Source organism: Methylosinus sp. LW3, assembly GCF_000527115.1.
Taxonomy (GTDB): Bacteria; Pseudomonadota; Alphaproteobacteria; order Rhizobiales; family Beijerinckiaceae; genus Methylosinus.
Map to the genome: position 1 here is coordinate 503,654 of NZ_AZUO01000001.1, position 373,847 is coordinate 877,500.

340 protein-coding genes, 2 tRNA genes and 5 pseudogenes (2 of these 347 running past the window's edge) are annotated in these 373,847 nt (G+C 65.1%); 143 read left to right on the forward strand and 204 right to left on the reverse strand.

Translation table 11 applies throughout. The annotated features are described in order from the left end of the window. The 7 genes from METLW3_RS0102470 to METLW3_RS0102500 all read left to right on the forward strand — a co-directional run. Window positions 1-211, forward strand: partial view of a DUF2200 domain-containing protein gene (locus METLW3_RS0102470; RefSeq protein ID WP_024878425.1) — the 3' portion only. The gene continues 143 nt to the left of window position 1, outside the view; the window shows 211 of its 354 coding nt (coding positions 144-354); the start codon falls outside the window, past its left edge; the stop codon is at window positions 209-211. A 156-nt stretch (window positions 212-367) separates the two neighbouring features. After that, the gene (locus METLW3_RS0102475; RefSeq protein WP_024878426.1) at window positions 368-712 is read left to right on the forward strand and encodes a metalloregulator ArsR/SmtB family transcription factor; all 345 of its coding nucleotides are present in this window, start codon (window positions 368-370) and stop codon (window positions 710-712) included. Beyond that, a complete protein-coding gene (locus tag METLW3_RS0102480; protein WP_024878427.1) occupies window positions 696-1,598 on the forward strand; it encodes an SRPBCC domain-containing protein in 903 nt (300 codons plus the stop codon). The genes METLW3_RS0102475 and METLW3_RS0102480 overlap by 17 nt, the downstream gene beginning before the upstream one ends. Window positions 1,599-1,607: 9 nt before the next feature. Next, window positions 1,608-2,573: an SRPBCC family protein gene (locus tag METLW3_RS27305; protein ID WP_024878428.1), complete on the forward strand. Its 966-nt coding sequence runs from the start codon at window positions 1,608-1,610 to the stop codon at window positions 2,571-2,573. Window positions 2,574-2,611: 38 nt separating this feature from the next. Continuing rightward, window positions 2,612-3,025, forward strand: a complete 414-nt coding sequence (locus METLW3_RS0102490) for a VOC family protein (RefSeq protein WP_024878429.1) — start codon at window positions 2,612-2,614, stop codon at window positions 3,023-3,025. A 110-nt stretch (window positions 3,026-3,135) separates the two neighbouring features. Further along, window positions 3,136-3,549 (forward strand): VOC family protein, encoded by a 414-nt coding sequence (locus METLW3_RS0102495; protein ID WP_024878430.1) that lies wholly within the window; start codon window positions 3,136-3,138, stop codon window positions 3,547-3,549. Between the two features lie 57 nt (window positions 3,550-3,606). Continuing rightward, window positions 3,607-4,152, forward strand: a complete 546-nt coding sequence (locus tag METLW3_RS0102500) for an SRPBCC family protein (RefSeq protein WP_024878431.1) — start codon at window positions 3,607-3,609, stop codon at window positions 4,150-4,152. A 45-nt stretch (window positions 4,153-4,197) separates the two neighbouring features. Here METLW3_RS0102500 and smc read toward each other — a convergent pair whose 3' ends face one another. The 3 genes from smc to METLW3_RS0102515 all read right to left on the reverse strand — a co-directional run bounded on the left by smc (window position 4,198) and on the right by METLW3_RS0102515 (window position 10,862). After that, window positions 4,198-7,656 carry a chromosome segregation protein SMC gene (gene smc / locus METLW3_RS0102505; RefSeq protein ID WP_024878432.1) on the reverse strand — a complete coding sequence of 1,153 codons (3,459 nt, stop codon included), beginning with the start codon at window positions 7,654-7,656 and terminating at the stop codon, window positions 4,198-4,200. Window positions 7,657-7,756: 100 nt separating this feature from the next. Next, window positions 7,757-8,956 carry a GGDEF domain-containing protein gene (locus METLW3_RS0102510; protein ID WP_036309194.1) on the reverse strand — a complete coding sequence of 400 codons (1,200 nt, stop codon included), beginning with the start codon at window positions 8,954-8,956 and terminating at the stop codon, window positions 7,757-7,759. Between the two features lie 148 nt (window positions 8,957-9,104). After that, complete coding sequence (locus METLW3_RS0102515; protein WP_024878434.1) at window positions 9,105-10,862, reverse strand: glucan ABC transporter ATP-binding protein/ permease; 1,758 nt, start codon at window positions 10,860-10,862, stop codon at window positions 9,105-9,107. Between the two features lie 279 nt (window positions 10,863-11,141). Here METLW3_RS0102515 and METLW3_RS0102520 point away from each other — a divergent pair, with 279 nt between their 5' ends. The 4 genes from METLW3_RS0102520 (at window position 11,142) to lipB (ending at window position 12,922) form a co-directional block, all read left to right on the forward strand. Next, on the forward strand, window positions 11,142-11,351 hold the full coding sequence (locus METLW3_RS0102520) for a cold-shock protein (RefSeq protein WP_024878435.1): 210 nt from the start codon (window positions 11,142-11,144) through the stop codon (window positions 11,349-11,351). Window positions 11,352-11,481: 130 nt separating this feature from the next. Further along, a complete protein-coding gene (locus METLW3_RS0102525; protein ID WP_024878436.1) occupies window positions 11,482-11,721 on the forward strand; it encodes a hypothetical protein in 240 nt (79 codons plus the stop codon). Between the two features lie 114 nt (window positions 11,722-11,835). Further along, window positions 11,836-12,111, forward strand: a complete 276-nt coding sequence (locus tag METLW3_RS0102535) for a hypothetical protein (protein ID WP_024878437.1) — start codon at window positions 11,836-11,838, stop codon at window positions 12,109-12,111. A 67-nt stretch (window positions 12,112-12,178) separates the two neighbouring features. Then, the gene (lipB, locus tag METLW3_RS0102540; protein WP_036308579.1) at window positions 12,179-12,922 is read left to right on the forward strand and encodes a lipoyl(octanoyl) transferase LipB; all 744 of its coding nucleotides are present in this window, start codon (window positions 12,179-12,181) and stop codon (window positions 12,920-12,922) included. Here lipB and METLW3_RS0102545 read toward each other — a convergent pair. The 4 genes from METLW3_RS0102545 to cutA form a co-directional block, all read right to left on the reverse strand. Continuing rightward, window positions 12,904-13,401, reverse strand: coding sequence for an RNA pyrophosphohydrolase (locus tag METLW3_RS0102545; protein ID WP_024878439.1), 498 nt, complete (start codon window positions 13,399-13,401; stop codon window positions 12,904-12,906). The genes lipB and METLW3_RS0102545 overlap by 19 nt on opposite strands. Beyond that, the gene (locus METLW3_RS0102550; protein WP_024878440.1) at window positions 13,398-14,603 is read right to left on the reverse strand and encodes a divergent polysaccharide deacetylase family protein; all 1,206 of its coding nucleotides are present in this window, start codon (window positions 14,601-14,603) and stop codon (window positions 13,398-13,400) included. The genes METLW3_RS0102545 and METLW3_RS0102550 overlap by 4 nt, the downstream gene beginning before the upstream one ends. Window positions 14,604-14,667: 64 nt before the next feature. Beyond that, window positions 14,668-20,280, reverse strand: a complete 5,613-nt coding sequence (locus METLW3_RS0102555) for a hypothetical protein (protein WP_024878441.1) — start codon at window positions 20,278-20,280, stop codon at window positions 14,668-14,670. 120 nt (window positions 20,281-20,400) lie between these two features. Beyond that, a complete protein-coding gene (cutA, locus tag METLW3_RS0102560; protein ID WP_024878442.1) occupies window positions 20,401-20,745 on the reverse strand; it encodes a divalent cation tolerance protein CutA in 345 nt (114 codons plus the stop codon). A gap of 124 nt (window positions 20,746-20,869) precedes the next feature. Here cutA and METLW3_RS0102565 point away from each other — a divergent pair, with 124 nt between their 5' ends. Continuing rightward, window positions 20,870-21,202, forward strand: a complete 333-nt coding sequence (locus tag METLW3_RS0102565; RefSeq protein WP_024878443.1) for a Rieske 2Fe-2S domain-containing protein — start codon at window positions 20,870-20,872, stop codon at window positions 21,200-21,202. Between the two features lie 234 nt (window positions 21,203-21,436). Then, entirely contained in the window at window positions 21,437-22,108 is a 672-nt protein-coding gene (locus tag METLW3_RS0102575; protein ID WP_024878444.1) for a hypothetical protein, read from the forward strand. Window positions 22,109-22,160: 52 nt separating this feature from the next. On the opposite strand, the gene METLW3_RS0102580 is transcribed toward METLW3_RS0102575, so the two are convergent. Next, the gene (locus tag METLW3_RS0102580; RefSeq protein ID WP_024878445.1) at window positions 22,161-23,549 is read right to left on the reverse strand and encodes a hypothetical protein; all 1,389 of its coding nucleotides are present in this window, start codon (window positions 23,547-23,549) and stop codon (window positions 22,161-22,163) included. Window positions 23,550-23,654: 105 nt separating this feature from the next. On the opposite strand from METLW3_RS0102580, the gene lepA reads away from it, so the two are divergent. From lepA to METLW3_RS0102630, 10 genes are all read left to right on the forward strand, one after another. After that, window positions 23,655-25,460, forward strand: a complete 1,806-nt coding sequence (gene lepA, locus METLW3_RS0102585) for a translation elongation factor 4 (RefSeq protein ID WP_024878446.1) — start codon at window positions 23,655-23,657, stop codon at window positions 25,458-25,460. A 39-nt stretch (window positions 25,461-25,499) separates the two neighbouring features. After that, entirely contained in the window at window positions 25,500-25,949 is a 450-nt protein-coding gene (locus METLW3_RS0102590; protein ID WP_024878447.1) for a hypothetical protein, read from the forward strand. Between the two features lie 136 nt (window positions 25,950-26,085). Next, on the forward strand, window positions 26,086-27,342 hold the full coding sequence (gene ccrA / locus METLW3_RS0102595; RefSeq protein ID WP_024878448.1) for a crotonyl-CoA carboxylase/reductase: 1,257 nt from the start codon (window positions 26,086-26,088) through the stop codon (window positions 27,340-27,342). Window positions 27,343-27,425: 83 nt separating this feature from the next. Beyond that, on the forward strand, window positions 27,426-28,925 hold the full coding sequence (locus METLW3_RS0102600; RefSeq protein WP_036308585.1) for a DUF234 domain-containing protein: 1,500 nt from the start codon (window positions 27,426-27,428) through the stop codon (window positions 28,923-28,925). A gap of 233 nt (window positions 28,926-29,158) precedes the next feature. Further along, entirely contained in the window at window positions 29,159-29,881 is a 723-nt protein-coding gene (locus METLW3_RS0102605; protein WP_018266982.1) for an ABC transporter ATP-binding protein, read from the forward strand. Beyond that, on the forward strand, window positions 29,878-31,359 hold the full coding sequence (locus METLW3_RS0102610) for a DUF3526 domain-containing protein (RefSeq protein WP_024878450.1): 1,482 nt from the start codon (window positions 29,878-29,880) through the stop codon (window positions 31,357-31,359). Before METLW3_RS0102605 ends, METLW3_RS0102610 begins: the two co-directional genes overlap by 4 nt. An 8-nt stretch (window positions 31,360-31,367) precedes the next feature. Then, window positions 31,368-32,819 carry a DUF3526 domain-containing protein gene (locus METLW3_RS0102615; RefSeq protein ID WP_024878451.1) on the forward strand — a complete coding sequence of 484 codons (1,452 nt, stop codon included), beginning with the start codon at window positions 31,368-31,370 and terminating at the stop codon, window positions 32,817-32,819. A gap of 301 nt (window positions 32,820-33,120) precedes the next feature. Next, entirely contained in the window at window positions 33,121-34,107 is a 987-nt protein-coding gene (locus METLW3_RS0102620; protein ID WP_024878452.1) for an ABC transporter substrate-binding protein, read from the forward strand. Next, entirely contained in the window at window positions 34,104-34,859 is a 756-nt protein-coding gene (locus tag METLW3_RS0102625; RefSeq protein WP_024878453.1) for an ABC transporter permease subunit, read from the forward strand. Before METLW3_RS0102620 ends, METLW3_RS0102625 begins: the two co-directional genes overlap by 4 nt. Next, window positions 34,810-35,547 (forward strand): ATP-binding cassette domain-containing protein, encoded by a 738-nt coding sequence (locus tag METLW3_RS0102630; protein ID WP_024878454.1) that lies wholly within the window; start codon window positions 34,810-34,812, stop codon window positions 35,545-35,547. The genes METLW3_RS0102625 and METLW3_RS0102630 overlap by 50 nt, the downstream gene beginning before the upstream one ends. A gap of 12 nt (window positions 35,548-35,559) precedes the next feature. Here the strand turns inward: METLW3_RS0102630 and METLW3_RS0102635 are convergent, their stop codons facing one another. The 5 genes from METLW3_RS0102635 to dapD form a co-directional block, all read right to left on the reverse strand. After that, window positions 35,560-36,108 carry an alpha/beta fold hydrolase gene (locus tag METLW3_RS0102635; protein WP_024878455.1) on the reverse strand — a complete coding sequence of 183 codons (549 nt, stop codon included), beginning with the start codon at window positions 36,106-36,108 and terminating at the stop codon, window positions 35,560-35,562. 134 nt (window positions 36,109-36,242) lie between these two features. Further along, a complete protein-coding gene (locus METLW3_RS0102640; protein WP_024878456.1) occupies window positions 36,243-37,925 on the reverse strand; it encodes a lysine--tRNA ligase in 1,683 nt (560 codons plus the stop codon). Window positions 37,926-38,018: 93 nt separating this feature from the next. After that, window positions 38,019-38,390 carry a GIY-YIG nuclease family protein gene (locus METLW3_RS0102645; protein ID WP_036308590.1) on the reverse strand — a complete coding sequence of 124 codons (372 nt, stop codon included), beginning with the start codon at window positions 38,388-38,390 and terminating at the stop codon, window positions 38,019-38,021. Between the two features lie 81 nt (window positions 38,391-38,471). Next, complete coding sequence (locus METLW3_RS0102650; protein WP_024878458.1) at window positions 38,472-38,951, reverse strand: hypothetical protein; 480 nt, start codon at window positions 38,949-38,951, stop codon at window positions 38,472-38,474. Beyond that, the gene (gene dapD / locus METLW3_RS0102655; protein ID WP_024878459.1) at window positions 38,951-39,808 is read right to left on the reverse strand and encodes a 2,3,4,5-tetrahydropyridine-2,6-dicarboxylate N-succinyltransferase; all 858 of its coding nucleotides are present in this window, start codon (window positions 39,806-39,808) and stop codon (window positions 38,951-38,953) included. Before dapD ends, METLW3_RS0102650 begins: the two co-directional genes overlap by 1 nt. 259 nt (window positions 39,809-40,067) lie before the next feature. On the opposite strand from dapD, the gene METLW3_RS0102660 reads away from it, so the two are divergent. Beyond that, a complete protein-coding gene (locus METLW3_RS0102660; protein ID WP_036309198.1) occupies window positions 40,068-40,754 on the forward strand; it encodes a pentapeptide repeat-containing protein in 687 nt (228 codons plus the stop codon). Here the strand turns inward: METLW3_RS0102660 and METLW3_RS0102665 are convergent. From METLW3_RS0102665 to METLW3_RS0102680, 4 genes are all read right to left on the reverse strand, one after another. Next, a complete protein-coding gene (locus tag METLW3_RS0102665; RefSeq protein ID WP_024878461.1) occupies window positions 40,732-41,085 on the reverse strand; it encodes a hypothetical protein in 354 nt (117 codons plus the stop codon). The two genes, METLW3_RS0102660 and METLW3_RS0102665, sit on opposite strands and share 23 nt — an antisense overlap. A 212-nt stretch (window positions 41,086-41,297) precedes the next feature. Continuing rightward, window positions 41,298-42,845, reverse strand: a complete 1,548-nt coding sequence (locus METLW3_RS0102670; protein ID WP_024878462.1) for a PepSY domain-containing protein — start codon at window positions 42,843-42,845, stop codon at window positions 41,298-41,300. A gap of 10 nt (window positions 42,846-42,855) precedes the next feature. Then, a complete protein-coding gene (locus METLW3_RS0102675) occupies window positions 42,856-45,135 on the reverse strand; it encodes a TonB-dependent siderophore receptor (protein ID WP_245267213.1) in 2,280 nt (759 codons plus the stop codon). Between the two features lie 85 nt (window positions 45,136-45,220). Beyond that, complete coding sequence (locus tag METLW3_RS0102680) at window positions 45,221-45,595, reverse strand: hypothetical protein (RefSeq protein ID WP_024878464.1); 375 nt, start codon at window positions 45,593-45,595, stop codon at window positions 45,221-45,223. 202 nt (window positions 45,596-45,797) lie between these two features. On the opposite strand from METLW3_RS0102680, the gene METLW3_RS0102685 reads away from it, so the two are divergent. Further along, entirely contained in the window at window positions 45,798-46,031 is a 234-nt protein-coding gene (locus METLW3_RS0102685) for an AbrB/MazE/SpoVT family DNA-binding domain-containing protein (protein ID WP_024878465.1), read from the forward strand. Window positions 46,032-46,048: 17 nt separating this feature from the next. Here the strand turns inward: METLW3_RS0102685 and METLW3_RS0102690 are convergent, their stop codons facing one another. From METLW3_RS0102690 to rpmH, 6 genes are all read right to left on the reverse strand, one after another. After that, window positions 46,049-46,783 (reverse strand): pyrimidine 5'-nucleotidase, encoded by a 735-nt coding sequence (locus METLW3_RS0102690; RefSeq protein WP_024878466.1) that lies wholly within the window; start codon window positions 46,781-46,783, stop codon window positions 46,049-46,051. A gap of 93 nt (window positions 46,784-46,876) precedes the next feature. Beyond that, entirely contained in the window at window positions 46,877-47,761 is an 885-nt protein-coding gene (gene argB, locus METLW3_RS0102700; RefSeq protein WP_024878467.1) for an acetylglutamate kinase, read from the reverse strand. Window positions 47,762-47,995: 234 nt separating this feature from the next. Then, window positions 47,996-48,658 carry a ribosome biogenesis GTP-binding protein YihA/YsxC gene (yihA, locus tag METLW3_RS0102705; protein WP_024878468.1) on the reverse strand — a complete coding sequence of 221 codons (663 nt, stop codon included), beginning with the start codon at window positions 48,656-48,658 and terminating at the stop codon, window positions 47,996-47,998. A gap of 7 nt (window positions 48,659-48,665) precedes the next feature. Next, on the reverse strand, window positions 48,666-50,507 hold the full coding sequence (gene yidC / locus METLW3_RS0102710; protein ID WP_024878469.1) for a membrane protein insertase YidC: 1,842 nt from the start codon (window positions 50,505-50,507) through the stop codon (window positions 48,666-48,668). An 18-nt stretch (window positions 50,508-50,525) separates the two neighbouring features. Continuing rightward, the gene (gene rnpA / locus METLW3_RS25015; protein ID WP_084484765.1) at window positions 50,526-50,924 is read right to left on the reverse strand and encodes a ribonuclease P protein component; all 399 of its coding nucleotides are present in this window, start codon (window positions 50,922-50,924) and stop codon (window positions 50,526-50,528) included. A gap of 36 nt (window positions 50,925-50,960) precedes the next feature. Further along, a complete protein-coding gene (gene rpmH, locus METLW3_RS0102720; protein ID WP_024878470.1) occupies window positions 50,961-51,095 on the reverse strand; it encodes a 50S ribosomal protein L34 in 135 nt (44 codons plus the stop codon). Between the two features lie 597 nt (window positions 51,096-51,692). Between rpmH and METLW3_RS0102725 the strand changes: the two genes are divergently transcribed. After that, window positions 51,693-52,394 (forward strand): response regulator transcription factor CtrA, encoded by a 702-nt coding sequence (locus METLW3_RS0102725; protein ID WP_018266958.1) that lies wholly within the window; start codon window positions 51,693-51,695, stop codon window positions 52,392-52,394. Window positions 52,395-52,480: 86 nt separating this feature from the next. On the opposite strand, the gene METLW3_RS0102730 is transcribed toward METLW3_RS0102725, so the two are convergent. The 10 genes from METLW3_RS0102730 to METLW3_RS0102780 all read right to left on the reverse strand — a co-directional run bounded on the left by METLW3_RS0102730 (window position 52,481) and on the right by METLW3_RS0102780 (window position 64,985). After that, entirely contained in the window at window positions 52,481-53,320 is an 840-nt protein-coding gene (locus METLW3_RS0102730; protein ID WP_024878471.1) for a protein-glutamate O-methyltransferase CheR, read from the reverse strand. A gap of 116 nt (window positions 53,321-53,436) precedes the next feature. Next, complete coding sequence (locus METLW3_RS0102735) at window positions 53,437-53,802, reverse strand: response regulator (RefSeq protein ID WP_024878472.1); 366 nt, start codon at window positions 53,800-53,802, stop codon at window positions 53,437-53,439. Then, window positions 53,802-54,344 carry a chemotaxis protein CheW gene (locus tag METLW3_RS0102740; RefSeq protein WP_024878473.1) on the reverse strand — a complete coding sequence of 181 codons (543 nt, stop codon included), beginning with the start codon at window positions 54,342-54,344 and terminating at the stop codon, window positions 53,802-53,804. The genes METLW3_RS0102735 and METLW3_RS0102740 overlap by 1 nt, the downstream gene beginning before the upstream one ends. Then, entirely contained in the window at window positions 54,341-56,893 is a 2,553-nt protein-coding gene (locus METLW3_RS0102745) for a hybrid sensor histidine kinase/response regulator (RefSeq protein ID WP_024878474.1), read from the reverse strand. The genes METLW3_RS0102740 and METLW3_RS0102745 overlap by 4 nt, the downstream gene beginning before the upstream one ends. A gap of 109 nt (window positions 56,894-57,002) precedes the next feature. Beyond that, the gene (locus tag METLW3_RS0102750; RefSeq protein WP_024878475.1) at window positions 57,003-57,692 is read right to left on the reverse strand and encodes a histidine phosphotransferase family protein; all 690 of its coding nucleotides are present in this window, start codon (window positions 57,690-57,692) and stop codon (window positions 57,003-57,005) included. A 261-nt stretch (window positions 57,693-57,953) separates the two neighbouring features. Beyond that, a complete protein-coding gene (locus tag METLW3_RS0102760) occupies window positions 57,954-60,080 on the reverse strand; it encodes a TonB-dependent receptor (protein ID WP_024878477.1) in 2,127 nt (708 codons plus the stop codon). Between the two features lie 174 nt (window positions 60,081-60,254). Next, window positions 60,255-61,574, reverse strand: a complete 1,320-nt coding sequence (locus METLW3_RS0102765; RefSeq protein ID WP_024878478.1) for a di-heme oxidoredictase family protein — start codon at window positions 61,572-61,574, stop codon at window positions 60,255-60,257. Next, window positions 61,571-62,953, reverse strand: coding sequence for an extracellular solute-binding protein (locus tag METLW3_RS0102770; RefSeq protein WP_245267214.1), 1,383 nt, complete (start codon window positions 62,951-62,953; stop codon window positions 61,571-61,573). Before METLW3_RS0102770 ends, METLW3_RS0102765 begins: the two co-directional genes overlap by 4 nt. Before the next feature lie 242 nt (window positions 62,954-63,195). Further along, a complete protein-coding gene (locus tag METLW3_RS0102775) occupies window positions 63,196-63,987 on the reverse strand; it encodes a TOBE domain-containing protein (protein ID WP_024878480.1) in 792 nt (263 codons plus the stop codon). Window positions 63,988-64,043: 56 nt separating this feature from the next. Beyond that, a complete protein-coding gene (locus METLW3_RS0102780; protein WP_024878481.1) occupies window positions 64,044-64,985 on the reverse strand; it encodes an N-acetylmuramic acid 6-phosphate etherase in 942 nt (313 codons plus the stop codon). A gap of 152 nt (window positions 64,986-65,137) precedes the next feature. On the opposite strand from METLW3_RS0102780, the gene METLW3_RS0102785 reads away from it, so the two are divergent. Both METLW3_RS0102785 and nagA read left to right on the forward strand, forming a co-directional pair. Further along, window positions 65,138-66,169 carry an SIS domain-containing protein gene (locus tag METLW3_RS0102785; RefSeq protein WP_024878482.1) on the forward strand — a complete coding sequence of 344 codons (1,032 nt, stop codon included), beginning with the start codon at window positions 65,138-65,140 and terminating at the stop codon, window positions 66,167-66,169. Further along, window positions 66,166-67,326, forward strand: a complete 1,161-nt coding sequence (gene nagA, locus METLW3_RS0102790) for an N-acetylglucosamine-6-phosphate deacetylase (RefSeq protein ID WP_024878483.1) — start codon at window positions 66,166-66,168, stop codon at window positions 67,324-67,326. Before METLW3_RS0102785 ends, nagA begins: the two co-directional genes overlap by 4 nt. A gap of 10 nt (window positions 67,327-67,336) precedes the next feature. Here nagA and METLW3_RS0102795 read toward each other — a convergent pair whose 3' ends face one another. Then, window positions 67,337-68,335, reverse strand: coding sequence for a glycoside hydrolase family 3 N-terminal domain-containing protein (locus METLW3_RS0102795; RefSeq protein WP_024878484.1), 999 nt, complete (start codon window positions 68,333-68,335; stop codon window positions 67,337-67,339). Between the two features lie 131 nt (window positions 68,336-68,466). Here METLW3_RS0102795 and METLW3_RS0102800 point away from each other — a divergent pair, with 131 nt between their 5' ends. The 3 genes from METLW3_RS0102800 to METLW3_RS0102810 all read left to right on the forward strand — a co-directional run bounded on the left by METLW3_RS0102800 (window position 68,467) and on the right by METLW3_RS0102810 (window position 70,093). Continuing rightward, window positions 68,467-69,396 carry a DMT family transporter gene (locus tag METLW3_RS0102800; RefSeq protein ID WP_024878485.1) on the forward strand — a complete coding sequence of 310 codons (930 nt, stop codon included), beginning with the start codon at window positions 68,467-68,469 and terminating at the stop codon, window positions 69,394-69,396. Between the two features lie 81 nt (window positions 69,397-69,477). Next, window positions 69,478-69,666 (forward strand): DUF3008 family protein, encoded by a 189-nt coding sequence (locus METLW3_RS0102805; RefSeq protein WP_024878486.1) that lies wholly within the window; start codon window positions 69,478-69,480, stop codon window positions 69,664-69,666. Between the two features lie 25 nt (window positions 69,667-69,691). Continuing rightward, on the forward strand, window positions 69,692-70,093 hold the full coding sequence (locus tag METLW3_RS0102810; RefSeq protein ID WP_024878487.1) for a four-helix bundle copper-binding protein: 402 nt from the start codon (window positions 69,692-69,694) through the stop codon (window positions 70,091-70,093). A gap of 98 nt (window positions 70,094-70,191) precedes the next feature. Here METLW3_RS0102810 and METLW3_RS0102815 read toward each other — a convergent pair whose 3' ends face one another. Beyond that, complete coding sequence (locus tag METLW3_RS0102815) at window positions 70,192-70,827, reverse strand: TetR/AcrR family transcriptional regulator (protein WP_024878488.1); 636 nt, start codon at window positions 70,825-70,827, stop codon at window positions 70,192-70,194. A 178-nt stretch (window positions 70,828-71,005) separates the two neighbouring features. On the opposite strand from METLW3_RS0102815, the gene METLW3_RS0102820 reads away from it, so the two are divergent. The 3 genes from METLW3_RS0102820 to METLW3_RS0102830 are packed head-to-tail and all read left to right on the forward strand — an operon-like array spanning window position 71,006 to window position 76,949. Continuing rightward, entirely contained in the window at window positions 71,006-72,664 is a 1,659-nt protein-coding gene (locus METLW3_RS0102820) for an efflux transporter outer membrane subunit (RefSeq protein WP_024878489.1), read from the forward strand. Continuing rightward, window positions 72,654-73,814 (forward strand): efflux RND transporter periplasmic adaptor subunit, encoded by a 1,161-nt coding sequence (locus tag METLW3_RS0102825; RefSeq protein WP_036291345.1) that lies wholly within the window; start codon window positions 72,654-72,656, stop codon window positions 73,812-73,814. The genes METLW3_RS0102820 and METLW3_RS0102825 overlap by 11 nt, the downstream gene beginning before the upstream one ends. 15 nt (window positions 73,815-73,829) lie before the next feature. Further along, window positions 73,830-76,949: an efflux RND transporter permease subunit gene (locus METLW3_RS0102830; protein WP_024878491.1), complete on the forward strand. Its 3,120-nt coding sequence runs from the start codon at window positions 73,830-73,832 to the stop codon at window positions 76,947-76,949. Window positions 76,950-77,010: 61 nt separating this feature from the next. On the opposite strand, the gene METLW3_RS0102835 is transcribed toward METLW3_RS0102830, so the two are convergent. The 24 genes from METLW3_RS0102835 to METLW3_RS0102955 form a co-directional block, all read right to left on the reverse strand. Then, window positions 77,011-78,402 (reverse strand): ATP-binding protein, encoded by a 1,392-nt coding sequence (locus METLW3_RS0102835; RefSeq protein WP_024878492.1) that lies wholly within the window; start codon window positions 78,400-78,402, stop codon window positions 77,011-77,013. Beyond that, window positions 78,389-79,885 (reverse strand): sigma-54 dependent transcriptional regulator, encoded by a 1,497-nt coding sequence (locus METLW3_RS0102840; protein WP_198022732.1) that lies wholly within the window; start codon window positions 79,883-79,885, stop codon window positions 78,389-78,391. The genes METLW3_RS0102835 and METLW3_RS0102840 overlap by 14 nt, the downstream gene beginning before the upstream one ends. 30 nt (window positions 79,886-79,915) lie before the next feature. Beyond that, complete coding sequence (hypE, locus tag METLW3_RS0102845; RefSeq protein WP_024878494.1) at window positions 79,916-80,965, reverse strand: hydrogenase expression/formation protein HypE; 1,050 nt, start codon at window positions 80,963-80,965, stop codon at window positions 79,916-79,918. After that, complete coding sequence (gene hypD, locus METLW3_RS0102850) at window positions 80,962-82,095, reverse strand: hydrogenase formation protein HypD (RefSeq protein WP_024878495.1); 1,134 nt, start codon at window positions 82,093-82,095, stop codon at window positions 80,962-80,964. The genes hypE and hypD overlap by 4 nt, the downstream gene beginning before the upstream one ends. Further along, window positions 82,092-82,322 (reverse strand): HypC/HybG/HupF family hydrogenase formation chaperone, encoded by a 231-nt coding sequence (locus METLW3_RS0102855; RefSeq protein ID WP_024878496.1) that lies wholly within the window; start codon window positions 82,320-82,322, stop codon window positions 82,092-82,094. Before METLW3_RS0102855 ends, hypD begins: the two co-directional genes overlap by 4 nt. 4 nt (window positions 82,323-82,326) lie before the next feature. Beyond that, a complete protein-coding gene (gene hypF / locus METLW3_RS0102860) occupies window positions 82,327-84,603 on the reverse strand; it encodes a carbamoyltransferase HypF (RefSeq protein ID WP_024878497.1) in 2,277 nt (758 codons plus the stop codon). A gap of 13 nt (window positions 84,604-84,616) precedes the next feature. Then, window positions 84,617-85,612 carry a hydrogenase nickel incorporation protein HypB gene (gene hypB / locus METLW3_RS0102865; protein ID WP_024878498.1) on the reverse strand — a complete coding sequence of 332 codons (996 nt, stop codon included), beginning with the start codon at window positions 85,610-85,612 and terminating at the stop codon, window positions 84,617-84,619. Further along, window positions 85,612-85,953, reverse strand: a complete 342-nt coding sequence (gene hypA / locus METLW3_RS0102870; RefSeq protein ID WP_024878499.1) for a hydrogenase maturation nickel metallochaperone HypA — start codon at window positions 85,951-85,953, stop codon at window positions 85,612-85,614. The genes hypB and hypA overlap by 1 nt, the downstream gene beginning before the upstream one ends. Beyond that, on the reverse strand, window positions 85,946-86,998 hold the full coding sequence (locus tag METLW3_RS0102875) for a nickel-dependent hydrogenase large subunit (RefSeq protein ID WP_024878500.1): 1,053 nt from the start codon (window positions 86,996-86,998) through the stop codon (window positions 85,946-85,948). The genes hypA and METLW3_RS0102875 overlap by 8 nt, the downstream gene beginning before the upstream one ends. Further along, on the reverse strand, window positions 86,995-87,504 hold the full coding sequence (hybE, locus tag METLW3_RS0102880; protein WP_245267215.1) for a [NiFe]-hydrogenase assembly chaperone HybE: 510 nt from the start codon (window positions 87,502-87,504) through the stop codon (window positions 86,995-86,997). Before hybE ends, METLW3_RS0102875 begins: the two co-directional genes overlap by 4 nt. Further along, the gene (locus METLW3_RS0102885; RefSeq protein WP_018266926.1) at window positions 87,492-87,689 is read right to left on the reverse strand and encodes a rubredoxin; all 198 of its coding nucleotides are present in this window, start codon (window positions 87,687-87,689) and stop codon (window positions 87,492-87,494) included. Before METLW3_RS0102885 ends, hybE begins: the two co-directional genes overlap by 13 nt. Further along, window positions 87,686-88,540: a hydrogenase expression/formation protein gene (locus tag METLW3_RS0102890; protein ID WP_024878502.1), complete on the reverse strand. Its 855-nt coding sequence runs from the start codon at window positions 88,538-88,540 to the stop codon at window positions 87,686-87,688. Before METLW3_RS0102890 ends, METLW3_RS0102885 begins: the two co-directional genes overlap by 4 nt. After that, window positions 88,537-88,977, reverse strand: coding sequence for a hydrogenase accessory protein (locus METLW3_RS0102895; RefSeq protein ID WP_024878503.1), 441 nt, complete (start codon window positions 88,975-88,977; stop codon window positions 88,537-88,539). The genes METLW3_RS0102890 and METLW3_RS0102895 overlap by 4 nt, the downstream gene beginning before the upstream one ends. A gap of 176 nt (window positions 88,978-89,153) precedes the next feature. Continuing rightward, window positions 89,154-89,447, reverse strand: coding sequence for a HypC/HybG/HupF family hydrogenase formation chaperone (gene hypC / locus METLW3_RS0102900; RefSeq protein WP_024878504.1), 294 nt, complete (start codon window positions 89,445-89,447; stop codon window positions 89,154-89,156). Window positions 89,448-89,460: 13 nt separating this feature from the next. Continuing rightward, entirely contained in the window at window positions 89,461-89,682 is a 222-nt protein-coding gene (locus METLW3_RS0102905; protein ID WP_024878505.1) for a hypothetical protein, read from the reverse strand. Then, entirely contained in the window at window positions 89,679-90,260 is a 582-nt protein-coding gene (locus METLW3_RS0102910) for a HyaD/HybD family hydrogenase maturation endopeptidase (RefSeq protein WP_024878506.1), read from the reverse strand. Before METLW3_RS0102910 ends, METLW3_RS0102905 begins: the two co-directional genes overlap by 4 nt. Window positions 90,261-90,335: 75 nt before the next feature. Then, the gene (cybH, locus tag METLW3_RS0102915) at window positions 90,336-91,061 is read right to left on the reverse strand and encodes a Ni/Fe-hydrogenase, b-type cytochrome subunit (RefSeq protein WP_024878507.1); all 726 of its coding nucleotides are present in this window, start codon (window positions 91,059-91,061) and stop codon (window positions 90,336-90,338) included. Window positions 91,062-91,073: 12 nt separating this feature from the next. Beyond that, complete coding sequence (locus METLW3_RS0102920) at window positions 91,074-92,864, reverse strand: nickel-dependent hydrogenase large subunit (protein ID WP_024878508.1); 1,791 nt, start codon at window positions 92,862-92,864, stop codon at window positions 91,074-91,076. Between the two features lie 205 nt (window positions 92,865-93,069). After that, complete coding sequence (locus METLW3_RS0102925) at window positions 93,070-94,143, reverse strand: hydrogenase small subunit (RefSeq protein ID WP_024878509.1); 1,074 nt, start codon at window positions 94,141-94,143, stop codon at window positions 93,070-93,072. A gap of 191 nt (window positions 94,144-94,334) precedes the next feature. Further along, entirely contained in the window at window positions 94,335-95,777 is a 1,443-nt protein-coding gene (locus tag METLW3_RS0102930; RefSeq protein WP_024878510.1) for a nickel-dependent hydrogenase large subunit, read from the reverse strand. Next, window positions 95,774-96,781: a HupU protein gene (locus METLW3_RS25020; RefSeq protein ID WP_036309206.1), complete on the reverse strand. Its 1,008-nt coding sequence runs from the start codon at window positions 96,779-96,781 to the stop codon at window positions 95,774-95,776. Before METLW3_RS25020 ends, METLW3_RS0102930 begins: the two co-directional genes overlap by 4 nt. Window positions 96,782-96,911: 130 nt before the next feature. Continuing rightward, complete coding sequence (locus METLW3_RS0102940) at window positions 96,912-97,358, reverse strand: ferritin family protein (protein WP_024878512.1); 447 nt, start codon at window positions 97,356-97,358, stop codon at window positions 96,912-96,914. A 496-nt stretch (window positions 97,359-97,854) separates the two neighbouring features. Next, a complete protein-coding gene (locus METLW3_RS0102950) occupies window positions 97,855-100,101 on the reverse strand; it encodes a carbohydrate porin (RefSeq protein ID WP_024878513.1) in 2,247 nt (748 codons plus the stop codon). Between the two features lie 228 nt (window positions 100,102-100,329). Further along, window positions 100,330-100,650, reverse strand: coding sequence for a hypothetical protein (locus METLW3_RS0102955; RefSeq protein WP_024878514.1), 321 nt, complete (start codon window positions 100,648-100,650; stop codon window positions 100,330-100,332). Between the two features lie 411 nt (window positions 100,651-101,061). Here METLW3_RS0102955 and METLW3_RS0102960 point away from each other — a divergent pair, with 411 nt between their 5' ends. From METLW3_RS0102960 to METLW3_RS0102975, 4 genes are all read left to right on the forward strand, one after another. After that, window positions 101,062-102,507 (forward strand): circularly permuted type 2 ATP-grasp protein, encoded by a 1,446-nt coding sequence (locus METLW3_RS0102960; protein WP_024878515.1) that lies wholly within the window; start codon window positions 101,062-101,064, stop codon window positions 102,505-102,507. Between the two features lie 42 nt (window positions 102,508-102,549). Then, the gene (locus tag METLW3_RS0102965) at window positions 102,550-103,491 is read left to right on the forward strand and encodes an alpha-E domain-containing protein (RefSeq protein ID WP_024878516.1); all 942 of its coding nucleotides are present in this window, start codon (window positions 102,550-102,552) and stop codon (window positions 103,489-103,491) included. A gap of 48 nt (window positions 103,492-103,539) precedes the next feature. Next, window positions 103,540-104,361: a transglutaminase family protein gene (locus tag METLW3_RS0102970; protein ID WP_024878517.1), complete on the forward strand. Its 822-nt coding sequence runs from the start codon at window positions 103,540-103,542 to the stop codon at window positions 104,359-104,361. Window positions 104,362-104,501: 140 nt separating this feature from the next. Then, window positions 104,502-104,586: transfer RNA gene (locus METLW3_RS0102975), tRNA-Tyr, on the forward strand. A gap of 43 nt (window positions 104,587-104,629) precedes the next feature. Here the strand turns inward: METLW3_RS0102975 and METLW3_RS0102980 are convergent. After that, window positions 104,630-107,113, reverse strand: a complete 2,484-nt coding sequence (locus tag METLW3_RS0102980; RefSeq protein WP_024878518.1) for an EAL domain-containing protein — start codon at window positions 107,111-107,113, stop codon at window positions 104,630-104,632. A 270-nt stretch (window positions 107,114-107,383) separates the two neighbouring features. Between METLW3_RS0102980 and cobT (METLW3_RS0102985) the strand changes: the two genes are divergently transcribed. After that, window positions 107,384-109,312 (forward strand): cobaltochelatase subunit CobT, encoded by a 1,929-nt coding sequence (gene cobT / locus METLW3_RS0102985; RefSeq protein ID WP_024878519.1) that lies wholly within the window; start codon window positions 107,384-107,386, stop codon window positions 109,310-109,312. Between the two features lie 681 nt (window positions 109,313-109,993). Here the strand turns inward: cobT (METLW3_RS0102985) and rpmB are convergent. Together rpmB and METLW3_RS0103000 are read right to left on the reverse strand one after the other, a co-directional pair. Then, window positions 109,994-110,287 carry a 50S ribosomal protein L28 gene (rpmB, locus tag METLW3_RS0102995; RefSeq protein WP_024878520.1) on the reverse strand — a complete coding sequence of 98 codons (294 nt, stop codon included), beginning with the start codon at window positions 110,285-110,287 and terminating at the stop codon, window positions 109,994-109,996. A gap of 201 nt (window positions 110,288-110,488) precedes the next feature. After that, window positions 110,489-110,980, reverse strand: a complete 492-nt coding sequence (locus METLW3_RS0103000; protein ID WP_245267216.1) for a nuclear transport factor 2 family protein — start codon at window positions 110,978-110,980, stop codon at window positions 110,489-110,491. A 72-nt stretch (window positions 110,981-111,052) separates the two neighbouring features. On the opposite strand from METLW3_RS0103000, the gene METLW3_RS0103005 reads away from it, so the two are divergent. The 4 genes from METLW3_RS0103005 to METLW3_RS0103020 all read left to right on the forward strand — a co-directional run bounded on the left by METLW3_RS0103005 (window position 111,053) and on the right by METLW3_RS0103020 (window position 114,194). Next, window positions 111,053-111,292 carry a hypothetical protein gene (locus tag METLW3_RS0103005; protein WP_024878522.1) on the forward strand — a complete coding sequence of 80 codons (240 nt, stop codon included), beginning with the start codon at window positions 111,053-111,055 and terminating at the stop codon, window positions 111,290-111,292. Between the two features lie 215 nt (window positions 111,293-111,507). Next, window positions 111,508-112,398, forward strand: coding sequence for an NAD(P)-dependent methylenetetrahydromethanopterin dehydrogenase (locus METLW3_RS0103010; protein WP_024878523.1), 891 nt, complete (start codon window positions 111,508-111,510; stop codon window positions 112,396-112,398). Between the two features lie 167 nt (window positions 112,399-112,565). Further along, on the forward strand, window positions 112,566-113,075 hold the full coding sequence (fae, locus tag METLW3_RS0103015; protein WP_024878524.1) for a formaldehyde-activating enzyme: 510 nt from the start codon (window positions 112,566-112,568) through the stop codon (window positions 113,073-113,075). Between the two features lie 99 nt (window positions 113,076-113,174). Next, complete coding sequence (locus METLW3_RS0103020) at window positions 113,175-114,194, forward strand: hydantoinase/oxoprolinase family protein (RefSeq protein ID WP_024878525.1); 1,020 nt, start codon at window positions 113,175-113,177, stop codon at window positions 114,192-114,194. Window positions 114,195-114,201: 7 nt separating this feature from the next. On the opposite strand, the gene METLW3_RS0103025 is transcribed toward METLW3_RS0103020, so the two are convergent. The 7 genes from METLW3_RS0103025 to METLW3_RS0103055 all read right to left on the reverse strand — a co-directional run bounded on the left by METLW3_RS0103025 (window position 114,202) and on the right by METLW3_RS0103055 (window position 121,034). Then, window positions 114,202-115,791, reverse strand: a complete 1,590-nt coding sequence (locus METLW3_RS0103025) for an ATP-binding protein (protein ID WP_024878526.1) — start codon at window positions 115,789-115,791, stop codon at window positions 114,202-114,204. A 215-nt stretch (window positions 115,792-116,006) separates the two neighbouring features. Next, window positions 116,007-116,573, reverse strand: coding sequence for a DUF4337 family protein (locus METLW3_RS0103030; protein WP_024878527.1), 567 nt, complete (start codon window positions 116,571-116,573; stop codon window positions 116,007-116,009). A gap of 88 nt (window positions 116,574-116,661) precedes the next feature. After that, a complete protein-coding gene (locus tag METLW3_RS0103035; RefSeq protein WP_024878528.1) occupies window positions 116,662-117,231 on the reverse strand; it encodes a DUF447 domain-containing protein in 570 nt (189 codons plus the stop codon). A gap of 37 nt (window positions 117,232-117,268) precedes the next feature. Next, window positions 117,269-118,663, reverse strand: coding sequence for a DUF6513 domain-containing protein (locus METLW3_RS0103040; protein ID WP_024878529.1), 1,395 nt, complete (start codon window positions 118,661-118,663; stop codon window positions 117,269-117,271). Beyond that, on the reverse strand, window positions 118,656-119,225 hold the full coding sequence (locus tag METLW3_RS0103045) for a flavoprotein (RefSeq protein WP_024878530.1): 570 nt from the start codon (window positions 119,223-119,225) through the stop codon (window positions 118,656-118,658). The genes METLW3_RS0103040 and METLW3_RS0103045 overlap by 8 nt, the downstream gene beginning before the upstream one ends. After that, entirely contained in the window at window positions 119,222-119,875 is a 654-nt protein-coding gene (locus METLW3_RS0103050; RefSeq protein WP_024878531.1) for an aspartate kinase, read from the reverse strand. The genes METLW3_RS0103045 and METLW3_RS0103050 overlap by 4 nt, the downstream gene beginning before the upstream one ends. Further along, entirely contained in the window at window positions 119,853-121,034 is a 1,182-nt protein-coding gene (locus METLW3_RS0103055) for a (5-formylfuran-3-yl)methyl phosphate synthase (protein WP_024878532.1), read from the reverse strand. Before METLW3_RS0103055 ends, METLW3_RS0103050 begins: the two co-directional genes overlap by 23 nt. Window positions 121,035-121,236: 202 nt before the next feature. Here METLW3_RS0103055 and METLW3_RS0103060 point away from each other — a divergent pair, with 202 nt between their 5' ends. Further along, entirely contained in the window at window positions 121,237-121,920 is a 684-nt protein-coding gene (locus METLW3_RS0103060) for a type 1 glutamine amidotransferase domain-containing protein (RefSeq protein WP_024878533.1), read from the forward strand. 82 nt (window positions 121,921-122,002) lie between these two features. Here the strand turns inward: METLW3_RS0103060 and METLW3_RS0103065 are convergent, their stop codons facing one another. The 3 genes from METLW3_RS0103065 to trpA form a co-directional block, all read right to left on the reverse strand. Next, on the reverse strand, window positions 122,003-123,310 hold the full coding sequence (locus tag METLW3_RS0103065) for a folylpolyglutamate synthase/dihydrofolate synthase family protein (protein ID WP_024878534.1): 1,308 nt from the start codon (window positions 123,308-123,310) through the stop codon (window positions 122,003-122,005). Between the two features lie 120 nt (window positions 123,311-123,430). Further along, complete coding sequence (gene accD / locus METLW3_RS0103075) at window positions 123,431-124,291, reverse strand: acetyl-CoA carboxylase, carboxyltransferase subunit beta (RefSeq protein WP_024878535.1); 861 nt, start codon at window positions 124,289-124,291, stop codon at window positions 123,431-123,433. Continuing rightward, window positions 124,288-125,199 carry a tryptophan synthase subunit alpha gene (trpA, locus tag METLW3_RS0103080; RefSeq protein WP_024878536.1) on the reverse strand — a complete coding sequence of 304 codons (912 nt, stop codon included), beginning with the start codon at window positions 125,197-125,199 and terminating at the stop codon, window positions 124,288-124,290. Before trpA ends, accD begins: the two co-directional genes overlap by 4 nt. A gap of 91 nt (window positions 125,200-125,290) precedes the next feature. Between trpA and METLW3_RS0103085 the strand changes: the two genes are divergently transcribed. After that, entirely contained in the window at window positions 125,291-125,569 is a 279-nt protein-coding gene (locus tag METLW3_RS0103085; protein WP_024878537.1) for a type II toxin-antitoxin system RelE/ParE family toxin, read from the forward strand. 7 nt (window positions 125,570-125,576) lie between these two features. After that, entirely contained in the window at window positions 125,577-125,903 is a 327-nt protein-coding gene (locus tag METLW3_RS0103090) for a HigA family addiction module antitoxin (RefSeq protein WP_024878538.1), read from the forward strand. A gap of 52 nt (window positions 125,904-125,955) precedes the next feature. Here the strand turns inward: METLW3_RS0103090 and METLW3_RS28045 are convergent, their stop codons facing one another. The 3 genes from METLW3_RS28045 to METLW3_RS0103105 form a co-directional block, all read right to left on the reverse strand. Then, entirely contained in the window at window positions 125,956-126,126 is a 171-nt protein-coding gene (locus METLW3_RS28045; RefSeq protein WP_157516507.1) for a hypothetical protein, read from the reverse strand. A 33-nt stretch (window positions 126,127-126,159) separates the two neighbouring features. Further along, entirely contained in the window at window positions 126,160-127,407 is a 1,248-nt protein-coding gene (gene trpB / locus METLW3_RS0103100) for a tryptophan synthase subunit beta (protein ID WP_024878539.1), read from the reverse strand. Window positions 127,408-127,480: 73 nt separating this feature from the next. Further along, entirely contained in the window at window positions 127,481-128,128 is a 648-nt protein-coding gene (locus METLW3_RS0103105; RefSeq protein ID WP_024878540.1) for a phosphoribosylanthranilate isomerase, read from the reverse strand. A 236-nt stretch (window positions 128,129-128,364) separates the two neighbouring features. Between METLW3_RS0103105 and hpnH the strand changes: the two genes are divergently transcribed. Next, window positions 128,365-129,516: an adenosyl-hopene transferase HpnH gene (hpnH, locus tag METLW3_RS0103110; protein ID WP_024878541.1), complete on the forward strand. Its 1,152-nt coding sequence runs from the start codon at window positions 128,365-128,367 to the stop codon at window positions 129,514-129,516. Here the strand turns inward: hpnH and METLW3_RS0103115 are convergent. From METLW3_RS0103115 to METLW3_RS0103125, 3 genes are all read right to left on the reverse strand, one after another. Next, window positions 129,457-130,167 carry a phosphorylase gene (locus tag METLW3_RS0103115; protein WP_024878542.1) on the reverse strand — a complete coding sequence of 237 codons (711 nt, stop codon included), beginning with the start codon at window positions 130,165-130,167 and terminating at the stop codon, window positions 129,457-129,459. The genes hpnH and METLW3_RS0103115 overlap by 60 nt on opposite strands. Window positions 130,168-130,174: 7 nt before the next feature. Then, window positions 130,175-132,136, reverse strand: coding sequence for a squalene--hopene cyclase (gene shc, locus METLW3_RS0103120; protein ID WP_198022733.1), 1,962 nt, complete (start codon window positions 132,134-132,136; stop codon window positions 130,175-130,177). A 73-nt stretch (window positions 132,137-132,209) separates the two neighbouring features. Then, on the reverse strand, window positions 132,210-132,509 hold the full coding sequence (locus METLW3_RS0103125) for a helix-turn-helix transcriptional regulator (protein ID WP_024878544.1): 300 nt from the start codon (window positions 132,507-132,509) through the stop codon (window positions 132,210-132,212). A gap of 294 nt (window positions 132,510-132,803) precedes the next feature. Here METLW3_RS0103125 and METLW3_RS0103130 point away from each other — a divergent pair, with 294 nt between their 5' ends. The 3 genes from METLW3_RS0103130 to METLW3_RS0103140 all read left to right on the forward strand — a co-directional run bounded on the left by METLW3_RS0103130 (window position 132,804) and on the right by METLW3_RS0103140 (window position 135,003). Further along, entirely contained in the window at window positions 132,804-133,175 is a 372-nt protein-coding gene (locus METLW3_RS0103130; RefSeq protein WP_024878545.1) for a Rieske 2Fe-2S domain-containing protein, read from the forward strand. Between the two features lie 91 nt (window positions 133,176-133,266). Continuing rightward, window positions 133,267-134,019, forward strand: coding sequence for a hypothetical protein (locus METLW3_RS0103135; RefSeq protein ID WP_024878546.1), 753 nt, complete (start codon window positions 133,267-133,269; stop codon window positions 134,017-134,019). A gap of 99 nt (window positions 134,020-134,118) precedes the next feature. After that, entirely contained in the window at window positions 134,119-135,003 is an 885-nt protein-coding gene (locus tag METLW3_RS0103140; protein ID WP_024878547.1) for a hypothetical protein, read from the forward strand. A gap of 46 nt (window positions 135,004-135,049) precedes the next feature. On the opposite strand, the gene rpsD is transcribed toward METLW3_RS0103140, so the two are convergent. From rpsD to METLW3_RS0103155, 3 genes are all read right to left on the reverse strand, one after another. Continuing rightward, window positions 135,050-135,667, reverse strand: a complete 618-nt coding sequence (gene rpsD / locus METLW3_RS0103145; protein WP_024878548.1) for a 30S ribosomal protein S4 — start codon at window positions 135,665-135,667, stop codon at window positions 135,050-135,052. A 313-nt stretch (window positions 135,668-135,980) separates the two neighbouring features. Next, the gene (locus METLW3_RS0103150; protein ID WP_024878549.1) at window positions 135,981-136,352 is read right to left on the reverse strand and encodes a hypothetical protein; all 372 of its coding nucleotides are present in this window, start codon (window positions 136,350-136,352) and stop codon (window positions 135,981-135,983) included. A gap of 136 nt (window positions 136,353-136,488) precedes the next feature. After that, a complete protein-coding gene (locus tag METLW3_RS0103155; protein ID WP_024878550.1) occupies window positions 136,489-137,331 on the reverse strand; it encodes a hypothetical protein in 843 nt (280 codons plus the stop codon). A gap of 283 nt (window positions 137,332-137,614) precedes the next feature. Between METLW3_RS0103155 and METLW3_RS0103160 the strand changes: the two genes are divergently transcribed. Then, window positions 137,615-137,920 (forward strand): hypothetical protein, encoded by a 306-nt coding sequence (locus METLW3_RS0103160; protein WP_024878551.1) that lies wholly within the window; start codon window positions 137,615-137,617, stop codon window positions 137,918-137,920. Between the two features lie 10 nt (window positions 137,921-137,930). On the opposite strand, the gene METLW3_RS0103165 is transcribed toward METLW3_RS0103160, so the two are convergent. Then, window positions 137,931-138,176, reverse strand: a complete 246-nt coding sequence (locus METLW3_RS0103165) for a hypothetical protein (protein WP_024878552.1) — start codon at window positions 138,174-138,176, stop codon at window positions 137,931-137,933. A gap of 239 nt (window positions 138,177-138,415) precedes the next feature. Between METLW3_RS0103165 and METLW3_RS0103170 the strand changes: the two genes are divergently transcribed. The 3 genes from METLW3_RS0103170 to METLW3_RS0103180 all read left to right on the forward strand — a co-directional run bounded on the left by METLW3_RS0103170 (window position 138,416) and on the right by METLW3_RS0103180 (window position 143,432). Then, on the forward strand, window positions 138,416-138,892 hold the full coding sequence (locus tag METLW3_RS0103170) for a MarR family winged helix-turn-helix transcriptional regulator (protein ID WP_024878553.1): 477 nt from the start codon (window positions 138,416-138,418) through the stop codon (window positions 138,890-138,892). A gap of 77 nt (window positions 138,893-138,969) precedes the next feature. Then, a complete protein-coding gene (locus METLW3_RS0103175) occupies window positions 138,970-142,158 on the forward strand; it encodes an efflux RND transporter permease subunit (RefSeq protein WP_024878554.1) in 3,189 nt (1,062 codons plus the stop codon). Then, window positions 142,155-143,432 (forward strand): efflux RND transporter periplasmic adaptor subunit, encoded by a 1,278-nt coding sequence (locus tag METLW3_RS0103180; protein WP_024878555.1) that lies wholly within the window; start codon window positions 142,155-142,157, stop codon window positions 143,430-143,432. Before METLW3_RS0103175 ends, METLW3_RS0103180 begins: the two co-directional genes overlap by 4 nt. Window positions 143,433-143,583: 151 nt before the next feature. Here METLW3_RS0103180 and METLW3_RS0103185 read toward each other — a convergent pair whose 3' ends face one another. From METLW3_RS0103185 to METLW3_RS0103210, 6 genes are all read right to left on the reverse strand, one after another. Then, window positions 143,584-143,832, reverse strand: coding sequence for an exodeoxyribonuclease VII small subunit (locus METLW3_RS0103185; RefSeq protein ID WP_018266871.1), 249 nt, complete (start codon window positions 143,830-143,832; stop codon window positions 143,584-143,586). A gap of 82 nt (window positions 143,833-143,914) precedes the next feature. Further along, window positions 143,915-145,267, reverse strand: coding sequence for a cytochrome P450 (locus METLW3_RS0103190; RefSeq protein WP_024878556.1), 1,353 nt, complete (start codon window positions 145,265-145,267; stop codon window positions 143,915-143,917). 22 nt (window positions 145,268-145,289) lie between these two features. Beyond that, on the reverse strand, window positions 145,290-146,894 hold the full coding sequence (locus METLW3_RS0103195) for a hypothetical protein (RefSeq protein ID WP_024878557.1): 1,605 nt from the start codon (window positions 146,892-146,894) through the stop codon (window positions 145,290-145,292). Between the two features lie 9 nt (window positions 146,895-146,903). Continuing rightward, window positions 146,904-147,887 (reverse strand): hypothetical protein, encoded by a 984-nt coding sequence (locus METLW3_RS0103200; RefSeq protein ID WP_024878558.1) that lies wholly within the window; start codon window positions 147,885-147,887, stop codon window positions 146,904-146,906. A 45-nt stretch (window positions 147,888-147,932) separates the two neighbouring features. Continuing rightward, window positions 147,933-148,598 (reverse strand): hypothetical protein, encoded by a 666-nt coding sequence (locus tag METLW3_RS0103205; RefSeq protein ID WP_024878559.1) that lies wholly within the window; start codon window positions 148,596-148,598, stop codon window positions 147,933-147,935. 103 nt (window positions 148,599-148,701) lie between these two features. Beyond that, window positions 148,702-150,105: a cation diffusion facilitator family transporter gene (locus METLW3_RS0103210; RefSeq protein ID WP_024878560.1), complete on the reverse strand. Its 1,404-nt coding sequence runs from the start codon at window positions 150,103-150,105 to the stop codon at window positions 148,702-148,704. Between the two features lie 171 nt (window positions 150,106-150,276). Between METLW3_RS0103210 and METLW3_RS0103215 the strand changes: the two genes are divergently transcribed. Next, window positions 150,277-150,798 (forward strand): thiol-disulfide isomerase, encoded by a 522-nt coding sequence (locus METLW3_RS0103215; protein WP_245267217.1) that lies wholly within the window; start codon window positions 150,277-150,279, stop codon window positions 150,796-150,798. A gap of 80 nt (window positions 150,799-150,878) precedes the next feature. On the opposite strand, the pseudogene METLW3_RS25025 reads toward METLW3_RS0103215, so the two are convergent. The 5 genes and pseudogenes from METLW3_RS25025 to METLW3_RS28050 all read right to left on the reverse strand — a co-directional run bounded on the left by METLW3_RS25025 (window position 150,879) and on the right by METLW3_RS28050 (window position 153,398). Beyond that, window positions 150,879-151,445 (reverse strand): annotated as a pseudogene (locus METLW3_RS25025) (GrpB family protein). Then, the gene (locus METLW3_RS0103225; RefSeq protein ID WP_024878562.1) at window positions 151,351-151,929 is read right to left on the reverse strand and encodes a cob(I)yrinic acid a,c-diamide adenosyltransferase; all 579 of its coding nucleotides are present in this window, start codon (window positions 151,927-151,929) and stop codon (window positions 151,351-151,353) included. Before METLW3_RS0103225 ends, METLW3_RS25025 begins: the two are co-directional and overlap by 95 nt. A gap of 17 nt (window positions 151,930-151,946) precedes the next feature. Beyond that, complete coding sequence (locus METLW3_RS0103230; RefSeq protein WP_018266862.1) at window positions 151,947-152,138, reverse strand: twin transmembrane helix small protein; 192 nt, start codon at window positions 152,136-152,138, stop codon at window positions 151,947-151,949. Between the two features lie 146 nt (window positions 152,139-152,284). Then, window positions 152,285-152,764, reverse strand: coding sequence for a cupin domain-containing protein (locus METLW3_RS25030; RefSeq protein WP_024878564.1), 480 nt, complete (start codon window positions 152,762-152,764; stop codon window positions 152,285-152,287). A gap of 136 nt (window positions 152,765-152,900) precedes the next feature. Continuing rightward, window positions 152,901-153,398: a hypothetical protein gene (locus tag METLW3_RS28050; RefSeq protein ID WP_134187957.1), complete on the reverse strand. Its 498-nt coding sequence runs from the start codon at window positions 153,396-153,398 to the stop codon at window positions 152,901-152,903. A gap of 185 nt (window positions 153,399-153,583) precedes the next feature. On the opposite strand from METLW3_RS28050, the gene METLW3_RS0103250 reads away from it, so the two are divergent. Continuing rightward, window positions 153,584-154,174: a TetR/AcrR family transcriptional regulator gene (locus tag METLW3_RS0103250; protein ID WP_024878567.1), complete on the forward strand. Its 591-nt coding sequence runs from the start codon at window positions 153,584-153,586 to the stop codon at window positions 154,172-154,174. 86 nt (window positions 154,175-154,260) lie between these two features. Here the strand turns inward: METLW3_RS0103250 and METLW3_RS0103255 are convergent, their stop codons facing one another. From METLW3_RS0103255 to METLW3_RS0103305, 12 genes are all read right to left on the reverse strand, one after another. Continuing rightward, window positions 154,261-156,732, reverse strand: coding sequence for a TIGR02302 family protein (locus tag METLW3_RS0103255; RefSeq protein ID WP_024878568.1), 2,472 nt, complete (start codon window positions 156,730-156,732; stop codon window positions 154,261-154,263). A 114-nt stretch (window positions 156,733-156,846) separates the two neighbouring features. Then, the gene (locus METLW3_RS0103260; protein WP_024878569.1) at window positions 156,847-157,989 is read right to left on the reverse strand and encodes a hypothetical protein; all 1,143 of its coding nucleotides are present in this window, start codon (window positions 157,987-157,989) and stop codon (window positions 156,847-156,849) included. After that, window positions 157,986-158,144 carry a cbb3-type cytochrome oxidase assembly protein CcoS gene (ccoS, locus tag METLW3_RS0103265; protein WP_024878570.1) on the reverse strand — a complete coding sequence of 53 codons (159 nt, stop codon included), beginning with the start codon at window positions 158,142-158,144 and terminating at the stop codon, window positions 157,986-157,988. Before ccoS ends, METLW3_RS0103260 begins: the two co-directional genes overlap by 4 nt. After that, a complete protein-coding gene (locus tag METLW3_RS0103270) occupies window positions 158,141-160,384 on the reverse strand; it encodes a heavy metal translocating P-type ATPase (protein WP_024878571.1) in 2,244 nt (747 codons plus the stop codon). The genes ccoS and METLW3_RS0103270 overlap by 4 nt, the downstream gene beginning before the upstream one ends. 7 nt (window positions 160,385-160,391) lie before the next feature. After that, the gene (locus METLW3_RS0103275) at window positions 160,392-160,898 is read right to left on the reverse strand and encodes a FixH family protein (protein WP_024878572.1); all 507 of its coding nucleotides are present in this window, start codon (window positions 160,896-160,898) and stop codon (window positions 160,392-160,394) included. A gap of 10 nt (window positions 160,899-160,908) precedes the next feature. Then, window positions 160,909-162,357, reverse strand: coding sequence for a cytochrome c oxidase accessory protein CcoG (ccoG, locus tag METLW3_RS0103280; RefSeq protein WP_024878573.1), 1,449 nt, complete (start codon window positions 162,355-162,357; stop codon window positions 160,909-160,911). Between the two features lie 11 nt (window positions 162,358-162,368). Next, window positions 162,369-163,256: a cytochrome-c oxidase, cbb3-type subunit III gene (gene ccoP / locus METLW3_RS0103285; RefSeq protein ID WP_024878574.1), complete on the reverse strand. Its 888-nt coding sequence runs from the start codon at window positions 163,254-163,256 to the stop codon at window positions 162,369-162,371. 4 nt (window positions 163,257-163,260) lie between these two features. Next, window positions 163,261-163,413: a cbb3-type cytochrome c oxidase subunit 3 gene (locus METLW3_RS27310; RefSeq protein ID WP_064033792.1), complete on the reverse strand. Its 153-nt coding sequence runs from the start codon at window positions 163,411-163,413 to the stop codon at window positions 163,261-163,263. 3 nt (window positions 163,414-163,416) lie between these two features. Then, window positions 163,417-164,175, reverse strand: coding sequence for a cytochrome-c oxidase, cbb3-type subunit II (ccoO, locus tag METLW3_RS0103290; protein WP_024878575.1), 759 nt, complete (start codon window positions 164,173-164,175; stop codon window positions 163,417-163,419). Between the two features lie 12 nt (window positions 164,176-164,187). Beyond that, window positions 164,188-165,792 (reverse strand): cytochrome-c oxidase, cbb3-type subunit I, encoded by a 1,605-nt coding sequence (gene ccoN / locus METLW3_RS0103295; RefSeq protein WP_134188005.1) that lies wholly within the window; start codon window positions 165,790-165,792, stop codon window positions 164,188-164,190. A gap of 394 nt (window positions 165,793-166,186) precedes the next feature. Beyond that, window positions 166,187-166,657, reverse strand: a complete 471-nt coding sequence (locus tag METLW3_RS0103300) for an SH3 domain-containing protein (RefSeq protein WP_024878577.1) — start codon at window positions 166,655-166,657, stop codon at window positions 166,187-166,189. Between the two features lie 168 nt (window positions 166,658-166,825). Continuing rightward, the gene (locus METLW3_RS0103305; RefSeq protein WP_024878578.1) at window positions 166,826-167,221 is read right to left on the reverse strand and encodes a hypothetical protein; all 396 of its coding nucleotides are present in this window, start codon (window positions 167,219-167,221) and stop codon (window positions 166,826-166,828) included. 313 nt (window positions 167,222-167,534) lie between these two features. On the opposite strand from METLW3_RS0103305, the gene METLW3_RS0103310 reads away from it, so the two are divergent. The 4 genes from METLW3_RS0103310 to METLW3_RS0103325 all read left to right on the forward strand — a co-directional run bounded on the left by METLW3_RS0103310 (window position 167,535) and on the right by METLW3_RS0103325 (window position 182,218). After that, window positions 167,535-172,709: a hypothetical protein gene (locus METLW3_RS0103310; RefSeq protein WP_051465369.1), complete on the forward strand. Its 5,175-nt coding sequence runs from the start codon at window positions 167,535-167,537 to the stop codon at window positions 172,707-172,709. A 47-nt stretch (window positions 172,710-172,756) separates the two neighbouring features. Then, the gene (locus METLW3_RS0103315) at window positions 172,757-178,741 is read left to right on the forward strand and encodes an MG2 domain-containing protein (protein ID WP_084484767.1); all 5,985 of its coding nucleotides are present in this window, start codon (window positions 172,757-172,759) and stop codon (window positions 178,739-178,741) included. Window positions 178,742-178,899: 158 nt separating this feature from the next. Then, window positions 178,900-180,993 (forward strand): transglycosylase domain-containing protein, encoded by a 2,094-nt coding sequence (locus METLW3_RS0103320; protein WP_024878581.1) that lies wholly within the window; start codon window positions 178,900-178,902, stop codon window positions 180,991-180,993. A gap of 103 nt (window positions 180,994-181,096) precedes the next feature. After that, window positions 181,097-182,218, forward strand: a complete 1,122-nt coding sequence (locus METLW3_RS0103325; RefSeq protein ID WP_024878582.1) for an aromatic ring-hydroxylating dioxygenase subunit alpha — start codon at window positions 181,097-181,099, stop codon at window positions 182,216-182,218. A 4-nt stretch (window positions 182,219-182,222) separates the two neighbouring features. On the opposite strand, the gene METLW3_RS0103330 is transcribed toward METLW3_RS0103325, so the two are convergent. From METLW3_RS0103330 to METLW3_RS0103360, 6 genes are all read right to left on the reverse strand, one after another. Continuing rightward, window positions 182,223-183,218: a hypothetical protein gene (locus METLW3_RS0103330; protein WP_024878583.1), complete on the reverse strand. Its 996-nt coding sequence runs from the start codon at window positions 183,216-183,218 to the stop codon at window positions 182,223-182,225. Window positions 183,219-183,351: 133 nt separating this feature from the next. Beyond that, complete coding sequence (locus tag METLW3_RS0103335; RefSeq protein WP_024878584.1) at window positions 183,352-184,410, reverse strand: lipocalin-like domain-containing protein; 1,059 nt, start codon at window positions 184,408-184,410, stop codon at window positions 183,352-183,354. Beyond that, window positions 184,400-186,877 carry an ABC transporter permease gene (locus METLW3_RS0103340; protein WP_024878585.1) on the reverse strand — a complete coding sequence of 826 codons (2,478 nt, stop codon included), beginning with the start codon at window positions 186,875-186,877 and terminating at the stop codon, window positions 184,400-184,402. Before METLW3_RS0103340 ends, METLW3_RS0103335 begins: the two co-directional genes overlap by 11 nt. Further along, window positions 186,874-187,569 carry an ABC transporter ATP-binding protein gene (locus METLW3_RS0103345; protein ID WP_198022786.1) on the reverse strand — a complete coding sequence of 232 codons (696 nt, stop codon included), beginning with the start codon at window positions 187,567-187,569 and terminating at the stop codon, window positions 186,874-186,876. The genes METLW3_RS0103340 and METLW3_RS0103345 overlap by 4 nt, the downstream gene beginning before the upstream one ends. Before the next feature lie 16 nt (window positions 187,570-187,585). Next, window positions 187,586-188,581, reverse strand: a complete 996-nt coding sequence (locus METLW3_RS0103350; protein ID WP_024878587.1) for a TonB family protein — start codon at window positions 188,579-188,581, stop codon at window positions 187,586-187,588. Between the two features lie 302 nt (window positions 188,582-188,883). Next, on the reverse strand, window positions 188,884-189,381 hold the full coding sequence (locus METLW3_RS0103360; protein ID WP_024878589.1) for a helix-turn-helix domain-containing protein: 498 nt from the start codon (window positions 189,379-189,381) through the stop codon (window positions 188,884-188,886). A 76-nt stretch (window positions 189,382-189,457) separates the two neighbouring features. Between METLW3_RS0103360 and METLW3_RS0103365 the strand changes: the two genes are divergently transcribed. Next, entirely contained in the window at window positions 189,458-189,955 is a 498-nt protein-coding gene (locus METLW3_RS0103365; RefSeq protein WP_024878590.1) for a PaaI family thioesterase, read from the forward strand. Window positions 189,956-190,004: 49 nt separating this feature from the next. On the opposite strand, the gene METLW3_RS0103370 is transcribed toward METLW3_RS0103365, so the two are convergent. The 5 genes from METLW3_RS0103370 to METLW3_RS0103390 all read right to left on the reverse strand — a co-directional run bounded on the left by METLW3_RS0103370 (window position 190,005) and on the right by METLW3_RS0103390 (window position 195,270). Beyond that, a complete protein-coding gene (locus METLW3_RS0103370; RefSeq protein WP_024878591.1) occupies window positions 190,005-192,299 on the reverse strand; it encodes a TonB-dependent receptor in 2,295 nt (764 codons plus the stop codon). 75 nt (window positions 192,300-192,374) lie between these two features. Continuing rightward, on the reverse strand, window positions 192,375-192,782 hold the full coding sequence (locus tag METLW3_RS0103375) for a hypothetical protein (RefSeq protein WP_024878592.1): 408 nt from the start codon (window positions 192,780-192,782) through the stop codon (window positions 192,375-192,377). Window positions 192,783-192,840: 58 nt separating this feature from the next. Next, complete coding sequence (locus METLW3_RS0103380) at window positions 192,841-193,650, reverse strand: class I SAM-dependent methyltransferase (RefSeq protein ID WP_024878593.1); 810 nt, start codon at window positions 193,648-193,650, stop codon at window positions 192,841-192,843. A gap of 28 nt (window positions 193,651-193,678) precedes the next feature. Then, entirely contained in the window at window positions 193,679-194,953 is a 1,275-nt protein-coding gene (gene purD / locus METLW3_RS0103385; RefSeq protein ID WP_024878594.1) for a phosphoribosylamine--glycine ligase, read from the reverse strand. A 95-nt stretch (window positions 194,954-195,048) separates the two neighbouring features. After that, entirely contained in the window at window positions 195,049-195,270 is a 222-nt protein-coding gene (locus METLW3_RS0103390) for a hypothetical protein (protein ID WP_024878595.1), read from the reverse strand. A gap of 199 nt (window positions 195,271-195,469) precedes the next feature. Here METLW3_RS0103390 and METLW3_RS0103395 point away from each other — a divergent pair, with 199 nt between their 5' ends. The 3 genes from METLW3_RS0103395 (at window position 195,470) to METLW3_RS0103405 (ending at window position 199,116) form a co-directional block, all read left to right on the forward strand. Beyond that, the gene (locus METLW3_RS0103395; RefSeq protein ID WP_024878596.1) at window positions 195,470-198,172 is read left to right on the forward strand and encodes a sensor histidine kinase KdpD; all 2,703 of its coding nucleotides are present in this window, start codon (window positions 195,470-195,472) and stop codon (window positions 198,170-198,172) included. A gap of 162 nt (window positions 198,173-198,334) precedes the next feature. Continuing rightward, complete coding sequence (locus tag METLW3_RS0103400; protein ID WP_024878597.1) at window positions 198,335-198,661, forward strand: hypothetical protein; 327 nt, start codon at window positions 198,335-198,337, stop codon at window positions 198,659-198,661. A gap of 152 nt (window positions 198,662-198,813) precedes the next feature. Next, the gene (locus tag METLW3_RS0103405; RefSeq protein ID WP_024878598.1) at window positions 198,814-199,116 is read left to right on the forward strand and encodes a hypothetical protein; all 303 of its coding nucleotides are present in this window, start codon (window positions 198,814-198,816) and stop codon (window positions 199,114-199,116) included. Window positions 199,117-199,131: 15 nt separating this feature from the next. Here the strand turns inward: METLW3_RS0103405 and METLW3_RS0103410 are convergent, their stop codons facing one another. The 4 genes from METLW3_RS0103410 to nth form a co-directional block, all read right to left on the reverse strand. Then, on the reverse strand, window positions 199,132-200,364 hold the full coding sequence (locus METLW3_RS0103410; protein WP_024878599.1) for a hypothetical protein: 1,233 nt from the start codon (window positions 200,362-200,364) through the stop codon (window positions 199,132-199,134). Between the two features lie 118 nt (window positions 200,365-200,482). Next, on the reverse strand, window positions 200,483-201,712 hold the full coding sequence (queG, locus tag METLW3_RS0103415) for a tRNA epoxyqueuosine(34) reductase QueG (RefSeq protein WP_245267431.1): 1,230 nt from the start codon (window positions 201,710-201,712) through the stop codon (window positions 200,483-200,485). Then, complete coding sequence (locus tag METLW3_RS0103425; RefSeq protein WP_024878601.1) at window positions 201,610-202,302, reverse strand: glutathione S-transferase family protein; 693 nt, start codon at window positions 202,300-202,302, stop codon at window positions 201,610-201,612. The genes queG and METLW3_RS0103425 overlap by 103 nt, the downstream gene beginning before the upstream one ends. Before the next feature lie 428 nt (window positions 202,303-202,730). Beyond that, window positions 202,731-203,420, reverse strand: a complete 690-nt coding sequence (gene nth, locus METLW3_RS0103430) for an endonuclease III (RefSeq protein WP_024878602.1) — start codon at window positions 203,418-203,420, stop codon at window positions 202,731-202,733. Window positions 203,421-203,464: 44 nt separating this feature from the next. Between nth and METLW3_RS0103435 the strand changes: the two genes are divergently transcribed. From METLW3_RS0103435 to METLW3_RS0103445, 3 genes are all read left to right on the forward strand, one after another. Beyond that, window positions 203,465-203,962, forward strand: coding sequence for a DUF2244 domain-containing protein (locus METLW3_RS0103435; RefSeq protein WP_024878603.1), 498 nt, complete (start codon window positions 203,465-203,467; stop codon window positions 203,960-203,962). Between the two features lie 48 nt (window positions 203,963-204,010). After that, window positions 204,011-204,907 carry a bifunctional helix-turn-helix domain-containing protein/methylated-DNA--[protein]-cysteine S-methyltransferase gene (locus tag METLW3_RS0103440; protein ID WP_024878604.1) on the forward strand — a complete coding sequence of 299 codons (897 nt, stop codon included), beginning with the start codon at window positions 204,011-204,013 and terminating at the stop codon, window positions 204,905-204,907. A 76-nt stretch (window positions 204,908-204,983) separates the two neighbouring features. Next, entirely contained in the window at window positions 204,984-205,286 is a 303-nt protein-coding gene (locus METLW3_RS0103445) for a DUF1640 domain-containing protein (RefSeq protein ID WP_024878605.1), read from the forward strand. A gap of 10 nt (window positions 205,287-205,296) precedes the next feature. On the opposite strand, the gene METLW3_RS0103450 is transcribed toward METLW3_RS0103445, so the two are convergent. Together METLW3_RS0103450 and METLW3_RS26680 are read right to left on the reverse strand one after the other, a co-directional pair. Further along, window positions 205,297-205,950: a DedA family protein gene (locus tag METLW3_RS0103450; RefSeq protein WP_024878606.1), complete on the reverse strand. Its 654-nt coding sequence runs from the start codon at window positions 205,948-205,950 to the stop codon at window positions 205,297-205,299. Between the two features lie 118 nt (window positions 205,951-206,068). After that, on the reverse strand, window positions 206,069-206,497 hold the full coding sequence (locus METLW3_RS26680; RefSeq protein ID WP_245267218.1) for a hypothetical protein: 429 nt from the start codon (window positions 206,495-206,497) through the stop codon (window positions 206,069-206,071). A 410-nt stretch (window positions 206,498-206,907) separates the two neighbouring features. On the opposite strand from METLW3_RS26680, the gene METLW3_RS0103460 reads away from it, so the two are divergent. Then, the gene (locus tag METLW3_RS0103460) at window positions 206,908-207,177 is read left to right on the forward strand and encodes a hypothetical protein (RefSeq protein ID WP_245267219.1); all 270 of its coding nucleotides are present in this window, start codon (window positions 206,908-206,910) and stop codon (window positions 207,175-207,177) included. An 80-nt stretch (window positions 207,178-207,257) separates the two neighbouring features. On the opposite strand, the gene METLW3_RS0103465 is transcribed toward METLW3_RS0103460, so the two are convergent. The 3 genes from METLW3_RS0103465 to METLW3_RS0103475 all read right to left on the reverse strand — a co-directional run bounded on the left by METLW3_RS0103465 (window position 207,258) and on the right by METLW3_RS0103475 (window position 208,970). Then, entirely contained in the window at window positions 207,258-207,698 is a 441-nt protein-coding gene (locus METLW3_RS0103465) for a VOC family protein (RefSeq protein ID WP_024878609.1), read from the reverse strand. Window positions 207,699-207,763: 65 nt separating this feature from the next. After that, on the reverse strand, window positions 207,764-207,958 hold the full coding sequence (locus METLW3_RS0103470; RefSeq protein ID WP_024878610.1) for a hypothetical protein: 195 nt from the start codon (window positions 207,956-207,958) through the stop codon (window positions 207,764-207,766). Window positions 207,959-208,073: 115 nt separating this feature from the next. Then, on the reverse strand, window positions 208,074-208,970 hold the full coding sequence (locus METLW3_RS0103475) for a radical SAM protein (RefSeq protein ID WP_024878611.1): 897 nt from the start codon (window positions 208,968-208,970) through the stop codon (window positions 208,074-208,076). 111 nt (window positions 208,971-209,081) lie between these two features. On the opposite strand from METLW3_RS0103475, the gene METLW3_RS28055 reads away from it, so the two are divergent. Beyond that, the gene (locus METLW3_RS28055) at window positions 209,082-210,113 is read left to right on the forward strand and encodes a phospholipase D family protein (RefSeq protein WP_157516508.1); all 1,032 of its coding nucleotides are present in this window, start codon (window positions 209,082-209,084) and stop codon (window positions 210,111-210,113) included. Window positions 210,114-210,195: 82 nt separating this feature from the next. Here METLW3_RS28055 and METLW3_RS0103490 read toward each other — a convergent pair whose 3' ends face one another. The 3 genes from METLW3_RS0103490 to METLW3_RS0103505 form a co-directional block, all read right to left on the reverse strand. Next, window positions 210,196-210,585 (reverse strand): VOC family protein, encoded by a 390-nt coding sequence (locus METLW3_RS0103490; RefSeq protein ID WP_245267220.1) that lies wholly within the window; start codon window positions 210,583-210,585, stop codon window positions 210,196-210,198. Between the two features lie 73 nt (window positions 210,586-210,658). After that, complete coding sequence (locus METLW3_RS26685; RefSeq protein ID WP_024878615.1) at window positions 210,659-212,752, reverse strand: sensor domain-containing diguanylate cyclase; 2,094 nt, start codon at window positions 212,750-212,752, stop codon at window positions 210,659-210,661. A gap of 163 nt (window positions 212,753-212,915) precedes the next feature. Next, on the reverse strand, window positions 212,916-214,772 hold the full coding sequence (locus METLW3_RS0103505) for an EAL domain-containing protein (RefSeq protein WP_245267221.1): 1,857 nt from the start codon (window positions 214,770-214,772) through the stop codon (window positions 212,916-212,918). Window positions 214,773-215,264: 492 nt separating this feature from the next. Here METLW3_RS0103505 and METLW3_RS0103515 point away from each other — a divergent pair, with 492 nt between their 5' ends. Further along, the gene (locus tag METLW3_RS0103515) at window positions 215,265-215,774 is read left to right on the forward strand and encodes a hypothetical protein (RefSeq protein WP_024878617.1); all 510 of its coding nucleotides are present in this window, start codon (window positions 215,265-215,267) and stop codon (window positions 215,772-215,774) included. 60 nt (window positions 215,775-215,834) lie between these two features. Here METLW3_RS0103515 and METLW3_RS0103520 read toward each other — a convergent pair whose 3' ends face one another. Together METLW3_RS0103520 and METLW3_RS0103525 are read right to left on the reverse strand one after the other, a co-directional pair. Further along, window positions 215,835-216,218, reverse strand: coding sequence for a cell division protein ZapA (locus METLW3_RS0103520; protein WP_024878618.1), 384 nt, complete (start codon window positions 216,216-216,218; stop codon window positions 215,835-215,837). Between the two features lie 18 nt (window positions 216,219-216,236). Beyond that, window positions 216,237-216,530: a DUF4164 family protein gene (locus METLW3_RS0103525; RefSeq protein WP_024878619.1), complete on the reverse strand. Its 294-nt coding sequence runs from the start codon at window positions 216,528-216,530 to the stop codon at window positions 216,237-216,239. 266 nt (window positions 216,531-216,796) lie between these two features. On the opposite strand from METLW3_RS0103525, the gene gap reads away from it, so the two are divergent. Both gap and METLW3_RS0103535 read left to right on the forward strand, forming a co-directional pair. Further along, window positions 216,797-217,804 (forward strand): type I glyceraldehyde-3-phosphate dehydrogenase, encoded by a 1,008-nt coding sequence (gene gap, locus METLW3_RS0103530; protein ID WP_024878620.1) that lies wholly within the window; start codon window positions 216,797-216,799, stop codon window positions 217,802-217,804. Window positions 217,805-217,837: 33 nt separating this feature from the next. Beyond that, entirely contained in the window at window positions 217,838-219,031 is a 1,194-nt protein-coding gene (locus METLW3_RS0103535; RefSeq protein ID WP_024878621.1) for a phosphoglycerate kinase, read from the forward strand. Window positions 219,032-219,128: 97 nt separating this feature from the next. Here METLW3_RS0103535 and METLW3_RS0103540 read toward each other — a convergent pair whose 3' ends face one another. The 9 genes from METLW3_RS0103540 to METLW3_RS0103580 all read right to left on the reverse strand — a co-directional run bounded on the left by METLW3_RS0103540 (window position 219,129) and on the right by METLW3_RS0103580 (window position 231,505). Beyond that, complete coding sequence (locus METLW3_RS0103540) at window positions 219,129-221,813, reverse strand: nitrate reductase (protein WP_024878622.1); 2,685 nt, start codon at window positions 221,811-221,813, stop codon at window positions 219,129-219,131. Then, window positions 221,813-223,405: a sulfite reductase subunit alpha gene (locus tag METLW3_RS0103545; protein ID WP_024878623.1), complete on the reverse strand. Its 1,593-nt coding sequence runs from the start codon at window positions 223,403-223,405 to the stop codon at window positions 221,813-221,815. The genes METLW3_RS0103540 and METLW3_RS0103545 overlap by 1 nt, the downstream gene beginning before the upstream one ends. After that, the gene (locus tag METLW3_RS0103550) at window positions 223,402-225,153 is read right to left on the reverse strand and encodes a NirA family protein (protein ID WP_024878624.1); all 1,752 of its coding nucleotides are present in this window, start codon (window positions 225,151-225,153) and stop codon (window positions 223,402-223,404) included. The genes METLW3_RS0103545 and METLW3_RS0103550 overlap by 4 nt, the downstream gene beginning before the upstream one ends. 2 nt (window positions 225,154-225,155) lie before the next feature. Next, window positions 225,156-226,370: an FAD-dependent oxidoreductase gene (locus METLW3_RS0103555; RefSeq protein ID WP_024878625.1), complete on the reverse strand. Its 1,215-nt coding sequence runs from the start codon at window positions 226,368-226,370 to the stop codon at window positions 225,156-225,158. 12 nt (window positions 226,371-226,382) lie between these two features. Continuing rightward, the gene (locus METLW3_RS0103560; RefSeq protein ID WP_024878626.1) at window positions 226,383-227,174 is read right to left on the reverse strand and encodes an ABC transporter ATP-binding protein; all 792 of its coding nucleotides are present in this window, start codon (window positions 227,172-227,174) and stop codon (window positions 226,383-226,385) included. 13 nt (window positions 227,175-227,187) lie between these two features. Further along, entirely contained in the window at window positions 227,188-228,084 is an 897-nt protein-coding gene (gene ntrB, locus METLW3_RS0103565) for a nitrate ABC transporter permease (RefSeq protein ID WP_024878627.1), read from the reverse strand. Between the two features lie 14 nt (window positions 228,085-228,098). Next, the gene (locus tag METLW3_RS0103570) at window positions 228,099-229,424 is read right to left on the reverse strand and encodes a CmpA/NrtA family ABC transporter substrate-binding protein (protein ID WP_024878628.1); all 1,326 of its coding nucleotides are present in this window, start codon (window positions 229,422-229,424) and stop codon (window positions 228,099-228,101) included. Window positions 229,425-229,766: 342 nt separating this feature from the next. Next, window positions 229,767-230,936 carry a CmpA/NrtA family ABC transporter substrate-binding protein gene (locus METLW3_RS0103575; RefSeq protein ID WP_024878629.1) on the reverse strand — a complete coding sequence of 390 codons (1,170 nt, stop codon included), beginning with the start codon at window positions 230,934-230,936 and terminating at the stop codon, window positions 229,767-229,769. Continuing rightward, window positions 230,933-231,505 carry an ANTAR domain-containing protein gene (locus tag METLW3_RS0103580; protein ID WP_024878630.1) on the reverse strand — a complete coding sequence of 191 codons (573 nt, stop codon included), beginning with the start codon at window positions 231,503-231,505 and terminating at the stop codon, window positions 230,933-230,935. The genes METLW3_RS0103575 and METLW3_RS0103580 overlap by 4 nt, the downstream gene beginning before the upstream one ends. 610 nt (window positions 231,506-232,115) lie before the next feature. On the opposite strand from METLW3_RS0103580, the gene METLW3_RS0103585 reads away from it, so the two are divergent. After that, window positions 232,116-232,415, forward strand: a complete 300-nt coding sequence (locus METLW3_RS0103585; protein ID WP_024878631.1) for a DUF6156 family protein — start codon at window positions 232,116-232,118, stop codon at window positions 232,413-232,415. A 188-nt stretch (window positions 232,416-232,603) separates the two neighbouring features. Here METLW3_RS0103585 and purB read toward each other — a convergent pair whose 3' ends face one another. After that, complete coding sequence (gene purB, locus METLW3_RS0103590; RefSeq protein WP_024878632.1) at window positions 232,604-233,911, reverse strand: adenylosuccinate lyase; 1,308 nt, start codon at window positions 233,909-233,911, stop codon at window positions 232,604-232,606. 231 nt (window positions 233,912-234,142) lie between these two features. On the opposite strand from purB, the gene METLW3_RS0103595 reads away from it, so the two are divergent. The 4 genes from METLW3_RS0103595 (at window position 234,143) to METLW3_RS0103610 (ending at window position 236,564) form a co-directional block, all read left to right on the forward strand. Continuing rightward, window positions 234,143-234,367: a DUF433 domain-containing protein gene (locus tag METLW3_RS0103595; protein WP_024878633.1), complete on the forward strand. Its 225-nt coding sequence runs from the start codon at window positions 234,143-234,145 to the stop codon at window positions 234,365-234,367. A gap of 132 nt (window positions 234,368-234,499) precedes the next feature. After that, on the forward strand, window positions 234,500-234,709 hold the full coding sequence (locus METLW3_RS28695) for a DUF5615 family PIN-like protein (protein ID WP_245267222.1): 210 nt from the start codon (window positions 234,500-234,502) through the stop codon (window positions 234,707-234,709). Window positions 234,710-234,853: 144 nt separating this feature from the next. Continuing rightward, window positions 234,854-236,104, forward strand: a complete 1,251-nt coding sequence (locus METLW3_RS0103605) for an FAD-dependent oxidoreductase (protein WP_024878634.1) — start codon at window positions 234,854-234,856, stop codon at window positions 236,102-236,104. A 142-nt stretch (window positions 236,105-236,246) separates the two neighbouring features. Further along, a complete protein-coding gene (locus METLW3_RS0103610; RefSeq protein WP_157516509.1) occupies window positions 236,247-236,564 on the forward strand; it encodes a hypothetical protein in 318 nt (105 codons plus the stop codon). On the opposite strand, the gene METLW3_RS0103615 is transcribed toward METLW3_RS0103610, so the two are convergent. After that, window positions 236,565-237,116, reverse strand: a complete 552-nt coding sequence (locus METLW3_RS0103615; RefSeq protein ID WP_024878636.1) for a DciA family protein — start codon at window positions 237,114-237,116, stop codon at window positions 236,565-236,567. Window positions 237,117-237,166: 50 nt separating this feature from the next. Here METLW3_RS0103615 and mutY point away from each other — a divergent pair, with 50 nt between their 5' ends. Both mutY and METLW3_RS0103625 read left to right on the forward strand, forming a co-directional pair. Then, complete coding sequence (mutY, locus tag METLW3_RS0103620) at window positions 237,167-238,279, forward strand: A/G-specific adenine glycosylase (protein WP_036308606.1); 1,113 nt, start codon at window positions 237,167-237,169, stop codon at window positions 238,277-238,279. Window positions 238,280-238,299: 20 nt separating this feature from the next. Next, on the forward strand, window positions 238,300-238,563 hold the full coding sequence (locus METLW3_RS0103625) for an Imm74 family immunity protein (protein WP_024878638.1): 264 nt from the start codon (window positions 238,300-238,302) through the stop codon (window positions 238,561-238,563). Window positions 238,564-238,811: 248 nt separating this feature from the next. On the opposite strand, the gene METLW3_RS0103630 is transcribed toward METLW3_RS0103625, so the two are convergent. Further along, window positions 238,812-240,737 (reverse strand): AAA family ATPase, encoded by a 1,926-nt coding sequence (locus METLW3_RS0103630; RefSeq protein WP_024878639.1) that lies wholly within the window; start codon window positions 240,735-240,737, stop codon window positions 238,812-238,814. 97 nt (window positions 240,738-240,834) lie between these two features. Then, a complete protein-coding gene (locus tag METLW3_RS0103635; RefSeq protein ID WP_157516510.1) occupies window positions 240,835-241,482 on the reverse strand; it encodes a hypothetical protein in 648 nt (215 codons plus the stop codon). A gap of 920 nt (window positions 241,483-242,402) precedes the next feature. On the opposite strand from METLW3_RS0103635, the gene METLW3_RS26690 reads away from it, so the two are divergent. From METLW3_RS26690 to METLW3_RS0103740, 16 genes are all read left to right on the forward strand, one after another. Continuing rightward, the gene (locus METLW3_RS26690; RefSeq protein ID WP_024878642.1) at window positions 242,403-242,978 is read left to right on the forward strand and encodes a hypothetical protein; all 576 of its coding nucleotides are present in this window, start codon (window positions 242,403-242,405) and stop codon (window positions 242,976-242,978) included. Between the two features lie 633 nt (window positions 242,979-243,611). Next, window positions 243,612-244,787 carry an O-antigen ligase family protein gene (locus METLW3_RS0103650; RefSeq protein WP_198022735.1) on the forward strand — a complete coding sequence of 392 codons (1,176 nt, stop codon included), beginning with the start codon at window positions 243,612-243,614 and terminating at the stop codon, window positions 244,785-244,787. 99 nt (window positions 244,788-244,886) lie between these two features. Further along, window positions 244,887-247,106: a polysaccharide biosynthesis tyrosine autokinase gene (locus METLW3_RS0103655; RefSeq protein ID WP_024878644.1), complete on the forward strand. Its 2,220-nt coding sequence runs from the start codon at window positions 244,887-244,889 to the stop codon at window positions 247,104-247,106. A gap of 31 nt (window positions 247,107-247,137) precedes the next feature. Beyond that, window positions 247,138-247,791 carry a hypothetical protein gene (locus tag METLW3_RS28700; RefSeq protein ID WP_024878645.1) on the forward strand — a complete coding sequence of 218 codons (654 nt, stop codon included), beginning with the start codon at window positions 247,138-247,140 and terminating at the stop codon, window positions 247,789-247,791. Between the two features lie 76 nt (window positions 247,792-247,867). Then, window positions 247,868-248,443 carry a transcription termination/antitermination NusG family protein gene (locus METLW3_RS27320; protein WP_198022736.1) on the forward strand — a complete coding sequence of 192 codons (576 nt, stop codon included), beginning with the start codon at window positions 247,868-247,870 and terminating at the stop codon, window positions 248,441-248,443. Window positions 248,444-249,122: 679 nt separating this feature from the next. Then, complete coding sequence (locus METLW3_RS25055) at window positions 249,123-250,511, forward strand: WcaI family glycosyltransferase (RefSeq protein WP_024878648.1); 1,389 nt, start codon at window positions 249,123-249,125, stop codon at window positions 250,509-250,511. Window positions 250,512-250,601: 90 nt separating this feature from the next. Beyond that, window positions 250,602-251,174, forward strand: a complete 573-nt coding sequence (locus METLW3_RS0103685) for a WcaF family extracellular polysaccharide biosynthesis acetyltransferase (protein ID WP_024878649.1) — start codon at window positions 250,602-250,604, stop codon at window positions 251,172-251,174. Continuing rightward, window positions 251,171-252,241 carry a glycosyltransferase family 4 protein gene (locus METLW3_RS0103690; protein ID WP_024878650.1) on the forward strand — a complete coding sequence of 357 codons (1,071 nt, stop codon included), beginning with the start codon at window positions 251,171-251,173 and terminating at the stop codon, window positions 252,239-252,241. The genes METLW3_RS0103685 and METLW3_RS0103690 overlap by 4 nt, the downstream gene beginning before the upstream one ends. Window positions 252,242-252,261: 20 nt before the next feature. Beyond that, entirely contained in the window at window positions 252,262-253,074 is an 813-nt protein-coding gene (locus tag METLW3_RS27325; RefSeq protein WP_084484772.1) for a methyltransferase domain-containing protein, read from the forward strand. A gap of 121 nt (window positions 253,075-253,195) precedes the next feature. After that, window positions 253,196-254,416 carry a hypothetical protein gene (locus tag METLW3_RS28060; protein ID WP_157516511.1) on the forward strand — a complete coding sequence of 407 codons (1,221 nt, stop codon included), beginning with the start codon at window positions 253,196-253,198 and terminating at the stop codon, window positions 254,414-254,416. Window positions 254,417-254,661: 245 nt separating this feature from the next. Continuing rightward, window positions 254,662-256,686: a right-handed parallel beta-helix repeat-containing protein gene (locus METLW3_RS27330; RefSeq protein ID WP_084484773.1), complete on the forward strand. Its 2,025-nt coding sequence runs from the start codon at window positions 254,662-254,664 to the stop codon at window positions 256,684-256,686. An 8-nt stretch (window positions 256,687-256,694) separates the two neighbouring features. Continuing rightward, window positions 256,695-257,594, forward strand: coding sequence for a hypothetical protein (locus METLW3_RS28070; protein ID WP_157516513.1), 900 nt, complete (start codon window positions 256,695-256,697; stop codon window positions 257,592-257,594). Next, complete coding sequence (locus METLW3_RS26695) at window positions 257,588-258,598, forward strand: glycosyltransferase (RefSeq protein ID WP_051465371.1); 1,011 nt, start codon at window positions 257,588-257,590, stop codon at window positions 258,596-258,598. Before METLW3_RS28070 ends, METLW3_RS26695 begins: the two co-directional genes overlap by 7 nt. Before the next feature lie 3 nt (window positions 258,599-258,601). Then, window positions 258,602-259,978 (forward strand): oligosaccharide flippase family protein, encoded by a 1,377-nt coding sequence (locus tag METLW3_RS0103725; protein WP_084484774.1) that lies wholly within the window; start codon window positions 258,602-258,604, stop codon window positions 259,976-259,978. A gap of 47 nt (window positions 259,979-260,025) precedes the next feature. Further along, window positions 260,026-261,174: a glycosyltransferase family 4 protein gene (locus METLW3_RS27335; protein ID WP_198022737.1), complete on the forward strand. Its 1,149-nt coding sequence runs from the start codon at window positions 260,026-260,028 to the stop codon at window positions 261,172-261,174. Continuing rightward, complete coding sequence (locus METLW3_RS0103740; RefSeq protein WP_024878656.1) at window positions 261,171-262,325, forward strand: glycosyltransferase family 4 protein; 1,155 nt, start codon at window positions 261,171-261,173, stop codon at window positions 262,323-262,325. The genes METLW3_RS27335 and METLW3_RS0103740 overlap by 4 nt, the downstream gene beginning before the upstream one ends. Here METLW3_RS0103740 and METLW3_RS27340 read toward each other — a convergent pair. Beyond that, window positions 262,322-262,728, reverse strand: a pseudogene (locus tag METLW3_RS27340) (hypothetical protein); the annotation flags it as partial. The gene METLW3_RS0103740 and the pseudogene METLW3_RS27340 sit on opposite strands and share 4 nt — an antisense overlap. Before the next feature lie 318 nt (window positions 262,729-263,046). On the opposite strand from METLW3_RS27340, the gene METLW3_RS25060 reads away from it, so the two are divergent. Further along, on the forward strand, window positions 263,047-263,841 hold the full coding sequence (locus tag METLW3_RS25060; protein ID WP_036308609.1) for a HEAT repeat domain-containing protein: 795 nt from the start codon (window positions 263,047-263,049) through the stop codon (window positions 263,839-263,841). Between the two features lie 34 nt (window positions 263,842-263,875). Here METLW3_RS25060 and METLW3_RS0103760 read toward each other — a convergent pair whose 3' ends face one another. The 10 genes and pseudogenes from METLW3_RS0103760 to METLW3_RS0103805 form a co-directional block, all read right to left on the reverse strand. Then, the gene (locus METLW3_RS0103760) at window positions 263,876-264,109 is read right to left on the reverse strand and encodes a hypothetical protein (protein ID WP_024878660.1); all 234 of its coding nucleotides are present in this window, start codon (window positions 264,107-264,109) and stop codon (window positions 263,876-263,878) included. A gap of 2 nt (window positions 264,110-264,111) precedes the next feature. Beyond that, window positions 264,112-265,722, reverse strand: coding sequence for an IS66 family transposase (locus METLW3_RS0103765; protein WP_024878661.1), 1,611 nt, complete (start codon window positions 265,720-265,722; stop codon window positions 264,112-264,114). Window positions 265,723-265,790: 68 nt separating this feature from the next. Further along, window positions 265,791-266,138: an IS66 family insertion sequence element accessory protein TnpB gene (gene tnpB, locus METLW3_RS0103770; protein WP_024878662.1), complete on the reverse strand. Its 348-nt coding sequence runs from the start codon at window positions 266,136-266,138 to the stop codon at window positions 265,791-265,793. Further along, window positions 266,135-266,497: a transposase gene (locus METLW3_RS0103775; RefSeq protein ID WP_051465372.1), complete on the reverse strand. Its 363-nt coding sequence runs from the start codon at window positions 266,495-266,497 to the stop codon at window positions 266,135-266,137. Before METLW3_RS0103775 ends, tnpB begins: the two co-directional genes overlap by 4 nt. A 140-nt stretch (window positions 266,498-266,637) precedes the next feature. Next, window positions 266,638-267,196 (reverse strand): annotated as a pseudogene (locus tag METLW3_RS0103780) (transposase); the annotation flags it as partial. Window positions 267,197-267,238: 42 nt separating this feature from the next. After that, window positions 267,239-267,430: pseudogene (locus METLW3_RS28705) on the reverse strand (IS110 family transposase); the annotation flags it as partial. A 96-nt stretch (window positions 267,431-267,526) separates the two neighbouring features. Then, window positions 267,527-268,048 carry a hypothetical protein gene (locus METLW3_RS0103785; protein WP_024878665.1) on the reverse strand — a complete coding sequence of 174 codons (522 nt, stop codon included), beginning with the start codon at window positions 268,046-268,048 and terminating at the stop codon, window positions 267,527-267,529. A gap of 22 nt (window positions 268,049-268,070) precedes the next feature. Further along, window positions 268,071-269,399 carry an outer membrane beta-barrel protein gene (locus METLW3_RS0103790; protein WP_084484776.1) on the reverse strand — a complete coding sequence of 443 codons (1,329 nt, stop codon included), beginning with the start codon at window positions 269,397-269,399 and terminating at the stop codon, window positions 268,071-268,073. 162 nt (window positions 269,400-269,561) lie between these two features. Further along, window positions 269,562-270,155 carry a polysaccharide biosynthesis/export family protein gene (locus METLW3_RS25065; protein WP_036308611.1) on the reverse strand — a complete coding sequence of 198 codons (594 nt, stop codon included), beginning with the start codon at window positions 270,153-270,155 and terminating at the stop codon, window positions 269,562-269,564. An 882-nt stretch (window positions 270,156-271,037) separates the two neighbouring features. Further along, the gene (locus tag METLW3_RS0103805; protein ID WP_051465491.1) at window positions 271,038-271,796 is read right to left on the reverse strand and encodes a metallophosphoesterase family protein; all 759 of its coding nucleotides are present in this window, start codon (window positions 271,794-271,796) and stop codon (window positions 271,038-271,040) included. Window positions 271,797-272,169: 373 nt separating this feature from the next. Here METLW3_RS0103805 and METLW3_RS0103810 point away from each other — a divergent pair, with 373 nt between their 5' ends. Continuing rightward, window positions 272,170-272,745, forward strand: coding sequence for a hypothetical protein (locus METLW3_RS0103810; protein ID WP_024878670.1), 576 nt, complete (start codon window positions 272,170-272,172; stop codon window positions 272,743-272,745). A 59-nt stretch (window positions 272,746-272,804) separates the two neighbouring features. Here METLW3_RS0103810 and METLW3_RS25070 read toward each other — a convergent pair whose 3' ends face one another. Both METLW3_RS25070 and METLW3_RS0103820 read right to left on the reverse strand, forming a co-directional pair. Further along, window positions 272,805-273,044: a DUF2164 domain-containing protein gene (locus METLW3_RS25070; RefSeq protein ID WP_036308616.1), complete on the reverse strand. Its 240-nt coding sequence runs from the start codon at window positions 273,042-273,044 to the stop codon at window positions 272,805-272,807. Window positions 273,045-273,295: 251 nt separating this feature from the next. Beyond that, complete coding sequence (locus tag METLW3_RS0103820) at window positions 273,296-274,252, reverse strand: GDP-L-fucose synthase (RefSeq protein WP_036308619.1); 957 nt, start codon at window positions 274,250-274,252, stop codon at window positions 273,296-273,298. Window positions 274,253-274,739: 487 nt separating this feature from the next. Between METLW3_RS0103820 and METLW3_RS0103825 the strand changes: the two genes are divergently transcribed. From METLW3_RS0103825 to METLW3_RS0103845, 4 genes are all read left to right on the forward strand, one after another. Continuing rightward, window positions 274,740-275,177, forward strand: a complete 438-nt coding sequence (locus METLW3_RS0103825) for a hypothetical protein (protein WP_036308622.1) — start codon at window positions 274,740-274,742, stop codon at window positions 275,175-275,177. Between the two features lie 80 nt (window positions 275,178-275,257). Beyond that, the gene (locus METLW3_RS0103830; RefSeq protein ID WP_024878673.1) at window positions 275,258-275,758 is read left to right on the forward strand and encodes an RNA polymerase sigma factor; all 501 of its coding nucleotides are present in this window, start codon (window positions 275,258-275,260) and stop codon (window positions 275,756-275,758) included. A 95-nt stretch (window positions 275,759-275,853) separates the two neighbouring features. Continuing rightward, window positions 275,854-276,780, forward strand: a complete 927-nt coding sequence (locus METLW3_RS0103835) for a FecR domain-containing protein (protein ID WP_348625808.1) — start codon at window positions 275,854-275,856, stop codon at window positions 276,778-276,780. Between the two features lie 165 nt (window positions 276,781-276,945). Further along, the gene (locus METLW3_RS0103845) at window positions 276,946-279,441 is read left to right on the forward strand and encodes a TonB-dependent receptor (protein WP_198022740.1); all 2,496 of its coding nucleotides are present in this window, start codon (window positions 276,946-276,948) and stop codon (window positions 279,439-279,441) included. 123 nt (window positions 279,442-279,564) lie between these two features. Here the strand turns inward: METLW3_RS0103845 and METLW3_RS0103850 are convergent, their stop codons facing one another. Further along, window positions 279,565-281,271: a hypothetical protein gene (locus tag METLW3_RS0103850; protein WP_024878676.1), complete on the reverse strand. Its 1,707-nt coding sequence runs from the start codon at window positions 281,269-281,271 to the stop codon at window positions 279,565-279,567. 776 nt (window positions 281,272-282,047) lie between these two features. Here METLW3_RS0103850 and METLW3_RS0103855 point away from each other — a divergent pair. Beyond that, complete coding sequence (locus METLW3_RS0103855; RefSeq protein WP_024878677.1) at window positions 282,048-283,025, forward strand: hypothetical protein; 978 nt, start codon at window positions 282,048-282,050, stop codon at window positions 283,023-283,025. 300 nt (window positions 283,026-283,325) lie between these two features. Here the strand turns inward: METLW3_RS0103855 and METLW3_RS0103860 are convergent, their stop codons facing one another. The 5 genes from METLW3_RS0103860 to METLW3_RS0103880 form a co-directional block, all read right to left on the reverse strand. Continuing rightward, the gene (locus tag METLW3_RS0103860) at window positions 283,326-284,027 is read right to left on the reverse strand and encodes a VIT family protein (protein WP_024878678.1); all 702 of its coding nucleotides are present in this window, start codon (window positions 284,025-284,027) and stop codon (window positions 283,326-283,328) included. A 95-nt stretch (window positions 284,028-284,122) separates the two neighbouring features. Next, on the reverse strand, window positions 284,123-284,287 hold the full coding sequence (locus tag METLW3_RS27350; RefSeq protein WP_064506549.1) for a DUF3309 family protein: 165 nt from the start codon (window positions 284,285-284,287) through the stop codon (window positions 284,123-284,125). A 321-nt stretch (window positions 284,288-284,608) separates the two neighbouring features. Further along, window positions 284,609-284,752 (reverse strand): DUF3096 domain-containing protein, encoded by a 144-nt coding sequence (locus METLW3_RS27355; RefSeq protein ID WP_083967044.1) that lies wholly within the window; start codon window positions 284,750-284,752, stop codon window positions 284,609-284,611. Between the two features lie 250 nt (window positions 284,753-285,002). Then, complete coding sequence (locus tag METLW3_RS0103875; RefSeq protein WP_024878679.1) at window positions 285,003-285,197, reverse strand: CsbD family protein; 195 nt, start codon at window positions 285,195-285,197, stop codon at window positions 285,003-285,005. A 217-nt stretch (window positions 285,198-285,414) separates the two neighbouring features. Next, the gene (locus tag METLW3_RS0103880) at window positions 285,415-285,648 is read right to left on the reverse strand and encodes an AI-2E family transporter (protein ID WP_024878680.1); all 234 of its coding nucleotides are present in this window, start codon (window positions 285,646-285,648) and stop codon (window positions 285,415-285,417) included. A gap of 470 nt (window positions 285,649-286,118) precedes the next feature. Between METLW3_RS0103880 and METLW3_RS0103890 the strand changes: the two genes are divergently transcribed. Further along, window positions 286,119-286,682 carry a hypothetical protein gene (locus METLW3_RS0103890; protein WP_024878681.1) on the forward strand — a complete coding sequence of 188 codons (564 nt, stop codon included), beginning with the start codon at window positions 286,119-286,121 and terminating at the stop codon, window positions 286,680-286,682. Between the two features lie 189 nt (window positions 286,683-286,871). Here the strand turns inward: METLW3_RS0103890 and METLW3_RS0103895 are convergent, their stop codons facing one another. The 4 genes from METLW3_RS0103895 to METLW3_RS0103910 all read right to left on the reverse strand — a co-directional run bounded on the left by METLW3_RS0103895 (window position 286,872) and on the right by METLW3_RS0103910 (window position 290,975). Beyond that, complete coding sequence (locus METLW3_RS0103895) at window positions 286,872-287,690, reverse strand: transglutaminase family protein (protein WP_024878682.1); 819 nt, start codon at window positions 287,688-287,690, stop codon at window positions 286,872-286,874. Window positions 287,691-287,746: 56 nt separating this feature from the next. Next, window positions 287,747-288,271: a GNAT family acetyltransferase gene (locus METLW3_RS0103900; RefSeq protein WP_198022741.1), complete on the reverse strand. Its 525-nt coding sequence runs from the start codon at window positions 288,269-288,271 to the stop codon at window positions 287,747-287,749. A gap of 607 nt (window positions 288,272-288,878) precedes the next feature. Beyond that, the gene (locus tag METLW3_RS0103905) at window positions 288,879-290,801 is read right to left on the reverse strand and encodes a DUF6538 domain-containing protein (RefSeq protein ID WP_036308625.1); all 1,923 of its coding nucleotides are present in this window, start codon (window positions 290,799-290,801) and stop codon (window positions 288,879-288,881) included. 100 nt (window positions 290,802-290,901) lie between these two features. Next, a tRNA-Gln gene (locus tag METLW3_RS0103910) sits at window positions 290,902-290,975 on the reverse strand. Between the two features lie 328 nt (window positions 290,976-291,303). On the opposite strand from METLW3_RS0103910, the gene METLW3_RS0103915 reads away from it, so the two are divergent. Then, a complete protein-coding gene (locus METLW3_RS0103915; protein ID WP_024878685.1) occupies window positions 291,304-292,362 on the forward strand; it encodes a Ppx/GppA phosphatase family protein in 1,059 nt (352 codons plus the stop codon). A 66-nt stretch (window positions 292,363-292,428) separates the two neighbouring features. On the opposite strand, the gene METLW3_RS0103920 is transcribed toward METLW3_RS0103915, so the two are convergent. From METLW3_RS0103920 to METLW3_RS0103930, 3 genes are all read right to left on the reverse strand, one after another. Further along, the gene (locus METLW3_RS0103920) at window positions 292,429-294,099 is read right to left on the reverse strand and encodes a porin (protein WP_024878686.1); all 1,671 of its coding nucleotides are present in this window, start codon (window positions 294,097-294,099) and stop codon (window positions 292,429-292,431) included. A 239-nt stretch (window positions 294,100-294,338) separates the two neighbouring features. Continuing rightward, window positions 294,339-296,003, reverse strand: coding sequence for a porin (locus METLW3_RS0103925; protein ID WP_084484778.1), 1,665 nt, complete (start codon window positions 296,001-296,003; stop codon window positions 294,339-294,341). 212 nt (window positions 296,004-296,215) lie between these two features. After that, the gene (locus METLW3_RS0103930) at window positions 296,216-297,874 is read right to left on the reverse strand and encodes a porin (RefSeq protein WP_024878688.1); all 1,659 of its coding nucleotides are present in this window, start codon (window positions 297,872-297,874) and stop codon (window positions 296,216-296,218) included. A gap of 627 nt (window positions 297,875-298,501) precedes the next feature. Between METLW3_RS0103930 and METLW3_RS25075 the strand changes: the two genes are divergently transcribed. Together METLW3_RS25075 and METLW3_RS0103945 are read left to right on the forward strand one after the other, a co-directional pair. Next, entirely contained in the window at window positions 298,502-300,160 is a 1,659-nt protein-coding gene (locus tag METLW3_RS25075) for a porin (protein WP_245267224.1), read from the forward strand. A 268-nt stretch (window positions 300,161-300,428) separates the two neighbouring features. After that, window positions 300,429-300,656 carry a DUF2093 domain-containing protein gene (locus METLW3_RS0103945; RefSeq protein WP_024878689.1) on the forward strand — a complete coding sequence of 76 codons (228 nt, stop codon included), beginning with the start codon at window positions 300,429-300,431 and terminating at the stop codon, window positions 300,654-300,656. 6 nt (window positions 300,657-300,662) lie between these two features. Here the strand turns inward: METLW3_RS0103945 and lpxK are convergent, their stop codons facing one another. The 4 genes from lpxK to METLW3_RS0103965 all read right to left on the reverse strand — a co-directional run bounded on the left by lpxK (window position 300,663) and on the right by METLW3_RS0103965 (window position 304,153). Further along, on the reverse strand, window positions 300,663-301,646 hold the full coding sequence (gene lpxK, locus METLW3_RS0103950; RefSeq protein WP_024878690.1) for a tetraacyldisaccharide 4'-kinase: 984 nt from the start codon (window positions 301,644-301,646) through the stop codon (window positions 300,663-300,665). Window positions 301,647-301,667: 21 nt separating this feature from the next. Continuing rightward, a complete protein-coding gene (locus METLW3_RS0103955) occupies window positions 301,668-302,945 on the reverse strand; it encodes a 3-deoxy-D-manno-octulosonic acid transferase (RefSeq protein WP_024878691.1) in 1,278 nt (425 codons plus the stop codon). Between the two features lie 144 nt (window positions 302,946-303,089). Beyond that, window positions 303,090-303,338: a DUF4170 domain-containing protein gene (locus METLW3_RS0103960; RefSeq protein WP_024878692.1), complete on the reverse strand. Its 249-nt coding sequence runs from the start codon at window positions 303,336-303,338 to the stop codon at window positions 303,090-303,092. Then, complete coding sequence (locus METLW3_RS0103965; protein ID WP_024878693.1) at window positions 303,335-304,153, reverse strand: 3'(2'),5'-bisphosphate nucleotidase CysQ; 819 nt, start codon at window positions 304,151-304,153, stop codon at window positions 303,335-303,337. The genes METLW3_RS0103960 and METLW3_RS0103965 overlap by 4 nt, the downstream gene beginning before the upstream one ends. Before the next feature lie 240 nt (window positions 304,154-304,393). Here METLW3_RS0103965 and METLW3_RS0103970 point away from each other — a divergent pair, with 240 nt between their 5' ends. Beyond that, a complete protein-coding gene (locus METLW3_RS0103970; RefSeq protein WP_024878694.1) occupies window positions 304,394-304,927 on the forward strand; it encodes a DUF6101 family protein in 534 nt (177 codons plus the stop codon). Here METLW3_RS0103970 and ubiA read toward each other — a convergent pair. Then, the gene (ubiA, locus tag METLW3_RS0103975) at window positions 304,918-305,868 is read right to left on the reverse strand and encodes a 4-hydroxybenzoate octaprenyltransferase (protein WP_024878695.1); all 951 of its coding nucleotides are present in this window, start codon (window positions 305,866-305,868) and stop codon (window positions 304,918-304,920) included. The genes METLW3_RS0103970 and ubiA overlap by 10 nt on opposite strands. After that, on the reverse strand, window positions 305,865-306,329 hold the full coding sequence (locus METLW3_RS0103980; RefSeq protein ID WP_245267225.1) for a hypothetical protein: 465 nt from the start codon (window positions 306,327-306,329) through the stop codon (window positions 305,865-305,867). Before METLW3_RS0103980 ends, ubiA begins: the two co-directional genes overlap by 4 nt. A 127-nt stretch (window positions 306,330-306,456) precedes the next feature. Here METLW3_RS0103980 and METLW3_RS0103985 point away from each other — a divergent pair, with 127 nt between their 5' ends. Both METLW3_RS0103985 and METLW3_RS0103990 read left to right on the forward strand, forming a co-directional pair. After that, the gene (locus tag METLW3_RS0103985; RefSeq protein WP_024878697.1) at window positions 306,457-307,200 is read left to right on the forward strand and encodes a 16S rRNA (uracil(1498)-N(3))-methyltransferase; all 744 of its coding nucleotides are present in this window, start codon (window positions 306,457-306,459) and stop codon (window positions 307,198-307,200) included. 195 nt (window positions 307,201-307,395) lie between these two features. Next, on the forward strand, window positions 307,396-307,701 hold the full coding sequence (locus METLW3_RS0103990) for a hypothetical protein (RefSeq protein ID WP_157096058.1): 306 nt from the start codon (window positions 307,396-307,398) through the stop codon (window positions 307,699-307,701). Between the two features lie 172 nt (window positions 307,702-307,873). On the opposite strand, the gene METLW3_RS0103995 is transcribed toward METLW3_RS0103990, so the two are convergent. After that, a complete protein-coding gene (locus METLW3_RS0103995) occupies window positions 307,874-309,247 on the reverse strand; it encodes a glutamate--cysteine ligase (RefSeq protein ID WP_024878699.1) in 1,374 nt (457 codons plus the stop codon). Between the two features lie 311 nt (window positions 309,248-309,558). Between METLW3_RS0103995 and METLW3_RS0104000 the strand changes: the two genes are divergently transcribed. Then, on the forward strand, window positions 309,559-309,726 hold the full coding sequence (locus tag METLW3_RS0104000; protein WP_024878700.1) for a pilus assembly protein: 168 nt from the start codon (window positions 309,559-309,561) through the stop codon (window positions 309,724-309,726). A 4-nt stretch (window positions 309,727-309,730) separates the two neighbouring features. On the opposite strand, the gene METLW3_RS26700 is transcribed toward METLW3_RS0104000, so the two are convergent. After that, window positions 309,731-310,465, reverse strand: a complete 735-nt coding sequence (locus tag METLW3_RS26700; RefSeq protein WP_024878701.1) for a DUF937 domain-containing protein — start codon at window positions 310,463-310,465, stop codon at window positions 309,731-309,733. A 150-nt stretch (window positions 310,466-310,615) separates the two neighbouring features. Here METLW3_RS26700 and ispH point away from each other — a divergent pair, with 150 nt between their 5' ends. From ispH to rnhA, 3 genes are read left to right on the forward strand one after another with little or no spacing between them, the layout of a single operon-like run. Then, window positions 310,616-311,587, forward strand: coding sequence for a 4-hydroxy-3-methylbut-2-enyl diphosphate reductase (gene ispH, locus METLW3_RS0104010; protein ID WP_024878702.1), 972 nt, complete (start codon window positions 310,616-310,618; stop codon window positions 311,585-311,587). Between the two features lie 33 nt (window positions 311,588-311,620). Beyond that, complete coding sequence (gene thrB / locus METLW3_RS0104015; RefSeq protein WP_024878703.1) at window positions 311,621-312,586, forward strand: homoserine kinase; 966 nt, start codon at window positions 311,621-311,623, stop codon at window positions 312,584-312,586. After that, a complete protein-coding gene (gene rnhA / locus METLW3_RS0104020; RefSeq protein WP_024878704.1) occupies window positions 312,583-313,032 on the forward strand; it encodes a ribonuclease HI in 450 nt (149 codons plus the stop codon). The genes thrB and rnhA overlap by 4 nt, the downstream gene beginning before the upstream one ends. A gap of 185 nt (window positions 313,033-313,217) precedes the next feature. On the opposite strand, the gene METLW3_RS0104025 is transcribed toward rnhA, so the two are convergent. Further along, complete coding sequence (locus METLW3_RS0104025; RefSeq protein ID WP_024878705.1) at window positions 313,218-314,012, reverse strand: protein-disulfide reductase DsbD domain-containing protein; 795 nt, start codon at window positions 314,010-314,012, stop codon at window positions 313,218-313,220. A 263-nt stretch (window positions 314,013-314,275) separates the two neighbouring features. On the opposite strand from METLW3_RS0104025, the gene METLW3_RS0104030 reads away from it, so the two are divergent. Continuing rightward, a complete protein-coding gene (locus tag METLW3_RS0104030) occupies window positions 314,276-314,833 on the forward strand; it encodes a YqgE/AlgH family protein (RefSeq protein ID WP_245267433.1) in 558 nt (185 codons plus the stop codon). 79 nt (window positions 314,834-314,912) lie between these two features. Here the strand turns inward: METLW3_RS0104030 and METLW3_RS0104035 are convergent, their stop codons facing one another. Genes METLW3_RS0104035 through METLW3_RS0104065 form a run of 7 tightly spaced genes read right to left on the reverse strand, consistent with a single transcriptional unit; the run spans window position 314,913 to window position 320,550 of the window. Further along, entirely contained in the window at window positions 314,913-316,217 is a 1,305-nt protein-coding gene (locus METLW3_RS0104035) for a glycosyltransferase family 2 protein (RefSeq protein ID WP_024878707.1), read from the reverse strand. A gap of 6 nt (window positions 316,218-316,223) precedes the next feature. Then, the gene (locus METLW3_RS0104040; RefSeq protein ID WP_026600159.1) at window positions 316,224-317,405 is read right to left on the reverse strand and encodes a glycosyltransferase; all 1,182 of its coding nucleotides are present in this window, start codon (window positions 317,403-317,405) and stop codon (window positions 316,224-316,226) included. Next, window positions 317,402-318,199, reverse strand: coding sequence for an SDR family NAD(P)-dependent oxidoreductase (locus METLW3_RS0104045; protein WP_024878709.1), 798 nt, complete (start codon window positions 318,197-318,199; stop codon window positions 317,402-317,404). The genes METLW3_RS0104040 and METLW3_RS0104045 overlap by 4 nt, the downstream gene beginning before the upstream one ends. Then, complete coding sequence (locus tag METLW3_RS0104050) at window positions 318,196-318,615, reverse strand: MaoC/PaaZ C-terminal domain-containing protein (protein ID WP_024878710.1); 420 nt, start codon at window positions 318,613-318,615, stop codon at window positions 318,196-318,198. Before METLW3_RS0104050 ends, METLW3_RS0104045 begins: the two co-directional genes overlap by 4 nt. Next, a complete protein-coding gene (locus METLW3_RS0104055) occupies window positions 318,612-319,028 on the reverse strand; it encodes a hypothetical protein (protein ID WP_024878711.1) in 417 nt (138 codons plus the stop codon). Before METLW3_RS0104055 ends, METLW3_RS0104050 begins: the two co-directional genes overlap by 4 nt. Then, a complete protein-coding gene (locus METLW3_RS0104060; RefSeq protein ID WP_024878712.1) occupies window positions 319,029-320,273 on the reverse strand; it encodes a beta-ketoacyl-[acyl-carrier-protein] synthase family protein in 1,245 nt (414 codons plus the stop codon). It abuts the gene before it with no gap. Between the two features lies 1 nt (window position 320,274). Continuing rightward, window positions 320,275-320,550, reverse strand: coding sequence for a phosphopantetheine-binding protein (locus tag METLW3_RS0104065; RefSeq protein ID WP_024878713.1), 276 nt, complete (start codon window positions 320,548-320,550; stop codon window positions 320,275-320,277). Between the two features lie 190 nt (window positions 320,551-320,740). On the opposite strand from METLW3_RS0104065, the gene METLW3_RS0104070 reads away from it, so the two are divergent. The 3 genes from METLW3_RS0104070 to METLW3_RS0104085 all read left to right on the forward strand — a co-directional run bounded on the left by METLW3_RS0104070 (window position 320,741) and on the right by METLW3_RS0104085 (window position 325,136). Next, a complete protein-coding gene (locus METLW3_RS0104070) occupies window positions 320,741-322,594 on the forward strand; it encodes a methylmalonyl-CoA mutase family protein (protein ID WP_024878714.1) in 1,854 nt (617 codons plus the stop codon). Then, complete coding sequence (locus METLW3_RS25085; protein WP_036291399.1) at window positions 322,594-323,022, forward strand: hypothetical protein; 429 nt, start codon at window positions 322,594-322,596, stop codon at window positions 323,020-323,022. The genes METLW3_RS0104070 and METLW3_RS25085 overlap by 1 nt, the downstream gene beginning before the upstream one ends. A gap of 380 nt (window positions 323,023-323,402) precedes the next feature. After that, window positions 323,403-325,136, forward strand: a complete 1,734-nt coding sequence (locus METLW3_RS0104085) for a methyltransferase domain-containing protein (RefSeq protein ID WP_036308629.1) — start codon at window positions 323,403-323,405, stop codon at window positions 325,134-325,136. A gap of 37 nt (window positions 325,137-325,173) precedes the next feature. On the opposite strand, the gene METLW3_RS0104090 is transcribed toward METLW3_RS0104085, so the two are convergent. Both METLW3_RS0104090 and METLW3_RS0104095 read right to left on the reverse strand, forming a co-directional pair. Beyond that, window positions 325,174-325,542, reverse strand: coding sequence for a hypothetical protein (locus tag METLW3_RS0104090; RefSeq protein WP_024878717.1), 369 nt, complete (start codon window positions 325,540-325,542; stop codon window positions 325,174-325,176). A 4-nt stretch (window positions 325,543-325,546) separates the two neighbouring features. Beyond that, a complete protein-coding gene (locus METLW3_RS0104095; RefSeq protein WP_024878718.1) occupies window positions 325,547-326,839 on the reverse strand; it encodes a L,D-transpeptidase family protein in 1,293 nt (430 codons plus the stop codon). A 266-nt stretch (window positions 326,840-327,105) separates the two neighbouring features. Between METLW3_RS0104095 and METLW3_RS0104100 the strand changes: the two genes are divergently transcribed. The 6 genes from METLW3_RS0104100 to METLW3_RS0104125 all read left to right on the forward strand — a co-directional run bounded on the left by METLW3_RS0104100 (window position 327,106) and on the right by METLW3_RS0104125 (window position 332,135). After that, entirely contained in the window at window positions 327,106-327,663 is a 558-nt protein-coding gene (locus tag METLW3_RS0104100; RefSeq protein WP_024878719.1) for a sigma-70 family RNA polymerase sigma factor, read from the forward strand. Beyond that, entirely contained in the window at window positions 327,660-328,298 is a 639-nt protein-coding gene (locus tag METLW3_RS0104105) for an NrsF family protein (RefSeq protein ID WP_024878720.1), read from the forward strand. The genes METLW3_RS0104100 and METLW3_RS0104105 overlap by 4 nt, the downstream gene beginning before the upstream one ends. Next, window positions 328,292-329,032, forward strand: coding sequence for a TlyA family RNA methyltransferase (locus METLW3_RS0104110; protein ID WP_024878721.1), 741 nt, complete (start codon window positions 328,292-328,294; stop codon window positions 329,030-329,032). Before METLW3_RS0104105 ends, METLW3_RS0104110 begins: the two co-directional genes overlap by 7 nt. After that, complete coding sequence (locus tag METLW3_RS0104115) at window positions 329,032-330,300, forward strand: methyltransferase (RefSeq protein ID WP_024878722.1); 1,269 nt, start codon at window positions 329,032-329,034, stop codon at window positions 330,298-330,300. The genes METLW3_RS0104110 and METLW3_RS0104115 overlap by 1 nt, the downstream gene beginning before the upstream one ends. 242 nt (window positions 330,301-330,542) lie before the next feature. Next, a complete protein-coding gene (locus tag METLW3_RS29265; protein ID WP_256367021.1) occupies window positions 330,543-330,665 on the forward strand; it encodes a hypothetical protein in 123 nt (40 codons plus the stop codon). 135 nt (window positions 330,666-330,800) lie between these two features. After that, the gene (locus METLW3_RS0104125) at window positions 330,801-332,135 is read left to right on the forward strand and encodes an FAD-binding oxidoreductase (protein WP_245267434.1); all 1,335 of its coding nucleotides are present in this window, start codon (window positions 330,801-330,803) and stop codon (window positions 332,133-332,135) included. Here the strand turns inward: METLW3_RS0104125 and METLW3_RS0104130 are convergent. Together METLW3_RS0104130 and METLW3_RS0104135 are read right to left on the reverse strand one after the other, a co-directional pair. Continuing rightward, window positions 332,113-332,769, reverse strand: a complete 657-nt coding sequence (locus METLW3_RS0104130; protein ID WP_024878724.1) for a hypothetical protein — start codon at window positions 332,767-332,769, stop codon at window positions 332,113-332,115. The two genes, METLW3_RS0104125 and METLW3_RS0104130, sit on opposite strands and share 23 nt — an antisense overlap. A 59-nt stretch (window positions 332,770-332,828) precedes the next feature. Further along, window positions 332,829-333,362 (reverse strand): invasion associated locus B family protein, encoded by a 534-nt coding sequence (locus METLW3_RS0104135; protein ID WP_024878725.1) that lies wholly within the window; start codon window positions 333,360-333,362, stop codon window positions 332,829-332,831. Window positions 333,363-333,708: 346 nt separating this feature from the next. Here METLW3_RS0104135 and coxB point away from each other — a divergent pair, with 346 nt between their 5' ends. From coxB to METLW3_RS0104190, 11 genes are all read left to right on the forward strand, one after another. Continuing rightward, complete coding sequence (gene coxB / locus METLW3_RS0104140) at window positions 333,709-334,587, forward strand: cytochrome c oxidase subunit II (RefSeq protein ID WP_024878726.1); 879 nt, start codon at window positions 333,709-333,711, stop codon at window positions 334,585-334,587. A 55-nt stretch (window positions 334,588-334,642) separates the two neighbouring features. After that, window positions 334,643-336,310 carry a cytochrome c oxidase subunit I gene (ctaD, locus tag METLW3_RS0104145; RefSeq protein WP_024878727.1) on the forward strand — a complete coding sequence of 556 codons (1,668 nt, stop codon included), beginning with the start codon at window positions 334,643-334,645 and terminating at the stop codon, window positions 336,308-336,310. 154 nt (window positions 336,311-336,464) lie between these two features. Further along, on the forward strand, window positions 336,465-337,403 hold the full coding sequence (locus METLW3_RS0104150; RefSeq protein ID WP_024878728.1) for a heme o synthase: 939 nt from the start codon (window positions 336,465-336,467) through the stop codon (window positions 337,401-337,403). Between the two features lie 12 nt (window positions 337,404-337,415). Beyond that, complete coding sequence (locus METLW3_RS0104155; protein ID WP_024878729.1) at window positions 337,416-337,601, forward strand: hypothetical protein; 186 nt, start codon at window positions 337,416-337,418, stop codon at window positions 337,599-337,601. Between the two features lie 7 nt (window positions 337,602-337,608). Next, complete coding sequence (locus METLW3_RS0104160) at window positions 337,609-338,202, forward strand: cytochrome c oxidase assembly protein (protein ID WP_024878730.1); 594 nt, start codon at window positions 337,609-337,611, stop codon at window positions 338,200-338,202. 107 nt (window positions 338,203-338,309) lie between these two features. Continuing rightward, window positions 338,310-339,173: a cytochrome c oxidase subunit 3 gene (locus tag METLW3_RS0104165; protein ID WP_024878731.1), complete on the forward strand. Its 864-nt coding sequence runs from the start codon at window positions 338,310-338,312 to the stop codon at window positions 339,171-339,173. 105 nt (window positions 339,174-339,278) lie between these two features. Then, window positions 339,279-339,659 carry a DUF983 domain-containing protein gene (locus METLW3_RS0104170; RefSeq protein ID WP_024878732.1) on the forward strand — a complete coding sequence of 127 codons (381 nt, stop codon included), beginning with the start codon at window positions 339,279-339,281 and terminating at the stop codon, window positions 339,657-339,659. Then, complete coding sequence (locus METLW3_RS0104175) at window positions 339,649-340,377, forward strand: SURF1 family protein (protein ID WP_024878733.1); 729 nt, start codon at window positions 339,649-339,651, stop codon at window positions 340,375-340,377. Before METLW3_RS0104170 ends, METLW3_RS0104175 begins: the two co-directional genes overlap by 11 nt. Before the next feature lie 95 nt (window positions 340,378-340,472). Further along, window positions 340,473-341,885, forward strand: a complete 1,413-nt coding sequence (gene thrC, locus METLW3_RS0104180) for a threonine synthase (protein ID WP_024878734.1) — start codon at window positions 340,473-340,475, stop codon at window positions 341,883-341,885. 10 nt (window positions 341,886-341,895) lie between these two features. Further along, window positions 341,896-342,495, forward strand: a complete 600-nt coding sequence (locus METLW3_RS0104185; protein WP_024878735.1) for a GNAT family protein — start codon at window positions 341,896-341,898, stop codon at window positions 342,493-342,495. Window positions 342,496-342,646: 151 nt separating this feature from the next. Continuing rightward, a complete protein-coding gene (locus METLW3_RS0104190; RefSeq protein ID WP_024878736.1) occupies window positions 342,647-343,426 on the forward strand; it encodes a WecB/TagA/CpsF family glycosyltransferase in 780 nt (259 codons plus the stop codon). Between the two features lie 429 nt (window positions 343,427-343,855). On the opposite strand, the gene hisG is transcribed toward METLW3_RS0104190, so the two are convergent. Together hisG and METLW3_RS0104200 are read right to left on the reverse strand one after the other, a co-directional pair. Continuing rightward, the gene (gene hisG, locus METLW3_RS0104195; protein ID WP_024878737.1) at window positions 343,856-344,830 is read right to left on the reverse strand and encodes an ATP phosphoribosyltransferase; all 975 of its coding nucleotides are present in this window, start codon (window positions 344,828-344,830) and stop codon (window positions 343,856-343,858) included. Then, the gene (locus tag METLW3_RS0104200) at window positions 344,827-345,966 is read right to left on the reverse strand and encodes an ATP phosphoribosyltransferase regulatory subunit (RefSeq protein WP_024878738.1); all 1,140 of its coding nucleotides are present in this window, start codon (window positions 345,964-345,966) and stop codon (window positions 344,827-344,829) included. The genes hisG and METLW3_RS0104200 overlap by 4 nt, the downstream gene beginning before the upstream one ends. Before the next feature lie 150 nt (window positions 345,967-346,116). On the opposite strand from METLW3_RS0104200, the gene METLW3_RS28075 reads away from it, so the two are divergent. Continuing rightward, on the forward strand, window positions 346,117-346,593 hold the full coding sequence (locus METLW3_RS28075; RefSeq protein WP_157096062.1) for a hypothetical protein: 477 nt from the start codon (window positions 346,117-346,119) through the stop codon (window positions 346,591-346,593). A 96-nt stretch (window positions 346,594-346,689) separates the two neighbouring features. On the opposite strand, the gene METLW3_RS0104210 is transcribed toward METLW3_RS28075, so the two are convergent. From METLW3_RS0104210 to METLW3_RS0104235, 5 genes are all read right to left on the reverse strand, one after another. Next, window positions 346,690-347,259, reverse strand: a complete 570-nt coding sequence (locus tag METLW3_RS0104210; protein ID WP_024878740.1) for a hypothetical protein — start codon at window positions 347,257-347,259, stop codon at window positions 346,690-346,692. 233 nt (window positions 347,260-347,492) lie between these two features. After that, window positions 347,493-349,637, reverse strand: a complete 2,145-nt coding sequence (gene pnp, locus METLW3_RS0104215) for a polyribonucleotide nucleotidyltransferase (protein ID WP_024878741.1) — start codon at window positions 349,635-349,637, stop codon at window positions 347,493-347,495. Window positions 349,638-350,027: 390 nt separating this feature from the next. Beyond that, window positions 350,028-350,297, reverse strand: a complete 270-nt coding sequence (rpsO, locus tag METLW3_RS0104225) for a 30S ribosomal protein S15 (RefSeq protein WP_018266720.1) — start codon at window positions 350,295-350,297, stop codon at window positions 350,028-350,030. Window positions 350,298-350,472: 175 nt separating this feature from the next. Then, the gene (locus METLW3_RS0104230) at window positions 350,473-352,206 is read right to left on the reverse strand and encodes a DUF6270 domain-containing protein (protein WP_157516514.1); all 1,734 of its coding nucleotides are present in this window, start codon (window positions 352,204-352,206) and stop codon (window positions 350,473-350,475) included. 41 nt (window positions 352,207-352,247) lie between these two features. Then, window positions 352,248-354,017 (reverse strand): symporter-like protein, encoded by a 1,770-nt coding sequence (locus METLW3_RS0104235; protein ID WP_024878743.1) that lies wholly within the window; start codon window positions 354,015-354,017, stop codon window positions 352,248-352,250. Between the two features lie 222 nt (window positions 354,018-354,239). On the opposite strand from METLW3_RS0104235, the gene glpE reads away from it, so the two are divergent. After that, entirely contained in the window at window positions 354,240-355,037 is a 798-nt protein-coding gene (gene glpE, locus METLW3_RS0104240) for a thiosulfate sulfurtransferase GlpE (RefSeq protein ID WP_024878744.1), read from the forward strand. Window positions 355,038-355,071: 34 nt separating this feature from the next. Here glpE and cobT (METLW3_RS0104245) read toward each other — a convergent pair whose 3' ends face one another. Continuing rightward, window positions 355,072-356,082, reverse strand: a complete 1,011-nt coding sequence (cobT, locus tag METLW3_RS0104245; RefSeq protein ID WP_026600181.1) for a nicotinate-nucleotide--dimethylbenzimidazole phosphoribosyltransferase — start codon at window positions 356,080-356,082, stop codon at window positions 355,072-355,074. A 608-nt stretch (window positions 356,083-356,690) separates the two neighbouring features. Here cobT (METLW3_RS0104245) and METLW3_RS0104250 point away from each other — a divergent pair. Genes METLW3_RS0104250 through METLW3_RS0104260 form a run of 3 tightly spaced genes read left to right on the forward strand, consistent with a single transcriptional unit; the run spans window position 356,691 to window position 358,692 of the window. Beyond that, window positions 356,691-357,236 (forward strand): hypothetical protein, encoded by a 546-nt coding sequence (locus tag METLW3_RS0104250; protein ID WP_064033562.1) that lies wholly within the window; start codon window positions 356,691-356,693, stop codon window positions 357,234-357,236. Then, window positions 357,233-358,057 (forward strand): hypothetical protein, encoded by an 825-nt coding sequence (locus tag METLW3_RS0104255; protein WP_024878747.1) that lies wholly within the window; start codon window positions 357,233-357,235, stop codon window positions 358,055-358,057. The genes METLW3_RS0104250 and METLW3_RS0104255 overlap by 4 nt, the downstream gene beginning before the upstream one ends. Next, window positions 358,054-358,692 carry a hypothetical protein gene (locus tag METLW3_RS0104260; protein WP_024878748.1) on the forward strand — a complete coding sequence of 213 codons (639 nt, stop codon included), beginning with the start codon at window positions 358,054-358,056 and terminating at the stop codon, window positions 358,690-358,692. Before METLW3_RS0104255 ends, METLW3_RS0104260 begins: the two co-directional genes overlap by 4 nt. A gap of 95 nt (window positions 358,693-358,787) precedes the next feature. Here METLW3_RS0104260 and METLW3_RS0104265 read toward each other — a convergent pair whose 3' ends face one another. Further along, window positions 358,788-359,450 carry a hypothetical protein gene (locus METLW3_RS0104265; protein WP_024878749.1) on the reverse strand — a complete coding sequence of 221 codons (663 nt, stop codon included), beginning with the start codon at window positions 359,448-359,450 and terminating at the stop codon, window positions 358,788-358,790. Then, the gene (locus METLW3_RS28710; RefSeq protein WP_198022742.1) at window positions 359,369-359,596 is read right to left on the reverse strand and encodes a hypothetical protein; all 228 of its coding nucleotides are present in this window, start codon (window positions 359,594-359,596) and stop codon (window positions 359,369-359,371) included. Before METLW3_RS28710 ends, METLW3_RS0104265 begins: the two co-directional genes overlap by 82 nt. Window positions 359,597-360,246: 650 nt before the next feature. Between METLW3_RS28710 and METLW3_RS26705 the strand changes: the two genes are divergently transcribed. Together METLW3_RS26705 and METLW3_RS0104275 are read left to right on the forward strand one after the other, a co-directional pair. After that, on the forward strand, window positions 360,247-362,442 hold the full coding sequence (locus METLW3_RS26705; protein WP_024878750.1) for a methyl-accepting chemotaxis protein: 2,196 nt from the start codon (window positions 360,247-360,249) through the stop codon (window positions 362,440-362,442). A 152-nt stretch (window positions 362,443-362,594) separates the two neighbouring features. Next, the gene (locus METLW3_RS0104275; RefSeq protein ID WP_084484780.1) at window positions 362,595-363,239 is read left to right on the forward strand and encodes a PadR family transcriptional regulator; all 645 of its coding nucleotides are present in this window, start codon (window positions 362,595-362,597) and stop codon (window positions 363,237-363,239) included. Between the two features lie 89 nt (window positions 363,240-363,328). Here METLW3_RS0104275 and glmS read toward each other — a convergent pair whose 3' ends face one another. From glmS to glmU, 4 genes and pseudogenes are all read right to left on the reverse strand, one after another. Beyond that, entirely contained in the window at window positions 363,329-365,155 is a 1,827-nt protein-coding gene (gene glmS, locus METLW3_RS0104280; protein ID WP_024878752.1) for a glutamine--fructose-6-phosphate transaminase (isomerizing), read from the reverse strand. Window positions 365,156-365,384: 229 nt separating this feature from the next. Continuing rightward, complete coding sequence (locus METLW3_RS0104285) at window positions 365,385-365,744, reverse strand: HigA family addiction module antitoxin (protein ID WP_084484781.1); 360 nt, start codon at window positions 365,742-365,744, stop codon at window positions 365,385-365,387. 14 nt (window positions 365,745-365,758) lie between these two features. Continuing rightward, window positions 365,759-366,039, reverse strand: a pseudogene (locus tag METLW3_RS25095) (type II toxin-antitoxin system RelE/ParE family toxin). Window positions 366,040-366,148: 109 nt separating this feature from the next. Further along, the gene (glmU, locus tag METLW3_RS0104295) at window positions 366,149-367,507 is read right to left on the reverse strand and encodes a bifunctional UDP-N-acetylglucosamine diphosphorylase/glucosamine-1-phosphate N-acetyltransferase GlmU (RefSeq protein WP_024878754.1); all 1,359 of its coding nucleotides are present in this window, start codon (window positions 367,505-367,507) and stop codon (window positions 366,149-366,151) included. Window positions 367,508-367,773: 266 nt separating this feature from the next. Between glmU and METLW3_RS0104300 the strand changes: the two genes are divergently transcribed. Continuing rightward, complete coding sequence (locus METLW3_RS0104300; protein WP_024878755.1) at window positions 367,774-369,315, forward strand: glucan biosynthesis protein; 1,542 nt, start codon at window positions 367,774-367,776, stop codon at window positions 369,313-369,315. Further along, complete coding sequence (gene mdoH / locus METLW3_RS0104305; RefSeq protein WP_024878756.1) at window positions 369,303-371,540, forward strand: glucans biosynthesis glucosyltransferase MdoH; 2,238 nt, start codon at window positions 369,303-369,305, stop codon at window positions 371,538-371,540. The genes METLW3_RS0104300 and mdoH overlap by 13 nt, the downstream gene beginning before the upstream one ends. A gap of 3 nt (window positions 371,541-371,543) precedes the next feature. Here mdoH and METLW3_RS0104310 read toward each other — a convergent pair whose 3' ends face one another. Continuing rightward, window positions 371,544-373,847: the 3' portion of a TonB-dependent receptor gene (locus METLW3_RS0104310; RefSeq protein ID WP_024878757.1), read on the reverse strand. The gene runs 207 nt beyond the window's last position; 2,304 of the gene's 2,511 nt are visible here — the last part of the coding sequence; its start codon lies off the right edge, out of view — the gene reads right to left on this strand; the stop codon is at window positions 371,544-371,546.

Genomic DNA, 373,847 nt, shown 5'->3' on the forward strand with positions numbered 1-373,847 from the left:
GTCTCGGTTGGACGAGCAGACCGACTTCGAGACATTTTTTGCGCTCGCTCCAAAGCTCAATCCATTGCGCGCCTCCATCAAGGGCGTCGTCTGCGGCGTTCGAGTCGAGGAGATCGCGGAGCCGATCATGCGGGAAATAAGATATTTGGACAAATTGATCGACGAGCTGGCGCGCGGGAAGGCGCTCGACAAGATCCTTCGCAAGAGCTGAGCGAGGAGACGATCGATCGTCTGCGCGCCGCGCGCCATGCGGCGCCCGCCGCCGTGAAATCCCAAACGGAGCCGCGCCTTTTCGAAGCGGGAAGCTTGACATTCTATTTCCGAGTCAGTTATATAACTAATAAGTTAAATATCTAACAGGTAATAGATGCCGGACCCCCTCAGCGCCACCTTCGCCGCACTCGCGGACCCGACGCGCCGCGCGATCCTCGCCCGGCTCGCACAGGGCGAAGCTTCGGTCGGCGAGCTCGCAGCGCCATTTTCCATCAGCCAGCCTGCGGTCTCGAAGCATTTGAAGGTGCTCGAGCAGGCTGGCCTCATCACCCGCGGCCGCGCCGCGCAATCGCGTCCCTGCAAGCTGGACGCGGCGCGGCTGCGCGAAGTTTCCGATTGGCTCGAGTCCTATCGGCGTTTCTGGGAGGAGAGCTTCGATCGGCTCGACGCCTATCTCGCCGAATTGCAGAAGGGCGACCCCGATGCTCCAAAGAATTGACGACGCCATCCCGCCGCTCACGATCACGCGGCGTTTCTCCGCGCCGCCGGCGGTCCTCTTCGACGCATGGCTCGATCCCAAAGCCGTCGAAAGCTGGCTGTTCCGCACGCCCTCGGGACAATCCGCTCATGTCGAGATCGACGTGCGCATCGGCGGCGGCTTCGCCATCCATGAGCAGCGCGGCGAGAGTCTCGCGACGCATTTCGGCGAATATATCGAGATCGAACGCCCGAGCCGTCTCGTCTTCACTCTGGGATTGCAGCGCGAAGGCCCATCCACGCGGATCGAGATCGACATTCGCCCGGACGGCGCCGGCAGCCTGTTGACGCTGACGCATCATATGACGACGGAAGCGCTCGCCAAATCCTTCGCCATCCGCGCCGGCTGGGCTGGAATTCTCGAGGGCCTCGCGCGCCAGACCGGCGAAGCGGATGCGCCGCATCGGCTCATTCTGCTGCGCACATTCGAGGCGCCGCGCGCGCTCGTTTTCAAATGCTGGACGGAGCCGCAGCATATGATGCGCTGGCTCTGCCCCGCGACATTCAACGTGCTGTTTGTCGAGAATGATCTGCGCATCGGCGGCAAATGGCGCGCCGGAATGCGCTCGCCGGAGGGCGAGGAGTTCATCCATCATGGCGAATATCTCGAGATCGAGGCGCCCGCGCGGCTCGTGATGACGCATGAATGGGAGCGCAATCATCTCGAGCCGAAAGCGCTGACGACGATCGAGGTGGAGCTCACGGAGCAGGGCGGCAAGACCGAGATGATCTTCGTGCAGAGCGGCCTCGCCACGGCGGAATCCGCCGCCTCGCACGGCCATGGCTGGACCGGCGCATTCGATCTTCTCGCCGCGCATGCGCGCGAGCTGGCGACAAGCGATCATTGAGGAGGCGTCATGTCCGACGATGCTCGCATTTCAGTCCCTTCGGACGTTCCGGAGATTTCCGGGACGCGCCTCTTCGATGCGCCGCGCGCGCTTGTTTTCGACGCTTTCGCCGCGCCCGATCGACTGGCGCGCTGGTTCGGGCCGAAGGGTTTTTCGCTCACGACGCACGCTTTCGAATTCGCGCCGGGCGGCGTCTGGCGCTTCGTCATGCACGGCCCGGACGGGCGCGATTACGAGAACAAGATCGTCTTTCGCGAGATACAGCGGCCCGAGCGCATCGCCTATGTCCATCCGGGCGACGACGACGCGGATCCTGTGAGAAAGGAGACGACCATCTCCTTCTCGCAAGAAGGCGAGAAGACGCGCATCGACTGGCGGATGCGCTTCCCGACGCTCGTCGAGCGCGATCGCGCCGAGCGTGAATATGGCGTCGCGATCGGCCTCGCCGAAAATCTCGATCGCCTCGGCGATTTCGTCGAGGAATCGGCCGATCCTGTCTTCTCCACGTCGCGCCGCTTCGCTGTTCCGCGCGACCTTCTGTGGAAGGCCCTCACCGAGCCCGAGCGAATGGCGCAATGGTTCGGGCCGAAGGGCGTTCCGGTCATCGCCTCGGAAATGGATTTCCGTCCGGGCGGCTCCTATCACTATGGCCTGCGGGCGCCGGACGGCGGCCCCATGTGGGGGCTCTTCGAATATCGCGAGATCGAGGCGCCGACGCGCATCACGCTCATCGCCTCCTTCTCCGACGCGAATCGCGGGCTCACACGGCATCCGCTGAGCGAGACTTGGCCGCTGAAGGTCGAGACGACTTATGTTTTCACCGAAAAGGACGGCGCCGGCGCGCTGACGCTCGTCGCGCGGCCCTTCGAGGCGAGCGCCGAAGAGATCGCGACCTTCGCCGGCGCGCTCGAGGCGCTGAGCAATGGCTGGGCCGGAACATTCGATGAGCTGGAGAGCTATCTCGTCCAGGGCTGACCCGCCTCCACAATCTTTTAAAAGCAAAGGAGCATTCGATGACGATGAAGCCTTATCTCTTCTTCTCCGGCCGCGCCGATGAAGCCATCGCCTTCTACCAAAAGGCGCTCGGCGCCGAGGTGAATTTCCTGCTGCGCTTCGACGAGAGTCCCGAGCCGCCGCCGCCCGGAGCGCTCGCGCCCGATTGGGGCGCGAAGATCATGCATTCCTGCCTTCGGATCGGCGATTCGGAAATTTTCCTATCGGATGGCTGCGGCACAGACGCCGCTCACTTCGAGGGCTTCGCCGTCTCGCTCGAGGCGAAGAACGCAGCGCAGGCAGAAGGCTTCTATGCCGCGCTCCTCGACGGCGGCGAAGCGCGCATGCCCTTGGGCGAGACCTTTTTCGCGACGAGCTTCGGCATGGCGGTCGATCGCTTCGGCGTGCTGTGGATGATAGTCGTCCCAAAATAACGGCGACGAGAGCGCTGGACGATTCGCGCCTGTTGACGAAACGCCTCGCGCGGACATGATCTCCCCCACGAAACGAGCGCCCTTCCGCGGCGCTCGCGGGGAGACATGCGATGACAATTCAACCCTATCTCATCTTCGACGGCCGCGCCGAGGAAGCCGCGGCCTTTTATGAGAAAGCGCTCGGGGCGCAGGTTCAGATGCTGATGCGCTACAAGGATTCGCCTCTGGCGCCGCCGGCGGACATGATGCCGCCGGGCTGGAACGCCAAGGTGATGCATATGGCGCTGCAGATCGGCGACGCCGTCGTCTTCGGCTCGGATGGCGACGGCGCCGAGAGCGGCGGCTTCAAAGGCTTCTCGCTCTCCTACGGCGCCAAGACCCTCGAGGAGGCCGAACGCGTCTTCGCGGCGCTCGCCGATGGCGGCGAGACGCAGATGCGCTTGACCAAGACCTTCTTCTCACCCGCTTTCGGCATACTCACCGATCGCTTCGGCGTTCCCTGGATGGTGGTCGTGCCGCAATGACGGCGCGCGGCGCCCGCGTGGAAGCGGGCGCCGCTCCGCCCCTTCACGAGGTTGGACATGTTGGAAATTATCGGCGCTGGCGTCGCCCTCATCATCGCCGTCATTCTCGTGCTGGCGGCGCGCCAGCCGGACGTCTGCCACATTGCGCGCTCCATCTTCGTCGCCGCGCCGCCGGAGCGCGTTTTCCCGCTCGTCGACGATCCGCGCGCCACCAATGAATGGAGTCCTTTCGTGAAGGACAAGAGCGTGAAGCTCTCCTATGCCGGCCCGGAGCGCGGCGTCGGCGCGGCCTGCGATTTCGAGGGCGATGCGAAAGTCGGCGCCGGACGCGTCGAGATCGTCGAATCCGTCGCGCCGTCGAAAGTGGTCGTCGCCTTGCGCATGGATCGGCCTATGAGATGCAGCAATCGTGTCGAATTCACCATTGCGCCGCAGGATGGCGGCTCGCTCGTCACCTGGGACATGAAGGGCCGCCAGCCCTTCCTCGGCAAGCTGTTCAGCCTCGTCATGAAGCCGGAGAAGATGGTCGGCGGCGCATTCGAGCAGGGCCTCTCCGATTTGAAGCGCCTCGTCGAGACGGCGCGCGAGGAGGCGGCGGAATGATGCGACGAAAACAGTCGTTCATTCCGTGAGCGCGACGGCGCGGCCTCAGACCGCCTGCGCGTATCTCTCGGCCTGCTCGAGATCGACGGAGACGAGCTGCGATATGCCCCGCTCGGCCTGCGTCACGCCGAACAGGCGATCCATGCGCGCCATTGTGATGGGATTATGCGTGATGGCGACGAAGCGCGTGTCGGTCTTCTTGCGCATATCCTCGAGCAGAGCGCAGAAGCGCTCGACATTGTAATCGTCGAGCGGCGCGTCCACCTCGTCGAGCACGCAGATCGGCGACGGATTGGTGAGGAAGACCGCGAAGATCAGCGACATTGCGGTCAGCGCCTGCTCGCCGCCGGAGAGCAGCGTCATCGTCTGCGGCTTCTTGCCCGGCGGGCGGGCGAGAATGTCGAGGCCGGCCTCCAGCGGATCGTCGCTCTCGATGAGCTGCAATTCCGCCGTGCCGCCGCCGAACAGCAGGCTGAACAGCTCCTTGAAATGCGCGTTCACCTGCTCGAAGGCGACGAGCAGGCGCTCGCGGCCTTCCTTGTTGAGGCTGGCGATGGCGCCGCGCAATTTCTTGATCGCCTCGGCGAGGTCTTCGCGCTCGGCCATCATCTTGTCGCGCTGCGTCTCGATCTCGCCGAGCTCCTCCTCGGCGCGCAGGTTCACCGCGCCCAATCTTTCGCGATCCGCCTTCAGCCCTTCCAGCTTGCGCTCTATGTCGGGAATGGCGGGCAGCTGCGTCTCCTCTCCGGTGACGCCGGCGAGCTCGGCGAGCGAATGCTCCTCGCTCTCCAATTCCATGGCGATGGCGTGCTCCACATCGGCCGAGCGGCGGCGCGCGGCCTCGAGCTGCGCCTCGCTGCGGGCTTTCTCCTCGCGCGCGGCGCTCATCGCCTCCAGCGCCATGCGGGCGGCGCGATCGGATTCCGCCTGCGCCGTCTCGCCGGTCGTGCGCGCATCGGCGGCGGCGCGGCGGGCGGCCTCGGCCTCCTCGATCGCCGAGAGAAGATTGCGGCGCTGGAGCAGGAAGGTCTCCGGCGAATCGATCAGCCGCTCCTGCTCGTCACGCGAATCCTCGAGGCGGCGCTCCAATTCCGATATGCGGTCCTGCGCGCGGTCGCGCCGCTCCATCCAGGAGGCGTTCTCGCGCAGGATCGCCGATTTGCGCGCGGCGCGCGTCTCGGCCTGATGGCGCAGCGAGGTGAGCGCGGCGCGCGCCTCGCCGGCCTGAGCGCGCTCGGCGGCGGCGCGGGAACGCACATGCTCCACCGCGCCGGCGAGCGAGGCTGGCTCGTCCAGCGCGTCCAGCGCACGCGCGGCGCCCTCGCGCTTCATCGCCGCCTCGTCGCGATTGGCGAGGATTTGCGCCTTGGCCTCCTCGAGCGCCGACAGGCGCTGCGCGATCTGGCCCAGGCGGCGCTCCGCCACGACATGGCGCTCGCGCGCTTCTTCCAGCGCGGCGCGGGCGCGGCGCTGACCCTCGCGGGCGGCGCTCTCGGCAAGGGCGGCAGCGCGCGCCTGCTCCTGCGCCGTCTGCGCCTCGTCGGCGAGCGCGTCGGCGGCCTCGCGGGCGGCTGCGGCCTCGAGGCGCAGATCGGCGAGGCGATTCTTCTCGGCCAAACGGCGGGCGGCCGGCGTCGGCGCCTCGGCGGCCTGGGTGAATCCGTCCCAGCGCCAGAGGTCGCCTTCCTTGGAGACGAGGCGCTGGCCAGGCTTCAGCATGGAGCGCAATGCTGCGCCCTCGCTGCGCAGCACGACGCCGATCTGCGCGAGGCGCCGCGCCAGCGCCGGCGGAGCCTGCACCATCTCGGCGAGCGTGCGCACGCCCGGCGGCAGCGAGGGATCGCCGGCGCCGGAGGTGAGCGCCCAATGGGCCGGGGCGGAGGTCTCGATGGAGGCGTCGAGATCGTCGCCGAGCGCGGCGCCGAGCGCGGTCTCATAGCCCTTCTCGACGCTGACGCTCTCCACGATCGGCGCCCAGAGATCGCCGCCGCCCGATTCGAGCAGCTTTTCCAGCGTGCGCGCCTCGGTCTCGAGACGTCCGGCGCGCTTCTCGGCCTCGGCCAGCGGCTGGCGCGATAGGCTCTCCGCCTCGCGCGCCTCGATCGCCGCCTCTTCGGCCATCAGAGCGGTCTCGTCGGCTTCGCGCGCCTGCTCGCTCGCCATTTCGAGCGATTCGGCGAGGCGCTCCACCTCCTCCGCCGCGCCGCCCTGGCCGGCGATCAGCGCGAATTCCGTCTCGACGCGGGTCAGCTCGGCCTCGAAACGCGAGACGCGCTGCGTCTCCTCGCGCAGCGCCGCCTCCAGCGCTCCGCGCTGGGCGTTGACGCCGGCCAGCGATTGCTGCGCCTCGGAGAGTTCGGCCTCGGTGCGGGCCAGCGCCTCCTCTATCTCGGCGAGACGCTCCCGCGCTTCCGCTTCGCGCTCGGCGCCGATGGCGTCCTGCTCGGCGAGCTCGCCGCGTTCGTCCTCGAGCCGCTGCGTCACCTCGGCGGCGTCGTCGATCAGCGCGCGCTCGCGCTCGACGTCGCGGGCGAATTGCTCCGCGTGGCGGGTCAGCTCGGCGATGCGCTCCTTGGCGCGCTTCTCTTCGCCGTCCAGCGCGTCGCGGGCCATGATCAGCCGATGTAGCGCCGCGCCGGCCTCGGCCTCCTTGTCGCGGAGCTTCGGCAGCTCGAAGGCGGCGATCGCCTGCAGTCGCGCGGCCTCGGCCTGCTGCAACGTGCGCTCCTCGACGAGCTTTAAATCCTCTTCCAGCTTGCGCTCGGCGAGCTTCAGCTGCTCGCTTGCCTGCCGATGCGCGATATAGGCGGCGAGCGCCTCATTCTTGCGGATTTCCGCCGCCACGGCGCGATAGCGCTGCGCCTGCCGCGCCTGGCGGCGCAGGCTCTCTGTCTGGCCGTCGACCTGTTTCAACACATCCTCGAGGCGGGTGAGATTATCGGCGGCCGCGGTCAGGCGCAGCTCGGCCTCGTGACGGCGGGAGTGGAGGCCGGCGACGCCGGCGGCGTCCTCCAAAATGCGGCGGCGCGCCTGCGGCTTGGCCGAGATGATCTCGCCGATCTGCCCCTGGCGCACCAGCGCCGGCGAGCGCGCGCCGGTGGCGGCGTCGGCGAACAGCAGCTGCACATCCTTGGCGCGCACCTCGCGGCCATTGATCCTATAGGTAGAGCCCGCCTCGCGCTCGATGCGGCGGGTGACTTCCAAAGTCTCGGCGTCGTTGAAAGCGGCCGGGGCGGTGCGGGAGCTATTGTCCAGCACGAGGCCGACTTCCGCGACATTGCGGGCCGGGCGCGAGCCGCCGCCGGAGAAGATGACGTCATCCATCCCCGAGCCGCGCATGTTTTTGTAGGAGCTTTCGCCCATGACCCAGCGCAGGGCCTCGACGAGATTGGACTTGCCACAGCCATTCGGCCCGACGACGCCGGTCAGGCCCGGCTCGATCAGAAAATCTGTGGCCTCGCAGAAGCTCTTGAAGCCGAGAAGTCGGAGCCGCTGGAATTTCATGCGCGCCAGAGCGCCACAAAATAGCGGGGAAGGCAAGAAATAGGGCGCGATATGTTGTGGGAATGCGCGGTTTCGCCCCCGCATCCCCGGTTGGCTTCGGTCAGGCGACATTCCTGGCGAGAGGCGCGTCCTCCTCTGCCCAAAAGCCGCCGCCGCGTCCCTTGCGCTTCATTCGGTAGAGGGCGGCGTCGGCGCAGGACACGAGCTGCTCGAGCCCGGCTCCGTCTCGCGGAGCCAAGGCGACGCCGATGCTGACGCCGATCTGAATTTTCCCTCCGAGGAGTTCGTAAGGCGCGCCGACCGCCTGGACGATGCGGCGCGCCAGAAGCTCCGCCTCGTCGGAGAGCTGGATCCCGAGCTGGATGACGACGAATTCGTCGCCTCCGAGGCGAGCGACAGTGTCTCCCTGGCGCACGGTCTGCGTCAGCCGTTCGGCGACGGCCCGGAGGAGGGCGTCTCCCGTGATATGGCCGAAACTGTCATTGACCTCTTTGAAGCGGTCGAGATCGAGATAATGGAGCGCGAACAGGCCGCCGGTCTGCTCGATGCGCGCGCCGGCCTCTTCCAGCTTCTCTTGCAGGAGAATGCGATTGGCGAGGCCCGTCAGATGGTCTCTGCCGGCCAGCGCCGCGAGATCCAGCTTCGCGATGATCTGCTGTCGCACCGTGTCATAGAAATCCTCGACCAGCCCGAGGCCGGCCAGAGCGAAAACGCCGACGACGACCGCCTGAGTGGCGAAGACCGTCTGCGCGTACCAGCCGTCTGCGGCGATCGCGCGCATGCCGAAACCCGCGACTGTCGGTATGGTCGCCAGAGCCACGCTCCCCCAGCAGAGCTGCGGGCGGGCGGACAGGCGGGTGACGACGCCCGCCCCATAGGCGAGGATCAGCGTCGTGACCAGCATCGGGCTCAATATGAGGTCGGACACGGCGGCCTCCACCGTGAGCGCCCGCGCGTCGAGCGCGCCGAGCAAGGCGGCGAAGGCGAAGCTGCCGACGGCGTAGCGCTGGTCCCATTGCCTGGCTTCGCTCGCCGTGGGGCGCGCGGCGGCCCGCCGGCGGCGATAGAGCAGCATGAGAGCGATGCGAGCGCCGGAGACGATCGCGCCGGCGAGGGTCACGAGCAAAAGCAGGCCGTCGCCTGTCCGGATTGTCAGCAGGGCGCCGATGCCGACCATGGTGACGCCCATGATGGCGATGGGAGGAAGAGCCCTGTAGACGACTTCCACGAGCTCGATCAATGCAGCGTCCGGAAGCTCGTCCGAACGCCGCGAAAAGCGTTGCAGGTATTTGGTCAGCATGGATCGCTCGCGCCGTTTCATCGAGGATAGGCGCGACGACGAGCGAGAGCTAGAGCGCATAGCGCGGTTCTGCCCCTATAGGAAACAATCGCTTAAGCGTCGGAGCCGCCGAATGCGCAGCCGCCGCTCTGGGCCTCTCGGAGAGGGGTCACGACGCCGCGGTGATGAACTGCGCCTTGGCGAGCTCGGCGAACAGGCCGCCTTTCGCCACCAGTCCGTCGAAGGTCCCGCTCTCGACGATCTCGCCGTGATCCAGCACCAATATGCGGTCCGCATGGCGCACCGTCGCCAGACGATGGGCGATGATGAAAGTGGTGCGGCCGGCGGTCGCCGCCTCCAGCGCTTTTTGCAACTGACGCTCTGTGGTCGCGTCCAGCGCGCTGGTCGCCTCGTCGAAAATCATGATCGGCGGGTCCTTCAGCAGCGCGCGCGCGATGGAGAGGCGCTGACGCTCGCCTCCCGAGAGCGTGCGGCCGCGCTCCCCGACCAGCGTCGAAAGCCCCTCGCTCTGCCGCGCCACCAGATCGCGCGCCTGCGCCAGTTCCACGGCGCGGGCGATCTCCTCCTCGCTGGCGTCCGGCTTGCCGACGCGCAGATTCTCCTCGATCGAGCGGGCGAACAGCATGGGCTCCTGAAACACGACGCCAATGTTGCGGCGGAGCGAGGTCAGCGTCATGTCGCGAATGTCGATTCCGTCGATCGTCACCCGGCCCTGCGCGGGATCGAAGACGCGATGCAAGAGGCCGAGCGTCGTCGATTTGCCCGAGCCCGTCGCGCCGACGAGCGCAATGGTCTCGCCCTGCCGCGCCGAGAAGGAGACGTCGCGCAGCGCGAGACGCTCGCCGCCATAAGAAAAGCTCACATTCTCGAAAGCGACGGCGCCCGCGAGCCGGCCGAGATCGCGCGCATCCTCGCGATCGGCGACCGTCGGGCGCGTGTCGAGAATGGCGAAGAATTCGGCGATCTTGGGCGCGAGCAGAAACAGCACATTGAGGAAGCCGACCATTTGCTCGAGCCTGCCGATGAGCATGGTCGCGAAGCTCATGAAGGCGACGATCTCGCCGATGGAGGCGAGGCCCTGCAAATGCAGCCAGGCGCCGAGCAGAAAGATGACGAGCAGGGTGAGCGTCGCCGAGGCGCGGCTCGCTACCGCCGCCAGCGCCCACCAGGAGAGCACCGGAATTTGCGCGGCGAGCAATTCGTCGATGATCCGCCGCAGCGCATTGGTCTCGCTCTGCACGCGCGTGAAGCTCTGCACCACGGCGACATTGCCCAGCGCGTCGGAGGCGTGCTCGGCGAGCGAGGAATGGTGACGCTCCACCTTGCTCTGCAATTGCTCTGTGCGGCGCAGGACGAAAGAGGTGAGCGCGCCGAAGACGATGACGAGCACGATGAGCGGCAGAGCGAGCCGCCAATTGACGAAGAGCGTCGCCGGCAGCAGCACGAAGAGCGCGACGAAGGAGGCGCAATTCTCGCGGAAGAAGGAGAGCCACAGCCCCGCCATTCCCGAGGCGCCCTCCAGCATCACCTTCAGCAGCCGGCCGGAATGCGCGCCGGCGTGAAAGCTCGACGGCAGATCGAGCACATGCTCGAAATAGGCGGCCATCACCGCGAGCCGGCTCCGATGCGCGAGACGATCGGCGTGCAGCGCGACCAGCACAGACGCGGCGATGGAGAAGAGGCCGAAGCCGGCCCAGGCCGCCAGCAGCGGCAGAAGATCGCCCCAGGCGAGCTTGACGCCCGCCGCCTGCGCGCGCGTGAGCACGTCTATGACGCGGCCGAACAGCATGGGCTCGGCGAATTGCGCAATGGCCACGGCGAGATTGGCGACGACGAGGAGCGTCGCGAGACGTTTCTCGGGCTTCAGCTGCGCGAGGACGCGGAGATAGACGGCGAGCACGGACATGAGGCAACTAAATGGGAGAGGCGATGGCGCGGTCTATAGCGGGCCGGCCGGGGAGCGCAAGGTCGCGCGAGGCGAGAGCTTCGCGAATTCTCGCCGGCCACGCTTGTATTATCCGCCCGAATGCCCCACATACGTTCTATCGAGTTTTCGGCCGGTCGACTCCTGCTTCGCGCCTAACGGCGCCCCGGGCATTATGACTTCCTCTCCAGAACATCGATCAAGCGAGGCGTCGCATGTCGCGAACGCCTCAATCCCCCCTGTTCTTCGAAAGGACAAGTCATGCAGACCGGCATCGTGAAATGGTTCAATGCGCAAAAGGGTTTCGGCTTCATTCAGCCGGAGTCCGGCGGAGCCGACGTCTTCGTTCATATCAGCGCTGTCGAGCGTGCGGGCCTTAACGGCCTCGCCGAGGGCCAGAAGCTCTCCTATGAGATCGTCGTCGACCGGCGCAGCGGCAAATCATCGGCGGATCAGCTGAAGGTCGACTGACCTTAGCGATCAGGCCCTGCGCGCCGACCGCGGATGTACCGGCGGCGAGCGCGGGGCCTTCTCCCCCGGTGGAGGCGCGTCGTTCCTTCGCGGATCGGCGCGTCGCACTCCATCCGAAAGGGCCGACATTGTGAGCGCGCATTCGAATGAGCTCTCCCGCTATCAGCGGCTTCGCAAAGAAGCGCCGACGCATAAGTTTCGTCTCGGCGCGCAAATCTATCATCGCCTCGGCGCGCGAACGGAAAAAGAGACATTCCGGATCATGCGCCTGCTGCCCGACAGCGGCGCCGGATTCCAATATGTCATCAAAGGAGACCGGGACGGTCTCGAACGTGTCGTGACGGAAGCGGGAATGGAATTCGCCTGGTAATTTCTCGCTTCGGAGGGTTGTGCGCGTCGCTCGCGTCGTCTCGTCCACACGGCTGCGCGGCGGCGTCGTGATCGATTTTCGCGCCGAAAAGCGCGGACGACAGGGAGAAGAGCGATGAGCGCATTCGATTACGGCATGGAAGCCGGCCTTTTCTCATCCAAGACGCTCGCCAAGCGGTCGCGATCCTATCAGAACTCCGTCGAATTCCGGCGTTTCGCCCAGGCCGCGGAGGCGATTCGCTACGCTGTCGAGGATATGCCCGCCGCTTTGCTGGGAACCTGCTCGCTCGAGGTGGCCGAGGCGACCTATACGGGCGCGGCGATCCGCGGCTTGTATGAAAGCGCGGAATTTCCTCTGCCGCGGCGGATCGATGCGGCGGTGAAAAAATAGAATCGTTCAGATAGCGTGACGCGCGCGCCGCTGGAGCGCCGCGGCGCGACGCGATACATTCCCTCTCATGACCGCTCCATTGCTGCGCGACGATTGCGCCCTTTCGCTGCTTCCCCGGCCCGGCTCGCCGCCGGTGGAATGGGTCGTGGCGCCCGGCCTCGTGGCTTATGAGGCCGCCGTCGCCGAGATGGAATCGCTGGTCGAACGCATCGCCGATGGCGGCGCTCCCGAGCGCGTCCTTCTGCTCGAGCATCCGCCCGTCTACACCGCCGGAACCTCGGCCAAGGAGGCCGATCTGCTCGATGCGCGCTTTCCCGTGCATCGCACCGGGCGGGGCGGGCAGTTCACCTATCACGGGCCGGGACAGCGGGTCGCCTATGTGATGCTGGACCTCACACGGCGAAAGCGCGATCTGCGCGCCTATGTGGCCGGGCTCGAGGCCTGGCTCATCGAAACGCTCGCTTCGCTCGGCGTCGCCGGCGAGCGGCGAGAGGATCGCGTCGGCGTATGGACGCGCCGGCCGGACAAGCCTGCGGGCCTTTTCGGCGAGCCGGCCGAGGACAAGATTGCGGCGATCGGCGTGCGCGTGCGGCGCTGGACGACGTTCCACGGATTGGCGCTCAATGTCGCGCCGGATCTCACGCATTTTTCCGGCATAGCGCCTTGCGGCGTGCGGCAGGCGCATCTTGGCGTGACGAGCCTCGCCGATCTCGGCAAGGTCTCCGATATGGCGGCGGTGGACGCGGCTTTGCGCCGCGCCTTCGAGCCCATATTCGGCGCGACGACGGCGCCTCAGTCTCCCGAGAGATGAGCGAAATCGCGAACCACGCGCTCATAGACGTCGCGCTTGAAAGGCACGATCAGCTGCGGCAATAGCGCTGCACGCTCCCAGCGCCAGGCGTCGAATTCCGGCTCGTGCTGGCCGTCGCAGGGGCGCTCTATGTCGATCTCCGCCTCCTCGCCCTCGAAGCGGAAAGCGAACCATTTCTGCGTCTGGCCGCGATATTTGCCTTTCCAGCGCTTCGAGGCCTCGGGCGGCAGATCGTAGCTGTACCAATCCTGCGCCTCGGCGAGCACGGAGACGCTGGTCACATTGGTCTCCTCGTGCAATTCGCGCAGCGCGGCGGCGAGCGGCTCCTCGCCTGCGTCTATGCCGCCTTGCGGCATTTGCCATTCATGCTCGATCACCTGCGGATCGGCGCGCTTGGAGAGGCGCCGGCCGAGGAAGACGAGGCCTTTGGCGTTGATCAGCATGACGCCGACGCAGGGTCTGTAGGCCAGCTCGCTCATTTCCACTTTCCGGCTTTCGCCTCTTTGTCCTCGATCCGCGACGCCAGCGCGCTCAGCGGCACGAGCGCAATTCCCTTGCGCTCGAGCTCGCGCGCGAAACGTGCGAGGCGCGTCATCGTCTGCGGCAGCGCGCCGGCGGCGACGATCGCCTGACCATTGCGGCGCGCCAGCGCCTCGATCTGCGTCAGCGCCTTCTCCATCGCCTCGCCCGAGGCGCCGGCGTCGATCGCCACATCCGCCCGCGCCGCCGACAAGGCGAGACGCGGCGCGAGGGTCGCAACGAGCGAGCGCGGCGACGTGCCGTCGTCGAGAAAGAGCAGCCCGCGCCCGGCTATGTCGGTGAGCGTGGGCGTCAGCGCGGTCTCGTCGGCGGTGAATTGCGCGCCGAGATAATTCACCATGCCGATATAGCCCGAAAATCGGCTCATCAGCCAGTGCAGATCCTCGAGCCCGGCGCCGCGCGTCGTCAGCAGCGTATGCGGCCCGGGATTTTCGCGCGGATAATCATAAGGCTCCATCGGAGCCTGCAGCAAAATCTCATGGCCGCGGTCGCGCGCCTTGGCGGCGACGCTCTCCGGATCGGCGCCATAGGGCGCGAGCGCCAGCGTGACGGCGCCGGGCAATTCGTCGATGGCGCTCGCCGTGAGCTGCGCATTGAGGCCGACGCCGCCGACGACGAGCGCGATGCGCGGCGCGCCAGCGGGCAGACGCGCGCTGATCGTCGCAGGGCGGGCGTAGACTTCCATCGGCTTCGCGCCATCGGCGCCGATCTTGGGCAGCGGGCCGCTGCGGCCTTTCTCCACCAGGCGCTTGTCCGGCGCCGGCGCGAGCGCCGTATGCTGCTCGTCGAGCCTTATGATGAGCGCGCCGGGAAGCTCGCCGCCGCCGACGCGCGTGACCTTGACGCCCGAGCGCTTTTCGATATCGGCGATCTCATCGGCGCGCTTGTCCGTTTCCGTGACCGACGCGCGCTCCATGGGAACGCTCGCCGGCGCCGGCGGCGGCTCGACCATTTCGATGCGCGCGACGGCGACGGGCTGGCCCGCCTGCGGATCGCGCAAGGACAGGAGAAGCGCGGCGCCGCCGGCTCCGCAGAGCAGCAATGCGGCGACGACGCTTTTCGTCCGCTTGCCGCGAGGGCGCGCCGGGCGTGGCTCCAGCGGCTCGTTCAAGCCCAATGGCTCGTTCAATTCGTCGGTCATTGCCCGCGGCGGGCTCCCTTTTGCGTCAGGCGCGAATCGGGGCGCCTCCCGGTCAAATGTGAAATCACGAGACCGCCAGCGCCAGCGCCGCCTGCTGCTGCGTGGTCATGCCGGCGATCTGCGTCGTGGTGAAGGCGGCGATCTGATTGCCGTTGAGCGCCAGCAGCTCCGTCGTCGTCAACGCCGCTATGGCGGATGTGGTCAGCGCGGCCACCTGCGTCGTGGTGAGACCGGTGAGCTGGAGCGCGTTGAAGGAGGCGATGACCGGGCCGTCGAGATTGGCGAGCTGCTGCGTGGTGAGCGCGCCGATCTGCGTCGAGGTCAGCGCGTTGAATTGCGTGGACGAGAGCGCGCCGATCTCGGTGGTGGTGAGATTGACGACCTGCGTCGTCGCCAGCGCGGAAATCTGCGATGTGGTGAGCGCGCCGACCTGCGTCGTCGTCAGCGCGCGCAATTGCGGGCGCAGCAGGCCGCCGAGCTGGGCGTTGGTCAGCGCCGCGATCTCCGTCGTCGTCACCGCCTGCATCTGCGCCGTCGTCAGCGCCGCGAATTGCGTGGATTGAAAGCCGGAGAATTGCGTCGTCGTCAGATCGGCGATCTGCGTCGCCGAGAGCCCGGAGATTCCGTCCGAGGAGACGGCGCCGATCTGCGTCTCGCTCAATGCGGAGAGCTGCGTCGTGGTGAGCGAGGCCGCCTGCGTCGCGGTGAGGCCGCCGAGCTCGGTCGCAGAGAGCAGAGCGATCAGCGTCGAGGTGAGGCTCGAGAATTGCGACGAGGTCAGGGCCGCTATGGCGGAGGCCGAGAGGCTGGCGAATTGCGTGGAGCTCAGCGAGGCGATTTCCGTCGTGCTGAGCCCGGCGACGGCGGTGGGCGAGAGAGCGGCGATCTGATCGGCCGAGAGCGCGGCCGATTGCGTGTCGGCGAGGGCGGCGATCTGCGTTTGGCTGAGTCCAGCGACGCCGGTCGTCGAGAGATAGGAGATTTGCGCCGCGCTCAAGGCCGTCAGCCGTTCCGTGCCGAGCGCGGCGACCTGCGCCGAGGTCAGCCCGTAGATTTCCTGCGCGGTGAGAGTCTTCAGCTGCGACGTGGTGAGCGTGGCGAGCTGCGTGGTCGAGAGCGCGCCGATCTCGGTGGAGGTAAAGCTCTGCAATTGCGTCGTGGTGAGCGCGCCGAGCTCCGTCGTCGTCAGCCCGCCGACGCCGCTCGTCGACAGAGCGGCGATCTGCGCGGCGGTCAGCGCGGAGAATTGCGTGGCAGTGAGCGCGCCGACCTGCGTCTGCGTCAATCCGCCGACGCCCGTCGTCGCCAGCGCGGCGATCTGCGAAGCGGCCAGCAGGCCGAGCTGCGTCGCGGTGAGCGCCGCCACTTGCGTCGCGGCGAGGCCGCCGATCTGCGTGCTGGTCAACAGGCCGATCTGCGCCGTGGTGAGCGCCTGCACCTGCGTCGTCGTCAGCGCCGCCACGCCCGTGGAGGAGAAGCTGCGGAACTGCGTCGTCGTCAACGCGCCGATCTCGTCGCTGCTGAGCCCGGCGATGGCGGTGCTGGACAAAGCGGCGATCTGCGTCGAGGCGACGCTGGCGAGCTGCGTCGTCGTCAGCAGGCCGATCTGCGTGGCGGTGAGGCCGCCGATCGCCGTGCTGGTGAGATATTTGATCGCCGTGGTCGAGAGCGCGCCGATCCTGGTGGCGTCGAGCTGCGAGACTTCGGTGGAGGTCAGCCCGCGCGCCTGCGTCGCGGTGAGCGCGCCCACTTGCGTCGTGGTCAGCGCGGCGAGCTGCGCGCTGCTCAGCGCGGAAATCTGCGTCGCCGCCAGCGCGCCGAATTGCGTTGCGCTCAACGCCTGCACCTGCGTCGTCGTCAGCCCGCCGATCGCCGAAGTGGAGAGCGCCGCGATCTGCGTGGCGGCGAGCGCGTCGAATTGCGTCGCGGCGAGCGCCGCCGCCTGTGTCTGCGTCAGGCCTTGCAGCTCTTGCGTCGTCAGAGCGGCGATCTGCGTCGTCGCCAGCGCGGCGAGCTCGCTGGTCGTCAGCGCGCCGATCAGCGCCGCGGTGAGGCCGCGCAGCTGCGTCGTCGTCAACGCCTGCAGCTCGGTGAGCGTGAGGCCGGCGATCGTCGCGGTCGACAGGCCGGAGAGCTGAGTCGAGGTCAGCCGCGCGAGCTGATCGAGGCCGAAGGCGGCGATCTGCGTTGCGGAGAGCGCGCCGGCCTGAGTCGATGTGAGGGCGCCGATCTGCGTCGTGCTGAGCGCGGCAACCTCGGTGGTCGTCAGTGCGGCGACGGCGGTGGTGGTGAGCGCGGCGATCTGCGTGCCGGCGAGCGCGCCGAGCTGCGTCGTCGACAGCGCCGCCGCTTGAATGTCGGTGAGGCCGGCGAGCTCGGTCGTCGTCATCGCGACGAGCTGCGTCGTGGTGAGCGCGCCCAATTGGCCGAGCGTCAGCGCGCCGAGCTGACGCGCGGTGAAGCCGCGCAGCTGCGTGGTGGCGAGCGCGGAGACGACGCTGGTGGAAAGGCTGGCGACCGCATCCGCCGAAAGGCCCGCGATCTGCGTCGCGGCCAGCGCGGCGATCTGCGTCGCGGTGAGAGCGGCGAGCTGCGTGTCGACCAGCACGCTCATCTGCGCCGTGGTCAGCGCGCCGAGCTGCGTGGTGGTGAGAGAGGATATGTCGCTGGTCGATAATCCGCCGACGCCGGTCGTCGAAAGCGCGGCGAGCTGCGCCTTCTGCAATGCGGCGAGCTGCGCGATGGAGAAAGCGGCGATCTGCGCATCCGACATGGCGCGCATCTGCGTCGAGGTGAGCGCTGCGACCTGCGTCGTCGTCAGCATGGCGACATTGGCCGTCGACAGCGAGGCCACGGCGGTCGTCGCCAGCGCGGCGATCTGCGTGGTGGCGAGCGTCGCGAGCTGCGTCATCGTCATGGCGGCGACCTGCGCCGCGCCGAGGCCGGACATGGCCGCGACCGAGAGAGCGGCGATCTGCGTCGCGCTCAGCGCCGCAATCTGCGCATCCGACAGCGCGGCCGTCAGCAGCGCGCCGATCGCGCCGATCTGCGTCGTGGTGAGAGCGGCGACGGCGGTGGAGGTGAGGGCGCCGAAGCCGCTCGTCGAAAGCGCGGCGACTTGCGTCGAGGTGAGCGCGCCGAGCTGCGCGGCCGAGAGCGCGCCGACCTGCGTGTCGGCGAGCGCCTTGACCTGCGTCGAGGTGAGCGCCGTGACCTGCGTTGTCGACAGCTCGGCGATTTGGCTCTGCCAGAATCCGCCGATCGACACGGCCGAGAGCGCCGCCACCTGCGTCGTGGTCAGCGTGTCGATCTGCGTCAGAGACAGCGAGGCGAGCTGCGTCGAGGTGAGCGCGGCGGCCTCGGTCGTGGTCAAGGCGCCGAGCTGCGTCGTGCTCAGCGTCGCGATCTGCCAATCGGCGAGAGCGCGCGTCTGCGCCGCCGTCAGAGCGGAGATTTGCGTCGTGGCGAGCGAAGCGATCTGCGCGCTGGTCAGCCCCGTGGCGGCGGTGGAGGTGAGCGCGGCGATCTGCGTCGTGGCGAAAGCGGCGAGCTGCGTCGTCGTCAGCGCGGCGACCTGCGTGTCGGCGAGGCCGGCGAAGGCGCGCGTCGGCATTGCGGCGATCTGCGTCACGCTCAGCGCGGCGATCTGCGTCGTCTCCAGCGAATTGACCTCGGTCGCGGTGAGGCCGGCGAGCTGAGTGGTGGTGAAGCCGGCGATCTGCGTGGAGCTGAAAGCGTCGAATTGCGTCGTCGTCAGCCCAGCGATCTGCGCCGAGGTGAGGTTGGAGAGCTGGCTCGTGGAGAGATTGCCGAAGGCGGCGGAGCCGAGACCGGCGATCTGTACCGCCGAGAGCTGCGATATGGTCAGCGATTGGATCTGCGCCGTCGTCATATCGTCGAGCTGCGTCGTCGTCAGCCCGCGCGCCTGCGTCGAGGTGAGCGCTGCGAGCTGCGCGGTCGTCAGCCTGTCGATTGCGTCGGCCGAAAGTCCGCCGATCTGCGCCGAGGTGAGCGCCGCGGCCTGCGTGGTGGTGAGGCTCTGCAGCTCCGTCGTGGTCAGCAGATTGAGGAATGTGGTGGAGAGCGCCGACATTTGCGTCGAAGCGAGCGCGCCGACCTGCGTGACGCTCAATCCGCCGTCGTTGCTGGTGACGAGCGCGGCGATCTGCGCAGCAGTGAGATTGCCGATGGCGAGCGACTGGATCGCCGTCGTCGTCATGGCGACGAGCTGCGTCGTCGTCAGGCTGCGCGCCTGCGTGGCGGCGAGCGCGGAAGTCTGCGTCGTCGTCAGATTGCCGATCTGCGTCGTCGTCAGTCCGGCGATCTGCCCGGCGGTCAGCCAATCGACCTGCGTCGTCGTCAGGCTCGCGATCATCGTCGCGGACAGCACGTTCAGCAGCGTCGTCGTCAGCGCGCGAATCTGCGTCGAGGACAGCGCGGCGAATTGCGTGGTGGAGAGATCGGAGAATGTGGTCGCGTCGATCGCCGCAAATTGCGCGGCGGCGAGCTCGGTGACGTCGAGCGATTGCAGCCCCGTCGTCGAAAGATCGGCGAGCTGCGTCGCCGTCAGCCCGCGCGCCTGCGTCGTCGTCAGCGCGACGAGGCGCGTCTCCGTCAGATTGGCGAGCGTCGTATCGGAGAGGCCGGCGATCTGCGCGGCGGAGAGGCCGGCAAATTGCGTCGTGGTGAGCGCGCCGAGCCGCGTCGTGGTGAGTCCGTTGAGCGTCGTCGTGGAGAGAGCGGCGATCTGCGTCGGGACCAGCGCCGCCACCTGCGCGTCGGAGAGATTGCCGACGCCGGTCGCGTTCATCCCGGCGATCTGCGCATTGGAGAGATTGGCGACAGTGAGCGATTGAATCTCGGTCGAGGTCATCGCCGCCAGCTGCGTCGTGGTGAGGGCGCGCGTCTGCGTGAGCGTCAGCGCCGAGAGCTGCGTCGTGGCGAACTCGCCGAGATCGGCAGTCGTCAGCGCCGCGATTTGCGTCGCGGCGACGCCGGCGAGCTGCGTCGCCGTCAAATTCTGCACCGCCGTCTGCGAGAGGCTGTCGAAAGCCGTGGTCGTCAGCGAGCCGATCTGCGTCGAGGACAGCGAGGCGAGCTGCGTCGTGGTGAGCGCGCCGAGCTCGGTTCCGTTCAGCGTGCGCGCCTGCGCCGCGCTCAGATTGCTCACCTGCAGCGCGATGATCTGATCGAGGCTGAGCGCATCGAGCTGCGTGGCGGTGAGGCCGCGCACCTGCGTCGAGGAGAGGCTGGCGATCTGCGTCGTGGTGAGGCGCGAGACCTCGGTCGTCGAGAGCGCGGCGATCTGCGCGGCGGTCAGCGCCTGCAGCCGCGTCGTGCTCAGGCTGCCGAGCTCGCTGGTGTCGAGCGCGTTGAGCTCCGTGCTGGTGAGCGCGGAAAGCTGCGTCGTGGTGAAGGAATCGAAATCGCTGGAGGCGAGCGCCGAAAACTGCGACAGATCGAGCCCGATCAACGCCGCCTTGGACAGAGAGGCGACCTGCGTCGTCACCAGCGCCTGAAGATTGGTGGTCGAGAGATTATTGAGCTGCGTCGCCGTCAGCACGGCGATCTGCGTCGTGTCGAGCGCCTCTATGTCCGAGGTGTCGAGCTGGCGCATGATGGTCGTCGGCAGACGGGCGATCTGCGCTGTCGTCAGCGACGAGTAGACCGACGTCATGACTGGCTCCGCTCCGCGCGCATGCTCTCTCCTGCCGGCGGCGGCGCGGCGGCGCGGCCGCGGCCGGCGCGACGATCTTTGCCGAGCGAGGCTTGCGTGGGGCTGGGCGTTTCCCGCCGCTCAGGAGGAGGGGGCGTCCCGCATGGTGGCGCGCGCGGCCCAGTCGAGATAGGCGGGATCGCCGGCGGCGATGTCGAGGCGGATGATCTCCGGGACCTCGTAAGGATGCGCGGCGCGAATGGCGGCGGCGAGCGCGTCATAATCCTGCGCGCGCGCTTTGGACTGCACCAGAAATTCGGCGTCGGCGCGCGTCTCGCCCTCCCACACGTAGAAGCTGCGGATGGGGAGTATCTGAACGCAGGCGGCGAGCTTGGCGGCGAGCAGGGCGCGGGCGAGGCGCTCAGCGCCCGCCTCGCTGTCGATCGTCGTCTGGACGACGCAGAATTTCGGCTCTTTCGCGCTCACGGGCGGGACTATGGGCGCGCCTTCGGGCGAAATCAACGCGGCGCCGGGGCGGGTCGGCGCTTTTCTTGCTGGGCCTAGCGCGGGCCGCCGCGAAGCTGCGGCGGGCATTCGGAGAAGCAAGGACATGTTCACCAGGGTCTGCAAGGAGGACACTGTTTTCGAAGGGGAAATGCGGCTCGTCATCGCAGATTCCCATTTCATCATCCTGGCCTTCGCCTTCGGCGGAGAGATCAAGGCCTTCCAGGGCGTGTGTCCGCACACCAACGCGCCGCTGGACACGGCCGATTTCGACGGCGAGGTGCTGACCTGCCCGCTCCATAATTGGACGTGGGATCTGCGCACCGGCGATCCGATCCATCCCCAGGAAAGCCGGCTCGCCGAATATCCGGTCAAGATCGAGGACGGCGTCGTCTATATAGATACGGAGGGCGTCACCCCCCTCTTCGCCGATCGCTGAGCGCGCGGCGGCAGGACCTCGATCGGCCTCGAATGCGGGAGCGAGCGAGGTGAGTTTCACAAGCGGTTGATCTCATTGCGCCGAACGCTAGGTGCGGTTCGGCGCGGACAGATCGACGAGATCGGCCGTGAGCGGGCGCGGGCGCATGGAGGGAAGATTCGGCTTTTGCCGAATCGACAAAATTCTCTATGTTTCGCGCCGGATGCGTCTCTAGGCCACGAAGAGAGGTAGGAGATGAACCTGTCCGAACAGCCCCCCGTCGCCGAGGAGGCGTCGAACGGCGTCGAAGCCGTGAGCCTGGATGCGCAGCTCGAGGCGATGACCGCCGAGCGTGACCGCCACGCCAAGGACAAAATCGAGCTCATCACCAAGGCGAGCGCCTTGGCGAAGGAGCTGGAGACCGCCCGCGCCGAGCTCTCCGCCGCGGTGGAAGAGAAGGCGAAGTCCATCGCCGCCGCCATCGCGGAGCATGAGGGCGTCGTCGCGCATCGCGATCGGCTGAGCGCCGAGCTGGACGCTCTGCGCGCCGAGCTCTCCGCCGCCCATGGCGCCAAGGAGAAAGCCGCCGTGCTCGCCGCGCAGGCGAGCGCCGAGATCGCCCATTTGAAGGACCGGCTTACCGCCGCCGGCTCGCCCGATCCGCTGGTCGTGCTCGCCGATTATGCGCAGGAGAAGCTGAAGCTCGCCGTCGCCTGGACGCGCTCCAAAATCCCGGAAGGCCATGCGGCGCTGCCCTGGTTCGACCGTATCGTCGAGGGCGTCGCCACGGCCGGCCGGCTGAGCGCCGATTTCCTGCGCTGGCTCGCGCCGCGCCTGGTCGAGGCCTATCAATGGGCCAAGCCGCGCGCGCTGGAGCTCTACGCCAAGGCGAAGAGCGAGATCGAGACGCGCTTGAAGCAGAGCTGAGCGTTTCGCCTCGAATTCAAAATGGCGCGCGTCCCTGCGATGCGCGCCATTTTCATTTTGCCGAGGCGCCGCGCAGCGCGCCTTTGGTCATGCCGATGGCGAAGACCGACGATTCTGCGAGCTTGCCCTTGTCGAGCTGCTCCAACGCGACTCGCCAATCGGAAAAGACCCGCCAGCCGATGGTGAAATGACCGAGCTCGGCGAGATAGAGCCGGCCGCCATGGAGGAAGGGAAGCCTCAGCGCCTTTCCATTTTCGTCGCCATATTGCGCAGGATCGTCGGGCTCGCCCGAGAAATCTGGGCCGGCCGCCTCTTCCATCTTCGCGAATTCCTCCGCCTGCGTCGCCGAGAGCCGAGCGAGCGCCGCCTTACGCGCGGCGAGCGGCTGCTTCTGTGCCGCCTCGACGAGGGAGAGCGCCTCTTTGCGCAAAGCCTCGCAATCGGCGCCGGCGCAATGCTCCTCCCATTGGTTGTAGGTCGCATGCTCGGCGAATTTCGGCGCGAATTCGAAATGCGCCGTGCAGGCCGGACCGAAGCGACCTGCGCGCCAGGGCTTGACCGCGACATAAGAGGAGAGCGACGGCGAATAATCGTGGCCCTCTTCAAAGGCGACTGGAGCGCCATCGAGCTTGCCGAAGTCGGGGGAAGCGCCGCAGCCCTCCTCGCCGCCGTCCGGCTCCGCGGCTTTGCGCGCAGCGCCGCCGGAAACGCTGAAATAGATCGCCGAATAGCAATGCATCGTCCCCTCGGTGACGCCGGCGGCGTAATAGGCCTCGCCGGGGAGCCGATCGATGACGAGCCGCGTATGGGCGCCCAGCGCGACGATTTCGGCGGCGAGCGTATCTGGAAAGACGAAAGGCTGCGGTTCCGCCTTCGCCCAGGCGGCGAGCTTGGCGCGCGTGACGTCGTCGATATTGGCCGCCGGCGCGGCGACCATGACGTCGGCGTCCGGCGCGGCGGCGAGCACCTGCAATGGGCTCTCGGCATAGAAGGATTTTTTGTAGGGCGCCTCTGGGTCCTTCGCGAGGAGGGCGGCGTAACGATCGGCGAGCTTGCGGCAGATCGCGCTGGTCTCCGGCGCGGCGGGCGCCGCTTTCAGCGCGGCGAGCCGGGCCTCATAGGCGGCGGCGAGGCAGGCGAGCGCCTTCGCCCGCGCCTCTCCACGAAGCTCCCCCGCCGGCAGGGCGCATAGGCGATCGCGCTCGCCGAGCCATTTGCGCGCCTCGCCGAGCTTTTCGGCCCGATGCGCCGGATCGGCCGCGAGGCTGCGCTTCACCTCCGCGCCCAATTCGCCATCCAGCGCGCCGAGCCGGCGATCGGCGCAGACGAGACGCTCCACCGCCGTCGTCGCCTTGGCGCAGTCGAAGCTCTGGGCGAGGGCCGAAAAAGAAGGGATGGAAAGAGCGAGAGAAAGCAAAAGCCGGAATTGGACCCGGATCATGGCGGCGCCTGACGTCTCGGGGAGCGGGGGCGCGAGAGGAGCAGAGCCCGCCCGCTCCTGTCAAATCCGCTTCCCTTCCCACCCCGGCGCTGCTATCCCCGCCGCATGACGACGCGCAAAATCGACAATATCCGCAATTTCTCCATTGTCGCGCATATCGACCACGGCAAGTCGACGCTCGCCGACCGGCTGATCCAGGCGACGGGGACCGTCGCCGCGCGCGATATGGTCGAGCAGGTGCTCGATTCCATGGATATCGAGCGCGAGCGCGGCATCACCATCAAGGCGCAGACGGTGCGCCTCGATTACAAGGCCCAGGACGGCAAGGATTACGTCCTGAACCTCATGGACACGCCCGGCCATGTCGATTTCGCCTATGAGGTCTCGCGCTCGCTGAAGGCCTGCGAAGGCTCGCTGCTCGTCGTCGACGCCAGCCAGGGCGTCGAGGCGCAGACGCTCGCCAATGTCTATCAGGCGCTCGACGCCGGTCACGAGATCGTGCCCGTTCTGAACAAGATCGATCTGCCGGCGGCGGAGCCCGACCGCATCCGGCAACAGATCGAGGACGTCATCGGCCTCGACGCCGCCGACGCCGTGCTCATTTCCGCCAAGACCGGCATCGGCATTCCCGATGTGCTGGAGGCGATCGTCACCCGCCTGCCGCCGCCCCAGGGCGACGAGGAGGCGCCCCTCAAGGCGATGCTGGTCGATTCTTGGTACGACGCCTATCTCGGCGTCGTCGTGCTGGTGCGCGTCATCGACGGGCGCATGCGCAAGGGGCAGAAGATTCTCATGATGGGCACCAACGCCCATTACGAGGTCGACAAGATCGGCGTGTTCAAGCCGAAGATGCAGGATGTCGCCTCGCTCGGGCCGGGCGAGGTCGGCTTCATCACCGCGCAGATCAAGCAGGTCGCCGACACGCGCGTCGGCGACACCATCACCGAAGACAAAAAGCAATGCGCGGAGCCGCTGCCGGGCTTCAAGCCGGCGCAGCCGGTGGTGTTCTGCGGCCTCTTCCCGGTGGACGCCGCCGATTTCGAGGATTTGCGCGCCGCCATCGGCAAGCTGCGCCTCAATGACGCGAGCTTTTCCTATGAGATGGAGACCTCCGCCGCGCTCGGCTTCGGCTTCCGCTGCGGCTTCTTGGGGCTGCTGCATCTCGAGATCATTCAGGAGCGTCTGCGCCGCGAGTTCGATCTCGATCTCATCGCGACGGCGCCTTCGGTCGTCTATAAGATCAAGCTGACCAACGGCGAGGAGATCGAGCTGCACAATCCGGCCGATATGCCGGATGTGGTGAAGATCGACGAGATTCTCGAGCCCTGGATCCGCGCGACGATCATGACGCCGGACGATTATCTCGGCGCGGTGCTGAAGCTCTGTCAGGATCGGCGCGGCGTGCAGGTCGATCTCAATTATGTCGGCAAGCGCGCCATGGCGGTCTATGACCTGCCGCTCAACGAAGTGGTGTTCGACTTCTACGATCGCTTGAAGTCGATCTCCAAGGGCTACGCCAGCTTCGACTATCACATCACCGATTATCGCGTGGGCGATCTCGTGAAGATGAGCATATTGGTGAACGCCGAGCCGGTGGACGCTCTGTCGATGCTGGTGCATCGCACGCGCGCCGATTCGCGCGGTCGGCAAATGTGCGAGAAGCTCAAGGAGCTGATCCCGCCGCATATGTTCCAAGTGCCGATTCAGGCGGCGATCGGCGGCAAGATCATCGCCCGCGAGACGGTGCGCGCCTTCCGCAAGGATGTGACGGCCAAGTGCTACGGCGGCGACGCCACCCGCAAGCGCAAGCTGCTCGAGAAGCAGAAGGAAGGCAAAAAGAAGATGCGCCAGTTCGGCCGCGTGGAGATTCCGCAGGAGGCGTTTATCGCTGCGCTGAAGATGGAGGATTAGGGCGCCGTCCCGGACGCGCCCCGTCGAGGGAGAAGGTCGATGACGGCGCTGTCTGTTCCATTTCGCTCGGCTCTGATTTCCGCTCTTCTCACGCTCGCCGCTCCTGCCGCCGCCGCGCCACTCTGCGCATCGGGCGCGAGTTCCGCCCCGCGCGCGGCTCCCGCCTCCCTCGCGCCGGCGATCCGCCGCGCTTTCGGCCTCTCTGGAGACATTGGCGGAGCCTATTACCGCTGCTCGGGCGGGCGGACGCTCGCCTGCGTGACCGGCGCCAATCTCCCCTGCTTCAAGGCGAACAGATCGCGCGCTCTGCCCGGCGCCGCGCAATATTGCCGCGAGAATCCGGGTTCCGACTTCATCCCCATGGCCGCGACCGGCCATGACACGATCTACGAATGGAAATGCGCGGGCAAAAAGGCGCGGCCGGGAAAGCAGGTCGCCCCGCTGGATGCGGAAGGCTATTTCGCGGAGAATTGGAAGCCGGTGGAGTGAGCGGGCGAAATCGCCGGCCGGCCCCCCTCCTTCATCCCGGCCGAATATCCCTCTGTTCAGGCGAAAGCGGGCCGTATATCAATGGCGCCCTCGGCCCCGCCGCCGGCCCGATAAGAGTTCCCCGAGGAGCCAGACGTTGACCGAACTGAAAGACCTCTACGACATCGGCGAGATTCCGCCGCTCGGCCATGTTCCCGCCAAGATGCACGCCTGGGTCGTCCGCAAGGAGCGGCACGGACCGCCCGAGGAGTCGATGCAGCTCGAGGTGGTTCCCACCTGGGAGCTCGACAGCCATGACGTGCTCGTGCTGGTGATGGCGGCGGGCGTCAATTACAATGGCGTCTGGGCCGCGCTCGGCCAGCCGATCTCCGTGCTCGACGTCCACAAGCTCCCCTATCACATCGCCGGCTCCGACGCCGCCGGCATCGTCTGGGCCGTCGGCTCCAAGGTGAAGCGCTGGAAGGTCGGCGACGAGGTCGTCGTCCACTGCAACCAGGACGATGGCGACGACGAGGAATGCAACGGCGGCGATCCTATGTTCTCCGCCTCGCAGCGCATTTGGGGCTATGAGACGCCGGACGGCTCCTTCGCCCAATTCTGCCGCGTGCAGGACCGCCAGCTCATGGAGCGCCCCAAGCACCTCACCTGGGAAGAGTCGGCCTCCTACACGCTGACGCTGGCCACCGCCTATCGCATGCTGTTTGGCCATGAGCCGCACCGGCTGAAGCCCAGCGACAATGTCCTCATCTGGGGCGCCTCGGGCGGTCTCGGCGTGTTCGGCGTGCAGCTCTGCGCGGCGGCCGGCGCCAACGCCATCGGCGTGATCTCGGACGAGAGCAAGCGCGACTATGTGCTCTCGCTCGGCGCCAAGGGCGTCATCAACCGCAAGGACTTCAAGGGCTGCTGGGGCCAGCTGCCGACCGTCAACACGCCGGAGTTCAACGACTGGTCCAAGGCCGCCCGCAATTTCGGCAAGGCGATCTGGGACATCACCGGCAAGAAGGACGTCGACATCGTCTTCGAGCATCCGGGTGAGCAGACCTTCCCGCTCTCCTGCATGGTGGTGAAGCGCGGCGGCATGGTGGTGTTCTGCGCCGGCACGACCGGCTTCAACCTCACCTTCGACGCCCGCTATGTGTGGATGCGTCAGAAGCGCATCCAGGGTTCGCATTTCGCGCATCTGAAGCAGGCGGCCGCGGCCAATCGCTTCGTCGTGGACCGCCGCGTCGATCCCTGCCTGTCGGAAGTCTTCCCCTGGGCGAAGATCCCGCATGCGCACACGAAGATGTGGAAGAACGAGCACGCCCCCGGCAATATGGCCGTGCTGGTCAACGCCCCGACCACGGGCCTGCGCTCGCTCGAGGATGTGATCGCGGCTGCGGGGAAGAAGTGAGCCTCGTGCGATAACGCATTGTCAAAAAGCCGCTATCGGCCCTATATAGGCTAACATAAAAATTTTTATGTTAGCGAGAGCCGATGGCGGAATGGGGCTTCTACGGAAGGCGTGTCGAGCTCGCCGAGATCGATAAGATCTTGGCGCGCCGGCGCTTTTTCTTTTGCGCGATCTCCGGACGGCGGCGGATCGGGAAGACGTCGCTGATTCAGGAGGCGATCCGGCGGCGGGGGCTCGCGGACAAAGCCATCTATGTGCAGGTTCCCGATAGCGACCCGCGCGGCGTCATCCAAGCATTCGAGGATTCGATCGAAGACGTTGGAGCCCCGCAAGACGATGCGCGGCGCGTCTGCAAAGATTTTCAGTCGATCGCCGTATTGTTGCGCGACCCGTGGGCGTTGGGATGGATAATCGCGCTCGACGAGTTTCAATATTTCAACCGGGCGTCACTGGTCGAGTTCCAGTCATATTTGCAGTCGGAAGTCGACTTCGCCCGTTCGCGTTCAGACATTGGCGGGGGGCTCTTCACACTTGGCTCCATCCATACAGAAATGACGGCAATTCTCGAGGATCGCGCCTCTCCGCTCTTCAACCGTGTCACCGACAGCTTGCACATCGGCCATTGGGATTTCGAAACCCTATTCGAGATGTTTCGCGCTCATGGGATCACCGATCCTCGTCATCGCCTGTTTCTGTGGTCGATCTTCGAAGGAGTTCCCAAGTTCTACCGTGACTGTTTCGATCAAGGCGTGCTGAAGTCGATAGCCTCCTATCGATCCGAGACTCTTCGGACCATGTTTTTCGAGGGATCAAGTCCGCTGAGGGATGAAGCCGACAATTGGTTTCTTCGAGAACTGCGCGGGCGATACGACACCGTCCTGATTCTCCTGGCGCGTCTCGGGCCGTTGTCGCATGGCCAGTTGAGGGCGGAATATGACCGCACCGGTCCCGCGCAGGAAAATCAGCTCGCCGGCTATCTGAAGGTGCTCAATGAAAAATACGGGATGGTGGAAAAGCTCCACCCAATCCTCTCGTCCGAAAAGCAGCGAAACGCCCGCTATGTCATAACAGATAACTTTCTGAGCGCATGGCTCGCCGCAATTCAACGCAATGTGCGACTCGCCCGAATTCGCCCGATCGACGAGGCCGTCGCCAAAGCCGACGTCTCTCTGCAAACCCACGAGGGTTACACTTTCGAAAAGCTCGTGCGCCAGATCACCGAGGAATGTTCCCGCAAAGGCGTCGGCGATTTTCCGCTGACAGAACTCGTCGCCGGCTATTGGAACAAGGCCGACGGCAGCGACATCGAAATCGATATGATCGCGCTGGACGAAGCCAATCGTCGTATCCGTTTCGGTTCCTGCAAGCGTTCGGCCAGCGCGCACGACTCGCAAGCGCTCGCGAGCTTGGAGGAACATGTCTCGCGGTTTTTGGCGACGAAGACCGGCGCGCCCTATCGCGACTGGAGAATCGAAAAAGCGGTGTATGCGCCGATTTTCTCGCCTTTCGAACGCGAGGCGCTGGGGCGCGCTGGGATGCTCTGCATCGACATGAATGATTTCGAGCGGTGGCTCACTTTCTGATCGCGCTAGTCCGCTCGATGCGCATTGACACGGAAGGCGCGAGCATGAAAAGCTCGCGCGAATTGCATACGACAGCACAGAGGCCAGCACTGCCGATCGGGCGTGACTGCGCTGTCGTATCGTGCGAGCGCGCGCCGATGTGATGCCGGGTCGGACGGGCGCTTCGAAACGACTTCCCACGCTATGCGCGGAAAGCTGCGAAAACAGCCCTCGGCGTCGGGAGGCGATTTCGCATGTTGGAAGCGCGCGAGCTGACCAAGAGATATGAGGGCAAGGCGGATCGCCCCGCCCTCGACCGGCTGAATCTGCATATTCCCGGCGGCGAGGCGTTCTGTCTGCTCGGCCCCAATGGCGCCGGCAAGACGACGACTGTCAATCTCTTCCTCAATTTCATCGCGCCGACCTCCGGCCAGGCGCTCGTCGGCGGCGTCGACTCGGCGCGCGAGCCGCTCGAGGCGCGGCGTCGTCTCGCCTATATCCCCGAGACCGTCATGCTCTATGGCGCGCTCACCGGGCTCGAGAATCTCGAATATTTCACCGAGATTTCCGGCGGCCGGCGCCTCGCGCGGGCGGAATTGCTCGCCCTGCTCGGCGAGGCCGGGCTCGCGGAGGAGGCGGCCTTCCGGCGCGTCTCCGGCTATTCCAAGGGCATGCGGCAGAAGGTCGGCGTCGCCGTCGCTCTGGCGCGGCGCGCGCAGGCGCTGCTGCTCGATGAGCCGACCTCCGGCCTCGATCCGCTCGCCGCCAATGAATTCGCCGCTCTGGTCGAGAAGCTGCGCAAGCAGGGCATGGCGATATTGATGGTCACGCACGACCTCTTCCTCGCCAAGCAATGCGGCACGCGCATCGGCGTGATGCAGGCGGGGCGGCTCGTCTCCGTTTTCGGCGCCGATGACGTCGATCATCTCGGCCTCGAGCGCGCCTATCTCGAGCAATTCAGAGGAGCGGCGGCATGAGCGAGATCGTCGTCGCGAAAGCGCCCGCGACTCAGGCACCCGCCGGCCGTTGGCGCGTCGCCCGCGCCGTGGCCCTCAAGGAATGGACGGAGCTGCGCCGCGACAGCCGGCTCGCCTGGCTGTTCGGCCTCGTCTTCCTGCTGATGCTCGGCGCGCTCGCTTTCGGCGCCGCGCAGCATATGCGGTTGGATCGCGAGCGCGCCGCCGCCGCCGCGACCGATCGCGCGCTGTGGACTGGCCAAGGCGCGAAGAACCCGCACGCCGCCGCGCATTTCGGCCAATACGCGTTCAAGCCGCAGAGCCCGCTGGCGCTCGCCGATCCGGGCGTCGACGCCTATGTCGGCGAGGCCGTCTGGCTGGAGGCGCATAAGCAGAATGAGGCGCAATTTCGCGCGGCGCGCGACGCCGGCGTCGGCGCGCGGCTCGGGGGCCTCTCCTTCGCTTTCGTGCTGCAGACGATCATGCCGCTCGTCGCCGTGCTGCTCGGCTTCGCCGGTTTCGCCGGCGAGCGCGAGCGCGGCACATTGCGCCAGCTGATGAGCCTCGGCGCCTCGCCGGTCGATATCCTCGCCGGCAAGGCGCTCGCCGCGCTCGGCGCTCTTTCGGTCCTGCTCATTCCGGCTTTCGCCGCGGCCGTGCTGGCGACGCTCTTCCTCGCCGATCATGATTTCTCCGTCGCCGATCAGCTCGAGCGTCTTTTGGCGCTCTCCTTCGGCTATGGCCTCTATCTCGCCGGCTTCGTTTTTCTCGCGCTCGGCGTGTCGGCTTTCGCCAAATCCACGCGCACGGCGCTGGTGCTCCTGCTCGCCTTCTGGCTCGCCAATTGTTTTCTGGCGCCGCGCGTGATGACAGATGTCGCCAAGCGCGTCGCGACGCTGCCGACGGCGCTCGAATTCCGCAACGCCATCGCCGAGGACAAGAAGAAGACATTCGGCCACGACGAATCTCATCCGGCCTTCGTCGCCTTTCGCGACGGCGTGCTGGCGCAATATGGCGTCTCGCGCATAGAGGATCTGCCGGTCAATTTCCGCGGCCTCGCGCTGCGCAAGGACGACGAGAACGGCTTCGTCATTTTCGACAAGCATTTCGGCGCGCTGCAGGCCGCCTTCGACGCGCAGGACAGGCTGCGCGCGGCGCCGGGCTTTCTCTTCCCCGCGCTCGCCATGCAGCCCTTCTCGACGAGCTTCTCGGGAACGGATTCCTGGCATCAATATGATTTCGCCACGGCGGCGGAGGCGCACAGGCGCCGCATTCAGACGGCGGCGAGCGAGGACCTCATCCATAACGCCCGCTATGGCGACGCTTCCTATGTCGCTTCACGCGACATGTGGGAGCGCATTCCCTCCTTCGATTACGCCGCGCCGGCCGTCTCCTTCGCGCTCTCCCATGCGCGCGGCGATCTCGTCGCGCTCGCGCTCTGGGCCGTGCTGACCGCAGCGCTCGCCGGCTTCGCCGCGCGACGCCTCAGACCCCTGTGAGGCCCGCCATGACCTTCTCTGCGTTTCTTGCCGCATGGCGGTTCGAATGGCGGCTTCTGCGGCGCGATGCTGCGGCATGGGCCGTGCTCGCGGCGATCGCGACAATGAGCGCGCTCGCCTTTTTCGACGGCGCCGAGCGCATCGCCGCGCAAAAAGCGGCGATAGAGGATGCGCGGCGCGACGAGACTCTGCGCCTCGATTCGCTGCGCAAGGCGCTCGCCGATCTGGACGCCGGCCGCGTGAAGGGCGAGACGCCGCCCTTTCGCGATCCGCGCAACGCGGTCTTTGTGGGCGGCGGCTCGGCGGCGGCGGTGGCGGCGTTGGAGCCGACCCCGCTCGCGATCGTGGCCTCGGGGCAGAGCGATCTTTTCCCCGCCGCGCTGAAAGTCACCAGCGGGACCAAGGACAGCTTCCTCTTCGCCGATGAGATCGAGAATCCGGCGCATCTCGCCAGCGGCTCGATCGATCTCTCCTTCGTGCTGGTCTTCGTCTTTCCTCTGGCGATTCTCGCGCTCTGCTTCGATCTTTCGGCCGGCGAGCGCGAGAAAGGCACGCTCGCCCTCACCCTCGCCAGCGCGGAGAGTCCGACCGCCGTTCTGCTCGGCAAGCTCGCGGCGCGGGCGGGCCTGCCGATCCTGGCGATGATCGCGGCGACCTGCGCCGGCGTCTATCTGCTGCGCGGGGCCGAGCCGCTCGCTTCCGGCGCTTTCGCGCTGCTCATCGCGGCGATCTTCGCCTATGGCGCCTTTTGGGCGTTGCTCGCGGCCGTCGTCGACAGCTTCGGCAAAAGCTCCGCCTATAATGCGCTGGCGCTCATCGCCGTCTGGGCCGGCGTCACCATGATCGCGCCCGCCGCCGTCAACACGCTCGCCGACGCGCTCTATCCGGCGCCTTCCCGCTCGGAAATGACGCTGGCCGCGCGCGCCGCCACGACCGACGCCGATCGCGAGCGCGACGCCGCGCTCGCCCGCTACGCCGAGGAGCACCCCGACGCAACAGCGGCGGAGATGAAGCTGGGCGAGGCGAAGGAGCGCACGATCCGCCGCCTCGCGGTGCTGGAGACGGCCAATGCGCGGGTCGAGGAGGTAATGGCGCGTCACGAGGCGCAGCTCGCCCGCCAGCGCGCGCTCGCCGACCAGCTGTCCTTTCTCTCGCCGGCGCTGGTGATGTATCGCTCGGTCGCCGATATCGCCGGCTCCGGCGACCGCCGCTATGCGGAATTCTCCGCCCAGCTCGACGACTTCCACAAGCGTTGGCGCGATTTCTTCTGGTCGCGCGCCCATGCGGGCCAGGCGATGACGCAGGCCGATTACGCCGCTCTGCCGCGCTTCCCCGCCGCGGCGGATGCGGCGAGCGCTTCGGCCGGCGTCGCCTCCGCGCTCGCCGCCGGCGTGGGGCTGCCGGCTCTGCTGCTCGCCGTGCTGGCGTGGCGGGGGCTGCGGCGCTGCAAGGCGGCGTGAGCGACGCAGAGTCGCGGGCGTTTTGCGCGTCTGCTCCAGGAATTGTGCTATCCTGCCTCGTGAGAAATAATCAAAGAGGCGCGGGGTGAACGAGAATTGGCGCCTAAAGAGGCGTTTCCACCTCCCCCTCGACGAGGGGGGAGGTCGAGCGCCGAAGGCGATCGGGTGGGGGTGTTTCCGCCGAGTCTCTGCCGTGCGACCCCACCCCGGATGGCTGCGCCATCCGACCCTCCCCATAAAGGGGAGGGTGAAGGCGCCCGATTTGTCGTTCACGCGATCGCCCTGCACAGAGGCGGGATTCATCTTGCGACCGATCTTCCAAACGCTCCTGCTCGCGGCGCTGGTCGCGCTTCTCGCCGTCGCGCCGGCGCGCGCGGCCGACCGGCTCCGCCTCGGCCTGCAGAAGACCGGCTCGGGCGTTTGGGAGCTCGCCGTCGTCTCCGCCTTCGGGCTCGATAAGGAGGCGGGGCTCGAGCTGACGGTCACTGAGCTCGCCAACACCGACGCCGCCAAGATCGCCATTCAGAGCAGCTCCGTCGATATCGTGGTCTCCGACTGGCTGTGGGTGGCGCGCCAGCGGGCCGATGGCGCCAAGCTCACCTTCTATCCGCATTCCACCGCCATAGGCGCGCTGATGGCGCGCGACAAAACGGTGAAGAGCCTCTCCGATCTCACCGGCAAGAAGCTCGGCGTCGCCGGCGGCCCGCTCGACAAGAGCTGGCTGCTGCTGCGCGCCTATGCGCAGCGTCAGGGCGTCGATCTCACCAAATCGGCGACGATCGTTTACGGCGCGCCGCCGCTCATCGCCGAGAAAGCCGCCGAGGGCGAGTTGGACGCCGCGCTCGAATTCTGGAATTTCGCCGCCGATCTCGAGGCGCGCGGCCTCTCCCGCGTCATTGATCTGCGCAAGGTGGAGACGGCGCTCGGCGCCAAGGGCGCGCCGGTCGTCACCGGCTATGTGTTCGACGAGGGCTTCGCCGCGAAAAGCCCCGCGCCGCTGGCGCGCTTCTTCGCCATGATCGACAAGGCGCGCCATCTGATCGCCGCCTCCGACGCCGCTTGGCGCGTCGCCATGCAGCGCATTCCGGCCAAGGACCTCGCCGTGCTCGCGCTCTATCGCAAGAGCTATGTGGAGGGCATTCCCGCCCGCAGCGTCGAGCAGGAGCGGGAGGACGCCGCCGGGCTCTACGCCACTCTCGCGGAGATCGGCGGCGCGGCGCTGGTCGGCGCGGCGAAGACCTTGCCCGCGGGCACTTTCTACGAGCCCGCGGCGAGCGCGGTGCGGTGATCCGCCTCCTGTCGCTGGCGCTGCTGCTGGCTTTCTGGCAGGGCGCGGCGCTGTTTTCCGATCCGCGCCGCCTGCCCGGGCCGCTCCCTGTCTTCGAGGCGATCGCCCATGAGGCCGAGAGCGGCGCGCTCTTCACCAATCTCGCGGCGACTCTGGCGCGCGTCGCCGCCGCTTTTCTGCTGGCCATGAGTCTGGGCGCGGCGCTCGGCTACGCTATGGGACGGCGGCGGGCGCTGGATCGGCTGTTCGATCCCTGGCTGGTCATTCTCCTCAATCTGCCGGCGCTGGTCGTCATTGTGCTGGCCTATCTCTGGGCCGGCCTCACCGAGGCGGCGGCTGTGGGCGCGGTGGCGCTCAACAAGCTGCCCAACGCCATTGTCGTGATGCGGGAGGGCGCCCGCGCGCTCGATCACGAGCTCGATGAAATGGCCGAGGTCTTCCGCCTGCGCCCGGCCGCGCGGCTGCGGCATATCGTCTTGCCGCAGCTCGCGCCCTATATCGCGGCGGCGACGCGCTCGGGGCTTTCGCTGGTGTGGAAGATCGTGCTGGTGGTGGAGCTGATCGGCCGCTCCAATGGCGTCGGCTTCGAGATCAATATGGCGTTTCAGCTTTTCGACGTGCGTTTGCTGCTCGCCTATGCGATTCCCTTCGTCCTGTTGATGCTCGCCGTCGAAACTCTCCTGGTGCAGCCCTTTGAACGACATGTCTCGCGATGGCGCCGCCGCCCTGCTCGAGGTCAGGGTTTCGCATAAGGACTATCTCTCCGGCGGCGGCCGGCCACAGCGCGCGCTGGAAAATCTCGGCTTCTCTCTCCCCGTCGGCCGCGCCGGCGCGGTGGTCGGTCCGTCGGGCTGCGGCAAGACGACATTGCTGCGCATCATCGCCGGGCTCGACACGGAATTTTCCGGCGCGGTGACGCTTCCCGCCGGCGGGCGGCTCGGCATGGTGTTTCAGGAGCCGCGCCTCTTGCCCTGGCGCAGCGTGATCGACAATCTGCGCATCGCCGCGCCGCAGGCCAGCGAGGAGGCCCTCGCCGCTCTGCTCGCCGCGCTCGAGCTCGAGGAGCATGCGCAGCATTTTCCCGGCGAATTGTCGCTCGGCCTCGCGCGCCGCGTCGCCATTGCGCGGGCGCTGGCGATCGAGCCCGATCTGCTGCTGCTGGACGAGCCTTTCGTCTCGCTCGACGATGCGCTGGCGCGCGATCTGCGCGCGCGCATCGCCGCGCTCATCGACGAGCGTCATGTGACGACGCTGATCGTCACCCATGATCTGCGCGAGGCGATCGAGCTGGCCGATGTGATTTTTCTTCTGTCGCCGCGCCCCTCGCATGTCGGTGCGACGCTCGACGTGGCGACGCCGCGCCGGCTGATGACGAGAGAGGCCGCCGATGCGCTGGAGGCGCGGGCGCGCAGGGAGATAGAGGCGATGCGCGGGCGGTGAGGGGCGCGCGTTCTACAGCTTGGAAAGAAAGCCCGCGAAACGCAGCGAGCCCTCCGGCCAAGGCCCATGGCCGCTATCGGCGTTGATATGCCCGGCTGCGCCGGCGTCGACCAGTTCCGCGCCTATGTCCTGCGCCAATGTCCTCGAGAACTCCGCCTCGGCATAAGGATCGTCGGAGCTGGCGACGAGAAGCGTCGGAAAGCGCAGCCGCTCGCGCGGAATCGGCAGAAAGGCGGGATCGATCGCCGTTAGCTCGGCAATCGCGCGCTCGGAGGGCGGCGCGACGAGGAAGCCGGCGGCGATCTTGTCGCTCGCGCGCGCGGCGACATGCAGCGCCGCTATGCCGCCGAGCGAATGCGTGACCAGCACCACGGGGCGCGTCGCCGCGGCGATCTCGCGCTCTATGCTCTCGATCCATTCGGGAAAACGCGGCGCGTCGAAATCCGCCTGCGCCACGCAGCGCGCGGTGGAGAGCTTCTTCGCCCAGCGCGTCTGCCAATGCTCGAGGCCGGAGCCGCCGAGCCCCGGCAGGATCAGAATATCCGCATCCGCAGCGCGCATGTTCGTCGCTCCTGTTCCATTGCTCTAGGACATCGTCATCGCGAGGAGCGAAGCGACGAAGCGATCCAGGGGCCGCCTCACGGCTTTTGGATTGCTTCGCTTCGCTCGCAATGACGGCCGAAGCCAGCGGCGGCCTAAGCGGCCTTCGTCAACTCCCCGGCGAGCGCCTTGGCGATGAGGCAGCGCGTCTCCTCCACGCCGAACAGCGCGACGAAGGAGCCGAAGCGCGGGCCGCGGCTCTCGCCGAGAAGAACCTCATAGAGCATGTTGAAGAAGTCGTTCGACACGCCCGGCCGCTCCGGCGTCGCGCCTTTCGCCTTCAAATCCTGATAGCGCGGCACGGCGCGCGCGACATCATAGAGCGCGGTCTGAATATCCTCGGCGCTGGCGTCCTTCGGCAGCGACGCCAGCGTCTCCGAAAGAGTCGTCAGCACGTCGCGCTCCACATCGTCGGCCGCGCGATATTTTTTCGCCGGCCGCACGAAATCGCGAAAGTAAGCGACTGCATAGCCGACGAGCTTATCGAGGCGCGGATGATTCTGCGGCGACACATTCGGCGCATAGCGGCGCAGAAAGCCCCACAGCACCGACGAATCTTCGGCGTTGGCGACGGTCGCCAGATTGAGCAGCATGGAGAAGGAGATCGTCGTCCCCTTGGCGTCGCCGTAATGGGCGAGCGTCTCCGGCGCCGGCGGCGCGCCGAAGTGAATGTGCCACGCCGGATTGCCGAGCCGCTCCTTCCACGCCTGTCGCTGATAGGCCTCGAGGAAGGAGAGGTAATCGTCGACATTGCGCGGAATGACGTCGAAATAGAGCTTCTTCGCCGCGCTCGGCTTTTGAAACATGAATTGCGCGAGGCTCTCGGGGCTGGCGTAGGTCAGCCACTCCTCGATCGTCAGACCATTGCCCTTGGACTTGGAAATCTTCTGGCCCTTCTCGTCGAGGAAGAGCTCGTAATTGAAGCCCTCCGGCGGCCGCCCGCCGAGCGCGCGCACGATGGCGCTCGACAACTTCACCGAGTCGATGAGGTCCTTGCCGGCCATTTCGTAATCGACAGAGAGCGCATACCAGCGCATCGCCCAGTCCGGCTTCCATTGCAGCTTGCAATGGCCGCCGGTGACGGGCGTGACGAAGGCTTCGCCGCTCTCGGGATCGCGCCAGGAGATCGTCCCCGCCGCCGCGTCGATGGAATCGAGCGGAACCTGCATGACGATGCCCGTGTGCGGGTGAATCGGCAGGAAGGGAGAGTAGGTCGCCGCCCGCTCCTCGCGGAAGGTCGGCAGCATGATCTTCATCACCTCCTCATAGCGCGCCAGCATATGCAGCAGCGCCGCGTCGAAGCGGCCGGAGGTGTAATATTCCGTCGAGGAAGCGAATTCGTAAGTGAAGCCGAAAGCGTCGAGAAAGGCGCGCAGCCGCGCATTGTTGTGCGCGCCGAAGCTCTCATGCGTGCCGAACGGGTCCGGCACCTTGGTCAGCGGCTTGCCGAGATGGGCGCGGACCAGCTCCTTATTGGGGATGTTGTCGGGCACTTTGCGCAGCCCGTCCATATCGTCCGAGAAGGCGAGCAGGCGCGTCTCGATCTTTCCCTCGGTCAGCACCTCGAAGGCGTGGCGCACCATGGAGGTGCGCGCCACCTCGCCGAAAGTGCCGATATGCGGCAGGCCCGAGGGGCCATAGCCGGTCTCGAACAGCACTTTGGTCTGGCCGGTCTCGGCCACACGTTTGACGAGCTTGCGCGCCTCTTCGAACGGCCAGGCCGGCGAGACGCGGGCGGCTTCGAGGAGATCGGCGGGCAAGGGCTCGGACGTGGGCATGATGCGGCTTTTGTTGCGGTTGCGAAGAGGGGCGCACACTATGGGCGCCGGGCGGAGGCGTCAACGCGTGGGGGCTTTGGCCTGCCCGAACCTTCAAGTCCCCTCACCCTGAGGAGCCTGCGTAGCAGGCGTCTCGAAGGGCGAGGGGCCGCCGCAGTCTCGACGTTCCTTCTTTCCGCGGCGAGCGGCCAAGCCAGGAAGAGCGTCATAATCTCCGCGGATCAGCGCTTCCTTCTTGGCCCGGCTCCAGCCCTTGATGCGCCGTTCAGTCGCAATCGCTTCCGTCAGGCGTTCGAAATGCGCCGACCAGAGAAGGCGAACCGGCCGGCGCGTCGCCGTGAACCCTTCATGGATTCCCTGATTGTGCTCGCTGACGCGCTCGTCGACGTTCTTGCGAGTCAGGCCGGTGTAATATGCGCCATCAGCGCAGAGCAGCATGTAGACTGTTGCCCCTTCGATCGGCATCGCAGCCCTCATGCTTCGAGACGGCGGCTTCGCCGCCTCCTCAGCATGAGGGCTGCTTATTGTTGCTGCAAGGTGAAACCGTCACTTCCCGCCCTCTCTCACCCCCAGCGCATACCCCGTCCACAGCGCGACCGCGGCGAGCGCGAGATCGGTGAGCGCCACGGGCCAATAGGGCATCACCTCGGCGACGCGCGGCTGCAGCCAGTGCATGGCGCCCGCCACCAGAAGGGCGAAGGGAAGCAGGCCGGCGAAGACGAGCGGCGCCGGCCGGCCGAGCGCGCGGAAGCGCTTGGCCGAGAGATTGACGAAGCTCACCGCGATCAGCAGCACGGCGAGCGAATAGAGCGCGAGATAGGCGTAGGCGACCACCGTCTGCCAGACGAAGAACGGGTCCTTCGACAGATCGTGATCCGTGTAGGGGAAGAGCGCCAGCCAGATCAGCGTCAGCGGGACGAGGATCGCCAGAAGGCCCGCGACGCCGCAGCGCCAGCCGGCGCGGTCGAGGCTTCCCTCCTCCGTGCGATAGAGGAAGCTCAGGCGCTCGCGCGAGGGCAGCTCCATCAGTCCCTCAGCAGCTCGTTGATCGCCGTCTTGCCGCGCGTCTGCGCGTCCACCGTCTTGACGATGACGGCGCAATAGAGCGACGGCCCGGCCGAGCCGTCCGGCAGCGGCTTGCCCGGCAGATTGCCCGACACCACGACCGAATAGGGCGGCACATAGCCGATGTGAATCTGGCCGGTGGCGCGGTCGATCACCTTGGTCGAGGCGCCGATGAAGACGCCCATGGAAATCACCGAGCCTTGGCCGATGACGACGCCTTCGACGATCTCCGAGCGCGCGCCGATGAAGCAGTCGTCCTCGATAATGGTGGGGCCGGCCTGCAGCGGCTCCAGCACGCCGCCAATGCCGACGCCGCCGGAAAGATGCACATTCTTGCCGATCTGCGCGCAGGAGCCGACCGTGGCCCAGGTGTCGACCATGGTCCCCGCGTCCACATGGGCGCCGAGATTGACGAAGGAGGGCATGAGGATCACGCCCGGCGCCACGAAGGCCGAGTGACGCACGATCGCGCCCGGCACGGAGCGGAAGCCCGCCGCCTTATGCTCGGCCGCGCCCCAGCCGACGAATTTGGAGGGAACCTTGTCCCACCAGCTCGCGCCGCCGGGACCACCCTCGATCACGCTCATATCGTTGAGGCGGAAGGAGAGGAGGACCGCCTTCTTCAGCCATTGATTGACCTTCCAGGAGCCGGGGCCGGTCGCGCCCTCGACCTTCTCGGCGACGCGCAGCTTGCCCGAATCGAGCAGACGCAGCGCGCTCTCGACCGCGTGGCGAATGTCGCCCTGCGTGGAGGCGTCGATATTGGCCCTGTCTTCGAAGGCGGTGGTGATGAGGTTCTCGAGACCAGTGTGCGGCATGAAATTGTCTAGCTCCGAGACGGCGCGGGCAGGCGGCCCGTGGAAAGGGTCAGGGCTATAGGCGGCAAGGCCGCCGCCCTGTCAATCGCGGAAATAGGGGCCGATCGCCGCGCCGGCGGCGGGACGTCTTTCCCGCCCGCAGCGCATTCTTTCCCGCGGCCGCGGGGGCGTGGCGGGGGTAGGCTCGCCCGCCGTCGCCACAGAAGCGATGCAGAGCGAGGGAGCCTTCATAATGTCCTCGGCCCGAGCGAGACGCCTTTTGGCCGCCGTCCTCCTGATTCTCGCGCCGCTGGCGGCCGCGGCGGCGGACCGAAGCCGCGCCGATATAGAGAGACTGATCGTCGCCTCCGCCGGAAAGCCGGTGGCGCTCACCGATCTAGACCTTTCCGGCCTCGATCTCTCGGGGCTCGATCTTCGGCGCGCCGATCTCTTCGCCACCCGGCTCGCTGGGGCGAAGCTCGTCGGCGCGCGGCTCGGCGAGGCCAATCTCACCCGCGCCGATCTGCGCGAGGCCGATCTGTCGGGCGCCGATCTTTCCGGCGCGATTCTCTATGCGGCTATTCTCGACGAGGCGGATTTTTCCGGCGCCGATCTGACGCGCGCCCGCATCATCGGCGGCGGCCGCGGCGCGCGCTTCGTGAAGGCGAAGCTCGTCGAGGCCGATCTCGGCGCCGATCCGGCCAATCAGGGCATGGTCCCGGTGCGCGCCGATCTGACCGCCGCGATTTTCGACGGCGCCGATCTGACCGGCGCCAATCTCACCCATGCGGTCTTGACCTCGGCGCGCTTTGCCGGCGCGAGCCTACGCAATGCGCGGCTCGATCACGCCAAGCTCGGCGACGCCGATCTCTCGGGCGCCGATGTCACAGGCGCGAGCTTCCACGGCGCCGATCTCGACAGCGCGCGGCTGCCGGCGGCGGCCCCTATTTTGGAGCGAGGGCGCTGAGCTGCGCTTCCAGCGCGGCGAGGCGGTCGATGTCGAGTCCGGCGGCCGGAGCGCCGTCCCTCAGCCGGGCGACGAGCGTCGCGGCGAGGACGCAAAGCGCCGTTCTCGTCTCCTCTGATTGGGCGTCGATGATTTCAGCGACGGCGATTTGCATTCCGATCGAACGCGGTCGCGGCTCCAGCTCGGCGATCTCCCTCTTGGCGAAGGCTGAAAGTCCAGACTTCAGGGCGTCATAGCCGTCGATGACGGCCGCGCCCGCCGCGCCTTTGGCCGCCGCCTCCGCCGCGAGGCCGAACGTTCCCACCACGACGGCGCCAATCGAATCGACCATGGCTCGCTCCCCAAACCATCGAAAAGGCTTCGAGGCGGCTTCAATTCGTCGAAGCGCGACCTCGCTGACCGATTACGCAAATGACGTTCCATGTCGGTAGGCTCGGTCGGTGGGCTGGGTCGGCGGCTCGCCCGCCCGGCCCCGCGGGATCAGCCCGCCGCCAGCCCGCGGCGCTCCTCATGGCCGGGCGTCAGGCGTCACCAGCGCGGTGGTCATGCGCGGCTCGATCGCGCCAAGCTCGGCGACGCCGATCGCGCCAGCGCCCGGCGCTCGCCGAATTTGCGCTTCAGCCGCCGCCAGCCGATGACGATTCCGGTGACGCTGAGCGCAAAGCCCGCGCCATTGAGCGCCAGCATGAGCGCATCCCACAAGGGCCGCGCCGCGAGCAGCGCGGGCGCGTCCCAGCTGTGCAGAAAGGCGAACAGCCAGCGGCTCGTGCGGCGCCCCGAATCGAGCTTGCCGAGCACGGCGCCCGTATGCGGGTCGATATGCGCCCAGGTTCCCGCAGCGTCGTCGAATTCCAGGCGCAGCACGGGAAGGCGCTTGTCGACATCGCCATGCATGGTGTGCGGCGCGCGCGCGAAATAATAGAAGTCGTAGGTCTCCATCACCGTCGCCGCCGTGACTTTTGCGCCGGGGACGAGCCGCGCGCCGAGCCGCTTCAACTCGTCGAGCGGCAGCGTGAAGGCGGGCGTGGAGTCCGCCTCCGCGCGCAAGATTCGCGTCGCGCCGCCGGCGCTGAAGCCGACATAATAGCCGGCGCCGTCGATGACGCGCAGCTCGAGCTCGCGCGCCGAGAATCCGTCATCGGCGAATTTCGTCAGCGCTTGCGCGATGGAAAGATGGAATCGCTCCGGTGCGAGCGCGCCGCCATAATAGGCTTTGGCGTCGAATGCCGATTTCGTCTCGAAGATTTTCCAAGGGTTCATCGACATCATGCCGCTGAAGACGAAAGTGATCGCCGTCGCGCCGCCGATGAGGCCGACGATATGGTGCCATTTCATCATGCCTTCGCGATAGGGCGTGCGCGCGCCGGTCTTATAGGGCGCGCGAAAGCGCCAGCGCATCACTCCGACGACGAGGCCGGTGACGGCGAGCACGGTTCCGATGAGCGAGGAATAGACGATGATATCGTGCCAATAGGCCTCGAACCAGCCGCCGCGGAACGGATAGAGCCAATGGATCCAGGCGCCGGCCCAGTTCCAGAGGCGCTCCGTCCGCGTCGCGTCGCGGACCACTTCGCCAGTGACGGAGGAGACATAGAGCAGCGTCGAATCCGCATCGGACATGTAGACGCGATGCAATGGGCGCAGACCATCGAGACCTTTGGAATGCGTCCATTGGTCCTCGTCGATGACGCCGTCATAGCTCGCTTCGCCGCCGAGGAAGGCGCGCGCGGCGGCGATGGCGTTCTCTTCTGAAACTCTGGTCACGCGCGCGCCGTCGCTGGCGCGCACCGCCGTGAATTGCGGTCCGCTGTCCTTCGTGCGCCGCTCGAAAATGAAAGTCGGCGCGCCGGCGATGCTGGTGAGGCGGACGGATTGCGGCGCGCCGCTCTCTCCCGCGGCGTCGAAAGCGCGGGAGAGATCGACGCAGCAGCGCGCCGGATCGAGCGGCGGCAGCGCCGCCAGCCGCTCCGATGGCAGCAGCTTCGGATAGCCGACATACATCATGACGACGCCCGAGAAGAACCACATGGCCATGAAGAGACTAAGCCCGATCCCGAGCCAGCGATGAGCGAGATAGAGATATCTCTTCATGTCCGCCTCCTCAGAAGGTCATTTTCAGCGACAATTCGACCGTCCGCGGCTGGCCGAGCCGCAGCAGCGGTCCAGTGCCGCCCGTCGCCCATTCGACATAAGCGGCGTCGGTCATGTTCTTCAGCATGGCGGTCAGCTTCGCATTGGGCATTATGCGCCAGGAGAGGCCGGCGTCGAAAGTCGTATAGGCCGGTATGCGCATCGTATTGGCGTTGTCCGCGAAACGATCGCCGACGAAGCGCGCCGCGAAGGTCGCTTGCCACTCGGGCAGGAAATCCCAGGTGATCCAGCCATTGGCGATCCAGCGCGCCATATTGGTCGGCCGATTGCCGGCGCGCGACACGCGCACAGTGGCGCCGGCGATCGTCGCCGCCTCCTCGAAGCTCTCGAATTTCGGATTGATCCAGGCGGCGTTGCCCTGCACGCTGAGGTTATCCAACACCTGCACGCCGACATTGGCCTCTATGCCTTTCGACGATTGCTTGCCGACATTGACGACATTGTTCGGATTGGCGGGATCGGACGTCGTCAGATTGTTGCGCTCGATGAAATAGCCGGCGAGCGTCGCCGAGCCTCTGCCTTCCCAGAAATCGAGCTTCGTTCCCGCCTCGATCTGCCAGCCGGTGGTGAGATCGAAATTGCGCAAATTGCCGGCGCTGTTGGTGAGCAGAATGCCGGATGGCGGATCGGCGGCCGTGCTGTAGGAGACATAGACATTGGCCTCCTTGGTCACGTCGTACATCAGCGCGGCGCGCCAGGTGATCGGCTCGTAGCCTTTGCCGAAATAGGCCGGATCGCCGAAAGGATTGGAGGCGCTCGGCGCGGTCGGAATGCGGTAGTTGAAACGCTCGAGGCTGATCTTCTCCCAGCGCAGGCCGGTGACGAGATGCAACTGCTCTGTCAGCGACAGCCGATTTTCGGCGAAGAGCGCGAGCGTGTAGAGCTTGCTGCGCGCGCCGCCCACATAGCTCGTGGCGCTCGGATTGTCCTGATAGAGCTTATAGGCCTGATAGCCGTAAGGGTCGACAGAATCGACGATCTGACTCGAGGATTCGAGGCTTCCGTTGCGGGTCTGCTCATTGAGTGAATAGTCGACGCCCGCGACCGTCTTCGATTTGAACCCGAGAATCACCGTCTCGTTCGTCGCCTCCAGCCGGTCGCCGATCAGGCTCTGAATATGGCGCGTCGCATAGGATCCGCTGCGATCGATCAGCGTGTTGGTCGCATTGTAGCGATAGGACTCGACGTCCTGATATTGCCGGTCGGCGCGATAGAGATAAAAAGTGTTTTTGAAGCTCGTCTCCTCGTCGAGCTTATATTCAGCTACGTCGCGCACCCACAGCACCTGCTGGTCGAAGACCGGCTTCAGGCTGTTGTAGTTCTTGAAGCGCACGCCGGGATCGAATTTGAGATCGAGCACCGGCAGGCCGAAGGTTCCCCAGGCGATTGTGCCGGTTCCGCCGAGCGGACGCGGAACCGGCGTGCCCCAATAGGCGTCGCGCTGCTCGCTCTGAAACTCCACCGCGACAGTGTTGGAGAGGCCGGGCGCGATATCGGTGAGCCAGGAAATGGAGCCGGCGCCGGAATTGTGATTGGAATCCTCGACCCAGCCTTGCGAGCCTTTGTAGCTCAGATCGAATTGCAGCCAATTATTCTCGTCGAGCTGCTTGTTGAAGCCATAGGACGCGCGGCGATTGAACCACATGCCGCCCATCAGCAGCGCCTCGTTGCGCTCCTCGCCGCGCGTGGCGACCTTGCTGACGTAATTCACCGCGCCGCCGACGGCGCCCTGGCCGTAGAGATAGGAGGAGGCGCCGCCGAGAAGCTCGATGCGGTCGTAGAGCCAGCTGTCGACCGGACGGCCGGCGATGGCGTCATATTGCACGGTGATGCCGTTGAACATCTGCGTCACCGATGACGTGCCGAAGCCGCGCAGGCTGATCGAGCCGGCCGAGCCCGGCGGGTCGGAGGCGATGACGCCCGGCATGCGCTGAATGACTTCCTGCGTCGTTTGCGCGCCGCGCGCCTCTATCGTCGCGCGATCGACGATGGCGACGGAGGAGGGCGTCTCGCGCGGCGTCAGGCCGAGGCGGCTGCCGGTCTGCGAGGTGACGTCGAGCTGCAGCTTGCCATTCGGCGGTTGCAGCTTTCCGCGCGAGGGACCGGCGACGGGGCGATGCTCGCCGGAGATGTCGATGGCGGGCAGGGCTTCCTGCGCAGCGGCGGATGAAAAGACGACGAAAGACAGCGCGCCGGCGGATGCGCCGCGCATGAGGGCGTTGCGAGACATAGGCAAAGACTCCTGGCGCGACGCCACGCAGGCGCGCGCGATTCCGATGGGGAGATGCGGCGAGACAGCCGCGATTCGTTTCGGATCAGGAGAAGGAGGGCGGTGCGCGCGACGACCAGCTGCTGGCCCAGCCGAGCGGCGTCGAGAGCTTTGCGGCGTCCGTGCTGCGCGGCGGCGCGTGCGAATGCAGATCGGCCGCCAGCACGATCGTTGCGGCGTTCCAGATCGCTGCGACGATCGACGCCGCGCTGCGCGCGCCGAGCATGCACAACACGCAATGTTCGCAGGAGGAGTGATCGCCCGACGGACGTTCGCCGCTTTGTCTATTGCAGAGCTCGGACGTCGTCGCATGAGCTTCGGTCCAGCCGGCGACGTCTCGTGTCTGTTCGGCGAGCGTCGGGCCTGCGGCGGCGATGAAACCCTGCAGCATGAGCAGGCAGGCGAGTGCGCGCGCGATCACGCTCGCTCCGAAACGCCGATGTGCCCCCGCTCGCATCATTGGCGCATTGAAGAGAGCGCGCGCGCTACAGTCAAGGCAATGGTAGAAAGAATGCGCGTTCGTTGCGAAAATGTGACAGTTTCTGAACGGGATGGGAAATCGGCATCGACGATGCGCCGCCCCGGTCGTCGGTTTCTAAGATGCAGATACGCGAGGTTTCCCGATGCGAGCGATCGTCGAAAAATGGGGCGACTCCGCGGCTGTGCGCATACCCTCGGCCGTTGTGGAGCAGGCGCGCCTCGAGATCGACCAAGCTGTCCAGGTGCGCGTCGAAGGCGGCCGCGTGGTGATCGAGCCGCTTACGGCGCCCGAATACTCTCTGGATGATCTTCTCGCCGGGGTGACGCCGGAAAACCTGCATGAGGAGGAAAGCTTCGGGCCGCCTGCGGTCCGATGACGACGAAGATCAGGCCTCTACTGGGGTTGTGACGTCGCCGTCAGCCCCTCCAAAAATCCCGCGAGATCATTGGTTGTAAAATCCACATGCGGCTCGCGTCCATGGGCGATCTCCCAGGCTTCGCGCTTCTCCTCATGACCTGCTTCCGGCGTCACCAGCACGGTGGTCATGCCGCGCGCATGGGGGATGACAAGGTTGCGGGCTATATCTTCGAACAGCGCCGAGCGCTTCGGCTCCACGCCATGGCGCTCGAAGAAGCGCTCATAGGCCTCCTCATGCGGCTTGGCGATGAAATCGGCCGCGACAATATCGAACACATCCTCGAAAATATGATCGATGGCGAGCTGCTTCGCCGTGTCGAGCGCATGCTCGCGCGAGCCATTGGTGAGAATGAGCTTGCGGCCCGGCAGCGCCGCGATCGCCGCCGCCAGCGAATGATTGGGCAGCAGCGATGAGCGATCGACGTCATGGACGAATTTCAAGAAAGCATCGGCGTCGACGCCATGCTCGGTCATCAGCCCGCGTAGCGTCGTGCCATATTGCTTGTAGTAATGCTTCTGCAGCGCGCGCGACGACATTCCGTCGAGGCCGAACAGGCGGATCATGAACAGAGTGATCCGATGGTCGATCTTCGGCCAGAGGTCCGATGAGGCGGGATAGAGCGTGTTGTCGAGATCGAAGACCCATGTGTCGACATGGGCGAAGCGATTGGCGATGGTCAGCAGGCGCGGCTGATCGGCGGGCTCTGTCATCGCGCGCTCGTCATCGCGAGCGGAGCGACGCGATCCTGAGCCGTGAGGCGGCTTCCGGATCGTTTCGTCGCCACGCTCGTCGCCATCAGTGCGTCACCTCGTGATCAGCGTGCCGGCGCCATGATCGGTCAAAAGCTCGATCAGCACTGCATGCGGCAGCTTGCCGTCGAGGATGACGACGCCTTCGACGCCGCGCTCGATCGCATACATGCAGGTCTCGACCTTGGGGATCATGCCGCCGGTGATGGTGCCGTCGGCGACGAGGCCCGGAATATCGGAGACTTTCAGCTCCTTGATGAGCTGCTTGTTCTTGTCCAGCACGCCGGGAACGTCGGTGAGGAACAAAAGGCGCTTGGCGCCGAGCGCGCCGGCGATGGCGCCGGCGAAAGTGTCGGCGTTGATGTTGTAGGTCTCGCCGTCGAGGCCCTGCGCGACGGGCGCGAGCACGGGGATCAGCTCGCGGCCGAGCACCTGGTCCAGCACTGTGGTGTCGACCTTGGCCACTTCGCCGACGAAGCCGAGATCGATCGCCTTGCCGTCCTCGTGATTGGGGCGCGCGAGCTTTTCGGCCGTCACCATGCGGCCGTCCTTGCCGCAGAGGCCGATGGCGCGGCCGCCTTCGGAATTGATGAAGCCGACGATCTGCTTGTTGATATAGCCGGCGAGCACCATCTCGACGATTTCCATCGTCGCCTTGTCGGTGACGCGCAGCCCATCGGCGAATTCGGATTTTATGCCGAGCTTGCCCAGCATGGCGCCGATCTGCGGGCCGCCGCCATGCACGACGACGGGGTTCACGCCCGATTGCTCGAGCAGCACCATGTCGCGGGCGAAGTCGCGCGCGACCTTGTCGTCGCCCATGGCGTGGCCGCCATATTTCACCACGACGGTCGCCTCGTCATAGCGCAGCATATGCGGCAGCGCCTGCATGAGAATACGGGCTTGCTGGAGCGCGCTGTCGGCCGAATCCTCGGTCATGGGTCCGCCTGTGTTGAGAGAACACGCCAATCGAGCGAATGACCGACGCCCCACCTCCCCCTCGATGGGGGAGGCCGAGCGCTGAAGGCGCTCGGGAGGGGGTGACGCCCCGAGTCTCGGGCCTGCACCCCACCCCGTCCGGCTTCGCCGGCCGACCCTCCCCCTGCAAGGGGAGGGTGGGCGCCGCGACGCTTCATTCGAATGAGGTGGTTAGAACCGACGAGGCTGCAATATTCAAGCGTTTCGTTCGGCCAGCAGCCGCGCGATCCCGGCTCGAAGCTCCGCGACGCCATCGCCCGAGCGGGAGGAGGTGACGGCGAGGCGCGGGAAGGCGGCCGGGCGCTTGGCGAGCGCTGCCTCCACCGCGGCGACAGCGGCCTCGCGCTCGGAGACCTTCAGCTCGTCGTGCTTCGTCAGCACGATCTGATAGGAGACGGCGGCCCGGTCGAGCAGATCGAACATCTGCTCGTCCAGACCCTTCACGCCGCGGCGGCTGTCGATGAGCACGAAGACGCGGATCAGCGAGGCGCGGCCGCGCAGAAACTCTTCCATCAGCCGCGTCCAATTGGCGATCTTCTCCTTGCCGACGGCGGCGTAGCCATAGCCGGGCATGTCGACGAGGCGCAGCGGCTCCGCGCCCGGCGCGGCGCCGAGAGCGAAGAAATTGAGCTGCTGCGTGCGCCCCGGCGTGTTGGAGACGCGGGCCAGCGCCTTGCGGCCGGTGAGGGCGTTGAGCAGGGAGGACTTGCCGACATTGGAGCGGCCGGCGAAGGCGATCTCCGGCGGGCCGATCGGCGGCAGATCGCCGGATTTCGCGCTGGCGAATATAAAATCGCACGGGCCGGCGAAGAGCAGCCGGCCCGGCTCTGTGAAATCCTCGTCGCGGGCTTCGGTCAAGGCGGGATCAGGCGGGCTTCTTGAGGAAGGCGAAGGTGTTCTTCAGATTGTCCCACAGCTCGAACTTGACGCCCGCGCGCTTCATGATGACCCATTGCTGAGCCACCGAGAGCACATTGTTCCAGGTCCAATAGATCACCAGGCCGGAGGCGAAGCCGCCCATCGAGAAGGTGAAGATCACCGGCATCCAGCCGAAGGCGATCTTCTGCACCTCGTCGGTCGGCTCCGGGTTCATCTTCATCTGCATCCACATGGAGACGCCCATGACCAGCGGCCAGACGCCGAGCCACAGAAACGAGCCGAATACCGGAATCTGAGTCGGGTCGAAGGGGATGAGGCCGAAGAGGTTGAAGATGTTGGTCGGGTCCGGCGCCGAGAGGTCCTTGATCCAGCCATAGAAGGGCGCGTGGCGCATCTCGATGGTGATGACCAGCACCTTGTAGAGCGAGAAGAACACCGGAATCTGCAGCAGAGCGGGCAGGCAGCCGCCGGCCGGATTGACCTTCTCGCGCTTGAACAGCTCCATCTGCTCGCGGCTCAGCGCCTGCTTGTCGTCGCCGTATTTCGCCTTCAGCTCCGCGATCTTGGGCTGAATCGCCTTCATCTTGGCCACGGCCAGATAGCTCTTATTGGCGAGCGGCAGGAAGGCGATCTTGACCAGCACGGTGACGGCCAGAATGGCGAGGCCGAAATTGCCGAGCACATGGAACAGGCCGTCGATGATGCGGAACATCGGCCGGGTGAGGAAGTAGAACCAGCCCCAATCGATGAGCCGATCGAAGAGCTTGATGCCCTGGCCCTCATAGGCGTCGAGCGTGTCGACGACCTTGGCGCCGGCGAAGATGCGCGAGGCCACGGAGCCGGAGGCGCCCGGCGCGATGGTCAGCGGCGCCTCGACCGTATCGGCCTGATAGGCCTTGGTCGTTCCGGCGCCCGAAGCCGAGAAGCGCGCCACCAGCGTGCGGTCCTGCTGCGGCACCAGCACGGCGGCCCAATATTTCTCGGTGAAGCCGAGCCAGCCGCCGGTCGCCTCGAAAGATTTGGTGGCGTGCGGCTCTTTCTCGACCTTCTCGAACTTCAGCTCCTGCAGGCCGGCCTCGCCCAGCACGCCGACGAAGCCCTCGTGCAGGGCCGCATAGCCGGCGCTCTCCAGAGCGCCGATGCGCGAGACGCGCAGATAGGGATAAAGGGTGACGGAGCCCTGGCCGTGATTCTCGACGCTGTCGGTCACGGAAAACATATATTGGTCGTCGACCGCGATCTTGCGCTTGAAGACGAGGCCCTGGCCATTGTCGAAGCTGAGCGTCAAGGGCTGGCCGACGGCGAGCTGATCGTGATCGGCGCTCCACAGCGATTCGCCGTTCGGCAGGGCGGGCGGCGCCTGATCCTTGTCGGAGGCGAGGAAGCCCGATTCGGCGTAATAGGGGTGCGGCGCGTTCTCCGGCGAGAGCAGCACGATGATCGGGCTCTTGGGATCGACGGTCTCGTGATAATTTTTCAGCGAGACATCGTCGATGCGGCCGCCCTTCAGCGCGATGGAGCCGGAGATGGAAGGCGTGTCGATGGCGACGCGCTTGCTCTCGGCGAGAGCGGCCTCGCGCGTCTTGGGCGCGGGCTTGGCGGCGGCGGCGGTCTGCTGCGGCTGCGCCTGCCGAGCCGCGGGCGCGGCCTTGTCGGCGGGCTGGGCGGCGACCGGCTTTTGCGGCGCGCCGGGCTTTTGCTGCTGCGCGAGCTGCGCCTCTTTCTGCTGCCGATCGAGCTTGGGAAAGGCGTAGAAAAAATCCCAGCCGCCGATCACCAGCATCGACAGGCCGGCCGCTATGAGGACATTCTTGGTATATTCGTTCATGACGCCTGCGGCCTGTCTTTAGGAGTTGCGCCGGTTCCGGCCCTTTTGGCCGGGCCTGAGCTTGGTCAGCCCATCCACGATCTGCGCCGTCAATTCCGAAAAGGGCGCGGTCAACGCGTCGGGTCGGGCGACGAAGACATAATCATAGCCCGGGAGACCGGAAGCGCCGCAGAGCCGCAGCGCCTCCTTGAGGCGGCGCCGAATGCGGTTGCGACCGACGGCGCCGGAGATCTTCTTCGTCACGGTGAAGCCGAAGCGCGGCGCTTCCGTGTCGCCGCCCTCCCGCGCCGCCGCCTGCAGCTTGAAGGCGCGCGCGCCGCGGCTCAGCCCGCTCGCGGCGGCGCGCAAAAATTCGCGCCGCTTGCGCAGGCGTCGCGGTTTGGTCTTCCGCGTTTCGTCTGGGATGTTCTCGCTCACGCCTCCCGTCCTCCCTGGCCGAGAAGCCGGCGAAAATCAGGCGGACAGGCGCTTGCGTCCGCGGGCGCGGCGCGCCGCGAGGACATTGCGGCCGCCGACGGTCGCCATACGGGCGCGAAAGCCGTGACGGCGCTTGCGCACCAATTTGCTGGGTTGATAAGTTCTCTTCACCTTGGGTCTCCGCTCGCTCAGGTCGCCGATCGAAGAGCCGTCATCGCCTCGCGCCGACCGCTCGTCATCGGCTGGCCGCCGCCACGGCCCTCGATCTAATTTTGGTCTCGTAGGGCGCTTTTTTCTCGCCCCTGCGGCTGTCTCTTTTCGCCTTTTTCGCGGGCGCGCAAGCCCCCGCACGAAACGCGTCTCTGCGACGCCGCGCCGGCATATAGGAGAAAGCCCGCGCATAAGTCAATCGTGAGCGCTGCGCGACACGGCCGCGCGGCGAGCTTTCGCGAAGCTTTCGCCGCGGCGTTTGCGTAGCCGCGCGCCGCTTCGCAGGCGGGCGGACGGCTTGTATAAACAGAAGGCCGGTCGATTCGTCTCCCTCGAGAGACGCTGTTCCCGGCGCGTCTCGGCGCTTAGCCGTCGACGATTAAGGTTCTGGTTTGCCGCCGGGCCGAAGGTCAGGGTTTGTTAACCATTACCGCTTAGCGTTTCGACAAATAGATATGGATCTTGGCGGGCGGCCGACGAAGCGCGGCGCATCGTCGACGCTCGGGCGACGCGACGACGTCCGGGGGAAGATTTGGTGGAGCTGGGTGGGGACCGAAAATGCGCGTTTTACTGATAGAGGATGACAGCGCGACCGCTCAAAGCATCGAGCTCATGCTCAAATCCGAGAACTTCAACGTCTATGCGACAGATCTCGGCGAGGAAGGCATAGATCTCGGGAAGCTCTACGATTACGACATCATCCTGCTCGATTTGAATCTGCCCGACATGTCCGGCTACGAGGTGCTGCGCACCTTGCGGGTGGCCAAGGTCAAGACGCCGATTCTGATCCTGTCCGGCCTCGCCGGCATAGAGGACAAGGTGAAGGGTCTGGGCTTCGGCGCTGACGATTATCTGACGAAGCCCTTCCACAAGGACGAGCTCGTGGCGCGCATTCACGCCATTGTTCGCCGCTCGAAGGGTCACGCCCAATCGGTCATCACGACCGGCGATCTCGTCGTCAATCTGGACCAGAAGACGGTCGAGGTCTCCGGCGCCCGCGTGCATCTGACCGGCAAGGAATATCAGATGCTCGAGCTGCTCTCGCTACGCAAGGGCACGACGCTCACCAAGGAGATGTTTCTCAACCATCTCTATGGCGGCATGGACGAGCCGGAGCTCAAGATCATCGACGTCTTCATCTGCAAGCTCCGCAAGAAGCTCGCCAACGCCAGCGACGGCCGCAACTACATAGAGACGGTGTGGGGCCGCGGCTATGTGCTGCGCGAGCCGAGCGAGGCCGACGAGCGCATCACCGCCTGACCCATCGGCGAAGACGGCCGCAAGAATCGAAAAGGGGCTCCCTCGGGAGCCCCTTCGCGCGTTCGGAGGGAAGGGCCGCGCCGCGCTCACGCGCCGATGGCGGCGAGCGGCCGCGGCGAAGGGCGCGGCAGCAGCAGCCAAGCGGCGTCGCTGGCAGGGGTGAGGCCGCCGATGCGCGCGCCGATCGTCTCGGCCGCGCCGAGGACCAGGCAGCCGTCGTCGGCGGCAATGTCGCGCAGGCGCGTGAGCACGCGGCTTTTCACCGCAGGCTCGAAATAGATGAGCACATTGCGGCAAAAGACGATGTCGAAGGGCGCCTCGCCAGAGAAATCGTCGAGCAGATTGAGCTTGCGGAAGGCGATATTCGCCCGCAGCTCATCGCGAATCCGCCAGAGGCCGTCCTTCTGGTCGAAATGCGCCAGCAGCCTGCCGATCGAAAGGCCCCGCTGCGCCTCGAACTGGCTGTAGACGCCGCGCCGCGCCGTCGTCAGCGCGGTCTCCGAAACATCGGTGGCGAGAATCTCGACGCTCCAGCCGGCGAGCGCCTCGCCCATTTCGGCCAGCGCCATAGCGATGGAGTAGGGCTCCTGACCGGTCGAGCAGGCGGCCGACCAGATGCGCAGGCGCCGCGTTTCGGCGCGCCGCGCCATCAGCTCCGGCAGCCAATCGCGCTTCAGCCGCTGAAAGGGGACGCGGTCGCGGAAGAAGGAGGTCTCATTATTGGTCAATGCGTCGACGACGCGCTGCAGCAGCGCCTCGTCCTCGCGCCGCTCGATGAGGCGCATGAGCTCGGAGAGGCCGCGGCAGCCATGCGCGCGCATGATCGGCTCCAGCCGGCTCTGCGCCATATAGAGCTTGTCGGGGCCGAGCGAGATTCCGGCGAGCGAGCCGATGAGACGGCGCAGCCGCTCGAAGGCGAGGCTCATCGCGGGCGCTCCGCCGGAGGCGGCGCGCCCGGCCGAAAAAGGCGAGGCTCCGCACATTTCCGCATGTCGTCGTCGCTCCCTGAAGAGAGCGCTCCTGTTCCGTCGCGGCCCGCGCCTCAGATGACGCCTATGTCCTCGAGCTTGGAGCGCACGACATGCTGGTCGAAGGGCTTCATTATGTATTCGTCGGCGCCTGCGTCCATCGCCTGGGCGATATAGCTCGCCTCGTTCTCCGTGGTGCAGAACACCACTTTCGGCCCGGCGCCGCCCGGCATCTTGCGCAGCGCGCGCAGGAACTCGACGCCGTCCATCTCTGGCATGTTCCAGTCGAGCAGGATCGCGTCCGGCATGGATTGCTCGCAGGCGACCAGCGCCTTGCGGCCGTTCTCCGCCTCCACGGTGGAGAATTGCATCCCTTCGAGAATGCGGCGCGCGACCTTGCGGATGACCGCGGAATCGTCGACGACAAGAATCTGCTTCATCAGTCTACTCCTCGGGATGCGTCTCTCGAATGTCCGTCGCGGCCGCCGCTCTCGCTCGGCCTCGACAGGCGCCTCACCAGCGCCGCTATGTCGAGTATGGGCAGAAACTCGTCGTCGAGCCGGTAGCAGGCGTTGGTGGCGTCGACGAATTGCTGGCCGACATGGGTCGGGCAGAGGATGCGGTCGTCTTCCTCGCAGGTGACGACGTCGCCGGTCTCGTCGATGAGCAGAGCGTAGCGCTCGCCATTGTGCTCGATGCAGACCGCGAGATTCGAATCGGAGCGGTCGCCGTCGTCGATCTCGAGGCAGCGATCGAGCCGCAGCGCGGTGACGATGCGGCCGCGCAGATTGGCGAGGCCGGCGATCTCGCGCGGGGCCAGCGGAACCGGCGTCACCTGCTCGATGTGGAAGATCGTCTTCACGCATTCCACCGGCAGGCCGAAGGTCTGGCCGCGCACCTTTATGGTGAAGTTGCGCGACTGCCCTTTGCCAGCATCGCCTTTCCGGCGGCGCCCGTTCGCGTCGCGTTGCGTTTGGGTCATGCGGCGAGCTCCGACATGATGCGCAATTCGAGATCGCGCGGCGCCGTGTCCGCCTTGTCGAGCAGGCGACCGACGCATTCGATGAGCGCGCGCCGATCGAACTTGCCGGCGACGGCGGCGATGCCGCAGGCCTTGGCCGCCGCGAGCACGCTGGGCGCGGCCTGAGCGGCGAGCGCCACCACCGGCAGCTCGGCGAGGCCGGGCAGCGCATGCAGCGCGCGGGCGAAATTATAGCCGTCCATCTCCGGCATGTCGGTGTCCGTCACCACCGCCTCGACGGACAGCCCCTTGCGCAGGAAGGAGAGCGCTTCCGGCGCCGAGGCCGCTGTCGTCACGTCATAGCCGGCCGAGCCGAGGATGGGCGCCAGCATGTCGCGGAAGAAGGCCTTGTCGTCGACGAGCAGAATGCGATGCCGCTTGTTGACGCCGCGCGCCACGGCGGCCGGGCAGGCGATGCGCATGAAATAGGTGGCGTCCAAAAACTCGACGATATCGCCGCCGAGCTGGATGGAGCCGAGAATATGCGCCGAATCGCTCTCTCGCTGCAGGTCGAGAATCTCGTCGGTGACGTCGATGATGTCCTCGATCAGCAGGCCCATGGACTGGCCGGCTCCCGACAGCACGAGTATGGGATAGGAGGCGCGGTCGAGCGCCATATCCGTGGTCGCCGGAATGATCGGCAGCAGGCTTTCGCGATAGGCCATGACGAAGGCGCCGTCCGAGGCGATCAGCCGCTCGCGCGGCACATCCTCTATGCGCAGCACCAGCGACAGAGGCAGCGCCTTCAGCGGGCCGGGGCCGGCCTTGACGATGATGATGCGCGTCTTCTCCGCGCGCGGAACGAAGACTTCCGGCGTCGCCGCTTCGGCCGGGCGCTCGGCGAGCCGCTGCAGGCCGGCGTGCTCGAGCAGAGCGGCGGGATCGAGAATCAGCACCACCGAGCCGTCGCCGAGAATCGTCTGGCCCGAGAAGACCCCGAGCCGCGCCACCGCGCTCACCAGCGGCTCGATGACGATCTCCTGCACATCGGCGATCGTCTCCACCAGCAGGCCGAAGCGCGCGCTGCCGATGCGCAGCACGACGACGAAGCCGTCGCGCGTCCTCTCCTGCGCCGGGCGGCCGAGGCCGAGCGTCGCGGCGAGATCGAGCAGAGGCAGCACGTCATTGCGCAGGCGCAGCACCGGCGCGTCATGGATATATTGGATCGCATGCTCGAAGCCGCGGCCGACCCCGACCAGCTCGACCACGGTCATCTGCGGTATGGCGAAGCGCGCGCCATTGGTCGTCAAAATCAGCGCCGGCGTGATGGCGAGCGTCAGTGGAATGCGCAGAGTGACGCAGGCGCCGCGGCCATGGCGCGAGGTCAGCGAGACGGAGCCGCCGATCGACTGAATGTTCTCGCGCACCACATCCATGCCGACGCCGCGGCCGGAGACGCTGGTGACGCCATCGACAGTCGAGAAGCCCGGCGTGAAGACCAGCTCGAACAGCTCGCTGTCGCTGAGCTTGGAGATATCGGCCTCCGAGACGAGCCCGATCGCCAAGGCTTTGGAGCGGATGCGCGAGGCGTCGAGCCCGCGGCCGTCGTCGGCGATGTCGATGATGATCTGGCCGGCGTCATAGGCGGCGCGCACCGAGATGACGCCGGTCTCGCTCTTGCCGATGCGTGCGCGCTCGGCCGGGGATTCGACGCCATGGTCGGCGCAATTGCGAATGATATGGGTGAGCGGCGCCCGGATCAGCTCGATCACCTGCCGGTCCAGCTCCGTGTCCGAGCCTTCCGTCGTGATGACGATCTTCTTGCCGAGATCATGGGCGAGATCGCGCACCTGCCGCGGCAGCGTCGAGAATAGCCGCCCGACCGGCTGCATGCGCGCGCTCATCACCGCATCCTGCAGATCGCTGGTGATGTTGGAGAGCGTCTGCACCGTGCTGCTCATGGCCTCGTCGCCGCCCGCCCAGGCGCTCGACAATTCGAGCAGACGATTGCGGGTGGAGACCAGCTCGGAGACGATGCCCATCAGCCGATCGAGCACATTGACCGAGACGCGGACCGTCTCGCCGATATGGGCGACGCCGGCGGAATGCGTCTCGCCCGGCGTCGCAGCGGCGCGGGAGGCGGGCGCAGCGGCGCCGCTCGCCTCGGCGGGGTCGGGCTCTTCCTCGCCGAGGCGGGAGCGGCGCGTCGCCTCTTCCAGAGCGGCGATGAGATCGTCGTCGTCGCCAGCCGGCTCCTCCTCGGAGCGGCCCATTTCGGCGAGAATATCCTTCAGCCGGTCCACGGCCGCGAAGATCAGCGTGACATGCGAGGCGGTCATCGGCGCGCCGTCGCGCAAAGCGCCGATGAGCGCTTCGGTCGAATGGGTCAGCCGGCCGACGCGCGGCAGCTTCAAGAAGCCGCTGGTGCCTTTGATCGTGTGCACATGGCGGAAGAGGCTGGCGATGAGCGCCTGATCGCCCGGGTCCTTCTCGAGACAGACGAGCTCCATCGTCGCCGCATCAATGTGCTCGGCGGTCTCGACGAGGAAATCGTTGAGAAGTTCATCCATGGCGTCGTTCGTCTCTGGCCGCGTGAGCGGCGTCGACGCCATTCTTGACGCATTCTGGTTAAAAGAACTGAAATCCCCGCGCTCGAGGTCGCCTGGCGCGGAGGCTTCCTCAGGCTTCGAGCGCCGCCGGCGTCTCGATCTCCTCCTCCGCCTGCTCGGCGGAAGGGCGGGCGGTGATGGTCACATGCTCCGGCTGCGTGGAGATCACGACGTCGAGCCCGCTCGCCTTGGCGACGAGGCCGGCGTAATAGGCCTGAATGGCGCGCGCGTCGACGACGCCTTCTTCCGGCTCGCCGGCCAGCAGGCCCGGAATCGCCGCTGCGATGCGGGCGTTCACGCCTTTGGCCTCCAAGGTGAAGGAAATATCGTCGCGCTCGCCGGTGGAGACGACGGAGATGACGCCGCCGCGCGGAATCGCCGCATCGGCGATCAGGCAGAGATTGAGCAGCAGCTTCACCTTATTCTTCGACATCAGCACGCGCGGCACGCTCCATTCGAGCTTGGTGCGTTCGTCGGCGAGCAGCTGGCGCGTCACATGCTCGGCGTCGCCGGTGTCGATCTCGGCGCCCTTGGAGCCGGCGGCGCCGAAGGCGAGGCGGCAGAATTGCAATCGCGCGGAGGCTTCCGCGGCGCTGGATTTGATTAGCGCCAGCGCATGGCCGCGCATCTCGGCGTCCTTCTCCTCCTCCAGCACCTCCAGCCCGTTGACGATGGCGCCGACGGGCGAGATCACGTCATGGCAGACGCGGGAGGAGAGAAGCGCGGCGAGATCGAGGGCGTCGAGCGCGAATTTGGTCATGGGGCCATCCGAAGGAGCCGCCGGATCGCCATGGGTCGGCGCCGGCCAGAGCGGGAACGCGGCCGAAACGAATCACCCGCGCCCCTTTTCCCCATTGGTAGCCGCGCCGCGCCCGCTTGCAAAGCGTCGCCGTCGGGGCCGCCGCGCGGCGAGCCCCGCGAGCCGTTGGAGCGCCATCCAATCCGATCGGATCGCGCTCTCGATTCTCGCGGGGGAGCGAATTCTGATCGATCGAACGATTCCGTTCGATCGGTAAGCGCTCTAGAACGTCGCCTTGGCGCCGAGGAAGAAGCTGCGCCCTGCCTCGGGATAGCCGTCGGTGAAGGTGTAGGCGGTGTCGAACATGTTGCGCACGCCGCCTTCGATCTTGAAGTTCGGATGGAGCTGATATTCGGCGGTGAAATTGGCCAGGAAAAACGCGCCGGTCCGATAATAGATCGTCCCCGCCGTGTTCGAGGTCCAGCGATTGCTGTTCATTTCGACATTGGGCGTCAGCGTCAGCCCTTCGAGCGGCCGCCAGCCGGCATAGAGGAACAGCTTGCCATCCGGCACGCCCGTCGGCTGGAAGTTGAGGATGTAAGGCGCATAGACCGAGCGGCGCATCAGCGTCAGATTGCCGCCCAGCGACAGCTCGTCGGAGGCGCGATAATCGACCGAGACTTCCCCGCCCCAGAAGCTGGCGTCGCCGACATTCTGGCTCTGAGTGACGCTCGCGCCATAGGCGGGCGCCGGCACGGATTGGATCAGATTGCGGACGATGGAGTGGAAGGCGTCCAACTGAATGCGGCTGCCCGGCGCGAATTCGCTCGCCCAGCCGAGATCGAAATTGATCGCGCGCTCCGGCATCAGGCCGGGGTTGGAGGTGGCGCCGCCGAAACGCGAGCTGAAACGCTCGAAGATGGTGGGGAAGCGCTCGCGGTCGGAGACGTTGAAATAGACTTTGTTGGTGTCGCTGTAGCGCCAGATCGCCGCGCCCTGGAAATTGGGGGCCTGCACATCCCGCAGCTGATAGCCGATGACGCCCGTGCCGACCACGAAATCATCTGCCTTGCGCAGATGGCGCCAGTCGTAGGCGAAGCCGCCGACGAGATCGATGTCCTTGGTCGGATGAAAGGTGTTCTCGACCGCGATCGAATAAGTGTCTTCCTGCGTGTAGACGACCGGTTGAGTGAAGCAGATGACGTTTATGACGCATCCGGTCGATTTATTGGCGACATTGACGCCGTAATATTCCTGCCAGGTGGCGTGCTCGTCGAAGCGGTAGTGGCCGGCGATCTTCAGCGTGTCGACCTCGCCGAAATCATGCCCGACCTCTATATCGGCCCCGAGCGCATAATCCTGATAATAGCTGCGGAAGGCTTTGGCCGAGGATTGATAGGCGAGGAAGGGGTCGTTGTAGGAGAAGAGGTCGTTGTCGAACTTGCTCCAATAGGCCTTGGTCTTCACATAGGAGGAATCGCCGATCTTGGTGTTGGACAGGAAATAGAGATTCTGCACGCGCCAATAGGGCCAGCGCCAATAGCGCTGGCTGTTCAGCCCGTCGGTGGTGTGATAGGGCGCGCCCTTCTTGCCGTCCTGGCGGATGAAGCTCAGCGAATATTCGTCGGTGTCATTGGGCGTGTAGCCGGCCTTGGCGTTGAGACTCCAATCATAGGTCCCTGAATTGCCGCGGAAGCCCTCGCCTTGATTATTGGTCGGCGTATAGCTTTCCGGCAGCATCCAGCCGCGCAGATCGCGCCAGGAGCCGCTGAGCTGCAGATAATAATTGTCCTGCTTCGTGCCGAGCAGCGCATAGGTCTTTATGCCCTCATAGCTGCCGTCGCGGCCGAATTCGAGGCCGGTGCGCAGCTCGCCCTCTATCTCCTTTGTCGGCTTGCGCGAGACGAGATTGATCTGGCCGCCCATGCCGCCCGGCCCGTCGAGCACCGAGACATAGCCCTTGGCGATCTGCACCGAGGCGACGTCCGGCGTCATGAAGCGCGCGAAGTCTAGCCGATTGTCGGCTGGCAGATAGACGCGAACGCCGTCGATGGTGAGCGGAACCTGCCAGCGGTCGAAGCCGCGTACATAGATGTTCTGCTCATTGCGCGTGCCGCCTGTCGAATTGCTGACGACGCCGGCCGCGAGATTGACGGCGCGATCGAGCGAGTCGCGCTGGAAGGTCTCGTTCTGGCGGTTGCTGATGGTCACGCCGCCATAGGAGTCGGTTTGCTGCAGCGGCGCCGGGCCGTCGTCCTTTTTCTTGTCCGCCGGCGCGCTCTTGCGCTCGGCGCCGACGTGGATCTCGCCGAGATCGAAAGGTTGCGGCTGCTCGGCGAGCGCCGCGCCGCTTGCGATGAGCGCGGCGACGCTGGCGGCGCCCAAGGGCGCCAGTCTGCTTGATTTCATGGTTCTTCCCCCGATAGTCCCGTAGTCCCGACGCCCCCTCCCCAGCCCTCCCCCGCTTCGCGGGAGAGGGAGCAGATTCCGCGCTTCATCGAGAACTCGCGCCGCGCTGCCCGCTTCCCTCTCCCGCCATTGGCGGGGGACGGTGAAGGAGGGGGCCTTTGCGAATGGTCGCCATTAGAGCGACCCCAAAAATGTGAGCAGCTCTCCCCGCTCCTCGCGCGTCAGGCTGCGAAACCGCTGCGCTGCGCCCTCCGCCTCTCCGCCGTGCCAGAGGATCGCCTCTGTGACGGTGCGGGCGCGGCCGTCGTGGAGAAAATCCACGGGCGTTCCAAAGCGGCCGGCAAGGCCGAGGCCCCAAAGCGGCGGCGTGCGCCAGTCGCGCGGGCCGGCTTCGAAATCCTCGCGTCCGTCGGCGAGCCCTTCGCCCATGTCGTGCAGCAGAAGATCGCTATAGGGATGAATTTCGGTCCCGCTCAGCCAGGGCGCGAAGCCGACCGGGCCGAGCTTCATCGTCTCGCGATGGCAGGCGGCGCAGCCGATCTCGCGGAACAGCGCCTCGCCTTTGGCGACGCGCGGATCGTCCTGATTGCGGCGAGCGGGCACGGCGAGGCCGCGCATATAGGCGAGCGAGGCCTCGAGCCGCGTGTAGGTCAGCTCGATCTCCTGCCCCGCCGCCGCGCGGCATTCCGGCTGCGCAGCGGTGCAATTGGGCTCGGGGAAGAGATAGGAGGAGATTCCGATATCCTCGGCGAAGGCGTTGGCGATCTGCTGGCGCAAATCCGGCTGATTTGCCTTGAGGCCGAAGCGGCCGAGCGCCATGCGGCCGGCCGCCATGTCATAGACATGGTTCGGCCGGCCGCGGCCCTGGCCCACCGCATGGCGCGTTATCTCATTGTCCGGCACGGCCTCGAGCAGGCCGAGGCCGAACACCGGCGGCGCATTGCGCAGCGAGATCCGCACATTGTCGCCGAGCGGCCCATAGGCGAGATCGCGAAAGGAGAGGTGCGGACGACGCAGCGAGACGGTCTCTCCGTCTGCCAGCCGCGTCTCGACCTCGTCGAACGTCACGATCGCGCGGCCCTCGCCCGGCACGCTGGGAATGCCCTCCGGATTGAGCTGGCCGCCATAGGCGGGATGCGGCAGGGGGCCGCCATGGGCGTCGCGGCCGGGCAGTCCGAGCCGCACCACCATGGCGCGGGCGATGCCATTCTCCGGGTCCGGCGCCGGGCCGCGGCCGTTCTTCACATGGCAGGCGATGCATGAGAGCCGATTATAGAGCGGTCCCAGCCCTGTGATCTCGGTCTGAACCTGCGAGGGGCCGATCACCCAGGCCTGATGGAACAGCGCGCTTCCCTGCCGGAAGCCGCGCAGAAAACCCTCGTCCAGCCCGGCCAGGGGCCGGGAGAAAGCGTCGCCGTCGAGCTTGGGGTTCTCATAGGGCGCGCCGGCGGAGAGAAAAAGCAGCGCGAAGGGAAGGAGAAGCCGCCGCCTCACAGACGCTGCTCGGCGGAAGCGACAAGGCTCAGCGCCTCGGCTCGGGCCGATGAAATTTCTGCGCGCCAACGGGCGGCGAGGTCGCCGTCCTTCAGCTCGCGGCTGGAAAAACGATCGAGAAATGCGGAATCTTTCGCCTGGGCCTCAGAAATAGGCGTGAAGCCGGCGAGCTTGCGCGCCTTCGCCACAGCGGCGGCGCCGGCAGAGTCGGGGGCGGCGGCGAGCCGCGCCTCGGCGGCGTGAATGGCCCGCCAAAGGCGCTGCGTCTCGGTGTGGCGCTCGGTGATGGCGAGATCGAACATCACGCTGACGACGCCGGGCCGCCGCCGGCCGATCTCGGCGTCATAAGGATAGAAGGTTCCCGGCGGCAGGGCGAAGGGGTTGACCACGGCCGCCGGCTTGCCGGCATAGGCGTCCGGGCGGGCCGGATGGCGGCTGCTGTCGGCCTCCATCATCAGCTTCTGGCCCTTGGAGGAGAGCGCGAAATCGACGAAGGCCTTGGCCGCCGAAAAACGCTGCGTGCCGGCCGTGATGGCGATATGGGCTGGCAGAAAGGCGGTCTTCTCCGGATAGACGAAGGAGATGGATTCGCCATTGGCCAGCGCGTTGAAGGCGAAGAAGTCGATGGTCAGGCCGAGCGCCGCATGGCCGTCCTTGACGCTCGCCGTCGGGCCGGAGCCGGAGCCCAGCAGCTCCGCGCCGCCGGCGATTTCCGCCAGCAGCGCCCAGCCGCGCTCCCAGCCTTCCGACTGCAGCACGATGTCATAGAGCGCCGGCGAGAAGCCCACCTTGGCCGGAATCGGCATGACAATGCGGCCGGCATAGGCGGGGGAGGCGAGGTCGCTCCAGCTCTTTGGCGGCTTTAGCCCGTCGCGCGCGAGCGCGGCCGGATCGACCACGATCCCATAGCCGGCGACGTCATAGGCCTCGAACAGGCCGTTCGGGTCGGAGAGGAGCTGATCGCCGAGCCGGCCGGGCAGAGCGGCGCGATCGACCGAGAATTTCTGAAAGGCGCCGCGGTCGCGCAATATAGGGAAATTTCCGAGAGCGGGCGCCCAATAGACATCGGCGCCGCCCTGGTCCTTGTCGCTCAGCAGCGCGAGCGCGTCGCGCGACTGCTTCCAGACGAATTGGACGTGAACGCCGGGATAGACCTTCTCGAACTCCGCCTCATAGCGCGTCGTCAGCTCTTCCGGGAAGGAGGTGACGACGACAAGGCGCTCGTCCGCCGCCCGCGCGGGCCTGCCGAGCAAAGCGACGCCGAGCGCGGAAGGGATCGCCGCCAGCACATTGCGGCGGCTGGGAAGAAGGGCGAGGCGACTCGCTATGTCGAGGCGATACATAATGAAAACATAAAAGCGCCGCCGCGGGCGTGTCAATCGACGCGAGCGCTCATTTTATCGGCGGGCAGCCCGCTGATTGATCTTTCTACCAGCGATAGAGAATTCGATTGTCATACCCGATCCGCTTGATTGGTTCGGTGTCATTCCCGACGCTCGCAAAGCGAGCGATCGGGAATCCAGAGCAAAACCAGCGCTTTTGTGGCTCTGGATTCCCGGTCGGGCTTTCAGCCCGCCGGGAATGACAAGCCACAATGCGAGCGGTTCAAACGGAAATCGTATCAGTCGACCGCGAGGATGACGTCGGTCGGGCTGAAGCTGGCGACGGCCCGCTCGCCCTCGGCAATGCCGAGGTCTTCCGCCGTCTGGCGCGGCACGACGGCGTGCATCGTCTTGCCCGCGCCAATGTCGAGCAGGACCTCGCTGTTGCGCTCCGCGTCGATTCGCCGCCGCACCACGCCGACGAATTGATTGCGCACGCCGGGGGGCGTGTGCTCGGGCGTGGTGAGATGAACGAAGGAGGATTTGATCAGCGCCAGAGTCTTGCGTCCCGGCTCGAGGCCCAGCTCCACCGCCGAGTCATTGGTGACGATGGCGTGAATGGAGGTCTCCGGCGACACGCGCAGCGTCACCTCGACATCGACCGGCCATTTCTTCACCGAGACGACTTCCGTCTGGAATACATTGCGCGCAGAAATTTTTACGCCCACGCTCCAAAGGAGAAAATCATCCTGATCCTCGAGCCCCTCCTCGGCGATGAGCGAGGAGATGCGCGACAGCCGCTCCTCCAGCCGATGAAATGTGGCGATGAGCCGGCGCCCTTCCGTCGTCACCTCCGCGCCGCCGCCGGAGCGGCCGCCGGCCTTTGTCACAAAGGCGGGGCTGGGCAGAAGATTATTGATGGCGTTCACAGCATCCCACGCCGTCTTATAGCTGAAGCCGACGACCTTCGCGGCCTTGGTGATGCTGCCATATTCGGCGACCGCCTCCAAAAGCTTGATGCGATCGCGTCCGACCAGGAAACGTCCTTCGCTGCGAAGCGCCAGCAGCGCGTCGATCTTGTTGACTGTCATGGCTCTCGCGAATCCTTTCCGGCGAATATTTATTATACCTCTTCGCCGAAGACGCATCAAAATTCGGGCCGATGGGCCTCCGTCACGCCGGATTTTTTCGGTCCCTCGGCCGGCGCGCCGGCGAGCGCCTCCACCGCGCGGCGCAAATGACCGCGCGATCCTTCGAGCGCGGCGCGCGCTTCGCCGAGCCCATGGCCCTCGAGCAGCAGATAGGCCAGCTTCACGCTGCCGCCCGCGCGACGCAGCGCCGCGCCTATCTCCGCGCTCTCGCGTCCGGTGAGCCGCGCCAGAATGCGCTCGCTGCGACGCGCGAGCTTTTTGTTGGAGGCCTGCACATCGACCATCAGCCCTTCATAGACGCGGCCTTGCAGAATCATCACCAGCGATGACAGCATCAGCAGCGCGACGCGCTGCGCCGTGCCGGCCTTCATGCGCGTCGAGCCTGCGATCGCTTCCGATCCCGTGTCGAGAAATATCTCATGCTCCGCTTCGGCGAGCAGCGGCGCGTCGCGATTATTGGCGACGCCGATCGTCAAGGCGCCATGCCGCGCCGCCTCGCGCAGGCAGGCGAGGGTGAAGGGCGTCGTGCCGCTCGCCGCGACGGCGATGACGACATCGGCCTCGCCGATCGCATGGCGGCGCATCAGCTCGGCGCCGCGTTCGGTCTCGTCCTCGGCGCCTTCCACGGCTTTCAGCAGCGCGTCGTCGCCGCCCGCCATCAGCAGCAGCAGGCGCTCCTGTGGCCAGCTGAAGGTCGGCGTCAGCTCGGCGCCGTCCTGCACCGCGAGCCGGCCCGATGTTCCGGCGCCGACATAGACGATGCGTCCGCCGCGCGCGAGGCGCCGCACGACCGCGAGCGCCGCCGCTTCCATCGCAGGACGCGCCGCGCGCACGGCGGCGACAGCGGCGAATTGCCCTTCGATCATCGCGTCGAGAATCTCGCTCGGCTCCCATGCGTCGATCGATGAATAGCGTGGGCTCGGACGTTCCGTTTCCATGTGACGCCTCCTTACGGAACAGTTCGTCCTTCGCAGTGGAATTCGCAAGCGAAGACGCTGCCGCGCAAAGGATTTCGCGCTCGCTCGAAGCGCGCTCCCGTGCCATAAGGGGCGCGGGCGGGGGGCGTGACAGAGCTGCAGCAGAGCCGCCGATGATCATGCAAGACAATCAAATGGCGATCGAAGCGCGCGAGGCGCCGCATGCGGTCGCAAGACAACAGGGGCTCATCGCCCCGCGCCTCGCGCCGCTCGTCGCGCGCTTGCGCGATGTAAATCCGCGCGTCGTCGTCACTTGCGCGCGCGGCAGCTCCGCTCACGCGGCGACATTCGCAAAGCATCTCATCGAGCGTGGACTCGGCCTGCCGGTCGCCTCCGCCGCGCCGAACATCACCAGCGTCTATGGCGGCGCGCTGCGGCTCGACGGCCAATTCTTTCTCGCGATCTCGCAATCGGGCGGCAGCAATGATCTCATAGAGCAGGCCGCCGCCGCGCGCCGCAGCGGCGCCGTCACCGCTTGCCTCGTCAATGAGGTCGAGAGCGAGCTCGCCGCGCAATGCGAGTTCGTTCTGCCAATGGCCGCAGGACCGGAATTCGCCGTGCCGGCGACGAAGACCTTCATCGCCTCGCTCGCCGCGCTGGCGCGTCTCGTCGCGCTTTGGTCTCAGGATCGCGCGCTCGAGGACGCGCTCGCGCGTCTGCCGGAGCGGCTCGCGCGCGCGGCCGAGCTCGATTGGTCGCGAATGGTGGACGCCTTCTCGCGCGCGGAAAGTCTCGTCGCCATAGGACGCGGGCCGACGCTGGCCATAGCACGCGAAGCGGCGCTGAAGCTGAAGGAGACGGCCAATCTCCATGCGGAGGCGTTCAGCTCCGCGGAATTCATGCATGGACCGGTGTCGCTGGTCTCGCCGCTCTATCCGATCCTGATGCTGACGCCGACCGATGAGGCGGCGAGCGGCATGCGTCGTCTGGCCGAGGATTTGCGCGGCAAAGGCGCGGCTCTGTTCACGACGGATCGCGAGGATGAGACGCGCAATCGCTTGCCGACGATCGCATCCGATCATCCCGAGACCGACGCCATCTGCCTCATTCAGAGCTTTTACGCCATGGCGGCGCGGCTCGCAGCGGCGCGCGGCGTCGATGTCGATCGCCCGCGCCATTTGCAAAAGGTGACGCGCACGCGATGAGCGAGGAGTCGCGCCGAACGATCGCCGCCGACGTCGTCTTCGACGGCGAAACGGCGCATCGCGACTGCGCGGTGGTGATAGAGGGCGAGAACATCGTCTCGCTCATTTTGCGTCGCGAGATTCCGCGCGGCGCCGATGTGCTCGAGCTGCCGAAAGGCGTCTGGCTCGCGCCGGGCTTCATCGATATTCAGGTGAATGGCGGCGGCGATGTTCTGTTCAACGATTCGCCGACGCCGGAGGCGATCGCGACGATCCTTCGGGCGCATCGCAAATTCGGCACGACCTCGCTGCTGCCGACTCTCATCACCGACACGGATGAGAAGATGATCGCGGCCAAGCGCGCCGTGACCGACATTCTCCCACATGCGCCCGGCGTGCTCGGCGTGCATTTCGAAGGCCCGTTCATCTCGCCGGAGCGGCTCGGCGTGCATCGCGCCGATCTCCGTCGCGCGCCATCGCCGCATCATATCGAGATGCTCGCGCCGCCGCCGGGCGGCGTGTCGCTCGTCACCCTCGCGCCGGAGGAGGCGCCGCCGGGCTTCATCACCGAGCTCGTCGCCGCCGGCTGCAAAATTGCGCTCGGCCATTCCATGGCGAATTACGCGCAGACGCGCGCGGCGATGGCGGAAGGACTGACCGGCTTCACCCATCTCTTCAACGCAATGCGTCCGCTCGCGAACCGCGAGCCGGGGCCGATCGCGGCGGCGCTCGAATCTTCCTCCGCCTCTTACGGGCTCATCGTCGATGGCGAGCATGTCGATCCGGCGATTTTACGCCTCGCTCTGCGCGCCGGCCTCGGCCATCCCATGCTCGTCACCGACGCAATGCCGCCCGTCGGCGGCGACGGACGCGGATTCGCCTTACAGGGCAGGGAGATTCTCGTAGAGGATGGACGCTGCGTGACGGCGGAGGGCACGCTCGCCGGCGCTTCGCTGGATATGGCGAGCGCGGTGCGCAATTGCGTCGCGCTGCTCGATCTTCCGCTCGAGCGCGCGCTCGTCCTCGCTTCCGCCAATCCGGCGAATTTCCTGGGGCTCGGCAAAAGGCTCGGCCGGCTCGTCGCCGGCTATCGCGCCGATATGACGGCCTTCGATCCGCAGAGCCTTCGCATCGTTTCGACCTGGGTCGCCGGCGAGCGCTCCGCCGAGGAATGGTGAGGCGCGCGCTTCACGCCTTGAGGCGCCGGATGCGCTCGATCGCGGCCTGAGCATTGGCGCGCAGAGACGCATCCGTCTCGCAGGCGTCGAGAAGCTTCTGCGCATAGCGCGCCGATTCGTCCTGCTCGTCCTTCATATTATTGCCGATGAGGATGAAATCCGCGCCGGCGCGCAAGGCGCGCAGCGCGGCCTCCTCCGTCGTCATCAGCTTTTGCACGCCCTGCATCTGCAGATCGTCGGTCACGACCACAGTCTGCGGCGCCCATTGCCGCAATTTACGAATGGCGACGGAAGAGAGACAGCAGGGCGTGTCCTTCTCCCACTGATTCACCACGCCATGGCTGAACAGAACCATGGGAATGCGCGGCGCCAGCGTCTCGAAGATTTTCACTTGCGTGTCGGTGATGCAATCGGAGAGATCCATCACATGATCGTGCGGATTGACCTTGGCGCCGCCCGTGCCGGGAAAATGCTTCAGGCACAGTTTCAGCCCGGTCGCGCGCGCGACCTCGACCAGCGCTGCGACGCAATCCTCCACGATGCGTGGATCGGCGGAGAAGCTGCGTTGCGCCGAGCCGATGTCGGGACTGTCGGGATTTATGTCGAGATCGACGACGGGGGCGAGATCGGCGTCAATGCCGAGATCGCGCATTTCCGCATAGGCGGGACGCAGCGCGTCGAGCCGCTCCTGTTTTGTCAGCCGGCCGAATTGGCGCGCGCTCGGCAGCGGCGCGAAGCCGCGCTCCTCCTTCAGCCGCCGCACTTTGCCGCCCTCCTGATCGATGAAGATCAGCGGCCGCGTCGGCAGCGCGTGAATCTCTTCGCAGAGCGCCTTCACCTGCGCGGGTGAGAAGATGTTGCGCTCATATTTGCGATCCGTGCAGTCGTAATCGAAGAGGATGACGCCGCCGAGCCCATAGTCGCGCGCGAAATCGCGCATCCAAGGCGGGACATGCGGCGTGCGGAAGCCGAGCAGGAACAGCTCGCCTATGGGAAGATAGGAAGACATTGGCGTGAGATGGCGCAGCGATGAGCGAGGTCAAACGGGGCCGCGACGAAAATATGGCGAAAAGGAGAGGCTCGCGCTTTCGGCTCCGCTCGATTATGAGTGCGGCGCAGCTTCGAAGGGGAGAGAATCCGATGAGCGATGGTGTCGCCGAAAGCGCTCCGCAGACGGCGCGGTACGCCACGGGCGCGATTTTCGGCGTTTCCGCCGTCACCATTTGGGCGACCTGGCTCGTCGTCACGCGGCTCGGCGTGACGACGACGCTCTCGGTCTATGATCTCACAATGCTGCGCTTCGGCGCCGCCGGCGTGCTGCTGTTTCCCATCGTGCTGCGCAAAGGGCTCGCGCTCGAGCGGCTCGGCCCTTTGCGTCTCCTCATTCTCGTCTGCAGCGCCGGCGCGCCTTATGTTCTCGTCGCCGCCAGCGGGCTCAGGCTCGCGCCGGTCGCTCATGCGGGCGCGCTGCTGCCGGGCTCCATGCCGCTCTTCGTCGCGCTGCTGTCGTTTCTACTCACGCGGGAACGCTTCACCGCGAGCCGCCTCATCGGCTATGCGCTCATCGCTCTGGGCGGCGCGGCCATTGCGGGGCCGGGCGCATTGTCATTCGGCGAGACGCAGATCGGGCATATTCTGCTTTTGAGCGCGGCTTTCGTCTGGGCGGGCTATGCGATCGTGCTGCGCGCGTCGGGCCTCGATTCGCTGCATGCCGCGGCGCTGGTCTCGACAGGCTCGCTCATTCTCTATGGGCCGCTCTATCTCGCCTTTCACGGCTTGCATGGAATGGACGCGCCGCTGCGCGACATTGTGATTCAGACCTTGTTCCAAGGCGTCATGGTGTCGATCGTGGCGCTGTTTCTCTTCGGCAAAGGCATAGAGCTGCTCGGCGCTTCGGCGGGCGCTGCCTTTTCGGCTCTGGTGCCGCCCATGGCGGCGCTGATCGCCGTTCCGATGCTCGGCGAAATCCCTTCGCCGATAGAGCAGATCGCGCTGCTCTGCGTGTCCATCGGCGTCTATCTCGCGAGCGGCGGCCGAGCGCCGCGCTGGAGCATGCCGCGGCGCGGCTGAAGGAACCTCTCCGGCGCGAAGGGGTTATCCTCCGCCCCGCGTCGCCTTCCCGCGGCGCGAGACGTCGAAGGGGAGGAGCCCATGCCCGCCAAATCAAAGGCTCAGCAAATGGCCGCCGGCGCTGCGCTGGCGGCTAAGCGCGGCGAGATTCCAAAGAGCGAGCTCAAAGGAGCCTCGCGCTCGATGCTCGACTCCATGACCGAGAAGCAGCTCGAGGAATTCGCCGCCACCAAACGCAAGGGCAAGCCGGAGCACGCGGCCAAATCCTGAAGCAAATCTCAAGGAGGGACGACTCATGCATGTGGAAGCCATCATCGCCAGCCATCCGCAAATGCGCGGCCGCGCCGACGCCGCGCTCGTCGGCTGCGTCGAAGCCTGCTTCGATTGCGCGCAGGCCTGCGCCGTTTGCGCCGACGCCTGCCTCACCGAGGAGAATGTCGCCGATCTTCGTCGCTGCATAAGGCTCGATCAGGATTGCGCGGACATATGCCTCGCGGCGGGCGCCATCGCGTCGCGACGCAGCGCGACGGATGAGACGGCGATGCGCTCCGTTCTACAGGCCTGCGTCGATATGTGTCGCGCCTGCGAGAAGGAGTGTCGACGCCACGCCAAGCATCACGAGCATTGTCGCATCTGCGCGGATGTGTGCAAGGAATGCGAGAGCGCCTGCCGCCGCGCGATGGGACCTGCGCATTAGAGCGCTTTCCGATCGGACGGAATCGTCCGATCGATGCGTGGCGACGCGCGTCGCGCCAAATTCTCCCCTCTCCCGCGAAAGCGGGAGAGGCGGAAGCGCTAAGGCGCATAGGCCTTCAAGAACACGGCGAGGCCGGACTCCATCACCCGCTCATATTCCGCCTCGCTGCGCAGCTCCAATCCCAGCGCCACGCGCATGGGCAAATCGGAGACGGTGAGATGCAGCAATTGCTCCGCCGCCATCTGCGCGTCGTCGAAGGCGAGCAGGCCTTTCGCCTTCGCCTCGTCGAGATAGCCGGAGACGAGATCGAGGACATTCTGCTTGCCGCTGTTGAAATAGAGATGGCAGAGCTCGGGGTAGCGCCAGCGCTCGCTCGACACCGCCTTGAAAAAAGCGGCCCATTCCCGGGTCAGGAAGCGGGCGACGAAATGCGCGCAGAGCTCGCGTAGCGCCTGCTCGGCGCCGAGGTCGAAATCGGGCTTGGGGACATCGACGCATTTTTGGCTGCATTCGATCTCGATGAGATTGCGAAACAGCGCTTCCTTGCTGGGGAAATAGGCGTAGAGCGTCGCTTTCGACACGCCCGCCGCGCGCGCGATTCCGTCCATGGACGTCTCGGCGAAGCCCTGCTCCAGAAATTGAGTCCGAGCCGCCGAGAGGATCTGACACTCCTTGCGATTCGGCACATGGTCTGTGGCCGGCTCCGTCGCGGTCGCCTCCGCTTCCTCGGTCATATGCTCAGGTCCAACCCCGTCATTCTGTCCCTCCTCCCGCAGCAGTCCCACGCAGGCCTTGTCTCAGCCTTTGCGTTGCTTTTCCATCCCCGGGAAAAACTGAACCGTTCAGTTTTAGCATTGACATGCGGGCTCTGCATTAATATTAAAACTGAACGGTTCAGTTTTCGAGAGGGTCATGCCGAAATTTTCGCGACGCCGCTTCCGACAAGCGAAAACCGCGCCTCATGTGGGAATCCCGCCCGCCGCCGCTCGCAGCGCCGCTGCTTTCGCAGCGCTGACGCTGTCCGCATGTGCGGTCGGGCCTGATTTTGTTCCGCCTCCCGCTCCGGCGAGCGCTGGCTATGGCAAGATTGGCGCTTCCACCGAATCCGCGGCGGCCGCCGGCGGCGCCTCGCAGCGCTTCGCCCATGGCCGCGATGTGCCCGGCGAATGGTGGAAGCTGTTCCGATCCAAGCAGATTTCCGCGCTTGTCGCCGAGGCGGTGGCGAACCACCCGGACATAATGGCGGCCGAGGCGGCGCTGCGGCAGGCGCGCGAGACGATAGAGGCCAATTCGGCGACCTTCCTGCCGCAGGCGACGCTCGGCGACAGCTATCAGCGCCAGCAGTCGACGACGGCGCAATATTCCGGCCTCACTTCCTCTAGCTCGTCGTCATCATCGTCTTCGTCCTCCTCGTCCAGCTCCAGCTCGACCTTCGTCTATGGCTTGCACAACGCAAATGTGTCGGTGTCCTTCGCGCCGGATGTGTTCGGCAAGTCCTGGCGCACGCTGGAGAGCGACACGGCCGCCGCCGAGCAGAAGCGCTTCCAGCTCGAGGCGACCTATCTCGCGCTCACCGCCAATGTCGTCACCGCGGCCATCGCCGACGCCTCCTACGCCTCGCAGATCAAGGTGACGCGCGATCTCATCGCCGCCTATCGCACGCAGCTCGATCTGCTCGAGAAGCGCTTCGAGCTCGGCGCCGTCAGCCAGGCGGATGTGCTGTCCGAGCGCGCGCAGCTCGCGCAGGCGCAGGCCACTCTGCCGCCGCTGGAAAAAGCGCGCGCGCAGAACCGCAATCTGCTGATGGCCTATCTCGGCCGCTTCCCCAACGCCGACAAAGGCGAGGCGGTCGATCTCTCCGGCCTGCGCCTGCCCGGCGAATTGCCGGTCAGCCTGCCGTCGACTCTGGTGCGCCAGCGGCCGGATATTCTCGCATCGGAGAATCAGCTGCATCAGGCCAGCGCGGAGATCGGCGTCGCCACGGCGAACATGCTCCCGCAATTCTCGCTCACCGCGACGGGCGGCGCGCAGGCGACGAATTTCACCACTTTGTTCACGCCGCAGACAATGGTCTACACGCTCGCCGCCCAGGCCTCGGCGAAGGCCTTCGACGCCGGCTCGCTGTTCCACACGCGCGAGGCCAAGGTCGCGGCCTTCGAGCAGTCGGAGGCGCAATATCGCTCCACCGTCATCTCCGCTTTCCAAAATGTCGCCGATTCTCTGCAGGCGGTGAAATACGACGCCGGCACGCTGCGTGCGCAAGTGGCGGCGGAAAAAGCCGCAGCGGAAAGCCTCGAGATCGCGCGCGCGCAATATCGCGCCGGCTCGACGACCTATTCGATCGTGCTCAACGCCGAGCAGACTCTGCTCACCGCGCGGCTCAACCGCGTGAAGGCGCAGGCGGCGCGCTTCGCCGATACGGCGGCGCTGTTGCAATCGCTCGGCGGCGGCTGGTGGAACCGCATCGACGAGACGCCGGCCTCGCAGGCCAAACCCACGGATATTATCGCTACATCGCCGATCGCCGCGGCGATCAGAGCCCAGGCGGAGGAAGCTCGAGATGGTCGCTAGAACCTTGCTGCAGGATCGTTTCGGACCCATGGCGAAGCCGATGGCGATCATGCTCGCGATCGTCGCGCTCGTCTTCGGCGGACTCTATGGCTTCAACGTGTTTCGCAACACGATGATCAAGGGCTTTCTCGCCTCCATGGCCAACCCGCCGCAGACCGTCTCGGTCACGACCGCGGGCTATCAGGAATGGCGGCCCAAGCTCACTGCAGTCGGCACGTTTCGCGCGGTGAACGGCGCCGATCTCTCGCTGGAGGCCTCCGGCATCGTCGAGAAGATCCACTTTCAATCCGGCCAGCAAGTGGAGGCGGGCCAGCTGCTGCTGGAATTGCGCAAGGACACCGATCTCGCCAAGCTCGCCTCGCAAAAGGCGGCCGCAGAGCTCGCCGGCATAAATCTGCGGCGCGATCAGGCGCAGCTGAAGATTCACGCCGCGAGCCAGGCGACGGTCGACACCGATCTCGCCAATCTCAAAAGCGCCGAGGCGGAAGTCGCGCAGCAGGAGGCGGTGATCGCGCAAAAGACATTGCGCGCGCCCTTCGCCGGGCGGCTCGGCATTCGCGCGGTCGATCTCGGCCAATATATCGGCGCCGGCTCTGTCATCGTGACGCTGCAGGCGCTCGATCCCATCTATCTCGACTTCACTTTGCCGCAGCAGGCTCTGAACGGCATAGAGGTCGGCCAATCGATCGACGCCGGCGTCGATGCGTTTCCGAATAAGAAATTCACCGGCAAGATCGTCGCGATCAACTCCAAGGTGGATCAGGCGAGCCGCAATGTGCAGGTGCGCGCCAGCCTCGCCAATTCCGCTCTCGAGCTGAAGCCCGGCATGTTCGCGCAGATCGACATTGCGACCGGCAAGCCCGAGCGCCTCATCACCCTGCCGCAGACGGCGATCGTCTATGCGCCTTTCGGCAATTCCGTGTTTCTCGTGCAGAAGCCGGATGAAAAAGGCGCAGGCCTTTCGGCGCATCAGACCTTTGTGCGCCTCGGCGCGACGCGCGGCGACGAGGTCGCCGTGCTGGAGGGCGTGACGGAGGGGGCGACCGTCGTCACCGCCGGACAGGTGAAGCTGAGAAACGGTTCGCCGCTGAATATTTCCGACACGCAGCAGCCGCCGGTCGATCCCAATCCCAAGCCCGTGGATCAGTGAACGGAGACGACGAACATGCGTTTCACCGACATTTTCGTGCGTCGCCCGGTGCTCGCCTCCGTGGTGAGCCTCTTGATCCTGGTGCTGGGCCTGCGCTCGCTCTTCACCTTGCCGACGCTACAATATCCGCGCACGCAAAACGCCGTCGTGACGGTGACGACCTCCTATTTCGGCGCTGATCCGGCGACCGTCGCCGGCTTCGTCACCACGCCGCTCGAGAACGCCATCGCGCAGGCGAACGGCATCGATTATCTCACCTCGACGAGCCAGGTCGGCACCAGCACCATCACCGCCAATCTGCGGCTCAACTATGATTCCGGCAAGGCGCTGACCGAGATCAGCACCAAGATCGACTCGGTGCTCAATCAGCTGCCGTCCGCTGTGCAGCGGCCGGTCATCACGGTGAAGATCGGCCAGACCACCGACGCCATGTATATCGGCTTCAATAGCGATATTCTGACATCGAGCCAGGTCACCGATTATCTGATCCGCGTCGTGCAGCCGCGCCTGCAATCCGTGCCGGGCGTGCAGACGGCGGAGCTCATCGGCGGCAAGACCTTCGCGCTGAGAGCATGGCTCGATCCGGTCAAGCTCGCCGCCTATGGCCTCACCGCCAGCGAGCTCTCCGCCTCGCTGCAGGGCAATGACTATATCGCCGGCCTCGGCTCGACCAAGGGCGAGATGGTGCAGGTCACGCTCACCGCGGCCACCTCGCTGCATTCGCTCGAGGAGTTCCGCAATCTCGTCGTCAAGCAGGTGAACGGCGCCAATGTGAAGCTGCGGGACGTCGCCAATGTCACGCTCGGCTCGGAGGATTACGAATCCGCCGTGGCCTTCAATGGCAAGCAGGCGGTGTATATTGGCATTCTCGTCGCGCCCAACGCCAATCTTCTCGATGTCGTCAAAGGCGTGAAAGAAGCCTATCCCGACATTTTGAAATCGCTGCCGCAGGGTCTCAACAGCGATATCGTCTATGACACGACCGACTTCGTGAACAGCTCCATCGACGAGGTGATTCACACGCTGATCGAGGCGATACTCATCGTCACCGGCGTCGTGTTCATGTTCCTCGGCTCCTGGCGCTCGGTGGTCATACCGATCGTCGCCATTCCGCTGTCGCTCATCGGCACATTCACCATTCTGCTGGCGCTCGGCTTCTCGATCAATCTGCTCACCCTGCTGGCGCTGGTTCTGGCGATCGGCCTCGTCGTCGACGACGCGATCATCGTCGTCGAAAACGTCAATCGCCATCTCGCCGACGGCATGAAGCCTTTCGACGCGGCCTTCCAGGCGGCGCGCGAGCTCGCCGGTCCGATCATCGCGATGACCATCGTGCTGATCGCCGTCTATGTGCCGATCGGCTTTCAGGGCGGCCTTACCGGCGCGCTCTTCGTCGAATTCGCCTTCACTCTGGCGGGAGCCGTGACGGTCTCCGCCGTCATCGCGCTGACGCTGTCGCCGGTGAGCTGCGCGCTGGTGTTGAAAGCGCCGCATCGCGGCGAGGAGACGCTGGAAACGCGCATCATCGAATTCATCGACGCCAAGATGGATTGGGTCAAGGATCGCTATCAGCATCTGCTGGCGCGTTCCCTGCATTTCGTGCCGGTGACGCTCGCTTTCGGCGGCATTGTGCTCGCGAGCATCTTTTGGCTCTATTCGAATTCGAAGAACGAGCTCGCGCCCAATGAGGATCAAGGCGTCGTCTTCGCGCAATCCACCTCTGCGCCCAACGCCACATTGCAGCAGAAGCTCTTCTATGGCGATCAGGTCTACAAGACCTTCGCCAAGCATCCGGAGATGACCAGCTCGTTCCAGATCGTCACGCCTGGCCTCATCTTCGGCGGCCTCGTTCTCACGCCGCCGGACAAGCGCAAGATCACCGCCGAGCAGATGCAGCAGACGCTGCAGCAGGAGCTCGCGCGCTCCGTTCCGGGCCAGCGTCTCGTCACCTTCCAGCCGCAGCCGCTGCCGGGCTCCAATGGTCTGCCGATTCAATTCGTCGTGCAGAGCACCGACACATTCGACAAGATGAACGATATCTCGCGCGACTTCCTCTCCAAGGCGCTGGCGACGGGCAAGTTCATGTTCCTCGACACCGATCTGAAGATCGACCAGCCGCAGATGTCGCTCGTCATCGATCGCGAGAAGACGGCGCAGCTCGGCTTGCGGATGCTCGACGTCGGCGGCGCGCTCACGACCGGATTGAGCGGCGGCTACACGCAATATTTCGGATTGGACGGGCGCTCGTACAAGGTCATCCCGCAGATGGCGCAACAGTTCCGGCTCAATCCCGATCAGATCTTGAACTATTACATCAAGACCGCGGACGGCTCCTCCGTGCCGCTGTCGACGGTGGCGAAGTTCCAGACCATGGTCGTGCCGGAGTCGCTCAATCACTTCCAGCAGATCAACTCCTTCACCATTTCCGGCGTCGCCGCTCCCGGCGTCATCGCCGGCGAGGCGCTGGAGACGTTGAAGGAAGTCGCCGCAAAAACGCTGCCGCCGTCCTACACGATCGACTATGCCGGCTCCTCACGGCAATTCGTGCAGGAGTCGAGCGGCTTTGCCGGGACCTTCGGCTTCGCGCTCATCATCATCTTCCTGGCGCTCGCGGCGCAGTTCGAGAGCTTCCGCGATCCGCTCATCATTCTCGTCTCCGTGCCCATGTCGATCGCCGGCGCGCTCGTCTTCATCATGCTGGGCTTCGGCGGCGCGAGCATCAACATCTACACGCAGGTGGGCCTCGTCACGCTGATGGGCCTCATCAGCAAGCACGGCATTCTCATCGTCGAATTCGCCAATGAGCAGCAGCATCTCGGCAAGTCGAAATATGACGCGATCATAGAAGCGACGTCGATCCGCCTGCGGCCGATCCTCATGACGACGGCGGCGATGGTGCTCGGCGTTCTGCCGCTCATCATGGCGAGCGGCGCCGGCGCGGCCTCGCGTTACAATATGGGCCTCGTCATCGCCTCTGGCCTGTCGATCGGCACATTGTTCACGCTCTTCGTGCTGCCGGCGGTCTATCTCGTGCTCGCCGCCGATCACTCGAAAACGCGCGAAGCGAGCGCTGTCGATCTCGAGGACGCGCATCACGCGCACGCCGAGACTAAAATTCGCGTTGTCGCCTCCTGAGGAGACGACATATGCGGAGCCGAAGACTCGCGGCCTTCCGCCCCACTCGGGCCGCGGGTCTTCAGGTTCGCAACTCGCGCGTCTCGGCTTCCGTCGCGCGCGGCAGCCGCAGCGTGAAACGCGCGCCGCCTTTGGGCGATGTGTCGTATTCGATAGAGCCGCCATGCTCATGGGCGATGGAATAGCTGATCCATAGGCCGAGCCCCGTGCCTTCGCCGACCGCCTTTGTGGTGAAGAAAGGCTCGAAGATGCGGCTGCGCAGCGCCTCCGGCACGCCCTTGCCATTGTCCTCGACGATCACGATCGCACAATCGTCTTCGCCGCGCGCGGTGATGGAGACGATCGGCCGCTCCGCCTCGCGCACCGCGTCGAGCGCATTGTCGATGAGATTGACCAGCACGGAATGAATCTGTCCGCTCTGTCCCGAGGCGTAGAGCTCCGGCTCGAGATCGGCGACGATGCGCGCTTTCGCCTTCTTGCTGCGCGAGGCCCATTGCGCGGCGGTCTCCACCACTTTCGACAATGACACCGCCTCGCGCGGCGCCTTGGTGCTGAAGGAGAGGCGGCGCAAATTCTTGACGATCTCGCTGATGCGCACAGCGCCCTCCAGCGTGCCGTCGATCAGCGGCTCGAGATCGGCGAGAATGGCGTCTATGCCGCTCGCGCGTCGCAGCTTCTCGCGCTCCTTCGCGCTCGCGCCCGCATGGATCGCCTCGAGATAGGCGGCGATCCCCTTGCGATAGCGGTCGAGCGTATGAATATTGCCATAGACGAAGCTGATCGGATTATTGAGCTCATGCGCGACGCCGGCGACGAGCCGGCCGAGGCTCGCCATCTTCTCCTGCTCGACGAGGCGCGATTGCGCCTGCTGCAGATCGACATGGGCGCGATGCAGCGCCTCATAGGCGCGGCGCAATTCGCCGATCGGCCGGCCAGTGAAGACCGCGCCGGCTCTGCGCCCATCCGAGTCGAACAGCGGCGAGCAATTGATCGCCATGAGATCGGAAGGGCCGTTGCTCGTGCGAAAGCGCAATTCGACGCTGGTCGGATCGCGCGCCTGGCCGGCGACGATGGCGGCGGCGCGCGCCTCGTCCTCCGCGACGAACAGCGCCGCGACCGAGGCGCCTTTCAGCTCCGCCTCGCCGTGTCCGGAGAGCGCCTCGAAAGCGGGATTGACCTGCAGAATCGCGCCGCGCTCGTCGCAGACGATCAGCACGTCGGAGACGGAGGCGATGACGCTCTGAATGAAATTGCGCGCCGCTTCCAGCTCGCCATTCTTGCGCTCGAGATCGGCCTCATAGCCGATGAGGTCCGCATAGACCTCGTCCATCTTCTTGATGACCTCGAGCCAGACGGACTCGCCGCCTTCCGACAGCGCAATCTCCTCCTTGCCCGCGACGAGCGCGATGAGATCGCCATGCTTGGCGTAGGATTTGACGTCAGCTTTCGTCATCGACGACGCGGGAGATGTCATAGCGGGCGATCTTGCTGCGCAGGCCGACGCGCGACAGTCCGAGCTCGTCGGCCACATGGCTGATGTTGCGTCCGTTGCGCTCCAGCGATTCCTTGATCAACGCGCATTCCAGCATCTCGACGCGCTCCTTCAGCGTGAAGCGCTGCTGGTCGTCGCATGCGGTCGTCGCGCGATGATCGGCGATGCAAGGCGACAGCAGGCCTGGAGGCAGATTGGCGTCGCCGTCGCTCAGCGCCACCATGCGCTGAATCTCATTGTGCAGCTCGCGCACATTGCCGGGCCAGCCATAGAGCTCCAACAGCCGCAGCGTTTCCGGCTCGAAGCCCGGCACGCGCCGATTGAAGGTCTGGTTCACGGCGACGAGTATGCGCGCGGCGATGATGGCGATGTCGCAGCGTCGCTCGACGAGCGGCGGCAGATGGATGGGAAAAGCGGCGAGACGATAATAGAGGTCGCGGCGAAAGCGTCCAGCCTCCACATCGGCGACGATATTGCGATTGGTGGCGGCGATGACGCGCACATCGACGCGGCGCGGGCGCTGTGCCCCGAGCGGCCGAATCTCGCCCTCCTGCAGCACGCGCAGCAGCTTCACCTGAAAGGAAGGCGATGTGTCGCCGATCTCGTCGAGAAAAATCGAGCCGCCATCGGCGACCTCGAACAGGCCGACGCGATCCTGATAGGCGCCGGTGAATGCGCCCTTCTTGCAGCCGAACAATTCGCTCTCGAGCAGTTCATCCGGCAGCGCGCCGCAATTTTCGACGACGAAACTCTTCTCGCCGCGCGCCGAGCCGTGATGAATGGCGCGCGCCAGCAGCTCCTTGCCCGTGCCCGAGGCGCCAGTGATGAGCACGGAAATATCGTATTCCGCCGCGCGCCGCGCTAGCGCGAGCGTCTGGCGCATCGGGCTTTCCGGCGCATGGACGATGCGGCCGAACTCGAACATGCGCCGTTCCGCGCGGCGCCTGTCGCTGGCGAGCCGCTGCAATCGCTCATGCGAGGGCTTGGCCTCGAGCGGCGGCGCGGCGCCGCCATCCTTCTGCGCCGCATAGAGCTGCGCGGCCTCACGCACCGATTGGATGAGCTTGTCGGGATCCCAGGGCTTGGTGACATATTGAAAAATGCCGGCCTCATTCACGCCGGCGATAATGTCTTCCGCATCCGTATAGCCGGAGATGATCATGCGCACCGGCTCCGGCCAATGCTCGCGCACGCGCGTCAAAAATTCGACGCCGCTCTCGCCCGGCATGCGCTGGTCGCAGAGGATCACCTGCACCAGATCGCCGGCGAGCACGGCCTCCGCCTCGGCGGCGCTGCTGGCGCAGACGATCTGAAACGCGCCGCCGAGCACGCGGCGCAGCGATTCGAGCGAACGCTTCTCATCATCGACGATGAGCACAGTGGCGCCGCGGGAGATCGGCGTCGCCTCGCTCTCCATCTCGCGGCTGTCCTCGCGCTTGTTCATCTCGACGCCTCGCCTCAAAACAAAAGGACTCTAGCAGATGCGCGGCAATTGCTCGCCGGAGAGCCAGTCGATGATACGGCCGCCGCCGAAGGCGGTCGTCATCTGCACGAAGCAATGCACATCGGCGACGATCTCGCCGATGTGCGCCGCCTGCACGCCGAGCGGATGCGCGCGCATCGTGGCGAGCAGCGCATCGGCGGCCTCGCGCGCAACCACTGCGAGGAGCTTGCCCTCATTGGCGACATGCAGAGGATCGAGCCCCAGCAGCTCACAGGCGGCGGCCACCTGCGGCGCGATGGGAATGGCTTTCTCGTCGATGCGCACGCCGACGCGCGATTGATGCGCGATCTCATTGAGCGTCGCCGCCACGCCGCCGCGCGTCGGATCGCGCATCAGGCGAATGGCGCCGCCCGCCGTCTCCACCATAGCGGCGACGAGCTCGTGCAGCGCCGCCGTGTCGGACAGCACCTCTGTATCGAAGGAGAGATTCTCGCGCTTCGACATCACCGCGACGCCATGATCGCCGATGGAGCCGGAGAGCAGCACGACATCGCCCGGCCGCGCCTTGTCGCCGGACAGCGTGAGCCCGGCCGGAATGATCCCGACGCAGCTCGTCGAGATGAAGACGCCATCCGCCTTGCCGCGCTCCACCACTTTGGTGTCGCCGGTGACGATGGCGACGCCGGCCGCGCGCGAGGCTTCGCCCATGCTCTGCGCAATCAGCTTCAGCTCGGCGAGCGGAAAGCCTTCCTCTATGATGAAGCTCGCCGACATATGCAGCGGCCGCGCGCCGGCCATGGCGATGTCGTTGATCGTGCCATGCACGGCGAGCTTGCCGATATCGCCGCCGGGGAAGAACAAGGGCGAGACGACATATCCGTCCGTGGTCATTGCCATGCGTCCGGCGGGAATGTCGAAGGCCGCCTGGTCATTCCCGGCGGCGAGCCATTCATTGTCGAAGGCGGCGTGAAAAATCTCGCCGATCAGCCGCGCCATGGCGCGTCCGCCGGAGCCATGCGAAAGCTCCACGCGGCCATTGCGGAGATCGAGCTTGCGGCCTGCCGGCTCGTGCTTGTTCATGACGCTTTCCGCGTTTCGTTTTGATATTGCCGGAATCTTCCATAAGCCCAATAGGCCGCGCAAGAGCCTTCCGAGGAGACCATGCAGGAGCCCATGGGCGTCTCCGGCGTGCAGGCGACGCCGAACAGCTTGCAGTCCTGCGGGCGCTTTTGTCCGCGCAGAATCGCGCCGCATTCGCAGGCCGGATTATCGCGCGCCGGCTTGGTCGCCACAGGGAAGCGGCGCTCCGCGTCAAATTCGGCGTAAGCTTCGCGCAGCTTCAGCGCGCTGTGCGGAATCTCGCCGAGCCCGCGCCATTCGAAGGCTTCGCGCAGCTCGAAAATCTCCGCGACTTCGTCGATGGCTTTGGCGTTGCCGCTCTCCGTCACGGCGCGGCGATATTGATTCTCGATCTCGCAGCGACCCTCGTTGATCTGTCTCACCAGCATCAAGATCGCCTGCAGCACATCCAGCGGCTCGAAGCCGGCGATGACGACAGGCTTGCGATAATCGGTCGAAAAGCGCCGATAGGGCGCGGAGCCGATGACGGTGGAGACATGCGCGGGGCCGACGAAGCCTTCGATCTCGACGCCATCATCGGTGTCGAGAATGGCCTGCATCGCCGCCGGCGTCAGCACATGATTGCAGAAGATCGAGAAATTCGTCAGGCCCTTCTTCTGCGCGAGGCGAATGGCGAGCGCGGTCGGCGGCGTGGTCGTCTCGAAGCCTATGGCGAAGAACACGACCTGGCGCTGCGGCTCCTTCTCGGCGATGGCGATGGCGTCGAGCGTCGAATAGACCATGCGAATATCGGCGCCGTCGGCCTTGGCCTTCATCAGGCTGGAGCCGCCGGAGGCGGGCACGCGCATCAGATCGGCATAGGTGCAGAGCGTGACCTCCTCGCGTGCGGCGAGGCGAATGGCGTCGTCTATGCGGCCCATCGGCAGCACGCAGACGGGGCAGCCGGGGCCGTGAATGAGGCGAATATTCTCGGGCAGCAGATCCTCAATGCCATAGCGCGAGATCGCATGCGTATGGCCGCCGCAAAACTCCATGAAGCGATATTGCCGATCGCTCTGCGCTTCTGCAGCGATGCGCTGCGCTATGGCGCGGGCGAGATCGCCGTCGCGATATTCGTCGACATGCTTCATTGTGCGTCTCCCAGCGCCGCGGCCTCGCGCAGCAGAGCGAGCGTCGCCATCGCCTCTTCCTCATCGATCTTGGCGAGCGCATAACCGACATGCAGCACGACATAATCGCCGATCGCGAGGCCATCGACGAGCGCGACGGACACCAGCTTGCCGACGCCATCGACGCTGACGCGCGCCATATCATCGGGCAGCAGCTCCTCAACGCGAGCGGGAATGGCGAGGCACATCTCGTTAGACCTTTCTCATTCGCGCAATATGGGCTTGGCCGAGCGAGAGTCCGCCGTCATTCGTCGGCGCCGCGCGCGCGAGCAGCGCTTCTATTCCAAAATCGCGAAGGCGCGAGACGAGGCCCTCCGCGAGAATTTTGTTCATCATGCAGCCGCCGCCGAGAGCGACGCGCGTTTGGCCGCGCGCCTGCGCCGCCGCGCGAAGCCATTGCGCGAGCGCTTCGATCAGCGTTCCATGAAACAGCTCGGCGCCTTGCGAGGCGGAGAGGCCCGGCTTCAGCAGCGCGGCGAAGAGCTTGGTCAGATCGAGAATGTCATTCTCGATGCTGTAGCCATTGGCCAGCGCGCGCGGGCTTTGGCACAGCGCCTCCAGCTCCATCGCCGCCTGTCCCTCATATTGCTGCACGAGCCGCACGCCGAGCAGCGCCGCGGCGGCGTCGAACATGCGGCCGAGGCTCGTCGTTCGAGCGACATTCGGCGCGCTCGCCAGCATCGCCACCTTGCCGGCGAGCTCCATGCCGGGAAAGCGATCGAACACATCGCCGCAGCGGTCCTGCGCGGCGAGCGCGGCGACGCCCATGCGCCAGGGCTCGCGCGCGGCGCGGTCGCCGCCGGGCAGCGGCAGAGGCGCGATATGGCCGAGCCGGCGCCAATGGCCTTCATCGACCAGCATAAGCTCGCCGCCCCAGGCGCCGCCGTCGTCGCCATAGCCATAGCCGTCGAGCGCAGCGCCGAGGATCGGGCCTTCGATTTTATGCTCGGCGGCGATGGCGGCGATATGTGCGGCGTGATGCTGCACGCGAATGACGGGCAGCCCCGTCTCTTCGGCGTAGCGCGTCGAGGCGAGATCGGGGTGGAGATCGCAGGCGACGCGCTCGGGCTTCACATCGAGAATATCGAGCATGCGCGCGATGGTCTCGCGATAGAAATCGATCGTCGCGCGATCGTCGAGCGAGCCGATATGCGTCGAGACGAAAGCCTCGCGTCCGCGCGTGACGGTGATGGTGGATTTGAGATGCGCGCCGAGCGCCAGAATGTCGGGGCCGTCATTCGCGAGAGCGATGGGCTCGGGAACAAAGCCGCGCGCGCGGCGCAGAAGCGCGGGCGCGCCGGCGATGATGGCGGCGACGCTGTCGTCGGCGCGCGCGACAATGGCGCGATCATGGCCGACGATGAGATCGGCGATGGAGGCGAGCTTCTCGCGCGCCTCTTCGTCATCGACGATCAGCGGCTCGCCGCTCGGATTGGCGCTGGTGGCGACGAGCGCCAGATCCGTGGCGGCGTGAAACAGCAGATGATGCAGCGGCGCATAGGGCAGAATGACGCCGATGCGTGAGAGTCCGGGGGCGACGGAAGGCGCGAAGTCTTCGCGCTTCTCGACGATGACGATGGGCCGCGCGCGCGATTGCAGCAGGCGCAGTTCTTCTTCGCTGAACAGGCCGGCGCGAGTCGCCGAAGCCGTGTCGGCGACCATAATGGCGAAGGGCTTGGCGTCGCGACCCTTGCGGCGGCGCAGCTCGGCGACGGCTGTTTCATCGCGCGCGTCGCAGAGGAGGTGAAAGCCGCCGATCCCTTTCAGCGCGACAATGCCGCCGCTCTGAAGAGTTACGACGATTTGCTGGATGAGCGCGGCGTGATGCGAGCCTGAAGGCTCGCGGTCCATAGCGGCGCCTAGACCGCGAGCCTTCAGGCTCGCATCATGCGGCCCCAGATACGCGAGTTGCGGACCGCATTTCGGGCAGGCGATCGGCTGCGCGTGAAAGCGCCTGTTGGTCGGATCGGCGTAATCGCGCGCGCAATCGTCGCACATTGCGAAAGGCGCCATAGAGGTTTGCGCGCGATCATAGGGCAGGCGCCGCGTCAGCGTGTAGCGCGGGCCGCAATGGGTGCAATTGACGAAAGGGTAGAGATAGAAACGGCTCTTCGGATCGAAGAGATCATTCAGGCAGTCGTCGCAGACGGCGGCGTCGGGCGTGATGCGCGTCCGTGTCTTGCCGTCGTGGCTCGGCTCGATCGAGAATTTGGCGTCGCGCAGTGGCGTGATCGTCTCGCATTCCAACGTGTCGATGCGCGCGAGCGGCGGCGGCTCGCGTTTCAGCGCCGCGACGAAATCATCGACGCGCGCGCCTTCCACCTCCATCAGTACGCCTTGCGAATCATTGCGCACGAAGCCGGCGAGCGCATAGCGATCGGCGAGCGAATGCACGAAGGGCCGAAAGCCGACGCCCTGCACGGCGCCGGTCACGCGCAGCCTCAGCCTCGTCGCCTCGCTCGACGGCATAAGCCTTTTCTCCTCACTTCGCCGCGGCGGCGGCGCGTGCGCTTCTCGCGGCTGCTCGCGCGGCGCGCGCCTCGATCCAGGCGTAGAAAGCCGCCATGCCCTCGCCGGTGCGCGCGGAGACGACCAAGGTCTGCAAATCGGGATTGACCTTCAGCGCATTGGCGAGACAACGCCCGACGTCGAACTCCACATGCGGCAGAAGATCGGATTTGTTCAACAGCATCAGATCGGAGGCCGCGAACATTTCGGGATATTTGAGCGGCTTGTCCTCGCCCTCCGTCACCGAGAGCACGACGACCTTATGGGCCTCGCCGAGATCGAAGGCGGCGGGGCAGACGAGATTGCCGACATTCTCGATGAAGAGCAGCGAGGAGGGCGCGACAGTGAGCTCGGCCAGCGCGCGCGAGACCATATGCGCATCGAGATGGCAGCCCTTGCCGGTGTTGATCTGCAAGGCCGAAACGCCGGTCGCGCGAATGCGCTCCGCGTCATTGGAAGTCTGCTGATCGCCTTCGATGACGGAAATGGGGAAGCGATCTTTCAGATCGCTGATCGTGCGCACGAGAAGCTGCGTCTTGCCGGAGCCGGGGCTGGACACGAAATTGAGCGCGAAGACGCCCGACTGCTCGAAGCGCACCCGGTTCTCGCGGGCGTGGTCATTGTTCTTGGAGAGAATGTCGCGCTCTATGCGAACGATGCGCTCCTGGCTGAGGCCGGGAACATGAACGCCCGCGGGGCCGGAGCCGTAATCGTGGCGATGGCCGTGATCATCATGCGCGTGATCGTGATCATGCGCGTGAGGATGGTCATGATCGTGCGGATGCTGGTGATCATGATGATGATGGCCGTGATCGTGATCATGATGATGATCGTGATCATGGGGATGGTCATGGTCATGACCATGATGATGATCGTGAGCGTGGCCATGCGCATGATCATGCGGATGGTCGTGGCTATGTTCTGGCTTTCCTTCGATGCTGGACGTTCCGCAGCCGCAGACTGTGCACATTAGTCGACCTCCAGTTCCTGCACCCGCATATCCTCGCCGCCGGTGACTTGGACATGATATCCGCCGCACTCCGGGCAAGGACCAAATCTCTCTTCGACGGCGACGGTTTTGGCGCAATCGAGGCACCAGCCTTCGCCGGGAATGCGCACGATGTCGAGCCGCGCGCCTTGGACGATTCCGCCATGCGCCACCGCCTCGAAGCAGAAGCGGATCGCCTCCGGCTCCACATGGCTGAGCGCGCCGATCTCGAGCCGCACCACGCGCACGCGGGAAAAGCCCTGCTTGCGGCTCTCCTCCTCGATCAGCTCGACAATGCTCTCGGTCAGCGCCATCTCATGCATAGGCGGCCTCGCGCAGCTCGACGCGAAAGGCGACGCAGGGATCGAAGAGGCCTGCGAGGCGGGCGATTGTCTGCGCCGCTGCGGCGCGCGGAATGCGCGCGCCGAGCAGGGCGGCGACGAAAGGTCCGGCGGGATGGAAATTCCATTCTGTCGGCGCGACGATCGCATAATTCTCGATCCTATCGTCCGGTGTGAGCCGAACCCAATGATACAGCTCTCCGCGCGAAGTTTCGACCGCGCAATAGGCTTCGCGCGCGGCGGGAGCCTCGCTGCGGGAGGCGTCTTCCGCGCCGTCGGAGAGGCGCGTCACGAGCCGATCGAGATCGATCATGCGCGCGGAAAGGCGCGCGCAGATTGCGCCGCGCGACAGATCGGTCTCGCGCCAATGACGCGCGAAGGCGCCGGTCTCCGGCGCGCGGCCGGCGATGCTGGGCGTAGCGCTGAAGCTTTCGCCCTGCGCCCTTATTCCTTCCAGCACGGCGTCGTCGTCCTCCGCGCGCAGCGTATCGGGCGCGCTCGCGGCTATGGCGGGGCTGCGCGCCAGCTCGCGCGCTAATTTGCCGAAAGGCGTATCGCCGCTCACGTCGTCCGGCAGGCCGAGCTTCGCCGTCTCGGCGCGTAGCTTTGCGGCCGTCGCGCCGCGGTCGCGCGCGTCGCCTGTCGCGAGCTCGCGCGTCAGCGTCAGCACGGCGCGCAGGGCGGTCGGTGGAACCGCGTCCTCCGCCAGTGTCGTCAGCGCGCGCAATGTCTCGGAGAGGCGCTCGCAATCGAGCGCGACGAGATTTTGCGGCGTGGGCTTGCGAATTTCTCCGCGCGCCGCGGCGATGGCGCGCGAGGCGGCGAAGGCGTGGGAGAGGCCGCAGAGCGAGAACAGCCGTCCGGCGAGCGGCGCCACTTCCGCGGCGGGGCGGCCGTGAAACAGACGCGTGAGATGCGCGGGCCGGCTCGAGCGCACGCGCACCGAGCAGATGCGATCATCGGCGATCTCGGCGACGATGGAGATCGCGCCGGGGCCGAGCCCTCCGAGATCGGCGCCTACGCTCATGGCGAGGCCTCTTCGTCGCCGCGTCGACGGCCGCCGAACAATGCGCGCCGATCGAGCGCGCTGGCAGGCTCCGGCTCGCGCTTCGGCGCTTCGCTCATCGCCGGATCGAGCAGTGCGTCCAGCGCCGCGCGCGCAGCGGTCCGTGCGGCGTCGTGATCGGCGAAATCATCCATGGGCGAGAACAGCGAGCAGGCGGCGATGCGGCCGAAGCCGTTGATCTCGCTGACATTGAAATCGACGTCGCCGGCCGGAAAGCGCAATTGCAGCCGCGCCGGATCGGGGAAGGGCGCATCGGCGCCCTCGCACGGCGCGGTGACGACGAGATTGGCGAACCAGGGCGTGACGATCACGCCCAGCGCATAAGGGCCGAAGTCGCGAAAGCCCACCGGCTCGACGGCGAGCGCCTCGTTGCAGAGGCCGGAGTCCCGCATCGACGTCTCATGGACGCGGCGGTAGAAATCCGCGAGCTTCTCGCCTCTCGCCGCGGCGTCGCTCAATTCTCGCACCTCAAGAATTTCTCTTGCGGCGCGTCGCATTCGGGGCAGCGCCAATCGGCGGGAAGATCGGCGAAGGCGACGCCCGGCGGAATCTGCCAGACGGGATCGCCCTCGGCCGGATCATAGACATGCCAGCACACGCCGCATTCCATGCGCGCGTCCGGGGCGATATCGCGAAGCGTTTCATCGCTCATGTGAAATAGGCCTCGTGAATCTCGCGCAGACGTTCCGCCGAATCGTGGAAATCCTCATCGGCGGCGCAAGCCGCGGCGGGCGTGTCGCCGATCTCCAACGTGTCGAGGATGATCGTGCCCATGGCGTTGAAGAATTGCACCGACCACACATTGCGGGCGCCGGTCGCGGTGATCTTGGCCGAGCCATAGCCGCGCGAGATCAGCTGCACGGGGCCGTTGCCGAGCGTTTGCTGCAAATGCTCCATGTCGATCTCCGACACGGGCAGCAGCGAGAAATTGATGACATGCGACGGATCGCCGGGCTTGTGCGCGCGCATGCGCGCGTCGATCTCGGCCAGCATGGGCATCACATTCATCGCGCCCTCCGGCTCCGCGCCGATGGCGATGCGCTCGGCGGTGATTTCCGCTGCGCGCTCGACGACATGGGGAATGGCGGCGATCTCGAGATAATCGGCGGTGAGCCGTCCTTGTGCGTCGGTGAAGCGTACGCGCCACAGGCCCGCCATGGAGGCCTCGAGGATTTGCGCAGTGACGCCGTCGGGGAGGGCGGCGACGCCGCTCACCTCGCCCTCGCCGAGCACCTGGCCGATCAGCTCGCGCTCTTTCGCCTCATAATCGGTAATGTCGAAGAGCTTGCTCGGCGCATCGGCGCGTTGCGCGGCGAGCGCATCGGCGAGCTGCGGCAGCAGAGCCGCCGCGCGCGGACATTCCGCCACCGCCTGCTCGCCGGTCGCGGTCGCGAGAAAAGCGATGACGCTGCGCTTGGTCTCCGCCTCGGCGTCATAGCCGATCGGCATGACCGTCATCGCTTCGTCGGCGCCGTCCGGCGAAACCCAGAATCCGGCTTTCATGAGCTCGTCTCCCCTTCCGTGAAGGTGATGCGCACGCGCGGCTCTTTCGCCGGCGCGGCCTGCAATTGCAGCAGCGCCTCGATCCGCGAGAGATATTCGGACCAGTCATAGACTTTCGGCAGCACGCCGAGATTCTCGCGGCCAAAGGTCACGACGAGGCTCGGATAGACGCAGACGCTGAAGCGTCCTTCCAGCGCCTTTTCCGCGGCGGGCGCGATGATGGCGGCGCGCAGCCTTCCGGCGAAGGCTTTGACCAGCTGTGGAAAGATGATCGCCACATCATGGGTCTCGCTGCGCTGGTCCGGATCGCCGCCGAAGAAGAGCAGCGTATGCGCGCTCGCGCCGGGCGGCGGGGCCAGAAAAGCGTCGATATTGGTCTCGTCCAGCAGAGCGACGCCGGTTTTTTCGCTCAGCGCGAGCTGCAACGACCCGGACATGCGGTCCTCCCATTTTATTTTTGCCGAGGAGGCCGCAATCGTCATGCCATGGGCGGCTCGCGACGGCGACGAGCTAGGCGACTGAGTCGAAAGAAGCTTTCCAGTCGGAGCCGAAGACTTGACAGGCTGTGCCTGGAAAGCAGCTTACCGCTTTGTGCGGCAGCTTTCCAGGGTCGTTACTTCCGCAGGAATTCCGGCAGCTGCGGCTCGCGATCGACCAGGTCGGCGAAAAGGTGATCGACATTCTCGCCGGCGAGGGCTTTTTCCACCGCATCCAGAGCGTCGTCGATCTGCGCGGCCTCGAGCGGGTCCAATACGCGGACGGCAGTGCCAACATGGACCAGCACCTGCGTCCCGGCGGGCTGCGCGCCGACCAGCGCCATGGAGACGGCGTGACGTTCGCCACGCCGCTCGCACTGCGCTTCGAAAGCGTCGCCTTCGACGACGGTCATGGGAAAGCCGACGCACATGCTCGCGATTCCCTCAGCGCCAGGACGAGGCGCGCCAGGGCTTGAACCAGAGGCCCACGGCGACGACCATCGCGCCCCAGCCGAGCGCCATCGCCATGGCGAGCAGATGATCCGGCTCGGTGAAAATATGGATGATGTCATAGGCGAGATCATTCGGATGCGCGCCCGGATGCGCCATGGCCGTCGCCGGAAGCAGAAAAGCGGCGGCCGCAGCCGCGAAACGGATCGCCTTCATGGTCTCGTCTCCTCATCGGCGGCGCCGAGGCGCCTCTCATAGGCATTGTGGTCGAGGTCATGCCCCAGCAGGCGCTGGAAGCTCTGCGCGCTCTCCGCGCGCGGGCTGAACTCGACGCCCCATTCGGTCAGCGTCGCGACCGCTGCGGCGAGCGCGGGCTCGATCGCGGCGACGACCGGCGGCGTCAGCGGGCCGCCCCAATCCTCGAGGTCCTGCGGCTGGCAGCCGATCAGCGCGAGGCGCGACGGATAGCGGCCGAGCAGATCGGCCGCGGAGAGCACCTCCTGAAAGCCGGTCTGATGCAGGCTCATCTTCTTCGCGCCCATGAAGCGCGGAACCTCGCCGTCGCGCACGATGCGCAAGGTTCCGGGCTCGAGCCCATAGTCTATGGCGTCGAAGACGAGGAGCTGATCGCAGGCCTCGACGAATTGCACCAGATAGAGGCCCTGCGTGCCGCCGTCGAGAATGGTGACGTCGCCGCTCGTCTCATAGCGCGCATGGAACTCTTCCACCGCGCGCACGCCGAAGCCTTCATCGGCCCAGAGAATATTGCCTATGCCGAGAATGAGAGTGCGCATCGCGTCTCCTCAGTCACTTCTCACAAGCCATGGCGGCGAGGCGCCGTCGAGCCGCGTCGCCGCCACGCAATGGCGTCACTTGTCGGCTTCGTCGCGGAACACGCGCTCGCCGGAGATCATCGAGGAGATGAGGCTCTGGCGGGAGACGATGTCCTCGCGCACGGCGGTGTAGATGTGGATGATCACGAAGAGCACGACGCCCCACATTGCGAGATGATGCCAAGTATGGACGTCCTGGCTGTTCGGCCAGATCGCGAACACCCAGCCGAACAGCTTGTACTGCCAGCTGTCCCGGCCGGCGCCCTCGGAGTAGAGCGCGAAGCCCGTCACCACCAGAAAGGCCAGGTTGAGCATGAAGAGATGCATCACCAGATGGCCGAGCGGATTATGGCCGATGTATTTCTTCGGCCGCTTCACCAAAAAGGCGTACCAGCCCGCCTCATAGAGAACGCCCGAGAGCCATTGGCGGTCCCACACCGGCAGATAGAAAATCTGCTTGGCGTGCTCATTGCCGACGAAAGCCCAATAGATGCGCAGGAGCAGCGCCACGGCGAGCACATAGCCCGCCGAGAAATGGGCGAAGCGAATATAGCCCATCAGAAATTGCGAGCTCGCTTCGCCCGGAGTCGAAGGCAGCGGCGAGGCGATGAAATAGCCCGTCGTCGCCAGCACGACGATCGCCGCCGCATTGATCCAGTGCCAGAGTCGCACCGGCGCCTCATAGACATAGACGCTCTGCAGCTCGGCGGCTTTTTCGCCGTGAGCGTCGAGCACGCCATGGATTTGCGTCGCCTCGGTCATGACCTCGCCTCCTCAGCGAACCTTGACTTGCGTCATCTCCTGACCGTCCTCGCTCATCACATGCGTGGAGCAGGCGAGGCAGGGGTCGAAGGAGTGGATGGTGCGCAGAATCTCCAGCGGCTTCTGCGGATCGGCCAGCGGCGTGTCCATCAGCGAGGCCTCGAAGGCGCCGATATTGCCCTTGGGATCGCGCGGGCTGCCGTTCCAGGTCGTCGGCACGACGCACTGGTAATTCTCGATCTTGCCGTCCTTCACCTTGATCCAATGGGCGAGCGCGCCGCGCGGCGCCTCGGTGAAGCCGAAGCCCTTGGCCTCCTTCGGCCAGGCCTGCGGATTCCATTTGTCGATATTGGCGGTGGAGGAATCGCCGGCCTTGATGTTGGCGATCAGCTTGTTCTGGAAGTGCTCCATCTTGCGCACCGCCCATTGCGCCTCCAGCGCGCGCGCCGCCGTGCGGCCGAGCGTCGAGAACAGCGCCGTGACCGGCACGCCGAGCTTCTTTAAAAACTCGTCGGTCGGCTCCTTGAACTCCGGCTTGCCCTGCGCATAGCCGACGATGTAGCGCGCCAGCGGCCCCACCTCGACGGCGTTGCCGCGCCAGCGCGGCGCCTTGATCCAGGAATATTTGCCGGCTTCGTCCAGCTCCTGAATATTGGTCGGCGTGCCCTTGGCGTTGGGGCCGAGCTTGTAATTGGGTTCGGTGACGCCGTCCCAGGGATGCAGCCCCTTGGTTTCGTCCGGATATTTGTACCAGGAATGGGTGACGAACTCCTGGATCTGCTCCGGATCGGTGTGATCGACCGGGAAAATCTCTTTCAGATTGCCATTGAGGATCACGCCGCGCGGCAGGCCGAGATTGCCGGGGGAAAAGTCATTGGCGTGCTCGGGAATATCGCCATAGGCCATGACATTCTTGCCGGAGAGGCCGCCGCCATAGAGCCAGTCCTTGTAGAAGGAGCCGATGGCGAGCACATCCGGCAGATAGACCTTCTCGACGAATTCAATCGATTGATCGATGATGGAGGTCACCAGATTGAGGCGCTCCATATTGATCGCGCCGACCGCGCCATTGCCATCGACATTGATGGCGCAGGGCACGCCGCCGACGAGCCAGTTCGGATGCGGATTCTTGCCGCCGAAGATCGTCTGGACCTTCACGATCTCCTTTTGGAAATCGAGCGCCTCGAGATAATGCGCGACGGCCATGAGGTTCGCTTCCGGCGGAAGCTTATAGGCCGCATGGCCCCAATAGCCGTTCTTGAACGGGCCGAGCTGTCCCGATTCGACGAATTTCCGCAGGCGGATCTGCAGATCCTTGAAATAGCCGGGCGAGGACAGCGGCCAATCGGAGATCGACTGCGCCAGCGCCGAGGTCGCCTTGGGATCGGCGGAGAGCGCCGAGACCACATCGACCCAGTCGAGTGCATGCAGATGATAGAAATGCACGAGATGATCGTGCACCTGCAGCGCCAGCTGCATCATATTGCGGATGGAGTTGGCGTTCTCGGGGATGGTGATGCCGAGGGCGTTCTCCACCGCGCGCACCGAGGTGAGCGCATGTGTGCCGGTGCAGACGCCGCAGATGCGCTGCGTGAAGGCCCAGGCGTCGCGCGGATCGCGGCCCTTCAAGATCACCTCGATGCCGCGCCACATGGTGCCGGTCGAGACGGCGTTGCGGATCACATTATTCTTGTCGACATTGACCTCGACGCGCAGATGACCCTCGATGCGCGTGACCGGATCGACGACGATGCGCTTGCCGGAATTGTCGAGATTGAAGCCGTTCGGCGTCTGAATGCCCATGATCGCGTTTCCTCGGCGGCGTTTGCTTCTTGTGTTCCGGGGGATAGGACGAACGCTCCTTCATCCTGAGGAGCGGCCGCAGGCCGCGTCTCGAAGGACGAGGGAGCCGTCACGCGCGCCCTCTGTAGCTCGCCTTCGTGCTTTTAAGACGGCTCCTGCGGGGAGCCTCCTCAGCATGAGGGCGAGGGGGCGCGCGCTTTTGCTCCTACCCTTCGTGCTTGGTCGTGATGCGCTTCACCGCGGTGACGCCCGCATGGACGGCGACGGCGCCGCCGACGACGGCCGCGGCCGCGAGGCCCACCTCATCGGCGTTATGCTCTATGCCGAACTGGTTGATCTTGGTCAGCCGGTCGTAGAAGGAGCCCTTGTCCCAGAAATCCTCTTCCGAGCAGCCGATGCAGCCATGGCCGGACTGGATGGGGAAGGAGACGCCGCCGTTCCAGCGCACGGTGGAGCAGGCGTTATAGGTGGTCGGACCCTTGCAGCCCATTTTGTAGAGGCAATGGCCCTTGCGCGCCGCCTCATCGTCCCATTCCTCGACGAATTGGCCGGCGTCGAAATGCGGGCGGCGATAGCATTTGTCGTGGATGCGCTGCGAATAGAACATCTTCGGCCGGCCCTGCCGGTCGAGCTCCGGCAGCCGGCCGAAAGTGGTGACGTAAGTGACGACGCCGGTCATCACCTCGGCGATGGGCGGGCAGCCCGGCACCTTGATGATCGGCTTGTCCTTGATGACCTTGTCGATCGGCGTCGCCTGCGTCGGATTGGGCTTGGCCGCCTGCACGCAGCCCCAGGAGGCGCAGGCGCCCCAGGCGATGATCGCCATGGCGTCCTCGGCCATCCATTTCAGCTTTTCGACGAAGGGCTTGCCGCCGTCGATGCAGAACATGCCGCCTTCGTTCAGCGGCGGATTGCCCTCGACGGCCAGAATATATTTGCCCTTGTACTTTTCCTTGGTCTCTTCCAGTATCGCCTCGGCCTGATGTCCGGCCGCCGCCATGATCGTGTCGTCATAGTCGAGCGAGATCATCGACAGCACGACATCCTTGGCGAGCGGATGCGCCGAGCGGATGAAGCTCTCCGAGCAGCATGTGCATTCGAGCCCATGCATCCAGATCACCGGAATGCGCGGCTTGGTCTCCAGCGCATGCGCCATTTGCGTGGCGGCGGTCTGACCGAGGCCGAGGCTCGCCGCGGTGAGCGAGCAGAATTTGGTGAAGCTGCGGCGCGTGACGCCCTGACGGCGAATGACGTCGTAGAAGGTTTCGATGGCGGCCATATCCTTCCCCACCCTTGTGCAATGCGGCATTCGCGCGACGGCGCCGCTTGGGGAAAGAACGGCAAGATGCGGGCCAGCGCGAGGGTAAGGAGAATCTTTCCAGCCTGTCAGGCGATTGCCGAAAATTTCTTCGCTCTCGGAGGGCGCTATGAGGAGAAGCGGCTTTCCAGTCGCGGAAAGAGTCTAGACAGTCAATGCGCCGTGCAGACCATGCAGGGGTCGAATGAGCGCACGATATGTTGCACCGCGACATTGGTCGCGCCGTCTTCGCCGACGCAAAGACCCGCGAGCGCCTGCTCCAGCGGGCCGGGAGCGCCGGCGGCGTCGCGCGGCGAGAAATTCCAGGTCGTCGGCGCGATGATCTGATAGCGCTCGATCTGGCCGTCGCGGAAGCTCGCCCAATGGCCGAGCGTTCCGCGCGCCGCCTCGACGAAGCCGACGAAGGCGCCGTCGGCGAGCGGCGCGTCGGGCGCGCAATAGGGCTCGCTCGGCGCCAGCGCGCGGGTCCAATCCTCCATCGCCTGCGCGAGCAGCGCGATTTCGAGGACGCGCGCGACGATGCGGGCGAGGACGGTGGAGCCGCCGCCCGCGAGCAGATCGCGGATCAGCGGATGGCCGGCGACCGCCTGACGCGCCAGCGCCCCCACCTCCACGGCGCGGCCCTCGAGCCGCGGCGCCTTGGCGAAACTATAGGCCCCCTCGCGGTGAATATCCGGCAGCGTGTCGGAAAGGGCGGGATCGGCGGCGGTGTCGCGCATATAGGCGTGGGAGACATCCTCCTCGATATGATCGAGCGGCGGCTCGCGCAGGCCGCCCGTCTTCGTGTCGAGGAGGCCGGCAGGGAAGCGATGGCCCTCCGGGCCGAAATAGGCGCCGGAGGAGAGCAGCAGGCCGGGGCCGCGTCCCATCTCCTCGAGGCGAAGATCGCGGGCGATGCGGAGAAAGGCCGCAAAATCGCCGGCGGCGCTGTCCGCGAAGCGATCGAGCTCTTCGATGGTGGAGAGGGCGGTCACGGCCTCCAGCGGCGCGGCGAAGAGCGTGCGCTCGAGAAAGCCGTGAAAATCCGCGAGCAGGGCGCGCAGCCGCATCTCATCGCCGAGCGCCAGCGCCCGCGTGACGCCGCCGGCGCGGAAGGCGAGGCTGTGCGGCCATTTGCCGGCGATCAGCCCCATCGTTTCCAGCAGGCGCGCGCGCGCTGGCAGCGCCTCGCGCAGCGCCGCGCCGGAGACGGCTTTGAAGCGCGCCTCGGCGGCGGCATGCCAGGGCCGCCCGGCATAGGCGGCGCGGGCGAAATCCGGCATGAAGAAGACGTAGAAATGCGTCAGATGGTCGGCGATATTCTCCGCCGCATGGGCGATATTCGTCGCCAGAAGCCCATTGTGCGCCGGCGTGATCGGCTGGGCGGCGCGCAGCACAGCGGCGGCGGCCAGAGATTGCGAGACCGAGCATATGCCGCAGATGCGCGGCGCGATCGCAAGCGCGTCGGCGGCCGGGCGGCCAAGCAGCAATTGCTCGAAGCCGCGATAGAGCGAGGCGGAGACGCGCGCCTCGCGCACCACGCCATTCTCGACGTCGAGCGTCACCTCGAGATCGCCCTCGACGCGATTGAACGGCCCGACGATTATGCGGCTCATGTTTTTTTCTTCTCGGTCCCAAGTTTCTTCTCGGCGCTTGGCGTCGGCGCCTGGACGACGTGGTCGCTGCGCGCGTTCTCGCGCACGCGTTTGGGCGTCGCCGATTTGGAGAGGGCGGCGAGCGCGACGAACCAGGCTTTCGGCATATCCAGCGGCAGGCCGACGGGAATGCCGCCGATCTTGGGCGTGCGATGGAAGCCACGCGTCGCCTCGAAACCGGGCGAGGTGCAGGCGATGCAGGTCGAGCCCGCCTGCGTGCAGGAGCCGCCGCCGTTCCAGGCGCGCTGATTGCAGTCGCCCACCGCCTGCGTCGCCTTGCAGCCCAAATGCTCCATTAGGCAGCCGCGCTCGGAGACATCCTCGGCGCTGGCCTTGAACTCGTAGAATTCATTGCGGCTGCAGCCGTGATGGGCGAGATGGTCGGCGAAAATGCGCGGCCGGCCGTAATCATCCATATCGGCCTGCGTGAAACGGCCGAGCGACAGCGCGAGCAGCGTTTCCATGATCCAGCCCGGATGCGGCGCGCAGCCGGAGACATTGACGACCGGCAGCCCTTTGACCGAGCGATAATCGGGGCCGAGCGCCCCGCCCATATCGACGCCGGAATATTGCAGCCCACTGGCGTCGGTGGGGTCGGGCGCGCCCGCCGGCACGCCGCCGAAAGCGGCGCAGCTTCCCACCGCCACGCAATAATCTGCGCGCGGCGCCAGAGCGCGCGCCCAATCCAGCATGCTGCGTCCGGTGCCGGAGAGCTTGTTGAAGAGGCCGGTGCCCTCCGGGCCGTGGAGGATCGAGCCTTCTATGCAGAGCGCGCCGAGCCTTTCCTCGCCGCTCTCGACGCGGGCGAGAATGGCGCGGGCTTCCTCGCCGGTCTCCTCGCTGACGCTCGGATGCCAGAGCAGACGTATGCCGAAGCCGCGCAGCTCCTCGAACCAGCCGGAAGCGCCGCGCTCCAGCGCCGCCATCGTGCATCCGCCGCAGCTGCCGGCCTGCAGCCAGAGCAGAGTGAAGGTGCCGTTTCGCGGAACGGCGTCATCCTGTTCGGCAGCGGCTGCAGCGACGCCGCGTGAATGGGGTTCCCCGACTATGATCCGATCCAGTCTGTGGCGGGGCCGGGCCGGCGTTCTCCGGCCCCTATATTGCGAGCGACTTTTGCAGAGCCGTGACGTGGCCGCTCTCTTCGTCGACGAACTGCCTCGCCAGCATCTTGATTTCCGGGTCGGTCGTCGTGACGAAGATATTCCTGTAATATTCGAGCCCCGCCGTTTCCGCTGCCAGCGCGACCTCCAGCGCCTGTCTGCGGCCGATGAGCGGGTCGGCGGCCCAGATCGCCGCGCTCTCGGGGCTTTCCTCATCCGGCCACATGAAGTCGCGGGGCTCCATGACGGGAATTTCGCGGAAGCCGGAACGAGCCCGCGCTTCGTTCAAATGCGCGCGAGACGCGTTCGACAATCTGTGAAACAGCTTTCCGACCTCTCGATTTCCCGATGCGTCCATCGCATCCGCCAATTGCCCGAATCGGCTGGCGGCGTCCTGTTCGAGCTTGATCGTATAGGCCAGAAATTCCTCGACGGACTGCATTTCCCGCCCCCCTCTTGCGATTATTCGAGCCCGCGAGGACGAGGGTAGGCTCTTGGAGAGCCGCGACGTCCGCGATTGGCCCGCAGGGATAATTCTACCGAATTTATGTCTACGTCGCGCTCGCCGCAAGACCTCAGAAAGCAATTGTTGCCTGCTCTCTGGACCGATCGCGCTGGTCGGGCGTTGGGTCGGCTTTTTCGATCCGCTCTATCGATGCGGCCCGAGAATTGCCTCTCGTCAGTCATGCGTGCGGGGCAAAAAGTTCGCTTCCGGTCAGGCTCCGTCGTTGCACGGCGTATGGGCATATCGCCGGACATGATCGGTTCCGTGATCTGTCGTTATCGCATCCTATGGGAAGGCGACGCTGGGGCCTACCGCCTGGACGTGCGCTTCGGAGAAAGGCAATTCGTCTGGGGCGTCCCCGACTACGAATTCGAGACGCTTCCGGACGCCGAAGACTGACGCCGCCCTCCTCGATGCGTGTCGAGCGTCGCGCTCAAAATTGCGCGTGCAACCGCAGGCCGAAGACATTGACCGGCCCCCGCGCGCTATTGTGCGCGGGATTGCCGATGAGCTGATAGTCGAGCGTCAGCTCGACTCCGTCGCGAACATTGTATTTGTAATAGGTCTCGAACACTTTCTCGCCGGCGTAGGAGAGGCCGCCGTCGCCGATATAGACGCTGGTTCCGCCGAGGCCGAAATAGCTCACGCGCGGGCCGGCGAGGCCGGAGAACACCATGGCGCCGCCGATCTCGTCCTTGTCGCGGCCCCACAGCGCGCCGGCGGCGGTGAAGCCGGTCGAGAGCGAGCGGTCTATGTCGGTGTAGTCCACCGTCTCGAAGCGCCCATCGGACATGCTGGCGCGCAGGAAGACGCCGACCTCCTTGGAGAGCTGCTGCTGCACATTGACGCCGCCGCCGACCTTCACATGGCGCTTGCGAATCCATGGATTATTCACATCCGGCGGAAAATTGCCGGTGAGATATGCGAAGTCGATGGCGTCCTGCACCTTGGCGAGATTGCCATTGTCGGCGAAGGCCAGAAATTTGATCACGCCCGGCTGCTCGAGGAGATCGTAGCGCGCCTCGAATTCGGCGACGCCCATGAATTGGCGGCCGATCTGCGGCTCGATGGAAGGACCGTTGGGAATCTCGGAGAGCTGGAACAAGCCGCCGCGCGCGCTCCACCAATCCTGCTTCCACTCCAGCGCGGCGCCATAGGTGTAGCCCCATGAATCGGCGGCGTAATCGAAGGCCCCGAGCGTGTTGACGCCGAAATTCATGAAGCCCGTCGTCGGATCATGGGCGTATTTGTTGTCGTCGAAAATATCGGGCACGCTGAACTTGCCGATGGTGAGGATCAGGCGATCCTTGTCGACCTTGCCGGACAGCTGATTCTGCGTCGATTCCAGCACCTCGTTGAAGGAGCCCGTTTCGGGATCTTCGACTTTCTCGCCGCCGTCGAGCCCGATGATCTGGCGCAGGAAATAGCGCTGGAAGCGCATATAGGGCGCGGCGCGTCCGACCTTGGCGACGGCTCCGTTCACATAAGAGGCGGCGCCGACGGAATTGGCGAGGCCATAGCCGAGATCGACCTCGGGATTGAGATAGACGGCGGCGCCTTTCCAAAGGCGCATGCCGACGAACAGATTGCTGGTCGAGCCGGCGTCGGCGAGGCCCTTGGGCGGGAAGCTGTGCGAGCCCGAATAGAGCGCGGGATATTTGGGATAGCCCTGCACGACCGCGGTCGTCTGACCGTGGAAGCTGTAGATTTCCTCGTCCTTCTTGTCGTCCTTCTCTTCTTTCTTTTCCTTGTCTTTCGCCTTTTCCGCGCGCTTGCCTTTCTTGCCGCCCTTTTTCGCTTTCTCTTCGTCGCCCGCGGCGTCCTCGCTCTTCGCCGTGTCGGACGTCTTCTCGTCGTCGCTCTTGGCGTCTCCGCGCGCCTCCTCCTGCGGATCGAAGCGATAGTTCAGGCCCAGACGCAGCACATGCGCCTCGCTGCGTTGACGCGCGGCGAATTGGAAGGAGAAATTATTGTCGTAGACGCGGTTCTGCAATTGCTGGTTCACATAGAGATATTCGAGCCGCGCCGAGACATGGTCGTCGAGCGCCTGCTCGATCCCGCCGCCGATCGCATATTTCATGCGCGAGGATTTGGAGAGCGGCGCGAAGAAGAGGCCGAGCGCCCCCGCGTCATAGAAGACGAGATTGGAGGCGCCGCGCCAGCCGCCGGCGGCGATTCCGCCAGTGGCGTAGAGCAGCGTGCGGTCGAAGGCGTAGCCGAGGCGTCCGCGAATGCTGGCGAAGTAATCGCCATTTTCGTCCGAGGTCAGCCCATAGGCCGTGATTCCGAGCGGACGATAGGCGGCCGGCGCTGGAAAAATTCCGGTGGAGGCGCGCCGCAGGCCGAGAAAATTCAAATCGGTCTCGAGCCCATAGACCCAAGGGCCGTGCTGCCAGTCATAGCCGATCTGCGCGCCGAAGCTCGCTCCGGCGCGGTCGCGGTTCGGCGCCGCGAGGTCGAAGGCGCCGCTCGTGAAGCCGCTGCCGGCCTGCAGCGTTCCGCCGCTCGCAATGGGCAGGCCGCCGCCGGCGTTCACTCCGATATGCAGTCCCGCCCATGTGAATGCGGGCGGGGATGTGAATGCGGGCGTCTCGGACGGCTTGTCGGCGGCCGTCGATGGGCTCGCGCATTGGAGCGCGAACGTCAGCGTCGCCAGTGCGGCGAGAAGTCGGAAATGCATCGGCTCGTCGTTCGATCTTCTATGCGATTCGCATATTGGCAGAGTTTCATGTCGCACGCGCGAAAGGGAAAAACGTACGAGCGCAGCCTTTACAGTTCAGCGTCGTGAAGTTTTGATGACGATGGCCGCGCATTGGGCCGTTCGTCCCGGCGGGAGCGCCGACCGGGACGAACCGCGCGGATTTTCATAATCCTTCGTTGGAACGCCGTTCGAGCGGAGAGCGCTCTATCATATCCCGATCGCGCGCGATGCGAGACGCGCAAAGGGCCTTTCGCGTATCGATCGGATGAGGCGCGCATGGCGGCGGGAAAAGCCGCGCTGGCGACTCTGCGCATCCTCGTCCTCGGCGCGGCCGGGCGTGTCCGTCTCCTTGTCCCAGAGGCAGACGGGCCGGCGTGTGGCGGCGTCGATCGTCCAGGCGGCGCGCGGCCGCATGCGGCGTCCGGTGAGGCGCAGATCGCGCAGCTCCGCCGGCGCGACGATGGGAATGACGCCGCTCTGCGCCGAGCGCAGACGGAGGTTGAGATAGGGGCGGGAAAACATCTTCATCGCTCTCGTCCTTCTGGCCATTGTGGCGGCCGAAGGCGTGAGCGGCGGGTGGAGCGCTAGGCTCTGGCGACGCCTCTCACGCGGTCCTTTCGGCCGCGGGCTTCTGTGTGAGGCGCGACGCGCGCAGACGAGGCTGCGGCGGCTGCGCCGAGGCGGCTGTTGCCGAGGCTACTGCCCATGAGTCCTTCGCAAGTGTGGATCGCCGTGCGACTCGAAAATCGCGCCGACGCTTTTGGTTTTGATGCGCGGCGCATGGCTTGTCAACGACAAACGGATTAGAAGGCGGGATGGAGCGATAAGGGTTTCGGCGACGCTCGAGCCGTCTGGCTCGCTTCTTGCCACGCTCTGCCACAAAGGCGCATCGTCCGGCGCGATCGGCCGTTCGCCGAAACCTCGAGGGAGAGCGAGAACGTGCTTTCGAAGGTGGCGAAATTCGATGAGATGGACGGCGTCGACGGCGTGACCCGTGTTCCTTATGAAAAGCTCGCCAAATGGCTCACCTCGGTGGAGCCCGAGTTTCTCGCCTCCCGCAGGGCGCAGGCGGAGCTTCTGTTTCGGCGCATCGGCATCACCTTCGCGGTCTATGGTTCGCAGGAGGCGACCGAGCGGCTCATTCCCTTCGACATTCTGCCGCGCATCATCGCCCGCGCCGAATGGGCGCAGCTCGAGAAGGGCCTGATTCAACGCGTGAAGGCGCTGAATCTGTTCCTCGCCGATCTCTACGGCCCCGGCGAGATTTTGAAAGCGGGCGTGGTTCCCTCCGAGCTCGTCTATCGCAATCCCGCCTTCCGGCCGGAGATGGCGGGACGCCGCGTGCCGCACGACATCTTCGTGCATATCGCCGGCATAGACATCATCCGCACCGACGACGACGGTTTCTATGTGCTGGAGGACAACGCCCGCACGCCTTCCGGCGTCTCCTATATGCTGGAAAATCGCGAGGTGATGATGCGGCTGCTGCCCGATCTCTTCGGGCTGCATCGCGTCGCGCCGATCGAGAATTATCCCGATCAATTGCTCGCCACTCTGCGCTCCGCCGCGCCGCGCGGGGCGGGGGCCGATCCGGTGAGCGTGCTGCTGACGCCCGGCCAATATAATTCGGCCTTCTACGAGCATTCCTTCTTGGCCGACAAGCTCGGCATAGAGCTGGTCGAAGGGCGCGATCTCTTCGTCAAGGACGATGTCGTCTTTATGCGCACCACGGAGGGGCCGCGCCGCGTCGATGTGATCTACCGGCGCCTGGACGACGACTTCCTCGACCCGCTGGCCTTCCGCCCCGATTCCGCCCTGGGCGTCGCTGGTCTGATGGGCGCCTATCATGCGGGCAATGTGACGCTCGCCAATGCAGTCGGCACGGGCGTGGCCGATGACAAGGCCATTTACACCTATATGCCGGAGGTGATCCGCTTCTATCTGGGCGAGGAGCCGCTGCTGAAGAATGTCCCCACCTGGCGCTGCCGCGAGAAGGAAGCTCTTCGCTATGTGCTCGACCATTTGGGCGAGCTGGTGGTGAAGGAGGTCAATGGCTCCGGCGGCTATGGCATGCTGGTCGGCCCGCACGCCACCAAGGCGCAGATCGCGGAATTCGCGGCCAAGCTCGCCGACAATCCCACCAATTTCATCGCCCAGCCGACGCTCGCCCTCTCCACCTGCCCGGTGTCGGTAGCGAGCGGCGTCGCGCCCCGCCATGTCGATCTCAGACCCTTCGTGCTCTACGGTCCCAATGGTGCGAGCGTGGTGCCCGGCGGCTTGACGCGCGTCGCCATGACGGAGAATTCTCTCGTCGTGAATTCCAGCCAAGGCGGCGGAACCAAGGACACATGGATCATCGACGACGCGCCGCTCGCGCGCGCATGACGAATTCACAGTAAGAACAGCGCGCCGAAACGACGGGATCTCATGCTCTCACGCACCGCAGACAACCTCTTCTGGCTGGCCCGATATATGGAACGCGCGGATTTTCTCGCGCGCATACTGCAGGCGTCCCGGCGCCTCGCCACGCTGCCGCGGGCCTATGGCGGCGTGGAGACGGAATGGGAGAGCGCGCTGCTCTCCTCCGGCGCCGCGCCCGCCTTTCACGCGGCGGGGCTGACGGTCGACGAGGCCAATGTCACGCAATTTCTGGCCTTCTCGCCGGATAATCCGAGCTCGATCCGCAATTGCATCGAGCTCGCCCGCGTCAACGCCCGCGCCGTGCGCACCGCGCTCACTGTCGAGATGTGGGAGGCGATCAACGGCGCCTTCCTCGAGCTCAAGGCCTTCGAGCAGGCGAGCCGCTCCGCCGAGGAGGTGACGCGCTTCCTCGATTTCGTGAAGCAGGTCTCCGCCGCCTATGACGGCGGCGCGCATCGGACCATGCTGCGCAACGACGCCTATTGGTTCTCGCGCGTCGGCCTCTATCTCGAGCGCGCCGACAACACCGCGCGCCTGCTCGACGTGAAGTATCACGTGCTGCTGCCGGAGACGGAAGCGGTCGGCGGCTCGCTCGACTATTTCCAATGGACGGCGATCCTGCGCGCCGTCTCCGCGCACACCGCCTATCATTGGGTCTATCGCGACAGTCTGAAGCCCTGGCTCGTCGCCGATCTCTTGATCCTGCGGCCGGAGATGCCGCGCTCGCTCATCGCCTGCTATGAGAGCGTGGTGCAGAATCTCGACCGCCTCGGCAAATCGCATGGCAAGCAAGGCCCGGCGCAGCGCCACGCTCGCACCGTCTTCGGCCAGCTCGAGCATGCGACCATCGAGAGTGTGTTCCACAATGGCCTGCATGATTTCATTCAGAGCTTCATCGCCGATAATCAACGGCTGGGGGCTCTGGTGTCAGAGCAGTATCTTTTCTAGAATGAAATGTGTCGGAGCCGGCGTTTCCGGCTCCCTTTGCGGTGTAAGATGCACATAAGAGTCAGGCGCGAGACGATCTATCGTTACGCGGAGCCGGCCAAGGCGGCGATTCAAAAGCTGGCGCTCACCCCCCGCAATTACGACGGGCAGCATGTTCTCGACTGGCGCATCGACGTCGATCGCGACTGCCGCCTGCGCGCCTGCGAGGACGCTTTCGGCAATGTCGTGCACAGCATCTATGTCGATGGGCCGCTCGAGGCGCTCACCACCGTCGTCGAAGGAGCGGTCGAGACCTTCGACACGGCCGGCGTCGCGCGCGGCGCGATCGAGCGTTTTCCGCCGGAGCTCTATTTGCGCGAGACGCCGCTGACCGAGGCGGATCACGCAATCTGCGATTTTGCGCTGGCGGCGTCGGCGCGCGAGAAGGAGACGCTGGCCAGGCTCCACGCGCTGGTCGGCGCGCTGCACGAAGCCTTCGTCGTGGCGGAGGGACCGACGAGCGGCGCCGTCGCGGCGGCCGATGTCTTCGCGCGTCGCCGCGGTTCGGCGCAGGATGCGGCGCATGTCTTCATCGCCGGCGCGCGCAGCCTCGAGATTCCGGCGCGCTATGTCTCCGGCTATGCGCTGCGCGCCGACGCCGGCGCGGCCGTCCACGCCTGGGCGGAGGCGCATGTGGCGGGGCTCGGCTGGGTGGGCTTCGACCCGACGCGCGGCGCCTCGCCGGACGAGAGCTATGTGCGCGTGGCCGTGGCGCTGGATCATCTGGGCGCCGCGCCCATTCGCGCCGCCCATTCCGGCGGCGGCGACGAGACCGCGGAAGTGCGCGTCAGCGTCGCCCGCGCCCAGGGTCAGTCGCAGAGCCAGTCCTGAGCCGGCGACGGGCCGGCGACGCCTTCGGTCATTTTCGGGTTGACAGCGGGGACGCAAATTCCCCATATGCGCCCTGCTTCACCGGCCCTTCACGGGGCCGTCGCTCGCGGGACCTATCCTCTAGGGTCCGTCGAGAAGCTGGGGGAATGTCCCGAGCGGCAAAGGGGGCGGACTGTAAATCCGCTGGCTATGCCTTCGTAGGTTCGAGTCCTACTTCCCCCACCATTCTAAGGCGCGCCGCGTCTAAGGCTCACCGCGGCGGAAAAGCTCACGCCGCGCTCATCGCCTCCGCCCATCTCTGGTCGTCGTTCTCCAGCATGCGCCGCAGCTCCGCCGCCGGAGCCGGACGGCTGAACAGAAATCCCTGCATCTGCGTGCAGCCTTCCGCGCGCAGCCGCGCCAATTGCTCATGCGTCTCCACGCCCTCGGCCACGGTGGCGACGCCGAGACATTGGCCGATCCCGGCAACCGCGCGCACGATCGCCCCGCACTCCTGATTCTCGGGCAGCTCCTTCACGAAGGAGCGGTCGATCTTGATCTTGTCGAAGGGGAAGGAGCGCAGATAGCTGAGGCTCGAATAGCCGGTGCCGAAATCATCCATCGATATGCACACGCCGAGGCCGCGCAGCTGATGCAGCACGGCGAGATTGGCGTGGTTTTCGGCCAGCAGCACCGATTCGGTGATCTCGAGCTCGAGCCGCTGCGGCGCGAGGCCGCTCGCCGCCAGCGCCGACAGGACCGAGCCCACCAGCGAGCGCGAGCGAAATTGCGCGGGCGAGAGATTGACGCAGACGCCGATCGGCTCCGGCCAGCTCGCCGCCTCGCGGCAGGCCTCGCGCAGCACCCATTCGCCGATCGGCGTGATGAGCCCGGTCTCCTCGGCGAGCGGGATGAACTCATTGGGCGAAATCGAGCCGCGCATGGGATGGAACCAGCGCAGCAGCGCCTCCGAGGCGACGATGCGATTGGTCAAAAGGTCGACGAGCGGCTGATAATAGATCTCGAACTCTCCGGCGGCGAGCGCATGGCGCAGATCGGCCTCCATCGTGCGGCGCACGAGAATGGAGGCCGCCATCTCCGGCTCGAAGAAGCGATGCAGGCCGCGCCCGTCCGCCTTGGCGCGATAGAGCGCTATGTCGGCGTTCTTGAGCAGAATATCGGCGTCGCCGCTGTCGATGGGCGCGACCGAAATGCCGACGCTGGCGCCGACTGTCACCGCATGGCCGTCGACCTCATAGGGGACGCTCACCGCGCTCACGATGCGCTCGGCGAGACGGTCCGCCTCGCTCGCTCCGGCGCCCGATTGGACGATGGCGAACTCGTCTCCGCCGACGCGCGCCACCATGTCGCCCGGCGCCAGAGTCTCGCGCAGGCGCTCGGCGACGGCGATCAGCAGCCGATCGCCGACCGGATGGCCAAAGGCGTCATTCACATCCTTGAAGCCGTCGAGATCGAGATAGAGCACGCAGAGGCTCTCCGCGCCGCTCTCGAGCCGCTGCAGCCCCTCCGTCAGCCGCGCGCGAAAGAGCGCGCGATTGGCGAGGCCGGTGAGCGGATCGTGATGGGCGAGATGGGCGATGCGGGCGGCCTGCTCGCGCTGCTCGGTGACGTCGACGATGGCGAGCAATATCGCCGGACGATCGTCGAAGGAGATTTCGCGCGCGTAATTCTGCACCTTTATCTCGCGCCCCTCCGCTGTGCGATTGATCCATATGCGGTCCGAGGGACGGCGAACGGCCGCGCTCTCATGGGCGATCGTCACCGCCGGCCATTCCTCCTCCGCATAGAGGTCGAGCAAGGTGGAGCGGAGAAAGCGCTCGCGCGCATAGCCGTAATGGGCGACCGCCGCGTCATTGACGGCCATGATGCGCAAGCTGTGCGGGTCATGCACCCACATGGGCATGGGATTGCTCTCGAACAGCAGGCGGAAGGAGGCCTCGCGCGCCTTCAGCGGCGTGACGTCGGTGAGCGTCACGCCGACGAGATCGCCCATGGGCGCGGCGGAGAGCCGCAAATGCATCGCGACGCCCTCGGCCGAGCGATGCGCGACCTCGAATGTGTCGGGGAGCGCCGAATGGAAAATGGCGGAGAAGCGTTCGAAGGTCCCGTCGGTCATCCAGGCCGGGACGATCTCGCTGATGCGCCGCCATTGCTGATCGCGCTCGGCGCCGCCGAAGAATCGGCTGGCGCTGGCGTTGAGGCTCACAATGATGAAATCGATTATGTCGCGGCCGGCGTGGACGGCGGCGAGCGTCGCCAGCCCGCCGTCGGTGGCGCGATAGATCGCATCGACGAGATCGTGCTTGGAGGCCCGCTCGCGCGCGAAAACGAGAAACAGCGTCGCGCCCCAATGGCTCGACAGCGGGAAGACGACGATCTCGCAAGTTTGCACCAGGCCGCCGCGAATGCTGCGTGCGATCGTCGCCGCCGGCGCTCCGCGCGCGCAGGCCGCCTCGAGAGCCTCGCCGATGGCGTCGCGGTAATTGCGCTCCAGCGCGTCGAGCCGCAGGCCGCGCAGCGACGCGCCCAGCCAGGCCTCGAAGGCGCCGCCGCCATAGAAGAACGCGAAGCCGCCGTCCTCGTCGCGCCCGGCCAGCGCCAGATCGTCGGCGAGCCGGCCGAGGCTGCCCAGCGCGATCTGCTCATAGGGCGGCAGGCCGCCGACCGGCGCCTCGACCTGCCATTTGAAGCACAGCTCGTCGACGTCGCGAAATTCGGTGACGACTCCATATCGGGAGGCGGTCTCATGCATGGCTCGGCTCGGATTCGGGGGCTTTCGGCGCGAGAAATTGACCGGAAGCCTTGAAAAAACAGTAAACAATTCAACATCTTAGATTGAAATCATGTCATCGCTCCGTCATATGCCGACCGAAATAGCTGATAGTTAACGAGAAACTCGCGCGTTGTCGGAATCCGCGGGTGATTTCGTCTTCGGCGATTTTCATAACTGTCGATCCGGCATAGGCTATATAGGCTCGCTCGCCCGAAGGCGGGCGCAGAGCTCACGATCGAACGGACTTCCATGGCAACCAATCGCAAACCTGCCTCGCCGAAGGAGGCTCCGCAAGAGCCGTTCAAGCGCGCCGTCGCCGGCGCGATGCGCGCCATGGCCAAGCGTTCGGAGCTGGAAGTCTCCTTCTCGCCGGAGCGCGCCATGCTGCTCGGCGCCGACGACAAGGCCAAGGCGCGCCTGCCGGAGCCGCCGCGCAAGCTCACCGCCCAGGACGCCGCCATTGTGCGCGGCCACGCCGATTCCATCGCTCTGCGCCTCGCCTGCCACGATGAGGCGGTCCATCGCCGCGTGCAGCCGCAATCTCCCGACGCCCGCGCCGCCTTCGATGCGCTGGAGCAGGCGCGCGTCGAATCGATCGGCTCGCGCCGCATGGACGGCGTCGCCGCCAATATCGGCGCCATGCTCGACGATCGCTATCAGCGCGCCCGCTTCTCCGAGATCGAGACGCGCGAGGACGCGCCGCTCGAGGACGCTCTGGCGCTCATCGCGCGCGAGCGTCTGACCGGCATTGCGCCGCCGCCGCATGGCCGCAAGGCGGTCGATCTCTGGCGCCCCTGGATCGAGGAGCGCGCCGGCGCCGATCTCGACAAGCTCGTCTCGGCGCTCGAGAATCAGCGCGGCTTCGCGCAGCTCGCGCATCGCCTGCTCGCGTCGCTCGAGCTCGAGGGCGAGAGCGCGGGAGGCGAGGAGGACGCCGAGGAGCCGAGCGAGGACCAACCGCAAAACCCCGACGAGGCCGAGGGCGAGGAGACCGAGGAGGACAAGCAGTCCGGCTCCTCCGAGATGGACACCGCCACCGCCTCTGAAGAGGCGTTGGAGAAGGGCGAGAGCGAAGCCGCCGAAATTCTCGACAGCGAGATGCTGGAGGAGATCGACTCCGGCGATGTGGACGAGGCGATGGAGACGCGGCGTCCGCCGACCTCCTCGGCCGATCGTTCCGGTGGCGAATACAGGGCCTACACGTCTCGCTTCGACGAGACGGTGAAGGCGGAGGATCTGTGCGACGCCGAGGAGCTCGATCGCCTGCGCTCCTATCTCGACAAGCAGCTCCTGCATCTCTCCTCTGTCGTCGGCCGGCTCGCCAATCGCCTGCAGCGCCGGCTGATGGCGCAGCAGAATCGCGCCTGGGAGTTCGATCTCGAGGAGGGCATGCTCGATCCCGCGCGCCTGCCGCGCGTCGTCATCGATCCGCAGCAGCCGCTCTCCTTCAAGCGCGAGAAAGACACCAATTTCCGCGATACGGTGGTCACTCTGCTGCTCGACAATTCCGGCTCCATGCGCGGCCGGCCGATCACAGTGGCGGCCACCTGCGCCGATATTCTCGCCCGCACGCTGGAGCGCTGCGGCGTGAAGGTGGAGATTTTGGGCTTCACCACCAAGGCGTGGAAGGGCGGCCAGTCGCGCGAGAGCTGGATCGCCGACGGCAAGCCGCCGAACCCCGGCCGGCTCAACGACATACGCCACATCATCTACAAGGCCGCCGATGCGCCCTGGCGGCGCGCGCGCCGCAATCTGGGCCTGATGATGCGCGAGGGCCTGCTGAAGGAGAATATCGACGGCGAGGCGCTCGACTGGGCGCATCGCCGCCTGCTGGCGCGGCAGGAGCAGCGCCGCATTCTGATGATGATCTCCGACGGCGCGCCGGTCGATGATTCCACTCTGTCGGTCAATCCGGGCAATTATCTCGAGCGCCATTTGCGGCATGTCATTCAGGAGATCGAGACCAAATCGCCGGTCGAGCTGATCGCCATCGGCATCGGCCATGACGTGACGCGCTATTACCGCCGCGCCGTGACCATTGTGGACGCGGAGGAGTTGGGCGGCGCGATGACGGAAAAGCTCGCCGAGCTGTTCAGCGAGAACGCCGCGCCCGCTCCGGCGCGCGCCCCGCAACGTGCGGCGCCGCCGCGGCCGCGCGTCCTCGCCACGGCGCCGTGACGGGTTTGCGCCGCGCCCCCTCCCCAGCCCTCCCCCGCTGCGCGCGAGAGGGAGCAGATTTCGCGCTTCATCGACATTTCGCGTCACGTCGCCGCCTTCCCTCTCCCGCGAAGCGGGGGAGGGTGAGGGAGGGGGCGCTCGGGGTGGCGCTCGTCGTCGTGAATCGCCTCTCGTAATTCACCGAATGGTGAATAAGTTTAAGTCGAGTTAATTTCGCAACCAGCGCTCAACCGCGCCGAAAACGAGTCGGCGGGGAACCTTCAGGGCGGCTGTTGCATTAATATTTCGGCGCGACCGTCTGGTGCGCGTGCAGTGACGATCGGATGTCCGAGCGATCGGCCGACCGAGAGTGACGAGGGAGTTGCGTATGATTTCCTTTGGCAAAGTTCGAAATGCGGGATTGCCCGCGGCGTCTCACGAGCCGCTCGACGTCCAGAGGGTTCTCTGCGTCGCCGCGATCTTCTCGCTGGCCACCCTTCCCCTGCTGCTCAGCGTAGCTTTGTCGATCTGGGGCTGACACGCCGCCCGGAGCGATTGCCTGCGCGCGGCTGGGGGCTCGCGTCGGCAAGGGCGGCCAAAACGGGAAAGACCCCGCGCTCTTGCCCAGGGCGCGGGGTCTATTTGTCTTCGTTCTCGGAAGAGAGCGAGCCTTAAAAGGCTCGCATCCCGTGGCCGTCGAGATCAGGCGCTGGCGGTGGCGAGCTTCTTGACGATCTCGCGCTTCAGCGCGCGGGCGTCGTCGGAGAGCTCCGTGTCGCGCGCCTTGACGAGGAAGCCGTCCAGACCGCCGCGATGCTCGACCGAGCGCAGAGCCGCCGCCGAGACGCGAAGGCGGACGGAGCGCGCCAGCGCGTCCGAGGCCAGCGTCACATTGACCAGATTGGGCAGAAAGCGGGTGCGGGTCTTGTGATTGGAGTGGCTGACGAGATTGCCCGTCTGCACGCCTTTGCCGGTCAGTTCGCAACGGCGGGACATGGTCTTTTCCTTTCGATCGGCGCAGAGCGCGGGAGCCCGCGCCATTCGATGGCCGTATGACATGAAATTCGCGCAAAGACCCCGCGCCCCGGGGGGCGAGCCCTTGGTTGGGCGGTCTTATAGAGGCAGGGGCGGCGAAAGGTCAACAGGGGATGTCGCCTTCATGGCGATCATGTGAACCTTCGGCGATCCTGCGAACCTTCAATGCAGCGAGCGCGTCGGCGGCGCCTGCGGCGGCGGAGGCGGCTCGCTCTGGACCATCAGCGGGCTCGCCTGATGATGCACCAGCCGCCACGCCCCGTCGACGAGCCGGAAGCAATTGGTGGCGACCAGCGCCGTCTGGCCGACCATCTCTATGCAGACGATGCGTCCCTCGGAGCCGCAGAGCAGCGCGCGCTCGCTGCGGCGCAGAACCGGGTCCTGCATGGGGTTGCGCAAAATCTCGCGAAAGGAGGCCAGCACCTGCTCGCGCCCGAAGATCGGCGGCCAGCCGGGGTGGATGCAGCAGATTTCCTCATCGCCCCAGATCGCCGCCATCCCATCCAGGTCCGCGGCGACGAAGGCTCGATAATAAGCGGCGTTGGCCGCGAGTAGAGACGCCTCGTCCGACATGGGCGCGAAGAATGCGCCCAGCTCGAGCCGATGGCAATAAGAGATGCGGGGAAACGCGGGCGAAAGCCGTCGTCGCGCCACCCTTGACGCCGCCGGGCGCCGCCCGATTTTCCCCAGCGGAGCCGCATCTGCGGTCCATGGAGGGGATGAATCATGAAAATCGGCGGCTTTGCGATCGTCCTCCTCGCCGGCGCGCTTCTCGCCGCCGCTCCCGCCGAGGCGAAGCGCTCCTCCCGCCGCCCGGCCTACGCGCCGCCGGTCGCCGCCCCCGTCTATGCCGCGCCCGCCTATGCCGCGCCGGTCCGCCCCGCGCCGGTCTGGGGCGCCGACGGCTATCGCTTCGATCCGCCGGGCGCCGGCTCCTCCTTCGGGTCCTCGCCCTTCGGTTATTGAGGGCCGCCTGCCTCCCGCTTCCGCTGTCCAGGGCCGGGACAATAGGCTGGACATTCGCCCCGTTCTGCGGTCTATGCGTCTCGCCATTCGAGACCGGGCTCCGCCCGCGCCCGCCGTCCCGGTATCGCTCATCCGAAAGCTTGGCTAAGCTCGGGCGTCACGCGAGGCGCAGCGCGCTCGCGCGCCGGCAAGGACAGAAAGGTTAGGAATTTCCCATGGCCGCCAAATCGATCCTTCATATGTTGAGCACGCTGAAGCATATGAGCCCGTTCGACGTCAACATGGCGATCGACGCGGGCTTCGACGTGGCGATCCCCTACACGAATGTCACTCTCGACGAGGTGGCGGCTCTGGTGCAGGACGCGATGTTCTCCCGCGCTCCCTCGGCCGCCCTGCGCACCGGAATTTTCTTCGCCGGCCGTGACGCCGTGCTCGCGCTCGACATGCTGGACGCCGCCGAGAAGGCGCTGCTGAAGCCCTTCGAGATATCGCTCTTCGCCGACCCTTATGGCTCCTTCACCACCGCCGGCGCCATGGTCGCCTTCGTCGAGAAGGTGCTGCGCGAGAAAAAGGGCCGCGAGCTCAAGGGCGCCAAGATCGTCGTCTATGGCGCGACCGGCGTCGTCGGCTATTCCTCCGCGGTCATCGCCGCGCTCGAGGGCGCCGAGGTGACGATCGTCGGCTATAGCGGCCTCGACCGCGTGACCGTCCAGGCCGAGGAGATCGAGAAGCGCTTCGGCGTGAAGGTGACGCCGGCCGACGGCAGCAAGTCCGAGCAGGTGCGCGCTCTCCTCGTCGAGCATGAGATCGCTCTCTGCGCGGCCCGCGCCGGCGTGCAGGTGCTGTCCGCGGAAGACCTCGCCGCCGCCAAATCGCTGCTCATCGCCGCGGACGTCAACGCCGTGCCGCCGCTCGGCGTCGAGGGCGTCAAGCTGCACGACAAGGGCGTCGAGCTGCCGTCGGGCGCGCTCGGCATAGGCGCGCTCGCCATCGGCGACATCAAATACGGAACGGAGGCCGGCCTCTTCCGGCAGATGACCAATTCCGACAAGCCTCTGCGCCTCGATTTCCGCCACGCTTTCGCGCTGGCGCGCAGCCTTCTCTGAGAAGCGCGCAAGTTCGGTCTGGTCCCGAGGGTTTCCTCCCGAAGGTGTCCTCCCGACTTGCCGCTGTCATGCGGAAATGATTGATGACGGCGGCGCGTCTTCGACAGCGCGGCGCCGAGAACGGCTCGGAGTCTCCGAAGCGACATGTCGATAAGGAAGAAGAGAAAATGGCCCTGATCAACAAGCTCATGATCGGCGAGTCGCTCGTCGGCGAAGGCAATGAAGTCGCTCACATCGACCTGCTGATCGGACCGCGCGGCAGCGCGGCCGAGACCGCTTTCGCCAATGCGCTCGTCAACAACAAGGACGGCTTCACGACGCTGCTCGCCGTCGTCGCGCCGAACCTGCTGGCCAAGCCCAACACGATCCTGTTCAACAAGGTCACCATCAAGAACGCCAAGCAGGCCGTTCAGATGTTCGGACCGGCGCAGGCCGGCGTCGCCAAGGCGGTCGCCGATTCGGTCGCCGAGGGCGTGATCCCGCTCGCCGAGGCCGATGACGTCTTCATCTCGGTCGGCGTGTTCATCCATTGGGACGCCAGCGACGACAAGAAGATCCAAGAGTACAACTATCAGGCCACGAAGGAAGCCATCGCCCGCGCCATCAAGGGCGAGCCGAAGGCCGCCGAGGTCGTCGCCAAGCGCAACGACGTCAAGCATCCTTTCGGCGCCAACTGACGGCTTCGACCGGATCACTTATCATCGGGGGAGCCGTTCGCGGCTCCCCTTTTGCTTTTTAAAGGCGCGCGCGACGCGCCGATCGAAACGGAAAGGCTCATGGCCAGCGTCATCGGCTTCGACATAGGCGGCGCGCATCTCAAGGCCGCGCGCGCCATTGACGGGCGGATCGTCGAGGTCCTGCTGCTGCCCTGCAATCCGCATTACGGCCTCGCGCGGCTCGAGGGCGCGATAGAGGAGGCGGTCGCCCGCCTCGGCGCCGCGGATCGATTCGCCGTCACCATGACGGCCGAGCTCTCCGACGCTTTCGAGACGCGCGCCGCCGGCGTCGCCGCCATCGCCTCCGCGATCGCCCGGCGCGTGAAGGGCGAGACGCTGTTCTACGCCGGGGAGGGCGGCTTCCTTCCCTTCGCCGAGGTTCGCGGCGCGGCGCAGGCCATCGCCTCCGCCAATTGGCGGGCGAGCGCGGAGCTGGTCGCGCGGCGACTCCCCGAGGCGCTGTTCATCGACATGGGCTCGACGACGACCGATCTCGTCCCCATCTCCGGCGGCCGCGTCGGCGCCCTCGGCGGCGGCGACGCAGAGCGCCTCGCCAATGGCGAGCTGGTCTACACGGGCTTCTCGCGCGGCGATCCGCTCGCCGGCGTGACGCTCGCGCCCTTTGCGGGCCGCTGGACGCCGCCGGCGCGCGAGAATTTCGCGACCATGGCCGATGTGCGCCGCGTGACCGGCGATCTCGTCGCAGAGGACGCCGAGCCCACCGCGGACGGGCGCGGCAAGAGCGTCGCCGAATCGATCGCCCGCCTCGCGCGCCTCGCCGGCCGTGACGCCGCCGAGGCCTCGCCCGCGCAATGGCGCGCCTTCGCGGATTTTCTCGCACGCGCGCAGATGCGTTCGATCGAGGATCAGATCGCGCTGCTGCGCTCGCGCGCCGCAATGGCGGAAGGCGCGCCCATCGTGGGCGCCGGCGTCGGCCGCGCCTTGGTCGCGCGCCTCGCTCTGGCCGAAGGCCGCGCCTATCGCGATATCGCCGATCTCATCGATTCGGTCCCGGAGGTCGCGACGGCCGCCGCCGATTGCGCGCCGGCCTGCGCGGTCGCTCTGCTCGCTTCCGGCTGAGCGGGGGCTATTCCGCGGCGGCGGCGCGCGCCAGCAAAATCTTCACGCGGGCGGCGAGCTCCTCGAGCGTGAAGGGCTTGCGCAGAACTTCTATGTTCGATGCGAGATCGAGGCTGTCGAGCGATTTGCCGGCATAGCCGGTGATGAGCAGGATCGGGAGATCGGGGTGAGCGGCGCGAGCGGCTTCGGCCAGATGGCGTCCGCTCACGCCCGGCAAGCCGACATCTGTGACCAGCAGGCGCAAGCTCTCGCCCGATTCGAGCACCTTCAGCCCGGCGTTTCCGTCATCGGCCTCTATGACATCGCAGCCCATCTCCTCGAGCGCGTCGGCGATCTGCATGCGCACTTCCAGCTGATCTTCGACGAGCAGCGTCTTTCCGCAGGGCGCGGCGTAATCTTGCTTCTGCTCCACGACCTCCAGGGCGGCGAAGGCCTCGCCCGGCGCGAGGCTGGGCTGGTCGCGTCCAGGCAGATAGAGGCGCACGCTGGTTCCTTTTCCCGGAGCGCTGTCGATGCGCACGAAGCCGCCGGACTGTTTCACGAAACCATAAATCTGCGAGAGGCCGAGGCCCGTGCCGCGCCCGGTCGGCTTGGTGGTGAAGAAAGGCTCGAAGACATGCGCCAGCACTTCGCGGCTCATGCCGGCGCCATTGTCCTTCACACGGATCTCCACATAATCGCCGGGCGTGGCGTCGGGATCGTCGGGGTCGGCGTCCAGCCGGCGATCTGCGGTCGCGATCTCGAGCACGCCGCCGGCCGGCATGGCGTCGCGCGCGTTGATGGCCAGATTGAGCAGCGCGCTCTCGAGCTGCGACGGGTCGCAGACGACGCTGCGCCGGCAGCGGCCGAGCCGCAGATCGAGCTCGACGCCGGAGCCGAGCGTGCGCCGCAGCATATCCTCGAGGCCGACGACCAGCCTGTCCGGCTCGATGACGCGCGGCAGCAGCGTCTGGCGGCGGGAGAAGGCGAGCAGACGGTCGATGAGATTGGAGGCCGAGCTTGCCGCCTTGCGAATCGCGGCCACCGACGGGCCGATCTCCTCGGCGCGCCCGCGCGCCAATTGCCGCTCTATGACGCCGAGCGAGCCGATGACCACCTGCAGCACATTGTTGAAGTCATGCGCAATGCCGCCGGTCAGCTGGCCGATCGCCTCCATCTTCTGCGCATGGGCCAGCCGCTCCTCGCTCTCCAGCAGCGCGGCGTTGGCCCTGCGCAGCTGATCGGGCGAGGGCAGAGCCAGAAAGCTCGGCAGCCACCACCATAGCGCGATCGAGGTCCCGAGCGAGGCGAGCGCCGTGGCCGCCTTGACGATTCCCTGCACGCCATAGACCGGCTTCCACAAGGTCACGACATCGAGCCAGTGCGTGGCGCCACAGAGCAGGATGAAGGCGGCGAACAGCCATAGCAGGGGCCGAAACACGAGGTCCGCGCGTCTCTGCCCGATGATGACCAGCGCCAGCGGGATGGAGAAATAGGCCAGCGCGATCAAGCCGTCGGAGATCGCGAAGAGCCAGATCAGGCCCGGCTCCCAGAGGAGGCAGAAACCATGCGGCGTCAGATTGTCGACGCCGAAGAGCCATTCGCTCAATGCAGACATCGGAGGCACTCCACAAGCGGAGAGATTGCGATGGCGGCTGAAAAAGCAACCCGCGCTCCGCTGGCGGCGAGGTGGCTCGGCGCGAGCCGGTCGTCGCTAAAAATGAGACAAGTCTACGAAATAATGACCGAAAACTCGGCAATGCGCGGATTTTTGGCCGGCTTCGGCCGGGGCGGCCGCGACGCTGCGCCGCGGTCCCGGCCGAAGCGCTATGCTCAAATATAGGCGTAGCCGGCGAGAAGAACGCCCGAGAGGGCGAGAGCGAGGCCGGAATACCATGGCCATTTGCGGCCGCGGGTGATGATCGCGATGGTCGCAATGGCGATCGCCGCATGCACCAGCGTCACCGCCATCGTCAGAATGTGATGGCGATGCTCGTGATGCTCGGCCTCGTGCAAATGCTCCTCGACGCGATGCTCGAGCGCCTCGGCGTCGGTCTTGATCGCCTTGCTCTCGTCGTCATAGCGCTTGGCCTCGCGGGCCAGCGGATCGGCCTGCGGGCCGCCCTGCTTGGCGGCGACCTCGTTCACGCTCTTCTTGATGCTCTTGGCTTGGAAGAAAGCCCATTGATCGCTCGCCTTGCTCTGGCTGAGCGCGGCGGCGTTCTGCGCGCCGAGCGTGGCGGCGGTCTCGATCGTCTCCAGGCTGCCGATGGTCGCGGCGACGACGGCGAAAACGGCGATCGTCATCGAGACCTGCGTCATGAAGGGCGTGCCTTCATGCGCGACATGCTCGGCATGTTCCGCGTGCTCGAGATGCTCTGTCGTCATTGCTTCGGACATTGTCCATCCTTCATGAAAATTTGTGTCGAAATTTAATCGAGCGAGCCGCCGGCGCGCCGCGCCGTTCCGCCCCCGAGGGGCGAATCGGTTATTTCGACTGTGTTTGAAGATAAGCCTCGATCTTGGCCGTCACCAGCTCCCACGCCTCGCGCTCGGCGGCCCCGGCCGTCTTGTCGATCGCTATGCGGAGATAGGCCATTTCTGTGTCGATTTTTTCGCGGGGCAGCATTCCGAGCCGCGTCGCCAGAATAGCGGCCTCGACCACCGCCGATTGAGCGCGGTTGAACCCCAAAAAGGGCTTGTGGGAGACGATTTTTCTTATCCGGCAGAAAAAGCGCGGCCGCTGAGGGTCGCCCTCGTTGCGCGCTACTTCCAGCTCGGCGTGCGAGAGGGCGGCGGAAAGGCGCGGCGCCGGCCAATCGGGGACCGGCTCCATCGGCCAGTCGCTCCTGCCGCAAACGCAGCCGGCGAAAATGCGCACATCGTCGATGAAGCTCGCCGTGGCGAAGGGCGCGGCCTCGAGATTGGCGAGCGTCGTCGAGGGGCGGAAGGGCGCGATGACCCAGAATCCGTCCTGCTCGATGAGCCCGAGCGGCGCGATATGATGTTGGCCCGTGGGGCCGACCGTGGTGACGATGCATTCGCGGATCATCGGCATCGGCTGCTGCTCCCGCTCGGGTCCCGTGAGATATCCATCATTCCCGCGCCTTGCGCAGCGTATGTCCGGCCTCGCGCAGGCGCGTCTCGTCCTCCTGCGATCTATCCGAAGCGCAGCCGAAGTCCAGCGGCTCGTCCTGCCGATAGCGCTTGCCCAGACGAAAAGCGATTTCCGCCTTCATCAGTTCCGCGCCGAGATAGAAGGCATGGGCGCCGTCCTTCTCGACCCCGAGCTCGGGAAAGAGCGACATTGCGTCCTGCGCCACGCGATGAAAGCCGCGCGCGTAAATGTGGATGCCGTCCGCGGCGACCTCTATGCGGAAATTCTCGTCGCGCAATTCGCGCGCGAGCTCGGCGATCTCGTCCGGCGTCGCTGCATAGGGGCGCTTGTCGTGGGTTTGCAGCAGCGCGTCGCTATAGCCTTTGGGCAGAGCGGCGTCCGCGCGCGCGGCGAACAGCATGCGCCGCGCCGCGTCATGCTCCTGCACCGTGCGGCGCGTGTGCGGGCTCACCTGCACGGTGAGCAGATGCCGAATGTTCAATTCCGAGCACAGACCCAGCAGAACGGCGGTGACGCCGGAGGAATCCGCATCGGTCAATTCGGTGAGATTGCCCGTGCCCATCATCATTTCGGCGTGGGGCTCGCGGCGGCGCGTCTCGACATAGCGCTCTATGGAGGCGGCGAGGCCGAAGTGAATGGGATCGAGGATCGGATCGAGAATGTAGGAAATGCCGCGTCGCTCGGCGATGCGCGCGGCGCGTTGCAGAGAGTCGAGATCGCCGTGCGGATTGGGCACGAGGATCGGAACCAGCGGCGAATTATCCGGCAATATCGAGAGCGTATGCTCGTCGAGGCTCAAGAGATGATCGGCGCCGGCGCGCGCGCCGCGCTCCAGCTCGTCGCGCTTCGCTGAATCGAGGCTGACGGAAAAGCCGCGCTCTTTCAGCGCGACGATCGTCTCTTCCATATGCGGAAAGGGCGTGTCCGGCAGGCAGCCGAGATCGATGACGTCGGCGCCCGCCTCTTTCAGCATCGTCGCGCGGGCGATCACCTCCTCCACGCTCATGATGGAGGCGTCGACGATCTCGGCGAAAATGCGCATGTCATGGCGCGTCAGATCGGCCTTGCCGCCGCGCTTGCCGAGGAAAGCGGGAAGATCGGCGATCTCCTCCGGCCCGCGCTCGAAAGGCGCGCCGAAGGCCTCCGCGAGAGCGGAAAGATCGGCGCGGCAACGGCCCGGCAATATGACGCGATCGGCCGTGAGCGGGCGCGGCAGGCGGCGCAGGATGATCTCCTGCGTCATCAGCGCCGCGACCTTCACGCCAATGTCGTGGATGCGCCAGTCCCTCGCCTCCTCTCCGAAGCCCGCCAACATGCGCTCGAGGCGCGGCAGAGCGAGATGGCCGGTGAGGAACAGCAGGCGCTCAGACATTCCCGATCGGCTCCCGAGCGGAAAGCTCGCGGCGCCGGCGCTCGACGGCCTCATGCAGAGCGGCGAGGCTCTCGGCGACCTGCGTCCCCTCGAAGTTTTTCAATTTGTCGGTGTTCTCGAGGTCGATGCGGCGCGGATAGACCATCACCTTGCGATCGGGCGCCTGCGTCTCCAGCTCCGGCGCCGTATCGCAGGCGAAGACGACGGTCGGCACGCGGCATTTGCCGGCCTGGGCGAAGACATTGGTCGCGAGATTGTCGGAGATGCCATAGACGAATTTCGCGACCGTGTTGGAGGTCGCCGGCGCGACGATCAGCGTGTGATAATAGCTGTGATAGAAGCCGCCGACCGGAACGGAACTGGCCGTCGTGTCCTTGAACACGCGCACATGGTCCGGCATGTCCTCGAGCCTGTGCTTATACATGCGGATGACTTCCGCCGCCGCCTTGCTGACGAAGAGATCGACATGGTCGAGCGAGCGGATGATGTCGAGACATTCGGTGAAGAAATGTCCCGAGCCGGTGAGCGCCCAGCCCCAGCGCGGCGTGACGACCTTTTTCATGATGCGATGCTTTGCTCTCTGGTGAAATCGAAGCGCGCGCCGGGAAGGCCGCCGCGCGCGAAAGTTTCAGGCGCCTCGCGCAAGGCCGCGGGGCCGGCGATGAAGACGTCGAGCCCGCGCGCATAATGCGCGAAGCAGGGATCGACGATCGATGCGGCGCCCCCACCCTCCCCTCCAGGGGGAGGCGGGAAATCGACGCTCTTGATCAGCAATAGCGCGCGCGCTCCCGCCTCATGCGCATACCAGGCCGCGAGACTGTCGGACGTCATGTCCCAGCTCGCTGGAATCTGGGGATCGGCGCGCGTCATCGCAACCGGGCTCCACACTGCGACCTCGCCGCGGGCATGTGTGGCCGTCGCCTCCTGCGGCGTCGCGGCGGGAAGGAGGCCCGGCTCGAGGTCGCACAATGCGCGCCCATATTGCTCCATCGCCATTATGGCCATGTCATGCGCCGCCGCGTCGGAGAAGCGCAGCGTCTCTTGCGCGCTTCGCACCGCATCGGCGAAAGGGCCGCCGCCGGGAACGATGGTGAGAAGGCCGGGATAGCGCCGCAGCGCCGCCAGCCATTGGCGCAAGGCGGGGGAGGCGGCGAGGCTTCCGCCGAGCTTGACGACGAGAGGCCGCGTCTCAGCGCTCGGGCTCGGCGGCATCGGGAAGACCCGGAAAGAGGTTGTGAACCTTGGCGGTCTCGGCCTGGCGCTCGCGGCGGATGCGAATGCCGACCGCGCCCGGCGCGACATCGAGCTTCTCCACCTGCACGGTCAGCGCCTGCACGCGCTCGTGCCGCAGCACCAGCTCGGCGAGGCGTTCGGCGATCGTCTCCACGAGCTCTATGTGGCCCGAGGCGAGGATCATCTTTATCGCGTCCATGATGACGTCATAGGAGAAGACATTGCGCATGTCGTCGCCGCCGGCGGAAACGCGCGTCACATCGACATCGACATTGAAGCGCACCCGCTGCGTGCGGCCGCGCTCGAAATCATAGGCGCCGATCTCGACCGGAATGACGAGATCGCGCACGAAGACATGGTCCACCTCGCGCGTGCGCTCGCGGCTCTCGAGATAGCCGCGGCCGACGACCAGCGACCAATCGACATTGGCGGCGAGCGCGGCGCCCTTGCCGCTCGCCCGCGCCGGGCCGCCGGGGATGAGATCGCGGATCAGCGCGACGGCCGTGGCGTCCATCGCGCTCTTGCGGTCGTGGTCGCGGCACAGCGCGCCGCGAAAGCCCATCACATCCACGCCCGTCACCAGAAGGCGCGGCACGTCCGGCGCTTCTAGCGAGCCGGCGAGGCCCGCCTCGAGGCCGAGCGCATGGCAGCGTTCGACGAAGGAAGAAAGCGCGCCAATATCGAAATGCTCGATGAGCCTGCCCTTGCCCTTATGCGCCGTGTCCAGCAGCGCGCCGGCAAAGCCAGCTGCGGCGAGGCGCGGCAGAACGTCGAGGTCCGGCCCGAGATCGGCGAAGAGCACGGCGACGAGCCGCACGCGCTGCGCGATCGGAGCCAGAGCCGCGATCAGCGCATCGGCGTCCGGCGTCGCCGGCAGCGCGAATTTGACGAAAGCGACGCCGAGCGCGGCGGTCTCCTCTATCGCCGCGCGCGCCACAGCCGGATCATGCGACAGCTCGACGACGGCGCTGACCGGACGGCGACCGGCGACGGAACGCAGGATCGCCGCGACCTCGGCCACGGGCAGAGCGCCGAGAGCGCCGCGGGTGGCGTCCTTGCAATCGATGACGTCCGCTCCGCCAGCGGTGGCGATCTCGGCTTCCGCCACGCTGGCGACGCTCGTCAACATTAGGGTCATCGATCAGGCGCTCTTTCGATCTCGCCTCGGCCCGCGGCGGGAGAGGCAGGACGCTTGTGGAGCAATTTCTTCCGAAATCCAAGTGGGCGCCGCGGGCGAATTCGAGTGGGCGCCGCAGGCGAATTGGAGTGGGCGCCTGCCGGTGGGCTCCTTATCTTCCGGCGAGCGCTTGCGCGAAAAAGCGAGACGACGGAGCGGCCCCATGAAAATTCTCATCGTGCTCACATCGCATGATCGGCTCGGCGACACCGGCCGCAAGACCGGCTTCTGGCTGGAAGAGCTCGCCGCCCCTTATTACGCCTTTCAGGACGCCGGAGCGACGCTCACCTTGGCCTCGCCGAATGGCGGCCAGCCGCCGCTCGACCCCAAGAGCAATGAGCCGGATTTCCAGACCGATCTCACGCGACGCTTCGAGGCGGATGCGGCGGCGAAGGCGCAGCTCGCGGAAACGGTCCCGCTCGGCGAGGTCCGCCAGGAGGATTTCGACACGGTGTTCTACCCCGGTGGCCATGGTCCGCTCTGGGATCTCGCCGAGGATGCGCATTCGATCGCGCTGCTCGAATCCTTCATTCGCGCGGGAAAGCCCATCGCCCTCGTCTGCCATGCGCCGGGCGTGCTGCGACATGTGGGCGCGCCGGACGGACGGCCGCTCGTCGCGGGCAAAAAGGTGACGGGCTTCGCTAATAGCGAGGAGGAGGCCGTGGGCCTCACCGGGGTCGTGCCGTTTCTGGTGGAGGACGATCTGCGCGCCAAGGGCGGGCTTTTCTCGAAAGGCGCGGACTGGGCGAGCTATGTGGTGCGGGACGGATCGCTGATTACCGGACAGAATCCGGCGTCCTCCGGTCCGGCGGCGCGCAAGCTGCTGGAAGCGCTCGCGAAAGGGTGAGGCTCTTTCCGGCGGGGACCCTCATCCGACCCCGCTTTGCGGGGCCACCTTGCTCCTGCAAGCGGGAGAAGGGAGAGCCCAGTCACTCTATGACGGAGCCGTTCAGCGCCAGCACGCCGGCGGCGAGATAGAGCGAGCCGGCGATCAATATGCGCGGGGGAACCGCATAGCTGCGCTGCGCGATGATCGCCAGCGCCTCCTCGACGCTCTGCGCGGCGGCGGCTTTGATGCCCTCGGCGCAGGCCAGCGCGGCGATCTCTTCCGGCGGCCAGCTCTTATGCTCGCCCTCGACCGGCACGGCGACGACCTCGCCGGCGAGGCCGACGAAATGCTTTATCAATGCGCGAATGTCCTTCGTCACCTGCGCGCCGCAGACGAAGACCAGCGGCCGGGCGTTTTTCTCCTCGAATTGCGCCATGGCCTCGGCGAGCACGCGGCCGCCGTCGTCATTATGGCCGCCGTCGAGCCAGACTTCCGAGCCCGGCGGAACCAGATCCGCCACCCGTCCGCGCGAGAGCAATTGCAGCCGCGCCGGCCATTCGGCGCGGGTGAGGCCCGCCTCTATATGCTCAGGCCCGATATGCGGCGCGACGGCGCGCAGCGCGGCTATGGCGCCGGCGGCGTTGGCATGCTGGTGGCGGCCGGGCAGGCGCGGCAATGGCAGATCGAGCAGGCCGCGTTCGTCCTCATAGACGAAGCGGCCGTTCTCCTCGCGAATATGGAAATCCTCGCCGGCGATGGAGAGCGGCGCGCCGACGCGCCGCGCCTCGCGCTCCAGCACGTCGCGGGCGCCGTCATGCTGCTGAAAGCCGATGATCGCGGGCGCGCCGCGCTTCAATATGCCGGCTTTCTCATAGGCGATCTTCTCGATCGTATCGCCCAGAAACTCGGGATGGTCGCGCGAGATGGAGGTGATGATCGTGGCCTTGGGGCTCTCGATCACATTGGTCGAATCATAGCGCCCGCCGAGGCCCGTCTCCAGCAGCAGCCAATCGGCGGGCTCCTCGGCGAAGAGCGCGAAGGCGGCGACGGTGGTGATCTCGAAGAAGGTCACGGGCCGCTGGCCATTGGCGCGCTCGCAATCCTCCAGCGCCTTTTGCAGGCGGGCGTCGTCCACCAGCGTTCCGGCGAGGCGGATGCGCTCGTTGAAGCGCAAGAGATGCGGCGAGGTGTAGACATGAACGCGCTGGCCGGCGGCCTCCAGAATGGCGCGCAGAAAGGCCAGCGTCGAGCCTTTGCCATTGGTGCCGGCGACATGGATGATCGGCGGCAGCCGGCGCTCGGGATGGCCCATTTCGGCCAGCAGCCATTCGGTCCGTCCGAGGGACAGATCGATCTTCTTGGGATGAAGGTCCAGCAAGCGCGTCAGAATCGCGTCGCGCTGATCCATGGGACTGGCTTTCGCTTCTTATTGCGCATTCGGACGAATCACGTCCGAATGCGCTCCTGGAAAGATTCGAGCTCGCATGTTCGTCTCCGAAAGCCGCTTGGCGCTTTTCGGGAACATGCTCTAGGCCGCGCGGCGCGGCGCTTTGGTCAGCAGCGCGCAGAGCCGGGCCAGCGTCTCGCGCATTTCCGTGCGCGGCACCACCATATCCACCATGCCATGGTCGCGCAGATATTCGGCGCGCTGGAAGCCCTCGGGCAGCTTCTCACGAATCGTCTGCTCGATGACGCGCGCGCCGGCGAAGCCGATGATCGCGCCGGGCTCGGCGATGTGAATGTCGCCCAGCATGGCGTAGGAGGCGGTGACGCCGCCGGTCGTCGGATTGGTGAGCACGACGATATAGGGCAGTCGCGCGTCGCGCAGCCGGCGCACGGCGATGGTGGTGCGCGGCATCTGCATCAGCGAGAACATGCCTTCCTGCATGCGCGCGCCGCCGGAGGCGGTGAAAATGATGAAGGGCGTGCGCTTCTCTATCGCGTGGCTCATGCCGGCGATGATCGCCTCGCCCGCCGCCATGCCCAGCGAGCCGCCCATGAACTCGAAGTCCTGCACGGCGACAGTGACGGCCGCGCCCTCGAGCTTGCCATAGGCGATCGTCACCGCGTCCTGATGGCCGGTCTTGAGGCGATATTCCTTGATCTTGTCGACATAGCGCTTGATGTCGCGGAACTTCAGCGGATCGCTCGGAACATCCGGCGTCGGCACGATGTCATGTTCGCCATTGTCGAAGAGGCCGGCGAGCCGCGCCTCCACCGGAATGCGCATGTGATAGCCGGAGCCCGGCACGACATAGAGATTGTCCTCTATGTCCTTGTGGAACACCAGCTGGCCGCTCTCCGGGCATTTGACCCAGGCGTTCTCCGGCGCCTCGCGCTTGATGAGGGCTTTGATCTTGGGCGGAACGACGTTGGAATACCAGTTCATGACCAAAGCCTCGCGAGCGCCCCCAAGGCCGATTTCAGCGAAAAGGGCTCGTCCTTCTTCGCCTCTTGCGCCCGCGCGCTGCGCACGCCGCGGGAGAGATCGGCGACGAGGCTCGTCACCGCCTCCACCGTCCGCGGACCGGCGCGATTTTCCGCGTCGAGCGATTTCGCCAGCGCATCGACCAGCGCCGTTCCCACAACCACGCCATCGGCGTATTGCGCGATCGCGGCGGCGTTCTCCGCCGTCTTGACGCCGAAGCCGACGGCGATGGGCAGAGGCGTGCTGCGCTTGATGCGCGCGACCGCCTCCGACACGCCCGAATAATCCGACAGCGCCGCGCCGGTGATGCCGGTGAGCGACACATAATAGACGAATCCGCTCGTGTTTTCGAGCACTTTGGGTAGGCGCTTGTCATCCGTGGTGGGCGTCGCCAGGCGGATGAAGTTCAGCCCCGCCGCGCGCGCCGGCAGGCACAGCTCGGCGTCTTCCTCCGCCGGAAGATCGACGATGATGAGCCCATCGACGCCGGCCGCCTTCGCCTCCTCGAGGAAGGCGGGCACGCCATGCACATAGACGGGGTTGTAATAGCCCATCAGCACGATCGGCGTCGCCTGATCCTGCGCGCGGAAGGCGCGGACCAGCTCGAGCGTCTTATTGAGCGTCATGCCCGCATGCAGCGCCCTGAGGCCGGCCGCCTGAATGGCGGGGCCGTCGGCCATGGGGTCGGTGAAGGGCATGCCGAGCTCGATCACGTCGGCGCCGGCCTTGGGCAGGCTCTTCAATAGAGCGAGCGAGGTCTCGAGGTCCGGGTCGCCGGCCATGACGAAGGTCACGAGGGCGGCGCGGCCCTCGGCGCGCAGGGCTTCGAAGCGGGCGTCGATGCGTGTGGTCTTGACAGCGGAAGTCATGGCCGCAGGCGATAGCATAGGGGAGGGCGAAGGGGAATGGCGGGGTGGGGGTGGAGTTGCTCGCTTGCAGATAGCGTCATACGCTCCACATATGATACGATCCGTCAAAGGAACGGCGACACGCCAGTTTCTCGAAACCGGCAAGTCGAAGTTCTCGGGCCTCGACGCGGAACTGGCGCGCCAGCGTCTGGCGGAACTCGACAGCGCCGCCTCGCTCGACGATCTGCCGCCACTGCGCAGCGTCGGGCTGCATAGGCTGTCGGGCGACCGCAAGGGCCAATGGGCGATCAAGGTCAATGGGCCGTGGCGAATCGCCTTTCGTTTCGAGGGCGGCGACGCCTTCGAGGTCGAGATCGTCGACTATCATTGAGGTCGTAATGGCGAAGAAGGGCGAAGACGTTTTCGAAGCGCCCGCGGGCGGTTTCCGATTCGGGCCGATCCATCCCGGCCGCACGCTGGCCGCGGAACTCGAGGCGCGGGGCTTGAGCGCTCACGCGCTCGCGCTGAAATTGCGCGTGCCCGCCAATCGGATCGGCGAGATCGTCGCCGGCAAGCGCGGCGTGAGCGCGGAGACGGCCCTACGGCTGGGACGCTACTTCGGCAATAGCGCGGCGTTCTGGATGAATTTGCAGACGAAATATGATCTCGAAGTCGCGGAGCGCGAATTCGGCGAACGCATCAAGGCGGAAGTCGAGGCGGCGTGATCGTCGCCTCGCGCGTTCAGAGCAATTCACGGCCGACTGGCGGCGAATTCATCTAGCCTTTGGTAGCCACAGAGGGATTCGAAGGCGCTTCCGACAGAAGCTCGTCGAGCGCGTAGCGGCGCTCGGCTTTCGGTGAATTGATCGGGTGGTCCGCCTTGCAGGGCGCGCGGTCGCGCTTTCGGCCTCGCGGGGCGGAGCCGTAACGGTCATAGGGCTTGGACATCAGCGACCCTCCGAGCCGGACCCGCCGGCAAGCTCACATCCCGCCCAAATGCTCCGCCACGGCGAAAATATCCTTGTCGCCGCGTCCGCACAGATTCATCACCATCAGATGATCCTGCGGCTTCTGCGGCGCCAGCTCCATGACCTTGGCCAGGGCATGGGAGGGCTCCAGCGCGGGGATGATGCCCTCGAGCTTGGAGCAGAGCTGGAAGGCGGCCAGCGCCTCCTTGTCGGTGGCGGAGAGATAGGTCACGCGGCCGATATCGCGCAGCCAGGAATGCTCCGGGCCGATGCCCGGATAATCGAGGCCGGCGGAGATCGAATGGCCTTCGAGAATCTGGCCGTCGTCGTCCATCAGCAGATAGGTGCGATTGCCATGCAGCACGCCCGGCCGTCCGCCCGCCAGCGAGGCGGCGTGGCCGTTCTCGACGTCGAGCCCGTGGCCGGCGGCTTCCACGCCGTAAATCTCCACCGACGCGTCGTCGAGGAAGGGGTGGAACAGGCCGATGGCGTTGGAGCCGCCGCCGATGCAGGCGACCAGCGAATCGGGAAGCCGCCCTTCCGCCTCGAACATCTGCTCCTTCGCCTCATTGCCGATCACCGATTGGAAATCGCGCACCATGGCGGGGTAGGGGTGCGGGCCGGCGGCGGTGCCGATGCAATAGAAAGTGTCGGAGACATTGGTGACCCAGTCGCGCAGCGCCTCGTTCATCGCGTCTTTCAGCGTGCGCGCGCCGGACTGCACCGGGCGGACCTCGGCGCCCAGCATCTTCATGCGGAAGACATTGGGCTTTTGCCGCTCGACATCGACCGCGCCCATATAGACGACGCAATCGAGGCCGAAGCGCGCGCAGGCGGTGGCGGTGGCGACGCCGTGCTGGCCGGCGCCGGTCTCGGCGATGATGCGCTTCTTGCCCATGCGGCGGGCGAGCAGAATCTGGCCGAGCACATTATTGATCTTATGCGCGCCGGTGTGGTTCAGCTCGTCGCGCTTGAAATAGATTTTGGCGCCGCCCTCTCCGCCGACCGCCGCCGTGAGGCCGCGCAAATATTCGGTCATGCGCTCGGCGTAATAGAGCGGGCTCGGCCGGCCGACATAATGCTTCAGCAGACTGTCCAGCTCGGCCTGAAAGGAGGGGTCCGCCTTGGCCTCGCCATAGGCGCGCTCGAGGTCGAGAATCAGCGGCATCAAGGTCTCGGCGACGAAGCGGCCGCCGAACAGGCCGAAGCGGCCATTCTCGTCCGGGCCGTTGCGGAAGGAATTGGGGGTCTGCTCGTTCACTGTCGGTCCTCCTCGCCTCGGCTGCGGCGCACTCTTAGACCCTCCGCCGCTCCGATGAAAGCGGCGTAGATCGTCAGACAGATGCGCCGCGCGCCGCCCCGACGAAGGCCGCGATCTTCGCCTCGTCCTTCACGCCGCGCTCGCGCTCCACGCCGGAGGACACATCCACCGCCGGCGCGCCGGTGAGCCGCAGCGCCTCCGCCACATTGGCGGGATCGAGGCCGCCGGAGAGCATCCAGTCGCCGCCACCATAGCCGCGCATCAGCTCCCAATCGAAAACCGTCCCGGCCCCGCCGGGGACGGCGGCGTTCGGCGCGGGCTTGGCGTCGAAGAGGAGAATGTCGGCAACCTCTCGAAAGGCCGCAGCGCTGGCGACATCCGCGGCGCCGGCGACGCCGATCGCCTTGATGACGGGCAGGCGGAAGCGCGCCTTCACGGCGGCGACGCGCTCTCGGGTCTCCCGGCCGTGCAATTGCAGAAGGTCCGGCGCGAGGGCGGCGACGATGGCGTCGAGCGCATCGTCGTCCGCGTCGACGGTGAGTGCGACCTTGGCGATGCGTCCCTGCGCGACCCGGCCGAGTTCCCGCGCCGTCTCGAGCGTGATGTGGCGCGGGCTCTTCTCGAAGAAGACGAAGCCGGCCATATCCGCGCCGGCGGCGATCGTGGCCTCGAGCGTCGGCAGGGTGGATAAGCCGCAGATTTTGACGATCACGCCGGACAAACTTCCCTCTCGCCGTTTCCGTTTTCGGGCCGAGACCCTATCATGACCGGCTCGGGCCTGAAAAACGCCATATCCTCGAGGCGAAGTCGCCGCAGCCGGCGATCTCGGCCGCCGGTTTGCGCAGTCGAGCTTTCGTGTTAGACGGAACGTTCCGACGCTGTGTTTCTCGCGCGTCGAAGCCGGGCGGCCTCCGCGCCGCTCTGTCGAAGAGCCGGTCCCTGGAAGGAACAGCTTTCTTGTCCATTCCGCTTCGCTACATCATGTCGATCGGGGGCTATATCCTCCGCCAGCATCTCGCCGGCCGGAAGCGCTATCCGCTGGTGCTGATGCTCGAGCCGCTGTTTCGCTGCAATCTCGCTTGCGCCGGCTGCGGCAAGATCGACTATCCGGACCATATTCTCGACAAGCGCCTCTCGGCGGAGGACTGCCTCGCCTCGGTGGACGAATGCGGCGCGCCGGTCGTCGTCATCGCGGGCGGCGAGCCGCTGCTGCACAAGGAGCTGCCGCAGATTGTCGAAGGCATAATGGCGCGCAAGAAATTCGCCATCGTCTGCACCAATGCGCTGCTGCTCGCCAAAAAGATCGATCAATATAAGCCCAGCCCTTATTTCACCTGGTCGATCCATCTCGACGGCGACGAGGAGATGCATGATCGCGCGGTGAGCCAGACAGGCGTCTACAAGCGCGCCGTCGAGGCGATCAAGCTGGCGAAGTCCAAGGGCTTCCGCGTCACCATCAACAGCACCTTCTTCCAGGACGCCGATCCGGCCCGCGTCGCCGATTTCTTCGACGAGGTGAAGCGCATCGGCATAGACGGCATGACGGTGTCGCCGGGCTATGCCTATGAGCGCGCGCCCAATCAGGCGCATTTCCTCAATCGCGCCCGCACCAAGGAGCTGTTCCGCGGCATTCTGAAGCGCGGCCGCGGCGGACGCGACTGGGCCTTTGTGCAGTCGGGCCTGTTCCTCGACTTTTTGGCCGGCAATCAGAGCTACCATTGCACGCCCTGGGGCAATCCGGCGCGCACCGTCTTCGGCTGGCAGCGTCCCTGCTATCTTCTGGGCGAGGGCTATGTCCCGACCTTCAAGCAGCTGATGGACGAGACCGATTGGGACTCGTACGGCGTCGGCAATTACGAGAAATGCGCCGATTGCATGGTCCATTGCGGCTTCGAGGCCACGGCGGTGAAGGACGCCGTCGCGCGTCCGTGGAAGGCGGCGCTGGTCGCTCTGCGCGGCGTGAAGACGGAAGGCGATTTTGCGCCCGACATCTCGCTCGAGAATCAGCGGCCGGCGCAATATGTCTTCGACAAGAATATCGCGACGCTGTCAGAGCTCCGAGAGGCCGAGGCTAAGGAGCGGGCCGAGAAGACGCCCACAGCGGCCTAAGGTCGCCGAAGATTTGCGGAAGTCCAGACCGGCGAGAATGAGATCGCCGATCTGGCGCGGCTCGCGGGCGAGATCGCGAAACACAGCGCGGAAATCGACGCCGCCGTCCGGCGTGACGGCGGAGGTGGCCAGTGGCGGCAGCGCCCGCGCCGCCGGATCATTGACCACGCGCACCACGGCCAGCGGCAGGCGCCGGCGCTCGGCGAATTCCGCGGCGATATGCGTCTCCATATCGACGACGGCGGCGCCGGTCCTCTTGCGCAGCGCGGCTTTGGCCTTGGGGTCGAGCACGGGCGCCTCGACGCCGGCGATGACGCCCGAGACGATCTTGCCGCCCGAGGCGCCGAGACCTTCGCTCAATATGGACGACAGCTCGGCGCTCGTCTCATAGCGCTTGCTCTCGGCGACGACGGAAGCGCCGATGACGACGTCGCCCGGCCGCAGCGCAGGATCGAGCCCGCCCGCTATGCCGAAGCTGACGACGCCGGCGAGCGCGAAGCCCTGCGTGCGCTCGAGCGCAGCGCGCAGGCCCTCTGTGTCGGCGCCGCTGCAAATCGGCACCAGACCTTCGCCCTCGGCGCAGGCGCGCTCGCTGAGCAGCCCCGTGATGATGAGGAAGCGCGGGGGCTCCACCTCATCCGGGCCGTCCAAGCGACGATTAGAGTCCGGTCTGGACAATTTTGCTGTTGCCCCTTTCGAGGTTACGATAGCGCGCGAGCGCCCAGAGCGGGAAGAATTTCGCGTAGCCGTGATAGCGCAGATAGAAGACGCGCGGGAAGCCCGTGGCGGTGAAGCGCTCCTCCTTCCACAGCCCATCCGCATCCTGATTGGCCTGCAGATAGGCTATGCCGCGGGCGACCGCCGGATGGCCGACCTCGCCCGCCGCCATCAGCGCCAGCACGCCCCACGCCGTCTGCGAGGGAGTGCTCGGCGCCTTCTCGAATCCGCGATAGTCGAGCTTATAGCTATCTCCATCCTCGCCCCAGCCGCCGTCCTCGTTCTGGATCGCGACGAGCCAATCGACGGCGCGGCGCATGGCGCGATGTTCCGGCTTCAGCCCGGCGGCGTTGAGGGCGCAGAGCGTCGACCAGGTCCCGTATATATAGTTCATTCCCCAGCGGCCGAACCAGCTGCCGTCCGGCTCCTGCTCGGCGAGGAGATAATCGACGCCGGCCTTCATGCAGGGGCTGGTCTCGATCGTGTCGCCGAGCTGCGCCAGCATGGAGACGCAGCGGGCCGAGACGTCCGAGGTCGGCGGATCGAGCAGCGCGCCATGATCGGCGAAGGGAATGTGGTTGAGATAATAATATTCATTGTCGGCGTCGAAGGCGCCCCAGCCGCCATTCTTGCTCTGCAGCCCCTCGACCCATTCGCGCGCGCGGGCGATGCGCTCGTCATAGGGACGCTCGGCGCTGCCGGCGTAGGAGCGATCCATCGCCGTCACCACCACGGCGGTGTCGTCGACATCGGGATAATAGGCGTTGGCGTATTGGAAGGCCCAGCCGCCGGGGCGCACATTCGGCCGCTGCACGGCCCAATCGCCCTTCACATCCAGCACTTGCAAGGGCGCGAGCCAATCGAGGCCGGCGCGGGCGCGCGCCTCCTCCTCCTCGCCGCCGACCTCGAGCAGCGTGTGGCAGGCGAGCGCCGTGTCCCACACGGGCGAGACGCAGGGCTGGCAATAGGCCTCGTCTTCCTTGACGACGAGCAGACGTTCGATCGATTCGCGCGCGAGCTTGATGCGCTCGTCATCGGCGGGGACGCCGAGAACCTCATACATCAGCAGGCTATTGACCATGGCCGGGAAGATGGCGCCGAGACCGTCGACGCCGTTCAGCCGCGCGGTGACGAAAGCCTCCGCCGCTTTTATCGCGCGCTGGCGCGGGCCTTTGGGAAAATAAGGATCGGCGGCGCGCAGCAGCCTGTCGATCGCGCCGAAGATCGCGACCAGCGCCGGATGCTGATGCGCGCCGGTCGGCCATTTCTTCACCTCCTTCGGCGGGGTGGTGAAGAGCTCGCCGATATGCACGCCGAGCCGATTGACCGCCTGCGGCTTCAACGTCTGCAGCACCAGCAGCGGCACGAGGACGGTGCGGCCCCAATAGGAGATCTTGTCGATATGGAAGGGAAACCATTTCGGCAGCAGCATGATCTCCACCGGCATGGCCGGCACGCCGCGCCAGGGAATTTCGCCATAGAGCGCCAGTAGCGCGCGCGTGAAGACATTGGTGCGCGCCGCCCCGCCATTGGCGAGGATCGCCTCGCGCGCGCGTTTCATATGCGGCGCGTCTATGTCGTCGCCGATCATCTTCAGCGCGAAATAGGCCTTCACGCTGGCGCTCATATCGAGGGCGCCGTCGCGGAACAAAGGCCAGCCGCCATGCGCGCCCTGAATGCGGCGCAGATAGACGGCGATCTTGCCCTCGAGCGCGTGATCGATCGGCTCGTCGCGGAAATGGCGCATCAGCACATATTCGGCGGGAATCGTGGCGTCGGCCTCGAGCTCGAAGCACCAATGGCCGTCGCCTCTGGCGAGCGCGCGCAGCGCGCCGGACGCGCGCGCGATGCTCTGGTCGAGCGCGTCATCGCGCTTCGGCTCGATCGCAAGGGCGGCGGTCATATTTTCGCGCTCCATCGCAGTTCGGTCATCACGATCCCTTCGTCTCTTTTTTCAAAAGAATGGTCTATCCGCGTCACAGACGCGCGACGCGCAGCGCCGGAGCCTCCGCGCCGCTCGGCGGCTTGACGACGATCTCGACGTCCTGCCCCAGCGCCACCAGAAAACGCAGCAGCCGCTCGACCGAGAATTGGCGCAAATCGCCGCGCAGCATTTTGGAGACGTCCGGCTGCTTGACGCCGAGCAGGCCCGCGGCCTCCACCTGCTTGAGGCCGCGCTCCTTCATCAGCCGGCCGATCTTGCCGATGAGCTGCGCTTTGAGCGCATTGTCCTCGCGCGCGCCAGCGGCGGCTTCGTCAGGCTCGGGCGCGTTCATGGGGTCCGGGTCCTCAAAAATTCGGGAGGGGCGCAGCGCGCACCATCAACTCTCTCCTACGGCTTCCGGGCTGATTGGTTCGCGCGGCATTTGCCGCCTTCCTTCTCCCCGCTCGCGGGGAGAGGGGGGACGCGCCGAACCGTTCCGCCGGAAGTCGTATCAGAACCGGTTGGTATGGTGATTTGACCATATCGTCAAGCGCCGGATCAGGCTGGCTCATCGCTTGCTACCCGATTTCACGGGTCCGCTCCGGGTCGCACGGAGCGTGGATGTTTGTTCGAAAGGGATCAGCCCATGGACGATCTGTTTGTGATTTGTCGCACAGGCCACATAGAGGACGGTCAAGCCACCGGCTTCGTCCTGATGCGCGCCTATGAGAACGGCGACAGCAATCCGTGGCCGATCATCATCACGCGCAAAGGCAACAACTTCTACGGTTTCGAGAATTCCTGCCCGCATGAGCAGATGCGTCTCGACACTTCGCCCGGCAATTTCCTCGACGAGTCGGGCAATTTCCTCGAATGCGGGCAGCATCGCTCCCAATTCGACCTCGACACCGGCCATTGCTTCATCGGCCCGTGCCAGGGCGGGAAGCTGACGCCGCTTTCGCTCGTGATCGACGACGGCGACGTCTGCATCACCGGCGTGCTGCTGGCCGACGAATGAAGACGGGCGCCGCGCCCGAGAGAGGGGCTCGGGAAGCGAGCGCCCAAGCATAGCCTGGGACTGCGAAAACTGGGGACAGGAAGGATAACCCATGACGGACATGGCGGAACTGCAAAAGCGCAAGCAGCCTCTCAATCTGGCGATCGTCTATGTCGATCCCGACGCCTTCATCGCCAATTATGTGGGCTGGCTGGAGATCACGACCTTCATCACCGCGCTGCGCGCCGGCGATGTGACGGTTCCCGCCGACGGCGTCACGCCCAAGCTCACGGACCAGCAATTGAAGGCCGCCGCGGCGGTCACTTACGGCGGCGATGCGCTATTCGCCTTCTTCATGACGGCGGCGCTCAAGGGCGACAAGGCGGCGGCCGACAAGGTCGAGGCCGCGCTCGTCGAGAGCATGGGCAAGGATTTCCCCGGCGCGACCTCGCTGTGGAGCTTCCGCACGCCGATGGATCCGCCCATCAGCCTCGAGGATCATGTCGGCGCCGCCGGCAAGAAGCTGCTGCTCGGCGACATTCCGCCGCCGCCGCTGCGCGCCAAGGAGAATTGGAACACCGGCATTCGCTTCTTCGAGCAGGCGCGCAAATCCAATTTCGTCCATGAGATCATGTATCCGCTGGCGCTGTGGAGCCGCGAGCGCTGGACGGACACATTGGAGAAGGGCATTTCCTTCCTCACCCATATCGAGGACAATGTCCCCGTGCTGCGCGAAGTGCTCGAGGAAAAGCGCAATGATCAGGCATTCGTCGCCAATCTGCTGCTGAAATTGGCGCCGGCGATCGATCAAGAGCTGACCGAGGATATGGAGGGCTTTCTGCGCTCCCTCGCGCGCCGCAATTGAGCGGGCGTGGGCGCGGCGTATGACGTCCTGTCATACGCCGCCGCTAGCCTCGCCTACTCCCGATTCGCCGCCGGCGACGGGAGATGTGGGGAGGCCGTCATGAATAATTCGCCGCTGCTCGTCTCGGTGACGATAGAGCCCAAGCTCGAACGCGATTGGGAGGAGCTCGTCGAGGCGCTCGCGCGGCTGTCCGCCGGCGCGCCCGGACTGCGCGTCTCCGATCTGGATGTGATCGGCGGAACGCAGGCGCTGCTCGAGGCGGCGAGCGAGGAGGGGCTGCGAGACATTGTCGCGCGCTTCCAGGAGCTGTCGCCCGTCGAGGCGATCATCGGCCCGCCGCGCGTCGCCTATCGCGAGCGCCTGTCGCGGCGCCAGGAAATCGATTTCACCCATAAGCGGCCCGGCCAATACGCCCGCGTGAAGCTCGTCTTCGACACGGATGGCGCGGGCGGCGAGATTTTCGAGAATCGTGCGCCGGAGAGTTCCGTTCCGGCCGAATTCGTCGACGGGGTAGAGCGCGGCGTCGTCTCTGTGGTGGAGAGCGGCGTCATTCTCGGCCGGCCTGTCGTGGAGCTGAAAGCGGCTCTGGTGGACGGCGCCGGCCATGGCTCGGATTCATCGGTGCTGGCCTTCGAGATCGCCGCGCGCGCCGCGACGCGGGAGGCATTGGCCAAAAGCAGCGAATTGCTCGAGCCGATCATGAGCGTCGAGACAGTCGCGCCCAATGACATTGCGGAAGCGGTGATCGAGGATTTGCGCGGCCGGCGCGCGCAGGCTCTGAAGGCGGAGCAGGGCGACGAGACCACGCGGATCACGGCGACCGCGCCGCTCGCGGAATTGCTCGGCTATGGCGATGCGCTGAGCGCGCTGGCCAAAGGGCGCGCGAGCCATAATCTACGGTTCGGCCATTATGCGCCGATAGCGCCCGAGGACGATACGCCCTTCCGCCCCGCGGCGTCCGCCCGGCCCAGCGCCACGGCCTGACGATAAAGATACGCCGGCCCGAAAGCTCCGGGCCGGCGAAAGTCGATCAGCGCGAGTAGAACTCGATGACCAGGTTCGGCTCCATCTGCACCGGATAGGGCACTTCGGAGGGAAGCGGCACGCGCGAGAGCTTGGCCGTCATCTTCTGATGATCGACCTCGTAATATTCCGGCACGTCGCGCTCGGCGAGACCGACTGCCTCGAGGACGATGAGGATCTGCCTGGAGCTCTCCTTCACCTCGACGACATCGCCCGGCTTCACGAGATAGGACGGAATGTTCACCCGGCGGCCATTCACCTTGATGTGGCCGTGGTTGATGAACTGCCGCGAGGCGAAGACGGTCGGCACGAATTTGGCGCGATAGACCACGGCGTCGAGACGGCGCTCGAGCAGGCCGATCAGATTGTCTCCCGAGTCGCCCTTCAGCCGGATGGCCTCCGCATAATATTTGCGGAACTGCTTCTCGGAGATGTTGCCGTAATAGCCCTTGAGCTTCTGCTTGGCCTTGAGCTGCGTGCCGAAGTCGGAGGGCTTGCCCTTGCGGCGCTGGCCGTGCTGGCCGGGGCCGTATTCGCGACGGTTCACCGGGCTCTTCGGGCGGCCCCAGATGTTCTGTCCGAGACGGCGATCGATTTTATATTTGGCTTCGGCGCGTTTCGTCACTTGCCGGCGTCCTCTTCCTTTTCGCAGCCTCGCAAAAGCGCGAAAACGAGACGCCGCGCCCGGCCTCGGTCAGAGGCGAGCGTCGCCGAACCACGTTCCCGCGCGACGAGGCATGCCTCTCGCGTCAAAAGAACGCGCCCTCCTCTGCCGGAAACCGGCCGACAGGCCGTTCAGGAACGGCCACGGGTGCGGGCCGGCGAAGGTTTCCCCGCGCCGGACCGGGGGTGATTATCCGCGTGAGCGGCGGAAGTCAAGAAAAAGGCCGGCTCGCGAAGCGCGGGCCGGCCGAAAAAGCGAAGCCGAGAGGCGGGGCTCAGGGCCACCAGATCGGCGCGATGCCGTCGCGATAGGGCAGAACCTCGAAGCGGCGGCGGTTCGGCAGCGTCTCCTGCATGAACCAGCTGCGCTGATTGTCCTCCATCGGCTGATAGGCGAAATAGGTGGCTTCCACCATGTAGCGATTGGTCGAGCCGACCGGGACGACCGGGCCGGGATCGAGCCAGCTGCGGCGCGGAACCACCAGCGGCTGGCGCACATAAGGGATGGGGCCGGTCGCCACGACGATTCCCTCCGCGGGAATGAAATGACGATGCGCGGAGCGATGCGTTTTGGCGAGCGCCTCGCCCGCCGTCGCGAGGGCGAGAAGGCAGGCGAGTCCGGCCGACAAACTGACGAAATGACGCATCCTCATCTCCTGATTCCGATATCGACAGGATCATAACCAATCACGTCGCCGGGCGATACCGGCCGTCGCGAATGGCGCCTCATGAAAGCTGAAAGCGGTCCGACGAAAGCGCCGGACCGCCCCTAGGTAGGCGCGCTCAGTGGCGCGCCGCGCGTTTTTTCGCGGCGGGCTTGGCGGGCTCGGCGTCGCTCGCGGGGGCGGGGGCGAGGCAGCCCGGCCCCTCCGTCTTGGGGAAGGAGCGGGCCAGCGCTTTGTTGTCGCCGGCGGGCAGATAATAGATGCGGTCGAGCAGGCAGCCCATGGCGCGGCGGTCGATCGGCTTGGCCCCGGCGCCGCAGGCGATGCCGGCGATCTCCATCGACAGGCTGGCGTTGACGAGGCGCATGGCGAGGCAGGTGCGCTCGCCCGCCGCCGCGGCCGCGACGCCGCCCTCGCGCAGCGACAATTTGATCTCCGCCGCCTCGAAGGCGCCGGCGCGCGTCACCAGCGGCGTCGGCTGGCCGATGCGGACGACGCCGAGGCCGGCCTGGGCGGCGTGGCGCGCCACATCCAGGAAGAAGTCGGAATTGCCGAGCTTCTCGCCGGCGGGCTGCAGAATGTCGAGCCGCAGATAGGGCCGGCCCGTGTCGAAGGCGCCGAAGGCGTGCGTCTCCTGGCGCCCGCCCGAAGGAAGCGGCTGATCGAAGGTGATCCGCGGATCCTTGTCGATCTCGGGCGCCTCGAGCCGGAAGGCGGCGACGCGTTCTGCGGCGGCCGCAGGCGCAGACGTGGACGCGTAGCTGGGCGCGGCGCTCGCCTTTGGCGCGGCGGCCGGCGCGGTCGCGGCCTCCTGCTGCGGCGTGCGGACGAAGGCGAGCGAGGCCAGCAGCACCAGAAGCGCCGCGACGCCCATCGACACTGCGGCGAGATTGCCGAGCGGACGCGCCCTCAGCGGGCCGGAGCCATAGGGGAGGTCATCGCCGGAAACCGACAAACTCATGACGCTACTCCAACCGCCCGTCTCGAGCGGGCTTTACACATTACGATCGGGCCAAATGTCCCGGAAAGGACTTATCTGGCCCTGAACATTGGCGTTAAGCGTAAACATTCCGTTGAACATAGTCGCGTTTTCGCTTTTCGACGCGCCGCGGGCGTGGTTGCGCGCGGCGCGCTGCGGCCTCGGGCCAAACTTCGGCCAAGAAGCTCCGAAAGAGAGAGGAGGTCAGATACGAAGATCAGCGCGACACGAGGTCGCTCTTACCCTGCAATATCGAGGAAATAGCATGAAGATTCTCGTAACGGCGGCCGTTGTCACCTTGGTCTCTTTTCCGGCATGCGCCGAAAAGGTCGCCGTCGGCTGCCAGCTGGTATCGCAATACAGCGAAGATCAAGTCGGTTATCTTCTGGGCGAGGCGCGCTCGGTTATCGGCGATCAGGAGACCAATCGCATCTATGGCCATTACGTCAGCCTGCGCAGCGCCTGCCAATATGATGGCAACGCCACCCGCGTGGTAAATCTCCCGCCCGCCTTGCGCGATCTTCTCGCCCAGAATGGCGTCGACATTCGCCGTTTCGCGCGGCGGCTCTGACGCCTGCGCGTCAGTGACGGCGGCCGCGCTTCTTGGCGGCCGCGGCCCCTTGCATCTGCGCCTTGCAGGCGCGGCTGAGCCCGCCGATATTGGCCTTCAGGCAGCTTTCCACCGCCGCGGCGTCCGGCACGTAGCGCTCGCAGAATTTATAGGCGTCGTCCGTGCAGGCCGAGCGCTGGCGGGCCGACCCGCGCTGCGCGGCGTCGGCCGAGGCCGCGCAGATCAGCAAGAATGTGCAAGCCAAAAGCAGCCTCATTCCCGTCATCCTCCCTTTGTCTCCCAGCCGTGATGGCTCGGGACCGTCTCGGCGCCGAATTGCCATAATTACGATAGGCGCGACGGTCCGCGCGGCAATCGGCTCCTGCCTTCATCCTAAATAGGGCCGAAATTTTCTTCCGAAGGGCGGGGGGCGGCTCAGGCGGGGCTTGAATTCGCCGCGCCGCACCTATTTAATAAGCATGCTCATCAAAAGCACTGCTATAGAAAGCGCGCCTAATGCCCTCGCCGCCGCCGACCACCTTCTGCTTTCTGCTGCATGATGCAGCACGGCTGATGCGCAAGCGGTTCGAGCAGAATGCCCGCGAATTAGGCCTGACGCGCGCGCAGACCCAGGCCCTGGCCTATCTGTCGCGCAATGAGGGCGTCAGCCAGTGCGTGCTCGCCGAAATGCTCGATCTCGAGCCGATCACGCTCGGCCGCACCGTCGATCGGCTGCAGGCGCTGGGCCTGGTGGAGCGCCGGCCGCACGAGACCGACCGGCGCGTCTGGCTGCTGTTCCTCACCGCGGCGGCCTGGCCGCTGGTCGAGGCCATAGCGCCTATCTCCGAGGCGACCCGCCAGGAGGCGCTGGCCGGCGTCAGCGACGAGGACCGCGCGACATTGATGCGCGTGCTGGAGACGGCGCGCGGCAATCTGATCGAGAAAATGAGCTGCTCGACGAAAAAGCCGAAGGCGCGGAGCGCGGTCGGCTGATCGATGGTCCGGGATCGGACGAGGCGAGAGCGAAGCGGACGGCGGCGCCCGCGGCGTAGTGAGAGTGGAAGACGTCCATGGAACTCGTCAAATATGCGCTCAAGTTTCGGCTGACGTTCTACGTCCTGGCCATTTTGATGACGTTCCTCGGCGGCGCGGCGATCGTCTCGACGCCCAAGGACGTGTTCCCCAATGTCGACATCCCGGTCGTGACGGTCATCTGGTCCTACACCGGTCTCTCCACCGCCGAGATGGAGAGCCGCGTCACCACCTATGCCGAGCTCTCCACCTCCAACAATGTCAACGGCATTCGCAATATGGAGAGCCAGACGCTGCAGGGCGTCGCGGTCATCAAGATCTATTTCCAGCCGGATGTGAACATAGAGCTCGCCATCACGCAGGTCGTCTCGGCGATGAACTCCATTCGCGCCTTGATGCCGCCCGGCATCAATCCGCCGACCGTCGTGCGCTATTCGGCCTCGCAAGTGCCGGTCATTCAGCTCGCGCTCTCCAGCAAGAGCCTCAATGAGCAGCAGCTCTACGACATGGGCCTCTATCGCGTCCGCCAGCAGCTGACGACGACGCCCGGCGTCACTCTGCCGACGCCCTGGGGCGGCAAGCAGCGCCAGATCATGGTCGATCTCGACACGGCGACGCTGCAGGCGCGCGGCCTCACGCCGCTCGATGTCGTCAACGCCATCACCGCGGGCAATCTGGTGGTGCCCTCCGGCCTCGTGAAATTGGGCGATCTGCAATATGTCGTGCGCCTCAATTCGACGCCCGACGCGCTATCGACGCTCAACAGCATTCCGATCCGCGTGGCCGATGGCGCGCCGCTCTTGATCCGCGACGTGGCGCAAGTGCGCGACGGCAACCCGCCGCAGCAGAATATCGTGCGCGTCGACGGCTCGCGCGCCGTGCTGCTGACCATATTGAAGAACGGCAACGCCTCGACGCTCAATGTCGTCGAGAATGTGAAGGCCGGCATCGCCAAGCTGCGCGAGTCGATCCCCAAGGACACGACGATCGCCGAATTGTTCGACCAATCGGTTTTCGTCTCCAACGCAATATCGGACGTGCTGCACGAGGGCGTCATCGCCGCGGGTCTCACCGCGCTGATGATCCTTCTGTTCCTCGGCTCCTGGCGCTCCACGCTGATCGTCGTCATCTCCATTCCGCTGTCGATCCTCGCCTCGCTCGCCGCGCTCAGCGCGCTCGGCCATACGATCAACATCATGACGCTCGGCGGCATGGCGCTCGCGGTCGGCATATTGGTGGACGACGCCACTGTCGCCATCGAGAACACCTATCGCCTGTTCGAGGAGGGCAAGGATTTCCGCTATGCGGTGGCGGAGGGCGCCGCCGGCATCGCCAAGCCGGCGCTGATCTCGACGCTCGCCATTTGCGCGGCCTTCGTCTCCGTGCTCTTCCTCACCGACGCCGCGCGCTTTCTCTTCGTGCCGCAGGCGCTGGCCGTCGTCTTCGCCATGCTGGCCTCCTATTTTCTGTCGCGAACGCTGGTGCCGATTTTGATGGACCAGCTGCTCATCCATGAGCATCACGCGGAGCGCGAGCGTGAGAGCGACGCGCGCCGCACCGGCTTCGCCGCTATTCTGACGCGCATTCAGCTCGGCTTCGAGCATGCCTTCGAGAAGCTGCGCGGCCAATATGCGCTGCTGCTGGTCGCGGTGCTGCGCCACAAGGGCCGCACGCTCGCCGCCGTCGCCGGCGTCTTCGCCTTCGGCGCTTTTCTGTTCGTCTCGGTCGGCGAGGATTATTATCCGCAGATCGACGCCGGCCAGATGACCTTGCATGTGCGCGGCCGCTCCGGCCTGCGCATAGAGGAGACCGAGCGCCTGTTCCAAAAGGTGGAGGACGTCATTCGCGAGACGATCCCGCCTCATGATCTCGCTCTGATCCTCGACAATATCGGCCTGCCGCAGATCACCTATAATTACGCTTTTTCCGACGGCACGACGGTCGGCTATAATGACGGGCAGATCATGATCTCGCTCGCGCATGGCCATGCGCCGACGGCGGGCTACATGCGCAAGCTGCGCCAGGTCCTGCCGCAGCGCTTTCCGGACTCGATCTTCTATTTCCAGCCGGCCGACATCGTCACGCAGATTTTGAACTTCGGCCTTCCCGCGCCGATCGCGCTGCGCGTCGTCGGGCGCGATGCGCCCGGCAATAAGATCATCGTGCGCAAGCTCTTGGATCGCGTGACGCAAGTGCGCGGCGTCGTCGACGCGCATATTCACCAGATTCTCGACGCGCCGGAATTCTTCGTCGACATAGATCGCTGGAAGGGCCAGCAGCTCGGCGTCAGCGTCCAGCAGATCGCCAATAATGTGAATATCTCGCTGTCGTCCTCCTTCCAGGTGACGCCCAATTTCTGGGCCGATCCGGTGACGGGCATTCCCTATCAGGTCGCGGTGCAGACGCCCGAATATCGCATCGCCTCGCTCAACGCCTTCGCCAACACGCCGATCTCCGATCTGAGCGGCGCCGGCTCGGCGCAGGTCGATCTTCTGACCAATGTCGCGCAATGGAAGCGCGGCGTGGAGCAGAGCGTCGCCGATCATTCCAACACGCAGCCGACCTATGACGTCTACGCCAATATTCAGGATCGCGATCTCGGCGGCGTCGAGCGGGATTTGCGCAAGGCGATCGCGGAGATCGAGCCGGAGCTGAAGCCCGGCAACTACATTGTCATTCGCGGCCAGATCGACAGCAAAAATCAGGCTTTCGCGCGCATCGGCCTCGGCCTCGTCGCCTCCATGATCTTCGTCTATCTGCTGATGGTGGTGAACTTCCAGAGCTGGGGCGATCCTTTCGTCGTCATTCTGGCTCTGCCCATCGCCTTCTGCGGCATCGTCTTCGCGCTCTACGTCACCGGCACGACCTTCTCCATTCCGTCATTGATGGGCGCCATAATGTCGGTCGGCGTCGCTTCGGCCAATTCCATCCTGCTCGTCACTTTCGCGCGCGAGCATAGAGAGGCGACCGGCGTCTCCGCGGAAGAGGCGGCGATCGAGGCCGGGCTGACGCGAATTCGTCCGGTGATCATGACGGCGACGGCGATGTTCGTCGGCCTTCTGCCCATGTCGCTCGCGCTCGGCGAAGGCGCCGAGCAGAACGCCGCGCTCGCCCGCGCGGTGATGGGCGGCATTGCTTTCGGCACATGCTCGACTCTGCTTTTCGTGCCTTTCCTCTATTCGCTGCTGCGGCGCGGAGAGGTTCAGCCTCCGAGGGATTATCTATGACCGAGATGTCGCAGCCGCAGGGACGCGGATTCGCTTCGACCGGCGTCGGCGTGCATGAGGCGCCGCCGCCGCGTCTGCGCAAGCTCCCCTTCTTTCTTCTTCTCGCGCTTCTCGCTCTGGTGCTGCTCATCGGCCTGCGCCGTCATGCGGCGCAGGAGCATGACGCGCAGGCGTTTCAGCAGGAGCAGGCCAATGCGACGCTCAGCCTGCGCGCGACCAAGGTGACGAAAGTCGCCGGCCCCGTGCATATAGAATTGCCCGGCCAGACGCTCGCCTTCGAGCAGGCGCGCCTCTTCGCGCGCGCGACGGGCTATATCGCCGAGCGGCGCGTCGATATCGGCAGCAAGGTGAAGCAGGGCGATCTTCTCCTGCGCATTTCGGCGCCCGATCTCGATCAGCAATATGCGCAGGCGCAGGCGCAGCTCGCGCTCAACAAGGCCCAGCTGCTGCAATCCAAGGCGCAGGTGGAGCAGACCAAGGCCAATCTCAACCTCGCCAAGCTCACCTACGGCCGCAGCTCGCAACTCGTCAAAAATAATTACGAGAGCAAGCAGAACAACGACATCAACGCTGCAAACGTCGAGACGCAGAACGCCAATCTGCAATCGGCGCAGGCGGGCGTCGAGGTCGCGCAGGCCAATATCGCCGCGGCGCAGGCCAATGTGGATCGGCTGAAGCAGCTCGTCGGCTTCAAGGACGTCACCGCGCCTTTCCGCGGCGTGGTGACGGCGCGCAACATAGAGGTGGGCGATCTCGTCAGCGCCGACGCCAATAGCGGCACGCCGCTCTTCTCCCTGGCGCGCGACGATATTCTGCGCGTGCAAGTGTCGGTGCCGCAATCGGAGGCGGCGGGTCTCGTCGATGGTCTCGAGTCCAAGGTCGAGGCGCCGGAGATGCCCGGCAAGACCTTCAAGGGCCGTATCGCGCGCAACGCCAATTCGCTCGCCGCCGCCTCGCGCACCCTGCTCACCGAGGTGGACGTGCCCAATCCCACCGGCGAGCTGCGGCCCGGAATGTTCGTGCGCGTCGTGCTCGATATTCCGCGCCCGCGGCCGCTGGTGAATATTCCGGCGCCGTCGATCCTCTTCGGCGCAGAGGGGCCGCGCGTCGCGGTGATCGGCAAGGACGATGTCGTGCGCCTCGCGAAGATCAACATCACGCGCGATTTCGGCACCAATGTCGATGTCGATCAAGGATTGACGGGCGACGAGACCATCGCGCTCGATCCGCCCGCCGATATTCGCGACGGCCGCAAGGTGACGATCCGCAAGTGAGCGATTCGGGCGCGAAACCCTCGCCTCTCGCCCGTCATTGCGAGCGAAGCGAAGCAATCCAGAGCCGTTGGGCGGCCCCTGGATTGCTTCGGCGCTGCGCTCCTCGCAATGACGGCCCTGTAGTTTAAAAAGAAGCGAAGCGCCGGCGGGCTCATTCAACGTCGAGCGGCGCCGTCCCCTTGGGCGCGCCATCGGCGCCGAGCGTGATCTTCTCTATGCGGGCCTCGGCCTCGCGCAGCAGCGTGTCGCAGCGCTTCTTCAGCGCCTCGCCGCGCTCATAGAGCTTCACCGAATCGTCGAGCGAGACGCTCGCCTTCTCGAGCTTGCCGACGATCTCCTCGAGCTCCTGTATCGCCTTCTCGAAGGGCAGGGCGTCTATATCGGCGTTGGCGTCGGACACGTGGGATTTCCTTCGGCGCGGCGGAGCTCATTTCCCCTCTCGTCGCGGAGAAGGGCGACGGGCGCCGCGCTCGAGCCGCCCGTCAGTCGCTCTCTACCACGAAATGCTGCGGGAAGGGCGTCGTGGCGTCGATTTGGCCCGCCGCGCCGGCCGCGCGGCGCAGATTGGGGCGCGCCAGCACGGGGCGCAGAATGGCCGGGATGACGGCGCGGTTGATATAGGCGCCGAAGCAAGTGTGCATGCCATAGCCCCAGAGGATGTAATTGCCCCAGGGACGATCGACGCGGAACTCGTTCGGCTTGTCGATCTGCAGCGGATCGAACATGGCCGAGAGATTGGAGGCGAGCACCATGGCCCCCTCCGGGATCTTACGGGCGCGGAAGGTGTTGGCGGCGATCACCGTCGAGCGGTTGGCGCGGCGGTAGATGACCGGATTGACCGGGTTGAAGCGCAGCGCCTCGAAGAGATAGGCGCCGAGCCGCGCCTCGTCGCCCGCTTGCGCCGCGGCATGGGCTCCGGCGAGCGCTTCCGGCCGATCGAGCAATTGGTCGAGCGCCTGCACCGAGGCTTTGGAGATGGTCGGGATCGCGCCGATGACGAGGCCGATGAGATTGTTGCGAATGGCGAGATCGTCGAACTCCGGCGCGCCTTTCTGCAGCTCCAGCGCACGGCCGAGCACATCGTCCTTCGTCTCGCCGCTGGCCTTGCGCGCGGCGATGGCGGCGTCGATCGCCTTGCGCAGCTCGTCGGCGGCCATCAGCGCCTTGGTCTCGATCGCCGGCTCGCCTTTGAGATCGACGAACAGCCACCAGAACAAGCTCGTCGCCCATTGGATGGCGTCGGTCTCGGCCTGCGCGGAGACGCCGAAATAGTCGGAGACGATCGCGGCCGGAACGCGCAGCGTCAGCTCCTGCGGCACGTCGATGCGCGTCGGAAAGGCGCTCGCATAGGCCTCGGCGCGCGCGCGGGCGAGCGGCGTCACCAGAGCCTCCACATCGTCGCGGCGCATGGCGAGCTTCATCAGCGAGGTGTCGTGCTGATATTGCGCCGTGTTCTGCATGCCGAGGAAGAAATTCGGGCCGCCGGTGATGGCGCGCATCTTCGGCTCATAGACGACGGCGAAATCCTCCTCGCGGTCGAGCACCTCGATCACATCCGTGGCGCGCAGGACGAAGGCCGTGCCATTGTTCTCGTAGCTGGTGATCAGCTGCTTGCCGATCACGAAATTGGGCAGCACGGCGCGGAAGATCGCGAATATTTCGATCAGCGAGCTCGGCCGCGTGAGCGCGCCGACCAAACGCTCCTTCAGCGTTCCCTCGCCGGTGACGAGCGCGCGCGCCGTCGTCGCGATCAGCGAGAAAAGGGCGACGACCGCGTCGAGGAGCGTCAGCGCATAGGCGCGCAGCGCGGCGAAGATGTTCTTCAACAAGGTCATCGTCTTTTTCCCGCTGCGGTCCTCAGGTCGGATCGACCGTGCCCATGCCGATCATGCGCAGAGCGGTGAGGCTCGGCACGAAGAAATATTCGCCGCCGCGCGTCTCCACGAATTGCGGCAGACCCTCGGCGATATAAGGCGGCTTGCCCGAGTCCTGCTCGGACGGCACCACGAATTTCGCCTTGGGGCCGTTGCGGGCGTCGCCCTGCGAATGATTGCCGACGATGGGGCAAGTGTCATTGCCCGCATTGGCGTCGAGGCCATAATGAATCCATTGCTGCTGCACGAATTCGAACTGGCGGGCGAGGCTCGAGCAGACGACCAGCATCACAATGCCGTGATCGCCATCATCCGTCGCTTCCGGGCCGGAGGAGCCATAGGGCAGGCCGCGGCGCAGGATGCGACGGCGATTATTGAGCACAGAGCCCGACGCCTGCTTCGGGTCCGTCTGCACCCATGGGTCGAGCGCGTCGCGCGTGTTCACGCGGCGCGTATGCGATGTCATCGGACATTGCTCGCCGTCGATATCCTTGCGATAGGTGAAGTCGACGAGCTCGCGCTCGCGCTCCGGCGAGCCTTCCGGAAACTTCTCGTTGAAGGCCTGCCATTCGGCGTAGTCTTTCGCCTTCATCAGCGGCACGCCGTCCGACCAGCGGCCGGCCATTTTGGCGAGCAGAGTCTCGCGCGCCACATCCACCGGAACGCCGCGGAAGGCGGCGAATTTCTCCGCCTGCTCGCCGATGAACTTGTTCCATGCGCCGACATTCTCATGCAGCTTGCGATAGGCCATGAAGGTGCCGTTGCGGCTGAAGGCCAGCGGCATGGCGGCGCCGGGAATCTCCTGCGCCTCGTCGGGATAGCCGAGCAGGAACTCGCCCGCCGCCAGCGCGCGCCACACGCCATTGCCATCGACGGCGCCTTGGCCGATCGCGGCGCTCTGCAGCCTGTCGGCGGGAAATTGCCCCTCGAAAACAGGATCGCTGATGCCGTCGGAGAAGCCGAAATGCTCCTTGGGCGTCGGTCTGCCATTGGCGTCGAAGAGCGCCGAAATATCCTGATAGGCCGTCTGCTCCTTGCCGGGCGGATTATGGCCGGCGAGCACGCTCACGCCATTCTCCGCGGCGAGGGCGACGATCGCCTCCGTCGTCGCGTCGAGATCGGCGGCGCTCGCCGTATAATGCTGATTGAGCACGATGAGAATATGGACCGCGGCCTCCGGCGGCTTGCCCTTGTTCTGCCAGACAGTGTCCCATTTCTCTTGCCAATGGTCGCCGCTGAAATCATCGCCTAGCATGCGCGCGCGGGCGGCCATGCCGTCGATGAACTCGTCGGGCAGGCCGCGCAGCGTGCGCGTCGGCACGCCGAGCATGAGCAGGCCGTAGAAGGTGAAGGCGATATTGACGGCGATCGCCGGCGGCTGAACCGCATCGCCGACGCTCGCGCCCGCAAGTGCCGTGGTGACGCGCGGCAGCAGCCTCGTCACGAAATGGCGGCCATTGGCGGCGCGGCTCGTCTTCGAGTCGCCGCCGATGTTCAGCAGAATTGTGCGGCCTTTGAAATAGCCCTGCTTGGGATAGGCTTCGAGAATATTGCCCTGAATATCCGCGAGGTCGAGAACGACTGACATTTTCCGCCCCTAGATTCCGATTGCGCCCGGCTTTTGCGTCGGTCCTTCGACATCGCCCGGCTTGTTGGCGTCGATGAAAGCTTTGAAAGCGTCATAGAGGCGCTGCGCCGAAGCCGGATCCGAGCCGGCGGCGTCGAATTGCTGATCGATGGCGAAGCGCGTGAACTCGCGACGCAGATAGAGCGCCTTCAGCACATCCGGCAAAGTGGAGTCGGGCGCCGCGGGGAAGGGCTTTTTGCCGAAGTCGAGAATGTAGAGATAGATCGCGAGGCCCGCGACGCCGACGCCGGAGGCGATCGCCAGCAGCGCGCCGATGAAGCCGTGCAGGAAATGCGGCAGCAGCCAGAAATAGACCAGCGCCGCGGCGACCGCGAAAATCGCCAGACCCCCGAGGCCCACCGTCTTCAGCGACACGTTCGGCAGCTTGTCCGCCGGCACGCCATGCGCCCAATAATCATGGAAGGGCATGGTCGTCTCGATCTGGCAGTCGGCGACATATTTGGCGAAGCTCGCCGCATCGCGCACGCGCGCCTCGAAGCCGAGGCAATATTTGAAGACTTTTCGCAGCTCGGCTTCCGATTGCGTCCACAGATCGCGAAGATAGGCGTCGCGCTCGGCGTCCGAGCCGGTCTTGGAGTCGAAATCGGCGGAGAAGAAGAGGAAGGGACAAGAGAGGTGATCCTGCGGCTGCGAGACCACCGGATTGAGCATGTCCTTGTATTTCTGGTCGATGGGCAGCTCGGGGCTGGCCGCGACCAGTAGCGTGTTGGGCTGCTCGCGACCATTATAGGCGACGTCGTCGATGACGACGAGACGCGCGAAATGATTGGTCGTGTTGGTCGCGAAAGGGCTCCTCTCGCCGCGCGGCATCAGCGACAAATGCTTGCGCAGCGCGTGCACGGGCGAGGTCGGGACGCCATCCTCGACGATCGTCGTCGTGCTGACGGGAATGAGCGTCGTGAGGAAATAGGCTCCGCTATCGAAGGTCGGCATGACGGCCTCTTTGAAAACGTGAATTCTGTCTTGCGGACGGATGCGTCAGCGGGCGCTCGTCGCCAGCTCGCCGGCGAAGTGCAGATAGTCCTCGCGATTGATCTCGGCGTTTTCCGTATCATTGCTGGCGACCGGCGCGCGACCTTCATAGCCGAGGTCGTTCTGCACCGTGCTGAGATAGCGGACGAAGAGCGCGCGGAACTGCTCCGGCGTCGAGCCCTGCAGATTCGCCTCGAGCTTCAGCAACGCCTCGCGCACGCGCAGGGCGGCCGTCACATCGCGCTGCGCGGCGCCGGGAACGGAATTGTAATAGTAATTCGTGTCGATCTGATTGGCGCGAATGTAATTCTTGAACGGCGTGATCGGCACGGAATGCGGATATTTCGTGCTCGTGAACCAGAGCAGATCGAGGCCGTTGGGCAGGCCGTCGGCGAAGGCGTCGATATATTGGTCCCAGGTGCCGTTGAAATTGCTGCAGAACAGCAGATAGTCATTGGAGATCTGCTGCTTGCCCTGGCCGAGATCGGGCCATTGGTCGCGCTTGATGATGGCCCAGCGCGCGAAATGGATGAAGCGGAGTCCGAGAAGGCCGCCTAGGGAGGAAGGGATCGACCGCGAGATCATGAAGCTGAAGCGATTGAACCATGTCCGCCAGGGTTTCATCGGTGTAATGACGTTCATTCCATAGGCTTTGCCGGTGACGTTCGACATGATCGCGGGCCTCGAAAAAACTATTCCATTATTCCCGGCTACGGATAGCTGCATTCCGTTCAAAAGACAATATGGACGCTGGGCGCGGAGCGCTCCGACGCGCTCAAGAATGGTCGTTTATTTCCGCATGTCCCGCAATTCGAAGGATGTTCGGAAATTCGCCGCGCATCGCCCGCTCCACCTCGTCGACGGCGGCGTGCGTGGCGTCGACCGAGAGCTGCGGATCGACGCAGCAGTGGTAATTGACGACGAGCCCTTCGGCCGTCTCGCGCGCGCGAACGTCGTGGACATTCACCACTTTTCCGCCCCGCGCGGCGTGACGCGCGAGCGCATCGGCGATGGCGCGGCGCGTCTGCGGCTCGGCGTCCTGGCCGGCGAGCAGATGCGGCTCGGAAGGCTCTATATGCGTGTCGATCTCGATCGCCTCGCCGAACTCCTCGCGGATCGCCTGCTCGAGGTCCGAGGCGATCTGATGCGCGCGCCCATGCGACATGCCGCCGTCGAGCTCGAGATCCAGCGTGATCGAGAGGCGCTCGCCCACCGTCTGCGCGATGATATGATGCACCTGTATGCGACGCCGGGCGGCGACCAGCAGAATGCGCTCGAGCACGGTCTCGTCGTCGAGCGCGATGGGGCGCGTGGCGAGGGTGATCTGCGCGCCGGGGACCGCATGGATGATGGCGGCGTTGGCGTCTTCCTTTATGCGCGCGGCGCGCTCCAGCGGCAGCGTCCGCGCGACGCCGATGACGGCCTCGCCCATCACCATGGGGCCGGCTGTGCGCAGGCGCAGGCTCTCCACCGCTATGACGCCGGGGGTCGCGCGCAGAATATCTTGTATCTGCGGCACCAGCTCCTGCGGCGCGGCGTCGAGCAGCGTCGCCACAGTGCGGCGGCCGAGCCTATAGCCGGCGATGGCGATGAAGACCGCGACGCCGAAAGCCGCGAGCGCGTCGCCCTGCGCAAAGCCGGCGCGCGTGGCCGCGAGGCCGACGATGACCAGCGCCGAGGAGACGAGATCGCTGGTGAAATGCAGCGCATCGGCGGCCAGCGCGTCGCTCTGCGTCTCCTCGGCGACGGCGCCGAGCCGCCGCGCGCGCGCGAAATCCACGACGATGGAGAGAAACAGCACGGCGAAGACGGGCCAGCCGGCGTCGATTTCGACATCCGTGTCGCCGAGCCGCTGCGCGGCCTGGCCGGCGACGACCAGCGCGAGGCCGAAGAGCAGCCCGGTCTCGATCAGCGCGGCGAGCGATTCGACCTTGCCATGGCCATAATGATGCTTCTCGTCCGCCGGCTTCTCGGCCTGGCGCACGGCGACATAGGTCAGCACTGTGGCGGCGACGTCGGCGGCCGAATGACCGGCCTCCGAGATCAGCGCCAGCGAGCCGGAGGCGAGGCCGGCCGCGAGCTTGGCGACCGTCAGCACGGCGCTGGCGGCGATGGAGGCTTTGGCGGCCGAGGCTTTGCGCGCGGCCGCGTCGGTCGAGATGTCGGCTGTGTCGGACATGGGCGGGATCGGTTGGTCGGCGCGCCCCCGCGCCGCGGGTCCCAGCCTTAACAACACAATGCGACAGGCGCAAATCTTCCGGCCTCTTTTCCGCCCGCCGGGCGCCGCTCGCCTCCACGCCGGATTTCCGCTAAGGGTAATAAGGAGGGGCGCGAGAAGGAGACGTGGAAGATGCGGCCGACGATGAGAAATGCGCTATTGGCCGCGGCCGGCGTCGCCGCCTGCGCCCTGGCGCAATTCGCATGGCCGCAGGCCGCGCAGGCGCAGGAGACGCGCGCCCAGGAGGTCGCGCCTTACGCGCGCGGCTCTTTCGAGGCCATCCGCAAGGCTCACGTCGGCCGTCCGCTCATCGTGCATTTCTGGTCTGTGACCTGCGTCATCTGCGTTTCGGAGCTCGCCGAATGGGGCAAGCTCGCCCGCGAGACGCCGGGTGTCGATTTCGTCTTCGTCAACGCCGATCCCGAGAGCGACCGGCGCCGCGCCTTGGCCCGCATGGAGAAGGCGGGGCTGAAGCAGGCCGTCAATTTCGCTTTCGCCGATCGTTTTGTCGAGCGGCTCTATTTCGAGGCCGATCGCCATTGGGAGGGCGAGCTGCCCTTCACCGCCTTCGTCGCCCCCAGTGGCGCGCTGGTGACGGAGATCGGCGCGCTGACCGATCTGAAGCTCGCGAGCTGGATCGACGGCAAGCGCTGAGGCGCCTCACTCCGCGAGCGGCTCGGTCCGTTCGCGCCGATTCCTCTCGCGCCATGCGAGCGCTTCGCTTTCCATCGCCTTCACAAAGGCGGCCTTCTCATCGGTATAATCGTGCGAATTGTCCGGGTGCAGCGCGCGGGCGCGGCGCTTCTCCCGCTCATAGGCGCGCGCCGCCTCTGGATGCGCGCGCAAATAATCGCGAAAGGCGAGGTGGCGCGCCACTCCCGGCGAATTCGCCGCGAAGAAATGCACATTGGCGAGGCGCCCACCGGCGGCGTCCGAGCAGGTGCAGAAGCGCCGACCTTCTATTCCGTAGTCGCCGTGCCATTCATAGCCGAGCGCCTCCACCTCGCTCCGCCGCGCATCGAGCTCGGCGAGATCGCTCACCACTTGGCTGTGAGGCCCGGCACGGAGGTCGAGCCGATATGATGAATGGCCTCGACCAGCGGGCCGAGAGTCTTCAGCCGCTCCGCATGCGCGGCGGCGAGCTGAGGCCAGCGCGGATCATAAGCGCTGAGAACGACTGGGAGCGGCGCGGGCATGGCGGTCGTCTCAGCGCGTCGCGCCCGGCGTCCACAGCACGTCGCCCCTGTCCTTGTTCGCATAGCGCGCGGCGACGAAGAGGAAATCCGAGAGGCGATTGACATAGCGCAGCGCCGTGGCGCCGACGGCCTCCTCCGGGGCGTTGGCGAGCGCCACCATTATGCGCTCGGCGCGGCGGCTCACCGTGCGGGCGAGATGGAGATGCGCGGCCGCCGCCGTTCCGCCCGGCAGCACGAAGGATTTGAGCGGCGCGAGGGTCGCGTTCAGCTCGTCGATCTCGCGCTCCAGCCGATCGACCTGCGATTGCACGATCGCGAGGCTGTTCTCCGACGCCGCCTCACCCGGCTTCAGCGGCGTCGCCAGCTCCGCGCCGAGGTCGAAGAGATCGCTCTGTATGCGCTCCAGCATGGCGTCGAGCGCGGCGTCCTCGCCCGTGGCGAGCCGCGCGAGGCCGATGGCCGCATTGGTCTCGTCCACCGCGCCATAGGCTTCGACGCGCAGATCGTCCTTGCGGCGACGCTCGCCGCCGACCAGGGAAGTGGCGCCGGCGTCCCCGCCGCGCGTGTAGATCTTGTCGAGGCGGACCATGTTAGGCGGCTCTTGCTCTAGTGACGAAAGGCGAGGATCGCCAGGATCAGCAGCAGAGCGCAAAATTGCAAGCCCACGCGCCAGCGCATGAGCTTTTGCGAGAGATTGCCGTCGCCGCCGCGCAGCACATTGCCGAGGCCGAGCAGCACGACAATGGCGACGACGGCGACCGCGCCCATGACGGCGATGTTGGACCAGCTGGACATCATGGGGGCCGCTCCTCCCAGAGGCGCTCGCTCTGTTACGGTTCAATGACTAATGGAGCGGGGGGCGATGGGCAAGCGGGGAGCGCGAGGCGGGGCGCGCCGGGGGATTTCGGCTCGGTGTCGGTCCGTTCCCGCTTCGATCTCGCATGTCACGGAATGATGAGAAAGGGCTGGCCCTTTTTGACCGTGTAGGCGATCAGATATTTCAGTGGTGAAGAGGCGTCTGGATTTCGGAAAATCATGTGCGGAACCTCGGCCTTGTCCTGATAGCTCTCCCCTGCCGCAAACCTCCTCGGCTCCTCGCCCGCGTACTGCGATTCCGCTACGCCCTCCAGTATGTAGTTGTGGGCGACCGAGGGATGGTGGTGAGCGGGTAATCCCACGCCCGCAGGATAGCTGGTGAGGACCAAGCGAAACTCTTCCCCCGCGCTGTTTTCATAGCGTTCGAGAGTCGTGCGGCTGATCCCGTCCGAAGAGACGATCGTATCGCTGAGCGTTTTCATTTGCGCGCTCAGCGGCTTGGTGGAAAACGCAAAGGCGGCGCCCAGCATCCCTCCTAGGAACAAGCGTCTCTTGATGTCCGCCTCGATTTTCGTGATCGCGATCTCGGATGCGTGCGAAAGCCTCATTTCGACTTCTCACCTCTGATGCGAACGGGGACATTCGACTTTTTGCGCGCGTGGAGCGCATGGAGTCGATCAGTTCGCTGCAACAGAACCCGCCGGGCCGCAAAGCGTCGCCCGGCGGCGCTTTTTTTGAAACGCCCTATTTGCAGATCTCGCCGGCATAGCGGACGAGGCCGACCAAATTTTCTGGATCACGCAAGTCGACGAGCCCGTAACTGTTGAACTGCCCTTTGTAGCCCTTCAACGTCCCACGGGTCACATTTTCCTGAATGTGGTAGGAAATCTCGATCATGAACCGACCGGGTTTTCCCGGCACGGCGGTAAGAACTGCCAGATCCTTGGTCTGAAAGGCGCCGCCGTCGTCTCGACCGAAATAATGCTCCATATCCATTTCGAGACCGGTCGGGGTTTGTCGTTGCGCGATGATCTTTCCAGCCGCCGTGTTCACGCTCCCGGTCAGCGCGGCGGAAATGATCATCGAATTGTCTCCTTCTGCAAAAAAATTCGGTATCGCTACGCCGCCGATCGTCATGCAGGCTTGGTTTCCTGCCTGGGCTTTTCCTGCCTGGGCTCCTGACGCGGCGGTCAGCGCGATCACAGCCGCGACGGCCGATCGGAATCGGATTTTCTCGAGCATGAGATTTTTCTCCTGATTGGTGCGGCTGGAACGCCGTGGCCATTCCGCAAATGGCGATCGGCGGTCGGGGCATTGCGCCCCGGCTGCTCTATAAATATAACGATCGGTATATCAGACATAGGATAACGATCGCTATCTTGTCAACGAGAAATATAGCGATCGTGATAAAAAGCCATCGAGGGCGGATGTCTACGAAGAAGGAGCAGACCCGCGAGCGCATGCGCGATGCGGCGAGTCGGAGCTTCCGCAGCCATGGGTACGCGGGGGTCGGCGTCGACGCCATCGCCAAGGCGGCGGGCGTCACGTCGGGAGCCTTTTACGCCCATTTCGGCTCGAAGGACGGCGCATTTCGCGATGCGCTGGAACAGGGACTCGACGAGGTGATCGGAGCCATTCCGCAGTATCAGAGCGAGCACGGCGCCGACTGGGTGCGAGCCTTCGCCGATTATTATCTCGGCAAGGCCCATCGTGACGATCTCGCATGCGGCTGCGCGATGACGACCCTTTCGCCCGAGGTCGCGCGATCGGGACCGGACGTCAAAGCCCTTTTCGAAACGAAAATGAAAAAGATCGCAGGCCTCGTCGCCGACGGCTTGCCGGGCGGAGACGAGGAGCAGCGACTCTCTCGCGCCTGGTCGATGCTCGGCATTTTGATCGGCGGATTGACGCTGGTGCGTTCTATGAAGAGCAATCGGCTGGCGGAGCAAATCGCCAAGTCGATACGCAGAGGCGCCGTTGACGCCGCCGCCTCGCTCCGTGCGGGGGAGGACGACTGAACGGGCGTTCGCGCTCAGTTCGACTGGATCGTGTACGACTCGTCGTGTGCGTCAGCGGCGTGACGGCCCACCACAGCGCACCCCCCTCACCGCCGCAACAACCTCTCGAAATAATCCAGCTCCTCGGCCGGGCGCTCCGGCTGGCCGAGACGGCGGCGCAGTTCCTCCTGCACGCGGCGGGCGCGCACGGCCGGCGGCAGGCCGAGCGGATCGTAATGGGCGCCGGCCTCCTGGCCGCGTTGGCGGCCGGTCGGGCGGCCGAGCGGATCGGCGCCCTCGCCGGGGCGCATTCCGGCGCGGCGGCCCGTGCGGCCGTTCTGGCCCTCGCCTTCTTCCCCCTCGCCCTGCATGCGGGAGGCGAGCTGGTCGGCCCCGCGGCGCAGCGCCTGCAGCGCGCGGCCCTGGGCGTCCACGGCGCGGCCGGTTCCCTCGCCGCCGGGGCCGAGCGCCTTCTCGGCCTCCTTCATCGCCTTGTCGGCGTCGGAGAGATCGGGCGAGGCCTCGCCGGCGCGGCGCAGCCGGTCCTGCTCATGCTCCAAGCGGTCGCGCAACGCCTTCTGCCGTCCGCGCGCATCGTCGGAGGAAGAGGATTGGCCCTTGCCGCCGCGTCGCGGCTCGCCGCCGGACTGCTGGCCGCCCGATTGCTGGCCGCGATTGGTCTCGTCGCGCAATTGCTGCTCCTCGCGCGTCAGCTTGTCGAGCTCGTCCAGCGCGCGCGACATTTCCCGCGCGCGAGGGTCGGAGCGGCCGGCCTGCGCGGGGCGAAGATTTTCCAGCACATCCTGCAGATCGTCGAGCAGGCGCTGCGCCTCGGCGAGATCGCCGGAGCGCTCGGCCTTCTCGATCTCGCTCAGCATGGAATTGAGATCGTCCGGCGTCAGCACGCGCTGATCGCCCTGCTGCGGCGCGGAGCGCTCGGCGTTCTTGCCGTTCTTCTGGCCGAGGCCGTTCAGGAATTTTTCCATCGCCGCGCGCAGATCCTGCGTCAGCTTTGCGATCTCCTCCTCGCTCGCGCCGCGCTCCAAAGCCTCGCGCAGCTCCTTTTGCGCCGCGCGCAGATCGTGCTCGGCCTGCGCGACGTCGCCTTCCTCGAGCGAGAGCGCCATGGCCCAGAGCAGATCGGCGACCTCGCGCAGATCGGCGTCGTCGCGCGCCGCTTGCAGCCGCGCCTTGGCGGCGCTCAGCCCCAGGAAGATCGAGGAGGGGGTCTCGAACAGCGCCGAGCCCAGCGACAGAGCGTCCACCGCCGTCAGCACGCGGGCGGAATGGTCGGGGTCGAGCGCCAGATTGCGGCGCTGCTCGGCGAGCGCGCGGGCCAGCGGCTTGGCGAAACGGCGCTCCGGCAGAGTGACGTCCAGCGGCGCGGAGAAGCCGTCATTGCCGCCCTCGTCATGGGCGACCAGCGTCAGCGCCACGCGCGCGCCGGCCCAGGGGTGGTCGGAGAAGTCGAGCGTCGCCTTGGCCTCGCCGAGGCCGCCGCGGGTCGGCGGCACGGGCAGGGCGAGGCGCGGCGGCGGATAGAGCGAGCGGCTCGGCCGCGCCGAGGCGGGCAGAGCGGCGACCGCCTCGCCGGCGATGACGCCATAATCATCATCGGTGCGAAAGCCGAGCGTCATGGTGCCGCGCGCATTATTGCGCGGCGGCTGCGTGATCTCGATCGTCGGCGCGCGATCCGGGATCGCCTGAATGCGGAACTCCCCGGCGCCGCGCAGCGCCAGAGCGGCGTCGCCGGCGAGCTTGAAGCGTTCCTCGGCCTCGCCGCTCGCCTGCTTCTGCTTGCCGCCCTCGATCGGCGCGAGCCCGCCGCTCGTCGTCGCGGCGCCGCGCGCGCCGAGGCTGCGCAGCACCAGCGTCGAATTCACGGGCGCCGAGATCTGCGCCCAAGGCCCTTCGGCGCGCTGCGGCACCACGATCGGCGGCCGGCCCGTATAGGCCGGCGGCTCGAACCAGGCGTCGACCCTCGCCCCCGTCGCGGAAGCGGGGCCGCTCTCCCAATCGAAGGCGGAGAGAAGCCGCGTCTCGCGATCCGGCCCGGCGACAAAGGCCGCGGCCACGGCGGCGACCAGCGCGGCCGCGCGCAGAGCGAAAGGATCGCGCTGCGGCAGGCCGGGGTCCGGCGGCGTCACCTCTATCGCCGCGAGCTTGCGCTCGAGCCGGCCGCGATGCAGCGCCCAGAGCGTGCGCGTCGTCGGATCGTCGGCGCCGCCGGCGAGCGTGTCCTCGAGCGAGGCGGCGGGCCGATGCTCCGCGCCGGGCGAGGCGTCGAGACGCGCCAGAGCTTCGCGCCGCCGCGGCGTTCCGGCGACGAGGCCGCGCCCGACGATCCACAGAGCCGCCAGCGCAAAAGCGCCGACGCCGAGCGCCCGCGCGCTCGCGCCGATCTCGAGCCAGAGGCCGGCGAAGGAGACCGCAAGGAAAATGAGAAGCAGCGTGGCCAGCCCGGCGGCGACGCGCGCCAGCCGCTCGAGCGCCAGCGCCGCCAGCGAGCGCCGCACCAGAGCCTCCAGCGTGGGCGAAGCCTCGCTGCGGTCGCTCTCTTTCTTGCGCCAGAAGCTCATAATTCTCGTCCTCGCCGGGCAATTTAGCGCGCGAGCGCCGGCCGCGCAGGCCCGTCCCGGAGGGGAGTCTACGCCGAATTCAGCAATTTGCGAAAAGCATGCGGCGAAATCGGGTCAAAGGGCCAGCGCGCCCGCAGCCGCCGCGCCGAGCAGGCAGAGGTCATGCAGCGCCAGCGCAGCCGGCGGCGGAGGGCCTTTCTCGTGCAACAGCCGCAGCGCGCCGATATTGGCGAGCGACCAGCCGGCGCCGATCGCCGCCATTCCCCCCGCCAGAAGCGCGGGCGAGGCGGAAAAGCGCAGCAGCGCGAAAGCTCCCGCCAGAGCGATGAGCCCGACGCAAAGCGTCTTCAGCGCGGGAAAGAACGTCGGCCAGCGCGCCGCCAGCGCGGCGGGGCCATACATTGCGAGCAGATGCCAAGCCATCGCTGCGCCGACGAAGCTCTGCGCCGCCCCGCAGAGGGCGAGCGACAATGGTCCGCGCAGCATGGCCGCCGCCATGATCGCCCAAGCCGCCGCGCCGGCGAGCGTCAGCAGCGCAAATCGGACTTTGACCGAATCGCGATCGTGAGCTGTAGCGTATTCCTCTCCTTCATCCTGAGGAGGTCTCGTAGAGACCGTCTCGAAGGACGAAGGAGAGGAAGGCGCGTCAGCGAAACCATGCGGCGCGCGCACCGCCAGAGCGAGCGCGAAAATCTGCAGCAGCGATGCACAGAGCAAGGTCGCCGCTCCGCCTCCCGCGAGCTCTGCGCAAAAAACCACGAGCGGCGCCATCAGCGCGGCGAGCGCGCCCCCCGCCAGCACGCTTACTCCGCCCTGAGCGGAGGCCGCTATATGGCGATAGAAGAGGCCGAAGCCCTGCGCCAGCCCGAGCCACAGCGCGCCGAGGCACAGCGCCGGGAAATGTCCGTGCGTCATGCCGAAGGCGGCGAGCAGCCCGCCGCCGACGCCGAGGCTCGCTCCGAGCGCGAAGGCGCCGCGTCGTCCGAAGCCGTCGACGAGCAGCGCCGCCGGAAAGGAGGCGAGCGCCGCGCCGATGAGCATCAGCGCCAGCGGCCAGCCGATCTCCTCCGCGCGCGGCGCGATGAGCAGCGCCGCTTGCGGCAGTTGCGAGAGCGCCAAAGCCTGCGCCAGCACGCCGAGCCCGAAGCCGAGCGCGAGCCGCAGCGTCGATGGCGCATCGTCGGTCTCGCCCATGCGTGGGCATAGGCAGAGCGTCTCGCTCGGCCGCGCGAGCAGCGGATCGAATTGGAGGCTCATGCTCGCGCATCCTCCACATCATCGTCGGCGAGCGCACGTGCGGCGGCGCCTTCGAGATCCTCATATTGACCCGCATTCAGCGACCAGACGAAAGCCGCGAGACCGAGCGCGCCGAGCAGCAGAGCGAGCGGAACGAGAAAGAGAAGGACATTCATGCGGGCGACTCCTTCTCTACGGCTATGTGATGCATGTGGTCCTTGCGCGCCAGGGCTCCCGGCTCGTCGGAGCGACGGCGGCCGGCGCGCAGCGCATTGAGCGTGACGATGAGCGAGGAGCTCGACATTGCGATGGCGGCGATGAGCGGCGTCAGCAATCCCGCCATGGCCAGCGGCGCGGCGATCATGTTGTAGAGAAGCGAGAGCGCGAGATTCTGGCGCATCAGCGCGCGCGCTCGTCGCGCCGCGTCGATCGTCGTCACAATGGGCGCGAGGCCTTCGCCGAGGAAGACGGCGTCGGCCGCCGCCTGCGCGATCTCTGCCGCGTCGATCGGCGACAGCGACACATGCGCTGCGGCGAGCGCCGGCGCGTCATTGATCCCATCGCCGATCATCAGCACTTTGCGCCCCTGCGCGCGCAGCGCCTCGAGACGCGCCACCTTATCGGCGGGCTTCATCGCGCCGCGCCACTCCGCGACGCCGAGCGTGCGCGCCGCAGCCTCCACCGGCTCCACGCGATCGCCAGACAGAATGATGACGCGCAAGCCGCGATCCACGAGCGCTTCGATGGTCTCGCGCGCGTCGTAACGCAAGCGCTGCCGCACGACGAGCGCCGCGATGCGCTCGCCGTGGCGGAAGGCGATGACGGACGCGTCCCCACGCGCCGCGCGCGCTGCGCAGTCGCGCTCGACTCCGCAAAAGCGGGCGTCGCCGAGACTCGCCTCGACGCCGTCGACCATGGCCACGACGCCGGCGCCTTGCTCCTCGCGCGCGCCGTCGATCGCCGCGGCATATGGATATTCGCATGCGACTGCGCGAGCGAGCGGATGACGGCTCGAATGAGCGAGCCGCGCGGCGAGCTCGAGCAAGGTCGGCTCGATCTCCTGCGCATTGACGATGCGCGGCTCCGGCGTCGTCAGCGTGCCGGTCTTGTCGAAGACGACAGTGTCGATCTCGGCGAGACGCTCCAGCGCATCGTCGGAATTGAGCAGCACGCCAGCGCGAAACAGCGCGCCGCTCGCCGCGACTTGCACGGCGGGCGCGGCGAGCGCCAGCGCGCAAGGGCAGGTGACGATCAGCACGGCGATGGCCGTCACCAGCGCATCATGCAGCGAGGCGCCGGCCGCGAGCCAGGCGAGCAGCGCGCCGAGCGCGGCGAGATGCACCAGCGGCGCATAGAGGCGCGAGACGCGATCGGCGAGGCGCAGATAGCGCGAGCGCGCCGCCGTCGCCTTCTCCACCAGGCGTTCGATCTCGTCGATGAGCGAATCGCCGGCCGCGGCCTGCACGCGCATCGTCAGCGCGCCGTCGAAATTCAGCGCGCCGGCATAGACCGTATCGCCCGCAGAAACGCTGCGGCGGCGCGTCTCGCCGGTGACGAGGCTCTCATCGAGGCTCGCCTCGCCGGAAAGAACGACGCCATCGGCGGGAATGCGCTCGCCCGGCCGCGTCAGCACGCGATCGCCCGGCGCCAGCGCGGCGAGCGGAACGTAATTTTGCGCGCCATCGGCGGCGATGCGACAAGCGGCGGGCGCGCGCAGAGCGGCGAGATTGGCGGCGACGGCGCGCGTCTTGCGGCGCATGGCGCAATCGAGATAACGCGCCAGCAGCAAAAAGGCGAGCAGCATTGTCGCCGAATCGAAATAGGCGTGCGGCGCGTGGGTGAGCGTCTCATAGACCGACATTGCGAGCGACAGCAGCACGCCGAGCGAGATCGGCACGTCTATGTTGAGCCGCCGCGCGCGCAGCGCGGCGAAGGCGCTGGCAAAGAAGGGCTGGCCGGCGAAAGCCGTGGCGGGCAGAGCGATCAGCGCGGAGACGCCATGGAAGAAGTCGCGCGTCGCTTCGTCCATATCGCCGCCGAGCCAGACGGCCTCGGACAGCATCATCACATTCACCGTCGCGAAGCCGGCGACGGCGAGACAGCGCAGCAGGCGCCGCGCGATCTCGCGCTCCGCGCTCTCGCCGCTCTCGCGCTCGAACGGCCGGGCGCGATAGCCCATGCGTCGCAGCCTTTCCGACACGGCGGCGAAGTCGAATGTCGGCGCCGTCCATTCCAGCGAGAGGCGGCGATCGGCGTAATTCACGCGCGCCGCGACGAGATCGGGAACGGCCTTCAGCGCCGCTTCGATCTCGAAAATGCAGGCGGCGCAGGTCATGCCGTCCAGCGCCAGCTCCAGGCGTAGCGCGCCATTGCGGTCGCGCGTCGCGAGAGCGGAGAAATCGACGTCCATGGTCATGGGGCGCTCAATCGATGCGAATGCGGCTCTTGGAGCGGAACATTTCATGGCCGTCGCGCGTCGCGACCAGCACGAGATCGCGGAAGCCGGATTCGATGACGATCGGCGCCTCATAGCGGCCCGGCGCGATCTCCGCGAGATCGACGGCGACATCCTTGCGGCCATCGACCGGCGCGCGGATTTCCGCCATGAGCTTCAGCCCCGACAGGCCGCCATTTTCGTCGCGCAGCGTAACCGAGACGAGATTCTCCCAGGCGCCGCGGCGCAAAATCGTCGCCTCGACTTTCCAGTCGCGCGCGCTCTGCTCGCGGGCGCCGGCGATGTCGAGATTATAGGCGAGGCCCCTCTCATAGGCGCGGCTCACCTCCTCGCCGCGGAAGGTGGAGATGGCGGCGTAGATCATCACGCCATCGACCGTGGCGATGACGCCGAAAAACAGAACGAGCAGCGAAAGAACCTGCCAACCGCCGAGGCGACGCTGCGGCGCCGCGCGCATCAGATTTGTGTGCGACATGGCTTTTTCCTCATGGAGTCACGAATACGTCTCTCATAGTGACGGATGCGTCGCTCTCCAGCTCTTTGGAGGTGAAGAGGATCGGCGTCTGTCCCTTGGCTCTGCGCGCGCCGCGCCATGTGACGAGCACGCGCGTCTCGCGCGTCTGATCGGCGCCGACGCCGACGATCATTCGGCCTTCGGCGTCGGGCTCGACGCCGACGATCTCCACCTCGGCGCCCTCGACGCCGCTGGTCTCCAGCAGAAAGCGACGCGGCTCGGCGCTCATATTGGCGAAGCGAATCGTATAGGCGTTGCGAATGCTGCCGTCGGCCAGCGTGACGGCGAGCGGATTGCGATCATGCAGCACGGAGAGGCGCGCATCCTCGCGCGTCGCCAGCTTTGCGGACATGAGCCCGGCGATCGCCACGATGAGCGCCGCGTAGATGATGGTGCGCGCGCGCAATGGCTTGTAGACGGGCGCCTCGCCCTTGCGACGGCGCTCGCAATTCATCTGCGTGTCATAGGCGATGAGCCGCGCCGAGCGGCCGATCTTCGCCATCACGGCGTCGCAGGCGTCTATGCACAGGCCGCATTGCACGCAGCCGAGCGAGGCGCCTTTGCGAATGTCGACGCCTGTCGGGCAGACGGCGACGCATTGGCCGCAATCGACGCAATCGCCGGCCGGCGCGCCGGCGAGGCGAAGCGCGCTCGCCTGCTTCAGCGACATGCGCGGCTCGCCGCGATCATAGCGATAGGTGACATTCAGCGCATATTCGTCGGTGAGCGCGGCCTGTATGCGCGGCCAGGGGCACATATAGAGGCACACCTGCTCGCGCATATGGCCGGCGAGCATATAGGTGGTGAAGGTGAGTATGCCGATCCAAATATAGGCTTCCGAGATTCCCGGCTGGAAGGTCGCGAGCGCATAGACGAGCGTCGGCGCGTCGGCGAAATAGAGCACCCAGGCGCCGCCCGTCCACCAGGCGATGAGAAGCCATAGCGCATGCTTGGCGATCTTCTCGCGCCAAATCTTCGCCGTGCGTGGGCCGGCGTCCTTGCGGGCGCGCTCGCGCGCATCGCCCTCTATCCAACGCTCGGCGGAAAGATAGAGATCGGTCCACACAGTCTGCGGGCAGAGATAGCCGCACCATATGCGCCCGGCGAGCGCGTTCATCAGAAAGAGGGTGAGCGCGGCGAGGATCAAGAGGCCGGTGAGATAATAGACCTCCTGCGGCCAGATCTCGATGAAGAAGAAATAGAAGCGTCGATGCAGAAAATCGACGAGCACCGCTTGCGACGGGGCGTCGGGGCCACGATCCCAGCGCACGAAAGGCAGCAGATAATAGACCGAGAGAGTGAATGCCAGCAGCCACCATTTGATGCGGCGGAACTCGCCTTCGACCTCTTTCGGATAGATCGTCTTGCGTGGCGCATAGAGCGAGCCGCTCTTCGCCTTGCCCATATCGGCGCTCGTCATTTTCCTCTCCCTCACTCGCCGCCGCCGAGCGTATGCACATAGATGGTGAGCGCCTTGATCGTCGGCTCGTCGAGGCGATCCTTCCACGCCGGCATCACGCCGCCGCCGCCATTGGCGATGCGGCTCGCGATCGTCTCCTTGTCGGAGCCGAACAGCCACAGAGCGTCGGTGAGATTGGGCGCGCCCATATCGCGATTGCCCTTGCCGTCGACGCCATGGCAGACGGAGCAATTGTCATCGAAGAGCTTGGCGCCTTGCGCAGTCGCTATGCCGCCGGGAAGCTTCGCCATTGCGCGAAGCTGATCGGCGACGATGGAAATCTGCTTCGCGTCGAGCATTCCATCGCGGCCGAAGGCGGGCATGGTCTCGCTGCGCGTCTCCTTATCGGCGTCCCAGCGCACGCCATGCTCAATGGTGCGGCGAATATCGGCGAGCTTGCCGCCCCACAGCCAATCATCGTCATTGAGATTGGGATAGCCCTTCGCGCCTTGCGCGCCGGCGCCATGGCAGCCGGCGCAATTATTGGCGAAAGCGGCGGCGCCCAATGCGCGCACGGCGCTGAGCAATTGCGGCCGCGCCTCTATCTCCTCCAGCGGCGCGTTGGCGAGGCGCTCCAGCACCGGGCCGCGAATCTCGCTCAGCTGCTCCATGTCGCGCGCGACCGATGCGCGCGAATGCCAGCCGATGAGGCCCTGCGTGCCGCCGGAAAGAGTCGGCAGCGCCGGATAGGCGAGAAAATAGCCGATCGACCACAGGATGGTCGCATAGAAGGTGATGACCCACCAGCGCGGCAGCGGCGTGTCGAGCTCTTCTATGCCGTCCCATTCATGGCCGGTCGTTCTGGTCTTGGAATGCGGATCGATGCGGGCCGCGTCGCTGTGAGCTTGTCGCGTCGACATGTCTTCAGTCCTCTCGCATTGGCGTCTCGGCGGCGCGTCGGAATTTTTCGCGATTGGAGGGCCATAGCGCATAGGCCAGGACTCCGGCGAACAATGCGACGAAGAAGAAAAGGCCCGAGCTCGCTGAAAGCTCTCGCCACGATTCGTAAGTGGTCATGGCTCACCTCACATTCACTGCGGCTTTGTCGTCATAGAGCTTGAAATTCACCGAGACGCCGAGATGCTGCAGATAGGCGATGAGCGCATCCTCCTCGGTGACGCCGCTCTTGCCGGTCTGGTCATTGACGACGACATTGGGATAGCGGCGGCGCAGCGCTTCGGCGCCCGGATCATCGGGCGCGCTCTGCGCCGAAAGATCGGCCTTGGCATTGTCGATTTGCGCATCGCTATAAGGCACGCCGACGAGACGCAGCGTTTTCATCTGCTCGACGATATGCTCGGCGTCGAGCGGCGTCTGCACGAGGAAGGGATAGCCCGGCATGATCGACGCCGGCACGACGGAGCGCGGATCGCGCAAATGGTCGCGCTGCCAATCATTGGAGTAGCGTCCGCCGACGCGCGCGAGATCCGGCCCGTTGCGCTTGGAGCCCCATTGGAACGGATGGTCATACATGCTCTCGGCGGCGAGCGAGTAATGACCGTAGCGCTCCACCTCGTCGCGCAAGGGACGGATCATCTGCGAATGGCAGGTGTAGCAGCCTTCGCGCACATAGATGTTGTAGCCGGAAAGCTCGAGCGGCGAATAGGGCCGCACGCCCTCCACTTTCTCGATCGTGTTGTGCAGATAGAAGAGCGGCACGATCTCGATGATTCCGCCGATCGAGACCAGCAGCAGGATCGCCAGCAGAAGCAGGATCGAATTGGTCTCGAGCCGCTTCTGCAGGCCGCCCGTCTGCGTGTTGCGCGCAATGTCGGACATGTCTCTCTCCTCTTATTGCGCGGGGGCGGGAAGGGGCGAGAATTCTGTGGCGCTCGCCGCCGCGGGCGCGCGCAGCGTCTTGTAGATATTGTAGACCATGATGAGCGCGCCGATGAGGAAGAGGCCGCCGCCCGCCGCGCGGATCACATATTCGGGATGCAGCGCCTCGGTGGTCTCGATGAAGGAATATTCCAAGAATCCCTGCGGCGTGTAGGCGCGCCACATCAGCCCTTGCATTATGCCGGCGACCCACATCGCCGATATGTAGAAGACGATGCCGATGGTCGCGATCCAGAAGTGCCAGTCGACGAGCTTCAGCGAATAGAGCTTGCGGCCGAAAACCCAGGGGATGAGGCAATAGAGCGCGCCGAAGGAGACGAAGCCGACCCAGCCGAGGCTGCCCGAATGCACATGGCCTATGCCCCAATCGGTGTAATGCGAGAGCGCATTCACCGCCTTCACAGACATCAGCGGCCCTTCAAAAGTGGACATTCCGTAGAAGGCCACGGAGACGACGAGCATGCGCAGCACGGGATCAGTGCGCAGCCGGTCCCATGCGCCGGAGAGAGTCATGAGGCCGTTGATCATGCCGCCCCAGGAGGGCATCCACAGCATGATGGAGAAGGTCATGCCGAGCGTCTGCGCCCAATCGGGCAGCGCCGTATAGTGCAGATGATGCGGGCCGGCCCAGATGTAGAGGAAGATCAGCGCCCAGAAATGCACGATGGAGAGGCGATAGGAATAGATCGGCCGCTCGGCGCGCTTGGGCACGAAATAATACATTATGCCGAGAAAGCCCGCGGTGAGGAAGAAGCCGACGGCGTTATGGCCATACCACCATTGGATCATCGCATCCTGCACGCCGGCCCAGACGATCACCGATCTCGGCGAGAAGACGGAGATCGGAATCTCGGTGTTGTTGCCGAGCACGAGAACCGCGACCGTCACGATGAAGGCGAGGAAGAACCAATTGGCGACATAGATGTGCGGCTCCTCGCGCTTGGCCAAAGTGGCGAGGAAGACGATGAGGTAGACGACCCAGACCACGACGAGCCAGAGGATCGCATACCATTCCGGCTCGGCGTATTCGTGCCCGCGCGTGACGCCGAGCAGATAGCCGGTGCCGGCGATGAGGATGAAGAAATTATAGCCGAGGACGACGAACCAAGGCGCGAGATCTCCGGCGAGCCGCGTGCGGCAGGTGCGCTGCACGACATAGAAGGAGGTGGCGAGCAGCACATTGCCGCCGAAGGCGAAGATCACCGCCGAAGTGTGCAAGGGCCGCAGGCGCCCGAAGTTGATCCAGGGCAGATCGAGATTGAAGGCCGGAAAGGCGAGCTCCAGCGCGATATAGAGTCCGACGGCGAAGCCGGCGACGCCCCAGAACAATGCGGCCAGTGCGCAAAAGCGGATCGGCCCGTAATTGTAATTGGGCCGTCCGTCGATGAAGGGCGCGGGCGCCTCCGCGTCGCGCAGCTCGTAGCGCTTCAGCAGTGCGAAGACGGCGACGATGGAGCCGAGCGCGAATAGAGCGGCGTGGAACGCATAGGCCGGCGTATGCGCGCGCGAGGCGACGAAGCCGGCGAACGCCGCGAAGGCGATGAAGAGAAGCGTCATCGCCGCTTCTGAAAAGGTGACGGATTTTGCGGGAGCGTCATTCGGCGCCATGGGCGGGATCCTCGCGGACTGGCGGGAAGGCGCGGGGCGCTTCGCGTGTCGCGCGCCCTGCCTTTCGTCTTTGATCACGCGTAAGAGTCTATCGCTCGCGCGGCGATGCGATTTGATATCGATCAAGAAAAGCGGCGTGCGTCCCGCGCTGCGCACAAATGTCACAGGCGAATGAAAATCGTGCGTTATTTTCCCTGGAATTCTGGGACTTTCACGCATGCGCTTCGCAGCGCGCAAACGTCAAAAAACGAGACGCGCGCTTATTTGTCGCAATGCGCGGCGCCTGCGCGCGCGTCGATACGCGCTGCGCGCAGCGGCGTTTTCGCGTCGCAATTCGCGGATGTCAGAACCAGCCGAAGCCCGGCCGCCAGATGGCGTTGCGATACCAAGGCACATAGCCGCCGGGAAATCCGTAGCGCCATTGCACGGCGTTGGCTCCCTCATAGGCCCAAGGGCCGGTGTACCAGGGACCGGCGGAGTCGTAAGGATCAAAGAGTGGCGGAATGTCGCGCCGCCACACATAGGCGCCGAGCGGCGGCAGGATGGGCGTCTCCACCGGCCGCGCGGCGATCGGCACGAGCGCCGGCTGCGCGACATAGCCGGCGGACCCTGCGTAAGTGACGCGGCACCAATCGGAGCGGCAGGAGGCGACCTCGAGCACCGCGTCCGGGGGAATGGCGAGAAGAGCGGCGAAGCTCAGGCCCGGGCCGGAGCGTAGGTTGACGAGCTCGCCGACCTTGGCGGGCTTTCCCTGCGTCTGCGACGAAAAGAGAAGAAAAGGCGCGCAGAGGCAGGAAAGGAAGAAAGAGCGCATGGAGCCTCGCTCGAAACGAATTTTCCAAAAAGATTCGACTCGAAAATTCTAGCATCGAAAGAGTGGGGGCGCGCTCGCTTTCTGTCCGCGAAACTCGCTCGCGCGGCGCACGTACGAAAGACGCGCGGAAACATGTTCCGCGCGTCTGCTCGCCTCGCCGCGTCTCGATTACTCGAAGATGCGCAGCGGAGCCGTGATGAGGCCGACCGGAGCCGCGACCGGAGCGGGCGCTATGGCGACGGCCGGAGCCGGCGCGACGGCGACCACCGGGGTGGGGGCCACGACGACCGAGGTGACGACCGGCCTCACGACGATCGGACGCGCGAGCAGCGAGCTGGCGATGAAGCCGATCTTGCCGGCATAGGCGACGCGCGACCAGCCGCCGATGTGGCCGTGCACATCGACCACCGCCTGCGGGGGAACCGCGAGGATGGGCAGGAAGTCGAGGCCGGGACCCGTGCGGAAGGCGGCGAGGTCGGTGACGACGCGCGGGAAGGCCGCGGCCGAGCCGACGGAGCCGAGCAGAGCGGCGGCGGCGAGGACGGATGCGATTTTCGATTTCATTCAAGACCTCCGTAATAGGCATGCCGTTCGGCAATCATGATGCCTCACGACGGCGCAAGTAGCGCGCGCCCGGCCGGCGTCAGGGGCGCGGCGCAAATTCACTTTCCCTCGAGGTTAACGCGGTCGCGCGCGAACTCTTAGCGAAGCGTCATATCGGCGTCGTATTGTGCGGTCGCGCACGGCGGCGCCTCGAAAAAGCGCGTTTCCTTCCGCCCATGGAGAGGCGTCGCGCGACAGTCCGGCTCGACTCGGAAACAAGCGGCGGCGTAAGCTCGAGCGCGGCGTCTTGCGGCGCATCGCGGCGGAGGGTGTCATGTTGCGCATGATCGGGGCCTTGCTTCTGAAGATCGCAATCGCTTTCGCGATGTCCTGCCTGTCGCTCGGCGCCTTCGTCTCCTATGCGGCGTCGGAGCCCGCGCCTTCCGCCAAAACGCGCGTCGAGCCGACGCGAGTCGAGCAGCACGCCGCCCCCGGCCGATTTTCTGTGAGCGAGCTGCCGGCCGATCGCGACGGCTTCTCGCTTCTGACCATTCCGGCCCCGGGCCGCTACGCCATCGCAGCGCATAGCGCCTCGGGCGTGGCCATTGGGCTCGTCGATATGATAACCGGCCCCGGCGAGACGGCGGGCGCCGCGGGCCAGCGCGACGGGCGGCTCGATCTGCTGCTCGACGCCGGCGTCTACAAGCTGCGGCTCTTCGGCGCCAAGGGCGCGATGGACAAGAGCGCGGCCGGCAAGGCGCGCCTCACCGCCGAGGCGTTTCAGGAGCAGGGCGCGCGCGAGGCGCTGACGCCGGGCAAGACATTTTCCGCCGAGCTCGGCGATCTCGCCCAGCGGAGCTATTCGCTCGAGGTGGGGGCCTCGGGCCGCGTCGGCGTGGAGGCGCTGGGCCGCGCATTGCGCGATCTGCGTCTGTGGAAGGCGAGCGGCGAGCTCGTCGATCTTTCACCCGCGCGCGCGACCATCGAGACGCGGCCCGGCCGCCAGATGACGCGGCTGCGGCTGGAAGGCGCGGTCGAGCCCGGCCGCTATATCGCGATCGCCTATGGCGGCGAGCCCACCGTCTGGCCGGAGGGCGGAACAAACCAGCCCTTCCTCTTGCATCTCATCGAGCCCGCATCGCTGGCCGCGGGCGTCGCCAATGGCGTCATCGGCGCTTTCGGCTCGGCGCGCTTCGAGGCGCCGGCGAGCTATGACACATTCCGCCTGGAGCTGCCCAAGCCCGTCGCCGCCCGCCTCGAGGCGCGGCGCGGCGCTGGCGCGCCGGCGTCCGCCGCGATCGACAAGACGAGCCGCGAGCCGGTCGCGATCGTCTCGCTCGGCGGCGACGGCAAGACTTTGGGCCTCATCGAAGTCTCCGGCCTCGAGGGGCAGGCGTTCTCGCTGCGCGCATTGCGCCGGGCGAGCCGCGCGCCGATCGAGACGGAAGGACCCAATCTCGTCGCCATGGATGTCGCCGGCGAGGGGGCCGACGAGGTCCCCGCCACGGCGCTGCTGGCGCGCACAGAAAATGGCAAGACGCGCGTGCTGGCGTCGGACCTCCCGAAGATCGGCGGCGGCCGCGCCTATCGCGGCAAGTTCAATCTGCGTGGGCCGACCACTCTGCTGTTCGAGGCGACCGACAGCGGCCCGGTGGCGATCTCGGTGAAAGGCCCGCGCCTGCGCGCGATCATCGAGCCCGCTTTCGGCGCCGCCGCGGCGCGCGCCGATGGCCGCCTGCCGAGCCGCTATGATCTTCAGGCGGGCTTCTATTTTCTCTCGCTCGAGCCGTTGGAAGGCGCCGTTGGAATCGTGGATGTGACGCTCGGCCCGCCCGGCCTCGCCCCAGAGCTGCCCCCGCGGCCCTCCGCCCGCGCGGTGATTTCCTTCGGCGAGCACAAGCTCGACCGGGGCGCCTCGCATTTCATTCTCGCCAATAGCGCGCCGGGCCTGCTGACGGGTCCGCGCGTCATCGCTCTGCCGGCCGATCTCGAGAAGGGCGCCGCGCCTTTGTCGCGGCCGGCCGCGACGGAATATCTTCTGCCGGTGCGCACGCCGCGCGGCGGCAGGATTCTCGTCATCGACGACAAGGGCGCGAGCGCGCCCGCGCAGATCACGGAAGAAAAAATCGAGAACGACAATCGCTTCGCCACCATTCGCCTTCCGGCGCGAGCGGAGCCGGGCGCGCTCGCCCTCGTCTATGCGCATGATGTGGAGACGGCCGCCGCAGAGGCGGTAAAGGAGCGCCCGCCAGCGACGATTTCCGCCGCCAAGCCCGCTTGGCTGGATCTCTCCCGCGACGAGACGCGGGAGTTTCGTTTCGATGTGGCCGAAGGCGGGCTCTATCGCGTCGAGACCTTGGGCCGATTGCAGACGCGCCTCACGCTCGGCGCCGCGCTGGCGCCGCATCTCGGCGAGGGCGAGAACAATGGCCCCGGCCATAATGCGCTGGTGACGAGCTATTTGCGCGCCGGCGCCTATCGCGTCGCCGTCACCGCGCGCGAATCCGCCGGCCATCTCGGCCTTTCGGTGAAGAGCGTGGCGATGACGACGACGGCGCCCATCGCCGGCCAAGGCGCCGCGCGCGCCGCGCTCGACGGCGGCCACGGCGCCGTCGTGCCGATCGATATTCCCGAGGACGGATTCTATCGGCTCGATCTCACCGGGCTCGGCAAGGAATGGCGCGCGCGGCTCGAGGAGGCGGACGGCTGGCCGCTCACCACGCCCGGCCCGTTGACGCGCCTCACCCGCCGTTTCGAGAAGGGAAGCTATCGCCTCGTCGTGCTGCCGGAGGATGTCGAGGGCCGCTTCGTCGCGCGCCTGCGCAGGATTGTGACGCCGGCGCCGCTCGAGGGCCATGGCCCACATGCGCTGCCTTTCGACGCGCCGCAGAAGCTGCAATGGCGCGAGCCTCTCGCCAAAAGCGCGCCGCGCGACCCGGATGTGTGGAGCTTCGCGCTCGCCGGCGACTCGGACATTGCGCTGGATGTGAGCGAGGGCATGGTCGCGGAGATTTTCGACTCGGCGCGCAAGAGCGTCGGCAAATTCGCCGCCGGCCGCAAATTCTCCGGCACGCTCGCCGCCGGCGCCTATCGCGTCGAAGCGCGCAGCCTCGCCCATGACGATCGGCTGGATTACCGCATCACGCTCACATCGACGCAATTGCAGCCGGGCGCGCCGCGCTTCGTCGATCTTCCCGCCACTCTGCCTTTCTCCATCGCGCGCGACGGCGTCGTCGATATTGCGAGCTTCGGCGACAAGGAGCTGATCGGCGCGGTCGAGGACGAGAATGGCGCCGTGATCGAGCGGCTCGAGGGACGCGCGGAAGATTGGAACGTCTCGCTCTCGCGGCGCCTGCCCGCGGGCGCCTATCGCCTGCGGCTCGACGAGCTGAAGGGCGCGCCGCAACCCGCGGCCGTGGCCGAGGAGCAGAACGCCGAAGACGAAGGCGCCGCCACGGAAGGCGAGACCGTCGCGCAGGAGACGGAGGAGCCGGCCGAGCCGGAGGGCGTCGAGATGAGCCTCGCTCTGCCCGCCTCCGCGCCGGCCGAGGCTTTGACATTCGCGGGCGTGAAGACCGTCTCCGGCGCCGGCGCGCATGAGCTGGCGCTGCCCGCTGCGCAGGAGGGGCGGCTGATGATCGTCGCCGCACAATCGACGCGCGAGACGGCGCTGTCGATCGAGAAGCGCGAGGCCGATGGACGCTGGCGCGTCATTGGCCGCGAGCGCGGCCTTGCGCCTGTCGCCGCCTGGCCGGCGGAGAGCGGCGAATGGCGCGCCAGCGTCTGGACCATCGGCGGCGCCGACGCACCCGTCACCCTCGCCGCGCGCAGCTTGGCGCGCACGCCTCGCGGCTATGGCGACATAGCGCTGGAGCCGGCGCCGATCGAAGGGCTCGCGACAAAAATCTGCGTCGGCCTCGTCGCCGCGCCCGCTTCGGCGCTGGTTTCTATCGGCTCTGCGCCGGCCTCGCTCGCCGCGGGCTCGGCGGCCGGTCGCCTGCTCGCTCCGGCTTCGGCCGGCGCGCTGGCGCCGCAATCGGAGTGCCTGTGGCTGCTCTCGCGCGACGATTGCGCCGCACGGGCGCGCGTCGCCGCCTTCGCGCCCAGCGGCGCTGAAATTCCGCTCACCCTCGGCGAGAACGACCGCGCCATTCTGCCCGCCGCCGCGCCGCCCTCCGGCAAGGCGCGGCTGTGGCTCGCGCGTTCGGCCTTCGGTCAGCCGGGCGTCTCGGCCGGACACGGCTTCGCCGTCGCGCCGGGCGCGGCTCTGGCGCTCGCCGGCAAGGAGCCGCCGCGCCTGTGGAACGCCGGCGACGCGCAGTCCCTGCGTCTCACGGCGCGCGCGATCGACGTCGCGCTCGCCGCGCCCCTTCGCGCCGGCGCGCAATTCTCCGGCGTCATTCCGCCCCTCACCGCGCAGCCTCTCGTCTTCGACGGCGCCGGCGCTCTGGCGCTCGATCTTCCGAGCGGCCTCGCCGCTTTCTCCGCGCCGGAGGAGCCGCGCGCCTTCGCCGCTTTCGCCGATGGCGCGCCGCTCTCGCGTCGCCTCGAGGGCGCCCGCGCGCTATGGCTCGTCAATCTCACCGACGCGCCCGCGCCCGCGCGCGTCGCCTCCTCGTTTGAACGCCAAGAGCCGATCACGGCGAGCCGAGCGATCAAGCGCTTCTACGGCGCCGCTGGCGAGACCGCGCATCTCGTCGAGGCGCAGCCGGGCGACCGGCTCGTCACCGCGGGTGGCGACGCGGTCTTCACCGGCGCCGATGGACGCGTGCTGCGCGGCCGCTCGCTCACGCTCGCCGGTTCGGGAGAGGCGACCATCGCCCATGCGCCCGGCCTCGTCGCCGCCTGGATCGAGCGCGCCGGCAAATCGCCTTGGCCCGCCGCTGCGCCGCGCGATGTGAGCGCGCCTTTCGCTGCGACGCTCAGCGGAGAAGCGCAGGCTTTCGCGCTCGATGTGACCGCGCCCATCGTCGTCGACATTCGCACGAGCGCGCCGGCGATTCTTGCTTTCACGCAGAATGGCGCGCGCGAGGTGGAGACATTCCCCGCTGGCGTGGAGCTGCATCGCTATGCCGCGCCGGGCCGCGCGCTCATCGAGATTTTTTCGCCGCATGACGGCGCGCTCTCCGGCGTGCTGAGCATTGCGACGACGCCGGTCATTCCGGTGACGGACGGCGTCAATGATCCGATCGCGCTCGGCCCCGCCGGCTCCGCGCTCTTCACCTTCGAGGTGACGAAGGCGGGCGAGATCGGCCTCGGCCTGCGCGCCGAGCCGGATCGCGCCGCGCTGCGTCTCCTCGACGTTGCCGGCAAGACGCTCGGAGAAGGCGCCGCGCAGTTTCTGCGCCTCGAGCCCGGCCGCTATTTCGTGGAGGCGCGCGCGCCCACTGACGCGCCCGCGACGACATTGCGCCTCGCTCTGCGCGGCCTCGCGCCGCCGCCCTCCGGGCCGCCTCAGGAAGTGGCGGCGGAGTTTTTGGAAAAGGCCGGAAGGAAGAGCGGCAGATGAGCTTTCCTCATTCGACAAACGCCCTCAGTCCCATTCGAGGCTCGGCGATGAAACGCATTCTTTTTCTGTTCTCGAGTCTCACCGCCGTCATCGCGAGCGGAGCGAAGCGATCCAGCGTCGCAGGGCGGCCACTGGATCGCTTGGTGGCTTCGCTCCTCGCGATGACGGGCCTCCTTTGCAGAGGCGCGCTGTTGCGCGCGCCGCTCGCATTGCTTTTTCTCGCTGGTCTCTCCGGCTCCGCGCCGCTGCGCGCCGAGACGGCGTCCTTCGATCAATTGCGCCGCGCCGATGGCGCGCGCATCGTGCCGGACAAATTTCTGCGCAGCTTCGATCCCATCACCATCTTTTTCGATCGCGACATCGGCCCCAAGGCCGGCGGGCCGGAAGACGTGCATGAGAAATTCGCCAAGCTCTCCGGCGAGCCCGCCGGCGAATGGCGCTGGATCGGCGCGCGCGCGCTGCAATTTCGTCCCGCCGAGCTGTGGAAGCCGCTGCAGCGCGTCGATATAGAGGCGGGCGCCGCCGCGACGCGGCTCGTCGCGCTGCTGCCGACGCCCTCTTCCACCAATCCGACGGAGAGCGCCGATCCGATCGCGGATCTCGAGCAGATAACGCTCACTTTTCCCGAGCCCGTCGATATCGCCGCGCTGGCGCGCCTGTTGACGATCGAATTGCGTCCTGCGCCGGGAATTTCTCCGCTCGGCGGACAATTGCTGACGCCGAAGGACTATGACATTCGTCCGCTGGAGCGCGCCGATCGTAACGCCGCGCAGAGCGTCGCCATTCGCTTGCGCGAGTCGATTCACGACGGACGCGTCGCGATCCTGCGATTGAAGCTCGCCGACGAGCCGGGGCTCGACGATGAGATTTTCGAGTTGCGCGCGCGTTCTGCCGCGCCTTTCGCCGTCAGTGAGGCGAGCTGCGGCCGCGGCTGGAGCGACGACAAGCAGGACGGCGTGCTGCGCTGCGCTTTCGGCTACGCCGTCGCGCCGGCGTCGGCTTCATCGGAGGGCGAGGAAGAATCCGCGCCCGTCTCCAATTACCAGCCCGCCAATCGGCGCCGGCTGACGCTGAGCTTCACCGAGCAGCCGGGCGAGATCGACATTCTGCGCGCGCGCGAGGCGCTGCGCATCTCGCCGCCGGTCGACGATCTCTCCGTCGAGATCGACCGCAAGCGCCTCAACGTCTATGGCAAGTTTCTCTCCGATCGCGTCTATGAGCTGACGCTGGCGCCGGGCGCTCTACGCGACGTCAGAAAGCGCGCGCTCGCCTCGCGCTTCGCGCTGCGCTTCGCTTTCGATCGCGACCGGCCGGCGCTCGCATGGGACGCCGCGCAAGGGCTCGTCGAGCGTTTCGGCCCGCAATTGCTGCCGCTGCGCGGACGCGGCTATGACCGCGCCGACATTCGCATTCATGCGATCGATCCGCTCGCGCGCGACTTCTGGCCTTTCCCCAAGAGCGGCGTCGAGACGGAGGACAGCGCCGCGCCGCCGCTGCCCGGCAATGAGCCCGCGCATTGGGGCGAGACCGATGCGCCGGAGGCCGAAGCGATCGTCGCGCGCATAAAGGCGCTGGGCTCGCCCGCCGTTTCCGCGTTGCTCGATCTGCCGATCCGTCGCAATGGCGCCGACGCCAAATTCGGCCTCGATCTGTCGAGCGAATTCGCCAAGATCGCCGGCGCTGGACAGCCGGGAACCTATCTCATCGGCCTGCGCGCCGTGGATGAGAAGAAACGCCATTGGCTGCGCGCGCAAGTGACCGATCTGTCGCTGAGCGCGATAGAGGAGCGCGCGCGCGTGCGCTTCGTCGTCACCTCGCTCTCCACCGCGCAGCCCGTCTCCGGCGCGGAAGTGCGGCTCGAAGGCGTGAAGGGCGAGAAATTCGTCACGCTCGCGCGCGGGACCACCGACAATTCCGGCTTCTTCGCTTTCGATCCCGGCAAACGCGCGGAAGCCGATGTGCGCCGCATCGTCGTGACCAAGGGCCTCGACACGCTCGTGTTGGACGCCAATGACGGCCCCTCCGAATATGCCCGCGAGAATTGGACGAAGCCGGACGGCGCCTGGCTCGCATGGACCGCGAATCCACAGGAGCCGCGCAAGGAAGAGCCACGCACGCTCTGCCATGTCTTCGCCGAGCGGCCGATCTATCGGCCCGAGGAGCCGGTACATATAAAGGGCTTCGTGCGCGCCTATCGCGATGGCGCACTGGCGATTGCGAAAGCGGGCGGAACGCTGGTCGTCTCCGGCCCCGGCAATCAGGAATGGCGCATTCCGGTGAAGCTCGACGCCGCCGGGAGCTTCTATCACAAATTCGATGCGCAGACGCCGGCGACCGGCGATTACGCGCTGCGCTTCGAGCCCGATGGCGCGAAGCCGAAGAAGAGCGAGACGAAAGGCGATGAGGCCGAGCCGAGCGAGACCGCAGAGGCCGCGGGCGAAGCGCCGCAGACGATTTCTTGCGGACAGTTTCCGTTCAAGAAAGAGGCTTATCGTCTGCCGACATTCGAGGTGGTGCTCAATGCGCCGCAGATCGTTCCACTCGACGGCGAGTTCAATGTCGATCTCATCGCGCGCTATTTCGCCGGCGGGCTGGTCGCGGAACGGCCGGTGAAATGGCGCGCCGTGCAATTTCCGCATGTGTTTCAGCCGCCGGGACGCGAGGGATTTCTATTCTCGAGCGACGCGCGCTTCTCCGGCGAGGGCAAGTTCAAATCCTCGCCAGTGCTGGAGCGCGACGCGCGCACCGACGCCGGCGGCGCCTCGCGCATGACCTTCGATACGACGATAGAGCCGACCGCGCAGCCGCGGCGCTATTCGATAGAGGCGACCGTCACCGGCGACGATGGAATAGAGGTGCGCAATGTGCAGAATGTCATCGCCGTTCCGCCTTTCGCGCTCGGCGTGAAGCTGCCGCGCTATGTCGAGCGGCCCGGCGCGGTGACGCCGGAGTTTCTCGCGCTCGATGGCAAGGGCGAGGCGGTGGAAGGACTTCCCGTCACCATGCGCTTCATCAAGCGCAATTGGGTGTCGACGCTGCAGGCCTCCGATTTCGCGCAAGGCGCCGCGAAATATGTGACGCAGGTGATGGAGGAGACGCTCCTCGAGCGCAGACTGACGAGCGCGAAAGAGGCGCAGAAAATAGAGATAGAGGCGCGCGAGGCCGGCGTTTATGTCGTGCAGCTCGAGGCCTATGATCGCATCGGCCGTCGTCAGCAGGTGAGCGTCGATTTCTTCGTGGGCGGCAATACGCCCGTGACCTTCCAGCGTCCGCCGGCCTCCACCGCGACCATCACGACCGACAAGCAAGCCTATGCGCCGGGCGAGACGGCGACGCTCATCGTCCAATCGCCGTTCCAAAACGCCAAGGCGCTCGCCATCGTCGAGCAGCCCAATGGCGTGTTCGATTATCAGCTCATCGACATCGCCAATGGCTTTGGGCGCTACACGCTCACGCTGCGCAAGGAGCAGACGCCGAAGCTCGCCGTGCATTTCCTCATCATGCGCGGACGCTTGAAGGACAGCGCGCCGGCGGCGGCCTCCAATATCGATCAAGGCAAGCCGGTGACGATCGCCGCCACTAAATGGATCGAGGTGACGCCGGTCAAGAATATCGTGACCGCAAAGCTCGATTATCCGACGAAGGCGCGGCCGGGGCAGGAGGTGGAGGTCAGCTTGCGTCTTTCCGATGATCTCGGCAAGCCGCTCGCCGGAGAAGCGACATTTTGGATGGTCGATCAGGCGGTGCTGTCGCTCGCCAAGGAGCGGCCGCTCGATCCGCTGCCGGATTTCATCGTCGAGCGCGAGACGAGGCTCGCCGCGCGCGACACGCGCAATCTCGCCTTCGGCAAGATTCCGCTGGAGGAGATTCCTGGCGGCGACGCCGGCCTCGACGAATGGGGCGCGGAAACCAATGTGAGCGTGCGCAAGAATTTCACGCCCGTGCCGATCTATCTGCCGAGCGTGAAAGTCGGCGCCGACGGAATCGCAAAGATCAAAGTGAAGCTGCCCGACTCGCTCACCGTGTTCAAGCTGCGCGCCAAGGCGGTGAGCGGCGCCGATCGCTTCGGCTATGCGACGGGCGAGATGCTCATTCGTCAGGAGCTCGTCGCGCAGCCCGTGCTGCCGCGTTTCCTGCGGCCGGGCGACTCGTTCGATGTTTCCGTCCTCGCGCGCATCGTCGAGGGGCCTGGCGGCGGCGGCAGAGCCTCCGTCGCCGCGGAGGGGCTGACGCTGGCGAGCAATGCGTCGCAGGCTTTCAGCTGGATCGCGAACAAGCCTGCGCGCATAGATGTCGCCGCCAGCGTGCCGGAGCCAGCGCCCGGCAAGGAGAGCGTGAGGCTGAATTTTCGTGTGGAGCGCGACGCCGACCATTCGCGCGATGCGGTGGAGATCGACTTGCCGATCAGGCCCGATCGCTTGCCGGTGCGGCGCTATGAGATCGTCGAGATCGCGCCGGGCGAGAGCAAGGCCCTCGCGGCCGCGACCGACGCGGCGCGGCCCGGCTCCTTCCGCCGTGACGTCACGTTCGCCGGCGATCCGACGCTCGTCAAGCTCGTCGCGGGATTGAATGCGCTCGTCGAATATCCTTACGGCTGCACGGAGCAACGCCTCTCGCTCGCGCGTTCGGCGCTGGCGCTGAAGAATTTCACGCCGATTCTCTCCGCCGCCGGACTCGAGACGCGTCTTTCTGGCGATGTGCGCAACACGATGCGCGCGATCGATCAAGCGGTCGACGCCGATGGGCTCGTCGCCTTCTGGCCGCGCGCGCGCGGAAATGTGTCGCTCACCGCCTGGGCCTATTCCTTCCTCGTGAGCGCAGAGCGCGCGGGCGAGCCGATCGACAAGCCGCTGGCCGATCGTCTCGCCAATGTGCTGAAGCTGTCGCTGCGTTCGGATTATCCGCGCCTTCTCTCCGGTGAAGAATTGCGCGAGCGCGTCGAGGCGCTGATCGCGCTCGCCGAGGGCGGTAAGCTCGACGAATCCTATGTCGCCGAGCTGTCGCGGCACGCCGATTTCATGGCGGGCGCCAGCGTTGCGGAGCTGACGCGCGCCGCCGCGCGCACGCAATCGGGCGATCGGCGCAACGTCGACTTCTTGCTCGATTCTCTGTGGAGCCGGGTGAAGATTCTCTCTCGCAACGGCGCGCAATATTATGCGGGCCAGGCGGCGGACGGCGGCAATCCGGTGATTTTGCCCTCCGAGACGCGCTCGCTCGCGGAGATGCTGCGGGCCGTCACGATCGCTTCGCCTTCCGATCCGCGCGCGGGGCTGTTGCGCGACGCGCTGCTGCGATTGGGCGAGGGCGACGGCTGGGGCTCGACCAACGCCACCGCCGCCGCGATCGATGCGCTCGCCGAGATTTGGCGTCGTCCGCAAACGCCCCTGCAGATCGCGCTCTCGCAGGAGGGCGCGCCGCCGCGCATGCTGACGCTGGACGCCAATAATCCTGTCCTGCGCGAGACGAGCACGGCTCCTGCGGCGCTGACGATCGTCAATCGCGGACCGGCGCCGATCATGGCGCTGGTCGAGACGCGATACGAGCCGAAAGAGAGCGGCGCGAAGGCTCTGCCGGTGAGCGAAGGCTTTGCGCTGACGCGCGACATTCTGCGCGTCGGCAAGGCGGATGCGCCTTTGGTAAAAGTCGCGGCGGAGAATGGCGTCGTGAAGCTCGCCATCGGCGACGTGATCGAGGAGACGGCGGAGCTCGTCAATCCGCAGGATCGCACCCATGTCGCGATCTCGCTGCCGCTGCCGGCGGGCTTCGAGCCTCTGAATTCCAATCTCGCGACGGCGCCCGCCGAGGCGCAGCCGTCGAGCGCGCCGACGCTCGCGCCGACCAGCGTCACCTTCGGCGATGATCGCGTGTTCTACGCTTATGACCAATTGCCGAAGGGAACATATCGCTTCGCTTTCCGCGCCAAGGCGCAAACGGCGGGCGCCTTCACCGAGCCGCCGGGCATCGTCGAGACGATGTATAAGAAAGGCCTGCAAGCGCAGAGCGCCGGCAAGCGCGTGGAAATCGCGAAGTGAAGAAGGTTCGCAGATTCCCTCTCCCGCTTTGTGGGAAAAGGAGGCGGCACGCTCTTTTCTTATTTTTCGTCTTCATTATTGCGCCGCTCGTTCCTTCCGCTTTCTTCGTTCACACGGCTCTCGAGCGCGCGCAGCTCGCCGCTCCGCGGCCGACGCCCATGGTCTATGACCGCAACGGCGCTTTTCTCACGCAGATCGGCGCGCGCGACGCGGCGCGGATCGACTATGGCTATTGGCCATTGCGTGACATTCCGCAGCGAGTCGCGCTCGCGACTCTCGCGCTCGAGGACCGCCGCTTCGCCTCGCATGGGGGCGTCGATGCGCGGGCTCTGCTGCGCGCGGCGTGGCGCAATCTCGTCGGACGCAAGCGCCGCGAGGGCGCCTCCACCATCGCCATGCAGGTCGCGCGCATGCAAAATCCCGCGCCGCGCAGCTTTTCGGCCAAGATCACGGAGGCGGCGACGGCGGTCGCGCTCGTCGCGCGCCATGGTCACGAGGCGGTTCTCGCGCATTATCTGCGGCTCGCGCCCTATGGCAATGGCAGCCATGGAATCGCGCATGCCGCGCGCTTTTATTTCGACAAGCCGGTCGAGGATCTCTCGCTCGCGGAGATCGCTCTGCTGGCCGCTGTTCCGCAATCGCCCGGCCGCATGAATCTCTTTCGCGAGAGCGGGCTCGTCCTCGCGAGGGCGCGCGCCGCTCGCGCGCTCGCCTATCTGTCGCGCGAGACGCTCGTCGAGCCCGCGCAGATCGCGCTCGCGACAAAGCAGCTCGCGACGCTGCATCCCATCGGCGCGGCGCGGCGGCCGGATGCGCTGCATCTCTCGCTACGCTATGAGGCGCTGGCGCGGGAAGGCCTCATCGCGCCGGCCTCGCCGCATGATCCGCGCATCGGCGCGACCATCGATCTCTCATTGCAGGACAAGCTCGCGCATCTTTCGCGGCGCTATCTCGCGCTCTGGCGCTCCGCCGGCGCGCGGCAAGTCGCGCTCATGGTCGTGGAGCGCGGCGCGGGCGCTGTGCTCGCGGACATAGGCTCATCCGATTATCGCGACTGGCGCGATGGAGCGATCGATTTCACGCGCGCGCTGCGCTCGCCGGGATCGACGCTGAAGCCTTTCGTCTATGCGCTCGCATTCGAGCGCGGCGCGCTCGAGCCCACGGATCTCGTCGCCGATGTTCCAGAGGGCGCATCCGGCGTCAACAACGCCGATGGCGCGTTTCTCGGGCCGATGCTGCCGCGCCAGGCGCTCGCCAATTCGCGCAATGTGCCGGCGACCAATCTCATGCGCCGCGTCGGGCTCGAGGCCAATTTTCAATTTCTGCACGATCTCGGCCTGCATGATCTCGAGGCCCCGGCGGAATCCTTCGGCCTCTCCATGGCGATCGGCGCGCTGCCGACGCGGCTCGAGCATCTGATGCGCGCCTATGGCGCGCTCGCCGAGGATGGCGTGCTCTCCGATCTTCTCTTTGCGAAAGAGCAGCAGCGGCGCCGCTCCATTCGCGTGATGTCGAGCGACACGGCGCGGCTCGTCACATCGATGCTGGCCGATCCGCTCGCGCGTCTGCCGAGCTTTCCGCGCTATGGGCCGCTCGAATATCCTTTCGCCGTGGCGGTGAAGACCGGCACCTCGCAGGCCTATCGCGACGCCTGGACCATCGCCTACTCGCGAAAGGCCATCGTCGGCGTATGGATCGGGCGCGGCGACGCCGGCGCGATGAATCGGCTGAGCGGCGCCGCATCCAGCGCGCGGCTCGCGCATGCGGCGTTGACGCTCATTCATGGCGCGAAGGCGGGGGAGATAGAGGCGGAATCCTTTCCGCCGCCGCAGGGCCGCGTTCCGGTGGAAATGTGTCTCGCCGGCGGACGCAGCGACGGACGCTGCGGCGAGACGCTGGTCGAATGGGTGAGGCCAGAGAAGGCGCCGCCGACGCGCAGCGCAATGGAAATCGCCGCGCGGCCGGCGCCGCGCGGCGACGAGAATGTCGAGCTCGCGATCACGACGCCCGAGCATAAAACGCATGTCTGGCGCAATCCAGAGCTGCCGGTGGAGCTGAACCGTCTCGCTCTGCGTGCATCGGCGCCCGGCTCTGTGGAGCAGATACTCTGGATGGTGGACGGCCGGCCGTTCCGGCTCGCCGACGCCGACCAGCCTGTCTATTGGCCCATGCAGCCGGGAACGCACCGCATTCAAGCGCGCCTGCCGTTGCGGCCCGGCGCCTCCCGCACCGTGGAAGTGACGATCGAATGAGCGAGGCGTCTCGCTTTTTCGATATGGGCGCGAGAGGTTTACCCGGGCCGCCTTTTTTATTATGAGGCGTGCTGCGTGAGATCTCGGGGCGATGGAATCTGGCATGGCTGACGACGCGGCAGTGATGATGGCGACGGATGCCGGCGCGGCGATGTCCCGCGATATACGCAAGACCGCTCTCGATCCGAATTTCTGGTATCCCGTCGCGCGCAGCGAGGAGGTGCGCAAAGGCAAGACGCATCGCTGCGCTTTCGCCGGCGATCCGATCGTGCTGGCGCGCGGGCGTCAGGGCGTGTTCGCGCTCGAGGATTGTTGCGCGCATCGGCAAGTGCCGCTCAGCGCCGGCGTGGTCGAGGAGGAGACGATACGCTGCGGCTATCATGGCTGGGCCTATGACGCGAGCGGCGCCTGCGTGTCGCTGCCCTATGCGACCGATTGTAGCCGCGCCGCAACCGGCGTGCGCAGCTATCCGTGCCGGGAGGCCTATGGGCTCGTCTTCGTCTTTCCGGGCGATGCGGCGCGCGCGGAGCTGACGCCTTTTCCCGATGTGCCCTCGGCGACCGACAGCCGTTACAAGATTCGCTATCTCAATCGCCGCGCCGGCTGCCACTACAGCTTCATGCACGAGAATCTGATGGATATGAATCATCAGTTTCTGCATCGCCGGCTGATGGGCGGGATCAAGACCTATTTTCTCGGCAGCCGCAGAGGCGACGCCTGGGCGGAAGCGACCTACAGCTTTCGCCGCGTGAGCGGTCGGCAGCCCTTCGGCGAGAATTTCATTCTCAATCGCGGCAAATGGCGCTTGAAGCGCGCGCCGCTTTCGGCCGAGGCGCTGGCGACGCCGCCGGGCGATCGAATGGTGATCCGCACCGACTATCCCTATCAGACGCTGAAGTTCTGGACCGCGGGCGCGAGCGAGCCGGCGCTCGATCTGTGGAACTGCTATATTCCTGTCGATCGCGCGCAGAAGATCAATCACACTTTCGGCATGATCATGATCAAGCGGCCGGCGAAACATTCCTTCCTGCTCGATCTCTTCTGGCCCGCGATCGTCTGGTTCACCAATGGCATTTTCGCGGAAGATCGCTGGATCTGCGAATTGGAGCAGGCGGCCTTCGACGCGCAGGGCGAGGATCGCAATCAGGAGATATTTCCGGCGATCCTCGATCTGCGCAGCGTGCTCGTGGAGAATGGCCTGCCATTGGCGCGTGATCGCGGGTAAGGCGTCATGCGCGCAGCGGCAGATGCGACATTCGAAAGAATGCGGAGACGAGCTTCACCATCAAGCCGACGAAGCCGGAGCCGCCGTAGAAGCCGGTCTTGTTGAGCTGCACATAGACATAGGCGGGCCGGTCGGAGCGATTGGTCAATTCGCACACCAGGAAGCCTTCGCGCGCACGCATCGATTCGAATAAAATGCCTGTCGCCTCGGCGAACTCACGCAAGCGCGTGCGCACGGGCTTTGGTGCGACGGCGATCGGCGTTTCCTCGTCATTCGCCTCCGCATCGTCGGGGTGCCGCAGGCTCGTCGGGCGTAGCTTGGAGTCGATATTTTCCGTGGCGGCGATGACATTGCCGAGCGCGAAATCGCGGCTGTCGCCGGGCGCGAGTCGCTCGCACCATACCATAGTGCGGCCGGAGAGGCAGAGAATCGCCTGCCGTCCCGCATTCTCCGTCTCCTCCGCGCGATAGACATAGGGCGCGCGCGCCCAGCTCATCGTGGCGGCGTCGCATGGCGTCGAGTGTATCGCCACCTCGGCCGAGGAGCAGAGATAGGCTGGCTGCAGAAACTTCAGCGGCGGCGCGCCGTCGCGCGCCAGCTCGGAGAGATCGATCTTCTCGACGACATTGCCGTCGCCGGCGGACAGGAGAATCTGCCGCTGATCGGCGAGCGTGGTGACGCGGTTGAGCCGCACGTCGCCGCCGCCGCAAAAGATTTGTAAAAATGCGCTGCCCTCATTGGCGATGAAGGAGCGCGGCGGAATCTCGTGCGGGCTCTGGCGCGGGATCGTCTTGACGCCCGGCCAGCGGCAGACGGAGCGATTGGGACGATCGAAGAAGGCCGTGTTCGGCCCGAGCGTGACGACGAGCCCTTCCTGTCCTTCCAGCAAGCGAAAATCGCTCTCGCCTTCGACGAGGATGGGACGGTCGCGGCTGAAGAAAGGATTGCGCGCGATGGTGCGCAGGCCGAGATCGAGGAAAAAGGTCGGCGACAGATACATGGTGGGAAATCCCCTCGGCGGAGCGTCGCCGGAACGGGTCCAGCGCAAGCCTTGCGTCAGAAGAAAGCATCCCAGTATGGATAGCGCCGATGACATTCGGATCAAGCTTCGGCGGCGAAGCGAGACCGAACCGTCAGTATCCCGTCATCTCGAGATAGCCGACGCCGCTCTGCGCGCCGGCGAAGGAGATCGGCCCTTCGAAATAGCCGATGCCGACGCCCATGAAGCTCTGCGAATTGAGGGGCTTCGTCTCTATGTCGAGATGCAGGCTCGCCACGCGCACGCGCCAGCGCAGGGGCAGCAGGCGACCGGCGACGAGGCCCTGCTCCAGCGGCTCGAGGAAAATATCGTCGCGCGTGAGCATGCGCGTCGCGCCATCGGCCGTGATGAAGCTTCCCGAGAGAAAGGGAAGCGTCTTGTCGCTGCGCAGGCGGAAGAGCATCAGCTCGCCGCCGCCGTCGAGATGCAGCGAGAACCAGTCCCAGCCTTTCTGATCCGCCGCCAGCGGCCTGCTGCTCCATTCGTGATCCATCCAGGCGCGGCCCTTCACCTTGCGCTCGGCGCCGTCTATGGCGAGCGCGCCTTCGACGGTGAAGAAGGGTTGGCTGTAATAATATGAAGCCTGTCCGCTCTCCGATTTACGGCTGAAGCCTGCTTCGCCATGCAGAGCGAGCGGCTTTTCGGCGGTGAGCGCGAGCGTGTAGCGAAAGCGCGGCGCGATTGCGGAGATGGTTCCGCCGGAGAGATTGGGCTCCGTCGCGGAAAAGGACCAATTGTCGATAAAGGCGCGGAAGGGCGCCGCTGTGACGCCCGCCTGTCCGACGCCGCCGCGCGCGCGTGTTTCGGCGAAGAGATGCAGCGTATCCGTCGTGACGGCGGCATGCGCGACGAAAGCTTGCGGACTGTCCCAGCCTTCGCCGTCATGCGGGGCGCGCGCGTGGCGGAACAAGGTCCATTGCGCGCCATAGGCTTTGCCGGTCTCGTCCGTCAGATTGGCGGTGAGATACCACCATTCGATGCGAAACTCGGGATGCGCGCCATGATCGCGCGGAAAGACGAGCGCTTGGCCCGGCTGCGGCTCGGCGAAGCCCTGCGCCTCGTCGCCGAGACCGGCGAATCCGGCGGCGCGCGCCGACGCGGCGGAAAGAAGCGCCAGAGCGAGGAGAAGGGCGCGCAGCGCTTCAGCGTTCATTGGCGAAGACCGCGAGCAGGGACGCCGGCGCGATGCGCGCGAGACGGCGAATGGGCAAGAGCGCGGCTAGCGCGGCAGTGAGCAGCGCCAGCGCGAAGACCTCGAGCCATTGCGACGGAAAAATATGAAAGGGCAGGCGCCAGCCGAAAGCGCGCACATTGACGATGGCGACGAGATCATAAGCGAGAGCGAGGCCGAGCGGCACGGAGACGAGCGCCGTCGCGGCCGCAAACAGCGTGACGCGCGCGAGTTCCAGCAGAGCGAGGCTGCGCCGCGAGACGCCCGCCGCCCACAGCGGCGCGAGCTGCGGGACGCGCGCGGCGGCGAGCGTGGTGAGGCTGGCGAAAAGTGCGATCGCCGAGACGACGAGCGTCAGCGCGTCGAGCGCGGCGGTGACGGCGAATGTGCGCTCGAATATGTCCGTCGAACGCTGCTTCAGCGCCGCCTGATCGATGATGCGCGCGACGCCCGCGCCAAATTCCGCTTGCAGCGCGAGCATGATCTCCGGCGCAGTCTCCGAGCGCGCGCGTAGCATATAGTCGAGCCGGCGCGCGTCCGGCCAGCGCGACGAGAGCGCGTCGTGATCGACGCGGAGCTGGCCTTTGGCGGCGCCGTAATCGGGATAGATTCCGACGATCTCGACGCGCCAATCGCCGGTCGGCGTCGGTATCTCCAAGGTCGAGCCGAGCGCGAGGCGAAGACGCCGCGCGAGCTGCTCGCTGATGAGCGCGGAATCGCCGCGTGCGATGCTGTTCCACGCGTCGGCGTGCGCTTCGAGCAACGGAAAATGCGCGCTGAAGGTCTCATGCGGCGGCGCGCCGACGATCTCGACGGGCCAAGAACTTCCGGGCGTGGAGCGGATGGCCGTTTTCGCCTTGCACAGCGGCAGAACGGCGGCGACATCCTCGCGATGGGAGAGCCATGTCGCTATGCGCCGCGCGTCTTTATCGCTCGCGGCCTCGAAATAGATTTCCGCGACGAGGCGCTCGTCGAGCCATTGCGTGAATGTCCGGCGAAAGCCCTCCACCATGGAGCCGACGCCTATATTGGTGGAGAGGGCGAGCAGCAGCGCCATCAGCGCCAGCGAGAGGCCGGGAAGCTGCTGCAGCGCATCGGCGAAGAACCATTTGGCGAGCGGTCCGCGCGCGCGTCTTTCGCCGAGCCGCAGCATTGCGGCGAGCGGCAGCGGCAATGCGAGCGCGGCGCCGAGCAACAGCCCGGCCATGGAGGCGAAGCCCGCCTCCATCCCCTCGCCGAAGAGCAGCGCCGCCGCCGCGCCCATGAGAGCGAGTACTGCGAGCGCGGCCTGGCGGTAGAGCCAATGTCGCTGCGCCTCGCGCCAGGCGAAAGGCTGCGCGATGGCGAGCACGGGCAGGCGCAGAGTCTTGACCAGCCCGCTCGCCGCGGCGATCGCGGCGCCGATCAGCGCCATGCCGATGCCGGATAGCCACCAGGAAGGCGCGAGGCCGAGCGCGCCGTCGAGCTCGGCGCCATAGAGTCCCTCGAGGCTGGCGGCCATGTTGGGCAGCAGCGCGGCGGCGATGAGATAGCCGCCGGCCATTCCCGCAGCGCCGGCGAGCAGGGCGAGCAGCGTCAGCTCCGCGACCAGCGCCAATGAGAGCGCACGCAAGGAGGCGCCGATGGCGCGCAGCGTGCGGATGATCGGCAGGCGCTGCTCGAAGGCGAGGCCGAAAGACGCATGTGCGATGAACAGGCCCACCACATAGGCCAAAAGGCCGAAGGCGGTGAGGTTGAGATGAAAGCTCTCGGTGAGCTTGGCGAGCTCCGGCGCCTCATCTGCCTCCACGCGGCGCAGCGTTTCGCCGATGACGGATTCGAGCGTGGGCGCGTCCGCAGTAGGTTCCTCGGCGAGCAGCAGGCGCGACAGGCGCCCCGGCCGATGCAGCAGCCTCTGCGCGGCGCCGATGTCGACGACGACCATCCCCGGCGCGAGATCTCTGGCGATGGCGAGCGGCGGCAGGCGATCCGCTTCACTGATCGTCGGCGTCGCGCCTTCCGTGAGGCCGAGCGCGCGCAATGTCTGCGGCGCGATCAGCGCGCGGCCGGGCGGGCCGAGGAAATCATTCAGATCGTCGCCCTCCGGCATTTTATTGCTGGAGATTTTGGGCAGCGTCAGCGGCTCCACGCCCAGCAGGCGATAGGATTTGTCGCCGAGGCGGATCGTCCCCTCGAGAATCGGCGAGACCTTCCAGCCCGCGCGCCGCAGAGCGATGAAAGCGTCCTGCGCGAAAAATCCGCCGCTCGCCGCAACGAGGCTCGGCGAGCCGCCGAGGCCGAGCGCGCCGGCCGCGCGATCATAGCTGCGGCGCGCTTGATCGTTCAGCGCCGCGACGCCGCTCCACAGCGCCGTCGCCACGGCGAGGCCGACGAAGAGCGCGGCGAATTGGCCGGGACGTCGCCGCCAATGGCTGGTGAGCGTGGTGAGCGTATAGAAGAATTGCTTCACGGCGCCAGCCTTCCGCCGGCCAGAGTGGCGCGACGGTCGAGCCGCGCAGCGAGCCGCGCGCTATGCGTGACCATCAGCACCGCCGCGCCCGCCGTGGCGGAGAGCTCGAGCAGAAGATTGAGCACGGCGTCGCCTGTGGCTTCATCCAGATTGCCGGTCGGCTCGTCGGCGAGCAAGAGGCGCGGGCGCGGCGCCAGCGCGCGGCCGACGGCGACGCGCTGCTGCTGTCCGCCCGACAATTGCTCGGGATAGCGATCGAGCAGAGCGGAGAGGCCGAGACGCTCCGCGAGCGCGTCGCGCCAATCGCGATCGTAACGCCCGGCGAGCCGCGCCTGCAGCGAGAGATTGTCGCCGACAGTGAGGCTCGGCACGAGATTGAACTGCTGAAACACGACGCCGAGCGTCTTGCGGCGCAGCGCCGCGCGGCCTTCGTCGTCGAGCTTCGTCACTTCCACATCGTCGATGTGAATGGCGCCGCCATCGGCATGGTCGAGCCCGGCGATAAGATGCAGCAGCGTGCTCTTGCCGCTGCCGGACTCGCCCATCAGCGCGAGGCTCTCGCCGGCGCTGAGCGTAAGATCGACGCCGCGCAGCACGGGCAGAGGACCCTGCGGCCCGAGATAGGATTTGGAAAGTCCCGTCACGCGCAGCAGCGCGCCCTCTACTGCCGCATCACGCGCGGGCGCCGACATCACGCTCAAAACGCCCTCATTTCGGATCGAAGTGGAATTGAATGCCGCGCGGATGGCCGTAGGGCGGCGCAGGGAAAGGCGCGGCGCGGCGCACGGCGGCGAGAGCGGCGTTGTCGAGCTCGGCGAAGCCGCTCGAGCGATAGACCGCCTGATGCGTCACATGCCCGCCCTCGTCGATGAAGAACACGACGACGCCGTGATTGGGCGTCGTCTTGTTGCGCAGGGACGGCGGCACATTCATATGCCGCATGATGAGGCCGAAGAGCACGGAGAGATAGGTGGTCTTCGCCGTGCCGCCGCTGACCGGCGCCGGCTTGGAGGAGCCAGAGAGCTTGAAGTCCGGCAGCGGCTCCAGCGAAGCGAGCTGATCGGCGATGGATTTGGGCTTGGGCTCCGGCGAGGCCTTGATCTCGACCTCGCCCTGCTTGTCGTCGACCCGCGCTTCCTTTTGCGGCTCCGCCTGCTCGACGATCTCGGCGTCGGCCTTGTCCTCCTCCGCCTTGGGGGCGGCCGGCGCGGGCTCGGCTTTGGCCGCCTGCTGCTTTTGCGGATCGGCGGATTTTTCCTGCGCGGGCTTGGCGGCGTGCTGCTCGTTCGGCGGCTCGCGGCGGGCGGATTTGGTCTCCTGATCCGGCGCGTCGCGATCGGCCTTCTCCTGGTTCGGCGCGCGCGGCGCGTCGAAGGCCGGCTTCTCGTCATCGACGAGCTTTTGCGGCGGCGGCGGCTTCTGCTTTTGCTTCTCCTCCGGCTTCGGCTCCTCCTTCTCGGGCTCCGGCGGCGGCGGCTCCTGCGGCGGCGGAGGCTGCGGCGCCTCGGCGACGACCTCCAGCGGAATTTCCTGCTCTGTGGTCGGGCTCTCGCTCGACAGCAGCAATTGCTCGAGCAGAAATGCCGCCAGGACCAGAATATGAATGAGCGCGGACAGGATGATGGGCGCGAGCCGGCGCTTCGCAGGCGCCTCGCTCGCGGGCGGCGTTGTCAGACGTTCGGCCGGGTCCGCTCTCAAGCTCATGTCAGAAGCGACATTCGAACGCCGCATTGCGGAAAAACGACGGCGAGAGCTTCGCGCTCGAGCCTGAAAGGCGCGATTCTGCGAGGATGGACGCGCCGCGCGCCTCCGTTCCGCGAGATGTTCCGGCGACGCCGGGCGCGACAATGAAAAAGCTGCGCGTCATCGAGCCGGCGATCCAGAAGAGACGAGAGAGCATTCACACGAAACCGGCGGCAGGTTCAACCCCCGTTCGAGCCGGCTCCGCCGCTCGAATGGGGGCGTTCGTTGCGCCGCAGCGAGAATAGCGGGCGCGGCGGCGCGCGTCATCTCGGGAGTATTTCCGAAGCCGGCGGAAAACGGCGGCGCACCTTCTCATCCGCGCCGGGGCCGGGGGCGATCAGCAGCTCCTGCGGCTCCAGCGCGGCGCCGCTCGAGCCGGTCACGCGCAGCGAGGCGATCTCCGCGCCGGTCGCCGGGTCCAGCAGGCGCAGCGGCGGTCCCGCCGCCGCCGCCCAGCGGTCGCCCCATTGCATCAGCGCCACCAGAACCGGGAACAGATCGCGACCCTTCTCGGTGAGGCGATAGTCGCGTGGATTGCCGCGTCCCGGCACGTCGATGCGCTCCATCACGCCGCAGGCGACCAGCTTCGACAGCCGCTCGCTCAGCACATTCTTGGCGACGCCGAGATTGCGCTCGAACTCGCCGAATCGGCGCGCGCCGAAAAACGCCTCACGAATGATCAGCAGCGTCCACCATTCGCCGACGATCTCCAGCGCGCGCGCCACTGAGCAGGTCTGGGAGGGGAATTGATTGTTTCTCATCGCTTCGCCGTTTATTTAGTTTCTTGACGAAACTAAATATATGCCTCAGTTTCGAAAGGCCAGAGGAGATCGCCTCATGTCCGACGAAACGCAGACCCATGTCGCGGGAGCCTTGCCGCTGGAGCGCCTGCGATCGATGAGCGGATTGGAAGTCGTGAGAGCCATGGGCGAAGGTTCCTTGCCCGTGCCGCCGATCATGCTCCTTTTCGCCTTTCGTCCCGTCGAGATCGAGAGTGGGCGCGTCGTCTTCGCGGCGACGCCGGACGAGCGACATTATAATCCGCTCGGAACGGTTCATGGAGGCTATATCTCGGCGCTGCTCGATTCCACGATGAGCTGCGCCGTCCATACGACGCTGCCGCCGGGCCAGCTCTACACGACGCTCGAGCTGAAGGTGAATTTCACCCGCGCGGTCTCCGCCGACGCCGAGATTCGCGCCGAGGGAAAGGTGCTGCACCAAGGCCGCAGCATCGCCACGGCGGAGGCGCGGCTCTATGACGCGCGCGAACGTCTGCTCGCCCATGCGACGACGACCTGCATGATCTTCGCCGCCGGCCGCGCGCCCAGCGGCTGATGAGCGGGCAGGGGAGTGGCGCGGTCGCGCCTCTCCCGCCGCCGCTCTTTCAGAACTTGAACTTCACGCCGCCCTGTATCGCGCGCGGCTGGCCCGCATAGATGGAGCCGGTCGAATTTTGCGCGAGCACGAAGCCGGGATTTTGAAATCCCGAAGTGAGCGAGTTGGAGATCACCGTCGCCGATGCGACATAGGTCCGGTCGAACACATTGCGCACTTCGACGAAGGCGGAGATGTTCTTCAGAAAGCCGATCGACACGTCGCGATCATAATGCAGGTTGAGATTGACGAGGCCATAGCCCGGTATGGTGAGCTGATTGCCATTGTCGATGAAATAGGAGCTCTTCAGCACATATTCCAAATAGGCGCCGACGCCTTTGAAATCTCCCTGCGGAATATCGTAGCCGATGCGCGTCGTCAGCTCATGCGGAGCGACGCCGGGGATTTTATAGCCGGCGCGGTTGAAGTAAGAGCTCGGCCCGCGCTGCTCGGTGAAGCTCGTGAAGATCTGATTATTGTAGGAGTAATTGGCGAGCAGCCGCCATCCGTCGAAAGGCCGCCAGTCGAGCAGGAACTCCGCGCCGCGATGGGCCGAGCCCGGCGCATTATAGGTGTAGTTCTTGAGGCCATTGCCCGGCGACTGCGTCAGCATCTCGTTCTGATACCATTCGTAGAAGCCGTTGAGCGTGACTTTGAGGGTCTCCGTGGGCGTCCAGTCGAAGCCGGCGTCGAAGCCGGAGTTGCGCTGCGATTTGAGGTCGGTGTTATTGCCGTCGAGCCCCTGCTGATTGACGAAGAGGAAGCCATATTGCGGCGTTCCATAGCCGCTCGAGGCGCGCGCGTAGAATTTCCACTCGCGATCGGGCCGCCAGGTCACCGAGGCTTCCGGCGCGAAATTCCAATAGGTGCGATTGGCCGGCACGGTGGTCAGCGCGCCAGAGGGATAGGAGACGGAAGAGGACAGCGCCGCGACCTTGCTCATCTCGGTCGCCAGGGCGATGACGCCCGTCACATCCGGCGCGAGCTCGAGCTCCTCGCGGAAACGGCCGCCGAGATTGGAATGCATGATCTCCTGCTTATTGGTGAGCAATGGCCCGAGATCGCCATTGCCCCAGCCGAGCAGATTTTGCGAGTAGGTGGTGAAGCGCGCGCGATTGTACCAGACGCCGAAATTGCTCGTGAGCTGCTGGCCTTGCAGCGCGCCGTGATGGGTGAGATCGGTCGATATGTTGATCGAGGGCGCGTCGCCATAAGTGACCGGCGTGTCGATCGGCTGGTAGAAATCCTTGTCGTCATAGATGAACTGCGTGCGCAGCACCGTCTGCGCGTCAATGTCGTGCTCCCAGCGCAGGCCCAGCATGTCGCGCCGGTCGTTGCGATGCCAGCCTGATTGCTGCGCGGAGACCTGCGCCGTCGCGCCATTGGTTCCGTTGAGGAAAACGGCCGTCTGTCCGCAGAGGCTGCGGCTGACCGCGGTGGAGGGCGTCGGCAGCCCATAACAGCCGCGCTGATAGGGATTGAAATAGAATTGGTTGAGCGACATGCGCGCCGGCACATTGCCGTAGAGCTGATTATGGACCCATTTGAAGGTGAAGCGATCGGTCGGCGTCGCCTCGTAGCTCGCCTTCAGATTCACCGTCTGCGTGTTGAATTCCGTATGCGTCGTCGAGCCTTCGCCGCGTGCGTCGCTGGCGAAGAGGGCGATGTCGAAATTGCCGTATTTCTTGCCGATGGCGGTGTAATTGGTGAGATAGCCGAAGCTGCCGGCCTCATGGCCGGTCTCCACGCCGTCGATCTCCGCGCCGGTGCGGGTGCGGAAGTTGATGGCGCCGCCATTCGCCCAATTGCCGAACAGAGCGGAGGAGGGGCCGCGATAGACGTCGACGCCCGCATAGGCGTGCGGATCGGTGGAATCGGTGCGCGAGAATCCGTCCGGCTGCGTCATGGTGAAGCCGTCCTCGAGCAGCACGATATTGCGCATGGCGCCGCCGATGCGCGCGCCTGAGCCGCGGATGGAGAGCGTCATGTCGCGCGGGCCATTGCCCTGCTTGAAGGAGACGCCGGGGCTGTATTCGACGAGATCGCCGATGGTGACGAGCGGCGAGGTCTTGAAATCCTCGCGCTTCACCGTGGTGAAAGTCTGGCCGGTCGGATCGCGATAGACGGGCAGCGCCTTTTTCTCGGGAGAAAATCCCGGCGCGGCGGCTTTTTGTCCCGCGTCGCGCGGGGCGCCCTCGCCAGCGACGTCGATGGAGGGCAGCGCCTCCTGCGCCATTGCGGAGGAAAGAGACGCGATGAGGAGCGCGCCGGCGGAAACGCCGCGCGAGAGAATGGTTCTGGTCATGACGATTTGTCTCCTGGCGCGGCGATGAGCGCGCGCGGGTCTAAAGGGCGGGGCGGCAAAGCCGCATCGGACCGATCAGGAGAAGAAAGGCGGCGCGCGCGAGAGCCAGGGCGTCGTCGGCAGAGCGACGCCGGCGCGATGAGACGTGTCGGAGCGCGCCGCGAAGGACGGCGCGTCGGGAGCGGGGAATTGCACGAATCCGAGCAGAATTGCGACGAAGCCTGTCGCGTCGCGCCGCGCCGTGATTTGCAGGCAGCAGCAGCTCGCGCCGGCGTGCGCCTCGCCGTGGTCGGAAGCGTGATGAGAGAGCTCGCAGATTTCCTGCGTCGCGGCGGTGAGCGACGCCTCGTCGGCATGCGCTGCGCGTTGGGCGACGCCCGGCGCGGCGCTCATCACGAGAGCGAGCAGCACGGCCAATAGGGCCGCGATGCGCCCGAGAATCGGGAGCCGTCGGTCGCTGAATCGCCGCCTTTGCTTCATCATTGCGGCATAATCGGCAGCGGCTCACGACTGTCAAGCCTTCGTCCGCCCCGCCAGCTTGTCAGGCGAAGGTCACGCGCGTGATCGCGGGCATGCGCTCGCGAAAAAAGGCAAGGCGCAAAAGCCCTCCGAACAGCAGCGCGCGCCATCCGCGATAGAATCGATAGTCGAAATGATCCACCGTCTCGATCGCCGCCCAGCTTCGCAATGTCGGCGCGATCTCGCTGCGGTCGACGCCCCAGGGCATGGGCGGGATGGTGAAATTCGGCGTGAGCTTGCGGCCCTTCAGCGTTTCTCTCGAGAGCCAGCGTGGCACATGGTCGAACAAGAGGCCGGCTTTCGGAAAGCGCTGCGCCATGTCGCGCAGCAGCGATGCGGTTTCCTCCGGCGGAAGATACATGAACAGCCCTTGCGCCGTGATGAAGACGGGGCGTCCTTGCGGAACCTCGTCGAACCAGCGGCGGTCGAGCGCGCTCAGCGCCACGTGGCGATGGCGCGCGTCGGGCTTTATGAAGCGCTCGCGTATGGCGATCGACTCCGGCAGATCGACGGTGATCCACAGCGCCTCGCCCGCATCGGCCACGCGGAATCTGTGGGTCTCCAAGCCTTCGCCGAGATTGACGATCACGCCATCGGGATGCGCCGCCAAAAAGGCGCGCAGCGCATTGTCGAAGACGACGGCGCGATTGGCGTGCGAGGGCTGCGCCTTGCCGAAGCTCGCCTCATAGTCATAGTCGAGCGCGCGATAAATTTCGACGAGCCGAGGATCATGCAGCAGTCCGTTTGGCCGCAACGCCTCGCCGGCGCGATTGTGCAGCGTCCACAACATGGTTTCCGGCACGCCGGTGAGATTGGGCGCGATCTTGTCCATGCGGCCTCCTCGCAAATAGTCTTGCGCTTTATGTTTCGCGCTCGATCGCGCGCCAGCCTATGTCGCGGCGACAAAATCCCTCGGGCCAGTCGATCGCGTCGACGCCGCGATAGGCGAGCGCCTGCGCCGCCCTCGCCGTGTCGCCGAGCGCCGTGACATTGAGCACGCGTCCGCCGGCGGCGACGAGCGCGTCGCTCTCGCGCCGCGTGCCCGCATGGGTGACGATGACGCCGTCGATCTCGCCGGCGCGCGCGAGGCCTTTTATCGCCGTGCCCGTCAGCGGCGTTCCTGGATAGCCTTTCGCCGCCAGCACCACGGTGAGCGCGGTCTGCTGCGAGAAGCGCAGCGGCTTCTCCGGCAGCGCGCCTATGGCGGCGGCGCGCATCAGCGCGAGCAGATCATCCTCGAGGCGCGGCAGCATCACTTGCGTCTCTGGATCGCCGAAGCGCACATTGAACTCGATGAGCTTCGGTCCATCCTTCGTCAGCATCAGCCCGACGAAAAGCACGCCTTGAAACGGCGCGCCCATCTCGCGCATCGCGCGCAGCGTCGGCGCGACGATCTCGCGCATCACGCGCGCCTCTATCTGCGGCGTGAAGGCGGGCGCCGGCGAATAGGCGCCCATTCCGCCCGTGTTCGGCCCCGTGTCGCCGTCGCCGACGCGCTTATGATCCTGCGCGGATGTGAAAGGCAGCGCTCGCTCTCCGTCGCAGATCACGAAGAAGGAGGCCTCCTCGCCTTCGAGCTTCTCCTCTATGACGACTTCCGCGCCCGATTTGCCGAAGGCGCCGGAGAACATGGCCGTGACCGCCGTCTCCGCCTCTTCGAGAGTCTCGGCGACGACGACGCCCTTGCCGGCGGCGAGGCCGTCGGCCTTCACCACGATCGGTGCGCCCTTCGCGCGCAAATAGGCGAGCGCTTTCTCCTCATCGTCGAAGCGCTGATAGTCCGCGGTGGGAATGGCGTTGGCGCGGCAGAGATCCTTGACGAATCCCTTCGAGCCTTCGAGCTGCGCCGCGGCCTTGGACGGGCCGAAAACGGCGACGCCCTTCGCGCGCAAGAAATCGGCGAGTCCTTCGACGAGCGGCTGCTCCGGCCCGACGACGACGAGCTCTATGCTCTTTTGCGCGCAGAAGGCCGCGACGGCGGCGTGATCCGAAACATCGAGAGGCGCGAGCTCCGCTATCTCTGCGAGGCCCGGATTGCCCGGCGCGGCGTAGAGTCGGGAGAGAAGCGCGCTTTTCGAGAACGCCCGGGCGATCGCATGCTCGCGGCCGCCGGAGCCGATGAGGAGAACATTCATCCTGTGATCCGGATAATTGACGTCGGCCCTTCAATAGGGCCTCGCGCCTCCGGACGGAAGAGGGCGGCGCATCGCGCCGCCTGCGCTCTGCGATATTATGCCTTTGCGAGATCTCTGCCGCGCGGGCCGGCGTGGCGGGCCTTCATCAGACGGCGGCGGCGCAGCAGCAGGATGAGCGCCCCTGCACGGGTCGCGGGGCTTCGGACGAGCGCGGGCGTCGCCTTGCGCTCCCATGCGCTTCGATAAATGCGCCAGGCCGCGGCATAGGCGACAGTGAGCGCAGAGCCGGCGATCGCCGCGCTGATGATCTGAAACATGCCTCGTCTCCTTTGCAAGCTCGGACGGCGGCACGATGCGTCTCCTCGCCGTAAGGAAGCCATTCGCGATTTGCGGGAGGCGCATAAGGGCTTCGTAAAGATCGGGCGTGAGCGCGAAATTTCGCCGTGTCCGCGCTTGCGTGCGCGCCGCGCCTCCCGCATTTTGTGAGGACGCAGCGTGCGAGAGAGCTTAAGGAAAATGGCGGAGACGGGAAGCGAATTCGAACGTCGGCCGGATCCGGACGCGTTGCTCGCGCTCGCCGATCGCGAGAAGCGCGGCAAGCTGCGCGTGTTTCTCGGCGCGGCGCCGGGCGTCGGCAAGACCTACGCAATGCTCGCCCGCGCTCGCGCGTTGAAGACCGATGGCGTCGATGTCGTCATCGGCCTCGTCGAGACGCATGGGCGCTGCGAGACCGAGGCTCTGACGGAAGGCCTCGAGATTCTGCCGCGCCGCAAGATCGAGTATCGCGGCCGCACGCTCGAGGAGTTCGACGTCGACGCCGCGCTCGCGCGTCATCCCGCGCTCATCGTCGTCGATGAGCTCGCGCACACCAATGCGCCGGACAGCCGCCACCCGAAGCGCTGGCAGGATGTCGAGGAACTGCTCGACACCGGCGTCGATGTGTGGACCGCGCTCAATATTCAGCATCTCGAGAGTCTCGCCGATGTCGTCTCGCGCATCGCCGGCGTCGCCGTGCGCGAGACGGTTCCAGATCGCGTGCTGCAGGACGCCGCCGATGTCGTACTCGTCGATGTGACGCCGGACGAGCTGCTGCAGCGTTTGAAAGAGGGCAAGGTCTATGTGCCCGACATGGCGCGCCGCGCCGTGCAGAATTTCTTCACGCCGCGCAATCTCACGGCGTTGCGAGAACTGGCGCTGCGTCGCACAGCGGAGCGCGTCGACGATCAGATGGTCGATTATCTGCGGCAGAGCGCGATCGAAGGGCCATGGGCGACGTCGGAGCGGCTGCTCGTCTGCGTCGGCTCCGATCGTCTGTCGGAATTCGTCGTGCGCGCCGGCGCGCGCCTCGCGACCGGGCTCAATGCGCCTTGGATCGCGCTGCATCTGGAGCGCGCGGGAGAAGAGGAGCAGGACGCCGATCGCGCGCGGCGCGTCGACGAAGCATTGCGGCTCGCCGAGCGTCTCGGCGGAACGGTCGAGCGCATCTCCGGTCATGATCTTGCCGGTGAGGCGCTGAGATTCGCGCGGCGCGAGAATATCACGCAGATCGTCGTCGGCCGCTCGCGCGCCGGGCTGCTGGCGCGGCTGTGGCGCAAATCTCTGACCGACGAGATCGTGCGGCGCTCGGACGATATCGCCGTGCAGGTCATCACCGAGAGCCGCGCGAAGGCCGAGGAGGAGCCGCGGCCGCGCAAGGCGCTTTCCGCCAATGGCGAGCTCTGGCGCGGCGTCGGCGCGACGCTCGCCTCCGTCGCTTGCGCCACGCTCATCGCATGGCCGCTCGACGTCTGGCTGCATCTTCCCAATCTCGGGATGATCTTTCTCGCCTCCGTCGTGTTCTGCGCGCTCGCCGCCGGCGTGTGGTCGGCGGTCGCGGCCTCCATTCTCTCCTTCTTCGCTTTCGATTTCTTTTTCGTCGATCCGCGCTATGAGCTCACCGTCTCGCAAGCGCATGAGTTTCTGTCGCTGCTCGTCTACACTTTCGTCGCCATAGTGACGGGCACGCTCGCCGGCCGCGTGCGCGAGCAATCGCGGGCCATGCGCGCGCGGGCGGAGGCGGCGCAATCGCTATTCGAATTCTCGCGCAAATTGTCGAGCGCGGCCTCGCTCGACGAGGTGATGTGGGCCGCCGCCATGCATGCGCAAAAGGCGCTCGACGCGAAGAGCGCGGTGCTTCTGGCGCCGGACGACGGCGAGCTGACGATCGCCGCCGCCTGGCCGCCGATCGACCAGCTGGACGCGAAGGAGGCGGGCGCCGCGCGCTGGGCCTTTGAGCGCGCCGAGCCGGCGGGACTGCGCAGCGGCACGCTGCCCAACATACGTTTCGCCTTTCGTCCGCTGGCGACGACGCGCGGCGTCGTGGCGGTGATCGGCCTCGAGCCGAAGAATGCGCAAGAGACGCCCTCGGCGCAGAATGAGCGAATGCTGACGGCGATTCTCGAGCAGACCGCCATCGCCGTCGATCGCGCGCTGCTCGTCGGCGAGTCCGTGCGCGCCGCCGCGCTCGAGGAGAATGAGCGCTTGCGCACCACGCTGCTCGCCTCGCTCTCGCATGATCTGCGCACGCCGCTCGCCTCCATCACCGGCGCCGTCACCAGCCTGCGCCAGCTCGGCGATCGGCTCGCCGATACGGATCGGCTGGATCTGCTCGTGTCCATAGAGGAGGAGGCGGCGCGTCTGTCGCGCTTTGTCGTCAATCTGCTCGATATGTCGCGCATCGAATCGGGCGCGCTGGCGCCGCGCCGCGAGCTCGTCGATGTCGGCGACGCCGTGCGGGCCGCTATGGAGCGCAGCCGCAAGGAGTTTCCGCAGCTGAAGGTCTCGGCGAGCCTCGCGCCCGATCTGCCGGCGATTCGCGGCGACGCCGGCCTGTTGGGGCAGATCGTGTTCAACCTACTGGACAATGCGCATAAATACGGTGGCGGCCAGGCTTCGGTCTACGCCCGCCGCGACGGCTCCGAGCTGCTGCTCACTGTGACCGACGAAGGGCCGGGCGTGAAGCCGGCCGACCTCGACCGCATTTTCGAGAAATTCTACCGCGGCGGGCGCGTCGACGGCCGCAAGGCCGGCACCGGCCTCGGCCTCTCCATCTGCCGCGGCCTCGTCGAGGCGATGGGCGGCTCTATCGTCGCGCAGAGCCCGGCCATCCGCCGCAAGGGCACGCGAATCGTGCTGCGCTTTCCCATTCCGGAGCAGCCGCGCCGCGACGCTGTGGCGTGAACGCATCACTCGCCGAAATTTGAAAAAGCGCGAGCGTGACGGCCACGTTTTCGCCGTTCATTTACGTTTTCTGGCTTTCATCGACGCGCTCGGCGCGCGGCTGGCGGCGCAACTTGGGGACAGGCCGTCCGAGCGCCGCCCCGGAGGGTGATGGAGAGAGTCATGAGGGAGATTTCGGCACGAAAAATCGCGGGCGCTCTCGTCGCGCTCGGCCTCGGCGTCGCGCCGATCGTGACGGCCGCGCCGGCCGCTGCGGGCGATCCGGGTGCGGCCATCGCCGCGGGCATCGGCGGCTTCGCGCTGGGCGCGCTCGCCGGCGGCGCCGCGCGTCCGGTTCCGCCGCCCCCGCCTTATTATGGCGCGCCGGCCTATTATCCGGCGCCCGTCTATGAAGCGCCGCCGCCCTATCGCTGCTGGCGCGAGCGTCGCCCGGTGTTCGACGAATATGGCGTCGTCGTCGGCTATCGACCCACCCGCGTCTGCGAGTGAGGCGAAAGGCGAGGCTTCGGCCTCGCCTTTTCGGTTTCTACGGTCCCTGCAACCATGACCGACGTCGCCGCGTTACAGCCCATGAGAGGCGCGGCCGACGCTTCGGGGAGAATTCCTCGCTTCAGTCGGCCCTTCGCCGGGAGCGTCGAATCATGGGCCTATCGAAAAATTCGCGAATCCTTCTCGCCGTGACGGTCGCGGCCAGCTTTGGCGCGTCTGTCGCCGCCACGCCGTCGCTCGGCGCGCGCTTCGAGGCTCTGACCGCGCCATCTTCGGTTACGAAAACGACGCTCGGGGACAGCGTGACGGCGCTGCGTCCCTTCGGCGATGGTCCGGCGATACTGATCGGTCGCGCCTATGGCGCCGATGACGAGGATTGCGTGCTCGCCGTCACCCGCGTCGAAGGCTCGGATGGTCAGGTCAGCGTCGCCCGCGGAATCGCCTGCCCGCAATAACAGTCGAGACGAACTTCAGCGGACGACGAGGCGCCCCATTCCGCCATTGGGCTCGAGGCGCGGGCGGCGCGTGCGGAACTGCCCCTTCAGCACCAGAGCGTAGGCAATGGCGTTGAGGCCGGCGAGCGTCAGCCACCAGAGCTGCTCGGCCGCCGGGCCCAGCACGCAGATCGTCAGACCCGTCGCCAAGCCGCCGAGCAGGAAGGGCGCGAGCACCGGCCGCGTCCGTCCGATGACATAAAAGGCGCGGGCGACGACGGCGGCGAGGCCGAGCGCGCCGAGAATGCCGAGATCGAACCAAACCTGAAACAGCAGGCTGCGCGGCGTGTCCGGGTAGAGATAATGGCCGGCGACGCCGAACACCGCCGCGCCGAAGCCATGGCCGATGAAGAGCCGCGGCCCATCATTGGCGATGATTCGGCCCCATGTCTCCAGCGGGGCGGCGAAAGCCGGCAGACGCTCGGGCGCGACGAAATGCACGAGGATCGGGGCCAGCGGCGCCAGCAGGATCAGCGCCGCCGAGAGGATCGCGAGTAGCGAGCCGGCGCGTCGCGCCTTGCCGAAGGACAGCGCCAGCGCCAGCGCGCCGGCCATTAGCGCGGGCAGCGCATTGGGGGCGCGCGCCAGCAGGCAGGCGGCGACGCTGACGAGAGCGAAAAGGGCGGCCGACACCCAGCGTCCGCGCAGCGCCAGCGCGCCGAGCGCCGGCCAGATCGCCAGCGCCAGGCCGAGGCCGGCGCGTTGCAGAGCATTGCTGTCGAGATCGACCGGCTGATCGCCGCCGCTCGCCGAGAGCAGGGCGACGGCGGCGAGGGCAGCGGCTGCGGCGCCGGTGCCGATCGGCAGCAGATTGAGGTTGGACGTCTTGGTGCGCGCCGGCAGCAGCGCGCAGGCGGCGGCGACCAGCGCCAAGGTCGCGGCGCTCTTGGCGTAGCGCTCGGCCGGGCCGGCGCCGAAGGGCGTCCAGGCGAGCGACAATCCCGTCCAGCCGACGAAGAAGAAAGCGGCGAGGGCGGTCGGCGTCAGCGCCAGCACGGCGATCTCGCGCAAGCGTCGCGTCTCCGGCGTGAGGCTGGCCGAGAGCAGCAGCAGCGCGGCGCCGACGGGCAGCAGAATATAGATGGTCTGCCGCGTCAGGATCGGCGCCAGCTGCGAGATGATGAACAGCAGCATGATGCTGAGACGCGCCAAAAGGCGCGCCGCCTCGGCGGCTGGATCATCTATTGTGCGTCGCGAAACATTGGGCATGGCGGCGGCGTTCGGCGTGAGGCGCGCGCCCGAGGGCGGCGCGGAGAACTCTACTGTTTGTGCTCCGGCGAATCCATGGATGCGCCGGCATTGCGCCGCGGCAATCTGTGTCGCGACGTCACTTTTTCGCTGGGTGTGTCTCTTTTGCCCACTCCTCGCGCACGGCTACGTCTTCTTCCTCAGCGAGAGCCTTCCCGGCGAGCGCGGAAAAATCTCCCGGCGGAAGCAGCCGCGCCAGCGCCCATACGGACGCGCCGCGCGCGAGCGGCGACGAATCGGAGAGCAGCGGCTCGACCGCGGCGGCGAGCTCGCGGTTCTTGGAATTGCCGATCGCTATGGCGACATTGCGCCGAAAGCGCGCATGGCCGAGCCGCTTGACCGGCGTTCCGGCGAAGAGCGCACGAAAGCCGGCGTCGTCCAGCGCGGCGAGATCGGCGAGGGGAAGCGCGGAGAGCTCCTCGCGCAGGGCGAGCTTGGCGTCCCGCGTGGCGCGCGCGAATTTGTTCCAGGGGCAGACGGCGAGACAATCGTCGCAGCCGAAGATCCGGTTGCCGATGGCCGCGCGGAACTCGCGCGGAATCTGGCCCTTGTGCTCTATGGTGAGGTAGGCGACGCAGCGCCGCGCGTCGAGCCGATAGGGCGCCGGAAAGGCCTTGGTCGGGCAGGCGTCGAGACAGGCGCGGCAGGAGCCGCAATGGTCCTCCTCCGGCGTATCGGGCGTGAGCGCAAGATCGGTGAAAATCGCGCCGAGCAGCAGCCAGGAGCCGAAGCGCCGCGAGACGAGATTGGTGTGCTTGCCCTGCCAGCCGAGCCCGGCCGCTTGCGCCAAGGGCTTTTCCATCACCGGCGCCGTGTCGACGAAGACCTTGACCTCGCCGCCGCCGGCCCGCGCCAGCAGAAAGCCGGCGAGCTGCTTCAGCCTTCCCTTTATGACCTCGTGATAATCGCGCCGGCGCGCGTAGAGCGAGACGGCGCCGCGATCGGGCGTCTCCAGAGTCGCCAGCGGATCGCCGGAAGCGCCATAATCGACCCCGAGCATTATTACGGAGCGCGCCTGCGGCCACAGCGCCTTCGGCGCGGCGCGGCGGTCGGCGGTCTCCGCCATCCACTCCATATCGCCATGGGCGCCGGATTCGAGCCATTGCGCGAGATGCTCGCCGGCCTCGGCGGGAGCCTGCGCTGTCGTGATGGCGCAGAGATCGAAGCCGAGCTCGGCAGCGCGGCGGCGCAGCGCCTGCTCGAGGCTCAGAAGTCCAGCTCGGCGTAGACCGGTCCCGGCGTCATGCCCGGCGTGCGATCGGCCAGCAGGGGACGGAAGGCCGGACGCGACTTGATCCGCTGATACCAGTGCTTGACCGTCTCGTCTTCGTCCCATGGCACGTCGCCCAGATAGTCGACGCAGGAGAGATGAGCCGCAGCGGCGAAATCCGCATAGGTGAGGGATTCGCCGGCCAGCCAGCGCCGCGCCTCGGTCAGATAGCCGATATAGCGGATATGGGGACGCAGATTGGCGCGCGCGACCCGCAGCAGATCCATGTCCGGCGCGCCGCCGCCGATCTCGGCCGCGAGAAAGCGCTTGTAGACTTTCTCGGTGACCAGATAATTCGTCACCTCTTCGAAGAATTTGACATTGAACCATTCGATCAGCCGGCGCGTCTCTATGCGCTCGTGCAGGCCAGCCGGCATCAGCCGCAGGCCGCGGAAGTCCGGCGGCAGGCAATCCTCGAGATATTCGACGATGACGCTCGCGCCCGGAACCACGGTCCCGTCGTCGTCGACCAGCACTGGCGTCTTGCCGGCCGGATCGAGGGTCAGAAATTCCCGCCGCCGCTCGGCCGCCCGCTCCTCGACCAGCGTCGTCTCGATCCCGTATTCGGCGAGAATCAGCCGCACGAATCGGGAATGGGGGCAGAGCGGGTGATGATAGAGAGTGGGCATGGAGCCGTGATTTGACGGCGAAACGCCGGAAACTGCGCCTGGCCGCGCGAAAGCGGAGACGTTCGTATAAGTCGGCGCGCGCGGCGCGACAAGCGCGGAGATTGTGCTCGGCAGGCGTCGGGCTTCGCTCTAATTGTCTGAAAATAATACGCGTACTGCCGACCGGCGCGGGCGCCTGCGAAACCGGCCGCGAGCCGCCTTTTTTATGGGCTGCGTTAATGAATGGTTTCTGATTCGTGGCGGCTGCGCGGCGCGCGCGAGGGGCGGAGAATTCGAAACCCATGACCCCTCCCTCCACGCGGCCGGCCTATGGCTTCGGTTTAGCGGGAGAGTGGGGCGGCGTTCGTGCGCTGGCGCACATTCCGGCGCGGAAAGAATCGTTAGCGCGCGGCTTTCGACCGCTGCGGCCGTCAGATCGTCTTGCCCTCTCAGATCGTCTTGCCCTCGAAGCGGCAGAGATCGGCGATGATGCAGCGCTCGCATTCCGGCTTGCGCGCCTTGCACACGTAACGGCCGTGCAGGATCAGCCAGTGATGCGCATGCAGCTTGAAGCGCTCGGGCACGATTTTCTCGAGGCCTGCCTCCACCTGCTCGACGGTCTTGCCCTTGGTGAGCGGCAACCGGTTGGAGACGCGGAAAATATGCGTGTCCACCGCGATCACCGGCACATGAAAGGCGATGTTGAGCACGACATTGGCGGTCTTGCGGCCGACGCCCGGCAGCGCCTGCAAAGCCTCGCGATCGCACGGCACCTCGCCGCCGTGCTTCTCGATGAGCTGCGCGCAGAGGGCGATGACATTCTTCGCCTTGGTCGGATAGAGGCCGATCGTCTTGATATAGCCGCGGAGCCCTTCGACGCCGAGCGCGAGCATTTTCTGCGGCGTGTCGGCGATCGCGAAAAGAGCGCGCGTCGCCTTGTTGACGCCGACGTCGGTGGCCTGGGCGGAGAGCACCACGGCGACGAGCAGAGTGAAGATATTCACATGCTCGAGCTCGCCTTTGGGGTGCGGATCGGCCGCCTCGAGGCGCGCGAAAATCTCATCGATGCGCGCAGCCTCGCGGCTGCGCGGCGATGCAGGGCGCCGCGCCTTGGCGAGCGAGCTCTTTTCGTTCGGCATAAAGGCGTTATAACTCGGCGTTCTGGAGAACGAAAGGCGGCGGCGTGACGGCGAGCGCTCCTTCTGCGGAAGCCATTTATCAGACGCGGCTGATCCCGCATCGCTCGATGACGCTGCGGCAGGCGCATGTGTTCATCCTGCTGTTCGGCGCGGGAACATGCGTGCTGTCGGTTCCCTTCTATATTCTCGGCGCCTGGCCGGTGGTCGGCTTCATGGGGCTCGATGTGCTGGCGCTCTATGTCGCGCTGCGCGTCAGCTTTCGTTCCGCCCGGGCGTTCGAGAGCCTCAGCCTTACCCCCTTCGAGCTCGTCATCGTGAAGAAGAGCGCCTATGGCCTGCGGCGGGAGCGGCGTTTCGACACTTACTGGCTGCGGCTCGAGACGGAGGAGGACGAGGAGTTCGGCATGCAGCGCGTGCTGCTCGTCTCGCGCGGCGAGCGCGTCGAGATCGGCGGCTTTCTCGCGCCGGAGCAGAAGGCCGCGCTCGCCGAGGAGCTTTCCCGCGCGTTGGCGACGGCCAAGCGCGGACCGGTCTATTCCTGACGCGTTTTCGGGTGGCGGCGCCCGGCCGCGCGCGCCATGATGCGCCGCATGACCCTGCGCTCCGACACGATCCCTCCTCTCGCCGAGACGCGGCCGCAGGAGGATTACGCCAAGGTCGCGGAGACGATCCGCTTCATCGGCGAGAATTGGCGCCGGCAGCCCTCGGTCGAGGAAATGGCGGGAGCGGCGAGCCTTTCCGAAGCGCATTTGCGCGCCTTGTTCCGGCGCTGGGCGGGACTCTCGCCCAAGGCCTTCCTCGAGGCGCTGACGCTGCGCCATGCGCGCGCGCTGCTCGGCGGCGAGACGAGCCTGCTCGACGCCTCACTCTCGCTCGGTCTTTCCGGCCCCTCGCGCCTGCATGATCTCTTCGTGACTCATGAGGCGCTGACGCCGGGCGAATATAAGCGCGGCGGCGAGGGGCTGGAGATGCGCTACGGCTTCCACCCTTCGCCTTTCGGCGAGGCGATTTTGGTCGCGACAGAGCGCGGCCTCGCCGGGCTCGGCTTCGTCGATGGCGCGCGCGCGGAGGCTTTCGACGATCTTCGCCGCCGCTGGCCGAAGGCGCGATTTTCGCTCGACGACGCGGCGACCGCAGATTTCGCGCGGCGCGCCTTCGATCCGGCGGAATGGCGGCCGGACCGGCCCTTGCGCCTCGTGCTGATCGGGTCGGAATTCGACGTTTCGGTCTGGGAGGCGCTGCTCGACATCGACATGGGCCGGGCGACGACTTACGGCGCGATCGCGCGGCGGCTCGGCAAGCCCGGCGCCGCGCGGGCGGTCGGCGCATCCGTCGGGCGCAATCCCGTTTCCTTCGTCGTCCCCTGCCATCGCGTGCTCGGGGCGAGCGGCGCGCTCACCGGCTATCATTGGGGGTTGACGCGCAAGCAGGCGATCATCGGCTGGGAGGCGGGGCGCCTCGGGCGCCGGCCGGCTGATGAGGCGTGAGGCGGAGGGAGGTCCCGGCGCTGGACGCGAAGGCCGAGCCGCGTCATATTGATGGCTCACCTTACGAGGATCAGAAATGAGCGCCGCAGTCGCCTTCGATACGCTGAAATTCGTGGAGAAACTCGAGGCCGCCGGCGTTCCGCATGCTCAGGCCAAGGCGACAGCGGAGGCTTTCGCCGAGGCGACGAGCCAGGAGCTGGCGACGAAAGCCGATCTGGCCGTCGTCGAGTCGAAGATCGAAAAAGCCGAGCTGCGCCTCGAGGCGAAGATCGAGGCCACGAAAGCCGAAATCATCAAATGGCTGTTCGGAACGATCGGCTTTCAGACGCTCGTCATTCTCGGCGCCGTGATCGCGCTCGCTCGGCTCGCGCATAGCTGACGTCCGCGCCTCACGGCCGGCGATGATCGATGCGCTCGAAATGCGCCTCGGCCTCTCTGGTCAGCCGCTCCTCGTGGATCTTCCAATAGCGCCACAGCAGAAAGGCGCCGAGAATCGCGCCGGCGAGGCCCAGCCAGCCAATCGGGCCGGCGATGCGATGTATGGCCGCGCCGAAAACATAGCCGCCGAGGCCGAAGACCAGCGCCCAGCAAATGCCGCCCGCGGCGTTGTAGAACAGGAATTTGAGCGGATCGAAGCGATTGGCGCCGGCGAGCACGGCGGCCAATATACGCAGAAGCGCGATGAAGCGGCCGAAGAAGACGATAGAGCCGCCCCAGCGCATAAACATATATTGCCCGAGGCGCAATTGCGGCGGCCCGACGCCGATATGCGAGCCATAGCGCATCAGCAGCTTCACGCCGAACTCGCGTCCGATCCAAAAGCCGATATTGTCGCCGAAGATTGCGCCGGCCGCCGCGGCCAGAATGACGAAGCGAATGTCCATATTGCCGGAGTGGCCGGCGTAAATGGCCGCGCCGACCAATGTCGTCTCGCCGGGGAGCGGTATGCCGGCGCTCTCCAGCGCGACGATGATGAATATGGCCCAATAGCCATAGGTCGTCAGAATGGAGACGATCTGCGCTTCGTCGATCAGTCCCGACATGCCCCGCCTTTGCCGATTCGACCGAGAGACGGTCGAGCGACGGCATTGTCGCCGCCGGGCGCGCCGCCGGCAAGAGAGGCCTCGGGCAAAAGAGGCCGCCGAAAGGCGCGAGCTCGTCTCAGCGCGCGGCGCGCCGCAGGGGAACGACGCCCTCGAAGGTGAGGCCGCCGTCGCGCCGCAGGAAAGGCAGTCCGAAGCCTTTCACGTCATCGGCGAATTGCGCGCCGCCTTCAAGCGCCTTCTCTACCACCCTGCGCAGCCCGCTGAGGATCGGCTGATCGCAGCCGGCCATCTCGTGCGCCAGCTGCGCGCGCTCCGCCTCATCGGCCCGCAGCGCGAAATCGCGCACCACGACGGAGACGAAACGACCCTCGCTGACGCCATTCTCCTGCGCGACGGCGCGGACTCTCTCGGCGAAAACGCCTCCGATGCAGAAAGTCGCCGCCTGCGCGACCTTGTCGTTCGAGCATGAATGGATGAGATCGGTGACGAGCATGACCTTTTCTCCGTCCTGCGAACGAAACTCTCCTGCGCCGATGGAATGCATCTTCGGAATTCCCATAGTCTTCTCGCGGCAGTCTTCTTGCGGCGTTGTTTGTCCGCTTCCGTCCGAAACGCCGCCCGAGCCTCCGCCGTCACGCAAAAGCCGGACCAGATTTTTCAAAAGCCCCCTCGTCTTTCCCGCAGCTCTATCGTCGAAAAACTGGGTTACATTTGAATCTATTCGGTCATTCGGACTTCCCGCCCGGCGCCGCATAAGCAAAACGCCGTAGTTCCGAAAAGGTTTCATCGCCATCCGCCCTTTTACGCTCGGCGCGCGGCGGAAAAGCGGCGAAGGCCTTGCCGGCCGCCGGGACGGCCCGATTTCTTTGGGGATGAGCCGCACGCGCATCAGGCGCGTCCTGCGCCGGGCGTGGCGGCTTCTATGGAGGAAAGTCGATGGAACGTCGCTCTTTCATGAGATTTTTCGTTATCGGCGCGGCGGCGGCGCTGGTCGCCGGCCCCTCTCACGCCCTCACCTCGGTCGCGCCGCTCGAGGCGCCGCGGGCGCCGGAGCCGGCTCCCGAGGCCGCTGTGGCGACGCCGGAGGATCTCGAGCGGACGCAGGTCGAAAAGACCTATTGGTACTATCGTCGCCGCGTCTGGCGGCCGCGCTGGCGTCGCCGCTACTGGCGCCGGTATTATCGGCCGCGTTACTGGCGTCGCCGTCGCTACTATTATTACTGAGCGCTTTTTAGAGCGCTTTCCGATCGAACGGACCCGTTCGATCGATCAGAATTCGCTCCAACGAAAGAAAGTTAGAGCGCTCACCAGGCGCCGGTGTTGGGCATGGAGCTCCAGGGCTCGGCCGGCGGCAGCGGCGCGCCCTTCTGCAGCAGCTCGATCGAGATCTGATCGGGCGAGCGAATGAAGGCCATATAGCCGTCGCGCGGCGGGCGGTTGATCGTCACGCCGGCCGCCTGCAGCCGCGCGCATACGGCGTAGATGTCGTCGACCGCGAAAGCGAGATGGCCGAAATTGCGGCCGCCCGCATAATCATGCTCGTCCCAATTATAGGTGAGCTCGACGAGCGGCGCGCCGGCCTCCTTCGCCTGCGGAAGATCGTCCGGCGCAGCGAGATAGACGAGGGTGAAGCGGCCCTTCTCATTCTCGGTGCGGCGCACTTCGGCGAGGCCGAGCTTGCCGCAGAAGAAATCAAGCGAGCCGTCGAGATCGCCGACGCGGATCATCGTGTGGAGAAATTGCATGTTGGCGCCTCTTGTGGGGAGAGAGGCGGCGAGCATAGCCGCTCCCTCGCGCCGACGCACGCGCCCTATTGATGCGGCGGGATCTTCAGCGCGCTCTCCAGCGCGATGATGATCGGAATGAGCGCCTCCTTCTCCTGCTCGGCCGAGCCGAACTCGGCGGACTTCAGCCGTTGCTCCACCTCGTGAATCGTCATCAGGCGCCGCTCCAGGACGATCAGCAGCTCCCTGGCGATCTGCGGCTCGAGCTCGATTCTGATCATGCGCGCATCTTTCCTCATCGACTGGCCGATTCCGATCGACCGAGCCGCAGCATAGGTCCTGCTCGCAGGGGGCGCTGTGCGCTGGCGCATATTGCGAGCGTCGGGACGGACGCCTCTACAGTCCTCGCGCCCAGGCGGGCCGCAGCGGGGCGTCTTCCGGCGCGGCGATGGCGGCGCGCAATTGCTCGAGCAGGCGCGGCTTGTCGGCGCCGAGCGTGCCGCGCAGCACCAGCCAATTGGAGGCGTGATCGCTGCGGAAGACGGTGCGCTTCAATTCCAGCCGTGAGAGAAAGCGCTCCATCTCGCGCAGCAGCCCCGGCACGTCGAGCGGCGCGAAATCGGGGAAATCGGCGCGAAATCGCGCCTCGCCCTTGGGGAAGCTGACCACCAGCGTCGCCAGAAACTCCGGCTGCGCGGCGTTGATCAGCGCGGCGGAATTTTCCGCATGCGCCTCGCTGAGCGCGGCGCCGCCGAGCCCGTTGAGAATCATCACCGAGCGCTTGATCCCGGCCGCGCCGAGCTTCTCCAGCGCGTCGCGGGTGGAGGCGAAGGTCTCGCCCTTCTGGACCCGCGCCAGCACATCGTCATCGCCCGATTCCGCGCCGACATAGACCAGCGAGAGGCCGAGCGCGGCGAGATCGCGCAGCTCGGCGACGGATTTGCGGCCCACATTGCGCGGCAGGCAATAGCTCGACACGCGCCGCACGCCCGGCAGCTCGCGGCGGATCGCCTCGAGAATGGCGGCGAGACGCCGCGTCGACAATGTCATGGCGTCGCCATCGGCCAGAAACACGCGCGCGACAGAGGCCCCATAAATCTCACCGCAGCGCTTTATGCTCTCCATCACCTCGGCTTCGTCCCGCGGGCGGAAGCGCTTTTGCGGCGCAGTGTACATCTCGCAGAAGCTGCAACGATTCCACGAGCATCCATCGGTGACGGGAAGAATCAGCGACTCCGCCTCGCTGGGCGGACGAAAGACGGGCTCGACATAGCGGATGGGGGCGTCGGTCATGGGGGGAGTCTAATACGAGGAGGCGGGGACGGGAATGGGGGCGGCGAGTGACCCATTGCGGACATTAGCTAAAGCGTTCAAGCTACGCTCGATCAGCCGGCTCGATCGCGAATGAAACGGTTCACGATGACAATATCATCCATTCCGCAGATACTTAGTGGCCCCGCCATCGAACAAGAAATCAAGAGCCTGCTAGGCAGCTGCTCTTCTGCTCGCCTAGCCGTAGCGTACTGGGGCAGCGGTGCTGTAGACCGTCTTGGCATCGAGCAATTGGAAAAGAGAAAGGCTGACGTCGAAATAATATGCGATTTGATGAGCGGCGCCTGCAATCCGAACGAAATTAAGCGACTTATCCATTTTTTTGGGCCGGATCGTATTCGTACGAAGCGTGGGCTGCATGCAAAAGTATGGATCACCGATGCTGGATGCGTTCTCGGCTCTTCGAACGCATCCGCCAACGGCCTCGGACATGAGGCTGACGAGACGCGAGGTCTCATCGAGGCGAATCTCGTTTTCGCAGGAATGCATAGTTCCTTGGCGGCGGCGTGGGAGGAGTGGTTCGAAAAGGTTGTGCGTGTCGATTCGGCTCCTATTGACGGCCTCATGCTTGAGGAGGCGTTTGAGCTATGGAATTTGCGAAGATCTCTACGTGACGGTCCTTTGGCGTCTTCGCGCTCCCGTGGCTCCCTGTTAACTGCACTCCGCGACGACCCGGGGCAATTCCGCGACAAGCCATTCAAGATAACGATCTACGAACACAAAGGTATGTCGTCTGAAGCAGAGGAGGGCTTAGAAAAGGCCAAAACTGAATTCCGCGACACGGGTGCGCGAAGCGTCCTGGACGCCTATGAGAGTTGGCGCGTCCCTGCCGGCACCTATATCCTCGACTTCGATTGGAATCCTTCTAAACGAGTGGCTAGCTGCGATGGGATTTGGAAGATAATCTCCGACCGCCCATACCGGCAATTGAACGGAACCTCAATCACACTGTGTACGTTGGCGCCTAGCTTCCAGGGGTTGTCTGCATCGAACGAGAGGGCGGTTTTGGCGCGGGCTGCAACCAAGGTAATGCTTGCCCATGGAAAAGACGAATTGACAGTGACGGCCGAGGAATTTGGTCAACGTCTTAGGGACGTTCTTTAGATCGCTCAGGTCTTGCTTGCTTTCGTACGCAGCGGCCGTCTACCTAATTCGGCCAATGTCTAATGTTGGCGCATCGCAGCCATCACCCCGCCCCCACGCCAATCGCCTGCCCGAACAAAATGCGATGCCCGTCGATCGTCGTGACGACGATTTCGCGCATTCCATAGGGGCGGTCGACCGGCGTTGTGCAGAGCGCGCCGCGGGCGGCGATCTCGGCGTGGAGCGCGTCGATGTCGTCAACGTTCACGTAGCCGAACAGATTGTGGGAGCCGAGCGCGGCGGGCGGCGCGTCGGTGGGGCAATGGCCCAGCATCACGCGGACATTGTCGCGTTGGACCAGGCGCCAATCCGTGGCCTCCGCCCAGAGCAGCTCGAAGCCGAGCACGTCGCGAAAATAGCCGGCGCTGGCGTCGAGATCGGGAACGGCGAGCACAAAGGCCCATGTGGAGAGCTTCGGGGGCAAAAAAGTCACCTCAATGAAATCACCTGTATGAAATCGGCTGCGTGCTTGCGCGTCCCTATGATGGCGGCGCGGTCCGCGAAATTCAAATCGAGAAATTATTCGCCGGCCCCTGCGTCTCCGAGTAGATGCGATATTGGTTTCTGCCATTCTCCTTGGCGAGATAGAGCGCGCGGTCGGCGCGCGCCAGCATGGGGTCCGGTCCTTCCAGAGCGGAGGCGAAGAGGGCGACGCCGACGCTCACCGTGGCGCGCAGCTCGCCGCCCGGCAGCAGATAGGGCTCCGCCGAGAGCGCGCAAATCTTCGCCGCCATGACGGAAGCGCTGGCCGCGTCGCGCGATCTCGATTGCAATATCGCGAATTCGTCGCCGCCGAGCCGCGCCACGACGTCGCCGGCGCGGCAATGGCTCTTCAGCCGCGCGGCGAGCGCCTCCAGCAGCGCGTCGCCGCTGGCGTGGCCCAGCCGGTCGTTGACGTCCTTGAAATGATCGACGTCGATATAGAGCAGCGAGAAGGGCGCGCCGCCGGCTTCGGCGTCGGCGAAGGCGCGGCGTAGCGCGTCGATGAAGCTGCGGCGATTGGCGAGGCCGGTGAGAGCGTCCGTTTGCGCGAGAATAGCGATCTGATCGGCGACCTCCTTGCGCTCGGTCACGTCGAGCGCGACGCCTTCGATCAGCTGCGAGCGGCCGGCCCGGTCGCGTGCGGCGTAGCGCGCGTCGAGCCAGCGATAGCCGCCGTCGCGCCGCCGAAAACGGAACTCCACCATGCCGCCGCGCCGCCCGTCCGCGGCCGCCCGCGCCAGCGAGGCGCCGACCTTCTCGAGATCGTCGGGGTGAACGCAATCGGCGAGGCTGCGCGCCGGATCGGTCAGCTCCCAGGGATCGTAGCCGAACAGCGCGATGTTGTGGGACACATAGACGAGGCGCGGCGTTTTCGCGTCCATGCGCAGGCGGAACAGCAGAGTCGGGCTGCGCTCCACCACCTCATTGGCGTCGCGGAGCCGATCGACATAGCGCTGCCGCGCGAGCGAGCCGCCGATGAGATCGCCGAGTATGCGCAGCGCGTCGATCTCGGCGGCCTTCCACATGCGCTCGCTGTGGCAATCCTCCACCTCCACCCAGCCCCAAGGGGCGTCATCGACGACGATGGGCGCGAAGAGCGCCGATCGCACGCCGGCGCGCTCGAGAAAGCTCTTGGCGGGGCCGGGCTCGAGCGCGCGCGTCGCCGCCGTCACCGGCCGGCGCTCGGCGAGAGCGGCGAGCAGAGGGCCAGAGAGAAAGGCGCGCGTCTTGTCGGCCGCGAAAAACGAGGCGTCCAGCGCGACCGGAGAGTCCGCGCGCTGCCAGAAATGCAGCAGGGACGGGGGCTCTTCCGGCGCCGTGGCGGATTCGAAGACGAGAATGCGATCGGCGCCGATCGCCGCGCCGACGGATTCGAGCAGATCGGGAATTGCGGCGGCGCTGGGCGCGGTGGTGGTGAGCTCGGTCGCCGCGGTGGAGACGGCGTGCAGCAGAGCGTTGCGCTGATGCAGCGCCGCCGACAGCGCCTCCTGCTGCAGCCGGCGCCGCGACACCGACACCAGCCAGCCATTGGCGCGCAGGCCGAGAATGACGAGCACGGCGGTGAAGGCCGAGAGCAGCGCCCCCATCGCGAGGGCGGTCGACTCCCCGCGCGCAAAGAGCCCGACGATGGAGGGCAGCACATCCGGCGCGATATAGCCGAACATGGCGGGCAGATAGGCGGAATTGGTGAGCACGGCGCCCGCCGCCATGCCGCCGGCGGCGAAAAGCGCGAAGGCGTGATAGCCGGGGTCCGGCGTCAGCCACAGGACCGATGAGGCCGCTCCCCAGAGGCAGCCGGTCAGCGTCGAGCCGAGCGTCCACAGCGCGAGAAAGCGCCGCACCGCCTCTGCGCTGGGCTGCGTGGCGCGAAAGTGGCGCGCATGGACGATGCGCGCGACGACCAGGATCAGAAAGGCGAGAAGCCAGGCGGCGATTTGCGCGTGCGAGTAGAAGTCCCGAAAAATGCTAGCGACGATTGCGGCATTGGCGGCGTTGAAGACCAGCACCGATTGTCCGGTGGCGAGCATTTGCGCCTGATCCGCCCGGATCGAGGCGTCGAGCTCCTCGGGATCGATCTCCTGCTCCTCGGAACGCGAGTCGCGCTCATACCGACACATAGCTCGACCCTCGACGCGTCTCTGATATTGGAGGCGCGATTTGTTTCCAAAATGTCCCGATCGCGGTACGAAGATATTTCTCCGCTGGAAGAATCTAGCGCGCTGCGGTCCCGAGCGAAGTCCACGCGAGGGCTCGAAAGGACGCGGATGGCGCGAATGATGTTCAGGTGAGCGAGACGGGCGGGCGGGTGCGGCCGGCCGGCTCGGCGCCGTCGACGAATGCGCGGAGCGGTTGCGGCGCGCTGATGACATAGCCCTGAATCTCGTCGCAACCGAGCTGGCGCAGAATGCGCAGCTGCGCATCGGTCTCGACGCCTTCGGCTGTCGCCATTAAGCCGAGCTCATGGGCGAGAGAGACGATCGATCGCACGATCGTCGCCGCGCGCGGATCGGCTTGCGCCTGCTGCGTCAGCGAGCGGCCGACCTTGACGCGATCGACCGGCAGAGCGTGGAGATGCGCGAGGGCGGCGCCGCCGCCGCCGAAATCATCGAGCGCGATGGAGACGCCGAGCGTGTGGATCGCGGTGAGGCAGCGCAGAATATCCGCATTGTCGGCGAGGCGGACCGAGCTGGCGATCTCGATCTCCAGACGGCTCGGATCCATGCCGGAGGCGGCGAGCGCCTCGGCGACGTCGCGCGAGAAGCCGGTCTTCTCCAATTGCGTCTGGGTGACATTGACGCTGATGCGCGCGTCGGGCGGCAGAGCGGCGGCGCTGGCGCAGGCCTCGTTCAATATCCAGGCGCCGATCTCGTAGAGCAGGCCGGCCTTGGTGGCGACGGGGAGGAAATCCTCCGGCGTCCGCAGGCCGTCGCGCGGGTGCCGCCAGCGCAGCAGCGCCTCATAGCCGCAGACGCGCGTGACGCCGAGCGCGACGATGGGCTGGAAATGGAGCTCGAACTCGCCGGCGGCGACCGCCTGACGCAAATCCTGCCAAATGCGACGATTGGCGGCGATGCGCGACTCTATGTCGGGATCGAAGAAGCGGAAATGGGCGCGGCCGCTGGATTTGGCTTCGTACAAGGCGAAATCCGCCTTGCGCATCAGCGTCCGCAGATCGAGCCCGTCCTCCGGCGCGCGGGCGATGCCGACGCTGACGCCGACCGTCGCCATCGCCTCCTCGAGATCGAAAGGGGCGGCCATCGCCTCCATCAATCGCATCGCGAAGCCGCCGACATCGGCGAGCGAGCCGGCGTGCGATTGCACCACGGCGAATTCATCGCCGCCGATGCGGGCGACGATATCGGCCTTGCCGACGATGGAGGAGATGCGCTCGGCCACCGACCGCAGCAGAATATCGCCGGCCCTATGCCCCAGCGTGTCGTTGATCTCCTTGAAATTATCGAGGTCGATGCAGTGGATCGCGGCGCCGAACCCATTGGCCACCGCGGCGGCGATGACGCTCTCGCCCTGCTGCTCCATGGAGGCGCGGTTGGCGACGCCGGTGATGGCGTCGAAATAGGCGAGCCGCCGGATACGCTCCTTGCGCTCCTCCTGCTCGAGCGCGATGGCGCAGAGATGCACGCAGGTCTCGACGATCGTGCGCTCGAGCGGGCTCGCGCCGCGGCAGGTGCGATAATAAAAGGCGAAAGTGCCGATGACGCGATCGTCCGAGGCGCGAATGGGAGAGGACCAGCAGGCGCGCAGGCCGAGCGGAGCGGTCTGGGCTCGAAAAGCCGTCCAGCGCGGATCATTCGCCATGTCCGTGACCTCGACGGGCTCGCCGAAATAGGCGGCCGCGCCGCAGGAGCCGACGTCCGGCCCGATGCGAAGGCCGTCGAGCGAGTCGGAATAATGCGACGGCAGGCTCGGACCGGCCAGCGGATGCAGACGACCTTCGCGATCGACGGTGAGGACGGAGCACACGGCCTGCGGCGCGAGCTGCTCGGCGCGGAGGCACAGCTCGGCCATCGTCTCGCGCAGCGGCTTGCCGCGCGCCAGACGCTCGAGCACCTCGTGCTGAAGCGCTCGGAGACCCTGCATCGTGCGGTTCGAGCAGTCATCACAGTCGAGTTCGAGCATTGGCCTCGCCTTTGAAGACAATCTTATCTTTTTCCGCGTATCTCGACCGTGTCGATAAGAATTAAAAATCAACCGCCTTTGTAGGCGACGAGACGATGATTCTCCATCGGTGCAAATAATGCGCCCGCGCGGCCCTGTCGATCATGGGAGCCGAGCATGGGCTTCAGCAAAACCTATTATCGCATGCCCGCCGGCTGTTGTGTAGGGCAGAGCTGGAGCGCAATATATCGACGCTAGATCAATATGATCGTTGGCGCACAACCGGCTCCGCCAGCGCTTCCGCGAAAAAAGGTCGCGGGCGAGCCGACCCCCCGCATTTAGGATGTGGCGGGCTCGAGGGTGGCGAGGCCTAGGAGGAAGGCGACAAGGAGGACGGAGCGACTTGCCTTGGTCACGTCATTGGCCCAGTCTTGCGCAGCCGCGGGCGGCGGCGCGCCGAAAAAAGCAGGCGCGCTGTCATGACGCAACGACCCGCCGGCATGGGAGAGAAATATGTCGAAATTCGCCACACTGGCTCTGGCCGTTCTGATCTCGGCGCCCTTCGCGGCCGCTCCGGCGCGTGCGGTGGAGATCAGCCCCTTCTTTCCGCTGCCCAATTCCTTCGACGTCAAGGGGCCGATCAAGGATGGCGTGCTCGCGCAGCAGATCTCTTGGCTGGAGGACGGCATCGCCGCCATCGAGAAGGCGCGCGCCGGGGCCGCGCCGGACAAGCTCGCCGAGCTCGACGCGCAGCTCGCCGCGGCGGTCAAGGAGCGCGACATTTTGAAGAGCGACGAGACCGGCCGCGACGCCGAGCTGGCGCGCAAGAATCTGGTCGTCAGCAACATCAACCGCTGGATCAATGGCCTCGCCCGCAAGGCGACCGAGCAGCTCAAGATCGCCATTCTCAAGGATGGCGCGGAACGCGACGCGGCCGAGCGCCGGCATATTCAGCTGTCGCAGCAGGCCGACGATCTCGAGAAGGTCAAGCACGAGCCGGCCTTCGAGGCCTGGGGCCGCTGAGGGGCGCCCGCCGCCGGGCTCAGAGCATAGGGGCCGTCTCGCGCCCCCGTGCTGCAAGTCTCAGAGCATAGGGGGCGCCTCGTCGCCCCCGTGCTGAAGGTCTCGCGAAAGGCGCTCGACCCGCGTCGTCGCATCCTCGAGCGCGGCGGCGAGCTTATCGACCAGAGCGGCTTCGGCCTCTTTTGCCGCAGCCGCATTCTCGCGCAGCGTCGCCAGCTCCGCCTGCAGGGACTCGAGCTTGCGCGTCGCGATCGACGCCTCATCGGCGAGGGTGAGCGCCGCCATCACGGTGATGCGCTGCTCGCCAATGTCGCCGAAACCCTCGCGCAGGGACAAAATCTTGTTCTCGACGAGCTTGGCCAACTCGTCGAGATGGCCTTCCTCGCCATCCTCGCAGGCCATGCGATAGGTCCGGCCCGCGATCGTCACCACCACATGCGCCATTCGCCGCCTCTGAGTAGACTAGGTCTGTGTCCGGTCCTCGTCGCCGAGCACGGCGATAATGCCAAGGCTCGTGCGGTCGAGACGCGTCAGCACCTCGTCGCGCGCCTTCTCCAGCGCGCTGTTTTGGGCGAGGGCGGCGTCGAGCTCGAGGCCGAGACGGCTGCGGTCGTCCTGCATGACGGCGAGCTCCTCCTCGAGGTCGGCGTGCGACAGCTCGACCTCTATGCGGCGCGCGACGGTCTCCTCCAGCCGCTCCAGCGCGGCGGAGAGCCGTTGCAGCGCGTCATCGAGCCTGTGTGGGACTTGCGTCATATGGAAACCGGACCGATCGCGATTAGATTCGCACGTACGAATCGTTAACGCCTAGCAGCAATCGCGTAAACCCCAATCCGAGCCGCGACTCCGCCGCAGAGCGACCTGTGACCGCGTTGACAGGGGGGCGCGACCTGTTATCAAGCCGCTCATTCGAGCGGGCGTTCGCCGCCAGAAAATGCGGCAAAATGGGCAAAGCCCCGATTTTGGGCGGTTCAGCGGCCGCCCGGCCCCGCCCGAGCGAGCAGATGAGAAGGAGCACCGCTATGGCCGTGAGAGTGGCGATCAATGGGTTCGGACGCATCGGACGCAATATTCTTCGCTACATCGTCGAGACCGGCCGCACCGACCTCGAGGTGGTGACGATCAACGATCTCGGCTCCGTCGAGACCAACGCCCATCTCCTGCGCTATGATTCCGTGCATGGCCGCTTCCCGCGCGAGGTGAAGGTAGAAGGCGATTCGATCGACCTGGGCTATGGGCCGATCAAGGCCACGGCGATCAAGAATCCCGCCGAGCTGCCGTATAAGGCGCTCGGAATCGACATTGCGCTCGAATGCACGGGCCTTTTCACCGCGCGCGACAAGGCGAAAGCGCTGCTCGACGCGGGCGCCCGGCGCGTGCTGGTCTCCGCGCCCTCCGAGGGCGCCGACATCACCGTCGTCTATGGCGTCAATCAGGACAAGATCACGAAGGACGATCTCGTGATCTCCAACGCCTCCTGCACCACAAATTGCCTCGCGCCCGTCGCCAAGGTGCTGAATGACGCCATCGGCATAGAGCGCGGCTTCATGACGACGATCCACTCCTACACGGGCGACCAGCCGACGCTGGACACGTATCACAAGGACCTCTACCGCGCCCGCGCCGCCGCTCTGTCCATGATCCCCACTTCCACCGGCGCGGCGAAGGCCGTGGGTCTCGTGCTGCCGGAGCTGAAAGGCAAGCTCGACGGCGCCGCCATTCGCGTGCCGACGCCCAATGTCTCGGCCGTCGATCTCAAATTCGTCCCCAAGCGCAAGACGAGCGTGGAAGAGATCAACGCCGCCATCATCGCCGCCGCCGACGGCCCGCTGAAGGGCATTCTGGGTTACACCGACGACAAGAATGTCTCGGTCGATTTCAACCATGATCCGCGTTCATCCGTGTTTCATCTCGATCAGACGAAGGTGATCGAGGGCGAGCTGGTGCGCGTCCTGTCCTGGTACGACAATGAATGGGGCTTCTCCGGCCGCATGACGGATGTCGCCGCGACGATCGCCAAGCTCATCTGACGCGATTTTTTCCTCATCCACCGGGACACGATCATGCCGTCTTTCAAAACGCTCGATTCCGCCGATCTCGACGGCAAGCGCGTCCTGTTGCGCGTCGATCTCAATGTGCCGACCGAGAATGGCGTCGTCACCGACAAGACGCGCATAGAGCGCGTTCTGCCGACGATCGAGGATATTTCGAAAAAGGGCGGCAAGGTCATCCTTCTCGCCCATTTCGGCCGCCCCAAGGGCGAGCGCAAGGAAGAGGATTCGCTGAGAGTCGTCGTTCCCGCGATAGAGGAGACGGCCAAGCGCAAAATCGCCTTCGCCGATGATTGCGTCGGCGATGTCGCCGGCGCGGCGATCGCGCAGCTGAAGAATGGCGACATTTTGCTGCTCGAGAACACGCGCTTCCACAAGGGCGAGGAGAAGAATGATCCCGCCTTTGCGGCGGAGCTCGCCAAGCTCGGCGATCTCTATGTGAACGACGCCTTCTCCGCCGCGCATCGCGCGCACGCCTCGACGGAAGGGCTGGCGCATCTTCTGCCGGCCTATGCCGGTCGCACCATGCAGGCGGAGCTGCAGGCGCTCTCCGAGGCGTTGGAACATCCCGCGCGTCCCGTTATGGCGATCGTCGGCGGCGCGAAAATTTCCACTAAGCTCGATCTGCTCGGCAATCTCATCCGCAAGGTCGATATTCTCGTCATCGGCGGCGGCATGGCCAATACTTTCCTCGCCGCTGAGGGCAAGCCCGTGGGCAAATCGCTGTGCGAGCACGATCTGCTCGAGAAGGCGCGCGCCATTCTCGCCGATGCGCAATCGTCCAATTGCGAGATCGTGCTGCCGATCGACGCCACTGTCGCGCAGAAATTCGAGGCGCATGCGCCCTCGCATATCGTCGCGATCGAGCATGTCGGCGAGAGCGACATGATCCTCGACGTCGGGCCGAAGAGCATCGCCCATATAGAGAGCCTGCTCGCCAGGGCGAAGACGCTGGTGTGGAACGGCCCGCTCGGCGCCTTCGAGCTGCCGCCCTTCGACGAAGGCACCAACGCCATCGCGCAGACGGCCGCGCGGCTGACGGTGGAGGGAAAGCTGCTCTCCGTCGCCGGCGGCGGCGACACTGTGGCCGCGCTCAACCAGGCTCATGTGGCGCAAGAGTTCAGCTATCTCTCGACCGCCGGCGGCGCTTTCCTCGAATGGCTCGAGGGCAAGGAGCTTCCCGGCGTCGCGGCGCTGACGAAATAACGACCCAGCCCGTCATTGCGAGCGAAGCGAAGCAATCCAGAGCCGTGGAGCGGCCTCTGGATTGCGTCGTCGCTACGCTCCTCGCAATGATGGGGCGTCACTCCTCGCAACAGGCGCGCGCCGCGGCGATGGCGCGCTTCAGCTCTGGAATGCAGGAGCCGCAATTCGTGCCGGCGCGCAGCGTCTCGCCGATCGCGGCGACGCTTCGCGCCCCATTCGCGATTGCCGCGTCGATCGCCGCGGCGCCGACGCCGAAGCAGGCGCAGACGATCGGACCATCCTCCGCCGCGCCATCGGGCGAGCGCCCCGACAGAAGCGCCTTGCGCTGCTCTGTGCTGAGCTGCTCCTTCTCGAACAGCGCCGCCGCCGTGTCGAAGGCGCTTTGCGCATCCTCTCTCCCGACGAAGAGGCAGAAATCGACGCGCTGCTCGCGAAAGCGCGCGGCGCGATAAATTCCGCGCGCCGCATCCTGATATTCGGCGGTATCGCCGCCATCGCCGAGCGACGCCGCATAGTCGAGCCACAAAGGCAGCGCCGAATCCGAGGCGAAGAGCAGAGCATGGCCGCCCGCTATGGCGACCTTGGCGCCGAGCGCAGCGATCGGCGGCCGCAGCGGCGCGCGCGAGAGCAGGAAGCCGCGCGATTTGAATCCGACGGCATCTATGCGCGCTGGCGTCGCCTTCGCTTCCGGCTGTCCCGAATGCGGATCGGTGATCGCGGCGACGAGCGCGCCCACACGCGCGAAAGACGCCGTTTCATCGCTCCAATGAATCGGCGCGAATAATTGCCCGCGCTTCTGACGATCGGTGATGGCGACAGCGAGAATGCATTCGCCATAGCGGGTCGAAACGCGCGCAAAGTCGCCATCGATGAGGCCGAGCGGCGCAGCGTCGGCCGGATGAATCTCGACGAAGGGACAAGGCGAATGCCGCGCGAGACGCGGGCTTTTGCCGGTGCGCGTCATCGTGTGCCATTGGTCGCGAATGCGCCCCGTGTTGAGGCGGAAGGGAAAGGCTGCTGTTGTCGCGGCCTTCAGCGACGGCGGCTCCGGCGCGGTGAAGCGCGCCTTGCCATTGGCGGTGAAATATCCGCCCTCGCCGAAAAAGCGTTCGCGCCCATTCGTCTCGCCGGCGCGGATCGGCCATAGCGTCGGATGCAACGCGTCATAGGCCTCATCCGAGAGCGTCGCCAGCCCGCCTATGTCGAAGCTGCGCGCGCCGTCATTCTCGAAAGCGGAGAGCGCTGCATGCTCGCGAAACACATCCGCCGCGGATTGAAAATGGAAGGCGTCGCTAAAGCCCATGCGCGTCGCGACGTCGCTGACGATCCGCCAATCCGGCTGCGCCTCGCCGGGCGATGGCAGAAAGGCGCGCTGACGTGAGATGCGCCGTTCCGAATTCGTGACCGTGCCGGATTTCTCGCCCCAGGCTTGCGCCGGCAGCAGCACATGCGCGCCGGCGCTTATCGTGTCGTTCGACAGAACATTGTCGGAGACGACGAAGAGATCGAGCTTCGCCAGCGCCGCGCGCGCATCATCGGCTTGCGGCAGCGAGACGGCGGGATTGGTTCCCATCACCCACAGCGCCTTTATCTCGCCGCGCGCTATGGCCTCGAACATTTGCACGGCCTTGAAGCCCTCATGCGTCGCAATGCGCGGCGCATTCCAGAAGCGCCGCACGCGATCGACCTCGGCGCCCGAAAAACCCATATGCGCGGCGAGCTGATTGGCGAGGCCGCCGACCTCGCGTCCGCCCATGGCGTTGGGCTGGCCGGTAAGCGAGAAGGGCGCGGCGCCCGGCGCGCCAATGCGTCCCGTCGCGAGATGACAATGAATGATCGCGTCGACCTTGTCGGTCCCTTGCGCGGATTGATTGACGCCCTGCGAAAAGGCCGTGACGGTCTTCGCGGTCGCGGCGAAGAGCTCGAAGAAAGCCGCGACCTCGACCTCGCGCAAGCCGGCCACGGCGGCGGTCGCGGCTATGGTCGGCGCGATCTCGCGTGCGGCGGCGAGCGCTTGCGTGAAGCCCTCGGTATGACGCGTGATGTAATCGTCGCAGGTCGCGCCATTGGCGACGAGATGCACGAGAAGGCCGCAGAAGAGCGCGACATCGCCGCCGGGCGCGATGGGCAGAAAGAGATCGGCCTCTTCCGCCGTCGCCGTGCGGCGCGGATCGATGACGACGATCTTCGCGCCGCGCTCCTGCTTGTTGCGCAACATGCGCTGAAACAGAATCGGATGACACCAGGCCGCATTGGAGCCGACGAGCACGATGAGATCGGCGCAGTCGAGATCCTCATAGCATCCCGGCACGACATCGGCGCCCAGAACGCGCTTATGTCCCGCCACTGTCGAGGCCATGCACAGCCGCGAATTGGTGTCGACATTGGGCGAGCCGATGAAGCCTTTGATCAGCTTGTTCGCCGCGTAATAATCCTCCGTCAGCAATTGGCCGGAGAGATAGAATGCGACCGCCTGCGGCCCATGCGTATCGATGATGCGCGCAAAGCCCTGCGCGACATTATCGAGGGCCTCGTCCCATGTCGCGCGTCGCAGCGTCTCGCCGGCGCGCAGCATAGGATGCAGCAGACGTCCGTCGAGCGACAGCGTTTCATGCAGGGCGGAGCCTTTGGAGCACAGCCGTCCGTGATTGGCCGGATGATCGGGATCGCCGGCGACAGCCGCGCCGCCGCATCCATCCGGCGTCGCCAGCACGCCGCAGCCGACGCCGCAATAAGGACAAATGGTCGCGACAGAGGCGCTGCGTGGATCGACCCGCTGCATCAATAGACATCCTGTCGGTAGCGGCCGCTCTTCTTCAATTCGGCGACGAAGGCGACCGCCTCGTCCGTGGCGCGCGCGCCATATTGCGCGACGATATCGACGAGCGCGCGCTCGACATCCTTGGCCATGCGCTTGGCGTCCCCGCAGACATAGATATGCGCGCCTTCGGCGAGCCAGGCGAAGAGATCGCGTCCGACTTCGCGCATGCGGTCCTGCACATAGAATTTCTCGGAGCCGTCGCGCGACCAGGCGAGCGAGAGGCGCGTGAGCAGGCCGGATGATTTCATCGCATTCAATTCATCCGCGTAGAAGAAATCGCAATCGCTGCGCTGATGACCGAAGAACAGCCAATTGCGCCCGCGCGCGCCGATCGCCTCCCGCTCTTGCAGAAAAGCGCGAAACGGCGCCACGCCCGTGCCGGGGCCGATCATGATGACCAGCGCATTCGGATCATCCGGAAGCGAGAAGCCATGCGCCGCCTGCACATAGACTTTCAACGGTGCGTCTTTCTCGATGCGCTCCGCGAGAAAAGTGGAGGCGACGCCTTTGCGCAAGCGCTTGCCGATCTTGTAGCGCAACGCGTCGACAGTGAGCGACACGCGCCCCGTCGTCGCCTTAGGCGAGGAGGATATGGAATAAAGCCGCGGCTGCAGAGGCTCGAGCGCCTCGACGAAAGCTTCCGCATGCGGCCGCACGCCCGGAAATTTCATCAGCGCCGCCAGCACGTCGAGATCGGCGGCGTCATTGTCTCTATCTTCTCCCTGCGCCAGCGCGCGCGCTTTTGCGCGCGTCTCGCCCCCGGTGAGGAAGGAGATCAGCTCGAAGAGCCGATCGGGCGCAGGCGAAAGCGCGCAATCGTCGCGCAGCGCTTCGCGCAGGCTCTTGCCCTTCACTGGCGCGAGCGGCGAGGCGCCGATCATGGCGATAATCTGATCGACGAGGCCGAGATCATTCTGCGCAAAGACGCCGAGCGAATCGCCGACATTGTAATCGATCCCGCTCTTCGAAAGATCGAGCTCGATATGCCAGCTTTCCTTTTCCGAGGCTGGCTTGTTCAGCCTTCGACGCGACAGAAATATCGCCTCGACCGGATTGTCGCGTGAGCGACCCCGCGCCGATGTGGAATGCGAGCTGGGCGGCGCCGCCGGCTCTATCTCGGTGGATGGTGCAGCGTCACGCTCTTGCGCGAGCGTCTTCAACATGCGCGCGGTGTCCTTGCCGCCGGGCGCGCAGAGATTGAGCCGCTCCTCCTTGCGGGCGAACAGCGCTTCCGCATAATTTTGGCAATCATAGCCACATTGGCCGCAGTCCTGCTGCGCCATTGCAGCCATCATCCGCCGTCGCAGCGGACGATCTTGCGCGAGCGTCATGCGCTCCTGCAATTGCAATGTCGGATCATGCCAAGGCGCGGCGCCGTCATCCGCATTGCCGGCGATGGCGGCATTTTCCGCCGGCGACAAAGCGACGACGCCGGCGTCGTCCATCGACATCAGCCCGGCAAAAAAGCCGTTGAGCCAGGCGCGCTGCTCTTCAGAGAATGGAGCCGAAGGCGGAATGAGATCGAGACGTTGCGGCTGCGTGATCTTGGTCATTGCTCCGCCTCCGCGATCAAGCGCCGTAAAGCCTCAATGTCATGGCGTCGCGTGAAGGCGGCGAAGCTCTCTTCGCCCTTCGCGCGATGCGCGAGATAGGCGCGCAACAGGCTCTCGATCTTGCGCGGCGCATCTGCCGCTGCGACATTTTCGAGCAGCTCGCGGCCGATCGCGCCCTCCGCGCCGAAGCCGCCGCCGACGACCATATTATAGCCTTCGACCGTATCGCCTTCCTCATTGATAGGGACGCGCGCACCGACGAGGCCGATGTCGCCGATATAATGTTGCGCGCAGGAGTGACGGCAGCCGGTCAAATGTATGTTGATCGGCGTGTCGATCTCTATTCTCTCCTCGCAATGCGTGGCGATCTCGTCCGCGTGCCTTTTGGTGTCGGAGGCGGCGAAGCGGCAGCCGGCATTGCCCGTGCAGGCGACGAGACCGACGCGGAGCGGCGATGCCTTCGTCGAAAGACCGAGCGCTTCGATCCGCGCGAGCGCCTCTTCGACCCGCGCGTCGGCAATTCCAGAAATGAGCAGGTTTTGCCAGACCGTGAGCCTTATGTCGCCATCTCCGAGCTCGCGCGCGATCGTCGCGAGACCGCGCGTCTCGTCGCTCGACAGACGGCCGAGCTTCAATGCGACGCCGATCCAGCTTTTCTGCGCGTCACTCTGCGCATGCACGCCGATATGCGCGAGCCTGTCGAAGCCGGGCCGCGGCGCGATCGCGTCTTGCGGCGCGCGCAGCAGGGGACGGCCGAGCTTATCCTCGACGAGCGTCAGGAATCGATCGAAGCCCAATTGATCGAGCACATATTTCAATCGCGCCCGCGCGCGATTGGTGCGGTCGCCTGTCTCGATGAAGACGCACAATATGGCGTCGGCGATCTCGATGGCTTCGTCCGGCGCAACGATCACGCCCGTGTCGCGCGCGAGATCCTTATGGCCGGTAATTCCGCCGAGCGCGAGACGGAAATAGACGCCCGGCGCGATTCCATGCTCATCGCGAATCTCGACCGCCTGAAAAGCGACGTCATTCGTCTCCTCGAGCACGGCGATGCGGCCGCCGCCATCGAAAGCGATGTTGAATTTGCGCGGCAGGCCGAAGAGCGAGCGGTCATTGAGAATGTGAAAATGCAGCGCGCGCGCGAAGGGGCGCGTGTCGATGAGCTCCTGCGGATCGATTCCAGCGGTCGGCGTTCCGGTGATGTTGCGAATATTGTCTGCGCCGGAGCCGCGCGTCCACAGGCCGAGGCTCTGCACGCCTTCGATCATGGCGACGGCGCTCTTGGGCTCTATCTCGCGAATTTGTAGATTGGCGCGCGTCGTCACATGCAGATAGCCGCCGCCATGGCTGTCGGCGAGATCGGCGAGGCCGGCGAATTGCCAATGGGTGAGCACGCCATTGGGGATACGCAGGCGGCACATATAGGAAGATTGCGTCGGCGCGACATAGAATAGCCCATAATAGCGCCAGCGAAAATTATCGGCGGGTTTCGGCGGTTCATTGCGCTTGGCCTGCGCGACGAGTCGCGCATAGGCGTCGAAAGGATGCTCCTCGCGCTTGATTTTCTCTTGCTCATTGAGCGCGTCGCCACTCGCGACGGCGCGATCCTGCGCCGCGAAATGCGAGGCGTCGGGGCCGGTCGGCTTTTCCTTGGTCGGCAAGGCGCGTTGCGCGCGCGAGGCCTGGAAGCCGGAGGCGAAGCCTTCGAGATAGCGCTTTTGTTCTGCTGTGAAATCGCCGGCCATGGTCATGCCGCCTTTCTTTCGCAGAGCGCGCGACCGAAGATCAGCGCATCGCGCCATTGCGTCACATCGACGCGCGAGCGAATGAGCTCGAGGCACCAGAGCGCGGCGCTGGTGTCTCCGACGAGCACGGCGCCGGTGAGACGGTCGTCCTCGATGACCAGCTTTTTGTAGAGGCCGAGCCCAAAGTCGCGCCAGGAGATCGTCTCCGCGCCATCGCTTCCCATGAAGTCGCCGGCGGAAAAGACATTGACGCCGGAGACCTTCAGATTGGTGGAGACGATGCTTCCCTCGTAAATGTCGCTTTCGCCGCAGAGCCTCGCGGCCAGGACGCGCGCCTGCTCATAGGCGGGCTCGACGAGGCCATAACAGACGCCTCTGTGCTGCGCGCATTCGCCGAGCGCGTAAATATCGTCGATATTCGTTTCCATATGATCGTCGACGACGATTCCTCTTTGCGCGCTCACGCCGGCGTCGCGCGCCAGCTCCATATTGGGCGCAATTCCGGCGGCGAAGACGACGCCGTCGGCCGCGAGTCGGCGACCATCGGCGAGCTCTATCGCGCTGACGCGCTCCTCGCCGATGATGCCTGTCGTGCGCGCTTCCAGCAGAACTTCTATTCTCTTGCTCTCGATGAGCAGCTTCAGCAGCTCGGCTGCGTCCTTGTCCAGCTGCCGCTCCATCAGCCGATCGGTGACATGCGCGAGTGTGACCTCGGCGCCGCTTTTGGCGAGGCCATAGGCGGCTTCGAGACCGAGCAGGCCGCCGCCGATGACGATGATTTTCTTGCGCTGCGCCGCGAGGCGCTTCAGCGCGTCGACGTCGGCGCCGTCACGAAACACATGAACGCCTTGCAGCTGCGCGCCGGGCAGCGGCAGACGCAGCGCGCGCGAGCCGGTCGCGAGCACGAGCTTGGAAAAGCCGATGCTCTCGCCATTTTCCAGCGACACGCGCTTCGTCGCGAGGTCTATGGCGCGCGCCCTGGCGCCGTAGAGAAGAGTGACGCCGCGGTCGCGCCACCAGCTCGCGGGCCTCAGCTCTATCTCGGCCATCTCGGCCTCGCCGGCGAGCACCGAGGAGAGCAGCACGCGATTATAGGCGAGGCGAGGCTCCTCGCCGATGACGGCGATGGCGTAGCGGCCGAGCGCGCGCTTCGACAATTCGTCGACGAGGCGCGCAGCGGCCATGCCATTGCCGATGATGACGAGAGGCTCGCTCATTTTCCGTCCGCCTCACGCCGCTTCGACATAGTGATGACGCTCATAGAGGAATTGCAGCACGCGGCGTCGGCATTCGAGATAGAGAGGATCGGCGGAAAGAGCGACGCGATCGCGCGGGCGCGGCAGAGCGACATCCAGCGTCTCGCCGATCGTGGCGCAAGGACCATTGGTCATCATCACGATGCGGTCGGAGAGCAGCACGGCTTCGTCGACATCATGGGTGATCATCATCACCGTATTGCCGAGCGTGCGATGCAGCTCCATCGCACGATCTTGCAGATGCGCGCGGGTGAGCGCATCGAGCGCGCCGAAAGGCTCGTCGAGCAGAAGCACCTTGGGCTCCATGGCGAGCGCGCGGGCGATGCCGACGCGCTGCTTCATGCCGCCGGAAATCTCGCTCGGACGCTTGTCCTTGGCGTGCGTCATCTGGACGAGCTCGAGATTGCGCATCGTCCAATCATGACGTTCGGCGCGGCTCTTCTTTCCCGCGAAGACCTTGTCGACGCCGAGACGCACATTGTCATAGACGGAGAGCCAGGGCAGCAGCGAATGATTCTGGAACACGACGGCGCGATCCGGCCCGGGCGTGTCGACCTGATGATTTTCCAGCACGACGCCGCCGGCGCTGGCGTTCACGAGGCCGGCGACGATATTGAGCAGAGTGGATTTGCCGCAGCCGGAATGGCCGATGATGGTGACGAATTGTCCCTTCTCGACGGCGAGATCGACGGCTTCGAGCACTTTCGTCGTGCGGGCGCCGCTCACGAAAATCTTGTCGACATGATCGATGCGAAGATAGCTCATGGAAGCGCCTTTCTTAGGAGGCCTGCGCGCCGCGCGTGGCGATGGAGCCGATGGCGGCGACGATGCGGTCGAGCACGAAGCCGGTGACGCCGATATAGGCGAGCGCCACGAATATGTCGGGCAGGCGCGAGGAGTTCCAGGCGTCCCAGATGAAGAAGCCGATGCCGACGCCGCCTGTCAGCATTTCCGCGGCGACAATGGCGAGCCAGGAGAGGCCGACGCCGATGCGCAGGCCGGTGAAGATGTAGGGCGCCGCGGACGGAATCATGATCTTCCAGAAGAACTCGAATTGATTGAGCCGCAGCACGGCGGCGACATTGCGATAATCCTGCGGAATATTGCGCACGCCGACGGCGGTGTTGATGATGATCGGCCAAATGGAGGTGATGAAGATCACGAAGATCGCGGATGGATAGCTGTCGCGAAAGGCGGCGAGCGAGATCGGCAGCCAGGCGAGCGGCGGCACGGTGCGCAGAATCTGGAACAGCGGATCGAGGCCGCGCATCGCCCAACGCGATTGTCCGACGATCACACCGAGCAGCACGCCGGCGACGCTGGCGAGTCCGAAGCCGATCGCGACGCGCTGCAAAGATGTGAGCACGCGCCAGCCGAGGCCGATATCCTGCGGCCCCGCGATGAAGAAGGGATGCAGGATGAGATCATTCGCCTCGCTCCAAATGCGCGCGGGCGAGGGCAAGGACGAACTCGGCTTGATGCAGATGAGCTGCCACAGGCCGAGCAGGATCGCGAGCACGATGATCGGCGGCAGCATCGCCCCGAATAAGGCGCGAATGCGCGCGCCATGTCTTTCGATGAGCGGAATGCGCCGACGCGCATAGAGCTCGTCGATCGAACGATCGTCGCCGGTCGTCGCATCGACGAGATCATTCTTGGTGATTTGCATCGTCATTTCGGCCTCTTCGGTCAAACCTGCGCGCGCTTGATGGATAGGCTCTTCAGATAGGTTTGCGGATTTTCCGGATCGAAGACCTTGCCATCGAAGAAGGTCTCCTTGCCGCGCGACGTCGATGCGGGAATCTCCTTCGCCGGGACATTGATCGACTTCGCCGCCTCGCGCCAAATGTCTTCGCGATTCACCTTGTCGACGAGCGCTTTGATATTGGTGGTCGGCTCCAGCTTGCCCCAGCGAATATCCTCGGTGACGAACCAGGCGTCGTGACTCTTGAACGGATAGGAGGCGGCGTCGCGCCAGAATTTCATGAACTGCGTCGTGTTCTTCTCGATGCGGCCATTGCCGTAATTGAGATCGCCTTTCAAGCGGCCGACGATGTCGGCGACGGGCACGTTGAACCATTGGCGCTTGCCGACGATCTCGGCGAGCTCGGCTTTGTTTTCCATTTTGTCGCACCATTGCTGCGCTTCCAGCACAGCGGCGGTGAGCGCGCGGGCGGCGCGTGGATTTTTGTCGACCCAATCGGCGCGCAGGCCGAGCGCTTTTTCCGGATGTTTCGCCCAGATCTCGCCGGTCGCGCAGGCGGTGTAGCCGATGCCTTGATTGGCGAGCTGCTCGTTCCATGGCTCGCCGACGCAAAAGGCGTCCATATTGCCGACCTTCATATTCGCCACCATTTGCGGGGGCGGCACGACGATGGTCGAGACATCCTTGTCGGGATCGATGCCGGCGGCGGCGAGCCAATAGCGCAGCCACAAATCATGCGTGCCGCCGGGGAAGGTCATGGCGACCTTCACCTCCTTGCCTTCGGCTTTCTTCTTGGCGAAGGCCTCGCGCAGCGCGGAGGCGTTGGTCGTGATCTTCAGATCCTTATATTCATTGGCGACGGAAATGCCCTGTGCGTCGAGATTGAGGCGCGCGAGTATGTACATCGGCGTCGGCATATTGTTCTGCGTCACTCTGCCGGTCGAGATGAGATAGGGCATGGGCGTCAGAATATGCGCGCCGTCTATGCCATTGGCGGCGCCGCCGAGCACGAGATTGTCGCGCGTCGCGCCCCAGGACGCTTGCTTCGTCACTTCGACGTCGGGCATTCCATGCTTGGCGAAAAGGCCTTTTTCCTTCGCGATGATCAGCGGCGCGGCGTCGACCAGCGCGATATAGCCGAGGATCGCTTTCGTCGTTTCGGGTCCCGCGCCTTGCGCGAAGGCGCCGCCGGGAAAAGCCGCGCGTATCGCGGCGAAACTCGCGGCGGCGCCGGCCGCGCCGCGCAGCAGCGCGCGACGATCGAACGCCATCGGCGACAGTGTCTTCGCTTCGCTTGCTTCGTCTGTCATGGTCACCGTCGTCCTCTTTGCGCTTCGAAAGCGCATCGGTTAGGGCGAGTCGGCGCCGTCTTCCTGTCGACGGCGCGAAACGCAAAAAAGCCGCTTCCCGGAAGGAGCGCGCATGTGGCGCGATCTCCTCGGGACAGCGGCGTTGCTGGTTCGTCCGTCGTTGGACTGAGAGTGATGCGCGGGGCGCATCGTCATGACCCTATGTGCAAGCGGCGCGCCAAACAGCGAAAGTGTCGCTAGCCGATGAGAATCAATGAGCTATAAGAAAGCCGCGTCGGCGCGGGGCGATGCGCCAGCCGGCGCCTTGCACAATGTGCGGGCGCCATATCGACAAAAAACAGGCTATGCGCGGCGGATCGGGAAGGCCGACAGATAGGCGCCGATGTCGCGATCGTCGAAGACAGGCCCCGAGAAGGCGCCGATCGCATCGCCGGTTGGCGGCGGCGGCGCAGTGGCGGAGGGCAGCGCGGCGTCGAAGAGATCGGCGCGAAATACGTTTTTCGCCGCGTCGAGATGCGCGGGTGAAACAGGCGCCTGTCCCCAGCGGGCCATTTGCGCATAGAGCCATGCGGCCTGTGTCGGGTCGGGCCGCTCGGCGCCCTCCTGGCCGAGCAGGAGATAGCGCGCATTCTCGCGCGTCGCGCCGTCCGGCGTCACTTTGAGACGGCCCTGCAGCGTCCGCAATATCACTTGCGCATCGACGCCGACGCGGTCCGGCCGCGCGAGCAGAGCGGCGATCTCATGCGGATCGGCCTCGGCGACGAAGCGCGCGGCGCGATGCAGGGCGCGCAGCAAAGCGGCGACGACATTGGGGTGCTCCAGCGCGAAATGCTCGCGCATGGCGAGCGATTTTTCCGCGCAGCGCGAGAACAGCTCGACCGAAAAATGCAGAATATGTCCGACGCCGAGATCGACGGCGACCGAATTCCACGGCGCGCCGACGCAAAAGCCGTCGACATGTCCTTGCGCGAGGCTGCCGACCATATAGGGCGGCGGCAGCACCACGAGGCGCACATCCTCGTCGGGATCGACGCCGCCGGCCGCCATCCAATAGCGCAATTGATAATTATGACCGGAGAAGGGGAAGGTCATGCCGAAGGTCAGCGGCTCCGCCTGCGCGGCCTTGCGATCGGCGACGACGCGCGCGAGCGCGCGCGCCGTGGCCAGCGGATCGAGCGCATCGCCGTCGAGACGCGCCCGCATCGCCTCATGCAGCGTGGGAGAGACGGTGATGGCGTTGCCATTCATGGCGAGATTATAGGGTGCGACGATCGGCGTTTTCACATGGCCGACGCCGAGGCTGGAGGCGACGGCGATGGGCGCCAGAAGATGCGCGGCGTCGAACATGCCGATATTGAGCTTGTCGCGCACATTGGACCAGGAGACTTCCTGCACGAGCTCGACATCGAGCCCTTCCTGCGCGGCGAAGCCCTTGTCCACGGCGACGAAGAGCGCGGCGGCGTCCGCGAGCGGAATGAAGCCGATGCGTAAATGTTCGCGCTCCGCGGTCATTTGAACAGCTCCGAGGCGGTGATGATCGCCTGGGCGATCTCGAAAATCTTCTTCTTCTCGCGCATGGCCGTGCTGCGCATCAGCCGATAGGCGTCCTCTTCGCTGAGCTTCTTCGCCTTCATCAGCAGGCCTTTGGCGCGGTCGATGGTCTTGCGCTCCTCTATCTCCGATTTGGCGCGCGCCAATTCGTCCTGCAGGCGTGAGAAGGCGTTGAAGCGCGACACGCAGAGATCGAGAATGGATTTGATGCGCTCTTTCTTCAGCCCATCGACGATATAGGCGGAGACGCCGGCGTCGACAGAAGCCTGAATGGAAGCGGCGTCGCTTTGATCGACGAACATGGCCACGGGCCGGCGCACGGCGCGGCTCACTTGGAACATCTGCTCCAATATGTCGCGGCTCGGATTTTCGAGATCGATGAGGATGACGTCCGGGTCGATCGCATAGATGCGCGCGAGCAGGCTGCGCATTTCGCCGATGCGCTCGACATTGGTGAAGCCGGCCTCGCGCAATCCATCCTCGAGGATCGCAGCCCGCACCGGACTCTCATCGACGATGACGATTTTCAAATCGACGCCTCCGCGACGCTGCGCCGCAGGCAGGCGCTAGCGAAAATGCGGACGAATTACAAATGATTTCGGCGGGAGGGGGAAGACATGAGATGGCCCCGCAGCGCTGAGGCTGGCGGGGCCGCTTGTTTCGCAGAATGCGAAATCTCCGGAAAGCTCCAGATTCGGAAGATTGGGAGGCGTCGCGCTTGGCCTTCGCGTTTCGCCGCCCGTCGGGATGTCACGAATGTCGGCGCCCGAGGAAACCTGCGCTCGATTTCTTCGCTGCGCCTTCGACCTCGGCTGAGGTCAAACGGTGTGACCCGGTGGCGTCATGCTCCTCTCGCATGTATCGCTCGACTCGAGGCCTGCGTGCGTTGCCACGCCGGCCCGCCCATCGCGTTCTCATCCCTCGAGGTCCCGCTCGATCGGTTCGCCTCGGTTTGCGGCTCGTCGCCGTTTCCCGCGGCCCCCTGTGACGCGATGATGAAATGGTGATCTCGATTCTGAATTTCGTCAAGCGCAGAATTGGTCGCAGCGAGGCGGTTTTCTTTTTTCGCCGGGCGCGCTACGCAATCGCTCCGACGAGGCCGGCGGGAGCGCCAATGCCGGTCCGACGGGAGACAAACGCATGCAAGCGGACAGTGACGGTTATTACTATTTCCTTACCTATAGCGGCGTGAGCCTGCCGCTCAAATTGACGTCGCCGCTCGATCCGAACGACCTCAACAATCGCAACACATTCTTTCGCGCCCGCTATGACGAGGCCGAGCGTCTGCTTCTGTGCGAGAAGATGGTCTATGGCGAGGTGGAGCTGCGCCACGCTTACGAATATCGCGCCGAGGGCGGTCTCGCCCGCGCGCTCATTCTGATGGGCGAGGACGAGACCGAGGTGCTGTTCGACGAGAATGGCAAGCAGACGGTGGCGTGAGCGCAGCGTAGGTCGGGCGGAGCGCGCGAGCCGGAAGGCTTTTCCGGACGATCGGTTCGCCGTCATTGCGAGGAGCGTAGCGACGAAGCAATCCAGGAGCCGCCCCCATGGCTCTGGATCGCTTCGCTCCGCTCGCGATGACGCGAGGTGATTGTCGGGTTATGCGGAGCGAGCGTCCGCGAGCAGCGTCACGCCTTGCCGAAGACGCGATCGAAGATCGTGTCGACATGCTTGAAGTGATAGGCGAGATCGAACAATTCATCGAGCTCCGCGGGCGAGAGCTTCGCGCTCACCTCGGCGTCGGCGCCGAGCAGCTTGCGGAACTCGCCTTCGCCGCGCCACACCGGCATGGCGTTGCGCTGCACCAGCGAATAAGCGTCCTCGCGTGAGACGCCCTTTTGCGTCAGCGCCAGCAGCACGCGCTGCGAATGCACGAGCCCGCCGAGGCGGTCGAGATTCTTCTGCATATTTTCGGGATAGATCATGAGCTGATCGATGACGCTGGTCAGACGCGAGAGCGCGAAGTCGAGCGTCACTGTCGCATCGGGGCCGATATTGCGCTCGACGGAAGAGTGCGAGATGTCGCGCTCATGCCACAGCGCGACATTCTCCAGCGCCGGCGTCACCATGCCGCGCACCAGACGCGCGAGGCCGGTGAGATTTTCAGTGAGCACCGGATTGCGCTTATGCGGCATGGCGGAAGAGCCCTTCTGCCCGGCCGAGAAATATTCCTCCGCCTCCAGCACCTCCGTGCGCTGCAAATGGCGGATCTCGATCGCCAGCCGCTCCACCGATGAGGCGACGACGCCGAGCGTCGCGAAAAAGGCGGCGTGACGGTCGCGCGGAATGACCTGCGTGGAGACGGGCTCCACCGCGAGGCCGAGCTGCTTGGCGACATGCTCCTCGACGCGCGGATCGACATTGGCGAAAGTGCCGACGGCGCCGGAGATGGCGCAGGTCGCGACCTCCTTGCGCGCGGCGACGAGCCGCTCGCGCGAACGCGTGAATTCGGCATAGGCTTGCGCGAGCTTCAAGCCGAAGGTCGTCGGCTCGGCGTGAATGCCATGCGAGCGGCCGATCGTCGGCGTATATTTATGCTCCAGCGCGCGGCGCTTTATCGCGGCGAGCAATCCATCGACATCGGCGATCAAGAGATCGGCGGCGCGCGCCAATTGCACGGCGAGGCAGGTGTCGAGCACGTCGGAGCTGGTCATGCCCTGATGCACGAAGCGCGAATCCGGGCCGATGAACTCGCCGAGATGGGTCAAAAAGGCGATGACGTCATGCTTGGTCACGCGCTCGATCTCGTCGATGCGGGCGACGTCGAAAGTGACGAAATCCGCCTTGTCCCAGATCGCCTTGGCGCTCTCCTTGGGGATGACGCCGATTTCGGCGAGCGCGTCGCAGGCATAGGCCTCGATCTCGAACCAGATGCGAAAGCGCGTCTGCGGCTCCCAAATCTTCGTCATCTCGGGGCGGGAATAGCGGGGGATCATGGGCTCGGGCGTCCTTTGGAAAAGTCTCGGCGCAGCCGGGTCTGCGGGAAGAGGATCGTTTAGGCCCTTCCGTGAGCAGAGTGAAGGGGGCGGCCCGGCTCCGCTTCCTGTGTTCGTGGTGAATAGGTCCTAAAGACAGCAAGGCGCGATGCGGAGGCTGGCGTTCCAGACGAAGGCCTGGGTGACCCCGAGCGAACCTCGCGATATATTGAAAGGGAACCGGAGGTCGAAATGAGCCAGCTCGAGCGCATCACTGTCGACCCGCAGCAATGCGGCGGACGCCCTTGTATCCGCTCGCTGCGCATTCGCGTCAAAGACGTTCTCGACCTTCTCGCGGCGGGGGCCTCGAATGAGGAGATTCTCGAGGATTATCCGCTGCTCGAGGCGTCGGATATCGCCGCGGTCCTCGAATTCGCCGCGCGCCAGAGCGATCATCCGATCTTGCGCGTCGCCTGATGCGCTTTCTCGTCGATGCGCAACTGCCGCCAGCGCTCGCGCGCTGGCTCTCCGCGGCGGGACATGACGCCGAGCACGTCGGGGACGTCGGTCTCGGCGACGCCAGCGACAGTTCGATCTGGAGCTATGCCCGTGCGGCAGTGGGCCGTTATCTCCGCCGTCGTTATCTCCAAAGACGAGGATTTTGCGCAGCGGAAAGCGCTCGAGGGGGGCGGTCCGCCAATCGTCTGGGTGCGCGTTCCGAATACGCGGAAGCGCGAGCTTCTGGCCTGGTTCGAGACGATGCTTCCCGAGATTTTGGCGGCGCTGGAGCGAGGCGAAAGCCTCATCGAGGTCATTTGAGCGGCCTTCGCCGGTCGCGCCGCCGGAATACGAGACACCCTTTCTGGCCGAAATATTGCTGCGGATGAGCCAACGCCTGCGCTGGCGTTCGCCCGCCCGCGCCGCCATATTCCGCTTTTAGAATATGTTCGCCCGGAGGACCTTATGCAGCAGACCGCCGATGTCGCCGTGCTGGGCGCGGGAATGGTCGGAGTCTCGGCCGCCCTGCATCTGCAGGCGCGGGGGCGAGACGTCGTTCTTGTCGACCGGCATGGCGCGGCCGGGCTCGAGACCAGCTTCGGCAACGCCGGGCTCATCGAGCGCGCCTCCATCTTCCCTTATCTCTTCCCGCGGGACTTCGGCGATCTGTTGCGCTATGCGCTCAATCTCTCGCCGCAGGCGCATTATCATTTCTCGGCCCTGCCGAGCGTCGCGCCCTGGCTGTGGCGCTATTTCCGCGAAAGCTCGCCGGAGCGCGCCAAGCGCCACGCTCTGGACGCGCTGCCGCTGGTCGAGCGCTGTCTCGAGGAACATGACGCGCTGATCCAGCTTTCGGGCGCCGGCGACATCGTGCGCCGCACCGGATGGATCAAGCTCTATCGCAGCGAGAAGAGCCTCGCCAAAGGGCTCGTCGACGCCGCGCGGCTGCGCGATTTTTCGCTGCGCGTCGAGGAGCTGGACGCGGCCGGCCTATCGGCGCTGGAGCCCGACATAGCGCCCGTCGTCGGCGCCGTGCATTTTCGCGACACGGCCTCGGTCGCGGACCCTTGCGCCGTCGCGCAGGCCTATGCCGCGCTGTTCCAGCGCCGCGGCGGGCGTTTCCTCGCCGGCGATGTGCGCGCGCTCGAGCAGACGCGCGACGGACATTGGAGCGCGCCCACGCATGACGGCGCGCTGATCGTCCGCGACATCGTCGTCGCGCTCGGCCCCTGGTCGGACCAGATTTTCCGTCCGCTGGGCTATGATCTGCCCTTCGCGGTCAAGCGCGGCTATCACATGCATTACGGAACCAAGGAGGGCGCGCGGCTCTTCCATCCGGTTCTCGACGCCGACAATGGCTATGTGCTGGCGCCGATGACGCGCGGCGTGCGCCTCACCACCGGCGCCGAATTCGCCCGCCGCGACGCCAAGCCCACGCCGGTGCAGGTGGATAAGGACGAGCTTCTCGCCCGCACGCTGTTCCCGCTCGGCGAGCGGCTCGACCCCAAGCCCTGGATGGGCTGCCGCCCCTGCTTCCCGGACATGCTGCCGATCATCGGCAAGGCGCCCCGCCATCAGGGCCTCTGGTTCGATTTCGGCCATCAGCATCATGGCTTCACGCTCGGCCCGGTGAGCGGTCGGCTGCTCGCCGAGATGATGACCGGGGAGAGGCCCTTCACCGATCCGGCGCCCTACGCGGTCGAGCGATTTCGATAAATCCACAGCGGAATTTTGCCGCCGAATGAGCGACCATGGCGCGCAGTGATTCGCCCTGGCGTCGATGATCGATTTCCAATCGTCTTTTTTAAAAGCGTGCGCGTCCCCTGCCGGCGAGCCTTTCTTTTCAGCGGAGACGAATATGAAGCTCTCTTTCATTCTCGGCGCGGCGCTCGCGCCTTTTCTGCTCGCGCCCGCGGCGGCCATCGAGGTCGCCGTCATCTATGAAGGCTTTCCGGGCTATGCCGGCTGCAAGGAGCGCGCGGATATGCAGCGCGTCGTCGATCTCGCCGATCAATATGATCTCGAGGCGGCGCGCGAGATCATCCGCCGTGGCTTGAAGAGCAAGGATTGCCGCGTGCTCGGCGGCGATATCATCGTCGAGGTGGTCCCGCCCTTCAGCCGGCTGGTGAAGGTGCATATGCGCGGCGATCCGGATGCTTATTGGATCATCCAATGATCAGCGGGCGGGCTTGGCGAGCGCGCGCTCGCCCAGCGCCACCAGCGCGGCCCGCAGCCTCTCGTCGGCGACGCCTTCGGTCACTGCTTCCGCCTGTCGGCGCGCGGCGAGATCGACCGGCGGCTTCGTCGGCCGGACGCGGCGGGGGGCGAGCGGCTCCTGCTTCATAGTGATCTTGGCGACGCAGCGCCAGCCGAGATGCGTGTTCACGCGCTCGATGATGGCGGCGCTCATATGCTGAATGTCGAGGCCGAAGCCCGGCTCGACGCGCAGCGCCAGAGTCGCGGGCTCGTCTCTCTTCTCGGCGGGGCGGTTTTTGGCGCCAGCTTGGTTCTCGTCGGCCGGGCGCCTTTTGGCCCGCGGCGGCCATTGCAGCTTCACTGGCTCGCATATGGCGGCGACGCGTGCGCCGACGATCGCCTCCCAGCGCAGCAGCAGCGAGCTTTCGCTGAAGCCCTGGCGCGCGGCCAGAGGATCGAGCGTCTTGTCGAGGAATTCGCCGATGAGGCGGGATCGCCGTGATTTCGAGCGCCCGGTCGCCGCGTCGGTCATGCTCTCTCCTTGCGCGATCGGCTCCGATCTCGTTATGGACAGGTTAGCCCATGCCGAGAGCCCCCGCCAAGTCGTCGGCCGCAAGGTCGCCCGCAAAATCGCCGCCGCGGCCCGCTCCGCGTGCGCTGCTGTCCGATTTGCTCTCCTGGTACGACCGTCGTCGCCGCGATCTGCCCTGGCGCGCCGCGCCCGGCGAGCGGGCCGACCCTTACGCCGTCTGGCTGTCGGAGATCATGCTGCAGCAAACGACGGTGGAGGCGGTCAAACCCTATTTCCACGCTTTTCTCGTGCGTTGGCCGAGCGTCGAGGCGCTCGCCGCCGCGCCGCTGGAGGAGGTGATGAAAGCCTGGGCCGGCCTCGGCTATTACGCCCGCGCGCGCAATCTCCACGCCTGCGCGCAGCAGGTGGCTTTCGAGCGCGGCGGGGTTTTCCCGCGGGAGGAGGAGGATCTTCTCTCGCTGCCGGGCGTCGGCCCCTATACGGCGGCGGCGGTGGCGGCCATCGCCTTCGATGCGCCCTGCGTCGCCGTCGATGGCAATGTCGAGCGCGTCGTCGCCCGGCTCTTCGCCATCGACAGGCCGATCCGCGAGGCCAAGCGCGAATTGCGCGAGACGGCGCAGACGCTGCTTCCCGCCTCACGCTCTGGCGATTTCACCCAGGCGCTGATGGATCTCGGCGCGACGGTCTGCACGCCGCGCGGGCCGCGCTGCGATCTCTGCCCTTTTGCTTCCGCCTGCGAGGCGGCGCGGCGCGGGGAGACCGAGCGTTTCCCGGTCAAGGCGCAAAAGCTCGAGAAGCCGCTGCGGCGCGGCGCGGCTTTCGTCCTCACCTGCGGCGGCGCGGCCCTGCTGCGCACGCGGCCGCCGCGCGGCCTGCTCGGCGGCATGAGCGAATTTCCCTCGACGCCCTTTCGCGTCGATTTCGACCCCTCCCGCGCTCACGCCCATGCGCCCGCCGCGGCGCGCTGGCGCGCGCTGCCGGGGGAGGTCGAGCATGTGTTCACGCATTTTTCGCTGCGGCTGACCATATTCGCCGCGACGCTTCCGGCGCCGCCGCCCCATATCGAGAACGGCCGCTGGACGCCATTGGCGCGCCTTTCCGAGGAAGGGCTGCCGACCTTGATGCGAAAGGTGGCGGTACGGGCCGGTTTGATCGTAGAGTGAGCTGAAGCGGGAGCATCGACATGGCGCGGCGCAAATCGATCCAGATCGAGATGACGGAAGGCGCGATTCGCGTCCTCTCCAGCGGCCATGTGCTGACCATCGCCAATAGCGCGCCGCCCCCCGACGCAGAGGAGGACACGGATTTCTTCATCCGCCTCGACGATATCGACCATTGGGACGCCCCCGACCAGGAAATCCCCATCGACATCGTCGAGCTGCAGTCGATTCTGGAAGCGATAGAGGAAGAACTCGAGCGCCACGGGTTGAGCGTGACCTTCGAGTAGGGTTCTGCAGGGCCGGGCCGGTGGGGCGCGGCCGAGGAACCTGGATCCTCAGCCACACTCTGGAAAACCCTGAAATTCCAAGATATTCGCAGCGCCCAAAATCCGGCGATGAGCGCATTTTGGACCACTCTTGTGGGCAGGGCAATAGGGCGGGGATCGATGGTGTCGCAGCCCGGCGCCGCGCCTCGAGAGTCGACGCCGTCAGTCGGCCGATCGGTCCGTGTCGACCTCTCGAGGCGCCGACATGCTCACGGGCCATTCGGGCGTAAGAGCGCCGTCTCCGCTTCCGCTCCGGTGAGACATCGCCTCTCCTGCAATCGGTCGGCGATCACGAGCACGGCGTCGCGCCGCTCGCGAATGAGGTCGAGCGCGCGGTCATAAATACGGACGAGGTCCCGCTCGACGGCGGCGCGAAGCGCGCGGTCGCTCGCCAGCAACGTCTCGATCGGCTCGCCGCGGTGGAGGAGGCTGTCGCCGAGCCCTTGCCGCGCACGCGCCTCGGCGAGCAGCCGCGTCGCCTGGGCGAGATCGCCGACGGCGCCGGCGGACGCCTCGCCGAACAGTTCCTGCTCGGCGGCGCGCCCGGCCAGCAAGGCGAGGACGATGTCGTCTATATCCCGCCGCCTCGGCGCGATGGTCGGCGCATGCGCAATCGTGCGTCCGCCAGATTCTCCGCGCGCGATCAGCGAGACCTGCGTGACTTCGCGGCCGGCGGCGAGATGCGCGACGACATGCCCGGCCTCGTGGATCGCGGCGATCCGCAGATCCTCCGGCGACCGGTCGTCCTCGGGCGCGACGACGGCGACGAGGTCGTCGATCTCCAGCGCCCGTCCGGCCGCGCGGGCGCGGCTCGTCGCCGCCTTGGCCCAGCCGGCGGCGTCGGCAGGGGTGGAGCCCGGCGCGAGACGAGCGACGGCCTCGAGATCGGCGTCGGCGAGCTGCGCGTCGAGATGATAGCGCAGCACGCGCCCGAGCGCGGCGGCGTCCGGCGCCGCCAGCGGGATGATGCGGTCGAAGCGTCCGGGCCGGATGAGCGCCGGATCGAGAGATTCGGGATGATTGGTCGCCCCGATGACGATGATCCCCTCGCGCGGCGTCGTCGCCCCGTCGAGGAGCGTCAGCACGAAATTGACGATCGGCTGCCACCAGTCGCGCCCGCGCGACGACAGATTGCGGCGATCGGGAATTCCGTCCAGCTCGTCGATGAACAGCAAGGTCGGACGCTGCGCGCGGGCGGCGTCGAAGTCCGCCTGCGCAGCTTGAATGACGTCGCCGAGATTGCCGTCGCGCGTCGTGAACCAGGCGCCGCAGGAGGTCGACACGATGGGGACATCGAGGGTTCTGGCGATGGCCCGCGCGAGCAGCGTCTTGCCGGTTCCAGGCGGACCGCTGAGCACGATGGAAGCGGCGATGGCGCGCCAAGGCAGCTTTTTCGCGCGCCAAGCGGCGACATCCGCGACGAGGCTGAGCGCCCACTCGCGCGCCGGTCCATCATAGCCGGGCAGCTCCTCCAAGCTTGGCGTATCCTCCGCCGCGCCGGCGCGGGCCTTCGCCGCGGCGAAGGAGGCGAGATTTTCCAGCAATTGCACGGCGCCGACATCCGGTCGGAATGCGGCGACGATTTCTGAAAAGCTCAGGCCGTCGGCGGCGCCAGGCGGAATTGGCCCACGCAGCCGGCGGCCGCGCAAGATGTGAAAGACCCGGCGCAGAACGGCGCCATCCGGCGGCGCGACGGTGAGATGCGCATCGGCGACGGTCAGAAGCGTAGCCGGCAGAAATCGCTCCGGTTCCTGGGAGACGCCGATTGCGCATCGCCCCTCGGACAGCGCCTCGGCGATGTCGGCGCCGGCCGTGTGCGGCCGCTTCGCAGTTTTGGAGCCGCCGCCATCGGTGAAAATCTCCGCATCCGTGACGAGCCGCCTGGCCGCCTCGGCGAGGGGCGCGATCCAATCGGCGCCCGGCGCCTTTATAATGAGTGTGAATGTGTCGCCGCGCCGGATGCGTTTTCGCAGCCGCTGCGTCAAAGCCGCGTCGAGGCAGGCTTTCGCCAGCTCATCCGCAGTCGACGGCCGGCCATCCAACAGATTTCCGAAACGATCGCTTTGCGCATCATAGGAACCGTCGTCGTCGATCGACGTCGATCGGAGCGCGGCGGCGAGCTTCTTCCTGCTCATGGCAAAATTCCTTCGTTCGCGCCATTTGCAGGCGCGCGGGTCTCGCGAGGGAAGGGGGCGCGCGGGCGTCGATAGCGGCGGACGCCCGCGCGCTGCGTCAGAACAGGGGGAGGCGGCGCGGAGACGCTTCACCCACATCGCGCCAGAAGCGCGTAAGCGACGATCTATTGCCGACGATGAATTTGCCCGCCGCGTCGAGCGAGGTCACGCGCAGGTCGCAGAGCAGCACCATCGCGCCCGGATGATCGGGAGACGGCTTCAGCAAGCCGGAGCGGAGGAGCTTCACCCGGGTCGTGATGTCGGAGCGTCGCGCCGACGGTTGCGTCCTGTCGCGGATTTCCGAGCCCGCGAGCAGAACCCAATCGCCGTCGACGAGGGCGGCCGCCGCTCGGTAGGCGCCTTTCTCGAAGACGGTGACGCGTTCGGCGTCATCGGGCACTTCATAGGGCGCCAGCGGATCGTCTTCCTCGCGAGTTGCGACGTCATGATCCTCGAACCAATCCTCGCCGAGCGCGCCGACCAGCAGGCGCATTTGCTCATAGAGGGGGCGGGATTTCGTCAGCACGGAGCGCGCCGGCGACTCGGCGTCGGCGCCGGAACCCAGCCGGCAGCGTCCGAGCTTCAATAAGCGCTCATGCGCGAAATATTGCAGAGCGAGCGCGCGTGACTTGTCGATCGCCGGGCCATAGACGATCAGCGCTCGATCGAACCAGTGAAGTTGGGCGTCGTGGAGATGCGTGCGCATGCGTCCTTCGACGTCACAGGTTTCGCCCGGTCGCAATATGGGCGTCGTCGCATGCGAGCCGATCAGCGTGTAGAACGCCGCCGTCCGCGTTGGTAGCCTGCGGCAGAGCGTCGACAGGTCGGATCGATCGCACAAAATGGCCGTCGGGCCATCGTTTCCAAAGCACACGAGCTTGAATTTGAAGAGGTCTGGAGCGGCCTCGGTCGGGCGGAGGCGTGTCTTAATGTTGAGATTCAAAGCAAAAACTCCCGTAGCTCGCCGAGGCGGCGCCAAGCGCCAGCGACAATCGGCGTCGATGTTCCGGTTCGGAGCGCAGGCGCAGGCGATCAGCCGGCGCGAAGCTTTCGGGCCTGGAACGGGCTAGGGGAGGGCGCTCGCTCGCTCGTCGCGCGCGGGGATTCCGCCGGGGACGGCGGCATGATAGTGACGTCGATAGCCATGTTTGATCCTTCCTCGATCAATGTGGTCAGGCCGTCGTTCGGGAGCTGGAACTCCCTGCGACGGCCGCTCGCTCGATCAGTCGAGCGAATGTTGTGAAGCATTTCGAGCCCGGGTCTTTTGGTCAAGGCGGTTCGATTAGGCATGGTAAACGGCCGATTCAGACAATCCGCTGGCTGTTGTCCGCAGGCGCCGCAGGAGCGAAATCCTCTCGATTACGCGATTTTGCGGAAAATCTTTCGGACGAGATGGTTGAGAATTCCCTGCGGCCGCTTGGTAAATGGTCTTATAATCGAATTATATTCAATATGTTGCCAGGGCTCTCCGGCATATGGTTTCCATTTCCTTGCCGATGCCGCTCGAGTTGCATTACTGCGGCTTAATGGCCGTTAGAGCGTCGCCGTCAAATTGATCCTCACCGAAGAGGCCGCGCCCCACCATTCCAAGGGCCGCCTCATCTGACTAGAGAGAGGATCAGACCCATGTTCTCCGCTTCGCTCGGCGCCTTCATCACTCCCCGCATCGCCAAGCGCGCCGCTATTCTCGGCCTCGCCGGCTTCGCCGCCTTCACTTCGGCGCCCGCCAAGGCCGATCTCTTCTCCGATCTGTTCGGCTCCTTCGACAATGGCTATTCGAGCCGGGCGGCCAGCTCGAGCCGCTACGGCTATTCCCGCCGCGCCGATCTCGCTGGCGGCTATACGCCGCGTGCCGATTATTCGAGCTATGACCGCGGCGGCAATGCGCTCGACTATTATGAGCAGGTCCGCTCGGCCAATGTGACGCGGCGGACCGTCGCCATCGACGGCTACTGCGCATCGGCCTGCACGATGAAGCTCGGCGCGCGCCATGCCTGCGTTTCGCCGGAGGCGACGCTGCGCTTCCATTCGGCGCGGACGAGCGAGGGGGAGACGTCCTGGGGAGGCAATACGATTATGATGAGCGTCTATCCGCCGGCGATCCAGGCCTGGGTGCGGCGTAATCAGGCACTGGAAAGTCTAGCCTTCACCGACATGTCCGGCCGCGAGGCGATCGGCCTCGGCATCCGCGCCTGCGCATAGGGGGCGGGGGCATTCGCCGAGGACCCTGGCTCGGCAAGACGCGGCGTCGCGCCCTCTCTCGCGACGCCGCGACTTTTCCGCGAGAGAGGAGTGTATGTCGATTGGCCGATTTCCGAAAAGTCAGAGCGCTTTTCATGTCGCCATCGCGCCCGAATCCAGGTTGTATCAGCTCGACCTTTGCGATATTGCTCGTTCAAATAGAATTGAACGGCAAATAGTTGCGGTCGATCGTGTCTTTGATCGAGCCGTTGCGTTGGAAGCGAAATGCGGGATCGGCACGATCGTAAAATTTCTGTCCAGCACGGCAGGGCTCGAAGCGAGAGAACCCCTTGGCTCGCGCCTTCCCCCGAAGAGGGCGACAGCGAAGAAGCATCGCCAGAAACCGCGGCTCCGAGAGAATCCGAACGGCGTCTGTCGCGCGTCTCGGCGACGCTGGACAACCTTATCTTCTTTCTCTTTCTCGCCGCTCTAGGCTGGACGCCATTCTGGTTCGGTTCCGATCGCTCATTGGCATGGGGCGTCAATGCGATCTGGTTCGGCGGGTTGGTGATCGCATTCGAGCTGGTTCGAATTGTTTCCGGGCGACGCCATCCTGTCGCGCTCCACCGAGTCTGGTTTCCGGCGACGGCCTGCTTGGTCGTTTTCGGATGGACGCTGATCCAGATCGCCCATTGGATCCCGGCCGGCTATCACAATCCGATCTGGCAAATGGCGCGCGAGGCCTCGGGGCGCGACATTGCGGGAAGCATCACGGTCAATCGGGACGCCACAGTTCTCGCGGCGACACGTTTCCTCACCTGCTGCGCGGCTTTCTGGTTGGCCCTCCAACTCTGCCGCTCCTCGGCGCGGGCGCAATCGCTCGTCCGTTTCCTGGCGCTGGCGGGGGCGGCATACGCAGCCTATGGAATCGTCTCATTTTTCGTCTTTCCGAACACGATCTTGTGGTTCGACAAGGTCACCTACAATGATTCCCTCACCTCGACCTTCGTGAACCGCAACAGCTATGCGACCTATGCGGGCCTCGGCTTGATGAGCGCCCTCGGGATCCTATTGAACTTCTATATTTCCCGGGGGGAGGGGAAGGCCGCGGCAATCTCGCGTCGCCTCGCCGGACTGTTGGCGCTAACCGTCGCAGGAGGGGCGCTGTGGATCGCCGTTGTTCTGGTCATCGGAACGGCGCTCGTCCTGACGGGGTCGCGCGGCGGAGTGTCGGCGAGCCTCGGCGGACTGCTGACGATCCTCGTGCTCGCTGGCGTTCGCGGACGTAAGAACGCAATAGGAGCGGGTTTCGGCCTGCTGATCGGCGGCCTCGCTATGGGCGTCGCGCTGTTCAATTACGGTGATTTCCTAGCCGATCGTCTTTCTATCCAAGGTTTTGCCTCGGATGACCGTCTGGCCGTCTACGGCTTGACATGGCGTTCGATCCTCGACTCGCCACTGTTCGGCTTCGGCGACGGCACGTTTTCGGAAGTGTTCCCGATGTATCGGGACGGGACCATCGGTCCTTTCGGCGTCTGGGATATGGTCCACAACAGCTATCTCGAAGCCCTGCAAGGCCTGGGCGTTCCCGTCGCTGTTCTTCTCTTTCTCGGCCTGGGCGTTCTGTTCGTGCGCTGCGTTCTGGGCGTGATCGCAAGACGTAGGGCGGCGTCCGCTCCGCTTGTCGCCAGCGCCGCCACAGTTGTTGTCGCGCTGCACGCCTTTGTGGATTTCAGTATGCAAATGCAGGCGGTCTCCTTGACCTGGGTCGCGCTGCTGGGGGCCGGGGTCGCTCAATCGTGGAGCGGATCGGTCGCGACCGATCGCTGAGGCGGTTTCGCGCGCGAACCGCTTCGCAATCCTCGGCGGATATGCTAGTTACTTGAAACATCTAAACCTGTGCTTTGGCCCCAAAGGGACATTCGATTGATGCATGGCCAGATTTCCAAGGCGTTGATGCAAGTGAACACGGATGGCGGAGAGAGCGACGCCATCGATCTGCGCCAATTGCAGGACTTTTTCTGGCGCCGCTGGAAGGTGGTCGTCGCCACGGCCATTGTCGTGATGGCGGTGGCCTTCCTCGCGCTGCTGATGGTCACGCCGCGTTTCACGGCGACTGCGCAAATCCTTCTCGAGCCGCGGAAAGAGAAAATCTTCGGCGCGGAGCAAATCCTACCGGAACTCAATCTTGAGACCTCCAATGTCGACAGTCAGGTCTCGGTCATCCAGTCGATCAACCTGCTTCGACGAGTGGTCGAGAAGGAAAAGCTGACGCTGGATAAGGAGTTCGGACAATCGCAAAAATTGGGGCTCTTCGGTTTCCTGACAGGGCTTTTTTCGTCGTCTGAGCCGGCAGGCAAAGTCGACCCTCAAGCCGGCGAGATACCGCCGGATGTCCTGGCTTCCATTAAGCGACTGCGCGAAGCGCTAGATGTCCAGCGGGTGAACAGGACCTTCGTCCTCTCGATTTCCGTTACGTCCGAGGATCCGGTAAAGGCGGTCCGTTTGACCAATGCCGTCGCCGACGCCTTCGTCGTCGATCGGCTTGACGCACGCTATGACGCCGCCAAGCGCGCTTCCAGCTGGCTGGCCGAACGTATGGAGTCGCTGCGCGAAACGCTGCGACTATCGGAGGAGGCGGTCGCCGACTTCCGCAAGGCGCATAACCTCGTCACAACCAATGCGGACGCAAAGGTCACTATTTCTGAGCAGCAACTGTCGGAACTGAATGGAAAGCTTATTGCCGCTCGCGCCGAAACCGCCGAGAAGCGCGCCAAATATGAGCAAGTAGCCCAAGTGATGCAGAAGGGCGGCAATTTGCAGGCCATCCCAGACGTCGTTCGTTCGACCGTGATTGCCGAATTGCGAAAGCAACAGGCCGAAGTCGCGAGGAAGGAGGCCGATCTCATCGCGCGTTACGATGTTCAGCATCCCTCGCTGATCAACACGCGTTCAGAAAAGCGGGACATAGAGCGCTCGATCGCCGCGGAGGTGCAGCGCATTTTGGTAAATTTGAAGAATGACTTCGAAGTCGCCAAATCGCGAGAGGAGTCTCTCGATGTGAGCTTGAAGCAGATCACGGGAGAGACTGGGATCGATGGCGGAGTGGGGGTGAGGCTGCGTGAACTCGAGCGGATCAACGCCGCGAACAAGACGCTGTTCGAAAATTTCCTGTCGCGCGCCAAGATCACCCAGGAGCAGTCGACATTCGAGGAAAATGAAGCCAGGGTCATATCTCCCGCGATAAAGCCGAATGCGCCTTCCTTTCCAAAGAAAGGGCTCGTTCTCGCTCTCGCTGGCGTTGTCGGTCTTCTAATAGGCATCGGGGGCGCCGTCGCTCTCGATATGCTGAATTCTGGTTTCCTTTCGTCGCGTGAGATCGAGGAAAAGCTCGGGACGCCCGTGCTGGCGTCGCTTCCGTTGCTCAGTGCCAAGGACCGTGAGGTCGATGGGAAAGTGTTGGAGCCAGCGCGCTATGTCGTTGCTAAACCACTTTCACGCTATGCCGAGTCGATCCGAAACATTAGGGTCGGCATACAAATGGCCGACGTCGACAATCCGGCCAAGGTGATCCTCGTGACCTCTTCCTTCCCGAGCGAAGGCAAGTCGACGCTCGCCCAGTCGCTCGCCTGGTCCGCTGTGAAGGCGGGAATGCGAGTCATGCTGATCGACGGGGATCTGCGCCATCCATCCATCAGCAAGCAGTTCGGCGCGGAGGCGAAGCCGGGACTCGTGGATTTCTTGACGAGCGCCGTTCCGTTGGAACAAGCTGTCATCCGTCTCGATGATCTCACGATTTTGCCGGCCGGTTCGAAATCGCAGAATCCGCCGGATCTTCTGGGGTCGGAGCGCATGCGCCAGCTCATCGAAAAGCTTCGTGAGCTCTTCGATTATATCGTCGTCGATTCACCGCCGGTCGGTCCGGTCATCGATGCGAAGGTCTTGGCCAGCCTCGCCGATAAGGTAGTCTTTTCCGTTAGGTGGCGCATGACTCCGCGAGAGACCGTGGCGGAACACATCCAATATTTTATGCAGCAGCATAAGCTCGCTGGTGCCGCCTTGAGCCTAGTGGACGAGAGCCAGGCACCGAGATACGGGGCCTATAGTCAGTACTATGGGCACTATTACAAGAAATACTACCAGAATTGAGCTCTGCGGCATGCGGTTCCGTTCGATTGTAATGTCCGTCTGCGCGATCAGCCTTTCGGCAATGCTCATCCGACAGGGTTTCATCCTCCTAGAGGCGGAGCAGGTCGTCGACCGCTTCGATAAGCAAATGGAAGCCAAGGCGCATTCGGAGCTCAAGGCTTCGCATCAGCGCGCCGACGAAGAGCTGCTCGCCGAGTTCGCGGCGTTCCAAGACATTGATGGCGTCGCGACGAGATTGCTCGATCTCAGAGCGACGCTGCTTGGAAATTCGGGCGATGACGATCGCTTTTCCAGCGGGCTCGTCGGTCTCCTCGACCGGGTTCCGACTTCCGGAAAGGCGTGGATGGAACTCGCAAAATTTCGATGGCGGCAAGGCGCGCCTCTCGAACGAACGCTCGAGGCGTTGGAGATGTCGAAAGTCACCGCGCCGCATGAAGCGCGCATCATCGAAAGTCGAGTTTTGTTCTCGAGTGTGATTTGGGAGTTTCTTCCCCTGGACGGGAAGCGTTCGGTCGTCAGCCAGTTGATCGAGCTGAATGGACGAATTGATGAACGTATTCGCCGCCGACTCGCGATTGTTCTCGGGACGAAGCCGGAAGCGACTCGGGAAGCGATCGTCAATGATCTGCGGGTGCGTGGCGCAGCGGGCTCCGCCTGGGTCCGCGCAATTGGGCTCGGGCTATGATGATCGAGATCGAGTCCTCCGGGGTCGAGACGTTTCTTGCGTGTCGCTACTTCGCGTTCGGAATGAAGTTCAAGTCGTGAAAATTTTTGGTGGGGCAATCGGCATGGACGGCGGCGACAAGGCTGGTCTCAGGGAAAACGTCGAACTGGCTCCAGGCGAGCGTTGGTATCTGGCGCATACGCTGCCGCATAAGGAGACGTCGGTAGAGCAGCGCCTTGGAGCACAGGGGTTTCATCATTTCATGCCGAGGCGGATCAAAACAGTTCGTCATGCGCGACGAATGCGCAATGTGCTCGCGCCTGTATTTCCGCGCTACATTTTCGTGGCGCTCGACCTCGATCACGACCGATGGCGCAGTGTCAACGGCACGATCGGGATAGCGAGTCTTTTCATGGCCCAGGATCGTCCGCTTCCTGTGCCTCTCGGTGTCGTCGAAACGCTGATCCAATCATCCGACAATCGCGGCCAGCTCCGCTTCGAACATAATTTGCAGCTTGGTCAAAAAGTGAAGCTCATCAGCGGTCCGTTTTCCGAGGCGCTCGGCCTGCTCGAACGCCTGGATGACTCGGGTCGCATAGAGGTGCTGCTCGAAATTATGGGCGGACATATCCGCGCAAAGCTCAGACGAGAACAGGTTGAACCGGTCGGATGAGCAGCGCTCCCACCGACATCGCTGCCAACTTCTGCAAAGTCTCGCAACGGCGACAAGTATTTCAAAAAGGATGCTGATTGATCAGCATACGCATTTCGAAACCAAATCAGTTCGCGTCCCTCTAGCGGGATCCCGCTTTGGGCCGGCTCGGCTCGGCGCCTCAGTTCGGAGAGGCACAGTGTCGGTGATCATGCCTCCTGCGCTCACAGTGTTGGTGGAACCATGCATGATGCTCGAAATGATGGAAGTGATCATAGTGTTCATGCTCTCGATGGGAGCGAGTGTCAACTTGGCGAGGTCGTCCACGATCTGAATTGTTGTTCTGTGGATGATCATCACGATTGTTCTGACGGCTTATACCGACAGGGGCGTGCGCGTTGCTCGCTGGAGCAGACAGAATGAACTCTCTTTCGGAGCATGGGCTTGCACTGCCGTTAACGGTGCGTCGAAGGGAAGACGACCTTTGTCTTGTCGGCCAGGCTATAGGCGCTTATAAGGAGCCACTGTAGTTTATCGGAGTCGGGGGCGGCGAGCGCCAGTCCGAATCCGTGTTCGATTTGGGCCGAATCGAGAGATTCACCCGAAGTGCGGCAGCTGTTCTTGAGGTGAGCTCACTGCGGTCGCCGTCCGTTCCCTTTTGTCGAGAAAGACAAGGGATTTTTGGACTGTTCGAATTGCGATGATCCAGCAGCTGGACACGGTGCTTCAAAATTTTTACCTTTGGTTCTATGAACGAGCTAGCGAGATGAATGGAGTTGGCCCGGCCTCTAAAAGGAACGCGGATTCAGATATAGAAGTCGAAGAGAGATTTAATAACAGCCTGTGCTGTTGTGGCGTTACAAGCACGGAATCGGCCCAAAAAATCTTGATTCACGCCATTAATTTCATGCCGGAATTGATTGGGTGCGGAAAATACACCACCGAGTTGGCTCAGTATCTCGAATCGAGGGGCCATGAGATCGAGGTCGTCACCGCTCCACCGCACTATCCTGGCTGGTTCGTCCGCGCGCCTTACCGCGCGGGCGTCTACGCAACGGAGTTCGTGGGGTCAATCCGAGTGACGCGATGTCCGATCGCGTTGAGGGCAGGGGCTCCAGGTCTGTGGCGACTGCTGGCTCCGCTGAGTTTCGCCGTGGCTGCGGCGCCGGCGATCATGTGGCGAATCCTTTTATTCCGACCGGATGTCGTGATTTGTATCGAACCGACGCTGATGTCCGCGCCGGTCGCCTTGCTGGCGGCAAAGCTCGTCGGAGCGCGTAGCCTGCTCCATGTCCAAGACCTCGAAGTGGATGCTGCATTCGAAGTCGGCCCCTTGAAAGGGGGCACCGTTCGGAAGCTGGCCAATGGCGTCGAGCGTTGGCTCCTGGACGGGTTCGACAAAATTATTACGATTTCCAACAAGATGAACGAGGCGCTGGTCGTCAAGCGACTGTCGCCGGGAAAAATATCGGTCTTGCGCAATTGGGTCGACACCACGGCCATTTCTCCGGCGCCGAAGGCTTGCAGTCCTTTTCGTGAGGAGCTCGCGCTACCTGCAAACGCGTTTGTCGTGCTCTACGCGGGGAATCTGGGACCCAAACAGGCGCTGGAGGTCCTGATCGCGGCGGCGCGAAGGCTCGCATCGGAACATGATATATATTGCGTCGTCGCGGGCGCTGGTCCGATGCGCGAAACGCTGCAACGACAGTCTGCCGACCTGCCCAATGTTCGCTTCCTACCGATTCAACCGGTAGAGAGAATGAATGACTTGCTCGCTCTCGCCGATTTGCACGTGTTGTCGCAGTCGAAGGGGGCGGCCGACCTCGTCTTGCCATCCAAGCTCGGCGGGATGTTGGCGAGCGGCCGTCCTATCATCGCAACAGCCGATCCCGATACGGAATTGCATGACCTGCTCTCGGACATCGCGCTGGTGACGCCGTCCGGAGACAGTGAAGCGCTCGCCGATGGTATATTGGCTGCGCGCGAACTCGATTGGTCGGCACGCGTTGAAAGAGGATTGCGCCTTGTGGACACCATGAGCGCACGAACGTTGCTGCCGCAATATGAAGCTTTAATGTTGGCCGGCTGACTTTGGGGATCGCGAAGCTGCCGAATAATTTATTGGCCGCCGCAACGGGTGTTTGTTGTCGTGATCAGGGGGGCGTTATTGCGTGTAAACGTGAATACAGAAGTTGAATTCCAAGATCTGACTCGCTTTCACGTTCCTCCTGGGTTTCGTGGGCGAAGCGCTTTAGTGGTCGTTCTATGGCAGCTCGTGCAAGCCACGCTTTTCTCGATGTCGCCACAGCCTTTCTTTGCGTGGCGGCGAATGTTGTTGAGGTTGTTTGGGGGCCGCATTGGGCGACGCGTCCTGATCCGCCCGAGCGCGCGCGTGACCTATCCATGGAAGGTAGAGATCGGCGACTATTCATGGATCGGCGATCATGTCGAACTCTATAGCCTCGAAAAAATTATCATCGGAACAAACGCCGTCGTGTCGCAACGATCCTATCTTTGCTCCGCCGCACATGATCATTCGGATATAGCCTTTCCCTATAAGAGCGCTCCCGTCGTGATCGAGGACGAGGCCTGGGTGGCAAGCGATGTCTTCGTCGGCCCAGGCGTCACGGTGGGGCGTGGCGCGGTCGTGGGCGCGCGCAGCACGGTCTTCAAAAGCATTCCCGAGGGCTCCGTCGCTTTTGGCCATCCAGCGAAAGTGACAGGCCGGCGAGACCGGAAGGTTTCGCAATGAGAGAATATTTACCAGCGCCGATCGTATTCATCGGCCAGTTCCCGCCTCCTCTCACCGGCTACAGTTTGGCGACCGCACGTCTCGCTGAGCGCATCAGCCAGCGACAGCCCCTCGACGTTGTGAATATCGCCGGCGTTGGGTCGAAAGGTCGTTTCACCTTTCATCTGTCTCGGATTGCGCGCGTGGCGAAGGCGCTAGCCCGTATCTTTTATATCCGAGTTGGCAGGGGCGGATGGCTCGCTTACACGAGTTGCGACGGTGGCCTCGGCGTCCTTTACGTTCTTTTGATCGCTGCTGTCGTCCGCGCCTGCGGCATGCGGCTCTATGTCCACCATCACAGCTACGGCTACATCGACCGCACACGGCAACTCATGCGCGCTCTGCTAGCCGTCGCAGGGTCGCGAGCGACCCACATCGTGCTGAGCGCAGGCATGGCGAAAGCGCTTGCCGAGCGTTATGGTCGGCCGATTAATTCGCTCGTCTTGTCGAACGCGGCGCTTATTCCAACGGAACCGTGGAAGCCGCGCGAGCGGATGCCTGACGCGCCGCTGATCCTAGGGATGCTCTCAAATCTGACCACGGAAAAAGGGTTGTTTATCTATCTCGACCTTCTCAAGGCGCTGCGAAAAGCCGGGTTGCCCTGCCTCGGTCTACTCGCAGGACCGCTCGCGAACGAGCAGGATCGTCCGCGCTTCGACGCGATGCGTGAGCAGCTTGCAGATAGCCTTCGATGGCTCGGACCCGTGCAGGGGGCAGCGAAAAAGGCATTTTTCGCGGAGATCGACCTATTCATTTTCCCGACGCTGTACGTCTATGAGGCACAACCCCTCGTCATTTTTGAGGCGCTGGAGCGGGGCGTGCCCGTGATTGCCTATGACAGGGGTACGATCGGCGAGCAGATCAGAGATGCGGGGTTGATGGTGAGGCGAGACGCGGACTTTGTTTCGACTGCGGAAAGTTTTATCAACGGCTTATCGACCGACTTGCTTGGAGAGCTCACGCACAAAGCCAGAACGCGCTTCAATGAAGAAAAGGACACATTTTCATCGATCGTCGACTTTTTCTAGATCCAAAGAAGGGCGTCTAAATGATCGATAATGCCTATCTTCGCGGGGATGTGTTATTCGGCGACGATCTGTCGCCAAGTGACATCGAAAAATGGCATGCTGACGAAGAGCGTGGATATTACGAACTCGTGCACTCCGTTTTCTTTAAAGATTCCGATTACGTGTATGAATATGCAGCGCTAAATGAACATTATGGATACCGACCTATCCGGGGCCGCCATTACCGGCGAGCATTGGCGCTCGGGTGCGCTCGTGGCGACGATGTCGCGCCGATTGCAGACAATGTCGATGAGTTTTTAGCGGTCGAGCCGGCAGAGAAATGGTGGTCACGGTCTATCGGCGGGAAATCGGCACGCTATGTCAAACCGACAATGACGGGAGAAATTCCTTGCGGTGCGGGTGAAATAGATCTCACAATTTGCCTCGGCGTACTTCACCATATACCAAATGCTACACGTGTAATTAACGAGATATCAAGAGTAAGCGCGACGAATGCGCATTTTATCCTTAGAGAGCCCATCTCGACGATGGGCGACTGGACCAAACCTCGGGTAGGTTTGACCAAAAACGAGCGCGGCCTGCCTGTGAAATGGCTAGACAAGACGTTGAGCGACGCGGGCTTCGTATTTGAGCGACGCGCGTTCTGCATGTTCCCATTGACCGGGAGATTAGCAAATCTATTGGGGGGGGGCAATGCCTATTCAAATCCGAAATTCGTCGCGATCGATAAAGTCATGAGCGCAGCCATGTCATGGAATTACTATTATCATCGGGACAGATGGTTTAAGAAGATTGCGCCAAGTTGTGCGTTTTATATCTTAAGAAAGATTTGACACCTAATTAAGTCACTAGCGACTGGATATCAATCTTGCACACAAAGCCTGCTAGAAAACCAATTTGATGTTTTTCATGCAACTCTAGCAGCTATCAATCACGTGAATGGATAACGTCTTGGTGTCATCATATAAAAATGAAAGCGCTGTGTTTGGAGTAGTATTTGGAACGCTGTTAATCGGCGCATGCTTTTTAACAAGGCCGACGTATTTCGGGGAGAGGTTTAATATTTTAGGATCAATTTTAATTTTCACCATCGGTATGTTTGTCATCGTCGTACCAAGTTTACGAAAGGACGATTTTCATCACACAATACCAATTGCTATCTCAAATATATGGTTGTGGGCGTTTCTTGCGGTGCATTCGTTTGTTAATGGAGTTTCGTCGCCATATCCTTTATACACTGTTATTAATATAGCTCTAACATCATTTGGGGCTGGGGCGGCATTTTCAAGCAGGGTGGTGCATGACTCTTTTTTTAAATTGCTCAGGCTACTTTTGGCATTATTTGGTCTTTCGTCTTTAATTACATTTATAATGTCCATCGGCGTGTCCATTAATAGTTTGTATTTATTTAACATTCCTTCGCCCACATACGTTGATACCGGAGACTTGTATTTTCCGTTCACACTCGCATATGATTTGAAAGATTATGGATTCGTTGTTTTCCCGAGGGCCTTAGTGTTTTTTAGGGAGCCTGGAATCGCTCAGGCATTTTACTGTTGGGCAATCGCAACGACACCAAAGGTAGACACGCCGCTTTCGGCATCGACATTTATATTGTTGATCGTCGGTCTGGCTTCAACGCAATCGACAATCGGATTCGGCCTATTGGGTGTCACGTTGGCTCTTAGAGGAATCTTACTCGTTCGTCAAAGCCGGTTCCAGATGATTGTGTCCGCAATAGCCCTCTTATTTGCAGCGGCCATGCTTGCGAAATTTGCAATTGAGGATGAACAAGTTGGATTCGCGTCAAAAGCGGATAACGATTCCTACTTTGATCGCAAAATCGGAATTGACAACGGCATTAAGACATTTTTAGATAATCCATTCGGGATCGGAATTTATTCATCATCTCGTGCTATCGGTGTTTCAGATGGTATAAATCTTATTGCCTCATTGGGCGCAATTGGAGTGCCCGGCCTTTTTTTTACTGCAATAAATTGGTATGTATCAATTGTGTACGCAAGTAATAAAAAGGCTAAATTAATAGCGATTTTGCCTTTTATTATTACATACATCACTTCTCAGCCGATTGGCGATGCGCCGTTTTATTGTATTATTCTGTTCTATACCGCTTATGGTGATAAAAATTTGCATAGTATGAAGTCGACGATGTAATGTGGAGGTGAAGTGATAGCTATTTCTGCAAATCAATTATTTGAGGCGCTGACAGCGGTGTTGTTAAATCTGTACAGCAGGCATTCCATTGGTTCAGGCTCTGAATTTTTGGGGGTGTCAGCAATTGCCAGTGGATGGATGCTGCCGGGTTTAATGGCGTCGAGCGTCGTCGTGTTTAAGTTTTGCAAAGAACCTTTACGCTTAGCGGTTCGGCTTCGCCTCTCAACCGAGGGCGGACGCGGGAAGTGAAAAAGCGTGTGTTCATTCGCTTCGGTCTAGCGCTCCTCGCGGGGGCGACTGCCGCTCAAGCGCATGATGCGCAGTTTCATGTCACCATCTATGATGCAAGCAATGCGCTGAATCGGCGCGAGGTTGCAGTTTCAAACCTCTACGACGCGTTTGCGGTGGCGCGTGATAGACGGCGCGCCGGTGCAGTCTCGATTGTCATCAATCTTCCGCCCGGTGAAATACGGCTTGCGCAACCCATTCGACTAGCAGCTTCCGATTCAGCGACAAACGCCCTGCTCGTCATTCGCGGCGCGGAAGAGGGCACCTCTCTCGTCGGCGCCTTTCAAATAGAGACTCGCTCGGCGAAGCCGGGCGACTTACCGGAATTCGCAGCACAGGCGGCCATTTCCCACGATAATATGCGTGTCGCAAGCCTCTCTGGCGCGGATGGGCAGTGGGCTATCGCTCGGCGCGGCTCCTATGTGGGCGCACCGTACAGTGGTTTTGATTTATACCAAGGCGCTCGTCGATTGCATCCCGCGCGTTGGCCGAAGCAAGGCTGGACCGAAGTTCTCACTGCTGCACGAATGCCCGATGGCGGCGTAATCTTTTCGGTTCCATCAGAAAAGGCGCCGCAATGGGCGCGAGAGACGAATCTTTGGATCGGCGCCTTCTGGACGGCGACCTACGCCTATGAGAGCAGTTCGGTGGTCGCAGTCGAACCCGGAGCGTCACCGCGATTTCGAGCAGACAAGCTCGTAGCGCCGGGGAATCCGAGGGCGCGCTTTCCGTTTTTCGCGTTCAACGCCGTTTCAGAGCTTTCCGAGCGCGGGGAATATGTTCTCGAAAGGGATGGTCGGAATGCGTTGCTCATTCCCTATGACGACGACGCGCCGCTTGAACGTGTGGTTGCGCCATCATTAATCGAACTCGAAGGCGAGCATGATATCGTTTTTGAAAATATGGCATTCGAAAAAACGCTCGGAACGGTGGTCACGGTTCGCGATTCCCGTAATGTGACCTTCCGCAACTGTTTCATCGGTCACTCGGGCGCTGGGGCCATCTCGATCTCGGGTGGTGCGCACGTTCGCATAGAAAACTGCGCGATTGGCGACGTGGCCGAAACAGCGATTTCGATTTCGGGCGCCAATCTCTTTGACGCGGCGCCGTCGGGTCATGTTGTGGAAAATAACGTCATCGAGAAATTTGGTCTCGAGAGTCTCACTTATCGCCCGGCGATCGAGATGCGGGGCGTCGGGATCGAGGCGAAAGGAAATCTGATCCGAGGCGGCAGCCACGCCGGGTTGATCCTAGCAGGCAATGATAACGTTGTAACAGACAATGAATTCGCTGATTTGATGCGCGATAGCGACGACGGTGGAGCCGTCTATATGGGCCGCAGTTTCGTCGAGCGCGGCAATCGGATAGTCGGAAACTATTTTCATGACATTGGGCCGTACAAGAGCGATAAGCCGCTGGTCGTCGGCGTATATCTAGACGACCAGTTCAGCGGAGCAGAGATAGTCGGAAACGTGTTCGCGCGCCTCAGTCGCCCTATCCTGATCGGCGGCGGCCGGGACAACCTCGTCGCGCGCAATTTGTTCGTGTCGCCATTCAAGGCGGGGGTGACCATCGATGATCGCGGCTCGACGTGGCAACCCGCCGACAGTGAAGCGGGTCGGAGTCTTCGGGAGAGACTAGCATCCACTCTATCTAAAGCGCCAAATTATGCCTCGCGCTTTCCCGCAGTCAAGGATACCCTGGAGGTCGCGCCCGGCGCGCCTTATAATAATAGACTGATCGAAAATGTAGTTTTCGACGGGAAATTGGTAGATGCGACCCGCGGCGCAGCGCCATATCTAGTTGAATCCGGGTCGGTAATGATACAAAGTGAAGCACTTTCGGAATCGCAAGACAGTTTGAATAAAATTCTTGCTGTGCAAAGAGCCAGCAATTCAAATATTATTGATTATGGTGCTGTTATTAGGGGGCGAGGGATGGGGCGTAAAATGCATTATATCTGGAAGTTGCGTGGCCATTAGGCATTGCCATGCGGAATCTGGTGCCTTTTAAATCAAACGCATACTTTCGGCCTATGCTAATTTTTGTTCTATTTGTCTTGTTTGAATTACACCCCGCTCTTGCAGCGCCGACGCCGAGATGTGTTTGGGTGCTCGGCGATAGTCTCGCAGCCGGGCTGGCGTCGGAACTTGCTTTGGGGCTTCCTGACTACCAAGTGTTGAACGGCGGCTTCGGCGGACAAAGTTCGCGAGATATCGCGGCGAGAGCCGGAGTCGCGCCAATTCGGGTCGTTGTAGGCGAGCGTCGTTCGAACGAGGTGATTCTCTCCAAGGTGTTCCCGCCTACACTACCCTTCGCAGGAGCTGATTCCGAGCTGATCGGGCACCTCGGGGACGTGGCTGGGCGATTGCGTTGGTCGCGGAAGGACGGCTTCTCTTTTGCTCCCCAGCGAAGCGCCGAATTTGAATTTCTGACTGGCGAGATGACGTTCTCCGTCGATTTGTCAGCCGTTGAAAGTTGCATTTTGATCCTGTGGGCCGGGCGGAACGACGTCCGTGATCCGCAACCGGCTCGCCTTCATCTTGCAGCTATTCTAGCCGCGGCAAAAAAAAGGGGCGTTCCCGCTCTGTCACTTGGAGTAATCAACAGCGAAGACGAAGATGCGGCATCCGGGCAGCTACGAAATATCCTCAATATTAACGAGTTTCTTGCAGATCAGAGCCCGAGCGCATATTTCGATGTCCGATCTTGGCTCCTTACGAATGCGCTGAGAACAGCAACAGTCGAACCAACGAAGGAAGACATGTCCGACGTCGCCAAAGGTGTTCCACCACGATCCTTGCGCAGTGACCACATTCATCTGAATTCGGCCGGGAACCGAGCGCTGGCGAAGCAGGTGGCTTTACTCCTTCGAGAACGCAAATGGTGACGAAGCTACGCCCCCAGACTGTTCGGCTCGTGACCTACGGCCTTCACGGACATCGGGCCGCTTATCTTGAACTTTTCAAGAAGCTTTTGCCTCAGGCGGAAGTAGGGTCCATCCCGCCGGATTGGAGCAGTCTTGCAGTCTCTCCGCAACCGCTATTCTTTTTGATGCTAGAGGAGGCGCCAGTTGCTTTTGCGACTTTGGCTACGCTTCGTTATGCGATCGGACGGCGAACCGTCGCTCTGCTTTTCCGGCCGCGCGAAGTCGTGATCGGGGACTACTTCAAAGCGCGAGTGAAACGATTCGTTCTCCGCGTTCTTTCCTCCCTGCCAGGAGTTTCGGTCATAACGATCCTCCCTTTTTCGCTCGAGCCGAGATTCTCGCAAATCGCCACTGATTGGATCGACGATCCGCAACTGTGGGACTTAACGGCTTTCGACCCGCCGGAGCCGAGATCAAACGTGGTCGGTGAATTTTCTTCGCCAGGACGACGCACCATATTGTCGTTGGGTGTGCAAGCGCGGTCCAAGGGCTTCGATTTTTTTTCGAAGAGCTGGGGGCAAGCTGAGGCGCTCCGAGAACGCTTTCTGTTTTGCGCCGCTGGAGAGTTTTCCGAGGACGTTCGCGTCGAAAAAGAGACGTTTGTTAAGGCCGGGGGCCGTGTTGTGGATCGGCGTCTAGACGATCAGGAGCTGCTTTCGGCTTACGCCGCCGCAGATTTCATCTGGTGCTGCTATGCGCCCGACTATGATCAGGGGTCAGGCATCTTCGGCCGTGCGGTTCAACTGGGGCGTCCGATCATCGTGCGGGAGGGCTCGTTCATCGAAAAACTTGCGCGGGCCTACGACTATCCTCATATCGCTGTTCCTTTCGGGGATTCGAGCGCGCTCGTCGAGAAATTGACTAATGCTTCATATCCTTTACCAAAGCTACCAGTCGCAAACGCGCGGGCCGATGCTTCCAGGGCGCGCAGTCTTGACGTCCTTGATAGGGCGCTGTTTAGGTGACCTGTGAATCTGGATCTTAATCTCCGAAGCAATACTGTCTGGGCGATTGCGGAAGTAATCGCATCGGCAGTTTTTCTGTTTGTGCTGTATCGGCTCGTAGTATTGCGCTTAGGTGTCGAGGCGCTTGGCCTTTGGTCCGTCGTACTAGCTACAACCTCCCTTGTGCGTTTGGTGGACCCCGGTGCCGGGTCTGGGATTGGGCGTTTCATCGCGCTCGCACATGGGCGTGGCAACACTCAGAGGATGAGCGACTTCTTCATAACTGCGCTGCTTTCAACGTTTGTGTTCTATGGTACGCTTGGTTGCGCCGTATTCGGGCCTCTATGGGAGGGGCTGCGGTATGCAGTGAAGGAGCAGCACTTAGCCGAGGCGCGCGGACTTCTTCCCTATGCGATGGCATCTTTTCTCCTGATGAATTTCAACGGGGTGGTTCAGGGCGCTCTCGTCGGTGTTCAACGATCCGATTTAAAAAGTAAACTGGCGATTTTTTGCCTTGCGTTGCAACTCGCGCTTGCGCTGGTGCTTGTTCCGTCGCGAGGCCTTGTTGGGGTTGCTGAGGCTCAGATTGCGCAATATTGTGTCGCTGTAGCCCTAGGTTATTTGATCGTTCTGCGCATGATGTTTGGACGCTACCTCGTGAACCCTTCGTATCACTGGAGCATATCTATGCTGTCTGAACTCTGGCAATTTGGGATAAAGCTTCAAGCACTTTCTATAGTCTCCTTTTTATATGAGCCTTTCAGCAAATTCGCTGTTTCCGCTTTCGGCGGCTTGGAACTCCTGGGGCTATATGAGATGGCGCAGAAATTGGTCTTGCAAGCACGACAAATTGTCGTGGGGCCGACAACCGTGCTGATGCCAGCTTTCACTAAAATTAACGATTTGGCTCCAGTCAACATGGAGCCCCTATATCGGCAATCGCTTGCAACCATTGTGGCATTCGGCGCCATGGCCATGGCTGCTGCCGCGATGCTTTCACCTCTCATCGGTTACTTTTGGATCGGTCGCTTTGATGAGAGATTCATAGCGTTGTCTTGCGTCATGTCCTTGTCCTGGTTCGTCAACATCGTTGGCGCGCCATCCTATTTAGTCGCAATCGCGACTACAAAGCTGGGCTGGAATTTTTGGGGCGCGTTCGTGACTTCAGCCGGAAGTCCAATACTGGCTGCGATCGCCGGACATGCATTGTCTTCGCAGGCCGCGGCGTTCGGAGCGATTTTGGCGTTAGGGCTCGGCAGCTTTCTTTCTTTGGTCATGAACTGTCGCAATTTCAGGCTTCCAGCGTGGCCCTCTCTAGCGGATTTGAAACACGTCGCGGAATTAATTACTTTGCGCCTGAGAAGGACCCCGAAGCCATCTTGCGAGGAGACTGCTCAATAAAGCGGCGACGTGTGTCTGCGCTCAACATGTATAGGATATTTACTCTGATGAATGCCGCTGGTTTAAGAATTCTCCACCTAATCCACACGCCGCGCTTGTCTGGGGCCGAGGTGCTGGTGCGAAATCTCTGCGAAGTGCACAGCCGACAAGGCGTCCGATGCGGAGTTGCATCATTCAATCCCAGCAATGATGCCTTTCTGGATGATGCACCGGCTACTCCCGCAGGAGCGATCGAGTGGTTTGTCCCTGAGGCGCCTCAGAGCAGGTTGGGCAGACTCCGCAATTTTCATGACGCTATGAGCGAGTTCAAGCCAGATGTTGTTCTCGCGCATTCCGTTCTGCCGGCGCTTTACGGTCGTGCGGCGCTGGTTTTCCGTGCGAACCGTCCCCGTTTTATATCTGTGCTTCATTGCGCTAGCGAGGACGATTATTCTGACTGGAAGTTATGCTTGACAGAGCGTGCGTTGCAATCGCGGACAGACGCCATTGTGACCGTTTCGCTGAGCGCGCAACAAAATTATCGAAGACGTTTCGGTGACAAGATCCCGTCCTTCGTTGTGCCGAATGGGATAGCATTGTCGGCCTCCTCCTACGGCGACGCGGAGCGGATCCATATTCGCAAGGCTCTGTCGGTTCCGAACAACCACTGCTTGATTCTACAGGTCGGACGTTTGTCGGAGGTCAAACAGCAGCACTGCACCTTGGAGGCGATGCTTCCAGTTCTGAAAGCCCGCCCGGACACTCACTTATGGTTCGCCGGTCTCAAGGAAGATCCCGAATATGCGGCCACGTTAGCGAGAGCGGTTGAAGCCGCGGGCCTGGAGGATCGTGTCCTTTTCTTGGGAGGACGCCGCGACGTGCCAGAGCTGCTAGGTTGCGCTGATGCGTATGTTATGCCCTCTCTCAAAGAAGCCCACAGCGTCGCTTTCTTGGAAGCTCTCGCTAGCGGTGTTCCCATTGTTGCCGCGGACATTTCTAGCTTTCGCTTTGCGGCAAGACTTCCTGCTGTTGAATTGGTGGATCCGACAAATACGGATGCTTTACGCGCCGCGATCACAGCCGCGATGGGGACGTCGAGGGTCACTCGAGACCTTTCAGCTTATGATATCGTTAACACCGCCGATGCCTACTTGAACTGCGTTTCCTATGTGCTTGGGAGAGCCCAGATACGGGAAATGGAAAGAAATGCACAATGAAAATTGATATCTGGCATAACATTTTATGGTCACGTTACAAGGGCGGTGTCTTTTCGTCTCTCGACAAACTCGCGCGTTCGCGCGGCGTAGAAATAAGCTTTTTCCAGATCGCCGAAACGGACAGCCAGCGGCAATCATTGAACGCGGTCGATCTTTCCTATCATCAATATCCTTTTACATTGCTATTTCCAGGATCCTACGACAGCATTCGTCTCGTGCAGCTTTACTTCACGCTTTTTTGGCGCGTCTTTCGATCCGATGCGGATTTGATAATCCTCTGCGGCTATCACCGCCTGGAATACTGGATCCAATTCCTGGCGCTGCTGCTGCTGGGGCGCGCTCGCGGCGTATTCTGCGATTCAACAATCGCAGATCACCCAAGATCGGTGCTCAAAGGCGCGCTCAAGGGCTTTTTCTTCCGGAATTGTGATGCGATATTCTGTTACGGCCTCCGTAGCAAAGAATATGTCTTGTCCTATGGCGTTGAACCAAGTCGAGTTCGTTTCCGCTGCCAGGCGGCGGCGCTTCCCTCAGACTATGACGTGAAGCAAGTGCTCGCGCGGCGGCTCGAAGAAGTCTCACGAACGCCACTGTTCCTCTATGTCGGTCGCCTCTCCGCTGAAAAGAACCTCGCTCGACTAATTGAGGCTTTTGCTCACCTGCATCGCAAGTCGCCGCACGCGCGGCTGCGGCTTGTAGGCGACGGTCCGCTGCTCGGTACTCTGCAAGCGCTCGTCGAAACCCAGGGACTCGCCGATGCTGTTCGTTTCGTCGGTTCTCTTGACCAGGCGGCTTTGGCACGGGAATATCTTTCCGCGACCTGTCTCGCGCTGCCCAGTCTGAGCGAGCCCTGGGGTATCGTCGTCAATGAGGCGCTCAGCTATGGCTGTCCTGTGCTCGTGAGCGATCATTGCGGTTGCTGTCCCGAGCTCGTCGTCGAAGGCATCAGCGGTTTCACATTCGACCCAACCTCTGTTGCTGAAATCGCAGCCAAGATGTCGTCTGCCGCCGAGTCATGGAGGGACGTTGAGCAGACGGCGCGCAATTGCCTCGTGCTCATCCAGAATTATTCGCCGCAAATTGCGGCGGAGCAGATCCTCGATGGATGTCTGTCGGTTGTGTCCGATTCGACGTCGCAGGGGGCAGTTTAGGTGCGGTGATGCGCCTGAACCACCCCGGGATTTGCCGGAGGCCATTTCGTTTGAGTCACGCCGCCAATGGCGGGTTCCTCGGATTGCGCATAATAGCGCGGTTCGGCTTCGGCCGGCGGTATGTTTCCGATCGGCTCCAGCAGTCTGCGATTGTTGGACTAGTCGACCCATTCGAGCGTGGCGAGCTCGACCGCCTCGCAGTTTCGCCACTGCCCGCATCGCCAGATCAACTCGGCCTTGTAGGTCCCATTGATCGTCGCGTGGAGCGCGCTGTCATAGTTGTCGCCGACGCGGCCGACCGATGGTTCGACGCCGGCCTGGCGAGAAGGCTCGTATATTTGATGGAGACGTATCGCACGCCGCGATCGCTGTGATGCACGAGGCCGCCGCCGTGAATTGGCCGAAGAATCATCCAGCGCTTGCTCGAGCGCGTCGTAAGCGTCGTTTTCAGGCCATGGCCTGTTCGGGCGCTTTATTGATGGTAAGCATTCGCCGTAGGCCGCAGGACGACGTATTCGACGCTGACGGCGGAGCGGCCAGCGCGGGCCATTTACGCTGCATTGGCGGCGGTATAAAATGCGCCTTCCCTGCTCCAGGACAGAAGTTCGTTAATGCGTTTTGCGGCAACTTCGCAAGGACGTCGCAAGCAAAGCTTCCCGGGGCGACAGTTCTCCAAGTCGTAAGTTAGCAGACTCGAACGGTTTTGAAGGGGTCAGCGCTCTTGAGCACGCTCGAGGAGATGAAGCGAGACGGTCGCTCAACGGCAGAGTTGATAGCGGCTTCATTGGCGCAGATCGATGATGAGGACGGGAAGAGTGCTACTTGTAATCCCTTAGCAGTGTTGGAAGCTCGGGTGACAAGAGAGGTCGTCGACGCCGCGATCGCACTGTCTGGCGCGCGGGATCCGAAGTCACGAAGGCTCGGGGTTACCATTCTAGGCCAGTTGGGCTCACCCGCGCGCACCTTTCCAGAGGAATGCTGCGACGCCCTCCTCGAGATTATTCACCGCGAACAGGACAGAGATGTCTTGATAGCGACTGTGTTCGCCTTTGGCCATCTCGGAAACCGTCGTTGCGAGGGTGCTCTGATCGGGCTGCGCAACCATTCTGACGACGACGTCCGCCACGGCGTGGCGTTCTCCCTCTGTGGTGCGACTTCGGATGCGGCGGTAGGCGCTCTGCTGGAGTTGATGGACGATCCATATGAAAGGGCGCGAGATTGGGCCGCCACAAGTATCGGCCAGACCGTTTCGATTGACGGCCCCGAGATTCGGGATGCGCTGCTGCGACGGGTAAATGACGCTGACGTCTTCGTAAGAGCCGAGGCGCTCCATGGCTTGGCTCGCAGGCGCGACGACCGCGTCGTGCCTTACTTGGTCGCCGAAATCTCGGCGGCGGGCGAGCACGAAGGACTCTTCGTGGACGCCGCCAAATCATATCTCGGCTTCAGCGTCGATCCCGACATGGATTCCGAGGCGCTCGCGAGATTGCTGCAATTGCCGAACAGGCAATCGTAAAGCAAGCGCTCATCGTGGACGCAGGATCCTCGCGTCAGCGCTCTCGGTGCGACTTCATCTCTTTGTGGATTTTGATGAGCTCGACGAGGTTCTCGACACCGAAGTCGGTGAAGGCCAGGATCTCGAGGTCGCCGAGGCCATAGACCCAGATCACGCCATCCTCGGGCTCCATTTCATTGGCGACGTCATGGAGGAAGTCGACACTTTCGCCGAGCTGCGCAGCGATGCGATCGATGGTCGTGACGTGAGAGACCTTGTTGACGTGCATGGTCAGGCCGCCAGCGCCGGCGCGGCTTTATCCTTCTGGCTCCAGTTCCACGGCAGCAATTCATCGAGCCGATGCGCCGGATGCGCGGCGATGCGCGCGAGGACGTCGGCGAGCCAGGCCTGCGGATCGAGGCCGTTCATCTTCGCTGTGACGATGAGCCCATACATGGCGGCGGCGCGCTCGCCTCCGCGATCAGACCCGCAGAACAGCCATGATTTTCGTCCCAGAGCAATTCCGCGCAGTCCACGCTCGGCGGCATTGTTCGACACGCAAACGCGCCCGTCGTCGAGGAACAGCGTGAAGGCCGGCCATCGCTTCAGCATATATTGCATCGCTTTGGCGAGGTCATGTCCACGCGAGAGCTTGGCGAGCTGTTCGCGCATATAGCTTTCCAGCGCGTCGACGAGAGGTCGGCTCGACGCCCGGCGAACGGCGAGGCGTTCTTGCGCGCTCTTGCTGTTGATCGACCTCTCGATCTCGAACAGCGCGTCGATGCGGCGCACGATCTCCATGGCGATCGGCGACAGTGGAATCTCCTTTTTTCCCGCCGCCTTACGACGAACGTTCGCATCGATATCGGCCATGACGAAGAACGGGCGCCGCGCGTGCGCCCAACACGCCGCTTCGAGAATCGGACCAGGCTTGCGCTCCGCTGCATACAGCTTGTTGTAGCCGTCATAGGCGTCCGCTTGCAGAATGCCGAAGTAGTTCGCCAAATGGGTCTGCGGATGTTCGCCTTTGCGATCACGCGAGTAATAGAAAATCGCAGCGGGCGGTCCGGCGCCGCCGAAGGGCGCATCGTCGCGCACATAGACCCAGCAGCGGCCGGTGTCGGTTTTGCCCTTCGCCAGCACGGGCACGATCGTATCGTCGCCATGCAGGCGCTCGGCAGAGAGAACATGCTCTTCTATGAGAAGGCGCAGAGGCTCGAGCGCGGCGCAAATGGAGCCGATCGCATCAGCCATGGTCGACAAAGCGATCGGCGCACCTTCGAGCGCATAACGCTCCGCCTGACGGTTCAAAGGCTGATGCTGGCCGAACTTCTCGAAAGCGATCATCGCCAAAAGGCTCGGCCCCGCCCAGCCGCGCGGAACGACATGGAATGGCGCGGGCGGCTGCGTGATCTTCTCGCAGTCCCGGCAGGAGAACTTCTCCCGCACGGTCTCGATCACTTTCCACTGACACGGCGTCGTTTCCAATGTCTGCGTCACGTCTTCGCCGAGCTTGCGCAGGCGCTGGCCGCCACAGCAGGCGCAGCTCGTCGGCGTCTCGATCATGACGCGCTCGCGCGGTAGATGTTCCGGGAATGTATTGCGATCCGGCCGTTTGCGCGTGAAGCCGGCGACCGCCGTCGTTTTCGCGACCGCCTGTTCCGCGGCGATCTCGTCTTCCGTCGCGCTCGCTTCCAGCTCTTCGAACATGAGCGCCAATTGCTCGAGAAGACGCGCCGACCGCTCCGATTTCTGCCCGTATATCTGGCGCTCCAGCTTGGCGATCTGAAGCTTTTGCGCGGCGATCAGCGCCATGTCTTCCGACGCCTTCGCGCGCGCGACGGCGAGCTCGGCTCTCAGTGCGGCGTTTTCGTCCAACAGGGCTTTGCCGACGGCGTCCATATAGCGAGTGAATCACAAATCTTTCGATTTGTGGCGCCCCAAAATGCGTCCGACCCCAGCTTTTTCGCTCATCCCGCGCTTGCTGGACGCCATGTCGATTGCGGATTTCGCCAATCAATTCCCTCGAGCATATAGGCCATCTGGGCGGCCGAAATCGACACGGCGCCCGCGCTCGCCGAGGGCCAGATGAACTTTCCGCGGTCGAGCCGCTTGGCGTAGAGCGACAGGCCGATCCCGTCATGCCAAAGGATTTTCGCGAGATCGCCTCGGCGTCCTCGGAAGATGTAGAGGTCGCCGGCGTGAGGGTCCCGTTGCAACTGCTCTTGAACCTGAAGCGCCAAGCCCTGCATGCCGCGTCGCATATCCGTATGGCCGGTCGCGATCCAGACCCGGCAACCAGCTGGCAATGGAATCATGAGCGTAGCGCCTTCAAAGTCGCGGCGATCACGGAAGACGGCGCCGTGGCGCTGATCTTCACACGCACGTCCTTCAGCTCGACCTCGACGACGCCGGCCGCGGCGTCTTGCGGCGGGTGTTCCTGTGACGCCGCCACTCGCGGCGCGGGCTCGATGATCACCGGCGAAAATCCGCATAAAGCGGCGCTTTGCTCCCGCTGCGCTGCGCGCCGCCATTTGTAGACGAGGCTCGTGCAAACGTCCTCACGGCGCGCCACATCGGCGACCACCGCGCCCGGCTCGGCGATCGCCGCCAATATCCGCGTCCGGTCCTCGTCTCTCCATCGGCGCCGCCGCTCGCGGCCCGTGATCAATGTCATCCGACCCATGCTGTGCAGCTTGCCTCGCTCATAAAGCCGACTTAGCTGCGCAGCTTCGCTCTATTCCCTCGATTTTGAAAAGGCGGCCCACGGCGTAGGGATACTATTGATGTAGGCGAAGGGCAGGAGCTGTCGGGCGTGACGCCGAGCGCGACATAGACGGCCTTGTTGCGAACCGGGCCCTCATCGCGGATTTTGACGCGCAATGCGTCGAAGAAAACCAAGGGATACATCGCTTCGAGCGGCCGGTTCTGCCATTCGGCGACTGTCTCCAGCACGGCGTCGGTGACCCGTCGAGATCAGATCGGGCGAGACCTCCAGACCGTAGAGCTCGAGCAAATGGCCCTGGATCTCGCGTACCGTCACGCCGCGCGCATACATCGACACGATTTTCTCGTCGAAGCCGGGAAAGCGGCGCTGATAGCGCGCGATCAGCTTGGGATCGAAGCTCCCCTCCCGATCCCGCGGGACTCTGATGTCGATCTTCGACGTCTCGGTTAGCCCGGTCTTCTTGGAATAGCCGTTGCGATGGTTCGCCTTGCCCGCTGCCGCTTCGCTCTCGAGATGGTCGTCCATCTCGGCGTTCAGAACCCGTTCCGCCAGCGCCTTCTTCAACTCGTCGAGTCCGTCCTTGGAAAAAACCTCCTTCGGATCGCGTCCCGATAGCAATTGGTCCAGTGTGTCCTTCTTGATCGCCATAGCCCGCCTCCTGCGGTTCTACTATGGCCCCGGGAGCAGTTAGAGTTCCCGCGCCCAGTAATGTGCGGTCGCACAGGCCTCCATCCGAATCAGAGCAGCAGGCAACTTGACGAAAAAGCAGATCACCTCGGACCGGCGCAATTTGCGGCGAACGACGACACTTCCATCGGCGTCGACGCCGTGAACTTAAAAAACGTGCTTTGCGAGGTCAATCCCGATTGTCGTAGCCTGCATGGCGAATGGCTCCTCCAGATGGCCGCTCGGAAAACAATTGCACTTTTGGCACATCCGTGCCCGGGTGCGAGGCCGTCCACCACATCAGGTCACCAATCAATGCCCGCTTACACTGCCGCCGCCGGAGCCACCGCCATAATTGCCGCCGTTGCCGAAACCACCGCGGCCACCCCGTCCGCCACCCTCTCCACCGTCGTCCGAGGCGACCACCTGGCTCCTCTCGGCTTGATATGCCGCCAGTGTCTGAGGGTCTGACGCGTCAGAGGAGTTCTTGATCTTGTTGCCTCCGGTCGTATTCCCCGCGTCCCTCAACGCTTGTTCGGCCTGGGCGAGCGCTTTGCCGGCTGCGACCTTCTGGTCCAAATTGGCCTTCTTGGACGCCGCCGTAACGTCAGCGGCGAGTTCCGGATTGGTCGTGAGGAGCGCCTTCAGTTCCGCGGTCATTTCGGTGCCGCCATTCGGATATGTCGAGAAAATCGCGGTGACGCGCGAATCGATCGTCTGCGGGTTGGTCGCTCCCTGCGACTGATTGCGCGTGCTATTGGCGTTGGGGACGGCCATCGCAGCCGTCGTCCCGCACAAAAGGACAGTCGCCGCAAAAATCGAGAGCTTTTTCATTTTCGTTGCTCCTGTCTGAATTTCAATATTTGTAGGTCGCGCCGAGCGTGAAGACATTGCGCGTGAAGGCCGCGCCGTCCGAGTTGGAGAATACGCGCGTGAACGCATATTCGAAAGTCGCATTCAGATTGCGCCAGATCTCATAGTTCAGCGTGGCGCCGGAATTCCAACGGCTGTCGTGACGACCGCCCGAGATATAGGCGATGTCACTATATTGCCCATTGATCGTCGCCGACCAGCTCCGGCCGAGCTTATAGCCGATCCTCAAATTTGCCGAGGTGGCGCGTGCCGCGCTTCCTGTCGTATTGCCGACCGTCGACAAGGCGGAGTCCTGAAACGTTTCGTCGAGACTCGCCTCGATCGTCCATGCGCGCGTCGGATACCAATAGAGCTTGCCTCCATACACCGGGCTGTTCGCGGAGGGGAACAAGCTGCTGAAGTAGAACTGGCTCTGATAGCCGGCAAAAATCTCGCCGCGAATCAGCCCGATACGGTCGGTGCCGATGCCGCCGGTGAAGCGATAGCCTTCAGAATTATAGGTCGGGTCTCGAAAGTCCCGGAAGTTGCCGCTAGCCTCGGTGAAGACGAAGAGCAGGGGCGTCGCATAATAGCCCAGCCGTCCGGTCACGCCGGTCACGAGATTGTTGCGATAGGTCTGCCCTAGAGCGCCGGTCGATGTGTAGAGCGTGTCATAGGTTGTCGCTCTCGCGGTGCTCGACAGGCCTACGAAGAGACGGTCGAAGGATTTCTGTGCAGCCACCGAACCGATGAATTCATTGTAGCGCTGTGGGCTGGCTTGCGTCCCGCGATAGGTGACGCCACCGAGCACGAACGGGTTTATCACTTGCCCGGTGTTGTACATGTCCGTTCGGCGCGCATATTCGCCGCTCGCCGAAATGACGAGGTCCTTGCGCGCTTCCCAGGTATGATTGAAGCCGGTCTCAACATTGACCGTATTGCCGGTGGAGAGGTCCGGGTAGATGCGGAAATCGCCGATCGTAAAGACGGTCGTGTGATGTAGGCCATTGTCCCGATCGGCAACCACGCTCGGGCGCAAATGCGTGCCTGCGGCGCCCTTTCTGTCAGACGGGGCTTGGAACGGATTATCGTCATATGTCCCAGCGACGAGTAGGCTCGGATAGAGCACCCAACCGCCAAGGAGCAGCCCCTGATATTCTCGCGTCGGCGTGTCTCGCAGACTTCTGACGCCAAAGCTATTGGGGGTGATGACTTTCTGAGCTTCACTCGGGACATTCTGCGCATGGGATGGAGCGATTTGAAGCGCGCTCAACCCGGAGAGAACGAATGCCGAGGACGCTCCACGAACAAAGGGCTTTCTCGACCGCGACATTAAACCGACCTCGAACAGCAACCGGCAGTAAAATTACGCCCGTAATTGCCGAAAACTCTAGCCGAGCTTTTCCTCTTCCACAAGCCGGATTGTAAACCGGGATTGAACCAATTTCTGAGTGTTGCTGCGGTGCAACAGTGATTCTGCGGCCGCAGCGCTCACTCAGAAATATCGTTCCGGAACGCGGATCAAATCGCCGGGGAAGACGAAGACATTGGGCGAGAACGGATATTCTTTGAAGCCATGCTCGCCGGCGCGCTGTATCAGGACCCGAGACAGGCTCGAACGATAGGTGTTGCCGCCCGCCACGGCGACGGCGCTGACGACATTGAGTCCGCTCTCATAGGGATATTTGCCGGGCTTCTCGACCTCTCCGAGCACATAGAAAGGGCGGAAATTTGCAATGTCGACGGTAACCTTCGCGTTACGAAGATATTGTTCGCTGCGGAATTTCTTCGTGAGCGCCTGCTCGAGCTCCAATTTCGTGAGGCCGGCCGCCTGAACTGTGCCCGCTAGGGGCAGAGAGACGTAGCCGGCGGGGTCGATCTCATATTCCCCACTCAATTTGTCTTCGCCGAAGACGGAGACTTTCAGCTTGTCGCCCGCCTGGAGGCGCAACCCGCCACCGCCGGTGGAAATCGGCGCGGAGTCGGCTCCGCCGACCGATGCAGAACCTGCTGGGAAACTGTCGCACCCGCCGAGGCCCAGGGTGCAGGACGTCGCGATAACCAATGCAAAAACAGTCTTCGAATACATGAACCTATTCCCGACGCGCACGCTTTCATTTTTGTATGCCACTAGACGATTTCGAATTCAAGATTGCACGTAGGGGCCAATAGAATATGATTAATCCCGGTTCGGAATTCCGGCGCGGATCGCCGAACGTCTTTCTTGCATGATTCGTCAGGACCGCGCCGCGGAACGAATTCGATGAGACGCCTGTTTTCCTGCGAGACCAAGAGACCGTGATGCGCCGGTCACTATGGAGGCGACTCGTCGTCCCGGCGATTTTCCTGGCGCAGGCGAGCATCGCCGCGGCCGAATCGAGTCGCGGAGCCTATGTTTATTCGGACGAGAGAAGCTGTGTGGCAGGCGGGCGTGTCGACGCGCCGATATGCGCCAATGCGGCCGCCAATGCGCGCGCAGAGTTCGACGAAAAGGCGCCGCGTTATCCGACGCGGGAGGCCTGTGATCGCGCCTTTCCACGCGATCGATGCAGTGTCGGCTTTTCCGGCGCAGATGGGTGGGCAGGCAAACGATCCGCCATTTATTTTTCGCCGCGCATGTTTGGCTTCCGCGTCAATATTCTCTCGGAGCGCGAAGCCTATGTCACGCCGATGATCACCGGTCCCGGTATCTCCTTCTCTCGGCGGACGGCGATGCGGCGCGATACGGGAGTCGATTTTGCTGTGGCGCGTCAGGCGCGACGCAATTGGCGACCCGACGCCCAATCGGCGAGTGGGGGAGGGGAGAGCTTTGGCGTCGACACGCCGCCGCCCGGGGACGGTTCTGGAGTTCCGCGCCCTCCCATCGATCCGAATTTCGATTGCGCCGCAGTCTTGGAGCCCAACGCGCGCGGCGACGCGGCGACGGGCTGCTATCCCGTGCCCGGTCGACACAGGTGATCGGCTCCGGGTTTTAGGTCGACAGAAAGCGGGGCGTCGAGCCGTCCAAGACTAGGCAAGTGAGCCGCCCGGTCGCATAGGCGCCCGTGTCGAGATTGATCCGATGCGGCAGCGCCTCTGGCTCCGGCGCCGGCGTGTGGCCATGGACGATCACTTTGTCCCATGACCCGCTGAAGTCGAGAAACTCTTCCCGCATCCAGAGCAGATCGCCCTCCTGCTGACGTGTGAGCGGCACATTCGGTCGGCATCCTGCGTGGCAGAAAAAATAATCGCCGAGTGACCAGGACAGTTTCGTATCCTCGAAGAAGCGTCGATGCGCCGCCGGCATCTTCTCTCGCAATTCCGCTTGTGCGGCGCCGAAGCCACGGCCGCGCAGCACCTCTTTGACATCGACGCCATACGAAAGAAGAGTCTCCATCGCGCCGTAGCGTCGCCAGCTGTCGAGGACATTCTCGTCCTCGAGGAATTGCAGCAAGATCGCCTCGTGATTGCCTCTGAGTGCGACGACAGGAGCCGGAGTCCTTCCAGAGACGATCCTCTCGACGACCTCGGCAGATTGGAGGCCGCGATCGATATAGTCGCCGAGAAAAACGATGTTCGCGCGCCCGCAGGGCGTTGCTGTCATATCCTTTTCGATCGTGCCGCAAAGGACATCGAGAAGATCGTCTCGACCATGCACGGCGCCTATGACGTAAAGCCTGATTCCATCGGGGATGCGGGGTTCTGGTCGCTTCTGCTCCGATCTCGGCTTACGAAAGCTTGAAAAAAACATGCGATCCCCGCGTCTTGGAACGCTCTTTTCGAGCAAATCCCGTTCCATGGCAATGGATGCTTTCTCGCTCATGTCGCGCGACGAAATTGCGTCGCACACCGCGATCTCCGTATCAATTCGTAGAAATTTTTGTCGAAAAGCGGTTGAAAATTCTCTGCGGCCGCTTGGTAAATAACCTTATAATCATATTATATTCAATATGTTGCCCGAGCTCTCCGGCATATGGTTTCCATATTCTTGCCGATGCCGCTCGAGTTGCATTACCGCGGCTTAATGGCCGTTAGAGCGTCGGCGTCAATTTGATCCTCACCGAAGAGGCCGAGCCCACTACTCCATGGGGCCGCCTCATCTGACTAGAGAGAGGATCAGACCCATGTTCTCCGCTTCGCTCGGCGCCTTCGTCGCTCCCCGCATCGCCAAGCGCGCCGCCATCCTCGGCCTCGCCAGCTTCGCCGCCTTCGCTTCGGCGCCCGCCAAGGCCGATCTCTTCTCCGATCTGTTTGGCTCCTTCGACAATGGCTATTCGAGCCGGGGAGCCAGCTCGAGCCGCCACGGCTATTCGCGCCGCGCCGATCTCGCCGGCGGCTACACGCCGCGCGCCGATTATTCGAGCTACGATCGCGGCGGCAATGTGCTCGACTATTATGAGCAGGTCCGGTCGGCCAATGTGACGCGGCGGACCGTCGCCATCGACGGCTACTGCGCCTCGGCCTGCACGATGAAACTCGGCGCGCGCCATGCCTGTGTTTCGCCGGAGGCGACGCTGCGCTTCCATTCGGCGCGTACGAACGAGGGGGAGACCTCCTGGGGAGGCAACACGCTTATGATGAGCGTCTATCCGCCGGCGATCCAGGCCTGGGTGCGTCGCCATCAGGCTCTGGACAGTTTGGCTTTCACAGAAATGTCCGGCCGCGAGGCGATCGGCCTCGGCATCCGCGCCTGCGCATAGGCGATGAGCGACCGTCGTTCGGAAGCGTTCGCGGAGGATCAGCGACGCCGGCGCTTCCGTCAATAGCCGAACGCTTCCTCCTGAACCTCGACATCCAACTCGGCTATGCGGGCTTGTAGCCTTTGTTGCACATCCTCGACCGCCTTGTTGTAGATAATCGGCCCGATCTCTTCCACGAAGAATTGGAGCAGGCCTTCCGCTGCGAGATTGCCGATCTCATTGTCCATGTTCTCTTTGAAGTAGCGTTGAAGCGACAAGACCGCTTCCTTCGCAGAATCCTTCGGTATATCGATCGCCATCGTGGTCCTTTCGTCACCTGCCGAATAGCCGTCGATCAGCGCGCCACAGGACCCGGCGAGCTCGCTGAGCTTGCGCGCGAAACCACGCGTCGAAATAATTTGCCTAGGAAAGGGCGCGGCGCCGGCGGCGCCGTCAGCCCAGAAGTTTCGCTCTCTTGGCGCAATAGCGGCGATCGATCTCAGGGTCCATTGCTGAGAAGGTTTGACGCTATTTCCAGCTATGACGATCGAATTCGCGCGCGCAATCGAGCTTATGCGACTGTCGCGAGTTCCAGCGCGGGAGAGACGTTTTTATTCGCGAGGAACCAGTGGTAGGAGCCGGCAATTCCGTCGTCGAGCGAGATTTCAGGCTCCCAACCGAGCGTGCGAATGCGGCTCGAGTCCATCAGCTTGCGGGGCGTGCCATCCGGCTTCGACGTATCGAACACGAGCTCGCCGGAAAATCCGACCGCTCTCTGCACGGTTTCCGCCAGCCCGCGGATCGTGATCTCTGAACCTGCGCCGCAATTGATGTGCTCATAGCCATCGTAATTGTCGAGGCAGAAGACGACGCCGCGCGCGAGATCATCGACGTGCAAGAATTCTCGAAGCGGCGTGCCGGTTCCCCATACGACGACCTCCGCCTTCCTGGTCTCCTTCGCTTCATGGAATTTGCGAATGAGCGCGGGCAGCACATGGCTCGTCTGGAGATCGAAATTATCGTTCGGACCGTAGAGATTGCAGGGCATCACCGAGATGTAATGCCGGCCATATTGCTTGCGGTAGGCTTGGCAGAGCTTGATGCCGGCGATTTTTGCGATCGCATACCATTCATTGGTCGGCTCGAGAGGGCCGGTGAGCAGCGAGTCCTCGCGGATGGGCTGAGGCGCGAATTTCGGATAAATGCAGGAAGACCCGAGAAAGACGAGACGGTCGACATCCGCGGCGTGGGCCGAATGGATGATATTCGTCTCGATCGCCAGATTGTCGTAGATGAAATCGGCGGGATAGGTGTCGTTCGCATAGATGCCGCCGACTTTCGCCGCGGCGAAGATGATGGCGTCGGGCCGATTTTGTTTCAGCCAGACTTCGACGGCGATCTGATTGCGGAGGTCGACGACGGAGCGATCGGCTTTCAATACCTTGTCGCCTCGCGCCTCGAGATAACGTGTGACGGCCGAACCGACCATGCCTCTATGACCGGCGACCCAAATACGACGAGTGCTCATGGGCAAAATACCACTTCTCGAAACAACGCTAGGACCCCGCAGTGCGGCGTCTGAGCCACAATTAGTACTTATTTTTTGCAGTGCGCAATAAAAGATTCAGATTGACGGCCGGCGTGCGCCTATGACGGTAAACGTGGTTCGCCAACACGATCGGGGTTCGAAGGTCTTGCTGATCTGCTGGGCAGGGTCGACTGCTCGATCGAAGAGATCCGATTTCGCCGTGGTTCCCGCTGCGAATGCTTCGTGGTGACGGCTGTCCGTCGGCGCGAAATTGGGTTTGAGAAGCGCGAGGCCCGCCGTAGAACGTGCTCCTCCGCCGTGCGGTGTCTTGAAGATCAACCGATAGCGGAACGATGCGAGAGCAGGCCGGCAGAGACGGATTATAAAGGTGGACGCCCCCCCCCGCTCTCCGGGCGTCTAGGCCTCGAGAGCCGGTCGTGGGAAAGCGCCTTTTGCGTTCCGCTCCGCCCTGCGGCGCAATTCCTTCTTGACGCTCACGCTTTCGCCTGTCTCCTATGACGCCATGGCTTCGTCATGGGCGCATTTCACCAAGCTGCGGACCGCGCTCGCCGCGGTGCTCGGCGTTTGGCTGGCGCTCGCCTCGCTTCCCTTTGTGACGCCGAGTCAGGGATGGGCGACGGCCTTCCCGTCTTTCGGCTGGTCCAGTGGGGAGGAGGGCGGTCCGCTATGCGCCGCTCGAGGAGACGATGGCGCGCCCGTGAAGCACGGCGGCCAGCACTCGCATTGCGCGTTTTGCACCTGTCCTCGAGATTCGGCGTCCCTCGCATTTCTCGCTATGTTCTTTACGGCGCTCGCGCTGCGCTTCGACTCGGGACAAGTTTTGTCGGTCGATCGCGAGCAGACCGGCGCGCCCATCGGCCGTCCGAGCTATTTCTCCTCCCGCGCGCCCCCGTCGATCGGCTGATCGACCCTTTCACCCTGGTTTTTCACCTCCGGTCACGACGACCGCGCAGCGCGCGTCGTGACCGTCGCGGGCGCCGGCGAATGTCGGAAAAGAAGACTCGTTTCATTCGCGACCTGTTCGAGCGCAACAGGCGCGCGCTGACGGCCTATCTGACGCGTCGCGTCGGCGCGGAAGACGCGTCCGATCTGCTTCAGGAGACCTTCGTGCGCGCGCTGCGGCACGAGCGCCTCGACGATGTCGCCGATCCGCCGGCTTTCCTCCAGCAGATCGCCGCTAATCTCACGCGCGACCTGGCCCGGCGTCGGCGGACGGAGCACAAATATCTCGCCTTCGATCAGCTCCTCGGCGAGCGGCCGAGCAGCGAGGCGCGGCAGGACGAGATCGTCGACTATGAGCGCCGGGCGCGCCGCCTCCGCGAGGCGATCGAGGCCCTGCCGCCCCGATGTCGCGAGGTCTTCGAGCTCTGCGCCTTCGAGGATCTCTCCTTTCGCGAGATCGCCCTGCGTCTCGGCGTCACCGAGCGCATGGTGCGTCAGCATATGAGCATCGCCATGCAGCGTTGCTGGGCGGCGCTGGGATGAAAGATTTTTCACCGCCGGACCTTCCTTTTTCCCCTATTGGCGCGTCGTATTCGGCGGGCGCGGATGGCGATCCGCGCGCAGGGAGCGACGGTGAGATGGGAATGGGGGAGGGCGACGCCGTCCATGCGGCGGCGATCGACTGGTGGATCAGAGAGAAGGCCGGCGACCTCGATCAGGATCGCGCCGCCTTCGACGCCTGGCTCGCCGCCGATCCCGTCCATCGCCGCGCCTATGCCGATGTCGCCAGAATGTTCGAGGAGGCGCGAGCGCTGCGCCCGGCGCGCCGGTCTCTCTCCCGGGGCGTGGCGTTACGACGAATGGCGACGGTCGGATTATTGGCCGCGGCCTCCTTGGCCTTCCTATTCGTCCTTGGCGATCTCTCTCTGATCTGGCGTTCGGATTTTTCGACGGGCGTCGGAGAGCGCCGAACGGCGACCCTCGTCGACGGCTCGCGCGTGGAGCTCGACGGCGGCTCGGCGATTGAGGTCCGTTTCGAAGCCGAGCGACGGCGCGTGCGTCTGCTGTCCGGGGAGGCGTGGTTCGAGGTCGCGCCCGATCCCGCGCGTCCCTTCGTCGTCGAGGCCGCGGGCGGCGAAGTGACGGCGCTCGGCACCGCCTTCGACGTCGCGCTCACCAAGGAAGGCGGCGCGCATGTCGCCGTCGGCGAGCATTCGGTCGCTGTCGCCAGCGGCGGCGCGCGCGTCATTGTCGAGGAGCGGCAGCAGACATTCTACGAGGCGAACGCCGCCGCGCGGCCGCCGGCGAGAGCCGCTGCGGAAACGATCGCCGCTTGGCGACGCGGCGCACTGATCGTCGAAGACAGGCCGCTCGGCGAAGCCCTGGCGACGCTCGGCCGTCATCACCATGGCTATATCCTCTGCCTGCGCGCATCGACCTGCGCGCGGCGGGTGAGCGGCGTTTTCTCGACCGCAGAGCCGCTCACTTCTCTGCGCGAGATCGAATATTTCCTCGGCCTGCATTCGATCCATCTGACGGACTACCTCATTCTGCTCACGGAATGACGGGCGGCTCCGGCCACACCTTCCCGCACAATTTTTTTCGCATTGGACATTCCGAATTCGACGCGAGGGCGTCGAGTTGGTCACGGACGTCGTCTCGCGTCCGAGAACCCAATTCGACGGAAAGCGGCGATGGCGAAAAGAGGTCTGCGTTACGAGGGTGCGGCGATGAGCTCGACGGTTGCGGCGATGGCGTTCGGCGCCTTTGCGATGGGAGGAGCGCCGGCCGAGGCGTCCCTCTCGCCGCAAGAGCGCAGCGGCGTCGTCATGGTCTACGACATACCGGCTGGATCGGTGGCGACGGCGCTGAACGCCTTTGCCGTGAAGAATGGACTCCATCTTCTCTATGAAGCGCATGTGACTCGCAGATTGCGGACGACCGGGCTTGCCGGCGCCTTTTCTGTGCGCGATGGATTGGATCGCCTGCTCGACGGCACCGGGCTCACCTATCGCTTCGGCGGTCCAGACGCGAAGGCCGTGTCGATTATTTTGGCGCAGAACGATGCGGGCGTGCGCAGCGACGCAGGCGGCGCGGAGGCGCTGCCGCGGATCGACATCGGCGCTGAAAAGCGCGACGAAAAGAAAGCCTATAGCGCCGATCGCGGCGCGATAACGGAAGGCACGGGCTCCTACACGACGCCGCTCGTGACCGTCGCCGGCAAGGTTCCGCTGCCGCGCAAGGAGGTGCCGCAATCGGTCTCGGTGATGACGCGCGCGCAGATCAACGACATGCAGCTCAACACGGTTCAGGACGCAATGTTCTGGATACCGGGCGTCTCCGCGATCTCCAATGATGTGATGCAAGGACAGCCGGCGTCGCGCGGCTATGCGCTCGACGTCGCCTATGACGGCGTTCCAACCTATAGCGGCCTCGGCGGCTATCAGCAGCTCGATCTCGCCGTCTACGACCGTCTCGAAGTTCTCAAAGGCCCCGCGGGCCTGCTCTCCGGCTCGGGAAATCCCGGCGGCGTCGTCAATGTCGTCCGCAAGCGTCCACAAGACGAATTCAAGCTGCGAACCGAATTCAACGGCGGCTCCTGGGACAATTATCGCGGCATGATCGACGTCACCGGGCCGATCAATGAAGAGCGGACATTGCGCTATCGCGCGCTCGTGTTGCACCAGGACAAGCACTTCTTCTTCACGCCGTCGCAGCCCGAGAACAAATGGCTCGGCTATGGCTCTCTCGAATACGACATCACGCCGAACACTCTGGTGAACGTCGCCTACACGCGCCAGAGAACGAGCGACCCCGATTACGTCGGGCAGCCGGTCGCCGCTATTTCCTATTTCGGCAACACCAGTCCTTATTTCCTGAACGTGTCCAGGTCATGGAACCCATATCCCGATTGGACGCAATACAAATGGGATACGGAAGATAAAAATGTCCGCCTCGAGCATCGCTTCGGTGACGACTGGGTCGTGAAAATCAACTTCAATCGACGTGACATAGAAAACGAGTTCAGCGACGCCTATCCGGGCAGCGGCGTCAGCCCTTCTGATTGGACAGCGCGGTATGCTCGCCGCCATTTCTTGTACTATTATCATCGAACCGGCATAGACTCCTATCTCTCCGGCACGTTGCCCTTTGTCCCGATCAAGAACACATTGACCGTCGGCTATAATTATGACCGCTTCACATATGAATATAAGCGTGCACCAGCGGTCAATGTGAGCAATATCCCGGTCTTTTGGCCCAATGCGATCGGTCCCAATCTCAATCCATTCACGGTGGGTGGCCAAAATCAGACCTTGCAGCATGGGGCCTATAGCCAGCTCCGATTGACGCCGGTTGATCCGCTGACTTTCGTAATCGGCGGACGGCTGACGAATTTCTTCGCGAAGAGTCGCGCGGTCCTGCCGAGCATGCCCGAGAACTGGTCTTATGGCGCGAAGTCCAGCCATCGCTTCACGCCCTATCTCGCTGGCATCTTCCGCCTCACCGAGGAGATCAATCTCTATGGCAGCTACTCCGACATTTTCATTCCGCAGACGGACCAGAAGGCTGACGGAACGACGCTCGATCCAGAGGTGGGCGGACAATTCGAAGCCGGCGTCAAAGGCGAGTTCCTCGACAAAAAACTCAACGCGTCGGTGGCGTGGTTCGATATCAAGGATCGTAATCGCTCTTACGGCGATGCCGCAAATCCAGGTTACTATCTCCAAGCTGGAAAGGCCGAGTCCCACGGCGTCGAGGTCGAGTTCTCCGGCAAGCCCTTCGCCGATCTCGATCTCCCGTTGGTCTCGCGTGCTCTACCGGGGCTCGATATCGTCGGCGGCTATACCTATCTCAAGACCGCGCTGCTGGCCGATAAGAATAATCAGGGCCGCTCGATCAATTCCTGGTATCCGACCCATTTGTTCAAGATTTGGGGCAAATACGACTTCGACGGCTTTCTGCAAGGCCTGACTGTCGGCGCCGGCGTCGTCGCACAGAGCGGTCTCTCCGGCTCGGTCAACACGCTGAACGAGGCGCGGCACGCGTCGGCTTATGCCGTTCTCAATGCGATGGCGTCCTACAAGATCAATGAAAATCTGAGCTTGCAGGTGAATATCAACAATATAACCGACCAGAAATATTATACCCGCGTCGGCGGCGCCAACACCTACAACACGCCGGGCGACCCGCGGAACTTCAGGGTGACGTTGCGCGGCGAATTGTGATCGCTCCCGATCGCGGTGAAGTGAGCGACGCCGCGCCGATGAGGCGCGGCGTTCGCTCTTCGGTCACGCAAATTGCCGGCTGGCGCGATGAATTTCTGCGGAATTCCTCGTCGGCCCGAGCCTCTACGGGATATCCTTGGGCTTCGGCTCGACCTCGGTCGAGCTCTCCGACGAAGAGTCGACCGAACTGGCCTCGTGAACGGAGGCCTTTTTTCTGTGACGGTTTTTTGAGGGTGTGGCGTCGAATGATCGTCGTTGCTCCTCTTGAAACGCTCGCCAGAGGCGTTCGCCTTCGTCGCGGGCCTTTTTGGCCCCGTCCGGCTTCGCGGGAGGCTCTGGAAACGCATCGATCGTCGGACCCTCGGACGGCGCAGTGGCGTCAGGGTCTTCGGTCGATCGCGGCGAGACCGTGGCCTCGCGATCCGCGGCCGTGCATTCGGCGAATGGCGCCGCGGCCGGAGGCGGCTCTTGCGGCCCCTCGAGCACGATTGACGGAGCCAGTTTGTCGGCGCTCTCTTGCGTTTGCGAAATGGTCTTGGGTCGCGGCTCGACGATCTCGGGGGCGTGATCGACATCCCCAGAAGCCGGGATCGGCGGCTTTTCTCGAAGCGCCATCTGGAGGCGCTCGCTTTCGTCGGGAGCCTCTTTCGCTTCGTCCACCTGCGCGGAGGGCTCAGGAACGAGGTCGATCGTGGGACCCTCGATGGAGGCGGCGGGGTCCGTGTCGAGCGTGATGGACGGCGCGTCGGCGTCGGCGCTCTCGGCCGATCGCGGCGATTCCTCGGCCCCGTCCGCGTGATCTGTGATCGCCGTTTCCGTGAATTCCGCGGCCGAAGTCGCGTCATGGAAGCATTCGAGCTCGCGCGAGGGAGCCTCTTTGCCGGCCTTCTCTTTGGCCGCCTTCTCGTGCACCCGTGACAACGCCGCAAGTCGCGGCGCGACGATCGCGCGCACACGAGCCACGTCTCCGGGATCCGGGGTCGGCAGCGAGATGTCGCGCGCGCCTGATTTCGTGACTCGGCCGTAATGGGACTGCGCCGTCCTGTCGACGCTGTGGCCGACGAGCGCCGCGATTTCGACGGGCGAATAGGCCCTTTTCGCTTGGGCGATGAATTCGCGCCGGCATGAATAGAGCGCGAAATGCTTGGCGCGATCAGGCCACAGGCGACGGCTCACGGAGCCGAGCAGGTTTTGCAGGGCTTTGCGATGGGCTTCGTATTCGGCCGCGGAAGGAGATTCCCGCGCGATCGCAATGGTCCGCGAAATCGCGCCCAATGTCTCCGGCGGCAGATGGCGCCAATGGAGCGTCCTGTGCGGGCCATGAGAGCGGTCGTTCGTGGCCTTTGCATTTTTGACCACCAGTCGGACGGAGCCGTCCGAGGACACCTCCAGAACGGCGCCGCGCCACTCGGTCGGGCGCAGGCCCGTCGTGCATGTCGCGCGTATGAAGGCTATGAGCTCCAGCGCCCGGTTGGATCGCCCGAGTCGGAGATCCGCGAAAATCCGCTCTCGCTCATCGGTCCCGAAGCGCGTCGCCTTGGCCGCCGACGTCTGGTCGGTCTTTTTTCTCGCGCCGGTTTGTGTCGCTGCGCCCAGCTCCGCCATCGCGCCGCACTCGTCCGGGTGCTCGCGCTTCATGACCTCGATGACCGAGCGCTTGTAGGTCCGCCATGTCGACCGGCTCCACCGCGGTCGCTGCGCAATGAGCCACTCGACGAAACGCGGCCATGTCAGCGTGGCGAGGTCGATCATGAGCATGCTGGCGCATTGCCACCGCAATTGCGTCGTGCGGACCATATAGGCGGAGATAGTCTGCTCGCTGACCGCCACGCCGATTTTCCTATTTCAATGTCGCGCCGCCATTGGCGTGATCGGATCTACGACGACGACCGCGGCGCGGTTCGGGAATAGGGGTTGCGTCCATGGATCCGGCCAAAAATAAAGGCAGTGATGCTAAATATCATATGATTAAATGTGTTTAATTTGTGTTCAGTTTTGTGCTTTGTGCCGACGAAAATCAAAAAAATCAACGTTTCGATGGTAGCTCGATTCGTAGAGATCGACGAGAAAAAGTCATGTTATGTAACGGATTTGTCCGCGGACAATTCCGTTACATAAACGGATAAATCCGTTTCATAGCCATGGAGTAACATGGCACTGACAGGTCCATGTGGAGCGGTCTCCATAACAGTCCTGTAAATTTCTCTCGAGGTCTGATCCCCTAGCAGAGCCGGTATGCGAGATCGATCACGTAATCGGTAGCGCTATTGCTGGGACAGTTCGAATCTTGGCGATTTGGCGCCTTTGGAGCGCTCCAGTTTCAGCGTGTCTATAAATCTAGATGGCGCCTAGAGGAACGAATGAATCTTGCAATTCGAGGGGGCCAGCGCTTTCTGATAGCTACCTCGAACAACGGTGGTGGGATTCCATAGCTCTTAAGTGCGCATGCGTACACATTTCGAAATCATGTCGGGATTGTCGTCGGGATTATCGCTCATTGCCCGGGAAAATCCTTGTGAAAGTCGTATGAAAAATTTGCTTGACAAATGTAAATGCTCGAGTGAGCCTGTGATATAGCTTAATCGTTCAGCTTAGCGAGGTGCGTGATGATCATCCCCGATTTGGCCACGTTCGCCCAGGTGTCCACCGAATATCACGCTGCGCTCGCCTCGGTGACGAAAGCTGAAAAAACGGCTTGGCGCCAGACGTTGCAACTCGCGATCAAATCGCATCTCGCGGAGCCGCTGCCGGACGTGACCCCCCAAATGCTCTATGGCGGGTGCGACCTGCTGGCCGAATTGCTGGCGGACCCGCATCAGCGCCGTATGCTCCATCAGCGAGGCGCTGCGACGTTGGAGTTCGCGAAAGCGCCCGACATGCGGCCTCGCGATCTGTTCGTGACTCTTCGGGAGCGAGAGCCGGAGCTCGAGCAGGCGCTCACGGCGCAGGGGCTCATTCGTCACACGGATACACGGAGACGTGGCATCGTCTGCTGGATTTGGCACGGCGTCGCGGCGCCCTCGGTTATCCGCGCCATTGTCGGAGCTTCCGGCCAGGTCATGGTGACTCCGGACGCGGACTCCTCGGGCGCTGGCAATGGAAAAGGCGCCGAGCCCGCGCAAAGCGGCGACGACGCGAGCGCACACGACCAGGAGACGGAGCCGAGCGCGGCCGCCCCTTCGGCCGCGGTGGCCGCGTCGGAGACGGTCAGCGAGGAAGCCAAAGCGAAGGTCGATCACGATGCCGAGCCCGACAGACCGCCGCTCGATGGCGCGGACAAGCGTGGGAGGGCTTCTTCGGGCGCGCCGACGCGCGGACGCAGCTCTCCCCTGCGTGGTCATTCCGCGGCGCCTCAGCAGGCGGAGGGGGAGCTGAAGGCGGGGCCGGAAGAGCAGAAGGCGGAGTTGAAGGAGGATGGTCCGGCCGAGCGCGTGACGGAGGGAGCGGCCCAGGACGCCGAGGCCTCGACCGCGGAGAGCCTCGTGTCGAATCTGGACATTCCGGCGTCCGGGGCGCCGGACGGGGGCGCCGGAAGAGGCGACGACGGCGCCGCCGATCTCCCCGAGTTCCTCCGCGGGGACTGAGCGACGCATCGAAATCTGACGCCGCGCAGACCGGAGACGAGGAGATCGTGCGCATTTTCGATAAGGGCGTAGGTGCCCGGGCGATTAGCGCGAAGTGTCCGAAGCGGATGGGCGCCGAGGACGTGATCGCCTGATTCTCGCTTCGCAACTTGAAAACCGATCCGCGGCGGCGACCTTCTTATCCAACGTCGCAGGACCGAGACCGGGCTGCGGCGAATGTTGCGTTCCGTGTCGCGCGCGGCCGCCATGCGTCGCTCGCTCCGGTTTTCACAAAGTATGCCCCTCTCGTGAATCCAATCTTCAAACGACCGTGCCGAAAATTTTCCCGATGCCGGCGGTGAGGGCCATCGCCAATGCGCCCCAGAATGTCACTCGGGCCGTCGCGCGCAGAACATCGGCGCCGCCTGCTCTTGCTCCGATGGCGCCTAAAAGCGCGAGGAAGGCCAAGGACGCGACGGAAACGACGGGGACGAGCGTGCCGACCGGCGCCACGACGACCATGAGCAGGGGCATGGCGGCGCCCAGCGAAAATGTCGCTGCGGATGTCAGCGCCGCTTGCACCGGACGGGCGGTAGTGATCTCTGAAATTCCGAGCTCATCGCGCGCGTGGGCAGTCAGGGCGTCTTTCGCCATCATTTGCTCGGCGACTCGAAGCGCGAGCTCTCGATCGACACCGCGTGTGACATAGACGTCGGCAAGCTCATCGAGTTCGAATGCGATGTTGTCGCTGAGTTCTTTACGTTCACGCGTGATATCCGCTCGCTCGGTGTCGGATTGCGAGCTGACGGACACATATTCGCCAGCGGCCATCGACATGGCTCCGGCCACCAGTCCAGCGACGCCCGCGATCAAAACATCATTTCGCGTCGCGGTCGCCGCGGCTACGCCGACGATCAGGCTCGCGGTCGAGACAATCCCATCATTGGCCCCGAGCACTGCGGCTCTCAGCCAACCGATGCGATCGACGAGGTGCTTCTCAGCGTGCAGGCGAAGACGACTCATCCGACCCCGTTCGCGCGACGCCTGAGTTGGTGCGAACAAGTCGTCCGCGCGCGCTTTCCATGCATGTTACACCGATCGAGTGGCGGCGGTCTCGATCAAAGCCGTCCTGTCAGAAGCAACACGACGACGATGATCAGAAGAATGCCGATCACGCCGACGCCGCCGTGACCGTAGCCATAGCCATAGCCGCCGAAGCGGCCGCTGAAGCCACCGAACAAAAAGATGATAAGGAGAATGACGAGTATGAGCCCGATCGACATGAGCGTGTCTCCCCGTTTGCGGCCGTCTCGATTCAGCCCGACTGCGAGGGGCTTTTTCCAATATCGAGATTCGAACGAGCTGCTCGACGCCTTCGACGGCCTGCTTCAGGTCGTCGGGAAAGCTCTTTCAAAAAACATAGCGCGGCTGTGCAATCATGCAATGACGCCACAGAGCGCCGGCCCGCCCTCTCGGGCGCGCCGACGTTGCGACAACCAGAGGAAATGCATTCAATGAATGCCAAAACCTAGTTGCACGCTATCGCTCTTCGGCGGCGTGCGTCGCCGCTCGGAGATGACATTTCAGAGTGCTATCGCTCGTCGTCACTTGATCCACCCGAGCCCCAGAATTCCCGATACGATCAAAAAAATCGCGACGATGTAGTTGAGGAGCCGAGGGATGATCAGAATGAGAACGCCGGCGAGCAGCGAGACGATCGGCTGGAGGTGCTCGATGCTGATGTTCATGGGCCTACTCCCTTAAAGCAATTTCTGGAGATTTCACGAACCGGATCATACCTTGAATTAGGCCGACGGAGCGAAATCGCAATCCGAGATGAACCGATTTCGCTCCGATTGTCAGGCGCCGACGCCGACAGTGCAAATCGCGAAGGGAAACCCGCAGAGGCGCGGGGGAAAGAGCGCGACGAAGAGGCCTGGAGGTCTGTACGCCTCCATGGTCGACGACGACGCCCCGTTCCCTTCGTCAGATCGCGCTTTAGACTTTCTTGGCGTCCTTGATCGCGTCCTTTATCGTATCCTTCGCCTCTCCGACCGCGCTTCGAACCGCGCCTCCGAGCTGATCGGCTTTGCCATGCAGCTCGAGCTCCTTGTCGCCGAGAACCTTCCCCGCGACTTCTTCGATTTTGCCCTTTATCTTCTGTCCCGCGCCCTTGATGCTTTCCTTGTCCATGACATGATCCCCTGTGGTTTATGTCCCGTTGGTTTGTCATTAACTAGGGCGCATACGGAGTTTAACGAGTGGCGCAGTGGGCGCTTTTCCGGCGACATGTGACGCCGCCTCGAGATGGGTGCGCTGGCCGAGAGCGGCAGGTCGGCGGAGCAGTGGCTTTTTTCACGCACCGTATCGGGACGCGGACGTCGACGCGAAATGATCGTCTCGACATCGATCAATGCGGCGCGTTGCGGGGGTAGCGCTCCACTTCGGGCGCGTTTCCTTCCAGCCGTTTCCGCCATATGGCGAGCAGCACGGCGAGAATGAGCGGGCCGAGAAACAATCCGACCAAGCCGAAGGTGAGCAGGCCGCCCATCGCGCCGAGGAAGGCGATGACGAGAGGAATGTCGGCGGCGCTGCTGATCAGCAGCGGCTCGAGAAAATTGTCGGTCGGATTGACGATGAGCACGCCCAGGCGAGCATATCTGTCGATTTTGCATGTCGCCTCCTCGTTGCATTCGGGCTTGTCGAAGTTCTCCCAATAAAGCGCGACATCGCCATGGCGACCCTGCGCAACGCCTAGAGTATTTACCGAGGCTGACCGTCGCCGCTAAGGCGCCTATATTACAGATGTCGACCGCTCGATATCGAGACCGGATCTCGCAACGGAAGTCCAATCCTTTCGTGCACGGGACGAGTTGGCGATAAATCGCGTCCATGGACGCTCAGAACGTCCGCGCCGCTCGGCTCGATGAACTTCGCTCGAGCGTCGTCTTTGGGAAACTCGTGGTCGTGCTCCGGGCCGCGTAACGCTCGCCGGGATCGTTCGGCGGAATTATTCGGCTTGTGCGCATTCCCCCGCTGCTCGGCGCGTTCACAGCCGTCGACGCCACTGCGTCGCGCTCATCGCCCCATTCGCCTTCTCGAAAGGAGGCTCTCATGAAACGCATCGATGAAATATCGATCGCGAGTTTCGCGTACCACTTTCAGGCCGCGACCGCGGTCAAGACGCTATCGCAGGCCGGCTTCGACACCGGGCGATTGAGCGTCGTCGGACGCGGATATTGCTCTGATAGAGATGGCGTGGGCTTTCACAATGTCGGCGGACAGATCCGAATGTGGGAAAACTATGGCGCATTTTGGGGTGGCCTATGTGAGCTATCTGCTGGAGGCGTCTTCTCGACTTCGCCGTCTACCGGACCGGTAGTGGCGCTCGGCGCCATTGCACCTCTCATCCAGCGACAAGTCGCCGGCGCGATGTCATCCAGCGGCGCGAGCGCCTTGGTCGATGCGCTCTGTGATCTCGGCATTCCGGAGGAAATCGTTCTCGATTGTGAGCAAACATTGAGGGCCGATGGATCTTTGGTCTTTGTGCATGGACGTGGTGCGGAGTCGACACGAGCCCATGCGATTTTGGCGGGCCTGAAGCCGACGTGTTTGGAGGTTCATGCAAACCTGCTCGCGCGAGCGCGGAGGGGGCATATCGTTCACGTTGCGGCGTGAAGGCCGGGTGCGCGTCAAGCGATTTGCGGCGGCCATCGATTTGCATGCGCAGATGAAGCAGGCCCATTGAATTGTTCGCGGGCCGAGCGTCATCGCGTTTCACGAACTCGTCCAACGAGCCGCGGGCGCTGTCGAGGATTGCTCCGATTGAGATCGAGGGAGCAATTGCCGATTCACGACCTCCGTGGATCATTCGGCGTCTTCGCTGACCTCATCTGTCCAGACACGAAAATTTTCCAGCTTGTTGGGACCGAAGGTCGTGACCATCGCCACATCCGCTGCGTCGCGCCCGCGCGCCAGCAGAACGCGCCCGATCCTGGGCGTGTTGTTCCTGGGATCGAATGTTTGCCAAGCGCCGCCGATGTAGGCGTCGAACCAGGCAGCGAAATCCCCGGGCGGATAGGGAGGCGGCGTACCCACGTCGCCGAGATAGCCGGTGCAGTAGCGCGCCGGAATGTTCAGCGCGCGGCAAAAGGCGAGGGCCAGATGCGCATAATCGCGGCAGACGCCGAGACGCTCTTCATAGGCCTCGCATGCCGTCCGCGTCGCCCGTGCGTGCTCGTAGCCAAAGCAGATATGGTCATGCACGAAGTCGCAGATCGCCTGCACTCGGCCCCTTCCGGGCGTCGCGGCGCCGAATAGCGTCCAAGAGAGTTCTAGAAGTCGGTCGCTCTCGCAGAAGCGACTCGGCAACAGGAAGACCAGTGTTTCCTCCGGCAAGCTCTCTACAGGCGATTGGTAAGTTCCCGAGGTGACGATATCCGGCAGGCCGGAGTCGCGTATCAGAGCGTTGGTCGAGATGAGCGTGCTGCCCGGCCCGAGGACGGCGCGGCTACACCAATTGCCGAAGCTGTCGCGGTATCCCGAGATCGGAGCAACGGGCGCAATCGAGATGTGGTCGGGCCAAGAGAGATCGGAAACGCGCGTGAAATGCACGTTGAGAATCAAGATGGCCGGCGTCGGCTGCGGAAAGTCGTATCGAAGCTCATAGCCGATGCGAAGTTTCATGGCCGTGCTCCAGTTTTCGTGGGTCGGACCCACATTTCTCGAATTCCAGCAGCGCCTCATGTCGAGCGTGGCCGTGATCGAGCGTCAGCCTGCTCGTCTTTGTCGTCGCCGCTCTTGCTTTGCTCCTTTCGGGCGCTTTGGCGCTCTACCTCGACGTTCAGTCGCTGGTAGACGCCAAGTCCGAGCACGATGAGAACGGCCGTCACGAGCAGCGCTATCGGATAGAGCATTTGCGCTACGTCCTGCTTGCTCACCTGAAATACGATGACCAGACCTTCGATGAACACGGCGATGACGATCGTCGAGATGAACTTTGAAAGGCTGCGCCGCGCCTCGGACGCGGTGAGTGTCCCAGGGCGACGTATGACTTCTTCTTCCACGAAATATTTGGCGACGTCGAAAACCGCTATCGCGATGACGACATAGCCGATCGCAGTAAGAAGCGCATTGCCGCCCTCGCGCCAGGACTTCTTCAGCTCGGCGACCAGCTCGAGCGCGCCAAATGCGACGAGCGCCAGAGCCAGCAGCATCAACATTGCGCTCACGATCCCGAATGTCACCCGTGACAGAAGGGCCATCATTCAGCCGATTCTCCCTGCGTTGCCTCGAGGCGGCGCTATTCGCTCGACCGGAACCGACGCGGCGCGGAAAGCGTGTCGAGCCGAACAAAGTCCAGACATTCATTTCGCGGCGACCCGTTGCGGTCTCGATGCGAAATCGCGCGATTGTCGAGAGGACTATCCATATGCGCGTCCAGCCGGCGCTCGTCATGAGCATTTCGGTCCCATTGCGGTCGGCCCGTAGAGCAGGCGGTCGCGACGCCGGTCGCGCAGAAGCTTGCATGGGCATGCTCGGTGTCGGCAGGAGCGTGTCTGTAACCGCCTGCCCCAAGTCGTAAATGGGGCCGAGAGCGCGCCGGATCGGTCATTGCCCATAATATGGGTCGGTGGGCGATATGAACGACGGGCTGCGCACACCGGCCGTATGTCGCGTTCTTCCGCCTCGGGCTCGACGCAGGCGATGGCGACGGTGGCGTCGACGAACATCATCGACGCCGAAATTCGTCGACCTCGTCCGCGGGTCATTCCCCGACGAGCGACGTCACTATTCGCGTGTCGTTGGCCGTGATGCGTGTCGCTCCGTAGACAGAAATTTGTGACACGACCGGCACGTCTATTTGTCGCTCGCTCACGCCTTCGCCTTCACCTTTGTCTTCGGCTTCATCTTCAATTTCACAGTCACTTCGTTCCGTCCCTCCTTCTTGCGCATCTCCTGCTCGGCGAGCTTGCGGAACTTTACGATATCCTCCTGCGCGCCCGGCGCCGCGACGCCCTTGGGGCCGGCATAGCGCAGATGCGACAGATTGGCGGCGATGGTCACCTCGTCGATCGCCGTCTTCAGATTGGTCAGATAGATCAGCTTCGTGTAGCGCGTGCTCTCGCTCATGCGCTCGTCGCTCGCGTGCCCGGTGATCTCGTCGATCCAGCCCGTGTTGAGGCCCGCCGTGTTCTTGAGGTCCGTCGTGACATTGTGCCGGAAGGAATGAAAGTCGACGAGCGGCTCCTTCACGCCGATCTTATGGCGATAATGGCTGAAACGCCCGCCGAACGCGTCCGAATGGCGATTTGCCGGCCCCTGGGCGATCAGCTCCGGAAACAGCGGCTCCTCCGGCGCGCGGCCGTAAAAGCGATATTCCAGGAATCCGAAATCCAAGATGCGGCGCGGCAGCGGCACGTCGCGATCGGAGGAGTCGGTCTTCGAGCCGCGGATTTCGAGATAGCAGAGGCCGTCGAGGAATTTGATGTCGCCGACCTTGCGGCAGCACAATTCGTCCTCGCGGGCGCCGAGCAGGCGCCCGAGAAGCGGAACCCAGAACAGGGCGTCGCGGTAGATATTCGGTCCGGGCCTGCTGCGGCGATGGATCGAAAGGCATCCGGTCCAGACGGGCGACTCGTAGAGCTTGCGCTCCAGCGTCTCCGGCCACATCTGCCGTTCGTCGCGAGCGGCGCGGCCTCGGCGGCGCTTGGATTTGAGGCCGGGGAAGGGGTTTTTCAGCCCCTCCGGCAGGCGGCCGTTCTGCTCGAGCCAATTCCAATAGGTGGAGAGATTGGTCAGATGCTTGTTGGCCGTCGTCGGCGTGAGCATCGGAACCGTCTCCTTCGGATTCTCGTCGCGGAATTTCACGACGGCGGCGCCGACCTTGGTCAGCGGCAGATCGCGCCACTGGCGCGACTTGTCGTAGTAGCGCGGCAGCCGGAGGAGGTCGGCTTTGTAGTCGGAGACGACTGCCTTCGTGATTCGCGTCGGCTGCGGATCGCCGACCAGCGCCTCGAATGTGTTGCGGGCCGAGCGCGCATTGTTCGGCATGTCCGCCTTCCACTCCTTCAGCGTCGTCTTGCTCTCGACGAAATCGTCCCAGGCGGCGAAGAACGGCTTTTCCGGCGCGGGGGCGGGCGCCGCCGCGGGCTGCGGCGTCGGCTGCGCTGGCGCGGCCACGTATCGCGGCACGGGCTCGACCTCGCCGCCCTCGATGGCGAACTTCTCATCGAACAGAGTCAGGAAGCCGCGCAGCACCGCGCGCTCGATCATGGGGCCAGCCGGCCCGTCCAATTTCTCTTCCGCAATGCCAATCTCGGCGCAGGCCATCTTCATGGCCTCTCGCAGGAACGGGCGCGCCTCCGCCATCTGGCCCGCGAGAAGCGCGGCGATCGCTGGACGGAGGTCATCCTCGTGATTGATTCGCGCCACCGTGTAGAACAGATTTTGGGTCTCTTGGAGGAATTCCGGCCCGAGTCGCGCGGCCTCCTCGGCGTCGAAATAGGAGGCGCCATGGCTGGCGAGATTGTTCTCGACCGCCGCCACCTGCCTGTCGATCCAGGCGCGCACGAGCCTTTCGGCCTCGGCCTTGACCGTAACGAGATCGAGTTCCTCCATCAGCCTCTCCACGCGCGTCCGCAGCACGCGCGCCCGCTTGATGGCGAGCCGATAGGCGGTCGTGCGCAGCCCCACGACAATCTCTCTCCGCCCTAAGAAAGACGCAAGCCGCTGCGGCAGGGCGAAACGGAACTGATAGGCGGAGGCGCGCCGGCGCAGATTGCAGCCGCTCTTCATGGATTTTGGACCCCATTTTGGACCAATGCTTTGGACCTCGGGGCGCGCGAAAACGGCGCTCTTTTGCAAGAGCGTGGAATTCTAGGGATTTTATAGAATTTGGCTGGGGGACCTGGATTCGAACCAAGATTAACGGAGTCAGAGTCCGCTGTTCTACCGTTGAACTATCCCCCAACGGTCGCGCGGCGAAGCGGCGCGTCGCGGTGATCTAAAGAGAGGACGCGCCTCTGTCAACATGATCGGCGCGGTTCGTTGCGTGACCTTGGCCGGTTCCCACAATGGCGTCGCTCCCGCCGGTCGGCCCCGCCCGCCAGCTTGGCCCGTAAACGCGCTCCTTGGCATTCGCGCTGGCCTTGCTACACTTCCCGCGATCGGCCATGAGAGTTCGTCGAGACAAAGATCGGCGGCGGGCGGAAAAGGCCGATCGGGAGGCGGGTTGAAAAAGCCGGAACATTGGGGCGGGGGCCTGGGCGGAGGCGAGGCGCCGCGCGCTGGAGCGGGGATGCGCGCATCCGTGGACGGCGCGGGTGATCCGGGCGCCTCCGCGCGGAACGCCCGCGCGCCCGGCGAGCGGCGCGACGATCATGTCTATGCGGCGCTCGATCTCGGCACCAATAATTGCCGGCTGCTGATCGCGCGGCCGGAGCAGCGCTCACGGCGCAAGACCGACCTGCTGCGCATCGTCGACGCCTTTTCCCGCATCGTGCGGCTCGGCGAGGGCATGGGCTCCTCGAGTCGCATCTGCGAGCAGGCGATCGAGCGCACGCTGGAGGCGCTGGACGTGTGCCGCGAGAAAATGAGCGTCCGCGGCGTCTCCCGCGCCCGGCTCATCGCCACCCAGGCCTGCCGCGCGGCCGAGAATGGCGCCGAATTCGTCGAGCGCGTGCATGAGCGCACCGGCCTGCTGCTCGAGGTCATCGATCGCGAGACCGAGGCGCGCCTCGCCGCGCGCGGCTGCGGCTCGCTCGCCGACCCGCGCGCCGAGAGCATATTGCTGTTCGACATAGGCGGGGGCTCCACCGAGCTGGTGTGGCTGACCCGCGACGCGCAGGGCTGCGAATTGCGCCATTGGACCTCGCTCGAGCTCGGCGTCGTCTCGCTGGCGGAGCGATTCGGCGGCAAGAGCGTGACGCCGGCCATTTACGAGGCGATGACGGCGCGCGCGCTCGAGGGGCTCGTCGCCTTCGCCGAGCGCACGGCGGCGGAGCGCCGCTGCGAGCGTTTCCATCTGCTCGGCACCTCCGGCACGGTGACGACGCTGGCCGGCGTGCATCTGGGCCTCGAGCGCTATGATCGCTGGCGCGTCGATGGGCTCTGGCTCTCGGACGAGGACGCGACGCGCGCCATCGATTCGCTGCGCGCCATGGATTTCGATCAGCGCGCCGCCAATGGCTGCATTGGCCCGCAGCGCGCCGATCTCGTGCTCGCCGGCTGCGCGATCTTCGAGGCGATTCGCCGCGTCTTCCCGGCCTCCCGCACGCGCATCGCCGATCGCGGCCTGCGCGAGGGCATGCTGCTCGAGATGATGGAGGCGGACGGGGTCTTCCCGCGCGAGAGCTAGCGTTTTCGCGCGAAGCGGGAAACGGTTCGCCTGCAGAAGACACGGCCGAGCAAGGAGTTCTCGGCGTCAGAACGAGCGCTGCAGGCGCACGCGTCCCTCTACTGTCGCATTCGCGCCCTTCCAGGACGGCAGGCCCACCGACCACAGCGCAATGTCCGGCGCGAGCCCCACCGGCCGGTTGTGGTGATTGTCGCGCAGATACATCAGCTCGCCGCCGAGATCGAAATTCTTGATCGGCGTCCAGATGAGATTGGAGCCGACCCGATATTCGGTCGTGTTCACCGCGCCGACGCCGCCGCCGAAATCTGCTATGGCGCTCGGGCTGTAATAGAGCTCCATCAAGGAGCCGTAGACGCCGGAGGAGAGCGTCGGCGTCCAATAATGCTTGAATGCCGCCAGACCGACCCAGCCGATCGATTTGTCGCAATGGGCGGCGGCGGTCCATATGCAGTCGAAGCTCAGAAACTCCCAGCCATTGCTGGCTTTGACGCCGCCATTGCCATAGCCGTAGAAGGCGTTGCCATTCACCGGGCCGCCGTTGAAGCTGAGATTATTGCCCATCAGATAGCCGACGGCGCCGCGGGCGTAGGTTCCCTGCACCCATAATTTGTCGCCCTCGGAAAAAATATCCGGGGCGAGCCTGTCGAGATTGAACTGCCATCCGAGCTGGAACGCATAGCCGTAATCCTCCTGCGAAACGACGGGGATGGCTGTGCCGAGCGGCAGTCCGGTGACGGGCGTCGCCACCGTGGCGTTGCGTGTGTAGGTGGATGTGCGCAGCTGATGCGCGGCGCCGGAGAGTTGCACGGCGCCCCAGGGCTGGTCGATGCGGAAGGCGCCGACGATCTCGGGAATTTGCACGCCGTCCGGCACGCCGGTGAAGCGCGTTCCCCAGGCCGCCGCCGCGGCGTCCGCCGCAGCGCCCGAGAGGCCGTAAACCGCGGCGACGTAATTGAAGGCGCCGATCGTCGAACCGATGAAGCCGCGTCGCGATACATTGTCCTCGAGCGAGAAGCTGAGCGAGGCGCCGTCACGGAAACTATAGGTATAGGCCAGCGCGCCGACGGTGGAGTTGGAGCCGCGCAGCGCCTCCCAATCGATATTGTCGGTGTAGAAATCGAAGAAGGACTGCACGCGGCCGGCGGTAATGCCCCCAAATTGCAGAAAAGCCTTGTTGAGGATCGTCGTCTCGCGCGCCGTCGTCCGGAACACATTGCCGTTGGAGAAATTGGCGGCGCCGAAATATTGCGAGCCGCTGAGCGAGCCGGTCGCCGCGCTGCTGTCCGAGCCGAATTGCGATTCGAGTCGAATGAAGGCGCGCATCGTGCCGTAGTCGGTCGGCGCGCGGGCGTCCATCTCGACCCGGCCGATGCCGACGAAGCCGCTATTGTCGCCGCTGCGCGGATTGGAATAGCCGAGGAGAGGAACATGGCCCGGAATGCCGAGCGGATTCGCGTTGACGCTAGGGCCGAAGGCGAAAGGGTTGTCGGTCGCGATGATGTTGCGCGACATGCGGTAGGAGGTGCTCCACGAGCGCCATTCGGCGACGACGGCGCCGCCGATGCGCAGGCAGGTGTTGTTGCCGGGGATATAGAAGAAGGCCGAGCCATATTGATCGCAAATACGAACATACTCGACAGGAGCAGCCTGTCGTTTCGGAAGCTCTTCGGCGCGCCCCGCGGCGAGGCCTTGCGCGACTGCCGCTATGACAATAGAAATGCGGACTATATTAGGCATATTTGAAATCCGGCGAAGCGGTGATTAATCGAATTACGTATTTACGCTTAGGTAAATGTATCGATTACGCACGCTGCGCCGAATCGGCGACGCGAACTTCTTAATTTAATATTGTATTTTCTGCACGACGGAAATATCCCCGGCCGGATCGCGTCGCCCAAAATGCGACGGCCGCCCGAAAGGGGCGGCCGCGCATGAATTGGAGCGTCATGAAAGACGCTTCGATCCGAAGGTCCGTCTCACCAGTAGATTTGCGCCCGGGCGAGGAAGAGGCTGGGATGGTCGCCATTGAGGAAGGGGCGATCGGAGGGCGCGATCAGCGTCAGCGTCTTGGTCCAATTGGCCTGGAAGCGCACGCCTTTGACCGGATACCAGTTCAACGCGAGGGAGAAATTGTCCTGGCGTCCGCCGAGCGTCGCGGTGCTGGCCAGCGCCTTCTGCGCGGCGTTGCCGGCCACGGTCGCCGCATAGACGAAGCTGCTGTCGACGAGACCGCCATTGTTGAGATTGATCTCGCTGTAGCGCGCCGCCAGCTCGAATGCGCCATAGCCGCCCTTGTTCAGCGGGTTCTTGATCTGAACCTCGCCGAAGCTGCCCGGCGTGTTGAAGTCCTTGTCATAGCCCTTGTAGGAGGCCGCGCGCGACTCGCCGGTCAGGAACAAGGAGCCCAAGACATAATAGCCGCTGTAACGCAGGCTGCTTCCGCCGCCATTGCCGTAGAGGAAGGCGTTGGTGGCGTCCCGCTCATATTGAGCGGCGATATATTCGCCCTGCAGCGAGACCGGGCCATAGGCGGCGGCGGCTTCGAAGCCGTAATTATAGGAGTATTTCAGGCAGCTCGAGCGCCGCGCGAAGGGAGCGATGAGCTGGCCGACGCCGGTGGTCGTGATGTTGAGGCTCGCCGCGGAGGCGCCGCAGGAGAGATCCTGCGCCGCAGAGACGCGGGTGAGCGCGCCGCCGCCGCCGAGCACGTCGGTCTCCTCGCGCTCGGGCGATTGGCCGGGGCGCAGATTGGCGGCGTCGGTGGCCGCGGTGGTGTTGTTCGGCCTGTGATATTTGAAGGAGCCGCCGAAATGGAGGAGCTTGTCCTCCTCCGTGATCGGCGCATAGACGCCGCGCACGGCTGCGTCCCAATATTGCGATTCGCCGGTGGGCGGAGCGGTCGCCGTGTCCTGCGGGCTGGTCGAAAAGACGCCGGCCTTGACGCTCCACTGCTTGTCGCCGACGGCGACCGCCGCGCCGGTATGGCGGCTCGGCGAGAGAACGGAGGGCAGAGAGCGCTCGATGAAGGTGAAATATTTCGACGATTCGGTCGATTCGAGGCTGAAGGGCTCGCGGAAATTGCCGATCTGGAAGGTGACAGGCTGCGAGCTGATCTCCGACGGGAGCAATTTGTCGCGATAGGCGAGATAGAAATCGCGAATGCCGGCGACGCCGGAGCCGGTGAAGTCGTATTGGATCTTGTAGAACCAGTTTTTGAAGGCCTTGCCTTCGATTTCGAGGCGGGCGCGGCGGAAGCCGACATTGGAGCGGGAGATGGTGTCGGCCGAGGAGGCGAAGCCGCCGTCGATCTGCAGGTGCCCGCCGACCTTGAAATTGAAGTCCTGATCCTCGGTCTCAACGAAGAGGCCGTTGCGGAAGGAGATGAAGACCGGCGGCGGCGCGCTGGCCGCCGGCGCGCCTTTGGCGGAGTTGAGCGCGTTCTTGACCTGGGCGTGATCCTTGGCCTGCTGCGTGACCTTGGCCTCGAGCCGCTTGAGCTCAGCCTTCAGCGCCTTGATCTCGCTCGCCGTATCCGCCAGCGCGGAAGCAGGAAGTCCGAAAGTCGCTGCGAAGGCGGCGAGAGAGACGCCGCCCGAGAGCCGCCACATTGTCCGTCCGCGCGATCCTTTATGCCCGTTCATCAGTGTCCCCGTATTAACGCCTAAGTGGTATACACTAATCGTAGACTATAGCGGCTGACTAGGCTGGTGGTCGGCAAGGGAGGTTTTCAGCGGCGGCTGTTGCGGAAATGTCACGTCGTAAAGTTCAGTTCTATAACGAAAAAGGCCGCCCCGAAGGGCGGCCTCTTCTCGATTGACATCGTGCCGGGACCGAAGAGGCCCGGCCTCTGCTCTCACCAGAAGACCTGGGCGCGAGCGAGGAAGGTGCTCGGATGCTGGCCGTTGAGATAGGGCTTGTCGGAGGGAGCGACGAGCGTCATGGCGCGCGTCCAATTGGCCTGGAAGCGGACGCCCCGCACCGGATACCAGTTGAGCGCGAGCGTCAGATTCTCCTCGCGGCCGCCCAGCGTCGCGGTCTTCGCGATCGCCTGCTGCGCCGCATTGCCGGCGACGGTCGCCAGATAGGCGTAATTGCTGTCGACGAGGCCGCCATTGTTCAGATTGAGCTCGCTGTAGCGCGCGGCGAACTCCCAGGCTCCGAGGCCGCCCTTGTTGAGCGGGTTCTTGATCGCCACGTCGCCGAACGTGCCCGGCGTGTTCCAGTCCTTGTCGTAGCCCTTATAGGAGGCCGCGCGGGACTCCCCGGTCAGGAAGACCGAGCCCTGGACGTAATAGCCGCTATAGTTGAGGCTCGAGCCGCCATTGTTGCCGAGCAGCGCGGCCGTCCCCGCATCACGCTCGTAATGAGCGCCGGAATATTCGCCCTGCACCGAGAAGGGGCCGTAAGTGGCCGCCATTTCGAAGTTGTAGTTGTAGCTGGACTTCAGACAGCCATTCTGCAGATAGCCGGGCGTCGTCAGCAGGGCGAGGCCGGTCGCCGCCTTGAAAGTGGGGCTGCAGTTGAGCGCCTGCGCCGACGGAACGACGATGTAGCGGTTGTTGAGAATGTCGGTCTCGTCGCGCGAGCCGGTGCCCGGCAGCAGATTGTTCGGATCCTGAGCGGCGGTCGAGTCGTTCGGCTTGTGGAACATGAACGAGCCGCCGAAATGCAGCAGCTTGTCCTCCTCGATGATCGGCGCGTAGGTCGCGCGCGTCGTCAGGTCCCAATACTGATGTCCGGTCGCGGCCGGAGCCTGCGAGGAGTCCTGTCCGAAGCTGGTCGAGAAAACACCGGCCTGCACGCTCCAATGCTTGTCGCCGAGGCCGACCTTGGCGCCGACATGGCGGTCGGGAGCCAGGGCGCCGGGAAGCGCGCGCTCGATGAAGGTGATGTGCTTCGAGGAGGTCAGCGTCTCCATGCTGAACGGCTCGTACTGGCTGCCGATCTGGATGGTGATCGGCTGCTTGGTGATCGACTCCGGCAGCAGCTTATCGCGATAGGCGATGAAGGCGTCGCGAATGCCGGTCACGCCAGTGCCGGTGAAGTCATATTGGAACTTGTAGTACCAGTTCTTATAGGCCTTGCCCTCGACCTCGAGGCGGGCGCGGCGGAAGCCGACATTGCTGCGGGAGCCGGAGGCGGAGGGATAGCTGGTGAAGCCGCCGTCGGCCTGGATGCGGCCGCCGATCTTGAAGTTGAACGCCTGGTCCTCGGTCTCGACGAAGAGGCCGTTCTTGAAGCTGACGAACACCGGCGGCGGAGCATTGCCGCCCGGCGCGGCCTTGGCCGAATTCAGCGCGTTCTTGACCTGATGGGTCGTCTTGGCCTGCTCGTCGAGCTTGTGCTCGAGCCGCTTCAGCTCGGCCTTCAGCGCCTTGATCTCGCTCTGCGTGTCGGCGAGAGCCGCCGTGGGCGCGCCGAACGCGCCGAGGGCGAGGACTGCGACGCCTCCCAGCAGCTTCGAAGGCGTCGCGCCCTTCGCGATCGTCTGGACGTTCGGTACCTGTGTCATGTCAGCCTCTGCCTTGAATTGCTTACCGCTATGGCAGCGCTAGAGGCCTTATGTGACACAATCATCACAAAAGATGGCGGCGCCGAATTGTGACAACGGTTTCTACCTAGGGTGTTGCCCAAATGCCACGGGCGATGGGGCGTGAGGCCGGGCCGCAAGTTCTAGATAAAGCCCCGGATTTATTCGGATCGTCCGATTGTCGCCGGCTTTGCTCGGCGGCCGGTCTCGCCGCCTCGACCGCGCCGCTTCGCGCCGTAATGTCGTTGCGCCTTACAGCGGCCCCACATCCAGATTGTGTCGATTCGGCAACACATACGTGGAAATCCTTAAGTGAAGCCGATTCTGGCCTTGCACAAATGGCCGATCGAAATGTAAGACAATTACATGTGATGTATCCAAAGAACATTTCGCCCCTAGAAGCTCGTCACATGGGCATGGCTGGTGAGAATTTGGGCATCATCTAACGATGAGTAGGCAAACGGTGCAATCGTCGTGCGCCTTGCGTGTGTGGTTCGGACCCGGGAGACTTGTCGTCGATGCGAGATATTCATTAGATCACATGAATATCCCGTCCGGCGAACAAATGTCCGAGCCGCTCACGCAAAACGCCGAGCGCAGGGGGCTAGGATGAGAGAACAGGAAATCGGGTCGAAAATGGCGCGGCGGCTCTCGGGCGGCGTGGCGCTCGCCGCCTTCTGCGGGATGGTGGGCGCTCCGGCCTCGGCGCTGGCGGATACGGCGAGCGAGATCAAGGCGCTGAAGGAGCAGCTCAAGCGTCTCGAGGCCAAGGTCGCCGATCAGGCCAAGACCAATGTCCAGGTCAAGAATGCGTTGAATTCCGCCAGGACCCTGCCCGGGCTCGTCGCCCCGCCGCCGGTGTTCGTCAGCTTCAAGAACGGCCTCTTCGTCGAGACGGAGGACAAAGCGTTCAACTTCAAGATCGGCGGCCGCATTCAGGCCGACGGCGGCTTCTCGAGCTCTGCCGACACCATGTCGCGCAGCAATGTCGGCTTCCGCCGCGCGCAGATCTGGGTCGAAGGCAAGGCCTATAAGAACTGGTTCTATCGGTTCCAATACGACTTCACCAACACAGGCGTGGCGGGCATACGCGACGCCTTCATCGCCTATCGCCAGAAGCTGATGCCGGAAGGAATCACCAAAGAGCCGGTCACTTTCCAGGTCGGCAATTTCTTCGAGCCCTTCAGCATGGAGACGACCAGCTCCACGAGCAATATCACCTTCCTCGAGCGCGCCATGCCGACCGTTCTCGCGCCCAGCCGCCACATCGGCGCGGCCGTCGGCGTCGGCGACAAGCTGTGGTCGGTCAAGACGGGCATCTTCTCCACCTCGCCGCAGGACACGGCGACCGCCCCGCCCACCAGCGGCGCGCAATATTGGGACGCGGCGGTTCGCGCCACCTATGCGCCCCTTCAGGAAGAGGACAAGCTGCTGCATGTCGGCTCGTCCTTCCGCTATCACAAGCCGAACGATTCGACGGCCGCCACCGACGCCGCCTTCTTGCGGCCGGGCGCCGGCACGGAGCGCGAAGAGGCGGATGTTCTGGGCGGCAGCGGAACCTGGAGCCGCGTCTCGACGGCGCAGGATATGACTTGCGCGGCCTCCGGCAGCCTGGCGACGACCGCGACCGGCCTCGGTCTCCTGTCAGCGCCCTTCATCATGAAGAATGGCTGCTTGAAATACGCCTATAGCTACGGCTTCGAAGCCGCGGCCGCCTATGGCCCCTTCTCACTGCAGGGCGAATATATCGCGACGCGCTACGAGCGTGATCCGCTCAATGCTCTGCTGCTCGGCAATAATGGCGGATCGAGCCTGCAGGCCAGTGGATATTATGTCCAGGGCTCGTTCTTCCTGACCGGCGAGTCGAAAGCCGAAGTGTATAATGGCTACGACAAGAACTGGAGCTCGCCCGGCACCTTCGGCGCGATCAAGATCAAGGATCCGGTCAACAAGGGCGGCTGGGGCGCCTGGGAAATCGCTGCCCGCTTCAGCGAGCTCAATCTCAACAATGGCGGCCTCGTCGACGGCAATTTCGTCTATGCGGCGACCGTGGCCGGCTCGGCCGCTCAGAAGGCGCTGGCCAATACGGCGACGCTCGGCGGCCGCCAGGAGAATCTGACCATCGGCCTGAACTGGTATCCGGTCAACGGCTTCCGCCTGCAGGCCAATTGGACGCGCGTCATGACGATGGTCGCGGCTTCCGACCGCCCCTTCCTCAACGGCGATCATCCGAGCCTCTTCCTCGCCCGCGCCAACGTCTTCTGGTGAGAGCGCTTCGAAAGAATATCGAATCGATCTTCATGGCTGCCCCTCTGGGGCGGCCATTCGCGTTTTGGAGCGATTTCTTTTCCAAGGGCGCTCATCCGAGCCGGCTTCTGGCGCGGGCGCAGGCTTTTTTGGGGAGCACATGCCCAGGCTTGGCCGCCAATGTGCGATTCGGCCTTGCCAATTGCGTCTCTGCTATTGAAAATTCGGCATGACCTCGTTTATTTCGTCGGTGCGCCGCTTAACCGAGCGGGCGAGACGCAGGATCCGCATGAACCGGTTCGAACGACAGCCGCAGGCCGCGGTCGAGGCCGAGGTCGAATATCGCGATGGCGACTTCCGCGTTCGCCGTCCAGGCGCCTATGTGCGCTGCGCCGTGACCGGAGAGCCTATACCGCTGGAAGAGCTCCGCTATTGGAACGTCGACCTGCAAGAGGCTTATTCGAGCACCGACGCCAAGCTCATCCGCATCGGCGTGAGCTTCCCGAAGAAGTCCTGAGCCTTCTCATTTCCGCGTCAGCGCGCGGCGCAGAAGCTCGCGGAGCGTTTCTTCCTTTTCCAAGAGCAGCCGGATCGGCAGAACGTCCACGCGCGCAGCCGCGTCTTTAGAAAGACGCGCCGCGTCTTTCTCTGTCGTGACCAGCGTCGCGCCGAGGCGCGCGGCCTCGCGCTCGAGAGCCGCGATCTCGCGCGCCGTATAGGCATGATGATCGGCGAAGCTTTTTCGGCCGATGATCTCGACCCCCAAAGCTTCCAGCGTCGCGAAAAATTTCTCCGGCCGCGCGATGCCCGCAAAGGCGAGCGCGCGCTCGGGGAGGCGCGCGGGGAGGGGCGCGATGCGGGCGCGCAGAACGGGCTTTACCGCCGCGCTCGCATATTCGGCGACCGCTTCTCCTGCGGCGCCCTCGCCGATGAGCACGAGCGCATCCACAGCGGCGAGCTGGCGCCGCAAAGGCGCGCGTAGCGGGCCGGCGGGCAGGCACAGGCCATTGCCGGCGCCATAGGCGCCATCGACGACCATCAGCGCGAGATCGGGCTCGAGCCGCCGGCTCTGCAAGCCATCGTCCATCACCAGCGCCGTCGCGCCGAGATCGCGCGCGAGCCGCGCCCCGGCCGCGCGATCGACGCCGACGATGGTCGGCGCGCAGCGCGCCAGCAGCAGCGCTTCGTCGCCGGTCTCGCGCGCGGAATGAATGCTCGGATCGACGAGAAAAGGCGCGCTTCGCGTTTTGCCGCGGCCATATCCGCGGGTGAGGAAGAACGGCCGCTCGCCCATTTCCGCGAGCAGAGCGGCGATGGCGAGCGCGGCCGGCGTCTTGCCATCGCCTCCCAGCGTCGGCCCGCCGATCACGATCGCCGGCAGATCGGCGCGCCCGCCCTTCCGTCTCATGCGCGCTGAAGCGATTGCGCCATAGATCGCGCCGAATGGCGCCAGAGCTTTCGCCAGTGGCGAGGCCGGCGTGCGTCGCCAGAAGTCAGGCGCGCGCATTTGCGATGCGGCGCCGCGGGCTCATTTCTGCTCCAGCGCCGATTGCGCGAGATAGGGCTCGATCGCCGCCATAATGCTCTGCGAGGCGCCGCCGAGCTTTCGCACCACCTCGGCGCCGGCGCGGCCCATCTTGCGCATGCGCGAGGGGTCGGAGAGTAGGAATTGTAGCGCGCGCGCCAGCGATTCCGCATCGCTCACGCGGGCGGCGGCGCGGGCGGCGGCCAGCTCGCCGTATATGTCGGCGAAATTCTCGACATGCGGCCCATGCAGGATCGCGCAGCCGAGCTTGGCCGGCTCTATCGGATTGTGCCCGCCCTCGGCGGTCAGCGATTTTCCCGTGAACACCACGCTGACCGCGCGGAGAAACAGGCCGAGCTCTCCCACCGTATCGGCGACATAGATCTGCACGCCGCGCCGCGGCTCGCCGTCGCGCGAGCGCAGGCCCACCGCGAGGCCTTTGGCGCTGGCGAGAGCGGCGATCTCCGCGCCGCGCTCGGGCTTGCGCGGGACGATGATCGTCAGCAGCGAGGGAACCTCCGCGGAGAGCGAGAGATGCGCGTCGATCGCGATCTCCTCCTCGCCCGCATGGGTGGAGATCGCCGCCCAGACTGGACGTGGGCCGATGGCGCCATTGAATTCGGCGAGTCGGCCGGCGCCGACGGGCGGGGGCGGCACGTCGAATTTCAGATTGCCGCAAACGCGCACGCGCGGCGCGCCGAGGCCCAGATAGCGCGCGGCGCTCTCGGCGTTCTGCGCGAGGCAGAGATCGATCTCGCCGAACAAGGTTCGCGCGCCGCCGGGCAGCCGCCGCCAGCGCGCGGCGGAGCGGCGCGAGATGGTGGCGTTGACGAGAACGAGCGGCAGCCGCCGCGCATGAATCGCGCGGATCATATTGGGCCACAGCTCCGACTCGGCGAAGAGCACGATGTCGGGCCGCCAATGCTCGAGGAATCGCTCGACGAATTGCGGCGCGTCCAGCGGCAGAAATTGATGCACAGCGCCGGCGGGGAGCCGCGCCCGCAGCACTTTGGCGGAGGAGACCGTGCCCGTGGTGACGAGAACCTCGACGCCGCGCTGAATGAAGCGCTCCACCAGCGGCAGCAGGGCGAGGCTCTCGCCGAGGCTCGCGCCATGCAGCCACACCAGCCGTCCGGCGGGACGCTCGAGGCTCGGCGCGCCCATGCGCTCGCCGAGCCTCGCGGGATCTTCCTTGCCTTGTCTCGCGCGCCAGCCGAGCGCCACGCCGGCGAGAGGCGTCAAACCGATGGTCAGCAACCGATAAATCGTCAGGACCGGCATCGACGCCCCGGTGAACTCGCCAATAATGCGACGGCCGAGCTCTCGCAGCGCCGTCCTCGAATGAAAGGGCCGATCGCGACGCCCCGGCCCGGAGAGGCCGTCGGGCGCGCCGTCGATCGGCCGCGCGGGAGGAGCGATCTCAGCTCAATTCGTGTCGGGATCGAGGAGGCTGTGCAGCTGCACGACGAAATAGCGCATATGGGCGTTGTCGACGGTCGCATGCGCTTTCGCCTTCCAGGCGGCGAGCGCGGAGGCGTTGTCCGAATAAATGCCGACGATGTCGAGCTTGGTCGGGTCGCGGAAGGCGACGCCCTGGAGGTCGATCAGCTCGCCTCCGAAAACGAGATGAAGCGCCTGCGGCGCGCCGCCGTTCTGTGTCGTCGTTTCGCTCATATTACGCCCTTGGAAACCGCCCGCGCCAGCGCGAGACTCTCGGGAAAGATCGATTGCGGCGCCGCCACCAGCATATCGCGCCGCAGCTGCGGACGATTATAGCGCAAGGGAAGCCCCTCTAGCTCGGACAGGACGCCGCCCGCCTCGGTGAGTATCACATCGGCCGCGGCAATGTCCCAGTCTTTCGAATCCGCGGAAGCGATGGTGAGATCATTGCGGCCGGAGGCGACATCGGCGACGCGCAGAGCCAGAGAGGGCGTGCGGTCCTGAACCGCGAATTTATATTCGGAGCCGGCGAAGCGCGCCGCCAGGCCGCGCGGCGCCTCCAGCCGTGCGCCCGCCAGAACGGCGCGCGCGGCGACGCGGATCGGCGCGCCATTCAGCGCCGCGCCATGGCCGGCGGCGGCGGCGAAGGTCCATTCCAGCGCCGGCGCGTGAATGACGCCGAGCGTGGGCCGTCCTTGGTCGATCAGCGCGATGGAGACCGCCCAGCGCCTGTCGCCGCGCAGAAAAGCCTGCGTTCCGTCGATCGGATCGACGACCAGCAGCCGGGGGCGAAGCAGACGCTCCTTATTGTCGGCCGTCTCCTCGGAGAGCCAGCCGGCGTCCGGAAACAGCGACAGCGCCGCCTCCTGCAGGAAACGGTCGACCGCCATGTCGGCCTCGGTCACAGGCGAGCCGCCGTCCTTATAAGAGACGGCCGCGCTGGTCTTCTCGCCCGGGCGGAAGAAGCCCATGGCGATCTCGCCCGCTCGCCGCGCGACGGCTTCGAGCTGCGGCAGCTGAGCCGCGAAGTCGGTTGCATTGTCGGCCATTACTATAGTCGTTAAGCGAGCCGAGCCCCTCCCGCAAGGCGGTCTTTTCGGCGAATTGCCGCGAATTTCGACGATCTCGTTTGCCGGGCGCTAACCCAAAGCTCGCGAATCGGTCGAAAAGGCAATGGTTTACGGGCGATTCACCAGCCTTGTTAGCGAGCTTTGCCGCAACCGTCGCCCAACATGCGACCCATGAAACGCGAGACCAGTCGCGAAGGTCACATCTCGGGGAGCGAGCGCATGTTCGAGACCAAAGTCATGGCGGAGACGCAGCTTCAATTCGCCGTTCAGCGCGATCGGCGCGCCGACGGCGGTCAGCGCCAGGTGCGCGTCGGCCGTCGCGATATTCTGATTTCCCGGCGCTTCGCCGGAATGTCCATGATGATCAGCGTGCCGGTACAGGCCTATCGCGGCGTCGCTCTCGATGTCGAGCCGAGCGTGGACGGCGGCGCCTCCTATCGCCTGTCGCTCGCCCATCAGGACCCTGATCTCGACGTCGTTCTCACCGAGACGGCGGATGGCGGCGCGATCTCGGCGGATTGGAAATATTGGGCGTCCTATCTCGATCTGCCGCGCCTTGCTGCGCGCGGCGGCGCGCTCGAGACGATCGATCCGCGCCTCGGCGGCGTCGCGCTGCGCGAGACGATCGCGCGCCGCAAGAACGCCTCCGTCATCAAGCGCCGTCCGCGCTTCTGCGCGCGCCGCAAGCAGGGCGAAGGCGAGCGCATGGCGACGGTCTATCAGGGCGAGCGCGAAATCGTCTGCTATGAATAAGCGAGGATGGCGCTCTGCGCCGCGAGGCCGGCGAAGAGCAGCAGGCCGGCGTCGCGATTGGAGCGGAACAGCATGAGCGCCGTCTGCGGCGCCGCGGACTCGCTGGTCCGATAGACCTGCCAGCAAAAATGCGCCGCATAGGCGGCGAGGCCGATCTGCGCGAAGCCGCCGACATCGGCGGACAGCAGCGCCAATTCCGCGAAGACAGCCGAGCCGAGATAGAGCGCGCCGACCGCGAGGCGCACGCGCGCGCCGAACAGCAGCGCCGTCGAGCGCACGCCCGCTATGGCGTCGTCGCGCTTGTCCTGCAGCGCATAGATCGTGTCGAAGCCGATCGTCCACAAAATCGCCGAGGCGTAGAGGAGGACGGCCGGCAGGCCGAGCCCGCCGGTCAGCGCCGTCCAGCCGAGCAGCGCGCCATAGGCGAACGCGAGCCCCAGCACCGCCTGCGGCCAGGAGGTGACGCGCTTGGCGAAAGGATAGATCAGCACGATCAGCGGCGAGGCGAAGCCGAGCGCGATGGTGAAGCCGTTGAAGGACAGAAGAACGCCGAGCCCGACGAGGCATTGAGCCACGAGAAAGGCGATCGCCGCGCGCAAGGAGACCCGGCCGCTGGCGAGCGGGCGCAGCCGCGTGCGCTCCACTTTCGCGTCGATCTTGCGGTCGACGATGTCATTATAGGTGGAGCCGGCGCCGCGCATGGAGACCGCGCCGATGAAGAAGAGCAGCAGATGCCAGACATTGAGCGGCGCGCCGAGCGCCGCAGCGGCGAGCGCGCTGCCTTGCCAGCAGGGCAGCAGCAGCAGCCACCAGCCGATCGGACGATCGAGGCGGGCGAGCTGCACATAGGGGCGGAGCGGGTCCGGCGCGAGGCGCCAGAGCGGATGGTCGGCGACGGCGTCGGGCAGCCGCGGCTCGTCCTGAGGCTCCGCAGCGCTCACAGCGGGCCGGCGGGCAGCTTCTGCGCCTGCGGGCCGATGCCGGCGGCCGCCTCTTCCTGCATTTTCTTCGCCTTGGCGGCGACCGCGCAGGCCTGGGCGGCGAAAGTCTGCGTCTTGCCGCGCGCCTGCTTGAAACCGTCGACCATAGCGTCGGGAATGTTGCACCATTCCTTGTTCTTATCGATATAGGCGGCCATCTCGGTCTCTATGGAGACGAGCTTGCGCGCCACCGGACAGGCGGCGATCGGGTCCATTTTGCCCTTGGACGCCTTGCCGATATTGTTGAGCGTCTGGATCTGGGACATGCGCCGCTGCGAGAGCTTCTGAAAATCCTCCTGGCAGGACTGGGCCAGAGCGGTCGACGCTCCCGCCGTCGCGAGAAGAATTCCCAATATCGGCGCGCCGGCGATCATGCCTGCAATCGCCCGCGCGTTCTGCGCGATACCGCTCCTTGCCCTCATGGCGGCGTTCCCCTTTTATGGTTTAAGCGGTCTTAGCAAGAGACTTGCGCCCCTTGCAAGCATCCGGCAGTTTCGCGGATAAAGCGGCGGCTTGATGGCGGCCCGCTCTCACCCTCCGGGAAAGCTCGTGTCACGTTATGATTTCTCTGCGCAGAGGCTCTTTGTCGAGGCGCCCCTCGAGGCCGGCGCGCGTATCATTCCGGACGCCGACCGGCTCAATTATCTGTTGAATGTGCTGCGCCTGCGCGAGGGCGACGCGATCTTGCTGTTCAACGGCCGCGACGGCGAATGGCGGGCGAGCCTCGAGGAAGTGGCGAAGCGCAAGGCGATTCTCGTCGTGCAAGAGCGCCTGCGCGAGCAGACCGTCAACGCCGATCTCCATTACTGCTTCGCGCCGCTCAAGCACGCGCGGCTCGACTATATGGCCCAAAAGGCGACAGAGATGGGGGCCGCGCGCCTCGCTCCGATCATCACCCGCCGCACCCAGGCGCGCCGCGTCAATCTGGAGCGCCTCGCCGCCAATGTGGTGGAGGCGGCCGAGCAATGCGGCGTGCTGAGCGTGCCGGAGGTGGTCGAGGAGGTCGCGCTCGAGGCCTATCTCGCCGCGCTCGAGGCGGGGCGGCTGCTCGTCTTCTGCGACGAGGACGCCGAGCACGCCGATCCCGTCACGGCCCTGCGCGCGGCGCCGGCGCATGCGGGCGTCGATGTGCTGGTCGGCCCGGAGGGGGGCTTCGATCCCGCCGAGCGGGAGGCGATCCTCGCCGCGCCGCTCGTCGCGCGCCTCTCTCTCGGCCCGCGCATCCTGCGGGCGGACACGGCCGCCGTCGCGGCGCTGACGGTGGTGCAGGCGGTTCTCGGCGATTGGCGCTGATGGCCTTGCCGAGCGACACGATCCTGCCACGATTGTTCGACCTTATTGGACCTAAGTGGTCGCCGTCGCGTGACCCCTCGCGTCGAAGCGTGCGAAGTAACGAGTTGGTAAACATCGGGCGGCAACATCGAGGGGCGCGCAAGGCGCGTCGACTCGGTTGTTGCGATGCGAGACATTTTCGAGGCTGATCTGCGAATGACCGTTTTCACCGCCGAAGCTCGCGGGCTCGACGTCCGCCGTCTTTTCGCCTGCCTGTGCCTTTGCGCCGTCGTCGGCGCACCGGCCGCGGAGGCGCAGACGACCGGCACGATTCCCGCCGGCGGGCGTTGCGCCCGCTTCGGCGAGGGGTTCGTCCCGGTTTCCGGCTCGGATAATTGCGTTCGTCTCGGCGGCCATGTGCGCGCCGGCGATCTCGGTCCCGGCTGGGGGCAGGGCGGCGTGCGGCCGATCGGCCATTCCTATGTGCGCGCGCCGAGCGCCCCCGGCCTCTATGCGCGCTGAACGCGCGCCATTCGAGCCCTAGAGTCGAAGCGTCCCCTCCCCAGCCCTCCCCCGCTTCGCGGGAGAGGGGGCAGGTTTCGCGTTTCATCGAAGCATCGCGCGGCGTTCGCCGCCTTCCCTCTCCCGCAATAGCGGGGGAGGGTGAGGGAGGGGGCGCAGCGCGTCGCTCCTCTTATAGCAGGCAATCCGTGAAGGCCGGATCGACCGAGCGGCCCCAGCTTCCGTGATAGGCTTCGAGCCGCTGCTGGGCCAAGGTGCGGCCCGTCTCGGCGATCTCCTCCAGCGGCGCGAGATAGATGGTCTCGTCGCGGCCTTGCGCATCCAGCTTCGCCCGCCGGGCGAGGCCGCCGCGGGCCAGAGCCAGCATGTCGCGCGCAATGTCGAGCGCCCGGCGTCCGCCGATGCGCGCCTCCAGGGCGAGGCGCGGAACATCGGCGCGCAGCGCCTCGCGCTCCTCGGCGCTCCAGCCCTCGATCAGCGCCAGAGCGCCGTCCAGCGCCGCGCGATCGTAGAAGAGGCCGACGAAGAGCGCCGGCAGGGCGGTCATATGGGAGCGCGGCCCGCCATCGGCGCCGCGCATCTCGAGATAGCGCTTCAGCCGCGCCTCCGGGAAAATGGCGCCGAGGTGATTGGCCCAGTCCGACATTGTCGCGCGCTCGCCGGGCAAAGCGGCGAGCTTGCCGTCCAACAGGTCGCGGAAGCTGGCGCCGGCGACATCGTGATAGACCTCGCCGCGCTTCACGAAATAAAGCGGCACGTCGAGAGCGTAATCCACATAGCGCTCGAAGCCCATGCCGGACTCGAAGGCGAAGGGCAGCATTCCCGTGCGGTCGCCGTCGGTGTCGCGCCAGATCTCTGAGCGCTGCGACAGGAAGCCGGTCGGCTCGCCGTCGATGAAGGGCGAATTGGCGAAGAGCGCCGTGACCATCGGCTGCAGCGCCAGGCCGACGCGCAGCTTGTCGACCATGTCCTTCTCGGACGTATAGTCGAGATTGACCTGAATGGTCGCCGTGCGGAACATCATGTCGAGGCCGAGCGAGCCGACCTTCGGCATATAGGCGGCCATGATCCCGTAGCGCTGCTTGGGCATCGCCGGGGTCTCGTCGCGCCGCCACTTCGGGCTCGCGCCGAGATCGAGGAAGGAGATGCCGAAGCGGCGCGCCACCGGCTCCAGCGCCGCGAAATGGACGTCGAGCTCGGCCTTCACGCCATGGACGGTGGGCAGGGGCGCGCCGGAGAGCTCGAATTGTCCGCCCGGCTCCAGAGATATGGCTCCTATGCCATGCGGATCGAAGAGGCCGATGATCGCCTCGCGGTCGGTGATCGGCTCCCAGCCGAGCGCTGCGCCCAGCCCTTCCAGCAGATCCTTTATGCCGCCGGCCGGCGACGTATAGGGAACCGGCGCGCGGCTCGCGTCGAAAAACGCGATTTTCTCATGCTCCGTCCCGACATTGAGATCGTCGGGCGTCTTAACGCCAGCCTCGAACCACTCCACGAGCGCATTGCGCGACGTGATCGGCGTCGTATCGTTTACGTCGCGAGCCATCAGCAACTTTCAGTGAGGACCGGCGCAGCGGTCCATATAGGTCGACTTCCCTTTCGGCGGGCGCGAAAGAGCGGGCGCGAACCACAGCGCTTCCGGCGTAGGCGCCGAAGCAATATGCGTTCCGGCTGCTGAATTGGCGGAAAAGCCGCCCGCGCGCAAGACCGCCCCGCCGCGCGCGGCGCCGGGGCGGCGGCTGGCTTAACGCTTTCGAGACGAATTAAGCTTATGTTTCTGTTACCGAGAAGGCCGCGTTTTCGTCCCATGAGACGCAACGCCCGCCACCCGGCCAGACCGCTCGAGGAATTTGATCCATGCCGAATTGCCTGCGACGATTTCTGGCCGACGAGAGCGGAGCGACCACACTCGAATATGCGATGGTCGGCTTTTTTCTCTCGATCGTGATCCTGGCGGCGACGCGCATTATCGGCACCAAGCTCTCGGCGGCCTATTATCTGCCCGTCGCCAATAATCTGACCTGAGCCGTCAGCCCTTCGACGAGGCGAAGATCCGTCCCAGCAATTCGTCGAGCCCGGCCTGCTGCTCGGCGCCGGCGGCGGGCGCGAGCGTCTCGCGAATCTTCGTCAGCGCGGCTTCCAGCGCGTCGGTAGGCTCGGCCGGCGGGGCCGCCTGCGGTTGCGGGGCCGGCTTCGCCCCGAAAAAAGTTCCAAAAAGCGCGCTCAGCCAGCCGCCCGAGGGCGCGGGCGTCGGCGCCGGCGAGGGAGCAGGGGGCTCCGCGGCGCTCTGGCGCTCCAGCGTCGAGCCGAGGCCGCCGGCGGCGACGGAGACGAGAATCGGCAGCAGGCGCTGCAGCACATCGGCGCGCAGGCCGCTGTCGCGCGCAACGAATTGCGAGACCTCGCCGGCGGCCGAGGCGGAGCCGAAGAGATGCGCGACAATGGCGTCGCCGCCTTCGACGCTGGCCTGCGAATGGGCCTCCTCGGCGCTCTCGAAAGCGGCGCGATGGGCGGAATCATTGGCCGCGTCGAGGACGGGGCGCAGCGAATCGGGCGCTTCGGCCGCCTTGCGCAGCGCCGCGACCAGCGCCGGCAGCAGCGATTCGACCGCCGATCGCGTCTGCCAGGACGCGAGGCCGAAGCGATCGGAGAGATTTTCGATGATCTGGCCGCCTTGAGCGGACTGTATTATATCGACGATATTCGACATATTCGCCCCCGTCCCCTCATAGACCGCGAGATGGGCCGCGAGACACTCCGGCATTGGCGCGGCCAGTCTTCGTCGATCGTCCGTGTAGCAGATTTTCGGGCGGCCCGCGAGTGAGCGGACCCTCGGCTTGACACCTTTCCTCACGCGGGACATCACAGCGCGGCGTGTTTCGGCCGCCCCCTTTCGATCAAGAGGCGCTAGAGGATGAATATTCAGCATCGCCCGTCGTCAAAGCCGCCGTTGAAGATTCTGCTGTGCTCGCCGCGGGGCTTTTGCGCCGGCGTCGTGCGCGCGATCGACGCGGTGGAGCGGGCGCTCGCCAAATTCGGTCCGCCCGTCTATGTGCGGCACGAGATCGTCCATAATCGCTATGTGGTCGAGGCGCTGAAGGCCAAGGGCGCGATCTTCGTCGAGGAGCTGGAGGAGGTGCCGGACACCAAGGCGCCGGTGATCTTCTCCGCCCATGGCGTCGCCAAATCCGTTTCCGCCGAGGCCGCCTCGCGCAATCTTCTGGCGATCGACGCCACCTGCCCGCTGGTGACGAAGGTGCATCGCGAGGCGGAAATTCATCACAAGCGCGGGCGAAAAGTGCTGCTCGTCGGCCATTCCGGCCATCCGGAGGTGGTCGGCACCATGGGCCAGCTGCCGCCGGGCGCGGTGGTGCTGGTCGAATCGGTCCAGGCGGTGGCCGAGCTGCAGCTCGAGGATGTGGCCGATCTCGCCTATGTGACGCAGACCACTCTGTCGCTCGACGATTCGCAGGAGATCGTCAGTGCGCTGACGCGGCGCTTCCCGCAGATCGTCGGTCCGCACAAGGAGGACATCTGCTATGCGACCACCAATCGCCAGGGCGCGGTCAAGCAGGTCGCGCCGCAGGTCGATGCGGTGATCGTGGTCGGCTCGCCCAATTCCTCCAACTCGCAGCGCCTGCGCGAGGTGGCGGAGCGCGCCGGCGCGCCCGCCCAGCTCGTCCAGGGCCGCAGCGAGATCGATTGGAGCATGTTCACCGGCATAGGCTCGCTCGGCATCAGCGCCGGGGCCTCGGCGCCGGAGGTGCTCGTCGAGGAGATCATGGAGGCTTTCGCCGAGCGCTATGAGATCTCGGTCGAGACCGTGTCCGCCGCGCTGGAGGATGTCGCCTTCCCGCTTCCCAAGGAGCTGCGCGCGCACGCTTGACGCGCCCGGCTTTTCTCCAACCGCGCGGAACTCATGGCCGTCTACACGGATGTCGACGACGAGGAGCTGATCGGCTTTCTCGCCGGCTACGACCTCGGCGCGCTCTTGTCCTGCAAGGGCATCGCCGAAGGAGTCGAGAACTCCAATTATTACCTGCATACGAGCGCCGGCAGCTTCATCCTCACCCTCTATGAGAAGCGCGTCGCCGAGGCCGATCTGCCCTTCTTCCTGGGGCTGATGGAGCACCTCTCCGCCAAGGGCCTCGGCTGTCCGCAGCCGGTGCGCGACCGCGCCGGCGCGGCGCTGGGGCGGCTGGCGGACCGGCCGGCGGCGATCGTCACTTTTCTCGACGGCTATTCCATCCATCACCCCGAGCCCGCTCATTGCGCGCGGCTCGGCGAAGCGCTGGCGCAATTGCATCTGGCGGGGGCGGATTTTCCGCTGCGTCGCGCCAATGCTTTGTCGGTCGGCGGCTGGCGGCCGCTCTATGCGCCTTTTTCCGCCCGCGCCGGCGAGGTGGCGGAGGATTTGGGCGAGATCGTCGCCACGGAGCTGGAGACGCTGGAGCGCGATTGGCCCCGCGGCCTGCCGGAGGGCGTGATCCACGCCGATCTTTTTCCGGACAATGTGTTCTTCCTCGGCGATCGCGTCTCCGGCCTCATCGATTTCTATTTCGCCTGCGTCGACTCGCTGGCCTATGATCTCGCCATCTGCCTCAACGCTTGGTGCTTCGACGCGGCCGGAAGCTATGACGCCGAGAAGGGCGCCGCGCTGCTGGCGTCTTACGCGCGTGCGCGTCCGCTGACGGCGGCGGAGGTGGAGGCGTTCCCGCTGCTCGCGCGCGGCGCGGCCCTGCGCTTTCTGCTGACGCGCTTCGTCGATTGGTTGAATGTGCCGCCGGGCGCGCTGGTGCGGCCCAAGGACCCGCGCGAATATCTCGCCCGCCTGCGCTTCCACCGGACGATTCGCGCCGCTCGCGACTATGGCCTCAGCGCATGAGCGGGCGCGTCGCCATTTGGACGGATGGAGCCTGCTCCGGCAATCCCGGCCCCGGCGGCTGGGGCGCGATTCTGCGTTTCGGCGAGCGCGAGAAGGAGATTTGCGGCGGCGAGGCGGCGACCACCAATAATCGCATGGAGCTCACCGCCGCGATCGAGGCGCTGGAGGCGCTGACCCGCGCCTGCACTGTCGATCTGCACACGGATTCGCAATATTTGCGCGATGGGATCACCTCCTGGCTCAAGGGCTGGAAGGCGCGCGGCTGGAAGACGGCCGACCGCAAGCCGGTCAAGAATATCGATCTGTGGACACGCCTCGACGCTGCGACCGAGCGTCACGAGATCGCCTGGCATTGGGTGCGCGGGCACGCCGGCGACGAGATGAACGAGCGCGCCGACGCCCTCGCCCGCAAGGGCATGGCGCCGTTTCAGTCGAGATCGCGATGAGCGGGCGAGCGCGCCGATCGCCCCTTGTCGAATGAGACTCTAAATACCATATCGAAGAATGCAGAGCTCTTCTTCTCACTGGGCGCGGCTTCGGCCGCGCCCTTCTTATTGTTTGGAGTGTTTTCGAGCAAAGTGGGAACCGGTTCGCGTGAAGAAAACACGACAGAACAAGGGAATCGAGAGCCTCAATCCAGTGTCAGCGGCAGCTCCACCCCGCCCTTTTCGGTGCGGATCGTCGCGCGGGCTTCGATCGCGCCCTCCAGCTTTCCTTCGCCGAGCTTCAGCTCGAAACCGCCTTTTCCATCGGCCGCGCTGTCGATGATGTAGGGCTCCGGCGCCTCGATGAAGACATCCGCCGCCTTGCCCGGCCCGAGATAGCGCAGCCGCCAGGCGCCCGCGCCGGCGCGCGCGACCTCCACAAATTTCTTGGCCTCGCCGGCGCCGATCGGCCGGGGAACCAAAGTCTCCGCCGCCGCCAGCCGCTCGGCGAAGGGCGAGGCCCCCGCCTCGGGCAGCGCCAGCGAGAGCTTCGCCTTTGCAGGAAGGCAGATTTGCGCACAGGCCGCATAGTCCAGCGCCAGCTTCAGCACGACCGGCGCGCCCGCCTTTTTCGCGGTGACGCGCAGCGGAAAAACCAAGCTCTCGTCATAGCCGGCGACCGTCATTCCGGCCTCGGCGATATGCTTGGGCGCCGGATAGAGCGTCTCCACGGCGGCGACATTCTCCGAGCCCGAGAAATCGAGGACGGGCGGCGCGCCGGCGTCGCCGGGGCTGCGCCAATAGGTGACGGTTCCCGGATCGAGCGCGATCTCGACGCCCAGGCGATAGACGCCGCCGCTCGGCGCGCCGGCCGAGAGGAGACGGGCCGCCGAATGCGCGGCGCGGGCGAAGGGGGTGGCGAAGTCCCCATCCTGCGCGGCCGCTGGCGAGGCGAGCGACGCCAGGGCGAGCGCGGCCGCCGCCAGATTTCGTGCATGCATATCGAGGTCCTCGGGGCGCCCCCCGCGCCGGCTTTTTGCTCAGTCGAACGGCGCTTGTTATGCGTTTGCGCCGCGGGTAGTATGACCCTATGAGCCCGGTCGGCAAGAAACAAGGCCTCGAGAAATCGGCCGCCCGCGCAGCCCGGCGGTCGGCGGGCTCGCGCGGCGCCGGCTCCTCCGTTCCGATCATCCGCGGTCCCGAGGCGGGGCGCGAGACGGGCGCGGGCTCCAAATCTTCCGGCAGGCGTTATCTCGACGGGCAGATGCTCGTGGCGATGCCCGGCATGGTCGACGAGCGTTTCGCGCGCTCGGTCATCTATCTCTGCGCCCATTCGGAAGACGGCGCCATGGGCATTGTCGTCAATCAGCCCTCGCAGGTCCGCAATTTCCCCGATCTTCTTGTGCAGCTGCAGATCATCGCGCCGCAGGAGCGCATCAGCCTGCCCAAGGAGACCGAGACCATACAAGTGCTGCAGGGCGGCCCGGTGCAGACCGACCGCGGCTTCGTGCTGCATTCCTCGGATTTCTTCATCGACAATTCGACGCTGCCGATCGACGATGGCGTGTCCTTGACCGCCACGATCGACATTCTGCGCGCCATCGCCTCTGGCGAGGGGCCTAATCAGGCGCTGCTGGCGCTGGGCTACGCCGGCTGGGACCCCGGCCAGCTCGAGAATGAGATCCAGCACAATGGCTGGCTCAACTGCCCGGCCGATCCTTCCATTTTGTTCGACTCCGATCTCGAGTCGAAATATGCGCGCGCTCTGGGCCTCATCGGCATCGATCTGGCGCGGCTGTCGTCCGCCGCGGGACATGCGTGAAAATCAGCGAATAGAGAGTAGCGAGTAGCGAATAGAGAGGTTTTCTACTCGCTACTCTCTATTCGCTACTCGCTCTATCTCACTCCGCTTCTTGAATTGTCGGCGTCGCAGTCGCCGCCGTCACTTCCGTCTTGGGCGTGCGCTTGAAGGTGGATTTGCGGCCGCGCATCGTCTGCAGGATCTTCGCGCCATTGGAGAAGGCGAGATAGATCATCAGCGGCGGCACCGAGACCATGGTCTTCGCATAATCGGTCAGCGCGCCGCGCTTCAGCGCCAGATAGGGCAGAAGCGTGAAGCCGACCACGACGACCAGCGTCTCGACGCCGATGAACTCCAGCACCGGCAGATAGGGCGTCAGCGAGCCGCGCAGGATCACGCCGAGCAGCAGGCAGATGAGGCCGATCGCCGCCGTCGGAAAAAAGATCTGATGCACGATGAGCACGATTGCCGCGACGCGGCGGGTCAGCGACCAGGGCGCGTTCCACAGCGGCAGAACGGTCTTCTGCGCCACTTGCACGAAGCCGTTGGACCAGCGGCGCTGCTGGCGGCGATAGTCGCGCAGGCCTTCCGGCACTTGGCCGGGAATGGGCGGCTCGGAAACGAAGATGCCATGCCATCCGCCGAGCGCCGCGCGCACGGTGAGGTCCAAATCTTCGCAGAGCGAGTAATCGGACCAGCCGCCGACGGCCTCGATCGTCTGGCGGCGCCAGATGCCGCCGGTGCCGTTGAATTGGAACAGCCAGCCGGCGAGCGCGCGCGTGCGCTGCTCGACGAGGAAATGGCCGTCCTGCACGAGACCTTGCGCGCGCGTCAGCCAATTCTTGCGATAATTGGAGAATTCGCAGCGCGATTGCACGAAGCCGGCGCGATCGTCCTTCACCAGCAGCGGCACTGTGCGGCGCAGCCAATCGGCCGGCGGGCGGAAATCCGCGTCAAGCATGGCGATATAGGGCGCGTCGAAGAGCTTCAGCCCCTCGGCGCAGGCGCCGGCCTTGAAGCCGGAGCGATCGGCGCGGCGCACGTGATGAATGTCGACGCCTCTGGCGCGCAGCTCGATCGCGACCGCTTCCGCGCGCACGGGCGTCTCGTCGGTCGAATCGTCGAGCAGCTGAATATGCAGCCGATCCTTGGGCCAATCGAGCTCGGCGACGCAGCGCAGCGCCTGCTCTGTCACCTCGGCCTCGTTGAAGACGGGGATTTGCAGCAGCACATGCGGCAGCTCATCCTCGGGCAGGACGACGGCCTCGGGATCGCGCGCGCCGCGCAATTGATCGAAGAGGAAGCGGGCGATGATCGCGACGAAGCCGGCGCCGATCGAGATCATGATCAGCGCCGCGACGAGCCAGACGCTATCGACGAGAAACTGCAGAAGAGCGAGGATCAAGCGGTTTTATCCTTCTTCCTTCGCGACTTGCGGCTCCGTCGCGGCGGCGGCCTCGCCGCTGGAGCGCGTGTCGATCGTCGTCCTGGCCCAGACGACCTTGGTGGCCGTCCAAGCGTGCAGCCACACTGCGAACATCAACGCCTCGCGCGAGAGAAAAATCACCGGCGCGGCCCAAGATACCTTCCACCCCTTGGCGATGGAAAGCAGCGTCTCCGAGCTTAGCCACAAACCAAAAGTGACGGTCAAGGCCGCCACGGGCGAGACGTCGACGAGCGGCGCCCCGATCGCCGCCGCGGCGAAGGCCGGCAGCGCCTGGCAGAAAGGCTCGGCCAGGAAGGAGAGAATCTCGTCGTCGCGGCGCACCACGCTCCAGCGCAATTGCCGATTATAGATGTCGACGATATTGCGCTCGCCCAATTCCTGCCGCACCAGCCGATGCGAGAAGACGGTGCGAAGCTTGATGCGGCCCAGCGCCTTGGCGGTGGCGTTGTCCTCGCCCACCGTATGCGCGATCGCCGGAAAGCCGCCGGCGCGCAGAAAATCGCTGCGGCGAAACAGCATGATCTTGCCGACGCCGAAGCCGCCGCCGAGCACGGAGGCCGCGAACAGCATGCGCTGATGCGGGCCGTTCATTATGCCGGCCTCGACCAGCGCGGCGAAATTCTCCGGCCGCGCGGCATAGGGAATAGCGCAAACCATGCCGACGCCGGGCTTCAAATGGCGCATCGTCTCGGCGAGATCGTCCGGCTCCAGCACGATGTTGGAGTCCTTCATGAAGATCACATCATTGCGCGCCGCGTTGACGGGCGCGAAGAGATTGTCGACCTTGGGACTCGCGGCGAAACGCGCCGTGGAGTGCAGGACGCGCGATTCGATCTGCGGATGGCGCGTGAAAATGTCGCGCATCGCCGCAATTGCGGGGGATTCCGCTTCCGTCGCCGAGGCCAGCGCCTCGAATTGTGGATAAGTCTGCGCGAGAGCCGATTCCTGAGCGCGCTCGAAACCCTGGTCGAGCATCTTCACCGGCAGGACGAGAGAGACGGGCGGCTGCTCCCGGCAGGTTCCGCGCCGTGCGATGAGCCAGGGGTGAACGAGCGCCGCCGTCACCGAGAGAAGCAGCAGCAAGGCGGAGCAGGCCCAGAACACAGCCGACAGAACGACGAGCGAATACAGGATGCTGTCGATCACGGCTTCTCCCGTTCATGGGTCTGAGGCACGGACACTTCGAAGAGCCGCATGACCGAATCGACGGTGCGGGGCGGCAGCATCGCAAACAGCTTCATCGCATAATAGACGAAGAGCGGAAAGGCGATCACGGCGGCGCGGCGGTCGAGACCCCGCATGATGATCTCCGCGGCTTTCTCGTCGCTGACCTTGCCGGCCTGCCACGCTTGCAGCTTGTCGGTCATCGGCGTCGCCACGAAGCCGGGGACGATGAGGCTCACATGCACGCCATGCGGGGCGAGAGCGCCACGCAGTGAATCTGCATAGAGGTGAACCGCCGCCTTGCTGGCGCAATAGGCCGGCGAATAGGGCAGGCCGCGCAGCCCGGCCATGGAGCCGACGACGGCGATCTGCCCGCGCCCCCGCGCCGTCATCGCGTCAATGGCGGGCTCCACCGTGTTGAACACGCCGAGCACATTGATCGACAGCGTGCCGCGAACCGCCTCGGGATCCTCGGCGATCTGGCCGCGGGAGAGGCCGGTGGAGACGCCGGCGTTGGCGATGACGATATCGAGCGGCTCGCGCGCATCCGCCGCGGCGATGCGCTCCGCCATGGCGGCGCGGTCGCGCACATCGGCGATGGCGACGTCCACCTCGGCGCCCTTGGCCCGGCAGTCGGCGGCGACCGCCTCCAGCCGCGCGGCGTCGCGGCCGAAGAGGGCGAGGCTGCGCCCCTCCTGCGCATAGCGAAGCGCTAGCGCGCGGCCGATGCCACTGGACGCGCCAGTGACGAGAATGCGCCGCGCGCCGCGCTTCACGGGCGGAGCTTTCGCGGCAGGGTCATCAGCGCCTCGCCGACGATCGCCGGCGCCCGTGTTTCGCCATAGGCCAGAAGTCGCAAGAACACTCCCTCCTGGGGGGATGAGCGCAGCACGCGGGCGGTGAGCGTCACCGCCTCGCCGCGCAGCACCGGCTGCACGAATTTGCCGGAGAGCCGCGCCAGAAACAAATCGCGCCGCCAGGCGCTGAGCAGCGGCTCGAAGGCGGCGAGAAGCTTCATGCCATGGACGGGCGGCGCGGGAAAGCCGATGGCGAGCGCCAGATCATCGTCGAGATGCAGCGGATTGGCGTCGCCGGAGGCCTCCGCATAGGCGGCGAGCGCGGCGGCGTCGAAGGGGCCGATCCGCCAGTCCGGCAGGCGCTCGCCGACCGTGGGCAGATAGGCGCCGCTCACGGGGCGCTCCCGAGGCCGGCGGGGCGCGGCACGATGCGCAGAAGCGTCTCGGCGTGCAGGCGCGGCTCGCCGCCGATCGTCGTGAGGTTGCCGTTGACGGCAAGGCGCGGCGGCTCCGCCTCGCGGCGCATGGAGACGGTCAGATCATAGCTTTCGCCCACGCGCAGCGGCGCGAAATAATGGAAGCTCTGCGACTCGTGCACCGGAACCACATCGGCGTCCGCCAAAAAATCGCGGATCGCGGTCTCGATCTCCTCGGCCGTCATCCACACGGCGGGAAAGGCGACCGGCACGATCTTCTCCAGCGTGTCGGGAAAGCCGGTCTCGCGGCGATAGCGCGCGATGCGCTCCTCATCCGCCACGACGCGCAGCGGGCCGATCCGCGTCTCGCCGCTCTCGGGCGCTTCGGCCATCTAGGCCTCTCCCGCGAGCGCGCGCACGATCAGCACGGCGTTGATCCCGCCAAAGGCGAAGGAGTTGGACATGGCCGTGCGAATCTCGACGCGGCGCGCCTCATTGGGCACGGCGTCGATCGGGCAGCGCGGATCGAAATCGAGGAAATTGATCGTCGGCGGCGCGATCTGCTCCTGCAGCGCGCGGATCGTCAGCGCCAGCTCGAGCCCGGCGCTGGCGCCCAGAGCGTGGCCGTGGATCGGCTTGGTGGAGGAGACCGGCAGATGCGCCGCGCGCTCGCCGAACACGCGGCCGATGGCGGCTGCCTCGGTGACGTCATTGGCGTGGGTCGCCGTTCCATGGGCGTTGAGATAGTCGATCGCCTCCGGCCCCAGCCCGGCGTCGGCGAGGGCCGCCTGCATCGCGCCGATCATCCCGTCGAGATCGGGACGCACGAAATCCTTGGCGTCGCTCGTCGTACCATAGCCGGCGAGCTCGCAGAGCGGCGCATGGCCGCGCTTTTGCGCCGATTCCAGCGTCTCCAGCACGAAGACCGCGGCGCCTTCGCCGAGGCTCATGCCATTGCGGCCCATGGAGAAGGGGCGGCAGAAATCCGGCGTCATCACCCGCAGCCCTTCCCAGGCGCGGATGGTGCCGTTGATGACGCAGGCCTCGGCGCCGCCGACAATGGCGCGGTCCATGAGGCCGAAGCGGATCATCTGCGCGCCGAGACCCACCGCCTGGCTCGCCGAGGAGCAGGCGCTGCCGAGCGCGAAAGTCGGGCCATTGGCGGAGTAGCGCATGCCGAGCGTCGTCGGCGCGGCGCTCGGAATGAGGCGCGGGACGCTGAACGGATCGGGCCTGATGCGCTCCTGATAGTAATGGCGCAGGCCATTGTCGATCGTCGTCATCCCGCCGATGCCGGAGCCGACGATGACGCCGACGCGCGGGCCGGAGAGCTCCTCGCGCGCAAAGCCGGCCTGGGCGACCGCCTCATCGGCGGCCACCAGCGTGAATTGCGTGAACGGATCGCAGAAGGTGAGAAGCGCCTTCTCGAGATATTGCGACGGATCGAAGCCGGGAACCTGCGCCGCGATCCTGATGCGGCCGTCATAGGGATATTCGGTCACGAGCGGCCGGATTTGCGAGACGCCGTCTCGGGCCGCCGTCCACAGCGCCGCGGCGCCGACGCCCGCCGCCGAGACGGCGCCCATGCCCGAAATCACCACTCGACGCTCGCCGACGCCCCCGGACGAAGCGGCCATATTATTGTTTCTCTCTCTCTTTCGACACATATTCGGCGATGGCGTCGATCAATCCCTCGACATTCTTGGCGTCCTGCAGAGCGCCATCCATCGGGATATAGACGTTGAACTTTTCCTCGAGCGCCGTGAGAATCATGACGATATCGACCGATTTGAGGCCGAGGCTCTCGATCGTCGCATCGGGCGTGACCTTTGTGCGGTTGATCATGCCTTCCTTGGCGATGACCTCGATGATCTCTTCGACGAGCTTGGCTTTATCCTGCGGATCTTCAGCCACGTCCACCTCCGTTCAGGGTTTCTCAGCCAGTCGGGCCGCCGCCTCTCGGCGGGCGGCGTCGCGTTCTCGTTAAGGCGCCCCGAGGCGAAAATAAAGCCCGGCGCGGGCGAAGGCTGCGGATATGGGTGGCGGCGCGCGGCGCTTCATGCAAGAAGACGCCCGCAACCCCGTCATTGTTCGAGGCTCGCTCATGAGTTTGCAAGACGCGCCGCTGGCCGGCGTTTTTCCACCGGGAAACGAGGAGGGCTGGCGCAAAATCGTCGACCGGGCGCTCAAGGGCGCGTCCTTCGACCGGCTGATATCCAAGACCTATGACGGGGTGGAGATATCCCCGCTCTATCCGCGCGCGACCGCGCCGGGTCCGCGGGCGCTGCGCGCCACGGCCGGCCGCTGGTCCATTCTGGCGCGGGTCGATGTTTCCGGCGCCGATGCGGCCAACGCCCTCGCGCTCGGCGATCTCGAGGGCGGCGCCGACGGCTTGCACATCGTCTTCGCCGGCGCCCAGGGCGCCTATGGGACGGGCCTTTCCGACGATGGCGAGGACGCGCTCGCCCATGTCTTCGACAAGATCCGCTTCGACTACGGAATTCCCGCGCTGGTGGAGTTTTCCCCAGCCGCGCCGAAAGCGGTGGATACGCTGCTGCGGCTCATCGATCGCGCCCATATAGAGCCCAGCATCACGCGCCTCTCCTTCGGGCTCGATCCTCTCGGCGCGAAGGCGCTGCACGGTTTCGCGCCCGCGCCTTGGGCGCAGGAGAGCAAATCCTTCGCGGCGCGCGCCAAGAGCCTCGCGGCCGCCGGCTATCGTTTCGGGACCGTCGCCGCCGACGCCCGCGTGATCCATGCCGCCGGCGGGACGGAGGCGCAGGAGCTCGGCTTCGCGCTCGCCGCCGCGCTCGCCTATCTGCGCGCCCTCGAGGAGGGCGGCGTCGCGCTCGACGAAGCGCGCGGGCTGCTCGCCTTCCGCCTCGCGGCGGACGCCGATGAATTCGTCACCATCGCCAAGTTCCGCGCTCTGCGGCGGCTGTTCGCGCGCGTGGAGGAGGCTTGCGGCCTCACGCCGGCGCCGATCTTCGTCCATGCGGAAACGGCGTGGCGCATGATGACGCGGCGCGATCCCTGGACCAATCTGCTGCGCGCGACGCTCGCCTCTTTCGGTGCGGCGATCGGCGGCGCCGACGCCGTGACCGTTCTGCCCTTCACGCAGGCGCTCGGCGCGCCGGATGATTTCGCCCGTCGCCTCGCCCGCGACACGCAGCTGGTGCTGCAGGACGAATCCCACATCTATGCGGTGGACGATCCGGCGAGCGGCTCCGGCGGCATGGAGGCGCTGACCGAGGCGCTCTGCGAGCGCGGCTGGGCGGAGTTCCAGAGCCTCGAGGCCGAGGGCGGTCTCGCCGCGGCTCTCGAGAAGGGCTCCTTCCAGGGCCGCATCGCCGAGGTCGCCGGCAAGCGTGCGCAGAATGTCGCGCGCTCGCGCGACAAGATCACCGGCTCCAACGCTTTTCCCGATATCGGCGAAGCGCCGGTGGCGACGCTGGCGCCTTTCGACGCCTCGCTCGCCGAGGCCCCCGCGCCGGCCGGCGCGCTGAAATCGCCGCCTCTGCGGCCGCGTCGTCTCGCCGAGCCTTTCGAGACGCTGCGCGATCGTTCCGACGCCGCGGCGGCGAAGGGCGCGCGGCCGCGCATCTTCCTCGCCAATCTCGGCGCGGTGGCGGTGTTCACGGCCCGCGCCAATTTCGCCAAGAATTTTTTCGAGGCGGGCGGCATAGAGGCCGTGTTCGGCGAGGAGGGCGCGGATATCGCGGCGGCCTTCCGCGCGAGCGGCGCGAAGCTCGCATGCATTTGCTCGTCCGACGCGATTTATGCGGAAAAAGCGGTCGAGGCGGCGCGCGATCTCGCCGCGGCGGGCGCGCGGGTCTATCTCGCCGGCCGGCCGGGAGAGCTCGAGACGGCGCTCAGAGCGGCGGGCGTTGCAGAATTTATTTACGCCGGCGGCGATATGTTCGACACGCTGCAACGTGCGTGCGAGGAGGCCGGGTGATGCGTTGGCTGGGGACTTTCGTTTTTGCTTCGATGATGGCGGTCGGCGCCGCGCAGGCGGCCCCGCGCGAATCGGCGAGCGCTGCGCCCGAGGCAAGCCGCTATGACGGCGGCTGGGTGTTCGAGGCGCGCACGACGGTCGGCTCCTGCCCGGGGCTGCTGCCCGACTCCATCGAGATTCGCGGCGATCTGCTCGTCGGCACGCAGGCCGGCGCCGCGGCGCTCGCGGCCGGCCGCATGGCGCATTGGGGCTATGTGGAAAGCGACGGCGCCATTATGACGCGCTTCACCACGCAGGGCGGCCATGTCGCGCGCGCTCACGGCAATCTGCGCGGCAACACCGGGCAGGGCGCATGGTCCTCTTCCACCGATAAATGTGGCGGCACATGGCGCGCCCATCGCGGCGGCGCCCAGCGCGCGGGGAATTGATCTTTCGCGGCCTTCGCCGTCTCTGCGCGCGTCGTAAAGAGTCGCGCGTAGGCTCTCCTCGCAGCGGCGAAAAACGCTGTCGTTCAGCGCTCCGCGCGACAATCCAGAGCATTGGCGCAGAGCCGCGCATGCTGCAAAACATCGCGAGCGTGACGATGCGCGCTGCACTTTTTTCAGCGCGGCCGATCTGTCATTCGTGATCGCCGCGCCAGTAGAGCCGCGCTCCATTGCGGCCACGCCGGCGATTTCAGTCATGTTGCAGCGCAATGATATTGCACGCGCGCGCGCCATTGCTTCGGCGCGGGAGTCCTTTGTGGACAGCACCCGCTACGCCATGAGATAAACGGGCCAGCCTTCAGGTTTCGGAGCGATGGTGGCCTATGCCAAAGATTGTCGACTGTGTCATCGGATTCAACGAAATTGACATGCTTATGGTGCGGGTCGCCGAGCTCACCAATGTGGTCGACGCTTTCGTCGTCGTTGAATCCTCGAAGACGCATACCGGCGCGGCCAAGCCGATATTGCTCCGTGACGCGGTCGCCGAGCTGCGCGACGCCGGCTATGACATTCTCCATTATTTGATCGACGACATGCCCGGCTCCTTCGGCAGCGCGCGCGAGCTCGGATGGATCGTCGAAAATCTGCAGAGAAACTGCATTCTGCGTCCCCTCTCCTTGATGGGCCTTCCCGACGACGCCATCATCATGGTGTCGGATATAGACGAGATTCCGCGCGCCGAATGCGTGAAGCAGCTTCCCGCGCTGCTCGACAATCCGCGCAACATCGCCATTTTCGAGATGGTGATGAAGAAATATTTCGTGAACAATGAGACCATCAGCCACTTCAACAATCTGCCTTGGCTCGGCACGGTCGCCTGCCAATATGGCCTGCTGAAGAACATCATGCCGCAAGGCGCGCGCATCGGCGATCCGATCAGCCCGCGCAGCGGCTGTCTCAATCTCGGCTATGACCGAGAGCTCTATTCCTATGAGCGCAGAGTGCCGAATGGCGGCTGGCATTTCTCCAGCATGGGCGGCATGGAGGCGCTCGCGCTGAAGATGCAATCGATCGTCGAGCGCACGCGCGACAACACGGAGGCGGTGGCGAAGCCGACGCGCTTCGGCAAGCACAATCATCGCGGCTTCCGCGAGTCGAACGCCGAGGTCGTCGCCAAATTCCTGGCCGAGCACACGCCCGAGCTGAAGAATGTGAATTCGCCGACCCTGAAGGATGTCGCCGAGCTCGACATTCCCGATGTGCTGAAGACGTCGCCGCGTCAATTCGACTTTCTGTTCTATTTCACCGAAGCGATCGACGAGAACAGCGCGCCCATCGATGAGCTGCCGCCGATCGAGAAGCTCGCCTATCCCGGACCGCTGCTCAATTACGCGCCCAACTCCATCGAGCGGATTCGCGGGCATATGAGCCTCGCCGGAAAGAATGTGCTGCTCGTCGGCTATTCGGAGGCGCAGGCGCAATCGCTGATGGAGCAGGAGAACATCGCCTCGGCCAAGCGCCTCGCTCTGTGGGAAGACCACATCGACGCGCAAGGCTCCGCCTTCCCGGTCATCATCGGCGATATTTGCGGCCGCACCTCATTCGACGACAGCTCCTTCGACGCTGTGGTCTTCATGTCGGTGTGGGAGCATATGCACGATATTGAAGGCGCGTGCCGCGAATCGGCGCGCCTCACCAGGAATGGCGGCGTCGTCTTCACCGAGTTCGGCCCGGTCTGGACGGGCGCGACCGGCCATCATCTCTATCTCGACGGCGGCAATCCGGCGCTCGATTTCACGCAGCGTCAGCTGCCGAGCCATATGCATCTGCTCTATGATCGCGAGACGATCGCGCGTTATCTCTCGGATCATCGCGGCATTCATCCGCATCACGCGGATCGCGCGGTCGAGTTCATCTTCGACTCCGACAACATCAATCGTCAGCCCGCGCCCGCCTATTTCAAGGCGGCTCAGCACTTCCGTCCGATTGTGACCGAGGATTATGTGTCGCCGGTGCGGTCGGACATTCTGCGCCATTTGCGCGCGCGCTGGCCGCAGATCGATCGCTTCGATCTCGATGGCGGCGCATGGGCCTTCGCCGTCGACAAGCCGTCCTAAAGACGCGAGAGCGTTTCCAGCCGAAGTAGACGCCGGTTCAGCTGAAGAAGCCACGGAACAGCCAAGCGACGCCGGCGAAACCCGCGAGACCGAGCGCGACGACCATCGTCGCCGCCGGCGCGCGCGCCATCGTCGGATTGCTCGACAGCAGGACGCGTCCGACGAAGCTCGTGGCGAAAGCTGCGGCGACCAGGGTCGCGACGATCAATGAGATCATCTCGCCGAGCCCGCAGCGCGGTTCGCTCGGGTGGTCGAAGAGCGGCCGCGCCAAAAACGCGATGACTGCGAGCCAGAGGATCGACACGGCGGCGAGCGAGCGCCATCCGCGCGTCGCGAGCACCGAAGCGAAGGGAATGAGATAGAATGCGAGCAGGAGCAGGATCGTGAGCGCCTGCTCCCAACGCATTCGCTCAGTTCTCTTCCTCGCCGAACACCGGCAGCATCTGCGGCGAGCGGGAGGCTTGCCGGGACGCCACGGGCGTCGGAGCGGGGGCCGATTGCTGCGGGATGGAGGCGGTGAGGCCGAGGCCGTCGCGCTGATAAATGTCCTCGCGGAACTGCATCACCCCGTCGGGCGTCGCCCAGGCGGTGACATAGACCCAATAGACCGGCACGGCGGGGGAAATCTTCACATCGATGCGCTCGCCGGAGCGGATCGCCTCGTCGATATGGTCGCGGTCCCAGCCGGGCGTCTCCTTCAGCAGCCAGGCGACATAGTCGCGCACATTCTGCAGGCGGATGCAGCCGGAGGAGACGAAGCGGAAGTCGTCGCCGAAAATGCCCTTGGCCGGCGTGTCGTGCATATAGACGCCGTAAGGGTTGGCGATGTCGATGCGCACCACGCCGAGCGAGTTGAAATCGCCGCCCGTGTCCTGGCGGAACTTGTAGTTCAGCGCCTCGAGCGAGTTCCAGTTGATCTGCTGCGGGGAGAGCTCGACGCCCTCCTTATTGTAGACGCGGATGTGATTGTCCGAGAGATAGTTGGAGTCCGCCTGCATCTTGGGGATCAGATCCTTGCGGATGACGGAGGCGGGCACGGTCCAGAACGGGTTGAAATTGACCTGGATCGCCTTGGTCTGCATCACCGGCGACTGGCGGTCGATCTTGCCGACGCCGGCCGTGTGATGGGTGACGACGGCGCCGTTCTCCACCGTCTCCACAGTGGCGGCGGGGATGTTGGCCGTCACATAGCGATTGCCGAGATCGCGCGAGAAGCTGCGCAGGCGCACGAGATTGGTCTCGAGCTGACGCAGGCGCAGCTCGGCGGAGACATTGAGCGCGGCGAAGGTCTGCGTCGAGACGACGCCCGTGGCGTTGACGCCGTGGCGCGCCTGGAAGCGGCGCACCGCGGCCTCCACGTAAGAGTCGAAGACGGGGCTCGTTCCGGCCTCGGCGCCGATGTCGCCCGAGACGATGAGCCGGCGGCGCAGCGCCGAGACGGCGGGGCCGTTGGAGCCGAGCCGCAGCTGCTGGCCGGCCGGCACCATGGGCCAGCCGCCGCGCGCGACGATCTCCTGCAGCTGCGCCATGGCCGTTTCGGTCGCGGCGACGGTCTGTGTGGAGAGGATGGGCGTCGTCGAGCGCGAGACGGTCAATCTCGGGTCGGCGTCATAGCGCTGCGCCCATTCGGCCTGGCCGTCATAGGCGTCGCCCGCGGCGATCGCCGCCTGTGTCCCGGCGCCGGCGAGCGCGAGAACGCTCAACGAAAAGACGGACTTCGAAAACCTACGCAAGGGGAAGCTCCAATCCGACTGCGCCCGCGGCGGGCGAGGCCGCTGTCGCGCGGCGCGTCGATAGATTTGCGATTCTTTCGTTAAGAAGGCGCGAATAGTCCGGCGTTTTTGTGACGCGCCATGAAAATCCGGGAACCGAAAAACGAAAATCCGGGAACCGAAAACGCGCCTCTCGACGCATCCCCCGCGCATGACGTAACGAGAGAGCGCTTTTTCACGAATGGCAAGGTGGGCATTTGGGAGCGCGAGACGCCGAGGAGGAATGGGCCGTGCTGATGCGCGCCGCCATAGCGGGCGATTCGGGCGCCTATCAGAGGCTGCTGCTGTCGCTGACGCCGACGCTGCGCGGCGTCGCGCGGCGCGATTGCGCGCGGCTCGGCCTCGATGTCGCAGAGGCCGAGGATATTGTGCAGGAGACGCTGCTCGCCATTCATTTGAAGCGCGACACTTGGGATATGGACCGGCCGATCTCGCCGTGGATCATGACCATAGCGCGCAACAAGCTGATCGACGCGCGCCGTCGCCGCGGCGCCAAATCGCCGCTGCCGATCGACGACGCCTTCGATCTCGCGGCGCCCGAGGCGGCGGACGATGGCGTCGATCGCCAGGATGTCGATCGACTGCTCGGCGGGCTCGGCGAGCGTCAGCGCGATCTGGTGCGCTTCCTTTCGATCGACGGACATTCGGTGAGGGAGGCGGCCGAGCGCTATCGAATGAGCGAGGGTGCGGTGCGCGTCGCTCTGCATCGCGCGATCAAGGCTCTGGCGGCGCTCTATCGGAGGGGCGAGAAATGAGAACGGAAGAGCTGATCGGCGCGCTCGTCGCGGACCATTCGCCCTCGCGCTTTCGCTTCGCGCAGATTTTCGTGGGCGCGCTCGTCGCCGCCGCCATCGTCGCCGGGGCCGCGCTCCTCGGCTTCATCGGCGTGCGGGCCGATCTCGGCGAGGCCATGCACACGCTGCGCTTTCTCGCCAAATTCGCGGTGACGCTCAGCCTGCTCGGCGCCGGAGCCGGCCTGCTGCGCCGGCTCGCCACGCCGGGCGCGGAGCCCGGCTATTGGCGTTTCGCGCCTTTGCTCGCGCTGCTCGCGCTTCTCCTGGCGGTCGGCCTCGAGCTCATCGCCGCGCCGGCGGATAGCTGGGGCGCGCGGCTCGTCGGCCACAACGCCCGCGCCTGCGTCCTGTTCATTCCGCTGATCGCGACGGGGCCGCTCGCCATACTCATGCTGGCGCTGCGGCGCGGCGCGCCCAGCCGGCCGGCGGTCGCCGGGGCGGTCGCCGGCCTCGTCGCCGGCGCGCTGGCGGCGAGCTTCTACGCCACCCATTGCACGGATGACAGCCCGCTCTTCGTCGCCGTCTGGTATTCGCTGGCCATCGCCCTCGTCACTCTTGCCGGAGCGGCGCTCGGCGCGCGATTGCTGAGATGGTGAGCGCGCAGGGGCCGCTCCGCGCCGATGTGGCTTTGTGCGAGCGCGGCTTTTTCGAGAGCCGGGCCAAGGCGCGCGAGGCGATTCTCGCCGGCCTCGTCGAGGCGGACGGCCGCAGAATCGCCAAGCCGTCGCAGCTCGTCGCGCCCGGCGCGGAGATCGTCGCTCAGGCCCCGCATCCTTACGTTTCGCGCGGCGGCGTCAAGCTCGCCCATGCGCTGGAGGCTTTCGCCGTCGATGCGCGGGACCGCTATTGCCTCGATGTCGGCGCCTCGACCGGCGGCTTCACCGACGCGCTGCTGCGCGCCGGGGCGCGCCATGTCGTGGCGGTGGACGTCGGCCACGACCAATTGCACGAGCGGCTACGGCGCGATGCGCGCGTCGCCTCGCTGGAAGGGCTGGACGCGCGCGCTCTGACGCGGGAGCATCTGGCCGAGCCGCCGTCGCTGATCGTGATCGACGCCAGCTTCATCTCGCTGGCGTTGGTGCTGCCGCCGGTGCTGCCGCTCGCGGCCGAGGGCGCGAGCCTCCTGGCTCTGGTCAAGCCGCAATTCGAGGCCGGCCGCAAGGCGGGCAAGAAGGGCGTCGTGCGCGACGAGGCGATCCACGCCGAGGTCTGCGCGCGTATTACCACGGAGGTCGAGGCTTTGGCCTGGCATGTGCTCGGCGTCATCGCCTCGCCGATCGAGGGCGGCGACGGCAATCGCGAATTTCTCCTCCATGCGCGGCGGGCCTGATGTTGCAAAGATTGGTCATCGAACGTCTCGGCCATAAGGGCGAGGGCGTCGCCCGCACGGAGGAGGGGCTGGTCTTCGCGGCCTTCGCTCTGCCGGGCGAGACGGTTCTCGCCGATGTGGAGGGCGAGCGCGCTCGCGTCGTGGATATTCTCGAGCCGTCGCCGGATCGCATCGAGGCCTTCTGTCCGCATTACGGCGTTTGCGGCGGCTGCGCGGTGCAGACCTTGGCCGCGCCCGCCTATGCGCAATGGAAGCGCGGCCTCGCCGAAACGGCGCTGCGCAACGCCGGCCTCGACTGGCCGGTCGAGCCGCTGATCGACGCCCATGGCGCCGGGCGCCGGCGCGTGACCTTCCATGCTCGTTATGAGAAAGGCGCGGCGCGCGTCGGCTTCATGCGCGCGCGCTCGCATGATCTCGTCGAGATCGACTCTTGCCCCTTGCTCGAGCCGCGCCTCGCCGGCGCCCCCGCCGCGGCGCGCGCTCTGGCGCAGGCGCTCGCCGGTCGCGGCAAGCCGCTCGATCTCGCCGTGACCGCGGCGACCGGTGGCCTCGATATCGACATTCGCGGCGCCGGCGAGCTGGAGGAGCGCGAGACTCTGGCGCTGCTGGAGCTCGCCGAGACTCTCGATCTCGCGCGCCTCGCCAATCATGGGCGGCTGGTGACGTTGCGCCTCCCGCCCGGGGTGATGATCGGCAAGACGCAAGTCTTCCCGCCGCCCGGCGCCTTTCTGCAAGCGACGGCCGAGGGCGAGGCCGCCATCGCCCGCCTCGTCGCGCAGGGCGTCGGCGAGAAGGCCAAGCGCGTGGCCGATCTCTTCTGCGGCGTCGGCGCTTTCGCGCTGCGGCTCGCGGCGCAGGCGCAAGTGACGGCGATCGATTCGGATGTGGCCGCGGTGGAGGCGCTGGACCGCGCCGCCCGCACGGCGAGGGGGCTGCGGCCGATCTCGTCGCAGGCGCGCGATCTCTTCCGCCGTCCGCTCGACCCTCAGGAGCTGAGCCGCTTCGACGCGGTCGTCTTCGATCCGCCGCGCGCCGGCGCGCTGGCCCAGGCCGAGGCGCTGGCGGCCTCCGCCGTGCGTCGCATCGTCGCCGTCTCCTGCGATCCGCAGAGCTTCGCCCGTGATGCTGCCGTTTTGAGCAAAGGCGGATATGCCGCAAAATTCATCACGCCGATCGACCAATTTCGGCATTCGCCGCATCTCGAGCTCGTCGCTCTCTTCGAGCGGGCGTCCGAGACCACGCCGCGCCGGCGGCTATTGTCGCGCTGACGCGAGCGTCGGCGGCGCGCAATTTTTCGTGCGCCCACCTATGGCGGAATGGCCCCGCAAATCCTACATTCCGTCGATGCATTTCATGTGACAACGGACGGTTTTCAGAAAGTGTTTCGGGGCTGGGCGGGGAATTTTGTCTTGCCAGCCCTGTCGAGTTGGGCATAGGATTTGCGTCCATGTCCAGCGTGGGGAGCCGGCTCCTCGGGAGGCTAGGCTCGAATCTGGAAGGAGATGGTCACATGAATGCGCTTCTCGCCGCAACATTGTGCAGTATCGTCCTCGGCGGACTTCCTGTCGCCGCCGCCGCTTATGTGCGGGTCCGCCGCACCGATGAAGCGCATCGTCGTCGTCGCCACTGGTGACCTTCTTCGAAGGGTCTCCCACAATCGAGGCAATCTTCGCTGACCGCCGTCGAAAAAGGACGCGATGACACGGGGCTGCTCGATCGCCTGAGCGCGATCGTGGGACGTGGCGGCGTCATCGTCGATCCCGGCGATATGGCCGCCTATCTCCGTGAGCCGCGTGACGCGTTTTTCGGCCGCGCTCCTTGCATCGTCAAGCCGCGAAGCGCCCGCGAGGTCGCTTCCGTTCTCGCCCTCTGCAATGAGGCCGGCGTCGGCGTCGTTCCGCAGGGCGGCAATACAGGCCTCGTCGGCGGCCAGACGCCCGACGACAGCGGCGCGCAAATCGTGCTGTCGCTGCAAAAGCTCGACAAGATTCGCGAGGTCGATCCCGCTTCCGACACGATGACGGTCGAAGCCGGCGTCATTCTCGCCAATGTCCAGGCCGCAGCGGAAGCCGCCGGCCGCTATTTCCCGCTCTCGCTCGGCGCCGAAGGCAGCTGCACCATCGGCGGCAATCTCGCCACCAACGCCGGCGGCGTGCATGTGATCGCCTATGGCGCGACGCGCGATCTCGCGCTCGGGCTCGAGGTGGCGCTCGCCGATGGGCGGCTGCTGTCCGGTCTCTCCAAGCTGCGCAAGGACAATACCGGCTATGACCTCGCCCATTTGTTCATCGGCTCGGAGGGCACGCTCGGAATCATCACCGCCGCGACGTTGAAGCTGTTTCCCCTGCCGCGCTCGCGCGCCACCGCTTTCGTCGGCCTTGCCGATCCGCACGCGGCGCTGAGCTTGCTGACGCTCGCTAAAGCGCGCGCCGGCTCGGCGCTGGTCGCCTTCGAGCTGATTCCGCGCATCGGCGTCGACTTCACGACGCGCCATATCGCCGGGGTTCGCGATCCGCTCGCCGGCGCGCATGGCTGGTATGTGCTGATGGAGCTGGCCTCGCCCGCCGAGAGCGGCGTCGAGGAGCTGCTGACCGACTTGCTCGGCGAGGCGATGGAGCAGGGCATAGCCGAGGACGCCGCCCTCGCCGCGACGCTGGAGCAGCGCGCCGGCCTATGGAAGCTGCGCGAGACTCTGCCGGAGGCGCAAAAGCCCGAGGGCGCTTCGATCAAGCACGATGTCTCCGTGCCGCTCGAATCGATTCCGGCCTTTCTCGAGGAGGCGAGCGCGCGCGTCATCGCCCATGCGCCGGGCGCGCGGCCGACGCCCTTCGGCCATATGGGCGACGGCAATATCCACTATAATATCTCGCAGCCCGAGGGCGCCGATCGCGCCGCCTTCCTCGCCCGCCGCGAGGAGATCAATGAGATCGTCCACGGGCTGGTGACGAAATATGCGGGCTCGGTCTCCGCCGAGCATGGCGTCGGCGTGCTGAAGCGGGACCTGCTGCGCAGAGTGAAGGACCCGGTGGCGCTCGAGCTGATGCGCGCGATCAAATCCGCGCTCGACCCGAAGGGAATCCTCAATCCGGGGAAGCTTCTGTAGTGCGGGCGTGGCGCTTGCGGCGCTTTTGCGCCGGGGCCGATTTGTCCGCCGCGCCGCCTTCGAAGCCGACGAGAATCTCGTAATCATCGGCCGCTTGCGCGCCGAGATAGGGGACCGCCAAAGGCTCCGAGATCACGCGGAACTCGCCGCGCGCGGCGCCGGCGGGAACGCTCGCCGACACGTGATAGGTCTTGGAGGCGAGGATCGATTCGTCCTTCTGCCGCCGCGCGGCGATCTTCAGCGCGCCGGAGAAAGAGCCGGGCTGTCCGCTCGGGCCGAGCACGGCCGCGCCCTCCACGCCAACCTTTATGAGAATCTGATCGCCCGACACGGTGCATTCGCGCGCGAGATGCGACAGCGAGAGCTGATAGCGCACCGAGGAATTATCCGCGCCCGGCGGAACGCGCAGCGTCGCCGCGCCGGTGTCGACGAGAATTTCCGGGCAGTCCACCGCCGCGCCGGGAGCGGCCTGCACGGGCCGATCGGATTTTTGCGGCTCTTTCTCGCCGCCGTCGAAGACCGAGAGGGGATTGGGCAGGTCGAAGGCGCGGGCGCCGCTCGCCGCGAGCCCCGTCGCCACGCCGGAAATCGAGAGAATCGCAAAAAAGCGCCGCATCATCGGTCTCGTGTCCATCGGCCCTCTCATTCTTCAGCCCGCCACTCGGCGGCGCATGAGAAACGCCATTACCGCCATCACGGCAATTTGGCGAATCCCTCCTTGAAGCCGGCGAGCGACAAGGGCAGGCCGACGCCCTCGTCCGGCGTCAGATAGATGACGAAAGTGGCCGTCTTGCCGTTCTTGAGCTGGTCGACGAGCGCATCGTCCATCACCACATCGGCGACGCAGCCCGACGGCAGGCAGCGCACGAAGCCGGTGTCGCCGATGCGCGTCTTGTCGATGGTGAGGCCGAGGCCCTTGATCAGCAAGACATTCAGCGGCGCGATGACGCGCAGCAGCCGGCTCTTGCCGTCGCTGGTCTTCAGCACCACGACGACGAGATTGACATTGGCCTTGTCCTCCGCGGCGACGCTCTGAATCAGAGCGCATTGCTCGGCAGCCGCGCCGGCCGGCGTCTCGCAGCGAATCTCCCAATCGCCATATTTCGATTTGACAGCCCCCTGCGCCGCGGCGGGCGAGGTCGCAGACCATGCTGCGACTGCGAAAAACAGCCCCGCGACCACATGTCGCAACCTCGCGAGCCGGAGAACGGCGGCGTGCGGCCTCATTTTCGCTCCATCTTTTCTTCGATGCGGATTCCTATGGCCCTTAGGATCGAAACCGGGCCAAAACGGGGCGTTACGAAAAACCTCGAAGGTCCGGTCCTGCGTAGCAAATGGCCGCCCGCTGTCAAGCGGTGGGGCGCCGACGCCGCAATTTTGCGCAGAGGCAGGTGGCGCGACTTTTTGTCAGGCACACTGTGGCGCCGCAGCGATTGCGCGGCGCCGCTGTTTGTGGTTGAACCCGCGTGGGAATACCTGACGGGCCGGATTTGTGGCGGGTTCGGGCCGATCTATAGCTACCGGATAACAAAATCATAACGACCTTGTTCCTGAGGTCCGAGAGGCGATCTTCATGCTCATCGGCAGACGACCCACACTCCGCCGCGCGGCCTTGATGGCCGGCGCCGTATCCTCCCTGCTCCTGCTCGCGGGCGTCGCATCCGCCGAGGTGATCGGCCAGCCCTCGCCGGGAGGTCTCGGTCTTCCGACGACGGTGACGGAAGTGGGCGCCGAGACGCAGTTTTTCTACAATGTCATTCTGCTGCCCATTATCAGCTTCATCGGTCTCTTCGTTCTCGGCCTTCTCATTTACGTCTGCTGGCGCTTCAACGAGAACGCCAATCCGGTTCCCTCCAAGCTCACCCATCACACCGGCCTCGAGGTCGCCTGGACGCTGGTTCCGGTGCTGATCCTGGTGTTCATCGCCATCCCCTCCTTCCGCCTGCTGGCGCATCAGGTCGAGATTCCCGAGCCGAAGGTGACGATCAAGGTCACTGGCAATCAATGGTACTGGTCCTACGCCTATCCCGAGGATCAGGGCGGTGGCTTCTCCTTCGACCAGTTCCTGAAGTCCGACGCCGAGCTGAAGCCCGAGAATGGCGATGTCCGCCTGCTCTCGGTCGACAATGAGGCGGTGGTGCCGGTCGGCGAGGTCGTCAAGCTGCAGGTGATCGCCTCCGACGTGATCCACTCCTACACGATTCCGGCCTTCACCGTCCGCATCGACGCAGTGCCCGGCCGCCTGAACGAGACGTGGTTCAAGGCCGAGAAGGAAGGCATTTTCTACGGCCAGTGCTCGAAGATCTGCGGCAAGGATCATGCGTTCATGCCGGCCGCCATCCGCGTCGTCTCCAAGGAGAAATACGCCGAATGGCTGGTCGAGGCGAAGAAGAAGTTCGCCCAGGCCGACGTCGGGCGCATGCGCGTCGCCGACGAGAGCGCCGCGCGCTGACCTTCTCGCATCGCCCAACCGAACAAAAGCCAAGCATTCTTCGAGGATCACGACCATGGACGCCATCTCGACCGAGGCGGGGGCCCACCACGACCATCCCACCGGCCTGCGCCGCTTTCTCTTCTCGACCAACCATAAAGACATCGGCACGCTCTATTTGATCCTCGCCGTCGTCGGCGGCCTCATCGGCTTCCTGATGTCCATGGCCATTCGCGCCGAGCTCGCGCATCCTGGCATCTCGGTGTTCCCGGGCATTTCCGCGCTGCTGCACGGGACCGACCCGACCAATCTCGACGCGGCCAAGAATCTCTACAATGTGTTCATCACCGCCCATGGCGTGCTGATGATCTTCTTCTTCGTCATGCCGGCGCTGATGGGCGGCTTCGCCAATTGGTTCGTGCCGATCATGATCGGCGCGCCGGACATGGCCTTCCCGCGTCTCAACAACATCTCCTTCTGGCTGCTCGCCGTGGCGCTGGTGCTGGTGGTGCTGTCGACCTTCGCGGAGGGCGCTCCGGGCTCGCTCGGCTTCGGCGGCGGCTGGGTGTTCTATCCGCCTCTGTCGTCCAACACGGGCCACCCCGGGCCGGCGATGGATTATGTGATCCTGTCGCTGCATCTGGCCGGCGCCTCGTCGATCCTCGGCTCGATCAACTTCATCACCACCATTTTCAACATGCGCGCGCCGGGCATGACGCTGCACAAGATGCCGCTGTTCGCCTGGGGCATGCTGGTGACGGCCTTCCTGCTGGTGCTGACCCTGCCCGTGCTCGCCGGCGCCATCACCATGCTGCTGACGGACCGCAACTTCGGCACCACCTTCTATGATCCGGCGGGCGGCGGCGATCCGATCCTGTTCCAGCATCTGTTCTGGTTCTTCGGCCATCCGGAAGTCTATGTTCTGATCCTGCCGGCCTTCGGCATCATCAGCCACATCGTCTCCACCTTCTCGCGCAAGCCCGTGTTCGGCTATCTCGGTATGGCCTACGCCATGGTGTCGATCGGCTTCCTCGGCTGCATCGTGTGGGCGCACCACATGTATACGGTCGGCCTGTCGCTCAACGCGCAGCGCTATTTCGTCTTCGCCACAATGGTCATCGCGGTGCCGACCGGCATCAAGATCTTCTCTTGGATCGCGACCATGTGGGGCGGCTCGATCTCCTTCCGCGCGCCGATGTGGTGGGCGATCGGCTTCATCTTCGTGTTCACGCTCGGCGGCGTCACCGGCGTCGTGCTGGCCAACGCTTCCGCCGACCGTCAGCTGCACGAGACCTATTACGTCGTCGCCCACTTCCACTACACCATGTCGCTCGGCGCGGTGTTCGGAGTCTTCGCGGGCTTCTACTACTGGTTCCCGAAGATGACGGGCTACATGTACAACGAGACTCTGTCGAAGGCGCATTTCCTGCTGCTCTTCGTCGGCATCAATCTCGTCTTCTTCCCGCAGCACTTCCTCGGCCTCGCCGGCATGCCGCGCCGCTATATCGACTATCCGGACGCGTTCGCGCTGTGGAACTATTGGTCGTCGGTCGGCGCCGCCATCGCCGCGGTCAGCGTCCTGCTCTTCTTCTACACGGTCGCGGAGGCCTTCCTGCGCAAGCGTGAGGCGGGCAATAATCCCTGGGGCGTGGGCGCGACGACGCTCGAGTGGACGCTGCCCTCGCCGCCGCCCTTCCATCAGTTCGAGACCCTGCCGCGCATCACCGGCTCGGGCCACCACTGAGGCAATTCCTCCGGCCGCGGCGCAAGCTGTCGCGGCCGGAGCGATCCGGCTCTTCTCCCGGGACGAGAGCCCCGCGAGACCTTCGGAACGATCTGTGCAAGACGATCGTCGAAAGATCGAGAACGAGAACGATCGCCAATAAAAGAGTGAGAGCATGAGCGACGCCTCCTTCATCCTCGACGAAGCTTCGGCCCCGCGCGCGCCCGTCGCCGCGCCGGGCGATTATTTCGCTCTGCTGAAGCCGCGCGTGATGTCGCTCGTCGTGTTCACGGCGCTCGCCGGCATTCTGCTGGCGCCGACTGCTCCGCATCCTTTCATCGCCTTCGCCTCGCTGCTGGCCATCGCCGTCGGCGCGGGCGCGTCCGGCGCTCTCAACATGTGGTACGACGCCGATATCGACCGGCTGATGACGCGCACGCGCCGCCGGCCCATTCCCGCTGGCCGTCTCGGCCGCGAGGAGGCGCTCGCCTTCGGCCTCTTCCTCTCCATAATGGCGGTGTTCACGCTCGGCCTGGTCGCCAATTGGCTGGCCGCCGGCCTGCTCGCCTTCACCATCTTCTTCTATGTCGTCGTCTATACGATGTGGCTGAAGCGCTCGACGCCGATGAACATCGTCATCGGCGGCGCGGCCGGCGCGCTGCCGCCCGTCGTCGGCTTCGCCGCTGCGACCGGCGCCGTCGATCTCTCCAGCGTCATTCTCTTCGGCATCATCTTCATGTGGACGCCGCCGCATTTCTGGGCGCTTGCCCTGGTCAAGCGCGAGGAATATGGCGCCGCCGGCATTCCCATGCTGCCCAATGTGCATGGCGAGACGCGCACCCGCCTCGAGATCCTCGTCTATTCCATCGTGCTCGCGCCCATCGGCGTCGCGCCCTATCTGCTCGGCTTCGCCTCGCCGGTTTATGGCGTCGTCTCGCTGCTGCTCGGCGCGGCGCTGTTCGGCTGCGCCATCGAGGTCTATCTGCGCCGCGAGGGCGAGAAGGCGCGCCGCGCGGCGATGCGCCTCTTCTTCTTCTCCATCGTCTATTTGTCCCTATTGTTCATGGTTCTGGTGATCGAGAGGCTTCTCGCCCTCTCGTCCTGGCTCGCTTGAGCGGAGCAACCCATGACGATCGGCCGACCCGAAGACACATCCGAGCCGCGCGAGGGCGTGGTCCTCACGCCGGAACAGGCGAAGAGCCGCCGCGCCCGCAACATAGCGATCGGCGTCGCCGTCGCCCTGTTCGTGGCGCTCTTCTATTTCGTCACCATAGTGAAGCTCGGCGGCAACGTCGTGCCGCGGGCCGGGTGAGGTCGTGATGGGCGCGGATCATAAAGAGAGAGGCCACGCCGGCAGGGGCGCCTTGCTGCTGATCGGCGGTTCCGTGGCCATGCTGATTCTGTCCTTCGCCTCGGTCCCGCTCTATCGCGCCTTCTGCTCGGCCACCGGCTTCGGCGGCACGACGCAGGTCGCCAAGCTCGCGCCGGCCAAGCCCGGCGAGCGCAGCATCGGCGTGCGCTTCGACGCCAATGTCGCGCGCGATCTGCCCTGGCGCTTCGAGCCGGAGACGCCTCGCATCGTGGTGCGCACCGGCGAGACCGCGACAATCTATTACAAGGTCGTCAATCTCTCCGACCAGGAGACGAGCGGCGTCGCTGCATACAATGTCAGCCCGGATCAGGCCGGCGCCTATTTCGACAAGCTGGCCTGTTTCTGCTTCTCGGAGCAGAAGCTCGCGCCGCATGAGAGCGCCGAATGGCCGGTGGTGTTCTTCCTCGATCCGGCGCTCGAAGCCGATGAGACGATGCGCCACGTCGAGGAAATCACGCTCTCCTATTCCTTCTTCGCCTCCAAAAAGCCCAAGGAAGCAAAGCCCAAGGAGGCGGCGAGCGGCGTAAAGCCGAAGACGTGACGTAAAAAGAATGCGACGGGGGGCGTCCGCGGCGGGGCGAACCACTCGAGCGAATGGAGCCCTGTGAACGAGACCGGCCCGGCCGGCGAAATCTCGAGGATACTGATATGTCGGACGGACACGCGAAACCAAATCACGATTATCATCTCGTCGATCCGAGCCCGTGGCCGCTCGTCGGCTCGCTCGCCGCGCTGTTCACCGCGATCGGCGCCATCTATTGGATGAAGGGCCTGCCGCTGCTGGGCGTGAAGATCGGCGGCCCGCTGCTGTTCAGCGTCGGATTCGCCGGCATTCTCTTCACCATGTGGTCCTGGTGGAGCGACATCATCCGCGAGGCCGAACATGAGGGCCATCACACCGCGGTCGTGCAGCTGCATCACCGCTATGGCGTGATCCTCTTCATCCTCTCCGAGGTGATGTTCTTCGTCGCCTGGTTCTGGGCCTTCTTCAACTCGGCGATCTTCCCGGCCGATCCGCAGCAGTTCGCCCGCACCGAGCTGTTCCAGGGCGTGTGGCCGCCGCATGGGATCGAGGTGCTCAATCCCTGGCATCTGCCGCTGCTGAACACGGTGATCCTGCTCACCTCCGGCGCGACGCTCACCTATGCGCATCACGGCCTGCTGCACAACAATCGCGACGCGCTGAAGAAGGGCCTCATCGCCACGATCGCGCTCGGCCTGATCTTCACCTGCGTCCAGGCCTATGAATACGCCCATGCGCCCTTCGCCTTCAAAGGCTCGATCTATGGCGCGAGCTTTTTCATGGCGACCGGCTTTCACGGCTTCCATGTGATCGTCGGCTCCATCTTCCTCATCGTCTGCCTCGCGCGCACGCTCGCCGGCCAGTTCAAGCCGGATCAGCATCTCGGCTTCGAGTTCGCCGCGTGGTATTGGCATTTCGTCGACGTCGTTTGGCTGTTCCTGTTCGCCTCCATCTATGTGTGGGGCAACTGGGGCGGCCATATGGAGTGACCAGGACGAGCCCATCTCGGCTTCCTCGAGAGAAGCGCCGGCGGGGTCGTCGGCGCTTTTTTCGTTTCGTCGATCTCTCGCCCTCGCAAAAGGGATAGGAAAATCATGGCCGCGGACGAACACTCCACCGTCAATCCTTATGTCGCCGGCCTGCTCGGCCGCTGCCCGCGTTGCGGCAAAGGACATTTGTTTCGCGGCTTCCTCACGCTCGCGCCGAGCTGCGAGGTCTGCGGTCTCGATCTCGCCTTCGCCGATTCGGGCGACGGGCCGGCCGTCTTCGTGATGACCATCGCCGGCTTCATCGTCGTCGGCGCGGCGCTCTATGTCGAGGTCGCCTATTCGCCGCCCTATTGGGTGCATGGGCTGATCTTCCTGCCGCTGACGGTCATCGTCTGCGCCGGCCTGCTGCGGCCGGCCAAGAGCCTCTTGATCGCGCTGCAATATTTCAACAAGGCGGAGGAGGGGCAGCGCGCCGATGAGAGCTGAAGCGCGCGCCCTTCTCGGGCCGGCGATCTTTTCGCTCGTCATGGCGGCGCTGCTCGCCGGGCTCGGCGTGTGGCAGCTGCGTCGCCTCGCCTGGAAAGAGGCGCTGATCGAGCGCGTCGAGACGCGCGCGACGGCCGCGCCCGTCGCGCCGCCGCCTCGCGCGCAATGGGATGCTCTCGCGCCGCAGGACTATGATTTCACCCATGTCCGAGCGTCCGGCCATTTCGATCTTTCGCGCGAGGCGTTGATCTTCTCGCCGCCGCCCTCCGGCGCGGGGGTGGAGCCGGGCTATCGGGTGATCGCGCCTCTGCTGCTCGACGAAGGCGGCGCGATCCTGGTCGATCGCGGCTTTCTGCCGCTATCGCAGCGCGGCGACGAGACGCGCAAGCGCGAGCCCTCCGGTCCCGTCACGCTCACCGGCCTGCTGCGCGGCCCGCAGGCGCGCAATCTCTTCACGCCGGCCGATTCGCCGCAGGAGGGGCTGTTCTACACCGGCGACGCGCGCGCGCTCGCCGCATATCTGCAGATCGCCGACGCCTCGCCCTTTCTGCTGGAGCTCGATCCCGCGGCGCCGACGCCCGGCCTGCCGCGCGTCTATGATCACAATATCGAGCTTTCCAATAATCATCTCTCCTACGCCATCACCTGGTTCTCGCTGTCCGCGGCGGTCGCCGGAGGCTTCGCCTTCTACGCGACGGGCCGGCTGAAGCAGCGCTGACGCGGCCGCTCATTCTCGAGCGGCGCCGAATCTCACGACGATTTCGGCGCCTTCGGACTTTGCCGGCGCGGCCTTCGCGGGTTAGAAGAGACGCCGTGCGCTACATTTCCACACGCGGCGAAGCTCCAGAGCTCGCCTTCGAAGACGTTCTCCTCGCCGGCCTCGCCTCCGACGGCGGGCTCTATGCGCCCGTCTCCTATCCGGCGATGGCGCGCGGCGATATTGCTTCTCTCGCCGGCCTTCCCTACGCCGAGGCCAGCGCGCGCATCATCGCGCCTTTCCTCGGCGAGGCCTTCGACGGCGAGGCGCTGCGCGCGCTGACGCAGAGCGCCTATTCGAGCTTCCGTCACAGCGCCATCGCGCCGCTGACGCAGATCGCCGATAATCTCTTCGTCCTCGAGCTGTTCCATGGCCCGACGCTGGCGTTCAAGGACGTCGCCATGCAATTGCTCGGGCGCATGATGGACGCCGTCCTCGCCCGCCGCGATCTGCGCGCGACAATCGTCGGCGCCACATCGGGCGACACCGGCGCGGCGGCGATCGAGGCCTTTGCGGGGCTCGATCGGGTCGATGTCTTCATCCTCTATCCGCATGAGCGGGTCTCGGATGTGCAGCGCCGGCAGATGACGACGGTCGAGGCCGCCAACATCCACACCATTGCGCTGCGCGGCTCCTTCGACGATGCGCAATCGATTCTGAAATCGTTGTTCCGCGACGCGCGCTTCCGCGAGAGCGTCGGGCTCGCCGGCGTCAATTCCATCAATTGGGCGCGCGTCGTCGCGCAGACGGCCTATTATTTCACGAGCGCCGTCGCGCTCGGCGCGCCGCATCGCGAGGTGAGCTTCGCGGTGCCTACTGGCAATTTCGGCGATGTGCTGGCGGGCTATGTGGCCAAGCGCATGGGCTTGCCGGTCGGCAAGCTCGTCATCGGCACCAATTCCAACGATATTCTCGCGCGCACGCTGGCGAGCGGGCGCTATGAGCTGCGCGGCGTGACGCCGACGCAATCGCCATCGATGGATATTCAGATCTCGTCCAATTTCGAGCGTCTGCTGTTCGACGTCTATGGTCGCGACGCCGTGCAGATTCGCGGGCTGATGGGCGCGCTGGATCAATCCAAGGGCTTTACCGTCGCTCCCGCGCCGCTCGAAGCGATCCGCGCGGAATTCGAGGCCAGCGCGGCCTATGAGGCCGACACGACGGAAGAGATCGCCCGCACCTATCGCGAGACCGGCTATATTCTCGATCCGCACGCCGCCACCGGCGTTCATGCGGCGAGAAAACGCCTCACGATCGATCCCGCGACGCCGATCGTCTCGCTCGCCACCGCCCATCCGGCGAAATTCCCGGATGCGGTGGAGCGCGCCATCGGCAAGCGCCCGCTGCTGCCCGAGCATCTCGCGCATATTCAGGGCGCGCGCGAGCGTTTCACCGTGCTCGACAATGATTCCGGCAAGGTCGCGGCCTTCATTTCCGAGCGCGCCCGCGCGGCGCGCGCCACGGTCTGAGAGGGTTGCCATGGCGCTCTTCGGCCTCGTTCCCGCCTATCGTGATCTGCCGCTGCGCGGGGAGGGCGTCTATCTGCGCAGCTCGGAGATGCGGGATTTCGTCGCCTGGGCGTCTTTGCGCGAGCGAAGCCGCGCCTTTCTGACGCCCTGGGAGCCGACCTGGCCCTCCGATGATCTCACCCGCGGGAGCTTTCGCTATCGCGTGCGCCGCCACGCCGAGGAGATGGCGCGCGACGAGGCCTATTCCTTCTTCGTCTTCCGCGAGGCGGACGATGTTCTCGTCGGCGGCCTGACGCTCGGCCATGTGCGGCGCGGCGTCTCCCAGGCGGCGACGCTCGGCTATTGGATGGGCGAGCCCTATGCCGGCAAGGGCTATATGTCCCGCGCCGTGCGTGCGGCGCTGGATTACGCCTTCAGCCGCCAGCGCCTGCATCGCGTCGAGGCCGCGTGCCTGCCGTCCAACGCCGCCTCCATTCGGCTGCTGGAGCGCAATGGCTTCCATCAGGAGGGCTTCGCGCGGGCCTATCTCAACATCAACGGCCAATGGCGCGACCATCTGCTCTTCGCGCGGCTGGACAGCGATCCCTCGCCGGCCCGCCGGCCGCTTTGAGCGGACAGGACCGAAGTTCCGTCCGTCATCCCGTTTCGAATCCGCACAGAACAGCCCCGATTCTGTCTGGCACGTATCTCTCAGCCTACCCTTCGACATTGCCGACCACGTTTCGAAACGGGACGGCAGGCGAAAAAAGGGTAGCGTATTCATGGCGTTCCAGCGTAAACCGGCGTTCCGGGACATCGAGGAGGTCACTGTTGGCGGCGTTCGCGTCGCTCGGCTCGATCTCGCGGCGACCGCGCGGCTGATGATCGAGGCGGCTCTCCGCCCCGCGCGGGAGAATGGGCCGCTCTATCTCACCTCCGTCAATGGCGAGGTGCTGGCGCGTCGCCGCGCCAGCCGCGAATTCGCCGAGCTCGTCGACGAGGCCGATCTCATCAGCGCCGACGGCCAACCGTTCGTCTTCGCCTCGCGCCTGCTGGGCGCGCGGGCGCTGCCGGAGCGCGTCGCCACCACCGATCTCTATCCGCTCGTCGCCGAAATGGCCGCGCGGGAGGGCGTCACCTTCTACCTCTATGGCGCGACGGAAGAGATCAATCGCGCGACCTATGAGGTCACAATGCGCCGCTTTCCAGGCCTGCGCATCGTCGGCCGCTCGCATGGCTATCTCACCGGCGAGGAGCTGGAGCGCAAGATCGACGAGATCGACGAGCTGGCGCCCGATATCGTCTGGCTGGCGCTGGGCGTGCCGCGCGAGCAGGAATTCGTGCGAAAATGGAGCGATCGCCTTCGAAACGTCAAAGTGATCAAGACATCTGGGGGCCTGTTCGATTTCGTGGCCGGCGCCAAGAAGCGCGCCCCGATGTGGATGCAGAAGGCGGGGCTCGAATGGGCCTTCCGTCTTCGGCTCGAGCCGCGCCGGCTGTTCTTGCGCTATGTGACGACCAATCCGATCGCGTTGCTGCTGCTATTGCGCCACACGCATTGACAGTCCTCGCACATCCGCCGGCGCGTCGAAGCCGGCGGGCGTCCGAAGCCGCAGTGTAACGAGTTCGGCTTTGGGTCCCCGGCGCGTCGCGCCACTCCGCCAGCGCCGGGGACGACGCCGATCATCGGCGAATTCTCAAAATGGGAAAAGCCCGAAATTCAGTCCCCTCATCCTGAGGCGCTTTTTGCGGAACGCAAAAAGCCTCGAAGGATGCTCCAGCGGGCGGCGCTTCGACGACCCTTCGAGACGCCGGCTCCTCATGACAATCCGGATAATCGGTTCGCGTCATTGCGAGGAGCGTAGCGACGAAGCAATCCAGTAGCCGCCCCGCAACTCTGGATTGCTTCGCTTCGCTCGCAATGACGCGGGGCGAGTTCTCGATCGTAATGCGAAGCGATCAGCGGGAAAACGTATCAGGCCAAACCCCGATCAAATCCGCCCTTGCAACCGGCTCCACAGCGCGTTTTCCGCGCTGAACACATAATCCAGTCTGGCGCTCGTCACGGTGCGCGCGCCTTTGGCGATCAGCCAATCGGCGAATTGCGGCGCGCCATCCGCCGGGGCGGAGAAGGTGACGAAGCCGCCTTCGCCGCGCTCGCGCAGCTCCACGGAATATTTCTCCGCCGCCTCGGCGAGCAGCGCCTCGTCCAGCGTCAGACGGGCGCGAATTTCGCGCGTCGTGCGCGCTTGCTCCTCGGCCGCTATGCGCGAGAGGATGATGCGGGCCGCCTCCCGCGCCCGCGGCGTCCAGGGCGCGGAAAGCGAGGCGACGAGATTGGCCTGCGAGCGCAGGATCACGCCATCGTCCAAAGTCTTCAGCGCATTGGCGACGAGCGTCGCGCCCGTGGTGGTGATGTCCACGATGAGATCGGCGGAGCCCGCCGCCGGCGCGCCTTCCGTGGCGCCGGAGCTCTCGACGATGCGATAATCGCCGATGGCGTGCTTGGCGAAGAAACGCCGCGTCGTGTGAATATATTTGGTGGCGACGCGCAGCCCGCGGCCATGGCGCGCGCGAAAGCCGGCCGAGACATCGGCGAGATCGGCCATGGTCCGCACGTCGATCCAGGCCTGCGGAACGGCGACAACCACATTGGCCTTGCCGAAGCCGAGCGGCGCCAAAATCTCCACCTTGCTCGCCGCATCGGGAATCGTTTCGCGCACGAGGTCTTCGCCGGTCACGCCGAGATGGACGTCGCCGCTGGCGAGCCGCGAGGTGATCTCGGAGGCGGAGAGAAAGGCCGCCTCGGCGTCCTCCACTCCGGCCAACTGGCCGCGATAGTCGCGCGCCCCGCGCCCCTGTGTCACCTCTATGCCCGCGCGGGCGAAAAAGGCGTTGGCGTTCTCCTGCAGCCGGCCCTTGGAGGGAACGGCGACGATGAGTCTGTCGGTCGTCGTTGCGGTCATGCCGCGCTTCCTTTGCGCGCCGTCAGCCGATCGACCCATATGGCCGCGCCGACAGCGGGGATGTCCTGTTTCGCGCCCAGCGTCTTCAGCAGGCGGTCGTAGCGCCCGCCGCCGATGAGCGCCGGGCCGGCGGGCTCGCGCCGCGCCTCGAAGACGAAGCCCGAGTAATAATCGAGCCTCCGGGCGAAGCTCGCGGAGAAGCGCACGCGATCGAGATCGACGCCGCGCGCCGCGAGAAAGCCGGAGCGCGTGTCGAGCGAGTCGAGCGCCGCGGTCAGATCGAGCGAGACGTCCTTCGCGAGCTTGCGCAGCGCGGCGGAGGCCTCGTCGATCTGCCCCTGCACGGAAAAAAAGGCGTCGACCAGTGCATGCGTCTCGGCGCTCACTCCGGCGCCGCCGGCGAGGGCGGCCTGATCCAGAAAGCGCTCGGCGATCTCCCCGGCGCTGCGGCCGCCGACCGGCGAAATTCCAGCGATGGACAGAAGATCCTCGACGAGCGCGCGCGCCTCCTTGGCGTCCACCTTCTCGAGCGCGGCGAGCACGCCGGCGTGCTCCTTGCCATTGGCGGGCGGGGCGAAAATCTCAGAGAGCGACTCGCCGCGGGCGTGTCCCGTCTCGAGACGCCGGCGCCAGGCGGGCGGCAGGTCGAGCCGATCCAGAAAGGTGGAGACGAGGCCGGCGTCGCCGGTCTCCACATGCAGCGCGCCGCCGTCGGCCGAGGAGGCGGCCTCCAGAGCGGCGGCGAGAATCTCGGCGTCGGCGGCCTCGCGATCGTCGCGGCCGAAGCTCTCGAGCCCGGCCTGCAACAGCTCGCCGCTGCCCGTCTCGCCCTCGGCGGGGAAGCGGAACACAGTGCCGCCATAGGCGAAGGAGGCCGGCGCGCCCGCCGTGGCCGAAGCGAGATAGGCGAGGCAGACGGGGATCGTATATTCCGGCCGCAGGCAGACGTCGTCGCCGGCGGCGTCGCTGGTCAGATAGAGACGGCCGCGGAAATCCTCGCCCGAGCGGTCGAGGAAAACGCCGGCCGGCTGCAATATCTTCGGCTCGCAGCGGGTAAAGCCCGCGCGCTGAAACGACGCCAATATTGCGCCGAGAGCGTCGCCGCTCGAAAAATCGGTTTTCGCCGCCTCGTTCACGCCTTTAGTCCCTCTTTTGCGGTCCTTCCTTAGCAAGGGCGGATGAAATTCGCATCCGCTTTCCGGAGGGAGGGTGAACGAAGCGGGCGGCGGTTCAGCCGCCTCGGATCAGGGCTTGTGCAGCCGGAACATGTCTAAGGCCGGATCGGCGTGGCGCGCTCGGTCGAAGGCCCGTTCCGGGGACAGGCCTCGCCTCAGCAGAGAATGAAGCAAATAGTGAACGAAGAGCGCGGCGTCCGAGGCGTCGGGACAGTCCGCTGGCGCGATATAGGCGGCGGCGCCCGCTTCGAGGAAGGCCTTCGCAAAAGCCGCATCGCCGGACAGGCAGGCCGTGCTGACGACGATCGCTCCCGGCATTCGAGCGCGCTTTGCGATGGCGGCCGCCGGCAGCGAGCCGTCGACGAGCGCGCCGACGTCTACGCCATCGCCATAATCGCCGAACACCAAGCCGTTTTCGTCACCGTGTCCGCAGATGACGACGAGTTTCGGATCATGTTCTTTCCGCTCGAGCGTGAGCAGGAAATCTTCCGGCGTCCCGACGAGGTGCAAGAGCACAGCCGCGCCGAGGCTTTCGAGCATCGACCGAATCAGCAGCGCTTCGAAAGCATCGCCCACGGCGATGACTGAGGCCGGCGTTTTCGGAGCAAAGTATTTCTCGTCGACGAGCATGTTTGGCCTTCACGCTCGGCCTTCGCAAATGGAGCGAGGCGATAGGGGTCGGCTCTAGAATTTGCACTCTTTCGGAAGCTTGTCCTCCGACCAATCGGCGAGGGAAATGGTCTGCGCCTTTATCTCCACCTTCTTGCCGTTGCGCGTTCCCTTGCCTGCGAGGAAATTGAGGTCGCAGGTCCCGCCGGCGTTGGGGTCGATCGTGTCGCGCGCCGCATAGGTGAAGCCGGCGACGATGAGCGCGCCATTGCGGCGGATCACCGTCAAAGTCTCGCTCCAGCGGTCGCGGCCGATCGAATCATTCTCGGATTTGATCAGCAGCGAGCCCTTGTCGCTCACCGCCAGCGAAGGCCGCTGGCCGGCCATGCCGCCATTCCAGGCGACGTTCTTCTTGACGAAGGCAGGCTTGGCGCCGGCGCGCAGAGCGTCCTGATCGAGCCCGAGATAGACATAGAGATCGGCGCCAGTGTCGAGATTGTCGACGAGCACGGCGAGATCACGGCCGCCGCCATCGGAGAGATAGATCGGCGTCGCGGAGAGAATGCGCTCGAGCGGCGCGGTCTCGGCGACGAGGGGGGAGGCGGCGAGGAGAAGGGCGGCGAGAAAAGCGAGATGCAATCGCATTGGAAAAAGTTCCTGCGAAACGGATCGCGAGGCGCCCTCATCCGACCCCGCTTCGCGGGGCCATATTCTCCCGCGAGCGGGAGAAGGGGTGCGGCGTCGAACGCGGCGCCCGCTTTTTCGATATCGCGCCTACTCGAAGAAAAAGGCGCTTCCTTCTCCCGCTTGCGGGAGAAGGTGGCCCGGCGCAGCCGGGTCGGATGAGGGTCCGCGCCGGGCGAGCCCCATCTGTCGTGTCACTCGCCGGCGTTAGCCGCCTCGGCCTTTTCCTTGGCCTCGAGGTCTTCGCCGGTCTGCTGATCGACGACGCGCATGGAGAGGCGCACCTTGCCGCGATCGTCGAAGCCGAGCAGCTTCACCTTCACCTTGTCGCCTTCCTTCACCACATCGGTGGTCTTGTTCACGCGCTGCTTGGAGAGCTGCGAGATGTGAACGAGGCCGTCCTTGGCGCCGAAGAAATTGACGAAGGCGCCGAAATCGGCGGTCTTCACCACGGTTCCCTCATAGATCTGGCCGACCTCCGGATCGGAGGCGATCGACTTGATCCAATTGATCGCCGCCTTGATGGAGTTGCCGTCGGAGGAGGCGACCTTCACCGTGCCGTCGTCCTCGATATTGATCTTGGCGCCGGTCTTCTCGACGATCTCGCGAATGACCTTGCCGCCGGTGCCGATCACTTCGCGGATCTTGTCGGTGGCGATCTTCAGCGTCTCGATGCGCGGCGCGAACTCGCCGAGCTCGGCGCGCGAGGTGGTGAGCGCCTTGGACATCTCGCCGAGGATGTGCAGACGGCCGTCGCGCGCCTGGGCGAGCGCGACGCGCATGATCTCCTCGGTGATGCCGGCGATCTTGATGTCCATCTGCAGCGAGGTGACGCCGTCCGACGTGCCCGCCACCTTGAAGTCCATGTCGCCGAGATGGTCCTCGTCGCCGAGAATGTCGGAGAGAACCGCGAAGCGCTCACCCTCGAGGATGAGGCCCATGGCGATGCCCGCCGTCGGCTTCTTCAGCGGCACGCCCGCGTCCATCAGCGCCAGCGAGGAGCCGCAGACAGTGGCCATGGACGAGGAGCCGTTGGACTCGGTGATCTCCGAGACGACGCGCAGCGTGTAGGGGAATTCAGCGGCCGCCGGCAGCATCGGGCGGATGGCGCGCCAGGCGAGCTTGCCATGGCCGATCTCGCGGCGGCCGGGCGAGCCCATGCGGCCCGTCTCGCCGACGGAGTAGGGAGGGAAGTTATAGTGGAGCAGGAAGCGCTCCTTATAGGTCCCCTCGAGCGAGTCGACGAATTGCTCGTCCTCGCCGGTGCCGAGCGTGGCGACGACCAGCGCCTGCGTTTCGCCGCGGGTGAACAGGGCCGAGCCATGCGCGCGCGGCAGCACGCCCACCTCGGCGACGATCGGGCGCACCGTCTTCACGTCGCGGCCGTCGATGCGAATGCCGTCGTCGAGAATGTTCCAGCGCACGACCTTGGCCTGCAGATCGTGGAAGGCCTCGGCGACATGCTCCTTGGAGAATTTCGCCTCGCCGCCTTCCGGCAGCAGGCCGGCGAAGACCTTGGCCTTCACTGCGTCCACCGCGGCGTAGCGATCCTGCTTCACCGTGATCTTATACGCGGCGCGCAGCTCGGCCTCGGCGATGGCGTCGACGGCGGCGTCGACCTCGGTCTTGTCGACAACATTGAGGTCGCGCGGATCCTTGGCGGCGCGCTCGGCGAGGCGGATGATCGCGTCGATCACCGGCTGGAAGCCGCGATGGCCAGTCATCACCGCCTCGAGCATCAGATCCTCGGAGAGCTCCTGCGCCTCCGATTCCACCATCAGCACGGCGTCCGACGTGCCGGCGACGACGAGGTCGAGCGCCGAGAGCTTCATCTCCTCGATCGTCGGATTGAGCTTGAGCTGGCCGTTGATATAGCCGACGCGGGCGCCGCCGATCGGCCCCATGAAGGGAATGCCGGAGAGCGTCAGCGCCGCCGAGGCCGCGACCATGGCGAGAATATCCGGGTCATTCTCGAGATCATGGCTCAGCACGGTCACGATGACCTGCGTGTCATTGCGATAGCCGTCGGGGAACAGCGGGCGGATCGGGCGGTCGATGAGGCGGGAGACCAGCGTCTCGCGCTCGCTCGGGCGGCCTTCGCGCTTGAAATAGCCGCCCGGAATGCGGCCGGCGGCGAAGGCTTTCTCCTGGTAGTTCACGGTCAGCGGGAAGAAGTCCTGGCCGGGCTTGGGCGCCTTGGCCGAGACGACGGTCGCGAGCACAGTGGTCTCGCCCCAGCTGGCGAAAACGGCGCCGTCCGCCTGGCGGGCGATCTTGCCGGTCTCGAGGATCAGCTTGCGACCCGCCCAGTCGAGCTCTTCGCGATGGATCTGGAACATGTCTTTTCGTCTTTCTCTCATGACGCGCCATGATGCGCGTCGGCTGGGCGAGGCGTCATGGGCGAGCGAGGCGTCATGGGCAAGACGGCGAGAGGCTGTGGGGCGGGGATTTTCGAAGATGCGAAGCCGCGAAAGCTTCAAAAGATCCTCGCCTCAGCGTCCGGCGATCCTGCCATGACGATCCTGCCCTGACGATCTGCCGAGGGCCGGCGGCGCGGCCCCATGCCGCCCGCCGAACGTTGGAAGGGCCGCCCTTTCGCGCATCCCTTCCGGCAATGAAGCGGCCGAATCGTTCGGCCGAACCGTTTTTTCATACGCGAAATCGCGGCGGACCGCGATCTCGCTTTCTCTCGGCCTCTTTCGAGGCTCGTCCCGCGAGCGGGCGTGAACTCAGCGACGAATGCCGAGACGCTCGATGATGGAGCGATAGCGCGGCTCGTCTCTCGACTTCACATAGTCGAGCAGCTGGCGACGCTGCGACACGAGCTTCAAGAGACCGCGACGCGAATGATTGTCCTTCACATGGGTCTTGAAATGCCCGGTCAGATTGGTGATGCGCTCGGTGAGGATCGCCACCTGCACTTCCGGCGAGCCGGTGTCGTCCGGCTTGGTCGCATATTCCTTGATGAGCGCCTGCTTGCGCTCCGCAGTGATCGACATCGGTGAGGTCCTTTTCGTTTTCTGGTGTGGGTCCGCAGGCCGCGGCCGGGGCCGGGATGTCGTCCAGCGAGGGTCGCCGCGAGCGGAGCCGCCCGGAAAACCGGGCGCGCGAGGGGCTTATAGCAGAAAAGGGAGGGAAGGATAGAGAGCCCTCTCCGCCGGGCCTCTCGCGGCGTCACTGGGCGTCGACGAGGCTCGCTCCGCGGGCGTCGTCGCGCTCAGAGATGAGCGCGGCTTTCTCGGCGGCGAGGCGGTCGCGCTCGGCGGCGAGCTCCTCGCTATGCGCGAGAGCGGCCTCGAGCTGGGCGATGATCTCGTCGATCTCGCCGGACGCCCGATCGCGCTCGACGAGCAAGGCGGTGCTTTCGGCCAGGACGCGATCGCGATCGGCCGCAAAGGCGTGGGCGTCGGCGACGGCTTGGTCGCGCTCCGCGCGCATCGCCTCCTTCTCATGCGCCTCCTTGCTCCATTCGGCGGCCATGGCGGCGTTTTCGCCCATGATGCGATCGCGGTCCGCCGCAAAGGCCTCGGCGTTCGCAATGGCCGCGTCGCGCTCGGCCCGCATCGCCTCCTTCTCGTGAGCTTCCTTGCTCCATTCGGCGGCCATGGCGGCATTTTCGCCGAGGATGCGATCACGGTCCGCGACGGCGGCGTCGCGCTCCCTTCGCATCGCCTCTCTCTCATAGAGCGCGAGAGCGCGCTCGGCGACAGCCGCGGCCTTTTCGGCAAGGGCGGCGTCGCGCTCGGCTCTGATCACTCTCGTCTCGATCGTCGCGCTCTCACACTCGACGAAATCGGCGTCATTCTCCGCTGTGGCGGGGGCATGATCGTCGCGGGGCGTGAGCGTATCGTCGGCCGCGCCTTCGAGCCGCGCGCGCATCTCGTCTCGTTCCTCCAGCGCGGCGTCGCGCGCGGCGGCGAAAGCGGCGTTGTCGGTCGCCAGCCGGTCGCGCTCCTCGGTGAGGGCCTGAATTTGCACGATCAGATCATCGCGCTCCGCCGCCCGGAGGAAGAGCTGATCGATGATGGCGCGGCTGCCGTCCTCGCGTTCGGGGAAGAGCAGCTGCGCGGTCTTCTCGGCGTAGAGAAGATAGACCTCTGGCAAGTAATGCGTGTCGCTCGGTCCGCCCCAGGGCGCCTCGCGGCCGGTGATGAACAGCTTCCGCGGCAGCGAGATGAAGGAGATATTGTCGAAGCTGCGCGCGAAATCATACATTTTCTCGAGCGCGACATTCGCCATCTCCGCGGCTCCGGGCGCGAAGTCATAGGTGTAGGGGACGCCATTCACCTTGCAGGTGAAATAATGCTCGAGCAGCACGAGGCGCGAGAATTTCCGCGACAAAATCTCGATCGATCGCGCGAAGGCGCGCTTCCACAGCGGGAAGAACCGCGCCCAATTGGCGTGGAAGGAAATGCGCTCGCCGCCTTTGAAGACCTTGTCGAAGACGTCCTGATTCATCGTCTCGGGCGTCAGGCCCTCGAGAATATGGACGCCCTCGAGCGGATCGATGACGAATTGCGTCTCGCTCAGAGCGACGACGCCGCTGCGCAGATCGCGCGTCAAGTCGAAGATCAGCAGCTCTGCGTCCATCTCCAGAAGATTCGGCAGATGCAGCTTTTTCGCGTCATTGACGAGATAGGTCAGGAATTCCGGCGGCAGGCAGGAGAAGCGCGAATCGATCTTCTCGATCGGATCGGCGACTAGCGCGATCGTCGGGCGGCGCCACAAATGTCCGCGCGATCGGAAAAGACCTTCATTCAGCCGGAGACCGCTCTCATAAGTAGAGCAGCCGCCCAATGTTATAAAGCTCTTGCGGCGATCCTCGACATAGGCCTTCTCGGCAGGGAACTCAGAGCTTTCTCTTGCAACAACGCTGATGTTTTTACCCGAATTGTGCTTTTTCGCCATTGTCAGCTTCTTCTCACAGCGATTCGACACAATATTGCATCTCAGGCTCCTTTATCGAGATGTAGCACATTGCCTTCGCCGCGTAAAATCTCTTCCACGAAATTACGTGATTGCCGCGTCTCTCGCGAGAAAGCCTGCGCCGAAACACCGCCGGCGAGCAGCCCGGCGATGGCGCCGCAGAGTCCGGCCCAGGCGAGCTGCTCTATGTCCGGCGGCGACGAATCGACGATCAGCGTCACCGCCATTGTCGCGACGCCCGCCAATTGGCCGACCATCGCGTCGCGGTCTTGCGCGCGCGGAAACAGCGCGAGGCCGATCAGCGGAACGAAGCCCGCCGCCGACAGCGCGAGCGCCATGCCGACGAGCGTGCGCGCGTCTATGGCGTTGGCCGCGCTCGTCGCCGAGCCGAGCGCGGTGACGCCGACCAGCGCCAGCCGCGTGATGGCGAGGCGCCGGCTGGTCAGCGCCGATTCGGCGCGCAGCCGATAGAGCGCGTCATGGCCGACCGCGGCGGCGCAGGCGTGCAGGCTGGCCGCCGCCAGCGCCAGGCCGACGGCGATGACGCCGGAGGCGACGAGGCCGCTGAGCGCGGCGCCGAGCTTGGCCAATTGCGGCAGGGCGCCGATGAGATATTCCGCGCGCACGGAAATATCCTCCGGCCGCAGCGGCGCGGCGGGCGCCAGCTTGCGGGCGAGGCAGGCGGCGCGCGCCTGCGCCGGGCCGTCCGCCTTGGCGCCGCAAATCTGCAGCAGGCCGCGCGCGCTCGCCGAATAGATGGATTCGGGGAGCCGTTCCGGCGTCTGACCGACGGCGACATTGGAGACGATCAGCGCGGAGGAGGCGACGGTCGCCGCCACCAGCGCCGCCGCCGTCAATGTCCAGAACATGGCCGCGATCCCGGCCCGCCGCGCCGCCGCCACATCCCGCGTCGCCACCGATGGGGCGAGGGCGGGCGCGAGAGTCGCCAGGCCGAGCGCCAGGCCGAGCGCTGTGGTGATCTCGAGCGCGACCGGCGCAGGCCGGGCCAGCCGCCAATTCTGGATGATGCGCGTCGCCTCGCTCCAGGCGGCCTGATCGCCGATGAGCGGCAAGGGCGTGGGAAAGCCTTCGGCCATGAGGGCGATCTGCGGCAGAGCGAAGCCCGCCATCAGCACGCCCGCGGCGGCGCAGGCGCTCCACAGCACGCCGCCGACGCCGCCCGGTCCCGCGATCAGGAGAATCGCCGCGCCGATGAAGAAGGCCGCGAAGGGCCGGCCCGCGCCAGTGAAGCCGACCAGCGCGTCCACCGCCGTCTGATAGCCGGCGAGCGCCACGATCGCCGAGGTGAGCGCGGCGACGGCGATCATGCCGAGCCGCGGCTCCATGCGCGAGAAGCGCGCCGCCAGCAGATCGGACAGCGAGAAGGCCCCGGTCTTGCGCAGCGCTGGCCCGGTCGCCGCGCCGATGAGCGCGACGCCGAGCAGCAGGCCGAGCGTCACGCCGAGCGGCGAGCCGGCGCCGGTGAGCCGAGCCGCGAAAGGCGCCGCGAGGCCCGTGACCAGCGCGGCCTGCGCGAATCCGACATAGGCGGCCGGCGCCGCCCGTCCCGCCGCGTAATAGAAGGACACGCGCATGGAATGCAGCAGAAAGCCCAGCGCGGCCAGAGCGACCACGGTGAAATAGGGCGACACCAGCGCCACCAGCCGCTCCGGCGCGCCGACGCGATCGAGCAGAGCGACGAGCCCATAGGCGGTGGCGAAAGTGACGATCGCCAATGCGATGCGTCCGTCGAGCCGCGCCCGATCCTCGAAATTCTCTACCGTGTCCCGCATGTCGCGCCTCCTTCCACGAGCCTAGAGTGTTTTCGAGCGAAGCGGGAACCGGTTCGCGTGAAGAAAACACGGCAGAACAAGGAAATCGAGAGTCATTCCGGTTCGATTGGAACCGGAATGACTCTAGCCGACGAGGGCGCCGAAAACCAGCGCGCGCGGTCCCTGAGGGGCGGTTGGCCCCGACTTCGCATGTCGCGGGGCGATCGAAGGGAGAAATGCGGCATGCAGGCGAATTTTCGCAGGATCGACGTCATCGCGGCGCGTCAGATCATCGGGCGCGGGCGCGCGCTGGTGATAGACGTGCGCGATCCGGACTCTTTCGCGCGCGGCCATATAGATGGGGCCGAGCTGGCGACGCGGGAGAACATCTCCTCCTTCGTCACTCTGACGCCGAAGGACCGGCCGGTGGTGTTCTGCTGCTATCACGGCAATTCCAGCCAGGCCTACGCCAAATATTTCGCCGAGCAGGGCTTTTCCGACGTCTACAGCCTCGACGGCGGCTATGAGGCCTGGGCGATCGCCGAGCGTTCCGCGCCCCCCGCCACGGCGGCGCTGAGCCCGGCCCTGGAGGCTTTTCTGGCCGAGCACGGCTTTGCGCCCGGCGACGCCAATGGCCGCAACAAGGACAATGTGACGCCGCTGATGGTCGCCGCGCGCCTCGCCCCGCCGGCGCTGGTGGCCGAGCTGCTGCAGGCCGGCGCCGATCTCCATGCGACCAATGTGGACGGCAATCAGGCGCTGTGGCTCGCCTGTGTCGGCGAGATAGAGGAGAATATCGCGCTGCTGATCCGCGCCGGAATCGACATTCAGCACATAAATGTCAACGCCGCGACGCCGCTGATGTTCGCCGCCTCCTCCGGCCGCGCCCGCGCCGTGGCGCAATTGATGGCGGCCGGCGCCGACCCTTCCTTCGAGACGGGCCTCGGCCTCACCGCGCTGGACATGGCCTCGACCAAGGAATGCCTCGATCTGATGCGCGCGGAGGTGAAGCGCCGCAAGGTGTTGGCGGCGGCGTCGTGAGCCCGGGAAATTCAGCGGCCGGGAATGACGCGTCCTAATCCTTGCCGCTGACGCCGGCGCTGGCGAAAGTCGCCATCCCGCTGTGGCAGGCGAGCGCCGCCTTGACGACGCCGATCGCCAGCGCGGCGCCGGAGCCCTCGCCGAGCCGCATGCCGAGATCGAGCAGCGGCTTCTTGCCGAGCCGCTCCAGCACATCCCTATGCGCGCCCTCCGCCGAGACATGGCCGGCGAGGCAATGGGCGATGGCGTCCGGGCTCGTCGCATGCAGCAGCGCCGCCGCCGCGCAGGCGACATAGCCGTCGAGCAGCACGGGGATGCGATTGCGCCGCGCCGCGAGCATCGCGCCCATCATGCCGGCGATCTCGCGCCCGCCGAGCCGGCGCAAAATCTCCAGCGGATCGGACAAATGTCCGGCGTGAAAGGCGAGCGCCTCGTCGATGACGGCGTTCTTGCGCGCGAGCCCTTCGTCGTCGACGCCGGTTCCGCGCCCGGTCCAGCGCGCCGCCGGCCCGCCATAGAGCGCGGCGTAGATCGCCGCCGCCGAGCTGGTGTTGCCTATGCCCATCTCGCCCGGCGCCAAAAGATCGATCCCGCCGTCCACCGCCTCCATGCCATAGACCAGAGTGCCGGCGGCCTCGCGCTCCTCCATTGCGGCGCTCGTCGTGAAATCGCGTGTCGGATGCTCGAGCGCTAGCTCGAAGACCTTGAGGCCGACGCCATTGGCCTTGCAGATCTGATTGATCGCCGCGCCGCCGACGGTGAAATTATCCAGCATCTGCCGCGTGACGGCGGCGGGAAAGGCGGAGACGCCCTTGGCCGTGACGCCGTGATTCCCCGCGAAGACGGCGACGAGCGGCCGCTCGATCCGCGGCTCCGCGCTGCCCTGCCAGGCCGCCAGCCATTCGACGATCTCCTCCAGCCGCCCCAGCGCCCCCGGCGGCTTGGTGAGCTCGGCGTCGCGCCGCCGCACGGCGTCCACGCTGTCACTGCTGGGGGCGGGGAGATCGGCGAGAAGATTGCGGATGTCGTCGAAGGGCGTGCTCATGCCGCGTGGGTGGGGCATGGCGGGGGCGGGAGTCAAGCGGGGAGGGGAGCGATGCGTCAAAATAGGACCTTCGGCAAGGCGCCGAATTCGATGATTGTGGGTGTCCGAGCCGAAACTGACGAGCGCTTAGAAATAGGCATCGGTCGCGACATTGCGACCAACTGCGTGCGCTATTGCGAGCGCCGCGAAGCAAGGCCTAGATTGCTTCGCCGCTATGGTCGATCGAGTCGTAATACGCTCGCGTTCGGCGTCATCTGTTTCATTGTCACCAATCGCACGCCTCACGTCGGCCCTCTCTGTTTAAGTCTTTGCCGTGGATGAATTTCGCTATTTCTTAATTTTCAGGACTCACACTCGAGAGCGACGAGCGGCTGGTTCGGCTCTGTGTGGATTTTCGATTTATGAGACCATTTCTATTGCTTTTTGGAATTGTAGCTTTGATCGGATTCGTCTCGCAGGCCGGGCGGATTCCGGCGATAATTTTTCTGAACGCTCCGAGCTTAGACGCTCTGGACGAGGAGAATATCCGCCGTTCGGCGTCTCCTCGCGACATCATTTTCGGCGGGGACGTAAAAAGGCTTGCGAAGAGCGCCAAGCGATTGAGGGCAATGGCCACGTCGCCGGACGAGCCGGCGCTTTACAATCGGCTGCTTCATGTCGCCATCGTCGATAGTCCGCCGAGCGTCAAAGACCAAAAGGAGGCCCCGGAAATCGCGCTCGATCTCGGTCGCGCGGGCGCAGCGGCGGTTCTCGTGATCGCCGCCGGACCGACCGTTTGGCGCATCGAGAATGCGAGACCTGAGCAGCGCGCCAAGATCGCCTTCGAGGGTCCGTCTCCCTTCGACATCAAAAATGCCCCGGAGCACATCCTCGCCGGGTTCAGAGTCGGCGCCTTCGGCGTGGACGACTTCACCAGTCCACGCGACTATCTCGAAAACCACGGGCCGGCGCGCACGCGCCGTTTTTGCGCGGCGATGGAGAAATGGAAAAAGCTGTTCGACGCCGCGCCGCGCCAAATGCGCATCTTCATCTTTCGATCGCCCGATCGGATCGAGGTGAACGAGGAGTTTCTCGGCGGCTCCCCGCCACCGAAATCCTCGCCGAACTGGACGGTCGGGCAGGAATGTCATCGCTATGCGGAGAGCGATAGATGAGCTTCGGAAAACGCGGAACAAAATCGGAGAATGAGCGTAACCGCGGGGAGACCCAAAGACTTTCTTTGAGCCAGACAAAGGACGGTGCAAAGCCGGAAGGTTTCAAACTCGTCAAACAGTTGATGAAAATCGCCGGCGTGTTCGCGATCTGCTACGCAGGTTACAATTTCATCCTTCCTGAATTGCTGGCGCTGACGATTGGCCATCCGGTCACGGGCATGGTTCCGCCCCGTTCCCCGGAGGGACGCGCTCTTCGCCAACAAGCGATCGATCAGGCGCTCGCGGGTAGATCGCCAGAGATCAGGCAGATCGAAGTGCGTCTCGACGAGGCTTGCATGCCGACTGGAGCCCAGACCATCCATACGCCCCTCGCTCGAGTCGAATATTGGGTCGACCCCGAGCAGCAGTGGGCGGCGGACGTCCAAGATCCTCGCGGGCAGATGCACATTAAGGATGTCGCTGGCTATTTGTCCTGCGTGTCCCGGCTAGAGCGCCAGCGATTTTGCCAGCCTTACTTTCGGGCGAAATTCGCCAGTCAGCTCAAGCGCTATTTCGACACGCTGCGAACACACAATGACAGGGCGGAACAGATTGCGAGTCTGTATCGACTGTCGAGGGCTCGAAGGCCGGGTGGGACGAATGTCGATGGCATGGCAAGCGAGACGCAATCGATCGGCCTGCACCCGTCGGTCATAGCGACGGTCGAGGACCTGTCGAGCAATGGATATCTGTCCGCAAAGAACTTCGGCCCGTTCGGATTCGGAGTTCCGAAAGAAATCGCTTCGTTTTTGCTTCCCGCGACGCAGAAAAGCTGCCCATGAAAAGCCGCCATTCGATATTGCGCCGTGGGCTGCCGGATTGGCTGCTCGACACGAAGCTTCTCGTTGTCGTCTTCCTCCTGTGCTTCGCCGGAGTGAACGTCGCCGCAAATCTTCTAGTCGCCCATCGCGCGAAAACGGCCGGGACCTGCGCCCCCTTTCCGCATGGCCCTTATCAGCCGGGAAGAACCCCCGTCGCCGGCTGGAGCAAAAAAGTGTGGGAGCAATTCCTCGGGAACTACGAAAGCAAAAAGATGGAGACGGGCTATGTCCTCGACGCCATCTCGCGTTGTCCGATCGGCAATTGCTCAACGGCGATGGCGGACAAGTATTATGCGGCAATGACGGCATATGGTTGGATACACGTCATTCTCGCGCGCGACGCAGATATCGTATCGGGGACGGAAGGCGTCCGAGCCATCAACAGTCTGTTTGCTACGCCCGATGACATGAAAATACTCGCCGATTTGAAGCAGCGCGTCGCCGAAAAGTGGTTTGACAGGGCGAGGCTGGCGAATGACGCCGCGACCAGGCTGATGGTGGAGCGTGAGCCCGAGGACTTCACGATATGCCGACCGACGGGGGATAGCATTCCTCTTCCGTCCTTCGTTCCCATCGCCCGTCGACTGAGCAACTAACGAGAGGGATTCGGCTGAATTTTCGCGGTGACCAAGGCCGAAGGTCCGCCGGCGCGTCTCCGCGCCTTACGGCCGCGCCGTTGTCTCTTCCAGACTCACTCCTCCGCGGCGAGCCGCCTTGCGTCGGCAAGCGCCTTCACGGCAAGTCCCGCAACTCCGATCGCGGCGAGGATCAGCATTGCGGCGTCCAGCCGGGTCGCGCCGCCCGGCGCCGTCGCATCTATGCCGCCGGCCAGCGCTGCAAAGGGCCATGCGGTCATGAGAATGCGGAACTCGGTCGGGCCGATCCCGATATAGGTCATCGGGCGCGCCTGCAGCGCGATCGTGCGCACGTAATTATAGGCCGAGAAGAGCAGATAGCAGGCGAGAATGACCAAGGCCGATTGAAGCGATAGAAATGGCGACGCGCCGAACATCACGATCAGCAGGACTTGCGACATCAGATCATTGGTCTGGCCGATGGCGTCGAGCCGAGGATGCGTCAGCGCGCGGCGTCGGGCCAGCGGTCCGTCGAGCGCCATGCCGAGCCAGTTGAGGACTATTCCGGCGACGAAGACCGGCAGCCATGCATGCGACCAGCGGCAGCCGATCAGCGCCGCCGCGGCGATGACGGCGCCAATGACGCCGATCCTGGTCAGCCGCAGCGGCGTGACCGAATCCGGCAAGGCCGCGAGGATCACATCGGCGAGCTTTTGCTCGCTCGTGGCGAGAAAGCTTCGATCGAATTGCTCGCTACCTTCACTGAGGAGATACGCCACGCTTCACTCCATTTCTCTTCTCTTGCGCCGATCTGTCCTTGCTCGTTCTGCGAAATGTCATAGGTCGCATAATAGCCGGCGCCGACATCCTCGACGCCCGTATAGGTGCGCTGCGTCTCCGTGGCGGAGCCATTTTTGTCTCGCATCACAGCTCGAGCGCATAAAAACCCTCGTATCGAATGCGAGCCGAGGCGCGCGCCAGAAGCCCCTGAGCGTCGATGAGGACGCTTCGCCGGCGCTTCTTAAAGGCTCGCAATCGGCTCAGCCTTAGATATATGTTGTATTTACATTACGAATGCGAATTCGCGCAACGCTGAAACGGTGGGCTTTCAGCTTGTTTTTGCACCAGACGCGCTGTGCGGCAGCGCCGAACTCCTATTTATGCCGCTGTGGCGGAAATTTTTTAGCGAAAGGAGCAAAGCTTCTCGTCGAGCGCGCCGGCGATGAGAGAAAGCAGAGCCTGCTGTCTTCTTCATGTAAAATAGATAAATATCGATCTGGCGGGGGAGAGTTCAGAAAAATGCGAATGGTCTGGTTTCGGCGGCCTCGGACGTCGGCTGGTCGGCGGCGCTGGAAGTTCACGCGCCGCGCCCGAATACCCGCGCCGCGCCCATGCGACGCTCGGCCGCTGAGGCGCATGTTAGAAAGTTATTTACCTAAAACCGTAAAAGTGCAGAAACAATTTTCGTTTCGAAGCAGCGCGCAGCTTTGTCTCTTTACGTCCGACCGAGGGCTGGTCGGACATTGGTCGGCCCCGATCGGCCTTGCGCCGTCGCTTGCTGGAGAAGGAACGAACATGCGCGGCGCGACCATCGCGACCAAGATCACCGTGGCGATGATCGGCTTCAGCGTCCTGCCGATTTTGTTTCTCTATGCGTTTTTCGAGCTGGCCGTCGCGCCGCATCTCGAGAATGTGTCCTTCTCGCCCTTGCGCATGGCGACGCTCGATCTCGGCGCCACGATCAATCGCGCGCTCGGCGATTTCGCCGCCGATGCGGTCATTCAGGCGACGGCGCAGCCCATCATCTGGCAGTCGCAGAATTGGCGGCGCGTCGATGGGCGTAGCCCCATCGCCACATTCATGAACGGCTGGATCGCCACGCAGCGAAACAGCAATCTGACGATGTTGCTGGGGCGCGACGGCTCGGTGCTGGCCGTCAACACCAAGGACAAGGATGGCGAGCCGCTGCCGACGCAAGCGCTCTATGCGCAGAATTTCGCCGGCGAGCGCTGGTTCGTCGATGCGATGACCGGCAAGACCGTGCTCGAGAACAAGCGCGCGACCAATGTCGTCATCGACACGCTCATCGATGTGAACGACATTCTTCCGCGATCGGCCGAGCCCGATTTCGCCTTTCCCATCGCTGCGCGCGCGCTCGGCAAGGACGGCGAGGTCATCGGCGTCTGGGTGAGCTTCGTCGATCTCGACATGTTCCGCCGCTATGTCCGGCGCGAATATGAGCGCATGAGCATCGTCGGCGGCGATCTCGGCGGCTCCCATATTCGGTATGATCTCGTCGATGCGAGCCATAAGACATTGCTCGTCTTCCAGCCGACTGGCGTCGGCGCGGGCGCGTTTCCGGTCGAGGCGATCGGCAGGCCCGCGGCGCCGATGATCGATCGGCTCGGCCACGAGATCGGCGCCGAGAAGGCGATATCCCGCAATATCGACGGACGGTCGGCGGTCTATGCGAAGCTGCCGCCGGTCATCGGATTTCGCGGTCTCGGCTGGAGTCTCGTGCTCAGCGCGCCCGAGGCGCAATTGGCGGCGACGACGCTCGGCATCGCCGATCGGATTTTGGTCGCCGCGGCGCTCACCGGCATTGTCGCGGCGCTCGGCGGTTGGCGCACGGGCTCGGCCATAGCGCGGCCGCTGCTCGAGATCGCGAGCCGCGTGAACGCGCTCTCCAATGGCGACAAGAGCGGCCTCGTGCCGCATTGCGAGCGGCGCGACGATGTCGGCGAGATGGCGCGCGCCGTCGAGACATTCCGCCGCGCGGCCATCGCCAAGGATGCGGCCGATGAGGCGGCGGCCGCCGCCAGCCGGGCGACCGAGGCGGTGGTGGCGACGCTCGCCCATGGGCTGCGGCAATTGTCGAATGGCGCGCTCACCCATCGCATCAGCGAGGCCTTCGGGCCGCAATACGAGGCGCTGCGCGTCAACTTCAATCATTCGCTGGAGACATTGCGCGGCGGCATGGCTTTGGTGACGGAGGCGGCGCAGAACATGACCGCGCAGGCCGGCGAGATGGCGCATGCTGCCGACGCTCTGGCGCAGCGCGCGGAAGGCCAGGCCGGCAATCTCGAGAAGATGACGACCGGCATTGCCGGCATCACCGCGGCGCTGCGCGCGACGGCGCAAAACGCCGCGAGCGCCGATGCGCTGGTCGCCTCGGCGCGCGCCAAGGCGGAGGCCTCCGGCGGGCTCGTCGACGAGACGATCGGCGCCATGGCGAAGATCGAGACCTCGTCGTTGCAGGTGGCGCAGATTCTCTCGGTCATCGACCAGCTCGCCGCGCAGACCAATCTGCTGGCGCTCAACGCCGGCGTGGAGGCGGCGCGCGCGGGCGCCGCGGGCAGGGGCTTCGCCATTGTCGCGCAGGAGGTGCGCCAGCTCGCTCTGCGCTCCGCCGAGGCGGGCGAGGAGATCAAGCTGCTGATCGGCGAGTCGAGCAGCGCCGTCGGCGCGGGCGTGAAGCTGGTGAGCAATGTGGCGCGCGATCTGCGGGCGATCGTCGGCGAGGTGAATGCGCTGGACGGCGCCGTGCGGCAAATCTCGCGCGCAACCGGCGAGCAGGCGTCCGCGCTGCAGCAGATCAACGCCTCTATCGGCGAGCTCAATCAAATGACCAAGCACAGCGCCGCAATGGTCGAGGACGGCACTGCGGCGAGTCACATGCTCGCTGAGCGCGCGCGGGCGCTGCGCGACATGACCGACTTTTTCGACGTCGGCGGCGCCCGGCGCCCGCCCAAAGGCCTGCGCGCCGCCTAGAGCCGATCTTTCAAGTCGCCCCTCCTGACTGCTTTTTCCCGCCGCGCGTCTCGTTCGCCTCGACTCCCGGCGCAACCTTTCTCGCGGAAGGGGCTTGACGAGATGGTTGTAAGATATATCTTAGAGCTGTCTAAACGAAAGGAGACACATTTATGAGGCATCAACACATACATTCCGATCACGGCGATCATCCGGCCTTCGGCTGGATGCGAGGCTGGATGAGGGGAATGCGCGGCGGCGGGGACGAGCCCTTCGGCCGTGGCGGCCGCGGTATGCGCGGCGCCGGCGGGCGGCATGGCTTTGGTCCCGGCGAGGGCGAGCGGGGCGGCGGCCGCGGACGGCGGCGGATGTTCGAGGGCGGCGAATTGCGGCTGGTGATTCTGCTGCTGCTCGAGAGCGAGCCGCGCCATGGCTATGACGTCATCCGCGAGATCGAGACGCGCACCGGCGGCGCCTATGCGCCGAGCCCCGGCATCGTCTATCCGACGCTGACCCTGCTCGAGGAGCTGGGACAGGTGGAGGTCCAGCCGACCGAGGGCGCCAAGAAGCTCTATGCGATCACCGATGCGGGCAAGGCCCATCTCGCGGAGAATCGCAAGGAGGCGGAGACGGCGCTCGCCCGTTTGGAGGAGCTGCGCGCCAGAAGCGCGGGCGTCGACACGGGGCCGGTGTTCCGGGCGATGGGCAATCTCAAGACCGTGCTGCAGCAGCGCCTCGTCGGCGCGCCGGACAAGGAGCTGCTGTTTCAGGTCGCCGATCTCATCGACGAGGCGGCCCGCAAGATCGAGCGGCTGTGACGCGTTGTCGTTCGCGACGGCAAGCCCGAACCCTTCATCCTGAGGAGCGGCCGCAGGCCGCGTCTCGAAGGATGAGGGGAGCGGACGCCTCACTCCACAGTGACGCTCTTGGCCAGATTGCGCGGCTGGTCCACATCCTTCCCCATGAACACCGCCACATGATAGGCGAGCAATTGCACGGGGACCGCATAGACCAGCGGCGCGAAGGCGCCGGCGATCTCCGGCAGCTCGATGAAGCCGGCGAGCTCGGCCGCCGCCGCCTCGCGCGCCGCGGCGGAGCCGATGAGGATGAGATGACCGCCGCGCGCGGCGACCTCCTGTAGGTTAGAGACGGTCTTCTCCAGCGTCGCGTCCGGCGGGGCCAGCACGATCACCGGCATGGCGTAGTCGATCAGCGCGATCGGCCCGTGCTTCAGCTCGCCGGCCGCATAGCCTTCCGCATGAATATAGGAGAGTTCCTTCAGCTTCAGCGCGCCTTCCAGCGCCAGCGGATAGGCGCCGCCGCGGCCGAGATACAGCACGCTGGAGGCGCGCGCCACATCGCGGGCCACCGGCTCGACCAGCGCCTCGCGGGCGAGGGCGCCGGCCATCTGGCCCGGCGTCGCCGCCAGCTCGCGCACCAGGCGCTTTTCATCCGCCTCGCTCAGCACGCCGCGGGCGCGGCCGAGCGCTATGGCGAGGCAGGCGAAAACGGCGAGCTGACAGGTGAAGGCCTTGGTCGAGGCGACGCCGATCTCGGGGCCGGCGAGCGTCAGCGCAACGGTGTCGCTCTCGCGCGCTATGGTCGAGGTCTCGACATTGACGATGGAGAGAATGTGCTGACCCTGCGCCTTGGCGTAGCGCAGCGCGGCCAGCGTGTCGGCCGTCTCGCCCGATTGCGAGACCAGTATCATCAGCCCATTCTCGGCCAGCGGCGCCTCGCGATAGCGGAACTCCGAGGCGATATCGATATCCACCGCGAGCCGCGCATAGCGCTCGATCCAATAGCGCGCGATGAGTCCTGCGTAATAGGCCGTGCCGCAAGCGGAAATGGTGACGCGCGAGAGCTTTTTGGGGTCGAAGGGCAGGGTGAAGGGTAGGCGCACCTCGCCGGCCGAGAGATCGAGATAATGCGAGAGCGTGCGGCCGACGACCTCCGGCTGCTCGTGAATCTCCTTGGCCATGAAATGGCGGTAATTGCCCTTGTCCACGAGGAAGGAGCCCGCCTGCAAGGGCTGGCGGCGGCGCTCCGACTCCTTGCCGGCGACGTCGTAGAAGGTGATCTTCTCGCGCGTCAGCACGACATGATCGCCCTCCTCGAGATAGGCGATCTGACGCGCGAAAGGCGCGAGCGCAAGAGCGTCGGAGCCGAGATAGACGCCTTCGTCGCCCCAGCCCGTGGCGAGCGGCGCGCCGCGGCGGGCGCCGATCAGCAGATCCTCCTCGCCCTCGAAGAGGAAGGCGAGGGCGAAGGCGCCCTCCAGCCGAGCGAGCGCGGCCGCGACCGCCTCGCGCGGCGCGGCGCCCTTGCTGCGCTCCTCGCCGACGAGATGGGCGACCACTTCCGTATCCGTCTCGGTGGCGAAGACATGACCCTTGCCGGTCAGCTCCTCGCGCAATTCACGAAAATTCTCGATGATGCCATTGTGGACCACAGCGAGCCCGCCGCTCGTATGCGGATGGGCGTTGGTCTCGGTGGGGCGGCCATGCGTCGCCCAGCGCGTATGGCCTATGCCGCTCGTTCCCAGCAGCGGCGAGGTGGAAAGCTTCTCCTCGAGATTGCGCAGCTTGCCGCTGGCGCGCAGGCGCGTGAGCTTGCCCTTTTCCAGCGTGGCGACGCCGGCGGAATCATAGCCGCGATATTCGAGCCGCTTCAGCGCCTCGACGAGAGAGGGCGCGACGGGCTCGCGTCCGAGAATGCCGACGATGCCGCACATGCAAATGTCTCCTCGGTCCAAGCGCTCGGGGGCGATCAGATTACCGCGATTTCGGTTACGATTATCCTAGACAGAGCATTAGGGCATTTCTCGGAGCCGGCCAGGACGCGATTCTTTCTCCCGTTCGCGGGAGAAGTGGCTCCGGCATAGGGCGTCCTCGAGGACGCCCGTCGCGAGCGACGAGCTTTGGCGAGGGCGGATGCAAGGGTCGCTGCGACTTTTGGTTCGGCTATAATTTTTTTTCGACCGATGAAGCTGGGCGGGCCTTCATCGCCGCCGTCGCCTCGAACCGCGTGATCTTCGCCAGCTCGGCGTGGGCGGCGTTCTCGACCGTCGCCAGCTCATAGCGAACCTGTAGGTTCAACCAGAATTCCGCCGTCGTGCCGAAGAAGCGGGCCAGCCGCGCCGCCGTGTCGCCGGTGATCCCGATCTCTTCACTGGCGATACGCTCGATTCGCGTCCGAGGCACGCCGCAAGCCTTGGCGACGCGCCCGGCGGATAGGCCGAGCGGCTCGAGGAACTCTTCCCGTAGCACTTCGCCCGGGTGCATCGGCGGAAGCGTCTCGACGATCTCCATCTCGCTCGCCATGGTTCTAGTCCTGCTCAGTGATAGTCTACGAACTCGGCCTGTTCTGCGCCGGCGTCGGTCCAGACAAAGCAGATGCGCCAGCGGTCGTTTACGCGGATCGAATGTTGTCCGGCCGATCGCCGAACAGCGCCTCGAGCCGGTTGCCCTGCGGAATGAGCAGGTCGTCGAGCCGAGCCGCGGCGTTGAGCATTTCCAGCTTACGCCGCGCTGCCTTGAACACGTCCGCGGGATATCCCTTCGGAAGCCGCCCGCGGAAAAGAGCCTCAGTCGCCCGGTCCCGGAATGATCGGATCATAAGCAGCCTTGTCGCCGACCATCATGTATCGCTCAGAGATACGGAAAGCAAGGCGCTTGTATCACTCGCAGATACGTTTGGCGTGGTTGGAGAGCGCTGCCGGAGAAGATCACTTGCCCGATTTCTTCGCCTTCTGGACGCGGCGGAAGCTCTCCGCCCAGCCTTGCTTCTCCATCTGCCGGCCGCGCGCCACGGCGAGGGCGTCCGCCGAGACGTCCTTGGTGACGACCGAGCCGGAGCCGACATAGGCGCCGTCGCCGATCGTCACCGGGGCGACCAGAGCCGAATTGGAGCCGATGAAGGCGTTTTCGCCGATGATGGTGCGATATTTGAAGAAGCCGTCGTAGTTGCAGGTGATGACGCCGGCGCCGATGTTGGAATGCGCGCCGACGGAAGCGTCGCCGATATAGGTCAGATGATTGACCTTGGCGCCTTCGCCGATGTCCGCGCCCTTGATCTCGACGAAATTGCCGACCTTGGCCTGCGCCGCGAGCCTGGCGCCCGGCCGCAGCCGCCCATAGGGGCCGACCGTGGCCCGCTCGCCCACCAGCGCCCCCTCGAGATGCGAATAGGCGTGAATAACCGCGCCATCGGCGATCTCGACGCCCGGGCCGATGACGACGCCGGGCTCGATCGTCACATCGCGGCCGATCTTCGTGTCATGGGAGAGAAAGACGGTTTGCGGGGCGATCAGCGTCGCGCCTCCCAGCATGGCGGCGCGGCGGAGGCGCTCCTGGGCGACAGATTCGGCGCGGGCGAGCTGGACCCGGTCGTTGACGCCGAGAACTTCCTCCTCCGCCGCGACCACCAGCCGTGTCCCCAGCCCGGCCGCGGCGGCGCGGGCGACGATATCGGTGAGATAATATTCCCTTTGGGCGTTGGCCGAGTCGATCCCGTCCAATAGCGCCCGCGCCTTTTCGCCGGATATGGCCATCAAGCCGGCGTTGCAGAGCCGGCAGGCGCGTTCGGCCGGGCTCGCGTCCTTCTCCTCGCGAATAGCGGCGGGGCGCCCTTCTGAGTCGCAGAGTATCCGGCCGTAGCCGTGCGGATCGGCGGCCTCGAAGGCGAGCACGGCGACGGCGGCGCCCTCGGCCAGCGCCGCGCGCAAAGCGGCGATCGTCTCGGCGCGCACCAGCGGCGTGTCGGCGAAGAGCACGACGATATCGTCCGCCCCGGCGAATGCCTCTCGCGCCGCCAGCACGGCATGGGCGGTGCCGAGCTGCTTCTCCTGAACGAAGATTTTCGCGTCCGGCCGCTGGCGGCGGGCCTCGGCGGCGACATCCTCCTTGCCGGCGCCGATGACCACGGCGATCTCGTCCAGAGCGGCGGCGGCGGCCAGCACATGGCCGAGCATGGATCGCCCGGCGACCTCATGGAGGACCTTGGGCCGGCGCGATTTCATGCGCGTGCCCTCGCCGGCGGCGAGTATTACGGCGAGGGAGCGGCGGTCGGTCGATCGAGCTTCCATCTTGCTGCGCGGCCTCTGGCTCATGGCGGGGAGGGGACAGCGGGGGCGGTCCCCGGCGCCGTTTTCCTCTCGTTCATATTCGTCCTGATCATATTCGTCTTGGCAGATTCGCGGGCGGGGGAGCAAGCGCAGGCTCGGCGCGAGGTTTCCTCCGCGCAACCAAAAAAGAAAGTTTCGTGTTCCGAAGTCCGGTCTTTCAGGTATATCCGATAGACAAGTCCGCCGTTTTTTCCCGCTCCTTCGTCAGTCACGGGTCCCGGTCCCGCATGTTCGTACGCAGAGACCTGTTGAAAGCCTCCTTGACCGCGCTCGCCGGCGGCGTCTCCGGCGGCCGCGCTTTCGCCCAATCGGCTCCGTCGGCCCCGCCGCCGCCGGCGCCCGCCGTCTTCGGCCGTGAAGTGGTGGTCGAGCTCGCCCGCGCGCTCGCCAAGCGGCCCTTCGCCGCCCCATCGGCGGAGCTGCGCGAGCCTTTCGCCAATCTCGGATATGAGCAATATGTCGGCATAAAGACCAAGGCCGGCGCGGCCATATGGAGCGGCGAGAATCGGGGCTTCTCGCTCGAGCCGCTGCATAGGGGGTTCATCTTCGGCGCGCCGGTCGAGCTCTATGTCGTCGAGGACAGGGTCGCCAAGCGCGTCGTCTATGACCAGGCCAAATTCGACTATGGCGGCCTGAAAGTCGGCGACAAGCTGCCGGACATCGGCTTCTCCGGCTTTCGCATCCTCGCCCCTCAGAGCGCCGGGGCGCCGGACACGGAGCTGGCTCTCTTCCAGGGCGCGAGCTTCTATCGCGCGCTCGCCCGCGGCCAGACTTTGGGCGTCACCGCCCGGGCCCTCTCCATCCGCACCGCCGATCCCCGCGGCGAGGAGTTTCCCGTCTTCCGCAGCTTCTGGATCGAGAAGCCGACGCTCGCCGGCAACGCCCTCGTCATTCACGCTCTGCTCGATTCGCAGAGCGTCACGGGCGCCTATCTGTTCACGCTGCGGCCGGGCGAGGCGACGATCATCGACGCGGAATTCACACTGTTCCCGCGCGTCGCCATCGATCATCTGGGGCTCGGCGGCGCGGCGGCGGCCTCGCTGTTCACCCCGCTCGACCATCGCCGTTCCGATGACCCGCGCCCCTTCGTCGCCGAGACCAATGGGCTGCAAATGCTCACCGGCAAGGACGAATGGCTCTGGCGCCCGGTCTCCAACCGCGAGACGCTGCAAATCTCGGCCTTTGTCGACTCCAATCCGAAGGGCTTCGGATTTTTGACGCGCGACCGTGACATAGAGACCTATCAGGACGACATACAGCATTGGGAGCTGCGTCCCTCGCTGTGGGTGGAGCCGATCGGCGATTGGGGCGAGGGCTCGGTGCAGCTCGTCGAGATCCCCTCCGAATCGGAGGTGAACGCCAATATCGTGGCCTATTGGCGGCCCAAGCAGCCGCTCGCCGCGGGCAAGGAGGCGACTTTCGCCTATCGGCAATTCTGGTGCTGGAGCCCGCCCGCGCGCCCGCCTTTCGCGGTCGCCGTCGCGGCTTTCGGCGGCCGCGCGCCGTCGCCGAAACTGCGCCGCTTTATCGTCCAGTTTGCAGGCGACAATCTGGGCGATCCGCAACGTGTCGCCAATTTGCGGCCCGCCTTGACGACATCGCCCGGATCGGCGACGAACATTCGCATCTATCCCAATCCGAAGGCGAAGACATGCCGCGTCGTCTTCGACGTCGATCCTGTCGGCGAGACCTTTTGCGAGCTGCGCCTCGTCCTCCAATCGGGCGACGAGCCGATCAGCGAAACCTGGCTCTATAGATGGACGGTGTAGCTCTCTCCCTCGTCGAACCCGTTCCGCCGGACGTCGCCGCCCCGCCGACGCCGCCCGTCGATCCCGCCGCCGCGCCGCCCATGCCGGCGGAGCGCCGGCTCGAGATGCCGACGCAATCCTTCTGGCGCTTCAAGGCGAAGGAGCGTCGTCGCCGCCTGGCGCCGAAGTTCTGGCGCACGCCCTGGATCTCGCGCTTCGTCACCTTCGGCGGCGGCCTCGCGCTGACCGCCTATGGCGGCTACGAGATGTACCGCGTCATCGACGTCGGCGGCGTCACCACGCTGAAATGGGCGCTGCTCGCGCTCTTCGTGCTGAACTTCTCCTGGATCGCGCTCTCCTTCGCCAGCGCCGTCGTCGGCTTCGTCGCGCTGCTGTTCGCGCGCCGCCCGCCGCCGCCGCCGGAAACGCTCACAGCGCGCACCGCCGTCGTCATGCCCATCTACAATGAGGCGCCGAGCCGCGTCTTCGGCGCGCTGCAGGCCATATTGCAGGATGTGGAGGCGACCGGCCTCGGCGCGCATTTCGACTGGTTCTTCCTCTCCGACACCACGAATCCCGATATTTGGATCGCCGAGGAGCGCGCCTTCGCCGCCATGCGCCGCAGGCTGGGGCCGCAGGCGCGCGTCTATTATCGCCGCCGCGAGAAGAACACGAGCCGCAAGGCCGGCAATATCGCCGATTTCGTCACGCGCTGGGGCGGCGCCTATGAGCATATGGTGGTGCTCGACGCCGACAGCCTGATGGCCGGCGACGCCATCGTGCGTCTCGCCGCGGCGATGGAGGCCGACCCCGACGCCGGCATCATCCAGACGCTGCCGCTCATCATCAATCGCAACACGCTGTTCGCGCGCGTGCAGCAATTCGCCGCGCGCATCTATGGTCCCGTCATCGCCGCCGGCCTCGCGCAATGGATGGGGCGCGACGGCAATTATTGGGGTCATAACGCGATCATCCGCACGCAGGCTTTCTCGCATCATTGCGGCCTGCCCGATCTCAAGGGCCGCCCGCCCTTCGGCGGGCATATTCTCAGCCATGATTTCGTCGAGGCGGCGCTGATCCGCCGCGCCGGCTACGCCGTCTATATGATGCCGACGCTCGGCGGCTCCTTCGAGGAGAGCCCGCCCTCGCTGATCGATCTCTCGATCCGCGACCGCCGCTGGTGCCAGGGCAATCTGCAGCATTCGCGCATTCTCGGGGCGCGCGGATTCCACTGGGCGACGCGGCAGCATTTCCTCACCGGAATCTTCGGCTATCTCACCTCGCCGCTATGGCTCTGCCAGCTGCTGGTCGGCATAGCGCTCGTCTTTCAGGCGAGCTATTTCCGGCCGGAATATTTCACCGCCAAATTCACGCTCTTCCCGGTGTGGCCGCGCTTCGACGCGGAACGTTCGCTAGCGCTGTTCGCGCTCACAATGGCGATATTGCTGGCGCCGAAATTCTTCGGCCTCATTCTCGCGATGATCGATCGCGAGACGCGGCGCGGCTCCGGCGGCATTATCATGCTGCTCGTCTCGACTCTGTTCGAGGTGCTGATGTCGGCGCTGCTCGCGCCCATCATGATGCTGATCCAGACGGGCCATGTCTTCCACATTCTGTTCGGCTTCGACACCGGCTGGGACCCGCAGCGGCGCGACGACGGCTCGGTTCCCTTCAACGCTATCGTGCGCCGCCATCAATGGCATGTGGCGCTCGGCGCGCTGACCTTGATCGCCGGCCTGATGATCTCGCCCTCGCTCGTCGCCTGGATGTCGCCGACCATCGCCGGCCTCATTTTGGCGATCGGCATCTCCTATATCACCGGCCAGCGCTGGCTCGGCCTCGTGTTCCGCCGCGCCGGCGTGCTGGTGACGCCGGAGGAGACGACGACGCCCAAGATCGCGCGCAAGGGCCGCGCGCTGCATCGTCTGCTGGCGCGCGCCGGACAGGACGAGGAGAATTGCCTCGTCGCCATCCATGGCGATCCCGATTTGCGCGCGCTGCACGAGGCCTGGCTGCCGGCGCGCCCGCCGCGCAAGCGCGGAATGGTTTCCGCCGATCGCGCTTTGGCGGAGGCCAAGCTCGCCGATGCGGAAGCGCTCGAGGATGCGGTCGAATGGCTCAACCGCGGCGAGCGGCTGGTCGTGCTCGGCGACCGCGCTCTGCTCGGCATGCTCGCGCGCCTGCCGCGCCGCGCCGAGAAGGAAGAGGCCGCGGCGCAAGAGGATGCGACGCGGCTCGCGAGCTGAGCGTCAGAACTTCAGCGACGCGCGCACGTAGTAGTAGCCGCCATTGACGCCGAAGGGCGAGAAGGTCGGGAAGATCGCGGCGCCGAGACTGCGCGTCCAGGGCAGGGTCTGATCGGGCCGCACGCCGAAGAGATTGTTGCCGCCGATCGCTGCGCGCAGGCCCGAGCCGAAATCATAGGCGATCTCGCCGTCCGTGATGAATTTCGGCGTGATGATATTGGTGTAGAAGGGCGCGCTGCCGGTGAGCGGCGAGGCGACGACCGAGCTGACGTTTCCATATTGCGTGAAGTGCAGCGAGAACGTCCAGGCGTCATAGCTGTAGGACCCGCCGAATATGACCTTGGTTCGTGGCGTGAGATCGGTGATGTTCGATCGCGCCGCGGCGTTGAGCAGCGGCGCGCCGTTGAACGCCGCCGGCGACTGCGAGACGGACAGGATCGTCGTCTCGAGGAAGCTCGCCGCGGCGTCGAAGCGCAGCGCGCCATAGGGGCCGAGGTCGTAAGCGTAATCGGCCTTCACATCGACGCCGCGCGTGCGTGTGAAGGCGCCATTGACGAAGAAGCTGACCGTGCCTGTCGCGCCCGCCTGCAACGTATTGCCGCTCGCGGCGATGGCGGCGAGCGCGGAAGGGCCGGTGAGGCTGCCGGTCGCGACGATGCGATCGCGCAGGTCGATCTGATAGGCGTCGACCGAGACATGCAGATCGCGCAGTGGCTCGGTCACCACGCCGAGGCTGATATTCGTCGATTTTTCCGGCTTGAGCGGCTGTGCGCCGGCGACGCTCGCCGCGGAAGAGTTGGGCGGCAGGACGATATTGGCGGTGGTCGGCGAGACGGTCGTCTGCGAGAAGAACTGCTCTGCGAGCGTGGGAGCGCGAAAGCCGGTGCTGACGGTGCCGCGCAGCGCGATCGCGGGGGAAATGTCGTAGCGCGTCGAGAGCTTGCCGTTGATCGTGTCGCCGAAGTCGCTGAACGTCTCGTAGCGGCCGGCGATGTCGATCTTCCAATCGGGCAGCGGCTTGCTGCTGATGTCCGCATAGCCGGCGAAGGATTCGCGGCTGTGGTCGCTCGCGTCGGTCGGCCGGATGCCGACCCAGGCCGCAGGGCCGGAGGAATAATAGGAGAAGAAGTCGCCCTGGCGGACCGCATAGGTCTCGTGGCGATTCTCTGCGCCGACGGAGACATTGACGGGCGCGGGCAGGAAGCTCGGCGCGAACTCCTTGCCGAGATCGAGATTGATGGTGCGCAGCGTGCGGAAATATTGGCCGATGTAGAATTGCCGCGGCGTCCAGCCGGCGCCGAAGGCTTTGAGCGTGTCGTTGAACAGCGCGACATTGGCGGACCGATTCAGCCCGACGTCGATCTTGTCGGAGCCGTAGGTCAGGCTGAGATCCCATCGCACATCGTCGAAGACCTTGCCCTTGGCGCCGCCGCTCAGTGACCAGTCCTCCTCGTGGATCGTCTCGGCGGGAACGAAGCCCGAAGGGTCGATGATCTTGTTCCCCGCCGCGCCGTTGAGATTGGGCGCGCGATAGTTCTGGAAGGATTCGCCGCGCCGGCCCGCGCCTGTGCCGAAGAGATAGAGCTGGACGCCATTGTCCAGCTCATATCCGGCGTTGAGGCCGGCCGAGCCGGTGATATAGGCGGGATCGCCTATGATCGCCGAGACGTTGGGATCGACCCAAGGATAGGGCGTGCCGGGGCCGACGCGCAGACCGGTTCCGTCCTGCGTGCGGTCCGGTCCCGTCTGATTGCTGTGCAGATGCGAGGTGATGTCGGCGCCGAGCGTCAGAAAGCCCTGATCGCCGAGCGCGAAGCTCTTGTCCGCCTGGAGATTGCGCGTCAGCCCATTGCCATGCGTGTTGGGATTGTAGCTCTGCCCATAGGAGCCGACGAGCGCGGAGAGTCCGCCGCCCTCGGAATCGGCTTTCAATATGACGTTGATCACGCCGGCGATGGCGTCGGAGCCATATTGGGCGGCGGCGCCGTCCTCCAGAATCTCGACATGATCGACGAGCGCCACGGGAATGAGATCGAGATCGGCGCCGGCCGCGCCCTTGGTGAAGCCGGTCGAGGACAGATTGGCGGTCCCGTGCCGCCGCTTGCCGTTGACGAGCACGAGCACATGGCTGGCGGTCAGGCCGCGCAGCCGCGGCGAGCGCACCAGATTGTTGATGTCGCCACCGACGCCATAGATCGAATAGGAGGGATCCAGCCGCTGCAGCGCGTCGACGAGATTTGTGCGTCCCGTCGCCTTCAGCCGCTCGCCGCTCACAACAGTGATCGGCGCCGTGCTCTCGCGCGCCTT

Excerpts from the sequence above, each read along its gene's own strand:
- METLW3_RS0103045 (WP_024878530.1), bottom strand. The coding sequence starts at position 119,225 with ATGAAAAAGGTCGTCACGCCGCGCTGGGGCTGGGCGCTCACCGGCTCG.
- METLW3_RS0102840 (WP_198022732.1), bottom strand. The coding sequence starts at position 79,885 with ATGAACAAGCGCGAGGACAGCCGCGAGATGGAGAGCGAGGCGACGCCG.
- METLW3_RS28050 (WP_134187957.1), bottom strand. The coding sequence starts at position 153,398 with ATGCTCGAGAAAATCCGATTCCGATCGGCCGTCGCGGCTGTGATCGCG.
- METLW3_RS0102550 (WP_024878440.1), bottom strand. The coding sequence starts at position 14,603 with ATGACCGACGAATTGAACGAGCCATTGGGCTTGAACGAGCCGCTGGAG.
- METLW3_RS25085 (WP_036291399.1), top strand. The coding sequence starts at position 322,594 with ATGCGTTGGCTGGGGACTTTCGTTTTTGCTTCGATGATGGCGGTCGGC.
- hypC (WP_024878504.1), bottom strand. The coding sequence starts at position 89,447 with ATGTGCGTCGGCTTTCCCATGACCGTCGTCGAAGGCGACGCTTTCGAA.
- METLW3_RS0103330 (WP_024878583.1), bottom strand. The coding sequence starts at position 183,218 with ATGTATCTGTCGCCGACCTTTTTCCTCGATCTCGGCCTGCGCACCATC.
- gap (WP_024878620.1), top strand. The coding sequence starts at position 216,797 with ATGGCCGTGAGAGTGGCGATCAATGGGTTCGGACGCATCGGACGCAAT.
- METLW3_RS0103150 (WP_024878549.1), bottom strand. The coding sequence starts at position 136,352 with ATGCGTCATTTCGTCAGTTTGTCGGCCGGACTCGCCTGCCTTCTCGCC.
- METLW3_RS0103180 (WP_024878555.1), top strand. The coding sequence starts at position 142,155 with ATGACCGAGATGTCGCAGCCGCAGGGACGCGGATTCGCTTCGACCGGC.
- METLW3_RS0103390 (WP_024878595.1), bottom strand. The coding sequence starts at position 195,270 with ATGTTTCAGATCATCAGCGCGGCGATCGCCGGCTCTGCGCTCACTGTC.
- cobT (WP_024878519.1), top strand. The coding sequence starts at position 107,384 with ATGGCAACCAATCGCAAACCTGCCTCGCCGAAGGAGGCTCCGCAAGAG.
- METLW3_RS0102665 (WP_024878461.1), bottom strand. The coding sequence starts at position 41,085 with ATGGTCGATTCGATTGGCGCCGTCGTGGTGGGAACGTTCGGCCTCGCG.
- METLW3_RS0103575 (WP_024878629.1), bottom strand. The coding sequence starts at position 230,936 with ATGACCGCGGAGCGCGAACATTTACGCATCGGCTTCATTCCGCTCGCG.
- METLW3_RS0103585 (WP_024878631.1), top strand. The coding sequence starts at position 232,116 with ATGCAAGCGGACAGTGACGGTTATTACTATTTCCTTACCTATAGCGGC.
- METLW3_RS0102515 (WP_024878434.1), bottom strand. The coding sequence starts at position 10,862 with ATGTCCGTGCTCGCCGTCTATCTCCGCGTCCTCGCGCAGCTGAAGCCC.
- METLW3_RS0103065 (WP_024878534.1), bottom strand. The coding sequence starts at position 123,310 with ATGGATCAGCGCGACGCGATTCTGACGCGCTTGCTGGACCTTCATCCC.
- METLW3_RS0104115 (WP_024878722.1), top strand. The coding sequence starts at position 329,032 with ATGTTGCAAAGATTGGTCATCGAACGTCTCGGCCATAAGGGCGAGGGC.
- METLW3_RS0103025 (WP_024878526.1), bottom strand. The coding sequence starts at position 115,791 with ATGTCTGCATTGAGCGAATGGCTCTTCGGCGTCGACAATCTGACGCCG.
- METLW3_RS25075 (WP_245267224.1), top strand. The coding sequence starts at position 298,502 with ATGAGAGAACAGGAAATCGGGTCGAAAATGGCGCGGCGGCTCTCGGGC.
- METLW3_RS26690 (WP_024878642.1), top strand. The coding sequence starts at position 242,403 with ATGTTCTCCGCTTCGCTCGGCGCCTTCATCACTCCCCGCATCGCCAAG.
- METLW3_RS0102690 (WP_024878466.1), bottom strand. The coding sequence starts at position 46,783 with ATGACAGAGCCCGCCGATCAGCCGCGCCTGCTGACCATCGCCAATCGC.
- purD (WP_024878594.1), bottom strand. The coding sequence starts at position 194,953 with ATGAATGTTCTCCTCATCGGCTCCGGCGGCCGCGAGCATGCGATCGCC.
- rpmB (WP_024878520.1), bottom strand. The coding sequence starts at position 110,287 with ATGTCCCGCCGTTGCGAACTGACCGGCAAAGGCGTGCAGACGGGCAAT.
- cobT (WP_026600181.1), bottom strand. The coding sequence starts at position 356,082 with ATGAGCACGCCCTTCGACGACATCCGCAATCTTCTCGCCGATCTCCCC.
- lipB (WP_036308579.1), top strand. The coding sequence starts at position 12,179 with ATGACCGCTCCATTGCTGCGCGACGATTGCGCCCTTTCGCTGCTTCCC.
- METLW3_RS0103635 (WP_157516510.1), bottom strand. The coding sequence starts at position 241,482 with ATGCGCACGCATCTCCACGACGCCCAACTTCACTGGTTCGATCGAGCG.
- METLW3_RS0102635 (WP_024878455.1), bottom strand. The coding sequence starts at position 36,108 with ATGCGCGCTGCGGATGCGGATATTCTGATCCTGCCGGGGCTCGGCGGC.
- METLW3_RS0103810 (WP_024878670.1), top strand. The coding sequence starts at position 272,170 with ATGTTCTCCGCTTCGCTCGGCGCCTTCGTCGCTCCCCGCATCGCCAAG.
- METLW3_RS0103540 (WP_024878622.1), bottom strand. The coding sequence starts at position 221,813 with ATGCAGCGGGTCGATCCACGCAGCGCCTCTGTCGCGACCATTTGTCCT.
- yidC (WP_024878469.1), bottom strand. The coding sequence starts at position 50,507 with ATGAACGAATATACCAAGAATGTCCTCATAGCGGCCGGCCTGTCGATG.
- METLW3_RS0102780 (WP_024878481.1), bottom strand. The coding sequence starts at position 64,985 with ATGGAAACGGAACGTCCGAGCCCACGCTATTCATCGATCGACGCATGG.
- ispH (WP_024878702.1), top strand. The coding sequence starts at position 310,616 with ATGAATATTCAGCATCGCCCGTCGTCAAAGCCGCCGTTGAAGATTCTG.
- METLW3_RS0104060 (WP_024878712.1), bottom strand. The coding sequence starts at position 320,273 with ATGGCCGCTTCGTCCGGGGGCGTCGGCGAGCGTCGAGTGGTGATTTCG.
- METLW3_RS0102630 (WP_024878454.1), top strand. The coding sequence starts at position 34,810 with ATGTCTCGCGATGGCGCCGCCGCCCTGCTCGAGGTCAGGGTTTCGCAT.
- METLW3_RS0102785 (WP_024878482.1), top strand. The coding sequence starts at position 65,138 with ATGATCATGCAAGACAATCAAATGGCGATCGAAGCGCGCGAGGCGCCG.
- METLW3_RS0103170 (WP_024878553.1), top strand. The coding sequence starts at position 138,416 with ATGCCCTCGCCGCCGCCGACCACCTTCTGCTTTCTGCTGCATGATGCA.
- METLW3_RS0102980 (WP_024878518.1), bottom strand. The coding sequence starts at position 107,113 with ATGCATGAGACCGCCTCCCGATATGGAGTCGTCACCGAATTTCGCGAC.
- METLW3_RS0102735 (WP_024878472.1), bottom strand. The coding sequence starts at position 53,802 with ATGAAGCAGATTCTTGTCGTCGACGATTCCGCGGTCATCCGCAAGGTC.
- METLW3_RS0104285 (WP_084484781.1), bottom strand. The coding sequence starts at position 365,744 with ATGGCGAGCGAGATGGAGATCGTCGAGACGCTTCCGCCGATGCACCCG.
- METLW3_RS0103505 (WP_245267221.1), bottom strand. The coding sequence starts at position 214,772 with ATGCTCGAACTCGACTGTGATGACTGCTCGAACCGCACGATGCAGGGT.
- METLW3_RS0102740 (WP_024878473.1), bottom strand. The coding sequence starts at position 54,344 with ATGACCCAAACGCAACGCGACGCGAACGGGCGCCGCCGGAAAGGCGAT.
- thrB (WP_024878703.1), top strand. The coding sequence starts at position 311,621 with ATGGCCGTCTACACGGATGTCGACGACGAGGAGCTGATCGGCTTTCTC.
- METLW3_RS0103915 (WP_024878685.1), top strand. The coding sequence starts at position 291,304 with ATGCGCGCATCCGTGGACGGCGCGGGTGATCCGGGCGCCTCCGCGCGG.
- METLW3_RS0102775 (WP_024878480.1), bottom strand. The coding sequence starts at position 63,987 with ATGACAGTCAACAAGATCGACGCGCTGCTGGCGCTTCGCAGCGAAGGA.
- METLW3_RS0103190 (WP_024878556.1), bottom strand. The coding sequence starts at position 145,267 with ATGACCTTGTTGAAGAACATCTTCGCCGCGCTGCGCGCCTATGCGCTG.
- METLW3_RS0103405 (WP_024878598.1), top strand. The coding sequence starts at position 198,814 with ATGGGCCTATCGAAAAATTCGCGAATCCTTCTCGCCGTGACGGTCGCG.
- METLW3_RS0102645 (WP_036308590.1), bottom strand. The coding sequence starts at position 38,390 with ATGCCGATCGAAGGGGCAACAGTCTACATGCTGCTCTGCGCTGATGGC.
- METLW3_RS0103005 (WP_024878522.1), top strand. The coding sequence starts at position 111,053 with ATGAAAATCGGCGGCTTTGCGATCGTCCTCCTCGCCGGCGCGCTTCTC.
- METLW3_RS0104125 (WP_245267434.1), top strand. The coding sequence starts at position 330,801 with ATGGCCGCCTATCTCCGTGAGCCGCGTGACGCGTTTTTCGGCCGCGCT.
- METLW3_RS26695 (WP_051465371.1), top strand. The coding sequence starts at position 257,588 with ATGGTGACGAAGCTACGCCCCCAGACTGTTCGGCTCGTGACCTACGGC.
- METLW3_RS0103520 (WP_024878618.1), bottom strand. The coding sequence starts at position 216,218 with ATGGCGCATGTGGTGGTGACGATCGCGGGCCGGACCTATCGCATGGCC.
- lepA (WP_024878446.1), top strand. The coding sequence starts at position 23,655 with ATGACGACGCGCAAAATCGACAATATCCGCAATTTCTCCATTGTCGCG.
- METLW3_RS0102580 (WP_024878445.1), bottom strand. The coding sequence starts at position 23,549 with ATGATCCGGGTCCAATTCCGGCTTTTGCTTTCTCTCGCTCTTTCCATC.
- METLW3_RS0103875 (WP_024878679.1), bottom strand. The coding sequence starts at position 285,197 with ATGGACAAGGAAAGCATCAAGGGCGCGGGACAGAAGATAAAGGGCAAA.
- METLW3_RS0104000 (WP_024878700.1), top strand. The coding sequence starts at position 309,559 with ATGCCGAATTGCCTGCGACGATTTCTGGCCGACGAGAGCGGAGCGACC.
- shc (WP_198022733.1), bottom strand. The coding sequence starts at position 132,136 with ATGACCGCCGCCCTTGCGATCGAGCCGAAGCGCGATGACGCGCTCGAC.
- METLW3_RS0103205 (WP_024878559.1), bottom strand. The coding sequence starts at position 148,598 with ATGTCGAACGTCACCGGCAAAGCCTATGGAATGAACGTCATTACACCG.
- METLW3_RS26700 (WP_024878701.1), bottom strand. The coding sequence starts at position 310,465 with ATGCCGGAGTGTCTCGCGGCCCATCTCGCGGTCTATGAGGGGACGGGG.
- METLW3_RS0103545 (WP_024878623.1), bottom strand. The coding sequence starts at position 223,405 with ATGACCAAGATCACGCAGCCGCAACGTCTCGATCTCATTCCGCCTTCG.
- METLW3_RS0102685 (WP_024878465.1), top strand. The coding sequence starts at position 45,798 with ATGCGAGCGATCGTCGAAAAATGGGGCGACTCCGCGGCTGTGCGCATA.
- METLW3_RS0103740 (WP_024878656.1), top strand. The coding sequence starts at position 261,171 with ATGAAAATTGATATCTGGCATAACATTTTATGGTCACGTTACAAGGGC.
- METLW3_RS0104210 (WP_024878740.1), bottom strand. The coding sequence starts at position 347,259 with ATGCGATTGCATCTCGCTTTTCTCGCCGCCCTTCTCCTCGCCGCCTCC.
- METLW3_RS0103010 (WP_024878523.1), top strand. The coding sequence starts at position 111,508 with ATGGCCGCCAAATCGATCCTTCATATGTTGAGCACGCTGAAGCATATG.
- METLW3_RS0103400 (WP_024878597.1), top strand. The coding sequence starts at position 198,335 with ATGAGGGAGATTTCGGCACGAAAAATCGCGGGCGCTCTCGTCGCGCTC.
- METLW3_RS0103345 (WP_198022786.1), bottom strand. The coding sequence starts at position 187,569 with ATGTCGGCGCCCGCGCGTGATGCGGCAGTAGAGGGCGCGCTGCTGCGC.
- METLW3_RS0103945 (WP_024878689.1), top strand. The coding sequence starts at position 300,429 with ATGAACCGGTTCGAACGACAGCCGCAGGCCGCGGTCGAGGCCGAGGTC.
- METLW3_RS0103920 (WP_024878686.1), bottom strand. The coding sequence starts at position 294,099 with ATGCCTAATATAGTCCGCATTTCTATTGTCATAGCGGCAGTCGCGCAA.
- rnhA (WP_024878704.1), top strand. The coding sequence starts at position 312,583 with ATGAGCGGGCGCGTCGCCATTTGGACGGATGGAGCCTGCTCCGGCAAT.
- METLW3_RS0103135 (WP_024878546.1), top strand. The coding sequence starts at position 133,267 with ATGACGGACATGGCGGAACTGCAAAAGCGCAAGCAGCCTCTCAATCTG.
- METLW3_RS25065 (WP_036308611.1), bottom strand. The coding sequence starts at position 270,155 with ATGTATTCGAAGACTGTTTTTGCATTGGTTATCGCGACGTCCTGCACC.
- METLW3_RS0103765 (WP_024878661.1), bottom strand. The coding sequence starts at position 265,722 with ATGGACGCCGTCGGCAAAGCCCTGTTGGACGAAAACGCCGCACTGAGA.
- glmU (WP_024878754.1), bottom strand. The coding sequence starts at position 367,507 with ATGGAAGCTCGATCGACCGACCGCCGCTCCCTCGCCGTAATACTCGCC.
- METLW3_RS0102500 (WP_024878431.1), top strand. The coding sequence starts at position 3,607 with ATGTTGGAAATTATCGGCGCTGGCGTCGCCCTCATCATCGCCGTCATT.
- METLW3_RS0103275 (WP_024878572.1), bottom strand. The coding sequence starts at position 160,898 with ATGTCGCACACAAATCTGATGCGCGCGGCGCCGCAGCGTCGCCTCGGC.
- METLW3_RS0104170 (WP_024878732.1), top strand. The coding sequence starts at position 339,279 with ATGGCCGCGGACGAACACTCCACCGTCAATCCTTATGTCGCCGGCCTG.
- METLW3_RS0104030 (WP_245267433.1), top strand. The coding sequence starts at position 314,276 with ATGCTCGTGGCGATGCCCGGCATGGTCGACGAGCGTTTCGCGCGCTCG.
- METLW3_RS0102730 (WP_024878471.1), bottom strand. The coding sequence starts at position 53,320 with ATGAGCCTCGCCTTCGAGCGGCTGCGCCGTCTCATCGGCTCGCTCGCC.
- METLW3_RS0103380 (WP_024878593.1), bottom strand. The coding sequence starts at position 193,650 with ATGGACAAGATCGCGCCCAATCTCACCGGCGTGCCGGAAACCATGTTG.
- METLW3_RS0103990 (WP_157096058.1), top strand. The coding sequence starts at position 307,396 with ATGACCGTTTTCACCGCCGAAGCTCGCGGGCTCGACGTCCGCCGTCTT.
- METLW3_RS0104165 (WP_024878731.1), top strand. The coding sequence starts at position 338,310 with ATGTCGGACGGACACGCGAAACCAAATCACGATTATCATCTCGTCGAT.
- hisG (WP_024878737.1), bottom strand. The coding sequence starts at position 344,830 with ATGACCGCAACGACGACCGACAGACTCATCGTCGCCGTTCCCTCCAAG.
- ctaD (WP_024878727.1), top strand. The coding sequence starts at position 334,643 with ATGGACGCCATCTCGACCGAGGCGGGGGCCCACCACGACCATCCCACC.
- METLW3_RS0103970 (WP_024878694.1), top strand. The coding sequence starts at position 304,394 with ATGTTCGAGACCAAAGTCATGGCGGAGACGCAGCTTCAATTCGCCGTT.
- METLW3_RS0104235 (WP_024878743.1), bottom strand. The coding sequence starts at position 354,017 with ATGCGGGACACGGTAGAGAATTTCGAGGATCGGGCGCGGCTCGACGGA.
- METLW3_RS0102815 (WP_024878488.1), bottom strand. The coding sequence starts at position 70,827 with ATGACCGAGGAAGCGGAGGCGACCGCGACGGAGCCGGCCACAGACCAT.
- METLW3_RS26685 (WP_024878615.1), bottom strand. The coding sequence starts at position 212,752 with ATGTGTCGGTATGAGCGCGACTCGCGTTCCGAGGAGCAGGAGATCGAT.
- METLW3_RS28055 (WP_157516508.1), top strand. The coding sequence starts at position 209,082 with ATGAAACGGTTCACGATGACAATATCATCCATTCCGCAGATACTTAGT.
- accD (WP_024878535.1), bottom strand. The coding sequence starts at position 124,291 with ATGAACTGGTATTCCAACGTCGTTCCGCCCAAGATCAAAGCCCTCATC.
- METLW3_RS0102930 (WP_024878510.1), bottom strand. The coding sequence starts at position 95,777 with ATGAGCCGCATAATCGTCGGGCCGTTCAATCGCGTCGAGGGCGATCTC.
- METLW3_RS0104155 (WP_024878729.1), top strand. The coding sequence starts at position 337,416 with ATGACGATCGGCCGACCCGAAGACACATCCGAGCCGCGCGAGGGCGTG.
- argB (WP_024878467.1), bottom strand. The coding sequence starts at position 47,761 with ATGACCGAGGATTCGGCCGACAGCGCGCTCCAGCAAGCCCGTATTCTC.
- METLW3_RS0103140 (WP_024878547.1), top strand. The coding sequence starts at position 134,119 with ATGAATAATTCGCCGCTGCTCGTCTCGGTGACGATAGAGCCCAAGCTC.
- purB (WP_024878632.1), bottom strand. The coding sequence starts at position 233,911 with ATGATCCCCCGCTATTCCCGCCCCGAGATGACGAAGATTTGGGAGCCG.
- METLW3_RS0102820 (WP_024878489.1), top strand. The coding sequence starts at position 71,006 with ATGCCGAAATTTTCGCGACGCCGCTTCCGACAAGCGAAAACCGCGCCT.
- METLW3_RS28700 (WP_024878645.1), top strand. The coding sequence starts at position 247,138 with ATGTCCGTCTGCGCGATCAGCCTTTCGGCAATGCTCATCCGACAGGGT.
- METLW3_RS27325 (WP_084484772.1), top strand. The coding sequence starts at position 252,262 with ATGATCGATAATGCCTATCTTCGCGGGGATGTGTTATTCGGCGACGAT.
- METLW3_RS0103370 (WP_024878591.1), bottom strand. The coding sequence starts at position 192,299 with ATGACCAGAACCATTCTCTCGCGCGGCGTTTCCGCCGGCGCGCTCCTC.
- METLW3_RS0104160 (WP_024878730.1), top strand. The coding sequence starts at position 337,609 with ATGGGCGCGGATCATAAAGAGAGAGGCCACGCCGGCAGGGGCGCCTTG.
- METLW3_RS25055 (WP_024878648.1), top strand. The coding sequence starts at position 249,123 with ATGATCCAGCAGCTGGACACGGTGCTTCAAAATTTTTACCTTTGGTTC.
- METLW3_RS0104110 (WP_024878721.1), top strand. The coding sequence starts at position 328,292 with ATGGTGAGCGCGCAGGGGCCGCTCCGCGCCGATGTGGCTTTGTGCGAG.
- METLW3_RS0103255 (WP_024878568.1), bottom strand. The coding sequence starts at position 156,732 with ATGAGCTTCTGGCGCAAGAAAGAGAGCGACCGCAGCGAGGCTTCGCCC.
- METLW3_RS0104055 (WP_024878711.1), bottom strand. The coding sequence starts at position 319,028 with ATGGCCGAAGCGCCCGAGAGCGGCGAGACGCGGATCGGCCCGCTGCGC.
- METLW3_RS27310 (WP_064033792.1), bottom strand. The coding sequence starts at position 163,413 with ATGACCACTTACGAATCGTGGCGAGAGCTTTCAGCGAGCTCGGGCCTT.
- ccoS (WP_024878570.1), bottom strand. The coding sequence starts at position 158,144 with ATGAATGTCCTTCTCTTTCTCGTTCCGCTCGCTCTGCTGCTCGGCGCG.
- METLW3_RS27350 (WP_064506549.1), bottom strand. The coding sequence starts at position 284,287 with ATGTCGATCGGGCTCATACTCGTCATTCTCCTTATCATCTTTTTGTTC.
- METLW3_RS0103230 (WP_018266862.1), bottom strand. The coding sequence starts at position 152,138 with ATGATGTCCAGCTGGTCCAACATCGCCGTCATGGGCGCGGTCGCCGTC.
- METLW3_RS0104135 (WP_024878725.1), bottom strand. The coding sequence starts at position 333,362 with ATGAGGCCGCACGCCGCCGTTCTCCGGCTCGCGAGGTTGCGACATGTG.
- METLW3_RS0103550 (WP_024878624.1), bottom strand. The coding sequence starts at position 225,153 with ATGGCCGGCGATTTCACAGCAGAACAAAAGCGCTATCTCGAAGGCTTC.
- hypB (WP_024878498.1), bottom strand. The coding sequence starts at position 85,612 with ATGTGCACAGTCTGCGGCTGCGGAACGTCCAGCATCGAAGGAAAGCCA.
- METLW3_RS0102670 (WP_024878462.1), bottom strand. The coding sequence starts at position 42,845 with ATGAAGAGATATCTCTATCTCGCTCATCGCTGGCTCGGGATCGGGCTT.
- METLW3_RS0103210 (WP_024878560.1), bottom strand. The coding sequence starts at position 150,105 with ATGTCCGACACAGCCGACATCTCGACCGACGCGGCCGCGCGCAAAGCC.
- METLW3_RS25030 (WP_024878564.1), bottom strand. The coding sequence starts at position 152,764 with ATGAGGCTTTCGCACGCATCCGAGATCGCGATCACGAAAATCGAGGCG.
- METLW3_RS0103350 (WP_024878587.1), bottom strand. The coding sequence starts at position 188,581 with ATGAGCTTGAGAGCGGACCCGGCCGAACGTCTGACAACGCCGCCCGCG.
- METLW3_RS0102555 (WP_024878441.1), bottom strand. The coding sequence starts at position 20,280 with ATGACGTCGGTCTACTCGTCGCTGACGACAGCGCAGATCGCCCGTCTG.
- trpA (WP_024878536.1), bottom strand. The coding sequence starts at position 125,199 with ATGACTTCCGCTGTCAAGACCACACGCATCGACGCCCGCTTCGAAGCC.
- METLW3_RS0103475 (WP_024878611.1), bottom strand. The coding sequence starts at position 208,970 with ATGACCGACGCCCCCATCCGCTATGTCGAGCCCGTCTTTCGTCCGCCC.
- METLW3_RS0103445 (WP_024878605.1), top strand. The coding sequence starts at position 204,984 with ATGAGCGCCGCAGTCGCCTTCGATACGCTGAAATTCGTGGAGAAACTC.
- METLW3_RS0103965 (WP_024878693.1), bottom strand. The coding sequence starts at position 304,153 with ATGGCCGACAATGCAACCGACTTCGCGGCTCAGCTGCCGCAGCTCGAA.
- METLW3_RS0104185 (WP_024878735.1), top strand. The coding sequence starts at position 341,896 with ATGGCGCTCTTCGGCCTCGTTCCCGCCTATCGTGATCTGCCGCTGCGC.
- METLW3_RS0103830 (WP_024878673.1), top strand. The coding sequence starts at position 275,258 with ATGTCGGAAAAGAAGACTCGTTTCATTCGCGACCTGTTCGAGCGCAAC.
- METLW3_RS0103450 (WP_024878606.1), bottom strand. The coding sequence starts at position 205,950 with ATGTCGGGACTGATCGACGAAGCGCAGATCGTCTCCATTCTGACGACC.
- METLW3_RS25070 (WP_036308616.1), bottom strand. The coding sequence starts at position 273,044 with ATGGCGATCGATATACCGAAGGATTCTGCGAAGGAAGCGGTCTTGTCG.
- METLW3_RS0104150 (WP_024878728.1), top strand. The coding sequence starts at position 336,465 with ATGAGCGACGCCTCCTTCATCCTCGACGAAGCTTCGGCCCCGCGCGCG.
- METLW3_RS0102875 (WP_024878500.1), bottom strand. The coding sequence starts at position 86,998 with ATGAGCGTAGGCGCCGATCTCGGAGGGCTCGGCCCCGGCGCGATCTCC.
- METLW3_RS0103555 (WP_024878625.1), bottom strand. The coding sequence starts at position 226,370 with ATGAGCGAGCCTCTCGTCATCATCGGCAATGGCATGGCCGCTGCGCGC.
- METLW3_RS0102565 (WP_024878443.1), top strand. The coding sequence starts at position 20,870 with ATGTTCACCAGGGTCTGCAAGGAGGACACTGTTTTCGAAGGGGAAATG.
- fae (WP_024878524.1), top strand. The coding sequence starts at position 112,566 with ATGGCCCTGATCAACAAGCTCATGATCGGCGAGTCGCTCGTCGGCGAA.
- METLW3_RS0102490 (WP_024878429.1), top strand. The coding sequence starts at position 2,612 with ATGACGATGAAGCCTTATCTCTTCTTCTCCGGCCGCGCCGATGAAGCC.
- METLW3_RS0103195 (WP_024878557.1), bottom strand. The coding sequence starts at position 146,894 with ATGTCAGTCGTTCTCGACCTCGCGGATATTCAGGGCAATATTCTCGAA.
- METLW3_RS26705 (WP_024878750.1), top strand. The coding sequence starts at position 360,247 with ATGCGCGGCGCGACCATCGCGACCAAGATCACCGTGGCGATGATCGGC.
- METLW3_RS0102510 (WP_036309194.1), bottom strand. The coding sequence starts at position 8,956 with ATGCTGACCAAATACCTGCAACGCTTTTCGCGGCGTTCGGACGAGCTT.
- METLW3_RS0103955 (WP_024878691.1), bottom strand. The coding sequence starts at position 302,945 with ATGCCGGTCCTGACGATTTATCGGTTGCTGACCATCGGTTTGACGCCT.
- METLW3_RS0103980 (WP_245267225.1), bottom strand. The coding sequence starts at position 306,329 with ATGAGGGCAAGGAGCGGTATCGCGCAGAACGCGCGGGCGATTGCAGGC.
- METLW3_RS0102745 (WP_024878474.1), bottom strand. The coding sequence starts at position 56,893 with ATGGATGAACTTCTCAACGATTTCCTCGTCGAGACCGCCGAGCACATT.
- METLW3_RS0103175 (WP_024878554.1), top strand. The coding sequence starts at position 138,970 with ATGGAACTCGTCAAATATGCGCTCAAGTTTCGGCTGACGTTCTACGTC.
- METLW3_RS0102600 (WP_036308585.1), top strand. The coding sequence starts at position 27,426 with ATGGCGGAATGGGGCTTCTACGGAAGGCGTGTCGAGCTCGCCGAGATC.
- METLW3_RS0103365 (WP_024878590.1), top strand. The coding sequence starts at position 189,458 with ATGTCCGACGAAACGCAGACCCATGTCGCGGGAGCCTTGCCGCTGGAG.
- METLW3_RS0103030 (WP_024878527.1), bottom strand. The coding sequence starts at position 116,573 with ATGTCCGAAGCAATGACGACAGAGCATCTCGAGCACGCGGAACATGCC.
- METLW3_RS0103960 (WP_024878692.1), bottom strand. The coding sequence starts at position 303,338 with ATGAGCGAAACGACGACACAGAACGGCGGCGCGCCGCAGGCGCTTCAT.
- METLW3_RS0104070 (WP_024878714.1), top strand. The coding sequence starts at position 320,741 with ATGAGTTTGCAAGACGCGCCGCTGGCCGGCGTTTTTCCACCGGGAAAC.
- METLW3_RS0104105 (WP_024878720.1), top strand. The coding sequence starts at position 327,660 with ATGAGAACGGAAGAGCTGATCGGCGCGCTCGTCGCGGACCATTCGCCC.
- METLW3_RS0102675 (WP_245267213.1), bottom strand. The coding sequence starts at position 45,135 with ATGTCTCGCAACGCCCTCATGCGCGGCGCATCCGCCGGCGCGCTGTCT.
- METLW3_RS0102535 (WP_024878437.1), top strand. The coding sequence starts at position 11,836 with ATGAGCGCATTCGATTACGGCATGGAAGCCGGCCTTTTCTCATCCAAG.
- METLW3_RS0103930 (WP_024878688.1), bottom strand. The coding sequence starts at position 297,874 with ATGACACAGGTACCGAACGTCCAGACGATCGCGAAGGGCGCGACGCCT.
- METLW3_RS0104255 (WP_024878747.1), top strand. The coding sequence starts at position 357,233 with ATGAGCTTCGGAAAACGCGGAACAAAATCGGAGAATGAGCGTAACCGC.
- METLW3_RS0103035 (WP_024878528.1), bottom strand. The coding sequence starts at position 117,231 with ATGCCGATGATCCGCGAATGCATCGTCACCACGGTCGGCCCCACGGGC.
- METLW3_RS0103760 (WP_024878660.1), bottom strand. The coding sequence starts at position 264,109 with ATGCACGTCAACAAGGTCTCTCACGTCACGACCATCGATCGCATCGCT.
- METLW3_RS0103225 (WP_024878562.1), bottom strand. The coding sequence starts at position 151,929 with ATGGTCCGCCTCGACAAGATCTACACGCGCGGCGGGGACGCCGGCGCC.
- METLW3_RS0103160 (WP_024878551.1), top strand. The coding sequence starts at position 137,615 with ATGAAGATTCTCGTAACGGCGGCCGTTGTCACCTTGGTCTCTTTTCCG.
- METLW3_RS0103610 (WP_157516509.1), top strand. The coding sequence starts at position 236,247 with ATGAAGCTCTCTTTCATTCTCGGCGCGGCGCTCGCGCCTTTTCTGCTC.
- METLW3_RS0102575 (WP_024878444.1), top strand. The coding sequence starts at position 21,437 with ATGAACCTGTCCGAACAGCCCCCCGTCGCCGAGGAGGCGTCGAACGGC.
- METLW3_RS0103625 (WP_024878638.1), top strand. The coding sequence starts at position 238,300 with ATGGCGCGGCGCAAATCGATCCAGATCGAGATGACGGAAGGCGCGATT.
- METLW3_RS0103020 (WP_024878525.1), top strand. The coding sequence starts at position 113,175 with ATGGCCAGCGTCATCGGCTTCGACATAGGCGGCGCGCATCTCAAGGCC.
- METLW3_RS0103535 (WP_024878621.1), top strand. The coding sequence starts at position 217,838 with ATGCCGTCTTTCAAAACGCTCGATTCCGCCGATCTCGACGGCAAGCGC.
- METLW3_RS0104090 (WP_024878717.1), bottom strand. The coding sequence starts at position 325,542 with ATGCGTTGGGAGCAGGCGCTCACGATCCTGCTCCTGCTCGCATTCTAT.
- METLW3_RS0103690 (WP_024878650.1), top strand. The coding sequence starts at position 251,171 with ATGAGAGAATATTTACCAGCGCCGATCGTATTCATCGGCCAGTTCCCG.
- METLW3_RS0102895 (WP_024878503.1), bottom strand. The coding sequence starts at position 88,977 with ATGTCCGGGTCGTTGCAGCTCGCGCTGAGCGAAAAAACCGGCGTCGCT.
- METLW3_RS0103090 (WP_024878538.1), top strand. The coding sequence starts at position 125,577 with ATGGCGAAGAAGGGCGAAGACGTTTTCGAAGCGCCCGCGGGCGGTTTC.
- METLW3_RS0102495 (WP_024878430.1), top strand. The coding sequence starts at position 3,136 with ATGACAATTCAACCCTATCTCATCTTCGACGGCCGCGCCGAGGAAGCC.
- METLW3_RS0102615 (WP_024878451.1), top strand. The coding sequence starts at position 31,368 with ATGACCTTCTCTGCGTTTCTTGCCGCATGGCGGTTCGAATGGCGGCTT.
- hypD (WP_024878495.1), bottom strand. The coding sequence starts at position 82,095 with ATGAAGCATGTCGACGAATATCGCGACGGCGATCTCGCCCGCGCCATA.
- hypE (WP_024878494.1), bottom strand. The coding sequence starts at position 80,965 with ATGAACAAGCACGAGCCGGCAGGCCGCAAGCTCGATCTCCGCAATGGC.
- METLW3_RS0103630 (WP_024878639.1), bottom strand. The coding sequence starts at position 240,737 with ATGAGCAGGAAGAAGCTCGCCGCCGCGCTCCGATCGACGTCGATCGAC.
- METLW3_RS0104130 (WP_024878724.1), bottom strand. The coding sequence starts at position 332,769 with ATGGACACGAGACCGATGATGCGGCGCTTTTTTGCGATTCTCTCGATT.
- METLW3_RS0103560 (WP_024878626.1), bottom strand. The coding sequence starts at position 227,174 with ATGAGCTATCTTCGCATCGATCATGTCGACAAGATTTTCGTGAGCGGC.
- METLW3_RS0102920 (WP_024878508.1), bottom strand. The coding sequence starts at position 92,864 with ATGGGCATTCAGACGCCGAACGGCTTCAATCTCGACAATTCCGGCAAG.
- METLW3_RS0103805 (WP_051465491.1), bottom strand. The coding sequence starts at position 271,796 with ATGTTTTTTTCAAGCTTTCGTAAGCCGAGATCGGAGCAGAAGCGACCA.
- tnpB (WP_024878662.1), bottom strand. The coding sequence starts at position 266,138 with ATGATTCCATTGCCAGCTGGTTGCCGGGTCTGGATCGCGACCGGCCAT.
- METLW3_RS0102805 (WP_024878486.1), top strand. The coding sequence starts at position 69,478 with ATGCCCGCCAAATCAAAGGCTCAGCAAATGGCCGCCGGCGCTGCGCTG.
- METLW3_RS0103155 (WP_024878550.1), bottom strand. The coding sequence starts at position 137,331 with ATGAGTTTGTCGGTTTCCGGCGATGACCTCCCCTATGGCTCCGGCCCG.
- METLW3_RS0102725 (WP_018266958.1), top strand. The coding sequence starts at position 51,693 with ATGCGCGTTTTACTGATAGAGGATGACAGCGCGACCGCTCAAAGCATC.
- METLW3_RS0103440 (WP_024878604.1), top strand. The coding sequence starts at position 204,011 with ATGACCCTGCGCTCCGACACGATCCCTCCTCTCGCCGAGACGCGGCCG.
- METLW3_RS0103790 (WP_084484776.1), bottom strand. The coding sequence starts at position 269,399 with ATGTCGCGGTCGAGAAAGCCCTTTGTTCGTGGAGCGTCCTCGGCATTC.
- METLW3_RS0103820 (WP_036308619.1), bottom strand. The coding sequence starts at position 274,252 with ATGAGCACTCGTCGTATTTGGGTCGCCGGTCATAGAGGCATGGTCGGT.
- cybH (WP_024878507.1), bottom strand. The coding sequence starts at position 91,061 with ATGACCGAGGCGACGCAAATCCATGGCGTGCTCGACGCTCACGGCGAA.
- METLW3_RS0102925 (WP_024878509.1), bottom strand. The coding sequence starts at position 94,143 with ATGGCCGCCATCGAAACCTTCTACGACGTCATTCGCCGTCAGGGCGTC.
- METLW3_RS0103300 (WP_024878577.1), bottom strand. The coding sequence starts at position 166,657 with ATGCGCTCTTTCTTCCTTTCCTGCCTCTGCGCGCCTTTTCTTCTCTTT.
- METLW3_RS0102480 (WP_024878427.1), top strand. The coding sequence starts at position 696 with ATGCTCCAAAGAATTGACGACGCCATCCCGCCGCTCACGATCACGCGG.
- METLW3_RS0103165 (WP_024878552.1), bottom strand. The coding sequence starts at position 138,176 with ATGAGGCTGCTTTTGGCTTGCACATTCTTGCTGATCTGCGCGGCCTCG.
- METLW3_RS0103890 (WP_024878681.1), top strand. The coding sequence starts at position 286,119 with ATGAAACGCATCGATGAAATATCGATCGCGAGTTTCGCGTACCACTTT.
- METLW3_RS0102890 (WP_024878502.1), bottom strand. The coding sequence starts at position 88,540 with ATGAAAGCCGGATTCTGGGTTTCGCCGGACGGCGCCGACGAAGCGATG.
- METLW3_RS0103425 (WP_024878601.1), bottom strand. The coding sequence starts at position 202,302 with ATGCCCACTCTCTATCATCACCCGCTCTGCCCCCATTCCCGATTCGTG.
- coxB (WP_024878726.1), top strand. The coding sequence starts at position 333,709 with ATGCTCATCGGCAGACGACCCACACTCCGCCGCGCGGCCTTGATGGCC.
- glpE (WP_024878744.1), top strand. The coding sequence starts at position 354,240 with ATGCAGGCGAATTTTCGCAGGATCGACGTCATCGCGGCGCGTCAGATC.
- ccoO (WP_024878575.1), bottom strand. The coding sequence starts at position 164,175 with ATGTCCGACATTGCGCGCAACACGCAGACGGGCGGCCTGCAGAAGCGG.
- ccoN (WP_134188005.1), bottom strand. The coding sequence starts at position 165,792 with ATGACGCTTCTCTTCATCGCCTTCGCGGCGTTCGCCGGCTTCGTCGCC.
- METLW3_RS0102885 (WP_018266926.1), bottom strand. The coding sequence starts at position 87,689 with ATGAGCGATGAAACGCTTCGCGATATCGCCCCGGACGCGCGCATGGAA.
- METLW3_RS29265 (WP_256367021.1), top strand. The coding sequence starts at position 330,543 with ATGAATGCGCTTCTCGCCGCAACATTGTGCAGTATCGTCCTCGGCGGA.
- METLW3_RS0104275 (WP_084484780.1), top strand. The coding sequence starts at position 362,595 with ATGAGGCATCAACACATACATTCCGATCACGGCGATCATCCGGCCTTC.
- mutY (WP_036308606.1), top strand. The coding sequence starts at position 237,167 with ATGCCGAGAGCCCCCGCCAAGTCGTCGGCCGCAAGGTCGCCCGCAAAA.
- METLW3_RS0103050 (WP_024878531.1), bottom strand. The coding sequence starts at position 119,875 with ATGCCGCCGAGCCCGAGCGCTGAGACGCGGCCTCTCGTCGTCAAGCTC.
- METLW3_RS0103570 (WP_024878628.1), bottom strand. The coding sequence starts at position 229,424 with ATGACAGACGAAGCAAGCGAAGCGAAGACACTGTCGCCGATGGCGTTC.
- ccoG (WP_024878573.1), bottom strand. The coding sequence starts at position 162,357 with ATGACGAGCGCCGATATGGGCAAGGCGAAGAGCGGCTCGCTCTATGCG.
- METLW3_RS0103125 (WP_024878544.1), bottom strand. The coding sequence starts at position 132,509 with ATGAACGCGCCCGAGCCTGACGAAGCCGCCGCTGGCGCGCGCGAGGAC.
- METLW3_RS0102520 (WP_024878435.1), top strand. The coding sequence starts at position 11,142 with ATGCAGACCGGCATCGTGAAATGGTTCAATGCGCAAAAGGGTTTCGGC.
- ntrB (WP_024878627.1), bottom strand. The coding sequence starts at position 228,084 with ATGACGATGCAAATCACCAAGAATGATCTCGTCGATGCGACGACCGGC.
- METLW3_RS0103465 (WP_024878609.1), bottom strand. The coding sequence starts at position 207,698 with ATGCAATTTCTCCACACGATGATCCGCGTCGGCGATCTCGACGGCTCG.
- METLW3_RS0103595 (WP_024878633.1), top strand. The coding sequence starts at position 234,143 with ATGAGCCAGCTCGAGCGCATCACTGTCGACCCGCAGCAATGCGGCGGA.
- METLW3_RS0103905 (WP_036308625.1), bottom strand. The coding sequence starts at position 290,801 with ATGAAGAGCGGCTGCAATCTGCGCCGGCGCGCCTCCGCCTATCAGTTC.
- METLW3_RS0102910 (WP_024878506.1), bottom strand. The coding sequence starts at position 90,260 with ATGCGCACTCTCATTCTCGGCATAGGCAATATTCTCTGGGCCGATGAA.
- METLW3_RS27355 (WP_083967044.1), bottom strand. The coding sequence starts at position 284,752 with ATGAACATCAGCATCGAGCACCTCCAGCCGATCGTCTCGCTGCTCGCC.
- METLW3_RS0102590 (WP_024878447.1), top strand. The coding sequence starts at position 25,500 with ATGACGGCGCTGTCTGTTCCATTTCGCTCGGCTCTGATTTCCGCTCTT.
- METLW3_RS0103855 (WP_024878677.1), top strand. The coding sequence starts at position 282,048 with ATGATCATCCCCGATTTGGCCACGTTCGCCCAGGTGTCCACCGAATAT.
- METLW3_RS0103860 (WP_024878678.1), bottom strand. The coding sequence starts at position 284,027 with ATGAGTCGTCTTCGCCTGCACGCTGAGAAGCACCTCGTCGATCGCATC.
- METLW3_RS0103320 (WP_024878581.1), top strand. The coding sequence starts at position 178,900 with ATGGTCTATGACCGCAACGGCGCTTTTCTCACGCAGATCGGCGCGCGC.
- METLW3_RS0102965 (WP_024878516.1), top strand. The coding sequence starts at position 102,550 with ATGCTCTCACGCACCGCAGACAACCTCTTCTGGCTGGCCCGATATATG.
- METLW3_RS0103270 (WP_024878571.1), bottom strand. The coding sequence starts at position 160,384 with ATGACCATGGACGTCGATTTCTCCGCTCTCGCGACGCGCGACCGCAAT.
- METLW3_RS27335 (WP_198022737.1), top strand. The coding sequence starts at position 260,026 with ATGAATGCCGCTGGTTTAAGAATTCTCCACCTAATCCACACGCCGCGC.
- METLW3_RS0103995 (WP_024878699.1), bottom strand. The coding sequence starts at position 309,247 with ATGGCTCGCGACGTAAACGATACGACGCCGATCACGTCGCGCAATGCG.
- METLW3_RS27305 (WP_024878428.1), top strand. The coding sequence starts at position 1,608 with ATGTCCGACGATGCTCGCATTTCAGTCCCTTCGGACGTTCCGGAGATT.
- METLW3_RS0103845 (WP_198022740.1), top strand. The coding sequence starts at position 276,946 with ATGAGCTCGACGGTTGCGGCGATGGCGTTCGGCGCCTTTGCGATGGGA.
- METLW3_RS0103060 (WP_024878533.1), top strand. The coding sequence starts at position 121,237 with ATGAAAATTCTCATCGTGCTCACATCGCATGATCGGCTCGGCGACACC.
- METLW3_RS0102545 (WP_024878439.1), bottom strand. The coding sequence starts at position 13,401 with ATGAGCGAGCTGGCCTACAGACCCTGCGTCGGCGTCATGCTGATCAAC.
- glmS (WP_024878752.1), bottom strand. The coding sequence starts at position 365,155 with ATGTGCGGCATCGTCGGCATTCTCGGACGCGAGCCCGTCGCGCCCTCT.
- METLW3_RS0104250 (WP_064033562.1), top strand. The coding sequence starts at position 356,691 with ATGGCCACGTCGCCGGACGAGCCGGCGCTTTACAATCGGCTGCTTCAT.
- METLW3_RS0103785 (WP_024878665.1), bottom strand. The coding sequence starts at position 268,048 with ATGAAAAAGCTCTCGATTTTTGCGGCGACTGTCCTTTTGTGCGGGACG.
- METLW3_RS0103895 (WP_024878682.1), bottom strand. The coding sequence starts at position 287,690 with ATGAAACTTCGCATCGGCTATGAGCTTCGATACGACTTTCCGCAGCCG.
- METLW3_RS0102650 (WP_024878458.1), bottom strand. The coding sequence starts at position 38,951 with ATGGAGCTGCCCTCGCGCGAGCGCCTGAGCTTCCTCTATCGCACGGAG.
- METLW3_RS0102855 (WP_024878496.1), bottom strand. The coding sequence starts at position 82,322 with ATGTGCCTCGCCATTCCCGCTCGCGTTGAGGAGCTGCTGCCCGATGAT.
- hypA (WP_024878499.1), bottom strand. The coding sequence starts at position 85,953 with ATGCATGAGATGGCGCTGACCGAGAGCATTGTCGAGCTGATCGAGGAG.
- METLW3_RS0102830 (WP_024878491.1), top strand. The coding sequence starts at position 73,830 with ATGCGTTTCACCGACATTTTCGTGCGTCGCCCGGTGCTCGCCTCCGTG.
- METLW3_RS0102760 (WP_024878477.1), bottom strand. The coding sequence starts at position 60,080 with ATGAAATCAAGCAGACTGGCGCCCTTGGGCGCCGCCAGCGTCGCCGCG.
- METLW3_RS0104085 (WP_036308629.1), top strand. The coding sequence starts at position 323,403 with ATGCCAAAGATTGTCGACTGTGTCATCGGATTCAACGAAATTGACATG.
- METLW3_RS0104300 (WP_024878755.1), top strand. The coding sequence starts at position 367,774 with ATGTTCGTACGCAGAGACCTGTTGAAAGCCTCCTTGACCGCGCTCGCC.
- METLW3_RS0103460 (WP_245267219.1), top strand. The coding sequence starts at position 206,908 with ATGAGATTTTTCGTTATCGGCGCGGCGGCGGCGCTGGTCGCCGGCCCC.
- METLW3_RS0104260 (WP_024878748.1), top strand. The coding sequence starts at position 358,054 with ATGAAAAGCCGCCATTCGATATTGCGCCGTGGGCTGCCGGATTGGCTG.
- METLW3_RS0102605 (WP_018266982.1), top strand. The coding sequence starts at position 29,159 with ATGTTGGAAGCGCGCGAGCTGACCAAGAGATATGAGGGCAAGGCGGAT.
- METLW3_RS0103655 (WP_024878644.1), top strand. The coding sequence starts at position 244,887 with ATGCATGGCCAGATTTCCAAGGCGTTGATGCAAGTGAACACGGATGGC.
- METLW3_RS0103835 (WP_348625808.1), top strand. The coding sequence starts at position 275,854 with ATGGGAATGGGGGAGGGCGACGCCGTCCATGCGGCGGCGATCGACTGG.
- METLW3_RS0102950 (WP_024878513.1), bottom strand. The coding sequence starts at position 100,101 with ATGCATTTCCGACTTCTCGCCGCACTGGCGACGCTGACGTTCGCGCTC.
- METLW3_RS0103260 (WP_024878569.1), bottom strand. The coding sequence starts at position 157,989 with ATGAGCCTCCAATTCGATCCGCTGCTCGCGCGGCCGAGCGAGACGCTC.
- METLW3_RS0102825 (WP_036291345.1), top strand. The coding sequence starts at position 72,654 with ATGGTCGCTAGAACCTTGCTGCAGGATCGTTTCGGACCCATGGCGAAG.
- mdoH (WP_024878756.1), top strand. The coding sequence starts at position 369,303 with ATGGACGGTGTAGCTCTCTCCCTCGTCGAACCCGTTCCGCCGGACGTC.
- pnp (WP_024878741.1), bottom strand. The coding sequence starts at position 349,637 with ATGTTCCAGATCCATCGCGAAGAGCTCGACTGGGCGGGTCGCAAGCTG.
- METLW3_RS0103605 (WP_024878634.1), top strand. The coding sequence starts at position 234,854 with ATGCAGCAGACCGCCGATGTCGCCGTGCTGGGCGCGGGAATGGTCGGA.
- METLW3_RS0103310 (WP_051465369.1), top strand. The coding sequence starts at position 167,535 with ATGTTGCGCATGATCGGGGCCTTGCTTCTGAAGATCGCAATCGCTTTC.
- hypF (WP_024878497.1), bottom strand. The coding sequence starts at position 84,603 with ATGCCGTCGAGCGAGGCGACGAGGCTGAGGCTGCGCGTGACCGGCGCC.
- METLW3_RS0103200 (WP_024878558.1), bottom strand. The coding sequence starts at position 147,887 with ATGCCGACCTTCGATAGCGGAGCCTATTTCCTCACGACGCTCATTCCC.
- METLW3_RS28045 (WP_157516507.1), bottom strand. The coding sequence starts at position 126,126 with ATGTCCAAGCCCTATGACCGTTACGGCTCCGCCCCGCGAGGCCGAAAG.
- METLW3_RS0102810 (WP_024878487.1), top strand. The coding sequence starts at position 69,692 with ATGCATGTGGAAGCCATCATCGCCAGCCATCCGCAAATGCGCGGCCGC.
- METLW3_RS0103375 (WP_024878592.1), bottom strand. The coding sequence starts at position 192,782 with ATGATGAAGCAAAGGCGGCGATTCAGCGACCGACGGCTCCCGATTCTC.
- METLW3_RS0102940 (WP_024878512.1), bottom strand. The coding sequence starts at position 97,358 with ATGCAGTCCGTCGAGGAATTTCTGGCCTATACGATCAAGCTCGAACAG.
- METLW3_RS0102475 (WP_024878426.1), top strand. The coding sequence starts at position 368 with ATGCCGGACCCCCTCAGCGCCACCTTCGCCGCACTCGCGGACCCGACG.
- METLW3_RS0103055 (WP_024878532.1), bottom strand. The coding sequence starts at position 121,034 with ATGACCCTAATGTTGACGAGCGTCGCCAGCGTGGCGGAAGCCGAGATC.
- smc (WP_024878432.1), bottom strand. The coding sequence starts at position 7,656 with ATGAAATTCCAGCGGCTCCGACTTCTCGGCTTCAAGAGCTTCTGCGAG.
- METLW3_RS0102750 (WP_024878475.1), bottom strand. The coding sequence starts at position 57,692 with ATGACCAAATTCGCGCTCGACGCCCTCGATCTCGCCGCGCTTCTCTCC.
- METLW3_RS0103925 (WP_084484778.1), bottom strand. The coding sequence starts at position 296,003 with ATGAACGGGCATAAAGGATCGCGCGGACGGACAATGTGGCGGCTCTCG.
- METLW3_RS0104190 (WP_024878736.1), top strand. The coding sequence starts at position 342,647 with ATGGCGTTCCAGCGTAAACCGGCGTTCCGGGACATCGAGGAGGTCACT.
- rpsO (WP_018266720.1), bottom strand. The coding sequence starts at position 350,297 with ATGTCGATCACTGCGGAGCGCAAGCAGGCGCTCATCAAGGAATATGCG.
- METLW3_RS26680 (WP_245267218.1), bottom strand. The coding sequence starts at position 206,497 with ATGCATTCCATCGGCGCAGGAGAGTTTCGTTCGCAGGACGGAGAAAAG.
- METLW3_RS0103085 (WP_024878537.1), top strand. The coding sequence starts at position 125,291 with ATGATACGATCCGTCAAAGGAACGGCGACACGCCAGTTTCTCGAAACC.
- METLW3_RS0103315 (WP_084484767.1), top strand. The coding sequence starts at position 172,757 with ATGAAACGCATTCTTTTTCTGTTCTCGAGTCTCACCGCCGTCATCGCG.
- METLW3_RS0103215 (WP_245267217.1), top strand. The coding sequence starts at position 150,277 with ATGCGGCCGACGATGAGAAATGCGCTATTGGCCGCGGCCGGCGTCGCC.
- METLW3_RS0103250 (WP_024878567.1), top strand. The coding sequence starts at position 153,584 with ATGTCTACGAAGAAGGAGCAGACCCGCGAGCGCATGCGCGATGCGGCG.
- nth (WP_024878602.1), bottom strand. The coding sequence starts at position 203,420 with ATGCCGAACGAAAAGAGCTCGCTCGCCAAGGCGCGGCGCCCTGCATCG.
- METLW3_RS28710 (WP_198022742.1), bottom strand. The coding sequence starts at position 359,596 with ATGCGAGACAAAAATGGCTCCGCCACGGAGACGCAGCGCACCTATACG.
- METLW3_RS0102610 (WP_024878450.1), top strand. The coding sequence starts at position 29,878 with ATGAGCGAGATCGTCGTCGCGAAAGCGCCCGCGACTCAGGCACCCGCC.
- METLW3_RS0103040 (WP_024878529.1), bottom strand. The coding sequence starts at position 118,663 with ATGTCTGAGCGCCTGCTGTTCCTCACCGGCCATCTCGCTCTGCCGCGC.
- lpxK (WP_024878690.1), bottom strand. The coding sequence starts at position 301,646 with ATGCGCGCGCCTGACTTCTGGCGACGCACGCCGGCCTCGCCACTGGCG.
- METLW3_RS0103360 (WP_024878589.1), bottom strand. The coding sequence starts at position 189,381 with ATGAGAAACAATCAATTCCCCTCCCAGACCTGCTCAGTGGCGCGCGCG.
- METLW3_RS0104175 (WP_024878733.1), top strand. The coding sequence starts at position 339,649 with ATGAGAGCTGAAGCGCGCGCCCTTCTCGGGCCGGCGATCTTTTCGCTC.
- METLW3_RS0103130 (WP_024878545.1), top strand. The coding sequence starts at position 132,804 with ATGGACGATCTGTTTGTGATTTGTCGCACAGGCCACATAGAGGACGGT.
- METLW3_RS0103470 (WP_024878610.1), bottom strand. The coding sequence starts at position 207,958 with ATGATCAGAATCGAGCTCGAGCCGCAGATCGCCAGGGAGCTGCTGATC.
- METLW3_RS0103305 (WP_024878578.1), bottom strand. The coding sequence starts at position 167,221 with ATGAAATCGAAAATCGCATCCGTCCTCGCCGCCGCCGCTCTGCTCGGC.
- METLW3_RS0103325 (WP_024878582.1), top strand. The coding sequence starts at position 181,097 with ATGGCTGACGACGCGGCAGTGATGATGGCGACGGATGCCGGCGCGGCG.
- METLW3_RS0103900 (WP_198022741.1), bottom strand. The coding sequence starts at position 288,271 with ATGATGGCCCTTCTGTCACGGGTGACATTCGGGATCGTGAGCGCAATG.
- METLW3_RS28070 (WP_157516513.1), top strand. The coding sequence starts at position 256,695 with ATGCGGAATCTGGTGCCTTTTAAATCAAACGCATACTTTCGGCCTATG.
- METLW3_RS0104230 (WP_157516514.1), bottom strand. The coding sequence starts at position 352,206 with ATGGCGAAAAAGCACAATTCGGGTAAAAACATCAGCGTTGTTGCAAGA.
- METLW3_RS0103515 (WP_024878617.1), top strand. The coding sequence starts at position 215,265 with ATGTCGAAATTCGCCACACTGGCTCTGGCCGTTCTGATCTCGGCGCCC.
- METLW3_RS0102800 (WP_024878485.1), top strand. The coding sequence starts at position 68,467 with ATGAGCGATGGTGTCGCCGAAAGCGCTCCGCAGACGGCGCGGTACGCC.
- METLW3_RS0103335 (WP_024878584.1), bottom strand. The coding sequence starts at position 184,410 with ATGAACGCTGAAGCGCTGCGCGCCCTTCTCCTCGCTCTGGCGCTTCTT.
- METLW3_RS0104025 (WP_024878705.1), bottom strand. The coding sequence starts at position 314,012 with ATGCATGCACGAAATCTGGCGGCGGCCGCGCTCGCCCTGGCGTCGCTC.
- METLW3_RS0102905 (WP_024878505.1), bottom strand. The coding sequence starts at position 89,682 with ATGAAGGCGATCCGTTTCGCGGCTGCGGCCGCCGCTTTTCTGCTTCCG.
- nagA (WP_024878483.1), top strand. The coding sequence starts at position 66,166 with ATGAGCGAGGAGTCGCGCCGAACGATCGCCGCCGACGTCGTCTTCGAC.
- ccoP (WP_024878574.1), bottom strand. The coding sequence starts at position 163,256 with ATGTCGACGCGACAAGCTCACAGCGACGCGGCCCGCATCGATCCGCAT.
- METLW3_RS0102955 (WP_024878514.1), bottom strand. The coding sequence starts at position 100,650 with ATGAAGATGTTTTCCCGCCCCTATCTCAACCTCCGTCTGCGCTCGGCG.
- METLW3_RS0103525 (WP_024878619.1), bottom strand. The coding sequence starts at position 216,530 with ATGACGCAAGTCCCACACAGGCTCGATGACGCGCTGCAACGGCTCTCC.
- METLW3_RS0103395 (WP_024878596.1), top strand. The coding sequence starts at position 195,470 with ATGGCGGAGACGGGAAGCGAATTCGAACGTCGGCCGGATCCGGACGCG.
- METLW3_RS0103615 (WP_024878636.1), bottom strand. The coding sequence starts at position 237,116 with ATGACCGACGCGGCGACCGGGCGCTCGAAATCACGGCGATCCCGCCTC.
- METLW3_RS0102795 (WP_024878484.1), bottom strand. The coding sequence starts at position 68,335 with ATGTCTTCCTATCTTCCCATAGGCGAGCTGTTCCTGCTCGGCTTCCGC.
- dapD (WP_024878459.1), bottom strand. The coding sequence starts at position 39,808 with ATGCCGCACACTGGTCTCGAGAACCTCATCACCACCGCCTTCGAAGAC.
- METLW3_RS0102835 (WP_024878492.1), bottom strand. The coding sequence starts at position 78,402 with ATGACGAAAGCTGACGTCAAATCCTACGCCAAGCATGGCGATCTCATC.
- METLW3_RS0103410 (WP_024878599.1), bottom strand. The coding sequence starts at position 200,364 with ATGCCCAATGTTTCGCGACGCACAATAGATGATCCAGCCGCCGAGGCG.
- METLW3_RS0103775 (WP_051465372.1), bottom strand. The coding sequence starts at position 266,497 with ATGACATTGATCACGGGCCGCGAGCGGCGGCGCCGATGGAGAGACGAG.
- METLW3_RS0102640 (WP_024878456.1), bottom strand. The coding sequence starts at position 37,925 with ATGCCCACGTCCGAGCCCTTGCCCGCCGATCTCCTCGAAGCCGCCCGC.
- METLW3_RS0102970 (WP_024878517.1), top strand. The coding sequence starts at position 103,540 with ATGCACATAAGAGTCAGGCGCGAGACGATCTATCGTTACGCGGAGCCG.